General features: G+C 44.1%; 377 protein-coding genes, 1 tRNA gene, 1 pseudogene and 1 riboswitch (2 of these 380 running past the window's edge). Of the genes and pseudogenes, 223 read left to right on the top strand and 156 right to left on the bottom strand.

The features are described 5' to 3' along the window. Positions 1-855: the 5' portion of an NmrA family NAD(P)-binding protein gene (locus FHS68_RS19130; protein ID WP_167273553.1), read on the bottom strand. The gene continues 3 nt to the left of window position 1, outside the view; only the first 855 of its 858 coding nucleotides appear in the window; it begins with the start codon at positions 853-855; its stop codon lies off the left edge, out of view. A 167-nt stretch (positions 856-1,022) separates the two neighbouring features. Here FHS68_RS19130 and FHS68_RS19135 point away from each other — a divergent pair, with 167 nt between their 5' ends. Next, a complete protein-coding gene (locus tag FHS68_RS19135; RefSeq protein WP_167273556.1) occupies positions 1,023-1,940 on the top strand; it encodes an EamA family transporter in 918 nt (305 codons plus the stop codon). Between the two features lie 53 nt (positions 1,941-1,993). Here the strand turns inward: FHS68_RS19135 and FHS68_RS19140 are convergent, their stop codons facing one another. Next, the gene (locus tag FHS68_RS19140) at positions 1,994-5,014 is read right to left on the bottom strand and encodes an amidohydrolase family protein (protein ID WP_167273558.1); all 3,021 of its coding nucleotides are present in this window, start codon (positions 5,012-5,014) and stop codon (positions 1,994-1,996) included. A 312-nt stretch (positions 5,015-5,326) separates the two neighbouring features. Between FHS68_RS19140 and FHS68_RS19145 the strand changes: the two genes are divergently transcribed. Both FHS68_RS19145 and FHS68_RS19150 read left to right on the top strand, forming a co-directional pair. Beyond that, a complete protein-coding gene (locus FHS68_RS19145) occupies positions 5,327-8,320 on the top strand; it encodes a tetratricopeptide repeat protein (RefSeq protein WP_167273561.1) in 2,994 nt (997 codons plus the stop codon). Positions 8,321-8,484: 164 nt separating this feature from the next. Beyond that, positions 8,485-9,036, top strand: coding sequence for a hypothetical protein (locus FHS68_RS19150; RefSeq protein ID WP_167273563.1), 552 nt, complete (start codon positions 8,485-8,487; stop codon positions 9,034-9,036). Between the two features lie 65 nt (positions 9,037-9,101). On the opposite strand, the gene FHS68_RS19155 is transcribed toward FHS68_RS19150, so the two are convergent. The 3 genes from FHS68_RS19155 to FHS68_RS19165 form a co-directional block, all read right to left on the bottom strand. After that, positions 9,102-11,693, bottom strand: a complete 2,592-nt coding sequence (locus FHS68_RS19155; RefSeq protein ID WP_229211977.1) for a TonB-dependent receptor plug domain-containing protein — start codon at positions 11,691-11,693, stop codon at positions 9,102-9,104. A gap of 278 nt (positions 11,694-11,971) precedes the next feature. Beyond that, positions 11,972-12,454, bottom strand: coding sequence for an OsmC family protein (locus FHS68_RS19160; RefSeq protein ID WP_167273565.1), 483 nt, complete (start codon positions 12,452-12,454; stop codon positions 11,972-11,974). A 15-nt stretch (positions 12,455-12,469) separates the two neighbouring features. Further along, positions 12,470-12,868, bottom strand: a complete 399-nt coding sequence (locus tag FHS68_RS19165) for an amino acid-binding ACT domain-containing protein (protein WP_167273568.1) — start codon at positions 12,866-12,868, stop codon at positions 12,470-12,472. 65 nt (positions 12,869-12,933) lie between these two features. Between FHS68_RS19165 and FHS68_RS19170 the strand changes: the two genes are divergently transcribed. Further along, positions 12,934-13,623, top strand: a complete 690-nt coding sequence (locus FHS68_RS19170) for an ArsR/SmtB family transcription factor (protein WP_167273571.1) — start codon at positions 12,934-12,936, stop codon at positions 13,621-13,623. A gap of 35 nt (positions 13,624-13,658) precedes the next feature. On the opposite strand, the gene FHS68_RS19175 is transcribed toward FHS68_RS19170, so the two are convergent. The 4 genes from FHS68_RS19175 to FHS68_RS19190 all read right to left on the bottom strand — a co-directional run bounded on the left by FHS68_RS19175 (position 13,659) and on the right by FHS68_RS19190 (position 16,214). Next, on the bottom strand, positions 13,659-14,963 hold the full coding sequence (locus tag FHS68_RS19175) for a Gfo/Idh/MocA family protein (RefSeq protein ID WP_167273573.1): 1,305 nt from the start codon (positions 14,961-14,963) through the stop codon (positions 13,659-13,661). Positions 14,964-15,151: 188 nt separating this feature from the next. Then, positions 15,152-15,307, bottom strand: a complete 156-nt coding sequence (locus FHS68_RS19180; protein ID WP_167273576.1) for a hypothetical protein — start codon at positions 15,305-15,307, stop codon at positions 15,152-15,154. A 25-nt stretch (positions 15,308-15,332) separates the two neighbouring features. Then, positions 15,333-15,542, bottom strand: a complete 210-nt coding sequence (locus tag FHS68_RS26820) for a DUF6934 family protein (protein WP_374757527.1) — start codon at positions 15,540-15,542, stop codon at positions 15,333-15,335. A 132-nt stretch (positions 15,543-15,674) separates the two neighbouring features. Continuing rightward, entirely contained in the window at positions 15,675-16,214 is a 540-nt protein-coding gene (locus FHS68_RS19190) for a DUF2911 domain-containing protein (protein WP_229211978.1), read from the bottom strand. Between the two features lie 182 nt (positions 16,215-16,396). On the opposite strand from FHS68_RS19190, the gene FHS68_RS19195 reads away from it, so the two are divergent. Then, positions 16,397-16,912 (top strand): YcxB family protein, encoded by a 516-nt coding sequence (locus FHS68_RS19195; protein WP_167273581.1) that lies wholly within the window; start codon positions 16,397-16,399, stop codon positions 16,910-16,912. A gap of 446 nt (positions 16,913-17,358) precedes the next feature. Here the strand turns inward: FHS68_RS19195 and FHS68_RS19200 are convergent, their stop codons facing one another. The 4 genes from FHS68_RS19200 to FHS68_RS19215 all read right to left on the bottom strand — a co-directional run bounded on the left by FHS68_RS19200 (position 17,359) and on the right by FHS68_RS19215 (position 20,914). Further along, positions 17,359-17,544, bottom strand: a complete 186-nt coding sequence (locus FHS68_RS19200) for a hypothetical protein (RefSeq protein ID WP_167273584.1) — start codon at positions 17,542-17,544, stop codon at positions 17,359-17,361. Between the two features lie 162 nt (positions 17,545-17,706). Then, entirely contained in the window at positions 17,707-19,815 is a 2,109-nt protein-coding gene (locus FHS68_RS19205; protein ID WP_167273587.1) for a tetratricopeptide repeat-containing sensor histidine kinase, read from the bottom strand. Between the two features lies 1 nt (position 19,816). Continuing rightward, positions 19,817-20,539, bottom strand: a complete 723-nt coding sequence (locus tag FHS68_RS19210) for a LytR/AlgR family response regulator transcription factor (RefSeq protein ID WP_167273589.1) — start codon at positions 20,537-20,539, stop codon at positions 19,817-19,819. 84 nt (positions 20,540-20,623) lie between these two features. Then, positions 20,624-20,914, bottom strand: coding sequence for a hypothetical protein (locus tag FHS68_RS19215; RefSeq protein WP_167273591.1), 291 nt, complete (start codon positions 20,912-20,914; stop codon positions 20,624-20,626). A 312-nt stretch (positions 20,915-21,226) separates the two neighbouring features. Between FHS68_RS19215 and FHS68_RS19220 the strand changes: the two genes are divergently transcribed. From FHS68_RS19220 to FHS68_RS19230, 3 genes are read left to right on the top strand one after another with little or no spacing between them, the layout of a single operon-like run. After that, complete coding sequence (locus FHS68_RS19220) at positions 21,227-21,694, top strand: GNAT family N-acetyltransferase (protein WP_167273593.1); 468 nt, start codon at positions 21,227-21,229, stop codon at positions 21,692-21,694. A gap of 12 nt (positions 21,695-21,706) precedes the next feature. Then, the gene (locus FHS68_RS19225) at positions 21,707-23,335 is read left to right on the top strand and encodes an ankyrin repeat domain-containing protein (protein WP_167273595.1); all 1,629 of its coding nucleotides are present in this window, start codon (positions 21,707-21,709) and stop codon (positions 23,333-23,335) included. Positions 23,336-23,370: 35 nt separating this feature from the next. Then, positions 23,371-24,183 carry a GNAT family N-acetyltransferase gene (locus FHS68_RS19230; protein ID WP_167273598.1) on the top strand — a complete coding sequence of 271 codons (813 nt, stop codon included), beginning with the start codon at positions 23,371-23,373 and terminating at the stop codon, positions 24,181-24,183. Here FHS68_RS19230 and FHS68_RS19235 read toward each other — a convergent pair. Next, positions 24,165-26,033, bottom strand: a complete 1,869-nt coding sequence (locus FHS68_RS19235) for a gamma-glutamyltransferase family protein (protein WP_167273601.1) — start codon at positions 26,031-26,033, stop codon at positions 24,165-24,167. The two genes, FHS68_RS19230 and FHS68_RS19235, sit on opposite strands and share 19 nt — an antisense overlap. A gap of 61 nt (positions 26,034-26,094) precedes the next feature. Then, positions 26,095-26,346 (bottom strand): hypothetical protein, encoded by a 252-nt coding sequence (locus FHS68_RS19240; RefSeq protein WP_167273604.1) that lies wholly within the window; start codon positions 26,344-26,346, stop codon positions 26,095-26,097. 460 nt (positions 26,347-26,806) lie between these two features. Here FHS68_RS19240 and FHS68_RS19245 point away from each other — a divergent pair, with 460 nt between their 5' ends. Further along, the gene (locus tag FHS68_RS19245) at positions 26,807-26,968 is read left to right on the top strand and encodes a hypothetical protein (protein WP_167273606.1); all 162 of its coding nucleotides are present in this window, start codon (positions 26,807-26,809) and stop codon (positions 26,966-26,968) included. On the opposite strand, the gene FHS68_RS19250 is transcribed toward FHS68_RS19245, so the two are convergent. After that, positions 26,949-27,530 carry a Fic/DOC family protein gene (locus FHS68_RS19250; protein ID WP_167273609.1) on the bottom strand — a complete coding sequence of 194 codons (582 nt, stop codon included), beginning with the start codon at positions 27,528-27,530 and terminating at the stop codon, positions 26,949-26,951. The genes FHS68_RS19245 and FHS68_RS19250 overlap by 20 nt on opposite strands. Before the next feature lie 167 nt (positions 27,531-27,697). Continuing rightward, positions 27,698-28,345 (bottom strand): 2'-5' RNA ligase family protein, encoded by a 648-nt coding sequence (locus tag FHS68_RS19255; RefSeq protein WP_167273611.1) that lies wholly within the window; start codon positions 28,343-28,345, stop codon positions 27,698-27,700. Positions 28,346-28,604: 259 nt separating this feature from the next. Here FHS68_RS19255 and FHS68_RS19260 point away from each other — a divergent pair, with 259 nt between their 5' ends. The 8 genes from FHS68_RS19260 (at position 28,605) to FHS68_RS19295 (ending at position 36,566) form a co-directional block, all read left to right on the top strand. After that, positions 28,605-29,564, top strand: a complete 960-nt coding sequence (locus tag FHS68_RS19260) for a phytanoyl-CoA dioxygenase family protein (RefSeq protein WP_167273614.1) — start codon at positions 28,605-28,607, stop codon at positions 29,562-29,564. 282 nt (positions 29,565-29,846) lie between these two features. After that, positions 29,847-31,289, top strand: coding sequence for a T9SS type A sorting domain-containing protein (locus tag FHS68_RS19265; protein WP_167273616.1), 1,443 nt, complete (start codon positions 29,847-29,849; stop codon positions 31,287-31,289). Between the two features lie 98 nt (positions 31,290-31,387). Continuing rightward, a complete protein-coding gene (locus FHS68_RS19270) occupies positions 31,388-32,158 on the top strand; it encodes a DNA-formamidopyrimidine glycosylase family protein (RefSeq protein WP_167273619.1) in 771 nt (256 codons plus the stop codon). A gap of 91 nt (positions 32,159-32,249) precedes the next feature. Continuing rightward, positions 32,250-33,341 (top strand): type IX secretion system outer membrane channel protein PorV, encoded by a 1,092-nt coding sequence (porV, locus tag FHS68_RS19275; RefSeq protein ID WP_167273621.1) that lies wholly within the window; start codon positions 32,250-32,252, stop codon positions 33,339-33,341. Between the two features lie 212 nt (positions 33,342-33,553). Then, positions 33,554-34,237, top strand: a complete 684-nt coding sequence (locus FHS68_RS19280; protein ID WP_310588606.1) for an START domain-containing protein — start codon at positions 33,554-33,556, stop codon at positions 34,235-34,237. Positions 34,238-34,314: 77 nt separating this feature from the next. Continuing rightward, positions 34,315-34,548: a hypothetical protein gene (locus tag FHS68_RS19285; protein WP_167273626.1), complete on the top strand. Its 234-nt coding sequence runs from the start codon at positions 34,315-34,317 to the stop codon at positions 34,546-34,548. Positions 34,549-34,665: 117 nt separating this feature from the next. Continuing rightward, a complete protein-coding gene (locus FHS68_RS19290) occupies positions 34,666-35,814 on the top strand; it encodes a sensor histidine kinase (protein WP_167273629.1) in 1,149 nt (382 codons plus the stop codon). A gap of 14 nt (positions 35,815-35,828) precedes the next feature. Further along, positions 35,829-36,566 (top strand): LytR/AlgR family response regulator transcription factor, encoded by a 738-nt coding sequence (locus tag FHS68_RS19295; RefSeq protein ID WP_167273632.1) that lies wholly within the window; start codon positions 35,829-35,831, stop codon positions 36,564-36,566. 5 nt (positions 36,567-36,571) lie between these two features. Here FHS68_RS19295 and FHS68_RS19300 read toward each other — a convergent pair whose 3' ends face one another. The 3 genes from FHS68_RS19300 to FHS68_RS19310 all read right to left on the bottom strand — a co-directional run bounded on the left by FHS68_RS19300 (position 36,572) and on the right by FHS68_RS19310 (position 39,405). Further along, positions 36,572-37,720, bottom strand: a complete 1,149-nt coding sequence (locus FHS68_RS19300) for a hypothetical protein (RefSeq protein WP_167273634.1) — start codon at positions 37,718-37,720, stop codon at positions 36,572-36,574. Further along, positions 37,677-38,789, bottom strand: a complete 1,113-nt coding sequence (locus FHS68_RS19305; protein ID WP_167273637.1) for a hypothetical protein — start codon at positions 38,787-38,789, stop codon at positions 37,677-37,679. Before FHS68_RS19305 ends, FHS68_RS19300 begins: the two co-directional genes overlap by 44 nt. 115 nt (positions 38,790-38,904) lie before the next feature. After that, positions 38,905-39,405, bottom strand: a complete 501-nt coding sequence (locus FHS68_RS19310; protein ID WP_167273640.1) for a GNAT family N-acetyltransferase — start codon at positions 39,403-39,405, stop codon at positions 38,905-38,907. A 99-nt stretch (positions 39,406-39,504) separates the two neighbouring features. On the opposite strand from FHS68_RS19310, the gene FHS68_RS26825 reads away from it, so the two are divergent. After that, the gene (locus FHS68_RS26825) at positions 39,505-39,627 is read left to right on the top strand and encodes a type II toxin-antitoxin system ParD family antitoxin (RefSeq protein WP_374757525.1); all 123 of its coding nucleotides are present in this window, start codon (positions 39,505-39,507) and stop codon (positions 39,625-39,627) included. Here FHS68_RS26825 and FHS68_RS26830 read toward each other — a convergent pair. The 3 genes and pseudogenes from FHS68_RS26830 to FHS68_RS19330 form a co-directional block, all read right to left on the bottom strand. Continuing rightward, positions 39,617-39,868: pseudogene (locus tag FHS68_RS26830) on the bottom strand (GNAT family N-acetyltransferase); the annotation flags it as partial. The gene FHS68_RS26825 and the pseudogene FHS68_RS26830 overlap by 11 nt on opposite strands. Before the next feature lie 372 nt (positions 39,869-40,240). Then, complete coding sequence (locus FHS68_RS19325) at positions 40,241-41,056, bottom strand: 5'-methylthioadenosine/adenosylhomocysteine nucleosidase (protein ID WP_167273645.1); 816 nt, start codon at positions 41,054-41,056, stop codon at positions 40,241-40,243. Between the two features lie 7 nt (positions 41,057-41,063). After that, complete coding sequence (locus FHS68_RS19330) at positions 41,064-42,362, bottom strand: NCS2 family permease (RefSeq protein ID WP_167273647.1); 1,299 nt, start codon at positions 42,360-42,362, stop codon at positions 41,064-41,066. A 156-nt stretch (positions 42,363-42,518) separates the two neighbouring features. Here FHS68_RS19330 and FHS68_RS19335 point away from each other — a divergent pair, with 156 nt between their 5' ends. After that, the gene (locus tag FHS68_RS19335) at positions 42,519-45,296 is read left to right on the top strand and encodes a DUF6797 domain-containing protein (RefSeq protein WP_167273650.1); all 2,778 of its coding nucleotides are present in this window, start codon (positions 42,519-42,521) and stop codon (positions 45,294-45,296) included. Between the two features lie 9 nt (positions 45,297-45,305). On the opposite strand, the gene FHS68_RS19340 is transcribed toward FHS68_RS19335, so the two are convergent. Next, a complete protein-coding gene (locus FHS68_RS19340; RefSeq protein WP_229211979.1) occupies positions 45,306-45,947 on the bottom strand; it encodes a hypothetical protein in 642 nt (213 codons plus the stop codon). 213 nt (positions 45,948-46,160) lie between these two features. Between FHS68_RS19340 and FHS68_RS19345 the strand changes: the two genes are divergently transcribed. Beyond that, positions 46,161-47,570: a DUF1593 domain-containing protein gene (locus FHS68_RS19345; protein WP_374757526.1), complete on the top strand. Its 1,410-nt coding sequence runs from the start codon at positions 46,161-46,163 to the stop codon at positions 47,568-47,570. Positions 47,571-47,586: 16 nt separating this feature from the next. Here the strand turns inward: FHS68_RS19345 and FHS68_RS19350 are convergent, their stop codons facing one another. Together FHS68_RS19350 and FHS68_RS19355 are read right to left on the bottom strand one after the other, a co-directional pair. Beyond that, positions 47,587-49,974 carry an ABC transporter permease gene (locus FHS68_RS19350; RefSeq protein WP_167273652.1) on the bottom strand — a complete coding sequence of 796 codons (2,388 nt, stop codon included), beginning with the start codon at positions 49,972-49,974 and terminating at the stop codon, positions 47,587-47,589. A gap of 123 nt (positions 49,975-50,097) precedes the next feature. Further along, entirely contained in the window at positions 50,098-52,557 is a 2,460-nt protein-coding gene (locus FHS68_RS19355) for a TonB-dependent receptor (protein WP_167273655.1), read from the bottom strand. Between the two features lie 308 nt (positions 52,558-52,865). Between FHS68_RS19355 and FHS68_RS19360 the strand changes: the two genes are divergently transcribed. From FHS68_RS19360 to FHS68_RS19385, 6 genes are all read left to right on the top strand, one after another. Further along, the gene (locus tag FHS68_RS19360) at positions 52,866-53,279 is read left to right on the top strand and encodes a hypothetical protein (protein WP_167273658.1); all 414 of its coding nucleotides are present in this window, start codon (positions 52,866-52,868) and stop codon (positions 53,277-53,279) included. Between the two features lie 128 nt (positions 53,280-53,407). Further along, on the top strand, positions 53,408-54,313 hold the full coding sequence (locus FHS68_RS19365; protein ID WP_310588607.1) for an NmrA family NAD(P)-binding protein: 906 nt from the start codon (positions 53,408-53,410) through the stop codon (positions 54,311-54,313). 2 nt (positions 54,314-54,315) lie between these two features. Then, on the top strand, positions 54,316-55,104 hold the full coding sequence (locus tag FHS68_RS19370) for a TspO-related membrane protein (RefSeq protein ID WP_167273660.1): 789 nt from the start codon (positions 54,316-54,318) through the stop codon (positions 55,102-55,104). Between the two features lie 299 nt (positions 55,105-55,403). Further along, positions 55,404-55,772: a hypothetical protein gene (locus tag FHS68_RS19375; protein WP_167273663.1), complete on the top strand. Its 369-nt coding sequence runs from the start codon at positions 55,404-55,406 to the stop codon at positions 55,770-55,772. 474 nt (positions 55,773-56,246) lie between these two features. Beyond that, positions 56,247-57,356, top strand: a complete 1,110-nt coding sequence (locus FHS68_RS19380; RefSeq protein ID WP_167273665.1) for a fatty acid desaturase family protein — start codon at positions 56,247-56,249, stop codon at positions 57,354-57,356. Positions 57,357-57,400: 44 nt separating this feature from the next. Continuing rightward, on the top strand, positions 57,401-58,255 hold the full coding sequence (locus FHS68_RS19385) for a transglutaminase family protein (protein ID WP_167273668.1): 855 nt from the start codon (positions 57,401-57,403) through the stop codon (positions 58,253-58,255). Positions 58,256-58,292: 37 nt separating this feature from the next. Here the strand turns inward: FHS68_RS19385 and FHS68_RS19390 are convergent, their stop codons facing one another. Then, positions 58,293-58,739, bottom strand: coding sequence for a nuclear transport factor 2 family protein (locus tag FHS68_RS19390; protein ID WP_167273671.1), 447 nt, complete (start codon positions 58,737-58,739; stop codon positions 58,293-58,295). A 274-nt stretch (positions 58,740-59,013) separates the two neighbouring features. Here FHS68_RS19390 and FHS68_RS19395 point away from each other — a divergent pair, with 274 nt between their 5' ends. From FHS68_RS19395 to FHS68_RS19415, 5 genes are all read left to right on the top strand, one after another. After that, positions 59,014-60,867, top strand: coding sequence for a histidine kinase (locus FHS68_RS19395; RefSeq protein WP_167273673.1), 1,854 nt, complete (start codon positions 59,014-59,016; stop codon positions 60,865-60,867). Positions 60,868-60,870: 3 nt separating this feature from the next. Beyond that, positions 60,871-61,623, top strand: a complete 753-nt coding sequence (locus FHS68_RS19400) for a LytR/AlgR family response regulator transcription factor (RefSeq protein ID WP_167273676.1) — start codon at positions 60,871-60,873, stop codon at positions 61,621-61,623. A 51-nt stretch (positions 61,624-61,674) separates the two neighbouring features. After that, entirely contained in the window at positions 61,675-63,369 is a 1,695-nt protein-coding gene (locus tag FHS68_RS19405) for a GH39 family glycosyl hydrolase (RefSeq protein ID WP_167273679.1), read from the top strand. 100 nt (positions 63,370-63,469) lie between these two features. Next, on the top strand, positions 63,470-64,489 hold the full coding sequence (locus FHS68_RS19410) for an alkaline phosphatase D family protein (RefSeq protein ID WP_167273681.1): 1,020 nt from the start codon (positions 63,470-63,472) through the stop codon (positions 64,487-64,489). 116 nt (positions 64,490-64,605) lie between these two features. Further along, entirely contained in the window at positions 64,606-65,562 is a 957-nt protein-coding gene (locus FHS68_RS19415; RefSeq protein ID WP_167273684.1) for an MBL fold metallo-hydrolase, read from the top strand. Between the two features lie 185 nt (positions 65,563-65,747). Here FHS68_RS19415 and FHS68_RS19420 read toward each other — a convergent pair whose 3' ends face one another. Continuing rightward, positions 65,748-67,193: a serine hydrolase domain-containing protein gene (locus FHS68_RS19420; protein ID WP_167273687.1), complete on the bottom strand. Its 1,446-nt coding sequence runs from the start codon at positions 67,191-67,193 to the stop codon at positions 65,748-65,750. Between the two features lie 219 nt (positions 67,194-67,412). Between FHS68_RS19420 and FHS68_RS19425 the strand changes: the two genes are divergently transcribed. Continuing rightward, positions 67,413-76,178 carry a glycoside hydrolase family 94 protein gene (locus FHS68_RS19425; RefSeq protein ID WP_229211980.1) on the top strand — a complete coding sequence of 2,922 codons (8,766 nt, stop codon included), beginning with the start codon at positions 67,413-67,415 and terminating at the stop codon, positions 76,176-76,178. A gap of 33 nt (positions 76,179-76,211) precedes the next feature. On the opposite strand, the gene FHS68_RS19430 is transcribed toward FHS68_RS19425, so the two are convergent. Further along, positions 76,212-78,626, bottom strand: a complete 2,415-nt coding sequence (locus FHS68_RS19430) for an ABC transporter permease (protein ID WP_167273689.1) — start codon at positions 78,624-78,626, stop codon at positions 76,212-76,214. A gap of 200 nt (positions 78,627-78,826) precedes the next feature. On the opposite strand from FHS68_RS19430, the gene FHS68_RS19435 reads away from it, so the two are divergent. Further along, positions 78,827-79,225, top strand: a complete 399-nt coding sequence (locus FHS68_RS19435) for a GNAT family N-acetyltransferase (protein ID WP_167273692.1) — start codon at positions 78,827-78,829, stop codon at positions 79,223-79,225. Between the two features lie 66 nt (positions 79,226-79,291). Then, entirely contained in the window at positions 79,292-79,747 is a 456-nt protein-coding gene (locus tag FHS68_RS19440; protein WP_167273695.1) for a GNAT family N-acetyltransferase, read from the top strand. A gap of 59 nt (positions 79,748-79,806) precedes the next feature. Here FHS68_RS19440 and FHS68_RS19445 read toward each other — a convergent pair whose 3' ends face one another. Both FHS68_RS19445 and FHS68_RS19450 read right to left on the bottom strand, forming a co-directional pair. Next, positions 79,807-80,259: a hypothetical protein gene (locus FHS68_RS19445; RefSeq protein ID WP_167273698.1), complete on the bottom strand. Its 453-nt coding sequence runs from the start codon at positions 80,257-80,259 to the stop codon at positions 79,807-79,809. Positions 80,260-80,451: 192 nt separating this feature from the next. Next, positions 80,452-81,192, bottom strand: coding sequence for a lysophospholipid acyltransferase family protein (locus FHS68_RS19450; RefSeq protein WP_167273700.1), 741 nt, complete (start codon positions 81,190-81,192; stop codon positions 80,452-80,454). Between the two features lie 140 nt (positions 81,193-81,332). Here FHS68_RS19450 and FHS68_RS19455 point away from each other — a divergent pair, with 140 nt between their 5' ends. Further along, a complete protein-coding gene (locus FHS68_RS19455; RefSeq protein WP_167273703.1) occupies positions 81,333-82,319 on the top strand; it encodes an acyl-ACP desaturase in 987 nt (328 codons plus the stop codon). A gap of 52 nt (positions 82,320-82,371) precedes the next feature. On the opposite strand, the gene FHS68_RS19460 is transcribed toward FHS68_RS19455, so the two are convergent. The 10 genes from FHS68_RS19460 to iolB form a co-directional block, all read right to left on the bottom strand. Continuing rightward, complete coding sequence (locus FHS68_RS19460) at positions 82,372-84,363, bottom strand: T9SS type B sorting domain-containing protein (protein ID WP_167273705.1); 1,992 nt, start codon at positions 84,361-84,363, stop codon at positions 82,372-82,374. A 165-nt stretch (positions 84,364-84,528) separates the two neighbouring features. Next, positions 84,529-85,983 carry a S41 family peptidase gene (locus tag FHS68_RS19465; protein ID WP_167273708.1) on the bottom strand — a complete coding sequence of 485 codons (1,455 nt, stop codon included), beginning with the start codon at positions 85,981-85,983 and terminating at the stop codon, positions 84,529-84,531. A 288-nt stretch (positions 85,984-86,271) separates the two neighbouring features. Beyond that, positions 86,272-87,174: a myo-inosose-2 dehydratase gene (gene iolE / locus FHS68_RS19470; protein WP_167273710.1), complete on the bottom strand. Its 903-nt coding sequence runs from the start codon at positions 87,172-87,174 to the stop codon at positions 86,272-86,274. Positions 87,175-87,292: 118 nt separating this feature from the next. Continuing rightward, complete coding sequence (iolD, locus tag FHS68_RS19475; RefSeq protein ID WP_167273713.1) at positions 87,293-89,158, bottom strand: 3D-(3,5/4)-trihydroxycyclohexane-1,2-dione acylhydrolase (decyclizing); 1,866 nt, start codon at positions 89,156-89,158, stop codon at positions 87,293-87,295. Continuing rightward, a complete protein-coding gene (locus tag FHS68_RS19480; protein ID WP_167273715.1) occupies positions 89,155-90,105 on the bottom strand; it encodes a class II fructose-bisphosphate aldolase in 951 nt (316 codons plus the stop codon). Before FHS68_RS19480 ends, iolD begins: the two co-directional genes overlap by 4 nt. Before the next feature lie 32 nt (positions 90,106-90,137). Further along, positions 90,138-91,751, bottom strand: a complete 1,614-nt coding sequence (locus tag FHS68_RS19485) for a sodium:solute symporter family transporter (RefSeq protein ID WP_167273718.1) — start codon at positions 91,749-91,751, stop codon at positions 90,138-90,140. Positions 91,752-92,051: 300 nt separating this feature from the next. After that, positions 92,052-93,080, bottom strand: coding sequence for an inositol 2-dehydrogenase (gene iolG / locus FHS68_RS19490; protein WP_167273721.1), 1,029 nt, complete (start codon positions 93,078-93,080; stop codon positions 92,052-92,054). A 33-nt stretch (positions 93,081-93,113) separates the two neighbouring features. Next, positions 93,114-94,580 (bottom strand): CoA-acylating methylmalonate-semialdehyde dehydrogenase, encoded by a 1,467-nt coding sequence (locus FHS68_RS19495; protein ID WP_167273723.1) that lies wholly within the window; start codon positions 94,578-94,580, stop codon positions 93,114-93,116. Between the two features lie 62 nt (positions 94,581-94,642). Beyond that, positions 94,643-95,650 (bottom strand): 5-dehydro-2-deoxygluconokinase, encoded by a 1,008-nt coding sequence (gene iolC / locus FHS68_RS19500; RefSeq protein WP_167273726.1) that lies wholly within the window; start codon positions 95,648-95,650, stop codon positions 94,643-94,645. Between the two features lie 115 nt (positions 95,651-95,765). Continuing rightward, positions 95,766-96,629 carry a 5-deoxy-glucuronate isomerase gene (iolB, locus tag FHS68_RS19505; RefSeq protein WP_167273729.1) on the bottom strand — a complete coding sequence of 288 codons (864 nt, stop codon included), beginning with the start codon at positions 96,627-96,629 and terminating at the stop codon, positions 95,766-95,768. 127 nt (positions 96,630-96,756) lie between these two features. On the opposite strand from iolB, the gene FHS68_RS19510 reads away from it, so the two are divergent. The 5 genes from FHS68_RS19510 (at position 96,757) to FHS68_RS19530 (ending at position 100,618) form a co-directional block, all read left to right on the top strand. After that, positions 96,757-97,788 (top strand): LacI family DNA-binding transcriptional regulator, encoded by a 1,032-nt coding sequence (locus FHS68_RS19510; RefSeq protein WP_167273732.1) that lies wholly within the window; start codon positions 96,757-96,759, stop codon positions 97,786-97,788. A 44-nt stretch (positions 97,789-97,832) separates the two neighbouring features. Further along, positions 97,833-98,711, top strand: coding sequence for a helix-turn-helix domain-containing protein (locus FHS68_RS19515; RefSeq protein ID WP_167273735.1), 879 nt, complete (start codon positions 97,833-97,835; stop codon positions 98,709-98,711). A gap of 87 nt (positions 98,712-98,798) precedes the next feature. Continuing rightward, the gene (locus tag FHS68_RS19520; RefSeq protein ID WP_310588608.1) at positions 98,799-99,800 is read left to right on the top strand and encodes an aldo/keto reductase; all 1,002 of its coding nucleotides are present in this window, start codon (positions 98,799-98,801) and stop codon (positions 99,798-99,800) included. 181 nt (positions 99,801-99,981) lie between these two features. Continuing rightward, the gene (locus FHS68_RS19525) at positions 99,982-100,338 is read left to right on the top strand and encodes a type II toxin-antitoxin system RelE/ParE family toxin (RefSeq protein ID WP_167273741.1); all 357 of its coding nucleotides are present in this window, start codon (positions 99,982-99,984) and stop codon (positions 100,336-100,338) included. After that, positions 100,328-100,618: a helix-turn-helix domain-containing protein gene (locus tag FHS68_RS19530; RefSeq protein ID WP_167273744.1), complete on the top strand. Its 291-nt coding sequence runs from the start codon at positions 100,328-100,330 to the stop codon at positions 100,616-100,618. Before FHS68_RS19525 ends, FHS68_RS19530 begins: the two co-directional genes overlap by 11 nt. A gap of 3 nt (positions 100,619-100,621) precedes the next feature. Here the strand turns inward: FHS68_RS19530 and FHS68_RS19535 are convergent, their stop codons facing one another. Together FHS68_RS19535 and FHS68_RS19540 are read right to left on the bottom strand one after the other, a co-directional pair. Then, a complete protein-coding gene (locus tag FHS68_RS19535) occupies positions 100,622-103,162 on the bottom strand; it encodes an ABC transporter permease (protein WP_167273747.1) in 2,541 nt (846 codons plus the stop codon). A gap of 29 nt (positions 103,163-103,191) precedes the next feature. After that, complete coding sequence (locus FHS68_RS19540; protein WP_167273749.1) at positions 103,192-103,875, bottom strand: ABC transporter ATP-binding protein; 684 nt, start codon at positions 103,873-103,875, stop codon at positions 103,192-103,194. 184 nt (positions 103,876-104,059) lie between these two features. On the opposite strand from FHS68_RS19540, the gene FHS68_RS19545 reads away from it, so the two are divergent. Continuing rightward, positions 104,060-104,749, top strand: a complete 690-nt coding sequence (locus tag FHS68_RS19545) for an arylesterase (protein WP_167273751.1) — start codon at positions 104,060-104,062, stop codon at positions 104,747-104,749. A gap of 110 nt (positions 104,750-104,859) precedes the next feature. Here the strand turns inward: FHS68_RS19545 and FHS68_RS19550 are convergent, their stop codons facing one another. Then, positions 104,860-105,024, bottom strand: a complete 165-nt coding sequence (locus FHS68_RS19550; RefSeq protein WP_167273753.1) for a lmo0937 family membrane protein — start codon at positions 105,022-105,024, stop codon at positions 104,860-104,862. A 178-nt stretch (positions 105,025-105,202) separates the two neighbouring features. Between FHS68_RS19550 and FHS68_RS19555 the strand changes: the two genes are divergently transcribed. From FHS68_RS19555 to FHS68_RS19580, 6 genes are all read left to right on the top strand, one after another. Beyond that, complete coding sequence (locus FHS68_RS19555; RefSeq protein ID WP_167273756.1) at positions 105,203-106,021, top strand: alpha/beta hydrolase; 819 nt, start codon at positions 105,203-105,205, stop codon at positions 106,019-106,021. Positions 106,022-106,123: 102 nt separating this feature from the next. Beyond that, positions 106,124-107,368, top strand: a complete 1,245-nt coding sequence (gene fucP, locus FHS68_RS19560) for an L-fucose:H+ symporter permease (RefSeq protein ID WP_167273758.1) — start codon at positions 106,124-106,126, stop codon at positions 107,366-107,368. A 93-nt stretch (positions 107,369-107,461) separates the two neighbouring features. Continuing rightward, positions 107,462-108,361 carry an ROK family protein gene (locus FHS68_RS19565; protein WP_167273772.1) on the top strand — a complete coding sequence of 300 codons (900 nt, stop codon included), beginning with the start codon at positions 107,462-107,464 and terminating at the stop codon, positions 108,359-108,361. A gap of 41 nt (positions 108,362-108,402) precedes the next feature. Next, the gene (locus FHS68_RS19570; RefSeq protein WP_167273774.1) at positions 108,403-109,593 is read left to right on the top strand and encodes an acetyltransferase domain-containing protein; all 1,191 of its coding nucleotides are present in this window, start codon (positions 108,403-108,405) and stop codon (positions 109,591-109,593) included. Between the two features lie 18 nt (positions 109,594-109,611). Then, a complete protein-coding gene (locus FHS68_RS19575; protein ID WP_167273777.1) occupies positions 109,612-111,360 on the top strand; it encodes an SMP-30/gluconolactonase/LRE family protein in 1,749 nt (582 codons plus the stop codon). A 99-nt stretch (positions 111,361-111,459) separates the two neighbouring features. Beyond that, on the top strand, positions 111,460-111,924 hold the full coding sequence (locus tag FHS68_RS19580) for a transposase (protein WP_167273778.1): 465 nt from the start codon (positions 111,460-111,462) through the stop codon (positions 111,922-111,924). A 2-nt stretch (positions 111,925-111,926) separates the two neighbouring features. Here FHS68_RS19580 and FHS68_RS19585 read toward each other — a convergent pair whose 3' ends face one another. Both FHS68_RS19585 and FHS68_RS19590 read right to left on the bottom strand, forming a co-directional pair. Then, positions 111,927-112,406 carry a group II truncated hemoglobin gene (locus FHS68_RS19585; RefSeq protein WP_167273781.1) on the bottom strand — a complete coding sequence of 160 codons (480 nt, stop codon included), beginning with the start codon at positions 112,404-112,406 and terminating at the stop codon, positions 111,927-111,929. A 28-nt stretch (positions 112,407-112,434) separates the two neighbouring features. After that, complete coding sequence (locus FHS68_RS19590; RefSeq protein ID WP_167273783.1) at positions 112,435-114,543, bottom strand: alpha-amylase family protein; 2,109 nt, start codon at positions 114,541-114,543, stop codon at positions 112,435-112,437. Positions 114,544-114,681: 138 nt separating this feature from the next. On the opposite strand from FHS68_RS19590, the gene FHS68_RS19595 reads away from it, so the two are divergent. Then, entirely contained in the window at positions 114,682-115,812 is a 1,131-nt protein-coding gene (locus tag FHS68_RS19595) for a BamA/TamA family outer membrane protein (protein WP_167273786.1), read from the top strand. 3 nt (positions 115,813-115,815) lie between these two features. Here FHS68_RS19595 and FHS68_RS19600 read toward each other — a convergent pair whose 3' ends face one another. Then, positions 115,816-116,952 carry an MFS transporter gene (locus FHS68_RS19600; RefSeq protein WP_167273789.1) on the bottom strand — a complete coding sequence of 379 codons (1,137 nt, stop codon included), beginning with the start codon at positions 116,950-116,952 and terminating at the stop codon, positions 115,816-115,818. A 68-nt stretch (positions 116,953-117,020) separates the two neighbouring features. On the opposite strand from FHS68_RS19600, the gene FHS68_RS19605 reads away from it, so the two are divergent. Further along, positions 117,021-117,770, top strand: a complete 750-nt coding sequence (locus FHS68_RS19605; protein ID WP_167273791.1) for a DeoR/GlpR family DNA-binding transcription regulator — start codon at positions 117,021-117,023, stop codon at positions 117,768-117,770. 42 nt (positions 117,771-117,812) lie between these two features. Here FHS68_RS19605 and FHS68_RS19610 read toward each other — a convergent pair whose 3' ends face one another. From FHS68_RS19610 to FHS68_RS19620, 3 genes are all read right to left on the bottom strand, one after another. After that, on the bottom strand, positions 117,813-119,534 hold the full coding sequence (locus FHS68_RS19610) for a GMC oxidoreductase (RefSeq protein ID WP_167273794.1): 1,722 nt from the start codon (positions 119,532-119,534) through the stop codon (positions 117,813-117,815). 14 nt (positions 119,535-119,548) lie between these two features. Next, positions 119,549-120,103: a gluconate 2-dehydrogenase subunit 3 family protein gene (locus tag FHS68_RS19615; RefSeq protein WP_167273797.1), complete on the bottom strand. Its 555-nt coding sequence runs from the start codon at positions 120,101-120,103 to the stop codon at positions 119,549-119,551. A gap of 984 nt (positions 120,104-121,087) precedes the next feature. After that, positions 121,088-121,726, bottom strand: a complete 639-nt coding sequence (locus tag FHS68_RS19620; RefSeq protein WP_167273800.1) for a response regulator — start codon at positions 121,724-121,726, stop codon at positions 121,088-121,090. 644 nt (positions 121,727-122,370) lie between these two features. Between FHS68_RS19620 and FHS68_RS19625 the strand changes: the two genes are divergently transcribed. From FHS68_RS19625 to FHS68_RS19635, 3 genes are all read left to right on the top strand, one after another. After that, positions 122,371-124,350 (top strand): T9SS type A sorting domain-containing protein, encoded by a 1,980-nt coding sequence (locus FHS68_RS19625; protein WP_167273802.1) that lies wholly within the window; start codon positions 122,371-122,373, stop codon positions 124,348-124,350. Between the two features lie 167 nt (positions 124,351-124,517). Further along, positions 124,518-125,018: a hypothetical protein gene (locus FHS68_RS19630; protein ID WP_167273805.1), complete on the top strand. Its 501-nt coding sequence runs from the start codon at positions 124,518-124,520 to the stop codon at positions 125,016-125,018. 691 nt (positions 125,019-125,709) lie between these two features. After that, positions 125,710-125,946 (top strand): hypothetical protein, encoded by a 237-nt coding sequence (locus FHS68_RS19635; protein WP_167273808.1) that lies wholly within the window; start codon positions 125,710-125,712, stop codon positions 125,944-125,946. Here the strand turns inward: FHS68_RS19635 and FHS68_RS19640 are convergent. The 4 genes from FHS68_RS19640 to FHS68_RS19655 all read right to left on the bottom strand — a co-directional run bounded on the left by FHS68_RS19640 (position 125,943) and on the right by FHS68_RS19655 (position 130,596). Continuing rightward, on the bottom strand, positions 125,943-127,214 hold the full coding sequence (locus FHS68_RS19640; protein WP_167273810.1) for a replication-associated recombination protein A: 1,272 nt from the start codon (positions 127,212-127,214) through the stop codon (positions 125,943-125,945). The two genes, FHS68_RS19635 and FHS68_RS19640, sit on opposite strands and share 4 nt — an antisense overlap. Positions 127,215-127,315: 101 nt before the next feature. Further along, positions 127,316-127,897, bottom strand: coding sequence for an RNA polymerase sigma factor (locus FHS68_RS19645; RefSeq protein WP_015815162.1), 582 nt, complete (start codon positions 127,895-127,897; stop codon positions 127,316-127,318). A gap of 165 nt (positions 127,898-128,062) precedes the next feature. Continuing rightward, entirely contained in the window at positions 128,063-129,691 is a 1,629-nt protein-coding gene (gene ade, locus FHS68_RS19650) for an adenine deaminase (RefSeq protein WP_167273813.1), read from the bottom strand. After that, complete coding sequence (locus tag FHS68_RS19655) at positions 129,688-130,596, bottom strand: AraC family transcriptional regulator (RefSeq protein ID WP_167273816.1); 909 nt, start codon at positions 130,594-130,596, stop codon at positions 129,688-129,690. Before FHS68_RS19655 ends, ade begins: the two co-directional genes overlap by 4 nt. A 159-nt stretch (positions 130,597-130,755) precedes the next feature. On the opposite strand from FHS68_RS19655, the gene FHS68_RS19660 reads away from it, so the two are divergent. From FHS68_RS19660 to FHS68_RS19690, 7 genes are all read left to right on the top strand, one after another. Next, positions 130,756-132,408 carry a UxaA family hydrolase gene (locus FHS68_RS19660; protein ID WP_167273818.1) on the top strand — a complete coding sequence of 551 codons (1,653 nt, stop codon included), beginning with the start codon at positions 130,756-130,758 and terminating at the stop codon, positions 132,406-132,408. A gap of 80 nt (positions 132,409-132,488) precedes the next feature. After that, positions 132,489-133,262, top strand: coding sequence for an SDR family NAD(P)-dependent oxidoreductase (locus tag FHS68_RS19665; RefSeq protein ID WP_167273821.1), 774 nt, complete (start codon positions 132,489-132,491; stop codon positions 133,260-133,262). Positions 133,263-133,364: 102 nt separating this feature from the next. Further along, positions 133,365-134,228, top strand: a complete 864-nt coding sequence (locus FHS68_RS19670) for a fumarylacetoacetate hydrolase family protein (protein ID WP_167273823.1) — start codon at positions 133,365-133,367, stop codon at positions 134,226-134,228. Further along, positions 134,225-135,055, top strand: a complete 831-nt coding sequence (locus tag FHS68_RS19675) for an amidohydrolase family protein (RefSeq protein WP_167273826.1) — start codon at positions 134,225-134,227, stop codon at positions 135,053-135,055. Before FHS68_RS19670 ends, FHS68_RS19675 begins: the two co-directional genes overlap by 4 nt. Before the next feature lie 9 nt (positions 135,056-135,064). Beyond that, the gene (locus FHS68_RS19680; protein ID WP_167273830.1) at positions 135,065-135,400 is read left to right on the top strand and encodes an L-rhamnose mutarotase; all 336 of its coding nucleotides are present in this window, start codon (positions 135,065-135,067) and stop codon (positions 135,398-135,400) included. A gap of 122 nt (positions 135,401-135,522) precedes the next feature. Next, on the top strand, positions 135,523-136,215 hold the full coding sequence (locus FHS68_RS19685; RefSeq protein WP_167273832.1) for an endonuclease/exonuclease/phosphatase family protein: 693 nt from the start codon (positions 135,523-135,525) through the stop codon (positions 136,213-136,215). Between the two features lies 1 nt (position 136,216). Then, positions 136,217-136,996 carry a (Fe-S)-binding protein gene (locus tag FHS68_RS19690; protein ID WP_167273835.1) on the top strand — a complete coding sequence of 260 codons (780 nt, stop codon included), beginning with the start codon at positions 136,217-136,219 and terminating at the stop codon, positions 136,994-136,996. Between the two features lie 56 nt (positions 136,997-137,052). Here FHS68_RS19690 and FHS68_RS19695 read toward each other — a convergent pair whose 3' ends face one another. Beyond that, positions 137,053-137,448 carry a T9SS type A sorting domain-containing protein gene (locus FHS68_RS19695; RefSeq protein WP_167273837.1) on the bottom strand — a complete coding sequence of 132 codons (396 nt, stop codon included), beginning with the start codon at positions 137,446-137,448 and terminating at the stop codon, positions 137,053-137,055. Between the two features lie 242 nt (positions 137,449-137,690). On the opposite strand from FHS68_RS19695, the gene FHS68_RS19700 reads away from it, so the two are divergent. From FHS68_RS19700 to odhB, 9 genes are all read left to right on the top strand, one after another. After that, positions 137,691-139,067, top strand: a complete 1,377-nt coding sequence (locus tag FHS68_RS19700; protein ID WP_167273839.1) for a lactate utilization protein B — start codon at positions 137,691-137,693, stop codon at positions 139,065-139,067. After that, the gene (locus tag FHS68_RS19705; RefSeq protein WP_229211981.1) at positions 139,064-139,654 is read left to right on the top strand and encodes a LutC/YkgG family protein; all 591 of its coding nucleotides are present in this window, start codon (positions 139,064-139,066) and stop codon (positions 139,652-139,654) included. The genes FHS68_RS19700 and FHS68_RS19705 overlap by 4 nt, the downstream gene beginning before the upstream one ends. A gap of 6 nt (positions 139,655-139,660) precedes the next feature. Next, positions 139,661-140,179, top strand: a complete 519-nt coding sequence (locus tag FHS68_RS19710) for a GNAT family N-acetyltransferase (protein ID WP_167273842.1) — start codon at positions 139,661-139,663, stop codon at positions 140,177-140,179. 94 nt (positions 140,180-140,273) lie between these two features. Then, positions 140,274-140,981: a (d)CMP kinase gene (gene cmk / locus FHS68_RS19715; protein WP_167273845.1), complete on the top strand. Its 708-nt coding sequence runs from the start codon at positions 140,274-140,276 to the stop codon at positions 140,979-140,981. A 1-nt stretch (position 140,982) separates the two neighbouring features. Then, on the top strand, positions 140,983-142,053 hold the full coding sequence (locus FHS68_RS19720) for an NAD(P)/FAD-dependent oxidoreductase (protein WP_167273847.1): 1,071 nt from the start codon (positions 140,983-140,985) through the stop codon (positions 142,051-142,053). A gap of 16 nt (positions 142,054-142,069) precedes the next feature. Beyond that, positions 142,070-145,279 (top strand): hypothetical protein, encoded by a 3,210-nt coding sequence (locus FHS68_RS19725; RefSeq protein WP_167273850.1) that lies wholly within the window; start codon positions 142,070-142,072, stop codon positions 145,277-145,279. Between the two features lie 106 nt (positions 145,280-145,385). Then, positions 145,386-146,306 carry a PorP/SprF family type IX secretion system membrane protein gene (locus tag FHS68_RS19730; protein ID WP_167273853.1) on the top strand — a complete coding sequence of 307 codons (921 nt, stop codon included), beginning with the start codon at positions 145,386-145,388 and terminating at the stop codon, positions 146,304-146,306. A 113-nt stretch (positions 146,307-146,419) separates the two neighbouring features. Beyond that, positions 146,420-149,182, top strand: a complete 2,763-nt coding sequence (locus FHS68_RS19735; protein ID WP_167273854.1) for a 2-oxoglutarate dehydrogenase E1 component — start codon at positions 146,420-146,422, stop codon at positions 149,180-149,182. A 49-nt stretch (positions 149,183-149,231) separates the two neighbouring features. Then, on the top strand, positions 149,232-150,872 hold the full coding sequence (odhB, locus tag FHS68_RS19740) for a 2-oxoglutarate dehydrogenase complex dihydrolipoyllysine-residue succinyltransferase (protein ID WP_167273857.1): 1,641 nt from the start codon (positions 149,232-149,234) through the stop codon (positions 150,870-150,872). A gap of 65 nt (positions 150,873-150,937) precedes the next feature. On the opposite strand, the gene FHS68_RS19745 is transcribed toward odhB, so the two are convergent. Further along, complete coding sequence (locus tag FHS68_RS19745) at positions 150,938-151,264, bottom strand: nucleotide pyrophosphohydrolase (protein ID WP_167273860.1); 327 nt, start codon at positions 151,262-151,264, stop codon at positions 150,938-150,940. A gap of 15 nt (positions 151,265-151,279) precedes the next feature. Continuing rightward, complete coding sequence (gene dtd, locus FHS68_RS19750; RefSeq protein WP_167273863.1) at positions 151,280-151,732, bottom strand: D-aminoacyl-tRNA deacylase; 453 nt, start codon at positions 151,730-151,732, stop codon at positions 151,280-151,282. 229 nt (positions 151,733-151,961) lie between these two features. Here dtd and FHS68_RS19755 point away from each other — a divergent pair, with 229 nt between their 5' ends. Further along, a complete protein-coding gene (locus FHS68_RS19755; RefSeq protein WP_167273866.1) occupies positions 151,962-154,373 on the top strand; it encodes a cellulase family glycosylhydrolase in 2,412 nt (803 codons plus the stop codon). Between the two features lie 21 nt (positions 154,374-154,394). After that, a complete protein-coding gene (locus FHS68_RS19760) occupies positions 154,395-155,822 on the top strand; it encodes an L-serine ammonia-lyase (protein ID WP_167273869.1) in 1,428 nt (475 codons plus the stop codon). An 11-nt stretch (positions 155,823-155,833) separates the two neighbouring features. Here the strand turns inward: FHS68_RS19760 and mgtE are convergent, their stop codons facing one another. After that, positions 155,834-157,186 carry a magnesium transporter gene (mgtE, locus tag FHS68_RS19765; RefSeq protein WP_167273871.1) on the bottom strand — a complete coding sequence of 451 codons (1,353 nt, stop codon included), beginning with the start codon at positions 157,184-157,186 and terminating at the stop codon, positions 155,834-155,836. Positions 157,187-157,282: 96 nt separating this feature from the next. Next, positions 157,283-158,077, bottom strand: a complete 795-nt coding sequence (gene rsmA / locus FHS68_RS19770; protein ID WP_167273875.1) for a 16S rRNA (adenine(1518)-N(6)/adenine(1519)-N(6))-dimethyltransferase RsmA — start codon at positions 158,075-158,077, stop codon at positions 157,283-157,285. A gap of 91 nt (positions 158,078-158,168) precedes the next feature. Between rsmA and FHS68_RS19775 the strand changes: the two genes are divergently transcribed. Both FHS68_RS19775 and FHS68_RS19780 read left to right on the top strand, forming a co-directional pair. Continuing rightward, positions 158,169-161,777, top strand: coding sequence for a PAS domain S-box protein (locus FHS68_RS19775; protein ID WP_445438745.1), 3,609 nt, complete (start codon positions 158,169-158,171; stop codon positions 161,775-161,777). 167 nt (positions 161,778-161,944) lie between these two features. Further along, the gene (locus FHS68_RS19780) at positions 161,945-164,869 is read left to right on the top strand and encodes a TonB-dependent receptor domain-containing protein (protein WP_167273881.1); all 2,925 of its coding nucleotides are present in this window, start codon (positions 161,945-161,947) and stop codon (positions 164,867-164,869) included. Between the two features lie 91 nt (positions 164,870-164,960). On the opposite strand, the gene FHS68_RS19785 is transcribed toward FHS68_RS19780, so the two are convergent. The 4 genes from FHS68_RS19785 to FHS68_RS19800 all read right to left on the bottom strand — a co-directional run bounded on the left by FHS68_RS19785 (position 164,961) and on the right by FHS68_RS19800 (position 169,475). Then, the gene (locus tag FHS68_RS19785; RefSeq protein WP_167273883.1) at positions 164,961-165,611 is read right to left on the bottom strand and encodes a LysM peptidoglycan-binding domain-containing protein; all 651 of its coding nucleotides are present in this window, start codon (positions 165,609-165,611) and stop codon (positions 164,961-164,963) included. Between the two features lie 60 nt (positions 165,612-165,671). Next, complete coding sequence (gene purE / locus FHS68_RS19790) at positions 165,672-166,163, bottom strand: 5-(carboxyamino)imidazole ribonucleotide mutase (protein ID WP_167273886.1); 492 nt, start codon at positions 166,161-166,163, stop codon at positions 165,672-165,674. 10 nt (positions 166,164-166,173) lie between these two features. Beyond that, a complete protein-coding gene (locus FHS68_RS19795; RefSeq protein ID WP_167273889.1) occupies positions 166,174-167,310 on the bottom strand; it encodes a 5-(carboxyamino)imidazole ribonucleotide synthase in 1,137 nt (378 codons plus the stop codon). A gap of 104 nt (positions 167,311-167,414) precedes the next feature. Next, entirely contained in the window at positions 167,415-169,475 is a 2,061-nt protein-coding gene (locus FHS68_RS19800; RefSeq protein WP_167273893.1) for a BatA domain-containing protein, read from the bottom strand. A gap of 278 nt (positions 169,476-169,753) precedes the next feature. Here FHS68_RS19800 and FHS68_RS19805 point away from each other — a divergent pair, with 278 nt between their 5' ends. Further along, positions 169,754-170,263 carry a YcxB family protein gene (locus tag FHS68_RS19805; protein ID WP_167273895.1) on the top strand — a complete coding sequence of 170 codons (510 nt, stop codon included), beginning with the start codon at positions 169,754-169,756 and terminating at the stop codon, positions 170,261-170,263. 87 nt (positions 170,264-170,350) lie between these two features. Further along, entirely contained in the window at positions 170,351-170,800 is a 450-nt protein-coding gene (locus FHS68_RS19810) for a GNAT family N-acetyltransferase (RefSeq protein ID WP_167273898.1), read from the top strand. Here FHS68_RS19810 and FHS68_RS19815 read toward each other — a convergent pair. Continuing rightward, positions 170,792-171,412 carry a DUF1684 domain-containing protein gene (locus tag FHS68_RS19815; RefSeq protein ID WP_167273900.1) on the bottom strand — a complete coding sequence of 207 codons (621 nt, stop codon included), beginning with the start codon at positions 171,410-171,412 and terminating at the stop codon, positions 170,792-170,794. The two genes, FHS68_RS19810 and FHS68_RS19815, sit on opposite strands and share 9 nt — an antisense overlap. A gap of 88 nt (positions 171,413-171,500) precedes the next feature. Next, on the bottom strand, positions 171,501-172,058 hold the full coding sequence (locus tag FHS68_RS19820; RefSeq protein WP_167273905.1) for a hypothetical protein: 558 nt from the start codon (positions 172,056-172,058) through the stop codon (positions 171,501-171,503). Between the two features lie 273 nt (positions 172,059-172,331). Between FHS68_RS19820 and FHS68_RS19825 the strand changes: the two genes are divergently transcribed. Next, on the top strand, positions 172,332-172,754 hold the full coding sequence (locus FHS68_RS19825) for an OsmC family protein (protein ID WP_167273906.1): 423 nt from the start codon (positions 172,332-172,334) through the stop codon (positions 172,752-172,754). A gap of 79 nt (positions 172,755-172,833) precedes the next feature. On the opposite strand, the gene hemW is transcribed toward FHS68_RS19825, so the two are convergent. Together hemW and FHS68_RS19835 are read right to left on the bottom strand one after the other, a co-directional pair. Continuing rightward, positions 172,834-173,958, bottom strand: coding sequence for a radical SAM family heme chaperone HemW (gene hemW / locus FHS68_RS19830; protein WP_167273909.1), 1,125 nt, complete (start codon positions 173,956-173,958; stop codon positions 172,834-172,836). Then, complete coding sequence (locus FHS68_RS19835; protein WP_167273911.1) at positions 173,958-176,027, bottom strand: TonB-dependent receptor; 2,070 nt, start codon at positions 176,025-176,027, stop codon at positions 173,958-173,960. The genes hemW and FHS68_RS19835 overlap by 1 nt, the downstream gene beginning before the upstream one ends. A gap of 203 nt (positions 176,028-176,230) precedes the next feature. Here FHS68_RS19835 and FHS68_RS19840 point away from each other — a divergent pair, with 203 nt between their 5' ends. Beyond that, the gene (locus FHS68_RS19840; protein WP_167273914.1) at positions 176,231-176,689 is read left to right on the top strand and encodes a hypothetical protein; all 459 of its coding nucleotides are present in this window, start codon (positions 176,231-176,233) and stop codon (positions 176,687-176,689) included. A gap of 58 nt (positions 176,690-176,747) precedes the next feature. Here FHS68_RS19840 and ctlX read toward each other — a convergent pair whose 3' ends face one another. Beyond that, complete coding sequence (gene ctlX, locus FHS68_RS19845; protein ID WP_167273916.1) at positions 176,748-177,704, bottom strand: citrulline utilization hydrolase CtlX; 957 nt, start codon at positions 177,702-177,704, stop codon at positions 176,748-176,750. Between the two features lie 76 nt (positions 177,705-177,780). After that, on the bottom strand, positions 177,781-179,238 hold the full coding sequence (locus FHS68_RS19850) for an arginine deiminase family protein (protein ID WP_167273919.1): 1,458 nt from the start codon (positions 179,236-179,238) through the stop codon (positions 177,781-177,783). 258 nt (positions 179,239-179,496) lie between these two features. On the opposite strand from FHS68_RS19850, the gene sufC reads away from it, so the two are divergent. From sufC to FHS68_RS19890, 8 genes are all read left to right on the top strand, one after another. Further along, positions 179,497-180,255 (top strand): Fe-S cluster assembly ATPase SufC, encoded by a 759-nt coding sequence (gene sufC / locus FHS68_RS19855; protein ID WP_167273921.1) that lies wholly within the window; start codon positions 179,497-179,499, stop codon positions 180,253-180,255. A 17-nt stretch (positions 180,256-180,272) separates the two neighbouring features. Then, positions 180,273-181,592 carry a Fe-S cluster assembly protein SufD gene (sufD, locus tag FHS68_RS19860; protein WP_167273923.1) on the top strand — a complete coding sequence of 440 codons (1,320 nt, stop codon included), beginning with the start codon at positions 180,273-180,275 and terminating at the stop codon, positions 181,590-181,592. An 86-nt stretch (positions 181,593-181,678) separates the two neighbouring features. Further along, entirely contained in the window at positions 181,679-182,905 is a 1,227-nt protein-coding gene (locus tag FHS68_RS19865; protein ID WP_167273926.1) for a cysteine desulfurase, read from the top strand. Positions 182,906-182,962: 57 nt separating this feature from the next. Beyond that, positions 182,963-183,343, top strand: a complete 381-nt coding sequence (locus tag FHS68_RS19870; RefSeq protein WP_167273928.1) for a DUF5618 family protein — start codon at positions 182,963-182,965, stop codon at positions 183,341-183,343. 11 nt (positions 183,344-183,354) lie between these two features. Further along, a complete protein-coding gene (locus tag FHS68_RS19875) occupies positions 183,355-183,783 on the top strand; it encodes a SufE family protein (RefSeq protein WP_167273931.1) in 429 nt (142 codons plus the stop codon). A 22-nt stretch (positions 183,784-183,805) separates the two neighbouring features. Then, positions 183,806-184,117, top strand: coding sequence for an SUF system Fe-S cluster assembly protein (locus tag FHS68_RS19880; protein ID WP_031527608.1), 312 nt, complete (start codon positions 183,806-183,808; stop codon positions 184,115-184,117). Positions 184,118-184,232: 115 nt separating this feature from the next. Beyond that, complete coding sequence (locus FHS68_RS19885; protein WP_167273932.1) at positions 184,233-184,661, top strand: BrxA/BrxB family bacilliredoxin; 429 nt, start codon at positions 184,233-184,235, stop codon at positions 184,659-184,661. Between the two features lie 90 nt (positions 184,662-184,751). Beyond that, positions 184,752-185,861, top strand: coding sequence for a vWA domain-containing protein (locus FHS68_RS19890; protein WP_167273935.1), 1,110 nt, complete (start codon positions 184,752-184,754; stop codon positions 185,859-185,861). Between the two features lie 6 nt (positions 185,862-185,867). On the opposite strand, the gene FHS68_RS19895 is transcribed toward FHS68_RS19890, so the two are convergent. Both FHS68_RS19895 and FHS68_RS19900 read right to left on the bottom strand, forming a co-directional pair. Continuing rightward, a complete protein-coding gene (locus FHS68_RS19895; protein WP_167273938.1) occupies positions 185,868-188,342 on the bottom strand; it encodes a PIG-L family deacetylase in 2,475 nt (824 codons plus the stop codon). 26 nt (positions 188,343-188,368) lie between these two features. Continuing rightward, complete coding sequence (locus FHS68_RS19900) at positions 188,369-188,995, bottom strand: 4'-phosphopantetheinyl transferase family protein (protein WP_167273940.1); 627 nt, start codon at positions 188,993-188,995, stop codon at positions 188,369-188,371. A gap of 57 nt (positions 188,996-189,052) precedes the next feature. On the opposite strand from FHS68_RS19900, the gene FHS68_RS19905 reads away from it, so the two are divergent. From FHS68_RS19905 to FHS68_RS19975, 15 genes are all read left to right on the top strand, one after another. Next, the gene (locus FHS68_RS19905) at positions 189,053-190,768 is read left to right on the top strand and encodes a C45 family autoproteolytic acyltransferase/hydrolase (RefSeq protein WP_167273943.1); all 1,716 of its coding nucleotides are present in this window, start codon (positions 189,053-189,055) and stop codon (positions 190,766-190,768) included. Then, on the top strand, positions 190,765-192,024 hold the full coding sequence (gene flxY / locus FHS68_RS19910) for a flexirubin biosynthesis putative acyl-CoA ligase FlxY (protein ID WP_229211982.1): 1,260 nt from the start codon (positions 190,765-190,767) through the stop codon (positions 192,022-192,024). Before FHS68_RS19905 ends, flxY begins: the two co-directional genes overlap by 4 nt. A gap of 35 nt (positions 192,025-192,059) precedes the next feature. Further along, entirely contained in the window at positions 192,060-192,674 is a 615-nt protein-coding gene (locus tag FHS68_RS19915; protein WP_167273945.1) for a hypothetical protein, read from the top strand. Between the two features lie 26 nt (positions 192,675-192,700). Then, a complete protein-coding gene (locus tag FHS68_RS19920; protein WP_167273948.1) occupies positions 192,701-193,333 on the top strand; it encodes a hypothetical protein in 633 nt (210 codons plus the stop codon). A 135-nt stretch (positions 193,334-193,468) separates the two neighbouring features. Further along, positions 193,469-194,197 carry a YdcF family protein gene (locus FHS68_RS19925; protein ID WP_310588610.1) on the top strand — a complete coding sequence of 243 codons (729 nt, stop codon included), beginning with the start codon at positions 193,469-193,471 and terminating at the stop codon, positions 194,195-194,197. Between the two features lie 6 nt (positions 194,198-194,203). Continuing rightward, positions 194,204-195,262, top strand: a complete 1,059-nt coding sequence (locus FHS68_RS19930) for a methyltransferase (protein WP_167273951.1) — start codon at positions 194,204-194,206, stop codon at positions 195,260-195,262. A 42-nt stretch (positions 195,263-195,304) separates the two neighbouring features. Then, positions 195,305-195,787 (top strand): hypothetical protein, encoded by a 483-nt coding sequence (locus tag FHS68_RS19935; RefSeq protein WP_167273954.1) that lies wholly within the window; start codon positions 195,305-195,307, stop codon positions 195,785-195,787. 21 nt (positions 195,788-195,808) lie between these two features. Continuing rightward, complete coding sequence (locus tag FHS68_RS19940; protein ID WP_167273956.1) at positions 195,809-196,711, top strand: hypothetical protein; 903 nt, start codon at positions 195,809-195,811, stop codon at positions 196,709-196,711. A 51-nt stretch (positions 196,712-196,762) separates the two neighbouring features. Continuing rightward, positions 196,763-197,905 (top strand): dialkylresorcinol biosynthesis protein DarB, encoded by a 1,143-nt coding sequence (gene darB / locus FHS68_RS19945; protein WP_167273959.1) that lies wholly within the window; start codon positions 196,763-196,765, stop codon positions 197,903-197,905. Positions 197,906-198,004: 99 nt separating this feature from the next. Further along, complete coding sequence (gene DarG, locus FHS68_RS19950) at positions 198,005-198,403, top strand: flexirubin biosynthesis protein DarG (RefSeq protein ID WP_167273962.1); 399 nt, start codon at positions 198,005-198,007, stop codon at positions 198,401-198,403. Between the two features lie 4 nt (positions 198,404-198,407). Beyond that, positions 198,408-199,439 carry a BtrH-related acyltransferase DarH gene (gene darH / locus FHS68_RS26700; protein WP_167273964.1) on the top strand — a complete coding sequence of 344 codons (1,032 nt, stop codon included), beginning with the start codon at positions 198,408-198,410 and terminating at the stop codon, positions 199,437-199,439. Positions 199,440-199,445: 6 nt separating this feature from the next. Then, positions 199,446-200,195 carry an ABC transporter ATP-binding protein gene (locus tag FHS68_RS19960; RefSeq protein WP_167273968.1) on the top strand — a complete coding sequence of 250 codons (750 nt, stop codon included), beginning with the start codon at positions 199,446-199,448 and terminating at the stop codon, positions 200,193-200,195. A gap of 2 nt (positions 200,196-200,197) precedes the next feature. Next, on the top strand, positions 200,198-201,475 hold the full coding sequence (locus FHS68_RS19965) for an ABC transporter permease (protein ID WP_167273969.1): 1,278 nt from the start codon (positions 200,198-200,200) through the stop codon (positions 201,473-201,475). A gap of 36 nt (positions 201,476-201,511) precedes the next feature. Next, entirely contained in the window at positions 201,512-201,778 is a 267-nt protein-coding gene (locus FHS68_RS19970) for a phosphopantetheine-binding protein (RefSeq protein ID WP_167273971.1), read from the top strand. Continuing rightward, the gene (locus tag FHS68_RS19975) at positions 201,775-202,971 is read left to right on the top strand and encodes a beta-ketoacyl-[acyl-carrier-protein] synthase family protein (RefSeq protein ID WP_167273974.1); all 1,197 of its coding nucleotides are present in this window, start codon (positions 201,775-201,777) and stop codon (positions 202,969-202,971) included. Before FHS68_RS19970 ends, FHS68_RS19975 begins: the two co-directional genes overlap by 4 nt. On the opposite strand, the gene scpA is transcribed toward FHS68_RS19975, so the two are convergent. Together scpA and FHS68_RS19985 are read right to left on the bottom strand one after the other, a co-directional pair. Next, on the bottom strand, positions 202,968-205,112 hold the full coding sequence (gene scpA, locus FHS68_RS19980) for a methylmalonyl-CoA mutase (protein WP_167273976.1): 2,145 nt from the start codon (positions 205,110-205,112) through the stop codon (positions 202,968-202,970). The two genes, FHS68_RS19975 and scpA, sit on opposite strands and share 4 nt — an antisense overlap. Further along, positions 205,109-206,494: a methylmalonyl-CoA mutase family protein gene (locus FHS68_RS19985; protein WP_167273978.1), complete on the bottom strand. Its 1,386-nt coding sequence runs from the start codon at positions 206,492-206,494 to the stop codon at positions 205,109-205,111. Before FHS68_RS19985 ends, scpA begins: the two co-directional genes overlap by 4 nt. A gap of 259 nt (positions 206,495-206,753) precedes the next feature. On the opposite strand from FHS68_RS19985, the gene dnaA reads away from it, so the two are divergent. After that, the gene (dnaA, locus tag FHS68_RS19990) at positions 206,754-208,181 is read left to right on the top strand and encodes a chromosomal replication initiator protein DnaA (RefSeq protein ID WP_167273979.1); all 1,428 of its coding nucleotides are present in this window, start codon (positions 206,754-206,756) and stop codon (positions 208,179-208,181) included. A gap of 53 nt (positions 208,182-208,234) precedes the next feature. Further along, complete coding sequence (locus tag FHS68_RS19995) at positions 208,235-209,215, top strand: GNAT family N-acetyltransferase (protein WP_167273981.1); 981 nt, start codon at positions 208,235-208,237, stop codon at positions 209,213-209,215. On the opposite strand, the gene FHS68_RS20000 is transcribed toward FHS68_RS19995, so the two are convergent. Together FHS68_RS20000 and FHS68_RS20005 are read right to left on the bottom strand one after the other, a co-directional pair. Next, positions 209,202-210,005: a DUF3108 domain-containing protein gene (locus tag FHS68_RS20000; protein WP_167273982.1), complete on the bottom strand. Its 804-nt coding sequence runs from the start codon at positions 210,003-210,005 to the stop codon at positions 209,202-209,204. The genes FHS68_RS19995 and FHS68_RS20000 overlap by 14 nt on opposite strands. A 16-nt stretch (positions 210,006-210,021) precedes the next feature. Then, positions 210,022-211,059: an aminopeptidase gene (locus FHS68_RS20005; protein WP_167273984.1), complete on the bottom strand. Its 1,038-nt coding sequence runs from the start codon at positions 211,057-211,059 to the stop codon at positions 210,022-210,024. A 194-nt stretch (positions 211,060-211,253) separates the two neighbouring features. Between FHS68_RS20005 and FHS68_RS20010 the strand changes: the two genes are divergently transcribed. Beyond that, the gene (locus FHS68_RS20010; protein ID WP_167273985.1) at positions 211,254-212,747 is read left to right on the top strand and encodes a hypothetical protein; all 1,494 of its coding nucleotides are present in this window, start codon (positions 211,254-211,256) and stop codon (positions 212,745-212,747) included. Between the two features lie 214 nt (positions 212,748-212,961). Beyond that, complete coding sequence (recA, locus tag FHS68_RS20015) at positions 212,962-214,029, top strand: recombinase RecA (RefSeq protein WP_167273987.1); 1,068 nt, start codon at positions 212,962-212,964, stop codon at positions 214,027-214,029. A gap of 68 nt (positions 214,030-214,097) precedes the next feature. On the opposite strand, the gene FHS68_RS20020 is transcribed toward recA, so the two are convergent. The 7 genes from FHS68_RS20020 to FHS68_RS20050 all read right to left on the bottom strand — a co-directional run bounded on the left by FHS68_RS20020 (position 214,098) and on the right by FHS68_RS20050 (position 221,682). After that, positions 214,098-215,633, bottom strand: coding sequence for a P-loop NTPase family protein (locus tag FHS68_RS20020; protein ID WP_167273988.1), 1,536 nt, complete (start codon positions 215,631-215,633; stop codon positions 214,098-214,100). Positions 215,634-215,648: 15 nt separating this feature from the next. Further along, positions 215,649-217,220, bottom strand: a complete 1,572-nt coding sequence (gene rny / locus FHS68_RS20025; protein WP_167273990.1) for a ribonuclease Y — start codon at positions 217,218-217,220, stop codon at positions 215,649-215,651. 118 nt (positions 217,221-217,338) lie between these two features. Continuing rightward, a complete protein-coding gene (zapA, locus tag FHS68_RS20030) occupies positions 217,339-217,650 on the bottom strand; it encodes a cell division protein ZapA (protein ID WP_167273993.1) in 312 nt (103 codons plus the stop codon). After that, positions 217,647-217,991, bottom strand: a complete 345-nt coding sequence (locus FHS68_RS20035) for a hypothetical protein (RefSeq protein WP_167273995.1) — start codon at positions 217,989-217,991, stop codon at positions 217,647-217,649. The genes zapA and FHS68_RS20035 overlap by 4 nt, the downstream gene beginning before the upstream one ends. A gap of 42 nt (positions 217,992-218,033) precedes the next feature. Then, positions 218,034-220,502: a phenylalanine--tRNA ligase subunit beta gene (pheT, locus tag FHS68_RS20040; protein WP_167273998.1), complete on the bottom strand. Its 2,469-nt coding sequence runs from the start codon at positions 220,500-220,502 to the stop codon at positions 218,034-218,036. Between the two features lie 66 nt (positions 220,503-220,568). Continuing rightward, entirely contained in the window at positions 220,569-220,943 is a 375-nt protein-coding gene (locus tag FHS68_RS20045; RefSeq protein WP_167274001.1) for a nuclear transport factor 2 family protein, read from the bottom strand. Positions 220,944-221,025: 82 nt separating this feature from the next. Then, positions 221,026-221,682, bottom strand: coding sequence for a DUF1684 domain-containing protein (locus tag FHS68_RS20050; protein WP_167274003.1), 657 nt, complete (start codon positions 221,680-221,682; stop codon positions 221,026-221,028). Between the two features lie 185 nt (positions 221,683-221,867). Here FHS68_RS20050 and FHS68_RS20055 point away from each other — a divergent pair, with 185 nt between their 5' ends. Together FHS68_RS20055 and FHS68_RS20060 are read left to right on the top strand one after the other, a co-directional pair. Then, complete coding sequence (locus tag FHS68_RS20055) at positions 221,868-222,245, top strand: response regulator (protein ID WP_167274006.1); 378 nt, start codon at positions 221,868-221,870, stop codon at positions 222,243-222,245. Positions 222,246-222,250: 5 nt separating this feature from the next. Further along, positions 222,251-223,012, top strand: coding sequence for an MBL fold metallo-hydrolase (locus FHS68_RS20060; protein WP_167274008.1), 762 nt, complete (start codon positions 222,251-222,253; stop codon positions 223,010-223,012). A 66-nt stretch (positions 223,013-223,078) separates the two neighbouring features. On the opposite strand, the gene FHS68_RS20065 is transcribed toward FHS68_RS20060, so the two are convergent. Further along, on the bottom strand, positions 223,079-224,317 hold the full coding sequence (locus FHS68_RS20065; protein ID WP_167274011.1) for a DUF819 family protein: 1,239 nt from the start codon (positions 224,315-224,317) through the stop codon (positions 223,079-223,081). A gap of 190 nt (positions 224,318-224,507) precedes the next feature. Here FHS68_RS20065 and FHS68_RS20070 point away from each other — a divergent pair, with 190 nt between their 5' ends. Genes FHS68_RS20070 through FHS68_RS20080 form a run of 3 tightly spaced genes read left to right on the top strand, consistent with a single transcriptional unit; the run spans position 224,508 to position 227,729 of the window. Continuing rightward, positions 224,508-224,999, top strand: a complete 492-nt coding sequence (locus FHS68_RS20070; protein ID WP_167274014.1) for a (2Fe-2S)-binding protein — start codon at positions 224,508-224,510, stop codon at positions 224,997-224,999. Between the two features lie 36 nt (positions 225,000-225,035). Then, the gene (locus tag FHS68_RS20075; protein WP_167274016.1) at positions 225,036-227,198 is read left to right on the top strand and encodes a xanthine dehydrogenase family protein molybdopterin-binding subunit; all 2,163 of its coding nucleotides are present in this window, start codon (positions 225,036-225,038) and stop codon (positions 227,196-227,198) included. Positions 227,199-227,225: 27 nt separating this feature from the next. Then, positions 227,226-227,729, top strand: a complete 504-nt coding sequence (locus FHS68_RS20080) for a YdeI/OmpD-associated family protein (protein WP_208408372.1) — start codon at positions 227,226-227,228, stop codon at positions 227,727-227,729. Positions 227,730-227,804: 75 nt separating this feature from the next. Here the strand turns inward: FHS68_RS20080 and FHS68_RS20085 are convergent, their stop codons facing one another. The 3 genes from FHS68_RS20085 to FHS68_RS20095 all read right to left on the bottom strand — a co-directional run bounded on the left by FHS68_RS20085 (position 227,805) and on the right by FHS68_RS20095 (position 231,009). Then, positions 227,805-229,349, bottom strand: coding sequence for a phosphatase PAP2 family protein (locus FHS68_RS20085; RefSeq protein ID WP_167274019.1), 1,545 nt, complete (start codon positions 229,347-229,349; stop codon positions 227,805-227,807). 34 nt (positions 229,350-229,383) lie between these two features. After that, positions 229,384-230,310 carry a transporter family protein gene (locus FHS68_RS20090; protein WP_167274022.1) on the bottom strand — a complete coding sequence of 309 codons (927 nt, stop codon included), beginning with the start codon at positions 230,308-230,310 and terminating at the stop codon, positions 229,384-229,386. A 147-nt stretch (positions 230,311-230,457) separates the two neighbouring features. Next, on the bottom strand, positions 230,458-231,009 hold the full coding sequence (locus FHS68_RS20095; RefSeq protein ID WP_229211983.1) for a hypothetical protein: 552 nt from the start codon (positions 231,007-231,009) through the stop codon (positions 230,458-230,460). Between the two features lie 157 nt (positions 231,010-231,166). Here FHS68_RS20095 and FHS68_RS20100 point away from each other — a divergent pair, with 157 nt between their 5' ends. Further along, a complete protein-coding gene (locus FHS68_RS20100) occupies positions 231,167-231,685 on the top strand; it encodes a DinB family protein (protein ID WP_167274024.1) in 519 nt (172 codons plus the stop codon). A 1-nt stretch (position 231,686) separates the two neighbouring features. Here the strand turns inward: FHS68_RS20100 and FHS68_RS20105 are convergent, their stop codons facing one another. Together FHS68_RS20105 and FHS68_RS20110 are read right to left on the bottom strand one after the other, a co-directional pair. Next, positions 231,687-233,696 (bottom strand): thioredoxin domain-containing protein, encoded by a 2,010-nt coding sequence (locus FHS68_RS20105; protein WP_167274026.1) that lies wholly within the window; start codon positions 233,694-233,696, stop codon positions 231,687-231,689. 15 nt (positions 233,697-233,711) lie between these two features. Continuing rightward, complete coding sequence (locus tag FHS68_RS20110) at positions 233,712-235,343, bottom strand: T9SS type A sorting domain-containing protein (RefSeq protein ID WP_167274029.1); 1,632 nt, start codon at positions 235,341-235,343, stop codon at positions 233,712-233,714. 95 nt (positions 235,344-235,438) lie between these two features. Between FHS68_RS20110 and FHS68_RS20115 the strand changes: the two genes are divergently transcribed. From FHS68_RS20115 to FHS68_RS20125, 3 genes are all read left to right on the top strand, one after another. Then, positions 235,439-235,897 carry a hypothetical protein gene (locus FHS68_RS20115; protein WP_167274032.1) on the top strand — a complete coding sequence of 153 codons (459 nt, stop codon included), beginning with the start codon at positions 235,439-235,441 and terminating at the stop codon, positions 235,895-235,897. Positions 235,898-235,979: 82 nt separating this feature from the next. Beyond that, entirely contained in the window at positions 235,980-237,293 is a 1,314-nt protein-coding gene (locus FHS68_RS20120) for an MFS transporter (RefSeq protein WP_167274034.1), read from the top strand. Between the two features lie 44 nt (positions 237,294-237,337). Then, positions 237,338-237,415: transfer RNA gene (locus FHS68_RS20125), tRNA-Val, on the top strand. A 74-nt stretch (positions 237,416-237,489) separates the two neighbouring features. Here FHS68_RS20125 and infB read toward each other — a convergent pair. The 3 genes from infB to rimP form a co-directional block, all read right to left on the bottom strand. Further along, entirely contained in the window at positions 237,490-240,555 is a 3,066-nt protein-coding gene (gene infB, locus FHS68_RS20130) for a translation initiation factor IF-2 (RefSeq protein ID WP_167274037.1), read from the bottom strand. 71 nt (positions 240,556-240,626) lie between these two features. Continuing rightward, the gene (gene nusA, locus FHS68_RS20135; protein WP_167274039.1) at positions 240,627-241,868 is read right to left on the bottom strand and encodes a transcription termination factor NusA; all 1,242 of its coding nucleotides are present in this window, start codon (positions 241,866-241,868) and stop codon (positions 240,627-240,629) included. Positions 241,869-241,954: 86 nt separating this feature from the next. Continuing rightward, the gene (gene rimP, locus FHS68_RS20140) at positions 241,955-242,437 is read right to left on the bottom strand and encodes a ribosome maturation factor RimP (protein WP_167274042.1); all 483 of its coding nucleotides are present in this window, start codon (positions 242,435-242,437) and stop codon (positions 241,955-241,957) included. A gap of 170 nt (positions 242,438-242,607) precedes the next feature. Here rimP and FHS68_RS20145 point away from each other — a divergent pair, with 170 nt between their 5' ends. Continuing rightward, the gene (locus tag FHS68_RS20145; RefSeq protein ID WP_167274045.1) at positions 242,608-243,705 is read left to right on the top strand and encodes an endonuclease/exonuclease/phosphatase family protein; all 1,098 of its coding nucleotides are present in this window, start codon (positions 242,608-242,610) and stop codon (positions 243,703-243,705) included. Between the two features lie 22 nt (positions 243,706-243,727). Here FHS68_RS20145 and FHS68_RS20150 read toward each other — a convergent pair whose 3' ends face one another. Together FHS68_RS20150 and FHS68_RS20155 are read right to left on the bottom strand one after the other, a co-directional pair. Beyond that, entirely contained in the window at positions 243,728-244,078 is a 351-nt protein-coding gene (locus FHS68_RS20150) for a DUF4907 domain-containing protein (protein ID WP_310588611.1), read from the bottom strand. Further along, positions 244,075-245,112, bottom strand: a complete 1,038-nt coding sequence (locus FHS68_RS20155; RefSeq protein WP_167274047.1) for a Kelch repeat-containing protein — start codon at positions 245,110-245,112, stop codon at positions 244,075-244,077. Before FHS68_RS20155 ends, FHS68_RS20150 begins: the two co-directional genes overlap by 4 nt. A gap of 552 nt (positions 245,113-245,664) precedes the next feature. On the opposite strand from FHS68_RS20155, the gene FHS68_RS20160 reads away from it, so the two are divergent. Then, on the top strand, positions 245,665-246,990 hold the full coding sequence (locus tag FHS68_RS20160) for a DUF4270 family protein (protein WP_229211984.1): 1,326 nt from the start codon (positions 245,665-245,667) through the stop codon (positions 246,988-246,990). Between the two features lie 57 nt (positions 246,991-247,047). Here FHS68_RS20160 and FHS68_RS20165 read toward each other — a convergent pair whose 3' ends face one another. The 6 genes from FHS68_RS20165 to FHS68_RS20190 all read right to left on the bottom strand — a co-directional run bounded on the left by FHS68_RS20165 (position 247,048) and on the right by FHS68_RS20190 (position 255,853). Beyond that, a complete protein-coding gene (locus FHS68_RS20165; RefSeq protein ID WP_167274052.1) occupies positions 247,048-247,950 on the bottom strand; it encodes a bestrophin family protein in 903 nt (300 codons plus the stop codon). A gap of 87 nt (positions 247,951-248,037) precedes the next feature. Continuing rightward, entirely contained in the window at positions 248,038-251,211 is a 3,174-nt protein-coding gene (locus FHS68_RS20170) for an efflux RND transporter permease subunit (protein WP_167274055.1), read from the bottom strand. A gap of 35 nt (positions 251,212-251,246) precedes the next feature. After that, entirely contained in the window at positions 251,247-252,350 is a 1,104-nt protein-coding gene (locus FHS68_RS20175; protein ID WP_167274056.1) for an efflux RND transporter periplasmic adaptor subunit, read from the bottom strand. Between the two features lie 42 nt (positions 252,351-252,392). Next, entirely contained in the window at positions 252,393-253,757 is a 1,365-nt protein-coding gene (locus FHS68_RS20180) for a TolC family protein (RefSeq protein WP_167274059.1), read from the bottom strand. A gap of 222 nt (positions 253,758-253,979) precedes the next feature. Next, entirely contained in the window at positions 253,980-255,683 is a 1,704-nt protein-coding gene (locus FHS68_RS20185) for a sodium:solute symporter family protein (protein ID WP_167274061.1), read from the bottom strand. After that, positions 255,680-255,853 carry a hypothetical protein gene (locus FHS68_RS20190; protein WP_167274064.1) on the bottom strand — a complete coding sequence of 58 codons (174 nt, stop codon included), beginning with the start codon at positions 255,851-255,853 and terminating at the stop codon, positions 255,680-255,682. The genes FHS68_RS20185 and FHS68_RS20190 overlap by 4 nt, the downstream gene beginning before the upstream one ends. A 208-nt stretch (positions 255,854-256,061) precedes the next feature. On the opposite strand from FHS68_RS20190, the gene FHS68_RS20195 reads away from it, so the two are divergent. The 3 genes from FHS68_RS20195 (at position 256,062) to FHS68_RS20205 (ending at position 262,259) form a co-directional block, all read left to right on the top strand. Continuing rightward, a complete protein-coding gene (locus FHS68_RS20195; protein ID WP_310588612.1) occupies positions 256,062-257,819 on the top strand; it encodes an alpha-L-rhamnosidase-related protein in 1,758 nt (585 codons plus the stop codon). 18 nt (positions 257,820-257,837) lie between these two features. After that, entirely contained in the window at positions 257,838-260,678 is a 2,841-nt protein-coding gene (locus FHS68_RS20200; RefSeq protein WP_167274067.1) for a family 78 glycoside hydrolase catalytic domain, read from the top strand. Between the two features lie 81 nt (positions 260,679-260,759). Then, on the top strand, positions 260,760-262,259 hold the full coding sequence (locus FHS68_RS20205) for a capsule assembly Wzi family protein (protein WP_167274070.1): 1,500 nt from the start codon (positions 260,760-260,762) through the stop codon (positions 262,257-262,259). Between the two features lie 9 nt (positions 262,260-262,268). Here the strand turns inward: FHS68_RS20205 and rfbD are convergent, their stop codons facing one another. Beyond that, positions 262,269-263,132 (bottom strand): dTDP-4-dehydrorhamnose reductase, encoded by an 864-nt coding sequence (gene rfbD, locus FHS68_RS20210; protein WP_167274073.1) that lies wholly within the window; start codon positions 263,130-263,132, stop codon positions 262,269-262,271. Positions 263,133-263,858: 726 nt separating this feature from the next. Here rfbD and FHS68_RS20215 point away from each other — a divergent pair. Continuing rightward, on the top strand, positions 263,859-264,662 hold the full coding sequence (locus FHS68_RS20215; RefSeq protein WP_167274076.1) for an FkbM family methyltransferase: 804 nt from the start codon (positions 263,859-263,861) through the stop codon (positions 264,660-264,662). Positions 264,663-266,040: 1,378 nt separating this feature from the next. On the opposite strand, the gene FHS68_RS20220 is transcribed toward FHS68_RS20215, so the two are convergent. From FHS68_RS20220 to FHS68_RS20240, 4 genes are all read right to left on the bottom strand, one after another. Then, a complete protein-coding gene (locus FHS68_RS20220; RefSeq protein WP_167274078.1) occupies positions 266,041-266,535 on the bottom strand; it encodes a hypothetical protein in 495 nt (164 codons plus the stop codon). A gap of 1,302 nt (positions 266,536-267,837) precedes the next feature. Continuing rightward, complete coding sequence (locus FHS68_RS20230) at positions 267,838-269,202, bottom strand: sugar transferase (protein ID WP_167274084.1); 1,365 nt, start codon at positions 269,200-269,202, stop codon at positions 267,838-267,840. Between the two features lie 294 nt (positions 269,203-269,496). Further along, positions 269,497-270,264 carry a WecB/TagA/CpsF family glycosyltransferase gene (locus tag FHS68_RS20235; protein ID WP_167274086.1) on the bottom strand — a complete coding sequence of 256 codons (768 nt, stop codon included), beginning with the start codon at positions 270,262-270,264 and terminating at the stop codon, positions 269,497-269,499. A 72-nt stretch (positions 270,265-270,336) separates the two neighbouring features. Then, positions 270,337-272,406, bottom strand: coding sequence for a right-handed parallel beta-helix repeat-containing protein (locus tag FHS68_RS20240; RefSeq protein ID WP_167274089.1), 2,070 nt, complete (start codon positions 272,404-272,406; stop codon positions 270,337-270,339). Between the two features lie 173 nt (positions 272,407-272,579). Here FHS68_RS20240 and FHS68_RS20245 point away from each other — a divergent pair, with 173 nt between their 5' ends. Continuing rightward, positions 272,580-274,862: a choice-of-anchor Q domain-containing protein gene (locus FHS68_RS20245; protein WP_167274092.1), complete on the top strand. Its 2,283-nt coding sequence runs from the start codon at positions 272,580-272,582 to the stop codon at positions 274,860-274,862. Positions 274,863-275,061: 199 nt separating this feature from the next. Here the strand turns inward: FHS68_RS20245 and FHS68_RS26270 are convergent, their stop codons facing one another. From FHS68_RS26270 to FHS68_RS20315, 14 genes are all read right to left on the bottom strand, one after another. Continuing rightward, positions 275,062-276,201 (bottom strand): glycosyltransferase, encoded by a 1,140-nt coding sequence (locus FHS68_RS26270; RefSeq protein ID WP_208408373.1) that lies wholly within the window; start codon positions 276,199-276,201, stop codon positions 275,062-275,064. Beyond that, complete coding sequence (locus FHS68_RS20255; RefSeq protein WP_167274097.1) at positions 276,198-277,550, bottom strand: O-antigen ligase family protein; 1,353 nt, start codon at positions 277,548-277,550, stop codon at positions 276,198-276,200. Before FHS68_RS20255 ends, FHS68_RS26270 begins: the two co-directional genes overlap by 4 nt. A gap of 75 nt (positions 277,551-277,625) precedes the next feature. Beyond that, positions 277,626-278,474: a glycosyltransferase family 2 protein gene (locus tag FHS68_RS20260; RefSeq protein ID WP_167274100.1), complete on the bottom strand. Its 849-nt coding sequence runs from the start codon at positions 278,472-278,474 to the stop codon at positions 277,626-277,628. Between the two features lie 301 nt (positions 278,475-278,775). Beyond that, positions 278,776-279,714: a glycosyltransferase family 2 protein gene (locus FHS68_RS20265; protein WP_167274103.1), complete on the bottom strand. Its 939-nt coding sequence runs from the start codon at positions 279,712-279,714 to the stop codon at positions 278,776-278,778. Positions 279,715-279,777: 63 nt separating this feature from the next. Then, positions 279,778-280,644 (bottom strand): glycosyltransferase family 2 protein, encoded by an 867-nt coding sequence (locus FHS68_RS20270; RefSeq protein ID WP_208408374.1) that lies wholly within the window; start codon positions 280,642-280,644, stop codon positions 279,778-279,780. Positions 280,645-280,675: 31 nt separating this feature from the next. Beyond that, positions 280,676-281,443, bottom strand: coding sequence for an O-fucosyltransferase family protein (locus FHS68_RS20275; RefSeq protein WP_167274108.1), 768 nt, complete (start codon positions 281,441-281,443; stop codon positions 280,676-280,678). Positions 281,444-281,561: 118 nt separating this feature from the next. Further along, entirely contained in the window at positions 281,562-282,716 is a 1,155-nt protein-coding gene (locus tag FHS68_RS20280; RefSeq protein ID WP_167274111.1) for a polysaccharide pyruvyl transferase family protein, read from the bottom strand. A 5-nt stretch (positions 282,717-282,721) separates the two neighbouring features. Next, on the bottom strand, positions 282,722-283,540 hold the full coding sequence (locus tag FHS68_RS20285; RefSeq protein ID WP_229211986.1) for a nitroreductase family protein: 819 nt from the start codon (positions 283,538-283,540) through the stop codon (positions 282,722-282,724). Between the two features lie 245 nt (positions 283,541-283,785). Then, the gene (locus FHS68_RS20290; RefSeq protein ID WP_167274116.1) at positions 283,786-285,237 is read right to left on the bottom strand and encodes a lipopolysaccharide biosynthesis protein; all 1,452 of its coding nucleotides are present in this window, start codon (positions 285,235-285,237) and stop codon (positions 283,786-283,788) included. Between the two features lie 41 nt (positions 285,238-285,278). Further along, positions 285,279-286,421, bottom strand: coding sequence for a GDP-mannose 4,6-dehydratase (gene gmd, locus FHS68_RS20295; RefSeq protein ID WP_167274119.1), 1,143 nt, complete (start codon positions 286,419-286,421; stop codon positions 285,279-285,281). Between the two features lie 664 nt (positions 286,422-287,085). Continuing rightward, on the bottom strand, positions 287,086-289,467 hold the full coding sequence (locus FHS68_RS20300; protein WP_167274120.1) for a GumC family protein: 2,382 nt from the start codon (positions 289,465-289,467) through the stop codon (positions 287,086-287,088). 62 nt (positions 289,468-289,529) lie between these two features. Next, positions 289,530-290,216 carry a polysaccharide biosynthesis/export family protein gene (locus tag FHS68_RS20305; protein ID WP_229211987.1) on the bottom strand — a complete coding sequence of 229 codons (687 nt, stop codon included), beginning with the start codon at positions 290,214-290,216 and terminating at the stop codon, positions 289,530-289,532. A gap of 350 nt (positions 290,217-290,566) precedes the next feature. Beyond that, positions 290,567-291,304 carry a tyrosine-protein phosphatase gene (locus FHS68_RS20310; RefSeq protein ID WP_167274123.1) on the bottom strand — a complete coding sequence of 246 codons (738 nt, stop codon included), beginning with the start codon at positions 291,302-291,304 and terminating at the stop codon, positions 290,567-290,569. Positions 291,305-291,743: 439 nt separating this feature from the next. After that, positions 291,744-293,144 carry a capsule assembly Wzi family protein gene (locus FHS68_RS20315; protein ID WP_167274125.1) on the bottom strand — a complete coding sequence of 467 codons (1,401 nt, stop codon included), beginning with the start codon at positions 293,142-293,144 and terminating at the stop codon, positions 291,744-291,746. A 435-nt stretch (positions 293,145-293,579) separates the two neighbouring features. Here FHS68_RS20315 and FHS68_RS20320 point away from each other — a divergent pair, with 435 nt between their 5' ends. The 6 genes from FHS68_RS20320 (at position 293,580) to FHS68_RS20345 (ending at position 298,685) form a co-directional block, all read left to right on the top strand. Next, on the top strand, positions 293,580-294,221 hold the full coding sequence (locus tag FHS68_RS20320) for a 3-keto-disaccharide hydrolase (protein ID WP_167274128.1): 642 nt from the start codon (positions 293,580-293,582) through the stop codon (positions 294,219-294,221). 13 nt (positions 294,222-294,234) lie between these two features. Continuing rightward, positions 294,235-294,705, top strand: coding sequence for a YdeI/OmpD-associated family protein (locus FHS68_RS20325; protein ID WP_167274131.1), 471 nt, complete (start codon positions 294,235-294,237; stop codon positions 294,703-294,705). Positions 294,706-295,009: 304 nt separating this feature from the next. Further along, a complete protein-coding gene (locus tag FHS68_RS20330; protein WP_310588613.1) occupies positions 295,010-296,290 on the top strand; it encodes a DEAD/DEAH box helicase in 1,281 nt (426 codons plus the stop codon). Between the two features lie 160 nt (positions 296,291-296,450). After that, on the top strand, positions 296,451-297,170 hold the full coding sequence (locus tag FHS68_RS20335) for a DUF1361 domain-containing protein (protein WP_229211988.1): 720 nt from the start codon (positions 296,451-296,453) through the stop codon (positions 297,168-297,170). 57 nt (positions 297,171-297,227) lie between these two features. Next, positions 297,228-297,959 (top strand): class I SAM-dependent methyltransferase, encoded by a 732-nt coding sequence (locus FHS68_RS20340; protein WP_167274134.1) that lies wholly within the window; start codon positions 297,228-297,230, stop codon positions 297,957-297,959. Further along, positions 297,960-298,685: a pseudouridine synthase gene (locus FHS68_RS20345; protein WP_167274137.1), complete on the top strand. Its 726-nt coding sequence runs from the start codon at positions 297,960-297,962 to the stop codon at positions 298,683-298,685. On the opposite strand, the gene FHS68_RS20350 is transcribed toward FHS68_RS20345, so the two are convergent. Next, a complete protein-coding gene (locus tag FHS68_RS20350; protein WP_167274139.1) occupies positions 298,654-299,646 on the bottom strand; it encodes a c-type cytochrome in 993 nt (330 codons plus the stop codon). The genes FHS68_RS20345 and FHS68_RS20350 overlap by 32 nt on opposite strands. 204 nt (positions 299,647-299,850) lie before the next feature. Here FHS68_RS20350 and FHS68_RS20355 point away from each other — a divergent pair, with 204 nt between their 5' ends. Genes FHS68_RS20355 through FHS68_RS20365 form a run of 3 tightly spaced genes read left to right on the top strand, consistent with a single transcriptional unit; the run spans position 299,851 to position 301,878 of the window. Continuing rightward, positions 299,851-300,387: an LVIVD repeat-containing protein gene (locus FHS68_RS20355; RefSeq protein WP_167274142.1), complete on the top strand. Its 537-nt coding sequence runs from the start codon at positions 299,851-299,853 to the stop codon at positions 300,385-300,387. 31 nt (positions 300,388-300,418) lie between these two features. Beyond that, positions 300,419-301,189, top strand: coding sequence for an LVIVD repeat-containing protein (locus FHS68_RS20360; RefSeq protein ID WP_167274145.1), 771 nt, complete (start codon positions 300,419-300,421; stop codon positions 301,187-301,189). Next, a complete protein-coding gene (locus FHS68_RS20365; RefSeq protein ID WP_167274147.1) occupies positions 301,186-301,878 on the top strand; it encodes a DUF3575 domain-containing protein in 693 nt (230 codons plus the stop codon). Before FHS68_RS20360 ends, FHS68_RS20365 begins: the two co-directional genes overlap by 4 nt. Positions 301,879-301,907: 29 nt before the next feature. Here FHS68_RS20365 and bshB1 read toward each other — a convergent pair whose 3' ends face one another. From bshB1 to FHS68_RS20390, 5 genes are all read right to left on the bottom strand, one after another. Then, positions 301,908-302,636, bottom strand: coding sequence for a bacillithiol biosynthesis deacetylase BshB1 (bshB1, locus tag FHS68_RS20370; protein ID WP_167274150.1), 729 nt, complete (start codon positions 302,634-302,636; stop codon positions 301,908-301,910). 11 nt (positions 302,637-302,647) lie between these two features. Then, positions 302,648-303,724: a M23 family metallopeptidase gene (locus FHS68_RS20375; protein ID WP_167274153.1), complete on the bottom strand. Its 1,077-nt coding sequence runs from the start codon at positions 303,722-303,724 to the stop codon at positions 302,648-302,650. Positions 303,725-303,802: 78 nt separating this feature from the next. After that, positions 303,803-304,762: a thioredoxin-disulfide reductase gene (gene trxB, locus FHS68_RS20380; protein WP_167274156.1), complete on the bottom strand. Its 960-nt coding sequence runs from the start codon at positions 304,760-304,762 to the stop codon at positions 303,803-303,805. A gap of 176 nt (positions 304,763-304,938) precedes the next feature. Then, positions 304,939-306,870, bottom strand: coding sequence for an OmpA family protein (locus FHS68_RS20385; protein WP_167274159.1), 1,932 nt, complete (start codon positions 306,868-306,870; stop codon positions 304,939-304,941). Continuing rightward, positions 306,870-307,451, bottom strand: coding sequence for a 7-carboxy-7-deazaguanine synthase QueE (locus FHS68_RS20390; RefSeq protein WP_167274161.1), 582 nt, complete (start codon positions 307,449-307,451; stop codon positions 306,870-306,872). Before FHS68_RS20390 ends, FHS68_RS20385 begins: the two co-directional genes overlap by 1 nt. Before the next feature lie 170 nt (positions 307,452-307,621). Between FHS68_RS20390 and mnmE the strand changes: the two genes are divergently transcribed. The 4 genes from mnmE (at position 307,622) to FHS68_RS20410 (ending at position 315,419) form a co-directional block, all read left to right on the top strand. Then, entirely contained in the window at positions 307,622-308,989 is a 1,368-nt protein-coding gene (gene mnmE, locus FHS68_RS20395) for a tRNA uridine-5-carboxymethylaminomethyl(34) synthesis GTPase MnmE (protein WP_167274164.1), read from the top strand. A 297-nt stretch (positions 308,990-309,286) separates the two neighbouring features. Beyond that, positions 309,287-312,577 (top strand): SusC/RagA family TonB-linked outer membrane protein, encoded by a 3,291-nt coding sequence (locus tag FHS68_RS20400; RefSeq protein WP_167274166.1) that lies wholly within the window; start codon positions 309,287-309,289, stop codon positions 312,575-312,577. Between the two features lie 54 nt (positions 312,578-312,631). After that, complete coding sequence (locus FHS68_RS20405; RefSeq protein ID WP_167274169.1) at positions 312,632-314,059, top strand: SusD/RagB family nutrient-binding outer membrane lipoprotein; 1,428 nt, start codon at positions 312,632-312,634, stop codon at positions 314,057-314,059. Between the two features lie 25 nt (positions 314,060-314,084). After that, the gene (locus FHS68_RS20410) at positions 314,085-315,419 is read left to right on the top strand and encodes an MFS transporter (protein WP_167274172.1); all 1,335 of its coding nucleotides are present in this window, start codon (positions 314,085-314,087) and stop codon (positions 315,417-315,419) included. Between the two features lie 52 nt (positions 315,420-315,471). Here the strand turns inward: FHS68_RS20410 and FHS68_RS20415 are convergent, their stop codons facing one another. After that, the gene (locus tag FHS68_RS20415) at positions 315,472-315,768 is read right to left on the bottom strand and encodes a hypothetical protein (protein WP_167274175.1); all 297 of its coding nucleotides are present in this window, start codon (positions 315,766-315,768) and stop codon (positions 315,472-315,474) included. Between the two features lie 346 nt (positions 315,769-316,114). On the opposite strand from FHS68_RS20415, the gene FHS68_RS20420 reads away from it, so the two are divergent. The 4 genes from FHS68_RS20420 to FHS68_RS20435 all read left to right on the top strand — a co-directional run bounded on the left by FHS68_RS20420 (position 316,115) and on the right by FHS68_RS20435 (position 321,837). Continuing rightward, the gene (locus FHS68_RS20420; protein ID WP_229211989.1) at positions 316,115-319,747 is read left to right on the top strand and encodes a histidine kinase; all 3,633 of its coding nucleotides are present in this window, start codon (positions 316,115-316,117) and stop codon (positions 319,745-319,747) included. A 10-nt stretch (positions 319,748-319,757) separates the two neighbouring features. Further along, entirely contained in the window at positions 319,758-320,507 is a 750-nt protein-coding gene (locus FHS68_RS20425) for a LytR/AlgR family response regulator transcription factor (RefSeq protein ID WP_167274177.1), read from the top strand. Positions 320,508-320,589: 82 nt separating this feature from the next. Then, positions 320,590-320,952 carry a hypothetical protein gene (locus tag FHS68_RS20430; protein ID WP_167274179.1) on the top strand — a complete coding sequence of 121 codons (363 nt, stop codon included), beginning with the start codon at positions 320,590-320,592 and terminating at the stop codon, positions 320,950-320,952. Between the two features lie 57 nt (positions 320,953-321,009). Beyond that, positions 321,010-321,837 (top strand): SGNH/GDSL hydrolase family protein, encoded by an 828-nt coding sequence (locus tag FHS68_RS20435; RefSeq protein ID WP_167274181.1) that lies wholly within the window; start codon positions 321,010-321,012, stop codon positions 321,835-321,837. On the opposite strand, the gene FHS68_RS20440 is transcribed toward FHS68_RS20435, so the two are convergent. Then, complete coding sequence (locus tag FHS68_RS20440; protein ID WP_208408375.1) at positions 321,830-322,375, bottom strand: DUF4468 domain-containing protein; 546 nt, start codon at positions 322,373-322,375, stop codon at positions 321,830-321,832. The genes FHS68_RS20435 and FHS68_RS20440 overlap by 8 nt on opposite strands. A 131-nt stretch (positions 322,376-322,506) precedes the next feature. On the opposite strand from FHS68_RS20440, the gene FHS68_RS20445 reads away from it, so the two are divergent. The 4 genes from FHS68_RS20445 (at position 322,507) to purL (ending at position 328,309) form a co-directional block, all read left to right on the top strand. Further along, positions 322,507-322,863, top strand: coding sequence for a DUF6152 family protein (locus tag FHS68_RS20445; protein ID WP_229211990.1), 357 nt, complete (start codon positions 322,507-322,509; stop codon positions 322,861-322,863). A gap of 2 nt (positions 322,864-322,865) precedes the next feature. After that, entirely contained in the window at positions 322,866-323,342 is a 477-nt protein-coding gene (locus FHS68_RS20450; protein WP_167274184.1) for a DUF6644 family protein, read from the top strand. Between the two features lie 95 nt (positions 323,343-323,437). Continuing rightward, on the top strand, positions 323,438-323,899 hold the full coding sequence (tnpA, locus tag FHS68_RS20455) for an IS200/IS605 family transposase (RefSeq protein ID WP_167274186.1): 462 nt from the start codon (positions 323,438-323,440) through the stop codon (positions 323,897-323,899). A gap of 750 nt (positions 323,900-324,649) precedes the next feature. Continuing rightward, positions 324,650-328,309 (top strand): phosphoribosylformylglycinamidine synthase, encoded by a 3,660-nt coding sequence (purL, locus tag FHS68_RS20460; RefSeq protein ID WP_167274189.1) that lies wholly within the window; start codon positions 324,650-324,652, stop codon positions 328,307-328,309. 41 nt (positions 328,310-328,350) lie between these two features. Here the strand turns inward: purL and FHS68_RS20465 are convergent, their stop codons facing one another. Beyond that, positions 328,351-329,919 (bottom strand): DUF8451 domain-containing protein, encoded by a 1,569-nt coding sequence (locus tag FHS68_RS20465; RefSeq protein ID WP_167274191.1) that lies wholly within the window; start codon positions 329,917-329,919, stop codon positions 328,351-328,353. 377 nt (positions 329,920-330,296) lie between these two features. Between FHS68_RS20465 and FHS68_RS20470 the strand changes: the two genes are divergently transcribed. The 4 genes from FHS68_RS20470 to FHS68_RS20485 all read left to right on the top strand — a co-directional run bounded on the left by FHS68_RS20470 (position 330,297) and on the right by FHS68_RS20485 (position 333,577). Continuing rightward, on the top strand, positions 330,297-331,328 hold the full coding sequence (locus tag FHS68_RS20470; protein ID WP_167274194.1) for a PIN domain-containing protein: 1,032 nt from the start codon (positions 330,297-330,299) through the stop codon (positions 331,326-331,328). A 765-nt stretch (positions 331,329-332,093) separates the two neighbouring features. Further along, a complete protein-coding gene (locus tag FHS68_RS20475; protein WP_167274196.1) occupies positions 332,094-332,309 on the top strand; it encodes a hypothetical protein in 216 nt (71 codons plus the stop codon). Positions 332,310-332,374: 65 nt separating this feature from the next. Beyond that, a complete protein-coding gene (locus tag FHS68_RS20480; RefSeq protein ID WP_167274199.1) occupies positions 332,375-332,884 on the top strand; it encodes a DinB family protein in 510 nt (169 codons plus the stop codon). Positions 332,885-332,977: 93 nt separating this feature from the next. Then, positions 332,978-333,577 (top strand): 2'-5' RNA ligase family protein, encoded by a 600-nt coding sequence (locus FHS68_RS20485; RefSeq protein WP_167274202.1) that lies wholly within the window; start codon positions 332,978-332,980, stop codon positions 333,575-333,577. An 18-nt stretch (positions 333,578-333,595) separates the two neighbouring features. Here FHS68_RS20485 and FHS68_RS20490 read toward each other — a convergent pair whose 3' ends face one another. Beyond that, complete coding sequence (locus tag FHS68_RS20490; protein ID WP_167274204.1) at positions 333,596-333,892, bottom strand: hypothetical protein; 297 nt, start codon at positions 333,890-333,892, stop codon at positions 333,596-333,598. A gap of 16 nt (positions 333,893-333,908) precedes the next feature. After that, a complete protein-coding gene (locus FHS68_RS20495; protein ID WP_167274207.1) occupies positions 333,909-334,061 on the bottom strand; it encodes a hypothetical protein in 153 nt (50 codons plus the stop codon). A gap of 258 nt (positions 334,062-334,319) precedes the next feature. On the opposite strand from FHS68_RS20495, the gene FHS68_RS20500 reads away from it, so the two are divergent. Continuing rightward, entirely contained in the window at positions 334,320-334,916 is a 597-nt protein-coding gene (locus FHS68_RS20500) for a 2'-5' RNA ligase family protein (RefSeq protein WP_229211991.1), read from the top strand. Continuing rightward, positions 334,913-335,395, top strand: a complete 483-nt coding sequence (locus tag FHS68_RS20505) for a GyrI-like domain-containing protein (protein WP_310588616.1) — start codon at positions 334,913-334,915, stop codon at positions 335,393-335,395. Before FHS68_RS20500 ends, FHS68_RS20505 begins: the two co-directional genes overlap by 4 nt. Here the strand turns inward: FHS68_RS20505 and FHS68_RS20510 are convergent. Continuing rightward, the gene (locus FHS68_RS20510; protein ID WP_167274209.1) at positions 335,392-335,985 is read right to left on the bottom strand and encodes a 2OG-Fe(II) oxygenase; all 594 of its coding nucleotides are present in this window, start codon (positions 335,983-335,985) and stop codon (positions 335,392-335,394) included. The genes FHS68_RS20505 and FHS68_RS20510 overlap by 4 nt on opposite strands. Positions 335,986-336,147: 162 nt before the next feature. On the opposite strand from FHS68_RS20510, the gene FHS68_RS20515 reads away from it, so the two are divergent. Together FHS68_RS20515 and FHS68_RS20520 are read left to right on the top strand one after the other, a co-directional pair. Next, positions 336,148-338,565: a glycoside hydrolase family 9 protein gene (locus FHS68_RS20515; RefSeq protein WP_167274212.1), complete on the top strand. Its 2,418-nt coding sequence runs from the start codon at positions 336,148-336,150 to the stop codon at positions 338,563-338,565. Positions 338,566-338,640: 75 nt separating this feature from the next. Beyond that, positions 338,641-340,932, top strand: a complete 2,292-nt coding sequence (locus FHS68_RS20520; protein ID WP_167274215.1) for a glycoside hydrolase family 32 protein — start codon at positions 338,641-338,643, stop codon at positions 340,930-340,932. Positions 340,933-340,936: 4 nt separating this feature from the next. Here FHS68_RS20520 and FHS68_RS20525 read toward each other — a convergent pair whose 3' ends face one another. Continuing rightward, the gene (locus FHS68_RS20525; RefSeq protein ID WP_167274217.1) at positions 340,937-341,572 is read right to left on the bottom strand and encodes a dioxygenase family protein; all 636 of its coding nucleotides are present in this window, start codon (positions 341,570-341,572) and stop codon (positions 340,937-340,939) included. Positions 341,573-341,958: 386 nt separating this feature from the next. On the opposite strand from FHS68_RS20525, the gene FHS68_RS20530 reads away from it, so the two are divergent. The 11 genes from FHS68_RS20530 to FHS68_RS20580 all read left to right on the top strand — a co-directional run bounded on the left by FHS68_RS20530 (position 341,959) and on the right by FHS68_RS20580 (position 356,430). Continuing rightward, a complete protein-coding gene (locus FHS68_RS20530) occupies positions 341,959-342,312 on the top strand; it encodes a response regulator (protein WP_167274220.1) in 354 nt (117 codons plus the stop codon). Between the two features lie 226 nt (positions 342,313-342,538). Next, complete coding sequence (locus FHS68_RS20535) at positions 342,539-344,182, top strand: TldD/PmbA family protein (RefSeq protein WP_167274222.1); 1,644 nt, start codon at positions 342,539-342,541, stop codon at positions 344,180-344,182. A gap of 100 nt (positions 344,183-344,282) precedes the next feature. After that, entirely contained in the window at positions 344,283-345,599 is a 1,317-nt protein-coding gene (locus tag FHS68_RS20540; protein WP_167274225.1) for a TldD/PmbA family protein, read from the top strand. Between the two features lie 58 nt (positions 345,600-345,657). Continuing rightward, the gene (locus tag FHS68_RS20545; RefSeq protein ID WP_167274228.1) at positions 345,658-347,295 is read left to right on the top strand and encodes a TldD/PmbA family protein; all 1,638 of its coding nucleotides are present in this window, start codon (positions 345,658-345,660) and stop codon (positions 347,293-347,295) included. A 67-nt stretch (positions 347,296-347,362) separates the two neighbouring features. After that, entirely contained in the window at positions 347,363-348,700 is a 1,338-nt protein-coding gene (locus FHS68_RS20550) for a TldD/PmbA family protein (RefSeq protein WP_167274230.1), read from the top strand. Between the two features lie 22 nt (positions 348,701-348,722). Further along, the gene (locus FHS68_RS20555; RefSeq protein WP_167274233.1) at positions 348,723-349,340 is read left to right on the top strand and encodes a DUF4159 domain-containing protein; all 618 of its coding nucleotides are present in this window, start codon (positions 348,723-348,725) and stop codon (positions 349,338-349,340) included. 210 nt (positions 349,341-349,550) lie between these two features. Further along, positions 349,551-350,537: an AAA family ATPase gene (locus FHS68_RS20560; protein WP_167274235.1), complete on the top strand. Its 987-nt coding sequence runs from the start codon at positions 349,551-349,553 to the stop codon at positions 350,535-350,537. A 13-nt stretch (positions 350,538-350,550) separates the two neighbouring features. Next, positions 350,551-351,453 carry a DUF58 domain-containing protein gene (locus FHS68_RS20565; RefSeq protein WP_167274237.1) on the top strand — a complete coding sequence of 301 codons (903 nt, stop codon included), beginning with the start codon at positions 350,551-350,553 and terminating at the stop codon, positions 351,451-351,453. Beyond that, the gene (locus FHS68_RS20570) at positions 351,453-352,568 is read left to right on the top strand and encodes a BatA domain-containing protein (protein ID WP_167274240.1); all 1,116 of its coding nucleotides are present in this window, start codon (positions 351,453-351,455) and stop codon (positions 352,566-352,568) included. Before FHS68_RS20565 ends, FHS68_RS20570 begins: the two co-directional genes overlap by 1 nt. Further along, the gene (locus FHS68_RS20575; protein ID WP_167274242.1) at positions 352,561-354,750 is read left to right on the top strand and encodes a hypothetical protein; all 2,190 of its coding nucleotides are present in this window, start codon (positions 352,561-352,563) and stop codon (positions 354,748-354,750) included. Before FHS68_RS20570 ends, FHS68_RS20575 begins: the two co-directional genes overlap by 8 nt. A 21-nt stretch (positions 354,751-354,771) precedes the next feature. Then, complete coding sequence (locus FHS68_RS20580; protein ID WP_167274245.1) at positions 354,772-356,430, top strand: hypothetical protein; 1,659 nt, start codon at positions 354,772-354,774, stop codon at positions 356,428-356,430. On the opposite strand, the gene FHS68_RS20585 is transcribed toward FHS68_RS20580, so the two are convergent. After that, entirely contained in the window at positions 356,427-357,245 is an 819-nt protein-coding gene (locus FHS68_RS20585) for a tetratricopeptide repeat protein (protein ID WP_167274248.1), read from the bottom strand. The genes FHS68_RS20580 and FHS68_RS20585 overlap by 4 nt on opposite strands. Positions 357,246-357,571: 326 nt before the next feature. Here FHS68_RS20585 and FHS68_RS20590 point away from each other — a divergent pair, with 326 nt between their 5' ends. Together FHS68_RS20590 and FHS68_RS20595 are read left to right on the top strand one after the other, a co-directional pair. Then, complete coding sequence (locus tag FHS68_RS20590; RefSeq protein WP_167274251.1) at positions 357,572-357,748, top strand: hypothetical protein; 177 nt, start codon at positions 357,572-357,574, stop codon at positions 357,746-357,748. An 11-nt stretch (positions 357,749-357,759) separates the two neighbouring features. After that, positions 357,760-358,059, top strand: a complete 300-nt coding sequence (locus FHS68_RS20595; protein WP_167274254.1) for a hypothetical protein — start codon at positions 357,760-357,762, stop codon at positions 358,057-358,059. A 51-nt stretch (positions 358,060-358,110) separates the two neighbouring features. Here the strand turns inward: FHS68_RS20595 and FHS68_RS20600 are convergent, their stop codons facing one another. Both FHS68_RS20600 and FHS68_RS20605 read right to left on the bottom strand, forming a co-directional pair. Further along, positions 358,111-360,768 (bottom strand): ABC transporter permease, encoded by a 2,658-nt coding sequence (locus FHS68_RS20600; RefSeq protein ID WP_208408376.1) that lies wholly within the window; start codon positions 360,766-360,768, stop codon positions 358,111-358,113. Positions 360,769-360,770: 2 nt separating this feature from the next. Further along, on the bottom strand, positions 360,771-361,115 hold the full coding sequence (locus tag FHS68_RS20605; RefSeq protein ID WP_167274255.1) for a PadR family transcriptional regulator: 345 nt from the start codon (positions 361,113-361,115) through the stop codon (positions 360,771-360,773). Positions 361,116-361,317: 202 nt separating this feature from the next. Between FHS68_RS20605 and FHS68_RS20610 the strand changes: the two genes are divergently transcribed. The 5 genes from FHS68_RS20610 (at position 361,318) to FHS68_RS20630 (ending at position 366,794) form a co-directional block, all read left to right on the top strand. Further along, complete coding sequence (locus FHS68_RS20610) at positions 361,318-361,836, top strand: GFO_1088 family ECF-type sigma factor (RefSeq protein ID WP_167274258.1); 519 nt, start codon at positions 361,318-361,320, stop codon at positions 361,834-361,836. Then, positions 361,820-362,599: a HEAT repeat domain-containing protein gene (locus tag FHS68_RS20615; protein ID WP_167274261.1), complete on the top strand. Its 780-nt coding sequence runs from the start codon at positions 361,820-361,822 to the stop codon at positions 362,597-362,599. Before FHS68_RS20610 ends, FHS68_RS20615 begins: the two co-directional genes overlap by 17 nt. A gap of 34 nt (positions 362,600-362,633) precedes the next feature. Further along, complete coding sequence (locus FHS68_RS20620) at positions 362,634-363,416, top strand: DUF4097 family beta strand repeat-containing protein (RefSeq protein ID WP_167274263.1); 783 nt, start codon at positions 362,634-362,636, stop codon at positions 363,414-363,416. A gap of 23 nt (positions 363,417-363,439) precedes the next feature. After that, on the top strand, positions 363,440-364,141 hold the full coding sequence (locus tag FHS68_RS20625) for a DUF4097 family beta strand repeat-containing protein (RefSeq protein ID WP_167274265.1): 702 nt from the start codon (positions 363,440-363,442) through the stop codon (positions 364,139-364,141). Between the two features lie 121 nt (positions 364,142-364,262). Beyond that, positions 364,263-366,794 (top strand): zinc-dependent metalloprotease, encoded by a 2,532-nt coding sequence (locus tag FHS68_RS20630; protein WP_167274267.1) that lies wholly within the window; start codon positions 364,263-364,265, stop codon positions 366,792-366,794. On the opposite strand, the gene FHS68_RS20635 is transcribed toward FHS68_RS20630, so the two are convergent. Continuing rightward, entirely contained in the window at positions 366,747-368,018 is a 1,272-nt protein-coding gene (locus tag FHS68_RS20635; protein WP_167274270.1) for a DUF1501 domain-containing protein, read from the bottom strand. The genes FHS68_RS20630 and FHS68_RS20635 overlap by 48 nt on opposite strands. Positions 368,019-368,041: 23 nt before the next feature. Beyond that, positions 368,042-369,631 (bottom strand): DUF1800 domain-containing protein, encoded by a 1,590-nt coding sequence (locus FHS68_RS20640; protein ID WP_167274272.1) that lies wholly within the window; start codon positions 369,629-369,631, stop codon positions 368,042-368,044. A gap of 254 nt (positions 369,632-369,885) precedes the next feature. Between FHS68_RS20640 and FHS68_RS20645 the strand changes: the two genes are divergently transcribed. The 7 genes from FHS68_RS20645 (at position 369,886) to FHS68_RS20675 (ending at position 381,077) form a co-directional block, all read left to right on the top strand. Beyond that, positions 369,886-370,086 carry a hypothetical protein gene (locus FHS68_RS20645; protein WP_167274275.1) on the top strand — a complete coding sequence of 67 codons (201 nt, stop codon included), beginning with the start codon at positions 369,886-369,888 and terminating at the stop codon, positions 370,084-370,086. 491 nt (positions 370,087-370,577) lie between these two features. Continuing rightward, the gene (locus tag FHS68_RS20650) at positions 370,578-371,915 is read left to right on the top strand and encodes a sensor histidine kinase (protein WP_167274277.1); all 1,338 of its coding nucleotides are present in this window, start codon (positions 370,578-370,580) and stop codon (positions 371,913-371,915) included. A gap of 59 nt (positions 371,916-371,974) precedes the next feature. After that, positions 371,975-372,625 (top strand): response regulator, encoded by a 651-nt coding sequence (locus FHS68_RS20655; RefSeq protein ID WP_167274280.1) that lies wholly within the window; start codon positions 371,975-371,977, stop codon positions 372,623-372,625. 368 nt (positions 372,626-372,993) lie between these two features. Further along, positions 372,994-375,972, top strand: a complete 2,979-nt coding sequence (locus tag FHS68_RS20660) for a glycosyltransferase family 117 protein (RefSeq protein WP_167274283.1) — start codon at positions 372,994-372,996, stop codon at positions 375,970-375,972. 393 nt (positions 375,973-376,365) lie between these two features. Further along, a complete protein-coding gene (locus FHS68_RS20665; RefSeq protein ID WP_167274286.1) occupies positions 376,366-377,625 on the top strand; it encodes an ankyrin repeat domain-containing protein in 1,260 nt (419 codons plus the stop codon). An 8-nt stretch (positions 377,626-377,633) separates the two neighbouring features. Next, positions 377,634-379,925 (top strand): glycosyl hydrolase family 95 catalytic domain-containing protein, encoded by a 2,292-nt coding sequence (locus FHS68_RS20670; protein ID WP_167274288.1) that lies wholly within the window; start codon positions 377,634-377,636, stop codon positions 379,923-379,925. Between the two features lie 222 nt (positions 379,926-380,147). Continuing rightward, positions 380,148-381,077, top strand: a complete 930-nt coding sequence (locus FHS68_RS20675; protein ID WP_229211992.1) for a hypothetical protein — start codon at positions 380,148-380,150, stop codon at positions 381,075-381,077. On the opposite strand, the gene FHS68_RS20680 is transcribed toward FHS68_RS20675, so the two are convergent. Further along, complete coding sequence (locus tag FHS68_RS20680; RefSeq protein WP_167274290.1) at positions 381,052-381,459, bottom strand: winged helix-turn-helix transcriptional regulator; 408 nt, start codon at positions 381,457-381,459, stop codon at positions 381,052-381,054. The genes FHS68_RS20675 and FHS68_RS20680 overlap by 26 nt on opposite strands. 93 nt (positions 381,460-381,552) lie before the next feature. Here FHS68_RS20680 and FHS68_RS20685 point away from each other — a divergent pair, with 93 nt between their 5' ends. Beyond that, positions 381,553-381,921, top strand: a complete 369-nt coding sequence (locus FHS68_RS20685; RefSeq protein WP_167274292.1) for a DoxX family protein — start codon at positions 381,553-381,555, stop codon at positions 381,919-381,921. A gap of 65 nt (positions 381,922-381,986) precedes the next feature. Here FHS68_RS20685 and FHS68_RS20690 read toward each other — a convergent pair whose 3' ends face one another. Together FHS68_RS20690 and FHS68_RS26275 are read right to left on the bottom strand one after the other, a co-directional pair. Next, entirely contained in the window at positions 381,987-382,775 is a 789-nt protein-coding gene (locus FHS68_RS20690; protein WP_167274295.1) for a DUF899 domain-containing protein, read from the bottom strand. A gap of 311 nt (positions 382,776-383,086) precedes the next feature. Next, entirely contained in the window at positions 383,087-383,485 is a 399-nt protein-coding gene (locus tag FHS68_RS26275) for a hypothetical protein (protein ID WP_208408377.1), read from the bottom strand. A gap of 393 nt (positions 383,486-383,878) precedes the next feature. Between FHS68_RS26275 and FHS68_RS20700 the strand changes: the two genes are divergently transcribed. The 12 genes from FHS68_RS20700 (at position 383,879) to FHS68_RS20755 (ending at position 404,568) form a co-directional block, all read left to right on the top strand. Beyond that, entirely contained in the window at positions 383,879-386,128 is a 2,250-nt protein-coding gene (locus FHS68_RS20700; RefSeq protein ID WP_167274298.1) for a M1 family metallopeptidase, read from the top strand. A gap of 101 nt (positions 386,129-386,229) precedes the next feature. Beyond that, positions 386,230-387,129, top strand: coding sequence for a ThuA domain-containing protein (locus tag FHS68_RS20705; RefSeq protein ID WP_229211993.1), 900 nt, complete (start codon positions 386,230-386,232; stop codon positions 387,127-387,129). Positions 387,130-387,626: 497 nt separating this feature from the next. Then, positions 387,627-388,556 carry a hypothetical protein gene (locus tag FHS68_RS20710; protein WP_167274301.1) on the top strand — a complete coding sequence of 310 codons (930 nt, stop codon included), beginning with the start codon at positions 387,627-387,629 and terminating at the stop codon, positions 388,554-388,556. A gap of 126 nt (positions 388,557-388,682) precedes the next feature. Then, positions 388,683-391,712: a SusC/RagA family TonB-linked outer membrane protein gene (locus FHS68_RS20715; RefSeq protein ID WP_167274304.1), complete on the top strand. Its 3,030-nt coding sequence runs from the start codon at positions 388,683-388,685 to the stop codon at positions 391,710-391,712. A 39-nt stretch (positions 391,713-391,751) separates the two neighbouring features. Next, entirely contained in the window at positions 391,752-393,179 is a 1,428-nt protein-coding gene (locus FHS68_RS20720) for a RagB/SusD family nutrient uptake outer membrane protein (RefSeq protein WP_167274307.1), read from the top strand. 155 nt (positions 393,180-393,334) lie between these two features. Next, positions 393,335-394,780 (top strand): sulfatase, encoded by a 1,446-nt coding sequence (locus FHS68_RS20725; protein ID WP_167274310.1) that lies wholly within the window; start codon positions 393,335-393,337, stop codon positions 394,778-394,780. Positions 394,781-394,800: 20 nt separating this feature from the next. Further along, positions 394,801-397,143 carry an arylsulfatase gene (locus FHS68_RS20730; protein WP_167274312.1) on the top strand — a complete coding sequence of 781 codons (2,343 nt, stop codon included), beginning with the start codon at positions 394,801-394,803 and terminating at the stop codon, positions 397,141-397,143. Between the two features lie 215 nt (positions 397,144-397,358). After that, positions 397,359-398,720, top strand: a complete 1,362-nt coding sequence (locus FHS68_RS20735; protein WP_167274314.1) for a sulfatase family protein — start codon at positions 397,359-397,361, stop codon at positions 398,718-398,720. Positions 398,721-398,871: 151 nt separating this feature from the next. After that, the gene (locus FHS68_RS20740; RefSeq protein ID WP_167274317.1) at positions 398,872-400,266 is read left to right on the top strand and encodes a sulfatase; all 1,395 of its coding nucleotides are present in this window, start codon (positions 398,872-398,874) and stop codon (positions 400,264-400,266) included. 18 nt (positions 400,267-400,284) lie between these two features. Beyond that, positions 400,285-401,715 (top strand): sulfatase, encoded by a 1,431-nt coding sequence (locus FHS68_RS20745; RefSeq protein ID WP_229211994.1) that lies wholly within the window; start codon positions 400,285-400,287, stop codon positions 401,713-401,715. A 17-nt stretch (positions 401,716-401,732) separates the two neighbouring features. Then, positions 401,733-403,196, top strand: coding sequence for a sulfatase family protein (locus tag FHS68_RS20750; RefSeq protein WP_229211995.1), 1,464 nt, complete (start codon positions 401,733-401,735; stop codon positions 403,194-403,196). Next, the gene (locus FHS68_RS20755) at positions 403,165-404,568 is read left to right on the top strand and encodes a sulfatase family protein (protein WP_167274319.1); all 1,404 of its coding nucleotides are present in this window, start codon (positions 403,165-403,167) and stop codon (positions 404,566-404,568) included. Before FHS68_RS20750 ends, FHS68_RS20755 begins: the two co-directional genes overlap by 32 nt. A gap of 18 nt (positions 404,569-404,586) precedes the next feature. On the opposite strand, the gene FHS68_RS20760 is transcribed toward FHS68_RS20755, so the two are convergent. Continuing rightward, on the bottom strand, positions 404,587-404,976 hold the full coding sequence (locus FHS68_RS20760; RefSeq protein ID WP_167274322.1) for a VOC family protein: 390 nt from the start codon (positions 404,974-404,976) through the stop codon (positions 404,587-404,589). A 134-nt stretch (positions 404,977-405,110) separates the two neighbouring features. Next, positions 405,111-405,203: riboswitch (SAM riboswitch) on the top strand. A gap of 139 nt (positions 405,204-405,342) precedes the next feature. On the opposite strand from FHS68_RS20760, the gene FHS68_RS20765 reads away from it, so the two are divergent. The 3 genes from FHS68_RS20765 (at position 405,343) to FHS68_RS20775 (ending at position 408,133) form a co-directional block, all read left to right on the top strand. After that, positions 405,343-406,611, top strand: a complete 1,269-nt coding sequence (locus FHS68_RS20765; RefSeq protein WP_167274325.1) for a peroxiredoxin family protein — start codon at positions 405,343-405,345, stop codon at positions 406,609-406,611. Positions 406,612-406,688: 77 nt separating this feature from the next. Beyond that, positions 406,689-407,864 (top strand): cysteine desulfurase family protein, encoded by a 1,176-nt coding sequence (locus tag FHS68_RS20770; RefSeq protein ID WP_167274328.1) that lies wholly within the window; start codon positions 406,689-406,691, stop codon positions 407,862-407,864. Between the two features lie 14 nt (positions 407,865-407,878). After that, entirely contained in the window at positions 407,879-408,133 is a 255-nt protein-coding gene (locus FHS68_RS20775; protein ID WP_167274330.1) for a hypothetical protein, read from the top strand. Positions 408,134-408,173: 40 nt separating this feature from the next. Here the strand turns inward: FHS68_RS20775 and FHS68_RS20780 are convergent, their stop codons facing one another. Beyond that, the gene (locus FHS68_RS20780) at positions 408,174-409,124 is read right to left on the bottom strand and encodes an EamA family transporter (protein WP_167274333.1); all 951 of its coding nucleotides are present in this window, start codon (positions 409,122-409,124) and stop codon (positions 408,174-408,176) included. 7 nt (positions 409,125-409,131) lie between these two features. After that, on the bottom strand, positions 409,132-409,608 hold the full coding sequence (locus FHS68_RS20785; RefSeq protein ID WP_167274336.1) for an Lrp/AsnC family transcriptional regulator: 477 nt from the start codon (positions 409,606-409,608) through the stop codon (positions 409,132-409,134). Positions 409,609-409,817: 209 nt separating this feature from the next. Here FHS68_RS20785 and FHS68_RS20790 point away from each other — a divergent pair, with 209 nt between their 5' ends. Genes FHS68_RS20790 through FHS68_RS20805 form a run of 4 tightly spaced genes read left to right on the top strand, consistent with a single transcriptional unit; the run spans position 409,818 to position 414,730 of the window. Continuing rightward, a complete protein-coding gene (locus tag FHS68_RS20790) occupies positions 409,818-410,930 on the top strand; it encodes a glycoside hydrolase family 26 protein (RefSeq protein WP_167274338.1) in 1,113 nt (370 codons plus the stop codon). Positions 410,931-410,957: 27 nt separating this feature from the next. After that, entirely contained in the window at positions 410,958-412,925 is a 1,968-nt protein-coding gene (locus FHS68_RS20795; RefSeq protein WP_229211996.1) for a UbiA family prenyltransferase, read from the top strand. Next, positions 412,918-413,613, top strand: a complete 696-nt coding sequence (locus FHS68_RS20800; protein WP_167274341.1) for a methyltransferase domain-containing protein — start codon at positions 412,918-412,920, stop codon at positions 413,611-413,613. Before FHS68_RS20795 ends, FHS68_RS20800 begins: the two co-directional genes overlap by 8 nt. Then, positions 413,597-414,730: an NAD(P)/FAD-dependent oxidoreductase gene (locus tag FHS68_RS20805; RefSeq protein WP_167274343.1), complete on the top strand. Its 1,134-nt coding sequence runs from the start codon at positions 413,597-413,599 to the stop codon at positions 414,728-414,730. The genes FHS68_RS20800 and FHS68_RS20805 overlap by 17 nt, the downstream gene beginning before the upstream one ends. Here FHS68_RS20805 and FHS68_RS20810 read toward each other — a convergent pair. From FHS68_RS20810 to FHS68_RS20835, 6 genes are all read right to left on the bottom strand, one after another. After that, a complete protein-coding gene (locus FHS68_RS20810) occupies positions 414,727-415,428 on the bottom strand; it encodes a lycopene cyclase domain-containing protein (RefSeq protein ID WP_167274347.1) in 702 nt (233 codons plus the stop codon). The two genes, FHS68_RS20805 and FHS68_RS20810, sit on opposite strands and share 4 nt — an antisense overlap. Next, positions 415,425-415,898 carry a sterol desaturase family protein gene (locus tag FHS68_RS20815; protein WP_208408378.1) on the bottom strand — a complete coding sequence of 158 codons (474 nt, stop codon included), beginning with the start codon at positions 415,896-415,898 and terminating at the stop codon, positions 415,425-415,427. The genes FHS68_RS20810 and FHS68_RS20815 overlap by 4 nt, the downstream gene beginning before the upstream one ends. A 17-nt stretch (positions 415,899-415,915) precedes the next feature. Further along, entirely contained in the window at positions 415,916-416,437 is a 522-nt protein-coding gene (gene idi / locus FHS68_RS20820; RefSeq protein WP_167274349.1) for an isopentenyl-diphosphate Delta-isomerase, read from the bottom strand. A 70-nt stretch (positions 416,438-416,507) separates the two neighbouring features. Continuing rightward, positions 416,508-417,344: a phytoene/squalene synthase family protein gene (locus FHS68_RS20825; RefSeq protein ID WP_167274352.1), complete on the bottom strand. Its 837-nt coding sequence runs from the start codon at positions 417,342-417,344 to the stop codon at positions 416,508-416,510. 3 nt (positions 417,345-417,347) lie between these two features. Next, positions 417,348-418,853 carry a bifunctional phytoene desaturase/3,4-desaturase gene (crtID, locus tag FHS68_RS20830; protein WP_167274355.1) on the bottom strand — a complete coding sequence of 502 codons (1,506 nt, stop codon included), beginning with the start codon at positions 418,851-418,853 and terminating at the stop codon, positions 417,348-417,350. After that, positions 418,843-419,739 (bottom strand): MerR family transcriptional regulator, encoded by an 897-nt coding sequence (locus tag FHS68_RS20835; RefSeq protein ID WP_167274358.1) that lies wholly within the window; start codon positions 419,737-419,739, stop codon positions 418,843-418,845. Before FHS68_RS20835 ends, crtID begins: the two co-directional genes overlap by 11 nt. A 127-nt stretch (positions 419,740-419,866) precedes the next feature. Here FHS68_RS20835 and FHS68_RS20840 point away from each other — a divergent pair, with 127 nt between their 5' ends. Further along, positions 419,867-420,685 (top strand): XRE family transcriptional regulator, encoded by an 819-nt coding sequence (locus FHS68_RS20840; RefSeq protein ID WP_167274361.1) that lies wholly within the window; start codon positions 419,867-419,869, stop codon positions 420,683-420,685. 381 nt (positions 420,686-421,066) lie between these two features. Then, the gene (locus FHS68_RS20845) at positions 421,067-423,169 is read left to right on the top strand and encodes a choice-of-anchor A family protein (protein WP_167274364.1); all 2,103 of its coding nucleotides are present in this window, start codon (positions 421,067-421,069) and stop codon (positions 423,167-423,169) included. 74 nt (positions 423,170-423,243) lie between these two features. Here FHS68_RS20845 and FHS68_RS20850 read toward each other — a convergent pair whose 3' ends face one another. Then, positions 423,244-424,368: a glycosyltransferase gene (locus FHS68_RS20850; protein WP_167274367.1), complete on the bottom strand. Its 1,125-nt coding sequence runs from the start codon at positions 424,366-424,368 to the stop codon at positions 423,244-423,246. Continuing rightward, positions 424,365-425,375, bottom strand: a complete 1,011-nt coding sequence (locus FHS68_RS20855; protein WP_167274369.1) for a lysylphosphatidylglycerol synthase domain-containing protein — start codon at positions 425,373-425,375, stop codon at positions 424,365-424,367. Before FHS68_RS20855 ends, FHS68_RS20850 begins: the two co-directional genes overlap by 4 nt. Before the next feature lie 7 nt (positions 425,376-425,382). Between FHS68_RS20855 and ruvC the strand changes: the two genes are divergently transcribed. From ruvC to rodA, 8 genes are all read left to right on the top strand, one after another. After that, entirely contained in the window at positions 425,383-425,967 is a 585-nt protein-coding gene (ruvC, locus tag FHS68_RS20860; protein ID WP_167274372.1) for a crossover junction endodeoxyribonuclease RuvC, read from the top strand. A gap of 189 nt (positions 425,968-426,156) precedes the next feature. Beyond that, positions 426,157-426,801 (top strand): TetR/AcrR family transcriptional regulator, encoded by a 645-nt coding sequence (locus FHS68_RS20865; RefSeq protein WP_167274375.1) that lies wholly within the window; start codon positions 426,157-426,159, stop codon positions 426,799-426,801. Further along, positions 426,779-428,116 carry a TolC family protein gene (locus FHS68_RS20870; protein ID WP_229211998.1) on the top strand — a complete coding sequence of 446 codons (1,338 nt, stop codon included), beginning with the start codon at positions 426,779-426,781 and terminating at the stop codon, positions 428,114-428,116. Before FHS68_RS20865 ends, FHS68_RS20870 begins: the two co-directional genes overlap by 23 nt. Positions 428,117-428,268: 152 nt before the next feature. After that, on the top strand, positions 428,269-429,378 hold the full coding sequence (locus FHS68_RS20875) for an HlyD family secretion protein (protein WP_167274378.1): 1,110 nt from the start codon (positions 428,269-428,271) through the stop codon (positions 429,376-429,378). 32 nt (positions 429,379-429,410) lie between these two features. Further along, positions 429,411-430,985 carry a DHA2 family efflux MFS transporter permease subunit gene (locus FHS68_RS20880; RefSeq protein ID WP_167274380.1) on the top strand — a complete coding sequence of 525 codons (1,575 nt, stop codon included), beginning with the start codon at positions 429,411-429,413 and terminating at the stop codon, positions 430,983-430,985. A gap of 210 nt (positions 430,986-431,195) precedes the next feature. Beyond that, on the top strand, positions 431,196-432,767 hold the full coding sequence (locus tag FHS68_RS26705) for an NFACT RNA binding domain-containing protein (protein WP_167274383.1): 1,572 nt from the start codon (positions 431,196-431,198) through the stop codon (positions 432,765-432,767). Between the two features lie 120 nt (positions 432,768-432,887). Next, positions 432,888-434,798, top strand: a complete 1,911-nt coding sequence (mrdA, locus tag FHS68_RS20890) for a penicillin-binding protein 2 (RefSeq protein ID WP_167274386.1) — start codon at positions 432,888-432,890, stop codon at positions 434,796-434,798. Between the two features lie 37 nt (positions 434,799-434,835). Continuing rightward, positions 434,836-436,119: a rod shape-determining protein RodA gene (gene rodA, locus FHS68_RS20895; RefSeq protein WP_167274388.1), complete on the top strand. Its 1,284-nt coding sequence runs from the start codon at positions 434,836-434,838 to the stop codon at positions 436,117-436,119. 2 nt (positions 436,120-436,121) lie between these two features. Here rodA and FHS68_RS20900 read toward each other — a convergent pair whose 3' ends face one another. Continuing rightward, on the bottom strand, positions 436,122-436,499 hold the full coding sequence (locus FHS68_RS20900; protein ID WP_167274391.1) for a DUF423 domain-containing protein: 378 nt from the start codon (positions 436,497-436,499) through the stop codon (positions 436,122-436,124). 190 nt (positions 436,500-436,689) lie between these two features. On the opposite strand from FHS68_RS20900, the gene FHS68_RS20905 reads away from it, so the two are divergent. Further along, positions 436,690-437,748, top strand: coding sequence for a glycosyltransferase family 9 protein (locus FHS68_RS20905; RefSeq protein ID WP_167274394.1), 1,059 nt, complete (start codon positions 436,690-436,692; stop codon positions 437,746-437,748). Positions 437,749-437,757: 9 nt separating this feature from the next. Here FHS68_RS20905 and FHS68_RS20910 read toward each other — a convergent pair whose 3' ends face one another. After that, a complete protein-coding gene (locus tag FHS68_RS20910) occupies positions 437,758-438,420 on the bottom strand; it encodes a YggS family pyridoxal phosphate-dependent enzyme (protein WP_167274396.1) in 663 nt (220 codons plus the stop codon). Positions 438,421-438,560: 140 nt separating this feature from the next. Between FHS68_RS20910 and FHS68_RS20915 the strand changes: the two genes are divergently transcribed. The 4 genes from FHS68_RS20915 to rplI all read left to right on the top strand — a co-directional run bounded on the left by FHS68_RS20915 (position 438,561) and on the right by rplI (position 440,742). Next, positions 438,561-439,502, top strand: coding sequence for a DUF8428 domain-containing protein (locus tag FHS68_RS20915; RefSeq protein ID WP_167274398.1), 942 nt, complete (start codon positions 438,561-438,563; stop codon positions 439,500-439,502). Between the two features lie 136 nt (positions 439,503-439,638). Then, positions 439,639-440,019, top strand: a complete 381-nt coding sequence (gene rpsF, locus FHS68_RS20920; RefSeq protein WP_167274400.1) for a 30S ribosomal protein S6 — start codon at positions 439,639-439,641, stop codon at positions 440,017-440,019. 3 nt (positions 440,020-440,022) lie between these two features. Then, positions 440,023-440,274 (top strand): 30S ribosomal protein S18, encoded by a 252-nt coding sequence (rpsR, locus tag FHS68_RS20925; RefSeq protein WP_167274403.1) that lies wholly within the window; start codon positions 440,023-440,025, stop codon positions 440,272-440,274. A 21-nt stretch (positions 440,275-440,295) separates the two neighbouring features. Next, the gene (gene rplI / locus FHS68_RS20930) at positions 440,296-440,742 is read left to right on the top strand and encodes a 50S ribosomal protein L9 (protein ID WP_167274405.1); all 447 of its coding nucleotides are present in this window, start codon (positions 440,296-440,298) and stop codon (positions 440,740-440,742) included. Positions 440,743-440,805: 63 nt separating this feature from the next. Here rplI and lysM read toward each other — a convergent pair whose 3' ends face one another. Then, on the bottom strand, positions 440,806-441,267 hold the full coding sequence (gene lysM / locus FHS68_RS20935) for a peptidoglycan-binding protein LysM (protein ID WP_167274407.1): 462 nt from the start codon (positions 441,265-441,267) through the stop codon (positions 440,806-440,808). 187 nt (positions 441,268-441,454) lie between these two features. Here lysM and FHS68_RS20940 point away from each other — a divergent pair, with 187 nt between their 5' ends. Both FHS68_RS20940 and FHS68_RS20945 read left to right on the top strand, forming a co-directional pair. Further along, entirely contained in the window at positions 441,455-443,086 is a 1,632-nt protein-coding gene (locus FHS68_RS20940) for a glycerol-3-phosphate dehydrogenase/oxidase (RefSeq protein ID WP_167274410.1), read from the top strand. 27 nt (positions 443,087-443,113) lie between these two features. After that, a complete protein-coding gene (locus FHS68_RS20945) occupies positions 443,114-444,163 on the top strand; it encodes a beta-ketoacyl synthase chain length factor (RefSeq protein WP_167274413.1) in 1,050 nt (349 codons plus the stop codon). On the opposite strand, the gene FHS68_RS20950 is transcribed toward FHS68_RS20945, so the two are convergent. The 3 genes from FHS68_RS20950 to FHS68_RS20960 are packed head-to-tail and all read right to left on the bottom strand — an operon-like array spanning position 444,160 to position 450,816. Next, positions 444,160-445,395: an NAD(P)/FAD-dependent oxidoreductase gene (locus tag FHS68_RS20950; RefSeq protein ID WP_167274416.1), complete on the bottom strand. Its 1,236-nt coding sequence runs from the start codon at positions 445,393-445,395 to the stop codon at positions 444,160-444,162. The two genes, FHS68_RS20945 and FHS68_RS20950, sit on opposite strands and share 4 nt — an antisense overlap. A gap of 2 nt (positions 445,396-445,397) precedes the next feature. Continuing rightward, positions 445,398-446,930 (bottom strand): phytoene desaturase family protein, encoded by a 1,533-nt coding sequence (locus FHS68_RS20955; RefSeq protein WP_167274418.1) that lies wholly within the window; start codon positions 446,928-446,930, stop codon positions 445,398-445,400. A 34-nt stretch (positions 446,931-446,964) separates the two neighbouring features. Next, positions 446,965-450,816, bottom strand: coding sequence for a 1-acyl-sn-glycerol-3-phosphate acyltransferase (locus FHS68_RS20960; protein ID WP_167274421.1), 3,852 nt, complete (start codon positions 450,814-450,816; stop codon positions 446,965-446,967). Positions 450,817-450,961: 145 nt separating this feature from the next. Here FHS68_RS20960 and flxA point away from each other — a divergent pair, with 145 nt between their 5' ends. The 13 genes from flxA to FHS68_RS21025 all read left to right on the top strand — a co-directional run. Then, complete coding sequence (gene flxA, locus FHS68_RS20965; RefSeq protein WP_167274423.1) at positions 450,962-452,491, top strand: flexirubin biosynthesis tyrosine ammonia-lyase FlxA; 1,530 nt, start codon at positions 450,962-450,964, stop codon at positions 452,489-452,491. Next, positions 452,488-453,216, top strand: coding sequence for a flexirubin biosynthesis SDR family reductase FlxB (gene flxB, locus FHS68_RS20970; RefSeq protein ID WP_167274426.1), 729 nt, complete (start codon positions 452,488-452,490; stop codon positions 453,214-453,216). Before flxA ends, flxB begins: the two co-directional genes overlap by 4 nt. 6 nt (positions 453,217-453,222) lie before the next feature. Further along, positions 453,223-454,440 carry a beta-ketoacyl-[acyl-carrier-protein] synthase family protein gene (locus tag FHS68_RS20975; RefSeq protein WP_167274428.1) on the top strand — a complete coding sequence of 406 codons (1,218 nt, stop codon included), beginning with the start codon at positions 453,223-453,225 and terminating at the stop codon, positions 454,438-454,440. Between the two features lie 196 nt (positions 454,441-454,636). Further along, positions 454,637-454,903, top strand: coding sequence for a phosphopantetheine-binding protein (locus FHS68_RS20980; protein ID WP_167274431.1), 267 nt, complete (start codon positions 454,637-454,639; stop codon positions 454,901-454,903). Positions 454,904-454,906: 3 nt separating this feature from the next. Next, complete coding sequence (locus tag FHS68_RS20985) at positions 454,907-455,773, top strand: lysophospholipid acyltransferase family protein (RefSeq protein ID WP_167274434.1); 867 nt, start codon at positions 454,907-454,909, stop codon at positions 455,771-455,773. Next, on the top strand, positions 455,773-456,192 hold the full coding sequence (locus FHS68_RS20990; protein ID WP_167274436.1) for a hotdog family protein: 420 nt from the start codon (positions 455,773-455,775) through the stop codon (positions 456,190-456,192). Before FHS68_RS20985 ends, FHS68_RS20990 begins: the two co-directional genes overlap by 1 nt. Positions 456,193-456,210: 18 nt before the next feature. After that, positions 456,211-456,624, top strand: coding sequence for an acyl-CoA thioesterase (locus tag FHS68_RS20995; RefSeq protein ID WP_167274439.1), 414 nt, complete (start codon positions 456,211-456,213; stop codon positions 456,622-456,624). Position 456,625: 1 nt separating this feature from the next. Continuing rightward, positions 456,626-457,708, top strand: a complete 1,083-nt coding sequence (locus tag FHS68_RS21000) for a beta-ketoacyl synthase N-terminal-like domain-containing protein (RefSeq protein WP_167274442.1) — start codon at positions 456,626-456,628, stop codon at positions 457,706-457,708. Next, complete coding sequence (locus FHS68_RS21005; RefSeq protein WP_167274444.1) at positions 457,705-458,334, top strand: hypothetical protein; 630 nt, start codon at positions 457,705-457,707, stop codon at positions 458,332-458,334. The genes FHS68_RS21000 and FHS68_RS21005 overlap by 4 nt, the downstream gene beginning before the upstream one ends. 17 nt (positions 458,335-458,351) lie before the next feature. Beyond that, positions 458,352-458,609 (top strand): phosphopantetheine-binding protein, encoded by a 258-nt coding sequence (locus tag FHS68_RS21010; RefSeq protein WP_167274447.1) that lies wholly within the window; start codon positions 458,352-458,354, stop codon positions 458,607-458,609. Positions 458,610-458,622: 13 nt separating this feature from the next. After that, a complete protein-coding gene (locus tag FHS68_RS21015; RefSeq protein ID WP_167274448.1) occupies positions 458,623-459,807 on the top strand; it encodes a beta-ketoacyl-[acyl-carrier-protein] synthase family protein in 1,185 nt (394 codons plus the stop codon). 10 nt (positions 459,808-459,817) lie between these two features. After that, positions 459,818-460,762: a beta-ketoacyl synthase chain length factor gene (locus tag FHS68_RS21020; RefSeq protein ID WP_310588620.1), complete on the top strand. Its 945-nt coding sequence runs from the start codon at positions 459,818-459,820 to the stop codon at positions 460,760-460,762. After that, on the top strand, positions 460,752-461,373 hold the 5' portion of the coding sequence (locus FHS68_RS21025) for a polysaccharide deacetylase family protein (protein ID WP_167274451.1). Its footprint extends 149 nt past the window's final position; 622 of the gene's 771 nt are visible here — the first part of the coding sequence; its start codon is at positions 460,752-460,754; its stop codon lies off the right edge, out of view. Before FHS68_RS21020 ends, FHS68_RS21025 begins: the two co-directional genes overlap by 11 nt.

Raw genomic sequence — 461,373 nt, forward strand, 5'->3', positions numbered from 1 at the left:
GTTTTCCTTTAACTCGCCTTCCCAAACCCCCGACGCCGCGGTTTCCCTCGCGAATTCTGAAAAATCCTTTGCTTTTCTTCCAAGTGCCCGGAAAACGTCATCAGTAATGTATGCGTTTCTGCCATCTAATACTTCCTCAAAAAGATAGCTGATGAACCCGATTGCGTCTTCCGGAACTTCGTATTGCCGCATCATTTGCTGATAATCCTGGCTGCTGATTTGTTCATAATGGATGTTTCTGCCTGTGGCAGAGGCGATTTCCTGGACAGCTTCCTTAAATGTAAGCAGGCGTGGCCCGGTAACCTCGTACAATTTTCCGTCATGGGCAGTATTGGTGAACGCTGCGACTGCGATATCTGCAATATCATCCACATCTATAAATGGTTCACCCACATCACCCACGGGCAGCGTCATGTAGCCACCGGCAATAGGATCCAGCAGGTAGCCTTCGCTGAAATTCTGGTTGAACCAGCTTGCCCGGATGATCGTGTAATTGACACTGGCATTCATTAAAACCTGCTCGGTAAGCTGCGCTTCTTCCTCGCCACGGCCAGATAAGAGCACATATTTAAGAATCCCTGCTGTCTTTGCCGATTCAATCAGCGAACTTACCACGTCGACGGCGCCGGGAACGGCCAGATCGGGTTGGTAACTGATGTAGATCGCATCCATCCCTTCCAATGCAGTGCCCCAGGTTGAACTATCCAGCCAGTCGAACGACGGTGTTGCGCTGCGGGAACCAATCCGTACCGAAATTCCTAATTGGCTGAGTTTCTCAGCTACCCTCCTGCCTGTTTTGCCTGTCCCGCCAAGCACTAAAACCTGTTTTGTGTTAATCTCCTGAAAGTTTTTCATGTTCCTATTTTAAATTGAATATTAATTTCATTTCAAAATTAGGATGACCTCGATGGGCAAAATAGAACGAAAACGACAGATTGTCCTGTCCGGCTGAAATGGCAGAAATTAGGTCAGGTAAAAACAAAAACTAATACTTTTGCCTCTTAACATGATTTTGATAGTATATGAAGAAGGAGAAAGAATCGATTGATGTCAAGATCATACTCGCCTTTGCAGCCATTTATATTATTTGGGGGAGCACTTACCTGGCGATAAAAATTGGCTTAGAGGACATTCCACCCTTTCTCATGGCCAGCATGCGGTATTTCATTGCAGGTGTGCTGATGATAGCCATTCATCTGATCAGGCAGGGAGGCGAATCAAAAGGGAATTTGTTCAGAAACATGGTTTTGGGAGCCTTCCTGCTCACATTTGGTCAGGGCGTTATTTTTTGGGCAGAGCAATATCTTTCTTCCGGACTCACAGCGGTGTTTATTGCAACCCTTCCAATTTGGTATATCGTAGCAGACAGGAGAAACTGGAAGGGATATTTTAGCAGCAAACTTACATTGGTTAGCATTGCGCTGGGGCTGGCGGGTATTGTGGTTTTGTTTAGCGGGCAGACCATTACCAATGGGCAAGAATTTGGAAATAAGACTATTATCGCATCATTTGTAGCAATCGGATCATGTATATGTTGGGCCGTGGGATCACTTTATTATAAATATAATCTTTCAGGCGGGCCGCTATTCTATGACGTAGGTTATCAATTGATTGGAGGTGCATTGTCTTGTCTTACGATTAGTTTGTTTTTGAATGAAGGCGCAGCTTTTAATTTGGGCGACGTTACCACAAATGCCTGGGGCGCACTGCTATACTTGTCCATAGCAGGATCAATCATTGCTTTCACGGCTTCCTATTATCTATTAGCCCGCAGACCGGCTGCCGTGGTTGGGACTTATGCTTATGTAAACCCGATCATTGCGGTCTTGCTAGGCTTCTTCATTGCCGGCGAAACCATCACAGCCCGCCAGATTATCGCCATGGGTATTATTTTACTTGCTGCCTATCTGGCGAACAAGGTTAAGCTTGAAAAGGTATGAGTGATTGGCAGATGCTTTGAACACGAACCTGGCGCGTAGTAGTGGTTTTCCGGTTAATTCCTATTTTTCAGAATATCCTCAATAGCAAAAACTTCTCCATTTCTGATCACCGTTTGCACATTCAGGACGTCTTTAATATTCTTCAGGGGATCTCCGTCAACGATCACCATATCAGCGAGTTTCCCACTCTCCAATGTCCCCAGATCCTTGCTCACACCCAATGCTTCGGCGGCATACAGCGTAGCCGACCTCAGGGTTTGGAAGGGTGTGACGCCCCCGTCGACCCAGCTTTGCAGTTCGGCATGGTAGCTGATTCCCGGATGAATGATCGGGGAATCGGTACCGGGCGTAACGTGCCCACCGCGGTCTACCATGGTTTTGATTGTTTTTTGGATATTGGAAAAGGTTGTTAAAAATGCAGGGTTGATCTTGGACCGCAGAGCAGTTTGTTCTTTGACCTGATCCAAAATAGCTGGCGAGTAAAATGCAGCAAATTGCTTATGGTTAAAAAATGCGGCGTCTTTGTTTACAAGCATGGACATCCCGCCTTGTAATGAGGCTGTTGGCGTAATGTTCATGCCTGACTTGATCAGCAACTCCGTCACATCCTGGTACGACTTATTCATTGTAGACAGTTTGGGCGAATAGCCTCTGCGGCTTGTGGCACCAATATGCTCTACCGCGTCCACGCCGTAACGCATGGCGGGGTAAATTTCATGAGAGGAAACCGGGATCCCAATGGAATGGGCGAAACTGGTAATTCGCTGCTGCATCACATCAGGCATCCGCACATAAGTTTTGATCATGTCAAATTCCAGGCGCTTAGCCTTTTCAAGTTCCAGTTCGAGTTGTGCACCTGCAACGTTACCGACATTCATGCCGTAGTAAATGCGGCTGCCATCGAGGATTCCGCCGGTATAAAAATTTCGCGGGCCAATCCTGCGGCCACTTGCCCAGGATTCCTTCCGCTCGATCACGTCGTACGGATCGCCTCCGGTTTCGCGGGTTGTTGTAATGCCATAGCCCAGCCATAACCTCCCCAGCTGTTCCCCAGCCGTGGCCGACTGGTGCGTATGCATTTCAATAAGTCCGGGAATGACGGTTTTTGTGGAAGCGTCAATCAATTTCCCGGTCCTGCCCGCTTTATGCGGTTCGATTTTTACGATCCGGTTGCGTTCAATAAACACATCCACATTGCGCTGGTAACCATCCGTTTTGCCATTGAAAAGCTTTCCGGCGTGAATAACATATTTTCCGATCGGCTGCTTTACCATATAATTGAGGCTCATTTGGATCGTTTCGGTTGCCCCGCTTAGAACCGATACTTTTTTGAGTACATCGGTGGCCATGAATACAATGCTTTTAGAATCGCCTGTCCAGCTCGGGTTTTCTGCCAGTTCGTTTGTTAAGCGGCGCGGTGCTGCGAGCAGATCACCTTTTTCATTCACGGCGACGATCCAGAGCACACCATCCATCGAGAATGCAAATTTGCTACCATCCGGCGACCAATAAGGTCCGTTTTTTCCGCGCGTTGATAAGGTGCGTTCGTTGGCTGGCGTCGTGTAGCGGAAGCTTTTGTCTTTTGTCGAAATGATTAAAAACTTGCTGACGCCTTCACGATACCTGGTAGAATAGGGCACAAGCGATGACACCACAACATACTTTCCATCAGGTGACCAACTAGGCTGTGAACCATCAAAAATAGGTTCATATAAGTTTGTTGATTTGCCGGAAGCAATGTCAATCACTTTCATAGCAAAACGCCCGAAAACGGATGGATCTTTCTGATAATAAGCGATTTGCGTGCCGTCGGCAGAAAATGATGGAAGAGTTAGCGCGTCTGGCGCGTCGAGTAGCAAGGTGTCTTTACCTGAAACGAAATCGCGGCAGTATAAATCCATATTTCCCTTGCGGTCGCTGAGGTAGGCGAGTCGCTTCCCGTCTGTTGACCAGGCCGGGTCAATTTCAATAAATTCATCATTGGTTATCGGGAACGGTATGTCACTGCCTTTCTTGAGAATGTAGAGATCGCCCAAAGCGGTAAATGCAATGCTTTTTCCGTCCGGAGACACAACCGGGCCGCGGATACCTTTTACTGGCCGGTTTGTTTTTGCATTGAAGTCGTAGATTTTGGTTTTGTATGGAGTTCGTCCTAAGGTCATTTGGACTTGGAATGGAACTGCCGAGCCTTGTTTTTCGCCCAGTTTTTTCCTGACGATCTTACCATCCGAGGCATACAAATATTCCGTATCAGAAAGCCACGAAACCTTAAATGGAAATACATCTTCGTCGGGTTCGGATAAGGTTATCCACTCGCCACCACCCAGCGTAGCCATATCCAGCACTGTTTTTCCTTCAATAAAATTGTGGAAAATAATCTTGGGCTTACTGGGATGCCACATGGGTGCACCAAGCTTTCCCGTGGTGGTCAGGAAAAGTTTTTCTTTCCCGGAAGCCTCACGTAAGGAAGTCTCCATCATGTAAATGCCAGGCGCAGAGGTACGTTCCGAAACATAACTCAATCTGGATCCGTCGGGCGAGAAGGCTGGGAAATAATCATTGCCCTGATCATGCGTGAGTTGCGTCAGCTTGCCACTTTCGGGTTCAAGTTGCCAGATATCGTAATTGCCACTCCTGTCTGACGAGAAAACGAGCTTTTTGCCATCGGGTGACCAATACGGTTCGCGGTCATCAAAGGTGCCAAATGTAAGCTGAACCGGCGCGCCGCCATTTTTATCAACAGAATAAATGTGAAAGTTACCATCCCAGAATGCCTGAAATGTAATTTTTGAACCATCTGGCGACCATACCGGCTGACGGCAATCGCCCAGTTCGTCGGTTAACGCCTTGGCATTGCTGCCGCTCACAGGAATAGTGAAAATAGTCCCCTGTAAGTCCATCGCAATTGTCTTCTTATCAGGCGAAAGTGCAATTGCGATGTTGGTACCTTCCGTAAGCGTTACTTTTAAGGAATCGGTCCTTGTGTTAGCGGCCGTAGTATTGATATTCAGTCCAACCAAACCAATGCAGGCGAAAGTCAGGAATACTGTTTTAATTTTTCGAGAGAAGGTCATCCGGCTTATTTCTTATAGAGTAGGTTTATAAAGATAAGCCCCTGACTTGTCGAAAAGACCCAATTTCAGCAGATTTTTTCAGCGGAACTAGCGACGTACTTAACAACCGGCATAACTATCATGTGGTGTTAGAATGAACCGGGAAAATCCTTCAACGAAACATCGCTGTTCTTTTTTGAAACATCTCTGTTCCTCTCAAAAATAGAGAGCAGCTACTTTTGAGAGGATCGTCATGAATCTGCGCAACCCCGTCACCCGTATACGCGTATCCCAAGATGAAGTGATCCTGATTCCCAGACTACATCTACCGCCATGAAAAATAGTAATCTTTATTGCCTTCTGCTATGGATCTTTTTGTTTGCCTTTTCCGCCGAAGCGCAGCAAAACCAGGCCAAAGTGCTGGAAGAAAAGCTTTCCCGCACACCAGCGGATACCAACAGAGTCAATTTATTGCACCATTTGTCCTATCAATACTATATATGGGGCGGTGATCAGGAAAGAATTAAAATGTATGCTGACGAGTGTTTGCAATTGTCCATCAAACTGCATCATACCTACGGTATTGCATTGGCGTATAATGCATTGGGCAGATACTATTTTAAAACCAATCAGAACCAGCAGGCCCTGATGCATTTTGAAAAGGCCCTGAAATTTTATCAGCTGGTAGGGCGAAAGTTAGGCCTTGCCGTTATTTATAGAAGTATCGCCATGGTGAACCAGGATATGGGAAATTTCGCCAAATCCATGGAATATTACTTAAAAAGCATCCGCATCGGGGAAGAGATCCAAAACCAGGAGATTATTGGCAATACGTTTCAGACCATTGGCTTACTGATGCTGGATCAAAAAAAATACGACGATGCCCTTTGCTACCTTTTTCAAGCATTATCCATTCATCAAAAACTAAAAGATGACAGAAGCAAGGCTATTACATTGAATGCGATCGGGCTGGTGTGTCAGGAACGCAGGCAATATGCCAGGGCCTTGCATTACCTGAACCGGTCGCTGAGGCTTTCTGACTCGCTCGACCTGCCACAAATCAGGGTTACCAGCTACAACAGTTTGGGCGCAGTGCTTTTTTTTCAGAAACGGTATGATCATGCTTTCGGCTATTACGAAAAAGCGCTGAACCTGGCCGCGCCACAGAGTTATCAGAAGCCAATGAGCATTGCCATGGATGGCATGGCTGATGTTTATCTGAAAAAGAATAATACTGCCGAAGCCATCTACTATTACCAAAAATCTCTGGAAATCGCAGAGGCAGCCGAGCTGATTAAACAGAAAATTGAGGCGCACGAGGGATTAATGACCGCTTATGCTACTTCCGGTGATTATCAACGCGCCTATCTTCATCAATCGAATGTATTGTCATTGAAGGATTCAACATTTACGAAGGAAAACGACAACAAAATTGCCCAGCTGGAAGCCTCATATGAAGTTGAGAAAAAGCAGGCGGAAATAGTGCTTCTTCATAAAGACCAGCAACAGGCCAAACTCGTTAGAAATGCGATTTTGGCGGGTTTATTGGCTTCTCTTGTCATTATTGGCCTGGTTGTAAACCGGCAACGGCTAAAAAACCGGCAGAACCGGCTGCTTTTTGCAAAAAGCGAAGAGATCACTGGTAAAAATATCCAGTTGGAACAACAGGCAAAGCAATTACAAAAACTCAGTCAGGTAAAATCAAATTTCTTTGCCAATATCTCGCACGAATTCCGGACCCCTCTTACGCTGATCCTGGCACCTATGGAGAAATTGCTGACAGGCAATCTGGAAAGTGGGCAGGCAAAAGGCTATTATCAGCTGATTGATCGCAATGCCCGGCAATTACTCCACCTCATCAACCAGCTGCTGGATTATTCTAAGCTGGAAGCCGGTTCATTGAAAGTAAAGCTGATCCGCGGAGATGTCAATCAGAGAATGAAAGCGACCACATTTGCATTCTTTTCCCTGGCCGAAAGCAAACAAATTCACCTTCATTTTCGCTCCGAATTCAAAAGCATCCAAGCGCTTTTTGACCCAGATTTGTTGGATAAAATTCTTAATAATCTACTGTCCAACGCCTTTAAGTTTACGCCGCCCGAAGGTCATGTAACCGTGAGCGTCGCTTTGTTGAACACGCCTGATGCCGCGCAATCGCCTGCCAGGCAGACAAACCGAAGCCTGGAAATTACAGTAAGAGATACCGGCATAGGCATCCAGGAGAAGCAACTGGACCAAATATTCGACCGGTTCTTTCAGGTGGAGGGAACTCAGGTTGTTGAGCAACAGGGGACGGGAATTGGCCTCGCGCTGGTGAAGGAGCTTGTCAATCTGCACAATGGTACGATTTCCGTTAAAAGTGAGGTAGGGCAGGGTACCCGATTCGCGGTTCATCTGCCTTTGGCCGAGTGTAGCTTCGAGATCAAACAATTGGTGGATCAGCCTAAAACTGAGTCAAGCTTTGGATGGTTTAAAGAACAAGCAAATGGGCATTTTGCGCTTCCTGTCTTACCGCTTCATGTTGAGCAGAATAATCAAAAACCGCTGATGCTAATGGTGGAAGACAATGCTGAAGTAAGGGAATTTATAGGCCGCAGTTTTCTGGAGAATTTTCGGGTAATCGAAGCTTCAGATGGTGTGGAAGGATTAAAAATAGCCCAGAAAGAGATTCCGGATATTATTATTACTGACCGTATGATGCCGCTGATCGATGGTGTTGAGTTTTGCCGGCAATTGAAAAACGATGAGCGGACCAGCCACATTCCCTTGATCATGCTCACCGCCAAAGCCTCTGAAACCAGTAAAATCGAAGGGTTGAAAATTGGCGCGGATGATTACATCCTCAAACCATTTAATCTGTTGGAGTTGAAAATAAGAGTGGAAAATCTAATCGAACAGAGAAAGCAGCTCAGAGAACGATTTACCCGGGAAGTGAGGTTACAGCCCAAAGATATTGCGATCAGCTCGGCGGATGAGGTATTTTTTCAACGTGCAATCCGGGTCATTGAAGAGCATATGGCCGACACAGACTTCAGTGTCGAAACATTTGTGAGTAAAGTGGGTATGAGCCGGGTGCAGGTGCATCGTAAGCTGAAAGCCCTCACCAATCAATCTACCAGTGAATTTATCCGTTCCATCCGTTTGAAAAGAGCGGCGTCTTTGCTGGAACAACATTACGGCAGTATTGCTGATGTGATGTACGAGGTAGGGTTCAATAACGTGTCGTATTTCGCCAGCAATTTTAAGAAAATGTATGGCGTCAACCCCAGCGAATATCAGCCTTATGCTACGGCTCAGGCCGAGCGGGCCAATTCGAAGAGCAAATAACCCTTTTCATTCTGCATTTCTACACGAAAAGTTTTAAGGGAAACATATCCGTTTTTCTTTGAAACATCTGTGTTCCACTCAAAAAGAGCCCCCCGCTACTTTTGATTCAGATTCATGGCCAATGAAATCTGAGTTTCATCTTTTTTTTATCCTAATTTTTTAAAATGAAAAAATCATTAAGTAATCAAGTATTAGCCACGACGAAAGTTTCAGGCCGGAAATTAGCAGAATGCCTTGTGTTAGGCATGGCCATTTTCTCAGCGAGCATTTTATTTTCTGGCTGCAAGGAAGATTCTAAGGATGACCAGGAACCGGTATTAGACCAGGAGCTCAGTAAGCTTCACATTGCAGTTGCGCCTTTTGCAGATCTCGAAAAGGCAAAGAAGGCGGGATATGATACGGATGTGACGGGATATCGTACACAAATGGGACATCACTATCTGAATGCCGGATTGTTGGACGACAAGTTTGAAATAGACAAACCGGAACTGATGTTATACGCGCCTTATGGCAACGAGCCGATGAAGTTTGTGGCGGTAGAATATGCGCAACCCATCAAGGATATAAAAAATCCACCAGCTGTTCCCGAAGGATTTACCGGCAAGGATGATAAATGGGAAATCAATACTGAATTTAACTTATGGACGCTCCACGTCTGGACTGAATTGGACAACGAGAACGGCGTGTTCGCCCCGCATAATCCGAAATTGAAGTAAAATAAAAAATAGGGGAAGGACTTACAAAGTCTTCAAGACTTGGCAAGTCATTCCCCTATTTTTATTTAAAAATTAAAATTAACCCGCGCGAAGATATACCTTCCATTCACGCCCATCTGCTGAACACGCCGAGAATAGACAAACCTTCCAAGGCTGACATTCCCTGAATGTGTATGCCTGTCCTGATAAACATCAAATACGTTATTTGCCCCAATCGAAAGGTTAATGCCTTTTAACAGATCGTAATTCAAGGCAATGTCGGTTACGATTTTCGCCCCAAATGTCTGGTCCAGCGATTCTTTCTTGGTAGTCAAAGTGTTGACAGGCCAGGAATCCGGTTTGGTAGGATCAATGGTTGGGTCCCAATAAGAAACTTCGCCAAAGCGCACGCCGCGCAGCATTACCCCGAATTTCCCTGTTTTGTAATTGATGGTCAGGCTTTGCTTGTTTTTAGGGCTGGCGATTTCAAAACGGCTTAAATCCTCCCGGTTGAAATAAGTGTTGACCTGATTGGTTTCCTCCAAAATAGGGGACGCGTGAATGATAGGTTTGTCGCTTGCATCTTTCTTAACTTTATTTTGAATGAATGTCCCTGCCAAAACTGCCCTTATAGATTGACTTGTTCCAAATTTAGTATTGTAAGATAAAACGCCTTCTAATCCCCGGGATCGGGTATCAACGGCATTGGAAAAGAAATTAGCGGTTGTAGCATTGGCCGCCGCTAGTTGAGCTTTTAATGCTGCATTGCTCCCGTCATTGAAATTATTAGTCAATACAATGCGGTCGTCAATGTCGATCTGGTAAGCGTCCAAAGTCAGTTCAAATGCATTGTTGATCTGGATTGTAGTTCCTACGGTAAAACTTTGGGAAGTTTCCTGCTTCAATTTTGGGATACCCAGGATTTCGGCTGGTTTGCTGTCGTTGGTAAATGTCCCGCTTTCCTGGGCAACCTGCTGACCGTTTTGTGTTACGAACAATGTATTGGTTTTGGCATAGTACCGCTGTTGCAGCGAAGGTGCGCGGAAACCGCTACTGGCCGAGGCGCGTAATGCAATGCCGTCTGTGATCTTGTACCGGGTGGCAACTTTGTAATTCAATGTATTGCCAAAATCCGAAAAATTCTCAAAGCGCAATGCAGCGCTCAAAACCCAGGCTTTGGTAATGTCCTGTTCCACGTCAATGTAACCTGCCACGCTGTGACGGGAATGGGAGCCGGCATTTTGAGGGAAGAAACCTGAAAAAACCTGCGCGCCTGCCGCAACCCCGGCAGCAACGTCATAGTTTTTATAAGAAGCTTCTTCACCGGCTGTAATCGTGTATTTATCAGTTCGCTGTTCCGCACCAACCGCAATATTTAATCCATACAAAACATCGAACTTTCTGCCTAAATCCAGGTTGATTGTATTTTGGGAAAACGCATTTCCTCCTGCATCAAACGTGGTTTGCAATTTGCCGGCCGCTACTGCCTGGGTATAGTTGACGGAATTTGAAATCTCATAGTCGAAATCGTTTTTGCCAAATGTGTTACTCAGATCAAATTTCCATTCCCCCAATTTGCCACGAATGCCCGCTGCCGCCGAAATGTCGGTCACGTCGCTGTTGATCTCAGGAAGAAAACCATTGGGATAAAGAGCGAGCACATTGGTCCGGACAGCCGCTGGGACGCCATTGGGATAGCGATAAAACCCGGCTGCATTGCCCTTTTTGTTATTATATCCGCCAAATGCATAAATTTCAATGTTGGTTGAAACCGGAATATTTGCATTCAAAACCACGCCGCCACCGTTGACCTTCGAATTTCCAATCCGCATATCGAAATCTTCGCGGGTGAGGCCCTTTTCGCTGAGCAGCGCGTCGTCGACCACTTTTCCACCGACGGCTGGGAAAATCTGGCCTGTGTATGTACCAGTCCGGTTGGTTGCTTCCCGGTTTACATATTCACCTGTAATGTTCAGAAAGCCTTTTTGGCCGATTTTGAGCCCATAATTCAAACCGACCTGCGCAGTCCCTCCGTCGGAAGTTTTGACAGAAGCATTCTTACCATTGTTGAGGATATAGTTTTTATCATAACTGGTTGCATTCTGACCGTAAGAAACGTTACCGCTCAACCCAGTGCGGGTTTTTAAAATGATGTTGATAACCCCTGCAATAGCATCGGAGCCATATTGGGCGGCAGCGCCGTCCCTGAGTATTTCTATTTTATCGACCGCTGTTGCGGGAATTGCATTCAAATCGGTGCCGACTGTTCCGCGATTAACGGTCCCATTAACATTGACCAATGAAGACTGGTGCCTTCTTTTTCCATTTACTAAAACCAAAACCTGATCGGGACCGAGACCACGCAGCTGGGCCGGATCAATGTGGTCGGTACCATCAGAAATGGTTTGCCGGGACGATTGGAAGGATGGCGCAATGTAAGTCAGGATCTGATTAATATCGACCTGGCCAATGTTGTTGGTAATTTGTGAAATTGGGATGATATCTACAGGTACGGGGGAGTCTATACGCGACCGTCCGCCACCGCGTGAACCTGTCACGACAATTTCACTAAGATTTCGGGTCGAGTCTGCCGGAAATGTGCCGTCGCCATTTGTCCCTTGTGAGAATGCGGATAAAGTAGCGGCAAGCACTACGAATAGTGTTAATGATTTTTTCATACTTGATTGTTTATTTGTGGATAATTAAAATGAAAGGTGAGCTCCCGAGTCAGGAGGATATTGAGCAGAAAAGGGGTGGGGATTCCGGTTAAAAATGATTATTGGCCGGAACAGGGAATTCATGCACTTCATGTACCAGTATCAAATTCATTTAGAATAGCTTTGTTGCTGACAAGTGTTTCGGATTCACCAAAGGACAAATCCGAAACAAAGGTAGATGCGGGCAATTTTTGATAGGAACACAGATGTATCAAAGAAAGACAGAGATGTTTCTTTGATCAACTTTTGATTGAACGGAGTTTACTTATTGGGTTATGATGAATGGGAAAATTGACGGAGTTGGCAATAAAACAGAATTCGTTTGCCTTTTGATGTAGATCCATGGATTTTTCGATCATGGACGCGTTTTCAACCGTCACAATGGGGTTTAATGTTACTTCTTTAAATTTCCCGCTGCCGTTAGCACCTTCAATCATAATCGCTGTGGCGCTATCCTCATAGTCGAGGACCACAACGCCTGCCTCGGCGCATAAATGCAGATACCAAAGCATGTGGCAGGATGAAATAGAGGCAATCAACAAACCTTCCGGGTTATGTCTATTCCTATCACCGCGAAATGCAGGATCCGACGACCCTAAAATCTCGGGTTTATTTTCAACCCTGATGACATGGCTTCGCTCATACGATCTGTAATCCGAAGTTCCGGTGCCCAAATTGCCCGTCCATTCGACGGTGAGTTCGTAATGATGTTCTTTGGCCATTGTTTATTATTAAATTTAATTATCCCACCATTCCTTCATCCAAGCTTCTGATACTATTTTACCTTTTTCAAAATCATCCACAACGATAATCAATTGATTGGCGTGGTCGCTGTATTGGGTCAGGATATTCACTTGGGCATCTGCCAGTTTTTTGCAGAACATTCCCAATTGTCCCGGGACATCCTGACGCAATTTTTGGATAATAACCTCATTTATTCTTACCACTTCTATTCCAACGCCTGCTAATACTTCTTGTGCACGCTCAGGTTGATCTACCAAAAAATGAGCCATTGAAAATGTGCCATTTGAAAACACGCCGCCACCTTCGAGGCTAATGTTATTCCTGCCTAATGTCTCGCCCATCAAAGCAAGCATTCCCGGCTTATTCTCTAAAATAATTTCTAAGTCTTTCATTATCTAATTTTTTTATTACAAACTAAAACGATCCGTTACATTTACACTTCATCTGAAAATGAACTATGGATGCTGAGGAAGATTTTGTAACGATAACCAGCCTGATCTGTGAGGCGTCAAGAGCAAAAATGCTTTGGAATTTGCTCGATGGCAGGGCTTATACCGCCGGGGAACTTGCCATTGCGGCAGATATTTCGGCTACTTCCGCAAGTAATCACCTTGCAAAGCTATTGGAAGCCACAATTGTGAAAGTTGAAATACAGGGAAGACATCGATATTATTCTTTTTCGCGGCCCGAAGTTGCCTATGTGGTAGAATCTCTGGCAATGCTTGCCACGCATCGTCCACAAGAGAAAGCGGAAAAAGTAATTAGCCATAAGCCAGTGAAATTTTGTCGTACCTGTTACGATCACCTGGCGGGTTTTGTTGGTGTAAAATGCACCGAAGCACTTGAATTTCAGGGATATATTGAAAAATCAGGTATTGCATATACTGTTTCTGACCGAGGTTGGGATTGGTTTCAAAAATTGGATATCTCAAAGAATGATTTCAAAAATCCCAGACGTCCTTTGACCCGACAATGCCTGGATTGGAGCGAACGGCGGCCACATCTGGCGGGGCAGCTCGGAGCACTGTTATTGGAGAAAATGTTGCAAAAGGATTGGTTTAGGAAGGCCCAGTTTTCGAGGCACCTGACACTTACCTCACTGGGCAGTCGGCAACTTAGTGAGCTGCTTGGATTGGAAATTTCGTGAAGTAACCGTAATTCCCTTGTTATTTATTAAATTTTTTAACCTGGTAGCTTATACCCGTTATGATACTCATTCTCAATGAGTTTATTGGCCGCGGCATCGTCAAATCTTCCTTTTTGGGAATTCCAGTTAATTTTCTTTCCGGTGCGGTAGGCAATGTTTCCCATTTGCGACAGGATGGCAACATGAGAGCCAACCTGTATCGGAGCATTCAAATCTTCCAGTTTCCTTGACCGGATCACCTCGATGAAATTTTTGGCATGCAAGTCTAGTCCATTGTCCGAGGATTTCTGAAGCATCACAGCCTCCATTTGTTTTCCCTGTGGTACTACTTCCCAGCCATTCCTGTCAACAATGAGTGTACCGTTGGCGCCCATAAAGGCGATTCCATGTTCCCGATTGTAAATCCCTGCTCCATAGCCAATTGCATGTTCCCACTGAATATTGAAGTCTCCAAATTCGTAAATAGTAGTAAGCGTATCAGGCGCATCGACCCCGGAATTAAGGATCATGCCGCCAGACGCGGTAACACTTTTTGGCGCACCAGCTTTCATTCCGAGTATCGCATAATCCAGCAAATGCACACCCCAGTCAGTCATAATGCCGCCAGCATAATCCCAATACCAGCGGAATTTCCCGTGAAAGCGGTTTTCATTAAAAGGTCTTTTTGGTGCGGGGCCCAGCCACATATCGTAGTCAACACCTGCTGGGGTTGCACTATCCGGAAGGCTTGTAAGCGGCGTACCATAATTGAAATATCCCCAAACCTTGACCAGCCCAATTTTACCGAGCTTACCCGAATGCACAAACTCAATTGCATCGCGAAAGTGCTTCTGGCTTCGCTGCCATTGTCCTACCTGCACCACACGCTTGTAACGTTCCTGCGCTGCCACCATACTCCTGCATTCAGCGATTGAATTTCCAATCGGTTTTTCAACATACACATCCTTTCCCGCCTGACAAGCCTCTACCATCATCAGGCAATGCCAATGGTCTGGTGACCCGATGACCACCGCATCAATACTCTTATCTTCCAGAAGCTTACGATAGTCACCATAAGTTTTCACTTTAATACCCTTCGCTGCCAGTTCGGCGGCCCGCTTATCCAGCACATTCTTATCTACATCGCACAAGGCAACGCATTCAACACCTGGATTTTTCAGAACAGCATTTAAATCCCACCAACCCATTCCATTTATACCAATACCAGCAACCCGGATCGTATCAGCCGTCGAAAAGATCTTCGGAAAAGCCGATGCCGAAAAAGGTAATGCCGAAGTAATCCCCGCCCCAGCGACCATCGCCGTAGCTGAACTGATAAATTTTCTTCTGGTGGTTGTCATGGGATGGTGGGATTTAGGTAATGATAGAACATTATAAATGTAAAGAAATATAATGCTATTTGATTGCTTGAAAGCAATTGAAACGATACGTCTAAAAAGGGGAAACTATTGATGAAATGCAGCGACTACGACCGAAATCAGTCAGTGTGCGACTGAGAAGTTTAAATATTACGCGGTGCTGAGGAGAATTATTTTTTGAGGCTACTCCAATCTGCGTTTTTGAAGACCTTGGTCATTACATAATCAGTTTTTGCTTGCGCGCCTTCCTCAGGAGATGAGAACTGACGGTCGAGCGGGTGTTTTGGGTTGTCCGCCGCTTTTTTTCTTTTGATTACCTTTTCCATTTCGACCAAGATTGTGTTAGCAATGTTAAATTTTTCTGAGCGAAATACCAAAGCCCTCGTAGGATTTGTTCCGTTCAAATGGCTCGAACTGAAAGCCATTAAAGCCTTGAATAAAAAAACATTGGGAAGCTGTTTTAAATTCACGCGCTATTGCGATTTGATCGAGGCGCGTCCGGGTAGGGGTACTTCCTGAAAAAACTACTGTTGCGTCCTGTGAATGGGTAAAAGGGTTGATACGTTAGTGTGCGATTACGAAACAATAATTTAATGTAATGATACAAATTGGTGCAAACATCATCAAAGGGACACGTTAAAATAAAAATCCTGTAATCATCGATTACAGGATTTCTTTTCAAAAATCAAAAAATCACTTGATAGCTACCGGAACCTCGGTGTTATCCCACCGGATTACAAAGCCGCTGGCAGTCACTTCATACATGAGTTTTTCGTTCATTGAAGCACTTTTACCTGGCTTGGCTTTAACAGTTAAAACGTCTTTTGCAGCGTCCTTGGAAGTGTCGCCTCCCCGTTTGATACCCCACTGACCAGTTTCGGAATTGAATATAAATGACCATTCAGTTGCACCCGGCATAGCATATAGGCTGTATTTTCCAGCCTTCAACGCCTTGCCCTCTACCATAATGTCCTTATCGGTTTCAAAAATAGTAGCTTCGTTGGCGCCTGCCCGCCACACTTTGTCAAAAGGAACAAGATCACCGAATATTTTGCGGCCCTTCACGGACGGACTGGAATAATTGATTGTTACTGTTGCTTCGCCTACTTTTCCTGTTGCAGTTTGTGGAGCACTTGGACGGCTGGCTTTATCTCCCTGCGCCAATATCGCCGTTGATACGAACATGCACATCATTCCAATAACGAACCCTTTTAACATCATTTCCTTTTTCATGTTATTTCTTATTTTGGTTTAAACTAATCACTTAGAAAATTTAATAAATATCGTGAATTCTGACAATATCTGACCTGCTCTTCTTATTCTTGCCAAAATTGCCTGGGATGACAAAGGTTAGGAGGTAAGCCTTAACTTCGCCAATCAAATTCTTAAAGCTCAACCTGAATAATACAGATTTAATGGATGAAATATCGTACAAGCTTAATGCTGAGGAACTCTACTATGGCATGGTAGATGTTGCAAAAACCCGTCTGATTACCAAGATTTTTAAGATCCTAAGCATGGTTTTATTGGGTGCCATGGCTTTTGTGACCGTTGTCACCATGAAAAGTGGGAGTTTTAATATCACTACTGGATACGTTATTACCATTGTTTTGGCCTTATACGGTTATTTTTTGCCGGAGATTTCGGCAAAAGTCCAGGTTCCGACTATTGTTAAAAACAAGGCACCTCTTTCGCAGCAGTTAAAGCTAAACTTTTATAAAACCTATTTTAGCCTTTCCGGAGAGACATTTAATCATAAGATAAATTACCAAAAGCTACATTCCGTGGTTGAAACAGATGATTTTATCCTCCTGAAAACCGCCGAAGGCAGTGCAGATATCCTGCCAAAACGGGCTTTTTCAACGGATCAGCTTCTAAAATTCAAGTCGATTCTGGGGGCTGTCGAGGGGTTGAAAGTAAAATTGAAGTAATTGGGCTTGCGCCGGAAATCTTGTACTGGCTAAGTCAGAGGAACACTATCGTCTGGTAGTTCTGCGAGACTTAGAGATTCGCTGATAATCGGGTTTCACGGATTCAAGTTTTTCAATATTACTTTCGAATCTGATCTGTCGATACTTTTTCAGTTCTTCTGCAATTTCCTTTTTTCTGTATTCACATGAACAGCTAAGCCTTTCTATTTCAAGGTTTTTGATTTCATCAGACAAATTCGCCTCATACCTTTTCTGCTGATTTTTTAACTTAATTTGATCCGCTTGCTCATTGATTAGCATTGCAGTATAAAATGCTATTGCAGGAGATATTAATAATCCGAACGAGCGGAAAGAAATATCTGCTATAATAAGATTGATCAAGGTTGCAAAAGATGCTGAAAGTAATACTTCAAGATCCGGTTTACCTCGGGGCTTGACAATATTCATTAGCCAGGTATCGAATCCCTCAATTTGCGTAAATCTTCCTTACTTCCCAGGTCAGAAACTTCGATCCAGGTGTCGCTGTTTCTGAGTTTGACCTTGTAGGCTCCTGATTTGCCAAAGAATTTAATGAAGATCACGACTAGCGAAAGTATGATCGGGATGGATGTAATAATGATATTAAACGTCATCGTCAAACGAAGTTAGTGGTTGATAATAATAATCTTAACTTTCAGATGACCTGCATAAAAATGCAGCAGATCAAAAGGGAACGATGAGCTTCATTGTACGGTAACAATGAGCCCCTAAGATAGTGATTTTTGCTAATGTAAAAATTCTTTTCCCCGACTTTTTCAAAACTCAACCAACGCCCGAGTTACATTCTCGGAAGGGTTTTCAAACCGGATTTTCAATCCTGTTTTTTCGGACAATTCGTCGACAAGTCTTAGTCCAAGTCCGCTTAGACCCTGATTACCATCCTTTTGGCTGAGGATGTGTTGGTAAGTTTCCTGGCTGAATGCCGGACCTGTATTTTCGATGGAGAGAATTTTGTACGTTTCGCTGCCGTTCAGTTTCAGGCTGATGAGACTGTTTTCGTCCGCAGCTTTAATGGCGTTTTGTAGTAAGTTTCTCACAATCGCCTGAAGGTAATATGGGTCGGTTTCGACCATCAATTTACCTGGGATATTGTTGTCAATCTGGATTTTCTTCGACTCAATGTTCAGTTGCAATAGTTTGAGACATTGGTCAGTCACTTGCATAACTTCCACCGGTTGAATGTCGGCCTTGAACTGGTTGATTTGGGTTTTTGACCATAGCAATAAGTCTTCCATTGTTTCCAAAAGAGATCCTGTTGCCAACTGGATTTTGTCACTCAGCTCGGCTTTTTGCGTTTCATTCAGCAACTTTGGATTAAGCTGCTGTAATTTCAGGAACTGGTGCACCTGACTGATCGGTGAGCGCAAATCGTGACTGATAATGCTAAACAGCTTCGCTTTTGTCAGGTTCGCTTCTTCTAGTTCCCTGATCAGCTTGGCCATTTCGCGGTTTTTTTCGTCCAGTATCTCCGCATTTTTTTTCTTATTCCGATAAATTATCCCAAGCAAAACAAGGGACGATGCCAGGAAAGAAAGCCCGGAAATCAGCCAGATCCGCTGTTGTCTGGCCTCATCAATTTGTAAGTTTTTGATTTCAATCTGCTGCTGTTTATCCTTGTTTTGATAAAGCGCCTCCGCATCGGCGATGCTTTTTTTGGAAGCCTCCGTATACAGCGAATCTCTGAGTGGAATATACTTTTCGTAATAGTTATTGGCTAGCTGCCATTGCCCGGTCCCGGCATAACATTTGGCTAGTGATCTTAATAACTCAACATAAATTTCCCTGGCCCACTCCTTGCAAAAAGGTTCTGAGGCTTTTAGCAACGGAAGCGCTTTCTGATATTCTTTCTGCGCCATATATACCTCACCGTTCATATAGGTTACCTGTGACATGAGATAGTTATTGGCCCATTTTTCGGCAAGCTTGTTGGCCCTCGACATATAAATGCGCGCGCTGTCGGGCTGCTTCTTTGTCAGGTAGTAATCAGCAAAGCCCAGATCAATGGAAATCTTATTACTACGGCTCCGATCCGATCGATTGGTAGGATCGATCATATTTGCAACACTATCATAATACACTTTTGCCTTTTCAATATTCTCCATGCTCAGGTAAACGTCCGTCATATCCTTGTAATGATGGGACAAGAATGTCTTGTTTCTGACAATGTATTTTCTGGCTTCGAGACTGTAATAGAGCCCTTTTTCTGGCTGGTTTAGTGAGATATATAGTTCCGACAGGTTCATAATATCGGCAACGATCAGCTCTCTATCCTTAATCTGACCATTTTCGATCAATTTTTTCATTGATGTGATGGATGCAAGCAGATATTTGATCTGCGTTTCATACTGTCCCAGCAGAGAATAATAGCTTGAAACGGCTACATATAATTTTACTTTATCTTTTTCAGACCTGGTTGTATCAATGATACCTAAGATTTCTTTTAATATCTCCTTGCTCTGCGCGGCTCGACCTGCCATATTGGAATTAATGTACATCAGTCTTGAAAGCGCTTCCCGGACCCTCGCCGGGCTTTTTGCTTTTCGGGCATTTGCTACTGATTTTTCGAGATAGTAGAGGCTGCTGTCGGCGCCACGGGCTCTCTGATATTCGAAGGCCACACCTAAATTGAAATCAAAAATAGAAAGGTAGTAGTAATTGTTGGCTGGAATGATGGAGTAAGCATAATGCGATACGGTTTTTACCTGATCGTACTCTTCCCTTTGATAAAGCGTGTCGCAAAGTGTAGCCAGCGCTTCAAGTTTCGCAGTGGTCGTTTTGTATTTTTTAAGATCGGGAATAAGCTGTGCATGGCCAATCCCGGAAAACGCGCAAAGCATTAACAGCGAAAGTAACGTTTTTACCATGTTAAAATCTCAGTTTGGCGATGGCCGAGCGATACGTTTTTCCTACTGGGATTACAATGTTGTTGCATAAAAGCTCTGAATATCTTAACTCCCTGATTTGTCGGACTGAAACGGCATAGCTGCGATGCACACGAAGAAAATTTTCGGAAGGGAGTTGCTCCATAAAATAGGATAGAGAAGAAAGCGTCATGTAATTTTTGTTCGAAGTGACGATCTTGGTGTAATCCTGCATGGCTTCCAGATAAATAATGTCTCGCTGCGCCAGCCTTACATGATTATGCCCCTCCTTGATCGTGAGCATATCTTTTTCAAACAGCACTTCGTAAGCCTGCGATTTCTGTTTCATCTCCCAATATTCCCTGATCTTCCGCGCAGCCTGGGCAAAACGTTCTTCTGAAAGAGGTTTTAAGATATAATCCAGCGCAGAGAGTTCAAATCCCTCTAATGCAAATTCCGGATGAGAAGTAATGAACACTGCCATCATCACATGCTCTCTTACTTTTCTTAGGAGATCGATACCGCTGATATGCGGCATTTCAATGTCCAGGAAAACAAGGTCAGGCTTGATATATTGCTGGGCTTCGAAACCCTCAAGGGCATTTTGAAAGGTGCCACAATTGGTGAGGAATGGAAAGGCTTTTGAGAATTCAGTAATAAAGAGTAAGTCCAGCGGGTTGTCGTCAATCGCTATAAAGCGTATAGTAGGAAGCGTACCCGTCGTCATGGAAATTTAGGATTTACTTCCCTAATATATGTAAAAGCGGCATTGATACATACCGCTTTTAGTAAAAATGGGTAACATTACGTATCATATTGAGTGAGATAACCGAGTGTTAAACTGAAGAACCCACATCCAGTGTAATGGCCATTGTGAATGAACTCCCTCATGGCTGACCAATACTTCATCAACCATTTCGTAACCAGTAATGCGGCCACCACTTTTTTCAATATCATTCTTTGCGTGGTTGTATAGCTGTACCCAATTCTTCGTCGATTTTAGGTCCATTTCAGGATCATTACTGTATCGCTGAACCAGGTAATGTTTAAAACTCTCATCGCTAAGCGAAATCACCGAATGTTTTTCAATTTCCGTTTTCATAGTTGTGTACATTAAATTTTGGAAAATAACAGATCATGCAATTATTAGTATACTATCAAAAATGTGCCAGAAATAATGTTTAAGGCTAATTATCAGACGTTTGCCACCGTTCGATGCTTCAGTGGAATTATTGCTTTCGACTTTGTAAGGATGTGCTGCAAATGAGCATTAATTATGTGGATACTTATATCCAAAATGGTGTAAATTTCTGCTTTCATTCAGCAGGGATTCATTCTTTATATTTCCGTTTTCAATTCTTTGTAAATTAAAATACGATAGCGTTATTTTTGGATTACAAAAAATAAAAATGCTATGAATGATATATTGGTCCGTTCCGCAACGATCGGGGAGCTTTCAACACTTTTAAATTTTGAACAGGGCATTATCATTGCCGAAAGACCATTCGATGAGACTTTGCTTCCCGGTGACTTTAATTATTATGATCTTGCCAAACTGATCATGAGCGACGAAGCGGAAGTGGTGGTGGCTGAAATTGGCGGCGAACTCGTTGGAAGCGGCCACGCAAGAATACTGGAAGGCAAACCTTATGTTCAGTTTGAACGCTATGCATTCCTGGGATTCATGTATGTCGTACCTGAACAGAGAGGAAAAGGAATTAATAAACTGATCATCAAGGCATTGGTCGATTGGGCTAAAAGCAAGGGCCTTGACGAAGTAAGGCTGCACGTTTACGATGAAAATAGTCCGGCAATAGCTGCCTATGAGAAAGTGGGTTTCAAAAAGATCCTTACCGAAATGCGTCTGACTACGGACATCTAAAACCTTCAAGCCATGAAGCAACCAGAAGCATTAACGAAAGATGAACCTTTATTTTGGTCGACAGGCATTGCCAGCGATGTTTGGGAAATGTTTGTAGCTGCCAAAACCGGCGACCTTGAAACCATTAAAAAACTAGTCGAAACGGATGGTTCGTTAGTTCGCAGTTGCTATGATTACCGAAATGCAATATCCTTTGCGGTACAAGAAAATCAGTTACAAACAGTTGCTTACTTCCTGGAAAAAGGTGCGAATCCAATCGAATCAGGCACCAGTGACACATTATTGCAAATTGCCAGGGATCGGGGTTATGTTGAAATGCAGGGGCTTTTGGAAAAAGTACTACAAAAAGAAAAAGGTTCTCCGATAGGGGAGGAAATGGGCCGATTAATCCGCGAGCGAAACGCGCATGCAGTTAGGGAAATGCTGGATTTACGTTTAGAGAATATCAATGCGGTTGACGACCGCGGAAACAAACCGATGCATTGGGCGGTGATGACACGCAATATCGAAATGATCGATCTCGTGCTGTCTTACGGGGCAAATATCGACGAGAAACGGCCGGACGGTGCCCGCCCCATCCAACTCACGAATGGCGACTATCATTATCGCGGCTGGCGCGACGTTCCTGATAGTGTAACCTTGAAACCCAACGACATTTATCTGCACCTGAGATCAAAGGGAGCTTACATCAATATGTGTATGGCTTGTTTAAAAGGGGATAAAACAAGGGTAAAAGAATTGCTGACCGAGGATGCATCCATTGTAAACCGGCTTTCCCAGTATGGTGGCTATTACCCCGGAGCTGGTGCGCCGCTCAAAAATGCAGCGATGGCGGGTCATATTGATATAGTGAAACTGCTGCTCGAAAATGGGGCTGATCCCAATTTACCCGAGGAAGGCATAGCGCCGATGGGTCATGTATTGCATTCTGCGGTGGTGCACGGACAAATGGAAATTGTAAAATTGCTGCTTGCGCATGGTGCGCATCCTAATGTGCCTGTGGAAAGTTCGGCCGACACTTTAAGTGCGGCAATCAGGCAGAAAGATGAAGGAATGATTGAATTGCTATGTTCTCACGGAGCCGCCCGAGCGGTTAACCTGCTTGCATATTATGGGGATATCCAGACAGCTGCGGCCGTTTTCAAAGCGAATCCTGCTCTCGCCGATGATCCGGTAGCCTTGGAAGATGCTGCAAGTGAGGGACAGGAGAGTTTCGTCAGGTTAATGCTTAAATATAAGCCCGATCTTCCCAAAAGGATTGGGGTAGGGGTTGCGAGTCAGGGTGGCGCTGATCCCATAAAGTCTTTGGAATTAGCCGAGTTGCTCTTTGAACATGGCATGAATCCGAACTTTTCAAATTGGCTGGAAATAAGACCTTTGCATCGTTTTGCGTCTCGGGGGGATATTGTAAGCGCAAAACTCTTTCTTGAAAAAGGTGGCGAAATTGATGTTATAGACAATGAAATTTGCTCAACACCGCTTGGTTGGGCCGCCAAATCCGGACGCATGGAAATGATTGAATTCCTTCTGGAAAAGGGAGCAAATCCAAACTTACCTGCCGACAAACCCTGGGCGCTGCCGATTTCCTGGGCAAAACGCAGGGGATATAACGAAATAGTCGCGAGACTTGGTAAGTCTTAAAGACTTGCCAAGTCTGCGAAAAAAAAATTAAAAAGATGATAGAACCGATTTTTTCCCACGCAGAACCCATGTTGCAGGTAGGTAATGTGGCGGAGACTGTAAAGTACTGGCAGGAAACGTTAGGTTTTCCAAACCAATGGACCTGGGGCGATCCCCCGACTCACGGGGGTGTTTCCTGGCACGGCGCATTTATTCAGTTTTCAGATAATCCTGAAAGTAATGGAAAATCACATGGAGAATCCATTTGGATGCGGGTTAGCCATATTCAGCAGCTTTATGCGATGCATCAGGAAAAGGGAGCGAATGTGGTAATGCCGCTTGCACGCCAGCCTTACGGTTTCGACGAATATATGATCAAAGACCTAAATGGCTACTACATCGCATTTGCCGCGCCAGCTTCGGGAAAAGAAAGTAAGTCCGAAACCCTGCCAGACTCGGTGAAAATATTAGGTCGTCGACCTACGCCGGTTGAATACCGAAATCTTTTTGCGGCTGTTGGGTGGGCCAACCCTTTATCAGATGACATATTACAAAAGCAATTGGATCTGATGCAATATGCAGTGGTTGCGGAAAACGCTGAGAATGGTGAAGCAATTGGCTGCGCCTTGCTATTTGGCGATGGATTTAGCTTTTATTATGTCAAAGACGTCATGGTGCATCCTGATTGGCAGGGCAAAAGAGTAGGGACTGCTATGATGCAGGAAATTTCCCGCTGGCTGAACGAAAATGCCCCCGATAAAGCGATGGTCGGTCTTTTTACCGGGGAAAATTTGAAGCCTTTTTACCAGCAGTTTAATTTTGGTACTGCTTATGGAATGGTCAGGACAATCTACCAGCCAAATCCATAATCTTCACCATGGTTACTGGATCCGCCCCAGAACGTGCCGTGTTGCCAATCAAAATAAATGGCATTGATCGGGCCGCTTGTCCTATGTTGGTAACTTAGCTTGTAACTCTTTTGAGAAAGTTCTTTTCTGGTCCAATCGGGCATTGCCTGATTGAGAATGAGTCCGCCCGGTATTTTTTCGTGCTCCCCGAAGCTGCCATACATTTGAAGCGTTTTGAAACTTGGAGCTTCCGTCGATTCCTGCACTGTCATTCCAAATTCCACAATATTCAAAAAGAATTGCAGCAGCAATTGATCCTGCTCGTCACCCGCCTGTTTGGCAAAAGAGAGAAACGGTTTCCCATCCTTCATCGCAAGACTAGGTGTAAGGGTAACCCTCGGCCGTTTGCCCGGTTCAACCACATTGAATGGATTTTCCTTCGCGTCCAACACAAACGACTGCATGCGCTGACTGAGCCCAACACCCGTATTTCCTGCAATACACGCAGGTACCCAGCCTCCGCTTGGCGTAATGCTCACCACCCAGCCTTCTTCGTCCGCAGCTTCCACCGACGTGGTACCTGCCGTGAATTCCTTCATAAACTGCTCACTTGGGCCGTTTTCATTGCGATTGGTTGATGCATGAAAGTTCCCCCAGGTTTTGATTTGGTCGAGATAAGGGTTCTTTTTGCCTTCGAATGGGTAGGGGTCACCTGGCATTACATTGGCATCATTCTTCTCCAAGTCTATCAATTTGATGCGCTCTTTGGCATATTCCTTCGACAATAAACCTTTCATCGGTTCTTCTGGCGCAAATGCCGGATCACCGTAATAAAAGTCGCGGTCCGCAAAGGCGAGATTCATAATCTGGTACAACGTGTGTACATAACGGGAAGAGTTATACCCCATGCCTTTCAGATCGAAATTTTCGAGCATGTTCAGCGCCTGTAGCATTACAGGGCCCTGCGTCCATTGCTGCATTTTATATACTTCAATGCCTTTATATGTAGTCATCAACGGTTCCTCAATTTTCACTTTCCAATTCGCCAAATCCTGTTCCGTGATCAGTCCGCCTTGTTCCTGCGTGCCGCGCGCGATTTCTTTGGCAATATCACCTTTATAAAACCGGTCATATGCTGCGTAAATAGCCTCTTTTCTGGTTTTTCCTTTTTTCAATGTTTGTTGTTCCGTATCAACCAGCTTTTGTAAAGTGGCCAGCAAGTCTTTTTGAACAAACATTTCACCTGCGTCAGGCGCCTCTCTTTTCTGTCCCAAATGCGGCAGGAACACTTTGGATGAGTATGGCCACTTTTTGATTTCAACTTTGTCGCGTTCGATTGCATTGGCAGTCTGGCCTTCAATCGGATAACCTTCCGCCATTTGCATGGCTGGGGCTAGAACTTCTTTCAAACTCATGGTACCATACTCCGCCAGCATGGTCATTAATCCGCCTGGCGTTCCCGGCGTTGTTGCCGCCAGAGGGCCATATTCCGGGGGATATTTCATGCCTTTTCCTTTATAAAATTCGGGAGTAGCCCCGGTCGGCGCCACACCCATTGCATTGATGGCGATCACCTTTTTAGTTTTTGGGTTATAGATCAAAGCCTGCGTTTCACCACCCCAGCTTAGCACATCCCACATGGTACAAGTCGCTGCCAGCATTGCGCATGAAGCATCGATCGCATTTCCACCCTTGCTGAAAATCATCGCCCCGGCAGTTGCCGCCAATGGTTTTCCCGTGATGCCCATCCAATGTTTTCCATGAAGCGGCGGTTTTTGGGTAGTAACAGGGAAGTTGTTGAAGGATTGGGCCTGCGATTGCAAACAAGCCGCCGCAAGAAGGAAAGGGGTGAATAGAAGTTTTAATTTCATGAGTAAGTGGTTGAGTGTTTTTTGGAGTCGGTTGCCCGCGAAATGTCAATATTAAATGTAATCAATTTCGGGTAAAAGGGAAAGATGGCTCAATCCCGCGCAGCAACCTGGTAACAATCTCGTCATTATAAATCACTTCCTGAGCGTGGGCTACTGAAACCGCGCCACTTTCGTTAGTTGGATTAAGGTAATGGATGTACATATCCACGTGCTGGCGTTCTAGCGTGAGTGGATCTACACCGGTGCTGATTACGTCTTTGATGAGTTCTTCGGCCATTTGAGGGAATGTAGTTTTGCGTTGTTTGCTGGACATGACCGTGAAGTGGTTGATGATTTGGCCCGGCAAAAAACGGTGCCGCACTTTCCGTTGCTCAACCCAAAAGAGGCAATTGTGTTCAAACAATTACGATAGCCACAGCCGTTCATCGGTATACGTAGCAATCTAAGGCGCAAAATACCGACAAATAAACATTGTCGATGCATCGCACCTCTTTTGAATTGAGCATCGTACACGTACGGTGTATGTTTTGGATAACCAAGAAGAACGATCAGGCGGTAAAGTTTGGAAAATGTCTACGGGTTATCGCTCTGGTAGTGAATATTTTATGGGATGTGAATGTGGGATTTTTCATTTATTTAACGGTTTCGAGAGATGACTAGACCGCACATGCTGCTTTTGACCAGTCGTAGTAAAATAGACTGAACTATGGCACAGAAATTTTGTTCAGCACTTTATAAACCGTAAATTTAAATCATCAGCAAAAAAAATTGTCATGAGAAAACCATATCACTCAACGTCTCCACAATCAATACAAGATTCCATTTTGAAAGGCGCCATCGCTTCAGCGCGTATTGAAGGAGTAGTTATTTCGGAAAAGAATGCACAAAAATCGCTCAAAAAAGTGCTTTGTGAAATCAAAAAAGTTGGTTCATAAGGCTAATCATTGGCTCATAGTTTTTATGTGCTACCTGTTGAACAGCTCTTACATATTCCTGAAATTTATTTTGATCTAGCTGCGTCCAATCTGGTATATCCGACCCATGTTTCCTAAACATTAGATTTGCTAAAACGCGAGATGTGCGACCGTTTCCTTCTCGAAATGGGTGAATGAATAATAATTCAGCGTGAGATCGGGCAACATGTTCGATTAACTCGGAAATACTGGTAAACTTTATTGAAAATGTTTTCAAAAATGCCTTTTCAAATTCGTGCATAATCTGTGGCAAGAATTGTGCAGAGGCAAATAGAAATCCTCCTTTTGAAAGATTAACATTTCTCCATTTACCGGCAAAATCATACAAGTCGCTCATTGCCAAGCTATGGATGTTAAGAAGATACCTGCAATCGAATTTAGTCTTTCTGCTCAGTTGTTCCGTCAACATTAGTTCGGCTTTGAGAAAGCCTTCAAACTCCACAACTGCAATTTCATCTGCATTTATTAATCCTAATTTGTTTACTGGAAATTCACCTTGGTCGAATGGAATAAGATATCTCACTTATAGTATGTGTTGACGAATAATTACGATCACTTTTATTTTGAAATTATTAATTGTTTTGCTGCGTGCAGCGGTCTTCAGACCGCTGCACGCGGAGTCGTAGTCGGAAGACTACGACTAACTTCTTAGCAGCCCTGGCTAATACGAAAGATATTTAATCACTTACTTCAAAACAACGAAGCCTGCATATACTGCCCTTCCGGCATTCCCAGTAGTGGAAACCTTGCAACAGTCTCATATTTAGCACCATTGATCAGCGATCTTCTCATTAACTTTATTTCACTAGCCTCGAATGATGCTTGAAATTCGCGATATAGCCAATCCATTACCGCGCTTTCGGTTTGCGGAGCAGTCATATTTCTCGCAACGGTGATATGTGGATCATCACAAAAATGATATTCTGCTGGCGCCCATTGTTTTACGTGGTTTCCGACTTCATTTCTCAGCTTTTTCACAAATTCAAGCACTTCCTCAGATGCATCGGACTCCAAATCAACATAAAATGTACCGTTTTCATATTTGTTGAATTGTGTCAGTGCGATCTGAAGAGGCGACATATGCCTGGCAACTTTTGAAAATCCCTGAATGATCCGATCGACTTTGCTCTCATGGATCGTGCATTTGAAAAGCGTAAGATGTGGTATCAGATTGGCAGCGTAGTGGCAACCGTAGTTCTCTTCAAAATATCGCTTTACGTTGTGAATCAGCGCTTCCGTGACCTTATCGCACGAAAGTACCAGCAGATATTCATACATGTGATGCCGGATGTTAACCAGCGTATTCCAGTGGTTGTTGTTGATGTGAACCCGTTTCATAGTATCATTATTGATGAAGTGTAATTACTTTGTAAAAATAGTAATTGGTATTTTAAATATCAAATAAATGATCTTAAAAATATCTATAATATTTTCGATAATAGGTTGAGACCGGGCAAATTGTGGGAATTTTAGCTGGAAATGGCGATTATTTGAGGTCAACGTTTTTTGGGGTAGTAAGGATTTTGTCAACGCACTTTGTGGACGAATTCGATTGGATAACTTTGTTCTACTAATTCACGAAAAAATATTATTAAATATGGAGCATCACACCATGGCACCCGCCAATGCGCATCAGGATATTCCGGGAAATCCTTCGACTGCAAAATCTAGTAATGTAAAATTGAATGATAGAAGCAATGGAAAACCCCTGCGTTTGCTAAGTGAGGCGGATTGGAATTTCTGGATTACAAATGGGTACATCGTTATAAAGGATGCGGTGCCGAAAGAGCAGGTTAAGAAAACGGCCGATTTCCTCTGGGAGTTTGAAGAAAAAGATCCAAACGATCCCGAAACGTGGTATACGCCGCCCCGCGCCGAAATGAAAATGAAGGAATTGACTAATACGGGCATGGTAGAGGTCTATAATCATCAAAATCTCTGGGATAACCGCCAGTTTCCTAAGGTGCATGAGGCTTTCACGGATATTTGGGGAACGGAAAAGCTATGGGTGACGATTGACCGTGCCAATCTCAACCTGCCTTTGCGGCCTGGATTCGACTATAAAGGCTTTATCCATTGGGATTATGATCCGGAAACGAAGCCGCAAAATGTACAGGGCGTACTGGCGCTGGCCGATCAGGATGATGAAAATATGGGAGGTTTCCAATGCATTCCTGAGCTTTTCAGGACTTATGATACCTGGAAACTGACGCAGCCCGAAGATCGCAACCATTTCCAGCCGGATACCACTGGCTTTGAATTGGTTAAGGTGAAAATGAATGCGGGTGATTTACTGATTTTCAATAGCGCACAGCCGCATGGTATCCGGGCTAATCGGAGCGAGAATAAAGTACGCCTGGCGCAATACATTGCAATGATGCCTGCCCAGGAGGACTATGAAGCGCTGCGTCAGTGGCGGATCAATTCTTGGAAAAACCGCGAGGCCCCGGAAGGTTATGCGTTTCCCGGCGATCCCAGAAATTGGGAGAAGATAAAATATGAGACGGCGGAGTTGTCGGATCTGGGAAGGAAGTTGCTGGGGTTGGATCGGTGGTAGGAGGTGATGCAGCTAGTTGTGTAGGAGCGTAATGTTAGCTGAATTTGTAATAAATGTAAGACGTCAGAGGCTATCCTTTTAGTTAAAGAATATGGCAACGAACTACTTGCAAACCTTCAATAGAACTTTATTATCAGCTGATTTTTAGGGAGTTATTATCATACCAATGAATAAATGAGTGCTTTACGTTAACTCAATTGCGAATCAAAGTTTGAATGTTAAAAATCACATTTGTGCAATCAATCACAAATGAACATTCATTTTTTAACACACCAATTGAGTATGAAAAGAATTACTTTATTAGCATCATTTATCTGGCTTTTCAGCTTTGCTGTATTAACTGCCCAAACTATTCCGCCGACCGGCGGAGGGGCTGCTTCGCCAAATCCTCCTGCCTCCTGGACGGGTCCTACTGCGTCGACATCGAATAAAACGAACTATCAGGGAAATGCTGCCCAGGTTTGGACTAGCAATCCGTTGCCTGGTGCTCCCGGTCAGGTGAACACGACTTTTTTAAGCTTGTATTCGAAAAATAGTGACATTTCAGGCGCATTTGTTACACTCACTGGGCTCGCACCAGGATTCACATACGAAATTAAGTATGATATGATGTCTGCGGCTGCGAAAATTGGAGCTTCTAATACGGATTGGGCATATACTGGTGAAATTGGTATTTTTAATAGTACTGCTCAGGGATGGAATAACATTGCCAGCGTCAGCAAACAGCACCAGTTTACAATTGCGGATCGTTCGAAGTGGCTTTCCAACGTGTTTACTTTAACGGCAAAAAGCACTACGGCAATTCTAGGTTTTCGAGCATTAGGACAAACTGCGAAGGGTTCAATTGTAAACCTTAATATTAACCCAGGTGCGATAAAGGTTGTGTGTGGAGTCAATCCGCAGGTACCATTAAGCAAGACCAGCGTATATAACAAATGCTTTCAGCCGTATGCCAATCTTAATGACGCATTTACCGGCGTTGTACCTCAAGGATGGACGTTGCATTGGTTCACAAATAACACTCATTCCGGAGGGGTCTTGTGGTTTCCAGGAATTATAAATACGCCTGGTGATTACTATGCTTTCTTTTATAACGGTACTTGCTACAATACAAACCTCAGCACGGCGAAAGTTACAGTTAGCATTAATCCAGCGCTTCCCAGCGATGGTCAGGTTATACTTAGCAAAAGTGCTATAATTAACGAGTGCCCTGTTACAACAACAGTGAATCTCAACAATGCATTTACTGGTGCCCTCCCAGCAGGCGCAACTCTTTTGTGGTATACCAATCCCACCCATTCCGGATTGCCGGTTGCGGATCCGGCGCATGCCTCAGTTTTGATCAGCACCTATTACGCATTCTATTATGATGTAGGGAATGATTGCTACAATACTGCTAATTCCACTTCATTTGTAAAAGTGACCAAGAGGCCCTGTGACCAGGCAGCGCCCTCTTATTTTGGGTTGAACGAAAATTCTGAAACCAAGTCAGACATTGTAATTTATCCAAACCCGGTTAGGGATGAGATTCAAATCAAGACAGCTGATTTAGATCAGATTTCCAAAATTCATATCTATGATTTAACAGGTTTGGAAGTTTACAAGTCGGGAAAGGTACCTACCCGGACCATTAATGTGAAACACCTGAGTTCGGGGACATATGTGGTAAAAATGTCTAAAACAAACGGCACAGCCAGCAGCTATAAAATCTTGGTTTCCAAATAAAAAGTAATATCTCTACCAACGCCAACCTGTGCTCAGGTTGGCGTTGGTTTTTTGGTATAGTTATTTTGCAGTTATCCTACTCACTAAACAGCTCAGCCATGCCGGAAATATGTGATTTGGAAGTCTTCAAAGACAATCTCAAAAAGGTTTATAAAAACAAGAAATTGGAAAAAGTTGTGATTGGGAAAGACACCAAAATAAAATCTTCTGAGAAGGAATTTAACGATAGTATTTCGGAAAAGACATTGAAGGATATCTCGCGACATGCAAAAGAACTCTATTTTAATTTTGGTGAAAATGACGTTGTCTCGATGCATTTAATGCTTCATGGACAGTTGAGTATGCCAGACGATGTGCCTGAAAAGTTCATTATCGCATTCATTTTTGAGGGTGTTAAACCGTTGGTTTTGAGTGATTACCAAAAGGTGGCCAATGTTACCCTTAATCCGAAAGAGAATAATGTCGTAGACGCACTTTCAAAGGAAATGACTGCTGAATGGCTGGAAGGGCAATTGCAAAAGAAGAAGGCGGCGATCAAAACAGTTCTGACAGATCCAAAAGTGATTGGAGGAATAGGCAATGCTTATGTTGATGAAATCCTCTGGGAAGCCAGAATCGCCCCCGATTCCGTCGCTATGCATATTCCAAAACGGCAAGTACATCAATTGGCGAAAGTGATTACAACCGTTATCCACGATTCAATCAAAAAAATCAAAGAGACGCATCCCGACATTATCAGCGGCGAGATTCGCGATTTCATGGCAGTACACAATCACAAACGCAAAACCAGCCCGACTGGGGAAGAGATTTTAACCAAGCAAGTTGGGGGAAAAACGACTTATTATACGAACGAACAGGTGAAGTATTAAAACTTTAAATTTCAATAATAATCCAATGTCAGGCCACGTTCCTGCTTTTGTAACCGCTGTTATAAAACCTTCAACTTAATCCTTACATTCAATGAAAGCAACTCCTTTGTTTGTCTGCTTTTTAGCGCTTGCTTGTGTCAATGCATTTGCGCAGTATGGCGGGTCCAGGATTCCAAACGGGGAACCATCTAGTTTAAATTTTACGCCTGATGCAAGAAGCGCGGCTCTGGGAGAAGCAGGTGTGGCCTTAAACGCCGATGCGAATGCGACATATTGGAATCCTGCAAAACTTGCATTCGCTGAAAGGGATTTCGGTGCAGCCGCTTCTTATACGCCTTGGTTAAGCTCTTTGGTAGAGGATATGTGGCTTGGATATGCCAGTGCGTACAAGAAGTTAGGCGAAAAACAGGCGATAGGCGCATCAGTCAAATATTTTAATTCTAAAATTTTTTATGCAACCGGTAATTCTAAAAATGGCTCCGATATAGCCGTCAGTGGGATGTATTCCAGACACTTAGGACAGAATTTTTCGATGGGGTTTACTTTAAAATATATTTCTTCAAACATTGGTACCGGTGTTATAAATATGATCGCTTTGAAACCGGGACATGCTGCGGCGGCTGACCTCAGTGCTTATTATCATAAACAAGTTAGAAGCGGGGATTCGGGGGAAGATTTTAACTGGTCATTGGGCGCAATCTTATCCAATCTTGGCGGGAAAATAGATTTCGGTGCGGGTGGCGAATATTTTTTGCCAACCACTTTGAAAGTGGGCGGCAGCATTTCGTACACAGCCAGCGGAAAGCATCGGTTAAATGTAATTGCAGACCTGAGCAAGCTGACGGTGCCCACCCCAAACAACATTCAAAATCCAAACCTACAATCATCATGGCAGGGTGTCTTACACTCGTTTTCAGACGCTCCCGGCGGATTCAAGGAAGAGATACAAGAAATTGCCCTGGCCATGGGGGCGGAATACTGGTATAAAGACATGGTTGCTTTGCGGGGAGGGTATTATGGGGAAGATAAAAGAAAGGGCGATCGAAAATTCGTGACAGCAGGCGCAGGTGTGCGCATTTTAAAGAACTACACGGCCGACTTTGCATATTTGTTTCCTGTAACTCAGGGGAGCCCGCTGGCCAGAACGCTTCGGGTATCAGTTGGAGCCTATTTTGGCGGATAAAAAGGGAGACGGCTTTCTCAATTGTCATTGTTAAAAGAACGATCTTTATTTGAAAGTGCATGCAAATTGTAGCGCGTATAACGTATTGCGTTCAATTTTGTCAAGGTGCGTTCGTCAGTTGGAACAGGGTTTGTATCAAACTGAACAGGGCAGATAATTTTCTGGTAAATTGGGTTTCGAATGAGAATTTAATTGACAATTTTTTGATTGCTGTGAAAAACTTAATACGCGTTGTGATAACGATTTCCATTCTTAATTTTCCTGTTGCGGGGCAAAAGGTCTTGCAACAAGAAAATTGGAAATACGTCGCCGGCAAAGAAAATATTAAAGTTTATAATCGACCTGTTTCTAATTCTAAAATTAAGGCACTAAAAGCAGAGATGATTCTTGATGCAAGTGCATTGGAAGTCGTTGAACTGATTATGGATGTTGCAGCTGCAAAAAGGTGGGTTTGTCATACCAAATCTTGTGAATTAATTCGCAAAGTTTCGGAAAATGAACTGTACTACTATACTGAAGTAAGCCTTCCGTGGCCGCTTGATAACCGGGATTTTGTTGCTCACATCAAAGTTTCAGAAGATCCGGTTACCAAAATTGTCACGGTGGATGCGCCCGCCGTTCCGGGATGGGTTGCCAAGAAGAAAGGAATTGTCCGTGTTGATCATTCAATTGGGTTATGGAAAATTCAGCCCATTTCAGCAAAAAAGGCAAAGGTAGAATATGTTCTGCAGGTGGATCCGGGTGGCGCGATACCCGCGCATGTTGTTAATATGTTTGCAAGCCAGGGCCCGATCGAAACTTTCATAAACATGAAAAAGGAACTGAATTTAAGATCCCTTAAACGTGCTGAAAATGGCAATATAAGTCCGGTCAACAACGCACCAACCCGGCATTGACCCCAATGAATTTATAAGTAGGTCTTCAACGAGCGATACTTTCTTACTGAAATGGTTTAAGATTTACGACAGCAATCATGGGAAAAGGGAAAGACCTTTTTGGTCACTACAACGATCTCGCGAAGCAAAAAGGGCCGGGTTCTAAGGAAAGCGCTTATGCAGGTGTTTTGTTTCAGGCGCTGTTGATGGTTGGCGAACGCAAAACCTTCGAACTCCTGGAAGAAGCCGATGCACAAGGCAAAAAACTCAAACTCCAATACCCGGAAGAAACTAAAAAAAGCGCTGCACCCACGGGAATTATTCTGGTTTGATCCCACCAGTCGTATAGCCAGGAAAGTGGGTGGTCAATTAATAAGTGGAATTGGTGTAACGGAAAATGAAATTTCGGACAGTTCGTGTAACTTGTATGGATATTTATCCAATTGCAAATGAACAGTTTAGCTTCAAGTAAGCCACAGTCCAAAGCGCCGTCTGTCCACTGGGAATGGTTTCAGAAATACAAGCTGTACCACATTCCGTTTTGGATTGGCTATAATTACCTCTGGTGGGTGGTGGCAATGGGAAATCCGCTGACAGCCGCCAATAACATTCTGTTCACACCCCTGGCTTCAAAATTTATTTTCTATCTGGTTTTTCAGACACTCGCCGTCTATTTCAACCTATATTACCTCATTCCGAAGTTTCTTGAAAAAGGCCATTTTGCGACATACATGGCCTGCCTGCTGGTAACTATCGCCGTCACCGCCTCGCTGATCGTGCCGGGCTATCACATGGGCGCATACATGGCGGGCATGACTTTGGAAGAATTATATGGAAAAGGAAATTATGATGTGATCCACATGGTGGTAGGAGGGCCACTTTCTTCCACAATAGCCGTGATTACCCTGGCCATGAGCATTAAGCTGACCAAAAACTGGCTTCAAACCCAAAGAAGACAACAAGACTTGGAAAAGGAAAAGTTGGAAACGGAGTTAAATTTTCTCAAATACCAGTTCAACCCACACTTTCTCTTTAATAGCATCAATTCCATATTTTTTCTGATCCATAAAAACCCGGATATGGCCTCAGCTTCGCTGGCGAAATTCTCCGAGTTACTCCGTCACCAATTGTATGAGTGTAACGACCATGAAATCCCGCTTAGTAAAGAGATTACTTATCTTGAAAACTTTATTGAGCTGGAAAAGCTTCGCCAGAACGATAACCTTCAGGTGAATTTCGAATTTGCAAAGCTGGGAACAGAACACCTGGGAATCGCACCTTTCGTCCTGATGACATTTCTGGAAAATGCTTTCAAACATGTTTCCAAGCATAGCAACGAGGCAAACTGGATCGAGATCAAACTAGCAGTTGAGAACGAAAAACTCGGCTTTTTTATCGCAAACAGTACTTCACACGACAACGGAAATGATGTTGTGAACTATGGTGGTATCGGTTTGAAAAATGTGCGCAGAAGATTGGATCTTATTTATCCGGGAAAATATGAATTGGATATCATAGATAAACCAGGAAGTTTTGAAGTGCAATTTAACGTGATACTGGAAATTGTAATGTTAACGCCGACGGCGCAAATTGCTTAAAATGAACCAAATAGATGATTAGATGTGCCATTATCGACGACGAGCCTCTGGCGAGGGAAGGGCTTGCAGATTATGTCCGCGAGGTGGATTTTCTGCAATTGACTGGTACCTGTGAAAATCCATTGGAGCTGATGACGATGATGGACAAAACCCAGGTCGACCTGATTTTTCTAGATATTCAAATGCCAAAAATGAACGGGATAGACTTTTTGAAAATCGTACAGAAACCGCCGATGGTGATCATAACGACAGCGTATCCGAGTTATGCATTAGAAGGTTTTCAGCTGAATGTGCTCGACTATTTATTGAAACCGATCACATTCGACCGGTTTTATAAATCCGCCAATAAAGCCAAAGACTACCATCGTCTTCTGACCAGATCCCATTCTACGGAAGTCAAAGGCGAGATTGTTGAGAACTACTTTTTCATCAAATGCGGCAGCAAGTACGAAAAAATCTTTTTTGAAGACATTCTTTTTATTGAAGGCATGCAGAATTACGTGACTATATATACGTTGAAGGGAAAATACATTACGCTGCTGAATCTCAAAAACTTGGAGCAAAGCCTGAGCAGCCGGAATTTTATCCGCGTCCATAAATCCTACATTGTATCCATTAGTAAGATCGAGGGTATTGAGGGTAATGAAATATTTATCCTTTCCCAGGTAGTACCCATCAGCAGGAATTACCGGGAACAGGTTATTGAGCAGGTTGTTAACAGCAAGTTGCTCGACAAAAACAAGGGCGTGTAATAACGCTATTTAATTTGGAAAAGGATCTTTACGAAATCCTGATTCTTTTCCCGTTTTTCGCTTTTTGTGATGTCTCTGTCAAAAGGACGGTTGACGTTATTGGAAGCAAGATCTTCGAGCCGTGTATCCACGATCAGATCGTAAGTGCCAGACTTCCAGCTTTCTGTTGGAACGAATAAACCCGTTTTCTCCTCATTTCTGAACTGCCATTTTCCAGGCGTCGATTTGCCTTTTTCATTGGTAACTTGCAATACCTCATCCAAAAGTCCGTGGTCCAGCGGTTCCTCAAAATCAACCAGCAATGCCGCAGGGGTTAAGGATTTGGGTACCGTTATTTTCCAGGATTTCGGCATTGGTGAGAGACTGTCGCGGCCCACAGTAATAAATGACTTACTATAAGTTTGATCCAATGACGCGCCCTGTCCATCTTTCCATTTTTGAGAAATCATAATCCTGTAACCCTGGCTTTTCTGCATCGGAGCGCCCAGCCGTTTATTGGGCTGTAAATCGCGTTTGATCCTGCCAGGGTCCACCCACAATGTTAATTGCGTCCGATCCTCATTCCAAAGTTCTGGTTGAAGATCAAGGAATGCGCCTTTAACGGTATCCGCATCAATTTTCAGCAAAACAACATATTCGGCCGACTTTCCTTCCTGCATGGGCTGAGAAAATTGCAGATAGATTTTGAGCAGGTTTTCGGGCAATGTATCCTGCGTTGGATAGATGGCCAGGATTTTCGGCGCTTCGGAGGCTTCGGGTTTTGGTACTGTAAATGTCACAATGCTTTCTTTGCCAGAAAATATCTCATAATGCATTCCCCGCGTGAATGGAATGAGTGGGGTAAACATAATCACATTGTTTTCAATGCTGGCTTCTCCGAGAATCGAGGCGGGGAAATCGGAACCGCTCGTGCCTTGCAGGCGGATAAAGATATTTTCAGGTGATCGGCCGATATTATTGGCAATTGAAACCGAAACTGCCTTTCTATCCTTCCAGACAATGGTCGCTTTTGCCGTCTCCTGATTAGTAGAGCAAGAAATGAGCAGGACAATGACAAAAAAAGTCAGGCTACACATGACGTGCAACCTGACCCTTATAACATTCAATTTCTTAAAGATAGCGTTCACTCGAAGTCCAAAGATCAAGACTGCCATTTGATCTGCGTTGCAGCAAAATCATCCGAGAATCGTCCAATTTATCCATCTGGATTACATTGGTGACTGGCAGGGATACGAAATCGACACCTGCTGTGGCGAAACTTTCCTCTACCGGAGTGGTCAGCGAGCCCTGATATGCCTCTATGCTTTTGTATTTTACTTTAAATACAGGTCTGGCCGAATTCGCCATCATTAGGAAGGATTCATTGCCTTTTTTGACAGTGACCATATCAATCGGCTGATTTCCGCTGCCCATCTCGGCTACCGTTCTGCCTTTTACGTGCGTACCTGGTTTTAATTCATCCATTGGGAAAAGTACAAGCGGCGTGCAGGTATAGCTGGCTACCAGATACTTTTTGCCATTGATGTCAGCGGTGGTGAATGTCTTGATGGGCGCGAGTGTTTCGTATTTTCCATGCGCCGCATGATAAATTTCCAACGTAGCCGCATCTTGCTTATCCGAAAAAGGAAAAGGAATGCTGCGGAAGGTGGAATTGAATTGCTGTCCCGAAAGCCCGCTTACCAGCACTTTCCCATCTGCAAAACCAATATCCGAAATGGCCGAGACGCGGATTTTATTTCCACGCTGGTCTTTTGCGTCTTCAGAAGGAACATTGTTCAGCGCCAGACTTGAAAAGGGAACATTCTTGGTGTTTACCGCCTCAATTTTGTCACCCATTATTTTAAATAAAACAGGCGTTCCGTCACCGCTTTGAACAGCACAGTAAATCGTTTTTGAAACCGGATTCACCGCAACGTCCTGGATCATAATGTTTTCTGCTGTCGTTCCGAGCAGCGCAGCGATTTTTTGGTCAATGTTCTTGATTTCAACCGCAGCCGCTGAACTATTTGCAGCTGCATCTTTGGTATCCATCGCAAAAACCATCCCGCTTTTCGAGTCACCGATAAACAGTACGCCATCCGGACCGAAAGTCAGCGCGCTGATTGACTTTATCTCAGGTGTACCCACTTTAAAGCCGTATTTGGCTTCCGCAAACCGGTTCGTATTTGCCAGCAACGCCACTCCCGCGCAGAGTACAGCCAGCCCAAAATACATTTTTTTCATATCCGTTTAGTTTAGTGATTCGTGTCTGCTCCAAGTTAGTGAAAAGAAGGTTTGCGTATCGTTCTTACCTGTTCAAATCAATTTTTTATTATTAAACTCTACTGTTATTTCCCTGTTATTCAATGCCTTTCCAATACTCCCGGTCTATTTGATAAACCGCGCAATGATCCAGGTCAAATATCCTGTTTTCCACAAAACGGAATCCCAGTTTTTCATAGAACTTCCGCGCTCTGAAATTTGACTCCAGAGGATCTATGATGACAGCGGTTACGGCTTTGTCAGTAAAGCAGCGGTCCAATGCGAGTTGCATCATGATCGTTCCATATCCTTTGCCCAAATCCTCGCTTTCGCCAATCCAGATATCAATAGCACGCAGATTATTGGAAATATCGCCCCAATAATGTGTTTCTTCAAGGGCCGGGTCTATAATCTGGATAAAGCCTATGGGCCTTCCTTCCAATTCAGCGATCAACTGTTCGCGCCATTCAGGCGTTTTCGGCAATTCCGTTTCCCATACCCAGTCGTCATTCGGATCCGACGCAATGCTATGCGGCTGCTCGTCCCAGTGTTGGAGCAGGGCGAGATCGTCGAGGGTTGCGGGTCTTAATGTGATCATTGGCTAGATGAAATTAAAAGGAATTAGACCGCCTAATTTAATATGTTTGTTCATAATTGAAACAACCTATCGATTGTAAAGTGGATCAAGAAACATGCATTGGAAAGTAAAAAACTTAAAATATTGAGACAGGCTCTAATTAAGGCACAAAGAATCGGACGGGTAGAAAAGTTTGATCAGGAAGCGTTTATAGGAGAATTGAAACGAAAATTTATTCACTGAATACTCCCAAGTCAAAATACATTAGTTTGGTGTCTTTATTTCGATTAGTATGTTCGGTAGGAAGTTCAATGAATCCATTTCTTGTATAGAAGGAAACGGATTGCAGATACGCATCTACAATGATAAATCTGCAACCGGTTTTATTGCCAATAAAAAACGAGTACTTGATCGAATTAATTAATTTCTTCCCAAAGCCGTCCTTCTGGAATTTTTCGTTGATCGCAAACCGCCCGATCTTTACCGCTGGGTAGCTAGATTTTCGCTTTGTAAAAGGAAATAAATTTTTGACTCATTAAGGAAAAAATCGTTAAGATCTTCGTCTCCACAATCGAAATACTTAAAATCGTAGTCATCAGTTAGCCTAGTGAGGCCATCAATCATTTATTACTTATTTTTTAGAAAATGAAGCAATAAATTCAGAATCGTTTTTGAGAGCAGCAAACTCCTCTGCCGTAGCCTTTTTTGTCCTGTTGCTAAAAAGCTGGTTATTGAATTTGAGAGCAGCTTTGCCTCGTAGTACTGGTGTCTCTTTTATAGGGCGTGCCATAGTATGAGTTTTGAGTTTTTTTGTAAAGGTAAAATATATTGTAGTTTTTTAAAATAACGATCAATCCTATTTCTCCCCAACAACAGCCATAACCAGCGTCGCCGCATTCTCCGCAGCAATCTCATAAAAAGTATCCATGTCAGCCTTCGCTTTATGATTGGCTTTATCGCTCAAACTGCGGATAATCAGAAACGGTACATTTTGCAGATAACAAGCCTGGGCTATGGCGGCGCCTTCCATTTCGGTGGCTGCCGCATTCAGATCCTTCATTAAACGTTTGGTGACGATTTCCGAAGAAACAAAAACGTCACCCGTTACAATAATGCCTTTTTTGACTGCCGGGGCAACGTTCCCCTCGTCGCGGTTCACTTTGGTGAATTTTAATCCTTTTGAAACAGCCATTGCTTTTTGCACCAATGCGGAATCACAGCTGAAAAATGCCGGATTTTCCTTTTGGGTAAATGGGTTTTTAGTAGCCCAATACTTCATGCCATCATCACTCAATGCGCCAAAATCGTGGTAACCGACCTGCGTTCCGATCACAATATCACCCGGAGACAGTGCGGGGTCAACGCCTCCCGCTATTCCTGAGAAAACAATTTCTCGGGGTTTGAAATGCTGGATCATTAGCGTGGTTGTGATTGCAGCATTCACTTTTCCAACCCCGGTTTGCGCCAGAACAACGGCCCGTCCGTTCAGCTTGCCTTTTGTGAAACGGACATTGCTGATCACGGTATCTTTTGGGTTTTCCATTTTCTTTTGCAAGAGAACGAGTTCAGGTGGGAAAGCACCCAGTACGCCTGTGATGTCTTGGGCTGCAACAACGTATGGGGAGGAAAGGAGGAGGGAGGAAAGGAGGAGGGAGATGAGGAGTTTTTTCATTGTTGTTTTAAAAAATCAGGGCTAGAATGGCGAATAGGTCAATGATGATAAGTGCGATGCTGATTTCATGGGCCCTTCCGGTGAGGACATGCAAAGCTGTCCAACTCAGAAATCCCCAGATAATGCCTTGGGTGATTGAATAGGTAAATGGAATCAATACCATTGCCAGAAATGCAGGAAATGCTTCATGAAGTTGGTTCCAATCAATTTTAATCACGGGTTTCATCATAAAAACACCAACCAGAATCAATGCGGGAGCGGTTGCAATGGCGGGTATTGCACTTAATAATGGAGATAAAAAAAGAAAAGGGAGGAAAAGAACAGCGCCGGCAATTGCAGTTAATCCCGTCTTTCCACCTTGTTCAATACCCACAGCCGATTCAATGTAAGCAGTTCCGGGGCTGCTTCCGGCCAATCCGGCTATGGTAGTTGAAAATGCGTCAACAATTAATGACTTGCGCATATTTCTTGGCTCGCCATTTTCGTCTAGTAAATTGGATGCTTCTGCTAAACCGACAAATGTGGAGAGGCTATCGAACATATCAGTAAACACAAATGCTAAGATAATCGGCGCCAGGCTCCATTTCAGGGAGTTAACCAGGTCCAATTGAAAGATCAGGCTGAAATCCGGCATGGCAATCAGGTTGCTGATCGTGATCACCGGTTCAGTGCCGCCCCAGTATCGCCCAATCGGCCAGGCCAGAAGGCTGGTTATCATAATGCCGATCAGAATGCTGCCCTTAATGTTTCGGATCAGCAAAACCACAGTGATTAAAAGTCCTGCAATGAACGTCAGCGTCGACGCATTTAAATTTCCCAAAGTGACCATTGTAGCCGGACTCGCCACAATGAATTTGGCATTTGCAAAACCAATTAATGTTATAAAAAGGCCAATACCCGACGCAATTGCATAGCGCAAGGGTTTTGGAATTGCCTTTACAATGTAAGACCGGATGTTAAAAACAGATAGCAGCAGAAAAAATACGCCCGACCAAAACACAGTCCCTAACGCAACCTGCCAACTCAATTTATCATTCAAAACCGCCGTATAGGTGAAGAACGCGTTCAGTCCCATTCCCGGAGCGACGAGGATTGGGTTATTGGCATAAAGCCCCATCATCAGGCTGCTAAAAAACGAAACCAGGATTGTAGCTGTTAAAACTGCCGAAAATGGCATTCCGGTCTGACTTAAAATCGACGGATTAACCACGATGATGTAAGCGGTTGCCAAAAAAGACGAAACACCCGCCAGAATCTCTGTGGACACGGATGTCTGCTCGTTTTTTAGCCCGGAAAAAGAAAACATAGGAGTGTGGTTTATCTCAAATATATTGATTTTAATCGAATTGGAAGGATTTAGCAGCTTACGTTTTGAGTTCGGGGGCCGAAATTAAACTGATATCTTCAAGTAAGTTTGAAACGTCCGGCGACTTTTGGACATGATCTTATAATCCGTTATTACATGTCGCAAATTGTTAAAAATCAGGTCAGGAAATGGGGAGTTGTTTCATTTGTGGTCTTGTCCCTGGCGACTCTCCTGCTTACTGGCTACACGCATTACGAGGCGAACATTTTCAATCAACCGGACTCCACAAACCTCAATCCCTTTGTAGAAACCGGCTTTCCATACATTTCCACGTCCGTCGATGCACGCAAACTGGGAACGGCATTTCCAGCCGACAACCAAGCTGCCCGTACGCTTGCATTGCAATTAGGTGATAGCGCCTATGCCTGCTTTGACACGGATCTGCTCAGATGGTCGGTAGCATGGACAGGTAAGTTTTTGCCAATGGTACTAATGGCCCAAATCTCGTACAAGAACTTTTTCAATAAAAATAACGGCATTGCAAAGCTGACCGGTGAGGCGAAAATAGCGACGGGGCCTTACGCAGGCTGGACCGTCGGTAAACCTATTTTCAGAGATGGTAAAACCACATTGGACCAGACATGGAAAGCTTTGCCGGCGGAACAGGCAAGATGGAGCGGTGTGTATGTATATGGAAATCAGGCGATACTGTCTTATTCTGTCGGAGATAGCAAGATTTTTGAATTACCGGGCATTGCCAAATTCGAAGGGCAGGTTGCTTTCACGAGAACAATACGGGCAGAGCATATTGCCAGCGATTTATATATGACAGTAGCCGAAATCAGCAATGGCACAAGCAGCGAGGTAAAAGGTAAAATTGCATACGTCTATCAGGGAGCAAATAAGGATTCGGTCACCGCGATAGGTATTGCAGGTAAAGGTGCTTGGCAGCCAGAAGTAACAGATGGTAAATATCTGACGGTTAAGGTGCCAGCTTCGTCCAAACAATCCGAAGCAATGGTTTTGATCTGGAAAGGGCCCACGAAATCCATTAAAGCATTTGAAAAGCTGTGCCGTATAAAACCCGCAGCATTACCTGACTTCGCGAAAGGCGGGCCTACGCATTGGAAAGAGACAATTACTACAAAAGGAGTAACCGCGCCGGATACTGCGGCATTTGTGACAGACCAGCTCACGTTACCGCTCGCAAATCCGTGGAAACGCAATGTTCGTGTGGCCGATATTGCGTTTTTTAAAGATGGCAGGGCAGCGGTTGTGACTTTCGAAGGAGATGTGTGGACGGTTGATGGCATTACCAAAGATTTGGCAAATGTAAAATGGAAGCGTTTCGCTTCCGGTTTGCATGAGCCAATGAGCATTGAGGTGGTGAGAGACACGATTTACGTGTTTGACCGTGGGGGGATTGTGAAGTTGCACGACCTTAATCAGGACGGTAATGCGGATTATTATGAGAACTTCTCTAACATTATGCCCCAATCGGCAGAGTCGCGCGAGTGGGCAGCCGACCTGGTATATGCGCCTGACGGAAGTTTTTATGTTGCCAAAGGCGGAAGCCTGAGTAACGGCCCTGGAATGACGTCGATGGCAGTTGGTAAGGGTTTCAGGACTGGTTCAGATCAAAATGGTACCATTTTGAAAATTTCTCCGGACGGCAGAAGATTTGAGGTCATTGCCACCGGTTTGCGCGGGCCATATCTTGGTTTGCATCCGGAAAACGGCACATTAACCGCCACCGACCAGCAGGGAAATTTCGTTCCTTCCACACCAATTTATGTAATCAAAAAAGGTGATTACTATGGCGTACCTCCCACGGCGCACCGCAGTGATAACCCTCCGATAGCACCGCCATTAACGTGGATCCCTCACAGTGTCGACCGGTCTAGCCTGGGACAGGCTTGGATTACCGGAAATAAAATGGGGCCATTGAACGGCAGTCTGATCCACTTTTCTTTCGGAACGCCGGGGTTATTCCGTGTTTTGATTGACAGTACTTCCAAAATTATGCAGGGAGGGGTATCCTATATAAATGCAAGCTACCCGGCACCCACTTCAAAAGGCGCGATAAATCCGGCGGATGAACAATTGTATGTGACGGGTTTTAATCTATGGGGATCGGCTTCGGTTGGGATCAGTTCCTTAATGCGGCTGAGATATACAGGCAAACCAAGTTATATGCCCAATCAGTTTCGGGCTGGTACACAAGGCGTTATCCTTGGGTTTGATTCTGAGCTGGATAGAGCCGCAGCAACCAATCTTGCAAGTTTTGATGTGAAACGATACAATTATAACAGAACCGAAGAATATGGTTCAGGGCACTTTAAGCTCGATAAAAGCACAGGAGAAGAAATCATGCCTGTTGCGGGGGCGTACGTGTCGGCAGACGGGAAAAAAGTTTTGTTGCTAATTCCCGATATGACCGAAGTAATGCAAATGGAAGTGGCTTATCGCTTATTGGCCAAAGACGGAAAAAAAATGAACGATCATTTTTACTTTACCGTGAACAGTTCAGATGATATTAACCTTAAAAAGTACGGTTTTGACAATGTCGACCTGGCGCTTTTAACGGCAAAAAAAACGGAAATGGCTGCACAACCCGCAAGAGTAGAAGTAGCTTCGATAGAAAGAGGGCAGGAGGTATTTCAAAAAATGGCTTGCGCAGGCTGTCATTCCCCAGGAACCAAAACAGATGGTATGTACGGGCCGCCATTTAAGAATTTGTACAAATCCCAGCGGATTTTTGACGACGGTACCAAGGTTTTAGCAGATGAAAGTTACCTACGGGAATCCATTTTATCCCCATCCAAAAAGATCGTAAAAGGCTACAATGAAGAAATGCCGTCCTTTGTGGGTGTGCTTTCGGACTCGGAAATTGAATCCGTTATTTTATACATTAAGTCGCTTTCGGGGAATTAAGGCAACTGATCATTTATTTTTTCGTCTCAGCGTCGCCGTCACCTTTACCTCGTGCCTGGGATCGGCGCTGTTGTAGTAGCTGGCGCCATCGGCTTTGTTGTAACCAAAATTAAAGGTAACAGTCAGTTGGTCGTTATCCCATTTTCCCTGCGTTGCTCCCAGCAATGTAAAGTTTGGAACTACCTTCTTACGCTCATCTACCGGGCTGAAACTGAAATGCAATTGGTGCATATCATCCTTTTCCACAGCACCGCTAATCTTATACTCTTCGGTCCCCAATTTGCTGTTAACCGTGGCAATGCCGTCAAAATTGTTGTTGTATCTCGTGGAAAAAGCCCTGCGTTTCCAGCGTTTACCTGCTTTGTTCTCTCGCTCATCGTCTGTCAATGGCACAAACACTTCGAGCGTAATGTTTTTCCGGACTTTATCAGGATCTGAAAAGGAACCTTCCCACTTTCCGACGAGCAGTTTTGCGTCTTCGTCTTCACTATATGCCCAGGGGCTGTTCCGATAGTCAGACCATTTGCTGTAATAATATTTGCATTCATAAACACCCCAGCTTATTGCGACACCTGCAACCAATAGCAAAAGGCATCCCCATTTATTTCGATTTTGCATTGCGTTAGACGAATCTTGAAGTTGAACATTCATTTGTAAGCGATTGATTAGCAATCAGCTTTTCCATAATAGGACTGGATTAGTAATTGATGGTCAAAATTAATCCGGCCAGCCGACCGCTTCAAGATGCAATAGACCAACTGCGTTTTAAATAGATGAAACTGTTTAACTTGTAAGGGTTAACGCTCTTTTTCGAGGTCAGTGAATTGTAAATCGGGTTCTAGTCAATTCTGTTTTTCGATATTCGTGAATTTAACTAAAAGGCTGTCTTTACTGCTATTTCTGTGCTGCTGCCTTTGCGGCTATGCACAAAACCCTGCGGACAAATTTCGTGTGCTGGTTTTAACCGACATTGAAAATGAGCCGGACGATACCCAGTCCATGGTACGTTTTCTTACCTATTCCAATCAGTGGGATGTGGAAGGACTTATTGCGACCACGTCTATCCACCAGCAAAATAAAGTTGCCCCGGAAAAAATCAGGCACCTTATAGAAACCTATGGAAAGGTACGTGCCAATCTTCTCCTGCATGAAAAGGGCTTTCCGGAAACCGCCTACCTGTTGAGCATTACCAAAGGCGGTATACCTGAGTTCGGAATGAAAGCTGTCGGGAAGGGGAAAGATTCTGAAGGGTCGGAGTGGATCATTAAAGTGATTGATGAAAAAGATGATCGGCCTGTTTGGATACCGGTCTGGGGCGGTGCGAATTGCCTTGCGCAGGCGCTTTGGAAAGTGAAAATGACGCGTTCGCCGGAGGATTTGAAAAAGTTTGTTTCCAAGATCAGGATGTATACCATTTCTGATCAGGACGATACTGGGCCGTGGATCAGGAAAACCTTTCCTGAGCTTTTTTATGTAGGAAGCCCCGGCCACCACGCTGCTGGCGGTTATCATTTTGCAACCTGGTCCGGAATCAGTGGCGACAAGTCTCACGGGCGGTTTCCCGGAGTAAATTTTGACATTGTCGACAACCTCTGGCTGGATGAAAATGTGCGAAACCACGGGCCGCTTGGTGCTGAATATCCGTTTACACAATACATCATGGAAGGGGACACCCCGTCATTTCTAGGATTGATCAGCAATGGATTAAATAATCCTGAGCATCCGGAGTTTGGTAGCTGGGGTGGAAGGTATGAGCTTTATACACCCCGAAAAATGAAATATTTTTATGAACCGGAAACGCGGCCAATCTACACCGACGCGATGGACGAAGTAAGAGGGGTGGACGGCAATCTCCATAACAATAACAAAGCTACAATCTGGCGATGGCGCGCAGCTTTCCAAAATGATTTTGCAGCACGGATGGATTGGACGATCAAGCCGTTTAAGGAGGCAAACCATCCGCCAAAAGCGGTGTTAAAACATAAGAATCTATTGCAAGCAAAAACTGGTGAAAAGGTTACATTGAGTGGTGAAGGCTCGCAGGACCCGGACGGGGATTTGCTGAAATATGAGTGGATTTATTATCCGGAACCAGGTAGCTACGTGAGCAATAAGCCATTGGGAGTCAACGATTTAAATGCGGTTACCACTTCTTTTATCGCACCTGTGGTAACTCAGCCTGAAACCATCCACATTATTCTTTCTGTAACTGATACCGGCAAGCCGAGCCTGACCCGGTATCAACGGGTAATCGTTACCGTATTTCCCGAATAGGTTCAAATCAGCGGCACTAATCCGTCCGAAGACTTTTTACAGGATTCATTAATGCTGCCTTGATACTTTGAAAGCTAACGGTTGCAAGTGCAATCAATATTGACATTAGCCCGGCAGCTGCAAAAACCCACCATTCAAGTTCGATTTTATACGCAAAACTTTGCAGCCAGATTCGCATCACGTACCAGCCAATTGGAGCAGCGACGATGATTGCAATGCCTACCAATTTCAGGAAATCAACTGAAAGCAAAGCGACTACGCTGATGACAGAAGCTCCCAGGACCTTGCGGACACCAATCTCTTTGATCCGTTGCTGGGCTGTGAATGTAGCCAGCCCGAATAAACCAATGCATGCAATCAGTATCGCGATGCCGGAGAATGTTAAAAACAAAATCCCCCTTTGTTCATCCGATTTGTATTGTTTGGCGAAGGCCTGATCCAAAAAACTGTATTCAAATGGCTGGTTTGGATTTATTTTGGTAAAAACTGATTTGATATAACCAATGGTCGCCTGGATATTTTGCTGCGGTACCTTGATAAACATTTGATCCGCTCCGGCCTTTTTAAAAACGATCACAAGCGGTTCGATCTGGTTGTGCATCGAGCGTAAATGAAAATCATTAATAACGCCCGTGATCGGCACTTTTCTGATATTTACTTCGATCAGGCCATCGTTGATACTTTTCCATCCTAACCTCTTTAGCATGGCTTGGTTGACCAAAACGGCATCAGAAGAATCATTGTCGAGCTCGTTCGAAAAGTTACGTCCTTCCCTTACCCGCATTTGCAGCACATTCAAAAAGCCCGCATCCACATTAAAATATTCTGTGCTAACAGGCACTTCTTTGCCCTTGGAGTAAAAGGAAAATGTGCTTTTATTATTTAATTCTCCGCCAATGTTACCATCCGTCAGGCTTATATCTCGGATCAGCGGGTTTTGCATTAATGTACTTTTCAAAACATTCGAAGAAAGTTGGGCGGATGGTGCACTGAGCGGAATGTTGATCACCTGCTGTTGGTTAAACCCTAGTTCTTTGCTGCTCATGTACTGCAACTGCTGGTAAACCACAATCGTCCCTATGATCATGAACATGGAAATCGAAAATTGCATTACTACCAGGGATTTTCTGAGCAAAGCACCCTGCGTCTTAGATGCCGCAGCACCTTTCAGGACTACGGCCGGATTGTAATTGGATAATATAAATGCCGGATAAAGCCCGCTGACCAGGCCCGTGAAAAGCGTAAAAGCAATGAACAAGCCAATTGTTTTGGGGCTAAACAAATCAAAATGAAGCGTTTTTTCTGCAACTGTATTGAAAAATGGCAACAATAAATAGAGCAAGACGACGCTTGCCGACATGGCCAAAAACGACATCAGCATCGATTCTGCTAAGAATTGTCCAATCAGTTGAAAACGTTGTGAGCCGACGGCCTTTCTTACTCCAATCTCCCGCGCGCGTCCCGTTGCACGGGCAGTTGCGAGGTTAATGTAGTTGACAATGGCTATCAACAGAATGAAAAAACCGATCAGCGAAATGGTATAAACAAAACGCATGCTGCTGCCATTCTCTTCACCAAGCAAATGCGAGGATTTGAGATGCATTTCACTCAGCGGCTGAAAAGTGATTTTAAAAGAAACCTTCTGGTTGCCCTCATCTCCCACTGATTTTGCAATATATTTTTTATAAAAAGCCAGCATTTTGCCTTGCAGTTTCGACGCGGTTGCGGCATTATCCAGCATAATGTAAGTCAGTGTATTGAAATTCCCCCAATTATCAGCGCCCACCTGATTTATAGTGTTATTGAAATACGGTAGGATGACATCGAATTTGAGGTGATGATTGCCTGGCAGATCTTGAATGACTCCCGTTACGGTAAATGGAATGTTATCTTTCACAAGGACCGTCTTGCCAATCAGACCGGCGGTTTTACCAAATAGAACAATGGCGAGTTTTTCAGTAAGTACCAAATTATTGATACCATTCAATGCTGTTTTTGCATCGCCTTCAATGAAATCGTAATCGAAAAATTCAAATAAGGAAGAGTCGGCATAGATCATTTCCTTCACATTAATCGCATTTTCCCCATTCCTGAAAATAGCTTCTCCGGGTTTGATCCGCAATGTGTTTTTTATTTCAGGATATTCGCGTTGCAGGGTTGGGCCGAATGGCGTGGCAGCCATTGCCATCTTATATTCATTATCGGCCCATTTTATATCAAGATTTAATCTGTAAATGTGGTCTGCATTTTGGTGATGACGATCAAAGCTCAACTCATCATTTACATATAAACCAAGGATTATTGCGGAGGTCAAACCGCAGGACAAGCCCACCAAAATGAGGATACTGTATGTTTTGCTTCTGACCAGGTTCCGCCAGGCGATTTTGAAATAGTTTTGCAGCATAGCAAGGTTGAAATAACGCTTTTACCACAAGTTAAATTAAAATTTCGTGCCGCCTGCTTTTTCGCTATGTAAAGCTCTGAAATTCAATAAATTAATAGGTATAACCCTGTGCGATTTCGGACGTTAGTTTTTCCTGATCCGATCACTTTCATCTTTAGAGGTAGTGCGGGAACCCTGGCTTTTCACTTTGTTGTTCCCGAATGAACGCGAGTAAGTCAGTTTCACGATCCGCGTCCGGGCAGATTCTGAAACATACACGAAATTGGCCGTAAGGTCGAAAGCTTCACGGGTAAGTCCGCCGAAATTACCCTTTACACGCATTGATTTAAAAATATCCGATACTGCCAGCTGAAAACTTCCGCCATTGTTTTTAAGCTCCTTCTTCAACCCTGCATTCAACATCCCGAATCCCCTGATCCGCTTGGATCCCTCATAAGCAACGGAATTGTACCAGCCCGACAACTCGAATGAAACACCACCGGACAGCGAAAAAACCTGATTGCCATTAAAATTATAAGCAGCATAAGTCTTTTCCATTTTATCCCGGGTATGGTCCAGCTTGAACTGCCGCAAGCCGCCAATGCCTGTGAATGACATATTCCACCATTTAGTAATTGAAATCGGCAGGTTTGCCTGGAATGTCAGATTGTTTTGGTAAACCATATTTTGCGGAGCCTGATACAAAAGGTCCCGGGCATTGGTATCATCCAGCTGATACAAAACAATCGGATTTTTGTCCCGCGACGCTGTTAAAGAAAAGGAGTAGCCCGTGTAGTTAAATCCAAATTTAAGGTTGTTGGTGATTGTCGGCCGCAAAGTTGGATTTCCCGTCATCACCGACATTGGGTCATTGTAAAGCAGGTAAGAGGATAGGTCATTAAATGAAGGCCTGGTAATTCTTCGGGTGTAGGAGAACTGCAATTCTGAGCGCTCATTCAATTTCCTTGAAAGAAATAGACTTGGGAACAGCTTCCCGAGGCGCCTGTTGATCTCGTTTTCCTCCTTGTCCGCATCCGCATGCGTATAAGCATATTCGTAGCGCAAACCTGCCACGAGACTTGTTTTTGGATTGATCATTGCATTAACAGACAAGTACGCCGCGCCAATATTTTCCTGCATCTTGGTATCATTCGTGTACCTCGAACTGCCGACCCACTCATCGTCAACTAAACTCAATATTCTGGATAAAGCCGAACTGGTGGTGTGCGTCCCCTTAATACCGGCTTCCAGCTTTATTTTAGCAGAAAATTGTTTGGCATAATCCATCTTCAAAACAGCAACCCGGATCGGCGAGCGTGCGATACCACTTTGGCGATTGGAGAAAATAGAGCCTTCCGGGATAGTCTCATTGCCGCTTTGATCGTAAAAAGTGCTGGATCCTTCCGTCGGGCTGTGGCTGTTGTAAATCAGGTAATCAAAGTCAATGTTGAGTTTCTCGTTATCCCGGATTTGTTTTTCAAGATAAGCGTTCAAGATTGTATTGTTCCACTTCGCTTTTCCCAAAACGTCGCCCTTCATCATGAGCGAAGAATCGATTTCAAGCCGAGTGTAATGGCCATAGTTGTAAAAATGACGGTTTGAACGATTGGTACTGTACGTCAGGTTCGCGCCTAATGTCGTTTTGCCGAAACTGGTTGCCAGGCCTGCGGTTGCATTATGGCTGTTGGAGATTGCTACCTGTGTGCTGCCAGCCTCAACATATAACTTTCCACCGAATAAAGGCATATCCTGGCCACCCTTTGCCGACCAGCCGTCTTTAAAATGATCACGGACAAATGAATAAGAGGCATACATATTCAGTTTCGCCGTGTTATGGGAAACATTCATGCTCCCCGTGCCTTTCTCCGCCCAACCATAGCCGGCAGTGGCCGACATAGATCCAGTCGTGCCTAAATCTTCCCGCTTTTTCAACACGATATTGATCATGCCCGCCGAGCCTTCTGCATCGTATTTAGAAGGTGGTGTCGTCATAATTTCGATCTTCTCGATGTCGTTTGCGCTCATCCCGCTCAGCATTGCCATAACCTGCGACATGGGTAGCCGCATCAGTTTCCCATTCAGCATGACCAGCACGCTGCTTTTGCCATTGAGCGCAATGTTGCCGTTACGCATATCCACAAATACGCCCGGCGACCGTTCGAGGACTTGCAATGTGGAACTTCCTTTTGTCATCAAACTGCTTTCAACATTGACCACCGTGCGGTCTATTTCCTGCTGGTATAGCGGTTTTTGCGCCTTCACAACCAATTCACCCATTTCTTGAACATCTTCTGCAATAATCTGATCTCCAAAAGCCAATTTTGCGTCATTTTCAGCTAATAGAAAGGCTGGCAGGTCAGTCGTTTTATAACCCACAGCGCTGATGCGCAGAAAGTAATTGCCAGCAGCGACGCTACCCATCTGAAAGCTGCCCGATTCGTTCGTCACGGCACCCTTCACCAGGGAACTGTCGGCTGGATTCAGAAGCAAAACATTGGCATACAGAACCGGTTGACCATTGGCGGTTTTAAGTTTACCGGTAATTTGAGAGAAAGCATGTTGGGTTAACAAGCCCAATATCAGGCTGATGTAAGTCAATTTCATGGCGGTGTTGTTTTTTATAGTTTTTTGCAAACAGGCCAGCATGGACTGATCCATGTTCACCATTCAAAACAACAGAAGTAGGTTATGCCAATGAAATCGGAAGGATAACAGGTCAGGGAATATTGATGAAATGCATGTAATCCTGAAATATCTTCAGGTATAACCGAAATCTGGATCCATCATGATGCCATTTTGAAAATAGTCTTTTGATTTTCAATAAAGAGTAAACCTGGTAAACATTATTGCAATGCAGATTTAATATATTTGTTCAAGCCGCAAATCTTCAAACAGATCTTTAACAGACAAGAATGGATGCATTGAACTATTTGCGTAAGGAGATTAAATCATACTTTCCCGAATCTTCGGAGCTGATGCTTTCGAGCTATTTTGCCAACCATCCGAGATTTAATTTCTATTTCAAAATAATTGAAAACGAACGCTATCTCCTTTACCTCAATTGGGACGGGGACGACCTGCGTTACACGTTGAAGTGCCTGGAATTCAATGACTGGGAAACTTTAAAAGGACTGATCGATTTCTATCCAAGCGCCGGATCAAAGGCATTTAATATTGGTAAGCCTCGGACTGTGATTTCGTTTTTATATCGTGAAGAGGGCCGGCTGGCTGCGCTGGAATATAAGGGTGCCATTAACCATCAAACCGACTCCCCGGAAATATCGGGAAATCAGTTGCTGCGTGGTATTGATCCGTTTCCAAGGTAAATAAATACTCCACAGACAAGTAAATCACCTGAAAACGGCCCGGGAACAATAATTATAGCATGAGTGCAGGTCGATTTTGCTACACGGAGACTTGTGTTTGTAAATATCCGTCGGCTATTGAAATGGAAATGAATTCAGAAAAAATTATCATTCTTGCGGGAGCGACAGGAGATTTGGGAAGCAGAATAGCAGACTTTTTGCTTTCAAGCGGAGTGATTGTCAGAGCGTTGGTCCGCAAGGGAAGTTCAAGTCAGAAGGTTGTTGAACTCAGACGAAGCGGTGTCAATGTTATTGAAGTGGACTACGGCAATAAAGTAGAGCTCACGAAGGCCTGTGAGGGCGGGTTTTGTGTGGTATCAGCATTATCGGGAGTGCGTGAGGTAATTGTTAATGCACAAACGAAGTTGTTGCATGCGGCCCTGGCAGCGGGAGTCCGCCGTTTTATCCCGTCCGATTTTTGCATAGATTACACAAAACTGCCAATTGGCAGCAACCGAAACCTGGACTTGCGCAGAGAATTTTGCGATATTCTCGAAAAGGCACCCATCGAGTCGACCTCAATTTTAAACGGAATGTTTTCTGATTTGCTGACTGGCGAAGCGCCCGTGGTGCTTTTCGGCATGAAACGGATCCTGCACTGGGGTAGCGCAGACCAGCTGATGGATTTTACGACCATCGAAAACACCGCGGAATTCACGGCTGCCGCTGCATTGGACCCGAAAACACCGCGTTTTCTTTACATTGCAGGAGAGGTAGCCAGTATGAAAGGACTGAAGATAGATGCGGACGTAGCAACGGGAGAACAGTTCCGTATGCTTCGGGTAGGCGGACTTGGGATGCTTGCTACGATGATCAAAATTAGCAGAACGCTTTTTCCAAAGGAAGACGAGGTGTTTCCGCCCTGGCAAGGCATGCAATATTTGCACAACATGCTTAGCGGATTGGCTAAAATGGAAAAGCTGGACAATGACCGGTACCCACACATCAGATGGACACCGGTGAGAGAAGTACTTGCACAACGATTAAAAAAATGAATATGACGAAGACATTGCAGATTGCGAATGGCGTTGCCCTGGTAATCACGATAATAATGAATTACGTATCCAATACAGGCGTCTTCAATGGCGCAACAATGGCCTCTGTTTCAGATTCATATCATAACTTATTTACACCGGCTGGATATGCATTTTCTATCTGGGGAATTATTTATATCGGGTTGATTGCATTTGTGATCCACCAGAGCAAGGGGCTTTTTTATGCTGGAAAAACACCAGCCCTGGTTGATACGATCGGCTGGACATTTGTTGTTTCCTGCGTTGCCAACTGTCTCTGGATCGTGGCTTGGCTTTATGATTACACGGGTACCTCTGTTCTGATCATGATTGTGCTGCTCCTATGCCTGATCCGCATTGTTTTGAGAACGCGAATGGAATTTGATTTTCTTACGCTCAAACAAATTGCGCTGGAATGGTGGCCTTTTGCAATCTATTTCGGCTGGATCATCGTGGCATTTGTGGCTAATGTTGCGGCCTATCTGACTAAAATCAAGTGGGACGGATTTGGAATCCCAGCTCCCAATTGGGCAATTATCATGATTGGAATAGCATCATTGATCAACATCTTACTAATCTGGCTCAGAAATCTCCGGGAATCTGCCATGGTTGGAGTATGGGCCCTTGTTTCCATTGCAGTGGCCAATTGGGATGTTGAAAAGCTAGTGGCTTACGCGGCTATTTCGGCGGCAATACTAATTTTTATTAATGTCAGTGTGCACGGTTACCTCAACATGGGAAGGCATTTTATTGTGAAGAATAAGCGGTTTTAGGTTTTTGAGGAATTTTTAAAACTAAAAGAAATCCATTAATCCCGGATGCGGCTGCATTTTAGAATTAGTTTTGGAGGGTTAAAAAGCGTATCTTACGAGATGGATAATAGATATCAGGAAGGTTCAATGATCACAGCCATAGAGGCACCATTAATCCAACTTGTCATTATTCATTACATCAGGCGGATTTATTATTGCGAGAAGGTTGGCGATGAGAACCATAAATTGCTTTCTTATTTTGAGAGAGAACTTATTGCTCCCTTAGCATAATATGAAGCATTAAATGCAAAAATTTAGTTATGAAACCAACGCCAGAGCAACTGAGGGACTTTTTTAAGTCAGAAGTATTTCACACCGATCATCTGATTGAATCAAATTACGACCAGGCTATACAGGAATTTTATCTCCGGTTTTATCCTGAATCCGACTTCGTTAAGCCGGTACCCAATCCAAGAAAGTGGCAGACAACCTATGTTAGGAAATATTCAGTCAAAGCTTTTTTAAGGACAAAAGACGGGCTTATTCATCATGTAATTTTTAAACAAGGTTCAGGTGCAAATCAGATCCTTAATTTTGACGGATCGACTTGGGAAGGTGATCATAACCTGCTGGATGTTTGGCAGGAATATTATGAGTCTGACCAGAGTTTTGAGTTAAGGCACGGCTAAGTGTTAAGGCACTTGCAAACATTTGTATGGAAAGGCATTACCTAATAAATCCCTCTGCTGAAACAGCGAAGGGATTTTTTAGTTAATGCGTATACTGTACTCCGTTAATTATCCTCCGCTGGATTTGCCGTCTTTTTTCGCTTTTTTATCTGCTCTTTTCTCTTTCAGATTTTTTTCAGCTTTCTTCTTGTCGCCCTTCTGCACTGCTGTTCCTTTTGCCATAATATTTTTGGTTTATTGTAAGGTAAACCTTTTTACCGGCAATGCAGGCCTGTCTTTTCCGCAATGGAGGACGTTGTCAATCCCTGGACCAGATCATTGGCGATTAGTTTTGACGTGGCGCGATTGTTTAATAAATTCAAATAATGTAGAATACCGGGCGTTTGTTATAGGAACGGCTTCCCGAAATTACTCAGATTTAAAACTCTTCTTCTCTCACTTAGTCATTCTACTACGCGTTTTAAAATTGATACAATGAGACCTCATGAGAGAATTAAATTTGCTGCACTCGACAAAAGCCTGTTTTTTCCAACATTGAAGAAAAGGGTTGACCAGTACTTTATTGAAAATAAAAAATCCAGATTTGCTAACAAGACAATGGTGTTCAAAACCATTATTTTGATATCCGCTTACATACTTCCTTTTGTGGTAATGCTTGTTTTTACTCCTCCACTTTGGATCAGCCTTTTTCTCTGGTTGGTCATGGGATTCGCAGTTGCAGGCATAGGAATGAGTGTAATGCATGACGCCAATCACGGCGCGTTTTCATCCAATGCAACAGTGAACAAATGGCTGGGTTACACCATTAACCTGGCAGGGGCGGGCGTTGCTAACTGGAAATTGCAACACAATATTTTACACCATACATACACCAATATCGCCAGGATGGATGAGGATATTAAGGACCGCGGGGTGATTAAACTTTCTCCGCACGAGCATGTGCACCGCTTTCACAAGTTCAAATGGTTTTACGCCTTTTTCTTTTACGGGATATTAACATTGTACTGGGTGGTACTGAAGGATTTTATTCAATATCATCACTTTATTAAGTCAGGGGTTAACCGTCAGTCGGGGAAGGAAAATCAGGAAATGCTGACCGGATTGGTGATCCTCAAATTATTGTATTTCGTCGTATTGTTTGCAGTTCCTGTTTTTGCATTTCAAATCCCTTTTCTGGAAATATTGGGAGGATTCTTATTAATGCATTTTGCTGCCGGGGTTGTATTGACAGTCATCTTCCAGCTCGCGCATTCCGTTGAGGGTACCTCCTATCCTTTGCCCAATCAGCAGGGAGTTGTGGAAAAAGACTGGGCCATCCATCAACTGGAAACCACCGTAAATTTTTCTCCGGGAAACAAGTGGCTGGGCTGGTATATCGGCGGACTTAATTTTCAGATCGAGCATCACCTTTTTCCTAAAATCTGTCACGTCCATTACCCCAAACTGGCCCCGCTTGTGCGGCAGACAGCAAAAGAATTTGGTCTAGACTACCTGGAAAATAAATCTTTTTTGATAGCTTTAAAATCTCACATCACCAGTTTGAAAAGGTTTGGGGCTCCGCATTTAAATGAAGCAATAGGTTAATTCCATTGCAAAGGGCCAGCCTTAAAGACTTTTCCTTTTTTCATATGTCTTTCCTGATCTCCCTTTATCATAAAACCTGCTACAATTATGACCGTCCGGTTTTTCTTTCGCCTCATATATTTCGCCTGAAACCGGCCGCCCATTCCCAGGCGATTATCAACAGTTATTCGTTTCATGTTGAGCCGCAGGAACATAAGGTACACTGGCAGCAGGATGTTAGCGGTAATTTTATAGCACGGGTCGATTTTGATAGGTCTATGGAAGAAATGTCTGTCGAGATAAGGCTGGACGCTACATTAACACCCACCAATCCATTCGATTTTTTGATTGATGACTACGCGTTAACGGCACCTTTTTTTTACCCGCCCCAAACCAGGAATGACCTTTGGCCATATCTCGAAATAACAGATTACGGCTTTTTATTGTCGTCGCTGGTATCCAGGGCACAAAACCTCCGTGGCGATACCATCAGTTTTTTGGTGAACCTTAACAATCTCATTTATAAAGAGATCGCTTACAGCACAAGAATGGAAGAGGGTGTGCTGAGCAGCGAGCAAACCTTGCAAAATGGCATTGGCGCCTGCCGCGATTCGGCCTGGCTTCAGGTACAGGTACTGCGGCACCTGGGGCTGGCAAGCCGTTTTGTGTCAGGTTATCTGGTACAGATTCTCGAAACCGGTGGCACCGGCTCTGTTGACTTGCATGCATGGGCTGAAGTGTACATTCCCGGTGCAGGCTGGATTGGTTTGGATGCTACCAGCGGCTTATTTGCCAGCGAGGGCCACATACCATTGGCATGCAGCCCCCGCCCCAAAGACGCAATGCCTGTAACAGGCACTACCGGCCCCACCATCTCAACCATTCATTACGAAAATACCGTTTCGTACAAGGTGATATAGCTTAGAATAATATCTTCAAAAAGTGCTTAGGGCGTGTCTACTCCTTGGGTTTGTTTGTGGCCACCATACTCGCAATCTTCCATTCCCCATTGATTTTTTCGAGAAACCGGGCTTCTGCCGTATTGCTGGTGATCTTTTTCTCCTCGTTTTCGGTCTGTTGACTGAATGTCACGAATGCTGCATTTCCGTTTACATGGATATTCCAATCGGTGCGAATGTTATTGTTTTTGTGCGGCTTGGCATTTGCCCATCTTTGATCCATCGCTTTCCATAGATTGTCGCCGGTAAGTAACATGCCATTGTAAAGAAATGATGCATAAGGCGTTTTCACCCAATGACTTAGGTAGGCCTTGTAATCGGCATTGTCGCTGGCCGTCTTTTCGTCTTCAATGGTTTTTACAATCGCCTTTTCATCAGCGGTTTGGGCAAAAGCGGCATGAACACAGATACTGGACAGAACGAAAATCAACAGACGCTTTTTCATGTTTTTAAGTGTTTTTGTGAAAGAATTGCTTTGAATTGATAGCCAAATGTGCAGGATATCAAGGCGTTGAAGCAAACGTCGCAATGTGGGGAGAGGCGATCATTGAGTGAAGTACGCTAACTCTTGAGTGAACATATCACACGTTATTGCAGCTGGCCGATTTTACTTCCCTTAGAAACAGCATTAACTCCCTCAAAAAAATACCTGGTTCACCCGGTGCCTGTATTTAGAATGAAAGGAGAAATGCTACATTTAGGTTTAAAATCAGGGTATTATGAGCAAACTCATCTGTGTCGTTATGTTTGTGGCAACGGCTTATTTGAGCTACGGGCAGGCGGGAAATCTAATACGCGAAAGTGACAGTCTGATGCGGATCTTGCCAATGTTAACATCCGACACCGCCAGGGTCGATGCCTTAGTAACAATCAGCAAGACCTGGATTTCTAGAGATCCGTCAAAAGGGATTCTGTACAATAAAGAAGCCATCGCCCTGGCCGAAAAGATCAACGATTCCGGGAGAAAAGGACAAGCAATGTTGGTGCTGGGTTATCAGTATAGTGTTTATGGCCAAACTGCGAAAGCGATCGAAACTTTACAGGAAACGATCCACTTGGCACAACAAAACAAAAATTCGCAACTCGAACAAACAGCAGTAGCCTTTATTTCCACCGCTTACAGCAGGCAGGGCGATCTGGAAAATGCACTTAAATACGCGTTGCAAGCATATCAGCATTTGTCAGCAGGCCCGCCTCAGAATCCTAACGAGGTCGAACATTATGCGGGGGCTTCCATGAACCTGGGCGAAGTTTATTTGCGTCTTGGTATTTTGGATTCGGCGTATCACTATATCAGCCAGAGCTATGGCCATGTGGAGCAAGCGAGATTGACCAACCGCTACTTTGCTTTTCATATCCCACTTTTGATGGGTGAAAATATCCTCAGGCTCAATCAGCCTCAGAAAGCGCTTGCATACATTAAGGAAGGCCTTAAGAATGCACAAAGCCTCAATGATAATACAGGCATTGTCGAAGGACAGCTGAACCTCGCCAACTATTACCAGCAAACCAACCAACCTGATTCTCTTGTATCCAATGCATTGCGTGCGCTCCATGGTGCGCAGCAGCTTAAAAAGTATGAGGCGATCAGGGAGGCGAGTTCAATGCTCAGAGAATGGTATGAGAAAAATAAGGATCTTAAAAAAGCACTTTATTACAACGACATTACCAATGCTGCAAAGGATAGCCTGATCAACAAAGACCAGATCAAGGAAGGTCAGAAACTGATCTTCAAAGAACAGCAGTACCAGGAAAAGTTGACAAGCGCACGGACTGCTTACCAGAACCGGCTGATTGTTTATCTGTTAATTGGAGGACTGGCGATTTTCTTACTGGTTGCGGTGATCCTGTTTCTCAATAACCGCCGCAAGCAAAAAGATAACCAACTGCTGCAAAATGAGATCAAACTGCAGGAAGCGGAATTTGTAGGCAAGCTGGCGGAAACAGAAATGACCGCATTGCGCGCGCAGATGAACCCGCATTTTATTTTCAATTGCCTCAATTCCATTAAGTTATATACGCTGGAAAATAATTCCGTAAGTGCGTCTGAATTTTTGACCAAGTTTTCACGGCTGATCCGATTGGTATTAGAAAACTCTCGTTCTGAAAAAGTTACCCTCGACAATGAGCTCGAAACCTTGCAGCTTTACATTGAAATGGAAGCCATGCGGTTTAAGAATAAAGTGAAGTATCAAATTCAGGTTGATGAAAACATTGATACCCAATACATTGAAATTCCGCCATTACTATTGCAGCCTTACGTGGAAAACGCGATCTGGCATGGTCTGATGCAAAAAGAAGAGGGCGGGACATTATCTATTGCGGTGAGTCTGGTGAATGAAAGCACTTTGCAAGTTAACATCACGGACGATGGAATTGGTCGCGCCGCCGCTTCTGAGCTGAAAAGCAAATCGGCTACCCGACATAAATCATTTGGTCTTAAAATGACCTCCGAACGCATTGGGCTGATCAATAAATTGTATAATTCGGAAACACAAGTCAGGATCCTGGATCTGGTGGACAGCGAAAACCAGCCGGCAGGAACAAGAGTGGAAGTGAACATACCCGTGTAAATCATGAAAGCAATCATCATTGACGACGAACCTGACTGTGTGCGGCTCCTTGGGCTGCAACTAAAAATGTATTGCCCTCAGGTAAAGGTGGTTGCGGCTTGCACGGGAAGTGAAGAAGGCCTGGACGCCATTCGTGCTGAAAATCCGGACCTGGTATTTCTAGATATTGAAATGCCCAAAATGAATGGATTTCAACTTCTGGAAATGGTAGGTGACCTGGACTTCGCGGTGGTCTTCGTTACTGCTTATGACAAATTTGCTATTAAAGCCTTTAAATTCAGCGCGATAGATTACTTACTTAAACCTACTGACGCCAAGGATTTGCAAGCAGCAGTTCACAAAGCCGAACGCACCCTGCGCACCGATAACCGCCAGATCGATCTGCTCAAAGAACATCTCAGGCCTGCTCATAACATATCCAAGCCCTTTCCTGATAAAATCGCCCTGCCGCACCAGAACGGCGTGGTGTTTGTGGAGTTGAAGAATGTGCTCTATTGCCAGGCCAATGACAATTACACCTATTTTTTCCTGCCAAATGGTCAGAAATATCTTGTTTCCAAGACATTAAGAAATATTCAGGACATTTTGGAAGAACGTAATTTCCTGCGGGTAAGTCGTCAACACCTCGTCAATCTCGATCACATTGCGAAATTCATGAAAGGCGAGGGCAGCTATCTGGTTATGTCCGACGGTTTCAGTATTCCCGTTGCAAAGAGCCAGAAAGATAAGCTTGTGGAACGCTTCGGCTGGATTTGAGTAAACTTCCACGTAATTCTGTTTTTGAGGTTATCACAGAAAATCTCAATTATGTTCTTTAAAAACAGGATTACCACGCTGCTGCAAGTCATTTTATGCTTCGCATGGATTGTTTCCGCAAATGCACAGGACAATAAAATTGTAATTGAAGTTGATCTGGCCAAATCAAAGGGGCCGATGAAGCCGATCTGGGCCTGGTTCGGGTACGACGAACCTAACTATACCTATATGAAGGACGGCAAAAAATTGCTTTCCGAAATTTCACAACTCAGTAAAGTGCCTGTGAATGTGCGGGTTCACAGTCTTTTGGTAACCGGCGACGGAACTGCCGCCCTGAAATGGGGATCGACCAATGCATACACCGAAGATGCCAGTGGGAAATCAGTTTACGACTGGACCATTGTTGATAAAATATTTGATACCTACATTGAACGCGGTATGAAACCCATCGCGCAGATCGGGTTTATGCCAGAAGCACTTTCTTCGAAACCACAGCCTTATCGCCATTTCTGGAAACCCGGGGATAACTACAACGACATTTATACCGGCTGGGCTTACCCGCCCAAAGACTATAACAAGTGGGCTGAACTGGTTTATCAATGGGTCAAACATTCGGTGGCCAGATATGGGCAAAAAGAAGTGGAAAGCTGGTATTGGGAGCTTTGGAACGAGCCTAACATTGGCTACTGGAAGGGCACGACCGAAGAATACATCAAAATGTATGATTACACGGCTGACGCGGTAAAACGTGCTTTGCCAACTGCAAAAATCGGTGGCCCCGAAACAACCGGGCCATCCTGGGATAAGGCGCAGGCCTTTTTGCAGGCATTTCTGGACCATGTTACAAACGGAAAAAATTACGTAACAGGCAAAACGGGTTCGCCGATTGATTTCATCACATTCCATGCAAAAGGTGCCCCCAAAGTCGTCGATGGCCATGTGCAAATGAATATGGGAACACAATTTCGCGACATTGACAAAGGTTTTGAAACGGTGGCGTCTTATCCGACATTGAAGAAATTGCCGATTATCATTGGCGAATCGGATCCCGAAGGCTGCGCGGCTTGTTCGGAAGACCTGCATCCGCAAAATGCTTACCGCAACGGAACGGTATATTCGAGTTATACCGCGGCTTCTTTTGCGCGAAAGTTTGATCTTGCCGAAAACAGGGGTGTCAACTTATTGGGAGCAGTTACCTGGGCGTTTGAATTTGAAGATCAGGCCTGGTTTCGCGGGTTCCGTGATTTGGCGACCAATGGCGTCGATAAGCCGGTGCTTAATGTTTTCAGGATGTTTGGGATGATGGAGGGAAACCGGGTGGAAGTGAAACAAAATCTTGCCTATGATTTCAAGAAAGTAAGGGATGAAAGCGTTCGCGACCGGCCCGATGTCAACGCTTTTGCAACAAAGGATAGCAAATCTGCGGCCATTATGGTCTGGAATTACCACGACGACAATTTACCGGCGCCAGATGCGGAAGTGGATTTGAAAATCAACGGATTGCCTTCTCAAAAACTTTTAATGCATCATTACCGCATCGACAGCCAGAATAGCAATGCTTATGAAGCCTGGAAAAAGATGGGATCTCCAAAAAGCCCATCGACTGAACAGATCGCGAAGCTTGAAAAAGCGGGACAGTTGCAAATGCTGACTTCGCCAGAATGGATCAATCCAAAAAATGGTGTGGCGAACATTAAAGTACTGCTGCCAAGGCAAGGCGTTTCGCTTCTGAAATTCAGCTGGTGATTTGCAGTGTTGATTTTGAATGTCCTGCATTATCAAATTGTGAAGTCAGTACAGATATTAGATCGCTTCCTATTTTTGTATCCAGCACTTTTCATCAATCATGAGAAAATTATTTATATTTTCCTTCCTCTGCTTCGCGATCATCGGTTGCCGCAATGGAAAGCAAACGACTACAACTGCCCAAAGTCAACCCACTGTTACTACGATAGCATTTGGTTCTTGCAGCGATGAAAAGAGGCCACAGCCGTTATGGGACGATATTATTAACCAAAAACCGGATGTTTGGATTTGGCTGGGAGATAATATTTATGGCGATTCGGAAAGCATGGATACCCTGAAAGCGAAGTACGATAAACAGAAGTCCAATCCGGTTTATAGTCAATTAAGAAAAGCAACAAAGGTGATTGGCGTGTGGGATGACCATGATTACGGAGTGAACGATGGCGGGAAGGAGTATCCCAAAAGAAAAGAGAGCCAGCAGCTTATGCTCGATTTCATGGATGTACCGGCCGGCAGTCCTTTGCGAACACAGGAAGGGGGTTACTCTTCGCATGTTTATGGTTCCAACGGTAAAAAGGTGAAGGTGATCTTGCTGGATGGAAGGTATTTTCGGGACCCCTTAAAAAAGAATGGAAAGGACAATGTTGCGGATCCCTCGGGAGATATACTTGGAGAAACCCAATGGAAATGGCTTGAAAATGAACTTACTGGTTCGAATGCCGACATCCACATAATCGGCTGCGGCGTGCAGTTCCTGGCAGAGGAGCATGTTTACGAAAAGTGGGGCAATTTCCCCACTGCCCGGAAGCAGTTTCTGGATTTGCTTGGCAAAACAAAACCAAAAGGAGCAATGCTGATCAGCGGCGACCGCCACATTGCCGAACTGGCAAAAGTGCGTGTTCCCGGCCTGGATTACGATTTGTACGACATCACCAGCAGCGGCCTGACCCACGTTTCCAAAGCGCATGAAGAACCAAACAAATACCGAGTAGGAAACATGGTAGCAGAGCTAAATTATGGCTTGATCGCCATAGATTGGAACAGCAAACCGCTGAAAGCAACGGTTAAAATAAATGGTGATAACCAGGTCACCTATCTGACGCAGGGGATTGTTTTTTGAGGATAGCCGTTATCATACACCAATATAACCTCTTTGCAATCAGTAGTTTAGATACCGAATGTGCTTTGTGCTTAACACGGTTCAAGAAATGAATCAGGTAGCAACCATTCATGGATATGTCTGATAGCCGCAGGGAATTTATCCGAAAATCGCTCTTGCTCTCCGGGGCTGCGGGGCTTGATGTACCATCCGTTTTAAAAGAGAAATCCCCGGTTGCGCCGGATGGCGACCGATTGGTTCTGTTAGGAACACAAGGCGGTCCATTTATCCGATCCTACAAGCAGAGCCCATCCGCGAACCTTATCGTGTACAAAAATGCGCCTATCGTGATCGATGCAGGTTATGGGGTTACGTTTAAACTCAGGGATGCAGGGGTTAACCTTTCGGCCTTGAAATATATTTTCATCACCCATCATCATTCCGACCACAACCTCGAACTTGGCACATTGCTTTACAACGCCTGGATTGCCGGGTTAAAGGAACCTATTCATGTATACGCACCCGTCGGTGTAAAGCATTTGTTACATCATTATTGGGAATCCAACAGCTTTGATATTGACATTAGGATAAAGGACGAAGGCAGGGCCGACATCCGAACATTGGTCGTCAGTCATGAAATAGCAGAAGGGACACTTATAACGAATGCTGATATGGAAGTCAGCGCATTGAAAAACATCCATCCGCCTATTACCGAGAGTTTCGCGTTCAAATTCAAACTAGGTGAAAAACGCGTAGTCTTTTCGGGTGATACTGCTTATTGTGAGCCACTTGTATCATTCGCTTCCGGGGCAGATTATCTGGTTCATGAAGTCATGAATGGGAAGGCAGTGGAAGAAATGGTGAAAAGACGGCCCAATGCGAGTAAGCTAAAAGCAAGTATCCTCTCACACCATACGCTCGCAGAAGATGTAGGAAAAATTGCGCAGGAGGCAAAAGTAAAGAACCTCGTATTAAACCATTTTGTGCCACCCGACGATCAGACACTCACGGACCAGGTCTGGATCGATTCAGTCCGCAGTACGTTTCCGGGGAACATCATTGTTGGGAAGGATTTGATGCAGCTTGGTTTGTGAGGGGGGATTTCGCTTAGGCTGTATGCCGGGCACGGCTTCCCTATAATTTTTCAGGCGCACTGCATATGAATTATCTTTTGCTCGAAAACACTTATGAAAGTGATGGGAAGAAGATTACTATTGTCCTGCGGAATGTGATGAAGGAGAATAAAACGATTGATATAAGCCCTTACAAAAAGTACATATCATTTAGGCGCAGCACCCAATTCTTTCAGACGGTTCCGCGATTCTTCACTCTTAGGATTAATCATTAAAACCTTTCTGAACCAAACAATTGCATCTTCCTTTCGCCCCAATGCCTCATACGTTTTGGCAAGCGTGATCAGCGGAAGGTCACGGTCGGCGAATTCGGCGGCATTGTTTTCAGCCATAATCCGGGCGTCCTCGTACCGTTTCATTGTGTATAATTGATTGGCAAGAAAGTCCATGGATATCCAGTCAATGTAGTAATGTGCGGTATCTTTTTTCATGACTTTGTATTCGGCCACAGCTTCGCCCGCGCTCCTGGAAGCCATCATCGATTCAATTACTTTATGCACCGGCCGCTTCAAAGCGACAGGTTTATCATAAAGTATTTTCATGAGATTGGTAGCAATCCCAAAAAAATGGGTTGGTGAACTGTTGCAAAGAAATACAACCAGACTATTAGTAGACGGCACCCTGATCAGGAAGGAAATGAAGCCTTCTGTCATTCCAAGGTGGTAATTGGCGAAAACACTGTCTTTTGGAGTGTATTTAAAGTTTTGATTAAACCATCCGAAACCATAACGCCACGGCTTAATACCTGGCGTAAACATGTCATCGGTCAACTTTTTATTGAGCAATGTATTGTTACTGATCCCATTGTGTAATTTAAAAAGATCTTCCACGGTTGAATAGAGATCGCCCGTACCCATTGTGTTGGACTGGTCCCGGAAATCAGAACTATTGTAGCCGCCCGGAATGTAGTCGTAGCCGGTAGCACGTTTTGCAACGATCTGCGTGTGGAGATATGAGCCTGAATCCTTCATATCCAGCTTATCGAATATGTCTTCTTTCATCAATTCCGCATACGATTTGCCCGTGACTTTTTCCATGATATAACCGAGCGTAAAATAACCCCAGCTGCTATAATAGTAACTGCTTCCCGGCTCGAAAACCAGCGTGGAATCCATGTACAGCCTTGTGTATTGTTCCCTGGTAAAGCTCTGCCTGCTGATCCGCGGGAAAAAGTCTTTGATCACATCATAATTCGGCATGCCGGAAGAGTGGCTCAGCAGCTGGCGGATGGTGATCCGCTGCCCATTTTTCGCTGAAAATTCGGGAAGATAATCGGAAATCGTTTTGTCCAGGTCAATCAACCCCTTTTGCACCTGGATCAGCATCAGCATGGAGGTCAGGGGCTTGGATACCGAGCCAATCATGAATTTGGTATCCGTTGCATTGGGGATGTTCCATTCGCGGTTCGCAAGCCCATATGCACTCTTGTAAATAACTTTTCCTTGCTCAGCCACGAGAATGCTGCCGTCAAACATATTATAATCGTGGTAGGTATCCATGAGCTTAGCCAGCTTTTCGGCTTTGTTTTGTGCAAAGCAAATCACGGACGGCAAAATCAAAAAGCATGGCAAAATGAAAGCACATTTTCTCATTTGACCTGGGTTTAAAAAAGCAAAATCATTGAAAACAGAAAGGGTAACTATCAAATATACAGATTATATGTAAACTACTTAAAATGAGCATACTAACTCTGGACGGAGTGGAATAATTAGCAAAACGAGCGTAATAGCGTTACCTTACATGAGGGACTTTTGTAATCCCAAAGCATTAAGAATGAAGCAACCGTTTGGCTGTCTGACACTTGATTCTTATTGATCAACGTTTTAAAGGCTGCTGTGATGAAGGTTACCACTGCTTCAGTAATTGATATCCTATCGCGATTGCGCGTCTATTTTCAAAGGAACAATACATTAAAAGGTACTGCGGACGAGGAGCCGTTTCGCTCCGAATTGTACAGCACCGACCAGATGGACCGCCACGGAAGGGTGGTGGCAAGGTCTCATAAGCTGCTGAAAGACGCCTGTCCCGACCAGCTTTTGAAAAGGCTCGACGACAACGAAAAAACCTTAATAGAAGTCCGGAACCTGCTGGTGGAGAACATCCGGCAAGGTGACATTATTACTCCTGGCGGAGAATGGCTGCTGGATAATTTCTACCTGATCGAAGAGCAGGTGATCATTGCCAGGAAACATTTACCAAAAGGTTACAGCGAAGGATTGCCAAGTCTTTCCGAAGGGATCTCCAAAGGAATGCCCCGCGTTTACGATATTGTCCTGGAAATCATTTCCCATAGCGACGGCCGTGTCGATCTCAAAACACTTGGAAGCTTTATTGCCGCCTATCAATCCATTACTTTGCTCACATTAGGCGAGTTATGGGCCATTCCGATCATGCTCCGGCTTGCGGTGATCGAAAATCTGCGCAGGGTTTGCGGCAATATAGGATTGGATATGGTGGATCATAACCTGGCCGATTACTGGGCGGATAGAATGATCGCCACCGTAAAAGAAGAGCCAGCCGACCTTATCCTGACCATTGCGGATATGGCCCGGTCCAAGCCTGTCCTGGCAAGTCCGTTTGTAGCCGGTTTTACCAAAAAATTATTAGGTAAAGGCCCAGCACTGGTTTTGCCATTGAGCTGGATGGAACAGCAATTGTCTGCTGGCGGGTCGAGCAGCAATGATCTGGTAAGACAGGAAAATCAGAAACAGGCAGCCGATCAGGTTTCAGTCCGCAATTGCATTGGAACCCTGCGTTTCCTGGGAGCAACCGATTGGCGGGATTTTGTGGAAGCGCTTAGCAGTGTGGAACAAACGTTTCGTTCCGATCCGTCGGGTACTTATCCGCTGATGGATTTTGCTACCAGGGACAGGTATCGCCACGTGGTCGAAACGCTGTCAAAAGCATCGGGTTTGTCGGAAACGCAGGTTGCGGAGAAAGTGGTGGAGCTTGCGACGGTCCAAAAAAACAGGGAATCCGGAAAACATGCCCACGTCGGTTATTATCTGATAGATAAAGGCATAAAAGACACGGAGTTGGCAACGGGCGCAAAGTTTAACTGGGCGCAGGAGCTGATACGAAATGTACGCAAGGTCCCCGTTTTCATTTATCTGAATTGTATTGTGTTGCTGACTTGTCTTTTCGCCGGAGGCATGTTTTACCTGGCATACAGCAGTGGAAATTTTGCCAAAACAACCCTGATCTGGATTGGTTTGCTCTCTGTTTCCGGAGCGGCGCAATTGGCGGTTTCGCTGGTTAACTGGCTGTCTACCATTTGGGTAGGTCCTAAATTGCTTCCTCGGATGGATTTCTCGCAAGGCATTCCGGCGGAATATTGTACCCTCGTGATCGTGCCCACCATGATATCTAACGAGAGCTATATTGAAGAGCTCGTGGAATCATTGGAAATACGTTTTCTGGCCAATAAGGAAGCAAATCTGCATTTTGGACTGCTCACTGATTTTTTAGATGCGGATACCGAAACTACACCGCAGGATGGAGCATTGCTGAATCTTACACGAACGCGGATTGAAGCGTTGAATGATAAATATAAACTGGAAGGCGAGGATATCTTTTTCCTTTTTCACCGTCCGCGGACATGGAATCCCAGCGAGAGTAAGTGGATGGGCTATGAGCGGAAACGTGGGAAATTGTCGGCATTAAACGCATTGTTAAGAGGTCGGGGCGCGAATGCATTTTCATTGATCAGCGGCGATTACACCATTCTCAGGCAGGTGAGATATGTGATTACGCTGGATTCGGATACGCAGCTTCCCCGGGAGGCCGTATGGAAATTCGTTGCGACCATGGCACATCCGCTAAACCAGGCTATTTATAGTAAAACAGAAAGGCGGGTAACCGAGGGATATGGCATTCTTCAGCCTAGGCTTGCTTCGGCACTAGCCAAGACCTCCGCGTCGCTTTATTTGCGTATGCAGGGCGACGTTTCAGGCATTGACCCATATACCCTAGTATCTTCGGATGTGTACCAGGATCTGTTTGGCGAAGGTTCATTTATAGGTAAAGGCATTTATGATGTTGATGTCTTCGAGGAAGCATTGGATGGTGTTTTTCAGGAAAACCGAATATTAAGCCACGATTTGCTGGAAGGCTGTTATACCCGCTCCGGTTTAATCAGCGACGTGCTTTTGTACGAAGAAAATCCCGCACGTTACGAAACGGATGTGCGGCGGAAGCATCGCTGGATCAGGGGTGACTGGCAGATTGGCGCATGGATGCTGCCTTTTGTGACCGGAGCCAATGGCCGGTTAACGAGAAATAAGTTGACGACATTATCGCGGTGGAAAATCCTGGATAATTTACGGAGGAGCCTTCTGTCGTTGTCGCTCACATTGCTATTGCTGACAGGCTGGCTGATTTTACCCTATCCCTGGTTCTGGACATTGGCGGTGACCATCATTATTTTGATGCCCGTCATGATCGCGGCGGGATGGCAGCTTGTCAATAAACCGCTTGATTTGAACCTGAAAGCGCATTTTTCAGAGGTAGGTATCTCTGTGAGGGATACTCTGATCCGTTTTGTATTTGGTCTGGCAGTACTTCCTTTTGAATCATTAAGATATACAGACGCGGTTTTCAGGACGAACTGGCGGATGATCGTATCGGGTAAAAAGCTTTTGGAATGGACACCTTCTGCGACTGTTGCAAAAAATGCAGGCGGAGATTTGGGATCGGTTTACAAAAGTATGTGGATTGCGCCATTGCTTTCGCTGGTATGCATTGCAGTGCTGCTTGCTACGGATCTGGAGGCGTTGCTGGTTGCTTCACCGATTTTGCTATTGTGGCTTCTGGCTCCTGCAATAGCATGGCGGTTGAGTATTCCGGAAAAAGAGGAATCATTGACCTTACCGGAGGAGCAGGTTGCATTCCTGCACAAAACAGCCCGAAAAACCTGGCTGTTTTTCCAGCAATTTGTGACGGAAACCGAGAACTGGCTGCCACCAGATAATTTTCAACTCCAACCCGTTCCGGTGATCGCGCACAGGACTTCTCCCACCAACCTCGGGCTGGCATTATTGGCGAATCTGACAGCATATGATTTCGGTTACATTGCGGGTGGAGAGCTTGTAGAGCGGTGCCGTCAAACATTGAATTCAATGTCGCGGTTGGAAAGATATAATGGACATTTTTACAATTGGTATAATACACAAACCCTGTTACCACTGGCTCCCAGATACGTCTCCACGGTTGATAGTGGCAACCTGATTGGTCACCTGCTCACATTGCGGCAGGGGTTTCTCGCAATAGCTGTCGAACCTGTTTTTCATGAGCGCATTTTTGATGGTTTCAAAACAACGGCAGGAATTATTAAAGACTTTTCTGGAAATCGGTCATCATTGATTGATCAAATACTGGGTTTGCTGGAAGAAGCACCATCCGAAGTAAACTCAATCAGCTTTTTGAAAAAGCGTTTGGATCGGCTTTTCACTTTTGCCAATGAATTGGTTTTCAGTCAGGTATCCAGAGGAACAGATGCCGCTAAATGGTCTGAACGCCTTTTAGCGCAAATTGTAAAGATCAAAGATGACTTGGCGTCGCTGATTCCCTGGGCCGAAATGCTGCCTGTCCCCACCGGACTGGAAAAGCTACGGTTCATGGATGAAGTACCAACATTGAAAGCGTTATCCGAACGGAAAGAGATGTTTGCCCGAGAGGCAGATAATTATTCCGGAGAAATGTTAAATGCTGAAAATCGCACCTGGTTAAACGCAATGCTTACTGTTCTTGAAAAAGATGATAGCGTGGCCATGCAAAGGCTGCTGACCTTGCAGCTATTAGCGGAGACTTGTGAGCAGCAAAGTACCGTTGAATACGATTTTCTTTTTGATAAAGCCACCTGCTTATTAAGGATTGGGTTTAATGTTGATGATCAGCGGAAAGATGATAGTTTTTACGATCTGCTCGCATCTGAGGCCAGATTGGGCATTTTTGCAGCCATTGCACAAGGAAAACTGCCACAGGAAAGCTGGTTTTCTCTTGGCCGGCTTCTGACGAACTCTGGCGGCGATCCGATATTGCTTTCGTGGAGCGGTTCCATGTTCGAATATCTGATGCCTCAGCTGGTGATGCCTTCCTATGAAAACACTTTGCTGCATCAAACCAGTAAGGCAACCGTGAAACGGCAGATTGATTATGCCCAGCAACGAGGTATCCCCTGGGGCATCTCCGAATCGGCTTATAATACGGTCGATGCCAGCATGAATTACCAGTACCGCGCATTCGGTGTGCCCGGATTGGGATTAAAGCGGGGCTTGGAAGAAGACCTTGTGATCGCACCCTATGCTTCAATGATGGCGCTTATGGTTTCCCCGGCAAAGGCTTGTGCGAACCTGCAATTGCTTTCAAATGAAGGATTTGAAGGGGAATATGGCTTTTATGAGGCAATTGATTATACGCCCGGACGTGTCCCGAGAGGCAAAACCCACAGCATTCTTTATTCTTTCATGGTGCACCACCAGGGAATGGGATTTTTGTCATTGTCCTATTTACTTTTGAACAAACCTTTACAGCAAAGATTTACCGCTGAACTGCGTTTCCAGGCAACATTGCTGCTGTTACAGGAACGCATCCCACGCGCCACATTATTTTACGCCCACACCGCCGACCAGATCGAATCGCAAATATTGACCAATGATTCGGAGATCAGGAATGTCACTACGCCCAATACTGCAATGCCTGAGATCCAGCTTTTGAGCAATGGACGCTATCAGGTGATGATCAGTAACTCGGGCGGGGGGTATAGTCGGTGGAAAGACATTGCGGTGACCCGCTGGCGGGAAGATACTACGCGGGATAACCGGGGAACTTTTTGCTACATTAAGGATGTGGCAACCGGGAAATTTTGGTCCAATACCCATCAGCCGGTAATTTCAGAACCCCGGTCTTATCAGGCATTATTCTCCTTGGGCCACGTTGAGTTTACGCGTCAGGATCACGGGATTGATACCAAAACGGAGATCGTGATATCGCCTGAAGATGATACTGAAATGCGTAAGGTGAAAATTACCAACCGGTCGCTTACTACCAGGATTCTGGACATAACCAGTTACGCTGAAATCGTCCTGGCGAGCCAGGCGTCGGATGAAGCTCACCCGGCATTCAGTAATTTGTTTGTGCAAACGGAAATCATCGAGCAGCATCGGGCGGTTTTTTGCAGCCGCAGACCGCGGTCCGTAGAAGAAAGGCCGCCCTGGATGTTCCACCAAATGGAAGTGCATGGTGCCGTGGTGCAGACGGTATCCTATGAAACCGACCGCATGGAATTCATCGGAAGGGGGAAAACCCTTGCAAACCCACAGTCCATGGCTGCGGAAATGCTCTCGGGTAAGTCCGGAGCTGTACTCGATCCAATTGTCTCGATCCGGTATCGCATTAGTTTAAAACCCGGGCAGACAGCCAGCATTGATATGATTTATGGGATTAGCGAAACCAGGGAAGCCTGCGAGGCACTGATGCATAAATACCGCGATAAGCATTTGAAAAAACGGGCTTTTGAGCTTTCCTGGACGCATAGCCAGGTGCTTTTGAGGCAAATCAATGCAACCGAGGCAGATGCCCAATTATATGATAAGCTTGCATCCTCGATCATTTATTCCAATCCGGCATTGCGTGCAGACGCCTCCGTGATCAATAACAATTTTAGGGGACAGTCGGGCTTGTGGAGCCACTCTGTGTCAGGTGACCTCCCCATTGTACTGGTTCATATTTATGACGCTGAGAGTTTGGAACTGGTGAGGCAAATGCTCCAGGCACATGCTTACTGGCGCCTGAAAGGGCTGGCGGTAGATCTTGTAATATGGAATGAAGATTATGGTTCATACCGTCAGGTTTTGCAGGAGCAAATTCTCGGACTGATCAGTTCTGAGATCGTTTACAGCATGAATTACAGCAAGCCCGGTAACATCTTTGTGAAATCGGCAGACCAGATATCTCCCGAGGACCGGATACTTTTTGAAAGTGTTGCCCGTGTTATCATTCAGGATAACAAAGGGACATTGTCGGAACAGATTAACAATTTACTCACGACCGAAAGAGTATTGCCAGGATTGCTGATACCCAAGAGCAAGGCAATGCCGGAATCGCAAAGCCGGGTTTCTTTGCCAAAAGATCTGCTGTTTTTTAATGAAACAGGCGGTTTTACAGCTAATGGCAAAGAATATAAGATCATTACAGATAAAAATAAGACCACGCCCGCGCCCTGGGTTAATGTAATTGCAAACCCCGATTTCGGGACTGTTATTTCAGAAAGCGGCTCTGCCTACACCTGGGCTGTGAATGCACATGAATACCGTATCACGCCATGGAGTAATGATCCTGTCAGCGATGTGGGGGGTGAGGCTTTTTATTTATTGGATGAGGATACCGGCTATTTCTGGTCGCCGTCGCCATTTCCCGCAAGAGGTGCTACACCTTATATCACAACTCATGGGTTCGGGTACTCAATGTTTGAACATACGGAGCAAGGAATTTTCTCCGAAATGTGTGTTTTTGTTGATAAAGCATTGCCTGTCAAATTCATTGTTTTAAAGATAAAAAATGAGTCCGGAAGGGAGCGTAAACTATCTGCAACCGGCTTCATGGAAATGGTTTTGGGAGATATACGGTCTAAAACGGCCATGCATATTCTTTCTGAGCAGGATCCGGAAACAGGGGCTTTATTATTAAGAAACAGATATAACACCGCTTTTGCCGAACGGGTCACGTTCTTCAGGGTCGATTCACCAAATGCCACAGCGACAACCAGCCGGTCAGAATTTATTGGTAGGAATCGGGGCCTTGAAAATCCGCAAGCGATGCAGCGGAAGAAGTTGTCCGACAAAACAGGTGCGGGTCTGGATCCTTGCGCTGCGCTGCAGGTACGATTTGATTTGCTCGATGGTGAGGAAAAGGAAATTATTTTTCAATTAGGGAATGATGAGAATGTCCAGGCGGTAAATGCGCTGATTCAAAAATTTGCGGAAAAAGATCAGGTTATACAATCATTTAGGGAAGTAAAAGCATATTGGGAAGATGTTTTGGAAGCCGTTCAGGTCACAACCCCTGATACAGGATTGAATCTTCTGGCCAATGGCTGGCTTACCTATCAAACGCTCGCCTGCCGGATCTTTGCGCGAAGCGGATTTTACCAGTCTGGCGGCGCATTCGGGTTCCGCGATCAATTGCAGGATGTGCTTGCCCTACTGAGTACGCAGCCAGACCTAGCAAAAAAGCAAATATTGTTGAGTGCATCCCGGCAGTTTGTCGAGGGAGACGTGCAGCATTGGTGGCATCCGCCAGAGGGACGGGGCGTCCGTACACATTGTTCCGATGACTTGTTGTGGCTGCCGTATGTAGTGGAAAGGTATGTGACTGCGACCGGGGATTTCAGCATTTTGAATGAGTCCGTCGGATTTTTGGAGAGCAGACTATTGCAGCCCCAGGAGGAATCCTTATATGACCTGCCAGTTAGTGGAAATGCGAGTGGAACCTTATATGTGCATTGCATGCGGGCGATCGAGCACGGTCGGCGTTTCGGCGTTCACGGGTTACCATTGATCGGAGCGGGTGACTGGAACGATGGAATGGACCAAGTGGGTAATAAGGGGTTTGGCGAAAGCGTGTGGCTGGCTTTCTTTCTGTACGACGTGCTGATGCGTTTTGAAAAAGTGGCGACCCAGTTCGGGGACCCGGTTTTTGCGACTACATGCAGAACGGATGCGGTTCAATTACAAAAGAACATCGAAAGCGCTGCCTGGGACGGCGAATGGTACAAGCGCGCCTGGTTCGACGATGGCACGCCGCTGGGATCGAAGCAAAACCGCGAATGTCGGATTGATGCGATCGCGCAAAGTTGGGCCGTACTATCGGGCGCTGGTAGTGACAGCAGAAAGATCCAGGCGATGGGTTCATTGGATAAACATTTGGTGCGAAGAGATTTACAACTCATTCAATTACTTAATCCACCTTTTGACGAGAAAGACGGCCTTAACCCTGGTTACATCAAAGGATATGTACCTGGTGTGCGTGAAAATGGGGGTCAATATTCTCATGCGGCGATCTGGTCACTGATGGCGTTTGCGGCTTTGGGTGATCGGGAGAAGGTTTATGAGCTTTTTAGTCTAGTTAACCCGGTGAACCATGCTTCAAATGCAGCCGCGGTGAAACAGTATAAAGTGGAGCCTTATGTAATGGCGGCAGATGTGTATGCCAATACTTCCCACAAAGGAAGGGGAGGATGGACGTGGTATACGGGTTCATCGGGATGGATGTACCAGTTCATTACAGGCTCGCTGATCGGTATTCAGTTAAAGGAGAACCGGTTACAGTTGAAACCATGCTTTCCGCTCAACTGGCCTTCGGTTCAAATCAAATACCGATTTGGAAGTGCTACATATCAAATCACTGTTTTTCAGGTTCAGGATAAAGAAAACTCCTGGTGGAAAGCAGATGATGAAAGTGGCGATGGCGATACGTTGTTGCTGAAAAATGACGGAATGGAGCACCGCGTGGACGTTTTTATTGGAATCCTGAACAACATTTCAGCATTACCTGAAACAAGAATGCCTCTAACTGTTTAGGATAGAGGCGTTCTTGTGAATGAGTGAATGGCTTTATTCGCTTCTCAGGGATGTTACGGGATTTGTTAGGGCGGCTTTGATGCTTTGGAAACTGACTGTTAACAGTGCAATCACCAATACAGCGGCAAATGGGATCAGGAAGAGCCACCATTGTATATCTGTTCGGAAGGCGTAACCGTCGAGCCATTGACTTACTGCAAACCAGGCGAGTGGCGTGGCAACTACAAACGAAATCGCGATGAGGATTACAAATTCGCGGTACAACATTTCCACAATGGAAAACACCGATGAACCCAATACTTTGCGTATCCCTATTTCTTTGGTGCGTTGTGCGGTGGTGAATGACGCCAGCCCGAATAATCCCAGACATGCTACCAGGATTGCAAGACCGGTAAAAATGCCGAACACTTGCCCGAAACGTTGATCAGCCTTATATTGTTCATTGAACCTGTCGTCGAGATAGGCGTATTCAAAAGGATTTCCGGGGAAAAATTTATTCCATTCTTCGCGTACGCTTGCTACTGCACCATTGGCAGGTCCTCCTGCCATTTTTATCGAAAAGTAACCACGCAAATCAGGTATCAGGCGCAGGATTAGCGGCTCGTAAGCGTCGCGAAGGGATTGTTGATGGAAGTTATCGGTTACGCCGACGACCGTAAATATCTCTCCCCAAAAATCGATTTCTTTTCCGATAGCGTCCTCCGGATTGCTGAAACCCAGCTGCTGGATGGCCATTTTGTTGAAAACAACGGCTTTGGGGTCCGAGCCAAATTCTTTTGAAAAGTTTCGGCCGGCGATCAGTTTCAGATCGTAGGTTTTCAGAAAATCATAGTCAACACCGATAATGCGATATTGTTTTCCCTGACCTTCGTCGGTTCCTTTCAAACGGATCCCGCCTGCATTCCAGTCGGAAGCCTGTCCCGGAACGACGGTGGAAGCGGTGATGCCTTTGACATTGGATTGGCGCAATAACTCATCTTTAAATGCTGCCAGCTGACGCATATAGGTGGAATCATCAGCAACAATAGGCGGATTGACAACCAAAGTCTGGTCGATATTAATCCCCAGGCTCTGCGCTCTCATGTAACGGATCTGTTGAAAAACTGCCAGCGTTCCTACCAATAAGAATAATGACGCGGCGAACTGAAAGACAACCAGCGACTTACGAAGTACAACGCCCTGACGGGTCGCGAGTACTTTTCCTTTCAACACGGCAACGGGTTTAAAACCGGATAAGATAAATGCGGGATACAAGCCTGAAAAGAATGCGCCGATCACAAACAGTCCGGTGAGCGGGAGCCAGAACATCTTACTGCCCAGCAACGCAAAGGAAAGTTGCTGTCCGGATATTTCATTGAACTTTGGAAGCGCCAATGCAACAAGGATTAGGGCTAAAATCACTGCCAAACCATTCAATAAAAAGGATTCCGTCATGAATTGTCCAATCAGCTGGCCGCGCAGGGAACCTACTGCTTTGCGTACACCTACTTCCTTGGCCCGGTTGATGGCCCGTGCAGTCGCGAGGTTAATGTAATTGACCCAGGCGATTACCACTATAAAAAAGGCAATGCCCAAAAGAAGATAGACCGTTTTTCCGTCCCCATTAGCCTCAGCCTCCATCATGAGGTGGGAGTACAAATGAATATCCCTCAGCGGTTGCAGAAGGTAAACAGCGGCTGATTTGTATTTTTTATGATCGGCCCCGGCCAGTTTGTCGATCAGGGCTGGGAATTTCGCCTCGAGGGCTTTTGTGTCTGTTCCCGGCCGGATTTTGATGTACGTCAAGCAGCCATCCCACTGCCAGGCAATGTCAGGATTATCGGGTTTAACATCGGCTAAAAATGTAGCATAGGACATCAGCAATTCCGTTTTAAAATGGGAATTGGCAGGCATATCTTTGAAAACGCCGGATACTTTAAACGGTTTCCGCTTGTTTCCCTTAATGGTTTTGCCAAGCGGATTTTCCTTTCCAAAAAGTCTTTTTGAGAGGGATTCGGACAACACAATCGTATTGCTTTCGGCTAGCGCGGTTTGGGGATTACCTATCAACAGGGGATAGGAGAATATGTAGAAAAACGAAGAGCTAGCGACGAAGTAATTTTCAATTTTGATACTTTTGTCGCCATAATCGAGCAAGCTTTTACCTCGCTGCAGCAGTTTTACATAATCCTGTACTTCCGGAAAAGCATCTTTAAAAGAATTACCAACTGCATACGCGCCAGCAGCCCATTGTGTACTCAGTTTTCCTTCATTATAACGGTCTTGCTGCACGCGGTAAATTTGGGCGCCGTTTTTGTGAAAGTTGTCGTAACTCAACTCAAAAGCAACGTATTGCAAAATGAGCAAACAAGCCGCCACACCCAAGGAGAGGCCGACAATGTTGATAGCTGAAAAAGCTTTGTTGCGGAGCATGTTCCGCCAGGCAATTTTGAAATAGTTTTTGATCATGGCTGTTGCTGGTATCAGCAACGTCAGTGTATAAAATCGTACCTATTTTGTAACTATCTTATTGTTAACCAAATAGTACAATTGTCGGTAATAAGAACGTCCAATTTCGAACGTTTTCGCTCTTCATTGGACGTTTTTCTCAACTATCATATATTTGATGTCAATTTATACTTTTGAGTTAGCCAAAACGCTTCCAAAAAATGGAAATAACCTACTTAAGCGACCGCATTCCCACAACAGAACAGGTCATTGAACTTTACACCAAATCTGCTTTGCCAAGGCCTGTTGGCGACTCTCAAAGGATCCAGCAGATGTTTGAAAACTCGAACCTGGTTATCACAGCATGGGACGCAGATACACTGGTGGGCGTTTGTCGCTGCATTACTGATTGGGTCTGGAGTTGCTATCTGGCTGATCTCGCAGTCGATCCGGAATATAAAAAGAGTGGTATTGGTAAGAAGTTGATTGAGCTGACGAAAGAAAAAGTGGGGGAACAATGCATGATTTTACTGCTTTCCGTCCCTACCGCCATGGAATATTATCCTAAAATCGGGTTTGTAAAAGAGGATAGAGGTTTCACCATTTATCGCTCAAAATGAGATTGGGTTATTTAATGTGTCCGATGAATCACGCTCTGGCCGGAAATTAAATACTATTTTTAGTTCATGATAAAACATGAGCAACTATCAATCCGGGTTGCAACCATCGAGGACCGGGAAATTATGTATGACATGGTCTGTGGCCTGGAAAACAAATTTTTGAACCGCGATGATTTTGATTTTGCTTTTAAGAAAAATTTAGGTAGTTCCCACATCCGGTATTTTATCGCTTACTATTCGGGCAAGCCGGTGGGAATGGTAAGTTGTCATATTCAACCTTTGCTTCACCACGCCGCATTGGTTTCTGAAATCCAGGAAATGTATGTAGTGCCAGAGTATCGCTCCCATGAAATCGGGAAAGCGCTCATTGCGAGAGTAGTAAAGTTTGCAAAAGAGCACGGCGCCATTCAATTGGAAGTAACATCACGCGATATCCGCGAGCAGGCCCACCGTTTTTATCAGAGAGAAGGTTTTGAAAAATCGCATGTGAAACTGGTGCGTTATTTCAGCAAAGGCCAATAAAAAAACGCCAGGTCAGCGACCCGGCGTTTTCTGCATTACCCTAAACCTTCAACTGCCATTTAATATCTGTTTCTGCGGTCACGCGCCCAATGATCGCCTCTGCGGCTGCTTAGTCTGCGTGTATCAGCCATTAATCGTTCCAAATCTTCCCGCAGGATCCGGGCTTCCCGAGGAGATACTCTTCCGTGGTGGCTGTACTTTCTTTCTCTCGACTCAATTCTTTCATATTGCGCCATCAGTGCATTCGCTTCGCGGGAGCTCAATGTGCCGCGTTGGATTCCGCTTGCAATTTGCTGCCGGGCTTCTCTCTGCAGATAGTTAATGTCGGACATCGGTTGGCGACGGTGGCCGTCATTACGGTATCCTTCGTCACGGCGGTCTCCGTCATTTCGGTAGCCGTCATTGCGGTTGTCATCATACCTGTCACGATCATTGTTTCGTGGACCGTATTGTGCGGAAACCGAAGTGAATCCCAGTGCAAAAATGGCTGCGGCAATAAGTATCTTTTTCATAACTAATAAATTTTGAGGTCCTAAATTTTAAAGTTCATGGGTTAGAGAGCGGCCGGGGACATAGGTTTAAATAGCCCTTGTTAACGATTGTTAAGGGAAGAGAAGTTGTTTAACCGGCCAAAATCAACGATTTTGATCTGCCTGATGATCAGGGTATTTATGCCTGATTTTCCCTGAAAATAGATTTAAATTTTAAGCGGCAACAGTAATGTTTGCCCTGATCGCTTCCTGTGCTTCCGAGAGCACATCTTCAACTTTTCTTCCCGCGGGTTCAATCCCGGGAAGGATGGTAAAGGTAATCCGGGAGAATGATTTGAGTGGGAATATTCCTTTTGGATTCATGGCGCCGGTACCGTCAATCGCGACGGGCACGATCAATGCATCCGGTGCACGCTTCAATAAAGTGGCGACGCCTCCAATGACAAATGGCTTCATGATACCGCTTGCTGTCCGCGTTCCTTCCGGGAAAATAATGGCAGAAGATTTTTCATCATGGATCAGCTTACCCAGCCTCGCAATTTCTGCAATAGCCTGTTTGCCGTCCTTGCGATCAATGATCGCGGCGCCGCTTTTGCGGAGATTATAGGATATGCTGGGAACGCCTTTTGCAAGTTCTTTTTTGGAAACAAATTTGGGACGGAACTTCCTCAAAAACCAATAAACCGGGGAAACGTCGAAGGTGCTCTGGTGGTTGGCCACGAAGATGATCGTCCGGTTATCAGGTACAGTGAATTGCTTGCGAAGGTTAATGCTTGCGAATGTGAAGTAAAGCCCGTAAGCCAATGAAAAATTAAGCGCGTTCACCACTGATCGGTGCGCTTTTTTACCAAAAACATTGAAAGCAATGACCTGGGCAACATGAAATACCAAAAGTGAAAATCCAAAGTGAATCAGGTAGATACAACTCAAAAGGTAATCCAGGGCTTTTTTCATTCTAATTTTTCAGCAAAAATAGTTTAAAACTCGTTTGTTTATCCATATTTGCGGGATTTGAAATGATAATTATCGTGTAAAACTTATTGATAATTACCGTTATTTGTAAAATATTATTTGGTGTTTAAAACGAATTAACAATGGACCTCGTACTTTCAGCAGAACGGCTCGAAGTCATGCAGCATATAGGAAAAGATCTGGATGGATTGATGGTTGAATACCTGAAACCTATTGATGAAAACTGGCAGCCTTCGGATTTTTTACCGGATTCCAGAGATGGGAATTTTGCTACCGAAGTAAAGTTATTGCAGGAAAGCTGCCGCGATCTGCCTTATGATTATATCGCCGTTCTGATCGGAGATACCATTACCGAAGAAGCTTTGCCAACTTACGAATCCTGGCTTGTGGACGTAATTGGGATCAACCAGGTGGATGAGCCAGAATCAGGTTGGGTGAAGTGGGTGCGCGCCTGGACGGCGGAAGAAAACCGCCACGGGGATCTTTTAAACAAATATTTATATCTCTCCGGCCGTGTTAACATGCGCGCAATGGAAGTATCTACCCAATATCTCATTGCCGATGGTTTTGACATTGGTACCGACAGAGATCCTTACAGAAACTTCATCTATACTTCTTTCCAGGAATTGGCGACCAATGTTTCGCACCGTCGTACAGCTACATTGGCCAAAAAATTCGGAAATCCGCATTTGTCTAAAATTTGTGGTGTCATTGCATCGGATGAGATGCGCCATGCCAAGGCTTATAAAGCATTTGTAACAAGGATCCTTGAAGTGGATCCTTCACAATTGCTCCTGGCACTGGAAGACATGATGAGAAAGAAAATCGTGATGCCTGCGCATTTTATGCGAGAATCGGGGGTGAGAATAGGGGATACATTCTCCCATTTTTCTGACGCAGCGCAACGGTTAGGAGTTTACACAACCAATGATTACATCGAAATTCTGGATTCCCTACTAATAGAATGGGAAATAGGGTCGGTAAGGGATCTTAATGAGAAAGCTGAGAAAGCACGCGACTACCTGATGGCGCTTCCTTTGCGATTGAGGCGAATTGCAGAAAGGACCAAAATACCCGATCTGCAATACGAGTTCAGCTGGATCAGCTGATGATTGATATTCGAATGATACAAGCAAAACGTCCTCTGATCTGGACGTTTTGTTACTTAAGAAGCATTACAGAACCCTTTTTCCGGATAGTCTGTCCCTTAATAGACGTTCCTTCAATTTCCCAGACATAAGTTCCTGTGATCGGTTCGCCACCTTTGAATTGACCATTCCAGCCATTATTGAGCTGATTGGTAAAGAACACAACCTGCCCCCATCGATTATAAATCTTAAAATACCGGATCGATTCGATTCCCATGATGACAGGTGTCAGTATTTCATTGTTCCCATCGCCATTGGGTGTAAATGCAGTAGGGATATTAATGCTCTCACGTCGCTTTATAGCCAGGTTAACTCCGCCCGTTCCTGTGCAACCCATGGCTGAAGTAATTTCAACGGTGTAGGATTGATCGTCCTGCAAAACAGCAATGGGGCTGGGACTCGCAGGGTTATTCAGTCCGAGAGCCGGCGACCACGCAAAAATGGCATCATTCGGATTAGTGATCTGAGGTGAGGAAGCAGCGAGCTGAAAAGGCATGTTATATTCCACAATGGCATCTGGCGTAACATTTACTTCAATTTTCGGGGCCACATTCACATTAACTGTATCTGTTTGCATGCAAAAACCTTTTGAAGCGGTGACAACATATTGTGTTGTGGAAGGCGGCGCAGCAACAGGATCTTTCGAAGCAGCATCATCCAGGCCAGCGCTTGGCGACCAAGCAAATGCCTGCGCATTTCCAGTGGTTAAAAGTGTCACGGACTCACCCGCGCAAATGGTGGTATCCGCCATTGTCGCGACTGTAATGTCACTATTGAATTGCACGTTAACATTCTTGGCAATCGTACAGTTATTTCCATCCTTCACATAAACCCTGTACGCTGCAACAGGTACTTTGAAGACATTATCCATTGTGTAATTCACCGAATCGATAGAATACTGATAGGGTGGAAGTCCAAGGCTGCCGGTTAATGTGAGAGTCCCGTCGGTACCCGTTTCGCAGTTGCCCGCAACTACCGAGGTAGCGAGATCCAGATTGCTGATAACGGCCTGCTTTCGATTATATAGGGGATTACCGCAAACATCGTTGGTCACAGTTAAGGCAACATTTTTGCTTCCTCCACTCTCCCAGCTCACAACATAAGGCCCCATTCCTGAACCGGAAATCACCCGGGCGCCATCCCATTCCCACTTAAATGTGTAGCCAGTGCCTGGCGCTGGAATGATACCTGTGTATGTGATGGTTATATTTTTTGGAAAACCGCAGCTTGGGTTGGGTGAGATAGAAAAGTCTGCATAGGCATTGATATTGGCAATAAAGCAGATATCCGAAAACGATTGATCCACATCGGCTTGGGAAAAATATTTGTTATTGAATGCGAGATAAGCGAAATTGGCCGAGCCCGATTCGCAGGATACCGACTGGTCATCCCGGAAAATGAAAATGGGTACACCCGCTTTTCCTACATACCTCCCGTCCGAATCATCATATGAGGCAAAGAGCATATTATCTACGTAGACATCCATAATGTCCGTTTGCCCATTCCTCGTGAATGTTAGGAGGTAATACGTGGATTTATTAAAAAATGGACAGGCGCCCGCGATTCCGTATGGATAAAAGTCGATGCAACGATCGGAAGAGCCGTCTTTATCCTTAAAATAAATTCCCTGATCGGATCCGCCATTGGAGAAATCGATGATCCTGGCCCAGGTTCTGCCCCAATCCGTTACCTTAATGTACATTTGAATGGTGTAATTGTCGGTAATCGCTCCTTCGGTATTGGGATACATCAGGCCCCAGTTCAGGTTGTTATGATAAACAGTCCGCTGTACGCCGCAGGGTAATACATCCTCCACAAAACTTCCCGGATCTGCTCCTGCCGCACAATTACCCAGCGCTTTGAATTGCTCCACGTCGCTGCCGCATTCAGGCTGTGCCACTTTGAAATCTTTGTAAAATCGATAGGTATGCTTAATCGTCTGGCCAAAAGCGACGGGTAAGTAATGTGTAATGAGAAGAAGTGTGAGTAAAAATTTTAATTTCATAGATCAGCCACTGCCATGCCAAACGTGAGTAAGAAAACGGTTTTAAAATTACGGTAAATACCACAAAATCGATGACGCGTCATTATCTTTTTGATCATTCGCATCGAAACAAAAAGAGAGGCCCGCATCCAGGCCCCTCTTTAAACGATTTATTGGCAAATATATTTATTGGCTGATCGGTTTGATCCGCTCTGTTTTGATCATCAGATTTTTGCGAACTTTAAGATCATCCCTCAGCGATTTTCTGAACGTTTCCACCGTTTTGGAAGCGGCAACGCGCGATCCTGCTGATGCTGGAATGCCCATCACGTCCAATGCTTTTCTAAATAAAGTCTCGTTTTCATCCCCGAATGCCTTGTAAGGAACCGAGGAATCTTCGACAAAATAATCAGGTGTCATCCCATCAACCGTTCCATAATCCGATTCGCCATTTGCATTGGCCGTTTGTCCCAGCATTACATATGCTCCCCACTTCCAGCGGTCGAGGTCGTCACTGATAAGGGATCCGAACAGGTTTTTGCCCGCCGTATTTTCCCCGATGGTGACCACATTCATGTAAGGTTCTAAGCCATTAATCACTAATTCGCTAGCCGAGGCAGTGCTGTTTGAAGTCAGCACAAAAACGCGGCTTAGACTGCTGCCTACGTTGTTGGCCTCACTACGGAAATTGTAGTTTAACGCATCGACACCGTTGGTTTTTTGCCAATAAGCAATGTATTTGTCATTCCATTGCTCGGTGTAAAATGTCTTTGAAGTCGAAACATTCTTTCCAATCAGTGAAGCAAGTGTCTCGGCAGAACTAATATATCCTCCTGAATTAAAGCGTAAATCAAGTACCAGCTCATTCACGCTTTTGGCTTTGAAATCGGCAAATACCTGACGAAGTTCATTGTCATATCTGGCTTCGTCTGCACTGGTTCCTGGAACAAATTGGGTATAAACGAGATAGCCAATCGTCTTACCATAAGCCGACTTGGAAATTACGCTTGAAAATGCCACGGGATCCTCAGTAACTTCTGCTTTGGTAATCGAAACGGTTTTCGTAGTTGCAGATATAACTGTGCCCGCCAATGCACCCAGTGTAAAAGTTGCGGTTTCATTACCTCCAAGCAGCGTCGAATAATTGCTTTCGGTGAGCTGCGTTCCGTTTACTTTTAGAAGGATATCACCCCGTTTCAGGCCGGCCTTTTCGGCCGGACTGTCCTTTACCACATAATTTAAGAATATTCCAATGCTTGACTTACCGCTGTCGATGAAAGAAAGGGAATAGCTGAGCCCGAAAATTTTGCTGATGCCATTGAATTCATTTTGAAGCGCATCAATATCGTCCGTCACAGACGAAAAGCGGTCGACGGTCTCGCGATTGTATACTAATTTTTCGAAATAATCATAAGGCGCAATGGTTGAATCCAGACTTTCCCTGGCAGGCATATCCTTATACCAAAAGTACGCGTCATCCATAATCTCATACAGCCAGCCGTTAATCGCCTTATAATCAGTAGCAGTCGTAGAATCCTGCGTACTCTCGACACCAGGTTCAATTTCCTTATCCTTGCAACTCACTACCAACGCCGCAAAAACCAGGAAGTAAAGAAAACTTAACTTTTTAAAGTGTAACATAATTAGTCGGTTATTTAAATTCAGGTAAACGGCTGCGTCATATGCGAAATTTTGTTGGAATGTTGTTTAACGAATCATATTTACAATACGTATGTCGGGGTGGTAATGTGGCGGAGATGTGGAACAATTTTGAGTGGGACGAAAACTTACCCCAAAGGCTTAAAGAAGATTTTCCTTGTCTGCTTCCATAAATTCTTATCAGTAACTAACACTGCTTTCACCTTTGATAAAGGTGTTATTGGATAAACCAAACCTTCCTATTAGGCCTATCACAATTCAAAAGAAGGACTAAATCCCAGTCAACCCGCGGAAGAAATTCCGGGCAATCAAAGCATATTCAAAAGGATTAGCTTTTGAAGGATCTTGTTCGGCTTCCAGGACAATCCAGCCGTGGTAGTCACTTTCTTTGATTATGGCGAAAAGGGAAGGAAAATCAATGCAACCCTCCAGATCTCCTGGCACAGTAAACACGCCATTTTTTACGGCAGTAAGAAAGCTAAGTCTTTCGTCGTGAACTCTTTGCAGGACGTTTGGACGAACATCTTTTAAATGGATATGGGCAGTCCTGCCTATGTATTTTGCCAATGCGGCCACAGGATCTTCGCCTGCAAAGTAAAAGTGCCCGCAATCGTAATTTAGAAATACATTTTCAGCTTCCGTTTCATTGAGTAAGCGGTCGGTTTCTTCCATGGTTTGGATGCAGGTGCCCATATGGTGATGGAATGCCAACTTCATACCTCGGTCACGCGCGATTTTTCCCAATTCATTAAGTCCAAATGTAAAACTATCCCAGTCATCTTTGGAGTCGAGCATACCTTTACCTTCAAAAACAGGAACATTCATTTGACCCTGGCAGCTGTTTCCCGTTTCGCCACCTCCGATCACTTTCGCGCCCATCGTTTCCAGGAAATCCAACAATTCAGTGAAATTCTTCCGGTTTTCAGCAAAGGTTTTGGTGGTCAGTTCATAGCTGTTCCATTGGTTGCAAATCTGTAAACCCCTCAATTCCAATGCCTTTTTCAACACGTTGGTATCTCTTGGAAATTTGTTACCGACCTCGCATCCGGTAAACCCGGCCAAAGCCATTTCGGAAATGCATTGCTCAAAAGTATTGTCGCCGCCCAATTCAGGCATATCGTCATTGGTCCAGTTAATAGGAGCAACCCCAAGTCGTATGTTATCGAAGTTCATATTTTTAAAGTTAAGGGGGGAAAGGGAGGAAGGGGAGGAAGGGGAGGAAGGGGAGGAAGGGGAGGATGATTTTTTTTCCTCCTTCCTCCCTTTTTTCCCTTTCCTCCCTCTTCCCCCTTTATAAAAAAATCCGTTGCGTTTTCTTGTTTTCCGTATATGTTTCGAAAGCTTTTTGGACGGTGGGGGAGGTGGAGACTTCTGCCACGGGTACTTCCCACCAGGCGTGATAGCCTTTGACAGTTCGGTACAGGCTTGTTTCAATGTAAATAACGGTTACCCGGTCGCTGGTTTTTGATTGGGCAAGTGCTTCTTCCAGAGATTGCTGATCGGTGGCCCGTATCACATTGGCGCCTAAACTTTCCGCATTTTTCGCCAGATCAACAGGAAGGAAGTTTCCGGCCAATTGTCCTGAATTCTCATCCCGATATTTATACATGGTGCCAAAGCGTTCACCACCAATGCTTTCCGAAAGCCCGCCAATGCTGGCATAACCATTATTATTCAGAAGCAAAATTGTGAATCTCACCCCTTCCTGAATCGCCGTCACGATTTCGTGGTTGTTCATCAGGTAACCGCCGTCCCCGCAGATCACATATATTTCCCGGCTCGGGTCAGCAAGTTTTGCGCCCAATCCGGCGGCGATTTCGTAACCCATGCAGGAGTAACCGTATTCCAGGTGAAAGTTTTTTGGATCCGTAGCACGCCATAATTTATGCAAATCTCCCGGCGCACTTCCCGACGCATTGATCATCACATCGCGATCATCCATGAAAGTATTGAGTGTACCAATTACAATTGCCTGGTCGATTGGCGGCATGGTACCGTTTCCTTCTGCATAAATCTGCGTAACCTCATCATCCCAGGCTTTGTTTATCTCGGCAATGTGATGGCGATAAGCCGGTTCGACTTCATAGCTGCCCAATATTTGAGATAACTCTTCAAGAGATGCCTTCGCATCGCCAATTACTGGCAATGCTGCGTGTTTAAATGCATCAAACTCGCTGATATTTAGGTTGATAAACTTTACTTCCGGATTCTGGAAAATGGATTTGGAAGCGGTTGTGAAATCACTGTAACGTGTACCAATTCCAATTACGAGGTCGGCTTCATTGGCAATATCAATGGCGTATTTGGTGCCGGTAGCGCCAAGACCTCCAATGCTGTACGGCGCATCATATCTTACCGCTCCTTTTCCCGCAAACGTCTCACCAACCGGGATGCCTGTTTTGGTCGCAAAATCGTGCAATACGGCGCAAGCGTCACTGTAAATTGCACCGCCACCAGCCACAATAACAGGATTTTTAGCTGATTTTATCCATTCTGCGGCCTTCGTCAATGTCGCAAGATCAGGTCTGGGGCGACCAATATGCCAGACTCTTTTTTGAAATAATTCTTCGGGAAAATCATAAGCATGCGTTTGCACGTCCTGAGGCATGGATAAGGTAACTGTGCCCATTTCCGCCTGTGAAGTAAGCACGCGCATGACTTCTGGCAACGAGTAAATCAATTGCTCAGGCCGGTTTATGCGGTCCCAATATTTGGAAACGGGTTTGAAACAATCATTTACAGAGATATCCTGGGTCGAGGAACTTTCAAGTTGCTGCAAAACCGGATTTGGTTCGCGGGTGGCGAAGATATCTCCGGGTAAAAGCAAAACAGGCAATCGATTAATCGTCGCCAATGCTGCACCGGTGAGCATATTAGTTGCACCCGGACCGATGGAGCTGGTACAGACAAATGCGCCCAGCCTGTTTTTGACCTTTGCATAAGCTACCGCAGTATGCACCATCGATTGCTCGTTACGACATTGGAAGTAGCGAAAATCAGGGTTTTCCTGCAAAGCCTGACCTAGTCCCGCGACGTTTCCGTGTCCGAATATGCCAAAGCAGCCTCCAAAATAGGGTTGCTCTGTTCCGTCCCTTTCAATGAATTGGTTTTTAAGGAATAGGATTATAGCCTGCGCTACGGTAAGTCTTTTGGTCATGATTTATATTTATTAAATTCCTGCGCTTTGCCAGTGCAACCAAAGAGGTCGAACTTTTTGAGCATAAATTTTTTGTATTCTTCCATAAAGATCTTCCCTGGGGTAGTTGGCGCAAATTCGTCAGGCTTGTCCCTGAAAAATTCCCTGTTTACCATCGTCCAGAGTAAGCGGGTATCTGTGGCAATATTTATTTTGCATATACCCAGCGGAATCGCTTGCCTTATTTCGTCTTCCTGAACTCCTTTTGCATCGGTTTTCAATGTTCCACCGGCTGCATTGATCCTTTCCACTACTTCCGGAATAACATTGGAGCCACCATGCAACACCAGCGGAAAGCCGGGCAGGCGTTTTTGTATCTCTTCTAAAATTTGAAATTGCAATCCTTGTCCGCCTGAAAATTTGTAAGCACCATGGCTGGTGCCGACCGCAATCGCCAGACTATCGCAATCAGTCGCTTTCACAAAATCTTCTACTTGTTGTGGATTAGTATAAAATGAATGCGCAGCATCAACGGCCAAATCGTCTTCCACTCCCGCCAAAACGCCCAATTCGGCTTCTACACTGATGTTTTTTGCATGCGCACGGGTTACCACTTCGCGCGTTCTTTCAACATTTTTTTCAAATGGATCATGGGACGCGTCGATCATGACTGAGGTATAACCGCCTTTTTCAATGGCATCAAAAATATGCGCTTCGAAGCCATGATCCATATGGATTGCAAATGTAACATCCGGATAAATCCGAGAAGCAGCCCCGATCATCGACAGCAACATGTCAGCATTCGCGTAGTCTCTCGCAAAAGGCGTCGTTTGCACAATAAATGGCGCATTAGCTTCCTGAGCAGCGGAAAAAAGACCATGAATCTCTTCCATAAAAAACACATTCACAGCCGGAATAGCATAGCGGCTGTAACATTGGTGGAAGAGTTGGGTCGTTGTCAGGAGCATTTTCGTTTGAGCTTTTAGCTGTTAACTCCTACCTACCAAAACACCGTATAAAGTGCCGCAATCACTCCGCAGATCATGATTGATCCGATGACAAAGCTTCTGCCGGGACGGAACATAGATGCGTCTATTTCTAACCCTTTTGGGTTGTCTTTGCTATTGGGATCTGCCAATGTCATCACAATGATTACACCGCAGAGGATCAGAAATATGATTCCCATGCGATCCAGAAAAGGGATTTCAGGGGCAAGAAATTTACCAGCTGTGGACAATGGAATGGTTAACAATGCGGCGGTAAGTGCTGCTGCGGAAGTGGTCCGTTTCCAGAACATACCCAGAATGAAAATGGCAAATACACCAGGTGTGATAAAACTGCTGTATTCCTGAATAAACTGGTAGGCCTGATCCAGTACCCTTAGCTGCGGCGCAATCAGTACGGCTATTCCCATCGCAACGTAAATGGTATACCGACCCATTTTAACAAGTTGTTTTTCAGTGGACTGCGGCGCGATGTATTGTTTGTAGATATCCAGTGTAAAAATGGTTGCGATGCTGTTTGCTTTTCCGGCTAGGGACGCTACAATAGCCGCTGTAAGTGCGGCAAAGGCCATTCCTTTTAATCCGGCAGGCAATAAGTTGAGCAAAACAGGATAAGCGTGATCCGGTTTGACAACCCCGGCGACATCCAGCATCTCTTTTTGGAACATACCGTTTTGGTACAATACAAAAGCAGCGATTCCTGGAATAACCACGATAATTGGAATAAGTAATTTCAATAACGCAGCAAACAAAATCCCTTTTCTGGCTGTAGGTAAATCAGCACCCAAACTACGCTGGATAATGTATTGATTGCAGCCAAAATATGCCAGGTTATTAATCCACATTGCACCAATGATCACTGATAATCCCGGAAGATCTTTGTAAAAAGGGCTTTCCTTTGGCAATATCATATGAAAATGAGAATCAGCCTGATCGCGGAGCAAACCCAATGCATTAAAAATCCCGGGTGCGTTGAAATGTATGGAAACCAGATCCAAAGCCAGATAGGTCGTCACCAGGCCACCGGCGACAAGCACAATTACCTGCACCACGTCGGTATACCCAATGACCTTCATCCCCCCAATTGTAATGATCACTGCAAAAATGCCTAATCCGAAGATGGCATAATTGAAATCAATGCCAGCTGTCACTTCCAAGGCCAATGCACCCAGATAAAGGATAGAGGTTAGGTTTACAAAGACATAAAGCAAAAGCCAGAAAACGGCCATGATTGTTGCAACTGTCGGACTATACCTTTCCCGCAAAAATTGAGGCATGGTATAGATCTTATTTTTGAGATAAACCGGCAAAATAAATAATGCTACAACAATTAGTGAAGCGGCTGCCATCCATTCATAGGACGAAATCGCCAGCCCAATTGCAAACCCGGAGCCGGACATGCCGATAAAGTGTTCTGCGGAGATATTGGAAGCAATAATGGAAGCCCCGATTGCCCAGAAAGTCAGGGATCCTTCGGCAAGAAAATAGTCCGTTGAACTGACTTCCTTCGCGCTCTTTTTCTTATAAATCCAATAGCCATAAGCGGATACCCCAATCAGGTAAATAAAGAATACGACATAATCCAGTGACTGCAGACCGGTATTGGACATAAGGGGGACGGGTTAGGATGCTGTGGTTTGTGGTTGTTCGGAGTGGTTTGGTGTTGTCATTTGTTGTCAGGTATGGTCATTTGTTGTGGTTTGGAGTGGTTGTTAGGAATTGTTATTTATGGTTCGGTGTGGTTCGGAGTTGTTTTTGACTCGAACTTAAAATCTTCCATACATTAACAATGCATCGCGAAAGCTAGGTAAGAAAACAATACTTGACAAAAAATGACTACGCTTGACAATGCCGAACAACCTTTAACAATCCCAACAACCCCTTACCTCATTAGCCAAACATTCCCCTACCTAAACCGTTGCAAACTGCAAAATTTCATCCATTTTCACATTTCTGCCTTCGGTAAGGGATTTCTTCGCGGCAATACCGATTGCGGTGGCCATCAGCCCGTCGTGCGCATCTACCGGTGACGGTGTATCCTTCAGCACGCAGTCGATGAATGATTTCAAACAAACCCGAAAAGCAGTCTCATATCTCTCGAGGAAGAAATGCAGCGGCAGAGAACTGTGGCCGCCGTTTACATCAAAATGGATCAAGGTATCAGCCGTGTTGTTTTCTGCTTTTGCCATACCTTTTGAGCCAAATATTTCCAAACGCTGGTCATAACCGTAAACGGCCTTTCGGCTGTTGTCAATGACCCCAATTGCACCATTTTCAAAAGTCAAAACAATAACAGCCGTATCAATATCCCCGAATTCTTTGATCTCGGGATGGATTAGCGCGTCTCCTTTTACAAACACCTCCTTAACCTCGCTGCCAACAATGTAGCGGGCCATATCGAAGTCGTGAATGGACATATCAAGGAAGATACCACCGGAAGTTTTAAGGTATTCCACAGGCGGAGGCGCTGGGTCGCGGCTGGTAATGCGCAGGATATGCGGATCTCCTATTTTTTTGGTTTCCACCAATGCTCTCACATTAATAAAGTTAGCGTCAAAACGTCTGTTGAATCCCAACATGAGCTTGACCTGATTTTCACTAACCGCTTTTTCTGCTTCCTGTATTGCTTCCAGTGTCACGTCCAGAGGCTTTTCACAAAATACATGCTTCTTTTGTCTTGCTGCCGCTATCGTGTACGGAACGTGAAATGGGGTAGGGGAGCAAATGATAACCGCTTCAACATCAGGGTGATTAATCACATCATATGCGTCGGTGGTAATTTGCGCCACGCCCAGGTTATGCGCAAAAGCGTGTGAGGCCGCGGACAGATCGGACGCAATGATCACCTCCGCATCAGGCATATGGTGCACCAGGTTACTAAGGTGAATCTGACCTATCCGGCCGAGCCCAATTACACCGGTCTTAAGTTTTTTTGTCATTTGTTTGGGGAGATGATTTTTTTTAGCTAACAGCTAAAACTTTCTGTTCCATTCTTTAAGCCACCGCTCGATGACCACTTTTGTTTGAGTAAAGAATTCTATGGCGTGCTTGCCTTGTCCATGAAGGTCGCCGTAAAAGCTTTCTTTCCAGCCTGAAAAAGGGAATTGCGCTACCGGGGCGGCCACACCAATGTTGATTCCGATGTTACCTGCCTCAGCCTCGTGACGGAACTTTCGGGCGTTCAATCCGCTGCTGGTGAAGATGCAGGCCATGTTACCATACCTCCCTGAATTGATAAAACGGATGGCTTCATCAATGGTATTGATATGAACAAGACTCAGGACGGGACCGAAAATTTCGGTTGTAGCCAGTTCGCCATCAAGCGGAATGTCTTCGATAATAGTTGGTTGAATAAAGTTACCTCCCTCAAACCCGCTCACTTTTGTATTCCGTCCGTCTACCAGCACACGCCCGCCTTCGCTAATTCCTTTGCTGATCAACGACTCGACGCGGGTTTTACTGTCTGCCGTGATCACAGGGCCCATTAAAACATCGCTTTCCAAGCCAAACCCGGTTTTTCTGTTCTTAGCGGATTCTACCAAACTATCAGTAATATCCTTGTGCTCGCCCACGGTAATGATGGTGGATGCCGCAAGACAACGTTGCCCCGCGCAGCCGAAAACACTGTCGATCACAATCTGGGATGTCATTTCGATATCGGCATCTGGCAGCACAATTACCGGATTTTTCGCCCCGCCCTGCGCCTGGACGCGTTTGCCGTTTGCTGCACCTTTGGAATATACATATCGCGCCACATTGGAAGAGCCTACGAAGCTAATTCCTTTAATAACAGGGTGTTCCAAAATTGCGTCAACCACTTCGCGAGCGCCATGTACCAGGTTCAATACCCCTTTTGGCAGATCAAGCTGTTCCATCAGCTTAACCACTTTTGCCATTGTAAGCGGCACTTTTTCGGAAGGCTTAATGATATAGCTGTTTCCACAAGCCAATGCATAAGGCAAAAACCAGAAAGTGATCATGCCTGGAAAGTTGAAAGGCGCAATGCATGCGCAAACCCCAAGCGGCTGTCGGATCATGTATTCATCGATACCTTTTGCAATATCTTCCGAAAATTCACCCTGGATTAATGTTGGTGTTCCGCAGGCATTTTCAACATTCTCAATCGCCCTGGTCATTTCGGCTTTGGCCTCCAAAAATGTCTTTCCCGATTCCAACACGATGGTTCTGGCAATGTCGTCGAGGTTGTCTTCCAATATGGTTTTTAACTTAAACAGATATTGTACCCGCTTCGAAACAGGTGTATTTCTCCATTCCTGAAACCCTGAAACCGCCGCCTCAGCCGCGTCTGACAAATCTTGTCGATTGCCATACGGCACCAATGCCAGTACTTCCTGACTTGCGGGGTTTAAAACATTTTCAAAATGATCGGAATGGCTGTCCACCCACTGGCCGTTGATATAATTTTTTAATTTCTCCATTTACTTATTTTTATTTTTTTGTTTTTCAGACTTGCCAAGTCTTTAAGACTTTGCAAGTCTACCTACAACCCACCGTAACCTTCAACAAACGCCATAACCTCATCATAAGTCGGCATGAAATTTGCGCAGCCTTCGCGGGTTACGATGATCGCGCCGCAGGCATTGCCCATTCTCACACATTTATGAAGCTCCCAATTATTTAATAATCCATAAGAGAACCCTGCACAAAATGCATCACCTGCTCCCAATACATTCAAAACCTCAACAGGGAAACCAGGAACTTTGACCTCCTCTTTTCCCCGCTGGAAAATAGAAGCACCTTCCTTTCCTCTTTTAACAACCAATGTATCTATACCCGAAGCAAGGATTTCCTGGATTGCGTTTTCAATGTTTCCGCGTATTTCGGGGGCCGATATCTGTTGATGTTTGATCAACAGCTGATCCTTGTCGATCAGGAACGTGGCCAGGATCTCTTCTTCTGTTCCCACTACAATGTTGAAACTACTTAGGGCGGCGCGAATTGTTATTCCAAATGCCCTCGGATCAAACCATTGGTCGGCACGGAAATCGATATCCAGAAGCCGGATTACATCATTTTTCTTGGCGAGTTCCAATGCAAAGAACATAGCAGTGCGGCTCGGATCTTTACTGAATGCGGTTCCCGAAAATGCAGCTGCTTTGAAATCCCCGAAAGGAATCGCCGAAACGTGGTCTATATTCAGATTGATATCGGCACAATTTTCGCGGTAGTAAACCAGCGGGAAACGATCGGGAGGCTCAATGCCCAAAACAACCGCAGAACTTCTGGTGCCTTCGATGGTTGGCACCCATTCAGTGATAATCCCTTCTTTATCCAGGAAATGTTTGATAAAATTACCAACCTGATCATTGCCTATTCCCGTTAAAATCGCGGTTTCCAATCCAAGTCTGCGGCTTCCGGTAGCGATGTTCAAAGGACAGCCGCCAACAAACGCGTTAAAAGCCTTTATCTCTTCAAAAGCGCTACCTACATTGGCCGAATAAAGATCAATGGAAGAGCGGCCGAGGGTAAGTAAGTCGTATTTTTTCATGGGGGAAGCTGTTGCTGAGAGCTGTTAGCTTTTAGCTTTTAGCTGTTAGCTTTTTTTAATATTATAGTTTATGATAAACTTTCGAGAAATGAAGTAGCTAAAAGCTCCATAGCCTTCACACATTCATTTTAGCCGTCACGATTGGTAGCCTTGGATCTGATCCTTTCCAGGTTCCGTAAATCCAGTCGTGGTCCGGATCGGAGGTGTTTGCGAGTGATTGGTCGCTTCCTGCCAGAAAATTCAGATAATAAACATGGTAACCATGGCCAGCAACCACGGGATGATAGCCTTTTGGTACAAGGACTGCCTCATTATTTTTAACCCTGACGATTTCATCAAGCGAACGGTCGTCGGTATAAACCTGCTGAATGGCGTAACCTTGGGGTTTATCGATTTTATAAAAATATATTTCTTCAAGATTGGCTTCGATCAGTGTGCCGTCGGAAGCAACTTTGCGGTCGTCATGTTTGTGGGCAGGGAAGGAACTCCAGTTGCCGGATGGCGTGTAAACTTCAACACAAACAATTTTATGACAATCAAAACCGGGTTCCAATAAGCTGTTAATTTGGCGATTGGCATTGTCGCCGCCACGGTATTCGATGGCTGCTTCTTCCGGGTGTTTCATTCTCGGCGGGTGATCTTCGTCAGATGCTACTTTGCAGATCGCAATGTCAGTACTGGGTGATTGGGCAGTTAATGTGAAATTAGTATTTCTTGAAAGGTACATCGCGTGGCCAATTCCGCTGAAAACATCTTTTCTGCCATTTCGCGTTTCCCAGGTTTGACCGGCAGCCTCGACTTTGAAATTGCCGCCAAGCAAAACAATGCAGTATTCATGTTCCCCTGTGTTATCCGAAATTTGTTCGTTAACATCCAGTATTTTAGCCTCAAAGTTTAAATAAGTCCAGCCTGCCTGTTCGGCCGTAAGCGAGTGGTAAGTCTTATCGTTGGCCCTGGGTTTAATCAGCAAGTCGCTCATTGAGGTCGGATCAAATACATTTGCACAATGATAGTGTTGTATAAATTAAATACAAAATGTAAATATGTTTATATCTAATGCAAACGTTTGAAAAAATTTATAAGATTTAATTGCTATAATTCAACAAATGAATTCTTCCCGCCCCGTTACCATTAAAGACATTGCACGCCGTTTCCGGTGTTCTCCTTCCACCGTATCGAGGGCTTTGAACGACCATCCTGCTATTAATGAAGACACCCGAAAAAACATTCAGGAATATGCAAAAGAGGTAGGTTATCAGCGCAATGAAGTCTCTTTGAGCCTGTTGAATAAGAAAACCGCCTCGCTTGGGGTGGTGGTACCGACGATCAGCAATTATTACGAAACGGCGGTCATTGAAGGCCTTCATACGGCGCTTCAACCGCTTGGTTACACCCTGAATATTTGTGTAACGAACGAAAATTATCTGCTTGAAAAGGAATATCTCTCCAAATTGCTTTCAAACCGAACGGAAGGGATTTTTTTATCCGTATCCCAGGAGACCTATGACTCAGGCTATTACGAGCATCTGGAAAGTGTAATCCAGCGAAAAACGCCTTTGATTTTTATTGACAGGGAATATGAGGATTTTGAAACGAGCCGGGCGACCGTGGATGATTATCATGGCGCATTCGCCGCGGTGGAACATCTGATCAACATTGGCTACAAAGAAATCGCACATTTGAAAGGGCCAAACGGCCTTACCGTTTCCGAACAGCGATTTAAGGGCTATGTAGATTGTTTGAAAAAATACGATATGCCAGTTAGGGATGAATTGATCATTAACACCAATTTCAAAGTCGAAAGCGCGATTGTACCGACCAAGCGATTGCTGGAAATGGCATCACCGCCCGATGCGATTTTTGGTGCAAATGACCAGGTTGCAATTGGCGCGATGCGTGTTGTGAAAGATAAAAACCTCAAAATACCCCAGGATGTTGGTCTTATCGGGTTCGATAATTCTCCGATTTCAGCTTACACTTTTCCATCTTTAACAACTGTGAGTAGGCCTGGCCGGAAAATCGGCATGGAAGCCTCCCGGCTATTCATGAACCAGATCAATGGTTCCGAGGATTTTCTGCACGAAAGCATTGTGCTGCCCTCGGAGTTGGTGATACGGGAATCGTCGCTGCGGATTTAATCTTTAACTTCCCTTTGAAATGCTTAATTTCGTAAATGGAACAAATGGAAGTTAGTACCAAGGAGTCGGACCGTTTTATTGGTCTTCAGGCTGGGGCAGCACAATTCAGGGTATCGGCAATTGGCGAGGACAAATGCAATCTTTCTTCTTATAATCGCCGTGATTATTTCAAAGTAAGCTTAATTCTCAAAGGTTCCAGTGAACTGATGTATGCCAACCGGGGCATTGAAATCAACGGACCCGCGTTGGTATTTACAACTCCGATCGTGCCCTATTCCTGGGAAGGAACGGGCGAATTGCCCGTTGGGTACTTTTGCCTGTTTGATAACGAATTCCTGCACACGGGCGGACGTATGGAAAGTCTTCAGGAATCCAGTTTATTCAAGGTGGGCGGCGATCCGGTGTATTTTCTTGATCAAGATCAGGCCGGATACCTGGAGTCTATTTTTGCCAGAATGCGTCTAGAAGTGGACACGGACTACCTTTATAAGTATGATATCATCCGCAATCAGCTCAATCTGATCATTCACGAGGCTATCAAAATGCAGCCCGCGGTCGCCTATTTTACTCCTCCCAATGCCGCCGCTCGCATTGCAAAACTCTTCCTGGATTTACTAGAAAGGCAATTTCCGGTAGATTCTCCCCGCAACACTGTCGCATTCAAAAAGGCTGGGGATTATGCAAATCAATTGTCTGTGCATGTAAACCATTTGAACGCTGCTGTTCAGGAAATTACCGGCAAGTCCACCACTACGCATATCAATGAACGGATCGTAGTAGAGGCGAAGTCTTTACTGATTTACACTGACTGGAGTGTGGCTGACATCGCTTTCAGCCTGGGTTTCGAATATGCTTCCTATTTTAATAATTTCTTCAAGAAACATGCCGAATTGACTCCGCTGGCTTTTCGCAGAGTACTTTGAAAACTATAATTAATGCTTTGAAAGGTTTAGCGGTGAAGTAACAGCCTGTTCCTAATTTTGCTAATATAAACAACAAACATGAGCAAAATGAAAAGGATCAATTTAGGAAGTCAGGGTCTTGAAGTGCCGGTCGAAGGGCTGGGTTGCATGGGGATGACTACCATTGCAGGCGGGGACATTTACGGAAAGGCAAATGAAGAAGAATCCATCGCGACTATTCATCGCGCTTTGGAACTAGGTATTAATTTCCTGGATACTGCCGACCTGTACGGGCCGTTGCTGAACGAACGCCTGATTGCAAAAGCAATCAAAGGAGACAGGGAAAAATATACGATCGCGACCAAATTTGGCTTCAAAATCGACGATAACGAGCAGCTAACCTGGGGTTTCAATGGAAAACCTGGGTATGTGAAAAAGTCGATAGACCGTTCGTTAAAAAATTTAGGTACGGATTACGTTGATCTATACTATCTCCACCGCCTCGATCCCGCGACCCCAATTGAAGAGACTGTGGGTGCAATGAGTGATCTTGTAACATCGGGCAAAGTGCGTTATATCGGACTTTCGGAAGTTTCCGGCGAGACGATTCGGAAAGCACATCAGGTCCACCCCATTTCAGCGGTGCAAACAGAGTATTCCCTTTTCGAGCGTGAACCTGAAACCAATGGTATTTTGGATGTTTTGAAAGAATTGGGCATTGGATTTGTGGCTTACTCTCCGCTGGGAAGGGGATTTATCACTGGGGAATTGAAAAGTCCTGACGATTTTGCTGAAGACGATTTCAGGAGACAGATCCCCCGCTATCAAGGCGAGAATTTTTATAAAAACCTTGATCTTTTGAAACAGATCCAGGCAATGGCTGAAAATAAAGGAATAACGCCTTCGCAGCTGGCATTGGCTTGGGTAATATCCAATGGTGTAGTCGCGATCCCAGGCACAAAGCGCATTAAATACATTGAAGAAAACGCTGCTGCTGCTGATATTGTGCTGACTTCGGAAGAAAAGGCGAAGTTGGAATCTATTATTCCAGTGGGCGTTACGGCAGGAACACGTTATGATGCACAGCAGATGCAGTCTGTAAATGTGTAGACGTCTGGCTTAGGCCAATGATTTATCTAATTGTTTTGGTGTGCGGCATCCGGTATTTCATATCAGATGCCGTTTTTTTTTACTGAAAAAATATTTTTAAATATCCGTTACCGATTGATATAGGTGACGTCTAATAAAATAAACAGAGTTGCACCATAGTAACTTTTAAGTTACCTTTATCATGAGGAAAATTAGAGAAGTTGTTGCATACAAACATTATTTTGATGAGTTTGTCAAACAACAGCCAAAGGAAGTAAGGCGCAAAATTTATAGAGTTATTGAAGCAATTGAGACATTGCAGCATATTCCATCCACATTTATCAAACATTTGCAGGGAACAAAAGGACTTTACGAGGCTAGAATAATGCTAGGCTCCAATATTTGGAGAGTATTTTGCTTTTTTGATGATGACAAAGTTGTAATCCTTCTTAACGGATTTCAGAAAAAAACTGAACGAACCCCTAAAAGAGAAATCGAACGAGCTTTAAGGCTGATGATAGAATATTTAGAAGCTAAACGTAACGATAATGGATATTAAAAGTTGGAGTCAAATAAAAGACGAAGTTTACGGTGTTAAAGGAACCGAAGAAAGAGATCTTCTTGATAGAGAATTTGAAAGTTTCAAGATTGGATTACTTTTAAGACAAGCGCGTGAAAATAAGGCACTTACTCAGGCACAGTTGGGTGAGATCATCAATAAGAAAAGAGAATATATTTCTCGAGTTGAAAATGACGGGAGCAATCTGACTTTAAAAACACTTTATGAAATTGTTGAGAAAGGACTTGGAGGAAAAGTGAAGATTGAACTGGAGTTTTAAGTCCTACACATCCTGCCTCAAAACCTCCAAAGGCGGCCTTGACAAAATGCCCCGGCTATTGACTAATCCGATGAAGACGGTCATCAGGGATACAAATAGAAATACGCCGATAACCGGTAGGATTTCTGGCTTGAATTCGGCATCGAAACTGAACTTTGCGAGAGACCAGCTTCCGGCGGCCGCTATGAGGATTCCGGTAAATGCTGCCAATGATCCCAGGAAGAAATATTCTAATGCTGTGATGGCAAATATCTGTTTCCGGCTTGCGCCAAGCGTTCTGAGCAAAACACTTTCCTGCAATCGCTGGTACTTGCTGATCAGTACAGAGGAAATCAAAACAATGAGGCCGGTAAGTATGCTGAAACCAGCCATGAAACGGATCACAAATCCTATTTTATTGAAGATATCATCTAACAAGCGTAAAACCAATGCAAGGTCAATGATGGCAATGTTAGGAAACCTGCGCACAATCGCCTGCTGAAATGTGGCGGAAACTTGTGGATTAGGAACATGGGTCAGCATCGCATGAAACTGGGGCGCATCCTCTAAAACTCCAATTGGGAAAACCACCAAAAAATTGGTCTGAACCTCGCCCCAGTTGACTTCTCGGAAACTGGATGCAGTTGTTGTCATTAATGTTCCCTGCACATTGAAAACTAATGTATCCCCCAACTTAATCCTGCTTCTGTCCGCAAAACCTTCTTCCAGGGAAATGGGAATAAGACCGGCCGATTTGTTGTAAACCCCCTGCCATTTTCCTTTGGTGATCTTTTCAGAGGAGGTTGTAGAATCTCTGAAGGTAACTCTGTATTCTCTGCCGAAGATGCGCCTTGACTGTTCTGCTGTGCTATCTCCTTCGAAATCTGCTGCTGTTTTTCCATTCACCTCTTCCAGCCGCATGTTCACAATCGCAACGCTCTGGTTAACAGGCACTCCCTGGGCTTTGGCGATTTCTAGTATGCCTTCCTTCTGGCTTCCCTGAATGTCAAAAAGTACAATATTAGGCTGATTTCCGCTGGTAGATAACCTCACTCTTTCGAGCAGGATTGTCTGGATAAAAAATAATGTACAGATCAGCGAAGTGCCGAGTCCGATGGAGACAATCAGGATGGAAGTTTGGTTATTGGGGCGATATAAATTAGCCAGTCCCTGTCTCCACAGATAACTCCATGAAGTGGGAAAGAACTTGCGCACCAGCCAGGTAAGCAGTATCGCAATGCCATAGAGCACCAAAAATGCCCCGAGTATGCTGATGGTGAAAATTAAAGCCTCTATCCAGGTCCTCATTTGCAAAAATGCGAAGCCGAAAATGAATAGTACTATTAAAAAGTATAAACCCCACGTAACTGGGTCGCGTTCCAGCTTGACGGGATCAGAAGATACTCTTAAAACATTCAGTGGTGAAACCCTGCGGATGGATAGCAACGGGGGCAAAGCAAAAAGTACGGATATAAGAACGCCGATAGCAAGCCCTTGTCCAATAGCCAGCCACGAAATATTGGTAGTGAGTTCAAATGGCAACAGGTCTTTAATAACGATCGGTAAGAACTGCTGAATCGCTGTTCCCAGCAAAGCGCCAAAAACGGAGCCAATGATGCCGATTCCAATGATCTGAATCAGATAAATCATAAATGCCTGACTTCCTTTCAGACCTAAACATCTGAGGATCGCAATCGAATTGAGTTTTTCACGGATGTAGATGTGAATGGCGCTCGCTACGCCAATGCAGCCCAGCAGCAATGCCACAAAACCGACCAACGCCAGAAACCGGGTCAGATCCTGAAACGAGCGTCCGGTGTCTTCTTTTTGTTCCTGGACCGTATTATAGTCGAGATCATATTTTTCAAAGCGTGGTTCCAGTCTTTTAACCAAAGCCTCTACATCGGTTTTTACAGGGAATTTAAAATAATACCTGTAAGCGATCCGACTTCCTTTTTGCATCAGGCCAGTTTGATCAAGGTAACGCATTGGAATGTAGACCGTTGGCGCAACAGAACTGGTAATGCCAGTTGAGCCCGGCGCTTTCTCCAAAATCCCCGCAATCAGAAAGGTAACCCGACCAATTTTGATCGAATCGCCTACTTCTGCCTGGTATTGCAGCATTAATGTTTGGTCCACCAATGCCTCTCTCCCTGCACGGAAGGTATTTTCTGCGCTAACCGGAATGGTTTCGAACTTTCCGTAGTAGGGGAAATCTCCTGAAATCGCTTTTACTTGTGCCAACCGATTACCCCCGTTTCTTGCAAAATAAACCATGGATGCAAAGCTCCGCTCCTCTGACCGATTCTTACCCAATGAATCAACCAGTTCCTTGGCTTTGCCATCGACAGCACGATTTCCATACAATGCCAAATCCGCGCCAATAAGCGTAGCCGCCTGACTATCAATATTTTCTTTGAGGTTATCGCCCAGTGAATAAATCGCTACGAGCGCAGCGATCCCCAGAATAATGGAGGATATAAAGAGTACGAGTCGGGAGCGGTTCTTGCGACTATCGCGCCACGCCATTTTTAACAACCAGGATGTATTTATATTATTTCGCATATCGATGTGGGGGTTAGACTTGCCAAGTCTTAAAGACTTGGCAAGTCTGAGCTTAATTTACCGCCTTTGATCCGGATAATCCGCTGCGTTTTGGCAGCCAGTTCGAGGTCGTGGGTGACGACAACCAATGTTGTTCCCGCTTCTTTGTTCAGGTCAAAAAGCAGTTTGACGACCTTCTCGCTGGTTTCGGCATCCAGGTTACCGGTGGGTTCGTCGGCAAACAGAATGCGTGGCTGGTTGGAAAATGCCCGTGCCAATGAAACACGCTGCTGTTCCCCGCCGCTCAGTTGAGTGGGATAATGATGTCCCCGTTCGGCCAAACCTACTTTATCCAGCAAATCCATTGCCCTGGGTTTCACATTTTTCTCACCCCTTAATTCAAGCGGTACCATTACATTTTCAAGTGCCGTCAGCGTGGGCAGCAATTGGAAGTTTTGAAAAATAAAGCCGACATATTGGTTTCTGACAGCGGCAAGCTGGTCTTCGTTGAGGCCATTGAGCTGGGTTCCGTGGAGTTCAACCGTACCGGAAGTAGAGCGGTCGAGGCCGGCGCAGAGACCGAGAAGCGTCGTTTTGCCACTTCCTGATGGCCCGACAATAGACATTGTTGAGCCTGCTTCAACGGAGAAATTGATATTGTCTAAAACGGTCAGTGAGCGGTCCCCGCTTTTATAAATTTTGCTTACTTGTTGCAAATCGAGTACGATATCCATTAATTATCTTTAATGTTATGTTTGCGTGGTGCTAAATTTGGGCAACTTGTTTTATCCTAAATTGGTTCTTTTGCTTTTCCGTTACACATAAATATAGGTTAAACGGCGTTTAAAACTCAATGAATGGCCTTCCGCGAATGGCCTTCCGCGAATGGCCTTCCACGTTTTTCTTTACCTCAATATCATGACCAATCGATTCTTCCTAGTTATTTCATCTCTGATCCTGAATACTATCCTGTTTTCCTGCAATAGCGCGAACAAGGAACAAAACAAGAATAAACCTGATTCAGTACAGGAGACGGCAAAAGAGCCGTTGGCGAAGAAAAAAACAATTGTATTCTTTGGTAACAGCCTTACTGCGGGTTACGGGCTCGACGATCCAGGACGGGCATTTGCGGGCTTGATCCAGAAAAAAATCGACTCGCTCAAACTGAATTACAAAGTCATTAATGCAGGTATCAGTGGAGAAACAACCGCCGGAGGTAACAGCCGCATCGATTGGCTTCTGAAACAACCTTTGGACGTTTTCGTACTCGAATTGGGAGGTAACGATGGTTTGCGTGGAATTCCGGTTTCGGATACCAGGAAAAACCTTCAGACTATTCTTGATAAAGTTCATACAAAATATCCCGACGCAAAACGGGTGCTGGCTGGCATGCAAATTCCGCCCAATCTTGGCCAAAAATACGCAGCGGAATTTCGGGCTGTGTATGCGGAAATTGCTGAAAAGAATGACATTATACTAATTCCTTTTCTGTTAGAGGGAGTTGGTGGCGAGGCAAAGTTAAATTTGCCCGACGGGATACATCCTACCGAGGAGGGACATAAAATTGTTGCTGAAAATGTTTGGAAGGAAATCAAGGGGTTATTGTAAACATGCCATTACCGCGCATCCAAATATAGTGCTATCAAAAAAAGAAAGCCTGAAAGCTGTTAAAAACAATGCTTTCAGGCTTTTATAATAAAACTTAATGGATCTAATCTCTACACAACCCTATCGCCACGAATCACACGAAGAATTATTGCCACAACTGCAATCACAAGCAAAACGTGAATGATGTTGCCCATTCCGAAACTTGCGAATCCAAAATAGCCGATCAACCAAATGATTACCAGGATGATAGCTATTGTATAAAGAAGATTTCCCATTGTTTTGATATTTTGAGTTAGAGTTATTGTTAGTTGTACTTGAATAATATCAATTTAAATGCCAGCAGTTTTCAACCCAAATAAGGCGTCATTATTCCCCGGATTCTACAATATTTGCGGAATTCTAAAAGTATTACCCCTTCAAGTTGTAGAAAATACTCACAAAGTCAGTTTTAGAATGAAAAAAGAACTGTTTCGATCCCTTATTCTTTTTTTATTTATTTGCTCAACGTCTCAGGCAGCGGTAGTCGACACGGTGGATACATATAGTGCTGTCATGAAAAAAACTTTTAAGACGGTCGTTATCAAACCCGACAATTATGCTTCTCTTTCCGAGCTTCCTGTCGTATACCTGCTGCATGGTCACGGTGGTAATTATGCCAATTGGGTCAAAAATGCAGCTGGTTTTCAAAAGGCAGCTGATTTTCACAACATATTAATTGTTTGTCCCGATGGGGGTATTGGCAGCTGGTATTGGGACAGTTCTGTGGATCCACAATCGCAGTATGAGACTTACATTGCCAAAGAACTGGTCGCATTCGTGGATAGTAAATACAAAACAATTAAAAGTCCAAAGGGGAGGGGAATAACCGGACTTAGCATGGGAGGACATGGGGCATTGTACCTTGCATTGCGTCATCAGGACATTTTTGGGGCAGCCGGGAGTATGAGTGGCGGTGTGGACATCAGGCCTTTTCCCAACAATTGGGATATGGCCAAAAAACTGGGCAAATATGCTGATCAACCAGAACGCTGGGAGCAAAATACGGTGATTAATATGCTGCACCTGCTCACGCCCAATGCATTGGCAATCATCATCGATTGTGGTACCGACGATTTCTTTATCAGGGTGAATGAGAATTTACACGAACAATTGATGTACCGAAATATTCCTCATGATTACATTGTCCGTCCGGGCGCGCACAATTGGAACTATTGGACGAATGCAGTGCAATACCAGCTGCTTTTTATGAGTAATTATTTTTCAAAAAAATAGCTGCGCTTTTTTGGAATAACTGGATATACCATTTTTAAATTTCTCTAATTTACATTTGCAAAAATAGTCCTGACCTAATATTTTATTTTACTATTCAACTAAATGAGCAACTATTCCCCGTCTGTGCAGTCCGATGCCCCCAAGTTTACGGACAATAAATATTTGGTAACCCTCGCCTTTGTCACGTCTCTTTTTATGTTCTGGGGGATTGCCATTACGATGGGCGATGTTTTGAATAAACACTTTCAGCATGTTTTAAGCCTTACCAAAACACAATCAGCATTTGTCCAATTTGCAATCTTTGGAGCATACGGGGTTATGGGTATTCCGGCGGGATTGTTCATGAAGCGTTTTGGCTATAAAAACGGCGTGCTTTTCGGCTTGTCACTTTTTGCTATCGGCTCATTTCTGTTCGTTCCTGCCGCGGCAGCGGCTTCTTTTCCATTCTTTGGCATTGCACTTTTCATTCTTGGTTGCGGTATTTCCACTTTGGAAACTGTGGCGCACCCTTTCGTGGCCTCTCTGGGAGACCAGCGGACGAGTGATATGCGGATCAACTTCGCCCAGGCATTCAATGCATTGGGTACGATCATTGGACCGGCGGTTGGTTCCTATTTTCTTTTGAGAAATAATGTTGAAGGAGGCACCGACCTTACTTCTGTAAAGACCTTGTATATCGTTATTGGAAGCGTAATCGCGACAATTGCAATTTTGTTTTCATTCGTAAAGGTGCCCGCTCTCACAGATCCTCACGTAGCGGCTGATCCTGCCGCAGCAAATGTGGATACACATCCTGAAAAAGGCCTTTTCGAACACAGACACTTTAAATGGGCTGTTCTTGCCCAGTTTTTTAACGTCGCTGCGCAGGCAGGTACCTGGGCTTTCTTCATTAATTATGGTCACGAAAAAATGGGTTTTACCGACGTCGTGGCGGGTAATTGGATGATCCTCTTTTTCGTATTGATGCTTACCGGACGTTTCGTTGGTACCTTCCTGATGCGCTACATTGCACCGCATTCCTTGCTTGCGATTTTCGCTGCCTGCAATATTGTAATGTGCCTAATTATTGCTCAAAGTTTAGGCTGGCCATCATTCATCGCATTGCTCATGCTGAACTTCTTTTTCAGCATTATGTTCCCGACGATTTTTAGTTTAGGGTTAAAAAACCTGGGCGCACATACGCAACAAGCTTCTTCTTTTATATCAATGGGTGTTGTGGGCGGTGCCTTTTTCCCTTTCGCCATGGGCGCGGTAGCGGAAACAAACGTTGCGCACGCCTATTACCTCCCGATCATATGCTATACCGTGATCTTCTTCTTTGGATACAAGTTTTATAAAGTACAATAAAAGCTAAAAGCTAAAAGCTAATAGCTAATAGCCAAAAGTTCATAGCCAAAGCATTAGCCAAAGCGTTTTCCTTAAATCTTAAGTTTTCATAAAATGAATCTTTGGGGTATTGACCTGGGTGGTACTAAAATAGAATGCGCAGTCCTGGACTCAACCAGGAACCTGGAAGTGGTTGCTAGAATGCGGCTTCCGACAGAGTCGGTCAAAGGTTATCAACATATCCTATCTCAGATAAAGAGATTGATTGAGATGGTTTCGGAACAAGTGGGTGAGGGGCCTACCAAGGTTGGCTTTGCTACTCCGGGCGTTTTAGAGCCGGATTCACAGCTGATGAAAAATTCAAATACGATCTGCCTGAATGGTATGCCGCTGAAAAAGGATTTACAGGAAATTCTCGATGTGCCTGTCCAGCTTGCCAACGATGCCAACTGCTTCGCACTGGCAGAAGCGCTGATGGGCGCGGGCAGAGAACATCATACTGCGGAAGTCGTTTTTGGTGTGATCATGGGTACTGGCGTTGGCGGCGGATTAGTAGTAAATAATAAAATCATTTCCGGACACCACGGAATTGGTGGTGAATGGGGCCATAACATTCTGGAGGAGAACGGCGAACCTTGCTATTGCGGAAAAGCAGGTTGTGTGGAGCAGGTAATTTCGGGGCCGGCATTAGAGCGTTTTTATGAACGGGAAAGTGGAGAAAAAGTTACCTTGAAGGTCATTATGGACAGATTTCATGAAGGAAAAGATGAATATGCCAAAGCAACCATGGAGCGGCTGCTGGAATATTATGGCAGGGCAATATCGACATTGATCAATGTTATCGATCCGGGCCTGATCGTGATCGGCGGCGGGGTAGGGAATGTAGACTTGCTTTACACTGCGGGTTATGATCGCATCCGGAAATATATTTTCAATAAGGGCGTGGTTACTACGCCGATCATGAAACCGAAGCTGGGAGATAGTGCAGGCGTTTTCGGAGCAGCGTTATTGTAAGAAACTGTTTTTGAATATAATTTAATCCTTCCTGTTTGGCCATGACAACAGCCGGAACGCTCCAGCGCATAAAATCTATTGATACCGTTCGAGGCGCCATTATGGTCATCATGGCACTAGACCACGTCCGGGATTACTTTCATGAATCGGCATTCACAGCTGACCCGACCGACATTCAAACCACAACCGGTATCTTGTTTTTTACGAGATGGATTACACATTTCTGTGCGCCATCCTTCATGTTGCTTTCAGGAATTTCTGCCTATTTATCCGGGCAAAATAAGTCAGCGTCAGAAACTTCTTCTTTTTTGATAAAGCGTGGTTTCTGGCTCATTTTAGTAGAAATCACTTTCATGACTTTTGCCTTTTCCTTCGATATCACTTTCAAAACCATTTTTCTTGCCGTGTTATGGGCATTGGGATGCAGCATGATACTACTGGGCATTTTGGTCCGTTTCGCTTCCCCGAAAACAATCCTAATTGTAGGATGTATCCTGATTTTCGGTCATAACTTATTGGATTATGTGAAGGTCGTGGAAAATTCACCTCTGGACATTGTCTTGAAAATTTTCCTGACGGGTAGGGGCACATTCCTGCCGCGGGGCGACGGCGGCGTGATTGGATTTTTGTATGTTATTCTGCCCTGGGCTGGAATTATGATGTCGGGATATGGGTTGGGAACACTTTACACGAAAGGGTTTTTACAAGAAAATAGAAGGAGGACGTTACTGATTACAGGCGTAATCCTGACAGTTCTTTTTCTGGTTTTGAGATTTTTAAATGGATACGGAGATCCTTCACATTGGGCACCGCAGGATACGAGTTTAAAGACTTTCCTGTCCTTTTTTAATGTAAGTAAATATCCGCCTTCCTTATTGTTTACATTAATGACCCAAGGCCCGCTTCTGATCGCACTCAGCCTCACTGAAAATTCCTCAAACAGGTTGGCCAAAATATTCAGCGTATACGGAAAAGTGCCATTTTTTTTCTTCATGACGCATTTTTATCTGATCCATACGCTGACAATGATAACTGTGCTCTCGTCCGGATACACCTGGGAACAGGCATTGGATGATAAACTTTTCTTCAAATTCAGGCCATTTGATTTTGGATATGATTTGGGCACGGTTTATCTGATCTGGATACTCGTTGTGGCAGCATTGTATTTTCCCTGCAAATGGTTTGGGGAATACCGGGCCAGAAATAAAACTTGGTGGCTTAGCTATCTATAAATCGTCAAATCCCAATAAATGAAGTATCTATATCTCATTTTCCTGTTTCTTGGCCATCTGGCCTGGTCTCAAACTACAACCGAAAACTATCCGGTCGACCCAGCTTCCGAAGAACAAGCCGGTGTTCCGAAGGGTGAGGTTTTGAAATTTACATTTGATCAATCTAAAATCTTCCCTGGAACCTGGCGGGAATACTGGATTTACATTCCAGCACAGTACAAACCAGAGCAGCCGGCGTGTGTATATGTAAACCAGGATGGTATCCAGTGGAAAGCCCCAACGGTTTTTGACAACCTCATTCATAAAAAGGAAATGCCGGTTACCATTGGCGTATTTGTAATGCACGGCAGGGTTAAGGCTGCTAATGCAAGTGAAGCAAATGATCGGTTCAACCGTAGTTTCGAGTTTGATGGCTTGGGGGATGCCTATGCCACATTCATTCTTGACGAAATTTTACCAGAGGTAGAAAAGCGAAAAGCAAGCGACGGAAGGGTCATCAGATTATCCAAAAACGGTAATGACCGGGCGATAGGCGGTTCGAGCAGCGGAGCGGTTTGTGCTTTTACGGCAGCTTGGGAAAGGCCGGGAGCATTTTCCCGCGTTTACAGCGCCATCGGAACGTATGTAGGTCTCCGTGGCGCGGACCGTTATCCGACCCTGCTGAGGAAATATGAGCCCAAGCCGCTTCGAATCTATTTGCAGGATGGCAGCCAGGATCTGAACATTTATGCGGGCGACTGGTGGATGGCCAACCAGACTATGTTGCGTGCGCTGACTTTTGCGGGATATGAGGTCACTCATCAATGGGGTGAAGGGGGGCACAATGGAAAACATGGAACGGCACTTTTCCCGGAAGCTATGCGCTATTTGTGGAAAGGCTGGCCTGAACCAGTCAAAATGGGCTCCTCTCAGAATCAGGTTTTATCGGGTATCCTTATTCCCGGACAAGGCTGGGAGTTGGTAGGGGAAGGATACAAATTTACAGAAGGGCCGGCGGCTAGCCAGTCGGGTGAAATTTTTTTTCAGGATATTCCTAACTCAAAAACCTATAAGGTAGGCATTGATGGAAAGCTGAGTACAATGAATGAATATTCTCAAAATGCCAGCGGAACTGAATTTGGCAAGGATGGTCAGCGGTATGAGGTAGCCAAGAAATCACTTTCCATCGTTCGATACGATGCCCAGGGCAAAAAGCAGGAGATTGCAAAAGAGATCGCTGGCAAGGATCTGACCATCGCGCAGAATGGTAACGTGTATGTTACTGTTCCGGATGGACGCGAAAAACCGAGTATAATATATCTGATAAAACCGGGAGGGGAAAAAGAGGAAGTCGATAAAGGCCTTTTGTATGCAAATGGGGTTACTTTGTCACCGGATCAGACGCTACTTTATGTAACAGAATCCACCTCACATTGGGTTTGGTCTTACCAGGTCCAGCCTGACGGAACATTGAAATATAAGCAAAAATTTGGCTGGCTGCATTTGCGGGACAACGAGGAAAACGCCTGGGCCGACGGGCTTACTTGCGACCGCGAAGGCAGAATTTATGTAGCTACCAAAGCAGGAATACAGATTTTAGATCAGACCGGAAGAGTGAACGCGATTATCCCTACGCCCAACGGAACTGTTTCCAATGTTGCATTTGGCGGCAAAGATTTCGATGTATTGTATGCGACAGCCAACGACAAGGTCTACTGCCGGAAATTGAAAGCCAAAGGTGCTAATAACTGGGATTTGCCAAATAAACCAGACGCGCCAAAATTGTAGATGCGGAATTATGGTCTGCCATTTTTTTTCGAAACATATGTGACGCTTTGAATGGATTGACGTCTAAAGGATATCAACCATACAAACCCACGAATTCATATGTCGCGTAGTTATTCCCAAGTTTACATTCACTTCGTGTTGGCCGTAAGATATAGGCAAGCCATCATATTGCCTCATTGGAAGCAAACACTGCATAACTTCATTACCGCCATTACCCAAAACAATGGTCATGATGTGCTGGCGATCGGTTCGATGCCAGATCACTTGCATTTGCTGGTTAATCTCAATTCCGTACAATCAATGTCTGATTTCATGGAGATTGTTCAGAAAAAAAGCAAGGAATTTATCAACCAACGTAACTTCACGCCCATCCCATTTGAATGGCAAGAAGGTTTTGGAGGCTTTTCCATAAGCATTTTGGACATTGAAAAAGAAACCAGGTATGTCTTTAACCAGGAACAACATCACCGCCACATCAAATTCAGGGCCGAGTTTATAGCTTTATTGCGGGAATGGAAAATTCCCTTCGACGACCGGACTATTTTTGAGGATCTTATTGAATGAAATCAGGGGATGTATGGACCACCCGGTACACCCCAGCCCCATTTGGGCATGGGTTCGTCCGGATTCATTTCTGTGCTCTCTATATTCGAGTTGAGCACCGCGATGCGCGTTCCCCACTCAATATAGGCCACAAAAGCGGACCGGAATTCAGGGTCATCAGGGAGATTGATCTCATCAGCGGTTTCTAGTAGTAACGCGGCCCACCGTTGCCGGTGCTTCTCGGTAAGATGTTTGGACAAATGCTTCTGGATCATTTTAAAGTGGCTGCCTTCTTCAGTACTGTACATTGCCGGTCCGCCAAAAACTTCCGCGATAAAGTGCGCCACGTGCCTTTGATGTTCGGTCGACATATGCTTGAAAACCGGCTCCAGCAATTCGTCCGTCAATACTTTTGTATAAAAAGCGGTCGTCAATTCCTCAAAAGCAGGCATTCCACCGGCCCACTCATATAAGGTTGGAATTGTTTTGTTTTGATCTGTCATTATAGTATTTGCTAATTGAAACAATGCTTTACCACTCCATAACGACGCCCTCAAATCCATCTAGCTTATCAATTTCCAGATTGATTGTGCCGTTTTTCCAATTGAACTTGACGGGTTTATCGGAAGTTAATGCGAAAACCTTGCTCGGTTTTTTGTCGGATTTAATAGTGAATTTCAGATTGTAAATTGGTAATGGTTCGAAATAGGTGTTTCCGCTAAAACCAGTCAGGTTAATCAGATGCAGGATCATTCCCTCGCTGGCATGCCTGTCTTTATTACTGACGGTATTCTTCGCGAATTCCTTTAAAATAGTTTCAACTCGGGCAGGAGCATTGGTCTGTAGGGTTTGAGAAGCTTCCGGCAAAACATAATTGATTGCGTCCAAGAGGATGTTTTTGTGTTCCTGATAGCCATGCAAGTAGTAAATTTTTCCAATGTTTTCCGGCAAAATAATGGCTTTGCTTTTCTCATGATTCTTAATTCCCATTGCATAATAGCCAGTCGGTTCATGGCCGCCAATAATTTCAGGTGGGCCTGGCCTTCCTTTCGCTAAAACAGGAAGTAATCTTTGGTCAGCGCCCGAAAGATCGTAAAGGCCGAGATTGAACTTCCAGAAAAGCATCTTTTGACCCGCAAAACTTTTAAAGATTGTCTTGTTATCAGGTACCAGATAGTTGCCGGCGCCATTATTATCTTTATTTTCAATCTTCGCACCAAATAAGTCCAGTAATGTCTCGGGGCTATCAAATAGCGTCCGGTTGGTTGCGATCAAATTAGTCCCGCCTTTGCTGGCGTCTTTCAGAATCTGAATCGCTTCCGGTTTGAGATAAGTGATTTCGGGAAGGATGAGAAGTTTGTAGCCTTTCATTTTTTCGGCAAGATTTTCGATTTGCCCGTCTTCAATAATGTCGAATGGAATGTGGGCTTCCCGTAACATTAACTGGATACCCCGATATTCCTGCATGGGATCGCCATTGGGCCAGGCACCAGGCGCAATGACGGCGACTTTTGCGATTGATTTATACTTACCAAAATAAGGTTCATGCTTTTTATGAAATGAATAGACTTTCTTTAAAACCGCGTAATTTCGTTCATCCTCATAGCCTCGCATATCTCCCATCATGCTCATATCCAGGCCTGAACCATTTGCAATGTTCTCGTAAAGCCTGATCTGCACTTCCTGCGGTTCAACGGCATTGTATCTGGATTGAAATGATATCTGCTGGATGCTGGCGTTGCTAATGATATGATTTGGAAATGAATTGATAGCATTACCCACATTGTCGGAGGCAGAATATGGCCAGTAAGGAAGGGTCGTCATGCTTTGCGACTCATGCCGGATGATATCTACAAATTTGTCTGAATAGGTACAGATTGCAATCTGTTCATTTTTGGCCTTGACCAGCCTGTGAAGCCGCTCCGACCAATCTTCGACGGAATGCTTTTTAAATTCCAGGTATTTCTGAAATAATGGATCAGCCTTATTTTCGTCCGTTGGCAAAACTTTGCCACCGGAATATGCTGCAAAGCTTTTTTTGTCAAAATCGTTCTGATCGATGCCGTGATACTTTCCCTCGTACGGATTATTGACCTGATAACCAGGCATGTTAAGGAAAATGCCATCGATCGGAAACATATCAATAACCTCCTCAATGATTTTAAATGCTTTTTCCTGTACATAGGGCGCATTGATGGACACGACGTACATATCCGTATTGATAATCCGCTCACCTTTTGGGGAAAGATAACACCAGTCCGGATGCGACTTGAATATGCTTTCATGGACCCTGCTGAAATCAAAACGGACGATTACCCTAATGTCTTTTTCGTGGCATTTCCTGATCACTTCACCCAGTACATTGTTTTTCATGAATGGATTAGTGTAGTGAAAGTCCAGCTTCGTGGGGTAAAAAGCCATGATCCCACCAGCATTGATCAGCAATGTATTGGCTGAAAAAGAGATCAGATCGGCTACAATTGAATCGGCATTGATGGTTGCAGCCTCATAGGAAGGCAGGTTCATTTGAATGACCCGCAGGTTATTTCTTTTCCACCACAAATCTTCACCTGATGTATTTTGCGTGAGGGCCGGAAACAGGCAAAACAGTGTGCAAAGAAGTAAAAAGACTTTTTTCATTTATAATGATCGATTAAGATAAAAAGCGGCCCGCTATCTTGCATCTGCTTTGTGCAGCATTCACTCGAAATGCGACCGACTGGCCTGGTTATTTTATACATACACAGGTAAAGCTTTCTCAACCAAAATAGCAGGAAATTGATTAGGAAAAGGGTTTTGACGCTGATTCTTATTGGCATTTTTTCGATTCATTCTGCACAAGGGCAGGATAACTGGTTCAAACGGTTTGTACAGAAAACGATTTCTGACACCACATCTCCGGGAGAATCCAGTTTCAGAATATACCCGACGCTAGGCTATTCTCCGGAAACAAGTTTCGAATTCGGCTTATCCTCTCTCTTCTTATTTCAGGCAAAAAAGGACACGTTAAACCGCCTGAGCGAAATTGCAGCCTTTACTTTCATCACTTTGGAAGCCCAATATGGTATCTGGCTGGACAATGCTATCTACGGGGACAAAGACAAGTGGTTTTTTCTTGGAAGAACGAGATTTCAAAGATTTCCCCTGCTGTATTATGGTATTGGCCCTCAAACACCGGGAAAGGATCCAGCATTAATCGACGCTAATTATATTCTGCTTAAACAAAGGGTCTTAAGAAAGATAATTCCTAATCTTTTTGTGGGACCCGAAATTGATTATCAGCAATTATACAACACACATTTTAATCAACCTGATAATCATGTTTACGATAAACCAATTGGTACCGACGGTACGCGGAATATTGGCCTGGGGGCAGCATTGGTTTACGATAACCGGCACAATGTGTTGAATGTCCGTAAAGGATTTTTTGGGGAAATTTCATTTTTAAAATACGCACCCGGATTGGGAAGCAATTATAATTTTCAAGCTGTTAATTTGGATATAAGGTCTTCCCACCCGACAAACGTGCGAAACGTGCTCGCCTGGCAGGTTTACGGCAGCTTTACTTCTGGTAATGTGCCATTCAATCAGCTTGCACTAATGGGCGGGGAAATGATCATGCGTGGCTACTACTATGGAAGGTATCGTGATAAAAATATGATTGCCACGCAGATAGAGCACCGCTGGCTTCCGTTTGGTTTTAGCAAGCGCATTGGGGCGGTTGCATTTGCAGGCGCAGCGGTGGTAAGTCCTAAAATTACTTCTTTTGATACACGCTATTTGCGTCCTTCGGGAGGTGTTGGCATCCGTTATTTGCTGTTTCCTAAAAAAGACATATTCCTTCGTCTGGACGTCGGTTTTACCAGGGAAGGCCCTGGCTTCTATCTTTTTACCGGTGAGGCATTCTGACGATTATTCCCGGTGACGGTAAGTGAATGCGACCAGGAAAAGCAAGATTCCCACAAAGCCCAATGCGATTGATAGTGATGTCAATTCTGCAATAAAACCGATCAAAGCAGGTCCCGCTAGCTGTCCTGAATAGCCCAGGATGGTTACTCCTGATAATGCGATAGACGGCGGGATATTTGGAATACGGCCTGCGGCTGTGAAAAATACCGGTACGATATTGGCTGCACCGAATCCTACAAGTACAAATCCAATCAATGCTGCCGGACCCCACGGCAGTAATACTGCGATCAAAAATCCTGATCCTGCAAGTAGTGTACCATATAAAACAACTTTGCCTGGACCCAATTTGTGAATAATTCCATCGCCGGTTAACCGCATTACGGCCATTGCAACTGAAAATGAGGCATAACCTACACCAGACCAGGAAGGGTCAAAGTCTCGTGAGAATTGGAGAAATACCGCACTCCAGTCCAGTAATGAACCTTCTGCGAGAAAAACAATGAAACACATAACCCCGAGAAAAAAAACAGGTCCTTTGGGAAGAACCAAACTCGTACTATCCATCGTGGCTTCTTCCGAATGAGGGAGCAGGTGCTTGAATTGGGTTGTGGTAAAAATGATAAGAAGACCTGATATACTTACTGCCGCGACCGTTGGAGACAAACCGGCTTTGATTAAAAAACCTAGTCCAATTGAGCCTATAAGCCCTCCCAGGCTAAACATGCCATGAAAAGAAGACATAATATGGCTGCCATGTTTTTCCTGAACAAGCACTGCCTGCGCATTCATCGCAACATCTATCGAGCCAATACCGGCGCCAAAAACGAATAGGGCCGCAGCCAGTTGGTAAGAAGAGTTAGCCAGCAATAGAAGTGGTAATAGCAATGCAATGATCATTGCTGCGATCAGGGCAATGTTGCGGCTTCCGTATTTGTTGATCAGCATTCCGGTAACTGGCATGGTCACGATAGCGCCAGCGCCTAATGAAAGAAGTACCAATCCAAGATCAGCCTCGCTAAGTCCCAGCCTGAGCTTGGCAAATGGCACCATCGGCGCCCAACTGGAAAGGCCGATTCCACAAACCAGAAATATGATTAATGTTGCTTTTCTTGCACCGCTAACCTTTAATGTTTCATTCATACTACCAGTGAATTGTGTTTTGCAAATTAATGCAAATTTGCATTAATTTGCAAAACACAATTGTGATTATGATCAAGGAAAAACGTTTTGCTTACATTCTTGACAAACTCCGGGACAATGATCAGGTAGCATTCGCCCAGCTCAGCACCGATCTGCGTGTTTCCGAAGATACGATCAGAAGGGACATAGAAGCGCTGTCCAGTAGCGGGTTACTGATGAAAGTTAGGGGCGGCGCAATACCGCGCTCGCATAATCCGCTGTCTTTTAAAGAAAGGATTGGCTATCTGAAAGATGATAAGGAAATCATCGCACTCAAAGCGCAACCGTTAGTCAAAAGTGGACAAACCGTTTTTTTGGATGGTGGTACTTCCGTTCTTACCCTGGTTTCACTTTTGCCGACTGATATTAAATTGACTGTGATAACCAATAACACTGCCATTATTCCTGCACTTACTGCATATCAGGGAGTTCGGTTAATCTTGCTGGGTGGATCATACCTGAAAGAATCAGAAACAATTGTGGGTTTGACAGCAATCAAAATGGTCGAAAATTTTCAGGCTGATTTATATTTTATGGGAATATGCGCGCTGGATACGCAAAGAGGCGTTACAGCAAATTATATGGAGGAAGCGGAACTGAAGCAGGCAATGCTTAGGCACTCCGGAACGGCAGTTGCGCTCAGTACTTATGATAAGCTCGAAACCTATGAAAGTTACCGCGTCTGCCCCATTGAAAGCCTGGATTATATTATTACTGAGGTTGATGCTTCGAATGCGAAATTAAAATTGTTCCGGGAAGCTGGGGTGAAGATTTTGTAGTTAGACTTACCAGGTTTCCAAAACCTGGTAAGTCTGTTTTTACTAAATATTCTTTTTCTTCGATTCTTTTACCGCAAAATCAACTGCACGGGCTGTGAGCGCCATGTAGGTTAATGATGGATTTACGCAGGAAGCCGAGGTCATTGCGGCACCATCTGTTACAAATACATTTTTAACCGAATGAAGCTGATTATTGCCATTAAGAACTGATGTTTTAGGATCGCGACCCATTCTGGCTGTGCCCATTTCATGGATAGCCATTCCCAGGTAAGATCCGTTATCATGGGTTTTCACATTTTTAAGCCCAGACTTTTCCAGCATCTCGGCCGCATCATTCATCATATCCACCCGCATTTTTTTCTCGTTTTCACGAAGGTCAGCGTCAAATACGACGGTAGGGATGCCGAATTTGTCTTTCTTTTCCTTACTGAGGTACATGTAATTTTCGTGGTATGGCAATGTTTCACCAAAACCACCAAAACCCATTGTCCAGTTACCTGGAGTGGTAAGTTCATCCTTGAAATCGGCCCCAAACGCAAGCTCAGCCACATTTCGCTGCCACCCCTGACGACCGCCGCCACCCTGGTATCCAAAGCCGCGCAAATAATCACGTTTATCTGACCCTATGTTCCGATAACGGGGAACATAAATTCCATTGGCACGACGACCGAAGTAATATTTGTCGAGGTCACCTTCCCAAACGCCGCTCGCACCTGTTCTGAAATGGTGGTCCATCAGGTTATGTCCCAGCTCTCCCGAGTCATTGCCCATTCCATTTGGAAAACGGGCAGAAGTTGAATTCAACAGCAATGCACTGGAAGCGATAGCGCTGGCACATACAAAAATGAGGTTAGCAAAATACTCCTTCTCTTGCAAGGTGGTCGTGTCTACAATCCGAACTCCCGTTGCGCGTCCGCCTGATTTTTTAGCGTCGTAAATGATTTCCCGCACCGCGGAGTCAGGGCGCAAAGTCAGTAAACCCGTTTTTACTGCTGGCGGCAACGTACTTGATTGCGTACTGAAATAGGCGCCGTACGGACATCCGTATGAGCAGCGGTTTCGGTACTGGCACGGAGAGCGGCCTCCTTCCAATTGTATTTTGGTAGGTTGGGATAAGTTTGCTACCCTGCCTATGGTCATGTTACGGCCTGGGAATTCCTTTTCAAGGCGTTTGCGAACCTCTTTTTCAACGAAATACATATCCATGGGCGGAATGAAATCGGAGTCAGGCAACTGCGGAAGGCCGAGTTTTTCCCCTGAAATCCCTACATGCTTTTCAACATAGGAGTACCAAGGCGCAATATCCTTATAGCGGATTGGCCAGTCAACGGCAACCCCGTCTTTCAGGTTTGCTTCAAAATCAATATCGCTAAGCCGGTACGACTGACGTCCCCACATGATCGATTTCCCACCAACAATGTTCGGCCTGAACCAGTCGAACCGTTTTTTCTCTTCGTAAGGAGCGTCCATATCATTCATCCAGTATTTCTCCGTCATTTCATTGTACGGATAATCGCGGGATAAAAATGGGTGGGTTTCCTTTTGCTTTACGGTAAGACGTCCATTATACTGGGTTTCCCAAGGGGCTTTCAGCGCATTTTCATAACCCGTAACGTGTTCAAGATTCTTGCCTTTTTCAAGCATTAAAACTTTAAGTCCTTTTTCGGTAAGTTCCTTCGCAGCCCAGCCGCCCGAAACGCCCGAGCCGATCACTATTGCATCGTAGGTTACTTCCTTTAATGCATCTATGTTTAGATTCGCCATTATTAAATGAGGTTTTAGGGATTACTCGCGTTAGAAAGATATAAGGCCCAGCCTTTCTGGCCTTTTGGCATAGGCCAATCACCGTCAAACCGGCCAGGGGTGGGAAGGTAGTCCAGTGCCTGGGTTGCGCCAATTTCAGATGTGAAATAGCCTGTCACGGTCAGTCCTTTTACTTGCAAAAAGAATGGCTTGTCTGAAATGGTAGTCTTTTTGATAATCTCTGTTTTCTGAACTGCATCCAATGCAGAAAAGCCTTTGCTGTAAATTTCCTTACTAAGTGCATCTATCTTTTCGAGACCTGTAAAGAATGTCTTTTGTTCTGCGAGCGGATAACAGTCTTTTATAACCCTTAAAATAAACTTTTCGGCACCAGCAGCTTTGGCTCCTGGAGTGCTGGTTGTGGGAATTATGGTGTCGGCTACATCGGCCAGGAGCGTTTCCTGGGCATCTGAAACTAGAATTGATGGGCCAAAATTGAGTTTTTCGCCCATAATTCCCGCCATCAAGGGTGCCGAAAGGCTACCGCCTACCAGCATGGTTATTCTTTCAACGGCTTCTCTACGATTCATGATAAAGGATTTAATGTCAATTAAAACACCACAATAAAATATTCGCTAAATATAATGTTCCCTCAGTATAGATAATATAATGAATTAACAAGTTGTCAAGTTTTGAAAACTACTTTTCAAGTCGTAGAACTATCAGGTGATTGCAAATGATCACTCACAGCGGAGGCTTATCAAAGTAAAAAGAGTTGGCTTTTTTCCGAAGGCTCAACCAATGTAACCGATCGCTAATCGAATTTTATATGAGCGGGAGAGAAGAAGCATATTTGATTAATATTCTGAACCGAATAGTGCTAAGAACTACGCCATGGTGCCCTACCTGGCCAGCTATTCAAAAGGTTAAGTAATAGAGGAACGTTGAGTAAATAATGCAAATATCTTCCCTGAAATTTCAGGGAAGATATTTTTTTTGGAAGGAAATGGAAAATTTATTGAATGGGGTAGGAGTTGCCCTCAGAGATAATTAGTACCTGTTTTCGTCTTCTCGGATTGTATTTGACATGAACCTTACTCCCAATTTTGAAAAATTGGAGCTGCGTTGAAGTGGCGTAAATAGTCACTTCAGTTACATAGTTCCGCTCATTTTCAGGGTGGATTTGTAGGCCCAGTCTTATCGGTCTTAAAGTTTGACCTTCCGTAGGTCTTATCTGTTCCAAACTAAGTATTGTTGCTGTCGATCGTATTCCAAACTGAACTAGAAATCTAAAATCCCTGGCCTTTTGAAGATGCAGAAGAAATCTTACGAGGGCAAATATTGCTACGGTAAGTGTCGTAACGAACAGTTTCCAAAAAGTGAAAGAGTGCATTGTCTTTGATTACATTGACTGACGTTCAAGGAAGTCGAAGGTCTGTCATTCACCAAAAGAAATGAGCCTGTGGTTAGAAATATCTGATTACCGGGTGTTAGAGTTATTTTCAGGTAATGGAATTAGTTTGAAATTGAAGCAAATGAGAAGTCTCCGTTTTATCGTGGTAGATCCTGAAGATTTACTTGACTTCGGGAATATATAACCTGTGCTGAATTGCATAAACAATGAGGTCGGTGGTTCGCTTTACCTTTAATTTTTCCATGACGCTCCTATGGTAATATTGCACCGTGTGGGCGCTTAATTTGAGATCAAAGGCAATTTCTTTAATTGTACGACCACTGCACACCTTTTGCAAAACCTCCTTCTCTCGTGGCGAAAGATGAAGAACGACCTGATCATCTGAGAATACGCTATTGATCAGATTTTGTCTTAAATCACTGCTTATATACTGTTTGCCGTTGGCTACTTGCTGGATTGCTTCCTTAAACTCTTCAAAAACGATCAGTCTTGAAAGGATTCCATTTGCCCCTCTTCTGATCGCCTGTTTAATGGATTGTGCGTCCGTCGCTGAGGAAAACACGACGATTTTCATATCGGCGGAAAGTGTTGCTTTGCACGTTTCCAATAAATCTAATCCGTTAGGTCCAGGCATTGTCAGGTCCATCACTAGTATGTCGGGCGGATTGTTGCTTCGAATATCCAGGAATTCCCGACCATCTGTATAGATTTCTACCTCGCTTACCTCCGGGACTAAAAGCATCAGATTTTTCAATGCGCTGATCAACAGCATGCTCTCATCCACTAAAATTACATCCATAGAATTATTTCTAATTACTTAGACCTAGTTGGATAAACCTCTAATGGCACTAGTTACTATCATATGTGCCTGAACTTGCGAGATGAAGAATATTGATAGGTTGATCTCTGTTGTTGCTTGATATATTAATGTAATTATTCAATTAACTATGGCTGACTGCGCCGTAAGCAACAAAAAACTTATTTAATGGTAGAATAATGATAAAAATAGACTTTTTTGTAGCTATAAATTTATTTTTCGTAGCTAGTATTTTTAGCTTATACCCCAAAACTGAGGGGTACAATAATAGTAATAATATGCGGGTTTTTTTTGAGTTAATTAATGATAAATTTGCAAGTAACTAGTGGTTCTACATGTAAGTAGTATAGCTATTATCGAAGTTATTTTATATCAACAGAAGCAGATTTAGTAATCATCGCAATTTTAAACCATCATGAAACAACCTTTACATCAGCCCCAAATCCAACCGTGTCAGCCGTCCTCCTCCTAAAATTGAACTGACCTTTCAAAATAACCAACACCACCATAATCTGATTTGCCAATCCTAACTGACGTACAACGTGGTCGGTTGTGTTTTGCTGTGCAGAAAACCTACGTTCCTTTATTCAAATAATCATCTACTATTTCATTCAAATTTTACTATTATGAAAAGCTCTATCACCCGCCTGATTCGGAAATTACGCTTGTTGTCACTTTTCGCTTGTGTGACATTAATTGCAATGGCGCCGGATGCCGTTGGTCAACAATATGTTTCTTCTACGACAGTTTTTGAAGGCTCTAATGCGCCTGCAGACGCCATAGTGACCAATGAGGCCAATGTAAACAACGCTCCGGACGGGAACGTTGCCACCATTTTTGTTGAAGGAGTAACCGTCAATATCGCTGGCCTCCAAGTAACGAGGTCAAGCAATGCCCGGTTAGTCATGACATTTAGTCCGGGAATTGCCGCCGGTGTTACAACTTATGTTCGCATAAGTGATTTTAACTCCGATGTTATAGCTCTCAAGGTGGATGAATTGGTTGGTGTGCTTGGCCTGCTGAACACCGGTGCACTTACCTTTTCCTCTAATGGAGGTGCAGCTACGACTGGTACTTTGGTTAGAAACGCCGCCAATGAGCTTTTTTTAGCTATAACACCGCCAAACGCCTATACCGCTGTTAGCATTGGATTAAATTTTGCTGCGGCAGCAACTGTTGGTCTTGGAAATTTGTCCATGGACATTGATTATGCCGTCGCATATACCAACACAACCTTTACAGCTTGTGAGTCCATTTTGCGGTTCACTAACTCCGATCCTGAGGCCACAGGTGTTAGTCTATCATTGACAGATGCACTCAAGGATCCGGAAGAAGCAATAGATGATATAATTAATACGACGAACTTTTCCACTCTTCAGACAGGTGAGGTCACCGCTCTTGCGCAGATATCACAGGTTATAGATTTGACCAAAACAGTTCCGGGAACTACCGAGATAGTTGCAACTGTATCCAAAATTGGCCTGCTGCTAGATGTATCAGCCTTGGGGAATATTTTTATTCAAGCAAAGCTCGGCAATGCCTTTGTAGGTCCCCGGCGGACCCTTTCAAGCCTGCTACTAGGGGTGAATTTACTTGATTTTAATAGTTCGTCGCTAGTAACTGTTGCCTTTGCGCCGGGAACTAGCTATGATGGTATTTCTATAACAGTTGGCGGAGTAGTAGACGTTTTGACATCAATAAACATTCACGAAGTTAGTGCTCGCTCTCCGGTCACTTTTACAGGCGGGCGTCTATTGACTGGTCGAGCAGGCACCATAATCAATAGGAATCTGATTGATGCAACACTCAACGTTACACCTAGTCTTCCTGGATTCTCAATTGGATGCGGAGCTTCCACTAGTTTCACATACGAATTTTTTGAGGTTACAGGGCCTGCTGGTGGTAGAGTTTTGGCCGGCAGTTTGCCGCCGTCGTTTGCATTGACTGGTGGCACAACCGCCCTGTTTGGTACACCGGCAGAAGGAGAGTTTGGAATATTTAACTTTGATGTACAGGCTACCAACAGTTTCGGACAGTCAGCAATTACTACTTTCGTACTTATTCTTGAAGACCCACTCCCCGTCAACCTAGTTGAATTCAACGCAAAACCAGAAGGTACAACTACACTACTCTCATGGTCTACAGCTTCTGAATCCAATAGCGACCGATTTGATGTGGAACGCAGCCAAAGCGGAAGGGATTGGGAAAAAATTGGTTCGGTTAAGTCCAATCAAGAAAGCAGCGATCTGAAATATTACAGCTTTTCAGATAACAAACCACTCGATGGACAAAATCTTTATCGGTTGAAAATGATTGATCTGGATGAGACATTTGCCTACAGCCGCATTGAAAATGTGAACTTCTCGTCAACAGCGTTCTTGTATCCGAATCCGGTCGTCGGCAATGAAAATTTGAACATCAATGCCACGGATTGGACTAAAGTTAAATCAGTGAAAGTGATTAACGCGATGGGAAAAACAGTGTTTGAAGCCAGCAACGCGCTGTCTACGGGAATTAATACTAAAAATCTTGCAGCAGGTGCCTATTTCGTGAAGATGGTCCATATCAATGGAAGCATTACCACGCACAAATTTGTAAGACAATAGTCCTGTTCAACACGATACACATGCAAACCGCTGAGTTATCTCAGCGGTTTGTTTTTATTTTGCAGCTACACAAATCATTTGTTTAGTTGAGTAAAGATTTACTTGTGGATCGGTATATTTGCGCACAATCCGCTTAAATAGTATATAGACAACGTTCAGTAAACAATATGGCAGGAAGAAGAGGCAAAAAAGCCAAGGTTAAAAAAGTTTTCATACTCTTGTTAAAATGGATTAGCGCTATTGTCCCTGTCTGCGCATTTATTTACATCCTTTATTATTATAAACAATTTGACTTCTTAAAGGCCAAACCGGTGATCACCTCTAAAACAGAGGTCATCAGCCAGCCAGACTCTTCTAGTCTAATTTCCATAGAAGCGAAAGACAGGGTATTGAAAAAAATTAAAATCCTGGAAAATGAGTGGCATGCTGTTGGCGGAATCGCCATTCACAGTATGAACATCGAGAACACCGCTGCTAAACGTTTGACAAGCGTTGAAGTTGAATTCAAATACCTCTCGGATACGCAAGCTGTGCTCACCTCCAAAATTGTAACAATTAAGACCTCCATCGCGCCCGGAAAGTCTGAAAAAGTCTCTGGCGTTAGCGTAGGTTATGTCAGCGGCAGTGCGGTAGGCTGCGACACAAGGGTCGTGAATGCAAGATTTTAGTTCGGCTATTGTGGATTGATTTCCTCACTTAGGTCTTGACAGACAAAGTTTTAGCTGGTATAGTTTTTGAACAAATCTATCAGATTTTAAAACCTGACTGACTATCAAAGATCATGACACAGCTTCTTCAAAGTATCTATTTATTGGTTCCCTACCTATTCTCGATTATTCTAATCGGAGCTACACTGACAGGCATTTGGCTTGTTTTTCAATTGAAGAGATCAGGCTCTTCGCAGCAATTCTCAGTAAGTGACCAACTGTTTATGAAACGCAATGCTGCTAGGTTAAGAAAGATACAACTTCACTAACAAGACATAAAAAAACATCCCTGATGCAATGCAACCGGGATGTTCGATTTTACTCAACGTTATTGAAAACCTAGCTCGGTTTCCAAACACAAATTTAACAATTTCTTCACGTATAATTGCTCAATCGCAAGAAATAATAATTTTTATTACTCTTGTAATCCAATAAGTTAAGCATTTCCTATGCCTCAGCGGTTCGTACGGCAAGCACTGCATTTACGAAATTTTTCATGTCATCCGATGTGTACTGTTTTTCAATAACATCATACTCCTTCTCTCCAATAGAGAAATGCTTTCGGGGATCATCCGAATAATTTAATCTATTGGATGCATCTTTGTACAGATATCAGACTCAATTTTTCTTTATACTTTTTAAAACTTACATCATGGGTAAGTCAGCCGCATCAAATGCAGAAGGGCAAAAAAAATCTATTTCAGATAGCAAATCCACCGAACCAGAAAACCTCTTTTCCGATATTCTAAGAGAGAATGAGACTGATGAGAAATTGCAGGAATTGGCTGAGAAGCTCTCTACCGAATGGAATAAAAAAGTGAAGTCAGCGAAAAAACCAGATCTCTCATTTTCTAAGTTTCAAGAAAAATTGAAGAAAGGCAAACCCTAGTACTCATACCAGTCCCCCCACCAATTTTGTAGCTTTTTCCGCAACTCCTCCTCCCTGGCATTCAACCCTGGCTCAAAAAATTTTGTGCCTTGAAGCTCGTCCGGCAAGAAATTTTGTCTGGCGAAATTACCTTCAAAGTCATGCGAATATTTGTAATCTTTACCATAGCCAATCTGTTTCATCAATTTGGTAGGAGCATTCCTTAAATGTAGCGGCACAGGGAGGTGCGACGTATTTTTTGCTGCTTCCATCGCATTGCTGATTGTCATGTAACTCGCATTACTTTTTGGGGAAGTAGCCAAGTAAATAGCCACCTGCGAGAGTATAATGCGACATTCCGGGTAGCCGATCACGTTTACTGCCTGCATGCACGCATTGGCCATGATCATGGCAGTGGGATTGGCATTACCAATATCCTCCGAGGCCATGATTAACATACGCCGGGCTATAAACGCAGGATCTTCGCCAGCAACGATCATCCTTGCCATCCAATACACCGCAGCATTCGGGTCGCTTCCGCGCAAGGATTTGATGAAGGCGGATATAATGTCATAATGTTGCTCGCCTGACTTATCATACCGGGCAATGTTTTGTTGCGCTACCTCGGTGACCCATTCATCCGTAATGTCTATTTTTTTTGCCTCACCTTTTCCAAGAACCGCTAATTCCAACAGATTCAACAGCTTTCGCCCGTCACCTCCAGAAAGACGCATAATCGCATCATAAGAACTGATTTTTATGCTTTTTTCTTTGAGCCACTGATCTTTTGTCAAAGCCCGTGAGATGAGATCTTTGAGTTCTTGTTCTCCAAAGGCTTCCAGAATATATACCTGGCATCGCGACAAAAGCGCGGAATTGACTTCAAATGACGGATTTTCGGTAGTAGCCCCAATTAATGTTACCTGCCCTTTTTCGACGGCGCCTAGAAGTGAATCTTGCTGACTTTTATTGTAACGATGAATTTCATCAATAAATAGGATAGCTGGAAAAAGCCCGGAAGGCCGCGCCAACACTTCCCGCAAATCCTTAACCCCTGAACTAATTGCGCTTAAATTGTAAAATTGCCGTTTAGTCGTTTCTGCAATGAGCAAAGCAAGGGTCGTTTTCCCTACGCCGGGAGGTCCCCAGAAAATCATGGATGGGACGGTATTTTGCAGGATGGCCCTGCGCAGAGGCCCCTTTGGACCCAGGAGTTTTTCCTGCCCGACAAAATCGTCCAGCGTTTTCGGGCGCAGACGTTCGGCAAGGGGCGTTGTTATCAATGTCATTCAGCGTATTCTCGTTTGTTAATGATCAGTTCTTTTTTAACACAAAAAAAGCGTGGCATAGTTCGCCACGCTTTGATTCGTATTTTAAACCAGACCGGATGTCAGAAAGTCAGCCTGTCCAGGGTCATTTGCTTTTTCAGATTTCCCAATGCGCCAAAGACAAGGTTATAAACCGATTGAATGTTAATTTTCATCAGGTCGGCAATCTCGTGGTTGTTTAGGTTCATATAAAACTTCAAGAAAATTGCTTCACGCTGGCGACGGGGAAGTCCGTTGATCGCTACATTCAAATGTTGATTGGTTGACTCAAATTCTTCTTCTGAGATCAGATGGTTTTCATGGGAAGGGGTGTTGATATGCCAGTATTCAACAGGGATATCTTCATTGCTGGTATGCTTCTGTTGTGCATTCAGGTGGCGTACCAACTTCCTTTTAATTGACGCCATAAGATAAAACCGAACGGAAGTGGTGTCACCCAGCGTCATTCGGTTTCTCCAGAGTTCCACAAATAAGTCATGGATGCAATCTTTAATCAGGGGCTTGTCGATCGTAAACTGCGAACAATACTGATAAAGAATGTGAACGTAAGAGCGGTACAGGCATGCATAAGCATTTTCATCGCCTTTTCTGAACTGATCCCAAAAACAGAGTTCTTCTTCTTGCTTGTAGCGTAGGTGAGCCATTGTTTGTACAGGATTTTGATTGGGGTTAGGAATTTGATACTGCTGCAATAAGGGTCATTATTACACTTGTAAATATATTTATAAAAAAACATATTAAAAAAATATTTTCACCAGAAACTTACATATCAAAGATTAATGATGCTATTCGGGAAATTATGTAACTAATTAAATACTGGATGGTACAAATTCAAATTTTTCGCCATTAAAAAGGCCTTTATCACTCAGTTTTAATGACGGTATCACTAACAAGGCCATAAATGAAAGTGTCATAAATGGCGACTTTAAAGAGGATCCCAGCCGCGTCTTGGCAAAGCTATCCATGCCTGTATATGTTGCTGCAACCTGATATCCGTCCAGATCAGACATCAACCCAGCTATTGGCAAAGGGAGCAAATGCTCTTCAGATTCACCAACCGCCGATATTCCACCCTTTTCTTCAATAATAAGGTTCACCGCTAATGCAATACTTTCGTCGTCACAGCCCACACATATAATGTTGTGTGAATCATGCGCAACGGATGAAGCGATTGCCCCGTGTTTTAGACCGAAGTTTCGGATAAAGGCGATGGCTGGTTTTGCATTTTCGTAACGATTAAGCACAATCAATTTGAGCACATCGCGCTCGGTATCGGAAACCAGGGACTGACCGGTCCGTTTTGCCTCTAAAATCAATTCATTTGTGATAAGCTGACCTTCCAAAGCCTCTATTACCCTTACTTCGGAAGAAGGTTTTTTAGTAGGATAATTGAAGTCAGAGGCAATTTTTGCAGTGCAGCTAAATTTATTTGGATGCCCGCTGCGTAAATCGGGAAGTTTGGTTATCCCATTTTCCGCAACCAATTCGCCATTGAGCCATGTTTCCAAAATATTGAAATCCGTGAGGTTATCCACGAGAATATAATCTGCCGGATCATTCACGCGAAGCAAGCCTACTGGTAACCGATAATGAATGACCGGATTTATGCAGGCTGCTAATAGAACATCCCAAATGTTATAGCCAAGCGATAACGCACGCTTTACCAACAAATTAATGTGGCCTTCGACGAGGCTGTCCGGATGTTTATCGTCTGAACAAAACATGATTTTGTCAGGAAATTCGGAAATAAGAGGGATTAGAGCGTCAAAATTCCTTGCCGCGCTGCCTTCCCTGATCAGGATTTTAACGCCATATCCGATTTTCTCTTTTGCTTCCTCATAAGTAAAGCATTCATGGTCAGTGCTGATGCCTAATCCTGCATATTTTTCGGCTGCATCTCCCCGCAGACCAGGTGCATGGCCGTCGATCACCTTATTATGATACTTAGCCCAATCAATTTTCGCCATCATATCAGGGTCGTGATGAAGAACGCCAGGAAAATTCATTACTTCCGCCAAATAACCAATTTCATCCATCGCCAGTAACCGACCAACCAGTTCAGGATCAATGACGGCTCCGGCCGTCTCGAAAATAGTAGCAGGTACACAGGAAGGGGCACCGAAACAAAATTTAAAGGGAACACGTCTGCCGTCCTCAATCATGTACTTCACACCATCCACGCCGAGTACATTGGCAATTTCATGCGGGTCGGAAACCGTAGCAACGGTTCCATGAACAACTGCAAGCCGCGCAAACTGGGACGGCGTGAGCATTGAACTTTCAATGTGTACATGCGCGTCGACGAAGCCGGGGAGAATATAAGGGAGAGTTGGATTTTCGGGTGCCAGGTACTCAATCTGCCGGATCACTTTTTGGTCAATGCGAAGGATTCCTTCCTGAATGTTTTTATTTATAATATCAACGATGTTGACTCTCATAAGGCGGCTTGGAGATTTGGCAAATGGTTGGAAATAGCGATTTTACGAAATTCCTTCTGATAAATTAAAGGGCTTTTCCCGGTATGTATTTTGAAGTACTTATTAAAATTGGCGAAATTGTTGAAGCCGCTGTCGTAGCAGACCTGCGCGACAGGTAAGTGACTTTCCGAGAGCAACTTACAAGCATGGCCAATGCGGAGTTCGAGCAGGAACTGGGAATAAGTTTTCCGGCTGCGGCTCTTGAAATACCTGCAAAACGAATGCGGGCTGATGTTTGCAACCTCGGAAATCTCTTCAATGGAAATTTTCTTTTGAAAATTACTGACCGAATACTGGTAAATGTGGTTAAGCCTGTCCGTGTCGAATGCATCAAATTCGTGCTGATAGGGCGTATCGGAAAGCAACTTTATTTCTGGGCAGTGCGCCAGCGCCTCCAATATCTGCAATAGAGAAATGATTGGGTTGCCCGTAGTTTGGTTCAACAATCCTTTTAAAAGTGCCTTGACATTTTCTGTTCCTTTTCCGGATATTTTCATTCCCAATCTGGCTTTTAAAAGAAGTTCGTCGATCGCTTTGTTTTCCGGAAGGGTTAGGAAGGGTTTTCCAAGAACATCTTCCGAGAAATGGACGACGGTTGCCTGGGCGTAAAGTTTGCTCTCGCGATGGAAGTATTTTTCATCGCAGCGCCAATAATGGGGCAGATTAGGGCCAATCAAAAGAAGATCACCGCTTTGGAAATTCTGAATATTGTCCCCGACAAACTGTGTTCCCGAGCCTTGCTCTATGTGTATTAGCTCTAACTCAGGATGATAATGCCATTGATTGTAAAAATAAAGGACTACATCCTGCCTCACACTGAATGATTTCCGTAATCCAGTGTGGACTTTTAGCAACTGAGGTTTCACAAATAATTACACTTTTGAAGTGATATTCGGTAATATTTGCCAATATAGTTGAAATATTTGCCACCATAATGATTTTGGGTATTGAAATATTTATGTTGTTTTGTTAATAAGTTACAAATGCACCTGCCACGACCATTCTGTATTAATTTTTGCTAAGATATGGCTTCACAGCTTTTGAAAATTCACCCTTCTGATAATGTAATCGTTGCTTTACGAGATATTTCGGCAGGCTCAGATGTGTCCTGGGAGGGGGCGCATTATGGCTTGCAATATGGCGTTTCAGCCAAACACAAGTTTGTCACCGAAGATATTGAAACAGGCGGGGCCATCATTATGTATGGTGTTTTGGTAGGGCGAGCAACCCAACCGATCAGAAAAGGAGAGCCCATTACGACATTCAACCTGAAACATGATGCGCATGAATACAGCACTGCTAATCGTCAGCCCTATTCCTACGTTCAGCCGGATGTTTCAAAATGGCAGAACAGAACATTTAAGGGATATAAAAGGGAAGATGGCAGGGTAGGTACTTATAATTACTGGCTGGTATTGCCACTGGTCTTTTGTGAAAACCGGAATGTCTTGATCATGAAGGACGCCTTCGAGCGGGAATTGGGTTATGCGCAGACTGATATGTACCGGGAGCAGGTAAAAGAATTTTTGCATTTATACCAGGCTGGTGATATGCGCAGGATCAAAAGCCTTGAACCGTTCACCGGCGCTCCAATTGAAGCCAAAAAGCCTACGCGCCCCTTTGTTAATGTGGATGGTGTCAAGTTTTTGACACATGAAGGAGGCTGCGGAGGGACCAGAAGTGACGCCAATACATTGTGCGCGCTATTTGCGGCTTACGCCGTTCACCCAAATGTAGCCGGACTGACAGTGTTGAGCTTGGGATGCCAAAATTCAGAGCTAAAAACATTGGAGGATGAAATTAAAAAGCGTGATCCACACTTTAACAAGCCATTCTTCGCATTTGAACATCAAAAAGGGACGGAGTACTCATTAATGTCAGGTGCTATCAAGGAAACATTCATGGGGCTGACGAAGATCAATCAATTTGAAAGATCGGATGCCCCGTTGTCAAAACTTTCGGTGGGTTTGAAATGCGGTGGCTCAGATGGTTTCTCCGGAATTTCGGCAAATCCGGTTCTGGGACACTTGTCGGATCTGGTTGTAGGTTTAGGTGGGCAGACATTACTCGCTGAATTTCCGGAGCTGAATGGTGTTGAGCAGGAGTTGCTTAACCGATGTGTAACCGAAGAAAAAGCTGCGAAATTCGAAAAATTGATGCGTGATTACGCAGGAAAAGCGGAAGCAGTTGGGTCGTCTTTTGCATTTAACCCCTCCCCTGGAAATATTAAAGATGGGCTGATCACAGATGCAATTAAATCCGCTGGCGCAGCCAAAAAGGGTGGTAATGCATACATCTCCGACGTTTTGAACTATACAGAAAGGGCTACCGATTCAGGTTTGCAATTGGTTTGTACTCCGGGCAACGATGTAGAAGCTACAACCGGACAAACGGCCGCGGGAGCCAATATTATCCTTTTCACAACAGGACTAGGAACGCCAACCGGAAACCCAATCTGCCCGGTTGCCAAAGTGGCAACCAACACAACATTGGCCAACAGAATGCCGGACGTCATCGATTTTGATTGTGGCCCGGTTGTTGATGGAACGCAAAGCATTGAACAAAATGCCGAAGCATTGCTTGAATATGTAATCAAAGTGGCAAGCGGCGAGCTGACCAAAGCGCAGCAATTAGGTCAGGATGATTTTATCCCCTGGAAGAGAGGAGTTTCGTTATAATTAGGCATGAAACAGGCCTTTAGGCCTGAATCCATTGCAGCTGGCTTCAGCCAACTGATCACAAAAAGCTTTTTCTTATAATGTTTGATTTAAGTGGTAAAACAGCATTGGTAACTGGGGGCGCAAGCGGCATTGGTTTGGCGATTTCCAAAACTTTTGCAAAGCAAGGCGCCTATGTTCATATTCTTGAAGTGAATATCGATCTCACCAATCAGGTTGTAAACGATATTTTAGCAGAAGGCGGGCAGGCCAAAGCGCATGTGCTGGATATTTCTAAGCAAGCAGATGTAGTGAATGTGGTCAATTCAATCGCAGATTCACATCCAATCCATATCCTGGTCAACAATGCGGGTGTAGCCCACATTGGTAAGGCGGATACTACCGCCGAAATTGACTTCGACAGGGTTGTGAATGTTAATGTTAAAGGGGTCTATAACTGCCTGATGGCAACGATTCCGCATTTAAAAACAAATGGGGGTGGAGTAATTTTAAACATGGCTTCCATTGCCGCAACGGTAGGAATACCCGAACGTTTCGCTTATTCAGCGACCAAAGGAGCAGTGTATTCCATGACATTATCGGTTGCAAGAGACTATCTGAGCGACGGAATCCGCTGCAACAGCATTTCCCCTGCCCGGGTACATACGCCTTTTGTGGATGGTTTCATTGCAAAAACATATCCGGGCAGGGAAGAAGAAATGTTCGAAAAACTTTCCAAAACCCAGCCAATCGGCCGAATGGCAAAGCCGGAAGAAATCGGTGCATTGGCATTGTACCTCTGTTCCGACGAAGCAAGCTTCATCACAGGCTGCGATTATCTGATTGATGGCGGGTTTGAGAAGTTGAATAACTAGGGGCCTTTGGCTATTAGCTTTTAGCTGTTAGCCACTTCTTTGCTGTATTGAAACAATTATCTTAATAAACAAAAAAGCTAAAAGCTAACCGCTAAAAGCTCTATGAAACTCTTTCGATTTGGTGCATTTGAACAGGAAAAACCTGGTGTAGAACTTCCTGATGGTACAAAGCTGGATGTGTCCGCTTTTGGTGAAGATTTTAATGAAAAATTTTTTGCTACCGATGGGATAGTCCGGCTGAGTGAATGGTTAGAAACTAACCAGGCTTCTTGTCCGAAGGTTGAAGCTGGATTTCGATATGGATCCTGCATTGCACGTCCGTCCAAGATTGTATGCATTGGCATGAATTATGCCAAACATGCGTATGAATCGGGTGCAACTGAGCTCCCGAAAGAACCTATTATTTTCTTCAAATCCACTTCTGCATTGTGTGGCCCTTATGATCAGGTAATTATTCCGAGAGGATCGGAAAAAACGGATTGGGAGGTGGAACTGGCGGTTATTATTGGGAAAAAGGTCAGTTATGTGGAAGAGGCGGATGCATTGGATTATGTTGCAGGGTATGCCGTTCACAACGATTATTCCGAGCGTGCCTTTCAAATGGAACGGGGCGGACAATGGGTAAAGGGTAAAAGCAATGACACTTTTGCGCCATTGGGCCCGTATCTGGTCACGCCTGATGAAGCGGGGAATGCAAATGATCTGAGTCTGTGGCTTATTCTGAACGGCAAAAAAATACAGGACAGCAGCACATCGGATATGATTTTTCATGTGCCGTTTTTGATAAGTTACCTGAGCCAGTTCATGACCTTACTGCCCGGAGATGTAATCACAACAGGGACTCCTGCTGGTGTTGGGTTGGGTATGAAACCACCTGTTTATCTGAAACCAGGCGACGTGGTTGAATTAGGGATTGAAAAATTGGGAGGACAAAAACAAGAAGCCGTAGCCTGGAAAGCATTATGATGATAGATAGCCATCAACATTTCTGGATATTTGATGAAGAGCGGGATTCGTGGATAACCCCCGAAATGGCCGCGATCAGGAAGAATTTTTTGCCTGAAGACTTGAAGCCCATTTTAAAAGCCAATGGCATTGACGGTTGTGTTGCCGTGCAGGCTGCGGAATCTGATTCGGAAACCGAATTCCTGCTGCAATTGGCTGAAGCCAATGATTTTATTAAGGGAGTGGTAGGCTGGGTGGACTTGCGTGCACCAGACTTATATGATAAACTGGAAAAGTACTCCCAATTTGAAAAATTGAAAGGATTTCGTCACGTAGCGCAGGGACAGCCGGAGGGTTTTTTATTAGAACCGGATTTTATGAAAGGTGTCGGTCAGCTGGTCGCATTTAACTTTACCTATGACATTCTGATTTACCCTAACCAAATAAAAGAGGCATTCAATTTCGCTGTGAGGCTTCCTAATGTTCAATTTGTATTGGACCATATTGCGAAGCCACTGATTAAAAAGGGTGAGATTGTGAGCTGGACCAATGATATGCGGTTATTGGCCGAATTGCCCAATGTACAATGCAAGGTTTCGGGAATGGTAACAGAGGCGGATTGGCAGGATTGGGAAAGATCAGATTTCAGGCCTTACCTGGATGTGGTTTTCGAGGTATTTGGACCAGATCGCCTCATGTTTGGCTCGGACTGGCCGGCATGTCTGGTAGCTGCTCAATATGAAGGAGTTAAAGGTATTTTAACAGATTATCTGAGCATGTTTTCGGATTCGGACATGCAGAAGGTAATGGGCAAAAATGCAGCGAGCTTTTACAATCTGGACTTATAGTTTTTGATTATGAAAAAGTATTGTCTTGCCGTAGATCTTGTCAATGACCCCCAAATGATTGAGGAGTATGAAGAATATCACAAACAGATCTGGCCAGAAATTGAAAAGAGCATTAAAGATGCAGGTATTTCCCAAATGGAAATCTACCGGCTCGGCGAACGTCTCTTTATGATCATGGAAACTGAGGAGGATTTTAGTTTTGAAAATAAGGCCCAAATGGATGCTTCCAATGCGAAAGTTCAGGAATGGGAAGAACTAATGTGGAAATACCAGAAGGCATTACCTTCCGCGAAACCAGGAGAAAAATGGGTTTTAATGAATAAAATATTTGCCCTTAAAGAATAGCGGAAGGATAGAGGAACTAGCATTCAAACAGTTTGGTCAGAGCCGGTTATATACTTTTTATTTTAGGCATATCCTTCATTCTGATGGCATCGCAGCCGCGGCGGGCTGTGGAAATCAAAATCATGAGTTTCAATATTCGTCATGGATTGAACTTGTCCGACGAACCTAATCTGAGGGATATACTAAGGATCATCAGTGAAAACAAACCAGATTTGATTGCGCTCCAAGCCGTTGATAGTCTGGCAGATAACGGCAAGGTGCAGTTTCAGCTTCGGCAAATCGCAGCACAGACTGGAATGTATTACTTGTACGGTGTTGCCGACCGGTATGACAAGGGAGCGCAGGGTGTTGGTATCCTTTCAATATGGCCATTTGAAAAAACACAATTAATTGATCTCCCAAAAACAGCGGGAGCAGATCCAAAAGTTTTGTTGTGCGGCCTTATCAATGTGACAAGAGGTTTAACATTCAGGTTTTGTAATTCCCGGCTTGAATATGCATCCGTCATGGATCGGGCTTTGCAAGCAGCGTACATTAATCAAATGCTTGTCAATAGCATTCAGCCTGTGTTAATTGGAATGGATATGGGTGCGCGACCAAATGAACAGCCTTACATATCTTTCAGGAAAAACTGGCAGGATGCGGCCCAGGGATCTCAGTTACAGACTTGGAATGAAGGATTGCCAGGCGACAGGTTCGATTATATTTTTGCTTTACTCAACGACAAAGTGCGTGTCAAAAACTATAAGGTAATCAGAAATTATCCGCAGGTTTCTGACCACTATCCCATCCTTGCCACCATTGAATTTTGGTAAAATGAATTACTCCAATCTAAAAATAGGCTTGTTTATTCCCTGTTATGTGGACCAATTTTATCCGCAGGTAGGTATAGCGACGCTCGAATTACTTGAAAAACTGGGCTGTACAGTAACATTTCCGATCAGTCAGACCTGCTGTGGACAGCCGATGGCAAACTCGGGATTTGAACATCTCACTACATCTTGCGACAACCTGTTTTATGATCTTTTCGCAAAATGTGATTATGTGGTATCGCCGTCCGGAAGCTGTGTATTGCATATAAAGGAACATTTAAAAGCGGAAAATAGAATCGACGAATCCAAAGTGCTCAGGAAAAAGGTGTACGAGCTGGTTGAATTTATTACGGATGTTCTAAAAATAGATTCGATTGAAGCTGAATTTCCTCATCGGGTGGGCGTCCATCAGGGATGTCACGGGCAGCGTGGACTTTATCTTTCCCAAATGTCAGAGCTAAATGCGGAGCCGTTTTCGAAACCATTGACTTTGTTGAGGAAGGTAAAAGGATTGCAGTTGATCGACCTGGACCGGACGGATGAATGCTGTGGTTTCGGTGGGACTTTTTGTGTGAGCGAAGAGGCGGTTTCAGTAAAAATGGGCAAAGACAGAGTTTCAGACCATATCCGTCATGACGCAGAATACATTACCGGTTCCGATGTGAGTTGCCTGATGCATTTAGAAGGGATTTTAAAACGCGGCAATTCCAAAGTGCAGGTTAAGCACATTGCGGAAATATTAAACAGCGCCGTGAAAAAACAAATACCGGTACCCATAGAATGAGCACCGGCATTTTACAAAGTTTACAGAGGTTTCAGAATCTGAGAAGAGCCTGTCGTTTAGTTGATTGAAGAAACAACGCGGCTGGTTGTAGTCAAGATATCAAACGATTGTGAAGCTTTCTCTTTACCGTCCGTGATTTCGAAGGTATAAGTACCATCAGCAAGGGTCGATAAATCAAAATATTTCAAATAGTTTGCTTCAATGCGTTTGTTTTCTGTAAAAAGGACATTCCTTTCTGTGTCAAGAATACGCACTACAACATTATTGGAAATTGAATTATTATATGAAACGCGGAATTGCATTGGTTTAACCTGCAGAACGCTCAGCTTCGTTGAAGCTGTTTCGGTTTTTTCTGCGGTAGCGATGTTGTCCTGAGCATTGGATTTCAATGCAGAACCTGATAGAAGCAAGCCAGTTAAGGCAGTGATAATAAGCGTGTTTTTGGTTTTCATAGGAGTTTGATTTTAATGTTGTCTAAAAAAAGTTAAATAAAACTTATTTCAGACTCCGATACACCGATCGAAAAACTTTGTGATTCAAATGTATAACATATTGTTTTACAGAAAAATAGGTTTTTTATCGATTTTAAAAGGTTGTTTATTAAACAATTTGTAAACTTAGAATAGTACAATGAATGTGAAAAGTACAATTCTTATTCTTTATAAAATACTATTAAGAAATTGTTAACATAACTATGTCTAAGGCAATTATTGAGCACGCAGTCGCTTCGGAAGTCTTTAATAAGGATGAGCCATACGTAAACTGGCACGACGAAACCCTATGGTTTGTGCGTCAAAAACGGGATAAATCTTCCAAACAGCTACCTGAATGGGAGCAATTGAGGGAGGCTGCATCGGGCATAAAAAATTATGTCCTGTCGCATATGGATGAACTGCTAGTCAGTTTTGAGCAAAAAGCCAAAGAGAATGGCGTGCATGTCCATTGGGCAGCCGACGCTGCGGAGCATAACGAAATTGTGTTGGGTTTGCTCCGGCAACATCAGATCGGGAAGATGGTGAAAAGCAAATCCATGCTAACCGAGGAATGCCATATGAATGAATTCCTGATCCGCAATGGCATTGATGTGATCGATACCGATCTTGGAGAAAGGATTGTGCAGTTGAGAAATGAGCCGCCAAGCCACATTGTTCTTCCCGCCATACATTTGAAGAAGAAAGATATTGGTGATCTATTTCATGAATTTCTGGGAACAGAGGCCGGCGCGACGGATCCCCAATATCTGACCGAAGCTGCCCGGCAACATTTGCGGGACAAATTCATGACGAGACGGGCCGCATTAACAGGTGTCAATTTTGCAATTGCAGAAACCGGCGGATTTGTGGTTGCGACCAATGAAGGCAACGCAGATATGGGAGCCCACCTGGCCGATATCCATATTGCAAGTATGGGTTTTGAAAAAATCATCCCAAAACAGGAGCATTTGGCTGTTTTTCTGAGACTACTTGCCAGAAGCGCCACCGGCCAGCCAATTACAACTTACAGCAGCCATTTTAAAAAGGCTCGCGAGGGCCAGGAAATGCACATTATCATTGTAGACAATGGCCGGACGACGCAACTGGGCAGACCCGATTTCAGGAATTCACTTAAATGCATCCGATGCGGGGCGTGCATGAACACTTGCCCGGTTTACCGCAGAAGCGGCGGGCATAGTTATCATAATGCGGTGGCGGGACCGATCGGATCTATTTTGGCGCCGAACCTGGATATGACGAAGAATGCAGATTTGCCGTTTGCAAGCACATTATGTGGAAGCTGCTCTAATGTTTGTCCTGTCAAAATAGATATTCATGAACAGCTTTATAAGTGGAGGCAGGTATTGGTAAAAGCCGGGTACGTGCCGCAGGTCAAGGGAATAGGGGTGAAAGCTATGTCTATTGTTTTGTCGCAGCCGCGATTTTATCAATGGTCGGGCAGGCTGGGTAGGTCTGTGATGAGGACGATTCCATTTGTCGTTAACAACAGCCTTAATCCCTGGTACAAACAGCGGGATATGCCGGAGCCGCCAAAAGAAAGTTTTAGGGATTGGTATGTCCGTAACCGAAAAGAATGATGAGCACTCGAGACATTATCCTGCAAAAGATCAGGGAAAATAAGCCTTCGGAAATACCTATGCCGTCAGCAATCCGTTTTGAAAGTCATTTTGAAAACACCGAAAGCAAGTTTATCGAAACTTTAACGACGATTTACACAGAGGTAATTGTTGTAAAAAACATGGCTGAACTTGCGATAAAGGCCGAAGAGCTTTATGGCAAAGTTGTCAACAAGGCGACAACGATCCCTGAACTATCCAATTGGGCCGATTTCAGTCTTAACGTTTCCGATCCTCACGAACTGGAAACCATTGAAATGGCCATCCTTAAAGCGGAGTTCGGTGTTGCTGAAAACGGCGCTGTCTGGATTTCGGATAATTATCTCCAGCATCGCGCTTTGCCCTTCATTACCCAAAACCTGGCATTTGTTATCCCAAGAAACGCGATTGTCAATAATATGCATGACGCTTATGACCGGCTGAAAGAGACGACGGGCTGGGGATGCTTTATTTCCGGCCCTTCCAAAACCGCCGATATCGAACAATCATTGGTAATTGGGGCTCATGGCGCCAGAAGCATGGTGATTTTTTTGATGGAAGAATTTTAATTCAGAATGGGCCAGCTAGTCACCTTACAACCGTTCGAACAGGAAATGGCGACGCGCCTTGCCGAGCTGGCGAATAACCCGAAGATTGTCGCTAAGATGCGGGATAATTTTCCGCATCCCTATTCGATTTCGGACGCCTATTTCTGGATCAGTTTCTGCAACAATCAGAAGAATAACCAAAATGTTTTTCGGGCCATCCTTTATCATAATGAATTCGTGGGCGGGATAGGTGTTTTGAGAGGCGAGGACATTTATCGGAACAATGCTGAAATAGGGTATTGGCTTGGAGAGCCATATTGGGGCCTGAATATCATGACCGAAGCTGTTCAGCAAATGACGGCATGGACTTTTGATAATACAGATATCACCCGATTGTCAGCAGGCATTTTTGAAACCAATCCTGCTTCCATGAAAGTGCTTGAAAAGGCCGGATATTATTTGGAAGCCATTCACAGCAAAGCAATCCTAAAATACGGTGAGGTTTTTGATGAGTATTTGTATGTGAAGCTGGCGCCGTCCTTCTAGCTGTTTTTTTAGTGTTAAAAATAATCGGTTATCGGGTTAAGGACGCTGATTCTTCTATTTTTGCAAAGTTTCTTATCAATGACGTTCTCACGATATGCCAAAAATAATTGTTGCAATCGATGGCTATTCCAGCTGTGGAAAAAGCACAACTGCGAAACTGGTTGCAAAGCAATTGAACTACCCCTACATTGATACCGGGGCAATGTACCGCGCTGTCACCCTGTATTTTATCCAGAATCACGTCAGTCTCACCAATCCAAAGGAAACAGAAACCGCTTTAGATAACATTCACATTACTTTCCGTCGCCAAAGTGAAGCCGGGCGCAATGATACCTATCTGAATGGGACCAATGTGGAGGATGAGATACGCAAAATGTACGTTTCTGAAAAAGTAAGTGACGTAAGTGCGCTGGCAGAGGTGCGGCACGCATTGGTTGCGCAGCAGCAGAGAATGGGGAGAACAAAAGGTATTGTCATGGACGGGCGTGACATTGGAACCGTCGTATTCCCACAGGCGGAACTGAAAATCTTCATGAACGCTGACCCGCTGATCCGGGCACAGAGAAGGCAACTTGAATTGCTGGAAAAAGGAGAAGTGATAGGATTGGAAGAGATTTCAGAAAACCTGAAAATGCGGGACTACATTGATACCCATCGTACTGAAAGTCCGTTGAGGCAAGCAACGGATGCAATCTATCTGGATAACTCTTTACTTACATTGGACGAACAAGTTGAAATGGTGGTAAGGATGGCTGACGAACAGATAGGATTATCGCTTCGCCAACGTCGAAGCAAAGCATAATATGACAGAGGTTGATTACGATTATCTCATTATAGGACAAGGACTTGCCGGAACGTCCATTGCTTTTCACCTGCTCAATCTTGGCAAACGGTTTTTAATAGTTGGGGACTCTTCCTTACCCTCATCTTCCAAGGTAGCAGCCGGAATATTCAATCCCCTAACCGGCAAAAAGCTCGTCAAAACCTGGCTTGCAGACGACCTCTTTCCGTATGCCAGAAAATTTTACTCGGATCTCGAAACCAAGCTAGACACCCGGTTCTTGCATGAAGTATCGATTTATCGCCCGTTCAGATCGATTGAAGAACAAAATACGTACTTAGCGCAGTCGGCAGATCCCGTTATTGCGCCATATGTTTCGGCAAATCCCGATTTAGTTGACGTTTCCGTGTACATCCGGGCTGCTTATGGTGGTTTGGAAGTGGTACAATCGGGCTGGGTGGATTTGCCGGTTTTGCTGGAAAAAAGCAAAACCTATTTCTCTGATAAAGGACAGTTTAAGGATGAGAAATTCGAGAGCAATGACCTTCAAATTGAAAAAGATCACATTGTCTGGAAGCAATTGAAATTTAGTAATGTCATTTTCTGTCAGGGGTTTATGGCTTTGGAGAATCGTTTTTTCGACTGGCTTCCATTTGCTCCTGTTAAAGGTCAGATCCTGGACATTGTCACAGAGAAGCCAATAAAACAGTACATCATTAACCAGGGAATTTTTATGCTGCCGATTTCCGAGTTCGTTATGAGGATTGGTGCGACATATTCCTGGGATCCACTGGATTGGAATGCTACTTCGGAAGCCACCGACGAATTGAATGCTAAGTTGAAATTGCTGATCAAAAGTCAATATTCAGTGGAGTCAGCAATGGCAGGGATCAGGCCCTCGGTGCAGGACAGAAGGCCATTAATCGGTGTTCATCCGGAATACGGTAATGTTTCCATATTCAACGGCTTAGGCACAAAGGGCGTTACACTGGCGCCTTTTTTCGCAAACGAACTCGTCCAGCACCTTGAAACGGGCAAAGAATTGAATTCGCTAGTGAATATTAATAGGTATTATTCGTTATATTTCCGTTGAAGTCAGCCTTTGAATTATGAGCATTAGATTTATACACAAGTTCACCTTAACGGTCGGTCTTTTGGCGGTTTTAGGATCATTTACCAAATCAATAGCACAGCGCTATCCTTCTCAGGAAACGTTTGGAAAAAATCGGGTCCAGTACAAAACCTTCAGCTGGAAGATTTTCAAAACCACCAATTTCGAGATTTATCACTATCAGGGAGGTACCGCATTGGCGAAACTAACTGCCCAATATGCGGAGAGTGAATTTGATAAAATCACAGATATCCTGGGTTGGACGCCGTACAGCCGCGTAAAAATCTTCCTTTACAATTCCCCCGCCGAGTTGGAACAAAGCAATATGGGACTGTCAACCCTTGACAATCTGAATGAGCAAAAGTTAGATCTGTCGCAATCTAGAGTGGAAGTTGCCTATACTGGTGATCAAATCGGCTTCCGGAAAAAACTCGTCAAAGACATTAGCCTACTTTTTGTTTACGACATGCTTTATGGTGGGAACATGAAGGAAGCATTACAAAGCTCATTGCTTCTAACGCTTCCTGAATGGTTTATGTCGGGAACGGCGGCTTATATATCAGAAGGCTGGTCCCCCGAGTTGAATGATTACATGCGGGATTTTTTCAAAAACAGAAATGTAAGAAAGCCCACTTTAATGACTGGTAATGATGCAACATTGATTGGCCATTCGATCTGGAATTATATCGCCGAACGTTACGGAAGAGACAAGATATCAGACATTTTGAACCTGACGCGGATTATCAGGACTGAGCAAACCAGTATTACGAGTACGCTGGGAATACAGTCATACAACCGTTTCCTTCGCGACTGGCGCGCCTACTATCTAAACCAAAACAAGAACGCAGAACAGTTTTATGCGGATCCGAATCCAACCTGGAAATATAAGCTTAACGAATTCAGTGCTTCTGATGCGAGCGCAGTAATCAAAGTATCTCCTGATAAAAAATTCACCGCTGTTAGTGAGATCAAAAATGGCAGATATAAAGTGTATTTATTTGACAGTGAGAGTGGTTCCAAAAAAATAATTCGCCAAGGTAAGCTTGATTTCATCGGTGGGCGTGCGAAAACTCAGCCACCGCTTTTGGGTTGGTCAAAAAATAACACCCTGGCCATTCTGGCTTCTGAAAATGATCGCAAGAACTTTTATTTATATGAAAATTTAGGCACGAAAAAGGTTAAAATTAAACTGAAACGTAATATTCGCGGCTTGGATCAGATTGTTGATATGGACATATCCCATGACGGAACAATGCTGGCAGTAAGTGCGGACAAAGGCGGTCAAAATGATCTTTTCCTGATCAGCGTTGCCCGTGCTTCGGCACTTCCATTGACTAATGACCTTTACGATGACCTATCTCCACGTTTTGTGCAGGGATCGTCACGAAGAGTTGTTTTCTCGTCAAACAGGCCACTTGATTCTCTTGGAACAGGTGATAAAGGAAGCTATAAATCCATTACTTCTCCGTTTACCATATTTGAGCACGATGGGATTCCAAAATCTGAAAATCTGCTTAAATTAGTTCAGGCTGATACCAAAACGAAGATATTGCCTGTCTACGCCGATGACAACGACTTGGTATATCTTTCGAATGGAAAGGGTGTCAATAACCTTTTCAGGTATAACCGCGCCACTTCGACCAATACTCAAATCACCAATTATATTCAGAGTATACGGAATGCTGATTTGACAATAAAATCTGGGGGCGCATTGGCTTACACTTATTTGAATGATGGCTATTATACGGCTGCATTTAAGAATGGATTTGATATCAATACAATTGTTAATACGCCTTCATTGAGTGCAATTGCAACTAATCCTTCGGGTGATCCGAAGGCCCCGGTTTTAAAGTCCGATTCAGTGAGTGTTGCCAAACCAAATGAAGCGCCGAAGCTTGTTTTAAAGGACGATGAAGTTGACATTGACAATTATCAGTTTGATGAGGATGTTCTGAAAACCTTTGAGTCCAGGAGGAATCGGGGTACTTTCCCGACAGCACCAAGTGCACTATCAAGATCAAAGGTTACGCGTGAAAATATTGCCGTTAAAGGACCTTATGCCTACAAGGGATTATTTATCACCAATGATGCAAGCTCAGATTGGCGCATTGACCCTATCAGAGGATTCGGATATGCGCAATCCATTTCTATGAATGACCTTTTGGAAAACCATATCATAAAGGCGGGGCTTTTCATATCATCCAATTTCCGAAACAGCGATCTTTTTGCCGAATATTCCAACAATACTTATCGGGTCGACTTCGGCGTACGTATTGACCGCAAAAGCTTGTATGTGGATACCGAAGGCGCTCCTCAAAAATATCGGTTTAACCAGCTGATGTTTACAGCGTCCTATCCGTTCTCGACGACAAGCCGGTTTTCGCTTTCGCCGATGTATGCTTCAACCCGCATGATAGATGTGTACATTTTACCAAATCCGGATCTAGCTTCAAGCTATGGTGGTTTGCGAAGCGAATATGTGTTTGACAATACGCGGGTTAACGGCATGAACATGATGGAAGGAACGCGTTTCAAGCTCCGTTACGACATGTACCAGGGCTTTACCAATGGCAATGAGAGCTTTAACCGAATTAGCCTGGATTTTCGTCATTATCAAAAGATCCATCGCGATCTGATTCTTGCGGTGAGGGCATCGGCAAGTCATTCGGGTGGTAAGGCGCCTAAGCAAAATATACTGGGCGGAATGGAAAACTGGCTCGGTAACAAAAAGGAAACCCGCATGGGGGATAACCCACTTAACTTCCAGAAGGACAACCGGGATATTTTCTTCGCCGACTTCGCTACCAACCTGCGCGGCTTTAATCTGAACCGTCTTTCAGGAACCAGCTATATGTTATTAAATGCTGAACTCCGCATTCCGCTGGTTAAATATCTGTATCGCGGCGCCATTACTTCCAGCTTCCTGCGGAACTTCCAGATAGTTGGATTTGGGGATATTGGAACAGCATGGACTGGAAAGGGACCATTCAGTGAAAATAATAGCTTGAATACGCAGATCATTGGTAGTGAAGACGATCCATTTAGAGCAACTGTTACTAATTTCAAAAATCCATACTTAATGGGTTACGGAGCAGGCGTGAGAACGACACTGTTCGGATTCTATGCGAAATTCGATTACGCATGGGGAGTTGACAATGGATATACCAATAAAGCAATTCCTTACGTAACATTAGGTTACGATTTTTGATCAAAAACATCAGTATAAATATATTCTGAAACGGTTATAAAGATGGCAAGAGATGATGTCTCCTGCCATTTTTCGTATCTATAAAGCAGTTTTTTTAACTAATTGCATGAACACACATTACACAGTGATCCGCTTATGTCTTTTGTGTATTGCCGCCGCTGCCACCCTGGGATCGGCACTCGCGCAAAGAGAAGTTTTATACGAGCAATACGTCCAAAACCCGATGTCCATTAATCCGGGATTTACAGGTGTTAGGGAGACCTTCAATATGACGGCGATGTTCAGGAGAAAATGGTTCAACATACCCAATTCTCCGTCCAGCCAAACATTTGCCGCTGATGGGACATTCGCTTCTGGCAAATTCGGCATTGGGTTTCAGGCATTGAATGACCAAACCAGTTACTTCACCACCACGGGTTTGTCAGCAAGCTTCGCCTTTCATTTAGGTATTTCCGATGATTGGAAACTTGGCCTGGGCGCTCAGGGCGGTATCAACGTTTTGCCAGTTTCCGATCTTTCATTCAATAGTACAAACCGTGCGCTTGGCAGTTTCGGGTTGGGTGCATGGCTTCGTTCCGACAAGCTATATCTTGGAATTTCAAAACCGGAATTGTTGTCCCAGACATTTGGAAATCAGGCTATCAATAATTTTTACAGACGTCCATTGTATGTGATGGCAGGCGGAAGCTATGATCTCAGTGAGGACGTCATGATGCTTCCGCATATACTTTTTATTCAGGAAAAGGACCATAAGTTGCGGGTTGATTTTGGCTCCCGTTTCTGGTTTAATGAAAAAGTTGGGATTGGCGCTTCGTATCGGATTGGAGGAGGTTATAATTCATTTTCTGCAAAGGTCGACTACCTTCAATTGTCTGCCGAAGTGCAGGTTGGGAGAAATGTCAGGCTGGGTTATTTCTACAGTACCAGGCAGGTTGAACAGATCTACACGTCATATTCAGGTCCGAAAGGAATTCATGAGCTGATGCTGAAATTTGTACCAAACCCCAATGGATTTCAGAAATATTAAGGGTTCGGAAAGCGTTGAGAGCGTTTTTAGGAACAAGTTAAAAGGAGAATTTATTCGTAATGTTTACATAACTCTCGTACCTTTGTTCGATCAATGAAATACTCACTTTTGTGATGGATAAATACACATATATAGCAAATTCCGACGCCGCTTATATTGACGAATTATACAATTCTTATAAGCAGGATGCCTCTTCGGTAGACGAAGGATGGCAGAAATTTTTTGAAGGTTATGACTTTTTTCAAAAGTACCCCGTTAACGGTAACGGACATACAAATGGGGTTGCAAATGGCAAGGAAACGGCTTCAACTGCAAAGGTAGATCCTTCCCGCATTCGCAAAGAAATGGAGGTTGTCCATCTGATCCGCGGTTATCGGTCAAGAGGTCACCTGGTTTCCACGACAAATCCGATTCAGAAAAGAAAGGACCGACAACCACAACTGGATATCGCAGATTTTAATTTGGGAGCCGAAGATCTGGAAACGGTTTTCGAAGCCGGAGTTGAAGTCTTTGGAAGGCCGGCAACGCTTCGTGAGATCGTCGATTCACTAAAAACGATTTATACAAGAAATATTGGTTTCGAATACCTCTACATCCGGGACCGCGAACAAAAAAGCTGGCTTCGTAAGAAAATTGAAAAGGAAGCATTGAATATGACTTTCTCTATTGACGAGAAAAAGCATATTCTCTCCAAGCTCAATGAAGCCGTTGTTTTTGAAAATTTCCTTCATACAAAATACCTTGGACAGAAGCGTTTCTCGCTCGAAGGAGGTGAAACAACAATTCCTGCACTCGACGCTATGATCAACAAAGCCGCAGAAATGGGCGTTGTGGAAGTGATGATCGGTATGGCGCACCGTGGCCGTTTGAATGTTCTTGCCAATGTGATGCAAAAGACATACGGACAGATTTTCAACGAGTTCGAAGGAAATTTGCCCGATCAGGTGTGGGGTGATGGTGATGTGAAATACCATATGGGTTTCGCCAGCCAGATTATTACCAAAGAAGGTAATAAAGTACATCTTAAACTTGCACCCAATCCATCTCACCTTGAAGCCGTTAATCCGGTTGTGGAAGGTTATATCCGCGCCAGGGCAGACGGAATGTATGATAGTGATTATGACCGTGTTTTGCCTGTTCTTATACATGGCGACGCGGCGGTAGCTGGTCAGGGAATTGTGTACGAGGTTACGCAAATGTCGGCCCTGAATGGATATTATACTGGTGGAACGATCCACTTCGTAATCAATAATCAGGTAGGTTTCACCACTGACTTTATTGATGCAAGATCAAGCATCTATTGCACTGATGTCGCTAAAATCGTCGATGCACCTGTCCTCCACGTTAATGGTGACGATCCGGAGGCAGTTGTTTTCTGTATGCGTCTGGCCGTTGAGTATCGTCAAAAGTTCAATAAAGATATTTTTATAGATATGGTTTGTTATCGCCGTCATGGTCACAATGAGGCGGATGAACCGAAATTCACGCAGCCGGTTTTGTACAAATCGATTGAAAACCACCAGAATCCACGCGAAATCTATCAGAAAACGCTGGCTGAACGTGGAGATGTTGATGCGCAGCTGGCAGCCAATATGGATAAGGAATTCAAACAGCTTCTTCAGGAGCGTTTGGATATGGTAAAGCAAAAAGCTTTGCCCTATACATTGCCGAAGTTGGAACAACAGTGGCACAGCCTTCGCAAATCCAAACCAGAAGATTTTGAGAAATCGCCTGAGACCGGTGTGCCTCTCGAAACGTTAGAAAAAATTGGTAAAGCATTAATATCAACTCCTGAGAATTTCAGCCGCTTAAAGCAAATAGATAAGCTACTGAAAGATCGGGAGCAGATGATATTTGATAAAAAAGAGGTGAACTGGGCAACTGCTGAATTGCTTGCCTATGGTTCTATTCTCGTGGAGGGGAATATTGTTCGGTTAAGTGGGCAGGACGTTCAACGCGGCACATTCTCTCACCGTCACGCCGTCCTGCGGGATGTAGAAACAAACGATGCATATAGCAATCTTGAGCATATTCAGGAAGGCCAGGGGCCATTCATGATTTATAACTCATTGCTTTCCGAGTATGGCGTTTTAGGTTTTGAATTTGGGTATTCAATGGCCAATCCAAATGCCTTGGTAATATGGGAAGCGCAGTTTGGTGACTTTGCAAATGGTACCCAGGTGATCATCGATCAATTTGTTACATCCAGCGAAACCAAGTGGGACCGTTGGATAGGTCTGGTGATGTTGCTGCCGCATGGATATGAAGGCCAAGGTCCTGAACATTCCAATGCACGTCCGGAACGCTATTTGCAGCTTTCTGCAAACTACAATTTGATTGTCGCGAATGTCACGACTCCTGCTAATTTCTTCCATTTGCTGCGCAGGCAACTCAAATTTCCGTTCCGGAAGCCGTTGGTGGTGATGTCGCCAAAGTCAATGTTGAGGCACCCTTTGTGTGTATCTTCGATGGATAGCCTTGTGAATGGATCGTTTCAGGAGACTATTGGGGATAATTTTGCAGTTCCTGAAAAGGTCACAAAAGTGTTATTTTGTACAGGAAAGCTGTATTACGAGCTTTTTGAAAAACAACAGACGGATAAGCGAGATGATGTTGCGATTATTCGTCTTGAGCAAATGCATCCGTTCCCGCAAAGTCAGATTGACGCGCATTTAAGTAAATATGAAAATGCAAGTGCGTTTTGGGTGCAGGAAGAGCCGTTCAACATGGGTGGATGGACGTTTATGCTGAGAATGTATAAAGGTGCCAAACCACTCCAGGTTATTGCAAGACAATCAAGCGCTTCTCCGTCCACTGGATTCTCAAAAATCCATGCGAAAGAACAGGCAGAGATTATTAACAGGGCTTTTGAATAAAATTCCTATAAATTTTAGATTTTAATTCGATAACAAGATTGCACGTAAAATGGCTGAAATTGAGATAAAAGTACCGCCTGTTGGCGAGTCAATTACCGAAGTTACAATAGGAAACTGGTTCAAAAATGACGGCGATTTTGTAAAAATGGATGAGGTCATTTGCGGGCTTGATTCTGACAAGGCAACATTTGAGCTGACTGCGGAAGCAGAAGGTGTTTTGCATATCAAGGCGCAGGAAGGGGATACCCTGAACATTGGTGACATGATTGCAACGATTGAGTCTTCCAACGGGGCTTCACAGCCCGCAGCTCCAAAGCAAGAGGCAGCGGCTCCGCAAAATGCTGCGCCTGTTGAACCCGCCGCCGAAAAGTTGGAAGATAAAGCCGCTGAACCTGCGGCGGCCGCCCCAATTGCTGCCGCGCCATCGGGTGCCGCGCCAGTTGCTGCCGCACCGGGTAAAGCCTACGAAATGAAGGTGCCTGCGGTAGGCGAATCGATTACGGAGGTTACCATTGCTTCTTGGAGTAAAAAAGATGGCGATCATGTGGAAGTGGATGAAATCCTCTGCGAACTGGAATCGGATAAAGCCACATTTGAACTGCCCGCAGAAGCCGCCGGCACATTAAAAATTGTTGGAAAAGAAGGTGATATCCTGGCTATTGGGGCTGTCATATGCACTATTGAACCGGGAGCCGGTGCTCCCGGAGCTACGGCTCCGGAAGCTACAACAGCCGCTTCTTCGCAACCAGCCGCATCAAACGCTCCTGCTGCTTCTTCGGATAAAGGTTATAATGAAAAACACGCATCTCCTGTCGCCGCTAAAATTCTTGCGGAAAAAGGAATTGATCCAAAAGATGTGAATGGGTCGGGTTCGGGCGGCAAGATCATGAAAGACGACGCTTTGAAAGCGGGTAGCAAACCTGCTTCTGCGCCTCAGCCGGCCAGTGCGCCTGCAAAAGCAGCACCCGCAGCCTCGGCTCCGGTGGGAGCGAGAAGTCAGCGTCGCGAGAAAATGTCTTCGCTTCGTAAAACCATCGCACGCCGCCTTGTTGCAGTTAAGAACGAAACGGCCATGCTAACCACTTTCAATGAAGTGGATATGAAGCCTGTGATGGACTTGCGCAATAAGTTTAAAGACAAATTCAAGGAAAAACATGAAGTAGGTCTTGGGTTCATGTCATTCTTCGTGAAGGCGGTGACTGTCGCTCTGAAAGACTTCCCAGTCGTTAATGCTAGCATAGACGGTGAGGAAGTGGTTTATAATGATTTCAGCGATATTTCGGTAGCTGTTTCAACGCCTCGCGGATTGGTGGTACCGGTTATCCGTAACGCGGAAACATTGTCATTTGCGGCCATTGAAAAGGAAATCGTTCGCCTTGCAGTACGTGCACGTGATGGTAAGCTGGGACTTGACGAAATGTCGGGTGGCACATTTACCATTACCAATGGCGGAACATTCGGGTCAATGCTGTCAACACCAATCATCAATGCGCCGCAATCGGCTATTCTCGGGATGCATAACATTGTTGAACGTGCGGTAGTGGTTGAGGGTCAAATCGTCGTACGTCCGATTATGTACGTGGCACTTTCCTACGATCACCGTATTATCGACGGGAAAGATTCGGTTAGCTTCCTGGTTCGTGTTAAACAGCTTTTGGAAGATCCGATGAGACTGTTACTGGATATGTAACATCATAACATTAGTTCAAAGCAGAGTTTGGGAGACCAGACTCTGCTTTTTTGCTTTCCAGACATTCAAATTAGCTTTGGATTCTCTTTGTGCCTTTCTTTATCCCGATCCGTTTTTTTCTCAAGATTTTTCTCAAATGCTTCTGTCAGGTTAATCCCAGTTTGATTGGCCAGGCAGATCAGTACCCATAATACATCTGCCATTTCATCGCCCAGGTCTTTTCCCAGATCTGATTTCTTAAAGGATTGATCTCCATAAGTCCTGGCCATAATTCGGGCCAATTCGCCCACTTCTTCGGTGAGGATCGTCATGTTGGTGAGTTCGGAAAAGTAACGGACGCCGTATGTTTTGATCCAGCTATCGACTTGATTTTGAGCTTCTTGGATAGACATTTCTGAATAAGTGATTTATATTCTGTTTTTTGAATCGATAATGATGGTCACGGGACCGTCGTTGAGGAGGGCTACTTTCATATCGGCACCAAATATTCCGCATTGAATGGGTCTTCCAATTTCTTTTTCGAGTAAACGAATCATTTCCTCATATAATGGTATTGCAGCTTCCGGCTTTGCTGCTTCAATGAAAGAAGGTCGGTTTCCCTTTTTAGTACTGGCATGAAGGGTGAATTGACTGATCAACAGAATGTCACCAGACACCGATTTTAGATCCAGGTTCATCTTCCCTTCATCGTCGCTGAAAATCCGCAGACCTACGATTTTCTTTCCAAGCCATTCGATATCTTCATTTGTATCGAGATGTGTAATGCCCAATAGAACCAAGAATCCCGTCTTAATTTCCCCATTCACTATTTCGTCAATGGTTACCGATGCGCTGCTGACGCGCTGGACTACTGCAATCATGAGAATAAAACTATCATTAAAAACTTATATCAAAAATAGGGGTAATTGATTCGGTTCTATCTTTTCGGGAAAAGCTTTGCTTGAAGCAGCCATTTGCAGGCACGTCATCATAAGAATATGCCAATACCACTTAGTAATTTTAAAGTTATTTCGTAAACCAAAATAGAATATATTCTACGAAATGTTTAGATTCGATTAGTCTTATATTGGTTACTCATCAGAACGATATATGAAAAGATTTGAATACCTGGTCATTTTAATTTTGCTGCAACTAACTGTAATCGACCCTGTTGCGGCACTTGATGGTAGCGGTAGCATCACGTCTTCCGGCAAGACGAGAAGTTTTATTTTTCATGCACCTGGCGCGACGGTTGGTTTGAATCTGCCATTGCTTTTTGTTTACCATGGAGATGGTGGGTCCGGTGCGGGCATCCGGAATTCGACGGAATTCAATACCACTGCTGATAACAATAATTTTATAGTCGTATATCCCAATGCAGATAGCGACGGGAGTGGCTGGCACCGCGCCATTGACCAGACCAAAGATGTTAGATTCACTTCTGACCTAATCGACTATTTCTGTTCGACATACCATATCGATGCAAAGAAAGTATATGCAACCGGGCATTCTGCCGGGGGATATATGACTTATAACCTGGCGGTAAATCTGCCGAGCAGGGTCGCCGCATTTGCTCCGGTCTCTGGTAATATGTACGCCAACAATGGGGATTATGCTTATTTTACCGGGCCAAATTTTAAGCCGGTGCCAATCCTGCACATTCACGGAGATCCCGATAATGTCGTCGCCTACCCTGATCCAAATCACACGCCAACGGAATGGAATGAATGGCCACTGACAAGGTTTTCATACTCTAATTGTCAAAAAACCACTTACACCCTGCCAAACGATGAGCTGGTTCCCAATGTAGTTTCGAAGCTCAAATTCTGTGTCGGGAATCCACCGTTGGTAAAAGAAATCTCCATGATCAGAGTAGTAGGAACCGGTCACGGTTGGCCAAAAACGACCGGATTTGATCCAAACCAGGTGATTTGGGATTTTGTAAAAAACTATAATATTCCTGATGCGCAATCCTGTGCGGCTGTTCCGGAGGTTCCTACATACGCAGAGGGTACAATTCACTCTAATGGACGGACCATACTTGGTCCGTGTGAGACGGCCTTTATTCCAACTGGCGTTAATTATTCGCTAGCCGATGACTGGGAGTTTCCTGCGAATATTAACGGTGACCCGACGCACATTAACGATGAACTTTCTGCTCAGATCATTCAGGCTAACCCAAATACAGTCAGGATACAATGGTATGCGAATAGGGCCAGCGGGTGGAAATCGTATTCCATTGCAGACCTGGATGTGGTAGTAAGCCGCTTTCGCAATGCCGGCATCGTCTCAGTTCTTGAACTTCATGATGTAACTTGTTCAGATGACTACACAAAGTTCAATGCTACGGTGATGACCTGGTGGAAACAGCAGGCAGTGCTTGACCTACTCGACAAGCACAAAGGTTTTGTGATTTTGAATGTAGCCAATGAATTTGGCACGGTTCAATGGGCTTCTAATCCTGCAGCAGCTCAGGTTACCTGGGTTAATTTTTATAAAAATGTCATAACCGATTTGCGGAATGTAGGTATTGAAGTTCCAATCATGATTGACGCGCCGGATTGCGGTCAAAATCTGGATGTTGCCTTGCAAACCGGATCGGGATTGAAAACGCACGACCCTTTACACAACATTATCATGAGCGTGCATGCATACTGGTATGCCGACAATGCAGCAGCTATGGAGGCAAAGGCCGTGCAAATCGCGAACGCCCAGTTTCCGATTGTCCTTGGAGAAGTAGCGAATATTCAGGATGCATTTGGTAAGTGCTCCAGTGCCATCCTGGCTTACACCGATCTGTTGCGAAGCTGCAAAACGCATGGAATTGGATGGCTGGCCTGGACCTGGACAGACGATTGGTGTGACGGTGTCAATGGACGAAGGATCAGCACAAATGGAAATTATACGAACCTATCTGCTTATGGTCAGGCAATCATCAACAGCCCGGATTTTGGGCTGATTACAAATGCGGTAAAAATGGACGTTGCCTGTTTGGGCGGTCCATTACCGGTTAGTTTGATTTCTTTTAAAGCAGAAGAAACGGATGCAGGAGATATTAACTTGTCCTGGAAAACGGCTGAGGAGATCAACTTCAAAGGTTTTGAGATCGAACGCAGTTTGAATGGTAAAGATTTTTCCAGAATCGCCGCAATCGCGACGAAAGAACTTCAATCACAAAATACTTACGAGTACATGGATCGGGGCTTGAAGCAGGACGTAGGTTACTACCGCCTGAAAATGGTCGATCTTGACGGAAGCTATACTTATTCCAGTGTGGCTGTTGTGATTAGGAAAAGGGATTCAGAACTAACAGTATACCCGTCCCCAGCGCAGGATTTTGTACTTCTGAATGCGCAAGAGCATGATTTTCCCGCAAAAGTGAAAATTTTAGACTCGAATGGCAGATCAATTATTTCTCAAATCATTCAGAAAAAGGACGAAAAAATAAATATAGCGAGCCTCGCCGAAGGGTTGTACATTGTGGTCATGAATGACAAAGTCGTGGGGAAGCTTTTGAAATAATTCCCGTGAATTCATGGAACGATGAAAGACGAACGCATATCTGTTTTTGACATATTTAAAATCGGTATTGGGCCTTCCAGTTCTCATACTTTGGGGCCATGGCGGGCTGCACAGCTTTTTCTGGAAGCTTTAAGTTCAAAAATTGGCTTGCAAAATGTGCAGTCGTTAAAAGTGCATTTATATGGATCTCTGGCCAAAACAGGTAAGGGGCACGGGACGGACATTGCTGTCATACTCGGCCTGAGTGGTTATGATCCGGTCACAGTTGAAACCGCTTCCATCGATCAGATTCTCAGTGACATTGCAGCCAGCCAAACCACCCTGCTGCATGGAGAAATGAAGATTGGCTTCTCCCCAAAAGAGGATGTGATCTTTCATAAATCCGAATCACTTCCTTTTCATCCCAATGGCATTACCTTTTTCGCAGAATGCGGGCAGTCCGGCGGTTTTGAAGAAACTTACTATTCGATTGGCGGCGGCTTTGTGATTCAGGAGGGAGAACATAGCGAGGGTAACATCAAGCCAGTCGAATTGCCTTATCCTGTTGATTATGCCTCGGACCTGTTGCAATGGCACCGGGTTTCCGGGAAAGAGATTTGGCAGATTGTTTTAGAAAATGAACAGGTTTGGAAGGATGAAACTGCCATAAGGAGTGATTTGATGAACATCTGGAAGGTCATGCAGGAAAGCATTTTTCATGGCTGTCAGACTAGCGGTATCCTTCCCGGCGGACTGCAGGTTCAGCGACGGGCAGCAGCGTTAAATGAACGATTACTCAAAGGAATCATGTGCACCGAATGTGACGAATGGGTGGATTCGATTAGAGAGAGTGGCGCAGGATTTAACTACACGCTCGATTGGGTAAGTTGTTTTGCATTGGCGGTTAATGAGGAAAATGCTTCTTATAGTCGTGTCGTTACCGCTCCTACCAATGGTGCAGCAGGCGTTATTCCCGCAGTTTTACAATTTCACCTGGCCTTTTGCGGCGGCACTGACGAAGATATTTTCAGATTTCTTTTAACCGCCGGCGAAATAGGAAGCATATTCAAAAAAGGCGCTACCATTTCCGCTGCAATGGGTGGTTGCCAGGCGGAAATCGGCGTTTCTTCTGCAATGGCGGCAGCAGGCCTTGCCCAGGTTTCGGGCGGTACAGTGGAACAATGTTTGATGGCAGCCGAGATCGCAATGGAGCACCATTTGGGAATGACCTGCGATCCGGTTGGTGGATTGGTTCAGATTCCCTGCATTGAGCGAAATACGATGGGTGCCATCAAGGCGATTACTGCTTCCCAATTGGCTTTACAAAGCAATCCGCAGGATGCGAAAGTTTCGCTGGATAATGTGGTGCAAACCATGTGGCAAACTGCTCTGGATATGAATCACCGTTACAAAGAAACCTCCGAAGGCGGCCTCGCCATCAACATTCCGATCAGTTTGAGCGAATGCTAGCAAGATTGTCACTACAAGTTCAGTAGCAAATGCGCCAGTCCAAAATAAACACCGTAACCGATCAGGTCATTGGCCGTGGTAATGAATGGTCCTGATGCGACGGCGGGATTAATACCAATTTTTTCAAGGAGAATGGGCGTAATGGTTCCCATAAAAGAAGCAAGGAAAACGACGGACATTAGCGCTGTTGAAACTACCAACGCCAATTGCACATCATTGCCTATCAGCAGGTTGAATCCAAATACGATGATACTGATAATGAGTCCGTTGATAGAAGCGACGGCGAACATTCTAATCAGGCGCTGACCAACAGTGGTATCAAGTCCTGTTTTATCGGCGAGGCTTTGCAAAATGATTGAAGAAGTCTGGATACCGACATTTCCGCCCGTGGAGCCAATAATCGGAATAAAGGCGGCCATTGCTGGTACGATTTTGAGATCGCCTTCGAAAAAACTGATAAATTTCGCAGCTAATATTCCCCCCATCATTCCGACCAACAACCAGGGTAAACGTGCTTTCGTTTGCTGCCAAATGGTATCGTCCTCCTCTACATCACCCGTAATACCCGCCATCGCCAGTGTATCCGAACTCGCCTGATCGGTAATCACATCGATCACGTCATCAATGGTGATACGTCCGAGGAGCTTACTTTGTACATTCACAACGGGCAATGCATCCAGATCGTAACGTTGCATAAGCTCCGCCACTTCCTCCGCCGGCCGGTAAGTTTCCACAAAAATGACATCCTTGTCGTATAAGCTTTCGATTTTCGTGTTTTTATGCGCAAGAACAATTTTCTTAAGCGAGAGAATACCTAATAATTTCCCAAAATCGTCCACTACATAAACGGAGTATACTTTACCAACATCCTCCGCCTGTTTTCGCAGCTCTTCGATGCATTGATTGACAGTCCAATTAACATTTGCCTTTACAAGCTCTTTCTGCATCAAACCACCCGCAACATCCTCATCATAATGTAAAAGATCCAGAATGAACCGGGCCTGCTCGCGGTCTTCAAGCAACGCAATAACCTCTTCTCTGACCCGGATCGGCTGTTCATTCAGCAAATCCACGGCATCATCCGAATCGAATAGATTGACAAATTTGGATATCTCTTCGGAATTGAATGCTTTCAGGAATTCACGTCGATCATTTGGATCCATGTCGGCCAGAATAGCCGCACCGGTTTCAATATTAAGCTGACTAATCAGGAATTTTGCACTTTCTGTTTCCAGCTCGTACAACAGACTGTTAATGTCCGTTGGAAACAGATTTTCCATCTCCGACTGGATGGTGGCGGAATCTTTTCTCTCGATAAGTTCCTGAATATGATCTACGTATGGCTGGGTTAATTCAAAGGTCATGTTGAGGTAGCTTGGCGATTGGTTGGCTTTTTTAGCTCATAGCTATTAGCACTTAGCTTTTAGCTTATTTTTTGGCGTCAGGGCAAGGTATTGAAGTTATCCGGGCAGCCTTTGGGCGATTTGGGTTAGGATTACGAAATCGCTGACGGCTAACTGTTCGGCGCGTTTCGTGAGCAGCGGATGGTCGGGGAATTCGCCTATCGGCTTCAAGGCGTTTCTTAATGTTTTTCTTCGTTGATTAAATGCTGTTTTAACCACCCTAAAAAACAGTTTTTCGTCGCAATCCAGGTCAGTAACCGCATTGCGCCGCAGTCTGATCACCCCGGACTGCACTTTTGGTGGTGGATTGAATGCACCTGGGGGTACAGTGATCAAATAGTCGATATCGTAAAAGGCTTGTAATAGCACGCTTAAAATGCCGTAATCCTTATTTCCAGGCGGCGAGGCAATTCTTTGAGCTACTTCTTTCTGCAGCATACATACGACCTCGGGTATCCTATCCCTGATTTGTAAGGCGCGGAAAAAAATCTGTGAGGAAATGTTGTACGGGAAATTGCCAATGATTGCGAAGCTTCCCGAAAAGAATTCGTCCGGATTGAATTTTAAGAAATCGCCTTCAATAATCCTTGGCGCAAGTTCTTCGTAGTTTTTTTGCAGATATGCCACCGATTCGACATCAATCTCGATCACATGCGTTGTAAATGCGGTCTTATTTAATAAGTACTGGGTCAACACACCCATACCGGGACCAATCTCCAAAACCTGCTCATAATCGCCATGTCCCGACAGCCCGTCGACAATTCTCTGGGCGACAAAAAGGTCTTTTAAAAAATGCTGGCCCAGGTGTTTTTTAGCCCTGACTTTGGAGTCGTCCCTATTTTTATAATTCATTTTCACGAACCAAAATTAAGGCTTAATTCGTAGATTTATTGAATAAAGAATTGCGAGGAAACTTAAAATTACATTGTCCAGAACCATGGAAATGATTTTGTCCAACACTGACTGGCAGACTATACATGCTACTCTTCAGCATCTAAATCTGATCGGGATCACATTTTCACCAGACTTTGTCATCCGCAACATCAGCGCACATGCATTGATGAAAACAGGTTGGCAAGAGTCTGATTTGGTGGGACATAGCCTTTTTGAAAAACTGATTCCCGGGGATGAGGGTCAGGAAGTAAGGCAGATGCTGGAAGAGGGGATTCAGGGCATTCGCAAGCTGGAACAAAGGGAGATTCCATTTCTCGCACAAAAGGGAACATTACGCACATTCTCCATCAATTCGGTGCTGATGCATCGGGAACATGATGAAGTGGAATGTGTCACACTCGTCGGCGATGACATCACCCGCCGCCGCAGAATGGAATCGTCCATTGCCAAGTCTAATTCCCAACTCCAAGATCTGGTCGATAATACCAGCGATCTGATCCAGCTGGTGGCAATTGATGGCAAATTCATTTTTGTCAATAAAGCCTGGCGGGAGGTTTTGGGTTATGGTTTGGATGAGATTGCTTCAATGCGATTGGAAGATATCCTGCATCCGCAACACAAAGAAGAGGCGCTGGCCCAGCTTAAATTGATTGAACAAGGTAATGCAAACCCGAATTTTGAAGCGGTTTTTTTGAGCAGGGAAGGCAGGAAAGTCTTCGTCTCGGGAAGTGTAAATTGCCGGTATGAAAACAATAAGCCCACTGCATTCAGGTGCATATTAAACGATTTTACTGAAAAGATCAGGGCGGAGAAGGCACAGAACCTGTATTACAGCATTGCCAACTGGACGGTTACCACCCAAAATCTCGATGATTTTTACCAAAGTATCCATGAAGAGCTTGGAAAGATCATCGATGTCAAGAACTTCTTCATTGCACTTTACGATCCGAGCAAGAGCTTCATTTATTTCCCTTATTATGTAGATCAATATTTCAAAGGTAATGTGCGGTTTACCAAACGTAAGCTGGGAAATGGCCTGACCGAATATGCCATTGCGTCCAATAAACCCCTTTTTCTTTCAGACGAAAATATTGAACAGCTTGCTAAAACCAACAGTCTTTACCTGTATGGCGTAACCCCCCGGCTGTTGCTTTGCGTGCCGTTGCGGATCGGGGATAAGGTTACCGGGATCATTGGGGTTAAGTCTTATGACGATCCAAATATGTTCGATACCCGTGACCTGGAACTGCTGGAATTTATATCCGGGCAGGTAGCGATGGCGATTGCCCGCAAGCAAAGCGAGGAGGAACTGAGCAAGTATGTCGCAAGATTAAACGCGATTTTCGACAGCAGCTCACATTTGATCTGGTCCGTCAACAAATCGTTGCAACTCACATCATTCAATAGAAATTATGCGGATCTGATCCAGAATCAGCTGGGCGTGAGGCCTTCGCTTCAATCTAGTGCCGAAAAATTTGGCTGGCGGATGGTGGGTAATAATAATCGCAGGACGCTTGAAACGAAGTATCGGCAGGCATTAAGGGGAGAAGCACAGTATTTTGAGTTCAGGATCGACCGAAATGACGGGGGAGAAATGTGGCTGGAATTTTACCTTAACCCCATTCATTATGCGGATGGCATGATTGAAGAAGTATCGGGTATCGCACGTGACATTACCCGAAGAAAAGGAGCAGAATTGTCGTTAAGACATAGCGAGGAGCTTTTCAGGGGGATTTTCGAAAACCTTCAGGACATTTATTGCCGGATCGGCAGAGATGGCGTGATCACCATGGTCAGTCAGTCGGTGCTGAAAAGACTGGGTTACCTTCCAGACGAAGTGATCGGACACAAAATCATTGAGTTTTTTCAGGATAGGAAGAAAATTCATTCAGCATTGATCCGGCTGCGTAAAACCAAAAGCCTGCGGAACCTTGAAATTACGATGTACCGCAAGGATGGTACAGAAAGGCAATTTATGATCAATATGCTCTTGTTTACCAATGATAAGGGTAAACCGACCGAAGTAGCTGTGCTGGCGCGGGATATTACTGAGCTCAAACGGAACGAGCTCGAATTGCTTAAAGCAAAGGAACATGCGGAACGATCCCTGAAAGTGAAGGAAGGGTTTCTTGCCAATATGAGCCATGAGATACGGACTCCAATGAATGGTGTGATAGGGATGATTGACTTATTGGGCGAAACGCCGCTCGATGTGGAGCAGAAGGATTATGTGCTTACCATTAAACGCTCTTCTGAAACGTTACTGAATATTTTGAATGACATTCTCGACCTTTCGAAAATAGAAGCGGGGAAGATGGAGCTGCACGAGGCACCGATTGCGGTTGAAGAATTGCTATTAAAACTCGTCTCGCTATTTGGGCAAACAGCCAAAAGCAAGAACAACACATTAAGCTACCACATCGCCGCAGATATCCCCAAGTTCATCATTGCCGATCAGACCAGGTTATTGCAGATTCTTTCGAACCTGACCTCCAATGCGCTGAAATTTACGGAAAATGGCTCGGTGAAAGTTTTCCTAACATTGGTAAAAAAGGACGGGTTGTTTCACAAAATCAAAGTGGAAGTGCAGGATTCCGGTATTGGTATCAGTGCTATGGACCGGCAAATTTTGTTTACATCTTTTACCCAGCTTGATAATTCGTCCAAGAAGTCTTTTGGCGGGACTGGACTGGGGTTGGCCATTTCAAAGCAGCTTTGCGCGCTGATGCATGGTGAAATCGGCGTGGAATCCGTGGTAGGAAAGGGAAGTACTTTCTGGTTCACGTTTGAAACCAAGGAAACGACCATTGCACAGGTAAGCATCATTGCCCCGGTTGAGGAAACCCCAATCGAAAACGTCTTCGCTGATTACCATCCCCGGATTTTATTGGTGGACGATAATGCGGTGAATAGAAAGGTAGCCAATGAAATTTTGAAAAAATCGGGGTGTTCCGTTGACCTGGCAGATAGCGGTTTCAAAGCGATTGAAATGGTCGGGTTACAGCAGAAATCGGCAGCGCCTGGGTACGATATCATTTTTATGGATATTCAAATGCCGGACATGGATGGTGTTCAAACATCTCAGGAACTGAAACAGCGATATCCCAATCTGCTGCCGCCAATTGTCGCCATGACGGCTTACTCAATGAAAGAGGACCGTGACCGGTTTATCAGTCAGGGTATGGATGATTACATTCCAAAGCCTATCCGCGCCCAAACGCTTGTTCAGAAAGTAAAGGAGATCCTGCGCAGCAGGGAAGGCAAACAGCCCGAAACCGTGCAAAAGGAAGCCGTTCCGGGACTTGTTTTACCGATCCTGGACAAAGAGATTATCGACCAGCTCAACGGAATTGGGGGAGCTGACTTGGTCTGGTCGGTTTTCGAAGACTTTGTAACCGAATCGAATGAATTGGTTGATGGTGCCCTGGAAGCCTATGATAAAAATGACATTGCTACCATAAAAAGTAATCTGCACACATTGAAAGGCAGCGGTGGAACGGTGGGTGTATCGCGGGTGGCCGAGATTGCACGCGATGCGGAATGGCGTCTGAAGTCCAACGATACCAGCACTTTATCGGAAGCGCTCCCGCTGCTTAAAAACGCCTACAACGAATTCCTCGATCAATATGAGGAACTGCTGAAAAAATGGCTTAAATGAATAATTGAAGCAAAAGCCCGGAAATCTTTCATTCTTTCAGTCGGCTAAAAATACGATTTGGTCTATGATTTAATGTACTTCTGTCGATTGTCAAGGCATGTAGTAAAGTGTGATTAAACTTTTGCATAAGAGCGTGCTCTAAACTGCATTAAACCTTTACAGAAATCATGAACAGACTTACATACATCGCCCTTTTACTTCTTCTCAGCTTCGCCATTTTTCAGAATGCGGAAGCACAGAACGCGCAGATCACTGGTACCGTGCTGGACAGCATTAACCGCTCAGCGGTTGTTGGCGCATATGTAGCCGTGAGCCGGAATGCTCCTAATGCAAAGCCGGAATACATCACTACTGATATTAACGGAAAATTTACTTTTACCGGCCTCACCAAACAGGTCTCTTATCTTGTGAAAGTTTCCTACCTCAGTTATAAAGATTTCACTCAAAACGTTACCATTATCAATGATATCCAGGATCTGGGCACCGTTCAGCTGACCGAAGCGATAGCAAACCTGAAAGAAGTGAAAGTCATCGGTCAGGTTACGGCAATGGAGCAAAAGGGTGATACGACCCAATTCAATGCGGCCGCCTTCAAAACAAATCCTGACGCGACAACGGAAGACCTTATTCAGAAAATGCCTGGCATCACTGTGACCAACGGAACGGTGACCGCGCATGGCGAAACTGTAAACAGGGTCCTGGTGGATGGTAAGCCATTTTTTGGCGAGGATGCAGCGCTTACATTGAAATCCCTGCCTGCGGAAATAGTTGATAAGATCGAAGTCTTCGATAAGCTGAGTGACCAGGCGCAATTCACCGGATTTGACGATGGTAATGGTCAGAAGACGATCAATATCGTCACCAAGGCCGATCGCAAAATGGGTCAATTCGGGAAGGTATTTGCGGGTTATGGTCTCGATAATCGCTATCAGGCCGGTGGAAATGTGAGTTTTTTCAAAGGCAACCAACGTATTTCGGTGATTGGCCTTAGCAATAACATTAACATGCAGAATTTTTCCAGCCAGGATCTGCTAGGCCTGACCGGTAGCAGCGGCGGTGGTGGAGGCGGAAGAGGTAATGCAGGTGGCGGCGGCGGCGCATCTAACAACTTTCTAGTCGGAAATCAAAGCGGGATAACCGGTACCAATTCTTTTGGTCTCAATTATGCCAATAAGTTTGGCAAGAAAGTGGATGTTTCGGGAAGCTACTTTTTCAACCGCACTGGCAATACCAATGCGCAAACTACTGAGCAGGAGTATTTTTTATCAGGAGGTCTTGGTAATCAATTTTATAATGAAAGCAGCAGAACATCCAGTATCAATGCGAATCATCGGCTGAATTTCCGGCTGGAATACAACATTAATCCTAATAACTCCCTGATCGTAACGCCACGGCTGAGTTTTCAGGATAATAACTCAAATAGTTTGAAAACCGGATTAACGACATTGGCCGATGGCAGCAATCTGAACAGCCTGGATAATACCCAGCGCAACCTGAACAGCGGCTATAATTTCTCCAATGACGTTTTGCTCCGCCATAGCTTTGCAAAAAAAGGCCGGACTGTGAGTTTCAATGTCAACACCCAACTGAACGACCGGAATGGTACCAGATACCTTTATTCCAAAAACTTATATTATAATAACCTGACCTCACCAGACTCTCTGATGGCTAGAATGATGGGTGACACGACCGATCAAAAGAGCTACACGTATTCAAACGGGACAACCTGGGGTAGTAACATCATTTATACAGAACCGATCAGCAGCACTGGTCAATTGCAGTTCAATTATGGACTGACGCTCAGTAACAGCAATTCCAGCCGGGAAACATATAATATGAGTTTTGATGAAAATACTTACTCAGACCTGGATACATTGTTATCTAACAATTTTGATAACCGTTATACTACAAATCGCGCTGGCATAGGTTATCGTTATCGTAAAAACAGCTGGTCAGCGAACTTCGGAGTGGATTATCAAAATACAGGTTTATACAGCGAGCAGCTTGCGCCCAATGACACCAAAGTAGATCAGTCATTCTCCAATTTTTTACCAAATGTAATGTTGAGCTATCGTTCCAAAGAAGGTACCCAGTTCCGTGCATTTTTCCGGAGTTCGACCAACCAGCCTTCGATCTCGCAATTGCAGAATGTAATTGATAACAGCAATCCTTTATCACTCACGGCCGGTAACCCCAATTTGAAACAGGAATACCGGAACAACTTCAACGTCCGTTATTCGCTGGCAGGGGCAAAAAGACCATACAGCTTGAACGCCATGGTTTTTGTTACCCAAACCAACAATGCAATTGTAAACTCCACATTCATTGCGCAGGAAGCTACCACCTTACCAAGCGGAATTGTACTGGAACGCGGCTCGAAACTAACCTCGCCCATTAATGTCGATGGAAGCTGGAATGCCAGAACATTTCTCGCTTACGGAAAACCTGTCGCACCGTTAAAATTGAATGTCAATCTCACAACGGGCTTCAATTATGTGAGATCACCCGGGATGATTAATAATGTGGCCAACTTTTCCAATACTTATGCCGTTTCGCAAGGACTGGTACTGAGCAGCAACATTAGCGAAAAGCTTGATTTCACAGTTTCTTATTCTGGTAATTACAACATTGTACGGAACACAATTCAGCCCAATATCAATAACAATTACTACACCCAGGGGATTTCCGGCAGGGTTAACTGGATCTTTGGAAAAGGTTTTGTGGTTCAAAGTGACATCAGTAATCAGTCGTACCGGGGATTGGGAGCAGGCTATAACCAAAACTTCACTTTATGGAATGCAAGTGTTGGCAAGAAGTTTTTAAAAAACAATGCTGGTGAACTGAAACTGACGGTTTTTGACATACTGAAACAGAATAACAGCATCAGCCGCAATGTTACTGAAACTTACGTGCAGGATGTTACGAACCGGGTGTTGACGCAGTATGCCATGCTGACATTCACTTACACATTGAAGAATTTTGGCAAAATGCCAGTGAATGATAATTCCCGCAGACGTGAATTGGAAGGCGAAGGTGGTGATTTTCGCCGGAGCGGCGAAGGTGGCGGTGGCAGAGGTCCCGGATCTAATTAAATATTATTCCTGAATCCTCATATCAAGTGCAAAGAAAATCCCGGAACGGTCATCGCTCCGGGATTCTTTGTTACTATCAATATCGTCTCGCTTACTTCCTGTCAGGAAATGGAATAATCAATTTTTCACCTCTTTCGGAAAAGTCACGGGTTTTACCGTTGGCTTTCATGATTGCTTCTTTGGTAACACCATATTTATTGGCAACCACCCGAAGCACATCGCCAGGACCGACCGTATGCACCGCCTTAACCTGAATTTTCAATTTAGTAATTCCCGATTTGACGTCAGAAACAGATGAATTCAGTCCTTGTACCGTTGCTGTTTTAAGGTTATACCTGGAAGCAATGCTTGAAAAAGTTTCTCCGCTTTGAACGGTATGTGTAATTTCCTCTCCTCCTACAGATGCTGCTGATATCGCAGGCTTTTCTTCTTTTTCAGGTTTTTTAACTTCCTCTTTCGCTGGTTCTTTTACTGTTTCCTTTACCGCCTCCGCTTTTTCATCCGTCTTCGCAGCAATTGGGGCGGGTTCATCGGTAATCGGTTCTCCTACTGTTTCTTCAAGTGTTGAGTCGACAACAACGGACGTAAGTTCCTCTGAATTGGAAGAACTGTCAGAAATATATTCGTAACCCACATACAGCATCGCCAATACCAAAACAACCAAAACCAGTAGTGTGACAATAGGTAAATTTGACTTTTCAGTAGGACGGATGTTTCTTTTTTTGGGGAATTCGTCTTCCATGGCCGGGTTGGTAGTCAAAATTTATTGGAGTTAATTTTATACGAAATTACTAAAGACATACTACTTTACAAGTTCATTTCTCAATTCCTCATTCATCGCAGCGACTTTTTCTTTTAAGCTTTGCTTGAATAAATCGAGGCGTTTTCCGACCTCCTGATCACTCGTTCCGATAATCTGCGCCGCTAGTATTCCCGCATTTCTCGCTCCGTCCAATGCAACTGTTGCGACCGGAACACCCGACGGCATCTGCAGAATGGAAAGCACTGAATCCCAGCCGTCAATAGAGTTACTGGATAGTACCGGAACCCCGATAACAGGCAAGGAAGTAAGCGATGCAACCATGCCCGGAAGATGGGCAGCGCCACCCGCGCCGGCGATAATGACCTTCAATCCGCGATCCCTTGCCGAAGCTGCATAATCCAGCATTCGCTCAGGCGTCCGGTGGGCTGAAACGATTTCCATTTCAAATGCGATACCCAGTTCCGAAAGCGCGTCAGCGGCCTGCTGCATTACCTTTCTGTCGGAAAGGCTGCCCATGATTATTCCAACCATTGCTACTGTGTTAAGATTTTGTACTGATAACCCTGATACTCTTTTTGACAAAATCAACCTTTTCCTTCAAAGCATTAATATCGGAATCCATAATGGTAATATGACCCATTTTTCTGAAAGGCCTTGTAATTGCTTTCCAATACAAGAACGGAAAAACCTGTTCTGTTGCCAAAAGCGTTTCCATGCCTTCATATTCCGCAAGACCCTGAAAACCGTCTTCACCAAGCAGGTTAACCATCGCCGATGGCCCATAAGCATATGTACTTCCCAAAGGTAGGTTCAGAATAGCGCGCCAATGCTGCTCGTACTGGGAAGTTGCATTCGCGCGGATGGTATGGTGGCCGCTATTATGCGGACGTGGTGCAACTTCGTTGATAAGTATCTCGCCCTCTTTCGTCAAAAACAATTCAACGGCTAGCAAGCCCACAATTTGAAATGCTTCGGCCGTTTTTCGCGCAATTTCCTGTGCTTTCGCATCTGTTGATTGTGCGATTTCGGCAGGTGCAAACAGGTATTCGACAAGATTATGTTCGGGATGAAAAACCATTTCCACAGTTGGGAAAGTCGCTACTTCACCGCTTGCGTTCCTGGCTACAATAACGGCCAGCTCTTTCTCAAACGGAATGGCTTTCTCCAATAAACCGGGTTTGTCAAATGCTTTGTCCAGATCAGCCTCCGAAGTGAGGCGTTGTACGCCACGGCCATCGTACCCATCTTTACCGAGCTTGTGAAACGCGGGCAAAAACGCGATATGTCCCAAAACATCCGCCCGGTTTTCGGTTAGTATGAATGGTGCGGTCGGGAGATCGTTATCCAGATAAAATTGCTTCTGAATTCTTTTGTCCTGTATCAGGCGAATAACGGATGGTTGCGGATAGATCAGTTTTCCCTCTTTTTCCAATGCTTCGAGCGCGTCAACATTCACCTTTTCTATTTCAATCGTAATGATGTCCAGGTTTTGACCAAACTCGTAAACAGTTTGATAATCCTGTAAAGAGCCTTGTTGAAAGTAGGGGGCGATTTTCTTGCAGGGAGCATCAGCATCCGGATCAAGCACGTGGATATCAAGATTCCAGTCCACAGCAGCTTGTAAAAGCATGAGTCCAAGCTGGCCACCACCAAGAATTCCGATTCGGGAAGAAAGCATTGATGCGTTAAGTGATGATATGCAAAATTGGCTTAAAAAGCGCTAACATAAAACCGCAATCCAATGTTTCCGTCAATTTTTAAGAAATTCGACAAGCTATCTTGTTATTTCAATAACCGGATCAGTGTGATCTCAAGAAGGAGAAAGAAAAGGGCAGCATACAGGAAATATTTCCAAAGTGTAGTGCCCATGTTTTGTTGTTCAAATGCAGTTGAAAAAGCATCGTCATCGATCCGGTCGAAGACCTGGACGTTTTTTTGACCTGCAAAAACTGCCCTAAGTTCATCAGGCGAAAAATATTGGAGCTTGGATTCAGCATTGTTATGATTCAATGCGATGATCTGCTCTGTTTTTGTGCCGTTTACCAATTCATAATACCCTGCCGTAAGTCCCTCTCCTAACTGATCGCCTTCCGGGATTTCCAGCAAAAGCTGATTACCCGTAATGCGTTGAACCGGAATGAGTTCTGTCTTATTCCGCCTTAATTTAAAAACAGGATTAGGCCCTGCATCATTAATGGTTAGGCTGATCGGATTCTCGTCGAATGTATAGGAAGTTCTTTGCGCCCTCACACTGGATGCCGCGATTTTGTACATGATTGGGACAAAAATGGCGTGCTGTGCCATGCTGCCAAACTGTGGATTTAATGGCGCGGCAACAAGGTAAACCTTTCCGTTTCCTGCCGAGACTTGGTTAAGATAAGTCTGTCCGTCGCGCATGGCAAGTAACAACTGGCCAGTGTTTCCCCAACTCCAAACGGGAGAGGCGGAGGGAAGATTAAGATTGATTTCCTGGCGGACTGATTCTTCAAAAACATCACTAAAAAAGGGGTTATTGCGGTCGGGAGCAGCAATTTCAATAAGTGCGGGGCTTGCGTTTCCGGTAGAATTCAGTCCATTGATGCCGAAACCACTCAGAAAGCGACCATAATTGTCTGCATTAGGAGAAACGGGAGGCACAATGGCAAGACTACCGCCTTTCCTCACAAAATCCTGCAAATCCTGCGGCAATGTACCAGATAGCGAAGCCACACTTTCCAGGATCACCAGATCCGAACTTTTGATCAGCCCGGGATCAACGTTCTGCGCACTGAAACTTTGTAAAGAAAACAAACTGTCATTGTCATAAACATTCTCGATATAGTTTCCGCTGAATTTCTCACCATAGATATGCAGCACCCGGATCAGCGGCGAAGAATTGAGGACAAAATAGTAATCATTATCAAAAGTGACTGGGAAATCGTCAAAGGTGATTTGACCCTTTTTAAAACCTTTTCCTTTTAGATTGAAGTTAAACTTCGCGGTCGCAGTACCATTTGCAGGCACATTAACCGACGCCGTGGATGCCTGCGTGTTATCCAAACTAAGTTTCAAAACCACATTTTTTGCTTCCTCTTTGCCGGAATTGCTCACCTTTACGAACAATATGTTGTTTTGCAACTCACGGATAAATGGCGTGTTAAGCCAGGCTGAGTCCACAAACACATTTTTCTCCACCTCCGCCTGCACCGGCACCAGGAACAACTGGTTCGTTGTATCTGCTTTCAATTCCGACAGGTTACCTGCTGTGCTTTTCTGAAAGTCGGAAAACCAAAAAAACTGGTTCTTGCCAGAACTTTGATGACGGGCAACCAGGTTTTCCTGCCTTTTGTAAATCTGATCTAAAGTCCTTGGTGTATTGGAAAGACCAATGGTCGTAAGGCGGTCGCGCAGTTTTTCGGCTGGATATAGGCCCTGCTCCTGCGCAGAGAAATCATTGGTAATGAGTTGAAGGGAAGTAGCATTCTTGAAAATACCAAGCAGCTCGCTGAGTCGGCCGGTAGCAATATCGAGATAACGTTTGTTGTTAAGCTCGGTTTCCATGCTCATGGAATTGTCAAGGTAAAGACTTGTGATCCCTTTTTTATCGATGGCCACTTTGCTTTCTGCCGGAAGGAATGGTTGGGCGAAAGCCAGCGCCAGACAGGTAACGGCCAAAATGCGCGATGCGAGCACCAGCCAGTGCTTGATCTGCCGCACCGACCTGGTCTTGGTTTCTACTGCTTTCAGAAAGGCAACATTCGTGAAGTAAACTCTCTTTGTACGTCTGAAGTTAAAAATGTGTATGGCAATTGGAACGGATACAGCCAGTAATCCCCACAAAAATGACGGAAAAAGAAAACTCATTTAGCTTTTAATATTATCGTGTTTCAAGGAACATCAGGGATACCCAACCGCGTATTATGCATTCGAATGTTCAACGCTGTTAGCAAAGACAAATTACACTAAATTCTTCTAACTACTTTTTATTTCCAGGGCTTTCTGATTGTCAGCCGCTTTTCTCTAACTTTGTACTTCATTTTCGGAAGCCCCAAAGTGCAAGTTTCATCCGGAAAATCAGATTTGTCAATTTAATTTAAGTTATGGCCAAAGTATCGGTAAATAAGCACCAACCAGTCTATCAAATGCCTACGAACCCGGCTGCGGTTCGTACTAAGAAATACGCATTACCAACAAAAAAGTACATTACCCTGGCCATGCGGTACTTTTTCAAAACGCAATTGAAATGGGGCGTTATACCGCTGGCGCTTATACTTATTAATGCAGTACTGAACCTTACAGGCGTCTATCCCAATCTCTGGATCTACATTACCGTTTTTGTTGGAGCTGTTTTATATGTGCTGTTCTGGCTGATCCAATTCACTGGGATTACCCAGCTCGCGCAATACAAACCCATGTTCGAGAAGTTTCAGTATGAGATAGATAATCGCCAGATCCTGATGAAGCTGAACCAGAAAGAGGGTAGCGTGATGAAGTGGGAACAGATCCAGGAAGCGTACAAAGACAAAGACGCGTATGTGTTGGTGATTTCAAAAGGTCAGTTTGTTCACCTGCCTTTTAGCATTTTCACTTCCGAACACGATATTAAAGTGTTCGAGCGCATTATGAAGCAAAAAGAGCTTTTAAAGAGCTAAGAGTAGCAGTTTGAGTTCCCAGCCTGGTTTGTCCCGACAAATCAGGCTTTTTTATAGCCCATTTTTTTAACGGTTCCATACCCTATTTTGGAAAAAGAGCAAATCGAAATCTGGCCTATCAAGGAGCCGGATAAGCCAATACTTCGGCAATTATATGAAGAGATTCGGGCTCAAACATTTACCTGGCTCACCAAAGAGCAATTGGAAACCGGCACATTTGACGAGGATACCGCCGGGGAGAAAATCCTGGTTGCGCGTTTTGAGGGAAACATTGTAGGCTTCATATCCGTTTGGGAGGCCGACCGCTTTATCCATCACCTATACGTGCGTAAACCCTATCAGGGACAAGGTATTGGACAGCTTTTGGTACTGGCTGCACAGTCGGATATCCGGGGAATCATTACTTTGAAATGTCTTGTCAGGAACCGCCAGGCGGTGAAATTTTACATCAAAAACGGCTGGAAGGAGCGATCCAGGGGCGTTTCTGAACAGGGAGGATATATTTTATTTGAGCTTAAACCCCCTCATTTACTTTAAGCTTGCCTCCTGATGTTCTTTGCCAAATTTTTTCTCACCCGCCTTTATTTCGATGGCCAGGTGATTGGCAGCGGGTGGGATAGGACAATTGAAGCCATCACTATAAGCACAGTAAGGGTTGTATGCTTTGTTAAAATCCAATGTGTAGGTGTTATCCTTTAAATCGGTGGTTTTCAAATCCAGATAACGTCCGCCACCGTAAGAAATCATGCCATTTGTTTTGTCCTTGAAAGGAATAAAAAGATAATCCTTGTACTTGGCATTGGCTTGTAAGCTCAGGCTGCGGTATACATTCAACGATTGTTTTCTGCCATTTAGCCTGAACCTCAGCGTGCCATACTTCACATAAGTTTTCTTGACGCCGCTGTAAGTGGGCATTTCAAAAGCTTCACTTTTACTTTTTTCGAACCGGGCAACTACTCGATAAGATGAGTCGGGTTCGAAGAATTGCAAAAAGCGTAAGTCAGCTTTTTTAAGGGGAGAATTGGATGAGTGAAGAAACTCTTGGCGGTACTTTTCCCTGAATGCTTCGGTCTCAACCGTAAAGCTTTGAGCACATAAAAAAGAAACCGGGACGATTAGTAAAAGCAGTGTGTTTATTATGTTCTTCATAGTGGGAAAAGGAAATCCGGCGGAATCGCTACTCGACCGTCCGCCGGATTTTATTAAAGATATTAGAAATAGTCCGTTTTTCGATAATTTATTGAACGGAGACTTTCCGGATTTTTGATTCGTCAATGTTGAAATGTTTGACCACAGCATTATAATCCTTGAAATCAACCGAGCCATTGGTCCTCGCCGCAAAATCAGCTGGAACGACAACAATTCTAAATTCCTGGTTCTTAGTATAGTCATCTGTTAATGTGCTCAGGGTAACGTTACCATCCAGAAAGATGGAAAAATCATTTTTAGTTTGGTCAAAATTGTAAGTCAGCAGTCCGCCAGCTGTAAAGAAAGCGGTTTGCGGAAGCAAACGATATGCTTTCAAAGTTGTGTTGCCTGACGTTACATCATCCCAATGAATATAAACCAAAACCGCATCCGATTCCAGTACCGTTACTTTTGCATCCGCATAAGAAAGCGAATATTGGAACTGGTTCGCTGTTGTGAAATTTACATTCACCAAATCAAAAGTCGTGCCTGTAACATCTATGCTTCCTCCATCTGCTCCCTGAGGTCCGGGAGGGCCTTCCGGGCCAGTGCAACCTTGGAAGATGGCGACCAGAATAAGTAGTAGGGGAATGAGTTTTTTGTTCATGATTGCGCTAATTAAATTGAAAATGGATAAAAAATTTATTTTTAGATGTAAATGCAATTATAAAGTTTAATTCCGGATCGTGCATTAACGGTCGTTAACAAAAGCACGCCAGGTATGGTATAAATGCAACATAGTCTCAAACTAGGCGCAACATCAGTTTATTGTTTTCTTTAATGATATAATAATTTGCGTAGATGGCGGATACCTGTTACTTTTCAACCCGACAAAAGTATTCAGTTCAATAATTTCAAATAATTTAAAAAAGCAGGTGATATGATTAATAGGAAAGCAACAGCCGTTTGGAAAGGCACAGGAAAAGAAGGTACAGGTACAATGAGTACACAAAGCACTGTCCTTGAAAATACCCAATATTCCTTCAATACCCGTTTCGCCGATGGCAAAGGGACCAACCCGGAAGAGTTGATAGCAGCAGCGCACGCAGGATGTTTTGCAATGAAATTGAGTTTTGAACTCAATGCAGTGGGCTTCACTGCGGATGAATTGAATGCAACGGCTACGGTTTCTCTTGATCCTGCAAAAGGCCAGGTGGTGAAAAGCGCAATAGATTTGAAAGCAAGAGTTCCTGAGATCTCGGCTGAGCAATTTGCCGAAGTTGCCGATAAAGCAAAGAAAGAGTGCCCGATCTCGCAATTATTAAATGCAGAGATTACATTGAATGCGGAGTTGGTTTCATAGGTAGAGTGTCACACTGAGCGCAGTCGAAGTGCGTTGCTACTTAGCAGAACCGTCCTTCGACTGCGCTCAGGATGACAACCTACTCAATAAATAAATCACTCGCAATCCGGTCCGCAAACAGTTTCCCCGCACTGGTGAGGAATAGCGAGTCGGAATCCTCCCGGATCCAGTTAAGGCACGCCATTTTTTCAAGATCCTTTTGATGGGCGGTATTGAAAATTCCTCCCGACAACTCTTCGAGTTTATCTTTATTCACGCCCCATTTGGTTCTCAACCCGGTTAACAGATACTCATTGGTCTGATCCGCAGCAGACAATATTTCATGCGTTGCAGGAATGAGGTTTTGGCGAATGGCATCAATATATTTAACATTGTTCGAGACATTGTATTCCCGGCTAATACCATTATAGGAATGTGCGCTGGGCCCTACACCCAGGTAGGGCCTCTGCTTCCAATACGAACTGTTATGTTTGCTATACTGCTCATGACGGGCAAAATTGGAGATTTCATATTGCTCGTATCCATTTTCCGCAAGCGTTTCAACAAGAATTTCGAATTGCTGGGCAGCAAATTCTTCATCAATGGGTCTGAGTTTTTTCTTCCTGACCCAGCTGCCAAATGCGGTTTGCGGTTCAATGGTAAGGCAATAGGCTGAAATATGAGCAACATTCAGGGCGAAAGCCTTTTGCAGGTCAGTTTGCAGAATGGTGTGATTTTGCGCGGGAATGGCGTAAATCAGATCAATGGATATGTTTTTAATTCCGATCTGCTGTGCGGTACAAACGCAACTTTCCGCCTCATTGGCAGAGTGAATGCGGTTCAGGAATTGAAGATGCTGATCGTTAAATGATTGTATGCCAATGCTTAACCGATTGATACCCGCTTCGAAAAGCTGCGACAATTTTGCGCTGTCCAGGTCGTCGGGATTCGCTTCCAGCGTGATTTCGGCATCGGACGCTACATGGAAGTGTTGGTAAACGATGCCAATCAAAAATTCGAGCTCCGCTTTGTCAAGTATTGACGGGGTACCTCCGCCAAAATAAATAGTTTCAAAGCTTTGATCCGGCAGATAGGATTTTCGCAGCTCGATTTCCCGGGCAATGGCATCCACCATCGCCTTTTTAGTAGAAATATTCGTGCTGAAATGGAAATCGCAATAATGACAAGCCTGCCTGCAAAATGGAATATGAATATATAAATGCATTACTTCGAACTTTTCTGCCACTCCCAACCAACCTTCACACCGGCCCAAAGATTATCTTTTGGCGCACCATTATAATACCTGTTTCCGAAAGCATTGAGATCATAACCCAGGCTGTAAATCCCCGCATTGACCTTTTCTGCGGATACAGAAAGTTCACTGTAAAAATGCTGACCCCAGCTCTTCTTCCAGCTAATGCGACCAATCCATTGATTGTAAGCCGTATTCTTGACGGTATTGGCATCATTCAAAAAAAATGAGCCGCCGTATTGATAGGTAATGTAGGCTGAAAATCCATATTTGAATAAAGCATCCAGGCCGGAGGTTTGAGATAACCTTGGAATGCCAGGGATCAATTTGCCGGAAAGATCAACCTCTCCCTGTTTCAAATCTTCGAAAGTGTACCTGGTCCATGTGCCAGTATTCCAAAGTTTTAAAATTAAAGGCAACTCGGGATCTGAAAGGATTTCATAAGCGATGCTCCATTCCAATCCTTTCTGACGTGTTTTCCCCGCATTGATAAAAAATTCTGCCCCGGCTTCATTGGTTCTTCTTACAATCGTTTCTTTTAGGCCGAAATGGTATAGGCTGAGTTCACCCGTAATACGTTTGCCCAGCCGACGGATGCCAACTTCTGCATTTGCACCTCTCTCGGCTTCAAGAGCTTTTCGAAAGCCACCAGCCGAAGGCCGTACTTCTTGCAGGGTAGGGGGGGAGAAACCGCCGCTGTATGAAGCGATAACCGCCCAATTTTTACCAATAACCTTATTTGCCGCGAACCGGGGCACAAAAATACCATCGAAATTCTTTTTGTCTTTGTTGTAAGGAAGCGCGACAAAACGCTCGTATTTATATTTGAATGTGTTATAACTCACTCCTGCACTCAATGTCAGATCCGTAAAGAAAACAGCTTCCAGCTGACTGAAAACAGATAAGTTAGTGGTTCGTAGGTCCTCTACCGTTTGTTGTTTGTCCGGGCGACCTCCTATATTGTCATAATTCCGCTGGGCTGATTTGCCATACTGCCATTCAAATCCGCTGGTCCAATTAGTTTTTATGTCGCAAATCTGGGCCCGGTTTTGCCAGATATTCCGTCCGCCAATGCCATTTTCATCCCTTTTTTCATAATTGGTGATAAATGGATTGGCAAAATCGGTATAAGTAAGGTATAGGGCCGTGGATTGCGTCCAGGTGTCTGAAAGAGGCAGAATGTAATTACCACCCAGCAAAGCGAGTTTGGTATAAATGGCGGCCTGTTGCGCCTCACTGCCGGGGACATTGGCCGTGGACTGGCGAGCCAGTTTCGGGTTATTCTGGTATTGGGCAAGATTGATACCACCTGGAGTTTCATAATACAAATCAGAATATATGCCGAGTAACGACAATGTACCATCTCCAACTTTCGAAGACGATGTGAACCGAATGGCATCTCTGGTCATCCCACTGTGATTGCGATACCCATCCTGTTCGCTGTGGCCATATTGGATAGAAATATCCCCGACCTGGATGGTGGAGTTCCGGCTTTGGAAACCATATTTTCCAAAACTGATGCTTTGTTCAATACGATTTTGAAGGTTATTGTCGGGATGGCTTTGTAGGAGGACAACGCCGCCTGTACCCGCGCCATAAATGCTGCTGCCTGGACCTTTAATGATTTCCATTCCCTGCACCGCGTTGTAATCCAATGAATTGAGTGGCGTATTTCCACTTGCGTCCGTAAACGGGATCCCGTTCCAATAAAATTTGACATTACGTACACCGAAAGGCGAACGTATAAGGCTCCCGCGAACGGAAAAGCGGTAGCTCCCTGGCGAGCGTTCTTCCATTTTCACTCCCGGAACGGTATTGACCGCATTTGCCCAGGTATTGGTCGAAAATCTCTCCAATGTTCGTGAGGTAAGTAAGCCTACAGTTGCTGTTGTAGTCAGCGGGTCGGCCCTGGATTCGAATGCGTTGATTGTAATTTCCTGTAATTCACGGGCTTTCAACGTATCCACCGGAATTTGTGAGGTAGCTGAATTGGCAAAGATTGGAATCGCGACTAATAGGCCAGGAATGGAGATTTTTTGCATATAATAAAACTTGGGTCGGAAAATACAGGCTATGACGTTAACCCGCCGCTTTATTTCGAAGTTCAAAATGCAGCTGCTTTGAGAATAAAATTCTACAACGGTTCCATTTGAGCGCGTATAGTGGTCTGGTAAGATTTTTTTACCTTCTTTTTCATTAATAAGTTAATATATTAAAAATTATCACCTGTTAAAAAACCTCGATTATGAAAAAGATCAATTGGATGGTTGCTTCTTTGATGCTCATGGGAACACTGACGTTCACAAGTTGCTCGGAGAAGACGAAGGATTCTGCCAATGAAACTGTGGAAGAAGCCAAAGAAGATATGGATGAAAATGTTGCAGAAGCAAAAGCAGACATTAAAGAAGCCGGAAATGACTTTGAAGCAAAAGTAAAAGCGGATAAAGCCGCATTAAAGGAAGATATCGATGATGCAGTTGCTAAGCTTGATAGAAAAATAGAAGAAGCAGACGATAAAATGGATAAAGCTGCTGATAACGAAAAAGCGAAATGGAGAGAGCGCAAAGCTGAACTAAATGAAGAAAAAGAAGATTTGAAGGAATCCTGGAAAAAAGTTGAAAATGAAACCGCCGATAAGTGGGATTCTTTTAAGGCCAGCACACAGGAAAAAATTGCTAAGGTGAAAGCAGATCTAAAAGATTAAATGTATAGGGATAAAAATTAAACAAAAAATGCTCCGACGAGGAGCATTTTTTGTTTGGCTAGTTCATAGGTAAATGAATTTCCGTCATCATACATCGAGCGGAGCCGCCGCCATTTCCCTCGATCACCGCCAGGTCGGTATGCACCAGCCGCGCATAATCACTCAGCATTCGTTTCTGCTTAGCAGTTAGTGAGTCGTAAGCCTGCGTGGACATGACCAAAAATTTGTCGGATTTATTGTTTCGCACCATCAGCATATTCCCTGCAAAGTGCCGCACCTGATCCAAAGAAATTTCAACAATGTATTTGTTAGTTTCTTCCAATGCTGCTCTCACCATTAGCCTCTCGTCCAGATTCTTAATGGCTTCGAGACAAACGACCGCAAAGATATCCCCAACGCACATAATGACATTGGTATGATAAATAGGTTTGCCATTTTCATCTGATGCAGAAAACGACACGATTTCGTACCCTAATGCACCGGCAAATGCCTCTAAAACCTCTGGATGCGTCCGTGGTGACAGGCAGGCATAAGCAATTTTGTAGCGACGGTCTAAAACCATACTTCCAGTACCTTCAAGGAATTTCCCTTCGGATTCAAAGTGGGTGAGGTCGATGATTTCCTCAATATTGAAATCTTTCTTAAGGGCTTCAATAATATCAGGTCGTCGCTCGGTGCGACGATTTTCGGCCAGCATCGGATAAAGTACAACTTTTCCGCTCTGATGAAAAGAAACCCAATTGTTAGGAAATACAGCGTCCGGACGGTGATTTTCTTCCGTATCGTCAAAAATGTGCAGATCAACCCCGACATGTTCCAACTGGTCGACCATTAAGTCAAATTCTTCCCTGGCAGCCTGCTGGGCGGTTTCTCTTGTATTATCTGCAAAAGCTTCCTGCTGGAACTCATTGCTTTGGGCAGTTTCTTCATTAAAGCCAAATCGCACCGGCCTGATCATCATGATCCGGGAGGTCGATTGGGGCTGAATCTGAACGGATGATGTGATGGTTCGCATAGAAGTTGGTTTTTTGTTTAGTAGACTTGCAAAGTCTTAAAGACTTGGCAAGTCTGGCAAGTCTGGCAAGTCTAATTTACAAAAATTCGCGAAGCAATGGCATGCTCATGCAATGTGATCCGCCTCTTGCTCTCGAAAGTTCTGCCGAAGGAAGCATGATGAAGGTATCTGCTAGTGTGGAAGGTGAAAGTTCATCTGTTTCAAACTTTTCCAGCAGATCTTTGGCGGTGATAATTTTGAAACCTTCTTTGCGAAAAGCATCCAGCGTCTTGTCGTTCCGGTCATAACCGATCACAACCCCATCTTTCAACGCGAGTAAATTACATGAATCTGTCCATTGTTCACGCTCGCCATATGGGAATTCATTTCCACCGGAATAGATAAATTTGACCGGTTCACTTGCACCGAGATCTTCCGCACTTATTTCGGATAAAAGGTCTTCGAGGTTCTCGATTTCTCTTGGCTGCTTCGCGTTTCCCTTCCTGAATTGTAAAATCCTGAACTCGCCGCGATTATCGGCCGGAGCAAAGAAATGGAGCACGTCTTTCTTTTTAGCTTCATCCCCCAATCTGGCGAGTGAACCCAGCAGCACCCAAATGTTTTTTTTCACCTGGGTAAATATGGTATCGATATGCATGTAGTCCCTTTTTTTCGGGATTTTGATTATGGAGATTTTTTCGACAATATTTTTATCGAACAGAATTTTCATTACCTGCTGCGCGGCATAAAGAGAAGTTCTTTCACTGCAACCAATTAAAAGGTGCTTGGGGGAGACCATCATTACGTCTCCGCCTTCCAGGGTGCAGCGGTGAAAATCACTTGCTTTTTCATCGTCGGGAAGAAGGAAATGCCTTTCATTTTCCGGTATCTCAATCAGGTTTTCCCGGATATGCTCAAAAAGCGGATGATAAAAGAAGACAAATTGCGCAAGAATGGATTCTCTTGTTCTTGCAGCCTTTGCCGGCTTGTTCAGCAGAATATGATCATTGATAACAATACCAATATCCCTCGTAAAAATCAGGTTTGGTAAAGGTGCAAAGAGCATCCTTTTATCTGAATATGAACCAGATATGAAAATCTTGGCAAGTTCGTGCGGATCGTAAGTGTATAATTCTTCCTGAATGCGATAAGAGCACCTTTCGATACCACAAATGGCGGCTGTTAATTTCACCCTTGTTTGCGCGTCTTCCAGTATCTCTCCCAGCAATCGCTGAATATCAACCACACAATCAGAAGCAAAGTAATTTTCCGAGCCCGGAATAAAGAAAGAGCGCGAAGGGTCATTGTCGATCTCGCCAACCCGTCCTTTGATCTTGTCTGGATCAAGAAAGTAGAGGAGCAATTTTACATAATAATCGTATTCACCCCGCCTCATTGTATCCAGGTGTACTATATCTTCAAAAAGCCAGTCTTGCGCCTTGCTGGGCACCACTTTTCCCAAACCTCGGTCCGGGCTGTGAATGAGCAGTCTTTTTAATGTGCCGGTTTCTGATGAGACTTTAATGGCGGAGCCGGAAGCTGATCCTGTTGTCATAAACGAGGTATTGGAAAACCATGGATTGCAAAGTAATTGTTTCTTAATCAATTAAAAACTGCATTCTTGTAACAAACTGGTTGTCTGGGTATTCGATTTAGAAATATGCAATTGGCGGGAACAACATAGCCTGCAAATAGGTTGTAGATTATATATCGCAGGCGCATTTGACCGTATATCATCATTTTCTTTTACGCCGAAAGCATGCTACTTTTGCGGTAAATTACCAAGAACTGTATTTTAAGTATAAAATCAAATATGCTCTATATTAATGACTTACATGCCTCAATTGAAGGCAAGGAAATATTAAAAGGCATCAACCTGGAAGTGAAAGCGGGAGAAGTGCACGCTATCATGGGGCCTAATGGTTCCGGCAAAAGTACCTTAGCATCTGTTTTGGCTGGAAGAGAGGAATATGAAGTTACTGCTGGAAATGTCACATTTGACGGAAAAAATATTCTTGAAATGGCTCCTGAAGATAGGGCTGCAGAAGGTATTTTCCTCGCATTTCAATATCCTGTTGAAATCCCGGGGGTTACTACCATTAATTTTCTGAAAACTGCGGTAAATGAAATCCGCAAATATAGAGGTCAGAGCCCGCTGGACGCTGCACAATTCCTGAAAATGGTTCGTGAGAAGGCTAAATTGGTGAGCATGAACGACTCGCTTCTTAAACGGGCCCTGAATGAAGGGTTTTCAGGCGGCGAGAAAAAGAGGAATGAAATTTTTCAAATGGCTGTGTTGGAACCTAAACTGGCTATTCTGGATGAAACTGATTCAGGTCTGGACATTGATGCATTGCGTATTGTTGCTGAGGGAGTTAATTCCCTTCGTTCTTCCGAACGCGCGACCATTGTAGTGACCCACTACCAGCGTCTGCTGGATTATATTATCCCTGATTTTGTGCATGTCCTTTACAAAGGTAGGATTGTGAAATCCGGGCCTAAGGAACTGGCTTTCGAGTTGGAAGAAAAAGGTTATGACTGGATCAAGGCAGAAGTTGAAGCAGTAAGTTAAGTATCAATCAATTGTCAATGAGTATCGAAACGATAGATTTAAAAACCAGGCTTATTACAGATTTTCACGCCCGTGAGTCAGTAATGAATGGTGAAGCTTCGTCTGAATTCCATCAGAAAAAACGTGCAGCCCTTGCCCAGTTTGATCGGTTGGGATTTCCTACGATCCGGAATGAGGAGTGGAAATATACCAGCGTAAAAGACCTGATTAGTGCTTCTTACAATTTTAATGCTGATACTACGGTAGGTTTGTCAGACCTGGAAGATCTGCGAATTCCGGAACAGGATGCTAATATCATTTATTTTGTGAATGGGCATTATGCTGCCGGTTTGAGCAAAATGGTATCTCCTGAAACCGAAATTACAATCAGTTCTTTACCAGAAGCTTACAAGAAAAATCCGTCCTTAGTTAATTCTTATTTCAACGAATTGGCAAAGGAAGAGGTAGATGCGTTCACAGCATTGAATACGGCGTTTGCCCAGGATGGAATTTTCATTCATGTGCCAGACAATCAAACTGTTACTCATCCGATCGTGCTGCGCTTTGTAAGCGATGCCCGGGAGCAGAATGTGGGAAGCCAGCCAAGAAATATCATAGCTGTCGGCCGCAATGCACATGTGAAGATTGCGGAGGCATTCAGGACTTTGGGAAGTGCGCGTTCATTCACAAATGTGGTTACCGAAATATATGTTGGTGTAGAAGCGGGCGTGGAATACTATAAAGTGCAAAATGAAAGTGAAAATGCTTATCACATTGGCACCACCCAGGTTCGCATGCTTGATCGCTCACAATTTTATGCGGGAACAGTCACTTTGAATGGTCGTTTCACACGGAATAACCTGAATATTATATTGGACGGTGAGCGTTGTGAGGCCCATATGTACGGTTTATACTTTCCGGACGGAACGCAGCACGTTGATAATCATACGGTTGCAGATCACAGAAAGCCTAACTCGGAAAGTAATGAGTTGTATAAGGGTATCCTTCGGGACAGGTCGAAAGGCGTCTTTAATGGTAAGATCTTTGTGCGTCCTGATGCACAGAAAACCAATGCGTTTCAGTCGTGCAAAAACATTGTGCTTTCACCTGAGGCGACGATGAACACCAAGCCGCAGCTCGAAATTTTTGCGGACGATGTGAAATGTTCACATGGAACTACTACTGGCCAGATCGACGAAGAAGCATTATTTTATATGCGTTCACGCGGGATTTCAAGACCGGAAGCCATGGCGCTTTTAATGTATGCTTTTTGTGCGGATGTGGTATCTCAAATCAAAATCGATTCGATTCGGGAGTATCTGGAAGGCGTTATTGCCCAGAAACTCACTTCGAAGTAAAATATTTCCCGGAATCTCCGGCACCTGATATTGCTGCCCAACCTTCAATTTTTTGGGTTGGGCTTTTTTCTTAAACACGAATGACGATGAGCAATTCCCTTGATATAAATTCCATCAGAAATGATTTTCCCATATTAAATGAGGTGGTAAATGGAAAGCAGCTTGTATATTTTGACAATGCGGCTACTACACAAAAACCGAGATTGGTACTGGACGCTCTTGCGGGTTATTATGAGCATTATAATGCCAACATTCATCGGGGAATCCACCATTTAGCCGAAAAGGCGACCTCTGCATTTGAGCAGTCGCGACGAAGATTGCAGGCATTCCTGAATGCAGCCTATCCTGAGGAAATTATCTTCACTTACGGCACCACCGATGGGATCAACCTGGTCGCATCAAGCTACGGCAGGACATTCTTGAAAGAAGGCGACGAAGTGATTATCTCCACAATGGAACACCATTCGAACATTGTTCCCTGGCAAATGCTTTGCGAGGAACGGGGTTGCGTTTTGAAAGTGATCCCTATCAATGACGATGGAGAGATATTGATGGATGAATATGAGAAATTGCTCACGGAACGCACCAAAATCGTTTCTGTCGTGCATGTTTCCAATTCTCTCGGAACAATTAATCCTGTCAAAGAAATCATTGAAAAGGCACATGCAGTAGGGGCCAAGGTTTTAATCGATGGCGCCCAGGCAAGTTCCCATCTAGAAATCAATGTGCAGGATCTTGACTGTGATTTTTACTGCCTATCCCTGCATAAAATTTACGGGCCGACCGGAATGGGGATTTTATATGGAAAGAGGGATTTATTAAACGCGATGCCACCATACCGTGGGGGAGGTGAAATGATCAAAGAAGTCACCTTTGAAAAAACCACTTACAACGAGCTCCCTTACAAATTTGAAGCGGGTACCCCGAATATCGCCGATGTGGTAGCAGCAAAATTTGCATTGGATTACGTCGATAATCTTGGCAAACCGAATATTGCGGCGTATGAGAACAAATTGCTGACTTATGCCACCGAGGCAGTCGGTGAGATTGATGGTTTGAAAATTATTGGCAAGGCAAAACACAAAGTGAGTGTGTTATCATTCGTTATCGACGGCATTCATCATCAAGATATTGGCGTGTTGCTGGATCAACAAGGAATTGCAATTCGGACGGGGCATCATTGCACCCAACCGCTGATGAATCGTTTCAATATTACCGGAACCTCGCGCGCTTCTTTTGCTGTTTACAACACGATTGAAGAAATTGACAAGCTGATCCGGGGCTTGCATAAAGTGAAAAAAATGCTTGGATAATTTTGCTTAAATTGACCCATCCCGGGCCTTCCTATCAAAACTAAACTACATACACATATGCCCAACACAATACAAGAAGCAAAGCGTTATCTGGATAATGCAAAGGAGATTTTGAGAGAGAAAGCCGGAAAGGAAGATGGCTACTATCAGGACAAAAAATATGTTAAGCTGGCAGGACATGCTGCTTACACAGGTGTTTTGGTTGCCTTGGACGCGCTATTTGACAATAATACCAAGCGGAGGAAAGATGTCGACTGGTACAAAGAGCGGATCGCAAAAATGGATAGAAAGGCTTTGAATGCTTTCAATGGGGCATATGACACGCTTCATTTGGCCATGGGTTATGACGGAAATTTGGTAGCCGAAGTTTCAACTGCAGGGATAAAAATGGCGGAATCGTTGATCAATTGGGTGGAAACTAAAACAGCTGTCGCATAATTAATAGGACAATGACGATAAACGCGATACAGGACGAACTAATTTCGGATTTTGAATTGTTTGATGACTGGGAGAGCAAGTACGAGTATATCATTGATCTCGGAAAACAGTTTCCCCCGCTGGAAGAGCAGTACAAGACGGAGGAGAATATTATTAAAGGCTGTCAATCCAAGGTTTGGCTGAATGCTTACATGGAAGGGGATCTTTTGAAGTTCGAAGCAGATAGCGATGCGATCATAGTGAGGGGATTGGTGAGTATGCTGGTTAAAGTATTATCAGGTCATACTCCCGAGGAAGTCTCTAGAGCCGACCTTTATTTTATGGAAAGAGTGGGTCTACACCAACATCTTGCCCAAACAAGATCCAATGGGTTGGCGGCAATGTTAAAACAAATGAGAGCATACGGATTTGCATTTCAGGCTAAATCCATTAACGTTTAAATGATTAATATATAACTCCACAATGTCAGATTCAGAACTAAGGGAAGAAGTAGTAAAGGCCATCAAGACCGTGTACGATCCGGAAATTCCGGTTGATGTGTATGAGCTGGGACTGATCTACGATTTAAAAGTTTTTCCCGTAAACAATGTGTTTGTTTCCATGACACTTACTTCGCCATCTTGTCCATCCGCAGGAACATTGCCCGGAGAAGTTGAGCAGAAAATCAGGGAAGTAGAAGGCGTAAACGACGTAAGCGTCGAACTTACATTCGATCCGCCATACACAACCGAAATGATGTCGGAAGAGGCCAAATTGGAACTAGGGTTCATGTGAAACATGACTTCGGCTGTCGGTTATGGTATTTCGGCGCTTAATTTGAAATAATAAAAAGCTAACAGCCAATCGCTAAAAGCTAAAAAACAAAACGATAACTTAAAACAACAAGAATATGTACCCACCACAATTAGTGGCCCCAATGAAAGCCGAGTTGGTTAATGTTGGTTTTCAAGACCTTACCTCTGCTGAGGAAGTTGACAATTTTATGCAGAATACAAAAGGAACAGCTTTGGTTGTTATCAACTCAGTATGTGGCTGCGCGGCAGGCGCTGCGCGTCCGGGTGTGAGAGCGGCTTTGACAAGAAGCGATATCAAACCGGATCACCTGGCTACGGTTTTCGCGGGTGCTGACTTAGAGGCTACCGCCAAAATGCGCGAGTATACATTGCCTTATCCTCCGTCGTCACCAGCCGTGGCTCTTTTTAAAGATGGGGAATTGATCCATTTCGTGGAGCGTCATCACATTGAAGGCCGTTCAGCTGAAATGATTGCACAACATTTGCAAATGGCATTTGAAGAATTCTGTGCTGAGGAGGCATAATTTCGCCAGGTCTAATTAATAACGGCTACTTTCGAATAACTCAGAGAGTAGCCGTCTCTTTTTTCAATACCTTTTCAATATTTCTCTACAATGCGGGGACATCGTTTTTCGAAATTCATACCAGCGGAGCAAGGCGTAAATAGCAAATTTGATCAGCTGTTCGATATTTTCCAGCAATTGCTGTTAATGACTTCTGGAGATGTAAGCGAAGCTATGTCTTGGCTTAGCGAGCTCGACCGCCAATACACCTTGACGAATGATTCGTATGGTATCGGCGATTTTTTTGACGACCTGAAAAAGAAAGGTTATATCACTGAAGAAAAGGAAGAAGGAAAGAGTAAGATTGTAATGACACCCAAAGCCGAAAAAAGCATCCGGAAAAGTGCTCTGGATGAAATATTTGGAAAACTCAAAAGATCAAAAACAGGCGGAAACCATCATACGCCGCATTTGGGTGTGGGAGACGAGCTAAGCAGCGACATCCGCGACTTTCAGTTTGGTGATACGCTCGATCAGATCGCCATGACTGAATCCATCAAAAATGCACAGGTCAATCACGGTATAGGTGATTTTATGCTGATGGAAAATGACCTGGAAGTCGTTGAACGGGAACAAAAAACAACGACTGCGACTGTCGTAATGATCGATATTAGCCACTCGATGATTTTATATGGAGAAGATCGGATCACACCTGCCAAAAAAGTTGCGCTTGCATTGGCTGAGTTAATAAGAAGCAAATATCCAAAGGATTCATTGGACATTATCGTCTTTGGAAATGACGCCTGGCAGATCCAGATCAAAGACTTGCCTTATCTGGAAGTAGGCCCTTACCATACCAACACGGTAGCCGGGCTCGAACTTGCAATGGACATTTTACGCCGCAAAAAAACCCGTAACAAGCAGATTTTCATGATAACCGACGGTAAACCGACGTGTTTGAAAGAAGGTATCCGCTACTACAAAAACAGTTTTGGCCTTGACAGAAAGATCATAAATAAAACCCTGACATTGGCAGCGCAGTGTCGTCGACTGGATATTCCGGTCACAACCTTCATGATTGCGACCGATCCCTACTTGAAACAGTTTGTGCAGAATTTCACGCAAGTTAACAATGGCCGTGCCTATTACAGCAACCTGCAAGGACTGGGCGGATTTGTATTGGAAGATTTTCAGCGCAATCGCAGAAAGAACGTCAAGTAACGCTTATTACTTTTTACCAATAGAAATCATATTCGCAAATAACCGGTACGCTCCGGTAACACCTGCTGGCAGCTCGCGAAAGAAGGATAATCCTGTATAAATGTAATGTCCCTTACCATATTGGGCATAGAGTACACTGCCATCTTTTGGGGTTTCATCTTTGTCATTTGCTGAAAAAATCGCTTGATAGTCTTTCTTATCCCACTTCTGGGCAAAGTATAGCCCTCTCTCCTGGATCCAACCCTGGAAATCTTTTTCAGTGATTTTATTGGGGTAGTTCAAAAGCGGGCTTTCGGGATTCAATGGGCGCATTTCAGCATCTTCTTCTGTAACTCTTTCCCTGCCAAGCTCAATGTTAAATGGCCCGATCTTCTTTACTTTCAGAGCAGGTATGGTGTATTGAACGACCATTGTCCCGCCATTTTTAACATAATCCATTAATTTCTCTTGATAATTGGGCAGATAATCTTCTGTATTGTAAGCCCGCACACCCACAACAATGGCATCAAAACCATCCAAGTTTTTGGACAAACCTGCCTCATTGAGCATGGTTACCTGACAATCCATCTGGCGTAAGGCTGTGGGTACATCATCCCCGGCGCCAGCAATGTAGCCAATGTTCTTCGCGGTGGTTTTTACATCAATTTTTGCCAACCTTGCTTCGGATACGGGAAAAATGGTTTGACTCGGGATATGCGGATATGCAATGGTTTTAATCGATTTGTCGTAGGTTTTTCCGTCAATTGTCGCAATAGCTTTAACCGTAATTTCTTGATTACCAACTGGTGGTGTGATCAGAAATGTGAAAGATTGTTGCTGATATTTGTTAGGCAGATCGAAGTCGGCGGATTCGGGAACCGACTTCCAACCAACAGCCAGTTGTAAACTCACGGAGCCTTTCACCTGATCATGTTGTGCCTGCACAACCATTGTAATCGTTTTCGGATCTGCGGAGGAGAAGATGTAAACGGGTTCAATAATACTTGCGGTCACCGCCGGCCTAATTTCAAACGGTCGATAAATTTCTCCGTCCGCAGGATCTGTAAATTTGTAGATCCAGGGTCGTGTTATGCTGAATATTTGCCCGCCGATCTCGAAATTAAAAGTTGTCTTTGTTTCAGGCCTATTCTCGGGATAACCTATATCCTGCTGATTATCAATCTGAAATGTTCCTTTTTCCAATGGTTTTTCAAGCCAGTAGGGTTGACTGATTTTCAGGTTCGAGGGCAAAGTGGGCTTAGATTGAAAGGAATAAATGTTATTGATATTCAAAGTGAGATTTGACAGGCTGTCTTGCCCTTTTCCTGTGAAATTCATTGAAATAAGCTTGACCGGATAGTCGGATCTCTTTACGACTGAGATGCGAACAGATACATTATCGCCGGCAACAGCAGAAAAATTATCCGGATTGGTTTCAAACCACAAGCCCGCACATTGCAGGATCAAATCCTTAACTTCATCTATTTTTGCTTTGATATATGTGTCAGAAGAATCGAGCTTACTCAGTTCTGCATTCACTTTCAGCAAGTCGGGGATTGATGCAGACGGTTTGCTGACGGAGAAATTTTTGATAGTCTGAGAAACCAGCGTTTGTATCTTTTCGCCTCCCTTAATTCTTTTCCAGGAAGTATCAACGCCATCAAAAAGGCTTTTTTCGGCTTGTTGCCCTGCTTTGTGTAAGAAATAATCTGTTCGCAATCCGCGCTGGGGTGAACTGCCAAAACCCTGGCTTTTGTGCTGACTACGACTTTGCGCAGCGATTTCGGTATATGATTTTCCTAGAACAGGATTGAAACCACCGATTTCAATGGAAATGTATGGGTTCTTTTCTTCGGTAGGTTGATTATTGGTAAAATTGGGTGTGTAACTGTTCCAAACCACTCGTTTTGCCTGCCAGGGTTTTACAAATTTGAGCTGCTCCGGATATGCTTTGGGATCTGCTGCCAGCCCGAAACCTTCTTCCGCCAGATATGCTGAAGTCTGATGGTGTCCGTGGCCAGCGCGTGGATCGGGCGGGAATCTGGTGATGATCACGTCCGGACGAAACTTGCGGATCATCCACACCACATCGCCCAATACCTTGTCCTTGTCCCAAAAATTCAATGTTTCCTCCCGCGTTTTTGAAAAACCAAAATCGTAGGCCCTGGAAAAAAACTGCTGTGCGCCGTCGATCCTTCTCGCTCCCAATAATTCCTGCGTCCTGATCACGCCAATGTTGTATCCTTGTTCAGCGCCAATCAGGTTTTGACCGCCATCTCCACGGGTTAGTGAAAGATAGCCAGTTCTAACCAACTGATCTTTCGACAGATACGAGAGCATTAAAGTATTCTCATCATCGGGATGCGCGGCAATGTAAAGCACCGAACCCAGCACATTAAGCTTCCTAATATTTTGAAAAATTTCACTCGAAGAAAGTGAAGGAACTTGGGCAGATAATTTTAATGTGAAGAGGAGTAGGAGGAAGAAGGAAAATCTCTGCATGTCAATTTAGATTATGGTGGTAATGTTCAAATGGTCCAGGTAAGGACATAATCATCAAAATTTTCATACTGCACACGGACCATTTCAGAACGATTTTGATTTATTAGGTTAACTTCAATCAGGCCTTTTTGGTTGCCTGAAAATGAGTTAGTGAGGATATGTTTTTTTAAATCCAGATCCAGGTTACCCGCATATTTAAAAACGGATTCCTTTGCCGACCAAATGGTGTGGAGCAGAACGTTGTTTTCAAGATCTGCCCAATCCATTTCTGTTTCGTGCAAAAAGTAATCGGCGCCTTTTGCAATTGACAGTTTAAGTTTCTGAATGTCAATGCCAACCGGGTTATTTTTGTCCAGATACACCGTCACATACGAACCGGAATGCGACATGGAAATCGACGTTTCATCGCCAAGAATAAAAGGTTTTCGATGATCGTCGTAACCTATCTCCACATTTCGTTTCATCATGTTGTTCAGGAGAACGCGGCAGGCGAGCCACTCCTGTTTCCTAATATCGGTCTTTTTCTCATCGAAGACTTTCTGATCTGCGACTGACAAATGGAGTAAATTCCGCATTTCTTCCCAGGTTTCGGTGACCTGCCAAAGTCCGAGCAATGCATCTTCTGAAATCCTTTTTATATAACTGATCCCCATTATTGTTAATTTTGATACCTCAGCAGGCGCATTGCACACAGCCTGTTCTAACCTGATATGTGGCCTAAGAATAAAATAGCACGCAACGTTCTCAAATCCTTCCTTATTTTTTTCCTGGTGATCGGATTATTGTTTGGGTTATTCCTTTGGCGAATCCATGTTCCCGCACCCAAGCTTGAAAGTACTAAAACTACCGAAAGTTACAAACGCGTAAAGGTGGCAGAAAACCATTATGCGATCGGAAATTGCTGGCTTAAAAAGAATAAATACGGCATTTGGGAAATGTACCTGGAAGGCGCACCTTATGAACGAGGGCTGATCTACGGCATTCTCGCAAAAGAGTTAATGGAAAAACAGGAGGTGCATTTTGTAAGTCAGATCAGAGAATTGATTCCCAGTAGATTTTTTTTACAGGTTTTGAAAGGATTTGTTGGCTGGTTCAACAGGGATATTTATAAATATATTCCCGAGGAAAATCAGCAGGAAATTTATGGCGTATCCCAATCATTTTCAGACCGGTTCAATTACATCGGCCCCAAATATTACAGGATCCTGAACTACCACGCGGCACACGATATCGGGCATGCGCTCGCAGACCTGAATATGGTGGGCTGTACTTCATTTGCCGTGAACCACGCATTGTCAAAAGATTCCACATTGCTGATCGCCCGGAATTTCGACTTTTACATGGGCGATGCCTTTGCAGAAGATAAGCTGATCGTTTTCTTGAAACCCGATAAGGGATATAAATATGCTTCTTATGCCTGGGCAGGTCTTACAGGTGTTGTGTCCGGCATGAATGAAAAAGGCATCACAGTAACCTTGAACGCATCCAAATCGGACATGCCATTCACGGCAAAAGAGCCGATATCGATCCTGGCCCGGCAGATTTTACAATATGCGGGAACAATCGAAGAAGCGAACCGCATTGCGGCTAAAAGCGAAACTTTCGTATCCGAATCACTGCTGATTGGGTCTGCGGCTGACGATAAGGCCGTCATCATTGAAAAATCACCGCAAAAAATGGATGTTTACGATTCCGGCAAGGATTACCTCGTTTGCGCCAATCATTATCAGGGCAGTGCATTCATGAATGATTCTGTCAACATTGAGAACATTAAGGATACCGATTCCAAATCGCGGTTTGATCGCATGACGCAACTCATGGGCCGGTCGTATCCAATGGATGTTCAGGGCGCTGCGGCTATTTTGAGGGATAAAGATGGCGTTGACGACAAATTCATAGGTTATGGTAACTCCAAGTCCCTAAACCAATTGATTGCACATCATGGAATTCTATTCAAGCCGAAAAAGAAGGAAATGTGGATTTCAACACCGCCTTATCAGCTTGGTGAATTCATTTGCTACAATCTTGGAGACTCATTTTCGGGAGAAGCAGCATTGGGAAGTATTGATTCATTGCAAATTAAGGAAGATCCGTTTGTAAAATCCATTGACTATAAAAAGTTTGAGGCATTCAAAGAGGTAAGGCATCGGATCAGCAAGTATGTGCTACTGGATGTTCCTTTTGAGCTCTCATCTTCCGCGGAAAAGGCATTTGTAGCCAATAATCCCAGGAGTTATCTCACTTATTTGTCATTGGGCGATTATTTTAAGAAGAAAGAAAGCTTTAAAAAAGCAATAACCTATTACGAGCAAGCTTTGAAGCACGACGTATCCTCATTAAATGAAGAAAGCGAGATCAGGCGGCGGATTGCTGAATGTAAAAAGTTTAAGTATGCATTATTTTCTTCCAAACCCGATTCTAAATGACCGATATGCACCATGATACCCCTGAGCATAGGCTAAAACATTTGTTATCCTATGTCGGAGATCATTCGCCACATTATCAAAAGGTTTTTCTGGAACATCGTATAGACATTGATTCGATCGTCATTGCCGGAGACCTTGTAAAGCTGCCGTTTACAACGAAAGATGATTTGGCTGCCGCGAACGATGATTTTTTATGTGTACCAAAAAGCAGGGTCGCCGATTTTGTGACCACATCCGGCACATTAAGCGACCCGGTCGCATATTACCTGACCGACTCGGATATCGAGAGATTGGCAACCAATGAGGCGGAATCATTCAAATGTGCAGGCGGGAGCGAAACGGATATTTACCAGCTCATGACCACGATAGACCGCCGTTTTATGGCTGGTCTGGCTTACTGGATGGGAGCGAGAAAGATGGGGGCCGGAATGATCCGGGTAGGGCCAGGTGCTCCTTTTTTGCAGTGGGAGTCGATACAGCGTTTTTTCCCGACAGTTATCATTGCGATTCCATCATTCATTCCAAGGTTGATTGACTATGCGACTGCCAATAATATTGATTTTCAATCTTCCAGCATTAAGTCGATTATTTGCATTGGTGAACCGATCCGAAACCCTGATTTTACATTGAATGAATTAGGTAAAAGAATTACTTCTCAATGGAATGTGAAATTGTATTCGACTTATGCTTCCACCGAAATGGGCGCAGCATTCACCGAATGTGAAGAAGGAAAAGGAGGACATTTAAACCCGGACCTTCTGATTCTGGAAGTAGTGGACGAGAACGGGAATGCAGTAAAGGAAGGTGGATTGGGTGAGGTGGTGGTGACCACGCTTGGGGTGGAGGGAATGCCGCTTCTACGTTACAAGACCGGCGACTTATGTCATGTTTATTATGGTCCCTGCAACTGCGGTCGGACAAGTCCGAGGTTGGGGCCGGTAGTGGGGAGAAAACAGCAAATGATCAAGTTTAAAGGCACAACGATTTTCCCGCCTGCGCTTTTCGATGTGCTTGATATGGTGAAGGAAATTGACTTGTATCAGGTAGTAGTTTCAAAAAATGAGTACGGTAATGACGAAATTACGGTGCTTCTGCCTATGAATTTACAAACGGCAGTTTTCAAGGAAATGCTTCACTCTTTATTCAAATCGAGACTTCGTGTGACGCCAATTTTTGACTTCGTTACCGCTGAAGAACTTACCTTCCGAATATACAAACAGGAGAAACGCAAACCTGAAAAATTAATCTATATTTGAAGCCTTTATTACCATTTTAAAATCAAATTACTACAATGAAAAAGTATATCTACGCTCCCCTTTTGGCCATTTTGGCAATGTTTTCCCAAGTTTCCCATGCACAAAGAGTTGAACTGAAATCCGGCGATCTCGATGCTTTGTCAGGTCAGAAAGTAGTGAATATCGAGTACGATTATTCCCAGTTTGGCGTAGGGAAGTTTGCAACCGAGCAAGAATATCTCGATAAAAAATCGGCCGAGTACAATGCCAAAGAAGCTGGCCGCGGCGATAACTGGAAAAAATCCTGGGTAGCCGACCGGAAAGCACGCTACGAACCGAAGTTCGAAGAACTTTTTAATAAAGGAATGGAGGACAAAGGCCTGCAGGTTGTTCAATCGCGGCCGGATGCCAAATACACATTTATCGTCCATACCAACTTTGTAGAACCGGGTTTTAATGTAGGTGTAATGCGTAAAAATGCTTATGTAGACTATACCATTGACCTGGTTGAATCGGCTAGTAAAACGAGTAAGGTTGCAGAGTTGGGTATGCGGAATGTGCCGGGAAGCATGGCCATGGGGATGGATTTTGATACAGGCGCGCGTTTGGCCGAATCATATGCAAAAGCAGGAAAAACGCTCGCATCGTTCCTTGATAAAAAACTCAAATAATCAATGTTCCTAAATAGTCTCTAATCATGAAAAAAATGTTATTCTTTGCCCTTTTACTGTTAGGTGCCGGATCTGTTTCGGCAGACAATACCATGGCGGATCTTTTCGCCGGAAAAACGAAACTTGTGTTTCTTGGATTGGATTTTACCCAGGCCAAATATGTTGGCGCAATAGGCTTTACTGATCCCGCTGCCATTCAAAACCAGCATATGGTGAGCTGGAACAACCTGATCGAAATGGAGCCTAAGAAGTTTTCACTTCAGAAAGCATTCAATCTTAAAGACGATATGTATGCTTCCAAAGTAGAGGATATGATCAGTTACAACAAATCAGTAAATGTTAAAGAGAACATTACTGAGTCGGAATATGCCATTACGGAAGATCAGGTCAAAAAATCGGTTGCCAAATATTCATTGAGCGAAAAAGACGGTGTCGGCGTCGTCTACGTGGTCGAATCACTGAACAAGATCACCGAAAAACTGAACGTTTGGGTGACTTTCATCGACCTGAAAACCAAGAAAGTACTTTATACCGAAAAAGTAGAAGGTAAGGCTGGTGGCTTTGGATTCAGGAATTACTGGGCCGGTGGTGTTTACAAGGTGAATCAGGAAATAGGCTCTAAACTCTATAAAAAATGGAGCAAGTCTTATAAAGCGTAGAAAATGAATAGAATTGTTTATTTTTAAAAATCAGATTTTATTACCGATACCATAGCATTTTTTTGTAAGCTGTGATTTGTTTGCCGGTTTGGTGAACGCTTCACAGCTTACTGTTTAAACTGATAACCCAATATTGTGCGATTCAGGCCTTTGATCTTCTCGTTGCTCATTTCACTTCTTCTTTCAGGGTGTGGCAAAATGCTTTATCGGGCGGCCGATAAGGCTTTTCAGAAAGGTGTCAAGGATCAGCCATACGACGCAATCATCGTTCCCGGATTTCCTTACAATGGTCAAAAATGGGATATGGTGCTGCAAATGAGGATCCATTGGGCCTATTATCTGTATTCAAAAGGCTTCACCAAAAACATTATTTTTTCAGGTTCTTCCGTTGCCACTCCCTACATTGAAAGCAGGGTGATGGCCACATATGCCGAAGCGCTGGGTGTTCCAAAGGAACATTTATTCACAGAGGAAAGGGCGCAGCACAGCACCGAAAATGTATATTACTCTTACAGGCTTGCAAAAGACAATGGCTTTACAAAAATTGCGTTGTCCACCGACCCTATCCAGAACAGTTACATGCGCAGGTTTATCAAACGGTTTGACTTGCCCATCGGATTGATGCCAACAGTAATCGACACACTTAAAATATTGAATCTTTATGAACCCAAAATTGATCTGACGCATACAAAAAGAGCGGATTTTCAAAAGCTATCAGATAGGGAGAATTTTTTCGAGCGTTTCAGGGGAACAATGGGAAAATACATCGAGTGGCATGAGGAGGACCTTAAAACGAAAAAACTGCGACGCAAATACAAAAACAGGATCGTACCCTCTTCTGCAAAGAAAAAAGAACCTCAATAGTTTAAAATGAAAACAGAATTGTCGGCCGTTGAGGCCAAGTATGAAGCACAAAAAATAGCGTTCGGGCCGATGTATTTTCAGTCGGTTATTGCGCTGAGGGATTTGGGGATTTTACAGTTTATAAACAGCAATCGCAAAGGGGTTAGCATCGGTACAATAATTGAAGAACTGCCGGTTTCAGAATATGCGGTGAACCTGCTTCTTGAGGCGGCTGAAATCTTAGGGGTGGTTGAGATTGAAGAAGGCGTTATTAAAATTAGTAAGATCGGGTTCTTTCTCTTGAAAGATGAAATGACCCGGGTCAATATGAATTTCATGAATGACGTGTGCTATCTGGGTGCCAAAAGCATGACGGAAAGCTTCGTCAAAGGAAAGCCGGAGGGATTGAAAGTGCTGGGCGATTGGCCAACCATTTACGAAGGGTTATCCATACTCCCGGAGCCAGCCAAAACTTCCTGGTTTGACTTTGATCACTATTATTCGGACAATGCTTTTCCGAATGCATTAAAAATCGTTTTCAAGAAAAATCCAAAGATGCTCTTTGACATTGGAGGAAACACTGGGAAATGGTCGTTTGCATGCTGTAGACACGACAGCCAGGTGGCAATCAAAATATTGGATCTGCCCGTTCAACTTAATGTTGCCAAAGCCAATGCAGCTGAAAAAGGACTGCTTGAAAGGATTGATTTTCACCCGATTGACTTACTTGATACTGAGCAAAAAATACCTCAGGGCGCAGATGTGATCTGGATGAGCCAGTTTCTGGATTGTTTTTCTGAGGAACAAATAGTACAAATCCTCGAAAATGCATGCCAGGCTGCGTCAGAAGACACTACCCTGTTTATCCTGGAACCATTTTTTGATAACCAGAATTATCCTGCTGCCCATTACAGTTTGGTAGCAACATCATTGTATTTCACGATTATGGCAAATGGTAATAGTAAAATGTACCGTATTGGGGTTATGAAAGAACTGGTTTGCAGGGCAGGTTTCGATGTGGTTGAAATTTATCCGTTGATCGGGGATAGTTACCATACCATTCTGGAATGCAGGAAAAGAGCGTGAGGAAAATCCTTTTCGATCAAGCATTCGTAAATAATTAGTAATATGAAAAGGGTAGTTATCATTTACTTTTTAAGTCTCCTGACTTTAAGTACGTCAGGACTGGCCCAGGCTGACAAGAATGCTTTTTACAAGGCATTTTCTAGCGGGGAGGAAGCGACAATTAATAAAGTGCTGGCAAGCCTGGAAAGTGAAGAAGCCACATCGAGGGTTAATGCTTACAAAGGTGCTTTGACCATGAAAAAGGCGGGTTTTGTGAAGGGAGTTGGAGGTAAGCTCAAAACCTTTAAAAACGGTGTCCATTTGCTTGATGACGAGATTAAAAGCAATCCCACCAACGCGGAATTCAGGTTTCTTAGGCTCACTATCCAGGAAAATGCACCGGGCATTTTAAAATATAACAAAGAACTTAACGAGGATAGGCAGGCCATTGTAAAAGGTTACAGCCAGCTGGATCGTAAACTAAAATCTGTAATTACAGACTATGCCAAAGATTCAAAAATTTTGAAGGAAGCCGATTTGAAGTAATTGAATAAATGGATTGATTAAATGGGAAAAGTACTCGTCGTTAACTACTCGCAATCCGGACAGTTGCATGAGATCATCAGTAATTTTTTAGCGCCCTTCGACCCTTCGCAAATTGAGAGATTAATTATAAAGCCGGTAAAGCCCTTACACTTTCCCTGGAAAAGTGAGGTGTTTTATGACACCATGCCAGAATGTGTCTTAGAGGAAGCAATTCAATTAGAGCCTATTAGTTATGGCTCGGAGAAGTATGATCTCATTGTGATTGGTTACCAGCCCTGGTTCCTGTCACCATCCTTACCCATCACGGCACTCCTCCAAGATCCCGCATTTCAGAACAAAATGAACGGAACTCCGATTGTAACCATCATAGGAGGAAGAAATATGTGGCTAAATTCTCAGGAAAGCATCAAAAAATACATCCGTAAAGCCGGTGGTACTTTAGTCGGTAATATTCCCTTAATGGATCGCGAGCCAAATCTGGTCAGTGTACTTACTATTTTCCACTGGATGCTGACCGGGCGCAAAGAGCGAAAATGGAACCTCCTGCCTATGCCGGGAGTAAGTAAGAGCGATATCGACGGCGCCGGCCGGTTTGGTACAATCGTGAGTAATGCGCTCAAAACGAATGAATTCACAAATCTGCAAAAACAGATACTTTCTCTGGGCTTAATTAATATTCCTACCGACATTTGGTTTATCGAAATGCGCGGGAAGAAGATTTTTAAGATATGGGCGGGGCTGATCAAGAAAAAAGGAACCACACCCGAGAAGCGGAAATTTTTCGTCAATTTGTTTAAATATTACTTACTAATAGCTCTTTTTGTAGCATCTCCGATCATATTGACATTCTATTTCGTTTTGATAGCGCCTTTTAGCCAAAGTAAAATAAAGAAGGAAAAAGACTATTTTTACGGAGTGGGCTAGTAGAAGAATTTAGAGCACATGAACTTAATAGAGTCAATACTTACCAGTACAATGTCAGAAGCATACATTACCAGAGCTGCTAAATTTCTTCCGAATGAATCCATACCCAATGAGGAAATGGAGCAGTATTTAGGATTTATAAACGGCAAACCCTCCAAATCAAAATCGATCGTTTTAAGGAATAACAGGATTAAGAGCCGATATTACGCTTATACGAGGGAAGGAGAGCCGACACATACCAATGCCGAAATGGCCGCCCTGGCGGTCAACAACCTGTTTGCTTCTGATCCTGAGAAGATCAAGAAGGTTGACTTGCTAAGTTGCGGAACGTCCAGCCCCGATCAGATCATGCCTTCTCACGGGGTGATGATCCATGGTTGGCTGCCTGAAACAGGTACGATTGAGGTGGTTTCGCCGTCCGGTGTTTGCTGTGCTGGTATGCATGCGCTGAAATATGCGTACATGTCCATTAAGTTGAAAGATAAGAAAATGGCTGTTGTTGCGGCTTCCGAGCGGTTTTCGCCTTCTTTGCGTGCAGAGCAGTTTGAGGAGGAAGTGCAGCAATTAATCCGCCTTGAACAAAATCCATATGTATCGTTTGACAAAGATTTCTTGCGCTGGATGCTTTCTGATGGTGCGGGGGCTTTCTTGGTTGAAGGCGAACCGAATCCAAATGGCCTGTCCCTTAGAATTGAATGGATTGAGGGGTGTTCATTCGCCAATGAAGAGGAGGCTTGTATGTATATGGGTGCACACAAGCTGGAAGACGGGACTTTAAAAAGCTTCAAGGATTTCTCCAATGAAGAGATTCTTGAAAAGTCAATTTTTAGCATTAAGCAAGATGTCAAGTTGTTAAGTGAAAAAATTGTAAAACTTGGGTTTTCAAACCTGAAAAGTATCCTGGACGAAAAAGGAGTGGCAATGGATGATGTCGATTATTTCCTGCCACACATTTCATCTTATTTTTTTGAAAGTAAAATAGAAGATGCCATGATTGAAATTGGAATTCCCGTCCCCAAAGAAAAATGGTTTACGAATCTTGCGTCTTTGGGAAATGTGGGAGCGGCATCTATTTATATGATGGTTGAAGAAATATTTAATTGCGGATTGCTTAAAAAAGGCGAAAAGATCCTGTTAGCAGTGCCTGAAAGTTCAAGATTCTCATATATGTTCTGTTTGCTGACAGTTTGCTGATCGCATGGCAGCTAGAGGAAACAGGTGACAATGGAGAATATATTTTTGTTAACTTGATGTATTAATCCAACCAAATTTCTGTTTTGAATCCCTGTCGACATGAAAAAGGAAGATTTACCACAAGAGCCCGGCCCACTTTCCAGATTGACCCGGGAATTGTGCTATGTCAAAAATGAAGAGGGAAAGTATGAGACTGCATTGAGCAATGGCTGGGACGTGAAAAAGGATGCGCTCGACAGTGCCTGGGTTGGAGTGAATGAACGGATTGAGGAAGCGAGACAAGCAGTATTCAATGGGGAAAAAAGCCCGATTTACTATTTTATGGAATTGAGATTAATGGATGTAGGAGTACTTTCAGGTTATACGGGATATTTTAGCATCTTCACGAAGAGACATTTAAAACCCTCTGTTTTCAAGAATCTCAGCGAACGCAAATTGGCTAAATACGCCAGTGCTTTTGACATTACTGTAAGTGAGTTGAAAAATTTTAAAGGTTGAAACAGTGAATATTGATACCCCGACTGACGCATTTCGTCATATACAGACAGCGCATTGCGAAAATGGAGTAACAACTGCTTTGCTCCGCCATCAAGGTTTGGAATTTATGACCGAACCGCTTGCTTTTGGAATGGGTTCCGGCCTTTTTTACATTCAGATTCCCTTTCTTACGATAAATAACGGGCCGGCTATTTCTTTCAGGACTATGCCTGGGGCTATTTTTAAAAGAACATGCAAATCGCTGGGAGTAGAGGTTACCCGCAAGAAATTTAGCAATGCTGCTGCTGCTGAGGCATTTTTAGATTATAAAGTGAAAGAAGGCGTTCCTGTCGGCTGCCAGGTTGGCGTTTTCCACCTGACCTATTTCCCCAAAGAATATCGTTTCCATTTCAATGCACATAATTTGATTGTTTACGGACAGGATGAGGATCGCTATTTAATCAGCGATCCTGTTATGGAAGATGTAACGACGCTGACCCGCCCTGAGCTGACCCGCGTTCGTTTTGCGCAAGGGCCACTGGCTCCGAAAGGCCATATTTACTACCCCGAAAAAGTTAAACCAATTACTGATGAAATGATCCGTAAGGGCATTGTCAGCGGAATCCGCCGCAATGTGCGCGATATGCTGCGCATTCCGGGGAATTTTGCAGGTGTCAATGGAATCAGACATACTTCGGGGAACATTCGCAAATGGCGTGATAAGCTCGGTCTGAAAAAGGCAAGCTTATATCTCGGTCAAATTGTTCGGATGCAGGAGGAAATTGGCACAGGAGGCGGGGGATTCCGTTTTCTTTACGGGGCATTTTTGGAAGAAGCTGCGGCTTACATGCAGGATGACCGCATTGCCAACATTTCCGAGGATTTTACAAAAGCAGGAGATATGTGGCGCGCCAGTGCGATCAAAATGGCTGGTGTATATAAAGGAAGACTTACCGAACAAAAAGATTTCAATGAAATCGCCGATATGCTGCTAGATATCCGTCTGGTAGAAAAAGAAGCATTTCAAAAACTTTCCGGACTCAACCTGGGAAAGTGAGCACCTATGGAAATTCCCGTATGCATTGAAATCCAAAGCGTTTCAAAAAGATATAAATCTTCTCAAGAGAACAGCCTCACCGACGTTTCAATTGACATTGCTTGTGCCGATGTTTTCGGTTTGCTGGGGCCAAATGGTGCCGGGAAAACAACGCTTATCTCTATTCTCTGCGGCATCATTCCCCCAACTTCCGGCCAGGTTCATTATTATATGAACGGTTCACAGATCTCAGATGCCAAACGTAAAAGCAAAATAGGTTTTGTTCCACAGGAATACGCGTTTTACCAGGAACTAACGCCAAGGCAAAATCTGGATTACTTTGGAGCAATGTACAACATTTCCAAAAAAAGGCTGGAAGTCAGGCGTGAGGAGCTTCTTGAAATATTGGGTCTGGCGAAGTCCGCAGATAAAAAAGTCGGTACATTCTCGGGTGGGATGAAAAGGCGGATCAACTTGGCCATTGGCATCATTCATGAGCCTGAAATCCTATTTCTGGACGAACCTACCGTGGGGGTGGATGTGCAAAGCCGCAATGCCATTATCAGATATCTGCAATTGATCAACGAATCAGGCACTACTATCATTTACACATCCCATCACATGTCTGAGGCAGAAGAATTTTGCAAACACATTGCGCTCATTGATCATGGAAAGGTTATCGCTAAGGGTGAATTAGAAGGTTTGAAAGCTGCAAACCACGTTTCCAGTTTGCAATCCTTATTTATCAACCTCACTGGAGAGGAGTACAGGGATTAATTATGTTCAAAATATTCTCATCGCTGCGCAAAGAGTTTTTACTCCTTATCAACGATAAAGTTGGTCTGGCTTTGCTATTTCTGATGCCGTTGCTATTAGTTTTTATTATTACCATCATTCAGGACAGCGCCTACAAAATGGTCAATGAAAACCAGATCCCGCTGCTGGTCGTGAATCATGATTCCGGAAAAGAAGGGAAGAAACTGGTAGCATTGTTGGATAGTTCGGGTCTGTTCAAAGTAGATTCTCAAAATGGGATTGAGCAAAGTTCATTAAAGTCGGAATTGCTTTCACGCGGCAAATTACTGGCATTATACATTCCAAAGACTTTTTCGGCTGGACTGGAAAGCAATGCTGAAGATGTAAGTACGATCCTGATGGAGGACCTGGGACTGGAACACGATACAATCGGCCAGGCAAAAGTAGAAATGCCGAGGCTCTCGTTTTACAATGATCCGGTTTTACAGGAGAATTACAGTTACTCCGTAATGGGCATTATCCAGTCATACATGAGTGTTATCGAAAATTCACTGATGATCGACAGGATGTATACCAATATGGATTTGGGAGACAAATCGGCGGTATTGAAAAAGAAGATGATATCCAATCGCGTGCAGATTAACCAAATTGTCGCCAGCAACAATAACTCAACCGTAATTCCCAATTCCACCCAACATAATGTACCCGCCTGGACGATTTTCGCGATGTTTTTTATGGTGGTATCTCTTGGTAGTAACATTGTAAAGGAGAGGGTTAGCGGAAGTTTTCTCAGGCTGAAAACGATGCCTACCACATTTATGCTCGTCATGTTCAGTAAAATGGCCATATATGTTCTCGTGGCTGTGTTACAGGTTGCCCTCACGTTCTCAATGGGAATATGGATCTTGCCAAAACTAGGACTTCCGCAACTGACTGTTCCTCAAAACTTTATCGCCATGGTAGCCGTGATCTTTGTGAGCAGTATGGCTGCCGTGAGTTATGCTTTGTTAATAGGATCACTTTCGAGGACAGAGCAGCAAGCCAATGGTTTTGGCGCAATCTCGATCATTATTTTTGGAGCAATTGGAGGTATCCTGGTGCCCACTTTTGTCATGCCGGGTTTTATGCAGTATGCCAGCAATTTTTCGCCTCTGCATTGGTGTCTTGAAGGCTTTTATGTTTTATTTCTGAAAGGCGGAAGCTGGCAGGAATTGAAGTATGTATTTTCCTTTCTTGGCATTTTTATCCTGATATGCCAATTAGGTACCTATTTTAAGCTGAGGTTGGAAAGAATTATTTAAGTTTGAATTTCGCGGAAGGCAAATCATCAATTTGTAATGGATATAACTAGTTTAAAACCTATTCTCAAGGGTCAGATCGTTCAATATTTAAATTTATTAGACATAAATCCGGCAGATATCAGGGACGATGAACCGTTGTTTGGCGGCGATTTAGGACTGGACTCTATCGATTCACTCGAACTGGTTGTACTTCTTGAGCGGGAGTATGGCATCAAAATCACCAATCCAGCAGAAGGACGGAAAATTCTTGTTGATGTTAACCACATGGCAGAATATATTCTTGCCAATACCAAACCCGCATGAAAAGGGCACTAGTGACCGGAATGGGGATCATTTCCGCAATTGGTGAGAATGTAAACGAAAATCACAACAGCCTGCGCAATGCACTGACGGGCATCCACAAAGCGGCCCATTTTGAATCTCATTATTCTTCATTGTTACCTTTCGGTGAATGCAAGGCCAGTAATGAAGAATTAAAGGAAACTTTGGGTTTGCAGGATAGCGTCGGGTACACCAGGACATGTTTGCTTGCAAATAATGCATTTCTGGAAGCGATCGGGGACGCAGGTCTATCTCCGGAAGACTTATCTTCTTTTGATACTGCCTTAATATCAGCAAGTACGGTAGGCGGCATGTGCCTGACGGACCAGCTCTACGAAGATGCTAACCTTAAATCCTCCGGTTCTCCCTATCTGGAATCTTACGGCTGCTCGGCGCATACCCTAAAACTCATCAAGAGATATAAGATCCGAGGTTTCACAGATACCATTAACACCGCTTGCTCATCATCTGCGAACGCAATCATGATGGGTGCCAGGCTGATCAGGTCGGGAAGGGCAAAAAGGGTGATTGTGGGAGGAGTTGACAGCCTCGCGAAATATACAGTGAATGGCTTCAATGCATTAAAAATACTTTCGGAGTCGGCATGTAAGCCATTTGATGAAAACCGAAATGGCTTGAATCTGGGTGAAGGAGCGGCTTATTTGGTATTGGAATCAGAGGAAGCTGCGGGAAGTAAGAGAGTCTATGCAGAGGTTTCCGGATTTGGCAATGCAAATGATGCCCATCATCCATCTGCAATGTCCGATAACGCGATTGGCGCGGTCAGTTCCATGCGGGATGCGATACAATCGGCCGGAATTAGTTATGACCAGATTGGATATGTGAACGCCCACGGAACGGGTACCCAGAATAATGATGAAGTTGAATTATACGGTCTCAACCACTTATTCGCAAAAATGCCGCCTTACAGTTCCACGAAATCTTTTACAGGGCATACGCTAGGCGCGGCGGGCGCGGTGGAGGCTATTTACAGTGTTTTGAGCATTGTTTATTCTGAGTTATACCCCAGCCTGAATGTTGAATCACCGATTGGAACCTACCATTCAACTCCTATTTCCTCATTTTCAGATAATCATGCTATTAAATTCGCGTTGTCCAATTCTTTTGGCTTCGGAGGGAATTGCACGTCACTGGTCTTTGGGTCGGTAAGCTAGCCTTCCTCCATCAGATCGGTCAGGATTTTTTGAGCGGCAATGGAGATGATTGTCCCAGGCCCGAAAATCCCTTTTACACCTGCGTCATACAAAAACTGATAATCCTGCGCTGGAATCACGCCGCCCGCAATGACCATGATATCCTCTCTGCCCAATGCCTTTAATTCAGAAATAAGCTCCGGAATAAGCGTCTTGTGACCAGCTGCAAGGCTCGACGCACCAATGACATGTACATCATTTTCCGTGGCTTGCCGTGCTACTTCCTGGGGTGTTTGGAAAAGAGGGCCAATATCCACGTCAAATCCCAGATCGGCAAAACTCGTGGCGATTACTTTGGCTCCACGGTCGTGGCCATCCTGGCCCATTTTTGCAACCAGAATGCGTGGCCGCCGCCCTTCCATTTCTGCGAACTGATTGGACATCTGAAGGGCCAGCTTGAAATTTTCATCGTCAGAAGCTTCCGCCTGGTAAATCCCTGAAATTGACCGAATGGTCAATTTATAACGTCCGAATTCCTTTTCCATCGCATCCGAAATTTCACCTAATGTAGCCCTTTTACGGGCCGCATCCACCGCCAGCGCCAACAAATTGCTGCTCATATCCTTGCCGCCGTCCCGTCTGCAGGCATTAGTGATCGCTTCTAAAGCCAGGGTAACTTCGGCCGTATTTCTTTCTTGTTTTACGAGATTTAAGTTGTTAATCTGAGCCTGTCTGACGGCAGCATTATCAATGTCGCGAATGTCGATCGGTTCAGAATGCGGTGTTTTAAAACGGTTTACGCCAACGATAACATCCTTTCCTGAATCGATCCTCGCCTGTTTTCGGGCTGCTGCCTCCTCAATACGCATTTTTGGAAGACCCGTTTCAATTGCTTTCGTCATGCCGCCAAGCCCTTCTGCCTCTTCAATGAGCTGCCAGGCTTTTTTCACGAGTTCATCCGTGAGATACTCCACATAATAAGAGCCTCCCCAGGGATCAACAGCGCGGCAGAGATCCGTTTCGTATTGGATAAATAACTGGGTATTTCGGGCGATTCTTGCTGAAAAATCGGTTGGTAAAGCCATCGCTTCATCCAATGAGTTGGTGTGCAGTGATTGCGTGTGGCCCATTACCGCTGCCATCGCTTCGATGGTCGTTCTGGCCACATTATTAAAAGGATCCTGCTCGGTAAGACTATATCCACTGGTTTGGCAGTGGGTACGCAATGCCAGTGATTTCTCATTTGCAGGATTGAACCGGCTTACGATTCTGGACCATAGCAAGCGCCCCGCCCTCATTTTGGCAATTTCCATGAAATGGTTCATTCCAATGCCCCAGAAAAAAGATAGCCTTGGCGCAAAATTGTCTATCGAAATGCCAGCGCGAAGTCCTGTGCGGATGTATTCAAGTCCGTCGGCAAGGGTATATGCAAGCTCAATGTGCGCGGGCGCGCCTGCTTCATGCATGTGATAGCCACTGATGCTGATTGAATTGAATTTCGGCATGAATCGCGAAGTATAGGCGAAAATATCTCCCACAATCCGCATGGAAGGCGCAGGAGGGTAGATATAGGTATTCCGCACCATAAACTCCTTCAAAATATCATTCTGGATCGTGCCGGATAACGTTTCCTTCCTGACTCCCTGCTCTTCTGCTGCGGCAATGAAAAAGGCCATTATCGGTATTACTGCACCATTCATCGTCATGGAGACAGACATTTGCTCCAATGGGATCTGGTCGAAAAGGACCTTCATATCTTCAACAGAATCAATCGCCACGCCAGCCTTGCCCACATCGCCAGTCACCCTGGGATGGTCAGAATCGTAACCTCTGTGCGTCGCCAGGTCGAAAGCAACGGAAAGCCCCTTCTGGCCTGCATTGAGGTTTTTTTTATAAAAAGCATTGGATTCGGCGGCGGTAGAAAAACCGGCATATTGACGGATCGTCCAGGGGCGTTCAAGATACATGCTTGCATATGGGCCACGCAAAAAGGGAGGAAGTCCTGCCCCGAAGCCCAAATGCTGATTTTCTATGTTATCCTCCGACGTGAAAACCGATTTCAGCTTGATCCCTTCTGCGGTGACAACGGTCTTTGGCTGATTTACTGAATTTGCTACTTCGTTTCGAACCTCAGCGGGTATGTGCTTGAAATCTGGTTTCATAAACTTGCAGGTCTACTTTTGAAGCACTCCGAAAGACTTTTGTCGTGCGAAAGAAAAGGGCTTTCCGTTTGAGGCGGATTTTTAATAAGGAGATCAGTGTCTTCGCCTGGTTCAGTAAATTTGTTTACACCTACCATTATTCCCTTATTTTGCGAGGTTTGGATTTTTTGAGTCAAAGATCTACCAAGTTCTTCCTTAATGAAGCCCCTTTCGAAACACTCAACTAACCCACCTTTTTCCTCGATATCCAGAAAAAGTGACCAGGACTGCTCCGCCAAATCGATCGACATTTTTTCCAATAAATAAGAGCCTGCCGCGGGATCAGCAACTGTTCCAAAAGCACTTTCATGATAAAGAACCGAGGATAGATTGCGTGCTACGCGTCCTGACAAATCATTGGGAGAAGCAGCATTTGCGACATATCCAGAAACGGTAAGCGCGTTACAGCCGCCAATAGTGCCGCTCATAGCTTCCGACGACGCGCGGATCATATTTGTAAACGGCGCAGCTGTGCTGCTATAAAATGAGGAAGTCTGAGCCTGGATAAACGGGTTGGACAGCTCATCAGGCAATGCGTAGGCGCGGGAAATATTTCGCAGTAAAAACCGGAATGCCCGCAGTTTCGCGATTTCCGTCAGGTATTGCGTTCCAATGGAAACCGAAAAAAGCATTCTGTTGAAAGCACCGAGTGGCGAAATTCCTGCATCCGTCAGGTGGTCCATATAAGTAACGGTTGCCGCAGTGGTGAAGGCCAATTCCTGCACGGGATCTGCGCCATTGTTATGATACACATGCGTTTCAACCATCACAGGTCGGAACTCGCGCATATTTTTGGTTCGGGTCAGTACAGCTGCCACTGATTCTATCCGGGTTTCGAATGATTTTCCATAACGCATCCAGTCAGCTACCGGGTCGAATGCAATCCCGCCTTTCAAATAGTAGCTGGCATTCTTGGAGATATGCGAAAAAAGATCTTCCGGATTTTCAGAGGTCTGGAAATATATTGGCGTATCAGTCAGGCGGATTCCATGAAGAAGCTTGGGGAATTCACATTGAGACAACGCATTGTGTCCAAGATTAATGAGCGCAGCATCCGCACCGTTTTCCAGTGCATTTTTCAATGCTAAGTTGGTTTGCAACGGATGCGAAAATTCCAATTCAGGTACGTTGAGCCAACCGGGCACTTTCTTCTGACATTGCTGCATGGCGGCAACTTTTTCCGCATCCAGGTCTTCATATGTCGCATACGAATTGAACCGTAATCCTGAACCAACGTCCCAGCTTGTCGCCGAGCCGAACTTTTCTTTCAGCTCTTTTTGCGCCTGTTTTGCCCAGGCATTCTTATCCATTGGAGCAAAATCTGAAAACAATTGGTCAGACATTTTGTCGGTTAAGCAGGATGTTAAAGGATTCTTGCTATGGGCAAAGCTACAAATTTGAAGTAACAATTTTGAAGGCCAACCCGTAACACAATGACTGACAAAATACTACAATTTAATTCCGCGGTTATTTATTTTAAGGCTTGGAGAAAGATACCATTGATGTTAAATTGAACCTTGGTTCAAACTTGCGGGATCAGGTATTTTCCTATCTTTGCCGTCCCTAAAAACAATGAAGTACTGAGTTTTGGTAAGCTATACATTGGAAAGAACGAACGCATATAGAGAAGTGGACCACATTTGGGATGCCTGCCTGAGAGTTATTCAGCAGCACATTCCTGACGAAAGTTTTAGAACGTGGTTCGAACCTATACGGCCGTTGAAGATCTATGGTAAAGTGCTTACAATTCAGGTTCCAAGCCAATTTTTCTACGAATGGCTGGAAGACAATTATGTTAATCTTCTGAGGAAAGCATTGGATTACGCGATCGGGCGGGATGGTATGTTGGAATATTCCATCATTGTGGATAAGGGCAATGAAAAGCACCAGCCGCTGACCATGAATGTTTCTACCCAAAAATCACCGGGTTATTCCAAGCAGGATAATTTTGTAAATGATCCGCGCCTGGGTTCCAATCATCGGGAGAAAGACCAGGATTCGATGAACTTGGATACTTACCTGAACCCGAATTATTCATTCGATAATTTTATTGAAGGTGATTGTAACAGGCTCGCAAGATCTGCGGGCTTTGCTGTTGCCCAGCGCCCTGGCCTGACTTCTTTTAATCCGTTGATGATGTACGGAGGGGTAGGATTAGGCAAGACCCATTTGGTCCAGGCCATTGGGAATTACATTATGAATCATTTTCAAAATAAGCTGGTGCTTTATGTATCTTCCGAAAAGTTTACCAACCAGTTTATCAATTCAATAAAAAACAATACCCTCCAGGATTTCACTGACTTTTACATGAAAGTGGATGTGCTTGCTATCGACGACGTGCAATTTTTGTCTGGTAAGGAAAAAACGCAGGATACTTTTTTCCATATTTTCAATCATTTGCACCAGCTGGGTAAGCAGATCATCATGACCAGCGATAGGCCTCCGAGAGAATTGCAAGGTTTGCAGGACCGTCTGTTATCGCGTTTTAAATGGGGACTTACTGCTGATTTGCAGGCACCGGATTTTGAAACCCGGATTGCGATCATTCAGAAAAAGATACAGTCTGAAGGGATTTTAATTGATTATGATGTAATCGAGTACATTGCCCATAGTGTCAATTCCAATGTTCGTGAATTGGAAGGTGTTATTGTGTCTCTCATGGCCCAGGCTTCGCTGACCAGAAGGGAAATTGACGTGGAACTTGCAAAAAACACTTTGCGTAACATTGTCATGAATGAGAGCAAGGAAGTGACGATTGACACCATTCAGGAGGTAATTGCAGATTATTTTCAGGTTACGATAGCCGATTTGAAAAGCAAAAGCAGGAAAAAGGAAATCGTCTATCCACGTCAGATTGCAATGTTCCTTGCCAAAGAATATACAGACCTTCCATTGAAGTCCATCGGTTACCATTTCGGTGGTCGGGACCATAGTACGGTGATCCATTCTATTCAAAGCATTAACCTTTTAATGGACGAAACGCCGGACGTTGATGAAACTTTACAGAAGCTTCGCAGTTACTTTAAGTAAAGTCTGACGTCTAAGTATCAGGTAGTATATGTTTTCACCTGATCATTCGTCCTTTGACCCCTCTCCTGATTTCCCGTTCGCAGATCAATGATGCCGCATGGAACAAACTAATTGAACAATCCGGACAAGCTGTTGTATACGGTTTTACTTTTTACCTGGACCTGGTCTGTGATGATTGGAAAGCGTTAATATGGGCCTCAGAAGGCGATTATCAGATCGTTATGCCGCTTCCCGTCCGTCGGAGATTAGGAATTCAATTAATTCATCAACCATTGTTTTGCCAGTATCTGGGCTTATTTTCCAGATCTGAACTCACAGCTAGTCAGGCCGAAATTTTTCTTAGATTGCTTTCGATGCACTTCTCGTACATTTCCTCCTATCATTTCAATCCAAATAATTATCATCTGTTTTCTGACCTGACCAGTCAATTCAGGGAATTTGAATTTCATACCCAATTTACGCATTGGCTGCACTTGGCGAAAGATTATAAATCAATCGAAAAAGGGTATACAACAGATCGTCGTACTAATCTGAAAAAAGGCAAAAATGCGGGGTGGGAAATTCTGGAGAGCAGCAACATTCATCCGCTGATCTATTTATTCGTTCAGAATCATGCGGCCAAGATAGCTGGCGGGGTAAATCCGAATGCTTACGATCGTTTGGAAGCGATCTTCGAAAAATTAAAGTTGTTGGGAATTGTTGAGTTGCATTATGCCTGTAAGAACGGAGTTATCCACGCTGGCATCCTGATCGTTCGCTGCGCAGGGAAGTCCATTTATTTGTTTAATGCTGCTGATGTAATAGGCCGAAGATGTAATGCTAGAACATTTCTGCTGGACGCCTATTTTTCAGCAAATGCTGGTAACTCCATCATTTTTGATTTTGAAAGTCCTGAAATCCATTCTATTGCTGGATTTTATAAAAGTTTTGGCTGCGAAGCAACTCCTTTTCTGAAAATCAGAAAGAACCGGCTGTGGCTGCCAATTCGCAAATTGCACAAATGGAGGGAAAAATGGTTGCTCAAAACCAGGTAAGGTCTTTCCTAAGCCCTTTGTAGGATTTAAGGTCCATTTCCAGCGAACCAATCACTAATTCCACTTCCGCTTTGAGTGGAATTTTGTTCGAATCGTCCGAGACCCAAAGCCGCATCGCGCCTTCGCCTTTGAAGAATTTATTATCAGGAATAAGTGGATTGAGCCTCAAAACGCGGGTTCTTCCAAATTTGGTTTTAATCACATCCTTGCCCACATAACGCACTCTCAATTTGTAAACCTGACCATCAAAAAATGTAGGTATTTCGATAACTTCTCCCTCCGCAACCTTTTCGAAATTGACGGTTCTGAGAAAGAAATAGCCACTGATGATATCGTGGATATTATTTGGGACATCAAAAGTTTTGGTTTCGTCCTTAATGGAGGAAATGGCCTGGTCTTTATTGTGATTGAAGTAAATCTTTTCTTCTTTTCTGTATTTGTTTTCCTGGATCTGGCGCTCAAACATGTGCGGCAGAATGGCCGTAGTATCGATATAAGACCGCCAGGAGTCCCTCACATGGGAAATAAGGTCAAATGCGCCAACTGTTTTGCCTGAAACATTTACCCTGAAACAGGGCCGGCTATTGATCGTGGATATGGATTTGGAAACTTCTACTTTGGCTTCCGCTGCATTGATAAACCCGTAATGCACCCGATATTCGACGCGTTCGCCAGTTACAAAACTATTATTCGCGACAACCCTGGTTTGCTTGTATTTTTCTTCGAATTGCCGGAAAGAAATAAAAAATAGAAGTGTGGAAATGGCTATTATGATGTAAGATCTCTTCATGCTAAAAAAATAGTATTTACATAGAGGGGTAATTCTCCTTTAAATAGGCAAGATATTTTTTTAAATCTCCTCCAAATTTATTCTCGAATTCTTCAAGAAAGATATTTTGCCTGGACTTATAGGTCAAATAATTGATAAAATAGGCATTATTAGGTAACTGTGAGTCACTCAGGCCATTTTTGGGTTTAAACGTCCGTTTGGTAGACAGAAGTGTGTCGGCATCAGTCAGTATCTTAACAATCATTGCCTTTTTCAATGAATCCTTCCTTCGATCGGGCGACATATTATTGCCAAATGTTTTGTAAAGACTATCCAACTTTACGGTACCTCTGAGCATGTGGCCTGAGTAGGCATCATTGTATTTTTTAGAATACTGGTATGTACGTAATTGCGGGGAATCCAGACCATACTTGTACTTCAAAAACCGGATTGCACCCTGATCACCCACAAAACTGGCCAGATTCTCATTTAATTCCAGATTATTTTTCACAAAAAGTGTTCCATGTGTCAGTTCATGTAATATGAGATTGGCCAGGCTCCCATCCCTTCTCTTTAACATACTCGAAAGAATAGGATCCTTAAAATAACCCAATGTAGACCAGGCGGAGACGTCACCAATATCGGTATCTAGCCCCGTTGTGATCAGTTCTTTTTCTTCTCGAACGGCTCTGGTGGAGTCGAAATAACCCTTGTAAGGGAATGTTCCGACAACCGGGAAATTCCATTTGTAGGGCACAATTTTATATCGCTCGGAAGCAGTAATGAGCCAGATGAGCGGCTTACCATGCTGGTTGTAAAATGTAGTATAATTATCAGAAGGTTTCAACCCAAGCGAGTCAACGCCAAATTGTTTGATTTCCAGAATCAACCTGATCCGGCGTTTGAGGGAGTCGGGAAATGCAGGATTGGCTAAGACATCTTCAACTTCTTCCACATTGGCGAGAATGCTGATTTGTCCTTTCGCCTGCATAACACCGTAACTAAGGATATCCCGGTAGTAAATTCCAAGCAAGACAATAATAAACAATAAGGCAAGCAATATTCTCTTTAACACTGATTTGATTTTGTAAGTACCGATGCGCCTTTTTAGCCGATTTCCTTGCTGCGCAAAATTAGAAAAAAAGCAATTGGATTCTGGCGTATTATAGTATACGCGGCAACCGATCGATAAGTTGTTTGCGCAGTATGAAAAATAGATTCATGCTTCCACTCAGATATTGCTTCATTGCGAAATCCCTACCTCATGCAATGAAAATAAAATACCTTAAAACACTTAGTCTCGGCTACCTTCTGGTCCCCAATCTGATTTTCTTTTATTACTGGACCAACACGTTTATCGCCACAATTGGCATTGTAATGCTTCTTTACACATTTTACGATAGTTTGAAAGACTGTGATTTTCATTCCTATGAAATCCTTACGATGAAGCAACTTGCTTTGTTAGGGGCGGCAGCTGCAATGCTCACCTTTGTCTCGGGAATCACTGGCTTGGCTTACCAAACATTTGACCATTGGTGTCACAACACCAAATTTTATGAACTTTTCAAAAACGATTGGCCGATACGCATTCCGGAAAAAGGGCCGGTGATTTCCTATTACTACGGCTATTATGTCGTTCCTGCACTCGTTTTTAAATTTTTGGGAGATATTCACGAGATTGTCATCATCGTTTGGACCCTGCTCGGCTTTTACATTGGACTGGCCTGGGTGTATCTCGTAATGAATAAAAAATTGATTTACACTTTTCTGGTTATCTGTTTTGGTGACACGCCCCATGTGATCAAAACTGTTGCTTATAAGGTTACAGGACTTTGGTACACAAGAGGGGATTTTGCAATTGAATCCTGGTCTAATTTCGAAAATCTGCTTTGGGTGCCCAATCAAGTGATACCCACAATGATCGTTGCAGGTATGTTCATTTTTATGCTCAAAAACCGAGTTAAAAACGAGTTGATTGTTTTTCCGGTTGTACTAATCTTCTGGTGGGCTGTATTTCCTGCATTTGCAATGGGCCTCTTTTGCGGAGTTGTCATTTTGCGCCAGTGGGTGCTGGATGGATGTCAATTTAATCAACAATTCATGGGCAGGAAGGTAATCTTGCCGATTCTTGCTGCTATCCCGGTCTTACTTTTCCTGGTATCCCACAAAATGGCCCCAATTTCTGGTTTTGTCTGGCAATTTCCTTATAGTCTCACGGGCAGGATTGCGGAGTACGTGATCAATATTGGAATCAACTTCATCATTTTTCTTCTATCCTACCGATATTTCAGAAGTAAGTCGGAAAACCTTCTGCCGCCCTTTCCATTTTATTTGCTAATTACCTTTTTATTGATTTTCCCGGTTTATCGCATTGGTAAAGTGAATGATCTTTTGTTCAGAGGACTTATGCCATATTTATTGATGATTGGGATGTACGTGTTTCAGTCATTTGCGCACCGCTCCAATTTGCAATCCCGAAATGTGGTAACCAAATCAATCATGCGTTTTATGTTGTTCTTGCTTCTCGTGCTATGTTCATTCATTTCAATCGGAAGGGTTTTGAGAGCATTGAAAATTAACAAGCTAACCAAAATGCTCCTACCTAATCACATTGCCTTTGAACCCATTCCTTATGATGCTTACAAAAACATATATGAAGTGTTAAAAGAGAAATGGTCACTGCGAGAAGCTGATCAATATCTCGGAAAAAGTGACTCGTTTTATGAGCTTAAAATTGCGCCTAAAACGCCGATAAATAACTGAGATGGGCAGCTTGGTAATTGATAATTTCAATTTTCGGCAAAGTCAGCAAATCAGGCTGCAATTGCTCCTGAAATTATATTTTTAAAAGAAAAACAGGTTGTAATTCTGAGCAAAATTCGATATTTTTACAACATAGTAAAGACCCGATTTCAGCGGTTTTTGATAAGCAAAAGCCGCTTTTTTATGTACAAACTAAATTTTTTGTAACCATTTTATGGCACAACCGAACACGGATAAAGACAACAAATTAAAAGCACTGCAGACCACACTGGAGAAGCTTGACAAAACTTATGGAAAAGGAACTGTAATGCGTCTCAGCGACAGTAAAGTGTTAGATATCCCGGTGATCTCAACAGGATCTTTGGGTCTGGATCTGGCACTTGGGGTAGGTGGGGTACCGCGTGGGAGGGTAGTGGAAATATATGGTCCGGAATCATCTGGTAAAACCACTTTATCCATGCATTGCATCGCCGAAGCTCAGAAAAAGGGCGGGCTGGCAGCATTCATCGACGCGGAACATGCTTTTGACCGGTCTTATGCAGAAAAATTAGGTATTGATACGAGTAACCTGTTGATTTCTCAACCGGATAGCGGTGAGCAGGCATTGGAGATCGCTGAACATTTGATCAGCAGTGGTGCCGTTGACATCATCGTTATCGACTCCGTCGCTGCATTGGTGCCGCGCGCAGAGCTTGAGGGAGAAATGGGAGATAGCAAAATGGGCTTACAGGCTCGCTTAATGTCCCAGGCGCTTCGTAAGCTTACAGGTGTGATCAATAAAACCGGCTGCTGCTGTATTTTTATTAACCAGCTGCGCGAAAAAATCGGTGTAATGTTCGGTAACCCCGAAACAACAACCGGTGGTAATGCATTGAAATATTATGCATCTGTTCGCCTGGATATTCGCCGCGTAGGGCAGATCAAGGAAAGTGCAGATCAGATATTAGGTAACCGTACCCGTGTGAAAGTTGTTAAAAACAAAGTCGCACCACCATTTAAAGTAGTAGAGTTTGATATCATGTATGGTGAAGGAATTTCCAAAGTAGGGGAAATCATTGACCTTGGCGTTGAGCTTGAAATCATTAAAAAAGCCGGATCCTGGTTCAGTTACGGAGGAAATCGTCTCGGTCAGGGCCGTGACGCTGTAAAAGCACTTTTAAAAGACAATCCTGAATTAATGGATGAATTGGAAGGGAAGGTTCGAGGAAAAGTTAATAATGATCCCGATTCTTTGATCGATACCAGTGAGCCTAATTTAGTGGATGAAGGTGCGCCGTTATAAACATCGCAGTTCAAGTACTCATAAAGAAAATGCCCGGTGTGTAGCCGGGCATTTTTCAAGTATTTTATTTAGAAAGGCTTCCGATCGTCGTCATCTTCATCAAAATCATAATCCTCATCCCCCGGTCCTGAAAACATGCTGCTTACCAGGTCCTGGAACTTCATACCCTGATCCAGAGATTGCTTTCCAATCAGAGAAAATTCCGCCATCCCGTGCAGCGCAAACTCCATCATGAATAACTTTTCGTCTGCATCGGAATAGGCACTTAGCATGTCCACGAAATCGTCCAGGCCGTCGATTGTTTTCAATCTGGCCATATACTCGCGATCCGTCATATCGCCGGGCATTTCCATTTCATTCCCAGCACCGAACCATTCAATTACTTTCGCGTATGGATTGATCTTGCTTTTCTTGCTCTTCTCGGGATCCGGGAAAAAATTCAGGAATTGCGTGCGGATTGCCTTGCCAATCAGATTCTGCGCGACAATGACGGGACCTTCGACTTCGCCTTCGTAAACCAGCTCTACTTTGCCACATATGGCGGAAACTACACCATAAAGGTCTGAAATGCGGACGTAGGTAATGTTTTCGCCATTAATCAGCGCCCGCCTCTCAGCAGTGCTTAAAAGGCTTTCGTAAGCGGAAATGGTAAGTCGGGCCGAAACCCCGCTTTTGCTGTCCACATATTCACTTTCCCTCGCCTCAAAAGCGATTTGTTCAATCAGCGTCTTCACCAGCTCATTTACCTTCACCAGACTTTTCTGTTCAGGTTTTACAACAGCTTCTTGTTCCGTAATCTTCTTCCCAGTTTCAATTGTCTTGGGATAATGTGTTACGATCTGGCTTTCAATACGGTCTTTTAAAGGCGTTACAATGCTGCCGCGATTGGTATAATCTTCCGGATTGGCAGTAAAAACAAACTGAATATCCAACGGAAGCCGCAACTTGAACCCGCGGATCTGAATATCACCTTCCTGTAAAATGTTGAATAATGCAACCTGGATACGCGCCTGAAGATCCGGAAGTTCGTTGATTACAAAAATACCGCGGTGCGAACGTGGGATCAAGCCAAAATGGATAACCCTTTCATCAGAATATGGAAGTTTCAATGTTGCGGCTTTGATCGGATCTACATCACCGATAAGGTCAGCTACTGAAACATCCGGAGTTGCCAACTTCTCTGTATATCGATCATCGCGGTGAAGCCAGGCAATGGCTGTATGGTCTCCGTGATCAGCAACTGCATCTTTTGAGAAACGGGATAGCGGCAGCAAAGGATCGTCGTGCAGTTCTGAATCTTTTATGTAGGGAATGTATTCATCGAGCAAGCCTACCATCATCCGGGCAATCCGTGTTTTGGCTTGTCCGCGCAAACCCAAAAAATTAATGTTGTGCATGGATAATATTGCACGTTCCACATCAGGAATTACTGTCTCTTCATAACCCCATATACCTGGAAAGATATTTCCCTTATTTCTGATTTTAGTGATTAAGTTATCCCTTAACTCCTGTTTGATTGAACGCGACCGATAACCTGCTTTTTTAAGTTCGCCGAGCGAATGGATATTTAGTAATTCGGAACTGCTAAGCTGTGAGTAAATCATGTATTCTTGGATGGATTAACGCGCGTACGCAACTGAACGCATTTCCCGGATCACTGTAATCTTGATCTGCCCGGGATACTGCATTTCTTTTTCGATTTTTTGTGAAATATCAAATGAGAGCATACCAGCTTTTTCATCCGAAACATTATCTGCATCAATAATGACGCGTAATTCGCGACCGGCCTGGATCGCATAACATTTTTCTACACCTTCAAATGACATCGCCATATTTTCCAGATCACGAAGCCGCTGAATGTAAGATTCCATCATTTCTCGGCGTGCACCCGGGCGTGATCCAGAAATGGCATCGCAAACCTGAATGATAGGGGATAAAATGCTCGTCATTTCAATCTCATCATGGTGAGCTCCAATTGCGTTACACACTTCGGGGTTCTCTTTATATTTCTTAGCAAGTTCCATGCCCAGGATCGCGTGCGGAAGATCTGATTCTTCCGGCCATACTTTTCCAATATCGTGCAGAAGTCCAGCTCTTTTGGCCAATTTAGTATTAAGGCCAAGTTCTGATGCCATTGTAGCACAAAGTTTTGCCACCTCACGTGAATGTTGAAGCAAATTTTGTCCGTAAGAAGACCTAAATCGCATGCGGCCGATCATTTTCACCAGTTCGGGATGTAAACCATGTATGCCCATATCGATGACCGTCCTTTCACCGATCTCCACGATCTCGTCATCGATGTTTTTACGTGTTTTTGCAACGACTTCTTCAATCCTTGCAGGGTGTATCCGACCGTCCTGTACCAGTCGGTGAAGTGACAGCCTGGCTATCTCTCTCCTTACGGGATCAAACCCGGAAATTACAATGGCTTCCGGCGTATCATCCACGATAATCTCCACTCCGGTAGCGGCTTCCAGAGCGCGGATGTTGCGGCCCTCTCTACCAATGATCTTTCCTTTTATATCGTCGTTTTCGATGTTGAAAACCGAAACGCAGTTTTCGATTGCATGTTCTGCTGCGGTGCGCTGGATGGTCTCGATCACAATTTTCTTCGCTTCTTTTGTCGCAGTGAGGCGGGCTTCTTCCATTGCACTTTTCACATAAGAGCCTGCCCTAGTATCGGCTTCCGCTTTAAGCGCGTCCACCAATTGATCGCGTGCCTGATCTGCGGTAAGATTTGCGATTTTTTCGAGTTGAATAACTTGTTGCTGTAAGGATTTTTCAGCCTCTTCCCTGCGCTTGGTGGCCGTTTCAAGTTGTTGCGTAAGGTTCGTTTTGAGCGTTTCCAGTTCATTTTCGCGACGCTTGTTCTGCTCCATGGTCTGGTTCATACTCTGTTCGCGCTGTTTCAGCTTTTGCTCATTGGTCTGAAGAATGACCCGCTTCTTATTAGCATCTTCTTCAAATTCTGTCTTAAGACGCAGGTATTTTTCTTTTGCTTCAAGAATACGGTCCTTTTTGATGTTTTCGGCAGCACTCTCAGCGTTACGCAGAATTTCGGCTGCCCTTTCCTGGGCCTCTTTGTCTTTTTGGTCGAAAGATCTCTTGAAAATGTATTTACCTGCGAAAATACCTACGCCTATGGCAATGATATCAGACAGGATGATGATGAAAAACTGAGAATTTGACATTTTAATTAAGGTTATATATAGTTGGTTTTACCAAACTACACCCGCGTCAAATGCCGAAAAAGGAAGATATTGAAAACTATAAAGAAGATTCTAAATTAAAGGTCACGTGTATAGCCGCTTAGCTCTCAATCGCACTGGTTACTGTTTCATCCAGTTTTTCAACTCGGTTCTTAAAAGCCATGATTACATTGTTCATTTGCTCCTGGTTCCTTTGCAGTGCTACCAAACACTCAATGGACGTAAGGGCAATTGCCTCAATATCGCCGTATACTTTTCCTCTTAATTTATGCTGTTGCACACGTTGCAAGAAAACCTCATACCCTTCCCTGTAGAATTTCTCCTGATCCGCCGGAACGCTCAGTTTGAAACCTCTGTCCAGCAGTTTTATAAAGACAGAAACATCAGGATTAGGTATTTTGCTTTTTGTCATAAGGTATCTTCAAGCAACTTAATGCACTTATCAATCTCTTGGATAGATCTTTCAACTGTCTCTTTCAACTCGGCAATTCCGCTTGTTGGTGTCAGCTTACTAGTGACAATTTTAGCGAAATTTTTGGACTTATTAAAGTCTTTTTCCAAACTAGAGTGTTTTTTCTTCAATTCCTTTGCTTCTTCCTTGAGTTTGATATTCGTCGAACGGAGCTCCGCATTTTCCCGCAAAAGCTCTGAATTTGCCCAACTCAATTTTTCCTTTGAGTTGATTAGGAACTCGACTTTTTTTTCAAGGTCGGATAACTTGTGTTCAATAATGCGTTCAATGCTCCTTTCCATTTTCGAACCTTAAAATTTCCGTCAAAGCAAATTTATCTTACGTCATTTTCGGATCACTGCCTCAAACTCACGTTCGTATGCCGAAATTAATTTTTGCATGGATTTATCAATCACCTTGTCTGTTAATGTCTGCTGGTCCTCCTGCAAAATGAAACTGATTGAATAGGATTTTTTCCCGTCCAGGTTTGCGCCTTCGTAAACATCAAAAACATTTACAGAGCGAAGCAGTTGTCGTTCTGTCTTATATGCGATCTGCCGCAATTCTTCAAAGGTTATTTTTTTATCCACAACCACCGAAAGGTCCCTTCTCACCTCAGGAAATTTTGAAACTTCTTTGTACTCAACCGCGGAGTTGTACTGACGAAGCAGATATTCCCAATCAAAGTCAGCGAAAAAGATCTGAGCTTTGATGTCTAGCTTTTTAGTCAGTGTATTTTGCAGCAAACCAAAAGAAACGACCGGTTTTTTGTTAGCTAAAATTGTAATGCCATATTTGAAGATAACATTATCGGCCTCTTGCTTTTCAATTTCTTTAATTTTTAAAGCCGTAAGTACCTGATTAACTAATGCTGCAAGATCATGAAAAACGACATCACGCGATTTCTCAAACCAACTTTCCTGTTGAAAGTTACCGGTCAGAAAAATGGATAGCCTTTCTTTTTCGACAAACTTCTCGTTGACGTCATGATAGGTCTTACCAAATTCGAAAAGTTTCAGATCGCGCTGGCGGCGATTGCTATTGTAAGCAATTACTTCAAGACCCGAAAAAATCAATGTCTGGCGCATTACCGAGAGATCCTCGCTCAGATAATTAAGAATCTTGACTGGGTTACCCAGCAAACTTTCACTATTTAAAGTCTGATATTCGGGTTTGGTCAGCGAATTATTGATCATTTCATTGAATCCATTCGCGACCAGCAATTCGGCCACACGCAGTTTTAATTTTTCGGGATCATTAAGAGGGAAGTCGGAAAGGAAATCAGAGCTCATTGCTTCGGAAAGCTCAACCTGCCCGAAGCCATAAATGCGAAGGATTTCTTCAATCACATCTGCTTCTCGCTGCACGTCGACGCGGTAAGGCGGGACAATGGCAGTGAATGTTGTTTCGGTTTCATTCTCAATCGCGATATCCAGGCTGGTAAGAGTGCTCTTTATGAATGCCTTATCAAGCGATTTTCCAATGAGCCTGTCAATGTTACGGTATTTCATTTCAACCCTGAAATCCTGAACCGGATACGGGTATATGTCGGTTATTTCCGATGACACAGTTCCTCCGGCAACTTCCTGAATCAGCAAAGCTGCTCGTTTCAATGCGTAAACCGGCATGTTAGGGTCGGTACCCCGTTCGAAACGGAATGAAGAGTCCGTTTTTAAGCCAAATCGTTGGGCGGTTTTGCGCACCCAGATCGGTGAGAAATAAGCTGATTCAAGAAATATAGATGTCGTTTCACTCGTCACGCCGGAGGTAAGTCCGCCAAAAACGCCTGCAATGCACATGGGTTCCGGATTCCCGTCGGTACCTTCATTGCAGATCATCAGATCAGTATCTGAAATTTTTCTCTCAATTCCATCCAATGTAAAGAATGGCGTATCTGACGGTACGGTCGTGACAATGACCTTCTTTCCTAAAATTTTATTCGTATCAAAAGCATGCAAAGGCTGGCCTAATTCATGACATATATAATTGGTAACGTCGACAATGTTGTTGATGGAACGTATGCCGATGGTTTGTAGCCGCTGTTTAAGCCAGGCTGGGGATTCGGTAACTGTCAATCCAGAAATACTCAGACCAACGTACCTGGGACAAGCTTCTGTATTTCTGACTTCAATCTGAATTGGGGAACCTTGATCAGATCCCATGTACCACACTTCTGATTCAGCAGTTTTATGAGTGAAAACCGGATTGTCAACATTAGGCAGGTTAACAGGACGATTTAAAACGGCTTTCAAATCTCTGGCGACACCAAAATGGGAGGCAGCGTCAGCACGGTTTGGCGTCAAACCGATTTCAATCAGATAATCAGATGAAGTCCCAAAATATTCACTGGCGGATGTTCCATTGGGTAAGTCAGTATCTAAAACCAGGATGCCATCGTGCGATGTGCCAATGCCAAGTTCGTCTTCCGCGCAAATCATTCCTTCCGATACAGCACCTCGTATCTTTGATCTTTTCAGAACCAGCGGCTGATCGCTGCCAATGGGATGAAGCACAGCGCCTACCGTAGCGACGATTACTTTTTGTCCGGCTGCAACATTGGGAGCTCCGCAAACAATTGAAAGTGGGGTTTCAATGCCCACATCAACAGTGGTAATGTTAAGACGATCTGCTTCCGGATGTTTTTCGCAAGTAAGGACTTCTCCAATTACCACCCCGTTCAGCCCTCCTTTGATGGATTCAATTTCTTCTATTCCTTCGACTTCCAAACCGGTCGCCGTCAATAATTTACCGATTTCTTCGGGTGTTTCTGTGATTTCAATTAAGTCTTTAAGCCACTTATAAGAGATCTTCATGCAAATGCTTTAAAAAGTAGAAAGACAGACATTAAAGAGTCTGTCTTTCTACAAAAATAATGAAAACTACTGAGCGGGTGCTACATCATAGATGAATTGCTCGCTAACAATCTTGCCATCAGCGACTTTGTATATCGAAATTTCTTCCATCGGCGACCTTCCAATTCCTTTGAAGGTGACATCCATGGTAAGGCTAATTGCGAAATAGTTGCCTGCTACAACCGGGTCGGAAAGCTCCTGGCCATGAAACTCTTCGATCATTGCCTGAAATTGATTTCCTTTCTCAATTATCTTATCCAATCCTTGTACCCAGACCTCTCCGGGAGATCCTTCTGGTTCGATACTGATTGCATCGTCAGCATATAATTCCTTTTGTGCGTGCTCATATTTGTTCTCGCGGCATAGTTCTACAAGGCGTTCTGCAATTTCGGTAGTTGTCATGATCTGTTGTTTTATTTGGACGGTAATGTAATATTTTAGAAATCAGTAGTTCAATTATTTAAATGAATAATTCATTAAATTTCTACTTGTGCACAGACGCCTCTGTAAGCTCGCCTGCCTGAACTGCTACGGTTAAAACGTTTTCTTCAGGCGGTACCGGGCAGGCGTACGTTGGCTGATAAACGCAATAAGGATTATATGCTTTATTAAAATCCAGTAAAATGGTGTTGTTTTTGATTTCAGAAATGGGATAATCCAAATAACGGCCACCACCATATGTTTCTTTTCCGCTTGTGACGTCTTTGAATAGCACGGAAATAACATTCTCATTTTTTAACAACAATAACTTTTGAGCCTCGCCGCCGATTGTAAAATTAGCATAGCCGTATTTCTCATATTTTTCGGAAGTGCTGTCTGTATATTTTATAACCACTTCTTTATCATCCTTCATGTAAGGAGTAATGTTTGCCCGGATTCGAAAGGACAAGTCCGGCTCAAAGTAATGTAATCCATGAAAAGCCTCCTTATCTGCAATCGGAGAATCCTTTGCAGTTTTGAATTGTTCATCCTTCGCTTCCCGCTCTTCGCGGATTTTTGCCTTATATTGTTCGGGGTTAGCAGCTATCAAATCGTCGTCAGCAGAGCTGGTCGTTCCCGAGAAATTTTCGACGACAAAATAGGCCAGAATCGCTATTAGCATTGCGATTGTGCTGTAACGGATCAGTTTATTTTTAAACATAATGGTTCAATATATTGTAACAGGTCTGCAAACTTACGTGATAAGACAGCTTTGAAAAAGTATCGGATGGTTATTTACTTTTTTATGATAATTTTGAAACTTCACGTCAGGCCTTTGGGGTATGTTGATTGAAATATCCCTAAATTGACCTGGCAAATCATTAAACAAAATACCTGACCCGTCATATGTCATACACAAAACGAGTACTCATTGCTGAAGACAGTTCTGTTATTCAAAATCTGGCAAGGAAGATTCTGGAATTTCAACATTACGAAATTACTTCTGTCAAAAATGGAGAACAAGTTTTGCAACTCCTTGAAAAAGAAGATTTTGATATCATTTTGCTGGATATCAATATGCCTGTGATGGATGGGATGGAGTGTGCGAAAAGCATTCGCAAATTGCCGAATGAAAAAACGGCAAAGACACCGATTGTAGCAATAACCGGTAACGCCAAGAATTATTCAGAAGAAGATTTCAAACAAGCAGGATTTGATGATGCGCTGATGAAGCCTTTGAATTTTGACCGTCTGGTTGAAGTGGTGGCGCATTTGACAGAATAAACCTAATGAGGATTACATTTTTAGGAACCGGCACATCGCAGGGGATACCCGTTATCGCCTGCGAATGTGCCGTTTGCCGTTCTACTGACCCACATAATAAGCGTTTAAGGACTTCCGTCTGGATACAGGAACAAGGTAAATCTTTTGTCATTGATACCGGTCCCGATTTCAGGCAACAAATGCTCCGGGCAAATGTGAAGCATCTGGACGCTGCCATTTTCACCCATCAACACAAAGATCACACAGCCGGACTCGACGATATTCGCGCCTTCAACCATATCCAGCAAAGGGATATGCCATTGTATGGCCGACAAGAAGTGCTAAATCAAATCCGCAGTGAATTTGCTTACGCTTTCTCTGAGAAACGATACCCGGGTGTCCCTTCCTTTGATCTTCATCCAATTCAAAATGAGCCTTTTGAATGTGATGGCGTATCGTTTACGCCAATAGAAGTAATGCATCATAAACTTGCCGTATATGGGTACCGAATTGGTGACTTTACTTATGTTACGGATGCCAACTTTATTTCAGAGCAGGAGCAGGATAAAATCAAAGGCTCTCAAATCCTTGTTCTGGATACGCTCCAAAAAGAACCGCATTTATCCCACTTTACACTTTCCCAGGCACTAGACTTAATTGATAAATTGAATGTGCCGCACGCTTTTTTGACGCATATCAGTCATAAACTTGGCCTTCACGCCGAAATTGAAAGCGAACTCCCGCCGCATGTGCATCTTGCGTACGACGGGTTGGTTTTGAATTTGTAGACTTAGACTTACCAAGTCTCAAAGACTTAACGATTCTCCATATATGCGACGAGACTTGGCAAGTCTTTATAAACCTTCGCTAATAAACTGCATCATCAATGCAGTCAAATATCCGCCGTAAGTACCTATGGCATAACCTAATATAGCTAACAAAACACCAACCGGGGCCAGGGACGGATGGAATGATGCCGCCACGACCGAAGCAGAAGCAGATCCGCCCACATTAGCCTGGCTACCGACCGCCAAGAAGAAAAAAGGTATTTTCAGCCACTTACAAACCCCGATCAGGATAATGCCATGAATCGAAATCCAGATAAGCCCAATCGCAAAAAGTCCTGGATTGTCAGCCACTGCGCCAAGATCCATTTGCATTCCTATGGTGGCAACCAGCACATACAAAAAGACGGTACCGAGTTTCGAAGCACCAACATATTCCAGTTTTCTAACGGGCGTCAGTGAAAGCAATATTCCAATGAGTGTGGCAATTGATATGACCCAGAAGAAGGAAGATGTGAGGCTGTATTTGGCAAGAAACGGAAAATTTTCAGACAAATAGGGAGTGATGATTTCGGCAAGACCGTGTGCAACGCCTGTTGCGCCAAAGCCTGCAGCAGCAAGAAAAATGTAATCCCGCACCAGAGGAATTTTTTCATTGCCTAATTGTTCCGAATCCAGATGATCCTTGACCTGGCCAACCTGACTGCTATCCGCCCCAAGCCATTTGTCGATTTTTGCCGACATTCCTGCCCCGTATATAAGCACAGCCATCCAAAGTTCTGCAATCAGCACGTCCACAGCCACCATCTGCGAGAATAACTGGTCGCTTGGCTGGAAAACTTCCTTCAATGCAGTTTGATTCGCGCCGCCACCGATCCAGCTTCCTGCGATGGTTGCCAAACCACGCCAAACCGCATCTGCTCCTTCGCCGGCAACAGTCGGCGGACTTATTGATCCAACGATCCATAGCGCCGTTGGCCCGCCGATCATGATTCCCGCCGTTCCCACCAGCATTGCAATGAGCGCTTTCGGACCCAATTTTGCCAGCGATTTCCAATCCATGCCAATTGTGAAGAGTATCAGGCACGCCGGTAGAAAGTATTTGGAAACAACGGGATAAAGTTGTGATGTGATGCCATTGATAATACCCAGTGAATTCAGCACCCCCGGGATGAAATAGCACAAAAGCAATGGCGGGATAACGTTGTAGAATCGCTTCCAACCGGCGCTTGCCAAAGAGGCTGTGTAGAAAATCGCGGCAAGTATCATCATCAGTATGCCGAGAACTACGGCGTCATTGGTAATCATCAGATCGGCAGGGTAAAATCAGGTTGCGGGTAAAAATAGCCTAGTTTTAGTGGATTCAGGGTTATCGTTACTATATAGCGAGCTCATTTTTTTAAAACCCTGAATACTATATCCATAGGGTTGTTAAAATGAATTTTTCTTGCGATATTTTACAACAACAATATTCACCGGAAATTTAAGATTGTAAACTATGGCCATGTACAATTTATCGGTTAATGGTAAAAAAGTAAAGGTGGACGTGGAGCCTGATATGCCCCTGCTTTGGGTTGTAAGGGACTTCGTTGGATTGAAAGGTACAAAATTTGGCTGCGGAATGGCATTGTGCGGCGCGTGTACCGTTCATTTAAATGGTCAGCCAGCCAGATCCTGCCAAACGCCCGTTTCGAGCATTGGGAAAAATGACAAAATAACCACAATCGAAGGCATCGGCGATGGTAAAATGCATATAATCCAAAAGGCATGGATTGAAGAGCAAGTCCCGCAATGTGGTTATTGCCAGTCCGGACAGATCATGTCTGCGGTAGCACTATTGAAGACGACACCTAAGCCGACGGACGCAGACATTGATTCTGCAATGAGCGGAAATCTTTGTCGCTGCGGTACCTACGACCGGATCAGAAAGGCCATTCATAAGGCCGCCGAAGAAATTCAGATGTCTGAATCCGGGATCGGCAAAATGTAATCTTTAAGTTATCACAAATCCTTAGCTACAAAGACATTGGAAAATATACATGGCTCACGCCGGGATTTCATGAAAGTAGCTGGTTTAACTTCGGTCGGGCTGGCACTGGGAATCTCGGGATTTGCAAAAGACGCTTCCGTAAAAAAGATCGCAACTGCGGTTTTGAGATTGGAAATTAATCCCTTCATCATTATTGCCACCGATGGAAGTATAACCCTGGTAAACCCGCGTCCGGATATGGGACAGGGATCTACCCAGGCGGTTCCGTCGTTATTGGCAGAGGAGTTAGGAGTGGAACTCGAAAAGATCCTGATCATCCAAAGTGATGGACAAGGTAAATATGGGAGCCAGACATCAGGAGGCAGCAGTTCCGTAAGAGAATTATGGATGCCGATTAGAAAAGCCGGAGCAGCAGCCAGAGAAATGCTTACAACGACTGCCGCTAAAAGATGGGAGGTCCAGGCATCGGAATGTGTTGCGGAAGACGGAAAAATCCTGCACAAGGCCAGCGGAAGAAGTCTGACATTCGGAGAACTCGCGGAGGATGCCTCAAAATTGGAGATACCCAAAGAACCAAAGTTAAAATCTCCGAAGGATTTTAAGATCATTGGAAAATTTAATAAAAGACTCGATGTTCCGGACCGCGTGACTGGCAAGGCTGTTTACGGAATTGATGTGGATATTCCTGGAATGGTTTATGCGAGTATTCTGCACTCGCCCGGAATTCACGGAAAAGTACTCTCAATTGATGATGCTGAGACTAAAAAAGTTAAGGGTGTTTTGAAGGTCATGAAAACAGAGCGGACGATGCCGCACCGTACGTCGGATGCTGTGGCAGTAATTGCTACTGACTGGTGGGCGGCTTTGAAAGGTAAAAAGGCATTGAATGTAAAATGGGATAATGCGCAGTATGACCAAACTGTTAATACCGCCAAATATTTTGAAGCGACTTACGAAGCCGCTAAAAAGGACGGGATCAATTTTGAAGAGAAAGGCGACTTTTCGTCCAAGTACATTGCTTCGAAGGAAAAAATTGAGGCAAATTATGAAACCCCATTTCTAGCGCATGCACCCATTGAGCCTGAAAACGCAATCGTGCATGTAAAAGATGACGGGTCGGTAGAAATCTGGGCACCCGTACAAGGACCGGACTGGGCGTTGAGGGACGTTTGTGGTTATTTGAAATTGAAGCCTGAGCAGGTAAAGATCAACGTGACCTTATTAGGAGGGGCATTTGGACGCAAGGCTTACCACGATTTTCTCCTGGAAGCTTGTCACATTTCCAAGGAGCTCAAAAAACCGGTTAAAGTGATCTGGACACGGGAAGATGATATTACCCAAGGACCTTACCGCCCAGGAATGCTCAGCCATATGCAAGGTTTTGTGGAAAACGGAAAGATCACCGGATATCATCACCACGCCATCGGCGAATCGATAGCCGGTCAAGTGTTTAAACAATTGAATGAAAACGAAGCGGATCCTTGGCTAAGTGGGGAATTGGCGACTGAAAATAACAAATATCAATTCAGCGCCGCCTCCAAAGTGAGTTGGACTCATGTGAAAACGGACATTCCAGTGGTTTGGTGGAGGTCGGTTTATGCTTCTAATTTTGGCTGGGGACAGGAATGTTTCATAGATGAGCTAGCCCATCTTGCTAAGAAAGATCCATTAAAAGCAAGATTGGCAATTCTTTCGGACGATCGATTTAAAAAAGTGTTGGAAACGCTGGCCGAAAAAGCGAATTGGGAAGAGAAGCTACCTGAAGGTACTGGCAAAGGATTAGCTGTTTTCAGTTCGTTTGGCAGCATTTCTGCCTGTTGTATTACTGTTTCAAAAAAAGATAAGGGAATTAAAATCGATAAAGTGGTTTCCGTGCTGGACTGTGGTTACTATGTTAACCCCGACAATGTCAAAGCCCAGACTGAAGGGAACATTGTGATGGGAATTACCGCCGCGATCAAAGACGGGATTACATTCACCAATGGCGTTTGCGATCAGACTAATTTCCATCAGTACAATGTGCTAAGGTTAAAAGAAACGCCTGTCATGGAAATTTACATCATTGATAGCGGATCTAATCCTGGCGGGGTAGGTGAGCCTGGCTTACCTCCGGTTGCACCTGCATTAGGCAATGCTGTTTTCGCTGCAACAGGAATGAGAATTCGAAAACTACCCTTTGATATTAATAACATTGCCTGAAATGGCGCCTGCCGTAAATGGCCTAGAATGAAAAAAGTAGTGGGCAAACCCTTGGTCGACAAAAAATATCAGCTGGAAAAAATACAGGCCAAAGGCGGATGGACATATGTGGTGATTGCCGAAATTCCATTGGATAAAAAAGGACCTTTTGGCCAGGTCAAAGTGAAAGGTAAAATTGATGACTTTGAAATCAGTAACTACCATTTGATGCCGATGGGCAACGGACATTTATTTTTACCGGTGAGGGCCGAAATAAGGAAGAAAATTAGGAAGCAAGCAGGGGATTGGGTTCATATCATTTTGTTCGTTGACAACTCCCTACTGGAAATTCCGCAGGAATTAATTGATTGTTTACAAGACGAACCGGTCGCCTATCAAAACTTCATGAAGTTGCAGGAAGGCGCAAAAAAGGAATTCCGGGATTGGGTGTATGCTGCCAGGCGAGAGGAAACGAAAGTCGAGCGAATCGCGAAAATGATCGACTTATTATTAAAAGGACAAAGATTAACCAATACTAAGCCAATTAAATAACACACTAAAAATGAAAAACGCTTCGCAGCTTGCTTGCGAGGCGTTTTTCATTTTTTTATGCTTTCTTTCTATTGTCTATTGTGCCCCGTCCGTCTTAGCTCTTTGGACAGCAAATTCGCCTATCTTGTGACCACTGGACAAGCCAGCCTCACAATCAAAACGATAATGGATTAGGCCGTAAATACGAGAAACCGAAGCTTCCGCAGCCATTGCATCCAACTTCTGTTTTTCAGAAGGAAAAATAAATGCCAGCAATTCAGCGGCTGCCCCGGAAAAAGTCGAATGTCCGGATGGATAAGAAGGGAAATTAGGCAATCCAACAGAAGTTTTCACCCTCTTGCTTACCTGATTTGGGCGCGGGTAGTAAAAATAATATTTCGTATCCCAGCAGCCGATCCCGGCATCCTGTAATGTTGTTCCCAGTAACGCCAGTGTGCGGGCAGTTCTTACTTCACTAAAATTATTCTCGTGGCACAAATTAGCACCTCTCTTATGCCAGTGGCCCGGAGGCGTATAGCTACCAACACCATCCGACCAGAAACTAGCGATTTTTGCCTGTTCACGCGTCTGGTTTTTGGCAATTTCCAATAACTCGTCCATGTTTTTCTTAAATTCCGCACTTCCCATAGTTGGAGGCGGTACCGGACGGAGTGTCGGAACAGTCTCTTTACTGAAATTCCAGGGAGTAACCAAACCATAAGTCGGAAGCATTGGCGGACGGGGCGGGAATTCCTGACTTTCCCAAGGTACCGTCGTACCAATTGTCTTTGCATTCGCAATCATCTCGGCTGTTTTTGCCTGGTTATTGGCAGTGCTCATTCCGTCGGTTTTCGCACGTGCCATCACCTTCGCACCAACTGCTTTCCCAAGTTCCGCACCGGCGATAATGTCACTTTCAACATTCATCCCGGCCCAAAGACGGCTGTTTTTATGTTGTGCAAGCTTTTCTTCCAGATAAGGAACTTCGCCAGGAAACATTGCTTTTAGAACTAAAAAGGAAGCTTCTGCCACTACCGCGTCTTCGGATGGATAAGATGGAAGGTCCGTTACAGGCAGCAGCGACTTCAATGATTCGTCCAGCTTCGAAGGCGCTTTTCTGTTGTATTTAAATTTATAATTCCAGGCACTTACCAATGCATCATATTGCGCTACACTCAGATAAGCCAGCGCACGGGCCGCATATGGTGGGTTAGCAAAAGGGAACTTAGGATCAGCCAATGGATTTGCAGCATCCGGCAGTGGGTACTTTCCATCCGGCTTGGATGCAGGCGGGCTGTTGTAACGTGCAGCCAACTCACGCGCGATTTCATTCCATCTAAAAACGGCCCCGGCTGCCCAGTAATTAACCTGCTCCTTTTGTATCGGCGTAACAGCGTCAACAATATCTTTTAATTTCTTGAGTTCCGTCGTGTAATAAGGCGATGTCGTAGCCTGTGGTTTGGGAACAACCACTTCACTGGAAGATGTTAATACATACGGTTTCCAGGTACCTGCATTTTCATCCAGGCTGGACGGATTATTCATTCCGGCAGTTGGTTCATCAATGGTTTTAGTACAAGAAGTGACCAGTCCAACCACTAATGTAAGAGTGGATAAGATGAACCTGATGTGATTCTTCATATTTATATTTTTAATAATGAAATGTGTCATGTAATTATTTTTTTTCGGCTTTCGCAAAACGGAACTGGTATAGTATGCCAGCTGAATAGGCAGTGCTTTTGCCCATATTCGTTCCATCTACAACATAAACTGCCCGAGCGTTAAGTCCGAAATTTTTAGGTTGATACTTGGCATAGAATCCAACAGACGTTGTTTTCATATTATTGGTGGGAAATGGCATATCATTTCTACGGATAAAATCTCCACCATCGCAGGCACCATATTCCACATATCCCTCTGCCTGAAGACCACTTTTTAAATAACCCAGGCGGGCGGCCGCATCATATGCATTTGGGACGGAGACTCTATTGGTGTTATAAAGTTTACCATCTGACTGGTACGAATCCCGGTCAATGTTAATCTTGCTTCTGAAAATGTAACTTCCTGATGCTGTGAGGTAAACACCGCTTTTGTGACGGTAGCTCGCCAGCAATCTTGCAGTCGCGGTTTTGCATTGCAATCCGATTGACATTGGTAAAAAGTCGGGAATGTAATCGCCAACCGGGATCGATGCGCCGACAATTGCATTCAAGGAAAGGCCGGATTTGTTGATGAAACGGTACTTAATCCAGCCTGAAGCATCCTGAAAACCTTTTTGCCATCTCAGGTTACCTGCACTGGTTTGTGTCCAGATGTATGGGACAGCGGCGATGATATTCAGGTTTTTGGTGATGCCTACAGCCAGCATTGGCATCACATTCTGGGTGGTATGCGTACCAATATTAAGGTTTTCCCGCAGCAATGAATTTTCCCAATATTTATCCCAGGAACTATTCGTATAGGACACTGCGACACAAGCTATGTTCTTCGCCATATAGATGGCATCATTCGGCATTTGGGCGAAAGCCGCGGACAAGGAACCGATCAGGATGAAAACCAAAATGATCAGATTTTGCTTGCATTTTTGTAAAGTATAGAGCATATACAATGTTTTGAAAAATTGAAAATCAGAGATACTGGGCTGTGTAAAAGCTCAAATGATAGTTACTGTAATCCTGGTTTGAACAAAAACCAAAATCAGCTTACTCAAAAGAATTGAATCGGTTACAGCCGGTTTGAAAAAAATAAATCAGGCACGCTCAGGTGGAGGAGTTCCAAGTAACGCCTTAAAAGATAGATATCTTACATCAGACGGAAAGCCGGTTTTGGTAATTGGATCCGGAATAAACACCGAATCTGTGAGCTGAAAAGAAATGCTTTCGGAGACATAGTCAGTAGCCAGATTGCTCAACTGCTTCAATATTTTTCCAAAAGGGCTTTTGGGAAGATCGGTCTGAGAAGCATCCACGGCTTGCATGGCGTTGGCCAATTCAAAAAAATGATCGCGGGCGGGCTGATTGGCTTTTAGTGTAACGTAAAGTGTATCGTTCTGATGAAGGACCTCGGTAGGATTGTAAAATTGATCATCATGACGAACCAAACCCTTTATATGCTGAGAAACTTCCAGATCGCCAGAGTAGGGTAGAGAAGGGAGGTACATTTTAATTTGCTTCCAGTTGTCATGCCCATTGGAAACAGAAGCCGATTGAAAGTCTCTTTCAAAGAAGAGGATAGCAAAACTTAGCCCAAACGTGTTGTAGAGCAATAAAACCAACAAACCTATGGGTACTATGTTTTTCAATGCATTAAAGGATTTCTAATCAAATGTAATCATATTAGTTCAAAATTTGAAACATCTTATAGGATTTCATGGGCAAAGTTTTGAACAAAACGTTTGTGGTTTTAGCCTTTTTTAACACTTGAATTACTTTTATCAGCGCAAAAAAATACCAATTTTTATGAAGAAGTCCGATATCAATCCAATGCCTCCTTTTTTCGACCGCTATATTAATCTGGTGGAAGATCTGGATATTTTTGAAGCTTTCAATCAATATTCGCCCGAGACAGTGTACGGTGATCTGGCGAAGTTAAAGGAGCTTGGCAATAAGATTTACGCCGAGGACAAGTGGACCGTGAAGGATATTTTGCAGCATGTGATAGACAATGAGCGGATTATGTCTTACCGGGCTCTGCGGTTTTCAAGAAACGATCAGACAACATTGCCAGGGTACGACGAACAAGTATTTGGCGCAAATACCATGGCTGATCAAAGAACGATTGACGATTTGATGGAAGAATTTAAAACGGTAAGGTTGGCCACGATCGCATTGTTCCGTAACATGGATGAGACCATGATCGTGCGTTTAGGGATTGCATATCAAACACAAATATCGCCGTTGGCATTGGGATTTGTGATTTTGGGTCATCCTGTTCACCACATGAATGTGATTCGAGAGAGGTATTATTCATTGCTTTAAACTACCGGAGTTGTGCCAACGCCTCTTCCACTTTATTAACCGGAAGCAGGCAAGTTCTGTCATAACAGATGTATATGGCAGTTTTTCCATTGATATCCGTTTTGTCTAGGAGCAATGGAAGATCAGACGAAGTGGCAGTGCCCATTACTATTTTATTGGGGATGAAAAAGCGGTCAAAATCTTTGCGAATGGCATCCGCGTCTTCTCCTACTATCGCAATTTCAACGGTAGGAACCGCTCGCAGGCAATATAATGCGGCCCAGTTTGTCACCCATTGAACTTCTCCCAATATTAATTTGCTCATTTTGGAAAGCATTTTATCCGCTATTTTGCCGTAATCTTCCCTATCCAGCATTGTGCCAAGCAGGTAAAGATTCTCGGCCATGATGGAATTGGATCCTGGGATAACATTGTCGAAAAGCTCTTTCTTTCTAGCAATCAGCGCTTCGGCGTGCATATCGGTGAAATTGAAAAAACCCTCAGACTGATCATAAAAACTGGTTATGGTGTAATCGGCCAGTAATTGAGCATTTTTTATCCAAAATTCATCGAAAGTGATTTGGTAAAGTGCAAGGTATCCCTGGATAATGGCAGCGTAATCTTCAAGAAATCCTGTTATTGTTGCAACTCCGTTTTTATAGCTATGTAATAATTTACCATCCATGGTCATTCCATCAGAAATAAAGCGACCCGTTGCAATCGCCAGATCGCGGATGGATTCGTCACCGAGGGAACGGTAGCAATCACATAATCCTTTGATCATAAGCCCGTTCCAAGAAGCAAGAATTTTGTCGTCCAAGCCTGGACGGATTCTTTCAGTTCTTTTTTGAGCCAGTTTGTCCAATGCATGCTGATAGCGCTCCGAAAATTCCTCAGCCATGACGCCTTGGCTTCCTGCTACACTTTCTACAAAGTCGGTGAGATGCAGATGATTGTATCCATCCTCCCAATTCCCTTTTTTCGAAATACGGTAGATTTTGGAAAACCATTCGAAATCCTCGGCCAAAGTTTCCTTTAATTCCTGCTCGGTCCATATGTAAAATTTGCCTTCAACTCCTTCGCTGTCAGCGTCAAGCGCAGAATAAAATCCATTGTCTGTACTTAGCATTTCCTGCCGCAGCCAGTTGATTGTCTTTTTTATTCTGTCGGCATAAAGTGGGTTTTTGCTTAATGCGTAGGCTTCAGCATAAGTGCTCAGCAGCTGCGCATTATCATATAACATTTTTTCAAAATGCGGGATAAACCATTCATCATCAACCGAGTACCGCGCCCAGCCGCCTCCAACATGGTCGTAGATCCCGCCCAATGCAATTCGGTTTAACGACAGTTCAAGATGCGCTAACGCTTCCGGATTCTGGCTAATGTCGTAGTAGCGGAGCAGAAATTTATAAATAGATGGCATCGGAAATTTGGGCGCCCTGTCCATTCCTCCTTTTTGTGTATCGAAATTTTGTTGCAGCGATTCAAACATCAAATCTAAATCTGCCAAGTTGTATTCGCTTGCAGACTCTGTGAGACCAAATTTTGCACTTTCAGAAATAACCATATTCTGAACGAACCCCTCAGCGGAGTTGGCCAGCTCGTCGTAATGATTCTGATAGGCGTTGTTAATGCTTGTCAATAATTGAACCCAGTTTTGAGCAGGCAAATAGGTTACGCCGTAAAAAGGTTTTGAATCGGGAAGCAGAAAAACATTCAGAGGCCAACCTCCACGTACACCCATGGCCTGTACCGCATCCATATAAACAGCGTCGACATCCGGCCTTTCCTCACGATCGACCTTAATACATACGAAAAAATCGTTCATTACCGCAGCAATTGGTTCTTTTTCGAAGCATTCACGCTCCATTACATGGCACCAGTGGCACGCAGAATAGCCAATGCTTACTAAAATAGGTTTGTTTTCGTCTTTCGCTTTTTGAAGGGCTTCATCTCCCCAGGGATACCAGTCCACAGGATTATGGGCGTGCTGAAGTAAATATGGGCTTGTTTGCTGGCTAAGACGGTTCATAAAAAGTGGGATATATTATTGAACAACCACCACTTTTTTGACGATTGTCTTTGATTTGCTTGTGAACCTGACAAAATATATACCAGAAGGCATACCAGGAAGCGCGACAGTTTCCTTATACTCGCTAGAAATAGATTTGAAGTTTTTTTCAAAAACCGATTGTCCTTTGGTATTCAGGATGGAAAGGGCAATATCTGAAATTCCATTTGCGGTCGTTAGAACAACATTCATATCTGTCCTGAGCAGGTAGGGGTAAACATATGCATCCGACAAAATGGGCTGAGTCGAAGCGACTACATCGTTTAAATCGAATTTGCATAGGAAGATTTCTTTGCCTTTTAATGAGATGCTCTTTGACCAATTTTGATGGGACACAACAATATCGGTTGTCTGATTATCAGCAGCATAAGGGTTTTGCGCTGCAATTAAAATATCATTTCCTTTTACAACACCCCTCCAAACCGGCGTTTGCTTTTCCATTAGGTCCCGCGCGGACTCGGGAATGACCAGTTGGTAAACGCCTTCGAACATATCTTTAAATAACGAAAGTCTGTAAAGGCCTTTGATAAAATATTCATATGGAGCGTAGTTTTCCTGGCGGTCGCTCGGGAGGAACGGATTCTCCCATAACCACAACCCCTTTGCCCCGGAAAAGAACGGGAAAATTGCCGTTGCCTCAGCCATGAATGGCGTAATAAGCGGCGTTTTAGGATCATAACTATCATGCACGCGCATCCAGACAAATGGAATGACGGGCTTGTCGCTCCAAGCAATATTTGACTCGATATTAAAAAGTAAATAAGACAAATAGTCCTTGCCAATCGGATGATCGTAGCCGTAATAGTAATAAGGTGAAGGGGATAGGAAGTCCAGCGAATTGTAGTAACTGCCTCCGACTTTGCCTGCATTATCCTGCGTCAGATAATGCGTACGGGCAAGGTTTGTCGTCCAGTCCTGCCAGCTGTTAGAGGTGATATTGAGCCAGGTATTGCGGATAGGGACATCGCTGTAACTCGTAATTGTGCCCTTAAAACCTTTGGCTCTGAGCCTGTTAATGGCCTCGGTATACCACCACCTGATATCCCGTTTGTAGGCGATCAAAAAGTCAGCATTGGATAAGTTGCGATAGCTTTGGGGAATCTGATTATTGCTTTTAAGTGCGAGAATGTCCCGATCTTCGCGTTGCATGCGCTCAATGTCCAGGCAAATGATGTCGGTTTCGAAAATTGTTGATGCATAATTGTCCCAAAAGCTGCGATAAGCAGCGGTATCATTTCCCCACGGACTGCGTAACACATTATCAGCCCAGGGCTGATTTCCGCTGGAAGTAGCCACGCCATACCAGAGAACTGCCCTTTGCCTTGCACTTATGGAACTGGGCTCGGGTCCGCTAAATGCGGAAATATGGCTGAAACCGTGTTTCAACGGCAGAGATTGCGTGTCACCGAACCTCGGGCCGCTGTAAATGATTTTAAAAGGAAGAGAAAATTCGGGAAATTTATTCCATTCAATGGAGTTGTTAACAGTGACCGGATTTAGCACATAACCGGGCTGACAATCCTGTGCAAAAATGTTGGAATATAAACCGCAGGATAAAGTTATCGCTCTGTATAATACTTTAAAATAGATCTTAGTATAGTGGATCATAAGATTTGATCAGACAAATTCGTTAATTTGCAGTGTGTGTAATTTTCACTTTTCCGTGAACCAAAAAATGCCTTGAAATATAAAATGTCTCGAATATGAAACGATTACTGCTATTTACCCCACTTTTTTTTGCAATAGTGCTATCAGGTTGCGACAAAGACAAAGATAAGAACGAAACTCCCACGCTGACAGAAAAGGATAAAATACTGATTAACTATCCCTGGCGTATGTCGACTGTTACAGACCTGGCGGGCAAAGACATTCCTTTGAATCAGTTGAATATGCAAACGCAGGCCATTAAGGAAGTAATGGACATTCAATTCCTGCAAAACAATGTGACTAAGGCGATCGATCAGAATTCGAAACAGGTAATCAATGGAGGTACCTGGTATCTCACCAATGAAAATAAAACATTGGACATTAAAATATCTGGGTTTTCTGGTGAATTTGGTGTTGAGGAGCTAACTAACAGTAAGCTAAGATTGAAGAGTAAAATGCCAGTGAGTGGTGTAGAACAGGAAACAATCATGGTTTTTGCACCGGTGATCAAGTAATTGTAATTGTTAAGATATATTGTTTTGGAAAAGCGGCGGATAGAATCTGTCGCTTTTCTTATTTTGTAGGAAATTTGAATGAATGGAAAAGAATAATCGCACCATCGTGAATGCGTGGTGCATGTACGACTGGGCCAATTCAGTACATGCTCTGGTCATTATATCCAGCATATTTCCGGTTTATTTCAGTGCCACCGCGCTGGGCGCCTCAGGAACTCCGGACACTAATTTTTTCGGATTGCAAATCAAAAGCTCGGTGCTTTTTTCCTATACCGTATCTGTCTCTTTTTTAATCACGGCTTCACTGGTTCCCCTATGCACGGCGATTGCGGATTTCACAGGAAAGAAGAAACGGTTTATGCAATTCTTTTGCTATACAGGAGCGATCAGCTGCATGCTCCTATACTTTTTCACAAAGGATACCTTAATTCCATCTGTATTCTTATTTGGTTTGAGCCTGATAGGGTGGAGTGGAAGTATTGTATTCTATGATTCATACTTACCAGAGATCGCAACAGAAGATAAGTTTGACGCCTACAGCGCCCGGGGCTTTTCTCTGGGTTACTTGGGCAGTGTTTTGCTTCTTTTGTTCAATCTCAGTATGATACTGGCTCCTCAGTTTTATGGAATTACGGAAAAATCCGTCCCTGCGAGAATCTCTTTCCTGACTGTTGGCTTGTGGTGGATACTTTTTGCGCAGATCCCGTTCCACTATCTACCAGCTGGTAAAAAGAAAGAAAAGAGGGATGGAAATTGGTTATTTAATGGATTTCTAGAACTAAAAAAAGTGTACGGCCGATTGAAGGAACAGCCTTACCTGGCCAAGTTTCTCAGCGCTTTTTTTATCTACACGATGGGTCTGCGTACCGTTATGTATGTGGCTACAATCTTTGGAGCGACAGAATTGAAGCTGCCCTCGCAAAGCCTCATCATCACCGTTTTGCTTATACAACTGGTCGGCATTGCTGGGTCATACATATTTGCTTGGTTATCAGGTCAAATTGGTAATATTTATGCATTAATGATCGGCGTAGCCATCTGGATTGGAATTTGTGCGGGAGCCTATCACACAACGGAGGCAAGGGAATTTGATATAATCGCCTGTACGGTAGGAATGGTGATGGGAGGCATTCAGTCACTGTCCCGGTCTACCTACGCCAAGCTGATCCCCGAAAACGTTACGGATACCGCGTCTTATTTTAGTTTTTATGATGTGACCGAAAAGCTGGCAATTGTTTTGGGAACATTCATCTACGGAGCAGTCGAACAAATGACCGGCAGCATGCGCAATAGCATTCTCGCTCTGCTGGTAATCTTTATTATTGGCCTGCTTTTACTCTATCGCATTCCTTCCAGAAAGGTTTACCATCTGAAATTGGATCATAGAGAAAATTAGCCTAATATCGTGATCCCGGATATTTCCTAATAAAAAGTCTTCGAAGGATGTTAGCTCAGCTGGTTCAGAGCGCCGCCTTGACAGGGCGGAGGTCAGCGGTTCGAACCCGCTACGTCCTACCAATTAATTTGTCGACCTTAAACAAAAGTGACCCGCATCCAATAGATACGGGTCACTTTTTTAATATAAAGTTTTATTAAAGCGTTCTCTTCACTTCACGGAATTCAAAGCTTTCAATGATATCACCTACTTCTATATCGTTGTAGTTTTTAACACTTAAGCCGCATTCATAACCGTTTTTAACTTCCTGAACATCGTCTTTGTAACGTTTCAGGGAATCTATCTCGCCTGTGTAAAGCACGATACCATCGCGTACCACGCGGATTTTATTGTTCCGTTTTACAAATCCGTCCGTAACATAGCAACCTGCAATGGTTCCGATACGGCTGATTTTGAACACTTCGCGGATTTCAATATTTCCGGTAATGATTTCTTCAATCGTCGGGGCAAGCATACCGGTCATGGCGTCTTTGATTTCGTCAATTGCTTGGTAGATAACCGAGTAATGTCTGATCTCAATTTGATCCTGCTCGGCCATTTTCTTCGCATTTGAAGATGGACGTACCTGAAACCCTACAATAATGGCATCAGACGCAATGGCAAGGTTAACATCCGATTCGGAAATTTGCCCCACCGCTTTGTGAATGATGTTGACCTGAACTTCCGAAGTCGAAAGCTGCAATAACGAGTCAGAAAGTGCCTCGACAGATCCATCCACGTCTCCTTTTACAATGAGGTTCAGCTCACGGAAACTACCGATTGCCTTACGACGGCCAATTTCTTCCAGCGTAATATGTTTGCGGGTCCGAATGGATTGCTCTCTCTGGATTTGCTCCCTTTTGGTCGCAATGTCACGTGCATCTCGTTCATTTTCGAAAACATTGAAGCGGTCACCAGCTTGCGGAGCCCCGTTTAAGCCTAATAACTGAACCGGCATGGAAGGACCGGCTGTTTTCAACTTTTTGCCAAGGTAATCAGTCATTGCTTTTACCTTGCCAAAGTGCGCTCCTGCCAATACAACATCGCCTAATTTTAATGTTCCGGTCTGAACCAGGATAGTTGTTACATATCCACGCCCTTTGTCCAGAGAAGCTTCTACAACAGTTCCTATCGCACGACGTTCCGGATTGGCCTTTAATTCAAGTAGTTCAGCTTCCAGCAAAACTTTTTCCAACAATTCGTCAATACCCATTCCAGATTTTGATGAAATTTCCTGCGTCTGGTATTTACCTCCCCATTCTTCAACCAGAAGGTTCATGTTGGCAAGCTCCTCACGGATTTTTTCGGTGTTAGCTCCCGCTTTATCTACTTTACTGAATGCAAATACAATCGGTACATTGGCAACCTGCGCGTGATTGATCGCTTCACGTGTTTGAGGCATGACGCTGTCGTCAGCTGCAATCACAATGATAACAACATCCGTAACCTTCGCTCCACGAGCACGCATCGCTGTAAAAGCCTCGTGACCAGGAGTATCCAGGAACGTTACCTGCTTACCCGTTTTTGTTTTTACACTATAAGCGCCAATGTGCTGGGTGATCCCACCCGCCTCGCCACTTGCAACATTTTCCTGACGGATATAATCAAGAAGTGACGTTTTACCATGGTCAACGTGACCCATGATGGTAACTATCGGAGCCCTTTCTTTTAGGCTTTCTTCGTCATCAACTTCTTCCTGTACATCATTTTGAACTTCTTCCTCGGCCGAGATGAAGGCAACTTCGAAGCCGAATTCATCGGCAATAAAAGTGATCGCCTCGGCATCCAAACGCTGATTAATGGATACGAACATACCCATGCTCATGCAAACCGAAATAACTTCCTGAACGGTGACATCCATCAAAGATGCCAGGTCGTTTGCAGATACGAATTCGGTTACGCGAAGTACTTTTGTTTCCTCGTCTCCAAGTCCATTAGGATCATTTTGATCGGCGCGGTCGCGGCGTCGGTTTCCTTTTCCGCGTGCCATATTTTTGGTGTTACCACCACCCATACGGGCCATTGTTGCCCGTATATTATCAGAGACTTCTTTGTCAGATACTTCTTCCCTTTTACCGCCTCTGCGATTACTGCCTGGGCTTGCCGGACGGTTGTTAGGGCCGGTTTTAGCAGCACCCGGAGTTCCCGTGCCAGTAGCAGGTGTAGTTGTGGTGCCACCAGGAGTGGTAGGCCTGTTTCCAGTTCTGTTACCCGCAGGCGTTGTAGTTTCCCTTGGTTTGCCGGTGGCCGGGTCAATTTCAGGGGTTGTCGTTGTCGCAGGCCGTGCTTCTCCTGCAACCACTGATCCGTCGCGGATTCTTTTCCTTTTACGACGACGTTTTTTATCAGCCGAGGCATCACTGGATGCAACCGGATCTTTTTTCTTAATCTTATCCGACGGCAGCTCAATTTTACCTACGACCCGGAGACCGCGCAACTGCTCACCCTTCGCTTCTATCAATTCAGACTCACCAGCAGGGACCTCCTCTTCGGCAACTTCTTTTGCTTCCGTTACAGCAGCCGGTGTCTCAGTATTTATATCATTTAGTATTGCCGGAGCTTCAATTCTAGGTTCAGGCTGAGAAACTGGTTCTTGATTAACAGGTGTTTCAGCTTTTACTTCTACTGGTTCCGGTTTTGCAACAACTTCTACCGGAGCTTCTTTTTCTGGTTCTTTCTCTATCGTCGCCTCAACTGGAACTGGTTCAGGTTTTACTTCTTCCTTCACCTCAACCGGCGCAATGCTAGCTGGCTTTTCGACAACAGGTTCTTTTTTCGGCTCCTCTACCTGCGGTGTAATTGGTTGCGTTGGTGCAGGACGCCTGGCATCCAGATCAATTTTTCCGATGACTTTAATTCCGGGAAGCCGGTTTTCAAAAGCAGATTGCCCTGCCGATGCCATTTGTTCTTCAACGACCGGCTTTTCCTCAGGTTTTTGTGCGTTGCGGAAATAAAGGATTCCATCAACATCACTTTTGACTTTGTCTTCTTTAATCTCGACTGGAACCTCAACAGGGGCAGCGGGTCTATATGTAAGAGAAGATCTCAGATCATCAGATTTGAAGTCTTTTGCAAGAAATTCGATTTGGTCAGCATTAATCTTTGTATTCGGGTTACTCTCCACCTTATACCCTTTAGCAGACAGATGGTCCACGATCGTAGTAATTCCTACGTTCAGGATCCGTGCCACTTGGCTAAGGCGCATCATTTTATCTTCTGCCATATTAGCAATTAGTAGAAAAAAGTTTTGCATTGCTGGCAGGCTCGCCCAAATGGTAAACCTGCCAGATTTTTTTATTCAAATTCTTTTCGAAGAATTTCCATGACCTCGTCTACCGTTGCTTCTTCCAAATCGGTTCTTCTGACAAGCTCTTCTTTATTGAGTGCTAGTACGCTTTTCGCTGTATCTAAACCAATTTTGTGGAGTTCACTGATAATCCATTCATCAATTTCATCAGAGAATTCTGTAAGATCCACATCTTCGTCATTCTGCTCTTCAATATCCCTGAACACATCAATTTCCATTCCAACCAACTTACCAGCAAGCTTAATATTCTGCCCGCCTTTTCCGATGGCCAAAGAAACCTGATCTGGTTTTAGGAAAACGGAAACGCGTTTTGCTTCACGGTCAATTTGCATTGAACTTACTTTGGCAGGGCTCAGAGCCCGGCTGATTAACAGTTCAAGGTTATCTGTGTAATTAATAACATCGATATTTTCATTTCCAAGTTCGCGTACGATGGAGTGAATGCGGGAACCTTTCATCCCAACACAAGCTCCTACCGGATCAATTCTGTCGTCGTAAGATTCTACGGCCACTTTTGCACGTTCCCCTGGCTCACGAACAACACGTCTTACCGAAATAATTCCATCATATATCTCAGGAATTTCAACTTCAAAGAGCCTTTCCAGGAAAAGAGGGGAAGTTCTAGAAAGCGTTATTTTTGGTGAACCATTATTCATTTCAACTTTGTGGATGATAGATTTCACCGATTCCCCTTTGCGGAAACGATCTTTCGAAATCTGCTCGGTGCGTGGGAGGGAAAGTTCATTTCCTTCACTGTCAATAATAATCACCTCGTGTCTTAGAGTTTGATAAACCTCACCGGTTATCATTTCTCCAACCTGATCTTTATATTTTTCGAACATGATTTCTTTTTCCATGTCCTTAATTTTCTGGATCAGCGTCTGGCGTGCAGTCTGAACAAGTCTGCGGCCAAATTCCACGAGTTTCACTTCTTCCGCAACCTCTTCCCCAACTTCAAAGTCACCCTGAATTTTACGCGCCTCAGCCAATGGAATTTTATTATAGTCCCAGATGTCTTCGGAGTTATCGTCAACAATCTCCCGAGTGCGCCACATTTCAAGGTCGCCGCTCTCCGGGTTGATGATCACGTCAAAATTGTCGTCTGTACCGTATTTTTTGCGAATCATTGTCCGAAACACTTCTTCCAAAACACTGATCATAGTTGGACGATCGATGTTTTTAGAGCTTGCAAACTCCGCGAATGACTCAATTAATATTCCGCTATCCATTGCTTGTGTAAAGAATATTTGCTGATACTAAGTTATACATATTATATAATTGATTACAAACGGGTCAGGTAAATCCGTTTCGCAAACTATTTAAAAGAAATCTCGATCATTGCCTTTGCAATATCAGCCAATTCCACGGTGCGAATCAACGAACTATCTTCAACGGGAACTTTGGATTTCTTTTTTGGTAAAGGCAACTGAAGAGTTATTTGGCTATCGTTTGCATTCGTTAAAGTGCCTTGTAAAATCTCACCGTTTTTAAGAGTCAGCTTCAAATTCCTTCCCACATTCTTTTGATATTGACGGGGGAGAATGAGCGGCTGATCCAATCCTGGCGAAGATACTTCCAGCGTGTAAGCCTCGGTAATCAATTCCAATTCTTCAAGTTGCTTGGCAAGTCTTCTGCTGATAGATGTGCATTGCTGGATGGTAATCCCTTCATCACTATCAACAAGGATTGTTATTTTCTGACTTACTTTGGAAGGCTTCATGACAATGTCAATCAAAAAGCAATTGCCATCTTCAAGAAGCGGATTCAGTAAAACTTCTAAGTGTTCCTTTAATGTCATGTAAGGCCTACTGCAAATAAAAAAGGGGATTAAAGCCCCCTCAATCAATCAATCAATCTAGAATCGGATGCAAAGGTAAAACTATTTTATCACATGTACAAACCAGGAAAAGTCTTCCTGTTTGACTTCCATCACCTATTTTTAGGAAATAAAACGGATTTAGACAGTCGATGCAAGGATTAAAGAACTTTTTGTGGTTTTTATATAAATGTTTTGCTTTTTATACGGTGATCGTTTACGCGCTAATCCTTTGGATACCATCTGACGGCTGGTTGGCAGGTTTCATGATGATGTCTTTTCCTGCCGTGATCATTGTGCATATTTTGTCGGTACTGATCTGGTTTGTGATAGATAGAAAAAAGGCGCTTTTGCCGATCACGCTTCTCGCTCTTGGCGGTATATTCGCTTCAAGGACTTTCTCTATCAATAGAAAACCTAATACCAGTGCGACTGCTGACCATTCATTTTCTGTTTTGAGCTATAACACGCGTGTATTCATGAAGAATTCGGATCAGAGAGAGCCTACGGTAAAGGAAGATATTGCATCCATGAAGGTCTGGGTACGGGATTTAGGCGCGGACATTATTTGCATGCCTGAATATTATGAAGATGAAACCAGGCTTTTTAATATAAATGAAACATTGCGATCGGGAGGTTACAAATACAGTGTGAAGTATAGTGAGGAGATCAGGAAAGGCAGAAATTATTATACTGGGCTGGCTCTGTTCTCCAAATACCCGATCATTAATGCAAGAGATACCATTTTTCAGGCTCAGAACGGGCTTGTCCAGGCCGATATTGAAATAAAGAATGATACAGTCCGTATGATCGGGGTGCATTTGTACTCCATGACACTAAACCTGAGTAAGCTGGCCCATGAGAAAGAAATGGAAGGCATTAGGGCCGAGGGCAAAACCACTTTTAAAAGGATGAAAACCGGCTTCATGCAGCGTTCAAAACAATTGCAGGTGCTCGAATCGTGGATTGCCGAATCTCCCTATCCCGTTATAATCTGTGGGGATTTTAATGAGGTACCGTATGGGTATGTTTACGGGAGATTAAGAAAAAGCATGAGGAATGGTTTTGAAGAAAAAGGTGAAGGGTTTGGTTTCACATTCAACCATATCCCTTATTTTATCCGGATAGATCACCAGTTTTACAAATCGGATCAACTGAATATGCTCGACTTCAAGACGCTCAATCAAGTCAAGTATTCTGATCATTACCCGATTATGGGAATTTATCAAATTCAAAAAACCAACCAGTAAATCAGGATAGCCTGATTACCCACTATCTGATACCCAGACTGTCAAGTTCGTTGGCTGTGATGGTAGGGGGGAAGATGCCCTGATCCAGTTTTCTCTGCACAAGCTGGCCGGTCTTTCGAGCAAGCTCCTCAGTTGCGAAACCAGATTTTCCAGGAACTCCTGGAACGCTAGTCTGCTCAATCACTGCGGTCGTATCTTGATAAATGCGATATCCCCAGCCGGTTTCTTTTTTAAATGCTTCAACCCTGAACTGAGAAAGGCCTTCGTCGTTGCCGTTTGAAATTCCCGTCCTGCTAGGAAGGAAAAAATAAACCGCAACGGCGAAGGCCAATATGCAAATAATCAGGAGACTGATTTTGCTACTTTTAATCACTGATTGTCGTCATCATTAACAGGCGCAGCAGGATCAAATGCCCATAAGTCATCAAAACCGCCTGAACCGCTAGGACTTCCAGTGCCGAAATAACCTGTGTTACCAACCGTGAACCCTGCTGCAAATCCTCTCTGATCCGCAAAGGAAGACATCTCGGTCCAGGTATTTGTTCCGGGAACATATTCCCAAACATCAGATTTTCCTTCGCCACCAATGACGTATGCTTTTTCGTTAATAACCAGTGCCGTAGCAAACGCTCTTACCGGAAAATCTTCTTCTGCACTGTCATCCGTAAAGTCTATTCGTACCCATGCCCCAGTGCCGCTATTGCCAGCAGGATCAAAACTGTAAACATCTTTTGTAGAAATGCCAGAATTGCTTCTTCCGAATCCAACATATGCTTTTCCGCCAATCGTGAATGACAGGGCGCCACTACGCTTTCCGCCAATGAATGTGGCTATTGATGACCATTTATCCGTTGCAGCGTTGTATTCGTAGAAATCCTGGAAATAATTGCTTCCATTGTAACCCAATCCTACGTAAGCACGGTTGTTGGCAACAAACGAAGTAGCATATTGGCGTGTTCCCGGATAATCAGCAACCGCTTTCCATTTGTTTCCAGCAGGATCATATTGGTAAAAATCCTTTTTATAACCATTATCGACAGAAGTTGGACCTTCATATCCCGTTCCCACATAAGCTTTTCCATCAAGGACAAACGCTGTCGCGCCATTTCTGCCAGTTCCTGGAAACGGAGCTGCCTGCGTCCATATCTTTGTTTGTGCATTGTAAGCCCAAAAATCTTTGACACGCGCAACGGTCTCATTGGTATAGCCTGTGCCGATATATCCCACGTCACCAATAACAAAACTTACGGCACCCGTTCTTGCAGATCCGCCAAAGCTAGGTAGTCCCTGACGGTACCAGTTACCTGTTTTCTCCGCTTCCGGATCGTCTTTATTACAGCTTATTTGAACAAAAGTGGTAGAAGCAACTAGAATGGCTAATGAAACTTTTCTTAAAGTATTAAACATGAAAATTATGGTTTGACTAATTGTTACAGATGAATCCAGAGAAAATATTTTCAATTTTGGGTTGAGACCAGTAGTCAATAAACGCAAAGCGTTTTATTGAAAATTTTTGCAAACATAACATCTTGAACCTGCTAAGTAAAATTATAAGATGTTTTTTGTCCAAAACTTTAACCGGTCAGTTAGTTCTAACGCAAAATTAAAGGCAATGTTGCTTGTTTTTCGGAGTTGTAACCCCAAGTTGCTTTTAACCTTACTGACTTGAAATAGTGGCGGCTATTTTACGTTTCTCAAATGGTTTGCCACTTTTTTGTTGACCCCTGCGTATCCCATTGAAAGCCTCTGACAAGCTTTACGTCCACTCTTGAGAATCTGTTGCAAGCTACTTTCTGATTTCTATTTGTCTAATTGTTCCATTCCATGTTGTATTTAAGTACACATATGATAATTTTGCACTTTTTACTGTTATTGCTCTAAATGAAATTTTTCTCTTATTCCTCTAAAGGATTCTCAACAGCTTCTAAACTTCTGTTTATCATTTGGGTTTCGTTTTCAATGATGGCCTGTGAATGGGGCGATCAGATCAAATCGCTGGTCCAGCCCAATCCGGATGATTTTGCTGTTTTGTTTTCTGATACTGCAACCGTTCAGCTTTCAACCGTACTTACTGACTCATCCTTTACAGGCGCCCCTTCCAGATTGTTGGTGGGCAGATATATAGATCCCTATTTCGGTAAGATTCAGACGGCATCTTTTTTTCAGCCGACGACTCAAACAGCTATCACTGTTCCCGTAGCTGCTGAATATGATTCACTTGTACTCTCACTCACTTATGACAATTATACTTACGGGGACACCACCAAGCAATTAAACCTCTCCGTTCATAAGGTTTTAGCCGATATTCTCGATAAGGATGCATATTATAACACCAATTCCACGGCCTTTGAAGAAACTCCTTTGGGAAAAGTAAAAATAAATCCTACGCCGAGAACCACAAAAAGACTTATAATCAAGCTTTCGGATGTCTTGGGCAAGGATATCTTTGAAAGGGGAAAAACCAACCTCATCACATCCAATGAAGATTGGATTAATCTTGTCAAGGGGATTCTAATAAAAGGCGGTGCTTCGGACAATGGAGCGGTTATTGGTTTCAGATCCGACCTCGTATACCTGCAGCTTCACTACCGGATTCCCGATGTGGATGGCGTCAAAAAGGATTCCAGTGTATTCAGGTCTAGTGCTTCCTACAATCAAATTCTGGCTGATAGAAGTGGCACCATTGTTGCCAAATTGCCTGCGAATCAGAGAGTGGCTATACCTTCCGCTCAAACGGGCAATATGTCCTTTATCCAGGCTGGCCTAGGGATCATGACCCGTATAGATTTGCCGTCGGTAAGAAACCTGAGATTTACCAAGTACAGTGTGGCTAACCGGGCGTTTCTCAGGATCACGCCCAAGCAGTTTTCGGTGACGGACCAGTTAAAAGCACCGCCGCAAATTTACGTTTTCAGATGCAACAAGAATAATGAGTTTTATCTGGGTGGTGACGGTTTTCCACTTGCACTGACCAATCTTTCAACCCAACAGCCTGTTGCAATTTCAGCTAATTATACCGTTGACGTGATTAACAACAAGCAGTATTATCTGCTAGATCTAAGTTCCTATGTTACAGAATTACTTACGAGTGAAACAGGCGACGTTGGTGGATTACTATTGCGAACTTCGGCTTTCAATTCAGGCAGTAACAGGCCATCCACAACTTATCCTTCAGCAGATACTGAGTTTACCAACGGGCTTAACAGACTTGTGATTGGCGATCAGAAAAGTAGCGATCCAGGTGTAAAACTTGAACTATATTATACAACCGTCAAGGTTGAATAAATTGCTCACTAAGAATTAAAATGAAGGCTGTCCGAAATACGGGCAGTCTTTTCTTTTTTACATAATCACCCCGTTTTTTGGTAGAATTTTTTCGGGAATTTTATCTGCTTCGATCAATTGCAAAAGATTGATCTCAATGCTGCGGGATAAGGAGGTCATAGGGATGTCGTTCGGGCTGTTTTCAAACGGATTTTGCAGAATGTAAGCGATCCATTCCACATAGAAAAAGAGGAACGAAATGATGAAGGTGATAGGAATTGCAATTCTGCCTATACTTTCAACAAGTCCCATCGGCAAGATTAGTGTGAAAATGAATATCACCAAAAGAACAAAAAAGCTGTACTGAGTCGGGAAAATCGTATTCTTAATCCTCTCACACTTTCCCATTGAGTCACAAAGCCGCTGTATCGTCTGATCAATGTTCTGATACAACAATGTTTCAATTTTGCCTCCCCGATGCAAATCAGCCATTTTGAATTGGATGAGATTAAGGATGGCATTCGGAATGTTATCCTGGGCAGCAGCATAATTATGTTCTTCGCTGTTAAGGTGTAGATCGGCGTAGACCAATACAGGATCTTTCCGCAGCGAATTCGTCAGGGCGTAACACCAGGCAATCTGCAAATGAGCAATATTTGAGATAATAGCGTCCTTTTCCTCCTCTGGCGCAGAAACAAATGCTTTTGATTGCCTGACCAGCGTACGGCTGTCATTTACTATCTCTCCCCATGATTTGCGGGCTTCCCACCATCGGTCATAAGCAGAGTTAGTCCGGAAACCAAGCAATAAGGAAAGGGCTGTTCCGAGAATGGTAATAATAGAAATAGGAAAAGAAAGGAAGTGCCATTGTTGATAGCTAAAAAGGTAGAAAACCAATGTGGCATAAGCAGTTACTGCCAATACCCCAGCCCAGATCCCTTTTAAAAGTCTCCATACCGAAAACACTTGTTTTACATACATGATCTCAGATCAATTATTTGTTTCAAAAGCTAATTAAAAAAGCGGAGCCTGATTTCAGAACAGGCTCCGCTTGGACACTATCTTATTTCAGGCCAGAACCTGCTGTCCCGGACTATCCGGATCTTTTTTCTCTTGGACGTGCTTTTTACCCAGTGCTATTTTTTCAATGGCGACAAACAGAACGGGTACTACAAAAATGGCAAGAGACGTTGCAGCGAGCATACCGCCAAACACCGTCCAGCCAATTGTCTTCCGTGATTCGGCCGCGGCGCCACTTGCAAATGCCAGCGGCAATACGCCCAGGATAAAGGCCAGAGAGGTCATAATGATAGGTCTCAAACGCAGTTGTACCGCTTCAAGTGTAGCTTTGACCAACTCCATACCACCATCCACACGCTCTTTGGCGAACTCGACGATCAGGATTGCATTTTTTGCAGCCAAACCAATCAATGTGATCAACCCAATTTGAGCATAAATGTTATTTGAAAGATTCGGGAGCAATGTAAGTGTAAGGATAGATCCGAAAGCACCGATAGGTACAGCAAAAAGAACCGAGAATGGAATGGACCAGCTCTCGTAAAGCGCGGCGAGGAAAAGGAACACAAATACAATAGAGATCGCAAAGATTGTCGTGGTGCTATCGCCGGCTTTGATTTCTTCACTACTCATACCCGAGAATTCGTAGCTATAACCTGCGGGCAATGTCCGCGCAACTTCGCGAAGTGCTGCGATGGCCTGGCCGCTACTAAATCCTGGTTTTGGCGTTCCGTTGATCTCAACTGAACGATAAATATTGTAGTGAGAGATTAACGCCGGGTTTTCCACAACTTTGGAAGTAACCAAAGCACTAAGCGGTATCATATTCCCTTCACGATTGCGCACATAGAATTTTTGAATTTTATCCAAAGAAGATCTATAGCTGCTGTCCGCCTGCACCATTACTCGGAAATTTCGCCCGTAAAGGTTGAAATCGTTCACATAACTGCTACCTAATAATGTTGAAAGCGAACTAAACACGTCAGAGACCTGCACACCCAGTTTCTTGGTTTTATCCCTGTCCACATCAAGCTGATAACTTGGGGTGCGCGCATTGAAAAAGGTATAGGCCATCGCAATTTCCGGCCGCTTGTTAACAGCCCCAAGAAAACCACGTACCACTGTTTCAAACTGTTGAATGTTGTCCGAACTTGTCGATTGCTGTAATTGGAAAGTGAAACCCGAGGTAGCACCAAGTCCTGGAATAGCAGGAGGAGCTATGGCAAGTATCCTTGCTTCCTTAATGTTAGCGGTACGCTTCTGGATTTCTTTAATGACTGCTTGCACGTGGTGTTCAGACCCTTCCCGGTCGGCCCAGGGTTTTAAGTTCACGAACATCGTCCCAACATTGGATTTATTGGAAAAACTTACAATATTCAATCCTGCCAAACCACCCACAACCCTCACCTCCGGAATGGAAGAAACTCTTTGCATGATATCTTTGATCATCGCAATGTTGCGCGTCGTCGAAGCAGCTTCCGGCATTTCATAGGTAACAAAAAGCCTTCCTTCATCTTCCACAGGAATAAATCCGGATGGTTTGTTTTTAAATAAAAAGAATAAACCTACAAACAGGCAAACCATCATGACAAGTACCAGCGGAGTGGCCTTGATCCATTTCGCAACGCCTCTGGTGTAACCGCGGGAAACCCGGTCAAACCACCTGTTAAAGCCTTCAAAGAACTTTTCGAGCCAGTTTCTCCTCTCTCCTTCGCCTTTCGAAGGTTTCAGCATAATGGTGCATAAGGCAGGAGTTAACGAAAGCGCTACAAAAGCAGAAAGTAATACCGATACTGCAATGGTAATAGCAAATTGCTGATACAGACGGCCTACAATTCCTGGAACAAAGCTTACCGGAACGAATACCGCAGCCAGAATAAGCGCAATGGCGATAACTGGGCCGGAAATATCCTTCATAGCCTGCACGGTCGCATCCCTGGGTGACATTTTCTTTTCATCAATATAATGCTGTACCGCTTCTACCACTACAATCGCATCATCCACCACAATACCGATTGCGAGAACGAAGGCAAACAGGGTTAATGTGTTGATTGTAAAGCCAAACGGAATAAAGAAAATGAATGTACCGATCAGTGAAACGGGGATGGCAAGAATCGGGATCAATGTTGCGCGCCAGTTCTGTAGAAACATAAATACCACGATCACGACAAGCACCATCGCTTCCGCAAAAGTTTTCAATACTTCTTCAATAGAAACCTTTACAACGGTAGCCGTCTCCGTGGGAATTACGTAATCAATGTCCTTTGGAAAAGTCTTTTTCATATTTTCCAAAGCACTGATCACGCCTTCGTAAGTGTCGAGGGCATTGGCACCGGGAGCCTGGTAAATCAAAACAAAAGCGGCGGGTTTTCCGGAAACAAACGCATTTACGCCATAATCAAACTTTCCAAGCTCTACCCGTGCAACATCCCTTAAATAAACAATGCTGCCTTCCTGCGGGCTGGATCGCACAATGATATCTTCAAACTGCGCCTTGGTGTTTAACCGGCTGTTAGTCAATACGCTGTACTCAAAACTCTGTGTATTGGGCTGAGGATTTCCACCGACCGTACCCGCTGCAATCTGTAAATTTTGCTCTGCCAGGGATGCGGTAATGTCAGCAGGTGTCATTCGAAGGTTAGCCAGTTTTTCCGGATCTAACCAAATCCGCATACCAAAGTCATCGGCGCGGGAAATAATGTCACCAACTCCCTTTACCCGCTGGATCGCATCCTTTATATAAATATTAGCGTAGTTACCAATGAACTGAGCATCGTGCGTGCCATTTGGAGAGTACAACGCAAGGGCAAGCATAATGCTGGGCTGACGTTTACGAACCGTAAGTCCCAATCTTTTCACAACATCGGGCAGGGTAGGCTCTGCAACACTTACCCGGTTCTGCACGTCAAGCGCCGCAATGTTCACATCTGTACCCACGTCGAAAGTCACGTTAATGCTGCTTTGCCCGCTGCTGGTACTGTTGCTGGACATATAAGTCATGCCCGGAACACCATTGATCTGCGTTTCAATCGGCGTGGTGGTCGTCTGCTCCACCGTTTGGGCATCCGCGCCCGTAAAGTTGCCGGTAACGGATACGGTAGGCGGGGTGACATCCGGATATTGCGCGATGGGCAACGTGGTAAGTGATATTAAGCCAACCAAGACCAATACAACCGACGCGACGATGGCTGTAACCGGCCTTTTTATAAAAATATCTGCAATCATTTTTGCTAATTTTTAATAGTAGAAAGGAGTGAAAACTATTTACCTTCTTGGATAACAGCCCCTTCCCTTAAATTCTGAACCCCTTCAACGGCAATTTTCTCACCTCCTTTAAGTCCTTCTTTTACAATGACATTGGGTCCGATAGCTGTGCCCAGCACGATTCTACGCTGAGTAACCTTGCTGCTGTCGCCCGCCACGTATACAAAATATTCACCTAATTGTTCGGTCACCGCTTTGTAAGGAATCAATACCGATTTGCCTTTTGAATTGCTCAGCACACGAACGGTGCCGCTCATACCTGCGCGCAGCTGATTGGTTTTATTTGGGAAAATAAGGCGTGCTTTAATACTACCTGTTTGCGTATCAACGGCCCTGTCGAGGAAAGCAATTTTGCCGCTCGCAGGGTAAATGTCGTTCCCAAATTTCAATGTGAATGTTGAATCAGCCGGTTTCTGGCCTTTCATCAGATTAGTAAACCTGTAAATTTCTTTCTGATCTACATTAAAATCCACGGCAAGCTGATTATCAGTGGAAACGGTATTCAATATCGTTTGCCCAGCTGAAACTGCTGCGCCTACCTTAACCGCTGAAATGCCAATAACCCCGTCAAATGGTGCCTGAACTCTGGTATAGCGGACGCTCGTCTCCACTGCTTTAATGTTTGCCTTAGCCGCGTCAGACTGCCTTTTTGCGACTTCCAAAGCGGCGTCAGCATTGTCTACCAACTGTTTTGCTACCGCATCATTTTTTTCCAATTCATGATACCGGTCTGCATCTTTCTGGGCTTTGGACACATTCGCTTCCTGTACATTCAGACTTGCTACAGCCTGATCATAATTAGCGTTATAAAGCTGAGCGTCAATGGAATACAATAACTGACCTTTTCGTACCCTGGCACCATCCTTAAAATGAATGCCCGTAATGAAGCCAGTTACCTGCGGACGAAGTTCAATTTCATTCAGCGGGACTACCGTGCCTGGATATTCATCATAGTAAGAGGCTTCCGAAGTGGTTACTTCCGTTAGGGTTACCTGTACAGCCTGAGGTTGCGCGGGCTGCTGCTGTTCTTTTTTCCCGCAGGAGAACAGGGTCAAAAGGGACAAAGCAGCCGTGTAATATTTCATTTTATTGGAAACCATATTATCAGGGTATTTTCGATTTAGCAATGGGTAAACAGGAGGTTATTGATAGTTAAGCTGGCCGAGCGCTTTTTGTACATCTATCTTGCTTGCAAGTACCTGATACAATGCATTATAATAGTTGATTCTTGCCAGTCGCAGATCCGTTTCGGAAGTTACTACTTCCAGGTAAGTCTTAATCCCGGATTTGTATTGGAGCTGGATCACATCATACACCTCGCGGGCAAGGTCTACGTTTTCCTTTTGCGCCAATAAATTGGTCAGGTATCCTTTATAATTGGCAAGCGACGAGGCATATTCAGAATTCACATTGTTTTGCAATCCTTTTATATCCCAGTCGAGTCGCTTAACCAACAATTCAGCCTGACGTGTGTTTGCTTTCCTTTTTCCGCCCTGATAAAGAGGGAGAGAAAGCGTCAATAAGCCAAAAGAGTTGGGGTAATTTTTATTGTAAAGTTCTGCAAACTGATTGTTCTGGAAATTGAGGTTGTAGGCACCGTTAAGTGAAATATTCGGCAAGTAGCTCCATTTATTGTATTGAAGATTAGCTTCCAGCAATTTTTTCTGGGTGGTAAGGATCTGATATTCGATTCTGGCATTCAAGTCCACAATCTGCAATGTATCCAGGGAAATTTCCCGTTCCATTTGCAATGTATCGTAGCTAATATTCAATGACTTATCGATCGGATAACCCATCAAATATTTAAGATATTCCAATTTTGCCTTCAATACTTCCTCGTTACTCTTCTTATTGGCCTTGGTATTATTGAGAGAAATCGTCGCACGCTTAAAATCAATCTTATCTGCAACACCCGATTTGTACTGATTTTCCGCATCCCTCAAACTCCTTTCCAACCTAACTATATCTTCGCCAGCAACGTCAATTTGCTGGGTAGTGGCCAACACATCATAAAAAGCTTTTGAAACATTCACCGCCAGATCGGTTTTGTTATTGGCCGTATTTTGGCTGGCCGCCAATTGAACATTATTCCTGGTCTTGTTGGCTAGCAGCACATCTTTATTAAAAATTTGCTGCGACAATGTAAACTGTGCCGCCGAAATGTTACTCACACCTAGTTTAACCGGATTGCCTGCGATAATGCTGGTTTGTACGATAAAATTGTGTTGGAGGTTGTAATTGAAATTGATTTGGGGGTACCAATCGGCGAGTTTGCTTCGGATCTGATTTTCGGTAATGCGCTCATCTATTAACGATTGCTGGATCACCGGCTGGTTTTTAATCGCATAAGCCACTACTTCCGGCAATGTTGCCTGTTCCAGTACGGGCGCCTCCTTTGTGCTTTCTTGAATAACCTGTGCAAAAATGGGGGAAATACAATTCATTAACAGGAATGCCGAGCCAAATGCCAAACGCATTATCTTCTGTGGCTTTGACCAATACTTCATGCAAGTAAAATGTTTGGATAGAGAAATGATATCTGACGAAACGTTTTGTAACAATCGGTGACAATATGTAGCAAGTGCCACACTCCCGGTTCCCCGATTGTGTTTATTAAGGATTTAAAAGCCGGAATAGTTTCAAAGGATAGCCTAAAAAAAGCAAATAATGATGCTGTCTCTTCGAAATGTTAAATTTTAGAGCGGAATTATACCGGTTTGACAGATACCCTAAGCAGATTTGGGCGTGACACCTGTTTGAGGCCAGATTTTTTCAATGCACCATGCGAAAGCGATCACCAGTGTGCAGCCGATTAAATTAAGCCAGAGAAATGCGGTAAGATCGAGGATGTAACTGGTCACCACGAATATTTCCCCGATGATGCTGCCCCAGAAAACAGCCCTGCTATTGATGTTCTTGAAATAAAAGGCGACGAGGAAAATGCCAAGGATAACCCCATAAAAAAGAGAGCCGAGAATGTTAACAGCCTCAATCATACTGCCCAGCCGGGACGCATACTGCGCCACAAAAATGCAGAAAACGCCCCAAAAAAAAGTGGCCCAACGCGATGCAGCGACATAATCATGGGAATCATTGTCTTTGCGGACCATTCGTTTATAAATGTCCACCACCGTGCAAGAGGCAAGCGAATTATAGGCAGATGCCACTGAGCCCATTGACGCAAGTAAAATAACGGCAATCAGTAAACCGACCATCCCGACGGGCAGATAGTCAATTACAAACCGCAAAAAAATGTAGTTAACATCATTGGTATCACCTCCATTCGCCTTCGAAAGCAACGTTTGTGCATCCGTCCTTACCTTGCCCACGCTCGCCTCCATTTTTGCCAAAGTATTGCGGGAATTTTCTATCGCTTTTTCGTCCCCTCTTTTTAATGCATCGGTCAATGCAAGGACTTGCGGCCGTTTTGTTGCCTGGATCTGGTTGTGCTGGCTTTCAAGCGCATTGTATTCCGAAGCGTATTGGGTGGTTTTAATTTTATCAACAACCGTTTGGTTAAAAAATAAAGGCGGCGCTGTAAACTGGTAGAATGCAAAAACCAGTACACCTACTAAAAGGATCAGGAATTGCATCGGGATTTTTAGTAACCCATTCATAGCCAGACCCAACTTGCTTTGACCTGGTGAACTGCCCGTCATAAACCGGCCAACCTGCGATTGGTCCGTACCAAAGTAGGAGAGTTGCAGGAAAAATCCACCGATCAATCCAGACCATACATTATATCTGTTATTTAAATCAAAAGTGAAATCAATAAGATTGACCTTGCCCATCTTGCCTGCTACATGCAGTGCGTCGGTAAATGAAACTTCTTCGGGAAGGAATTTGACGACCATGACGCCAGCCACGACCATACTCACCGTAATAATCGCCATTTGTTGCAAATGCGTATGCGAAACCGCCTGCGAGCCCCCTGAAATGGTGTAAAGCATTACAATTCCACCTGATATGATATTTGTCCAGGTAATGTCCCAACCGAGAATTGCGGATAAGATTAGAGAAGGTGCATAGATCGACAAACCGGTTGAAAGTCCGCGCTGCAAGAGAAACAGGAAAGAGGTAAGGGCGCGGGTACGAAGGTCGAACCGGCCTTCCAGAAATTCATAGGCCGTAAAGACTTTTAGCTGGCTGAATTTGGGAACAAATGTGATGCAGAGTACCACCATCGCCAGCGGCAGACCAAAATAGAACTGCACAAACCGCATTCCGTCCGTATAAGCCTGGCCGGGAGCGGATAAAAAAGTGATCGCACTGGCCTGGGTAGCCATCAGCGACAAGGTCACATGGTACCACGGCATTGATTTTCCCGCAAGCAAAAAGGAATCCATGGATTGCTTTTCACGGCTGCGGTAGATACCGTAAGAAACAACAAAAATTAAGGTTAGTGAGAGTACAATCCAATCAAGATAGTTCATTGAAAGTGGGTCATGAATAAATAGAAGAGGATGATCAGCAGAGCGAGCGTGCCTATCATTACAATATATAGTTGCTTCCAGGTGCTGACAAAAGGCGGAAGCCCGTCGCGGGAAATGCTATCTTCCGAAAGCCCGTCGCTGTCCGGCGGGTTATTTTCATTCAATTCCATGGCGTGAGCAGTATTTATCAGAGGTTCAAAAGTTTGTGGGTATTGTACCACAAGCAAAATTAGAACGGTTTTTCCATTCTTTTAGCATAGCTGGCGCGCGGAATGCCGAACTTCTGTTTCTCGTTCCAAACAGGATACAACAGGCTAGTTAGCTAGTCAATAATTATTTATTTTCCGGGAATATTACAATGAATTTAAACTTTCTGTTGTGAAAAAGAACTTTACGATCCTGTGTTGTCTGTTTGGTATGCTAAGCCAATACGTTTATTCACAGCAACTTCCACCCATATTCGATAAAAGTTTCGAAAGCCAGAAGGATTCGCGTGTCCGGCAATACCTAACGCCCAGACGCATCGTCTGGACATCGGACAAGACATCGACCAGTGTTGTCGACGCACAAAACCTTTTGAAGAAGGGAACCGGGCAGGCGGATTTAGTCCACAAGAACTTTTGCAAACTGATCAGCAATGAGCAGGAAAAGCCAGGCATTCTGTTTGATTTTGGAAAAGAAATACAAGGCGGAATACAGCTCGTAACCGACCAGCCTTCTAACCAGAAGCCTATACACGTCAGGATTCGGTTTGGGGAATCGGTGAGTGAGGCGATGTCCGACATTGATACCATTCAGGGTGCAACCAATGACCACGCCATGCGGGATTTCGTTGTGGAAGTTCCCTGGCTCGGCGTCATGCAGGTAGGGAATTCAGGTTTCCGTTTCGCAAGAATTGACCTGATCGATCCAAACCGAGAATTACAATTAAAAGAAGTGCGGGCTATTTTTGAATACAGAGATATTCCGTACCTGGGATCATTCAAAAGCAATGACGAAAGGTTAAACCAGATCTGGAACACTGGCGCATATACGGTGCACCTCAACATGCAGGAATATCTGTGGGATGGCATCAAACGCGACCGGCTGGTGTGGGTAGGGGATATGCATCCGGAGGTGATGACGATCAATACCGTTTTTGGTAAAAATGAAGTAGTTGCTAAAAGTCTGGACCAGGCACGCGACATTACCCCATTGCCCGGCTGGATGAATGGGATCAGCGCTTACTCCATGTGGTGGGTTTTGATCCACCGTGATCTTTATAGAAACCAGGGAGATCTTGAATACCTTAGGAAGCAGCAAAAATATCTGGTAGCCCTGCTGGACCTTTTGATCGCAAAAACAAAAGACAACAAGGAGAACCTGGACGGAACCCGTTTTCTGGACTGGCCTTCCAGCGAAAACCCCAAAGGCATCCATGCCGGACTTCACGCCATGATGGTGATGACATTGGAAGCAGGTGCCGAACTTTGCACCATTCTTGACGAACCTGCACAGGCAACCAAATGCAAGGCAACCGCGACCCAGTTGAAATTGTACGTTCCGGAAGTCAATGGTTCCAAACAAGCCGCCGCCCTTTTGGCATTGGCCGGATTAATACCTGCCGAACAAGCCAATACCGAGGTGCTTGCCAAAGGCGATTGTGAAAATTTCTCGACATTTTACGGATACTATATGTTGCAGGCCAAAGCGAAGGCAAAAGATTATACCGGCGCATTGAACTGCATTCGAAATTATTGGGGTGGAATGCTGGATATGGGGGCAACCACGTTCTGGGAAGACTTTGATCTCGCCTGGACAAAAAATGCCGCGCCGATTGATGAACTGGTACCTGATGGAAAAGACGACATTCACGGCGATTTTGGTGCTTATTGTTATAAAAACCTTCGCCACAGCCTCTGCCACGGCTGGGCTTCCGGGCCCACTTCCTGGCTCACCGAACATGTTTTGGGCGTAAGCGTATTGGAGCCAGGCTGCAAAACAATCCGGATCCAGCCCAATTTGGGCGACCTCACCTGGGCGGAGGGCACTTACCCGACGCCGCTTGGGATTGTTAAGATAAGACATGAAAAACAAGCCGATGGTAGCGTGAAATCGACGATTGACGCGCCAAAAGGAGTGAAAGTCTTACGTTAACCTAACATTCCGCCTTTAATGAAACCTCATTTTTTGCTTATCCTTTTTTGTATTGGTGCTTTTGAATCAAAAGCCGTCGGCCTGACAGCCAGATATCTGCGATGTGAATACAAAGAGAATCCTGTTACAGATGTTACCAACCCAAGATTGAGCTGGGAGCTGGCATCGGATGAACGCAATCAGGTTCAGACCGCATATCAGATACTCGTAGCATCATCCCGTGATGACCTGACCGAGCGAGACGCAAATCTTTGGAATTCAGGAAAGGTAGGCGGGCGTCCAACTTACCAGATCGTTTACAATGGTAAGCCACTCAAATCCCGTGACATATGCTATTGGAAAGTAAGGAGTTGGGATAAAAATGGCGTTGTGGGTGCGTGGAGCGAGGTTTCAACCTGGGAAATGGGATTGCTTTCCACATCCGAGTGGAAAGGACAATGGATAGGTCTCGATCTGGATCATTTGGGTAAAGGCAAAACCTATCATTTGCCGCCAGCGCCATATTTGAGGAAGGAGATTTTTGTAAAAAAAGGATTAAAAAAAGCCAGGTTATATGTGACGGCTTTGGGTTTGTATGAATTTAAAGTTAATGGTCAAAAAGCGGGTGATGCCTATCTCACTCCCGGCTGGACGGATTACGACAAACGTGTCTATTATCAGACTTATGACATTACCGGGACGCTCAAAAGCGGCGTGAATGCATTGGCTTCGCAATTGTCATATGGCTGGTATGCGGGCTATCTCGGGTACTCACTGTTAGTTCAAAATCCTGTGGTCAGGGCATTCTATGGAAAAGTACCTGTTTTGAAGGCACAGATTGAGATTCAATATGCCGACGGAACCTCGGAAACATTCAGTACCGATCAGAGCTGGAAAGCCAATCAGGGCGCATTACTGGAATCTGATCTTTTGAATGGCGAAACCTACGACGCAAGATTAGAACACCAGAATTGGGATAAGGTAGGATTTGATGACAAGAGCTGGAAAAATGTGGAGGTATTTGCAGATAAAGCCGACCGTAAGATTCAGGGTTATCCCGGTCCTCCTGTGAAAGTAACACAGACACTTAATGTAAAAGCTATCACTGCCAGACCTGACGGTTCTACCATTTTTGATTTCGGGCAAAACTTTGCTGGAATAGTCCGGCTCAAAGTAAAGGAGAGGGCAGGGGATACCATTCGGTTAAGATTTGGTGAAAAACTCCATCCCGATGGACGTTTGATGACTGAAAACCTGAGAATGGCCAGGGCGACAGATACTTACATCCTAAAAGGCGATCCGGCCGGAGAAACTTGGGAGCCAAAATTCACTTTTCACGGATTTCAGTACGTAGAAGTAAAAGGATTGTCTGGCAAAGCGGACCCGGAAACGCTGACTGGCTTAGTGCTCGGATCGGACACGCCCAAAGTAGGCTCATTCGAAACTGATAATGCGATGGTCAATCAGCTTTATAGCAACATTGACTGGACGCAAAGGGCTAATTACATCGACATTCCTACCGACTGCCCGCAACGGGACGAGCGCGTGGGTTGGACGGGAGACGCGCAGGTATATGCAAAATCGGCCACTTTCAACCGTGATGTTGCCTCATTTTTCACAAAATGGGTAGTCGACCTGAATGATGGCCAGTATGAAAACGGTGCCTATCCATTGTACGCGCCGAGGCCTAATTTGCGTAAAACAGATACCTTTTCGCCAGGCTGGATGGAAGCAGGGATCATTTGTCCATACCAGATCTACCGCGCATATGCCGACACCCGGATGATCAGCGAAGGATGGACACATATGGTCCGCTTTATGGACTTTCTGGAAAAGAGAAGCAAAGGTGGTTTTGTATTTAAGGAAGGCGCATTCGACGACATTGATCCGAAAGGAGGCTTTGGCGACTGGCTTTCATTTGGCAAGAAAACTCCACCCGATCTACTGGCTTCCTTCTACTATGCCTATTGTGCGGATTTAATGACAGAAATGGCCGATGCAATTGGCAACGAAAAAGATAAAAAGCGCTTCGCAGATACTGCCGCCGCCGTTAGAAAAGCTGTTTTGGAGCATTATACCGACGGAGAAGGAAGGTTTAAATGTGACGAAAAAGCCTACGGAAACGGTGCAGGTTATGTGGATGGTGCGCTGGGATTTACAGGCCACACGCAAACCACCTATGCCAATGCGATTTACATGCAAATAATAAAACCGGCAGACATGGCACAGGCAGGTAACTTCCTTGCAGCGCTTCTCAAAGAAAATGGGAACAAACTTGGAACCGGTTTCCTGGGTGCAAAGCCACTTCTACCCGCTTTATCGGCAACAGGCCATTCAGATCTCGCTTATCAACTATTTTTAAGCAAAGAATTCCCTTCCTGGGGATTTGAGGTCGAAAATGGTTCCACCACGATCTGGGAACGTTGGGACAGCTTCACCAAGGAAGATGGCTTCAAGTACAATGCAGCCATGAACTCATTCAGCCACTACGCATTTGGGGCGGTGTGCGAATGGATGTTCGGGAATGCGGCAGGAATACAGGCAATAACCCCGGGCTTCGCGGAATTCAGGATCAGGCCCGAAATTGCACCCAAAGGAATGAGTAAGGAAGGTATTGGTAAATTAAAAGCTTCCCTTCACACCGTCAATGGACAAATAGTCTCCGAATGGAGCACGAATGAGAGCAAGCTCACCTTCAAAGTTACGGTGCCGATCAATACATTGGCACATATATATGTACCTGCCGATTCTGTTGCTAAAATTCAGCTTGGTAACAAAAACCTTTCGGCAAGCAAAGAACTGAAAGTGACGGGCAGCGAGCAGGGATATGTAATTGTAAAGGCAGGATCGGGCACATATGATTTTAAGGTAAGCCACTAACCTGTTGATCGAGGTTAGCGATTTATTTCTTAACTTTTGCGGATAAAAAATTTCCTCAACGTTAAACATCCCAATATATTAATGACCTCTGGCAAAAACGGCATATCTAACTTGCTAATCAAATTTTGTTATACCTTCATTTTCTTTGGTTTATCAATCTTTTCCGGTTTTGCGGATTCCTTCCAGCAAGAAGATACGCTTCAAAACAAAACTTATAAAAATGCCTGGGTCGAATTAGCAGGTTACGGGTCCAGCGCATCACGTACCCCTTTCTGGTTGCACGCCAATCAATGGGGAACGGTTCCTACGTCAGGGCAAATATTAAGCCTTCGCGCCGGCTTCGAAGGCAGGCGCCAACTTTCAAAGGATACTTCTTCTCGCGGCTGGTCTGTTGCTTATGGCGTTGATCTTGTGGGTAACCTCAGCGAGCATAGCAAATTGCTTGCGCCCCAGCTTTATGCAGGCATTGCATTCAAAGGTTTCCAATTGACCGTCGGTCGCCGCAAGCAATATGTGGGCTTTAACGATCACGAATTGGGAACGGGAGCCTATATGTGGTCGGGTAACGCCTTACCAATCCCCAAGATTCAGCTTGGGTTTGAGAATTACACCCGCCTGATTAAGAATTTCTTATACTTCAAAGGTTTTTATTCTGATGGCTATATGGACAAAAACCGTCCCGTCACCAGCGAACTAAAATTTCACAACAAAGCATTATTTGTTCGGATTGGAAAGCCAAATGGGAAGGTTCAGCTGCACGGCGGATTCAACCATGCTGTTCAGTGGGGTGGGAAGAGTCCATACTTCACAGAAAACGGCCGGATGCCTGGCGGAATTGGTAATTATTGGTACGTTGTAAGTGGTTTCAAACCAAATGGCAAAGTCCAGGGCGCCTCAAGTTTTGACAACGGGAATCGAATAGGAAATCATGTAGCCAGCTTAGACGGAGGTTTGGAATTGAATCTGAGATCGGTTAACATCCTCTTTTACCGACAAAATCTTGTTGAGGATGGCTCCTTATTTTATCTTAATAATGTGAAGGACGGGCTAAATGGCATCACGTTTACATTTAAACCTATTGATGCAAGGAACTTCACTTTGAACAGGCTGACATTGGAGCTGCTATATACAAAGAGCCAGGGAGGAAGCACTGTTACAGACGGAAATGGGATTCGGGGAAAGGATGACTATTTCAATAACGGTCAAGTCAGGGACGGCTGGTCTTATTACGGTAGAGGAATAGGAACTCCCTTTATTACCGCAGGCACCGAAAATACCTGGCCAAGGTATGCTGACTTTTTTACCAATAATAACCGGGTGTGGGTTCTTCATGCAGGCGTGCAGGGCAAGTTGAGTTCAGCAACCTGGACTACGAAATTATCCTATTCCAGTAACCAAGGAACTTATGATCAGGCTTTTGAGAATAGGGCCTACCAATTCTCAGGTATACTCGCCGTAGCTCAGCCTGTAAAATGGCTTGGCGGCTCTACCATAAAAGCCGCCGTTTCCGTCGATAATGGCAAATTGTTTGAAAATGCAGTTGGAGTGATGTTGGCTTTCCGGAAGGATCTGGCATTTTAGTAGATCTGCCTACTCCGCAACAACTGAAAGCCGATCAATACAAATCTTCAGACTGTCCCGCCAATAAGGGATAGCAATATTAAATGTGGCTTTAATCTTCGATTTATCCATAACAGAATAAGCAGGGCGCACCGCCTTGGTCACATACTCCGATGTCTTCACAGGATTTAATTTAATCTGCGTGACGCTGATATCAAAGACGGCTTTCGCGAAATCATACCATGATGTGACGCCTTCATTGCTATAATGATAAATCCCGTACGCATTGCTACCGGATTCAATGATATCCAGAATAGCTCCCGCCAGATCAATTGCATAAGTAGGTGATCCCACTTGGTCAACAATCACACCGAGCTGTTCCCTCTCTCTCCCAAGACGAAGCATTGTTTTTACGAAATTATTTCCATACTCGGAATATAGCCAGCTGGTTCGAATGATAAAGTGTTGAGGCAAGATATTGGCTACTGCAACCTCACCTTCCAGTTTAGTCAAGCCGTAAATATTTTCCGGATCCGTCGGGTCAAGCTCTGTCAGTAGTCGCGGAACGTTGCCCTTAAAAACAAAGTCGGTGGAAATGTGTATCAAAATAGCACTGTGCTTAGCACAAGCCTCCGCAATGAAGGCAGCACCATCCCGGTTCACCCTTCTGCAGATATCCTGCTCGTCCTCGGCCTTATCAACCGCAGTATAAGCTGCACAGTTAATCACAAATGAAGGTTTCTCTTCGGTGAACAAAATACCGAGTAGGTGTGGATTTAAGATATTGCCAGCTTCTTCCGAGGGGAACGAGATATCTGTTATATTTCTTTCAGTAGCTACTTTTTTTAAACAACTTCCTAACTGGCCGGAGGCACCGAGAACTAATATTTTCATTAGGTGTTAAATAACGTTTTGGCAAAGGTAGGGAACAGCTTATCACGACAAAATCATTTACGAATAAATACCTTTTTGGCTACCATTTTTCCATTGATGGCCTGGATGTTCACTATGTATGGTCCAGACAACGAACTCAACTTCGGGAGCCTGAAAGTAAAGCACTTAGCATTAATTTGCTAGGTGCTTTACTTTCAGGCTCCCGAAGTTGGGAAACAGGTGTTAATTTAAACTTGTGAAGTCCTTAAAATTTATCTAGGTTTATTACCCAAGTCTATTTGTTTTCGAGTGTCTCTTGTCCATAATTCAATTTCTGTTACCCTGAGTTTTTTCTTAAAATTTCGGAAGGGCCTCCATAGATCGCGAAGCGATGTTTTGCATGTGCATGGCAAGTAGAAAACTACAAACATGAAGACGTGGCAAGTAGAATTACTTCTCCCAAGACTTACCTTTACTATTTGGAATTCTATTCGGGGTATAAGGCCTTTCTCAACATTTAGGTGCCTACATGGCTCAATACGAATCAGGAAAGTTTTTAGATATGGTTAACCGCTCTAAATGCAGAAGAATTGAGCTACCGAGGGAGGAAATGTGATCCAGTCGCTGAATCAATCCAGTTAGAATGGATAATAATGAAGGAACATGAAAGCAGGGCGTAAGACCAGCATTATCCACATTGGAACTATATAAGGCTGCAAAAATTATATAACATTTAATCACTGATACATGAAAAGATTAAAATCACAAATGAAGAAATGGTTATTGGAAGACCGTGGAAAGATAATTATCGATCAAACTTCTAGGGCAAGGGTTTTACAACTAATTGAACGATTGCATCCCTATGATCCAGGGATAAATTTAGTCAGAATTGGCGCCAATGGTGATGGTGGATACTTGGTTCCCGACGACTTGGAAGGAATTGATGCGTGTTTTTCACCCGGCGTTGCGGTGGTTAGTGAATTCGAGATGGACTGTTTCAAAATGGGAATGCAGCTTTTCCTTGCCGATAAATCTGTCGACGCTCCAAAACTCTCGCTGGATGCCAGCAAATATCACTTTTTGAAAAAACATGTCGGTTGTACTAATAATGATGAATTAATTTCATTGGATAGCTGGGTAAATGATTTCTACGATAAAACGGAAACAGAGCTCCTGCTGCAAATGGATATTGAAGGAAATGAGTATCTAACCCTTGCCGCTGCATCCGACAAACTGTTGAAACGTTGCAGGATTATAGTCATCGAGCTTCATAATTTGCATAAATTTTGGAATCCGGAATTTTTCAACCTGGCAAATGAGGTAATTAGTAAAATTATGCAGACTCACACATGTGTACACATTCACCCCAATAACTGCTTTGAAATAGTCACAAGATTGAATGTAGAAATTCCACCCATCGCTGAGTTTACCTTCTTGCGTAATGACAGATTTACTAAACGGATTAGGCAAACCAAATTCCCACATCATTTAGATTTCGACAACACGAAGAAACACCATATTGCACTTCCAAAGCAATGGTTTACAAAATAGTCTCATTTTTGAAATCAGATAAACTAGCGCACATCATGGCAAATTCACTTTCATCTCTTCGAATCCTGCTCGACTTTGACGTGATATGAATTTGCCGTGATATCTGCATTGCAACCTCATCGGCTACCAGGCTATAAACTCGCCTTCCTTTTTAGTGAGGCCATCGAACATTGATGCTGAATGAGGTGTAAGCTTACGTGAACGAACGCTTATCTTTGATTCAGATGTTACATTTAAGTAGGCACTTCTCTTGAAGAATATTTTCTCCTAACTTTGAAGAAGCACATAAGAATCAAAAATACCATTGAGGATAAAAATAAAAGATACAGGGAAAATTTGTAGCCATCCGAGATGTCGAATGCATTGAAGACGGATTCAAAAAAACCTGGCAGGGACAGGCTTCCAGCATGATTAATTAAAAAGACACACCAGTAACAAAAAAATACAAGTGATATCATAACTACTATTTTAATTACACTGTTATAGGCTTTAACATTGTCAATCAGTCTTGGTATCTTGGCTCTCGGATCTAATATTTCCCAATCAGTAAAGATCATATAAGCGATTATATTGGAATAAAATGGGATATTATACATTAGTAAAACTATGAAATGAAATACTACTGCAACTGCAATAAAGGACCTGAATATCCGGACATGGATGATGCTAAACAAAAATCCTAGTTCAAGTAGTAATGCAGAATAATCCATTACTTTCCATAAGATATGATTGTGAATGTGTAGAAACCAACTTGATAACAATTCTTCCCGGTCTAGTGAAAAATAATTCTTTATCAAATGAAACCTCACAGCTTCTGAATGCCAGTTCGGCCATCCGCTTAGCAGCTTCTGAACACCAGCCGTAAACATTGAAAATCCTATTGTCATCGCCAACAGAAAGATTAATAGCGAATTATTATGTTGAGAATTATGGTCAGTCAATTTAGGAGGTCGTTTAGACAGACTTTCAACAGAAAAGTGGTCTCCCCATCCAGCAAAGCCTAAGAATATTGGCGCGATAATCCATAGCAGTAAGTGGTCAATCTTCCCAAAAGAATACCAGAAATTGTGACCTAAAATCGATGTTAACGAGAATAGTAATGATGTCCAGCGAGCGTGAAAGCCAAGAAACATGAGAAAAAAGAAAATTACATTAAGTAGTGTAAGAGCATAAAAGAAAGGGTATCCTGGAAAGCCATGAAAAATTCTAGCTAGGCTTGCAGTTGGGGGAGAAAAAAAATAGTCTAACGCTCCTCCAAGCCAAGTATAAGATGGGAGGCCAATAAACGAGATAATCACTACACAATACAAAACCCTAGTTAATCCTAAGTAATGAGCATTAATATAATAGGAATTCTGTGCGTACGGCAGTAGCTTCGTCATGGTAGGGATATGAATACGCTTTTTACATTTGTTAGTTCTGGTTTCATTTTATCTTCAATTGTATTATAAGTCATATCACCCTTTTCAATTAGTAGGACCTTGAATTCTTTCGAAGGATCCATTAAACGCAACTGGCGTTGTGCAAAATAAATAAAATCTCTCCTCCTTGAATATAATTTGGGATTGTTTTTATAATTCTTTTCATTTTCTAGGATGACGTTAAGGAAGTAGTTTACGTGTTTGTAATATAAATTTGAAAAGAAGTCTTTTTTGTCCAACTTCATGCGCTGTCCATTGCCTGAAATAGCATAAAGGTTAACAACGGGTATAATTGCTTCCTTGTCAATTTTGGGTGCACCTGTGAAGCCAGGAAACACAAGTGAAGGATAGATGATTATATACCTATGTAAAATGAATTGCACAACAAGTATGCAGAGGTAAACTAAAGGGATAAACTTTCCCTTGAAAAGCTTTGTAGAAAGGTACTTCATGATAGAGGAGGAGGTAAATGCATAGTATTTTAATTTTCGGAAACAGCGGTTCGCAACTTTCAACTACACAAAATGTTTTAGATAGAGTTCATGGGGTACTATGGCCATTACTTGGTGATTCCTACAGTTAACCGTTATTAATCAATGCTAAGTACTCCTTCACAGACCGGCTTTTTAGAAACTCATTCCCTACCTGCTACTGGCCACCTGCTGAAAAATGTTGCCGACCATCACATTCCTCCTCAATTACCTCTGCCAAACGCTTCGTCGGTTTAAGAAGAGGTATTAAACTTAACTGAAGGTAAAGATCTGGGGAGGATTGGAAATGTCACTCGAATATAAACAATTTAAATAAAATCCAGTATAGTGAGATTTTAAGACAGCCATCAGAGTGTTACTAATTTGCCGGGCTTTATCATCTTTGTATTTGCCTCTTAATATTTTTCCATACTCAGCTTCTCTTGCGGCTATTGAGGAAAATGCGATGGTATAACTGAATGATATCGATGCAGCTATTAATGACGTAATTATCAAACCTATTGAAGACACCAGGCCTGTCTCTACGCCAAGGTATACTGCTATTACATACACGGGGCCAGTGCCATAAATAAAGGGGTTAGGAGACCTTCCGCAAATATAGAACTGCTTCATTCCTAAGTAGCTTAAAGCTATTGATATTCACGCAAATTATCAGAAAAGTTCCTAAATCAGCCAGTAATGTGTAGGTTCCAGGCCATGGAAGATTTTCATCAAGCAGATTAAAGCAACAGAAAATAGTTGCATATCCCGCAATTGCAATAACCCTGCTGTAACGCGTTTTTACTATGTCCTCAACCAAAAATGCTAAACGGCCTGATAGTCGACTGGGAGATGTACAAAGAAACATATTATAAAAAGGACTTAGTATCAAAAAACTAAGGGCAGGGATGATACGCTAAACCCGCCTCGCATAGATATTCCAAATTGAAGAGTGGCCGAACTCAATCCCAACGATCATTATCCGGCTCATCAGATATCCAGAAATTACAAAAAAATATCAATCACTGCAAAGCCACCCTCAAAATATGGAATGCTAAAGTGGAAAAATATCACTCCGAGAACAGCAATGGCGCAAGGCATTGATATTATACCCGAATTTATGGGAGAGCTTTGTCATGTTCTACTTTATTTGTAAGATGATGTTTTGTTTGTTTAAACGAAAAGCCTAATTACAGAACTCCGGTATCAGGCTTTTGCAAATAAGTAACACAGAGGAAAAGCAAAGGAAATGTGACTAGGATTCTAAGAAAAAATGTGAAATCGTTATTGACCCCGACCTAAAATCATAACCTGCAATGTTCTGAAAATAAGTTGAACGTCATTGACAATACTGTAAGACTTTAAGTATTGCAGATCATACTTCAAACGCTCTACATTCTTCGCCATCGTGTCTGCATAACCCACATTAATCTGCCCGATGGAAGTAATTCCGGGCTTAACTGTTAATAGGCGTTGAAATTCATGAGGCTCAGCTTCCATGAGCATCTCTACATCATATTTAAATAACGGACGAGGGCCTACGACAGACATTTCTCCCTTTAGTACATTGATAAACTGTGGCAACTCGTCTAATCGTGATTTGCGAAGAAAACGTCCGATCGGAGTTATTCTTGGATCATCGTCACCTTTCGAATGTTGTAGTCCCATTTTATCGGCATCCACATGCATACTGCGGAATTTGTAGATGTCAAACATTTCACCCCATCTCCCCGAACGTTTCTGTTTAAAAAATACCGGACCTGGAGACGTGATTTTGATGGCAAGAAAAACAAGTAAAAATATGGGAGCTCCCAATATCATTACCACAACAGAGAACACCAGATCGAAAGCCCTCTTCGCAGTTTGTTCATTGAAACTTGAAAACGGTTTAGTATTGACCTGGATAATCGGATACATATCATGATACTCGATAGTAGCCATATTTGTCATAAAACCGCGAAAATCCGGAACCAGCCTTATTTGAGTTTTGTGTCTTTCTCCTATTTTAATTATTTCGCGTACCTGATCATCATTTATCTCATTAAGGCAGCAGTAAAGATAATCCAGCTGTTTTTCCTTAATTAGAGCCTCTATTCCATTTACTTGATGGAGGTCACTCAGTTCAAACATACCGTAATACTTGTATCCGAGCTCTTTGCGCTCCGAGTAAAATTCACGAATTAACTTGGCGAGATCACCTCTTCCCACGATAGCGAAACGATTGAAGTTGTATCCAGCCTGCCTGTAAAGTTTCAAAGAAACAACAGCTGCTCCCCTAACCAAAATTGACAAAAAGCAAAAAAGACAATACGTCATCAAAAATTGATAGCGGCTATACTCTTCACCTTGTTTGAACAGGTAAAAAAAAGCCATCATGATGGAAGCGTGGACACCTAATGCTTTGAAGAATTTGCCTAACTGATTATTGAAATGATAAGAAAGACGGGAAATTTTGTAGGTTTCCAAGGTAAGGATGATCAATATCCAAACCAGGTTGGCAACAAGCAGCAGGTTTACATAATGATTTTGAAAAATCTCAGCAGCCTTATCAAACCGAAAAACATAGGCTGAAAAAAAAGAGATATTCAATAGCAGCACATCTATCCATAAATGGGCCTTTGGAAGAACTCCCGGGTAGTGATTTTTCATATAATACGTTGAGCAAGTTTCTTGTGATCCTTAGTAATTAATGCTGAACAGACAATTACTGGATTGAATACAGTTCGCAAATTCAGATACATCACATATGCTAACAAGTATAGAAGATTAATATTACTTTTCCAAGTTGGTCGAAACAAATATCGCCAATTTAAACGCGTTTTGGGCTCAAAGTAAGTGTTAATGGACGTAGCAGTGTCGACATTTTGGGATTGTCTTAGTCAACTATAATCCATTCAATCCAGTCTTACTATTATCGAGGCTGTGTATTTGGTATTGAACTTCTTAATTAAGGGTTGCTTTTATGTTCGGCCTTTTAGAGGCTGCCAATTCTAGGCAGAACAAGAATAAAAAAACCGTGTTTGTAACGAAATACCTCTTCATGAGTCTTTTGGGTTCCTGCATCAGGCGGAATAACCATTCGAGGCTTGTTTTTTGCATCCACACCGGCGCTCTTTTCTGTAAGCCTATCATTACTGGAAGTGCCCCCCCAATACCTATCATTGGCATTTGTATTTTCCCCTTCATCCGGGCCATCCATTTCTCCTGTTTCGGGCAACCTAAGGCAACCACTAGGAATTTCGCGCCACTCCCGTTGATCATATCTACGTGCTCGGCTTCTTCCTTAGGTGAAAGCTGGCGAAACGGGGGACTCAGCATGCCCGCAGTATTCAGCTTTGGATGCTTCTCGTCCAGAAAGGCTTGATTTTTTACAAGCATTTCATTCGAGCCTCCATAGAAAAATACGGGAATGCCTTTAATTTCCGATTGTGCTAGCAGGTCTGGCAGTAAGTCCATACCGCACACGCGGTCTTGCTTCTCGCCATAGAGTAATCGCATTCCCCAGGCCAGGGGCATACCATCAGGGGCACAAAGATCAGCAGAGTTGACAATGGTCGCAAAATCCTCGTCCTGATAGGCTTCCACAAGCATGTGAATGTTAGCTACACATATGTATGAAGACTTCTTTTTGTTAATCAACTCCAGAGTTTTGTCAATAAACTGGGCGTAGGTGTGAGAACTTACTTTGATACTGATAAAATCCTTTTTCATCGTTGAGTAGATAATATATTGCCTAACAGGTCTAACCCGTTCGCACCGACAGGTTTCTAGGCATTATTAGCGTTAATTTTCTACAAATTTAGCACCGATTTTATCAAATTCCACCTGTTCCCAACCTTTCCATTGTCTCACTTCATCAGGGATATCGGCTTTCCGTGCATCTTTCGCAAGGGTAGCTTTATTGCCTTGGTTCGACGTTTGAGATATTGAACCTTCAACGATATATCCGGAACCGGAGCTGATAGCATTCACGTTCAGAAAGTAGTTGCCGCTGACATAGTTTACTCGCTTTTTGCTATTCGGCTCAAAGAAGTCGGTAAGGTGCGGATACTTTTTCGTGTATAAGTCAGACCTTATGTCGACTGTTTTGGTGAGCTTGCCTACGATATCTTTGTTTTCTAAAAACGTTTGCTGCCACTTTTTATCACTCCAGGGATTGTATGAAAATGCTCGTCTGCAGTCAATAAAGGCGTTAGATGTAAATCTACTATCACTCCCTCCGTTTATATGAACAGCTCCAAAGCCGCTAGAATAGGAAGAGCCAGAGTTCACGAACAGGTTATTTGATATGGTGAAGCCTCCACTTCCATCGTCCACGTAGATAGCTGCAACCAGCGGGCTTACCTTATTTGTGACTCTTTTAAAAATGTTGTTCGCTATCATCGTTCCTGTCGCTGACGGGTCTCGCCCAGTATAAACCGCTCCCAGATCACCAAACTCCTGACAGACATTCGTAATCCGGTTATAAGAAATTACATGATCATTACCGTGAAAGATTATTGCCTGGCCGGGTGCCTCGCTAATATCGTTGTTTTGGATTTTAATGCCAACTCCTTTGATAGTAATAGCGGGTGAATAGCTCCTGTAAAGTCTGGAGAAGTTGGTGACCGCACAATTTTTCACAGCGTTTGCAGAAGCATCTAAAGTCTTTCGGTTCCCACCACTCAGCGCAATTCCACCAGAACCTGTGTTTTCAATTTTACAACCTATAATCTCAAATTTTTTGCAGCCGCTCCCGTCTATTCCAAGTAGTCCGAAATTTTTAAAAGTACAGTTCTCGATCAGGATGTTGTTCGTTCCCGAGACCTTAATTGCTGAACTCCTGCCGAGCCTGAAATTTATACCCTTGATCTGAATGTTTTCAGCATCGTTTATACTAATTATTGGCTCTTTCAAGATCGATAGCTCACATGTTGAGAGATCAGCTTTTGAATTAAGATATACATAAATCTTTTTAGATTTGGGATCAACAACCCATTCCCGATCAAGGCTAAGTTCTTCAAAAACGTTGTAAAAAAAGAAGGATCCTAGCATTTTGCTGTCGCCGAATCGTTGTCTCTCCTTGGTTGAAGCTGGTTTGATCATATACTTTCCTTTATCGGATAAACCGAGACTGCTATCCTTGGCATCAAATCGGGATACGGGCAGGTTGTCATACGCCCAATTCCGACTCAATGAGCCAGCTATCCACACATCAGGTATGGATTTCCATTTGGTCGCCTGCGAATTGTTAATGGTGAAGCTGGCTTGATCTTCACCCGTTGCTTGTGCTGCGGGAAGTACTGTCGCGATTTTAATACTGCTATCCTTGGGCCAACGTGCTAATCTAGCCGGATTGCTATTGACAAAAAGTTCAATAGCCGATGCCGTTCTTGGCTGCCCAAAGCCGTTTTTATGCAAGGTAATGTCTGATGATGAATAAGGTCCAAGGTCTAACTCATAAACGTTCCCACGAGATTTTTCCGGTAGTCGCCTAAGTACATTTTTATTCGTCACCAGTGAGGAAGACGAACTTTCAAGTTTGATACCCCCGCTCAAAAACACCTCCTCATTGTTGTAATTGGTCAAGAGCAAATGCTTTCCATTCTCTAGCGTCTCCTTTGAAATTTTGACACCTTTTAGGAGTCGGTAAGTACCTCCTCTAAGATGGATCGTTGTAGAAGAATTAGCCGGTAATGGGCCAACTAAATCTATTGCCTTCGTTAGGCTGCGCAAAGGCTGTTCTAATGTGCCCTTGTATGTGTCATTTCCTTCGCCAGACACAAAAAAGTCAAAATGCTTTGCTGGAACCTGGTCAGCATCCGCGAACGGAAATATCAAGGAGAACAACAGTATACCAACGAGTTTGATCATAATTATTTTATTTCACTTAAAATTTATAGAAAATTAACAATCCAAAATATAAACTATTTTGAAATAAATGATAGTGACATATCAAATTAAAACTAGGTTATTGCAATTAAATTCTACAAATTGTGAACAGCTATTTGCGAAGTAATTGTTGCCCACATTAAAATTGTCCATTTATGAAACGAATCTTATTTTGTATTCTTTTGATCATTCCACTTGTTAACTCGGCTGCGACTTTCAATATTGCGGATGGTGACGTAAATGCACTGGCTGCTGCAATTAGTGCATCCAATAATAATAACGAGCCAGATGTTATCAATCTAGCTCCAAATGGAGTATATGTTCTCACAACCGTGAGATATACTTCCAGCAGTGTTTCCAGCTCAGGTTACAGTGGCGAGCGGGGTTTGCCAGCGATTGCAGGAGATATTGATGGTCTTGACTTGACCATTAACGGCAATAACGCTACACTATCCAGAGACTTGTCATCGCCGCTGTTTGGTTTGTTGTCAACAAGAACCAGAGCTGATGTTATAATTAACGACCTGACATTTTCTAATGCACTCGTAAACGCGCAGGGAGCCGGCTTATTTATAGAATTTAAAAGTACTACCGAATTAAATAATTGTAAGTTCATCAATAATGAATCTACCTTGAATGTGGAAGGTGGTGGCGGTGCAGTATACGTAAAGAGTCTGAACTTGTTAGGTGTTAATAATTGTGTTTTTGAGAATAACAGAGCAGTCAACCAGGGAGGTGCATTAAATGTGTTGTTATCCAACCTGTTTTTGACTGGAAGCAGATTTAGTAACAACTCGACGACTGGAACAACGGGAAACGAGCAAGGAGGCGCAATCTATAACGATGGAGCCAGAGGGGATAATGGTGAGTTTATAGTTCGGAACTGCCTTTTTGAGGGAAATATCACTTTTTATCAGGGTGGGGCCATGTTTACTTACCCCTATAATAATAATAGCTACGAAGTTACCGACTGTATTTTCAACAACAATCAGACGAGTACCACAACAGGAAATGGTGGCGGATTTTTCTTTAGATCATCGCGAGTGACGATCGGTGATGCAGATTATCCTTATACGGCGATACCCGCAAATTCTACTTTATTTTTCAAGGACTGCATATTTGATGGGAATACGTCCAGGCAAGGCGGGGGCTTGTGGTTGGATGATGGAAGACTTACAGAGCCGATTTCAAATTGTACCTTTAGAAATAATACAAGTATCACGCAAGGAGGTGGAGTTGCTCTTTCTACTAATGTCCCTGTTGTATTTTCTTCATGTACTTTCAATGGCAATCGGTCTAATCAAGGTGGGGGGATCGCCATGTCGGGAGCATCTTCATCTGTTGATATGATCAATTGCACCTTACAAGGAAATATCGCGAATCAGTATGGCGGGGCGATCGTCGCTCCTAAAAATGGCATCATCATAAATATCACTAACTGCACTATCGCGAATAATCAGGCGAACAATCCAACTAATGGACAGGGAGGAGCTATTTTCTCGGGAGGTAATGGAGGAATTAATCAATCCTTGACAATCAAAAATAATATTTTTTATAATAACACTGTCACTAACAGATATGGGGGAGGAGGAGATCCTTCATGGCGCCATTGCAACTGTCAAATGGCCGACGGCGGAAACAACATTTTCTTCCCGGAAAAAATCTTGCCCAATATTACAGGAAATACATGCGTGGCAAACCCCGTAATCCTGGATGCAAAAGCAAATGCTCTTGCAGAGAATGGGGGAGCTACACAAACTATGTCACTTAGGTCAGATAGTCCGGCAATAAACGCCGGTACCTCAGTAGGAGCGCCAACAGTTGACCAGCGGGGTATCGAGCGTGTAGGCGCAAATGATATTGGTGCATATGAATTTGAAGGCTCGTTGCCTGTCAAATTGATCTCTTTTGAAGTAGAAACAGAGGGAGCCACAGCCTTGCTGGAATGGCGAACATCCGAGGAATACGATGTGAGTCATTATGAGGTGGAGCGTTCTTTAGGTTCGGTATCAGGCTTTAAAGTAATTGGTAAAATCGAAGCGAGAAACGAACCTGGCTCGTATAAGTTTGTGGATTCGGAACTTGCACAATTGCTAAACAGAAATGTTGACGTTTTTTATAGGTTGCGAGTTATTGATCAAGATCGCAGCTATACATATTCTAAAATAAGGCAAATGGATTTTGATGTAGGATTGGATGGATCTTCCATAATACTCTCGCCCAATCCAGCTTCTGATTTATTGAATATTAAATCTGAAATCGGTAGAATTGAATCATTTAAGATTTACAATGCGGCTGGAAAGCTAATTACGGAAGGAGCAGGTAGCAATACTAATGAGCTAAGCGTAGAAATTAATAATTTGCCAGTTAATACCTACCTTATTGAAATCACAACCTTATCTGCTAAAAAGACATCGAGGTTTTTCAAAAGTAAATAAAAGTCCACTATCGCAAGTCAACATTTCTATAACGATACCATTCGAAATCTCAAAAACATGAGGGCTCAGACCAACTCTGTCCCGTGATGTTTCCTGAAATTTTGGCAGCTGCAATCTTATAGGATGATTAAAATATGCTATGTTAAACTGTTTCCCAATAACATTCCTGCCAATTTCTTATTGCGGTACTTTCTAAAAACTAGATAACAGATTCGTAAATATGCTTAAGTTGAAGATAGTTTTTTTCAGGAGTATATTTAAGAAGGAATTCCTGACGGGCCTCTCTGGCCATTTCACCATTATCCTCAGAGATTATAATTTCTATTTGATTGGCTAACTGTTCAACATTACCGGCTTCAAATAGCAACCCATTTCTTCCGGGGCAAATTAACTCGGGAATTCCACCCATTTTCGAGCCTATGACGGGAGTCCCGTTCGCAAAGGCTTCTACCACCACCCTGCCAAAAGGTTCATGCCACTCCGAAGGAACGATAAGTGCTTTCGCCTGACTCATGTAACGATAGGTTTCCGATAGGGAAAGCTTACCCATGTATTCAATGGTTTGAGAATTGCTTCCAGCCAAATCCCCTTCGCCAATCACAAGTAACTTTGTTGTTTTAGAATTCAGGAGGTCCCATGCTTTTACCAAAGTGGATATTCCTTTCTCCTGGCTTAGGCGCCCGACATACAAGATATAATCTTTTTTGTCATACGAGCATCCAGGGTCTGTCGAAAGACAATTTGGCTTTATCCTGATTTTGTTCTCCTGAATACCTTGGGCTATCAATTTTCCTTTAACGAACTTGGATATTGCAATAAATGCATTGACCTTACGATTCCAGCTGTCAATAGAATTGTGGACTGCCAGCATAGCGGTCACAGCTGCAGATGCTGACTTACTTCCCCGATAACAGTTATGTATGACACCGTTTAAGGGTATTTTTTTTCCGACGCATTCTGTACAAACATGGCCATCTCTAAAGAGTAAAGCATTTGGGCACATTAACCGATAGTTCCTTATGGATTGGACTACAGGAACTTTTAGTGATTGTGCAGCATAGTAAATTGATGGAGATAGTAACGGAAAAAAATTCTGAACGTGCAAAATTTCAGATTGGTGAGACCTTATGAGTTTTTTGACTTCTTTGTAGGAACTTTTTGACCAAATAGAATTAATTGCGATCGAAAGCTTTGACGAGTTCAGATCGATTGAATTATTGTTCATTTCGAGACTTCGGACCTCATGTCCGTTCTGGCTCATAAGATTTTCTTCTACCAAACGGGACTCATCTTCACCGCCGCGAACCTGATATAAATTATGAGCTGTCAGAATTTTCATGGGGACGGTATCAATGGGAATTTAGGAGATTGACGATTCTTTTCAGCTGCGGCAAGCAAATCAACTTTGCTTTCGATTTTTATGCATTTGGAGGCGATACCCATAGAGACCCAGAAAATTATAGCGCCCATTGGATTTTCCAGATAAACGTCAAAGTTAGAATTAATCAAACCGGCAATTACAAGTAAAGTAAAAGACCATGCTAGCGTCGGTCTTTTCTTGGAAAATAATAGCATTGGAATCGCTTGCCTAAAAAAGCAAAACAAAACAAACAGCCAGCCAAACAAGCCAATTATGCCGAGCCTACTAAAAATGTTGATAGTATAGTTATGAGGGTGTTTAGTTTTTCGTTCACTGTCCTCATCGTCTACCGCGAATTGTTCGAATTGACTTAGTAAATTCGGCCCAAGCCCTAACCCAAGCCACATTGTGTTGGGATTTTCCGTCACCTCACCAATCAACGTGCTCCAAAACTCCATACGCCATTTCTTCGTTCCCTGAGTTCTACCCGCATTGTTGGTGTCTGAACTGAAAAGGCTTATAATATTCTCTCTCAGTTGAGTAATACTTATTTGCCTGCCACGGGAATCCGGTCTAACATCTGCTATCTCAACTCCCGAAAAGATTATAAAAACTGCAAAAATCAGAATGTAAAACGAACTGATTTTTTGATGAAAATTGAAGTGCCTAAAACCTATCAACAAAGCAAAAGAAAACGCCACAAACCCGCCTCTATTGAGGCTTGCAGTCGAGATTAATAACGCCCCACACATGAGGTAATAAAAGTTTTTGTATTTGATTATTTTGCTTTTAGAATTAGATATAAGTAAAGTCATAAATAGTACCAAATAAACTTGAATATCCCCACTTTTAGTTGCAAATAAAGCCACGCTTTCATAAGTGAATTCGTTTAAAGTTGGTTGGAATAGGCTTTTAATAATCCGAATTAGAAGTAATGAGGGAACCACGTATTTAATGCAATTTAAAAGTGTAATTCTCAACTTATGGAGACTTTTCTCGGAAATGTTATAATAGCCTATTATGAAGAACAAAGAATAGTAGATCATCGCAAAGTCGCGAACTGCCTCGAGTTTATAGGTACTTACATTGATTGCTAGGTTGATTAGGCCAATAAGTATGAAAATAATAATGAAATAAAATCTTCTCATATCCAATGCCTTATTTCTCAATTTGAGTAGACCAATTAGCAAAAATATTTCTCCTATATAAACTGGTGTAAATGGAATGTGCAAGGTGGCATATATTTTCCCGATTAATAGGTACCCCATAAGTAGATAGATAAAGAGATTTTCTATATACCAGTTTCCTTTCTTAGGTGATTGAATCATGACTTTTTATATGCTGTTTGGTAATCTCACATTCATTTAACACTTATAAAATGTAAGTAAAATTTTCCATTTCACTCAGATTTGCGCTTTACCTATTATAATCCATAATTTAGGGAAAATCAATCGGATATAGATGATAGTGGCTCTGAAAATAGCCATGAACAAGCCTGTATGTCGCTTTTCGAAATAGAAGATCTCACGCGGATTTTTTGCTAAGGGCGTCTTGAAATGGCGGAGTCTCTGTCGTAGGTGATATGCTGGATTGCACCAAATAGGCAATGACTGATGTCTGTCACACACCGCTACTACCTTTGAAGATATAAAAGACATTATTCCAAGGTCTTTTGCTCGAAGACCGTAATCAACATCTCCGAGAGTATGGCGGTAGAATGGGTCAAGCAAACCCACAACGTCATAAACATGCTTGGGAACCAAGACAACATTGCCATTGAAATAGTCACAAAGCATTGGTAAACCATCAGGCTTCAATCTTTGTTTGTGTTTAAGCAGATAACCACTATAGGAAATACTCGTCCTATCACCGGATTCACAAACTCCACATATTATGCTCTCATGTTTCTTGCTAAGAGAGTCTGCAAGCAAGGTCTGTAGACTGTCGCTTTGCAAATTTGTATCATCATTTAGCCACAAATAGAAATCGCTTTCTAATTCCTGGGCTGCCTGCCATGCCTTTATCATACCTTTATTCCAAAACAGATTCCCGTCTCCCCGAATTAGTTTAACTGCTGGAAACGCCGACTTAACTGCGTCAGCGGTTCCATCTGTAGACTCGTCATCGACAAGTATGATCTTTGGATCTATACCTTCAACCGAAATAATTGCTCTGTTTAGAGCTGCCAGACATTCTATAGTATTCTGCCTCCGATTGTGACATGTCATTAGTATAGATATCCGTTGCGACATTTTACATTGTAAACTTGTTGTACCATATATTTTTGCCTATCAAATTCCGTTAATTGCCCCTTATGTGAGAATGTTGAGTTATTCCAGCGGTCCAAATATCTATTTTCTTAATTCTAAATCTGCGTAGGTCATGTCAATACGACGAAGTGCAAACCATATGAAATTTGTTGCGAGCAACATTTAGCTAAACAGTTGACTAAGCCGTCAACTCTCTATCCCATGAACTTTGATACCCTTGTCTGATAATATTTAGCACTCTTTCAGTTTAGCGAATTTTAATACTTCAAGCTATTAAATTCTATTAAATCAATCTTTTAACAACGAACTTCAGCAGCTCCGTAGCTGAAACTATCAAAAATCTTAATTTTAGGATCATTTTCTCAGACCAGCTAAATTGGTCAATTTGATTGGTATATGTAATGAAAACTCTTTTTAAACCTATAAGGTCGCGATTCGAATAGAAGCCATGCGCTACACTTTTTACAAAATAGCTAACGGTTAATATTGACAATTTGAAATCTAAAATGTTCGCCGAGTACGCAATTATTTTTCCATAATATTTGCAGATGGAATCTAAACTTTGCTTGCCCTTTAGGCTATTCATTATTCTTTCATCTCCATTATGGTCAATAAAAATGGACAGGGATTTCTGAATTAGCGCAATTTTAGGATCTTGCAAAAGTACCCGGAACGTTAGGTCGGAATCTTGATAACAAACTAAAGATTCATCGTAGCCATTTATGGTTTCAATCAGCACTTTGCTATACATCCAACTTTGAGTGCTTCCCTTAAGGATTTTAGCAACATAACTTGCCAAAATATTCTGCAGCACTATATTGGGTGGAGAATAAGAAAAACCTTCAAGAGAATTATAGTAAAATCCACAAGCGGAGCAGTCCGCTTTTTCCTCCTGTATGGCTCTTAATTGGATTGCTATTCTATTCTCAAGCATAAGGTCATCAGAGTCGAAAAATACTAGATATTTACCCTTAGCCCTCTGGTAACCATAGTTCCTTGCTGATGGTGCTCCACCGTTTTTTTTTTTATAGTAATATACTCTCTGCTGCAGTTTGTTTTCGTCAATATATGCAGATATAATCTTTTCAGACCTATCAGTGGATCCATCGTCGACAATTATTACTTCGATATTTCTATACGACTGATTTATAAGAGTCTGAAGTGTAAAAATTATTCTTGTTTCTCTATTAAATGTAGGAACCACTATCGATACTAGATCCATGACTTTTACGGATATTTGTTGAGATTAGTAATAATATCACTGGTAATATTGTATTAACTAAACTTAAGCCGGTGTGAGTTGTTTTCGCAACTTGGCATAGGCCCTTACTGAAAGCAAATAATGTCGAAGAAATACTACCAGCAAAGCGTCTGGTATTGACGCTGTTGAGCTATTTTTTAATACGTACCAGCTTTCTCTAAGTCTAGGGCGCAAGGCCTTGAAATATGACCATAACATCGTCAATCTTGACGTCTCAGCCAAGAATCCTGCTTGTCCTACACCGACTCTTTTTTCTTTCTTTACGAGTTCGCTTAACTTACCGCGTGCAGGATGAAATACTATTACATCCTCGCAATACCTGATTCGATACCCCTTTTTGTTTGCCAAAGTTCCCCACAGAAAATCTCCACCAGACAATAGTTCGCAATTAAATAGACCTACCGTCTGGAATAAACTTGCATAGGTGAACATGTTCGCTGTTGCGGCGGTACCGTTGTTAAGAACGTATCCTTCTTGATTAAAAGCATAGAATTTATCGTAAAGTTCTATGCGATTTGGTTTATCCGAAAGGTAAAATAACTCAATACATCCGGCAATCCTAGCTAGTTCTGGCCTCGATTGAAGGGCAGCTACTGCGTTCCGAATCCAGTCTTTGTGCGGCACACAATCCGAATCGGTAAACCCTATTATTTCTCCCTGGGCTAGTTTAATAGCCGCGTTTCTAGCTGCATAGGAGCCTGCTTTCGACACCGTTATTATCGTACAATTGATAGGTATTTCAAACGATGGCGAGTGATAATCATTTGGACAGTTATTAGCAACGATAATTTCAAAATCTGTTTTTGGAATGCTCTGACACGCCAATGCAGTGAGGCACTTTGACAGTCTATTCCAATCTCGGTAAGTAGGAATGATTATTGACACTAACATAAATTAAAAGAACAAGGAATATTCAGAATGTTCATTTTTTTACAGTAATCTCAGGGATTCCACTAAGCTCACATGCAGTATGTGAAAACGAACTCCAGTGGGACCCTAAAACTTTTTGCGTTTTCGATAGCGAAAAGAGTTCGACTACCGCTCTTCTCATCCCCGGATTGGTATTTCTTACAGCTGGTTCGCTACCGGTGCGAAGTGCGTCACCAAACGTTCTTTTCAATAGTACTTTAACACTATCATCATCGGAAGCAAGATAAAAATTGGTCAATGGATTCATGTTTAACTGATGCTTCATTCGTTCCACAAACAGCTCGATAGGACTATTTTGAATAGATTTGACGTTATCGGACCTTCTTATATGAACACCTACTGTGTGATTGTTGAAGGATCTGGTTTCATCAACAATTTCTTGTCTAATATCAAAGACTGGTACAAAAGACTCGTATATATTTGGATTAGGGTAGAAACGGGTAAAAGATGCAAGTCGGATATTCTTAAGGGGGATCAACTCGCTAAAACTATGTTTTGCATCCCCGAGCATTTTTACTTTCTGGCTATCATAAAAATGTTGACTAAAAACTTTTCTTACAATATCAGGAAAAAAGAGGTTAGCTTTTCCTCCTTGGCGCAGTAGAAATGGTGGTCGATTACATTCCACCATATGGACACCATTCATCGATTCAAATAGTTCGGAAAAAGGGCAATTTAGTTCCTTATTTCTTACCCAATAGACTTCTAGGCTTTGACCTAAATTATTAGCGAGGGATATGGCGGAGTCGATAGCTCTCATTCGGTTGCATAAACCCAACATCGGATACAACTTGATCATATACAGTTCCAGTAAACTTTAAGACAGAAAAAATATTTGGACAACAACTTTCAACACTGTACTCCTTCTCGCATTAACCCTAATCTTTTATTCTCTTAAGAATTATATTCCACATGTCAATAGCTAGTTCTTTTTGCTCACTTGAGGCTTTTTTTAGTTTTTCATGGACTCTGGTATGGCACACCGGGTTAAGCAGTAAATCTAGTTTTTCGGACAATAATTGCTCATTGTTATTTCGGGGGTCGATAAGGCCCTCCGAATACTCGTAGTCTTCCATTAATGCCAGGTACTTGTGGCTCCATCCAACACATAGGCACGGGACGCCTTGAGATAATGCACTTACCAGTCCATGAAATCGCGATGTAACCACGCCAACGGAATTGCCAATTATTCCTTTAACCTCGAGAGGATTTTCAACGGTCAATACGGGTATAATTTCGTTCAGGGACTCATTAGTCTCCTCTGCAATTTTAAGATCCTTAACTCCTTCGTGAATTAAAAAAAAAGGATTTTTTCCTCGCTTTTGAATAGTGGATATGATCGTTGTCAAAAATTCTATATACAGTTCTCGACTTTTAAACGTACTTGATTCTAGTAGTTTGTTGTTAGGGATAATGGCAAATTCACATTTTGCTGAGTCAAAATTACTAGGAAGAATGCCTGATATCAAGTTCGTGAAGTCAGGTCGAAGATAGACATGACTTTGCTTCGCCTTGATATCCCTTATGTACTTATAGGAATACTTATCTCTGGCAAACACTAGTTGAGTATTATTAAGTATAGTCGCCATTTTTGCTCTCAGGAGTGGTTCTTTGAAGGGACCGAAGGCTTGCGACAGCATTATTATTTTTTTGCCTTCACCGGACCATCGTTCAACATGATTAGCCAATCTCGTTCCAGCTTTGTCAGCACCCCAGAAGTCTCCGAATGCAAATCCTGAACCGTCCAGGACAATATTTATGTCTTTTTCTAAAACAAAACCAATAGATTTTAGCATACTCGAAGGAACCAAATTGCCCCAGAACGCGGCATCAATTCCATATTTCTTCATGTTAAGCTTAGTATATATGCCTACTTTCCTCTGATTGGCAATTGAAGCATCGCCTCTTTTCTCCATCACAAAGAGAGCCTCCGGAAGCTCTAGCCTCAATTTTTCTAAAATTGCATGTAGCATCAATTCTGCCCCCTTGTTGTGAAATTCAACTCCGCGTAGTTCTATTATGTAATTTTTCATTGCTGCTAATTGTACTTCCTGATTTGATGTAAAGGTCTTTTCTCTGAATATGCAATGAGCCCGTCCGGATCCGGATAACCTATTCCCATACACATTATCGGGCGCTGATAAGGTTTGAGGTTCAGAAACGAGTGCATTTTACTTTCACGAGCTTCAATGTCTGGCCAATTGATAGAGCAGCTGCTGAGATCCATACTTTCAAGAGCCAGCATAAATGACATCGATGCCAAAGAAGCGTCTATGTATATAACATGCCGATCTCTTTCGTCGAAGTAAGCATCCAAATTTCCAACGAGAACGATCATTACGGGTATCGAATGACCATAACCCGAAGTGCCCATGGGCAGTTGAACTACTTTTTTCACCATTTCCGGATCATCAAAGATGCGAAATTCAAAGGGCTGTCTGTTACATGCGCTGGGAGCTTGATTTGCAGCCAAAATGGCGTTGTCTATCAGTTCTCTTGGAACAGGCTTGTCTAAAAACCAGCGCACGGACCTCCGCTGTTTACACAAATCATAGAACTGGGCATAATTTACGTTATTAACAGGCTGCTTGGCGCGGTGATATGGAATTGACTTAGCTGTCTGAGTTTTGAATGCAGTTGAAGGCATTTCATTAATAATCCTTTTAAAACGAGCTTCCTCAGTAGCAATAACCGGATGGGAGAGATTAATTGTACTAAAGTATTCGTTAAGCACATCGTAAAACCACTTTATCTGCGGATTCGCCTTGTCATCTTTACCCAGGTTCCAAATTGCTTCGAAACTGTCAATTGTTTCGGTAATGTATTCTTTGCCGAACAAGTCTCTCCTGGGTTTCATAAGAAGTCCCTTCTCAATTCGGTGCGTATTTCTTATCAGCAAAAAATAATTATTCTTTGTTTTTTTTGCCTCATCGATATGCTGGATTTTACCAGCGAGTACGGCCTGTATTTCCCTGTCGAATGATCTGTCGAAGAGGAAGTAATACAGCACTGATAATTTGCGTGACCGGACGGATAATCTTGAGAAACTATCATAAATTATTTGCCTGACTAATTTTTCAGAGCGCTTTAATAATTCTTTAATCATAGCTTTTTCTTTAAAAATTTTAATTCTGCAAACTGTGCTTTAAATTCCTTTCCCATGATCAGCCAAATAGTGAGGACGTAGCTTACGAATAATATTGTCCCCGTCACAATATAGTGTACGTGAAAATATTCGTGAAAGATGCTGGAAATCACAAACGCCACGATTGCACCAATCCAAGGTGTTTTCACTGCTGAAAAAAACTCCAAGGCACTTATCTTGATATTTAGAAGATTGTTAAATGTATACTGAGCAAGTATCACAGCGAACACTTTATTTATGAGAATTGCGTAAGCAGCACCCACAATGCCATAATAGTAGATTGAAGTCATAAGTATGGGGATGTAAATTACGGCTTTGAAAAGCTGCAACTTTAATTCTAATCCTGGTCTACCCATTCCCCGGATGAGAGCTGTGTTGCTATTTACGAGCATATGAACCATAACAGAAATTGACAAAATCTTCAAAGGAATAACAGAGTCTTGCCATTTGTCGCCAAAAATATTAACGATAAAAGGACTGCCAAGTGCAACAAAAAATACCATAATTGGATATATAAAAAGACTGTTATAATTGACTACTTTCAAATAGTATTTTTTGAGCGATTCAGGATCTGACTGCTTTTTTCCATACATAGGATACATGACATTATTAATAACTGCTATCATTCTTCCTCTAAAAGTGTCAGTTAGCACGAACGCAAATGTGTAAGATCCCAGCGCCTGAGAGGCTAGAAGTTTGCCAATTAAAAGATAGTCAATGTTATTAATCAGATAATTAATAACGCCCGTGCCGGTCGTGTAAACACCAAATCCAAAAACATCTATAAAGGCCGAGTAGGACCAAATTCGCTTGGGAATCCATTTGGTGGCACTGAAATACAGAGGCATTGCAATTGCTATCGAGGCTACCGAGTTGAATGCTAGTGACCAAATTCCGAATCCGCTAAAAGCTAGAATCAGGGAAAGGCTTCCTGCGATGATATTGGAAACGTTATCAATGAATGCCATTTTCTTAAAGTCCATTCGCTTTGTAAGCTGCGCTTTATGAATCAGGTTAACCGGACTGGACAAAATACCAAGACTTATAACAGGTATCAGCTTTGTAAGAATTGGTTGATTATAGAAGCTCGCAGCCAATGGACCGACTAGAAAACTCGTCAAGACATATAGAAGCACTGACCAACCTAATCCAGTCCAAAAAGCGGTGTGAAAATGTTCTTCACGCAGATTCTCATCTTTTTTTTGAATGAGAGCCGCGCCTATACCAATATCAGTTAACACTTGTACAAAGCCAGAGAAAACAGTTGCCATTCCTACAATTCCAAATTGCTCTGGAAATAGAAGTTTAGCCAAAACTAATCGGATGACGAACGTAAATGACTGATTTACAATAAGCTGTATTGCATTCCATAAAATCCCATTTACAACTAACTTTTTCGCATTATCCATTCACTGAGTCAGCTAGATTAGCAAAAAAATGATTCAAGATCTTACTCAAAGTAATTCATTACTCCGAAGCCTTCCTTCAAGAGCAATTGATCTTTCTGAAACAGGCGGAGATCAGCGGATGCCATGTCTTCGATCAATGTATCAAGAGTATGTTTTGGTTTCCAGCCCAATTTCTCATTTGATTTGGTAGGATCTCCAATGAGCAACTCTACCTCAGTAGGGCGGTAGTATCTGGGATCAATTTTTAGGACGACAGAACCAGTTTGCAAGTGTGAGCCGGTTTTTATATTAAGTTCCAGTAAACGAGAGTAGTCAACAGATGAAATCACCCCCACTTCTTCGGCTTCATTTCCACTAAAGTCTAGTTGAACACCTAGAAAGGCAAAAGTCTTTCTTATAAACTCTCTTACTCGGGTTGTAACACCGGTTGCAATCACAAAGTCTTCAGAGGCTTCCTGTTGTAAGATAAGATACATTGCTTCAACGTAATCTTTCGCATGCCCCCAATCTCGTTGAGCATCTATATTTCCCATATAAAGGCAATCCTGCAAACCCAAAACAATTTTAGCAGCGGCCCGAGTAATTTTGCGAGTTACAAATGTCTCGCCACGTAACGGAGACTCATGGTTGAAAAGAATTCCATTAGAAGCAAACATCCCGTAGGCTTCACGATAATTGACAGTTATCCAATATGCGTAAAGTTTTGCCACCGCATAAGGAGACCTCGGATAAAATGGTGTTGTTTCTGATTGTGGAACTGCCTGAACCAAGCCATAAAGCTCTGAGGTTGAAGCCTGGTAGATTTTCGTTTTCTCAGTAAGACCTAACAGTCTTACTGCTTCCAAAATTCGAAGTGTTCCAATTCCATCTGCATTTGCCGTATATTCAGGCATTTCGAAGCTAACTTGAACATGGCTCATGGCTGCCAGATTGTAAATTTCATCGGGTTGCACTTCCTGGGTGATACGTGTTAAGTTCATCGAGTCGGTCAAGTCGCCATAATGCAACTTAAATTTGGGGTCAGTTACATGCGGATCTTCGTAAAGATGATCAATTCGCTCCGTATTGAATAGTGAACTTCTTCTTTTGATGCCATGAACGATGTATCCTTTGCTTAGCAAAAGTTCAGTTAAATATGCACCGTCTTGTCCGGTCACACCAGTGATTAGCGCTACTTTTGACATATTTGAGAAATTAAGTAGTATATTATAAGTTTAAATAAGTGTTCGCATGGTTTGATGTTCACTCAGGCAATAAATATTTTGATGTTTCAAAAAGTCTCGGTAAGCCAAATTGATGCCGTCACTCAACTCAATTGAATGATGCCAGCCAAGCCCATGCAGTTTGGAGACGTCCATCAATTTCCTTGGAGTTCGTCTGGCTTGGATTTGTCCCATCTTCGAGTATAGAATATGTGATAGATGTATGTAACGAGATAGCAACTTAATATTTTAGCAAAGCCTTCTAAATTTTGTCATTACAATTCACATAACTTAATCATTTTTCACAAAGCACGATTCATTAACCAAGCCCACGTAGCTTGTCCGAAGTAGTACTATTCGATTTCGCGAAATAAAGTTTGTGGATTAATTAGCTGTTCCGATGTAACAACCGGACTTCTCGAAGGTGAAATTAGCTCGTAATGGGCAACTTCTTAAAAGGATTGGTCGCAAGAATAAATTTATCATATAGCGTTGAGTAGTTTAATCTTATCAAATAGAAACATTAGCAATGCAATTTGAACTTCGTTATCTGAAAATAGTTCTATTTCTAATGGTCTGCAAATTTTTAATTGCATTTTCTTTCAGAATGCAATTAAAAATTTGCAGAATCTAATTGCCAAATGGATCAACTCCTAGTAATCATTTTGCGCAATTTAGTTTCTAAGGTCTGAATTTTACTTTCCTGCTCATCTCCGTAATAGCCGTACCCGTAACCTCCGTATCCGTAACCATATCCGTAGCCTCCTCCATATTTAACACCATTAAAAATGATCGAGAGATTTGTGAAGCGGTGAGCGCGCTGCAAATCACTAATACGTTCTAAATGGTCAAGTTGGGTATAATTAAAGCGGACGAGATATAATGTGGCATCAACATATTTTTCTATTAAAGACGAGTCGGTGACCAAACCAAAAGGCGGCGAGTCAATCAAGATATAATCGTAATGTTCGCGGAGCTCTGCAAGTAAGATTGGAAGCCGCCCGTTACTAATTAATTCGGATGGGTTAGGGGGGATAGGTCCACTGGTTAACACGTCAAATTTTGGGTGTATACCGGTGGGCTGTATAAAGTCTTCATAACTTCCTTGCCCGATAAGACAATTCGATATTCCATGTTTATTGAGAACTTGCAACCTTTCGTGCAAAGTAGGTTTTCTAAGATCTAACCCCACCAAGAGCACTCGTTTGTCAGAGTATGCCAAGCTGGCGGCAAGGTTAATACTTACAAAACTTTTCCCCTCCCCGCCAATCGAAGAGGTAAACATTATTACTCGACAACTGCCATCACCTAAATATTGAAGATTTGTCCTGAGTGCACGAAACTGTTCGGCAACGGCACTTCGACTTGTCATCTTTATAATCGCTTCAAGACCTGAATTCTGATCCTTGACATCCTTCATATGTCCAATTTCCCCCATTACGGCCGTTCTCGTAGTTCTTTCAATTTCTTCTCGGCTTTGTACTGTGTTGTTAAGCAGCAACAAGAGGTTGACAATTAGTATTGGGAGAATTAACCCTGCGATGCCGGATCCAAGCCAAACAAGAGCTTTCTGTGGCTTGATTGGCGAAGTTGAAGCTAACGGAGCGTCCACAAGTCTACTGTCGGTCACTGTCGCTGCATATCCCAGCGCAGTCTCTTCTCTTTTTTGAAGTAAATAAAGATAAAGTCCCTCTTTTATGCTTTGTTGTCGCTTAATACCGACATACTCTCTTTCTTTTTGCGGTATACTACGTAGCCCTGCGGAAAATCGACTGTTGACCCCTTCAAGGCTACTCTTGGTTACATCTAGTCCTCTCCTTAAATTTTGAACATTCTCTCTAATTGCCTGGCGAGTATTGGCAATTTGAGTATTAATTGTGCCCAACAAGGGATTACCGGCTTGCGTAGTTTGTGCGTACTTTTCTCTTTGTATTTGTAAGTCGTTGTATCGTGTTAGCAATGAAACTAGAATCGGGTCATTAATCATATATGTTGCTGGCGCAGGCGATCCCTCTCCAGCATTTTTTATGTAATTATCGACACTTTCCAAAACACTGATTTTAATATTTACGTCATTCAGCTGCGCATCATTCTCCTTGATATTTTGGAGATACAAATTTGATTCTGCGCTAATGTCTGTGAGGCCTTGGTTTCTCTTGTATGATTCGACGTCCTTTTCAACGTCCCCTAACTCTCCCGTAATTAGCCCTAGTCTGGATTCAATAAATTTCAAAGTATTACTTGCCTCACTGTTTTTGTCGTTGAGCGAAGACTGAACATATACATCCAGTAATTTGTTGAGCACATCCTTTCCGCGTTGTATAGAGGCGTCTTGAAATGTTAACTCTAAAACCGTGCTTTTGGGGTTGGGTTTTAGAATTTCAAGACGGCTTACCATGTCACTAGTAAGACTTTTTACATCTTTAAATCTAACCTCTACATCTCGATATATTGACTGTGAACCCTTAAAAACGGTAAAAAGCCCCCATGGGTTGCGAAATTTTTGTCCGTACTTAAATTTTGTTTCTTCATCGTTGATAGTAAAGTGATTGTTATCAACAATATGAATTTGCAAAGGATTGCTAAAAGCAAATTCAGAAACAAGTTCGGGCTTGATGAGGACTGGGGAGCTGTTGTATAAGTCAATAGTCTTGAGACCATCCGCCGTCTCAAAACTAACATCAAGCTGTAACTCGCGAATCGTTTGCTCCATAAGAGACTGAGACTTTAAAACCTCAATTTCGTTCTCAACGGACTTGTTGCCGCCGAACTGAGCCATTTCCTCAATAATATCATTGCCGCTGCCACCAATTCCTTTTTGTTCATCTTTAATCAAAAGCTTAGCCTTCGCGAGGTAAATTGGCTGAGTAATCTGAAGAAAGAAAAATGCAGAGGTTAGGGCTAGCACAAGACAAATAGGGAACAGGAACCAATATCTAACGTATCCCCGTACATAGCCATGTAAGTCAAATTTCTTTTCTTCGTCGTCAAGTTGTTCCTGGTGCAATTCGTTGTAAGGAGTATTCATAACAGACAAGTCTCTTAAATTAGTTGAGTAAATTATTTGATCTAGCAGGTATGTGTAAAACCTTAAAACCTTAGTCTATATATTATTAAAGTGGCGGCGGTTACGATGCTAAGAATTAGTGGAGCCAATTGAACCACCCTGTCCGTAGTGTTCATTCTCGCTTTGATAGGCTCTACGTATATTACATCATTTTTATGCAAATTATAGAACGGAGATTCGAAAACGTCCCTAGAAGTAAGATCAACTCTTGCATACTGTCTTTCGCCCTTTTCCTCACGAATTATCAATAGGTTGTTTCGTTTTCCATAAATTGTTAGATCTCCAGCAAGACTCAAAACTTCGGGAAGAGTAATTTTCTCGTCAGGAATAACATACACCGCCGGTCTAGCAACCTCTCCCAAAACTGAGACTTTGAAATTAATATTTTTGATATTCACTGAGGGCTCTTTCAAGTATAGAAGCAAGCGGCCACGTATGGTATCTGCTGCCACTTGTGTACGCAAGCCATTGAGATGAATTTTACCGACTAGTGGAAGTTCAATATTACCATCACTATCAACTAAATAACCAAAAGGTTGGCGGGCAGAGGAGCCTAAGCCGTAGCTCACTGAGGTAGAAGAAAATTCATTGGCCGAGTTGAAAATCGCGTTTGCCTCGGGATTTAAGCTGCCGACGACAATAGTAAGCATATCGCCAGTTGTAATAACAGGAACATAGTTTTGTACGATTTTTGAAGAGGAGATCTGCATAGTGTCCCCTTGGAAATATACAATCGATCTGGGTGATACGCACGACCCTGCTCCTAAGATTATCGCCAGACAAGCGATAGATAAAATAATAATCGGAAATCGGAAATGTAAGAAGCTTGAATACATATAAGCGGCGTTGAATTCTAAAAATTTCAATTAATATATTGATTATCAGTTAATTAATAATTGTCAGCCATGGCGACGAGAAGGTATTTCCAATTGTGTCCAGCACTTCAATTGATTCATCCTTCGTCAATTTTCAGAATATATACTCAAACTTATCTTGTTAATGTTCAATGCTACGAACACTGACAGTTATCACAAATATAGAATAAATTCAATTATCTCCATCAAATATTTATAAGTTTTTCGTTTTGAAATGGATATGTTAGTATCCAATTATCACTATTAAGTTTCTGAATCATGTCTACGTGCTGGATGCGATGTGCATCAGTGCCTAAAAAAGTTATCAAATCGTTTTTTAACAGCCACTTTGCCATATTTGCGATATTAGCTCCATAATAACCTGATAAGGAAAGAATATTGACTTGTAATTCACAACCCCCGTCGGCTAGCCTTTTGTAGATGGATGGATCTGAAAAGAAATATGTGTAACGTTCAGGATGCGCTAAGACAGGCTGATAACCTTTGGCAATGATTGAAAACAACGTCTCGGGCGTATTCATTAATGGTGTCGAATATGGCAGTTCAATCAAGAGACGTTTACCCGGAAGTGTTAATAGAGGAGCCGATGAATTTAGCAATTCATTGAAATGTTCGTCAATGAAATATTCGGCCGCTGCGTCGATATGAATCGTCAATCCTTCATCCTCACAAGCTTTACGAATATCTTGAAGTCCAGTAAGAATGTTTTCAGGAGTGTTTTTATAACAGTCCCACATAATGTGAGGCGTAGTCACAATATGTGAATATCCTAATGACTGCATTTCTCGTAACATTGAGACGGCTTCTGAAATGGTTTGGACGCCGTCGTCGATTCCAGGGATCAGATGTGAGTGTATATCTATCCCGATACGGCTTAGGTCAAGATGGACACGTTCTTTTTTGTTGAAAATCCAGTTGAGCATATGAATCGGCCTTACAATTTAACCAACTGTTAGCTAAAATCAAGACCGTGATTTTGTGATTGTAAAACTTGGACAAATTTAAGATAAAAAATGCGACTATGGACAGAATTTTATGCTGAAAATCTCAATTTTACCGAGAACAGTATAATTTGTCTATCCAGTTGTAAATTTCTTTTAGAAGTTTTTTTCAGTTTTATATTCCTCAGAGGTTTTTCGCTCTCCTAGTTGAATAACGGAATAAAGGCAGCAGATCGGATAAATGGAATACTCGTTATAATTCAGAAGTGTTTTTGAAACAAGGGGGCACCTCGCATGATAAATGAATGGCCCGTCCAAGGAATTTAATCGCGTAGTTAAGTTGTATTTGCCGATTATCATTATTGCTAAAATCGCCGAGACATGCAAATCTGGCACGCTGAATTCCAAAGTTTTTTTAGAATCAATCGAATTTCCGAGAAGTAGTTAGGATAAGTCCGCTGGAATTATTGAGTAGCTTGCCCGCATCAAAAGCAACGGTTGCACCGATGTCCCATTTATTTCGAAGTGGCCGTTTAATTTCGATGTAGGCACTGAGCTGCTTGACTGGTTTAAAAGTCTTACTCGTTTCGTGCGTACCAAAATTGTTAGAGTAGGAAAACTTCGCATATGTGCTATACTGGCCTAAATCCATATTCATACCCACATGCAATGCTGCTGTTCTATTGTTTATAAAGTAATTTTTTGAAGGCGAAGATTGGCCGGTTCGGGCTTGGTCAGCAGTAGTAAAAAATGGGTTGCCAAGGCCTAAACCCATGTATGACCAACCTGAGTTATATAAATAATGGTTTGCATAATTCTCATTACCAGTAGGTGTTGGCTTGGACCAAGTTTCCCCTGCCTGGTTTTTCGTGTAAAGAAATTCGAAAACCAATTGATTCCAATGAAAACTTTTCTTTTTTGCCACTTTGTTACGAAAACTTATGCCATTAATACCATCAGCAATATTGGCGAGGTAATAAAGAGCGCCAACCTCATAAAAACTTTGGCGATAAGCACTTATTTTTATTTTGTTAAATTCTTGTTCAATCCGCATATCAAAATTACCGGCATGATTACCTACCTTACTGAAAGCCCAATTTTTGCCTAGCACTACCGATTGGTATTTTTGCCAACCCGTCAAAATAAAGGACTCGAAAATTTCCGCCTCATGTCCGTAAAATACTTGATCATTAAATCCACCGTAAAATTTTAATCGCCAGTTGGGCTTTCCAATCCTAGCATAAAATGCTTTTTGGTGAAAGTAAGTCACCGCGCGGTCAACTCGTTTTCCGTGTATCGTCTTCTCCCCAAGCCACCCCTGCGCATAAAGGCCCTTAAAAGCAAAGATCTTCCCAAAGATAGGGATCGCGTAAAATTCCGGAATAGCCAGCTGTACTTTTGGGATACCTAATGCATTACCGGAAATAGCAAAATTACCAGTTGTCAGAAGCGTATCTGTAAGTCCGAATGTCTCTTTCATCCGTCCGCCTTTCAATTCAAAAATTCCAAGCTTAACTTTTGCATAGCCCTCGACCAGAATTAATTCTGAGCCTTTTCCGCCGTTGGCCCTGCCTTCAAAGCCGGCACCCCAATCCAGTAATCTCACCTTTACCGTGTCATAATCCTTTTGAAATGCGCCGATTAGGCTCACAGACGGGCCGGATAGGGGAAAGCTGCCAAACTGATTGCTGCGCATCCAGAATGGTACATGGTCGGAAGTGAAAGAGGTTTGTGCTTCGAGTTTTGCCTTGAAAGTCTTGGATTGGGATCGAGCAATTACAGTTGTCAGAAGCAAGACAGCAGATAATAGGACTTTTTTCATACGTTGAGTTAAGACGTCTATGCTCCTAATGTAGGGAAAATCTAATTTGATCCAGAATTTTTCAGATATTATTAACAACTCACCCCTTCTCCACCTCCTTCCTGGTACCGGGACAGATCCGTAAAAAACCGGACTATTCTGTCTCAAATGCCCAACCGTTCCTTCATCTACCAATGGTCATCTCGTAATTTGTAGAAGTAGTCAAACTTCCTACACAAGTGCAGGAGTGCAATGTTGAGATGACTGCTTTTCCTTAGTCATCACGAACATCGTACACACCGGTTAGTACAATGACGGGCATATTGCCAAGCCGCTGCCAGAAGCAATAAATAAGGATTCTTCATTTAACAGCAGTAGTTTTTCCCTGATTTAGAATTTTTATTCATAAATCATTCTCAGGAAATGGTATCAAATTTATTAACTACAAAAAGATATATGAAAAAAGGGGTCAATTCAATTGGTGTTATTTTATTGTTAATCGTCTCGATCGTCGTTCCTTCTTTTGCGCAGGACGGCTGGATTTCTATTTATAACGGAAAAAATCTGGATGGTTGGAAAGTGGGGGCAAATGCCAGTTCCTTCTCCATTGTCGACGGGGCTATCAAAATCGCTGGTCCACGTGCCCATTTATTTTATGATGGGCCGGTTAAAAACCATGTGTTCAAAAACTTTGAATTTAAGGCTACTGTAAAAACCACCGCTGGCTCAAATTCCGGTATTTTTATCCACTCGGTTTATCAGGAAGATGGCTGGCCATCAATGGGTTATGAAGTACAGGTTAATCAGTCACACACGGATTACAAGCGTACAGGAAGTTTGTACAATGTGGTTGATGTGAAAGAAACCTATGTGAAAGACGATGAATGGTATACGGAGTACATTAAGGTCGAAGGCAAACACATCACGATTAAAATCAACGACAAAACGGTGGTGGATTACGAAGAAACCGATGTTGACAAGAGGGAAGGGGATATGAAGACTAAATTCCTGAAATCCGGCACATTTGCGTTGCAGGCGCACGATCCTAAAAGTGTAGTTTATTATAAAGACATTATGGTTAAGCCTTTGACGGAATAACGCGTCGTTAAAGATGAATGAAGCCGTTCTTTTTGAATCTGTATTGGATCGCCTCCCGAAAAAGGGAGGCGAATTTTATATGGTAGTACCCGATGAAATTGCTGTTCAATTTGTCGAGGGCCGGAAACCTGCCAGGGTCAGGTGCAAATTGAATGACCTCGTTGAATTTCAATGCGCGATCAGGCCAAGAGGTGGCGGTGGGTTTTACATTAATATAGGTACGCCGCTCAGGCAGGAAGGTAAGTTTGTTTTAGGTCAGAAGCTTTTCGCCAAAGTCTGGAAGGACGACAGTGAATTTGGCCGCGATATGCCTGAGGAATTGTTTGAATTGTTGGAAATGGATGAGGAAGGTAAAAGACTTTTTTACGAGTCACTGCCCAGCCATCAGAGGGCGGTGATTTATTACGTCGCTGGCGCTAAGTCGGTGCAAATACGGATTGATAGGGCTATTATGCTCGTTAATCGCTTGAAGGGCAAGACTTGATAAAGGATAAGTCATTAGTAGTCATTTATTGTCATTGGTAGTCATATATAGTAATGGGTTGTTCCCAATCTAACTTAACGATACCTGACTACGAATGACAATTTTTGACTACTAATGACTACCAATGACCGTGAGTGCCACGCAACCCTTTGAGCTCCCCGTTTTCTGTTATCATTTTACATTCCGGCCCGTTTTTTTTATATTTGTTCAAATCAAGCGGTTTGCTGACTGGGAAAATTTGAAGTCAGCTCTTTCTATAACACATCTGCGGATTAACGTTTTTGCGGATTTTAAAAGCTGAATTTTGAATTTCAACGAATTTGAACTCCACGAAGACGTGCTTAGCGCCGTGGATTCCATGAACTACCAGGCTGCAACACCCATTCAGGAACAAGCCATTCCCCATATACTCAACGGCAAGGATCTCCTGGCCTGCGCCCAAACCGGAACCGGGAAAACTGCCGCCTACCTCATTCCAATCCTTGATAAGGTCGCCCACGAATCCAGTCAAAAAACCGGTGCATTAATATTAGTCCCCACCCGCGAACTTGCTGTACAAATTGACCAGCAAATCCAGGGGCTTGGCTATTTTGTTGGTGCTACGAGCATTGCGGTTTATGGGGGAAATAAAGGACCGGAATGGGACCAGCAAAAGAAAGCGCTGACCCAGGGAGCCGACATTATTATTGCAACCCCCGGCCGTTTGATCGCACATTTGCAATTAGGTTACGTGAGTTTTCAAAGTATCAAACACTTGGTGCTTGATGAGGCCGACAGGATGTTGGATATGGGTTTTTTAAGTGATATCCTTAAAATCATGAGCTTTCTTCCGGCAAAAAGGCAAACGCTAATGTTTTCAGCAACAATGCCTTCCAAGATCGGTGAGCTAGCCAAACGCATCCTGCACAATCCCGAAGAAATTAGATTAGCCGTATCAAGGCCTGCCGACCGCATCGATCAGCAATTTTATCTGGCTACGGATGAACAAAAACTACCACTATTAATCCATTTGCTCAGTAATGTTGAAAGTACCAGCATGGTGCTATTCACTTCGCGCAAATCTAATGTGGAGCCGATTGTCCGGGCATTACGTAAACTGGGTAAAGGTGCGCATGGGATTTCATCCGATTCAGAGCAGGCGGAGCGTGAAATCGTGTTGAGAGATTTCAAAAATAGGAAATTTCCGATTTTGGTAGCAACCGACGTTTTATCGAGGGGTATTGACATTGATAATCTTAGTCACGTCGTTAATTATGACGTTCCCCGCGATCCCGAGGATTATGTTCACCGGATAGGAAGGACAGCCCGGGCCGAATCTAAGGGAATTGCCATTACTTTTATTAATGAGCAAGACCAGAAGTATGTTTTGAAAATCGAACGGCTTTTTGAAAAAGAAATAGAAAAAAGAGCTGTTACGCAGGAGCTTGGCCTTGGTAATGCCCCTTTATTCGAGCCAAAACGTTCCAGGCCGGCCACTAGCAACAGACGAAAATCTCCGGGAGGCAGACCAGCCGAAAAGAGTTCATCGAGGCCCAAAAGGCATAAATCAAAGAAAGAACAAAATAGTAACCCTTCTCAGGCGTAGCCTACATTCAGAGTTGTCCGACTTTGGCAGCAAAAGGTTTAGCATATTGTAATTATATCAATGTTTGTTGTAATGTAACCAATGATATTAATATGGTATGCGTTTTTTCCTTTTCATTTGCTTGCTTCAATTGTCATGAATGAACTTAAATTGATAACTGTTGGACCGATTAATCGATTGGATAAGAAATTATAGATTTAGCATTACTGATCCCCCCATTGTGACCATGGAGGGCTTGTTTTCGCTCCTATTACTTTTGGTTTTAAGTTTTGCTGCCGTTTCTTTTCACCTGATCCGGATCCTTTTTAATGCGCCCGTTGACTTTTCAATGGATTGGAATTTATTTCTGAGCTGGATCCCTATTCTTATCGCTTTTTTTGCAGACAGCCTCACCAAAAGATTTGAAGACATCCCGTTTTTACTAATGCTTTTGAGCATTGCCTGGCTTGCATTCTTTCCCAACGCTCCATACATGATCACTGATCTGGCACATTTAAGTGTTGATTATCAGCGTGATCTGACCTGGCATGATACCATTATGCTGTTTTTCTATGCAGAAGTAAGCCTTTTCAATGGCTTGGTCTCATTGTATTGGATACACAGGGCCTGGAGGCGCGTTTTTTCCAAAAGGACGGGCAATATTTTATTAATCCTCAGTTTGCCGACCGCTGGCTTTGGTGTATACCTGGGTAGGGTAAGAAGGATGAATAGCTGGGATATCATCCACGAACCAGGCCTTATCCTTAAAAACTTGTTTGAAAGTATCCTCGACAGGACCGCATTGGTTTTCAGTTTTGAAATTGGAATGCTTCTTGGCGTGTTGTACCTCGTACTTTGGGGAATTATTCGTTTCAGGATCAGATATAATAAGAAGAACTAGCACAATTATGGCAAAATGACTTCTTTTGCCCGATAACAAATTTTTATCTTGGATAGCATGCAGATTTCTGAAAACGTAAAGGAATCTTACTCAACGCAATACGATCAGAATCTGGTTGAATGGCGTAATACCGGTGCCAAATACAAGGCGCTTAACATTGTTGCGCTATCAAAAAATATCAGTTTCAAAAATGTGCTGGAAGTAGGGGCGGGGGAGGGAAGCATTCTGCAATGGCTTTCGAAATGGGATTTTTGTAGCGACATGAATTGCGTCGAAATATCTGAAAGCGGCATTCAATTGATCAAGGAGAAGAACATTAAAAACCTGAACGACATTCTGTTGTTTGATGGCTATAAAATCCCTTATCCGGATAATCATTTTGACCTAGTATTTTGCTCCCACGTAATGGAACATGTTGAGCATGAGCGTATTCTGTTGAGGGAAATCAAACGCGTATCTAAATATCATATCTTTGAAGTACCCATTGATTTTTCTTTTTATGTGGATAAAAAATTAAAGCATTTCCTTTCCTACGGACATATCAACATTTACACTCCAGCATTATTCCGGTTTTTACTGCAATCGGAAAACTATCAGGTTCAAAAAGACATTTGTCATTTGTATCATGACGAGGTGATTAAGCCATTGTTTAAAAATAACGCTTCCGGCCTTTACATTACCAAGCTGAAACATGCAATTCTGAGGCTATTTCCATATTTTTTAGGAATTAAACCCAATTCCTACGCAGTCCTGACATCCAAGACGGAGAAGGACTTATCTATATTTTAAGTGTTTTCCGGCGTCGTTCCAAAACTTCCTATCATTTATCAGGACGAATTCCTGGTCGCGATCAACAAGCCACACGGTCTGCTAGTCCATCGTTCACCCATCGCCGCAGACGCAGACCTATTTGCAGTACAACTTCTTCGCGATCAGCTCGGCCAGAAAGTTTATCCAGTTCACCGTCTCGATCGTAAGACAGGCGGCGTGCTGTTGTTTGCGTTGAATGAGGAAATGAATAGCTTTATGCAGCAGCAGTTTCAGGAAGGTAAGGTTGAAAAAGTGTACCATGCAATCGTCCGGGGCTACACCGACGACAGCGGGATAATAGATTACCCCCTAAAAAAAGATGACGGCACCATTCAGGATGCCGTCACAGATTACAAAACGCTTCAAAGATCAGAAATGCCTTTCGCCATTGGGAAACATGCTACCTCCCGATATTCTCTTGTGGAATTGCGACCAAAAACCGGCCGCATGCATCAGCTAAGAAAGCATATGGCCCACATCTTTCATCCTATCATTGGCGACCGTCCACATGGCTGCAATAAGCAGAACCGATATTTTAAGGACATGCTTGGGATGGATACAATGTTGTTGCACGCAGCATCGATCACATTCACTCATCCTAAATTTCAGAAAGGAACACAAGTTCACGCCCCTTTCAATCCTCAATTTTCGAGAATGATTAACGAGCTGGATTTTAATTGGATTGGCCAGCCGGATAAGGCGTGAACTTAACCACCGCGTTATCCTGAACCGGTACTGTTCTGAGATAGGCATAAATTGCTTTCAGATCATTTTCTTTCATGTGCGCATACATCATCCACGGCATAGGCGTATTGGCGCCATTTGGTGCAACCTTGGGAGGAACGTAATTGGAGTCGGCGTAAGCTTGGAACCGTTTTACGAATGCTTCCTGCGTCCATGTCCCAATTCCGTCTTTCTTATTTGCAGTAATATTGGCCGAAACCGCCAGTCCCGTAGGTAGCTTGAATTGCATTCCGCCTCCAAACTCAGTGCCCGGGACCCGCGCGCCTTTATCATGCTTGCTATGACATTCCACACAACCTGCTGCCAGCACCATATATTTTCCATAAGCAACTGTATCTGATTCCAACGGCCGTTTGCCGGGGTTGGCTTTCGATGGCATCGTATTGAGCAGGAGATTGACTGGAAAATCAGCCACAGATGTGGGAATATCACGCTTGACAGGCGCAAGCGACCTCACATAAGCAATAATGCTGTAAAGATCTTCCTGATCCAGCTGACCATAACCATGGTAGGGCATTACCGGAAACAAAGCGTGACCATCCCGGCTTACACCAGTGGTTACCGCTCTGAAAACTTCACCATCCGTCCATTCACCTATGCCGTAAGGGGTAATGTTACGTGAATAGAAGTTACCAGGAAAGCCCATATCAGCGCTGAATTTTTCACCGCCACCTCCAAGGTCGCCAGGCACAAGCGGTCCTGCGTACAAGCTCATGTCCCGGGCACTGTGACAGTCCATACAAACGGTGACATGATTAGCCAGGTATTTTCCACGCTCGATACGCGCCGGGGTTTTTTCAATGGTAATTTCCTGCGGATCGCCAACATCCGGCAATGCTGTTTTGACATAGGCAATCCCAGCAAGCGCAAAGACGACCAGTAGAAGCAGAATAATGCCGGCAATCTTGAAGAATTTTTTCATAAGCAAGTGAGGTGGTTGAGTTAAAGAAGATTATAAAGTTTGAAAGCAAGAAAATGAATTTTTGTACTGTAAAAACGTATACATTCAGTCGATTTTTTTCAAAAATAATTCAGCTCCACATGTCCGTGGATTTTTAAAAGTGCTTGCAACGTATTTTTGCAACAAGGTGTCTAAAAGAAAATACAAAATCTCACCTGTCTGGCTATGAAAAAACCCCTACTTTTTGCACTCTTGATTTTTATTTCCCTATCCTGCATCACTGAGAGCGAACCTAATTTCAACGGTATTAAGTTTGATGGGACTGGCTATAAACCCATTTATTCAACGGTAGAAGATCTCGCCAAAATTCAGGTTTCCGCGCCTCAGCCGCTGGTTCAGCCAGGCAAGATCTATGTGTTTGATCCCTATATTTTTATCAATGAAAGCGGAAAAGGCATTCATATCATCGACAATTCAGACCCGAAAAACCCTCAGAACCTGTCGTTTATAGCCATTACCGGTAACTACGATATGGCTGTCAAAGGAAACTGGCTTTATGCAGATAACCTTTCCAATCTGCTCGTCTTTGACATAAGCGATCCGAAAACACCAAAGCTTGCCAAAACCATTGCAGACGCCATTCCCGTCAACAACTACCCGCCTTTTAACAATATTTATTTTGAATGTGCCGAGAGTAAAAAGGGCATAGTAGTAGGCTGGGAGAAAGTACCAATGTCCGAGCAGCCCAAATGTTTCCGTTAATCCCTTCTTCTTATTTTTAAAACTTACGGACATGAAAAGAAAAATAGTCCCTGCATTATTCCTTGGCCTCGCATTATTTGGACTCATCATGCTGCTTTCCGCTTGTGACAGCGCCGACAGCAGCAGTGAACTCAGCCCGCAAACCGGCGCCGGCGGCTCGATGGCCCGTTTTGCGATCACCGGCAACACACTATACATTGTTTCGAAGCAATCTCTGGAAGTGTACAATATTACCGACGGCGGTAATCCTGCTAAGTCTGTCAAAAAAGATATGAGTGTGGGCATTGAAACCATTTTCCCCTATCAAAACAACCTTTTTATCGGAGCAAATGATGGTATGTACATCTATAACAACAGCAACCCCAATAACCCCGTCTTTTTGAGCAAATTCACGCACGTGCAGTCGTGCGACCCTGTGGTAGTACAAGGCAAGTATGCATATGTTACCCTGCGAAACGGTGTGGTTTGCCGTCCTGGAAATTTGCTGAGTTCCTTGGACGTGGTGGACGTAAGCGATCCAACCAACCCCATGCTCGTCAATTCACAGGCAATGGATTCTCCTTATGGACTTGGCGTCTCAGGCAATAAATTGTTTGTGTGCGAAGGAGAAAAGGGTTTTAGGGTGATGGATATTTCAAATCCGGCTTTACCTGTTAACAAACAATTTTTTCAAGATATACCTTCCTATGATGTTATTGTGAGAAACAAACATCTCATAGTAACAGGCCAGAAAGGGCTTTTTCAATACCAATTCGATGATGCTGGCAGTTTTCAATTGTTAAGTAAAATCCCGGTTTTATGAGATTACTTTTAATTCTGGGAGTTTGGCTGGCATTGGGTTCGACAAATTTGCAAGCGCAGATTGATGCATTCAATGCGAAAAGTCATGTCATCATCAAATACTCGCCGCTGCCCATGTTTGATCTGGACAATACTATTCAATTCGGGGTAGAGGTTCCTTTGGGTAAAAGCGGCCTGACCATTCAGGAGGATTTGGGGTACGGGCATTCCAGTTTTAGCATGTGGTATCGAGAGACCAGCGATGTTCCCAATAAAGCAACATTTAAAAGCAGGACGCAATTGCGCTATTATTATTTTGACAGACGACGGGTACGGGGCTATGTAGGCGGAGAATTTTTATATAAAAAAGTAGTTTACAGAGAGAATGAGTGGGTTGGGATGGATTGCTCCGGATTTGGAGGCTGCAATTATTTTGAAGAAAAAAAATACAAAGTCGGTCGGTTTATTGGTGCAGGGCATGCACGGTTAGGTTGGCAGTTTTATTTTCCCAGCCGTATGACAATGGATTTATTTACTGGCTTGGGCTGGCGAAAAATCAGTGTGAGAACCATTACACCTGGCCTGGAAAATACAAACATTACTATTCCCGACGAGTTTTGGACAAACGCAAATCCCAACACAAAAGATTTTGTTCCAAGCCTTGTGCTAGGCTTTCATCTCGGGATTGTGCTGGGAAAGTTCGATAATTAACTCTTGAATTCCAGTATTTTAAAGGGAACTCAGATAAATACGGAAAGATCATTCACCCCCAGTTTTCTGGCAGTGGTGAACCCTTCACCAAATGTAACGCCAATGGCATGCCCCATTTCTCTGGCCCTGGAAATGACAAATTCAAGAAATTCAGGTGTTGAAATGTAACTCTGAGGCTCATTATCTCCTTTGTAATCAGGAATAAAAAATTGACTTTTAAATGCCCGGATTGCCTCTACCTTTTGATCGTGAAAAGCGGTAATGTCAACAATGAAGTCAGGCTGAATGTAACGGTCCTGGATTGCATGAAAAACTTGTTTTGGTCGCCAGGCATCTTGTTCGTTACCTTGTTCATCAAAAGTTTTTACCATTCTCAAACCTGAGTAAAAACAGCTATCAGATACAAGTTGTCCACCTCTTCCATGGTCCGGATGGCGGTCGTAGATTGAATTTGTGATAACAATATCAGGTTGATACTTTCGAATAAAAGGGATGATTGCTTTTTGATGAGCTTCATTATTGGCAAAGAAACCATCCGCCAATCCAGCATTATCTCTTACCGAAATTCCCAATATGGCAGCGGAATCTTTTCCTTCCTGAATCCTTCCTTCCGGTGTGCCTCTTGTTCCAAGCTCGCCACGCGTCAGGTCTACAATACCCACTTTTTTACCCAGGGCCATCTGGGATAATAACGTACCTGCACAACACAGCTCCACGTCGTCGGGATGAGCTGTGATGGCGAGAATATCTAATTTCATGTGATTTCAGATTATTTAATGCGAAGTTTCTGGCCAATGCGCAATGTGGAACGGGTAGACATCCGGTTGCGCCGCGCGATGGAAGAAATGCTGACGCCATACTTTCCTGCAATAGATCCAAGCGTATCGCCAGACCTCACCTTATGCAATATGGAGCGGCTGTATGCAACGGGCGCATCGCCAGATTCGAATTCGCTTTTGGTGGATTTGCCACGGAGATGGTCCCAGACACTGCTGGTTAGCAAAAAGTGATCTGACTTAATCGATGTATTATCCCAGTCAAAAATATTACGCGGATCGAATGGGTTACCTTCGTAACGGTTCTCGTAATGCAGGTGAGAACCGGAGCTCCTGCCTGTATTTCCTCCCAAGCCGATCATTTCGCCGGCTCTAACCAACTGACCTGATTCTACCAATTGTTGGGACAGGTGGCCATAAAGCGTTTCCAGCCCATTGTAATGTCTTATTACAACAAACTTTCCATAACCGCTGCCATCCCAGGCAACAATTCTGACCATACCATCATAAGTACTGCGGACCGTATCACCCGTTTCAAGGTCTAGGTCGGTTCCATTATGCCAGCGCCCCCAGCGATAGCTAAAATTGGAAGTGGTTGGCGTTCGCGTCATCGGCGTACTCCATTTCCGGTTAAGCGCATCATTATAAAGCGTAAGATCTACCGGTTCATCGAATTCCAATGCTTTGAGGCCATATGGATTGATCGTGCGGGCATCCCATATCACATAATATTCGGCTGCCTTTACCCATTCATCGCCTACCTGCAAAGAATCCACAACTTCAACCACATCCGTTTCACCTTCATCAATGGTGGTGGTGTCTTCGCTAACGATTGGATTAAGTGGCTTAACAGGTTCAAATTGGCTCTGAAATTTTAGATTGGATGTTTCTACCTCATATTCATCCTCAGGCTGAGGAGCGGTAGCTTTTGTAGTAGGTCCTTCGTTAGCATTGTTTCCGGACTGATTAATTTTTGGATTTCTTTTGAACTTCCCCCGCTCCTGCGCTTGCGAATCCCAAGTGGTCATACACAAAATCAGAAAAAGGCTTGCTAAAAAATTTACTTTCATAGTACAAAATGGATCAGACTACATGCACCTTTTTGAGATGTATGTAGTCTGATAAGATTTTAGGGGTTGGGCAAATAATTAAGCTATTTCTTCAATAATCGTCTCTACTTCACGCTCCATTAAAAACCTTTCAGCGTCCAGTGCAGCCATACAACCGGTTCCGGCTGCGGTTACGGCTTGTCTGTAAACATTGTCCTGTGCATCACCACAAGCGAATACACCCTTAATATTAGTACAAGCGCTTCCTTTAATGGTTTGGATATACCCCGTTTCGTCCATATTCAGATAACCCTTGAATATATCCGTATTTGGTTTGTGACCGATTGCTACAAAGAAACCAGTTGCATTCAAAAGTTGCTCCTCGCCGGTTTTATTATTTTTTACCAAAACAGATTCCAGCTCATCTTCACCATTCAGTTTCACCGTTTCTGTGTTCCAAAGAACTTCAATGTTCGGTAACATTTCAACTCTTTTTTGCATGATCTTTGAGGCACGCATTTCATCCCGGCGAACCAGTAAGTACACTTTATTCACCAATTTGGCCAGATAACTTGCCTCTTCGGCAGCTGTATCACCGGCGCCAACGACTACCACATCCTGACCTCTGAAAAAGAACCCATCACAAACCGCACAGGCCGAAACGCCTCTTCCATTCAAACGTTCTTCACCGTCCATTCCAAGCCATTTTGCCGATGCACCGGTAGAAATAATCACCGATTCAGCGGTGATTTCATGTTTGTTATCAATAATCACTTTATGCGGATAGTCTGTAAAATCAACCGCAGTGGCCAGGCCGTAGCGAACATCCGTTCCGAAACGTTTGGCTTGTTTTTCGAAATTGATCATCATTTCGGGGCCGGAGATTCCGTCAGGATATCCCGGGTAATTGTCAACCTCAGTGGTAATCGTCAGTTGGCCACCCGGCTGCGTACCTGTGTATAACACCGGATTCAGTCCGGCTCTGGAAGCATATATGGCAGCGGTGTAACCGGCAGGGCCGGAACCGATGATAAGACAAGAAATTTTTTCAGATGTCATGTTTATTAAATACTAAATGTTAATAACGATTCTTCCGCAATAAATTGAAATTTTGGAAGGCCCTGACCAGGCATTATTTAGTGTGTAAAAGGAAGCAATTCAATGATTATCTTCGTTGTATAGAACATTGGCTGATCGACAAAAGTGCGAAATTTCAGCTCTTTATGCAAATTGAGTTAAAGAATCCGCCATTCAATCCGTCGGTTCTTCTGGCGGCTAAGTTCCGAATCATTAGGTGCCACCGGCTTGGTTTCTCCATACCCTTTGGCAACAATTCTTTCGTCGCCTATACCGGATTTGTGCAAATATTGCTGAACCGATTGCGCCCTTCTTTTTGAAAGTTCCAGGTTTTCCGAATCGGAGCCGACGTCGTCCGTATGACCGGAGATTTCTATTTTAATGGCTTTATTTCGATTCAGGAAATCGGCCATTTTATCCAGTTCGACTTTTGACTTATCGTCCAGATCGAATTTTCCGGTTTGAAAAAAGATATTATTCAAAACTTCCGCCCGGTCTTTTTCAATGGCTTCCAAAGGAATATCCAGGTTTACGAAAGATGCAGTATCGCTAACAGCAAAAGACAGACTCTTAAAAAGATAACCATTTTTGGAAACATAAAATGCGTATTCGCCACCACTGTTAAGCACGGCCAAAAACGTCCCTGTTTTGCTATCCGATGTAAAAGCACCCACTTTTTGCTGCGTTTTCAAATCAAATAAATCAATGTCTGACGCTAGCGCTGCGCCAGTCTTTTTATCAAAAATTTTTCCTTTTGCATAACGGGTCGGAACGATCATTTCCTGCAAAGTTGCTGGCACCGCAAAAGTGTACAGCAACGACCGACCTTTCCCTTTATCAGAGTTATCATCCGTGTAATATGCCTTTTCACCATCGGAAGCGATAAAAAGACCAACCTGATCGGATACGGTATTAAGCGGATAGCCAATGTTCCTGGGCGCGGACCACACCGTATCGACACGCTGCGCAATGAAAATATCAAACCCGCCCATGCCAGGCAGACCGTTGGAAGCATAAAACAGTGTGCGGCCATTCGCGTGAATGAATGGCGCATTTTCGTCATCGGTCGTGTTAATGATCGCCCCGAGGTTTTTGGGGGATGTCCATTGTTTCTTTTCATTGAGGCTGGTTACCCAAATGTCCCGTCGGCCCTGACCACCTTTTCTATCAGAAGCAAAGTAAAGAATGTGCCCATCAGCGGAAAGTGACGGCTGCGATTCCCATTCCCTCGAATTGACCTGGTCGCCCAGATTGACCGGTGCGCTCCAATCTTTTCCATCTTTTTGGGAAATATAAAGGTCGCAGCTGCCATAACCATCCTGCCGGTTGCAGGCGGTAAAAACCAGCGTTCGCCCGTCGGCCGAAACACTGCAGGTACCTTCGTTATTAGTTGTATTGATAGAGGCAGAAATTTCCTGAGGTTTTTCCCAGCCAAGCGTGACTCGGCCAGACGTGGCCCGGCCGCCTTTCTTGCGTTGGGTAATATAGATATTCTCATCCCTGTTTTCCGTAAGACCAGTGAAAATCAGTGTTTCATCATCGGCGGTCAGGACAGGAAAATACTGGGTGCCAAGAAAATTGACCGTATCTCCCAATGATCTTTTTTCGATTTTCAGGGGATTTTTGATCGCTTCCTGAGCAAAGCGGGATGAAGCAATAGATTTTTCGGCGAGACGGGAAAGACTTGATTTGGCAGGGAAAAGCGGAAATGCTTTTTGAAAATAAACCTGCGCAGAATCGTATCGTTCTGCTTCGAAATAATGTTTGCCCATCCATTGGAAAGCAGGCCCGGACTGCGGGGACGTAGGTCTTAACTGAATGGCTTTGGAATAATACTTTTTAGTGAGGTCTGTGTTTCGCTGCAATTCGTAGATCTGGGCCAAACGCAAATTCACATCATAGCTGTTTGGCTCCTGCTCCAATACATTTTGAAAGAGCGTTATGGCTTCTGGTAACTTCCGGTCCTGCCATGCTTTTTGTGCTTTTTCATATGTTTCCCGGCCCTTTCTGGATAATGTAGCGTCCTGGGCGGTGGCAAAAAAAGAGGTTGTGAAAACTAAAAAGCAAAGTATATAAAGAACGCGTTGCATTACGGAATGTTCATGAATTTGTGCGTTTGTAACGACATTTTCCACTTTGGATTGCCTTTAATATAGTCAATCATCAAAGGCAGCATTACGTCCTGCTTACTCCATTCCGGCTGCATCAAAAGCGTGCAGTCACGTGAAACCAGCGCAGCATGTTCCTCAGCAAATTCAAAATCACTTTTATTGTAAATAATGGATTTCAGCTCGTTTGCATTCCTATATATGTCCGGATGCGGGGATTTAAATTTTTTGGGTGAAAAACAAACCCAATCCCAATGTCCCGTGAAGGGGTAAACGCCAGAGGTTTCAATGTTGGTTTTAAAACCCGCCTGCTGCAAAGCGCCCGTCAGGTTATCCAGGTTATACATCAAAGGCTCGCCGCCAGTAATGACAGCCAATCGTCCCGGATATTTCAAAGCACCCTCTACAATGGAATCAACTGCATATTTAGGATGAATGTGCGCGTCCCAGGATTCCTTGACATCACACCAATGGCAACCTACATCACATCCACCCAACCTGATAAAATAGGCCGCCCGACCGCTATGCTGCCCTTCACCCTGCAAAGTGTAGAAGGCTTCCATGACCGGAAGTTGGTTTGTGACAATAGGAGAAGTTTCGGTAAGCAAAATTTGAATGAGGATTGTTTTGAAAAAGAAGAACAAACAAAAACGTCTGAAAATGCCACAAAGGTACGAATTTCAAAATTGTGCAATTCCATGTTCGATCTTCTATTTAGTCGCATATTTGTAAAATGAACACAATGCCTATCCATCAGCAGGAAGTGATTTGCGCACTGGCCACACCGTCGGGAGTCGGTGCAATCGCCATTGTCAGGGTTTCGGGTCTCGGCAGTATCACGATTGTCAATGCTATTTTCAAAGGGAAAAATTTGGAAAATGCGGAGACCCATACCGTGCATTTTGGTACTATCAATACGGATACGGAAATTATCGATGAGGTATTGGTAACCGTCTTTAAATCACCAAAATCCTTCACAAAAGAAGATTCCGTCGAAATTTCCTGCCATGGCTCGGACTATATCATTCGCCAGATCCTGAAATTGCTCATTACAAAAGGTGCCCGGATTGCCAAGCCCGGAGAATTCACCCAAAGAGCATTTCTGAACGGCCAATTTGACCTGGTACAAGCCGAAGCCGTCGCGGATTTAATCGCCGCGGATTCTCAGGCCAGCCATAAAACGGCGTTGAATCAATTAAGAGGAAGCTTCTCGAAAAAACTGGCTTCCTTACGTACCGAGCTGATCCATTTCGCATCATTAATAGAGCTCGAACTGGACTTCGGCGAAGAAGATGTGGAATTCGCTGAGCGTGACGATCTCCGCCGGCTTATTAATGCATTGTTAGAAACGATCGCGCCGCTGATTGATTCCTTCGATTTTGGAAACGCAATGAAGGAAGGTGTTCCTGTTGCCATCATCGGCTCGCCCAATGTTGGGAAATCAACACTTTTAAATGCATTGCTTCAGGAAGAAAAAGCCATCGTAACCAGCATTGCAGGCACAACACGGGACGTCATCGAAGATACCATTGTACTGGGAGGTCTGAAATTTCGCTTCATCGACACCGCAGGCATCCGTGAGACGACCGATCTGGTCGAATCCATTGGGATAGAACGTTCAAAAGCAGCGATGGAAAAGGCAGATATCATAATTTTTCTTTTTGATAGTGAAGAAACGTTACTTGAAAACAAAGCATTGGCGAAGCTGCTTCCTGTTGATAAGGAGATTCTATATGTTTTGAATAAAATAGATGTAAATCAAGCAGACACGGAAAAACTGCTTGCCCTTGACGAAGAAATCGTACCTATCTCAGCCCAAACGCAATCTGGCCTACCCCAATTAACGAGCAAATTAGTGGCTCTCGTCCACGGCCAATCGGCGAGCGATACCGTCGTAACGAACGCCCGTCATTACGAACATCTGGTAAAAACCCATGAGGCGTTAACGGAAGTGATCAACGGATTAACCTTAGGTGTTACCGGTGATTTTCTGGCTCAGGATATCCGACTTTCCCTACATCATTTGGGGGAGATTACGGGAACTATTGTGACGGATGATTTGCTGGATAACATTTTTTCGAAGTTTTGTATCGGCAAGTAATCAGGTATACTAAATTATACTTGGTCTTCGAAGATTTCATCCGTCTTGGCACCCTTATTTTGTATTGGATTATACTATGCAGTCACTGATTCCAACGAATACAGTCAAAATGGACTATGAGCCAGTAATTGAGGTATTTGCATGTATTTTACCCGCTCTTTAAGGGTTGTGTCAGGTGTGTAAATCAAAGTCTCTTTACTGATTTCTATGCGAGATCCACACAATGGTAAGTTGCCCAATATTACGTCTGCATTAACATTCCAATAATTTATAATACATCAGCTATTTTTTCATCTTATGACTAAAACATTATTATTCATTATTTTTTTAGTTTCCATCATTAAAATCCCGCTTTGTGCGCAACAAAGTGTTCAGGTAAGCGGCTCGGTCCAGGGAAGTGAATCGGGGGCAGCCTTTCCAGGAGCCACAGTTCAGGTAAAAGGAACAACAATCGGCACCACTACGGATGCGAGCGGAACATTTAAACTCAGCATTCCTGCTACTGCTACTTCGCTGATCTTTTCAGCCATTGGGATGCAGACGATCGAGGAGCCCATTTCCGGCCGAAGTGTCATCAGCATTTCACTCAGCTCAAATTCAGAGGTACTCAATGAAGTAGTCATTACTGCGCTCGGATTAAAAGGAGAGCGCGACAAATTTGCATCTTCCATTTCCACATTGGAAGGAAAGGCAATCACCCGGACTGGTGAAACGAGCCTGCTGACAGGATTGAGCGGAAAAACTTCCGGCGTTTTGATTACCCGTAATGGCGGCGATCCGGGCGCTGGTGCTTACATTCAGATCAGAGGTCAAAACACAATCAACGGAAGCGCTCAGCCTTTGTTTGTCATTGACGGAGTGCCGGTGAGCAATGCCAGCGACAACGCAGGAACAGCTGCGAATAATGGGATTATCCAGCAATCGCGTATCAATGACATTAACCCGGAAGATATTGAGCGGATGGAAGTCTTAAAAGGCGCATCGGCTGCGGCTTTGTGGGGAACGCGGGCTGCAAATGGTGTGATCATCATTACCACCAAAAAGGGACGGGATACCAACGGGAAAGTCAACATTACATTCAAATCCACAGTATCTTTTGACCGCGTGAACAAAATGCCTGCGTTGCAGCGCACGTATGGGCAAGGTTCTGCAGGACTTTACCAGCAAGGTAACCGCAATAGTTTTGGTGACCTGATTGCAAGCCGCTCCGGTGGCGCTGACTCTTACATCAGCGATCCTGCCGCTGCTGGTTATCAAGGAGTTGTTACATTTCCTGATGGTAAAAGCCGATATGCGATCGCGCCGGGGACAGCAGCCAATCCCCACGGCGGTAAGAATGATTTGAGCACCTATGATCATACTAAAGATGTGTTTCAAACCGGCCATTTTACGGATAATAGTCTCAACATCAGCGGCGGAGATAGTAAGTCAACTTTTCTGGTGAGTTATTCCAATCTCAATCAGGACGGCGTGATCAAGGCTTTCAGTAATTACAAACGCAATACTGCGCGGGTAAATGTTGGTAGTCAGTTTACCAGCTGGCTTCGTGCTTCGGCCAATGTGGGTTATACTAAAGTGCAATCTTCCAGGGTCCAGGAGGGCGATAATGTAGAGGGTATCATGCTGGGCGGTTTGCGGACGCCGCCTGATTTCGACAATGCCATTTCCGCGGGAACATTCATTAATCCGGCCGGACAAGTTTTTAACGATGCGCATGTTTCTTATCGCAATCCATTGGGAAAAGATTTGAGCACCATTTATTCAAATCCTGTTTGGAACATCAGCAACAATAGAAATACCAGTGACGTCGACCGGCTGATCGGGACATTGCAATTGGATATCACGCCGGTTTCCTGGCTGAATATTACCGGCCGCACGGGCGTCGATAACTTTACTGATAACCGTTTGGAGCGTTTTGCAAGAAATTCAGCATTGTTTGCGAATGGTTTTTTGTCTAAAAACTGGATCTCAGAAAAGCAGTTTAACACCGATGTTTTTGCCAGCGCAAATACGACTTTCAACAATCAGTTCAGCGGTTCGCTGCTTGTGGGCGTCAATTACAACAGCCGCAGACGTGCAACACTTTCCGGCGCGATCAGCAATCTCATCGTGCCGACAGCCCCGGATATACTAACCAATGCACTCAATTCCAATCTGACTGCAAACAACTACAACTCCCTGATCCGGACTTACGCATATTATGCCCAGGCTGATTTGCAGGCCTATAATATGTTCTTTTTAACACTGACCGGCAGAAATGAAAGTGCATCCACATTCGGATCAAAAACCAAAAACAGTTTCTTTTTCCCTTCCGCTGCATTAGCTTGGCAATTCACGAAATTGAATGCGCTGGAAAACAGCGGTGTTCTGAGCTTCGGAAAACTCCGGTTAACCTGGGGGCAAGTGGGCATCCAGCCGCAGCCCTATCAAAATTTCACCACTTTCGGACCTGCGTCTTACGGCGATACATTCACCCGCGGGCTGAGTTCGGCCAGCGCATTATATGGCGGCGGATATGTCCGTAGCACTACGGCCGGCAATGATTTCTTGCGACCCGAGCGAAAAACGGAGTCGGAAATAGGTGTTGATTTAAGGTTTTTCAAGAACAAGGTCACATTCTCGGCCACAGCTTATAGCAACCGCACCAAAGACGTAATTCTTGCATTGAATATCCCAAGTGGCACAGGTTACACCATCCGCAACATCAACGCTGCTGAACTCTCTAACAAAGGATTGGAACTGGATGCAACTGCTAATGTGCTTGTTAAAGGTGATTTTACCTGGAATTTGTCTGCGAACTTCTCGCTTAACCGCAGCAATGTGGTTTCGCTGGCTGGTGCTTCCGTTTATACTTTGCCCGACAGTTACATGCAGAATTCTTCTCTAATCCCTGGGCAGCCATTCGGAATTTTTTATTCAACCGATTTTCTTAAAAATGAATCTGGCGCATTAGCACTTGATGCGAATGGGTTTCCGCAGGGCGGCACGCAAAACGAGATCATTGGAAATCCAAACCCAAAATGGCGTGGCGGTTTGGGAAGCACATTTGCTTATAAAAGCGTGTCCCTATTCGTTTTGTTTGATCGCATTGCCGGTAATGATTTCTTCAACGGAACGCGCGGCTCGCTTTACAATTTTGGAACACATGGTGATCAGGGTCATACAGTCATAGCTCCGGTCGGCGGCCTGAAAGATGTGAATGGAAACACCATTGCAGAGGGAACGGCCTTTCAGGGGCAGATCAAGGATTTTGGCGCCGGGCCGGTTGCCATCAATCAGGCCTGGTGGCAGGGACGCGGAACAGCTTCGACATCTGCATCTTACAGGCAATTTGTAGAAGATGCCAGCGCGTCGCGTCTGCGAGAGATCACTCTCACATACAGTTTAAAAAGCGCAGCCTTCCGCCATTTCACGCATTTGTACAACGTTGATTTCAGCCTGACCGGCCGCAATCTGGTTTTGTGGACTAAATATACAGGCACTGATCCGGAAGTAAATATTTCTGGCGCCGGACTGTCTCGCGGTCAGGATTGGTTTACAAATCCAAATACAAAATCGCTTCTGTTTAGTGTCCGTGTCATGTATTAATTCAGTATCAATACTTCCGAAAAAATCTTCGAGATCAATAACATATCAAGCAAAATGAATAAATTATTTGCAATAAAAATAATAATGGCGTTGCTGGTCACCCAGTTTCTTGGAAGCTGCGAACAAAGTTTCGATCAGCCCGACATTCAGAATAATCCCAATGCAGTGACCGATGTGAATGTAGCGACACTACTTGCAGGCACCGAACTGGGTGTATCCATGCTACACGAAGACACGGACGTTCGCATAGCATCCATGTGGGCGGGTGAACTGGCTGGCTTGTCGCGGGCGCACCAGGGTTTTGGTCAATACATTGTCTCTTCCCAAAGCTTCAGCTGGAATGTGCTTTATCCTGTTGCCAGCCAGGCGCGTTTGATCCAGGTTAAGGCAGATGCCTTAGGTGATAAATGGACGAAAGGCGTTGGTCAGGTTCTGGAAGCATTGGTCATTGCCAAAGCGACTTCGCTATATGGTGATGTGCCTTACAGTCAGGCATTCGATGAAACCAATTACCCCACCCCGGCATTTGACAAACAAGCAGACATTTACAAAGCGCTTCAAACAACATTGGATAATGCGATTATCAATCTTTCAACGCCGTCCGGCCTCGCTTTTGCCCAGCAGGATTTTTTGTATAAAGGTAATGTAGCTAAATGGAAAGCCGCTGCCAATACGCTCAAAGCCAGACTATACCTGCATACTGCGGAGTATGAAAATGCAATTTCCAGTGCCGCCAAAGGCATTAAAAGTAAAGATGGGGATATGCTGATTCCACACGGCACAAGTCTGGGCGTTGACCTAAACCAAAACTATGATTTCTTCCGGGTCAACCGCGCGGGTGATACAGGGTTTGATGGCGCTTATCTGCCTAAACTAATGCAGTCACGCATTGCATCCGGAAATACCAAAACGGATGAAACTGCGCTCTATAATTATTATTTCAAAACCGGGATTATCGCGCCGGGCAGTTTGGATGCCAATACAACTGACGGTGCATTTATGGCCAATTCGCCGCATCCTATTTTGACTTACTATGAAAACGAGCTGATCATAGCGGAGGCGCAGGCGCGGAGAAACGCGACATCAGAATCATTAGTCGCATTAAATGCAGTTCGTGCTGGATTAGCAGGCGGTTATCTCAATGGTGCGACGATAGCTTCCACGGGACGGAAATATGAACCTTATACATTAAATGATTTTTCGGCGACTGGAATTGCAAATCCAACCAGGGCAGCAACGGTTCAATTGGCATTGCTAAATGATATCATTGCACAACGCTACATTGTATTTTTAATGCAATATGAGGCATTCAATGATTACAGGCGTCTGGCCACAGCGACTCCTATTGTGCAGCTGCCCATTCCCTTATATGTTGGCAGCCGGAAACCGCAGCGGTTCATTTATCCGCAAAGTGAAATTGCCACCAATCCGAATGTCCCCACTCCCTTGCCTGATCAGTTTACAAATGTGCCTATTTTCTAAAACCGCCAGCCCCAGTTGATCATATATGTGGAGCAAAAAGATACCTGCATTGTCTGAGAATACAACATTGCGATATGCCAACTTCATCGCGTTGTATTTTGCTGAGGGACTGCATATGGGCATGCTCTTCGTGGGTATTCCAGCCTGGCTGGCCATGCAGGGCAAAACCCCAACTGAGATCGGCGGATTTGCGGTAGCTTGTTCACTTCCGTGGACATTCAAATTTGTCGCTGCTCCGCTAATGGACCGCTACGCCTATTTGCCCATGGGCCGAAAACGTCCCTGGGTGATCGGTGCCCAATTGGGATTAACAGCCAGTTTCATTGCATTGGCATTCGTACCAGATCCGCTCAACAATTTAGATTTATTGATGGGTGCAGCATTTCTCGCCTCGTTCTGCGGCGCCTTGCAGGATGCTGCCACCGATGGAATGGCCGTAGATGTACTCGCCGACCACCAGCAGGCCCGCGCTAACGGATTCATGGGCGGGGCAAGAATGATCGGCAGCTCGCTTGCATTGGCCGCTGGCAGCTGGATTTTGAATGTACATGGTTTTACAGCCGCCATTCTGGTGATTTCTGCAATGGTTGGCCTGATGACATTGGTGCCGATCATATTACGTGAACAACCTGAAGAAAAAATTCTTCCTTGGGGACCCGGAACTGCTTCTTTACAAAATCGAATATATCAGGGCACAAAATGGGCAACGATTTTGAAATCCCTGTACAGCGTCTTTCGGTTAAGGGATTCTCTGCTGGTTGCCCTGCTCATGTTCGTTTCAATGGGCTCTTATAATTATTTTGAAACATTGCTGCCCATTTTTGCCGTTAAAATCACCGGCTGGACTAACACCCTTTATTCCCAGGCATTTGCTACTGCTGATTTGATTGGCGGTATTGCAGGTCTATTGATGGGAGGCTATTTGATTGAGCGGTTTGGAAAAAAACGGATGATAGGCATTTACTTTTTTCTGATCATGTTGATAACAAGTGCACTCATTTTGTCGAAGTCCTACTGGGAAAATAGCACATTTCTTTACGGTTTTATTATCATTTACCGGTGGCTCAATGCATTTGCTAAAATCGGTGTTTATGCCATCGCGATGCAATGCTGCTCCAAGAAAGTTTCCGCAAGCCAATTTACTTTTTATATGACGCTGGGTTCGCTGGGTTCCATGGTCGGTGCGACATTAATCGGACCGATGAAAGAAAATTTCAGTTGGGACGTGACTTTTTTTCTGTTCGTGGTTTTTTTAGCATTTGCCTGGATCATCATGTATGTTTTGGACATTACAAAATTGACTAACCAGATTGAACAATTTGAAGTGACGGAAACCAATCAGGAAATCGCTGTAATTTAGCGTGGTATGACGGTATGATCATTAAAAAGCAACATTACTCTTACAAAAATCCCTACTTCCAATCCGGCTTCGTAGCAATTATAACACCAATATAAACCAGTGTAAAAGCCAGGCAGACTACCAGAGGAGCGGCTGGAATCCACAGTAGAATGTTGGCTGCGCCTATTTTTCCAGCGCTTTTCAAGCTGAAAGCAATGACCACTACCACTACCAGGACTGCGCCGATGAGGTTGATGATGTCGTTATGGCTGGTACCATGTTGCAATGTGAGGGCATCGTACAACGAATTGGCGATGATCAGCAGGATTGCGATAATGTTGACACTTAGTGCTGCGGTAAACCAGAACATGAGCTAGTTGAGTTAAGGGTGAAACTTGGTTTTGTTAAAAATTCGCGAAAAAAATCCATTCTAACGATCCGTTAGAATGGATTGGCAGTGACTTTTTTCATGGCTAATGTATTTCATAACGCTTGTGCAAATATGCGCCTTCATCTATCCATCGGAATGATTTAATGAGGTAGTGGCAGCTTCTAACTATCGAACGGTAAATTTCGGATCAGGCCCGACTTTATCTCTGTGTTGCTTGGCCGGGACATTTCGCCGGTTAATTTTTAGGCCCTGCCGTTCAGTAACTTTATTTTGATTATTTAACCTTATTTTGGACTACTTCGGTCAAATAATGCAAACTCAACGCATGAAGGCCTTCCTTTCAAATGGCAGAATGCCAATATTGGAAAAGTTGAAATCCAGATCTGTCAGTTTGGTTGGGTTTTTAATACTTCTATGGTTGCCGGGCTTCTTGTCTGCCCAATCAATCTTCCAAAACATTAAATGGCAGGATGGTCTAAGTGCCAAGCAGGTAAGGTGCCTCTACAAAGACGCTACCGGGTTTCTTTGGATTGGGACTTCCAATGGGTTGAACCGTTTTGACGGCGCGGTAGTAAAGCGGTACAAAAGTGGTCGACACGAGAAAAATCTGTTTATCAACGCTTTACATCCTATCGACGGTCAAGACAAGTTACTGCTTGGACTTAGACAGGGCGTTACCATTTTTGATAAAAAGACAGCCACTTTTTCAAAGGACGCGCGGTTTGACGCATTAAATAACTTGACGGTGGTAACCATAGAGTCGGACCCATTGGGCCGGCTATGGATTGGGACGACTTCACGGATCTTTATCTTTGAGTCCGGTAAATTATGGCCAATTGCCCAGCTGATGCCAGAAGCTTCCATGTTTGGAAGCAATGATTTCTTCCTTTCTGCGCTGGTACTTGATACCGCCCGGCACGGCTTCTGGGTCGCTGGCCGGACTCCTGTATTTATAGATTATCAGGCGAAAAAGGTTTATTCGAAAGCTAATAATGTACTGAAGTCTCCGATATTGGAGGTCAATAATGTTCATGCACTCGCCATTGACGGCAAAAGCAATGTATGGTACGGCTGCGATGACGATCCGTCCCTGAATTTCTGGGATATCAAAACAAATCGCGTCCAAAAATATTTAAACCTCGATGGCAGGAAGATAAGCGAAGGATGCAACCATCTTTTTGTAGATCACCAAGGAAGGCTGTGGATATCGACCTGGCTTTTCGCGGCTTTTATGAAGGAGCCGGGGAAACCCATCAAAATGCTCAATTATAGTCAGAATCAGGAGTATACCATTGGATATGGTCATTTCCGGGATGCAATTGAAGACGCTGAGGGAAATATTTGGCTGGGGACAATCAACGGAGTAAGCAAAAGCCAGGCCAACTATCCATTAACCTCCATTTATCAATTACCCAATTTTAAGTTTTTCCTGGAAACGGGGTTTGCACACGCCAATTACATCAGCGTAGATGGCAGTATGATCATGGCCTGCAAAGAGGACGGGATTGTTGCTTATAATACAAATGACGGAACATACAGACGTTATGCAGTTTCGGACAAAGAGTTAATCAAAAACAGGTTTGTCATGACTGTTAAAGCAGGCGACACCTGGTGGTTTGCTGGAAATGATGGCATTTACTATCTCGAAAAAGGGGCTTCCCAACTTAAAAGCTTCAAAAACATAAAAAAGAGTACGCCGACGAAGTATGCCAATTTTATTTTCGTGGATGACTTTGGGAAGATCTGGTTCCAGATCGAAGGTGATGCGATCTACCGACATGATCCCGTGCTCAAAAAAACGGACCGTTTTGATGGAAAGGATGAAAAGTTTGGACGCTTTGTCTTCGGCAACTGTGATAGTTTTGTAAAGCTCAAAAAAAGCAACCACGACATCCTGTTCTCCATGCCGTGGAAAGGATTGCTTAGGTTCAATCACGACACCCAAAAATTTGTCTTTTCCGCATCTCATGGCGTTCAAGATCTTGACATCCTTCAAATAGCCGAGGACGACCAGGGCGCCATATGGGCCTCAGTAGGTGGGCGAGGTATCCTTAAGATGAACACGGAAGGGGAGGTGTTGGATAGCATTAACTCTGCTAACGGACTTTTCTACGATTACATTACGAGCATTGACATTGATGCGAAGGGAGCGGTTTGGGGCGCCACCCGCGAAGGGTTGATGTTTTTTAATCCAAATACCAGGGCCGTCACCAAAGTCGACATCGATCTTGGAAAAACACTTCAGGATTATTTCAATTTTGTAACCATTGCCCAAGGGAAAGTTTACGCAGTGATGCTGGACCACATTGTAGTTATTGATCCTTTGCGTTTTGCAGGGATACCGGTAAAAAAGCCGCCTTTCATCACTTCAGTTCAGGTTTTGGGGACGGAGAAAGTGAGTTTGCAGAGGAACAATCTACTTGAACTTGAACCCGATGAGGACTTTATCACCTTTCAATATGCGTCTTTAAACCATCGCGATATCCCTTCGCTCCAATATAGTTACCAGCTGGAAGGCATTGATAAAGGGTGGGTCAATGCTGCGCGGTCGATTACCGCTTCTTACACCAACCTCTTGCCGGGTGACTATACTTTTAAGGTGCGCAGTACCAATCAATTTGGTGCCTGGATGAATTCTGCGAGGACGTTGAAAGTATTTGTAAGGCCTTACTGGTGGCAAACCTGGTGGTTTATAGCGTTTTGTTGTTTGATGTTTTTTGGCAGTTTATTTTTTGCCTACCGGGCTTATCTCAGGCGAAAACAAAAAATACGTTTTGACAACACCATCGACTATTTTGCAAACTCCGTGTACGGCGATAACTCAGTGACCGAAATCTGCTGGGACATTGCCCGTAACTGCATTTCCCAAATGCGGTTTGAAGATTGCGTGGTATATCTGCTCAATGAACAAAAGAATATTTTAGTGCAGCAGGCAGCTTATGGCCCCAAAAATCCAAAGGGATTTGAAATTGTAAACCCTATTGAAATTCCAGTTGGCAAAGGGATTGTTGGTGCCGTGGCGCTTTCGGGCAAGCCACTTATCATTTCGGATACGCGAAAGGATGATCGGTATGTGGTTGACGACCTGGCGCGGCTTTCTGAAATTGCGGTTCCGATATTACATGAGGGCAAGGTGATTGGCGTGATCGACTCGGAGCATACCAACCGCAATTTTTTCCATGAAAAACATCTTAAGACACTAACTACCGTTGCGGCGATCAGCGCTAATAAAATTGCGGAAGCCCTTGCTAAGTCGCAGGCGCACAAGCAGGAACTGATGGTGTTGGAAATTCAGAAGATGTTGGCTGAGAGCCAGTTGATGGCGCTCCGGGCGCAGATGAACCCTCATTTTGTTTTCAATTGCCTTAATAGTATTCAGGAATGCATTGTCACTCGTAAATATGCAGAAGCCAGCAAGTACTTGAATAAATTTTCCAAGTTATTCCGGTTGGTATTGAATAATTCAGGAAAAAAACTGGTCAGTCTGGAAGAGGAACGACTGGTTTTGGAACTGTACCTGGAATTGGAATTGATGCGTTTTGAGCAAAGTTTCAGTTATCAGATCGTATTGGATCCGCGGCTCGACGAAAACCAGATCTTGCTGCCTTCCATGCTACTGCAGCCCTATGTAGAAAATGCACTTTGGCATGGCTTGATGTCCAAGGATGGCGACCGCCAGATGCTGATTGAGTTTGTCATGATCGATGAGGATACGTTTTTGTGCAGGATTGACGACAATGGGGTGGGCAGGAAAAAGTCTTTTGAATTCAAAAGTCAGAACAGCAAGCCCAAAAATCATAAGTCGATGGGTTTGGCCATTTCCAAAGACCGCATCGATATTCTGAGCCTGCAAGGTAACCACGCCAGCGTGCGGATCATCGATAAATATGATCCGGAGGGACACGCCACCGGCACTTTGGTTGAAGTAGAATTATCCACCTATTTGAAAACCCCTTAACATTTACTCAATGATCAAAGCACTTATTATTGACGACGAACCAAAGGCCAGAAACATTCTCAACTATTACATTGAAGATTTTATTGAGGATATCACCGAAGTCCGTCAGGCCGAATCGGTGGATGCGGCGCTCGAAATCCTAAAAACCTATCGCCCATCCCTTGTTTTTCTGGATGTGGAAATGCCAAAGAAGAATGGGTTCGATTTTCTAAGATCCTTCAAAGAGCCTGGATTTGAAGTGATATTCACAACCGCATATAACCAATATGCGATCCAGGCCATCCGTTTCAGCGCGCTTGATTATCTGTTGAAGCCGGTAGACCCTGACGAACTTAAAGCTTCGGTGGAGCGATTCCGTGCCAAGATGGCGCCGGGACAGCAGAATAAGGTCTTATTCAATAACCTGGCGGATAATATGACCAAAGGGCATCCGAAAGACTTTCGGCTGGCGATACCATCCAAGGACGGCGTATTTTTCCTGACCATCGACCAGATCATCCGGATGCAGGGCGACGGCAATTATACTTTTATTCATTGCAAAGACAAGAAGCCGATCGTTACCAGCAAGACCCTCAAACATTATGAGGAAATGCTGGAAGAGTTTGGTTTCATCCGTACGCATAAATCTCACCTGGTCAATCCTTTACACATTGTAAAACTAGCCCCGGACCGCGATTGCCTGATCTTGACCGATGGTTCGCAGATCGAAATTTCCCGGAGGAAAAAAGAGGACGTCATTGAAATGTTGAAAATCCGATGACTTTTACCATTGCCTAAATAAATGTTACCGCTCAATTGTTAAGGCTAGGTTGCCGTTTGGGAGGCTGTTCCTTTGTAATCAAATGGAACTTATCATCATTCAAATCTCGTATCTGGTGCAGGCGGGCGTAGTTTTACTACTTCTCATTATTGCTTTTAAAATCATAAAAGCTTTGAAATCGGCACCTCAGACCGTCGCCCAACGGATCCTTAAACATGGGTCTGAGGCGAGGGCAAAAGTATTGAGCACAGAACATGTGCCTGGCCTGCAAGACCAGATTAAGCTGCTATTGCAGGTAGAACCTAAGTCGGGAAGAAATTTTGTTGTAGAGATCGTTGCTAATACACAGGACAATGATGTTATTGAACTGCACTGTGGTTCCACAGTTTCGGTTATGTATAACCCAATCAATCGCCAGCAGGTGGTTTTAACCGGCAAGCTTTAAGGTCTGAACTGCGTGCAACACTGGACGGCCCGTTCAGGGATTTACGATTTACTTGTTATGAAAAAATCAATACTACTGGTTCTTTTAACCCTTATATGCTTTGGAGCCAGGCCGCGCAAGATAAGCTGGGTTGCAATCGGCGATTCGATTACATACCTCAATGATCACAAAGACGAAACCGGAAATCGGGTCACAAAAGGTTTTCTTACGCTGATTTCGGAGAAATTTCCTAATGTTGAGTATGTCAATCAAGGGCATAATGGCTGGACATCGCTCAACATTGCGGAGAAAATAGAGTCGATCAACTTGGTTAGCGCGGATGTTTATACCGTATTTCTGGGAACGAACGATTGGTGGCAGGGAAAGACCTTGGGCTCGATTTCGGATTATGAAGATCAAACAGGTACACGAACGGTATACGGTTCATTTCGGGTGATTATCAATAAGTTGAAGATGTTGAATGAAGAGGCCAAGATCATCCTGATCACACCGATGCAGCGAGGGGATTTCGTATATATTAATAATATTAAAAACAATGCGTACGGATCCTACAAGCCCAAAAAAGAGCAAACACTCGAACAATTTGCCGATGCCGTCGAGGAAATTGGCGATTTAGAGAAATTTCCAGTGGTCGATCTATATCATGACTCTGGAATGACGATGGACAATATCGTGAATTTCAAGAGGCTGAAAGATCCAGGCACAGGCGAATACAAAAATTACACCTACCCGGAATACACTAACATCCCTTTCGATCCAGAGAAAGACGAATATCCATACCCCGTTGAAGCGAGCAACATGACCTATGACGGTCTGCACCCTTCCGATAAAGGCTATGAAATCATCGCCAATATGCTGATTGAAAAGTGGGAAGGGCTTAAATAGTGAATTGTTTCAAGCTGGCGAGCAGATTGTACATGGCGGTATTAATCCCATTGTTGTCGGCCTTTAAAATTTTGAGTTGATCTTCCATTTCAGTCTGTTTTTTCTTATTCGTTTCTGCATTCACGATAATCTCTTTTGCGGTAATATCGTCATTCTCTTTTGCTGTCAGTCGTTCGGGGCTATGCACGGTAGAAATGCCGTCGAGATTGGTGATTTTGGCAAAATATTGGTTGTCCTGGCATTCAATGGTCAGATCAAACCGGACGTATCCGTACAAAGCATGAATCACTGGGACGTAACTGGTGATGCGCAGTTTTCCTGAATTCGGATCTTCAAACGCGACCGCATTTTCATAGTTACCGAACGTTTTGGATACCCAATCCTGGACCTTCTTATAAAGTTCGGCTTTGGCTAAACTGGGCTTTCCTGAATCTGAGTAAAAAATGTTTTTTTCCTGATCCAATGGCAGCAGGCCTTCCTGTGCGAAGGAGTAGCTGGTCAAAAAAAGAAACAAAATTGAAATGATGATGTGTTTCAAAATGGAAGTGGATGATTAGCGGGCAAATATAGGGAAAACATTTTCCGTCTGCGGAATAGGGGATTTTGGTTCGTATTAGTTTCAAAAGTCGGATCAATTGGTTACTTTTAAACTACACTAAAACTCAACATATGATGACCCGATTAAAAAACCTTACGCTTATTTTTGCAGTTTTGCTGCTGGCCTCTTTCACTGCCCTGCACCACGGCTGGGCCGATTACGATCAGACTAAGCCAACAGATTTCAAGACTAAAATCGAAGAATCCATTTACGAAAATCCGCATGTGCTTGCAAAAGTGAAGTACAAAAAGGAATTAATTACCGTATTTCTGGCTCCGACCAGCCGCATGACTGACCGTGGATTGACGGCGGATATGATCACAAAAGGCACTTCCGTTCAATTGGTTGCCTATCCCCACAAAACTGAAAAAAATCAGATGCGCGCCGAGCGTATTTTTGTCGATGGCAAGAAATTTGAATTGCGCTAACCGTGCTGGAATTTCTTGACTGGCTTGAAAAATCCTCATGGGCGGTTGGCATCAGGCAATCATTGTATCTATACCCGGTATTGGAAATCATCCATATACTGGGTATAGTTATGTTGGTGGGTGCTGCTTTTCTCTTCGATCTCCGTCTTTTAGGTCATTCCAAAACTTTGCCGGTAACAGACCTAGCAAAGCATCTGTTGCCCTGGTCTCAGAGAGGTTTAATCCTGATCGTACCCTCCGGCTTACTGCTTTTCATCACCAATGCCCAGGCCCTGGGAACTGACTTCACCTTCTGGCTGAAAATCGTATTGATTGGTGTCGCCGCGATGAATGTCTGGGTGTTTCACCGGTTTATTTATAAGTTTCCAAACACCTCCAATGATTCACTGGAGCTTCCAGCTTCTTCTAAAATTTCTGCGCTGATTTCGATTTTAGTTTGGATTGCGGTGATTGCTTGTGGGCGGTTGCTGGCTTATTGAACCGGATAAAAAGGCATAACAGCACTTTGAAAATTGAAAGCCTGGAATGTGGGTTTAATTTTTAGTTTCAGCTGAAAATTAAACGATATCTAGACATGGCAAATACCTATCACCAAATGTACGCCCAGACGGTTTTTGCAGTCAAGTATCGCGAGGCAAGAATTCAAATTGACTGGAAGGCTGATCTTTTAGCTGTGATTGGGAATTTGATCAACGAAACCGGAGCAAGTACCATCATTGTAAATGGTGTTGAGGATCACGTTCACTGCTTTTTCAGCATGAAACCATCACAATGTGTTTCAGATATCATGAAAAGTGCCAAGGCAAAATCTTCGAAGTGGATAAATGAGTCGGGGTTATTGAAACGGCGTTTTGAGTGGCAGATTGGTTACGGTTCTTTCACTTACAATAAAACGGACATTCACAGAGTGTTTAAGTACATCGAAAATCAGGAAGCTCATCATAAGAAACAGTCTTTCAGGGCTGAGTACATCGAAATGCTGGTTCAACACGGAATCGAATTTGAGCACCGACATTTGTTTGAGGATTTGCGGTAGTTCTCAGGATTGAAATCCTGAGTTAGGATATCGGTCGTGCCTCTGGCACTTGCAGATCATAAAGTGCCAGAGGGACGATATACTTCGGGCCACACGTCCTCAGGATTGAAATCCTGAGTTAGTATATTGGTCGTGCCTCTGGCACTTGCAGATCACAAAGTGCCAGAGGGACGATATACCTCGGGTCACATGTCCTCAGGATTGAAATCCTGAGATATCACAATGGTCGTGCCTCTGGCACTTGCAGATCACAAAGTGTCATAGGGACGATATGCGTCGGGCCACATGTCCTCAGGATTGAAATCCTAAGTTAGTATATTGGTCGTGCCTCTGGCACTTGCAGATCACAAAGTGTCATAGGGACGATATACCTCGGGTCACACGTTCTCAGGATTGAAATCCTGAGTTAGTATATTGGTCGTGCCTCTGGCACTTGCAGATCACAAAGTGTCATAGGGACGATATGCCTCGGGTCACACGTCCTCAGGATTGAAATCCTGAGTTAGTATATTGGTCGTGCCTCTGGCACTTGCAAATCACAAAGTGCCATAGGGACGATATGCCTAGGGTCACATGTCCTCAGGATTGAAATCCTGAGATATCACATTGGTCGTGCCTCTGGCACTTGCAAATCACAAAGTGCCAGAGGCACGACCAATCTCCTAACTACGGAATTCATTCCGTAGAAAAACCCCGATAAGGATATACAAAAAGCAAATAACCCTTACCTTTGCGGCATAATACCATACCATGATATACTTTTTTGAAGACACCCAAAACACTGTCTTTGCGTTGCAAATAGGGCGACCGCTGGAAGACATCGATATCTCAAAATTAAGCTGGCTTTTTGGCGGCGCAGAACTCCGGGATGAGCAAACCATCACGGAGTTTTTTGTTGGTCCCCGTGCTGCAATGATTACGCCTTGGAGTACCAATGCCGTGGAAATTACCCAGAATATGGACATCCAAGGTATCGTCCGCATAGAGGAGTTTAAAAAGGTTGATTCCGATTTCAACGGTTTCGACCCAATGCTTTCGCAAAAGTACAGCGAACTGAACCAGGATATTTATACCATTAGCATAAAACCGGAGGCGATTCAGGAGGTAGATGACATTGCTGCTTATAATAAGCAGGAAGGACTTTCTTTGAGTGATGAGGAAGTTGACTATTTGAACAAACTAGCGGAAAAATTAAACCGCAAATTGACCGATTCGGAAGTATTTGGATTCTCACAAGTGAACTCCGAACATTGCCGCCATAAGATTTTCAATGGAACATTTGTGATCGATGGCCAAGAGCAGCCAATATCCTTATTCAAGCTGATCCGTAAAACTTCCGAGGCCAATCCGAATTCAATTGTTTCGGCTTATAAGGACAATGTGGCTTTTGTAAAAGGCCCGGTTATCCAGCAATTCGCGCCAAAACAGCCGGATGTCCCTGAGTATTATGAGATTAAAGATTTTGAGTCGGTACTATCATTAAAAGCCGAGACACATAATTTCCCAACAACCGTCGAGCCATTTAATGGTGCTGCTACTGGCTCCGGCGGTGAGATTCGGGATCGATTAGCCGGCGGACAAGGTTCTTTGCCTTTGGCGGGAACCGCGGTTTATATGACTGCGCTTTCCCGTCTGGAGGACAATCGGCCTTGGGAGAAGGGGGTTGAGGAAAGAAAATGGTTGTACCAAACGCCTATGGATATTCTGATCAAGGCCTCCAATGGAGCAACGGATTTTGGTAATAAATTTGGCCAGCCGCTGATTGTTGGATCGTTACTTACTTTCGAACATGAGGAACAAGGTCGCAAGCTTGGGTATGATAAAGTCATCATGCAGGCCGGAGGTGTAGGATATGGAAAGGCAGATCAGGCTGAAAAATCAACTCCTGAAATCGGCGATCAGATCGTCGTAATGGGCGGTGAGAACTACCGGATTGGAATGGGCGGCGCAGCGGTTTCCTCTGCTGATACCGGTGCTTTTGGATCGGGTATTGAATTAAATGCGATTCAGCGCTCCAATCCAGAAATGCAAAAGCGGGTTGCCAATGCAGTGCGTGGGATGGTTGAAAGTGGCAACAACACCATTGTCTCCATTCACGATCACGGTGCAGGTGGACATTTAAACTGTCTTTCTGAACTTGTTGAGGAAACCGGCGGAAATATTGATCTGGATAATTTACCAGTCGGTGATCCGACACTTTCGGCAAAAGAAATTATTGGTAATGAATCCCAAGAACGGATGGGATTGGTGATCAGTAAGGAAAATCTGGAAACGCTGAAACGAATCGCGGATCGCGAAAGAGCGCCGTTGTATCAGGTGGGAGAGGTTACCGGTAATCACCGATTCATATTCCAATCGAAGAAAACCGGGGCCAAGCCAATGGACCTGGAAATGGAAGATATGTTTGGCAGCTCGCCGAAAACGGTCATGGCCGACAAAACCATTGAAAGAAATTATGAGCCGATTACTTATGAAATCGACAAGCTGCATGAATACCTCGAACAAATGCTTCAACTGGAGGCAGTTGCGAGCAAAGACTGGCTTACGAATAAAGTAGATCGTTGCGTAGGCGGCCACGTCGCTAAGCAGCAATGCGCTGGACCTTTGCAATTGCCTTTGAATAATGTCGGCGTAATGGCATTAGATTTCCAGGGAAAAGATGGCATTGCTACTTCAATTGGCCACGCACCACTTTCAGCATTGATCGATCCGGCTGCTGGAAGCCGCAATGCAATCGCCGAATCACTTTCCAATATTGTTTGGGCACCGTTGAAAGACGGATTAGCAAGCGTTTCGCTCTCTGCAAACTGGATGTGGGCTTGCAGGAATGAAGGTGAAGATACACGTTTATACAAAGCCGTAAAAGCATGTTCTGAGTTCGCCATCAGCTTAGGGATCAATATCCCGACTGGAAAGGATTCGCTTTCGATGAAGCAGAAATACAAGGATACCGAAGTGATTGCACCAGGAACGGTAATCATTTCCGCGGCTGGACATTGCGATGACATTACTACCGTAGTTGAGCCTGTTTTGAAGAAAAGCGGCGGGGCAATTTACTATATCAATTTGTCGGTAGATACCTATAAATTGGGTGGCTCATCGTTTGGTCAGATCCTGAATAAGATAGGTGATAAAACGCCCGATACTATTGATGCGGCTGCGTTTAAAACTACTTTTAATACAATTCAAGAATTAATAAAAGCGGGAAAAATCCAGGCTGGTCACGATATCGGCAGCGGCGGTTTAATCACGACTTTGCTTGAAATGTGCTTCGCAGACCGCGATTTGGGCGCTTCCATTGATCTTTCAGCTCTGGGAGACCAGGATATCATTAAAAAGCTTTTTGCCGAAAATATCGGAATCGTTTTCCAAGCTGATGAATCTGCGGAATCGGTTCTTGCGGCGACCGGAGTGATTTACCATAAAATTGGGACCGTTAATCTTGCGTCGACTTTAACGGTGAAAGATGCCTCTGGAAAATGGGATTTTGATATTGATCATCTTCGAGATGTCTGGTTCAAAACCTCCTATCTTCTCGATAAAAAACAAACTAAGCCAGAACTGGCCAAAGAGCGTTTCGACAACTATAAATTCCACGTATTGCGCTATAAATTCCCTGCTCAATTCGATGGCAGAAAACCGTTAATTGACGAGTCAAAACTTCGTCCAAAAGCAGCGGTACTTCGGGAAAAAGGCAGTAACTCCGAGCGGGAATTGGCCAATGCAATGTATCTGGCTGGTTTTGATGTAAAAGACGTCCACATGACCGACCTGATTTCCGGTCGTGAAACATTGGAAGACATTCAATTTATAGGCGCAGTAGGAGGGTTTTCAAATTCGGATGTTCTTGGTTCTGCCAAAGGTTGGGCCGGGGCTTTTCTTTACAACGAAAAAGCCAGGATTGCACTTGATAATTTCTTCAAACGAGAGGATACCTTGTCAGTCGGGGTTTGTAATGGTTGCCAGCTATTTGTAGAACTCGGGTTGATTAACCTGGGCCACGACGTGAAACCCAAAATGCTGCACAACGCGAGCGGAAAACACGAAAGTATCTTTACCTCACTGACTATCCAACCCAATAAATCGGTAATGCTTTCATCACTGGCGGGCAGCACGCTCGGCGTTTGGGTTTCCCATGGAGAAGGACGTTTTGAGTTCCCGTATACCGAAGACCGTTACAGCATCGTCGCCAAGTACGGCTACGAAACTTACCCGGCCAATCCGAATGGTTCAGGATTTAATACTGCGATGCTTTGTGACGAAACAGGCAGGCATCTAGTAATGATGCCTCACATTGAAAGATCGTTGTTCCAATGGCATTGGGCGAATTATCCGGAAGGGCGAAAGGATGAGGTTTCTCCCTGGATTGAGGCGTTTGTGAATGCGCGGGAGTGGGTGGAAGGGAGGTAGAGGTTTCCTTGCACCGGGATTCATCCCGGTGGCAAGGTGAATCAATTATCATCATCATCAGTAATGCGGTTTTCAAAATACTCTGTGAAGTAATAACCTCCAGTCTTAGGGGGACCTAAAAACCTCAAAATATTTAGCTTGCGTGCTTTGCTAAGCTGGCGTTCAATTGTTTTCTGCGGCTTCCCAAGCCGGATTGCTATTTCACCTGATTTAAGCCCTTCCATCTTATTTACGAGCTCAACTATTCTCATAATTTCAAGTTTATTTGCGTTTTTTAACCGGTCGAAATTTCCATCTCCAATTTCTTTATCAAATAGGCGATTTACAATTTCAATGGACACCGGAGATATCTGTTCATGATCCACTCTACTTTGGGATATCTCACTTACTCCCTCACTTACTCCCTCACTTACTCCCTCACTTACTCCCTCACCATTAAAAACAGGAATAGGAATTTTCATTTTAAAAATATGGCCCTCGAGAAATTCTGGCTTTCTTCTGCCAGCATAGGACTTGGTATGAAAGGCCACGTTCCTTGCTCCTGAACCAAGTTCCTCTGCTCGGCCAAGCTGAATAAAAAACCTGACTATGGTTGGATTCTTTGGAAAAGTTTGTCCCACCAGTAGATCAATCAAACCATCGCCATTCGGTTTGTTTGCATTTTCGGTCTCTACGGAATCCCTACCTATTATAAGCCGACACGGATTAGCGCTGGTATATTCGCGATGTACAATCATGTTCGCTACCACCTCTCGAAAAATGGCAGTTCTCAAACTAATTCGTTGATTACCTTGAAGATGAAACTTATCAGGAAGATGTTTACCAACAAAAGCCAGCAACTGCTCATAGGCCTCAACCAGATTAGTTTGAATGTATGCCCTGTCATCGTATCGAAAGGCATTAGCTATTCTGACTAATGCATCAATCTTGTAATGCGGAACTATATCTGTGATTACTTCGTCTTTGCCGAAAAGCAATGCAGCAGCGAGTGTATATCCTTCTTCACCTGTTTGATAGTCTCGTTTCCAAAGTCCCGCTGATTTCAGAAGTTGAATGTTGTCCAAAGCTAACCATGGATGATCTGCATAATTGCTGCGAATAAGATTCCTCACTTTTGCAAAAAGATCTTGTTTGAAATCCTCAAACTTCAAGTAATGTAGGATAGCGTTTTCACTATAACGCGTATTCTTTCTACTAACAAGTTCTGCGATTTTTTGTGGCTCTCTTATTCTTAAATCGGCGTCTCCGACTCGAAGGTAAACAACGTTTGATAACCTATGCACCTGAGAATCTGCAGGTAACTTTATATGAATAATCCAATGTTCACCAATCATGTATTTGTTCGGAGTAACAACATTTGGCGGATTAATCTTTTGAGGATCATTTGAAAGATTAATCAGGTCTTTGATCATTTTATCTACTTGTTCCGGTAAGATGCCAGTTACTGTGCCTATATCACTTACGCCAAGTAAAATATCTCCGCCTTCGTTGTTCAACATTCCACAAATCGTCTCGAACAAGTTTTTCGGTAGTGCGAACCTGGCTTCCTTAAATTCTAGTTTGGTGCCTTCACCTTGTTTCAATAATGCGTTTATTGTTTCTAGTGCCATTTTGAATAGATATGATATCTCGTCATACATCTCAAATGGGAAATTGTACCGGTTTTTTGCGAGCGTTTACTGAGTGGCTATCCTGTATTATTTTTCGGTCAATTTGTTTTTAGATTCACGCAGCTATCTTGTCTTGTTCACCGGGTTGAAACCCTGGCTTAGGAAATCGGTCATGCTTCTGGCATTTGTTACAACGCAAAGTGCCAGAGGCACGACCGATCTCTCTAGCACCGGGATTCATCCCGGTGAAAAGATAAAAAAGAAAATCCCCAAAAGTGCCAGCGGCACGACCGATACCCATCAAGTAGAAAATCCACAGACCAAGATTATATGAGTGCATCTTGAAATATTTTATTCAAACCTTAAACATTTCAGTTATGCATATCATACTAGATACCAATATCATAAGGCAAGACTGGCGGCAGAATTCAAAACCCTTTAAACGGTTGATCGATTACTCCGTAAAAACTTGGTCGCCAATTGTGCTTCCAGAGATAGTGATGATAGAAATAGGTCGTTTATATGAGAGAGAGGTCGTGAAAGTTTTCTCGAATTTTCGCAATGCTTTTAACGATCTTTTGAAGCTCACAAAGAATCAGCCTGTACAATCTCTTGAAGTTCCCGAATATGGTATCGCGCGGATTGAATATGAACAGTATTTGAAAAGGCGACTTGGCCAATTTGAATTAATACAAATTTCCCCAAGAACCGATGCTTTACCCGACATCATCACACGTTGGAGTGAAAACCGAAAGCCTTTTAACCTTGAAAATGACGCCTTTAGAGATGCTATTATTTGGTCCTCGATTGTTGATTTTGCAAAGAAACATGCTTGGGGTCCAATTATCTTTATTTCCAGTAATGTGTATGATTTTGCAAATTCAAGCCAGGACGATCTGCATTCTGATTTGAAAAATGAAGTCGACATGTTAGGCTTAAAAGTCAAGTTCTTTAAATCCATAGTTCAGTTCAACGAGGTTTACGTTGACCACATGGATTTCCTTAATGAGCATTGGTTAAAGGAAAATATTGATTGGGATTTGCTTAATACAGGCGTGTTGGAAGGCGTGAGTGGAATCCACTGCGGATTCTATTTTGAATATTTTGGTCGAATATTTACGAAAGATTTTGAAGGAAATCTTAATTATGATGTGGTTGAAGCTGCTTATGATGGAACTGCTTCTACATTTGCTGCTGACTGGCATGGCGATGATGAGTATTACGTGTGGATGAATTTAGGAGGAATAGTTGTTATCGATTATTTAATTGATGATGAAGTTGTCATCAGACTCAAAGCATACTTTCATACTGAAGTCAGCATCGAAATTAAGGGAAGGCGGATTGTTAAGTACGAGGCCAATTATTACGAGGAAAATTCTGGTTTGGCACTTTACGTTTTTCCAGATTAATCCTTGTTGGCTGCAAAGCACATAACGTTGACGGCCGCACGGATGCCTACCATATTTGACTTTCGATCAGATAATTTTGAAGAAGTTTTGGAGATTCTTAATCGTGCAAAGTCAGGCGCTGATTTGAAAGTTAGTGAGCTAGCGGCTTTGAAGGCTTGCTTTAATAATTCTCTGGTTGGGACTTCTAAAATCCTACATTTTGTCAATCCTGAAAAGTTTGCGATTAGGGGTAGTAAAGTTTGCAATTATGTTCTACAAAAAGAAAAGCTTAGCAGAGGTATATACAAACCAAAGTATTGTCTGGCATATCTAGAATTTACAGCCAAATATGCGCGTTAGAAGAATTTGATGAACTTCATGATATCATGATTTCAAAAATGGGATACCATATCACGCCTTTTAGAGCAATAGAGTTAGCAATGTTCGGAAGTAGAACTCCCGTGAAAACCCCGCAGTCATTTCTTTGCCTACGAATGTTGCCAGCATTAAGACGAATCCCGCGCCGCCCCTACCGTTAAAAAATTCCCCCTCCCCCAATTTGCATCCCAGCAATTTTCTCCCGAATATGCGTCCTCCAAAAAAGTAGTCTGTATGAAAAATCTTGAAAGTTTTGCCCTGTTATGGTGTGAGGACCGCGAAAGCGCCTCGAGTGATGATTACTTCGCTTGGACACCTTAGGCAGGGCATTTTTTTATCCAGCCATCCAAAAAAGTAATCGTAATGACAAACAAATCAAACTCCCCCGAGTCCTCAGACTCCACATGTATGGCCTACGGTGAAAAGGTCAAAGAATTGTTGAGTGCAAGCTCGCCCGATGCGTGGTGTGATCATCTTTGGGCAATGTACGGCGGATACGTCCTCGCCCAAAAGGAATTGGGGTACAGTGCTGACGCGACGAATGTCTACTGGTCGTTCCGCGATCTGCTGTTTTTCTTTGAAGGGCTCCCGGAGAAAAAAATGAATGAGCGAATGAGTGAATGAGTGAATGACTGAATGAAATTGCTACTCACGTTCCACTTATTTCCTACACTTCAATCACCAACATCATGCTAAACACCATCAAAGACAACCTCTGGACCCAATTCGGCGCCAGCATCGACATGCTAAAAAACGCCATCAATCTTTGGCCGGATGAATATTGGGAAACCGATAAGAGGTTCTTTTACATGACTTACCATACCCTGGTATTTCTGGATTACTACCTAACCATTCCTCCTCCAAACGTATTTTCGTCTCCACTGCCTTTCACGTTTACGGATTGGGAAAATGCTCCTGCGGATGCTATTGACGACATTATACCTGACGAGATTTACAGTAAAGCTGAGCTATTGGATTACCTGCAATCTTGCCGCGAAAAGTGCTATCAGGTCGTTGCCAGCCTCACGCCTGAGAAACTGGAAGAACGTTGGATCGAAGAAGATGGCGATATGGATTACGCGGTGCTGGAAATATTGCTTTACAACATGCGCCACGTTCAGCACCACGCAGCGCAATTGAATTTGCTCTTGCGGCAGAAGATTGATGATGCACCGCGTTGGGTTTCGCGGGCTGAGTGAATGTTTTGGGAATAAATGGGTGTTAAAGCCTAAATTTGCCACGCACAGCAATCCCTGGTAATGTCAATCATCAGTATGTTACAAATTAAACGAATGTCAGAATACACGCTGGTGATCAGCCCTGATCAGCGCGTGACTGGATTAGTGCGAAAATTAAAAAAGCGTCTGCAGGAGCGACTTGGTCGGAATTATGGAAGCGTGAATTCGCTGGGGCACATTACGCTGATCTATTTTTTGGCCCATGACGAAGATTATCCTCTCATTTTGGAAGAGTTTAAGAGGGTATTGGCAGGACTGGCGCCATTTAAGGTTGGCCTTTCGGGATTTGATGCGTTTACTGACCGGCCTGAATGTGTTTTTTATGTTAAACCAGATGATGATTCTGCCGATAGAGTTCTGGCACAATGCAAAGAAATAGGGACCAACTTCAGTAAATTTTTGCGACGGAACTATACGGATAAATGGGACATTGTCGCCAGGAAAAGCCCGCACATGACCGTGGGTCGTGACCTTACCAAATTGGAGATCGAGGAATGCAGAGCGTTATTCACTGAAAGTTTTATCGAATCCTTCCAATGTAACTCATTCGTGATCCATAAACTCAATGAAGAACGAGGACAGTACGATGTCATCGATGCTATTCCGTTGCTGGGCCACGAATATATGGTAGGGCAGCAGATGCGGTTGTTTTGAGATTGAACTATTTACAAATCAAGCGCTTCTTGTTTCGCTCACTTTGTAAATTTTGGCCCTAATCATCCGGATGTTATTGAATTCTTCAATGACCATTGTGTCGTCTGCAGGAATAATACCCCTCTTAATCCAATTGCTCACTGTTTCCGTGTTTTTCACGTCAAAACGTCTGCAATATTCTTTGATGGTCACCCACTCTGTTAAATCCATTACATGGCCTTTTCGGATCAGGACCTCACTGCCAATCTTGATCGCCTCGTCCGCCTCATCCATTAATGTCAGGATTCTGGCTCGGAACTCATCTTTTGTTTCCATATGTTGTTTTTTGTATCTATTCCCGACCTTCCAGTAAATCAATGATTTTGGTCAATTTGCTGACCTGATCAAGAATTTTATCAATTTCATCAGCTGTCAGCCATTTCCAATTATCTCTGAGTCCCTGTTGCAGCGCCGCCCTCAGCATTCGCCATTGAAATAAGTCCATATATTGGATTGTTAAAAATACAATTTGTTATTCAGCATAACAAGTTTTTTTGGAATGACTGTTAAATCAAATCTTACGAGCGAAAAGGTTAATGGTAACAGGATAAAAAATGAGTTTTGAATGAACGGTAGTTCTTATTTATTTTAAGGAAAAAGTAGGTAGGGGAATGTCGGAGGTCCAGTGAGACAAAGGGTCTGGACAATTTTTAAATTCATCGAACCTTTCTCATATTAACTGTCCAAACCAAACCAAAATCTCTTGGAACAATACTCCCTCGCCATCATGCCCGGCCCTGAAATCACCCAGCAAGTGGCGGACATGAAATTGCAATTTCGGACTGCCATTGGTCGCAGCTACGGCAGCGCCAATGCGGAGGCGCATATTTCACTCGACGGCTTTGAGGCAGATGAGAATGATTATCCTTATCTATTGGCCGATTACAGGCGGATTATCTCAGAATTAACGCCGTTTGAAATACAATTTGTGGGCTTCGGTGATTTTGACAAGGGCAATTTCTCGGCTTTTTATATCAATCCTACACAAGAATCTTCCGATGCAATCAGGGAGCGGAGCGGAGCGGTTATGACGTTGTTTGATAAAAAGCTAAAAAAGCAATACACACGAAAATGGGCAGATGAATCGAAAAACCCGCATATGTCAGTTGGGCGACGGCTGACTAGGGAGTGGATATCTTTGGCATATTCGCTGTTTTCGGATTACGAAGCCAGTTTCCTTTGCGACTCGTTCGCAATCAGGAAGTTCAATGAAAAGCGGAGGCAATATGATGTGGTGGATGTGCTTCCGTTGCTCGGGGGAACTACGCCGTTGGTTCAGTTAGATTTGTTTCAGCCGTGAGCCTGATACGTCCAAGGATCGAAACGATATCAGAAAAGAAACTGGTCGGCCAGCGCATGAAAATGTCTCTGGCAGATAATAGAACATTCGAGTTGTGGAGCAGATTTATGCCTCGCAGAAAGGAGATAACGAATAATATTTCGATCGACCTGATTTCCATGCAGGTCTACGAAGAAGATTTCTTTTCGCCACTCGGCATCTTCGAAAAATGGGCTGTCGTAGAGGTTAGTGATTTGGATAACATACCATTTGGCATGGAATCGTTCGTTCTGCCAGCTGGTAAGTATGCGGTGTTTCTTCACAAAGGAGGATCCGAGCGATTTCAGAAAACGTTTAGATGGATTTTTGAAATGTGGTTGCCTGCTTCGGAGTATAAAGTTGACAACCGCCCGCATTTTGAATTGCTTGGAGAGAAGTATAAGAATAATGATCCGGAGTCGGAGGAAGATATTTGGGTCCCGATTAAGGAAAAAGATTAGCCCACCTTCAACCATCCCGTAATACTCAGCCGGGCCTGATTCGTCAGCAACACTTCATGTTCCAATTCACTGCTTTTGAAGAAAATACTTTTTCCAATGGTAGGAGCGATATCCTGTTCGTGATCTCCCTGGTAAATCCGCAACTGGCCGCCGTCTGCTTCCTGCCAATCTGCATTTAAATACGTAATCATAGAATATTGCCGGCTGGGATCGTTGCGGAATTGGTCGAGGTGTTTTTTGTAAAAACTGCCTGCGGGATACAATGCATAATGAAATTCGTAACCCGTAATGCCAGTGTAACAAGTGCTGTTAAGGTAAGTAACAAAACTGTCCATTAAGTCAAAAAACTCATTTTCAAAAGGGTCATTGTGCTTACGGTCAAGCCAATAGATCATATCACCTCGGTACAGTTTGTCGTGGAGTACAATCTTTTCATTCCCGGTCCCTGCCGATTGAAATTGGTTTTTTGTGTACAACGCTAATAGGTTACTTGTCAATTGAGAAGCGAGCTCAGCAGTCAGAAAATTCTCCGCTATCCCAACTTTGTCATCAATGTAGCTATCAATGAGGATATTAAAGGCTTTTTGCAAAAGGTGAAAGGTTGGATTTGCTTATTATCGTGTTCATGAAGATAGCGCTATTAATTGTCAGGCGCGAATCGTAAATTTATTCGATATATTAGTACGAATAAATTCCATCCTTCTCTAAGATTGAACAACCGTTGAATTGTTTATTATTTCAATCTTATAGTTATGCTCAAAATTTACAGAGGTGTATCGACCAAGCACCGTACTTACTGCTTCCTGCTCCTCATTTCAATTATTTCAAAAACAGCCTCAGCCCAGGTAAGTCCATTCATTCAGGTCGATCAGTTTGGATATACTCTTAATGCTGAGAAGGTTGCAGTTTTAGTTAACCCGATTGTGGGTTACAATGCAGCATCATCCTACACCGCGCCTCCGACAGCAACAGTCCGCAACAGCACTACCAATAACATTGTTTTTACTGGACCGGTCACAGTCTGGAATGGTGGCGCAACCCATGATCAGTCGGGCGATCAGGGTTGGTGGTTTGATTTTTCAGCATTTACAGATGTGGGCTCGTACTATATATATGATGCCGTAAATAACCAGCGCTCTGCCGTATTTGACATTGGTGCCAATCCCTACAACAACGTCATGCTGGCGGCCTTCAAAATGTTTTATTATAACCGCTGCAATATGGCGAAGAGCGCTCCCTATGCCCAGCCCAAATGGACGGATTCCAATAATTTCTTGAATGCATTACAGGACTCGCATTGCAGGTATATCTCGACTCCCGGCGATGCTTCGCTGGAAAAAGACCTCTCCGGAGGTTGGTTCGACGCAGGTGATTACAACAAATATGTATCTTTCACGCATAGCCCTATGCATGACCTGCTTTATGCGTACGAGGAAAATCCATCCGTTTTTACCGACCATTTCAACATTCCCGAAAGCAACAATGGTGTGCCCGATTTGCTTGATGAAATAAAATGGGAGCTGGATTGGCTGTTCAAAATGACGAATGCGGATGGAAGTGTCCAGAACAAAATGGGCAGTAGGAATTACAGCGAGAATGTTTCGTCGCCTCCAAGCGCTAACATCAATCCCCGTTACTATGGGCCAACCTGCACTTCGGCCTCGGCTACCATTGCATCCGTTTTCTCCCACGCCTCCATCGTCTATGGAAACCTTCCGGCTTTTGCCACTTATGCTGCTCAATTACAGGCCAAGGCGGCCAGTTGCTTCAACTATGTGTTGCCTTTGTATGCCAATTCTCAATTGCAGACCAATTGCGACGATGGAAGCATTGTAGCGGGCGACGCAGATGTGAATCTGGACCAGCAACGGAATATGCTGGTAATAGCGGCTGTCTATCTTTTCGAAAAAACGGGCGATAATGCATACCACCAGTTCATTATCAATAATTATGTATTAACAACTCCGATAGCTGAAAATTTTTGGGGCGTGAATGCGACCGAGGTGATTGAAGCATTATTGCGGTATACGAAATTGCCCAATGCGGATACCAATGTTAAAAATGCGATTCTTAATGAAGCCCGTCCGGGCGTAGAAGGAGATTGGAACAATTTCTTTGGCTGGAATACGCTGGATCTTTACCGCGCTTACATGCCGGATTGGTCATACCACTGGGGCAGCAACATGTCGAAGGCGGATTATGGGAATCTAAGCAAAACAATGGTCAAGGCCGGACTGGGCGTTGCTGCAACCCAGAACCGTAAAAGCGCCGAGCAGCTGCATTATTTTCATGGGGTTAACCCGCAGGGAATTGTATATTTGTCCAATATGTACCAGTTCGGGGCCGAAAAATCGGTCAATGAAATATACCATACCTGGTTCAATGATGGTACCATTTACGACAATGCACTGACTTCCCCTAACGGTCCTGCGCCCGGATATGTGTCTGGCGGACCAAACTATGATTACAGCATTAACTCGCAAACGCCTCCCTACGGTCAGCCTCGCCAGAAAAGCTATCTGGATTTCAATACGGGCTGGCCGATCAATAGTTGGGAAATTACGGAACCTGCTATTTACTACCAGGCATCTTACGTACGATTGCTGGCCAATTACGCCCTTGCAGTGGAAGACGCGCTGCCTGTAACCCTGGCCGATTTTTACGTAAAACCGCTCGACGACGGAAAAGCGCAGCTCTTTTGGAAAACAACATCAGAAACGAACAACGACCGTTTTGAAATCGAGCGTTCCGTCGATGCGGTCGATTTCAGGCTAATCGGAGAAGTGAAAGGTACCAATGCCGACAGCCAGATCAATCATTACACCTTTACAGATCCCGAATTATCCCAAACCACCGCCTATTACCGGCTCAAACAGGTCGATTTTGATGGAAAATATGCCTATTCGAAAATCGCCGCGATTTACCGATCTGATAGAAAGGGTTTCAAGATCGCGCCCAATCCGGTGACTGATTATCTTGACTTAACATTGCCCGCCGAAGCCTTGCCCGCAAATGTGACTTTGACCAACGTTTCCGGGCAAGTTGTTTTTCAAAAACGATCAAATGCCTCATTCCGCGTTCCGATGAACCAATTGGCTAGTGGCATCTATATTTTGAGTGTATCAAAGGCGGGCGAAAAGGTATTTCATCAAAAAGTTTTCAAAAACTAATACCAGAATAAACAGACTGCATTAGTACAAAAGCGCGCACGCCTACTTTTACTTCAAACCTTTCGTCATTCTGATATGAGTTTGAAGCTCCTATTGCTGGTTTACCTCGGATTTATATTCAATGCATTTGCTCAAAAGAAGGATAATAGCATTGCGGCAGCTCTCCCAGCTGGTCCTGTCGTTCTGTGGCAGTTTTCGGACTTGCAAAGTCTTGGAAATCAGCAGATAACTTTATCCTATGTTGGTGAAAAAACAATATTTAGCGAAATTTCCGACTCTCCTGCCGCTTCACTAAAAAGGGGAGGAGACGGGCGCAGTGTTGCTTTCAATGGAAAAGGTTGGCTTTCAGGTGACGCCAAGTCGGGTAATGTCATTTCTGGTGAAAATTTTACACTTGCATTAAGGGTTAAGCTTTCCAAATCCGGCGGGTTGATCAAAACCAACTTGTGTAGCATTATCCTGCATCCCAGTGGCTTACTGCTTGCGCGGTTGCCTGTCAGCGACAGTGCGGGTACACTTTCCCGCGAGTTTCCGCTCTCATTTCTTGAATTTGATAAATGGTACGACCTCGTTTTAAGGGTTGATCATGGTAAGCTGAATTTCATTGCAGACGGGATTGTGCAGTTTCAGGATCAGTTTTCAGAAAAATTGAAGGTTATTGATGAAGATCCCTTGCTCATTGGTGCCTGGCGCATTGAAGAACCGCCTGGCGCTGCTTTGCCGCAGGCGGCCAAAGATTGGCTTTACGAAAGACCGTTCAAAGGCGAAATCGATCATGTGGCAATATGGAACAGGGTCTTGACCGACGAAGAGATAGCGAAACTTTGTGATGTAAAGGTGATCACGAAGCCTTCGAAAGAAACAGAAGTTCAAAAAACGCTTCGGGCCTATTCGGATTTTCACAATGCCTCCAGATCGAAAAATGTACGGGAAGCAGAAAAATTGGGCCAGGTTATGCGCAAATTCATGGTTACCGATCCGAAACATCCGCTTTACCATCTTTCAGCACCCATGGACGGTCTTTTTGATCCGGCGGGCGCATTTTATCACAAAGGACAATACCACGTTTTTAGTTACCGTAACATCGTAGGCATCCTTGCCAATTCGCCGCTGGCGCATTATGTGAGCAATGATCTGATCCATTGGAAAGATCAACCGATTGCAATCTGGGCAGATAGTGACCTGGACGAAAAGGGCATTTGGCTCGGCAATGTGTTTTATGACGATACCAAAACGCCCACCATGATTTACACCGCTCTTGGCAAAAAAGGGAAAATCGCGGTGATGGCAAAAAGTCATGATGACCTGCTTTCATTTTCGGAGAAAAAGCCGGTTATGACCAATCTCGTGCATCATGATGGACATACCTGGAAGGAAGGAAATACCTGGTACAGCATTACCGTAAAGCAATATTGGGGAAAATTGAATGGCAAAACCGGCGACGGAATCATGCTGCTATCCTCGCCTGACCTTATTAACTGGACAGAGTTAGGGGAGATTTTCAATGTGCCTGCGCATCCAAAACCTGCCGATGCCAATCAGAAAGATGGCCTTGCAGAATTCCCTTATTTATTACCTTTTGGGGATAAACATGTGTTAATGGTCGGGACGCGTCCGGTGCGTTATTGGATCGGGAAGTACGATAAGAATATTCCTGCTTTCATCCCCGACGAGCCGCAGGGAAAGCTTCTCGATTTCCTGAATTATTTCAATTGCTTCAATCCATCCGCCGTCGACTTCAAAGGGCCGGAAGGAGCCGAACGGAGGATCATCATGGCGATGAACATTAACATGATAGGTAATACGGCTGGCATTCCCTGGTACGGCGTGCATGTACTACCACGGATACTGACCCGTGAAGGCGACAGGTTAGTGCAGGAGCCAGTGCCAGAAGCAAAAATGCTAAGAAGTAAACATTACCAGACTGCACCCATAAGGATACATGATGGCAAGTCAGAACCGATCAAAAATGTAAAAGGAGATGCCCTGGAAATCATTGCCGAGTTTCAGCCGGGAAGCGCAAAACTTTTTGGACTTATACTTCGATCTGGATCAGGAAAAAAGGAAGATACCAGGATTACATATGATGTCGCCAAAGACGAGGTTAGGGTAGAAGGTGGCATAAAAATTACGTCACCTTACCCGGAAATAGGTCACTCTATCGCACATTACACTCCTGGCCAAAAAGTAAAGTTTCATTTGTTTCTCGACCGTGCATTATTAGAAGTGTTCGTCAACGGAGAGGCTGGAAGCGCTGTTTTTGAAGGCGCTACCTTGGATTTGCAATATTACGTTTTTAGTGAAGGTGGCGACGCAAAGCTTATTTCGCTTGAAGCATGGGACATGAAACCTGCCTGGGAGCAGTAATTGGTTATTTGGTCGGATAATCCGGAATGTTTTTACCTAAGTAAATATTCCGCTCGCCTTTGAACATACTACCAACATCCACGAGCTTCATGATGATGCCGCTGCCTCCCCGATTTTCCAGCTTATTCCGCTTTTCGGTAGTCAGTAACGGGTCGTCAGAAAAGACGAACTCATCAATGTAGTATTCGTTTAGCCCTGGCTCTTTTAAGGTAATGTGAATGTGGGCGGGTTCTCCGCGGTCAGGGTAGATGCCGGGCCGCAATGTGACGAACTTGTATTCGCCCTTTTCATCGGTTTTTAGCCATGCGCGGATATACCCGTGCCTTTTGGCCCAGCCTTTTTCATCCCCTTTTTTTGGATAAATACCAGCCTCATTGGTGTGATAAACATACAGCACCACATTGGGCGCGGGCGTTTTCCCGTCCGATTTGTATACGATCCCATTAATGCCCAGCGGCTTTTTTCCCTTCCAGGTTACCTCAGGCAATTTTGTGAAACTAGGGAGTTTTTCAAATGGTATTGAATTTTCAAAAATAGCCTCACAACCTTCACAGGGGCCGCCCACTCTCTTTTCGATCGAAAAAGTGAAAACCCAGATCGTTGTCAGCACAAGAATGAATAGGGCACATAGTCTTTTCATCGCATTTGCATTTTGGTTGATAAACAGATTTGTTGTGCGCAAAGAACAGACATTGATGATGAATCGGAAAATAAAATAGACGAACTGCGCGAAAAGTAGATGTGTCGGGTCAGATGGTGTTGCAAATACCTGTTTGGATAAAAAATAATGGCATTCGAGGGTGAAAATAGAGAAAAAAGTAGAAATTTGGATTTGCTCTATGACCGTTAAATAAATTGGGGTTAGTGAATGTGTTTGATTATTAACGGGATATGTTTTTGATTTAGAAAAAAAGGATATTTTAGCAAGACAATTGAGAGAAAATGACTAAGAGTGTCAGCCAATTGTTTTTCGGATTGCCTGCCATAGATTTTAACTCCCCGTAACCCCTACCGAAACCAATGAATATGAGTGTACTCTATGTTGACCATGAAATCAATAATCTGAATTCATTTAAGGCCACTTTCCGCAGGGACGCGACGGTTTATATCGCCAATTCCACTAAGGAAGGATTACAGATCCTGAGCGAGAAGAAAATTGATGTCATTTTTGCCGACCACCAGATGCCCGGCATGACCGGACTGGAATTCCTGAAACTAGCTTCAAGTCAATACCCCGGATCAACCCGTGTATTGCTGACTGGCAATGCCTATACGGATGAATTCAAAATGGCTGCTGATCAGGGATATTTTCATACCTATGTGAACAAGCCCTGGGACGAACATCAGCTCAGACATTTAATCGTTTCTCCTTCGGCTTGAAAAGCGTTTTCTGATTTAACTCTATTTTCCGCCTTTTTCAAATGATTCTTCCTGTCAGACAATGGATGGGCAGACGATTTATGTATAAACTTCTCGAAAAGCTTCCTTCTGATTCTGTGATAAAAAATTGCTTTGCGAATATTTGTTGAAAATATATTGATTACATTGTGAAGTCAATTTCTGACAATTATCCTTCATCCTTTGCCGAAAGGCCAAATCTGAACAAATGAAAAGAAGAGATTTCATGCAAATGTCTGGTATGGGAATAGGCGCTTTAATGCTCCCCTCGGTGCCGGTTATCGGCTGCACCGTTTCCGCCGAACACTTACTGGAACCGTGGATGGACGCTCCCGCCAAGAAGAAGCTCACCGAAATTGCATTGAATGCTGCCAAAAGCAAAGGTGCCACATATACAGACGTCCGGATCGGCAGATACTTACAGCAGTACCTCTTTACACGTGAAAAGCAGGTTCAAAACATTGTTAATGCAGAATCTTATGGCATTGGGATCAGGGTAATTGCCAATGGTACCTGGGGTTTCTCGGCCACCAGCGATGTAACTCCCGATGGTATCGCCAAATGTGCAGCCACAGCGGTTGAAATTGCAAAAGCCAATTCAAAATTTCAGAAAGAGCCTGTTGTATTGGCCGAACAGAAAGGGGTAGGGGACAAAACCTGGAAAACACCTATCGTTAAAAATGCTTTTGAAATCCCCATCCGCGAAAAGATCGATCTTTTGATGAATGTCAATAACAAAGCACTCGACGGCGGGGCAAGCTTTGTGACTTCGAACCTATTTTTTGTCAATGAGCAAAAGTATTTTGCTTCATCCGACGGATCATTCATCGATCAGGATATTCACCGCATCTGGCCCACATTTACCGTAACCGTTACTGATAAAGCTGCGGGCAAATTCAAAACGCGCGACGCCATCAGTTCCCCGATGGGTATGGGTTATGAGTATCTGGATGGTATCGCTGCCGAAAAAATCGCTGGTCCAAACGGGCTGGTAGGTTACCGGAATTCCTACGATATGATCGAGGATGCGGTTACAGCTGCCAAGCAAGCCAAAGAAAAAATAGCTGCCAAAACGGTCCAGGCGGGCAAATACGACCTTGTTCTGGACCCAAACCATTTGGGCTTAACCATCCACGAATCCGTTGGCCACCCGACGGAACTCGACCGTGTGCTGGGTTACGAAGCCAATTACGCGGGTACCAGTTTCGCGACATTGGACAAATGGCAATCTAAAAATTTCGCTTACGGAAGCAAGCTGGTCAACATTGTGGCTGATAAAACGCAGGCGCAAACGCTTGGCGCAGTCGGTTTTGACGATGAAGGCGTGCCTTGTAAGGAATGGGACATTATCAAAGATGGAATCCTGGTCAACTATCAGGCGATCCGCGATCAGGTTAAAATTATTGGTGAGAAAGAATCGCATGGATGCTGTTATGCAGACAACTGGAATTCGGTCCAGTTTCAGCGTATGCCAAACATTTCCCTGAAACCGGCTGCTGAAAAACGCAGTGTGATGGATATGATCAAAGGCGTTGAAAAAGGGATTTACATTATCGGAAGAGGATCTTATTCCATTGATCAGCAGCGCTATAACTTCCAGTTTGGCGGACAGGTTTTTTACGAAATAAAAAACGGGGAGCTTGCAGGCATGCTCGATGATGTCGCTTACCAGTCCAACACCCAGGAATTCTGGAACTCGTGCGCACAACTTTGCGACAAGGACGATTACCGCACATTCGGCTCATTTTTCGACGGCAAAGGCCAACCCGGCCAGGTAAGTGCTGTTTCCCACGGCAGCTCCACGACGCGATTCAATGGGGTGAATGTGATTAATACGGGGAGGAAGATTTAATGTTGAATGAGTGAATGAGTGAATGAGTGAATGAGTCAGCCATGGAACGGGAATGACGATTTTTTTATTCACTCATTCAAACTTCAAAATTTAAAAAACCATGGCAATACTAACCAAAGAAGAGGCAAAGAAGATAATCGATAAGGTGCTGGCATTTTCGAAGGCCGATGAGATTAGTGTCGGGCTTTCCGGGGACCGGAGTGGCAACATCCGGTACGCCCGGAACTCCGTTTCTACCAGCGGCGAGACGACAGATCTTTCGCTTTCGGTTACCTCTGTTTTTGGAAAAAAATCAGGAACAGCTACAATCAATGAATTTGATGATGCCTCATTGGAAAAAACGGTAAGGCGTGCCGAGGAAATCGCGCAGCTGGCTCCTGATAATCCTGAATATATGGCGATGCTGGGGCCTCAGAACTATCAGGAAACCCAAACATTTTCTGAAAGTACCGCAGCAATTAATCCCAATTTCCGTGCACAAGCTGCATTCAACAGCATTGATCCTTGCGTGAAGAAAGACCTTACCGCCGCAGGTTTCTTGCAGGATAGCGCAGGTTTTACTGCAACCGGCAATAATAAGGGACTATTTGGGTACAATAAGTCGACCTCGGTGGATTTTTCCATTACCGTTCGCACAGCCGACGGGAAAGGTTCGGGTTATGCCACGCGGGATTACAATGATGCTTCCAAACTTGATACAAAATCTGCGACAGAGATCGCCATGCAAAAAGCATTGGCATCAGCAAATACCAAAGCATTAGAACCCGGCAAATACACTGTTATACTCGAACCTACTGCCGGCGTGGATTTGCTTCAAAACATGATGCGGAGCATGGATGCGCGGAATGCAGATGAAGGCCGGAGCTTTTTGGGTAAAAAAGGCGGCGGGACAAGGTTAGGTGAAAAACTCTTCGACGAACGTGTCACCATTTACTCAGATCCGATGAACCTGGAAATTCCGAGTTCGTCATTCAGCGGAGATGGCAGGCCTCAGGAAAAAGTAGCCTGGATTGAAAACGGTGTCGTGAAAAACATGTATTACTCTCGTTTTTGGGCTCAAAAACAAGGTGTTAAGGCTACTCCACCACCATCGGGATTTATTTTTCAGGGAGGGACAGAGTCATTGGCCGATCTGATCAAAGGCACGGAGAAAGGAATACTCGTGACCCGGTTCTGGTACATCCGGGCGGTCGATCCTCAAACATTATTATATACCGGACTTACCCGCGATGGTACATTTTATATTGAAAACGGGCAGATCAAATACCCCGTTAAAAATTTCAGGTTCAACGAAAGTCCGGTGATCATGCTCAACAACCTGGAAGCAATTGGTAAGCCGGTACGCGCCAGCGGCAACCTCATTCCGCCATTGAAAATCAGGGACTTCACATTTACGAGTTTGTCCGACGCTGTGTAACGCGTAGTATAGCTTACCTTTCAACCAATCTCATCACGATTAGCAAAACATTTACACCTTGAAAAGAAGAGATTTTGTACAACTGGCTGGATTGGGAACCGGAGCGTTCCTTTTACCCGGTCTCGCAATGGGCAGAATTGTTTCTCCGGAAGCATTTCTCAACCCCGGAGATGATGTCGCTGTTAAGAAAAAACTGGCAGATGCTGCTCTCAACGCCGCCAAATCTAAAGGCGCGTCTTACGCCGATGTTCGGATTGGCCGTTATCTCAATCAATTTGTAATTACCAGGGAGGACAAGGTCCAGAACATTGTCAATACCGAATCTTATGGAGTAGGTGTGAGGGTTATTGCAAATGGTTGCTGGGGTTTCGCTGCGGTAGTAGATGTAAAAAGCGAAGCGCAAATGGCGAAGGCTGCGGAGGATGCAGTCGCCATTGCGAAAGCCAACGCCAAGCTCATGAAGGAACCTGTGCAGCTTGCGCCGCAGAAAGGTTTTGGAGAGGTTAGCTGGAAAGCACCGATCAAGAAAAACGCCTTCGAAGTACCTGTAAAAGAAAAAGCAGACCTGCTGCTTTCCGTGAATGCTGCAGCCATGGCAAATGGGGCTAACTACGTGAATTCCATCCTGTTCCTGGTCAACGAGCAGAAGTATTTTGCTTCTACAGACGGCTCCTACATTGACCAGGACGTTCACAGGATCTGGCCTATTTTCAATATCACTTCTATTGATCCAAAATCCGGGAAGTTCGAAACCAGAAATGCCCTGAGCGCCCCGATGGGCATGGGTTACGACTATCTTCAGGTGAACCCAAAAGACAAGGTTACCGGTGTGACCACCCGTTATAATATGGGTTATGACATGCTGGAAGACGCCACCGCCGGAGCAAAACAAGCCAAAGAAAAACTGACTGCAAAATCTGTTGAAGCTGGAAAATATGACCTGATCCTGGATCCTTCCCATTTGTGGCTAACCATTCACGAATCTGTAGGTCACCCACTGGAACTTGACAGGGTACTCGGATATGAAGCCAATTTTGCTGGAACTTCCTTTGCTACGTTAGACAAATGGCAATCTAAAAATTTCCAGTATGGCAGTAAGCAAGTCAACCTCATTGCCGACAAATTGCAGGTAGGTTCGTTGGGAGCCGTTGGCTGGGACGATGAGGGGGTTAATACTAAGAAATGGGACTTAGTGAAAGACGGCGTGCTGGTGAATTACCAGGCGATCCGCGATCAGGCACATATAATCGGTGAAAAAGAATCGCACGGCTGCTGCTATGCCGATTCGTGGAGTTCGGTGCAGTTCCAGCGTATGCCCAATGTTTCGCTTGCTGCGGGAAAAACACCATTGTCGGTGGACGACATGATCAAAGATGTTAAAAAAGGCATTTACATCATTGGCGACGGTTCATTCTCAATTGACCAGCAACGTTATAACTTCCAGTTTGGCGGGCAATTGTTCTATGAAATCAAGGATGGAAAAATTGCAGGCATGTTGAAAGACGTTGCGTATCAGTCCAATACCCAGGAATTCTGGAATTCTTGTGTACAGGTTTGTGATGATAAGGATTATCGCCTGGGTGGTTCGTTCTTTGATGGAAAGGGTCAGCCTTCGCAGTCGAGCGCTGTTTCGCACGGAAGTTCAACAGCGCGTTTCAACGGAGTGAATGTGATCAATACAGCTAGGAAGATTTAATGAGTGACCCAGTCAAAATTCACTCATTCACTCATTCACAAATTCACTAATTCAAAACTAAAACACCATGTCAATCATATTAACCGAAGCAGAAGCAAAAGCATTATTGCAAAAAGTATTAAAATATTCCAAGGCAGACGAATGTGAAGCGAATATCCTTGGCGAGGAAAGAGGTAACCTGCGCTATGCAAGAAACCAGGTATCCACCAGCGGATCGCTTGTTAACCAAAATTTATCCGTTCAATCGGCTTATGGTAAAAAGGTTGGGGTTGCGACCATTGATGAATTCAGCGATGAATCCATAGAAAGATGCGTGCGCAGATCAGAGGAACTGGCCCAGCTGGCGCCCGAAAATCCAGAGCATGTTGGTGTTTTGGATCCACAGACTTATCAAAAATCAAGTGGGTTTTTTGAGTCAACTGCTGCCGTCAATGCCGATTTTCGTGCAGATGCGGTTATGAAAAGCCTTGAACTTTCCCGCGCTCAAAACCTGACTGCGGCTGGCTTTTTGGAAAATCAGAAGGGTTACACTGCCATGATGAATTCCAAAGGTTTATTCGCATATTACCCAAGCACGAGCGTCAACTTCACATTGACGGTGAGAACGCCTGACGGAAAAGGTTCAGGTTATGTAGCAAGAGGATATAGCGATGTTAAAAAGCTCGACACCGCTGCGGCAACCAAGATTGCCATCCAGAAATCCCTGGGCTCAGTGGAAGCAAAGGCATTGGAGCCGGGCAAATACACGGTGATTTTAGAGCCTACCGCGGCAATCGTGCTTCTTGAAAATATCTATTTCAATTTTGATGCAAGAAGCGCGGACGAAGGCAGGTCATTCCTGAGCAAGCCGGGCGGAAAGACCAAGCTTAATGAAAAAATTGTCGATGAGCGCGTCAATATTTACTCCGATCCATCGAACCCAGACTTGCCGGGGTCTCCTTATTCGGGCGACGGGCAGCCTGTCAACAAGATGAGCTGGATTGAAAAAGGGGTTGTGAAAAACATGGTTTATTCGAGATATTGGGCGCAAAAGAATAATGTGAAGCCAGTGCCTTTTCCTAGCAATGTGATTATGGAAGGCGGGACGGCGACGATGGAAGAAATGATCAAATCGACCAAACAAGGGATTTTGGTTACCAAACTCTGGTATATCCGTGAAGTCGATCCACAAACATTGTTGCTTACGGGCCTTACGCGCGACGGTACATTTTATATTGAAAACGGCGTGATCAAACATCCGATTAAAAACTTCCGTTTCAATGAAAGTCCGGTTATTATGTTGAATAACCTGGAAACATTGGGCAAACCGGAAAGAGTGGTAAGTACAGAATCGGACCGGAATTACTTAATTCCGCCTATGAAAATCAGAGAATTCACATTTTCATCACTTTCCGACGCGGTTTAGGTTGATGGGTTGATAGGGAAGCATGAAACCATTTTTCTTTACAAGACTTCAATACACTTCTGGAAATTGGGATACAGACCAGCGGATGCCGTCCAACCTGCTGCATTCGCTGGTCGAGTACACCACCGTACCCATCGACGAGAAGGAAAAAGTAGTTCAGCTCAACAGCAATGAAATATTTAAAAGCCCATTCTGCTATCTGAGCGGTCACAAGCTGGTTGAATTTTCTTCTCAGGAACGGGACCATTTCAGGAGATATGTCCAAAATGGCGGTTTCGTTTTTGTCGACGATTGCAATCATGATATCGACGGACTTTTTGCCAAATCCTTTGAACAGGAAATGGAACGCACGTTTGGGGCGAAGGCATTAAAAAAGATCCCGAACAACCACCCAATTTACAATTGCTTCTTCAAATTTGAAGACGGCCCGCCAACCACAACTTTCGAGCTAAACGGCTGGGGCGACGACCTTGTGCACGATTATTTGAAAGCAGTTATCATCAACGGCCGGATCGGGGTATTGTACAGCAACAAAGATTACGGCTGCGAATGGGATTACGACTTCCGCAACAAACGATTCCTGGCAGTTGATAACACAAGGTTCGGGGTCAATATCGTGATGTATGCGTTGACGGCGTAGAAAGGTTCGGGGGTGGTCAGGAATTAGCGTTCGGCTATTTGTTATGCTTTTGTCTTTTTTAGTCATTTATTGTTAAAAATGTTATTCTGAGCCTAGTTTGTCACCCTGAGCGGAGTCGAAGGGCGTTACTCATATCAGCAACGCCCCTTCGACTCCGCTCAGGGTGACAGGAGTTCAGGATGACAAAGTCATATAAAAAATATTCACTGCTTGGAAACAACCGACACAACCCATTATAAAACCCTCGTCGCCAAGCTACCGCTTCTCAAAAATGAAATTGCCAAGGTGATTGTTGGGCAGCAGGAGGCAATTGACGAGATATTGATTTCTTTGCTGGCGTCCGGGCATTGTCTGTTGGAAGGCGTGCCGGGTTTGGCGAAAACCTTGATGGTCAAAACCATGTCGGAGGCGCTGCATATGAGTTTTAAGAGGATCCAGTTTACGCCGGACTTAATGCCTGGCGATATTGTGGGCACTGAAATCCTGGAAGAAGATCACGAAACCGGGAAGAAGTTTTTCAAATTCAACAAGGGCCCGCTGTTTGCCAATGTGGTTTTGGCCGATGAAATTAACCGGACGCCTCCGAAAACACAGGCTGCATTACTCGAAGCCATGCAGGAAAAAAGCGTTACTTATGGCGGAACGAACTACGAACTTCCCACGCCTTTTTTAATCATTGCAACCCAAAACCCAATCGAGCAGGCTGGAACCTATCCATTGCCAGAAGCGCAGTTAGATCGGTTTTTGCTTTATATCAAACTAAGTTATCCCGACGAACAGGAAGAACTGAACATACTAAAAGGTACCACCGGCTCATTCCGCCCGCAAATCGACCGCATCCTTTCTGATATTGAAATTGGTGACCTGCAAAAGCTGACGAGACAGGTACATATCAGCGATGAACTGATTGTATGGATCAATAAACTAGTCCGCGCTTCGCGACCTGAGGGAAGTCCATCCGATTTTGTAAAAGAATGGTGTGACTGGGGAGCGGGCCCGCGCGCGGGCCAGGCGCTGGTACTTTGCGCAAAGGCCCGGGCTGTCATGAATGAACGTTTTTCGGTTGTTCCGGAGGATATCCATACGCTCGCTTACCCAGTCTTACGGCACCGCATTGCCATGAATTTCAGGGCCGAAGCTGAAAATATTACGACGGACCAGGTGATAGGCGAGTTGTTGCGGGCCGTGAAGCCTTAAATACAGACAAAACATGCCAAAAACCACCGGGCTTCTTGCTTCCCATCTCATAAAATTGAAAAACCTGCAACTGACCGGCAAGCTGGTGAGTGAGGAGTTGATGTTGGGTATACATGGGAGCAAGCGTTCGGGAATCGGGGTTGAGTTTGAACAATACCGGCATTACCAGCCTGGCGATGACCCGAAACGAATTGACTGGAAGCTATTTGCGCGGACTGACAAGCATTTAATCCGTGAATCTTCAACAGAAAGTGACCGACAGATCCGCTTCGTGCTCGATTTGAGCGGCTCGATGAATTACGTTGAGAATGGGGTCAGCCGCTTGCAGTATGCGCAGATATTGCTCGCCTCCCTGGCCTATCTGTGTTACATTCAAAATGATCAGATGAGTTTGTATACTTTAAAAGACGGCGAAGTCCAGACTTTGAGTTCGACCGGGTCAGTTTCTTCAGGTAGGCAGGCATTTCAAAAGATATTGGTAGGACTTGAAAAAACAGTTGCAGGCGGCCAGTGGGTTAATGTGGCAGAGACATTGCTTAAATTCCCGGAACTCCAGACCAAAAAGAAAGAACAATTGATCTTCGTCAGCGACTTTTTGCAGGTCGACGATGAATGGCTGAAACTGATCCGATCCCTTGCCAATCCGCATCGGGAAATTGTCATTTTTCAGATTTTAGGTGATCAGGAAGTTAGCTTTAACCTAAAAGGATTTTACAGGTTCATGGACCTGGAAACAGGCCGGGAAATTGAGCTGGATGCAGAATCGGTCAAAGAAAGGTTCAGGGATTCGATGGAATTGTATCTGACAGGTTTGAAAGAACAATTGCAAATACCGCACGTGCATCTGGTTTCTGCGCGCATGAGTGACCCAATCGGGATGATATTGAAGACATTTTTAACAAAACGAAAAGGATAATGGAATTTCTGCAATCTTCCTGGCTTTGGGGAATAGCGGCGGTAACAATTCCGGTGATCATCCATTTCTGGAATCAGAAAAAGGGCAAGACCATCCAATGGGCTGCCTCGCGCTGGCTTCTGGACAAAACAACATTGAACCATCGCAGCATTCGGTTGCATGAGATTCCGCTGATGCTCATCAGATGTTTGCTGGTAACATTACTTGCATTGATACTGAGCAAGCCACTTATCAATTGGCTCACCAATTCAGCCCCAAAACAAACAATCCACCTGGTCCAGCCAGAACAGACTTTGGTCAGCAACTTTCGCTTTGAACTCGAAACGGCATTGAAAAAGGGCGAAAAAGTATATTGGATTGGCCCGGAAGTGAGAGCGGCAGACGATCTTTTGAATGTCCCTGATTGCAAAGAATGTGGAGCATATATGCAGCAGACGATCAATCAGTTAGTAGGTATTGGCCAGAATTTAAGACTATACATTCACGCAGGCCGATCTCAGGCGAATCAAGTGAAAATTTATGTTCCAGGTCATTTTGAGCTGTATCCGTTTGCAGATTCCGCGGGGGAAAAGCGGGAGCCTTTGCAATTTCTCAGGGACAGGAAATTGACGGTCTTATTGCGATATCGAAATAATACGGAGCAAAAAACGGTCTATGCAGGTTTGCAGGCTTTGACTGATGTTTACCAAATTCCTTTCAAAATTGATATGATTGCAAATGCTGGCGAAAAATATGATTGGATACTGACCGACAGCGTTGACAATGACATTAACCTGCAGGCATTGTATGTTTTATCTGGAAAAAATAAAAGAGCGGAACTCCCGGGCAATGTGTACCAGATACCAGATTCTCTGCGGTTATCTTCTTCTGAACTGGTTGCGAACGGCAGGTTACCAGAGTGGATGGGAGATATTTTGTTAAATCATTATAATATTGGAAATGATGATATGCCATTGAGCAACAGACAATTGAAAGCATTATTTATCCAAACAAAGCCTATCCAGGAAACAAAAGCGGATCAAATACTGAAATGGCTATTGCTAATGTTCGTTTTGACAGTGCTTTTGGAACGCTGGATGTCGTTAAGAAAAAATACAACAACTGCGTATGCTTAGATTAGAAAAACTGGTCAGTAATGTTACCAATCAGCTTTATGTCACCGACGCGATCCGGTGCATTTTGCTGGCAGGATCGACTTATCTGTTGGCGGCTGTTTTTTCTCAATTATTATCCGTTCCAGCAGCGCTTTTCGGACTGGCAACAGGGATTTTTATCACAAGAATTTACCAAAAGAAGAGGCCGAAAGCCATCAGTCTCATTCATCGCTATTCTGGCGAAACGGAATATAGTCTGCATTTGCTGGAAAAAGAGGAATTGAACATTGCGGAAAGAATGCAGCTTGAAAGAATAGCCGATCGGGACGCAGTTTTTCCATTCCGAAAGTTGTACACGGACATCGGCTGGTACTCTATTTTGTTGATGCTATCTTTTGCTTTTTATTGGTTTTATCCAAAATTTCAAACGACTTCGCAAGAATCTTCAAATGCAGTGTCAGAAACAGGCATAACATTAAGGAAAAAGGATCCGCTGGTTCCGCCTGTTTTCCAATCTGCGGAGGTAACTATTCAGCCGCCTGGTTATACGAATCTACCAAAACGACAATCGGACGACTTGAATGTCAGCGCCATTTACGGCGCAGTCATCAGCTGGAGTGTCAGCTTTGATGATCATGATAAGCTGGCCGTAAAGCTGGCCAATAGTCGGGGCGAGGAAGTAGCTTTCAAGAAAGTGAAAACAAAATTCAATTATAGCGACCGCCTGACCGGCTCCGGATTGTATTCCATCAAAGCATATTGGAATGATTCATTGATCTATCAGTCAGACTTTTACAAGCTGGAAGCGATACCTGATCTTGCCCCAAAAATAGAGCCGGCTTCAAAGGAATTGTATCAATATCATCATCTGAAAGACAGCAAAACCATTCAAGTATCAGCAAAGATTTCCGATGATTTTCAGGTGAAGCAGGCATTTATTGTGGCGACCGTCGCACGGGGTTCGGGAGAGAATGTGAAGTTTCGGGAAGTAAAGCTGCCATTGTCTGGCAATTTCAAGCAGGCGAATCTTGAAAAAAGCATTAACCTGAACGCGCTTAATTTCGCCCCTGGCGACGAGCTTTACTATTATTGGGCAGCCGTGGATAACAAGCAGCCGGAGGCGAATTTTAGCAAATCAGACACTTATTTTCTGGTGTATAAAGACACCTCGCAGGTGGAGGAAGCGGAGCTCGCTACGATGGCCGTGAACATGATGCCAGAGTATTTCCGCAGCCAGCGACAGATTATTATCGACACAGAAAAATTGATTGTCAGACGGAAAAAGCTTCCCAAGCAAGAGTTTAATTCGATTTCCAATGAAATTGGTTTTGACCAAAAAGTGCTCCGGTTACGCTATGGGCAATATTTGGGGGAAGAATTTGAGACCAGCATTGGCGGTGCGGAGGCCGGAGGCGACGTGGTCGATGCTTTCACGCATCATTCGGATGGGACTGGGGAGGGGGCAGAGCAGAGAACGGCCGAGCCTACCGAGGCCCAACCAGAACACCATGATCATGGAAATGCCCAGAAAGTAGAGGAAGCGAAAGATCCGCTGGCGGCTTTGATGGAACAGTACACGCATGCCCATGATAATGCCGAGACCAATACTTTTTACGAACAATCCACCAGAAGTCTGCTAAAAATGGCATTGGAACAAATGTGGCAGTCGGAGTTGCATCTCCGCATGTACGAGCCTGAAAAAGCATTGCCTTTTGAGAATAAAGCATTGGAATATCTTAAATCCGCCCAGCGAAAAGCAAGAGCTTATGTCAAAAAGAGCGGCTATGATCCGCCTCCGATCAAAGAGCAGGAGAAAAGGCTGACAGGAGAAATGAAGGAGCTGGCGACCAACCTGGATTCAAAAAAAGTATTGGATTCGAAACGAACTCAACAGCTTGCAGCTGAGGTGCTTGGGTTTCTTGATTATAAAATATTAAATAAAAACCAGCAGGCGCGGCTGCAACAATCGGGATCGGCATTAAGCCAACGGCTTATCGAGAGCGGACCATTTAACGGCGGTTTGCAGAATTGGCCAGTGATTGCATTATTACAAAAGGTTGTAAGCGGTAAATCCCTGAGTACGGAAGAAAAATTATTATTGAAAACCGAATTGTATCCATTTTCTGTGCAATCGGTGCTGAGCAGGCAAAGCTATTCGAGCGACACGAAACTGGAACAGGCGTTCCGGAAAGAACTCCGCTGACGTGAAATTGAACAAATACGAATGATCCAATTTGATTTTGACTGGTCAGATTTACTGAATAAGCTGATTCTGGGATTTGCGCTCGCGATTTTGCCATTGCAATTGTGGATGATGGTGTTTAGAAATCGACCTTTGGGTAAAATCAGTCTTTCGGGTCGTTTGATGTTGCGTTTGCTGCTGAATATTATGCTTTGGCTTAGCATTATCGCCTTTATTGTGCAGCCCAGCTTTACGCGGCAGGCATCTTCCCGGATCCGGATGCTATCAGCGTCGGACGTATCAGTGGCATTTACGGATCATCTTGCGGATAGTTTGAAAGCAGAAAAAGCGACCATTGACGAATTGGAAAAAACCGGTGCTGATACACTTTTGATCGTCGGCCAGAATTTCCCGGAATCTCTTTTTAGTACGTTAAGACAATTGGAGCATCAGCCTATTATTCGGTGGGTACCGTATTTCGCTGACGATCAATTGCAGGGTTTGCATTGGAGCGGAATGGTGAGAAAAGGGGAGATGCAGCAGGTTTTCGGAAGCATTAAGTCGTCACAAAAGCAAGTTATCAAAGTCAAATACGGCGATAAGACGCTTGATAGCATTGCATTAAGCGCTGGTTTTACCGATTTCAGATTAAAGTTTCCGGCATTTACCCAGGGTCGCACCGAAGTCGAATTGACGTTGGCAGACAAGACGATAGATACATTGCGATTTTTTAGTCGGCCATCGGAAAAGCTGACCGTTCGTTTCTTGCTGGATAACCCGGATTTTGAAACGCGCAACCTCGCTACCTGGCTTGGGAAAAATGGGAATGCTGTAAAGTATGAGGTTAAGTTGTCGAAGGACTTAAGTGCTAATGAAAATATCAATACGGCCAAGGAACCTGATATCATTGTCACAGATCCCTTAAATGCATCCGACGCTTCGATTAAGAAAGCTTTGAAAAATGGGAAAAGCGTATTTTTTGTCAATCTAAGCAATGTCCCGGCAGAAGTTCAGGGTATTAATGCGGCATTGCGTACCAAATTTCAGATCAAAAAAATATCGAATGAACCGACAATACGCGTCTTGGCAGATTTGAATGCGTTGCCCTATCACTTTGTCAGATCAGGTTATCAGTTAGGGTTGCAGAAATTACCCGTAACGATTGAGAAAACAATGGGTAATGTCGGCGTGAGCCTGCTGGCAGAAACTTTCCCAATGCAACTGGCTGGGGATAGCATTGGTTACGAGAAAGTATGGAATGAGATCCTGGCTTTAATAAGGCCGGTTTCTGCGAATAATGTAGAGATCACGGCGCCGGTTTATGCAGGATTGCCTGCGGATATTTCGGTAAACAACTTTCGTGATTTCAAAAAGCAGCTCCTTATTGGATTAGATACGATTTTTGTTCAAAAATCATTTTTCAATACAAAATCAGGTTCCGCGAAATTTCTGCCGACTGAAACAGGCTGGGTAACATTGCGGGACTCTGTTCCCGCTGAGCTATTTGTGCAGGAAATGGGTAGTGGTTTTGATATGAGACAAATGAGCGATTTTGTAGATTCCTATCAAAACCCGATCCATTCAGGAGCGACAAATTCGAAGGTTTTAGAAAACAAAATTCATAAGAAATTACCGGATTGGTTCTGGTTTACCTGGCTATTGATCTGTTTTACAGCACTTTGGGTAGAAGCTAAATTTTAATTTTTCTCTTCCGTATCCAGATCGGCCGGCGTCACTTGCAATGGATAAGGCACGAGGTAAGAATTGGGTTCATTGATCTTGTAGCCATCATTGAGATATTGTTTAGCCTTTTCAAAATAAACCTGATTTTGCTTATCACCGGTTGCTTTCAGGATCAACGCCATATAGTAATTGGCGGTTGGATGCTGCTCGTAAAGTTGTAAACATTCGCGAAGACGTATTTCTGCTTTATCCAGATCATTGTTGAGGTAATGCATGATCCCGAAATACAGGAGCGTGTTATAATGGATGTCATTTTGCCCTTCACCTCTTTTTTGAGTTGCAATGTCTTTGAGGAAGTAGCTTTCTGCTTTTTCATAATTCTTCAAACCGGTATGCGCCATTGCCATGAAGAATGAAAACGAGTGATCCATTGTGAATGCATTCGGCATCATCATTTCGGCTGCCTCGAAATCTGCGATCCCTTTTTCATATTGTTTGGCAAAAATACAATGCAGGTAACCGCGATAAGGTAGCCACCGCCGGGGTTCCAGTTCGACAGCTTTATCAATGTTCTCAAAAACCTTCACCACATTTCCGGACAGGACATACGCCAGCGCTCTTTCCTGGTAAGCCTCCGATATGTTCGGACAAATAGCAATCAACGTATCGAAAGTTTGCACCCAACGCATATCTTCCAGCCCAAACTCATGGGCGCGTCTCGAATAATGCTGAAATAGGCTATCCTGGACTGATTTTGAACTGCAATAGGGTTTTTGCTGGGCTAGGAGATCCGTGTAGGTAGTTAGTAGTAAGGCGATTAGGATGATTTTCATAGCCAGGGGGTTGGGTATCGTAAAAATAACACTAAAAGTCTCAAATGCTACTGACATCATAAAGAGCCGGAGGCTCGACCGATACCCTAACAACGGATTTCAATCCGTTGACGCCGAAGCAGATGATAAAGCAATAGGCCAGACCTAGTAGCTCTGTTACGGTGCTCCGGTGCTCTGCCACTCCGGTACTCCGGTGCTCCGGTACTCCGGTACTCCGGTAGTCCGGGTTGAAACCCGGAGTTAAGATATCGGTCGGACCTCTGGCCCTTTTGACGCGTTCCAAGCGACAGCGCCCGTGTTGTTTGGTAACCAAACGCTTCTTACTTTTGGCAAAACTTCACACTAAGCAACTTTTTCCATTAAGAATGCACCTGGCTGCATTGAAACAACTTCTAAGAGATAGGTCGGAAGAAATGAGTGAGGATCAGAGGTTAGAGGTTTGGAAGAAAATTGAAGCATTACAGGATGTGATAGAGGTATTGGAAAAGCTTTCAAAAAAGTAAATAACAGGGATATGGAAACGAAATCAGAGTTGACCTTAGAAATTGAGCGGTTACTGGCTGGGGCGGATGTGGCGATAAAAGAGGCAACCGCGTATTTGATCAGCCAGGGCGAAGTGGTTGACCTGTCTGATTGGGTTACTATAAAAGAATATTGCAATCGATTTGATATAAAAAACGTCGAGACGGTAGTTAACTGGATCAGCCGTGGGATCATTCCTGCTGAAAATGTTCGAACGATCGAAGAATTCAATAATATCAGACTGATTAAAGCAGTACCATATAAGATTAAGGCTACTTTGCCTCTTGACTAATGGTCTTTCGCTGGCGAGAACACCAGCAACGGCAAACCACCGACATAGGGGCTACTCCGACCTCAAACTCTTGATCGGATTCATCAGCGCCGCTTTAATCGCTTGAAAGCTAACAGTTAGCAATGTGATCAGCAATGTCCCCAGGCCGGTTAAGATGAAAATCCAGAAGGAGATTTCAGTCCGGTACTGGAATTTTTCGAGCCAGCCATTCAGGAAATAGTAAGAGACCGGCGCGGCGATCACAAATGCGATGCAGACAAGAATGACAAAATCTCTCGAAAGCATTCCCCATACATTTAAAACGGTGGCGCCAAGCACTTTTCTGACACCAATTTCTTTTGTGCGCTGCTCAGCAACGAATGAAGCAACCCCAAATAATCCCAGACAGCTGATCAATATTGCTAACGCGGAGAAGAAACTGGTCAGCTTGGCAATGCGGACTTCGTCGTAGAACTTCCTGTCGTAATCCTGGTCCACAAAATGCGCTTCAAAAGGGATTGCTGGGTCATATTTCTTGAAAATGCTTTCAATTTTTTGCAGAGCTGCGCTGCCACTTAATCGCGGATTTATGCGAAGGCTGATGACGCCGCCCATGTCGTTGGCCAGACTGTAAACGAGCGGCCTTACTGGCTCATACGGCGAATCAACGATCATATCTTTCACCACACCGATGATCTTGACGGGCGTTCCGAACCAGGTAAGGTTTTCTCCAACCGGATTTTTGAGGTCCATGAATTTTACGGCAGCTTCATTGACAACCAGTCCTGATGAATCGCTTGCGAAGTCACGGCTGAAATTCCGGCCGTCTGTAAATTTCCAGCCAATGGTCTCTGCGTATTCGTACGAGACATTGTTATAGCTGAAATCTGTGGACAGTGATGGGTCTTTATCTTTCCAAACAATCCCGCTTGTCGAGGCCCAGTTGTTGGTAGCTGGACTATTGGATTCGGACATTTCGATTATCGCATTGTTACTTTTCAGCTCTTGCCTCACCACCTCGAAATGCTTATGGATCTCGGGCGTCCATAAATAAACCGTCACCAAACCCTCCTTGGAATAACCCACGGGCCTGTTTTTAGCAAACTGGATCTGCCGGAAAACGACTGTCGTACCAATAATGAGGACGATTGACACGGTAAACTGAACGATTACCAATGCCTGCCGGGGTATCGCAGCAAATCTCCCTGCTTTGTATGTGCCTTTTAGAACCTTAATCGGTTGAAATGACGAGAGATATAATGCGGGGTAACTTCCGGCAATGAATGCTGTGACTAATGTGAAGCCCAAACCCAACATCCAGAAAACAGGACTGGTCCACAAAATTTCAAGTTTTTTATCCGCTACCTCATTAAAAAACGGAAGCATGAGCAGGACAAGCAACAATGAAAAAGCAAATGCGAAGGCAACGACCAGCAGCGATTCGCTCAAAAATTGGGTAACGAGCTGGTTTCTCACAGATCCAACGGCTTTTCTAATTCCAACTTCCCGCGCCCGCTTCTCGGATCTTGCTGTGCTTAGGTTCATGAAGTTAATACAGGCGAGTAGCAGCACAAATGCACCAATCATCCCGAAAAGCCAGACATTTTCGATCCTGCCGCCGATTCGATGACCGTTTTTGAAAGTGGAATAGAGATACCATTTGTCCATTGGGTTTACGAAAACGTCCGGTTTGAATTTGAGCTGTTCGGTCCGGATATTTTTCTTCTTAACATCCTTTATCCGGGCAGAAACTTTATCCACATCGGCCTGCGCGTTCAATTGGGCAAAAATCTGAAAGTTATTCGGCCTCCATGGATCTTCCATCGTTTTGATGGAAGGGTTTTCAATCTCGTAAAGCGACCATGGCGCTACGAAAGTTAAATCACGAAATGAAGAGTTGTAAGGAAGGTCTTCGTAAACACCTGTTACCTTGACATTCTGGCTGTTATCCATTTTAATGACTTTCTCCATTGGATCAGCTTCGCCAAAAAGCGCGTCGGCCACGGATCTGGAAATCATGATGGAATTGGGTTCTTTGAGCCCAGCCCAGGTTCCGGCAAGCATCTTTAATGTGAGCATTTCCGGCGCGGCGGGCTCGATATAGTTTCCGCTTTTGCGCACTTTTATGTCGCCAAATGCCAGAATGTGCGGAGAAGTCCAGCTGGACATGAGAAGATGTTTGAAATCGCTGCCATATTTGCTGCGGAGCTCATTACCAAGAGGATAAGGAATGGCGGCTTGCGTGTAGGTAATTCCATTGCTGGTTTGGTGCTGCATTACTTGCACAATACGGCCGTGGTTTTTGAAAGATTTGTCATACGAAAGTTCATCATAAATCCATAGTCCAATCAACATCGCCACCGCCATGCCCATGGCAAGTCCGGCAATGTTAATGAAGCTGTACGCTTTGTTTTTGACCAGCGTCCGGAGCGCGATCTTGAAATAGTTTTTTATCATTTCAGGGCTGAATAAATAAGTGGATGAATAAGGACTTGGTTTTCTTTTTATAAAATAGGGCTGCATATAGCTCAGGGCCGCAAGCAGATAAAAGAAGCGGGCTTTCCTTGGGCCTTTGGATTTTGTTTCAATGGCAAACACTTCATGCAGATCGCCCATCACATCTTCGCGAAAATGCGGTGCAATGAAGGTTTTGAGCAATTTATCAATCCACTCAGGAGGCTTCCGCCCAGGAGGCTTCCACCCAGGGGGCTTAGTTTGATCTTTTTCCATGGCTACGAAAAGCTGAGTTTGGATTGGAGCTTTTCCTGCGGGATCGATTGCCACAGTTGTTGCCGTATCTCCTGAACTTCCAGTAATGCCCTGTTACCGTAACTGGTGATTGTAAAAAAGCGCTTCCTGCGGCCGCCTCTTTCGGCAGTAGCTCCGCCCATTTCGGAGGTGAGGAATCCTTTTTCCTCCAATCGGTACAATGTTGCGTGAACAGCGCTTAATGTAATAGAGCGGCCTGTGGCTTGCTGTATGCTTTCCCAAACATTGACACCATAAGCAGGATCAGTGCTGGCGGCGACTACGAGCAGGACGATTTCCTCAAATTCTCCCAGGAATGTTCTCTTCATAAAACCAGAAGTCTATTAGTTTTAATTATGCAGAACAAATACTTTGCCAGATCACGAGAACAATGTCCAGGAGCTGGAAACGATGATTTTGGAATATTTTTCTGTTCAAAAACGGACAAGGAATATTTGTATCGGACAATTTTTAAAAATAATTACTTGGCAACTGTAACGAATTTGGAGGTCAGTCGTCTTTGTATTTGAAATGGATTTACAAGCCTTCAACCAACGTATCCTTCCTGTGCAGGGGCGCCTGTTCAGACTGGCGCAAATGTTTCTTCGCAATCGCGAGGAGGCGGAAGATGCCATTCAGGATGTGTTGCTGAGATTGTGGACGAACAGGTTACAACTGGAAAGTTATCAGAGCATTGATGCATTGGCGGTTCAAATGACCAAAAATCTTTGTCTGGACAGGCTTAAATCCCATCAAAAACAAAAAATGCAGGATGGTGCGGACGTAGCGGAAGTGGAGGCGAATGTCCTTTCACCACATAAACAATTGGAAGACAGCGACAGCACAGCATTGATCCATAAGTTGATCGGTGAACTGCCGGAGCAGCATAAGCTGGTGCTTCATCTGCGCGACGTGGAAGAATATTCATTTGAAGAGATCGAGGAAGTAACAGGGCTGACCAATGCAAACATTCGGGTGATCCTGTCGAGGGCGAGACAAAAGCTCCGTGACAATTACCTTAAAGCAAACGACTATGAAGCAGGATATTGAAAAGTTACTGGAAAAATATTACGAGGGTGAAACCACCGTCGAGGAAGAAAAAGAGCTGAAAAGGTATTTTCAAAATGAGGACATTCCAGCTCATCTGAAAAGTCACACGGCGCAGTTTGGCTATTTTGTTGAGGCAAGAAACGAGTTTCCATCGCTTCTTTTCAGCAGCGAACTGGCCGCAAAATTGGATCCACCGAAACCGGGTACTGTCCGGCAATTCGGCAGCTGGCTCATCAGGATCGCCGCAGGCTTAGCATTACTGATTGTTGGTTTTACCGGCGGCTGGCTATTTCAGTCACGTTTAGAGCAGGGCGATAATGTGTTCCTGGCCAACTCAAAGGACATCGCTTCTCAAAATGCCATGAAGGATGCGCTGGCTTTCGAAAAAATGAATGTTAACTCGGCCAGCGAACGAATTCAGGCGGTGAACCAGAGTTATGAGTTGTCGAATGTAGATAAGGACATTACGCAATTGCTGATCAACACCCTCAATTTTGATCCGAATGTGAATGTCAGGCTGGCCGCATGTCAGGCATTGCAGCATTTCGGTAATGAGCCGAATGTGAGTGAAGCATTGGTGCAATCGCTTGCCATTCAGACAGATCCGAACCTGCAAATCACATTGATAGAGGTTTTGATTTCTATAAAAGAAAAAAGGGCACTCGTTCCTTTGCAGCAACTGGTACGTAACCAGAAAGTAATGGAAGTGGTGAGGATCAGGGCAGAACAGGGCGTTAACCAGCTCAGCACAGCGGACGTTTAAAATTTTAATCAATTATATATTTTAATCAAAAACCATGAAAAAAGTACTTTTAATGAGTATGGTGCTCTTGTTGTGCCTTACAAAATTGCAGGCACAGGAGCGCGAACACAAGACGAAGCTTGCCAATACTAAAGACAAAAAGGTAACCATTGAGATGGCGGGCAGCAATGTAAAGATCGAAGGTTATGCTGGCGATGAAGTGATCATTGTGGCCTCGTCGGGCGTTGAAGCTGCTCCGGAAAGAGCGAAAGGATTAAAACCGCTATACAGCACAGGTGTCGACAATACAGGTCTTGGACTGTCGGTAACTTCGGAGGCCAATGGCGTGAAGATTGAAAAAGTAATGCGAAAGGATGCGAAATATACGATCCGGCTCCCTAAAAACGTGGCGCTGCTTTTTCAGGAAACCAACTGGCAATCCTCCAAGCTCAACATCAGCGGCATGGATGGCGACCTGGAAATCCGTACCAATGGAGCGGACATTAACCTGAATAATGTAACCGGCCCAATCGTGGCAAATACGACGAGCGGCAATGTTAATGTTGTTTTTTCAGGGCTGAATCAAAGCAAGCCTACTGCCATATCTTCAATCAGCGGTGAAATCGACATTACCCTTCCGGGCACCGCGAAGTCGGATATGAAGCTGCGGTCGATTAATGGTGAAATGTATACGGACTTTGATCTCGGTACGAAAAGCACAAAAAACGGACTTTCCAAAGTAGGCGGAGGCAGTAACATTGAAGGTACTACAAATGGTGGAGGCGTTGAGGTTCAGCTGAATACGATCAGCAGCAATATTTATATCAGAAAAAAATAATCATCACTTTTGCATCTAGCGTCATGAAACAAAGCCTAATCATTTTCATCCTGACATTATTGGTAAGTCAGTTATTTGCTCAAAAAATTATCGAAAAACACATGCCCTACAAGGATGGGCAGACTGCGAACCTTAACCTCAAATTCGCTGACAGCATTCAGGTGAGGTATTGGGATAAGCAAGAAGTTTTTGTGAAAATCAGGGCCGTGATCAACAGCAACAAGCTGAATGATGCATTGCTGGTGAAAGGTCACACAACAACTGATGAGATCGTCCTGGAAGTAGATTTTGACCAGGAAATGATAAAGCAGGGAAAAGCAGAAGATTGTCCGGGTAACAACAGAAGCACCTGGAATGACAAAAATGGAGAAAACAGACACTATTTGTGCAAGGAAATCAATTACCAGGTTTTTTTACCCCGCAATGCAAAGCTCAAATTGGAAACAATTGACGGCAACATTGACATTCAAGGCACGGGAACGCCGGTTTTTGCGAAGACGATCAGTGGCTATGTGGATATGAGCTGGCCCAAATCAAAAGGCCTCAATGTAGCCATGAAAACCATTACAGGCGAAGTATACTCCGATTTTGAAATTGATTTTAAAAACAAGAAACAGAAACACCCGATTGTAGGGTATCTGCTGGAAGGTACCTCCAATGGCGGCGGCCCTGATGTGAAGCTGGAATCGATTAGCAATGATGTTTATCTCAGGAAAAAGGAATAGTTCACGATCAGTAAGATTTACAGCATCGAAGAGAAGTTCTCACAAGAGCTTCTCTTTTTTTTGTAAACAAAATAGGTAAATTAGTCGAAGACAACTTCTTGGCTATTCTTTCACTGCTCCTATGAAATTAATTTTTACGGTATTAATACTTTCCTTCATCATAAATGAGGCGACATTCTCACAAGATACTCCGAAGGCCCCGTCGAAGCCCGCAGCGGTAGTGACGATCACTTCCTTCATCGAGGGAATGAAAAAATATGAAGGCTTTTTCGATTTTTACTACGATGAAAAGGCAGGCAAATTATTTCTGGAAGTCGATAAGCTGGACAAGGAATTCCTGTATTTTTCCTCATTGACGGATGGTGTGGGCAATGGTGGTCCCGAAAGAGGCCAGGCGTCTTCGGCGCTGGCAAAATTTGTGAAAGTAGGCCCGAAAGTCCTTTTGATTGAGCCTGTTACCAGTTATCGCGCCATTTCCCAAAACTCAGCCGAAAAGAAGGCCGTAGAAAACGCATTCGCCAAATCAGTGATATGGGGTTTCGCGCCGGTTGCGACGGAAGGGGAGAGGCTGCTGATCGACATTACACCATTTATTATTCGTGATAGTCAGAATATTGCCGGACGGCTGGTCGCTCGCAGGGCCAATGCGCCCGCGGGCGGGACGTACCGTGTGGATGAAACGCGTTCGGTTGTTTATATTGAAAACACGAGAAATTTTCCGAAAAACACAGAATTTGAGGCGCTGATCACATTTATTGGTGGAACTCCGGGTGGCGGTTTTGGCGGCGGCGGTGGCGTTGCGCCCGACCCGACGGCAGTTACAGTTAATATGCACCAGTCGTTTGTAGAGTTGCCTGATGACAATTATAAAACACGGAAATTTGATCCCCGCTCTGCTTTTGGCATGTTCAGTTATATGGATTTTTCTGCCCCGATGTCAGAGCCTATCGTAAAGAGGTTTATCAGAAGACATAGGCTTGAAAAGAAGAATCCGGGCCCTGCGGCCAGTGAGGCGGTTAAACCAATTATCTATTACGTTGATCGAGGCGCTCCTGAGCCTGTCAAAACAGCATTGATCGAAGGAGGCGTGTTTTGGAATGAGGCATTTGAGGCGGCAGGATTTACGAATGCATTTCAGGTCAAAGAACTTCCCGAAGGTGCTGATCCAATGGACATTCGGTATCATGTGGTGAACTGGAGCAACCGGAGCGGCAGCCCGAGAGGATTCTCTTATGGCTCTTCATTTGTAGACCCACGAACGGGCGAAATCATGAAGGGCGTGGTGACGTTGGGCTCCGATCGTCACCGGCAGGATTACCTGATTGCGGAAGGTTTATTACAGCCTTATGAGGATGGAAAACCGGCGAGTAAGGCCATGCAGGAACTTGCAATGGCACGGATTCGCCAGTTATCGGCGCATGAAATCGGCCACACACTCGGTTTTAACCATAATTTTGCGGCCAGCCCAAAAGACAGAGGCTCTGTCATGGATTATCCTTTTCCCAAATTCTCTTTGAAAGCCGACGGGACGGTAGATATCTCGGATTCTTATGCGAAAGGCATTGGAAGTTGGGACAAACGTGCGGTAATGTGGGGTTATACTCAGTTTTCTCAGGGTGAAAATGAAGAACAAAGTTTGGAGAAAATCATGCAGGAGACTTTGAAACAGGGTTTTCTTTATATTCCTGACATTGGTGGAAATGCGCATCCAACTTCGCACCAATGGGACAATGGTTCCAATCCAATCGATCAAATGACCAATATTCTGGCTGTCAGGAAGAAAGTGTTGGATACGTTTTCGGAAAAAGCGATCCGGAAAGGAGAGCCGATGGCGACATTGGAAGAGGTTTTGGTGCCCGTGTATCTTCTGCATCGTTACCAGATCGAGGCAGTTGCGAAATCGGTCGGCGGGCTGTACTTCACGCATGCAGTGAAAGGCGACGGGCAGATTGTGACCAAAATGGTGGAGCCCAAGGAGCAGTGGCGCGCATTGGAATCGTTGCTAAGCACAATTTCACCCGACGCACTAGCGATTCCTGACGCATTAATCTCTAAAATACCACCCCGGCCAAGCGGGTATCCGGCCAGTATGGAAATATTCGACCGGCACACCGGCCCAACGTTCGACCCGATCGCAGCCGCGGAGACTGCCGCCGGAGCGACATTATCGTATCTATTTGATCCTGAGCGCGCTGCGCGCTTGATCGAATACAATGCAAGAGATGAAAAACAGCCAGGCCTCATGCCTGTGATCGATAAGATCATTGAAAAAACCTGGAAATCGCCACCATCGACCGGTTATAAAGAAGAGTTGCAGATACTCGTGAACAACCTCTCACTAAAATATTTATTAAAATTAGCTTCGGACAAGAAAGTTGCTGAAAACGTTCGCGGGGAAGCGCTTCTGAAAGTGGATGAATTGGGTTTGTGGATGAAGGATAAAGTCGCTTCTGCTACACCGAAGCAAAAAGCAAACCTGCTTTTTGGTCTGAGTCAAATTAGAGATTTTACTGAAAATCAGGGAAAATTTGAGTCTGCTGAGGTCATTGCTATGCCTCCCGGCGCACCCATTATGGGACTGATGGATTTTCTAAACTGCTCGGAATCATCCCAGCATCACCCCGATTTTCTTGCCATGCCAATCCGGGAATAATGCCTGATCGTTGCTGATTTGCAAATGCTGGTCAGCTACCTCGCTGAATACATTGCGAAAATCGGTGGTTACCGGTAGATCACGACCGTCTTCCAGGTTTTCGGGTGCCAGTGCTTGCATATTTCCATGCACAAGGCCTCCGTTGACATTATTTCCGATAATAAAATTGCACGAGGCCCTGCCGTGATCGGTACCGCCCGTGCCATTTTGTTTCACGGTACGCCCAAATTCTGTCATCGTCATCACCGTGACGCGGTCCTGAAAAACCTCCAAATCCGTCCAGAAAGCCAAAATGCCCTTAGCAAGATCCGCCGCATTCCGGGCAAAAACACCCTGTTGCGCCCCTTGGTTGAAATGTGTATCCCATCCGCCCGACTCCGTAAATGCGACTTCTAACCCAACTTCCATTTTGATCAGTTGAGCAATTTGTTTTAAAGAATTCCCAAAATTTGAATTAGGATAAACTGCATTGTTAGCAGGTTGATACTTAGGATCATAGGAAGCTTTCAGCATTTTGACTGCGTCAAAACTTTCTTTTCCAGTCTCTTTGAGTAGGTTTTGAGAGGTTTGGGCATAAAGTTCTTCGAAAGAGCGTGCCGCCGTGGACGCACCAGTCGGATTCCCTTTCATCTGAATAGCAAAGTCACTAAGCTTACTAATCGCAAGCGAAGGATTATCCCCGTACAACGCGCGTGGTAAGGAAGAAGTAAGGCTGATCGCCTGAAAAGGGGTTGCAGTTTCATGGCCCAGGAGACCTACCGCGCGGTTGAGCCACCCACTGGCTGTTCCTTTGTTAAATGGTGTCCCCGATTCCATATAATCCTGGGCATCAAAATGAGAGCGTGTGTTATTGGGTGACCCAATTCCATGGACGATTGCCAGCCTTTTTTCACGAAATAATGGTTCAAAAGCATTCATAGATGGATGCAGGCCAAAATTCCCATCGAGATCCACAAGAGCAGGCTGGCTTCCGTTCTTTGCAGCAGAAATGAATAATGCAGGCCTTGCGGCTTTCAAATGCGGATCATTAAACGGCGTGACGGCCATTAAGCCATCCATTGCGCCGCGCTGGAATATGCATACCAGGATTTTTTTCCTTTCAAATGGCCTGGTAATATGGTTGCCAGCCGCCACGGTCCTGGACAAAAAATGCGGTATGCCACCCATTCCCACTCCGAATAGGGCAAGTCCGCCTGATTTCAAAAATCCTCTCCTCGTTGCCATAAGCATTATTTTATAAGTTTTGATTATCTGCGTTGAAATTCAGGCGAGCCTACTGAAATACCCGCAGGGTTTGCTTTTACACCTGGTATTTTGCCCGATTCAATGGCTAGTCCAAAGTTGATGCGGTTGAGCAATGCGCCGGTGTTGATCCAATAACCGGCATAGTCGGGAAAGCCGGTCGGAGCCTGGTAATGGTATATATTCTGGCCAATCTTGCTGGCCCACGTATACAGCTGATAGGGCTGACGAATTTCGGCATCCAGGCCTCTTACTGCGCTGATTACCAGCTCAAAAGGTGATTTCGTTTTTACTCCAACTGCTTTTTTATCCCAAAATTCAGGCGCGTAAACCATGGTGGTAAGTACCGCTGCAATGCTCCCGTCTTTGGTTTGAAATGTATGGACCATTTTGTCGAGCAGACTCTGAGGCGGATTGTCACTAACAAATCTGACCGCTAATTTCTTGCAGATAAATCGGGCGGTAGATGGATGATTCGCCAGCATGGCCAGCAATTTGACCCCTTCCTGATAACCTTCGACTTTGCCAAATTTCTGACCTAGCACCTGTTTTTCTCCTGCATCGTGGCGGTTGGGCGTAAAGAGGAAATCGCCTATGCGAACATAACCCTTTGCCTGGTTCCTGTCCATGCGCTCCAACCTTTTCTGAACCATTTTTCCATAAGCATTGCTGTCCAATGGGTAGACCGTCCAGCCCGTGAGAATGCGGGCTGCCTCGGTAACATCCTGCTGGGTGTAGCCACCATCTACGCCTAGTGTATGAAGTTCCATCACTTCCCTCGCATAATTCTCATTGATTCCCTTTGTCCTTTTTCGTAAAGGCATTGGTTGCATTCCGGGCTTTTTTCCGCTATTTCTATTGGTATCTGCGGATGAACTGCTAAAATTATCGAGATAATACAGCATCGCAGGCGACTGTGCCGTGGCGAGAAGGAGGTCACCGAATTTCGCGGTCGTCATAGGACGGATCACATCCCTTTCATAGGCTGGAATAAATGGGGCGCACTGGTTTTTCGAAAAAGAAACGTTGAAATGATTGAACCAGAATTCTGTTAGTACCTCGTGCAATTGGTTATTGGAGTAAGCCGCCCGCCATATTTTTTGATTAATGAACTGACGCACCAGTTCTTTTTGTGGTTGATAGCCATTGGCTTTCATGTAAGTGGCCAGCAAAGCCCTGTATTCGCTTTTCCCCGCGGCAGATAAAGAATCTTTTTTAATAACCCCGTCCTTAACAGCCATTTGCAGGATCCGGGCGTTCCGGGGGTAGGTATTGACTACCTCACTGTTGTTTAATTTCAGCGCAGGATATTGTCGGAGCAGCTCGTCGAGTGTATCGTCTGGAAGTCCGCCTTCCAGCTGGAGTGCAAACCAGCGCTCCGGGCTTATTTTCATAACATCTTTGATTTGTCCTGTTTTTACACCATACGTAAATCTGCTCAGTAAATGGGCCACTGCTTGCTCATCCGTCAACCCTGCTTGCCTGTAGGGAAACTGGCCTGGTTTCAAGGCATTTTCATTTCTGAAAGAAACGATTAAAAAACTTAAAGCGACAATCAGCGTCCAAACGAACCAAAGTTTTGTTTTCCGTTTCATAGCCCTAAACTTTGAATGATAGTAGGTGTTAGACAGCAGGTTGTAGAGAAAGTTTAACCTGCATTGTAAGGATTTGACAGAGAAAAATGCTGCCCCCATTGAGGACAGGTTACACCCCGTTAAACCGGGAGTGTCACCACAAAAAAAGGAGCGTATTAAAATGAATAAATTATAATTGCAATCAGTTAGATGAGTAAACCTCTGACAACTAATCTTAAAAAAGTTCTTTATCTATTAATCACTTAAATGCCCGTATGAAGACGCAAACTAAGTATCTGGACGAGATTAACCGCTTGCTCGCAGACTACCTTCTCGAAATTGAGAAATCGGATCTTAAACCTCTGTCCGCACAGGTTTACCAGGTTCAATCGAAGAATTTCGTGAGATGGATCAATGGTGAATTTACACCAGGCGAAGTTAAAAAAGCCAAGCGCCTGAAAGACGCAGGAAACTAGTCTTTCGAAAAGTTGCACACAATTTACTTAGCGTTCCTCAATATTATCATGCATATAGCAGTTAGCGTTAGCGATCAGGGCTCGCTTTCAAACATTAAACTGCTTCTCTCTCCGCTGCAAATCTCAATCTCCGCAGGCTCTCAATAAAAATCCAATAAGGTGTAAACAAAACACCTTCAGGTAATAGTTACCGGAAGGTGTAAGATATACTCAACGTTTGTTACATATTTCGGTAAGACCGGATCCGAATCATTGAATGTTTCCTCCGCCCAACCAGAAATACCATACAATTATACAATACGAATTATTTATTAGATGTAGTTTGCTATAATTTGTATTGTAGCAATTTCTCTACAATTTCTATTGTGTTTTTAGGTAGATTTAGCGATACCCAAAAATCCGCCGGTTTGGAATTTTGTTAGTACATTTGGATTCCGTTGCCCTTCGTATACAGATGATAGTACAACAGATTAGACTATAAATCTGCGCGCATGAATTTATCATTTTTGGAATGGCCTGTACGGAAACAGTTGACGGAGGAGACGGATACCCTGCATAGGGCCCGCATTAAAGTTTTATCCTACGCACTTCATCTCAGGCTCTTTACAACGGGCCTTCTCTTTGTTTTTTACCTCTCTCAGGAGAACCCAATACAAACGATCCGCACCGGCATCTTAATGGGCGTGGCGATTTTATTGTATCTAGCTGTCTCAATGGGTTTTGATTGGCGCAAAGCGATCCACATTGCCGTGCTTATTTTCATGGCCATTATCTGGACAAATTTATTCGCCTCGGATAATGGATTGCACCTCGTTACCCTTCAATATGTCGCCATCATCAGTACCTGTGCATTTTATGGCCTCGGAAACTGGTGGGGGCTTTTCTATTCAGCCGCTTCCCTGATTCCTTTCTTGATCTACATTGGTTTAGGAAACCATATTGGTATTTTGTTGCCCTGGGGCCCAGAAGGCGCGGGGAATTTTGGTGTAGGGATATTGCTTTTTCACAATTTCTTTTTTCTTATCCTGATCAACTATTACTTTTTCAATTCCTTTTACGAAACCATCCAAAAACTGGATTCAAGGACGGTTGAGCTGACGGAAAGTCTTAGGTCCCTGGAAGATTCCCGCAAAACTCAGGAAGAGGAACTGAGCCATCAAAAACACTTGCTGGCCAGTATCTCACACGACATTAAAAGTCCATTGCGGTTTTTGATGACTACTACCTCCCGCCTTGCGAGGAATTATCCCGACCTGCCAACGGTAAGGGCCATCAGCCAGTCGAGTTACAGGCTTTACAACTTTATGAAAAACCTGCTCGAATACACCGAATTCAGATATAAGAACAATGGTTTGAATTTTGTGTACCTGGACGTGAATGACCTTGTGGAACAGAAATTCAGCATTTTTGCAAGTGAGGCAGAAAGCAATTCCAATGCGCTCGTGAACGGCGTGGAACCTGGTGTGATCCTGAAGAATAATCCGCAGCTGGTTGGGATCATTCTTCACAACCTCATCGACAATGCGAATAAAGTAACCCATGATGGAACCGTTGACGTGCGTTCTGTGGATTTCAGAAATGAACTGCACCTGGTTGTGAGCGATTCGGGGCAGGGGATGGACCAGCGTATCATGGACTGGATTAATGGTCCGAGCAAAATGCCGGGACCTGAGCATAACGCACAGAGCTTTGGAATGGGACTTTTAATTGTGAAAGAATTGAGCCTGCTTGTCCGTGCAAAACTGCATGCCGAGCCTAATTTTCCTTCCGGAACGTCGGTTCATATCATTTTTTCAAAAAATAATCTAAGTAGTGATCTTTCTACATGAGAAATTCTGGATAATCGCTTACCTTTAAATAAGTATTTGAAAAAATCTCCGTAGCCTTAATGAAGACAATTCTGCTGGTAGAAGACCATTCCATTGTGAGTATGGGCGTGAAGTTGCTTATTGAAGATTTTCTGCCGTCGGTCAACATTATCGAGGCGGGAAGTTTCAATGAGACTCTAAAGCATCTTCAATCGAGGTTCTTTGATCTGGTTGTTCTTGATATTAAAATCCCGGGGGGCGAAGGATCGAAAATGATCGACAAAATCAAGGCAATCCAGAGTAAGGTCAAAATTTTGGTTTTCTCTTCCCAGGACGAGGAGCTGTATGCCCTGCATTATTATAAAGCGGGCGCAAGCGGATATTTGCCAAAAGATTCGTCGAACGATGAATTGGAAAAGGCCATTACGTCCGTTTTGAACGGAGGAACTTACATCAGCAGCGTGGTCCAGAGCCAGCTGATCAATAGTACAATGCTCGAAAGGGAAAGTAAAGAAAGTCCGATAGAAACGCTGTCCAACCGGGAATTGGAAATCATGGATATGTTACTCGTCGGCAGGTGGACGAAGGACATTGCGATTGATCTGAACATTAAAGAAAGTACCGTCAGTACCTATAAAGGCAGGATCTTCGAAAAGCTTGACGTGACCAATATCCTGGAACTCTTTAAGAAAGTTGAGATCTACAAAAAACAAAAAGAAAAAACACATTAACTGCCCATTTGGCGTTATAACAACCTGTACCCTAAGTACCTGTTATCATTGGACTTTAATTTTTACAAAACAAAGAATTTACATTAATGGAAAGGGCTGTTAATTATTCCAAATCGACGGAGCTACCTTTTTTAGGCGCTGTTTTCTTGACCGTCGCTGCTGGGTCCGTGTTATGGACTTCAATTATTTACTTTATAATTCACTTCATTTTTATCAAGTAAGCAATCGTTACGTTAAACTGTTAAAGAAAGTTAAACCGGTCCTTTTTCAATGGCCGGTTAACTTTTTTTAAGATTCCCGCTGCCATTGCTTCAAGGCACAGTGAATAGTTTTGGATCCTTATTCAACAGATCCAAAACGCCTTATTCATGACAACGTCTTACAAAAAATGGAGTAACCTGGTCAGCTGGTGTGTATTTACCATTGCATTCCTCACCTACCTGCTTACAATGGAGCGCACAGCCAGTTTCTGGGACTGTGGTGAATTTATTGCATGTGCATTCAAGTTACAGGTTCCCCATCCGCCCGGTGCCCCGTTTTTTCTGTTAATAGGGCGTCTGTTTTCCCTGCTGGCGTTGGGCGATGTTACCAAAGTAGCCTATTGGGTCAATATGGTATCGGTGCTGAGCAGCGCCTTTACCATTTTTTTTCTATACAAAACCATTGTCCTGCTGGCGATCAAATTAAAGAGGAAATCGCCGGCTAACTTGACAGAAACAGAAATGGCGCTGACATTCGCTTCCGGGGTTACGGGTGCATTGGCGTATGCCTGGTCCGACTCATTCTGGTTCTCAGCAGTCGAAGCCGAGGTGTATAGTATGTCCTCATTTTTTACCGCAATCGTGATTTGGGCCGTTTTCAAATGGGAAAGCATGGAGGATCCGGCAACCGAAAACCGATGGCTCGTCCTGACGGCTTACCTTGTGGGTCTTTCCATCGGCGTCCATTTGCTGAACCTCGTTACCATTCCGGCACTTGCATTGGTTTATTATTTTAAGAAATATCCAGAACCGGGCTTTTTGGGTGCCTCCATAGCTTTTTTGTCCGGATTGCTGATTTTAGGGATTATTAACTCCGGCATTATTCCTGGGCTGCCTGAGCTGGCAGGAAAATTTGAAATATTCTTTATTAATGCGTTAGGCCTTCCCTACAACTCGGGTGTTTCGATTTTTATCATTCTATTCCTGGGCGCATTGGTTTGGGGCATTCGCTACTCGCATCGGACTGGAAAAGTGTTGCTCAATACCGGATTGCTTTCACTAGCATTTGTGCTCATTGGCTATTCTTCCTACACGCTTGTGCTGGTCCGGTCGGGTTACAATCCACCGATCAATGAAAACAATCCCAGCGGTGTCCTTCGCTTTGTTTCTTATCTGAAACGGGAACAATACGAAAACCGGCCATTGCTATATGGGCCTTCATTTACCTCCCGCCCAATCAGTCAGGAGCGGGGTGCGCCGGTTTATACCAAAAAGGATGGCAAGTATGTGATTACCGACTACCGGCCAGTGTATGGCTACGAGCCGGGCGGCAGCATGCTGATTCCGCGGATGTACAGTTCGCAGCCGGGGCATCCGCAGCTTTACCAGCAAATGACCGGATTGGCGGAAGGCCAGAAACCAACCATGAAGCATAACCTCGCTTTTATGTTCTCGCACCAGATCGGGCACATGTACTGGAGGTACTTTCTCTGGAATTTTGTCGGGCGTGAAAGTGATCAGGAAGGCGCAGGTACATTGCTTCCCTGGAACGCGCTGAAATCTTTTCCCAGCTCAATTATGCAGAACAGGGGGCATAACAACTTTTTTATGCTCCCATTTCTGCTTGGAATCGCAGGATTGGCTTTTATTTATGCCAAAGGGCGTAAGGACCTGCTGGTGTTGGGATTGCTTTTTGTGCTGACCGGCGTAGCGCTCGTTATTTACCTCAATTCTCCACCCACCGAGCCTCGGGAAAGAGATTATATATATGTCGGCTCATTTTATATTTTCTGCATTTGGATTGGCTTCGGCGTCATGGGAATCGCCGATTTTTTCAAGAGAATTATTAAAAAACCATCACTTCAGACTGCCCTGGCCATCGCCGCGAGTATGTCCGTTCCGGTTATCATGGTCGGTGAGGGCTGGGACAATCACGACCGGAGCAATCGTTACCATTCCGTTGATTTCGCGCGCAACCTTCTAAATTCCTGCGCACCAAACGCCATTCTTTTTACAGGTGGGGACAATGATACATTTCCATTGTGGTATGTCCAGGAAGTGGAGGGTTTCCGGACGGATGTCCGCGTTTGTGTGCAGACCTTCGTCGGGACGGACTGGTACATTCAGCAATTGAACCGAAAGATCAATCAGTCCGATGCGCTGCCATTTACATTGGATACCAGTAATTACCTCACGGGCAAAAATGAATACATCCCGTTCTATGAAATCCCATCGGTCAAAAATGGGATCAATCTGAAAGAATATCTCGAATTAGTCAAACAGGATAACAAAGCAATTCAGGTACCGCTCACCAGCGGCGAAATGACATCTATTTTACCGTCTTCAACTTTGTTTTTACCAATAGATAAAAAAAAGGTCGGGGCGATGGGTATTGTTAAAAAAGAGCTCACCCCGTTTTTGACGGATACCATGAGCTGGAAAGTTGGCGAAAAGGATTTGTACAAAGGTGATCTGGTCATGCTGGATATTATTGCGAGCAATGATTGGAAAAGGCCCGTTTATTTCTCTTCAACGATGGGTTCGTCCCATAACCTGGGATTGCAGGAGTACTTACAGCTTGAAGGCTACGTATACCGCCTGCTGCCTGTGCGTGTGGAAGGTGCGACTGACGGGTATGTGAATTCGGATGTGATGTATGAGAACCTCATGAACAAAACCTACTGGCGTGAAATGAACAATCCCGATGTATATTACGACGACGCCTACCGAGGCGCACCGGTGGTAACTGCCCGGCTATCCTTTTTGCGCCTTGCGCAACAGCTGATCGCCGAAAAGAAAATGGAGAAGGCCAAAAAAGTGGTGGACAAGGCCATGGCTGTCATGCCGGACGATACCATCCCTTTTGACCAGATATCCGCAGGTTTTATCGGCCCGCTTTTTGAAGTCGGCGAAAATAAAAAAGCATTGGATTCCGCCCGGATCATGGCACTGAGGTCGGATGAAAATCTGACGTGGATCAAGGAAAACGGTGGGCAACGGAACAGGGATGTGAATATTGACTTGTTTATCCTGCAAAGCATTGTGCAGGAATGCCGGAGGGCGAAGCAAGATACTGAGGCCGAAAAGTATGACGCCCTGTTCAAGAAACATTTGCTCGCATTTAACATGTATACCGGAGAAAAGTAACGCGGCAAGGTTATACGGACGCTTGTTAGCATATCTCCGTCATTTTGCAGGCGTGCATTAGAAAGAGGAATATCGCTTTTGATCATTCGATGCCATGTGAACATCTGTTTGCATGGCATTGCTTTTTTATAGAAAAATATTTTGTAAAAACTAATTAGGAATTACTACAACATTCAATAATGAGAATATCATTTTTCCATTTATTTTTATAGCCAAATGTGCCTATACCCTTCATGCTAATCAGTCGTTCTTTGCTCAATTTCCGTTGTTTCTCTCGCTTAAGCTGTTGGCGCCCCCTAGGCATGGTATGTCCATCCCGGATATATTTTTTTATGACTGAAGCTGCGCTGCTGAGAAGCCCTCCGGGATAATCAGATTATTACATAACCACCTATGACTACTACTGACGTAATTCCCCTTATTGCAGACCCAAGTTTGGAATACTATGAACAAAAGGCCCTCGAATTATTTGCTGCTTGTAAGTCTGTGGATATCAATACAATTCAGCACATTCGCAAATATCACCCTAGTCCTGAGAAACTAGCGACAATCAATAAACCGATAACGGGTTTCGGCCTGGACGATGCGCGTGTTATTCTGGCTCGACAGCATGGCTTTGAGGATCCAACCAGGTTTGCCGACCATATTTGCGAGCTTTCAAAACTGGCATCTGAGGTCAACTATTTTGAACAGGCCGTAGAGGCTGTCATCAACGGAGAGACAGCTGCATTGCGCGCTTTGCTGGATGCCCGGCCCGGACTCACATCTGAACGTTCGACACGCGCCCATGAGGCCACGCTGCTCCATTATGTGGCTGCAAACGGAACTGAAAATTTCAGGCAAAAGACGCCTGCAAATATTGTCGAGATCGCCGAAATACTACTGTCGGCGGGAAGTGAGGTGGATGCATTAGCAAAGGTTTACGACCAGAAATGGAGTACGACTCTTGATTTGACTGTTTCCAGCGCTCATCCAGCCAAAGCCGGTGTTCAGTCGGAGCTCGTTGAAAAGCTGCTGGACTATGGCGCTGCAATCAATGGGATAAATGATGACGGGTCGCCGCTTGCCAGCGCCATTTATTTTCAACATCCTGCGGCAGCGGTAACCCTGGTGGCGCGTGGGGCGAGGATAGATAATGTGGTGACAGCAGCTGCTATGGGCAAATGTGAAATGCTCGCCAATTATCTGGACGACACGGGTAGGCTGGTCCCGGACGCACCTTTGATCGACATTGGCTGGCTCGATGGGATTAAGTCCCCGCAGGCAAACCTGGAACTCGCCTTCGTATGGGCGGCGATGATCAACCAGCAGGAAACCGTTTCTTTTTTACTCAATAAGGGGGTAAGTCCTGCGGCCCGCGACCAAAGGCAGTGGACGGCACTACATTGGGCAGCTTATCTCGGATATCCGGAGATTGTTGATCTGTTGCTTCGGAAAAAAGCCCCGCTGGAAGCCCGAAATGAATTTGGCGGAACGGTACTCGACCAGACACTTTGGGCGACTGTGAATGAAGGGGTGGGTCCGCACCACATTGAAATTGTGAGGAAATTAATTGAAGCAGGTGCGAAAATCCATTCCTGGTGGCTGTTTGCAGGACTTACCCCGCCTCTGGACGAACGTGTCGCGGAAGTGCTTCAGCAATATGATCTTTAATAACATTCATGGCAAAACTTGTACTTGTTCTCTTTCTGCTCGTGAATTACACGTGCCTTCTTGGGCAACCGCTGGAAAAGCATGGGCTTCATTTTGATAAGCTTGCGGCAGTTTGGGATGAAGCCATACCTCTTGGAAATGGAACAGTCGGTGCATTGATCTGGCAGAAAGACGGGAATCTGAGATTTTCACTGGATAGGGCCGATATTTGGGATATGAGGCCGATGGCCGGCCTGCATCGGGACGAATTTTCATACAAATGGGTTCAAGGACAAGTTGCTAAAAAGGATTATAAACCTGTCCAGCAGTATTTTGACGCGCCGTATGACAGGGAACCAGCGCCCTCCAAGATCCCGGCGGGAGGACTTGAATTTGCTTTGCCGTCATCATCAAAAGTGAAATCGGCAAAGTTACTCCTTGCCAATGCAATCTGCGAAGTGGAATGGGATAGTGGGATGAAGCTCAAAACTTTCGTCCACGCCACGCAGCCGGTGGGCTGGTTTCGGTTCGAAAATATTAAATCCGCATTTTTGCCCGAGTTGGTTGCTCCGAAATACCAGGGAAAAATAGCGGCAGGAGGTGAAGTTAACTCGCTGGTAGGGGACGATCTCGCAAGGCTGGGATACAAGCAAGGGACCGTAGAACGTCAGAAAAACCGCATTGTTTACCAGCAGGAAGGCTGGGGAGGGTTTCGCTATGAAATAACGGTTGAGTGGAGAGAACCGAAAGCAGGAATTTTGGAGGGTGTATGGAGCATTTCATCCCAATACCCCGATCAGAAAATAAGCGTTGCAGCCTCCGATCATATCAAGACCGCTTTGGCCCGCGGTTATCATAAGGATTTCGACTCGCATAGTGCCTGGTGGAAAGGATTTTGGTCAAAATCCTCGTTACGCATTCCAGATCCGATCTTGGAGAAACAATGGTTTTTGGAACAATACAAATTTGGTTCAGCAGCGAGAAGAGGTGCTCCACCGATTTCCCTGCAGGCAGTATGGACCGCCGATAACGGCCGGATACCACCTTGGAAAGGCGACTTTCACCACGATCTGAACACGCAGCTGAGTTACTGGCCGTCGTACAGCGGCAATCACCTGGAAGAAGGCCTGGGGTACTTTGACCATCTGGACACCAACATTCTCAATTACAAACGGTACACCAAAATGTACTTTGGAACCGACGGCCTGGCAGTTCCCGGAGTAACTACATTGGATGGGACAGAAATGGGTGGCTGGATCCAGTATTCGCTCTCTCCAACCGTGTCATCCTGGCTTGCCCAGCATTATTACCTGCAGTGGCGTTACAGCATGGACCGGGGCTTTTTGGAAAACAAAGCTTATCCCTGGTTCAGGGAGGTATGTACGTTTCTTGAACAAATTACCGTGAAAAGTAAGGATGGAATGAGGAAACTGCCCATCGGTTCCAGTCCGGAAATCAACGATAACAAGCTGACAGCCTGGTTCGATGAAAATACGAATTATGATCTTGCGCTGATGAAATTCGCAATGGGCACGGCCGCGGAGCTGGCACAAGAGCTTGGAAAAGATGCTGAGGCGGCGCACTGGAAGCAGCTGGCTGCGGAATTTGGCGATTATGCAATTACCAAAAATAATGAATTGATGTTTGCGCCCTCTTTGCCATACAACGAATCGCATCGGCATTTCTCGCACATGATGGCGATCCACCCACTGGGACTTTTGAGATGGGAGGATGGAGATAAATCCAGGTCTATTATCAAAAATTCCATCAGCCTGCTGGAAAAAACAGGTCCGGATTATTGGTGTGGTTATTCTTATTCATGGCTGGCCAATATGAAGGCCAGGGCGAAGGATGGTGATGGGGCGGCAAAATATCTGGAAGTTTTTGCTAGGGCTTTTTGTTTGCCCAACAGTTTTCACGTCAACGGAGACCAAACAAAGTCAGGTCTTTCTAAATTTACATACAGACCGTTTACACTCGAGGGTAACTTTGCTTTTGCGGCCGGTTTGCAGGAAATGCTCATTCAGAGTTATGCAGGATTCATCGAAGTTTTGCCCGCAGTTCCGGCAGATTGGAAGGATATATCTTTTGAAAATCTAAGAACTGAAGGCGCTTTCCTGGTCAGTGTCAAAAAAGAAAACGGTAGGCTGTCAGAGGTCAAGATCGTCTCTGAAAAAGGGGGTTTGACGAACTTAAAACAGCCATTCAAAAAATGGAAAACAATTTCTGCCAGCGACATTCTACTCAGCAATGGAGCAAATGGGATGATCGAACTTGAATGCAAGCCGGGAGGATATATCGTGCTGCAAAATGCCGAATGACAACCCAAAACCCGCGCAGAGAATTCGTTAAAAGATAAAATACTGGTCATAATAAGTTAACAGTCAGATAATTACAAAATTTTTTACGATTGTTATTGAAACTATTTTAGAATAATCTGGACTTTGCGGCGAAAATGAAAAAGTGTGTCGAAAAATGTTGGTAAGCGTGATTCGGATACCATATCTTGCATATGATCTTCTCAACGATATTTAATTTTACACATGCTTTCTTCATCTTATCTGCCGATACGTTCGGTCCTGCTAGTCACGCTTTGGCTGGGTGGAACATCAGAGTTGGTGGCACAGAACACACTGGAATTTGTCCAGGACGGAGTGAACAACAGCTACACACCCCCTGTCCCTAAAGGCCCGACCTCCATTCCGCAGACGCTCTCTTTTTACCTAAACAAGAATGGGGCAAGCGATCAGGGAATCTACTTCCAGAAATCGGCAAAAGACCTTTCTGTCACATTCAGTTTTGATGATCAGCCTTATCTCACCGTTCCACAGCATGTTACCGGAATGACGTTCGGTGCTGCCTCCGGCGCTAGCAGTTCTCAGGTCAGATCCGTTTCCGTGGCGAATACTAATTACTACTATACAGATACAACGCGGACAATTTTCACCGCGCATCCGGATGGGCCGGTAGGACAGGGTGTGAATTTGTATGCCAATACAGGTCTGCAGGTTTTTTTGTCGGCCAAGCCGCTGTTGCTTTCCAATGCGCCCAAGTCTGATACGAGCCGTTATTATTATGGTAAAATCAGATTGCAATTTAGTCGCCCGGTTACGGATCCGGTACTATCCCTGCTGGGCCTCGGCGCCACTTCAAACTTTGGGAACAAACGCCTGGGTTTCGCCACAGAACTTGAATTACTGACACCGGCATTGACGCTGGCAAAGCTATCAGGAAACAAGGAAATACTTGTGGATGGGTCAAAACAGAAGATTCTACATTCCAAAACAGCCATTACCGGTAGTTGCAATACGGGCGCCGCTTGTGGGAGCGTGCTTATCAAAGGCACTGGCATCACCAGTCTGGTGTTTGGGGTTTACCTCCGTGCCGATGGGGGAGACGGAGTTTGGGGAACGGAAAAGGTGACCAATTCCGGCGATATGTGGCACATTACGCTATCTCTGCCTGATCAGTGAGTAGTATTGCCGTTTTTGCATCACTTTTAATCTTCGCACGATGCATCTCACCCCAGTTGATGAGTGATTGAAGAACAGGGTCCAGTGTGTCGCTATATTCAGTCAGCTCATATTCGATAATGACGGCTGGCTCGGTGTAAACATTTCGTTTTACAAACCCATTGAGCTCCAACTCCTTTAATTCATTGGACAACACCCTCGCTGAAATTCCGGAAACGGTCCGCTGAAGATCATTAAACCTTCTGTTACCTTCCGAAAGGGCAATAATCACGCGCAATTTCCATTTGCCACCAATCACATATAGGGCGTCACCAACGGCGCCTAATTTTCCATTACATTCCGTTGTGGAATGGGTTACTCTGTTTTTATCACTGATTCGCATGTGAGCACTAACTTAAAGGTTACTACTAACCTTTGGTATACTACTAATAATTTATTAGTAAAGATAGCTATTTTTGTGTCAAACAAATTGACTATGAAAGCAAAAAAAATAATTACCATCGCCGTCACCGTGATCGCTTCGGGAATGGTTATCCTTAGTGGCATAATGAAATTAATGGGCAGCGCAGAAGTGGTGGACGGGCTCGGGAAGGTCGGAGTGGGGAAGTACCTGACGATTTTAGGCTTAATGGAGATTGGCTTTACTGCCTTATTCATTTATCCCAAAACCATGAAAATCGGTTTCCTTTTATTGATCTGTTATTTTGCAGGGGCACTTGCCACCGAATTGTCTCATGGCTTGCCATTCAATGCATTGCTTCCTATGATATTGATCTGGGTCGCCGCTTTTTTAAGAGCTCCTTCAATTTTTCTTCCTGTTTCAGAAAAACCAGTCGCCATTTAGATAAAGACTTATTTATTAAATATGAAAGAAGAAGCCAGGATGTCGTTGTTCATCCTGGCTTCTTGTTAATGGCAGCAGCTGTCAGACTCACCTTTGAAATCATCATACTTATCATGGTGGCGCATCCAGTCCATGGTACTGTCTTCATTTCTTCCTTTTGGTGTAAGGTCAAGATAGTTGTGTGCGCCAATTAATATATCGCCGCCCCTGCCATAATTGGAATAACTATGATAAATGTTCCCGGCTTCATCTTTGAAGAACACACTCATGCCCGGTGACTCGGTCCCGGAATCGTGGGCCAGATATTCATAATTATAATATACCTCCCCTTTTTCAATTTGCTCTTCGGTGAAAGAAACATTGAAATCGTAATTGAAATCGCTCTCAGAAGATGATACCCATTTGAAATTCCACTCCATTCTTTTCTTGAACGCTAGCAATTTTGGAAGTGGTGCGCGGGAAACAACTACAACCGAAACATCGTGGTGTGCCAGATGCAGGTTTGCCCCATCAAGATGGTCTACCAGAAAAGAGCATCCGGGACAACCTTCTTCGTCATCCGGCCCAAACATAAAATGATAAATCATCAGTTGGCTATTTCCTTCAAAAAGGTCTGAAAGATTCAATTTTCCGTCGATTCCCTCAAACTGATAGGTCTTATCTACTTTTGTCCAGGGCAGGTTACGCCGCTGTTCGCTAAGTTGGTCGTTGAGTTTGGTTAGTTCTTTTTCTTTTTTTAATAAGAGCTTGCGCGCAGCGATCCACTCTTCGTGGGAAACAACCGGATGCCCGCTAAGGTGGCCTGAAAGACTTTTTTCTGAAATATCATTCAAGACTTCTTGATGCTTTTCCATAGTTCAAGGTTTTTGTTTTCACAAATTTCAGATTTAATATTAAGAAACACAGCGTCATAAAAGACGGATTTGAGGGGGCATTTGAGACATTATTTTTTCCCATGTTCACTACATGATGTTGATATTGTGGTGATTAGTTGTGTAATCGTAACCCATTTTTGCGGCATTTAAGGGACAGTACGGTTACATATTATGGGTTTAACTGTCCTGGTGACGCCTCAAGGCCGTTCATTTGCCTTTATAGAAACGCCTGGCAAGTTGGTATGATTTTTTGAGCTAATCTTAGTAATATCATAATTGTTAAAGATTAATCAACAAATATAAGGTATCATGAAAACTTTAAAATTAAACATTATGGCGCTTGCGATCTTAGGATCAACGGCAGCATTTGCGCAAACGACAACGCCATCGTCATCGACTCCATCTTCCACGACACCGTCATCAACGCAATCAAGTACGCCAGAGTCGACGAGTACAACACAGCCTAAAACTGTTCCGGGAAGTACTGTACAGCCATCTACGCTGCCTGGCGCAACTAAACCTGCTACAACGACGCAGCAACCGGCCACATCAACAACGCCTAGCACTTCTACGCAGCCGACAACTGTACCACCGGGAACTGTCCCTGACAGGACTACTTCGCCAACCACAACCAGTCCTGTAACGACCCCGCAATCATCATCGAATGTGCCACGGACGGGAACTACCACTCCTGGAAAGACTTCAACTTCAACAATTCCGGGAAGTACAACTCAGCCATCGAGCACAATACCATCGAGCTCTAATGTACCTGCGACCAATACGATCCCAAGTACAACTCAACCCTCGACAACACCTAATAATACGACAACACCTTCGGCAACAGTGCCGGGCAGCACAACAACGCCGTCCACGATTCCAAGCACTAGCACAACGCCAAGGAAATAATTGGATGGTTATTTTAGTCGTAGAGAGGAAGCCTGCAGCATTATTGTCTGCGGGCTTTCTTGTTAGAAAAATATCCGATCGTCATGCCTTCTGATAATTCAATATTGATTATCTGGCAGATATCGCGGACAAACATTAAGTTCGTAGAAAATATAAACATCTAAAAAACACCCACTATGAAACCATCTCTCCTGCTTCTTGTACTAATTACATTTTCAAGGACCTATGCTCAAAAAAGTGAAATCTTCAAGGGTATTGGAGAGATTGCCGAAATGGAGATGAGAAGTCACAGAAATGTGATCGACGCTTCCCGAATAGGCTCCCTTACCGGCGCATCGACAAACTTCGATGTTAAGTACTATCGGTGTGAATGGAATGTTGATCCGAACATATGGCAAATCGCGGGAAAGATTACCACGCATTTTGTAATGAAATCGACAGATCATGTGATTGCGTTCGATCTGGCAGATAATCTGACCGTTTCTACTGTGGAGCAGCGGAATATTTCGTTGCCGTTTACCCGCAGCAATAATACCATTACAATCACTTTTCCTGCATCGATTCCAGTGGACGTCAAGGATTCGGTCAGCATTTCCTATTCCGGCGTTCCCTCTTCTGCGGATGCTTACTTTGTAACATCGACTCATGGATCCGGCGCAACACTCGCGCCAATCATGTGGACATTGAGCGAGCCTTATGGTGCCAGAAACTGGTGGCCATGTAAAAACGGGCTCGATGACAAAGCCGATTCAATCGACGTTTACATTACTTATCCCTCTGCATATAAAGCGGCCTCGAACGGCATCCTCACAAATGAAACTGTGGCGGCTGGAAAAAGGACATCATATTGGAAACACAGATATCCTATTGCCAGCTATCTTGTATGCTTTGCGGTTACTAATTATCTTGTTTTCGACCATTCGCTGGATATTTTGGGAGATAATGTCAAAATGCAGACTTTTTGTTATCCCGAAAGTCAGGCCACATTTGAGGCTGGCGGTATGGCAGCTTTAAATCAGATTGATTTCTTCAGCAATCTTTTTGAAAAATATCCTTTCAGGAAAGAGAAGTATGGGCATGTTCAGTTTGGCTATGGCGGCGGTATGGAGCATCAGACAGCCTCTTTTATGGGGAGTATGAATGAATCCCTTATGGCGCATGAGTTGGCTCACCAGTGGTTTGGTGACAAGATAACTTGCGGAAGTTGGGAGGATATTTGGCTTAATGAAGGCTTTGCAACACACCTGGCCAGCATGTTTATGGAAAATAAGTATCCCGCAACTGCAATCACCAATCGCAAGTCCGAAATCACTTTCATCACCAGCAATACTGCGGGATCCGTGCGGGTTTCTGATGTTAATAATATCAACAGAATCTTTAATCAGCGGCTAAGCTATTACAAAGGATCGCATTTGCTGTTTATGCTGCGCTGGATTTTGGGCGAAGCGGTATTTAAGACAGCGATCAAAAACTATCTTCAAGATCCGGCCATCGCCTACGGATTCGCTACAACGGCAATGCTCAAAAATCATCTGGAAACTGCGAGTGGGAAAAATCTTAATTATTTTTTTGATCAATGGTTTACTGGAGAAGGTTTTCCGACTTATCATATTGATTGGTATCCTTCCAATAATACCGTCGAGGTTAAGCTCAATCAGACGACCTCCCATCCGTCTGTTGGATTCTTTCAATTACCGGTTCCGTTGCTTTTCAGAAATTCGGTAACCAATGAAGAGAAACTGGTTACGCTTAACAACATCTCAAACGGTCAGGTATTCTCCGAAAATCTAGGTTTTACAGCGGACCAAGTGATATTTGACCCGGAGGCATGGCTGATCAGCAGGAATAATGTATTGACGAAAGTTTCGAGCTCATTGCCTGTTACATTCAGCAATTTCAATGCCGCTTGCTCTGATAATGATGTCGAGGTTAAATGGGAGACCTCCGAGGAGGTTAATGCAGCTTATTTTGAGGTTCAAAAAAGCAGTGACGCGATACAATGGTATGCGATCGGGCAGGTTGAAGCCGCAGGAAATTCGCAGACTAAAATGGTTTATTCCTTCAATGACATCGGGGCAGGGACAAAACAGAGTTACTACCGGATTGCGGAGAAGGATTATGATGGAAAAGAACAATATACCAGGATCGTGTCATCTTCATGTGGCAATGTATCTCGCTTAAATGTTGTGCTGGCACCCAATCCAGTCAAGGACAGACTAATCTTTAATGTTGATAACCAACCTGAAAATTTAAGCGGGTCGGTATATGGTATCAATGGAATTGTCGCTGACCCGCGCCTGTCTGGGTTAATTATAAGGGATCACAACGAGATCGATGTGGCCAGGCTGCCGAGCGGACTTTATATTCTGAAACTCATATCAAAAGATCAAAAGACGGCGACTTCCACTCGGTTTCTGAAAGAATAGATATCAGGTTATCTCTGCCCATTGGTCTGGTTTTTATAATGTTCATTGCCAGATTAACTGACTTTCGGAAAACCTATCCGAAATTAAAACCAAGAATGGTCATGGGCAAGAAACTGAATATCAGCTTATTAATTTTTTTTCTGTGTATTGGATTGTTTGCAAAAGGTCAAAATGGTCAGCCGCAACCGAAGAAGAAGATTGTCTTTATTGCCGGGCCCGACAGTCACGGGAAAGGAGAACACGAGCACAAGGGCGGGTGTACCTTACTAGCGAAAGCTTTAAATAATAATGTTCCGGAAGTAAATGCAATGGTGATTGAAGGAGGCTGGCCGAAAGATATCAGCGTTCTTCAAGATGCGGATGCAATTGTGATGTACAGCGATGGGGGAGATGGCCACATGGTTATCCCGCATGTGGCTGATATGGACAAATTAATGGATAAAGGTATTGGGTTAGTTGTGCTGCACTTCGCATTGGAAGTACCGCAAGGCAATACAGGCAATTACTTCAAAAAATGGATTGGCGGCTATTTTGAGATCAATTGGTCGGTTAATCCTTCTTGGGAGGCTAACTTCGCAAGCTTTCCGGATCATCCCGTTTCAAGTGGCGTAAAGCCTTTTGGCATTATGGATGAATGGTACTATCACATGAGGTTTACCGAAGATCAGAAAACTATCAAACCTATTTTGCAGGCTTTACCGCCTGACAAAACACTGAACCGTCCCGAGGGTACCCATTCCAGCAATCCAGCCGTCAGAGAAGCCATTTTGGTCAAGAAGGAATTGCAGACCTTAGCCTGGACATTCGACCGTCCAAATGGCGGCCGTGGTTTCGGATTTACCGGCGGTCACGTCCATAACAATTGGCAAAATGATAATGTGAGAAAGCTGGTACTGAACGCCATAGCGTGGACTGCCAAAATCTCTGTCCCGGAACAAGGCATCAAATCAACAACTCCGAAGCAGGCAGAATTGGACGAGTTGACGAAGCGTATTAACTGAAAAATATGGGTCCAATATTGTATGATTTGTGAACCAATTATTTGCTGGCACACACATTCTTATCTGGACACGTTTTGAATCGGGTAGGCTTACATATACACATCAGAAGGCCTAAAAGTCATTTGGTAAAGCCTTCCCCAAGACAAATTCAGCTTTATTTATAGAAACTTCTTGCAATTTAATTTTCTTTAAATTTACTTTGTCTATCAATTTAGTAGATTTCTCTTTTGTTAGCCACCAGCACAAGAGAAAAAACATAATCATTTCACTCATGAATTCGATGAATGTATATTCTTCGCGCAGAAAGTTTGCGCCCACGGTGGTAACCAACCCGCAGCTCTTGCAATTTCTTGGATGTTGTCGCTGCTGTTGAATTATTCTGACGGAGCATAACATTGCGTTCGCATACCGTATATTTTCCTGTTACACAACTACAAACGTTTGTTAGGGCGACCGTTTTCACGGACTCTTGGACGGCGTGTTTTACAAATCCTATTATGAAGAAATTTAAAATTCTACTATTTACCTATGCATTTTCCCTGCTGGCCACGTCTGGCTTTGCTCAGGAAACTGCTGACAATAAGGTCATTATCACCGGCGTCCGGTTTGCATATCCATTGGTTGAAAAGTGGATCAAAGATTATACCGCCCTGCATCCATCATCACAGATTGTCATCGAAACCAGGACCATAACAGATCCTCAAAAATATGACTTACTCATTGAAGCCTACGATCAGGATAAGGAAGTGAAGGAAACGCGCGAATATATTTCCCTCGGTCGATATGCATTATTGCCGGTTGCCAATGCAAAATCTGCCTTTGCAAAAGAATATGGTGAAAAAGGGTTGAACGAAAAAACCTACAAACAGATCTTCTTCCATGATATCTACGCGGAGAAAGATAAGACACTGCCAACCGGCTACACCATTTACACCAGATTGCAGAAAGCCGGTGCGCCCTTGACATTCGCCAAATATTTTGGTTATGAACAACAAGACATCAAAGGGAAAGCCATTGCCGGTGCTGATGAACATTTGATTAAAGCTTTATTGAAAGACGAAACGGGTGTCAGCTACACAACGCCCGGGCTTGCATATGATCTTCAAACAAGAAAACCAGTGGAGGGGATTACGGTCATTCCGATAGATCTGGATGGAAATGGAAGGATTTCAAAAGAAGAAAAGGTGCTGGATAATCTGGACGGTGTGCTGACTAGCCTGGAAAATGAGAAAATTAAAAATGTACCGATAGAATACATTCATTTTTCTATCGATAAACACAATTCAAATCCAGAAGCCAAGAAGTTTCTATTATGGGTCGCGGCCAATGCGGACAAAGACCTTCGACAATTCGGCTATTTGAAACCTGACGCCAAACGATTGGAACAGGAAAAGGAAAAGCTGGAAAGGTTCTCCGCTGTAAAGTAAATTCCATTTCGTATATACTATACCGTCAATCTCCGTAGTTGGCGGTACAGTATCAACTATGCCAATTTTTTTCAATGCCCTAATTGTATAACTGCAATTCAAATTTTTATAACCCGCTTAAATTTGATGAAAAAATACTTGTACCTCATGCTTTTCCTGGCATTTACCCTTCTTTCTGCCAAGGCGCAGGATGCAGTGACCGGAGTTGTGAAGGATGCCTCCGGACAGACCATCCCTGGCGCAACCATTGTTTTAAAAGGAACTTCTAAATATGCCAGCAGTGACCTGGATGGCAGATTCAGCATTGCCGCACCCAAAGATTTTCCGTTTACGCTGCTGGTCAACATTACAGGATATCAGCAGCAGGAAATTGATATTTATGAACTGTCAGAAGAACCCGCGGAAGTAGTTCTGAAAACAGCCAATGTATTGGATGAAGTGGTCGTGATCGGGTATGGTACCCAAAAGAAAGGGGATTTAACTGGTTCTGTTTCTTCTGTCCCGCAACTTGCATTAAAACAGCCAATTAGCTCCTTTGACCGCGCTTTACAAGGAGCCGCAGCGGGTGTGCAGGTTACCCAAACTTCCGGTCAGCCGGGAGCGGCGGTGAGCATCCGGATCCGGGGTGGAAATTCCATCACTGGCGGCAATGAGCCATTGTATGTGATTGATGGATTTCCGGTTTACAATAGCAACGGTGATGCCAGTGCAGGCGTGACAAACGGTCCGAGCATCAATGCATTGGCCAGTTTAAACCCGAGCGATATTGAGTCCATTGAAGTTTTAAAAGACGCATCTGCAACCGCGATTTATGGTTCACGCGGCGCGAACGGTGTTGTGTTGATCACCACCAAGAAAGGAAAAGCAGGACAAAATACATTGACCTACGATGCTTACTATGGCACCCAGAAAGTCCTCAAAAAAGTGGACGTCATGACAAATGCCAAAGATTGGGCGATACTGAAAAATGAAGCACGCGCCAACTCGGGGAAAGCAGCTTACTACAGCCCGGAACAGATTAACGCATTGGGAGAAGGTACCGATTGGCAGGAAGAGGCATTCAGGTCTGCTTCCATACAAAACCACCAGCTTTCCATGACGGGCGGGGACGACCGCACCCGGTATGCGATCTCAGGTAATTATTTCAAACAAAATGGCGTGCTCTTAAACACCGATTTTGAAAGATATTCGGGCAGGATCAACCTGGATCGTGATTTCTCTTCCAGATTCAAAGTAGGCGTTAACCTGACGGCGAGCAAGATCAGTTCCCAGGTTGCGAATGATGGTATTGTGAATGCATTGCTTGCCATGCCGCCTGCTGTCAATGTTCGGGATGCGAATGGAAAATATACTTATCAAAGCGAATTTGAAACACCTCTGGGTAACCCGATTGCGACACTTGAAAAGGAGATCAATAAAACCACAACCTACCGTTTCCTGGGAAATATTTACGGTGAATATACCTTTTTCGACGGTCTGGTTGCCAAGGTTTCGTTTGGTACCGATATCCTCAACAACAAGCAAAACCGCTACATTCCGTCCGACATTTACCAGGGCGCCAATTCCAATCCGACTGGTAAAGCCTTTGTCGGGACGAAGTTTGCGTCTACCTGGCTGAATGAGAACACTTTAAGTTATTCCAAAATATTTAATGAAAAGCATTCGGTGAATGTGGTTGTGGGTTACACGCAACAAGCCTTCTCAACTGAAAGCGCGATTGCCGGCTCTCAATCATTTATTACTGATCAGCTGACCTACAATGATCTGGGTAGCGGATCGGTTTACACGCAGCCGACATCCGGGTCATCATCCTGGGCTTTGAACTCCTACCTTGGCCGTATCAATTATTCTTTTGACCAAAAATACATTGTAACCATTAGTGGCCGTGCCGACGGTTCGTCGCGATTTGGTAAGGATAACAAATGGGGATATTTTCCATCCGCCGCATTAGCCTGGAACATTTCACGCGAAAATTTTCTCTCATCATTCAAAACCATCAGCAACTTTAAACTGCGCCTGAGCGCCGGGATTACGGGTAACCAGGAAATCGGTCAGTACCTATCATTGGCGACTTTGAGTTCCAACACCTATTTCTTCGGCGGCCAGACTTACATTGGTTTCGCCCCAAACCGCATTGCCAATCCGGATCTGGGCTGGGAAACCACCGCGCAGTATGACGGCGGGATTGATCTTTCGCTTTACAAAAACCGAATCAATTTTGTTTTCGACGCCTACTACAAAAAAACGACCAATCTGCTGCTAAATGTGCCGATTCCCTATACTTCCGGACAGAGTACTTCCTTGCAAAATTATGGTTCTGTGGAAAACAAAGGGATTGAACTGGGCATCAACACCGAGAATTTGACCGGGCCCTTTTCATGGAATACCAATTTTGTTTTGTCGGTTAACCGTAACAAAGTCTTAACATTAGGGGACGGCGCCGACTATATCATTTCGGCTGCTAACATAGCAAAAGTGGGCCAGCCGCTGGGTTCTTTTTATGGGTATAAAACCAATGGATTGTTCCAGACCGGAGATGACATTGCCAATTTGCCGACCATCAATCCCGCAACGACGAAGTCTGGCGACCGCAGATATGTGGATATTAATGGCGACAAGAAAATTACCCAGGCCGACGACCGAACCATCATTGGAAACGCACAACCTAAGTTCCAGGGCGGGCTTACCAATACTTTATCGTTTCTCAATTTCGATCTCAGCTTTTTCTTGCAGGGAACTTATGGAAACAAGCTTTTCAATCAGAACAAACAACAACTGGAATTGCTGACTGGTCAGCAAAATGCGTCCACAGCAGCCTACGAGCGCTGGAGCCCAACGAATCCGACAAACGAAGTGCAACGTGCATTTGAAGATCCTGCGCCAGTTAACACCAGCAGATACGTGGAAGATGCCTCTTTTCTTCGACTTAAAAACGTAACTCTGGGATATAACCTGCCCAAAAGCATTGCTTCCAAGATCCACTCAAGCCAAATCAAAATTTACGTATCAGGGGCCAATTTAGTCACGTGGACTAAATACACAGGCTTTGATCCGGAAGTGAGCCGCAATGAGCAAAGTACGCTTAACCAGGGCATCGATTATAGTGTTTATCCATCCTCAAAATCGTTTTTAGCAGGTTTAACCATTTCATTTTAAGAGTGTTAAATGTTTAAATCAAATCTTGAATCCAACATTATGAAGAAGATACTTTTTATATTTTTAGGCATTTTCACATTCACTTCCTGCACGGATTTAAATGAGAATCCGTCCTCGCTGATTACCGACGAGCAGTTTTACAAAACTGAAAGCGATGCATTGGCCGCCGTAACCAGCGTGTACAATGCGGCGCTGAACAATGGGGGGCTAACCATGTACAACCGTCTGGTCCACCTCGCTTTTGAGATCATGTCCGACGATGCTATTGCGGGTTTGCGGGTTACTAATGCGGATGTGCGTACGATTTCGGTACTTTCGCATTCTACTACCAACGACCGCGTGGATGAGCTCTGGCGCGAAAGTTACCTGGCAATCAGCCGCGCAAACATTGCCATCGACCGCATTCCGCAGATCGAAATGGATCCCACTTTACGCACCAGGCTGGTGAATGAATCCAAATTTTTACGGGGGTTGCTTTACTTTAATTTGGTTAGGCTTTGGGGCGACGTGCCATTGGTTTTACAGGGAACAAGCTCATTGGACAAAGAGGGTATCCAGGTTGCCCGGACAGCCAAGGAGGAAGTGTATCAACAAATTATCAAAGACTTAACAGACGCAGAAGCATTGCCGAACTCGTTTTCAGGAGCAGATGCGGGCCGTGCGACGGGCGGGGCTGCCAAATCGATTCTTGCGAAAGTATACCTTACCCGCCAGGAGTGGGATAAAGCAGCTGCCAAAAGCCTCGAAGTCATTAACGGGGCTTATGGATACGATCTGTTTGAAAATTTTGCCGATGTTTTTAATGTAGCTACCAAAAATGGTAAGGAGCATATCTTCTCTGTTCAATGCAAATCGAACGTCAATGGACAGGGAAACCGGCTTGCTTCGTCGGCTACGCCGGTAGGGATACCCGGTGTGGCCTCGGCAGGTACCGACGAGCCGCATGCGGATGTTTACAAATTGTATTCGGCAACTGACAAACGCAGGGATGTCACCTTTTTTACTTCATTGGTCAGTCCGACCACCGGAAAGGAAATCACCTTCCCACCGCGTTTTTTTAAATATTTTGACATGGCGCAAATTGGTAACCCAACAGAATCGGCCAAGAATATTCCTGTGATCCGATTTGCGGAAGTGCTCTTAATTTATGCAGAAGCCATTAACGAAGGAACCGGCCCGACTACCGAGGCTTACGCAGCTGTTAACCGCGTCCGCAAAAGAGCAGGATTGACTGCTCTGGCCGGATTAACCAAAGACACATTCCGCGAAGCCATTTACCTGGAACGCCGATTGGAACTCATGTTCGAATTCCAACGCTGGTTCGACCTCGTGAGAACAAAACGCATGATCACAGACTTGCACAAAGCCGGTAAAACCAACGCCGCTGAAAAACATTACCTGCACCCAATCCCTCAAAGAGAATTGGATTTGAACCCGAAATTGGTACAGAATCCGGGGTGGGAATAGGGAATGAATGAATTGTCATGATGAGCGGAATGCATTGTCACCCTGAGCGGAGTCGAAGGGGCGTCGCCGACAAGCAGTAACGTACTTCGACTACGCTCAGCATGACAATAAAAATTGTCCTAAAAAAACTTAATAATTTCTTAGACCTAGATCAAATGAAGAAGACCACCCTAATTTTCAGTCTCTTCCTCTCGTTTATTTCCTTTACTACCTTCTCGCAAGGTAAAGAGAATACAGAAAAGCAACCCAACATTCTTTTCATCCTCGTCGACGATTGGGGGTGGACGGATTTGAGTTCGGCGGGGAGTAAGTATTATGAGACGCCAAATATTGATAAGCTGGCAAAACAGGGCCTGAAATTTACCCAGGGTTATTCGGTGGGGCCGAATTGTGCGCCAAGTCGCGCTTCGCTAATGACCGGGAAATACACGCCGCGTCATGGCGTTTTCACAGTCGGTAATTCGGATCGCGGCCAGTCTGTGGATCGAAAGCTGATCCCGATCAAAAATAACACAGTGTTAAACCCTTCTTTCACAACCATTGCCGAGGAATTCAAAAATGCAGGTTATAACACCGGATTAATCGGGAAGTGGCAATTGGGTGAGAAAAGTGAAAATGCCGACGCCCACGCACAGGGCTTCGACTATGTCATTGGAAACTCGGAAGGAACGCCGTCCTATTTTTACCCTTACTCTAAAAAGGGAAATGTCTCACCGCATGAAGGCATTACCTCCGGAAAAGAAGGCGAGTATATTACTGACCGTTTGACCGACGAAGCGGTGAAATTCCTCGACGCCAATCAGAAAAAGCCATTCTTCCTATACCTATCCTACTTCGCAGTCCATACGCCGGTTGAAGCGAAGGAAGATATTATCGCAAAATACAAAGCAAAAAAAGGCGACGAATATCATCATAACCCAACTTACGCAGCCATGATCCAAAGCGCCGATGAAGGTATTGGCAGGGTTTTGCAAACACTGGAATCTTTGAAACTGACCGAAAATACATTGGTTGTTTTCTTCTCGGACAATGGCGGACAGGGCGTTAATACAGCCAATTATCCCTTGCGTGGTTCAAAAGGAATGTTGTATGAAGGCGGAGTCCGCGTTCCATTGATCGTAAAATGGCCGGGCAAAACGAAAGCCGGATCGGCCACTGAAACTCCGGTGATTGGGGTTGACTTTTATCCGACATTGCTGGAAGTCGCTAACATAAAAAAACCATTGAATTCAGACGTGGACGGACAGAGTTTTGCGCCAATTTTAATGCAAAAAACGACACCTGCCCGGGATATTTTCTGGCATTTTCCTGGCTACCTCGAGGCTTACAAAGGTGACCAGCGAAATAAAGATGCATTCAGAACGCGGCCTACCAGCACGATTCGGTCGGGCGATTTCAAATTGCATGAGTTTTATGAAGATGGGCGCGTGGAACTTTACAATATCAGGGAGGATATCGGTGAGAGTAAAGATCTGTCGAAAGTCAATCCTGCCAAAACGAAAGAATTAAAGGACAAACTCGACGCATGGAAAACCAAAACCAATGCGCCAATACCCGCGAAACTAAACCCGGAATTTGCTCCAACCGCAACTGGTAATTAAACTTTTAAATAGAGAGCGTTATGAAATTAGGTTTAAAAATTGCGGCTACGGTAATCGCAGGATGCGTGGCCAGCAGTCAGGTTTTTGCCCAGAATAGTTCGCAACAGCCCTGGAATGGGAAGTTTGGAAAGACTTTGCAAGAATCGACGCCATTTAAAATTGAGTACAACAAAAAAGCCCCGAAAGGCGCACCTAATGTCGTCTGGATATTAATCGATGACGCCGGATTTGGTGCGACGACTGCTTTTGGCGGGTTGGTGGAAACACCTAATATTCAGAAACTGGCGAATCAGGGCCTTCGTTTTACGAATTTCCATACCACTGCCATTTGTTCACCTACCCGCGCCGCATTGTTGACCGGACGAAATCACCATTCCGCGCACGTCGGTTTGCTGACACCGGCTGCCGTGGATTTTCCTGGATATGACACTTATATCCCATTCGAAAAAGCCACCGCTGCCGAAATTTTGCGTGAAAATGGTTACAGCACTTTCGCATTGGGTAAATGGCATTTGACGCCGGTTACCGAAAACTCCCAGGCTGGTCCATTCAATCGCTGGCCGACGGGAAGAGGCTTTGACCATTACTATGGATTCCTGCCCGGCGCAACAGATCAGTGGCACCCTGAACTTTGGGAGGATGCGACGAAGCTGGATATTGAACCTAATACGAAACATTTAAACGAATTGCTGGCCGACAAAGCCATTAAATACATTGCAAACCAAAAATCTTTGGATGCAGAAAAGCCATTTTTTCTGTATTTGGCCACTGGCGCAACACACTCACCGCATCAGGTAGCCAAAGAATGGATCGATAAGTACAAAGGAAAGTTCGACCTCGGCTGGGATAAGTACCGGGAGATCGTGATTGAAAACCAGAAAAAATTGGGTATTATCCCGCAAAATGCCGTGTTGCCCGAACGTAATCCAGGCGTAAAAGAATGGGCGACCTTATCTGAAAAGGAAAAGAAAGCCTACGCGCATTTCATGGAAGTGTACGCCGCCTTTTATTCTTATACCGATTATGAAATCGGCCGGATCGTCAATTATTTGGAACAAATTGATCAGCTGGATAATACAGTTATAGCGGTCATTTTGGGAGATAATGGCGCAAGTAAAGGCGGTACCCAGCACGGTACTATTAATCCGCAGATCAACAGATTGCAGGGAGAAGCCCGCATTGACGCCATCCTGAATGCCAGCGACTTAATTGGTACCGACGAATCCAGCACGGATTATCCAATCGGCTGGGCTGCTGCTGCCAATACGCCTTTCCGCTATTGGAAAGCCGATGCCAATACCGAGGGCGGCACGCGCAATCCGATGATTTTATATTATCCAAAAGGGATCAAAGAAAAAGGCGGCATCCGTAACCAGTACGGCCATGTAATCGATATGCTGCCGACAACATTGGAAATCATTAAAGGCGAAACGCCGAAGCTGATCAATGGGTACAAACAGGAACCGATCGAAGGTACTAGTCTGGCTTATGCGATTGATAATTCAAAAGCGCCGTCTAAACATACCGTGCAGTATTATGAGATCGCGGGCGCACTTTCAATTTACAAAGATGGTTGGAAGGCTTCCAGAGGACATGATGTGTGGGAAGGATTGGAGGGAGGAACCGGTAAGGCAGATCCATCCGGTGGGAAAGTAGATTTCAGCAAGGACGTTTGGGAATTATATAACCTCAATGAAGACTTTAACGAATGCACGAATCTTGCCTCAAAAAATCCTCAAAAGCTGAAAGAATTGCAGGCGGTTTTTGATCAGGAGGCGAAGAAATACAACGTATATCCATTGAAAGATTTTACCGCGCACGATATGCCTGCGGGTAGGACGGTCTATGGTAAAATGCCCAACATTACCCTTTTTCCGGGCGTCGATAACCTTGTCGGGGTCAGCAGTCCCTTGTACGACGGACGTTCTTTTACTGCAAATGCAGAAGCTGAGATCGTTTCAGGGCAAGAAGAAGGCGTTCTATTTGCGGTGGGCGGGGATAAAAGCGGCATTAGTCTATTTGTGAAAGATGGCAAGTTTCATTATACCCATAAGACGTTGAAAGATGTTTTCAATATTTCTTCAACGACAGCCATTCCAAAGGGAAAAGTGAATTTTAAATTGGTTTACGAACATTCCGGCCCAGCCGAGGCAGGTAAGTCTATTGGGAAAGAGACGGTTTATTTGAACGATGAAAAGATAGGTGAAAGAAGCTTCACGGCCGCACAAGCGCAAATTCAAGGACCACGGAATTTTGATGGAACGGATGTAGGACGGGACCAGAAGACTGCCGTTTCGGATTTGTACAAGGCGCCGTTTATGTTTACGGGGAGGTTAAAGAAGGTTACGATTGCGTATCAATGATTGAGGTTGTCATTAATGGTCACGGGGTTGTCATTTGTGGTCAGGTATTTTTCGAAATTGTTCGGGATTGTGTAAAACAACCCATGACCAATCATGACAATTCCAAACATCCTCGAACCATCCCGAACTACCTCAAACCATTCCGAACTACCCCGAACCATCCCGAACCACCCTGAACTACACCGAACAATAAATAAACAAAAACCTAACCACTCATGACCAAACTTAACTACCTGCTAGCGCTACTGTTCCTGGCGTCAGCTTCCGTTTTTGCCCAGAAGAAATCGCCCAACATTGTCCTGATCCTGGCGGATGATATGGGGAAGGAATGCATTGGGGCTTATGGAAGCACCTATAAAACTCCGAATATTGATAAGTTGGCGAAGAATGGCCTGAAATTCAACTACGGATTTTCACAGCCGCTGTGTACGCCGACCCGCGTGCAGATTATGACGGGCAAATACAATTACAAAAACTACTCCCAGTTCGGTCACCTCAACCAGGACCAGAAAACATTCGCGAATCTGGCTAAGGAAGCTGGTTATGCGACCGCAATTGCGGGGAAATGGCAGCTTGGGGCGAATAACAAATTGCCAAAACATTTTGGTTTTGACCAGTATTGCCTCTGGCAATTAGACAAACCAAGAAGGGACGGAGAGCGTTATGCCAAGCCATTGATCGACAAAGACGGCGAGATCCTGAAAACGACAGACAATGATTACGGTCCGGACATTTTCGTGAACAATATGCTCGATTTTATCGAAAAAAATAAGGACGGGAAATTCCTGGCTTATTATCCGATGGCATTGGTACACGATCCATTCCCGCCAACGCCCGACAGCAAAAGCTGGAAATCGGACCCGGCCGGGCATCACAAAAGCGATACCTTAAACTTCCGGGATATGGTAACTTATTGTGATAAGAACGTGGGTAAGATCATTCAGAAGCTGAAAGACCTTGGCATTTATGAAAATACCATCATCATTTTCACGGGTGATAATGGTACCGGGAAGCCGATCTTTACCCAAATGAAGGATGGAAGTAAAATCCAGGGCGGAAAAGGACTGACGATCGACCGCGGCCACCATGTACCGCTGATCGTTAACTGGGGTAGCGGCAAATACAAAACCCACGAAACCGATAACCTGATCGATTTTACGGATATGTTGCCAACGCTCGCGGAAGCTATGCAGGTGAAAGTTCCGGCGGAATGGGATACCGACGGGCGCAGTTTTCTGCCGCAGATTAAGGGGGAAAAAGGCAAACCGCGTGATTGGATATTTTCGCATTATCAGCCTATTCATTCTGAGGCGGCTAACAAGAATTCGGCCCGGTTTATCCGGGACCGTCATTTCAAGTTGTATTCCGATGGCCGTTTTTATGATTTGGATAAAGATATCGAGGAAAAAAGTCCGGTTGCGGCGGGGAAGGCAGGGGAGGAAGGGGAGAAAAGGAGGAAGGTTTTCGAAGGCGAACTGGCCAAGCTTCCCGCTTGGAAATTTGGCGATCCTGGGGTGGCGAAGGTGATATTGCCGGGATTTGAACCCGATCCGGCGTTTGCGGAGAAGGGGGATTGAAAGTGAATGATTGAATGTGAATGAGTGAATAAATTTTGTCACACTGAGCGCAGTCGAAGTGCGTTCCTGCTTGGCGGTAACGCACTTCGACTCCGCTCAGTAAAACAAAAACGAATTACCCCAAACTATAAATGACCATAAATGACAACCAATGACAATCCCAAACTACACCGTATTCAAAAGCTACCTGGCCATCCTGCTGTATATGACGTCGCTGGACTCCGTTTTTGCCCAAACCGCCAAACCCAAATACAACGTCCTCTTTATTGCAGTCGACGATATGAATGATTGGGTAGGGCCCTTTGGCGGTTACTCGGGTATAAAAACACCGAACATTGATAAGCTCGCTAAAAAAGGGGTTTCTTTCACGCGGGCTTATTGCGCGGCACCAGCCTGTAATCCTTCTCGTACAGCATTACTGACTGGCGTGCGGCCTTCCACTTCCGGGGTTTATCATAACAATCAGCCCTGGCGTCCGGTGATGCAGGACGCGGTGACATTGCCCCAGTACTTTACCGCCAATGGTTATGAGGTGAAAGGCGCTGGAAAAATTTATCATAACACCTACAATGACGATGCTTCCTGGCCAACCTACTTTGAGATCCCAAAATCCCCTGAGCCGCCCAAGGCGCCTGTGAATGGTTTTGCGCATTTTGATTGGAGTCCGGTGAATGCGAAAGACGAGGATATGGGAGATTGTAAGATCGTGAATGAGGGTATTTCGTTTTTTGACCAAAAACACGACAAGCCTTTTTTCCTTGCCATTGGTTTCACCCGCCCGCATTTGCCCTGGTATGTGCCTCAGAAATATTTTGATATGTATCCTCTGGAATCCATCAAAAAGCCCAGAGTGATCGACAATGACCTGGGTGATGTACCTCCTGCTGGGATCAAAATCGCCAAACCTGAGGGAGATCATAAATTCATCGTTGAAAACAAACAATGGGAAAAGGCGGTGCAGGGTTACCTGGCTAGCATCACATTTGCCGATGGACAGATCGGGCGATTGCTGGACGCATTAGAGAAAAGTAAATATGCCGAAAATACCATCATTGTTTTCTTTGGCGACCATGGCTGGCATTTGGGAGAGAAGGAACATTGGCGGAAATTTGCCTTATGGGAAGAAGCTTCGCGCGTACCTTTCATCGTTTACGCGCCGGGTTTATCAAAGTCCGGCTCAATTTCCGAACGCACCGTGAACCTGCTGGATATTTACCCAACACTCACAGAACTGTGTAATTTGCCCAACAAAAAGGGATTGGAAGGGAATAGCATCGCCACATTATTGAAAAATCCTGCTGCGGAATGGGAGCATCCTTCGGTAACTACGCATGGATTCGGAAATCATGCGGTACGCTCCGAAAAATGGCGTTATATTCGTTATAATGACGGTTCTGAGGAGCTTTACGATCATGAAAAAGACCCTCAGGAATGGAAAAATCTGGCAAAAGACGAACAATTTGCAGCAGTTAAGACAAAGCTGGCAAAATCATTGCCTGCTGTCAATACAAAAGATGCCCCTACTGTCAAGGAAGGCAAGGAATAAACCTTAAACTGCCCAATAATGAAAAATTACCGTTATGCTACGGCAATACTGCTTGTTATGGCTTTTGCGCCAGTTTTGTGGATTCCGAATAGCGTTGCGGGGGAAATTGGAGATAAGAAGGTTAAGAAGAAATACAATGTATTATTCATCGCTGTCGATGACCTCAACAATGACCTGGGATGTTATGGAAATACTTATGTAAAGACTCCAAACATTGATCGCCTTGCGAAGCGGGGGGTTAAATTTAACCGGGCGTATACACAGTTTCCGTTGTGCAGTCCCAGCAGATCGTCGCTGCTTACTGGCCTGAGACCAGATGTTACCAAGATTTACGAACTGCAAACGCATTTCCGTAAAAACCTTCCGGACGTGGTCACGCTTCCGCAATTATTTAAAAACAACAATTATTACAGTGCCCGCGTCGGCAAAATCTTTCATTATGGCGTTCCAGGGCAAATTGGGACGGATGGACTGGATGATCCGATTTCTTGGGATGAGAAGGTCAATCCAAAAGGTCGGGACAAAACGGAAGAAGCTTTAATCAAAAATCTGACACCCGACCGGGGTCTGGGAAGCGCATTGTCGTGGCGGGCTTCCGAGGGTACGGACGATGAGCAAACCGATGGAATGATCGCCAATGAAGCGATCAAAATCATGAAGAAGAAAAAGGCCAGTCCTTTTTTTCTGGCAGTCGGGTTTTTCCGCCCTCACACCCCATATGTAGCCCCGAAAAAATATTTCGACCAGTATCCGGTCGCGACAGTCCCGTTACCAAAGGAAATCCCTAATGATCTCGACGATGTGCCGGAAGCAGCACTTTTTACCAAACCTTCGCATTGGGGATTGTCCGTTGATGAGCGAAAAGAGGCATTGCGGGGCTATTATGCCACCATTTCATTTATGGACGCGCAGGTTGGGAAAGTGCTGGATGCTTTGGACAAGTTGAAATTAACGGACAAAACGATTATCGTTCTTTGGAGCGACCACGGCTACAATGTTGGACAACACGGTCAGTGGATGAAACAAAGCTTGTTTGAAAATTCCGCACGAGTACCGCTCATTATTTCGGTACCCGGCGGGACCAAAGGAAAAGCCTCAGACCGTACTGTAGAATTGCTGGACATTTATCCGACACTGGCAGTATTATGCGGAATTTATCCCAGTCAGAAATTGCAGGGAAAAAATCTTACCGGGTTGTTGAAAGATCCAGCCGGACTATGGGACAAGGCGGCTTATACGCAGGTAAAACGCGGTGCGATAATGGGCAGAAGTGTCCGGACAGAAAGATTTAGATATACCGAATGGGATGAGGGCAAGGCAGGTGTGGAGCTATATGACCATCAAAAGGATCCCGACGAATTTACGAATCTAGCCAAAGACACCAATTTTATCATTACAGTAAGTGAAATGTCGGCGCTGCTTGGCAAAGTGTATCCGCCGACGCAGTAACCAATATAGATCTTCCTATGAAAGCATTTTTTGGCTTGATGGTTAGCATTGGCCTGCTGGCATTGCTGGGGACTGGTTTTGAAATCAATCGACCGGTTGAGGATATTTCATTTCAAAAAAATAAAAAGCCGAATATCGTCATCATCATTGCCGACCAATGGAATGCGCAATCGGTGGGTTATGCTGGTAATGCAGATGTGAAGACGCCGAATCTGGATAAACTGGCAGCCAGGAGCGTTATTTTCAAAAATGCAGTTTCGGTCATGCCGGTTTGCAGTCCCGCCAGGGCTAGCCTGCTCACGGGCCAGTACCCGCTCACGCACGGCGTTTTTTACAACGACCGTCCGCTTCGCAACAAAGCGCTGACCATGGCTGAAATTTACAAAGAGGCGGGTTATGCAACGGGCTTTATCGGAAAGTGGCACGTGAACGGGCAGCAGAATTTTGAAAAGCAATTCAGCGCCCGCAATCGTCCGGTCCCGAAAGATCGCCGTCAGGGTTTCGACTATTGGAAAGCGCGCGAAGTGACGCACGATTACAACAATTCATTCTATTTCGATGAAAATGATGTGAGGCATGATTGGTCGGGTTATGATGTTTTCCCGCAAACTGACAGCGCGATCAGTTTCATTGATAAAAATAAAGCAAAACCTTTTCTGCTGGTACTGGCCTGGGGGCCGCCGCATGATCCTTATGCAACTGCGCCAGAGGAGTACCGGAAATTGTATCAGCCGGAAAAGCTCACTTTACGGCCCAATATTCCTGATTCGCTTAAAGCAAAAGCACGGAAGGATCTGGCAGGCTATTATGCACATTGCACGGCATTGGATAAGTCGGTGGGAGATTTACTGACAGCATTAAAAAAGGCCGGAGTGGAGGAAAACACCATTCTCATTTTTACTTCCGATCATGGCGATATGTTGTATTCGCAGGGAAAGATGAGGAAACAAAAACCCTGGGACGAGTCGCTGCTGGTACCGTTGATTGTACATTATCCTGCGGGACTGGGTGTGAAAAAGCGTGAATTAACCCTTCCATTCAGCAACATTGACATTTTGCCAACATTATTGGGATTGAATGATTTAAAAATTCCAGCTGCTATAGAGGGGACAAATTACGCAGCAATCCTGAGCGGAAAAGATCAGCCGACGGGCGAGGAAGCCGCATTGATCCAATTGCCCGTGCCGTTTCATGAAAACAATTTTTTGAATGGAGGAAAGGAATACCGCGCAATCCGCACAAAACAATACACATACGTTCGAGATTTAAACGGTCCGTGGCTTTTGTATGACAATGTCAAAGATCCCTACCAACTCACAAATCGGATTGGAACTTCGGAATATGCGGCTGTGCAGGCTAAACTTGAAAAGGTGCTGGTAACTAAACTGGCCGAAGCGAAAGACCAGTTTCTGACGGCCGACACTTATATGTCTCACTGGAAATACAAATATGATGGTAAGGATAGCCTGCGTTTGCATTAAGTCATTGTTGTTAATTGCGTTGCTCAACAGTTATACGCAGCGGGCATCAGCACAGAGAAAAAGCACTTCTCAACCTCCTAACATCATTTTCCTACTTACCGACGATCACCGCTGGGATGCGCTGGGGGTTATGGGAAACAAGATCATTCAAACGCCCAATCTTGATGCGATTGCAAATCGCGGCATTCTTTTCCGGAAGGCATATGTTACCACGGCGATTTGCATGGTCAGCCGCGCCAGTCTGTTGAGCGGCCAGTACTTGTCCAGGCATGGTATTGCCGACTTTAACACCGATTTCACGTCCCAGGCACTTTCTCAAACCTATCCGGCGCTGCTAAAAAAGGCAGGTTATAAACTTGGTTTTATTGGGAAATGGGGTATTGATGTGCAAAATCAGCCTGATTCGCTTTTCGACTATTGGGCGAGTGCCAAGGAAGGACAGCCTGCTTATGAGCTGGTCAATAGAAGCGGAAAGGTTATTCACCATACCGACAGCGTAGAAAAAGATATCTCACAATTTCTCAATCAATTTGCTGGAAAACAGCCTTTTTGTTTGTCAGTCAGTTTTAAAGCGCCTCACGAGCTCGATGGTAATCCGCCGACTTATCCGGTTCAGGAGCGGTTTAAGGATTTGTATAAAAATGATAAGATTCCTGATCCCATTACAGCGGATCCAAAATTCTGGACCAGCTTTCCCGATTTTTTCAAGACTGATGCCAATATCGGCCGCGACCGCTGGAAACCTTTGCTTTCAACACCTGAACTTCGGCAGGAAACCACCAAAAATTATTACCGGCTCATTACCGGCGTTGACGAGGTCGTCGGGAACCTGGTTGCGCAGTTGAAAACATTGAATATTGATAACAATACCATCATCATTTTTATGGGCGACAATGGTTTCTCGCTCGGCGAGCATGGATTGGAAGGCAAATGGTTCGGCTTCGAGGAATCGATCCGGGTGCCGTTGATTATCTCTGGAAATGTGCTTCCTGATCATTTGAAAAAAACAAAAAACGATCAGATATCCCTGAATATCGACATTGCACCTACTATTTTGTCACTTGCAGGCATTCCGGTTCCTGCGCAAATGCAGGGAAAGGATCTGATTGGAATGCTGGATAAACAATTACCAGCACGAGAGGATTTTTTTTACGAACATACCTTTATGGGCAGTCCGCGGCTACCGAAGGTCGAGGGCGTTGTTTCAGCTGATCTCAAATACATGAAGTACACGGAGCACGGGTACGAACAACTTTATGACACAAAGAATGATCCGCATGAAACCGCGAACCTGGCCGCAGACAAAACATATACAAACCAAATAACTGCCCTTAGAAAACGGTACGAAGTCCTCAAAAAAGAAGCAAAATAACGTGAGAGTGCAAACGGTTTACGGCAAATTAATTTGCCACGAAACCCCAAACCTATCGTTTACCCAACCAAATTTTTTACTGAAACCATAATTGCCGATGGCCATCAGTGCCTTTCCACCTTCGAGTAGTTTTTCGTAGAGTTCCGTTATTTCTTCCTCACTTTCGCAGGAAATGAAAAGTGACATGGCTGGGGTAAAGGTGAAATCATGCACAGGACTGCTATCGATTGCCATGTATTGTATACCATTCAATGTGAATGTTGCGTGAATAATTTTCCCCTCCATTTCACCGGCGACATGCTTACTTATAGAAGTAATAGCGGAATCGGGAAATAGTGAAGTGTAGAAGGTTATCGCTTCTTCGGCTTGTCCTTCAAACATTAAAAAAGTGGTGATTTTTTGGGCCATTTGAACGTCATTTTTAGAGCTTAAATTACGCATCGCCACCTGTTGGCGCATCAGAAGCAATTATACCAAATTTTTTTGCCGCACATTCTTGCTTTGCTAAAAAGTTTATTTCATCTTTGTCTATCGAATTAGTAGATTTATTGAGAATGAAGGGAGAGGTTAGGCTCTATGATCTTCTGGCAACCTAGGACTTTTAAGGTGCCCCAACCTAATTCTAATGATAAATCTTAAGATCCAACCACCGGATTGAATTCTACTAAATGAAGCTGATCTTTTCAGGAAGATCTGGTGAACTGTATGGTTTTTAAGGCTGTGTTTTGTGATGTTAAAAATCCGGGTTGAATCTTATTCTAGCTATATAACTCAATGAAAATCAGAAATTTTTGTTCCTATGCAATGCTCATTGCATTTTCGTTCAATATCAATTTTTCACAAGCAAAATCCCTTCCGCTTAAAAACGGCATCTGGCGCGGCGTCTTCAAGGTTGGAGAGATTGAAGTGCCATTTAATTTTGAAGTCAAAAATGGCGCTGATGAAAAGCCTGTTTTCACAGCCATCAATGGTGACCGCAGGGATGATTTTCAGGTAACCCACGTTTCCGACGACTCGATCCGGGTTAGTCTGAACACCTTTGAAACAGCCTGGTTCGCAAAAATCCAGCCGGACGGCAGCATTATCGGGGTTCAGAAAAGTCTGGTTCCGGGGAATACCAGCCGGGTATATCCATTTGAGGCCCGGCCAGGGAAAGCCTATCGTTTCGTGGAGCCGGGAAAAGAAGTTGTACCGAAGTCGAATATTTCCGGACGCTGGGTTGTGAAGATTCAGGCCAATCCCAATGCGACAGACAAAGCGGCCCCTGACAGGGTAGCCGTTTTTGAACAAGAAGGAAACAAATTGAATGGCATTATCCTTTCCGTTTCGGGCGACAGCCGGGAGCTGGAAGGCAGCGTACAGGGCGATGAGTTTCTATTGTCGGGCTTCACGGGAGCCAGTCCGGCTTACGTGAGAGGAAAGATTAATAACGACAACTCCATCACTGGTTCGATTGGAGCCAGCGCAGAGCCCATCCGGTTCGACGCTGTAAAAGACGATAAGGCAGCTTTGCCGGATGCCTATGCACTTACATTCCTGAAACCGGGTTATGACAAATTCGACTTTACTTTTCCGGACATCAACGGAAAGCAGGTATCGCTCAGCGACGAAAAATACAAGGGTAAGGTAGTGATCATCGAAATCATGGGAACCTGGTGCCCTAACTGCATTGATCAGGTTACTTTTCTGGCTCCCTGGTTTAAAGAAAACAAAAGCAAAGGTGTAGAAGCAATCGGGCTGGCATTTGAGGCAAAAGATGATCCCGCATTTGCAAAAAACACATTGACTAAACTTAAAAACCGCTACGATATCCAGTATGACCTGCTTTTCGCTGGAAAAGTGGGAGGTAATGTGGTCGCGGAAAAGTTGCCTGCAATCGATAAATTCCTGGCTTATCCAACGACCATCATTGTAGGCCGCGATGGTAAAGTGAAGGAAATACACACTGGCTTTTCCGGAAAAGGAACCGGCCAGTTCTACCAGGATTATGTAAAAAAATGGAACGAAGATCTTGCCAAGCTCATCTCCGAGCCCCTTCCTTGAAAGGCAGGGCAATCGATTCGTTTGCGGCGGCCTGGCGGCGCCGAGATTGACTATTATAATAAATCACATTTTAGGATATGGAAATTTATTGTGACAATGCTGCTACAACGGCACTGGATCCTGAGGTAATCGAAGCGATCCTGCCTTTCCTGACACAAAATTTTGGTAATCCGTCGTCCACACATGCGGCTGGGCGTAGCGTAAAAGAGGCGATAGACCAGTCCCGAAACACGGTTGCGCGCATTCTGGGAGCCTCTCCCGGCGAAATTTATTTCACTTCCGGGGCGACAGAAGCCAATAACCTGGCCCTAACCGGCGCAATTCAGACTTATGAGATCAGTCACGTCATTACCAGCAAAATTGAACATAAGGCGGTGTTGCAAACTTTGGCCAGGCATGAAAAGGAAGGGGATATTGAAATCAGTTTCGTAAAGCTGGACGAGCGTGGCCACGTTGACCTTTATCATTTGGAAAATTTATTGAGGGCCAATCCGCGTACTTTGATCACATTGATGCATGCCAATAATGAGATCGGCAACATTACGGACATTCATGCGATTGGCGTTCTGGCGCTGCGTTACAATGCTATTTTTCATACCGATACCACGCAAACTATTGGTAAAGTGCGGTTTGATCTGAACCAAATGGACATTGATTTCCTCGTTGGCTCAGCGCACAAATTTCATGGGCCAAAAGGGATTGGATTTATTTACATTAATAAGAAACATAAGATCAAACCGCAGATACTAGGTGGCGGACAGGAGAATGGGCAACGCGGCGGGACGGAAAATGTAATAGGGATTGTCGGACTTGCCAAAGCCTTGGAAGTTGCCGACCGCGACCTGGAAGTGAATCAATCCAAAGTTTGCCGGTTGAAGCAATACCTGATCTCAAAACTGGCGATCAGTGGGATTGCTAACATTTGCTATAACGGTGATAGCAAGTCGATTGATAACAGCATTACAAGCGTCGTTAATGTTTCTTTTCCTTGTCTGACGACGGAAAGTATTTTTAAAAAACTCGATGCTGCTGGCATTGCGGTGTCGGGTGGGAGCGCCTGTTCCAATCTGGGTAATGGCAGCTCACATATGATCAGCGCATTGCCTTGCCAGCGGGATAAGGAAAATGTCCGCTTTTCATTCAGCAAATTCAACGACTTTGACGAAGTGGATTATATCGTGGAAACGCTTGTGGGCATTTACGGTTCCGAGCATGCCGGGAGAAAAAAAGAAAAGGAATTAGCCATTATTTAAATCAACGAGCCGCAATGAAAGATACTTTTCTATTAAAGATCATTTATAGAAACGCCGTAAGCCTTCACAAGATCACGTCAGTCGTTGAATCGGTAAAAGGGGCGAAGATCAAGCATCTCAATTTTATCAGCAGAGGAAAAACATTCGTCGGGATCATCGCCTTCGAAGTTACCCAGCTCATTGACTTTGAGCAGATTATCGTGCTGATCAGAAGAAATGGAGATATCTCAGAAATCGAAAGGGTTTCGGATCCAACTTTATGTTATTAAAGTATTTAGACCTGAAACCCTTCCTTATTTTCGGGTAAAATCAAACAGCGCTGGTTACCATCGCTTTTGGTTTTCTGTATTTATGCAGGTTGATCAAAAGTACACTGGCCAAAATGACGATCAATCCTGAGATTTGCATGGGTGAAATGGATTCATTGGCAAAAAATATCCCTAATAAAACCGCTACAACCGGATTGACATAAGCATAAGTACTCACTTTGGTAGCAGGTTGTACTTTCAAAAGCCACACATAAGCGCTGAAACCAGCAATGGACCCAAATATGATCAGATAAACGGCTGCAAGCCAGGCGTCGGTCGGAACCGTTGCAAGATTAAGTGTCTCGGCTTCTCCGGAAATGAAAATTCCAGGAATAAATGCAACCCCCGCCGCAAACATTTGCCAGGTAGAGTTAACGGTTGCCGAATTGGAACCAGACTGGTATTTGGAATACAAAGATCCGCCCGCCCAGGCCATGGACCCTAATACAACCAGCCCCATTGCAAAAAGATCGCGGGAACTGTTTAATGAGGACATACTCGCCATAATCTTCTCGCTGAAAAGTAATACGACACCTGCAAAACCAATCAGTAGCCCTATGATCGTTGACTTATTGCTCAGATTTTCAGACCATTTAGGTTTATCCAGCAACACAAACCACAGCGGGGAAGATGATACCATGATGGCGACCATTGCGCTCGGCAGGAATTGCTCGACCCAGATCACAATGCCATTTCCGACAAATAATAACAATAAACCCGTAACAATCGCTGGTTTGGCAATTTTATAGGAAAATATCTTTTCGCCCTGCGCAAGGCTCCATGCGAGCATCAACAAACCTGCAATGATGAAGCGGAATGCACCTAAAAAGAACGGGGGCAAACCTTCCAGCGCTCTTTGAATAAAGAAATAAGTGGAACCCCAAACAATGTAAACCGTGGCGAATGCCAGCACTACAAGGAGGGTAGACGGAGTTTTGTTTTCTGTTTGCATGACAACGCTATTTTTCTGGTATGACTAATTGTTGTTCTTCTTTTACTGTTTCAAGTACGATGGTGGTCCGGGTGGAAATGATATTGGGTATTTTGCTGAACGAGTTTCGCATTAAGGCCATTAGCGATGCCGAATCGGCGGTTCTCACTTTCACCAGATAACAGTCGTCCCCGGCAATGTGGTGTACTTCCTGAACTTCCGGGATCTTCGCCAGTTCTCTGGGGGTATTGCTGCTCCCCATTCCTTCCGACGACTTCATGGAAATGAATGCAAGCAGCTTTTGCTGCAATGCGGCCGGGTTGATGCGCGTGGTGTACTGAATAATGACATTCTTCTGTTCCAGCTTTTTAACCCTTTCTAAAACTGCCGAAGGAGCCATTTCCAGCTCCCGTGCCAGATCCGCATTGGAGATCCTTGCATTCTCCTGCATAAGCCGCAGAATGCTTAGATCGATCTTGTCTAATATTATTTCATTTAAATTCATGGCTAATAGATAGTGTAATTCGAATGATGTTCAGTTTTATGTGTGCTAACTTGTATATAGTTCACGTATTACAGTTCAAAGTTATTAAAAGTTCTCTTTTTAGTTGAGTATTCAGAATTATTTTCTATTTGGACTATGAGGACAGGTTTTGCAGGCTGAAATCAATAATTTTTCATATTTGTAAACAATATACTTCAACTCCAAACTCTATGAGAACAACTGTTTTGTACCTGTTTATCACATTGCTTGCCTCCGGCCCAATTGCGGTTGCCCAGATAGACAAAAAGGCAACGAAGGAAACAAAGGCACTTTATAAAAATCTCGGTCTATTGGCCAAAGAACAGATCCTTTTCGGGCATCAGCATGCAACCGAGTATGGTCACGGATGGTTTGGGGACGAGGAGCGATCGGATGTCAAATCGGTAACCGGCTCACATCCGGCTGTAATTGGCATTGATTTCAGCGGATTGTCGGGGCGTTCGCAAGACGCAATGATAAGAACGAGCGAGGCGCTGCGGAGGAATGTGTTGGATACGTATAACCGGGGAGGTATTACCACCGCTGCCTGGCATTTCTCCAATCCGGCTTCCGGTGGTGGGTTTTATTGGAAGGATTCGGTTTCCGTGGCTGCCATGGCGCTAATCAAGCCGGGCGGGTCGCATCATGAGAAATATAAGGAGATATTGAAAAACGTAGCCTCTTTCGCCAACTCGCTCAAAGGGAACGACGGGACATTGGCACCACTGCTTTTCAGGCCTTATCACGAATTCGACGGGGATTGGTTCTGGTGGGGCAAAGGGCACACCTCCAGGGAAGATTTCATTTCAGTCTGGCGATTTACGGTGAGCTATTTGCGCGATAGCTTGAATGTCCACAATTTCCTTTACACCTTCTCTCCCGACAATAAATTTAGCTCAGAAGCAGAGTTTCTGGAAAGATATCCGGGTGATGAATGGGTGGATATGGTAGGCATGGACAACTACGGGGACTTCGGCCGTGACGGTAAGTACAATCTGGAAGCAGGTTTGAAGAAATTGAAAATCGTTTCTGATTATGCCAAGAAAGCAGGCAAGCTGGCTGCATTTACGGAAACTGGTCTTGAATCAATCCCAAACCCCACCTGGTGGACAGAAACCTTATTGAAAACCTTAAAGGCTGAAAAAATGAACCTGGCTTATGTACTCGTCTGGCGAAACGATGCCAAAAGTCCCACCCATTATTATGCGCCATACCCTGAGCAGGTCAGCGCGCCGGATTTTATGAAATTTTACAATGACCCTTACACCGTTTTCGAGAAGGACCTTCGGAACATTTACAAGTGATTCGATGGATCAAAAACATATTGCTAAATGGAGGGTATGCTAATTGATGGCAATACAATCAAACTGCTGAGGATACCTTTTTCCTTTTTTCTGATGCCTCTCTTCCTGTTTGCTTACAGCCAGGCAGAGAACATATTGCATCACCAGGCGTTGTGGTCTTTCCTGATCATTCACCTGCTTGTTTACCCGGCAAGCAATGGCTACAACAGCTTTGTTGACCGTGACGAAGGGAGCATTGGAGGACTGGAAAAGCCACCCATGCCCACTATTCAGCTTTTTTATCTGACCGTTTTTATGGATGCCGCCGCAACCCTGCTGGCACTCATCTTCGTAAATGCATTGTTTGCGTTTTGTCTCGTGCTTTATATAGGCGCTTCACGCGCATATAGTTCGCGGCTGATCAGGCTGAAAAGGTATCCAATAGCGGGCTTTCTGACGGTCGCTTTTTTTCAGGGAGCATTCACTTATTATATGTCTGTGGCTGGTGTTTCGGGGAATGGATTGCCGCTGAGCCGTGAAAATATCTATGTGCTCCTGGGTTGCTCTTTTCAAATTGCCGGCGCATATCCGTTGACGCAGGTGTACCAGCACGAGCAGGATCTGAAAGATGGGATTACAACCCTAAGCTATAAATTGGGCTATTTGGGCACATTTCTGTTCACCGGCCTGATGTTTTTGCTCTGTAATGTGTTTTATTACTTGTACTTTACAGCTAAGGGCATTGGAATGATTTTTTATATTATCCAGGTATTCTTCATCCCCATCGTGCTCTATTTCGGCTACTGGTTCTATCAGGTTTGGAAAGACAGAAAGCAGGCGAATTTCAGTAATACAATGCGAATGAACTGGATCGCATCGATATGCATGAATGGTTGTTTCCTAGTACTAATCATTATCAACAGAATTCCTTTGAGTTACATATCAGCCATTGAAACCGCCGTCCCCGATCATTGCTATACGCAGGAAGCACTTTCCGAATTTTACATCAGATCAACAGACGATTTAATCAATAAAAGAAAGATCAGGATCGTAGCCGGTAAGACAGGAATTGAGAAACGGTACTCTGTTCTTTCTGATTTTGACCAAACGCCTGCAAATTATCAATTCTTCAACCAATCAGCCGACCTTCTTCCCGAACCGAATCTCACCCAAAGAATGCGGGTTTACCAGGAACACGCTACAAAGCTTTCCATCAAAGCCATTGAAAAAATCAGGGATTTTCATCAGATTAAACATTCGATTTCGCATTTAATTACCGTTACCTGTACCGGTTTGTCCGCACCGGGGCTGGATGTGGAATTGATGCGGGAATTACATTTAAAACCAACGATCCAGCGCAGCAGCATTAATTTTATGGGATGCAACGCGGCCATCATTGCATTGAAAAACGCGGATGCAATCTGTAAAAGTCAGCCCAATGCACGCGTGTTGGTGGTGTGTACCGAACTGTGTACCATTCATTTCCAAAAACAATATAATGACGACTACCTGCTGTCCAACCTGCTTTTCGGGGATGGATCGGTGGCGGTACTGGTAGATTCCAAACCGTCTAGGAATTATATACATGAAGTTGAAATCAACACATTCAATTCCATGATTTTGCACAATGGCTATTCAGATATGGCATGGCGGCTTTCGGAAACCGGTTTTATTATGAACCTATCCTCTTATGTCCCGGATTTGATCCGGAAAAGCATCAAACCCATGCTTGCGGCCGTAGGCCTGGAGCCGGACGATTACAAACATTGGGCGGTGCATCCCGGCGGAAAACGGATTGTGGACGACTTTGCTGCGGCATTGGAACTGGACAAATGTTTTCTTGCACCTACCTATAATGTCCTGAAAAATTATGGCAATATGTCGTCCCCAACGGTGCTTTTTGTTTTAAAGGACGTGATTGAAAAAGCGAAGCCGGAAAATCAGGGAAATCGCATTTTTGCAGCTGCATTTGGCCCAGGGCTAAGTATCGAAACCATGCAGCTCAGCTATGTTTAGGGCGAGAAGCAACAAAAAAGAATTGCTTGACCAGCAGGACATTCCCGCCGCCGACCTATTTCAAAACCTTCGGGAACTGGATTTTATCAACCATTGGCTGGGCGGTTATAACATTTCATTTTCCGCATTAAAGAAGGTTTTAAGAAAAGACCAGTCCTATATTTTGGCTGACATTGGATGTGGGGGAGGAGATACCCTCAAAAGGATTGCTAATTGGAACAGAAAAGCGAATTTGAAGCTGGAACTGTATGGGATTGACCTAAAACCAGTGTGCATTGAATATGCGCAGGTCAATTTGGAAAACAAATCTGTAAAGCTGATCTGCGATGATTACCGCAATCTTTTCAATCATCTGACAAAAGCAGATATCATTCACGCCTGCCTCTTTTGTCACCATCTCAACAATCAGCAGTTAATTGATTTAATGCAATTTGTGGCGAAACATAAGGCAATCCTGATTATCAACGATCTGGAAAGAAATCCGATGGCTTACTACTCTATAAAATGGCTCACGAGCCTGTTTTCCAAGTCCTATCTTGTCAAAAATGACGCGCCGTTATCAGTTTTGCGGGGTTTTAAGAAAAAAGAATGGCAAAGCATTATGCAGGAAGCAGGGGTTAAGCAATATTCTATAATCAATAAATGGGCATTCAGGCACGAGGTCATTGTTTATGGAAACAGTTTATGATTGTGCGATCATTGGCGGGGGGCTGGCCGGATTAGGTCTGTCCATTCAGCTTGCCGACCACGGGCTATCCGTTGTTCTTTTTGAAAAAAATAAATATCCATTCCATAAAGTCTGCGGCGAATACATTTCTATGGAAAGCCGCGATTTCCTGATCAGTCTTGGCTTGCCTTATGATCAGCTTGACTTGCCCGTTATCAATCAATTAGGTATCAGCTCCGAGAAGGGATTTATGCTGGAACACAACCTGCAATTGGGTGGCTTCGGCATTAGCAGGTACCACCTCGACGATCAGTTGTGCAAAATTGCATTGCAAAAAGGCGTCTCTGTTTTGCAGGGATGCCGGGTGAATGATGTAAAGGATATCGGTCATGAAACCTATGAAATTCAAACTTCACAAGGCAATTTTCAATCCAAAATTGTGTGTGGGAGTTATGGAAAGTATACGCCGCAATTCATCAACCTGGAAGGCAACAATTCCCAAAAGGAAAACGCTCCCAATAACTACATTGGAGTAAAATATCATGTTAAAACCGATCTTCCTGCCAATCGCATTGAACTACATAATTTCAAAGACGGTTATTGCGGAGTTTCCAAAGTGGATCAGGAATGGCATTGTCTCTGTTATCTCACAACGGCAAAAAATTTGCAGGATAACAGCAAGGATATCAGGGCGATGGAGCAAAATGTGCTGCATAAAAACCCGTTTCTAAAAAAATATTTTAACGATTCCGAGTTTGTCAATGCGCAGCCTTTGGTAATCAGCAATGTTCATTTCGATAAGAAGCAAACCGATTCGCAGGGGATATTTTTAATAGGTGACGCGGCCGGTTCAATTACGCCCCTTTGTGGCAATGGCATGAGCATGGGTATGCGGGCATCCAAGTTGCTCGCCCGTGAATTGGTTTTGTTTTGTGAAAAAAAGCAATCAAAAGAACAGGCAATGTTGGCTTATAAAAAATCCTGGGATAAGGCGTTCAACAGCCGCATAATGGCGGGTTATTATCTGCAAAACCTTTTTGGAAAGCGTACGACGACGGATCTGGCGCTCAGGTTCTTGTCAAAAATGCCTGGTTTAACCAATAAGCTGGTATCCTTAACCCACGGCCAGCCATTTTAAATGGCGCTTTTAGCTTCGCGCTTGCTCAAAAAGTATTCGAAAAGGTAGGTATTGAGCAAAAGCATCAGCATTCCATAAAAAAGGTCCTCGAAAGGGATTGTCAGAAAACGAAAGCCAATATTCTCGGCATCATTGTACCATACAACCGGCTCGTCCAGCCCGGTTCCCGTGAGAATACCATTGACAATAATGAATGGAATGATCAGGAAAAGATGTGAGAAGTAAAAGAGGCTCAGCCACTTTACTTTTGCAATAAACTGCAAGTAGCAGAGGAACAAAACGAGTCCAGCCGCTGTGGAGGTCGTATAATATCTCCCAAAAAACAACACCCCGATCATCAGCGTGAAGCAAAGAAAGAACCCTGTGATGAGATTTTCAAACCTGATCCGGTATTCACTGCCCCAAAAGATTTTGAAACAATAGTAGGTGAAAAGACAGGCGTAAGGAATGCAAATGAAAAACAGGATCTCTTCTATTGGTAAACCAAAAAGAGGGAGACCGATCAGATATTTCGGCGTAAATCCCCAAACGCCGATTTTTGTGAAGTAGCTATCCCAGATTATAAACGGAACTGCCGCAATCAGAATAGCAGGCCAAAGTGCCGACCATTTTTTATAAAGTGCTATTTTGGGATGAAATGAGAAGAGTAATGGGACGGAAATGGCGGCCAAATCGACGATCAGGTAAAGGAAATTCATCTGACAGCCGCTTTTTTTGCTTCACGAAAATATTTCAGCGGAACCCACAACATTCCAAAGCATTCCCCTTCCTGTTTGCCCAGATGTTTGTGGTGCATTTTATGAGCGCGCCGGATGGCCTTCAAATAAACAGAATCGGTATTCCTGAAAATTTTGAAACGCTGATGGATGAAAATATCATGGACAATAAAATACGCAAACCCATAAATGGTAATGCCGAGCCCGATAAAAAACAGGTAACTGAACCCCTGGTTTAGTCCAAGCCATAATAAGGTGATGCCAGGTGTTGCGAAGATCACAAAGAAGTAGTCGTTCTTCTCAAAGAAATCGCCGTCGTCGCGCTGGTGGTGGTCGTGATGCAATGACCACAAAGCACCATGCATCAGGTACTTATGCGCCAGCCAGGCCACACATTCCATTCCAACAAAGGCGGCAATCACAATCATTGTATTGATAATCCAGGGACTCATATTTTACGCTTCGATAGTCAACTTTTTACAGGTATTTTTTCAATTACTTCATTAATACATATCTTAAACCATTCAGTATAGGTATCGGGATTCTGACCCATATCGTCCTTAATATCAACTGGTTTCATATATTTGTAACTCATTGCTTCTGAAAGGTCCAGCTCAGGTTTTGCGTCCGAAATACCCCAGAATACATGGTCAAGTTCATTCTCGGTGAGGCCGTTCTCCAGGCTGGCGTGGTATTGAAATGAGAATAAAAATTGCAGGTCAGCATTGATCCCCATTTCCTCCTCCAATCTCCTGACCGCCCCGTGGTGTGCCGCCTCATCTGGCAGGGGATGACTGCAACAGGTATTGGACCAAAGTCCCTCCGAATGATATTTGCCAAAAGCGCGTTGCTGCAATAGCATTTCCCCTTTTGAATTAAAAATAAAAACCGAAAACGCGCGGTGCAGAACACCCTTCTGATGTGCTTCCAACTTAGGCATCAGGCCAATTTCCAGATCATTTTCATTTACCAATACTACCTGATCATTCATAAATTATAGAGTTATACCTTTCGGATGGCTAATAGACAGATTTCTTTGATGTGAACACAACAAGAAAACGTCACAAAAGGTCTAACTGATGCCGTAACAATGAACGAAACATCAATCCGATTTTATCATAATCCGGAATTCTGATGCGTGCGTCCATTACTTTTTCTGGCGGCGTCTGTTTAATTCGTAAAAAGAGCTTTTTATAATAATAGTAAGCCAGATATACGCCCCGACGGGCGCCTGATGGAAGTTTCTTGATGCCAATCAATGCCTGCTCAAAATCTTCTTCTATTTCTTGCTGGATCACTTCTTTATCCCGATCGGAAAAATGGCTGAAATTGACGCCCGGGAAGTACGTACGTCCCAAATCCATATAATCTGCTTTCAAGTCACGCAGGAAATTAACTTTCTGAAAAGCAGCCCCCAGTTTCATGGCATAAGGTTTCAGTTCCTGATAAATTTCATTGTTTCCTTCCGAGAACACCCTGAGACACATTAATCCAACCACTTCCGCCGATCCAAGAATGTATTCGCTGTACGAATCTGCGGTATGTTCCTTCTGGCGCAGGTCCGTCTCCATGCTTTTAAGAAACGTATCGATCAGCTCCCATTCAATATGGTAGGCATGCACTACATGCTGAAAGCTGTTCAGGATGGGGTTAATGCTGATCTTTTCACGGATCGCTTCGAGCGTATCAACCCGGATCTTGTTCATCATCAGCTCTTTATTATAGCCGTGGAAGCTGTCCACGATTTCGTCGGCGAGACGTACAAAGCCGTAAATGCCATAAATGGGATTGTGGAAATCCGCTTTCAGAAAATGGATTCCCAGTGAAAAGGAAGTGCTGTAAAGTTGCGTTGTCTTTTTACTACAAGACGCAGATAAACTGTCGTACAGGGTTTTCATGACCTATTTGTTTAAAAACTTCATTAATTCGTTCGCCGCAATTTGTCCGGATATGATCGATGGAGGTACACCTGGTCCCGGCACAGTCAACTGGCCGGCGTAGAACAGGTTTTTCACCTTCTTACTTTTCAGTTTTGGCTTAAAAATGGCGGTCTGCATCAATGTATTGGCCAGTCCGTAAGCATTGCCCTGATAGGCATTGTAATCGTGGACAAAGTCAGATACAGAATAGCTTTTTTTGAACACCACGTGGTTTCTGATGTTTTCCCCGGCAAACTTTTCAAGCCTGTCCATCAATATATTATAATAATTTTCACGAACGGGCGAAGGATCTTTCAAACCGGTAGCTATGGGCATTAATACGAAGATATTCTCGCTTCCCTCAGGAGCTACCGTTGGGTCGGTTTTAGACGGGCAGCAAACATAGAAAAGCGGTCGCGAAGGCCACTTTTTGTCTTCATAGATTTCAATGGCATGCTTTTCAAAATTCTCGTCAAAAAACAGATTATGGTGACGTAACCGTGCCACTTTTTTATTTACACCCAAATAAAACAGTAAACAGGAAGGGGCAAAAGTACGGCTGTCCCAATACGATTCGGGATAGGAGCGGTTTTCCAAATCCAATAGCGCTGTTTCAATGTGATGGTAGTCTGCACTGCCCACCACCGCATCGCTGCGATGCCTGTTTCCATTTGAATGTATGTGTGTAATCATCCTTTTATCCGTCTCTAGCCACTTCACATCTTGCGAAGTGGCAAATGTGACCCCTGCTTTTTCCGCAATATCCCTGAATGATCGGACCACTTTGCCAAATCCGCCCATTGGATAAAAAGTGCCTTGTTTCAACGCGGAGAAATTCATCAGGCTATATAATGCAGGCGTATCCTTTGGCATTGCGCCGAGGAAAAGCACAGGGAATTCAATGAGTGCCAGCAGCCGGGGATCCTTGAAATATTTCCGGACATGTTTACTGAAAGAAGTGAACACTTGCAGCCGCAAAGCGTCTTTAAACAATTTTAAGCTAAAAAATTCTGTGACGGAATTTCCTGGCTTGTAAACCATTTCATGCATTCCGGTCATGTATTTGAACTCGCCTTCAGTGATAAATTTGCGCAGTTTAGAAGCGCTGCCGGCTTCAATACTTTCAAAAAGCTCGCATATATCTTCGAAGTCTTCGGGAATATCCAACACATCACCCACACCAAAAATAACTGCGAAACCAGGATCCAGTTTTTTTAAATCGTAAAAATCACTGGAATCTGAGTCAAAGATCTTGTAAAAACGGTCGTAAACGTCGGGCATCCAATACCAGCTTGGCCCCATATCAAACAAAAAACCATTTGCCGAAAAAGTTCTCGCCCTACCACCAACTTGCTCATTCTTCTCAAATACGGTCACATTTGCCCCATTTTTTGCCAAGATAGCCGAAGCTGCAAGACCAGCAAATCCCGAACCAATGACTGATATTTCAGCAGGCTTATCACCTTTTATTATTTTGTTATGATGCATTCTTAATATTTAAAATTTCAATCAGCTGTTCGATCGTCTGGATGCACGAAATTTTATTTCGCTCGGCAACCTTCCGGGCCCTTTCGATGCCGCCCGAAATGCAGACGCTTGAACCTTGAAAATCACTCGCCAGATTATCCAACAGCGTTTCGGTCTGATCGTGGAAGGGGATGGTCAGAAACGAATAGATATGCGTCGGCTTTACCTGGCTGATTACTGTAAAAAGATCGTCATACGGTACGCGCGCACCCAGATAGACGACATTTTTTCCATATTGACGGATCAGGTAATGGGCAAACAAAAGTCCGATCTCGTGATCTTCATCTTCATTCAAAAATAGTACCCAGGTTTGGTCTGCCTCTGGCAGCCGCGGAAGCGAATCGATCGCCGCGAAAAGTTTTTGCCGGATCAGATTGGACAGAAAATGTTCCTGCGAGGGCAAAAGGTCATCTTTAATCCACATTAAACCTGTTCTGACGAGCAGCGGGTAAATGATCCTTTCGTAAGTTTTCCGCAGTCCAAGCCTTTTCACAGCATTGGCAAACAGCTCATTGAACAAGGCGGTATCATAAGTATTGATAGCGATCAAAGCCGTGTTAATGATAGCCTCAATATGTACATCTCCCTGAAACGATTCGGCGATAACATGATCAATTTCCCGCGCGAACTGCTCTTTTGTAAGCTGGCTGATCCTGGAAATTTTGAGTCCTTTATCCAGCAATGTGCACACATTCAACAGCTTTTTGAGCTGCGTGCTATTGTAGATACGTATGTTGGTATCCGTCCGCTCCGGATCCAGCAAATTATAGCGCTGCTCCCATATCCGGATCGTGTGCGCCTTGGTACTACTGATCCTTTCAAGGTCCTTAATAGAATACAAGGCCATTTGTTTAAAGTTTTTCAAAAATAATTAAACAAAATTATTTACCACACTTTATGCGGAAATATTAAAATTGGTTTCTACTTTTGATATTATAAATATCTTATATTTGATTTTATCAATATCAACTATTATGGGAAATCAGGATATCTTTTGGTCAGTTAATATAAAATTCCTACGCCTGAGGCTAAAATTGAGTCAGGAGGCAATGGCAGAGAAGTTAGGGATCAGCCGTGTGAAATTGAATGCGCACGAAAGCGGCAGGACGGCCAATCCAACTGTCGATGACCTGATTAACTTTTCCGAATTTTTCAGAATGAGCATCGACAGCATCCTGAAAATTGATCTGACGAAACTATCAGAACAAAAAATAAAGGATCTTGAAGAAGGCAGCGAATTATTTATGAAGGGTAATCAGATCCGGGTTCTGGCGATTACCGTGGATAAGGATGAAAAGGAGAATATCGAGTATGTGCCGATTCACGCGAAGGCAGGCTACCGGTCAGGCTATGCCGATCCTGAGTTCTTATCTGCACTTCCAAGATTTAACCTTCCGACCATTCCAAAAAACGGTACTTTCCGGATGTTCCCAACCATTGGGGATTCCATGCTGCCGGTACCCGAAGGAAGCGACATTATAACCCGGTACGTGCAGGACTGGACAGCCGTAAAACCAGAAACCCCGTGCATTGTTATCCTCCGGGGCGATCAGGATTTTGTGTTCAAACAGGTTACGGTCAATAAGAACGGGACCATGCTGTTACAATCTTTCAACAAGCAATATTTTGCCTATACCGTGCCGATTTCAGAAGTTATTGAGCTTTGGGAATATTACAGCTTCCACAGTAAGCAGCTACCGGAGCCGCAATCAGATATGCAGCAATTGATGCGGATGTTACAGGAAATGCAGAACGAAATTAAAGAGATCCGGGGCCGTCAACCATCCAAATAATTGGATAAGAGCTTATCGTTGAACTGGAAATTTTACAATTCGCGAAAATTGCCCGACCTGGTTTAATCATATTGTTAATTTACGGTTACAGGATTTTAGATGAAAATCAATGTAGTAATAGTACAGTAAAATGGCATTTCCGCTTAATCTAGTGTGATTTTGTTGTAGAAGTATTAATAAGCCTGCCAGAAATTTATTATGAAACAAATCAATATAGTTTAATGATAAATGAATAATATATTTAATTAGTACAATTTCACGCCCATTAAGACCCCTGAAAACCTCATATTGACCCCAAACTTCTCAGGTGTCGTCACAAAAAGAATTACTAATTTTTAGAGGCGTCATAAGTTTGTTGAGTAATTAAAACCCAACTCAACAATGTCCTCAAAATTTTTACGCTTCTGCTTCCTAGCTTCCCTTGCCTTAATATTTGACCAGGCCAAAGCTCAAAGCCCGACAGACCCCGCAATGGGTTTCAATATCTTTACCAAAGGTGACCTTACCGTAATGCCAAACGAAATCGAAGGGCCGGTTGCTGTTGGCGGAAATTTTTACTCCAATCAATACCAGATCACTTTCAACAAGAGCCACGGTGTGTTTTTCGTAGATGGTGTTTCCATCGGATTAGCAGTTCGAGGTGCCGTTAAACTGAACAGCAATTCCCTGAAAGTGGACGGCGGTAACTACATTAAAATCGGAAACGGTTTGCCAAATGACCCGAACTTCACAAACCTTAAAGTATGGTATACCGATGCAAATGGTCATGATCCAGGCGGTGCAATGCGGATTACCGCTGAAAATGGCGGTTACGATTCGTCACCACAAATTACGATCAACACAGGACCTACCGGATTTAAAAGTAATTATACAGTAAGTGCCAGCAACAACCCGGTTTTCGAAAACGTATTTGGGACAGGCGCTAACCAAATCGACATTGACGGAGCTTTTATGGCACTGATTAAAAAATCGATGCAACTGAAAGATCTGGCGGACAACCTTCCTATTCGTAAAGAAAACCAGTCAACAATCCCTGGTCATGAATTGGGGCCCTATCTTACCACCGGCATATTTGATCAAAACCCGGTTATCAAAGTAAATCCAGACGGACTAAACGTGCTGACAGTTTCAGCAGCGGTTTGGAATAGCATTCAGAACATCAATTTTGCAGATTTCCCGGCCGGGGAGCAATTGGGAACCACTGCCGCGCAATATGCTGCCAGCGGCAAAAAATTCGGTTTGATCATCAATATCGTTGATTTCCCAACTTTTTGTGCAGCCAACGGAGGAAGCAATGAAATCAGATTTCCTAACTATGGTTTGAGTGATGCGCAAAGCAATCTCATCATCTATAACTTTCCGGATGCGACGAAAGGACTTACTTTAAGGGGTAACCTAATCTGGGGAACGGTATTGGCGCCACAGGCGGACGTAGTGAAAAGGAACAACGGGAACCTGGTTGGTCAGGTGATTGCAAAATCTTTTATCCATAACGGCGACGAAATTCACTTCCGCCCATTCCTTCCAACGGTAGCAGATCCTATCGAGGATGCGATAGAAGTCGTTGCAACTTCATTGTGCTCCAAAAACGCAGGATATCTCGACTACACGGTTACACCTAACTATGATACGAAAGGAAAGAAAGTGAAAATCGAATGGATCGATTCGGAAAATAAGGTGATCCAGGAAGATATTGATCAGGAGCTGACAGGAAGGATATTGTTTCCTGGGTTTGCACTTGACGCAGACGGAAACGGAGCAGCATGGCCAGGCTGGGAGAAAAAGAATGGTAAATGGGAAGAAGTGATAGACCGTTACGGATCACTTCGCGAATCAGGCGCAACCATCCGCGTGACGATCGATCCCTGGAAAATCATTGACATTACATTTCCGGAATCAACCACAACTTGCTTCACAAGCCCTCCTCCATCAAACACGTTGCCGGTAACCTTATCAAGCTTTACTGCAAACAATGACAATTGCAATGCCAAATTGAAATGGGTTGTTTCCGAAGCAAAAGACTTCTCACACTTCGTAGTGGAACGGTCAGCAGATGCAAAAACGTTTAGCCCACTGGCACGTATCGATTTCAAAGCTGGCAAATCTGAATACAGCTTCTCAGATTCTCCTTTTGCATCTGAAACGATTCCTGCAAAATATTACTACTATCGTTTGCAACAGGTTGATACCGACGAAACGTTTGAATATAGCTCGATCCGCAGCATTGCAGCCGGAACTTGCGACGCGAGACTTTCGGTGGATTTTTATCCAAACCCTACACAGGATGAAGTCAATGTGAAAAGCTTCTCGCCGGTTAAAAAATTAGAAATTTTCACATTGGGCGGTAAAAAAGTTTATCAGCTGATGCCAAATCTAAATGCCACCGAAGTAAGCGTGAATGTTCAGGCTTTTGCACAAGGTTTATACATTATTAATGTAGTGAACGAAGAAGGAAAATATTCTTCAAAGCTGCTGAAGAAGTAAGAACAGATCTTATAGCGTTATGTGACACTTAAAAATGCCTGCATGTTTGCAGGCATTTTTTTTGTACCTGCCTGCTAAACCAGCTTGCGTCCTTTCCATTCATATTCAGGCCTTTGCGAAACCAGCCCGAAAAAGCAAACGTAGAATGGATAGATTATCTGAGTGATGGGAATGTAAAATATGGATCCGGGTTTTCGCAAAAAATTAAGGATACTACCCAGGAAAAACCATTCGGGAATGCATTTGACGGCTACTATTGCTAGATATTCCTGACCAGTCACCGCACCGGCCAGCCACAAAAAGCAACCGACAACCAATGAAAAGTTGCAAAGAAAAATGTAAACGGCAAGGATCAGCGGGGTTTTGCTCTGGTAATGTTTCCACTTACTTGCCCATCTTTTGCGCTGGCGGAAGAAAGCCTTCCAACTGGTATGTGCTTTTGTAGCGACAATCGCCTCCGGATCTTTCAAAAAATGAACGCCATCCGGATATCGCGCAGCTACTTTATGCATTAAAAATTCATCATCACCTGAGGCAATATGCTTCACACCTTCAAAACCATTTACATCCAGAAAAACCTGTTTCTCATAGGTGAGATTGGCGCCATTGCAAAGAGACGGATATCCTGCTGCAATCGCACTTGCGCCGCTTCCAATCAGGCTGGCGAATTCAACGGTCTGTAAATGATGAGCTAGCGTATTTTCTTTCAGAAATGTGACGGGGGCACTGATGAGTTTCGCGCCGGTTTCAGCATAATAGTTCGCAATGGAAAGCAACCATCCGGGTCCTACGCGGCAGTCGCCATCGGTAGTTACGATCAGGTTTCCTTTCGCCTGCATGACCGCCGTTTCGATGGCCCGCTTTTTCGGCGAAGTTGTCGGAATGTTCGGAAGTGAGATAACCCTGATATCGCATGATGTTTTACTGGCAAAACCGCTGACTATCAAGGCAGTGTCGTCTGAGGAACTATCGTCCATCACCAATACCTCAAATTGATTGGCAGGCAGCAGCTGGCTTGCAAGATCTTCCAATAGTACGCCAATGTTTTCCGCCTCATTGCGCACCGGAATAATAACTGAAATACGGACGGAAGAGATGTCTCTCGCGACAGACGCAGGCTTAATACCTTTCCAGAAAAACGTAATGGTGATCGTGAACACAGCATAGCTGGCGATGAAAATCCATATCAGAGCGATCATAACCTCCATTTATATTTCCAGATGAGGAAAATGCCGATCACAATAGGGCCCAGGACATTGACAACCCAGATCAGGAATGTGGCCGCGATAATCTTTTCAGCTGGAAGCGCATAGGATGCAAATACCAGCAAAGCCGTAAACTCACGCAGCCCGAGATCACCAAGCACATTGATGGCGGGGATTAATGTTTTGGCAAGAAAAATCAGAGAAATGCAGGAAATAAGATCCAATAAGGAAACACCTAAATCAAATAATGATAAAGCCATTGCAAACTGGCAAAGGAAAACCAGGTAGCGCAATGCACCAAATAGGGTCGAAAATCCGAGCTCGGAGGGGGTATAACTTCCCGCAATGTGCAGGTAAGAATGTGCTTTAATGAAAATCATTTTTCGTGGGTGCCAGTCGATGAGGGCCTTTCTGAAAAAGATGCCAACCAACCCAATAACAATGATGCTGATCAATAATGCACTGATAAGCTGGCTGGTCAATGCAGGAATGTCCAACTTATACTTCACATGAAACCATCCGATGGCCCCTGCCACAACCGATACATAAAATTGTATCCCATTGGAAATCAGCGCGGCCCCAATGGCTTCCAGCCGCCGATCGGATTTTAAGGAAGCGATCCGCCCGATGGTATCTCCAAGCTGGGCCGGTACGGCTACACCCACCGCGAGGCCAGTCAGTGTGCCCCTGAATGCATCCCAAAAATTTAATGGCATTACCTTTTGAGCCAGTTTTTGCCATTTAAGGCTTTCCAATGCCCAATTAACAGGAACCAGGATTATGATGAGCAATAAAATGGGTAAATGGTTAGGGCCTGGCTGCCGGACGGTTAATAGGTCAAGGAAAACGGCACCAACGTCGCTAATTCCTTTTTGTTCGTTTTGAAAAGTCCGGTATATGTAGCTCAGAATGAGTATTGTGACCGCCAGTTTGCCTATTGCGATCAGGCTGGGACGTATGCTTTTTTCTTTTGGCGGGGAGAGTTCGTTATCTTGCAACATGATCAAAATGCAGGAGAACGAAGCTACCGAAAAAGTAATTATTGGCGTTGATCCCGGTACTCAGATCATGGGCTATGGGGTAATCTCTGTGAAAGGACAGCAAATCTCTCTCGTTCAATATGGTGTGATTCATCTGAGCAAATATAGTAGCCATGAATTGAAGTTAAAGAAAATCTTTGAACGCATTACCCAGCTCATCGAGGATTACCTGCCGGATGAAATGGCGATTGAAGATCCTTTTTATGGCAAAAATCCGCAATCCATGCTCAAACTTGGCCGTGCGCAGGGTGTAGCGATGGCCGCAGCGCTTGCCCGCAACATTCCCATCGTAGAATATTCTCCCAAAAAAGTAAAACAGTCGGTTACCGGCAGCGGAAATGCTTCCAAGGAACAGGTGGCCTATATGCTCGAAAAGATCCTCCAAATGGAGCTGAGCAAGGAATTTATGGATGCCACCGACGGCATCGCGATTGCAATCTGCCATCAGTACCACGCGAACACCCCGGCTGCATTGTCTTCAAGCTCGTCCAAAAAAGCGAAGAAAGGCGGATGGGGCGCTTTTGTCAGCGAAAATCCCGGTCGTGTCAAATAATCCTGCCTAATTATTTAAACCGTTTAACATTAAAAAATTTTAATGGTACTAATTCTACATTTAGTGCTAAAAATCAAACGTTTGTTTAATAAAATCAAACAAACGCTTGATTTTTGTTTTTGAGGTGTTTAACTTTGTTTTATCAATAATGAAGAGCAATAATAATTAGCTGTTAATGAGGAAGTTAAGATGGAATATAATGCTAAGCAGTTACAAATTATAGAAGTGGCTGAGCAGTTATTTGCTCAAAAAGGCTTTGCCGGGACTTCCGTGAGAGACATTGCCCTGGAAGCGGATGTGAACGTTTCGATGATCTCCTATTATTTCGGCTCCAAAGAAAAACTCATCGAAGCCCTCTTCCAGCATCGCATGACCGAATCCCGTTCGAGATTGGAAACACTTTTGACGGACGGGGATCTGGTGCCCCTGCAAAAAATCAACATCCTGATCGACAGTGTGATAGATCGACTGATGGGAAATCAGTGCTTTCATAACATCATGCTGCGCGAGCAACTTTCGTCGGAGAGGACGCCGATTATTTCCGAGCACATTATGAACCTGAAATTGCGCAATGTTGAACTGATGCAGAAATTGATCAACGAGGGACAGGAAGCAGGGGCGTTTCGTAAAAATATCGACCTAAGCCTGATGTCGACAACACTTTATGGGACTATCAACTATGCGATTGCCACCCAGGATTTTTATAAGAAAATTAATAAGCTGGAATCAATGGGTGCGGAAGAATTCCAGAAGTATCTCAAACGCAGACTAAGCCAGCACCTGAAAAGTTTATTCAAATCGAACGTTACAAATGAACACAACATCGAAAATTAAAAGAATGATTGGGGTTGCAGCAGGAGTTTTCTGGATGCTCACCGCCGCGCATTCAATTGCCCAGACCGCACGCACAATTACGCTGGAAGACGCTATTGAAATGAGTTTAAAAAACAGTAAGCAGCTTAAACTTAGCCAAAGCAATGTTGATCTGGCCGGGTTGAATATCCGTCAAATTAAAGAAAACCAGCTGCCAAGTCTCAGCATATCAGGTTCTTACCTTCGGGTTAACACACCCAACATTAATCTGAAAATCAAGCAGGGCGGAAACGATAGTACAGGCGGGAGCACTACACCGGCAGTGCATCAGGCGATGTACGGAATGGCCAGCGCGTCTCTCCCGATATTTTCGGGTTTTAGGTTTAAATATGGATTAGAGTCGGCACATTACCTGGAACAGGCTGCCAAACTGGACGCGGAGTACGACCGTGATGCCGTAATTCAGAATACCATTGCCGCTTGCAGTAATCTATATAAGGCCAAAAAATCGGTTGACCTGGTTTCTGAAAATCTTTTACGCGAACGTCAGCGGGTGGAGGATTTTACCAATCGTGAGCGTAATGGCATACTTGCCAGAAATGACCTTATGAAAGCGAAACTTCAGGAATCCAATGTGGAGCTGGCGCTTTTAGACGCGGAGAACGATTTCAAAGTCACTGCAATCAATGTCAACCTGTTATTGGGCTTGCCTGAAAATACCGCAATCCTGGCCGATTCAAGTAGTTTTTTAAATTTGAAAGAAGAGGGTAAAGCCGGTGATTGGGAGCAAACAGCATTGACACACAGAAAGGACTTCGCCGCTAACGGCATTCGCCAAAAGGCAGCGGACACGGACATTAAGGTAGCCAAAGCGGATTTTTACCCGAACGTGGCGCTCACCGCAGGTTATGTTGCATTAAATATTCCGGGTGTTGCGATGATCCCAAATGCTGTTAATGCGGGGATTGGTATTAGGTACGACGTGGGTTCACTTTGGAAATCGAGCTCGAAAATTGCGGAGGCCAGGACGAAAGTATATCAGCTTAAAACTAATGAGGAAATATTGCTGGACCGCATCCACCTTGATATCAATACAGCCTATTACAATTATGTATTGAGTAAAAGGAAAATTGATGTGTATGCGAAAGCGGTTGAACAGGCCAACGAAAATTACCGGATTACTAAAAACAAATATGAGAACAGTCTGGTAACAACCACAGAACTGCTCGACGCGGACGTTGCCCAGGTACAATCCAGAATCAACTACGAATCGGCCAAAGCCGACGCCATCGTAGCCTACAAGAAATTAGAACAAGCCGCAGGCGTCATAAACTAGACATTCACTCATCCACGCATTTAGTCATTCAGTCCCGTCCCACGGGTGCCGTCCCACGGGGGCCGTCCCACGGGGGCCGTCCCACGGCGGATTCACTCATTCGAAATTCACACATTCACTCATTCGCTCATTCAGTCATTCAACATTAACGTATGGAAAACAAGCAAAATACATTAGAAACGGAAGAAGCACCGAAGAAGAAAAACTATCGCTTCATAATCATTCTTGGTCTGCTGATCGCGGCGGGCGGGACATGGGGTTTTACAAAATACAATCATGGATTGCACCATGAGGAAACCGATGATGCGCAGATCGATGCCAACATCAGCCCGGTTATCCCGAGAATTTCGGGTTACGTAACGGAGATTAAGGTTAAAGACAATCAAAATGTAAAAAAGGGCGATACGCTGATCGTACTGGACAACCGGGACCAGCTTATCAAGCTAGAACAAGCCAAAGCATCTCTTGCAGGTTCGGAAGGCAGCCTGGTTGTAGCCAACGCGACGACCAATGCAACCGCAGCCAGCGGGATTACCTATGAAGCAAATGTGAGCATTGTGGATGCGCAGATCGAAGAAGCGAAAGTGAATCTGTGGAGGGCAAACCAGGATTTTGCCCGGTATGAAAACCTTCTCAAAGATCATTCGATCACGCAACAGGAATTTGAGCAGGCTTCTGCTACCAAACAAAAGGCGGAACGTCAGCTGGCCGTATTGCAGGCACAGAGAAATGCTGCTGAACGTCAAGCAAAAGCGGCTGGAAAGCAAACCAGGGCTACTTCGGTACAAACCAGTGTTGCCAATGCGAACATTAAGGCGCGTCAGGCAGAAATTGCAAACGCGGAACTCAACCTTTCGTATTCTATCATTACTGCACCTGCCGACGGCCGTATTTCGAAGGTAAATGCGCAGTTGGGTCAATTTTTACAGGCAGGACAATCTCTTTTTAGCATTATTTCCACCAGCGAGCCGTGGGTTGTTGCCAATTTTAAAGAAACGCAATTAACCAAAATGAAGCTTGGGCAAACGGTGCGTATCCACGTTGACGCTTATCCCGAGCATGAATTTGAAGCAAAAGTGGCATCATTCTCGCCGGCAACAGGCGCAAAGTTTGCCTTGCTGCCTCCTGATAATGCGAGCGGTAATTTTGTGAAAGTGGTGCAGCGGCTTCCCGTGCGGATCGAATTCGCCAATGCACAGGATAAATATATTTCAGAATTGCGCCCGGGGATGAATGTGTTTGTAGATGTCGAACTGAATTGAGGATCAATATTTTGATCTTAAACCCATATTAAATGGAATTACAGGAATCATTGGTTGAATACGGTTTTCGCCGTGTGATCATTACCATTACGGCTGTACTGTGCGCGTTGCTGGAGATTGTGGATACGACGATTGTGAACGTGGCGCTCAACGACATGCGGGGAAACCTGGGGGGCACGTTGTCAGAAGTAAGCTGGGTCATCACGGCCTATGCCATTGGTAACGTGATCATTGTGCCGATGACAAGCTGGCTTTCGCAGCAGTTTGGCCGGCGTAATTACTTTGCAGCTTCCATCATCATTTTTACCGTAGCATCATTTCTTTGCGGAAATGCAGACAACATTTGGGAACTGGTGTTTTTCAGATTGATCCAGGGATTGGGTGGAGGCGCGTTACTCGTCACTGCACAAACACTGATCACCGAAAGTTATCCGCCTGAGAAAAGAGGAATTGCTCAGGCCATCTACGGATTGGGTGTGATCGTGGGACCAACATTGGGCCCGCCCCTTGGAGGTTATATCGTGGATAATTATAGCTGGCCGTACATTTTTTACATTAATATTCCTTTGGGCATCATTGCGGCCATGCTTACCCTTCAATTTGTAAAAAGTCCTCGTTTTTCTGTGAAGAAAAGCGCCAGCGAGATAGACTGGCTGGGCATCATTTTACTGGCTGTTGCCGTAGGTTCCTTGCAGTATGTCCTGGAAAAAGGCCAGGAAGAAGATTGGTTCAATGACGGGATCATTACCATCCTTTCCGTCACGACCGTTTTTTCATTTTTCTTCTTCATCTGGAGAGAATGGACCTACAAAAATCCCATTGTTAACCTCAGGGTGTTGTCCAACGGCAATTTGAGAGTGGGAACGATACTATCTTTTATTCTTGGGTTTGGCCTATACGGTTCAACATTCATCATTCCGTTGTACACCCAGGCCACATTGGGATGGACAGCGTCGCAATCGGGTATGCTGATGGTCCCGGCGGCGATTGTTACTGCCATGATGATGCCGGTGGTGGGGCAGCTCTTGCAAAGGGGTGTGAAACAACAATATTTGGTAGCCCTTGGAATGATATTCTTCTTCCTGTACAGCTATTGGGGTTATCTGATATTAACCCCCGATACAGGTAAAGATGCGTTTTTCAACATGCTGATTGTTCGGGGAGTAGGGTTAGGGCTACTGTTCGTCCCGATCACCACATTGGCATTGTCAACGCTAAAAGGACGTGAGATAGGCGAGGGCGCGGCATTTACAGGGATGATGCGACAACTGGGCGGATCATTCGGGGTAGCGGTGATCACCACATTTATGGCACGCCAGAATATGGTTCATCGCAACGACTTGGTTAGCAAGCTTGATGTCAACAATCCGGCCGTGCAGCAGCGGGTAGAGGCGTTACAGCATTCCTACATCGTAAAAGGCATGACTCCTGATATCGCATTAAAAAGCGGTTACAAAATTCTCGACTACGCAGTTACGAAACAGGCTCAGGTAATGTCGTACATGGATGTGTTCCTGTACCTGGGCATCATGTTCCTGATTTGTGTTCCATTTGTATTATGGACTAAAAGTGGCAAGACCAAAGTAGATGCCTCGGCCGCGCACTAGTCGTACACATTGATATTTTAAGTGTAGTGGTATTATTGAAGAAACTTCCCGGGATTGGGAAGCTTCTCTTATTTGGGAGATGATTATTGATTTTTTTCAACCGAAGTGTCTAGCTCAAATCATCTCTCCCTTTGAATTGCATTTGCCTTTATCTAATGACCGCCCTGCGTTAAAAGTCTCTAACTTTGACGAAAAATACCAACTTACGCGGTGCATCAAAACTACTATTTCTTAAAACAACTCGCTCCCAAGCTCGACAACGTGCTTTCGGGGAAAGTCTTTGTTGAGGCTTTTAGTCAGGAAAAGGACGAGTTGGTGATCGTATTTGCAGATGCAGGGCAGCCCGAGGAACTGATCAATCCGTTTTTTATCAAGGCAACATTAACATCCCGATTTTCTTGTTTGAGTTTTCCCGAAAAATTTGATCGGGCGCGGAAGAATAGCGTCAATTTGTTTACGGATTTCGGGAATGCGCAGGTCGAGGAAGTAACTGTATTTCAAAATGAACGGGCCATTCAAATTAGCTTTTCTGATCATAAGAAACTTGTTTTCAAGTTGTTTGGAAATAGATCGAATTTGGTCGGGTTTGATAATGAGGGGAATGTTTCGCAACTTTTCAATAATAAGCTCGCAGCCGATAAAGGGATTACCATTGAATCTCTAAACCGGAATATTGATCAGTCGTTTGAAGCCTACCTGACCAATGATCTGCGTCATGAAGCCCTTTTTCCGACTTTTGGCAAATTGGTCAATGGCTATCTGAATGGTTTGCTGGCGGGTAAGGAATCAGCTTTGGAACGCTGGAATGTGATTCAGCAGGTTTTGACGCAACTTGATAAATCGGAATTCTATGTGACCCGTGTTGATTTGGCGCCGGTATTGTCTTTGATCGAAACCGGGGAAATCATTCAGACATACACCGATCCGATAGCGGCATTGGATGCGTTTTACATTTCCTATATCCGACTGAGCGGGATAGAAAGGGAAAAGGCAGACATGATCAGGGCTTTACGCAAGCGTATTCAGCAGACAGAAAACTATCTTGAAAATACCTTTGAAAAACTGGTAGCGCTTGAAAATGCGGTTAAAAACGATGAACTGGCTAACATTATCATGGCCAATCTGGACCAAATCGTGGAAAGGACTGAAAAAGCGGAGCTGTATGATTTTTACAGGGACCAGCCTATTACCATTAAGTTGAAGAAGGATCTGTCTCCGCAAAAGAATGCCGAAGGCTACTACCGCAAATCGAAAAATGAAAAAATTGAGCTGAACAGGCTTAATGAGAGCCTGGAAGCAAGGGAGTTGGAAAAGGAGCATTTGAAACAACATTTGGAAGAGATCGAAGCCATTGAATCTCTTCGTGAATTACGGGCCTACATTAAAACCAATCAGCTCGATCAGGCAAAAGCTGTTGTTACGGTCAATGAATTGTTCAAAAAAGTAGAATTTTTAGGTTACAAGATTTTGATCGGCAGAAATGCCAAAAACAACGACCTGCTGACCAAGCAATATGCCAGTAAAGACGACCTGTGGCTTCATGCGAAGGATGTTACGGGCTCGCATGTGGTGATTAAAAACCAATCTGGAAGGACTTTTCCTGCGCCTGTAATCGAGCGTGCAGCGGAGCTGGCTGCGTTTTATTCCAAAAGAAAGAATGATTCGCTTTGTCCGGTAATTTTCACACCCAAGAAATTTGTCCGTAAACCCAAAGGATTGCCGGAAGGGGCGGTCGTGGTGGACAAAGAGGCGGTTTTGATGGTTGTTGCCAAAGGCGAGTGATGCTGGGGCATTTATTCACAAATGAATATTTTACAATTTTTTGACGATCAGCAGGCTTTGATTAGTCTTGGGATATGACGATCTTCGTGTGAAAATTGGAACAGGAATTTACAGTGCAGGATGCTTGAAAATCGTCGCTTTGTCATCATAGGATTTATTGCCCTGGTAGGTTTAATGTATTTGCTGCGACTTTTCTACTTACAGGTTCTGGATGAGAGTTATTCCATCGAATCTTCCAGCAATTCCATTAAACGCGTCATCGAAATTCCCTTCCGCGGTCAGATTTATGACCGGACCGGAAAGCTCATCGTATATAATACCCCCGTTTACGATTTATTGGTAACGCCCTACAAGGCGAGGGTGGATGATACCCTCCGTTTTTGTCAGGTTTTGGGCATCGAACGTCACGATTTTGACAGCCTAATGGCCGCAGCCAGTGCGTATAGCCGGGTTAAGCCGTCGCTGTTCCTTCGCCAATTGTCCAAAGAAGATTTTGCATCGATCCAGGATGTAATGGTCGATTATTCCGGATTTGAATTCGCCAAAAGTTCATTAAGGACTTACACCGCACCCACATTAGCAAATACATTGGGTTACGTAAGCGAGATCACCAAATCGCAGCTGGAAAAACAGGAAGAAACTTATTACCGGCAGAGCGATTACATTGGACAAAGCGGGGTCGAAAAAATCTATGAAAATGAATTGCGGGGCAAACGTGGTACCAAGTTTGTGATGCAGAATGTGGCCGGCGTTTATAAAGGTCCATGGAAAAATGGTGAATTGGACACCATGGCCGTCGCAGGGGAAAACCTTTATTCCGGAATTGACCTGGAAGTACAGCAATACGCTGACAGCCTGATGGTAAACAAAGTGGGAAGCGTGGTAGCGATCGAGCCCAAAACCGGGCGTATCATCGCAATCGTTTCCGCGCCCACTTATGATCCCAATATTCTGGCTAGCAGGTATTTCTCTAAAAACTTCGCTGCGCTGGCCCGAAATCCATACAAACCATTATTCAACCGTCCCGTCATGGCAAGCTATCGCCCGGGATCTACATTCAAATTAATCCAGGCGTTGATTGGTTTACAGGAAGGCGTTATTACGCCGGGCAGCGGATTTACTCATGCCAATTGCCCGATGCATTGCCACAATCATCCGGCCACAGGAACCGTTGCATTGGGTGTAATGCACTCTTGTAATCCTTATTTCTACAATGTTTTCAGGAGGATTATTTATAAAAATAACATCAAGAATACTTTCCGCGCTTCGGCTGTGGGGCTGGATAACTGGCACGACCGGATCAGTAAGTTTGGCATTGGCCAGCGGCTTGGGATTGATCTTCCCAGCGAATACAAGGGTAATTTGCCCAATAAAAAATACTATGATCGCTTTTATGGAGAGTACCGGTGGAAGTTTTCTAATATATACTCGCTGAGCATTGGTGAGGGCGAATTGCTGATCACTCCTTTGAAAATGGCCAATGTAGCTGCCATTATCGCCAATAGGGGTTATTTCTATACCCCGCATGTAATCCATGGCATAGGCGATAAGAAATCTGTCAATCCGGATTACCTGATCAGACACGATACAGGCGTTGAATCACATAATTTTGATCCGGTGATCGAAGGAATGGTCGGTGCTGTGGAGGGCGGAACGGCAAGGAGATCCAGAGTTGAGGGAATAACCATTGCAGGGAAAACCGGTACCTCGCAGAATAAAAGAGGGGACGATAGTTCGATATTTATCGCTTTTGCCCCGGTGGACGACCCGAAAATCGCCATCGCGGTTTTTGTGGAATATGCGGGTGCGGGAGGTTCTGCCGCTGCGCCGATTGCCAACCTGGTGGTTGAGAAATTCCTGGCCAGAAAAATCACCAACAAAGCATTGGAAGAAAGAATGCTGAAAGCGGACTTCATGAGCAAGGTTATCCTGCCGGGCGTGAAAAAACCTGCTACGGCTGATTCGACCAAAAAGAAACCGGTTACCCCTGCAAAACCTGTGGTGAATAAGCCTGTTGCGATAAATAATTAAGTCATACCAATAATTTCAAAACTTCAAATACTGAGAAATGGCTGAAAATAAACCCATTACCAAGAATGTAGACTGGGTGGTAGTACTTATTTATATTGCTTGCCTGGGGATTGGGTGGGTCAACATTTTTGCAGCTGTCTACAATCCTGAGGTGCATACGAGCATGTTTGACCTATCAAATAATGCCGGAAAGCAGCTAATGTGGATTGGTACAGCGGCTTTATTGGTGGTTTGTATCCTGGTGATCGACTACAAGTTTTACGAAACCTTTTCCTTTATCATTTATGCCATTATTATCCTGCTTTTGATAATGGTTTTGTTTGCCGGATCAAATATCAACGGTTCCAGGTCTTGGATTAAGATCGGTGCGTTTTCATTGCAGCCAGCAGAGTTTTCCAAGCTTGCGGTAAGTCTGGCTATTTCCAAATACCTGAGCGATCCGGCCATCAGCCTTTCCAGGAAGCTGAAAGATTATTATCCTATTTTAGGAATCATCGCATTGCCCGCATTTCTAATCCTTTTATCCAATGAAACGGGTTCTATGCTGGTTTTTGCCTCCTTTGCGATTGTGCTTTATCGCGAAGGCATGCCCGGTTTTATTCCTGCAATCGGAATGGTAATGGCTGCATTGCTGATCATTACCCTGCTTTTTGTCAAATGGTATATCGCAGCTGCCATCATCGTTATTGCGGGATTGGTGATCTGGCTGATGCCGGTGATGACCAGACGAAGGGGAGGACTTTGGGCAACGATCATTGTTGCATTTGTCATGATTGGGATTGTGTTCGGCGTTGATTTTTTCATGAATAATGTGCTCCAAAAACACCAGCGAGGCCGTATCATGGTGCTTTTAGACCCTGATTCGGATCCTCGTGGAATTGGCTGGAATGTAATCCAATCAAAAATAGCGATCGGGTCCGGCGGATTTCTGGGTAAAGGCTTTTTGCAGGGAACCCAGACTAAATTCGATTTTGTGCCGGAGCAAAGTACCGACTTTATTTTCTGTACGGTGGGAGAGGAACACGGCTTTGCAGGGACTGCCGTGGTTGTAATACTCTTTATCTCGCTGATTTCGAGGCTGGTTATTTTGGCAGAACGACAACGCAGCAGATTCGCGAGGGTTTATGGGTATTGCGTTGCCGGGATTATTTTCTTCCACTTTATGGTCAATGTCGGCATGACGATAGGCCTGATGCCCGTCATTGGGATTCCGCTGCCGTTTTTTAGCTATGGCGGGTCGTCACTGTGGTCGTTTTCGATACTCCTCTTTATTTTCCTCAAAATTGACGCGCAGCGTCCATTTACATTGTCGCGAGGCTAATCCTATAATTTTCCGGCAGCCATAATTATTAGTACCCAGCCTGCTATCAATGCCAATCCGCCGATTGGGGCAATTGCGCCAAATTTGGTGATGCCTGTAAAGCAAATGGCGTAAAGTGAACCCGAAAAAATAATTACACCTACTGCGAACGCATTCCCGGACCATCCTAATAATTTCACCGCATCAGCGCCGGCGCGTTGCATCAGCAGCCCAACCAAAACCATCGCTAGAGCATGATAAAACTGATATTTAACAGCCGTTTCAAAGGTTTCGGTCCTATTGGAAGCTTCCAGCATTCCTTTCAATGCGTGCGCGCCGAATGCGCCAAGAGCCACAGCAAGCGCGCCAATAATTCCTCCTGCCTGAATCATAAATTTCATATTATACAATTATTTTAGGAATGACAAATGCGATTAACAGACTGTAAACTTAAAATTACCGGCTGGCTAAGTAGGGTAAAGTTAGATCGGATTGAAGGGTAACCAACTGTTTGGTGCAATTTTATTATCTTGCGGGATTGGAAATAAAGCGGATACTTACTCACCGCTAGTTGTGGAAAAGATTTACAAAATGACGTTAGAACGCTTTATCCAGCTCTGGACTCATCGTTACAAAAAATACTCACACATTTTTACAGCCCAACTTCTGGGTTATAAAGCCATCCTTCATTTCAGGAGTATCAAGGTCAATTTACGGAAAGGTCAGAAGCTGGTTGCAATTGTCCGTACAGAGCATTTTGGGGATATTATTGCATCAGAACCGATATCCAGGTACGTCCGGTCGTTGCACCCGGATGCGCACATTGTTTGGTTTGTAAAGCCTGCTTATCAAAGTTTGGTGGCTTTTAATCCATCTGTCGATGAAGTGTTTACTGAATTTTGCGTCACCCAAAGGCAGGTGATTTTTGAGGCCAAAATCTTTGATGACGTTATTGAACTGCAGTTTCGTAATAATAACCACTGCCCGGTCTGTGATGTTTATTACGAAAATCCGGTTGCACAATCCCGGAGCATTAATGTCGACAATTATTTCAATTTTGGCAATTTACTGGAAGTTTTTGCCCAGTCAGGCAACCTGATTCCCGCAAAAACAATTTTTCCGGCCGACGACCAGCCCCGGCTTTATTTACAGGATGTGCATCGCGAAAAAGTGGATGCATTGCAATTGCATAAACGGTATGTTGTCCTGCATTGCCGTTCCAATTTTGCTCCAAAAGACTGGCCGACAGAACGCTGGGAACAATTGGTGGATTGGCTGGCCGAGAATTATGATTACGATATCATCGAAATCGGGCAGGAAAGTAATCTGCATGTGACAACAAAGGCTTACAGGAATCTCTGCGGCCCCTTGTCTATTCTTGAAACCGCGGAAGTGATCCGTCGGGCCAGCTTTTTTATTGGATTAGACAGCGGCCCGTCCCATCTGGGTAATGCGACCGGAACATTCGGTGTGATATTAATGGGTTCTCTCAATGATTTCCCACATTATAATCCTTATTCAGGGAAATATGGGCGACAAGAAAACGCCATCTTTGTGCGCAAACATGGCGTTCCCTGCCGAGAACTTTCTTTTGAATTTGTGCAGGATAAGGTAGAGCAGGTTTTGAGCAGAGGATTTGAAATCGCTTGATAAAAAACACTATCGAGAGCCGAAAATAGCACTTCCAACCCGTATAAGTGTACTGCCTTCTTCCATTGCGATTTCATAATCGCCGCTCATACCCATTGATAATTCCTTCATTTCTATGTGAGCGCTTTCATATTTTTTGAAAGATTCGAACAGGCCTTTTAATCCCTGGAATTCGGATCTGATGATTTCATTGTTATCCGTATTGGAAGCCATACCCATCAAACCAACAATTTTTATATTTTCAAGTGACCCGAGTTCAGAGGAATTAAGGATTTCAATCGCTTCCTCTTCGGACAAGCCAAATTTCGTTTCCTCCCTTGCAATGTACATTTGCAGCAGGCAATCAATGGTACGGTTGTTTTTAATCGCTTCCTTATTGATTTCTTTCAGCAATTTAATGCTGTCGACGGAATGTACCAGGGTTACAAATGTGGCAATGTATTTGACTTTATTAGTTTGTAGGTGGCCGATCATATGCCACTCAATGTCTTTGGGAAGTACCTCTTGTTTAGAAACCATTTCCTGAACCTTATTTTCGCCAAACCGTTTGGAACCGGCGGAATAAGCTTCCAGCAATGCTTCTACCGGCTTGGTTTTTGTTACCGCAATCAGCTTGGTTTCCTGTTTTAATCCCTTTTCTAATAGGGCAATATTCTCGGATATTGAAGGCATTGAGTGGTACTAATTTTTTGATAATTAATCGATTAAAGTAATAATTTAACTATTAGCGGCTAGAATTAGATGTTAACATATTTCAAAATTGAAAAAAACATAGTTCTTTTACCAACTAAATAAAAAATTTAACCTTCTGTATGGACTACAACCAGGAACAAAAACAAGACCGAAAGACACTGTTATGGGCAGCTTTGGCAGTTTTGCTATTGCTGAATTTGGTGCTTGTATACTTTATATATCATGAAAAACAGGAGAATCTCGCGAAGGACGAGATTATAACTGCAAAAACAGAAGAGGTTTTATCCATCAAAACCAAACTTGATTCCATCTCCGTTGAACTGGACATTAAGATAGCTGAAATTCAGAAACTGGGTGGAAGCGTCGACTCACTGGTTGCCTTGAAGGCGGAACTGGAAAAGGACAAGCAGGAACTAAAGAATGCAAGTACTTATTCGGCAGCCAATTACAATAAAAAGATTAAATCTTACGAATCGGTATTATCCGAGAAAGACGGAGAAATTTCCAGGCTTCGTGAAGAATTGGGCGTGGCAACTACAAAAAATGAGGAGCTTAACCAAAAAGTGACCGGTCTGGAAAATGAAAGGCAGCAGTTGGCTGATTCTGTCACCAATTATTCGGTACAGAATAAAGAGCTGAGTGAGAAAGTAAACATTGCTTCCGCGCTGAGAGCCGAAAGCCTCTCTGTCAATGCTGTATCTGCGAAAGGCAAGGAGCGTGAGGGGGGGAAATATAAGGCTAAACGCATTGACAAGCTGCGCGTGAATTTTAAATTAGGTGAGAACGCAGTGGCGAAACAAAATGAAAAGGAGATTTTCCTTCGCATTCTCGATCCGGATGGAGCAGTTCTCTCTGATATGGCTACGGGTTCCGGTTCGTTTATATTGAATGGCAAGGAAATGATTTACAGCTCCAAGCAAACGGTAAGTTTCACAAATACCCAACAATCCGTTGACATTTTTTACGGCCGCGGCGGCATCCCGTTGAAGGATGGAAAATATGCGATCGAAGTTTACAGCGAAGGTTTCAAAATAGGGCAGGGAGATTTCACGGTGAAATGATGTTTTGGCTGAATAACTTATAGTTATGTCTGAATACGGCTTGGAATTTTAAATTTCAAGCCGTATTTTTGCACCCTCATTTTGGTAGTTATGCCGATATGAGGGTTTTACATTTTAATAATTAATCAATTACCGTATGTCTAAGCAATATGAAACGGTGTTCATTCTAACTCCCATTTTGTCTGAGGCCCAGGCAAAGGACGCCGTTGAAAAATTCACTACACTCCTCACCTCCAATGGTGCTGTGATTGTACATGAAGAAAATTGGGGATTGCGCAAGCTGGCCTACCCCATCCAAAAGAAAAATTCAGGTTTCTATCATGTAGTGGAGTACACTACAACCGAAGGAAACGTGGTTGATGTTTTGGAGACCGAATTCCGTCGTGATGAGCGCATTTTGCGTTTTATGACTATCGTCCTGGATAAGCATTCGATTGCTTACAACGAAAAGAAACGTAAAGGACTGGTAGGAAGAAAGAGAGAAGAATCTACCGAATCTAAAACCGAAAACGCATAAGCTATGTCACTCGTAAACGAACCGGTTGAAAAGAACATTAACCGCAAAAAGTATTGCCGTTTTAAGAAAGCAGGCATTAAATACATCGACTATAAGAATCCTGACTTTTTGTTGAAACTGATCAACGAGCAAGGAAAGATCCTTCCACGTCGCTTGACAGGAACCAGCCTGAAATATCAGCGCAAAGTATCCCAGGCTATTAAAAGAGCACGTCATCTGGCGCTATTGCCATTTGTTGCTGATCAATTGAAATAATAAAGAAAGAGCTACAGAACAATGGAAATCATACTTTTAACTGACATAGCAGGAGTAGGCTATAAAAACGACATCGTTGCTGTGAAAGCAGGATTTGGTCGTAACTACCTTATTCCTCAGGGATTTGCGCTTTTGGCTAACCCTTCAAATCGCAAGATCGTAACTGAAAATGTACGCCAGGCAGCTCACAAAGCTGAAAAACTGAAAAAAGATGCAGAAGATATCGCATCCGCTATTGGTGACCTGACAATTGATATTAAGACGGTGGTAGGGGAAAGCGGACGTATTTTCGGCCGTGTTACCAATACACAGGTTGCGGATATTCTCAAAGCAAAAGGCTTCGAAATCGACCGTAAAAAAATTACCGTTGATGATGTAAAATCAATCGGAACCTATTCTGCATTGATCGACCTGCACAAAGAAGTGAAACACAAGATCACCTTAAATGTAATCGCACAGGAAGATTGATTCTTAGCTTAAGCAAAAAAAGCAGCCTTTCGAGGCTGCTTTTTTTGCTTAAGCTGTTAGCGATTAGCTTTTAGCAGGAATCCTAAGAACCTGCCCCGGATATATCTTGTCCGGATCGGTAAGCATTGGTTTGTTTGCTTCAAAAATGACCGGGTATTTCATCATGTCTCCGTAAACCGTCTGCGCGATTTTTGAAAGGGTGTCGCCTTTTTCCACAGTGTGATAAGTTGCGGCTGGGGCGGGTGTAGCTACTTTCAAGCGATCGTCTACTACCTTCACGCCTTCCACATTACCAACTGCCAATGCAATTTTCTCTGCATCTTCCTGGTTGGCTACCTCTCCTTCAATCGTCACTGTATCGCCCGAAGTTTTAACTGTCAGGCTGTTGTATTTAAGACCAAGTGCCTTTACATGTGCAAGCAATGCGCTTGCACGGACTGGCTCCGCATCGGGAGTTGGGGTAGCTGTTGCTTCTTTCTTGAAAATTTTCTCTCCCGCACCTGTTAAAAATGATAATAAGCCCATATTTTTAAAAATTTTGGTAAAGTGATGATTGAGCATTGTGAAACTCAATCGTTGGATTAATAAAGTTATGCTGAATAATAGGCAATTATTGTACCATCAAATCTGCATGGGCCCGGGTTACTGGTTTTAATTTTCAACTTTGTACTTTTGCAGCAGGTACAAACCATACAGACCTGTATTTCCAATAATGGATCGCATTGAATCTCTTGAAAGGCTGAGGAATGAGGAGTTTGATATATGTATAATTGGTGCCGGTGCCAGCGGTGCCGGGTGCGCACTGGATGCCGTTTTACGCGGATATAAAGTAGCATTGATCGATAGAAAGGACTTTGCATCCGAAACTTCATCCCGCTCAACAAAGTTGATTCACGGAGGTGTGAGATACCTGGAACAGGCTTTTAAAAAATTGGACTTTGCTCAGCTTAAACAAGTAAGGCACGGCTTGGAAGAGCGCCATATTGTTCTCAAAAATGCCCCGCACCTTGCCCGCCCACTGGCTTTGATGACTCCGGTAAACTCCTGGTTTGAAGGGTTGTATTTCAAAATTGGCCTTCAGATGTATGATGCTTTCGCTATTAACGATACCCTTCCGAAAAGTAAATGGTTGAATAAAACCGAAGTGCTCGCCAAGATCCCCACACTGGACCGCAAAAAACTTCACAGCGGGGTATTGTATTATGATGGCCAATTGGATGATGCGCGCTACTGTTTGGCATTGGTACAATCAGCCTCGGAAAAAGGGGCTGCCGTAGCCAATTATCTTGATGTTCATGGGTTTGGGAAGAATGGAGATGGGAAATTGAATGAAGTAACTGTAACAGACACACAATCGAGCAATCAGTTCAGTATCAGATCCAAAATGATCATTAACTGTACAGGTCCTTTTTCGGATAAAATAAGGCAACTGGCTAATCAGCAGTTAACTGAGCGGATCAGACCGAGTAAAGGGGTTCATTTGGTGCTGCCTGCCGAAACGCTGAATAGCGAGTATGCCATGCTAATCCCTAAAACTTCCGACGGCCGGGTCGTGTTCGCAATTCCTTTTGAAGGCGCGACGATGATCGGCACGACGGACACGGATGTGGACGACATGAGTACTGAAGCGTCGTTGAACGAGCGTGAAAAACATTATCTCGCAGATACGCTCAATCCATATCTTGCCCAAAAAATTGACATTAGCCAATTGAAGGCAGGGTTTGGCGGATTGCGTCCGTTGCTTTCAGCCGATCCTTTGCAATCGACGAAAAATCTGGTCAGGGATCATGAAGTGGAAGTGGATTCTGTTTCGGGACTAGTGAGCTTGTTAGGTGGAAAATGGACAACTTATCGCCTGATGGCAAAAGATACGATTGACCAGGCAGATGCAATATTTTTCCAGACAAACGCCTGCACAACAGATCAGCACATGCTTGCTGGTGGAGAGCATTACAATACAGAATTTTGGAAGGAGTTGGTTGAAAAATTTGATTTCGATGAAGACATCAGCAAGCATTTGGTTAAAAAATATGGCTCAAGGGCCGGTTTGGTTGGCGAATTAACATCAGCTGAGCCAGCATTGAAAGAGCGATTGGTTGCTAAATACCCATACATTAAAGCAGAAGTTGTTTATACCGTCCGAAATGAAATGGTGATCACGCCCAGGGATTTTCTGGCGAGAAGGACTAGGCTTGAAATTACTGATTGGCAGGAAACCTTAAACTGTCTTCCAGTTGTGACAGACTTAATGGCACGGGAATTGGAATGGGATGCAGAACAAAAAGGCATGCAGGCTGCGAGCTATGAAATGGAGATTCGAACATTTATTTCCAATGCCGGTTAAGCTACCAAACTCATCGCTATTTTAAGTATGTACATTACCAATACCGCCTGCATATCACCTCAACGGACATTTGACAATTCATTTTTTGAAGGGAAAATACAAGTTTACCGTGGCGACAGGTATACCGCGATTGAACCGGAATATGGGAAGCTGATACCCGCTGGGTTGCTGCGCAGAATGGGGAAGGCCGTCAGAATGGGTGTAGGGGCCGGTTTGCCTTTAATGCAAGATGCTGACGTTGAAGGCATTATCCTTGGAACAGCAAATGGTGGCCTGGAAGATTGCCTCAAATTCCTAAACCAGATCGTCGATTACAATGAAGGTACATTGACGCCCACTAACTTTGTGCAAAGTACACCCAATGCGGTGGCTGGTAATCTGGCATTGATGAGCAAAACCACGGGATATAATGCGACGCATGTTCACAACAGTCTTGCTTTTGAGGCGGCGCTGCTGGATGCTATTTTGTTATTGGAGGAAAAGAAAATCAAGAAACTGCTGGTCGGTAATGTGGAAGAAATATCCGATTATAACCATAATATCGATTCACTAAGCGGTTCCTTTAAAACTGGCAATTACACATCCGAAACTTTACTGACCTCAGATAGTCCAGGTTCGGTGAATGGAGAAGGGGCTTGCATGTTTGTAATTGGCTCAGAACCAGGTAGGGAAACAGTCGCGCGGCTTAGGGATGTTTGCCAGAGTAGTTATCTCGATGGCAACGAAGTGGCAGAAAGATGTGATGACTTTCTCCAACGCAATGGACTTGCAGCCGAACAAATTGACACATTGATCCTGGGATTCAGCGGAGACAACCGCACCGACTATATTTACGACAACCTGGCATCGCAACTCTTCCCAGCGAGTAATATTTACACTTACAAAAACATGGTAGGGAATTATCCGACTGCTTCCGCATTCGCTGCATGGCTTGGCGTTCAACTTTTAGGAGGACAGCAAATGCCCGCTGAATGCATTTACCAAAAGTCTTCTTCGGAAAAAGCAAAAAACGTGCTAATCTACAATCATTCGAAAGGAACTCAGCACGGCTTTATTCTGCTTGATAATCAATTTTAAAGAGTCGCTTGCTCCTTCATCCTGATCACTTTGGCCAAAGTAGACAGGATTGTATCATGCTTTCTCACAAAAGGGTTGCTGTGGTCCCAGACATATCCTGCCAGTACAGAACAGATCTGATTTTTGATGTCCTCATGTATGTCACGAGCAAATACAATGGTCTGAAAGTCACCGTTGTACCAGCCAGAGACATAACTTCTGAAAACATCGATTCCCTTTTGTATCACATCTTCATATTCAGTTTTCCAGTCGACAGCCTCCCCCTTCAAATGTTTGTCGACCATTTTCGCTGACAATAATCCCGATGCAGTCGCGAATGTAACGCCTGAGGAGAAAATCGGGTCGAGGAATTCGGTGCTGTTTCCGGAGAGTACGAAGCCTTCGCCATACATTTTCTTTACGCCAATCGAATACCCCAGAATGTGGCGGGGCTCAAATTTTAGTTCTGAATTTTCGAACCGGCCATTCAAATCGTCGAACTTACGGATAAATTCCTTGTACTTCTCACCGCCGTTTTCGGCCATGTCCATGATTTTCTCTTTGTCACCCACGATACCCACAGAGGTTGAGCCGTCGGAGAATGGGATGGCCCAGATCCATGACTTATTATCGTCAAAGGAGTGGACGAAAATGTTGTTACTAGCCTTTTCAGAACGGTCCTTGTCTTCTAAATGGGAAAAAATTGCACCCCGAGGACTGAATGCGGAAGGCTTGCTCAGATCAAATAATCTTGGTAAAACTCGTCCATAACCGCTCGAATCGATGATAAATTTACAGGTGATCACATGTTCATTGCCTTCCTTGTCTTTGTATTCGAGCTCTTGCTGCTCCGGGCCGCAGGTTACCCGGGTAACCTCACATTCAAAATTGATATCCACGCCTTTTGCCTGGGTTGCCTCTGCAAGTGTCTGATCAAAATCTGCCCGCTTCACCTGCCAGGTCCAGGTCCACCCCTTGGTATACTGTTCGGAAAAAAAGAATTCACATCGTTTCTCGCCTTTGATAAAAGCGGCCCCTGTCTTTTTCTGGAAATTGCGGGTCGCCACAGCGTCCAATAAGCCCGACTCTTCCAAATGTGTCATGCAGTTGGGAAGCAGACTTTCCCCGATCTGGAAACGCGGAAACGTTTCTTTCTCGAGAATGGTAACATTATAACCCTGTTTCTTTAGATAAGAAGCTGCAACTGTCCCCGCTGGTCCGGCACCAATGACTACGACATCAACCATTTGCATAATCAGGCATTTTTAACTTTTTGAACAAGTATATTTTTATCGACGAACGCAAAGCAGGTAATAAAAGCACTAACGGTAACCCCTAATATCCCATGTAGGGAAATGTTCTGGCCCGTAAGGTGCAAATTCGGGATTTTAGTTTTAGTGTTGATTTGGGTCCTGGCTGTGGAGCCCGAATCTTTTAATATCCCATAAAGAGAACCGTCGCGATTGCCAATGTAATCCCGGAAAGTGAGCGGAGAGGCGCTATGCACCGCTTTGATCTGATCGGATATTCCCGGAAATACTTCTTCCAACTTTTTGATGACCTGAATCTCTTTGGCTTTTTTAAACGCGAGATATTCCGTATCCCTCTCGCCCGGCTCTGCCACCGTACTCGATGTGTCGCTCCATCGCGCAGTTTCCTTCGCATTCATGTAGGTCATAATGGACATGGAATCAGCATAATGGTCGGTTCTGGAAATGTATGGCGTGCAAACAAAGTAAGTTTGCGGCCAGGTTTCCTCATCATAACTCACGCCGTCCCAAACATTATCAATGTGATGCTGGTAAATGTTGTAGTTAAGGTATTCAAAACTTTTTTCACGAAAAGATATATGTACAAGAAAGGTTGAAATGGTATTTTCAAGACCCTGTACACGGTTTTTATAGACATTCAAAAATCGTTCTGAACCAAATATGTCTATGCTTACTGCCGGATGAACATTGGATATGAATTGTTTACCTTTTACTGTTTCCCCGTTATCGAGTACCACTTCTGTAATTTCCCCGCGCTCGTTGTAACGTGCTGAAACTACTTTTTTGTGCTTACGAATTTCCCCTCCGTGCTGCCTGATCACTTTGCTCATCTGAATTGCAATCTGGGAACCGCCGTCGATAAACTTGTATGCACCAGACAAATAGCTTTTCATGATCAGCGCATGTACATAAAACGGCGTTTTGCCTTTTACACCTGCATATAAAAGGTTTGATCCCGCGAGTACATTCCGAAGTTTTTCATTGTCGGTAAGCGACGCAATGTAGTCGTGAGCATTGAGGCCAGTGACATTATCGTCCATTTGGTAATTTTCATTCGATACTTCCAGGTTGTACAGCGGAAATTTGCGGCATATCTCAATGATTTTGGCGCAGTAGGTTTGTATTGCTGTTTTTTCCTCAGGAAAATACGAAATCAGCTGTTCTTCAAATTTCTCAAAACCCTGGGCATACGGATACTCGCTCCCATCGTCAAAGCGGATGACGTCGAAATGGTCTTCATCCATCCTTTTGATTTTCAATTTATCAAGCACACCAAAATACTTGAAAAACTGGTAGAGGTTTTCTCCCTCATCCATGCTGCCGACATAATGTACACCGGTATCGAAAATACTTTTATCCCTACTGTAAACCTGAAGATGCCCGCCGATCTGATGATTTTTTTCGAGAACAATCACGCTGTGACCTTCCATCGAAAGGATATTGGCGCATGCTAGCCCGCCCAGTCCGCTTCCTACAATCACGAAATCATACTCCTTTTGGCCTGCGGAAGATTGCATTGAAAGTTTTTATCAAAAGTTGAAAATAGGCTTATTACTTTACGGAAGGCTGTTTTTGTTTTCTAAGAATAAAAAGCACGTTGGACGTATTGCTGGAATGCTCCTTCATTTCATAGCTAAGCTGATGTTTTTTGGCAAATTGGCTGATGTCATAGGATGAGAAGAAATGAAATTCCTCCTCTTTTTTATTAAATGAAAATAGCCCGGTTGATAATGCTTCTGTCGTCTGCGTTTTTTGATGCCGGTCTTTCAGATCAGTAATTCCGTCTCGAATAAAAATGATTCCGCCTGGATTCAGGGCTGCTGCACAACGACTAAGCAAATTAAGCTGTTTTTCTTGCGATAAATAATGAAGGATATCATTCAGGAAAATTACGTCTTGGCTAGCTATGTTAATTGTCATGGCGTCCTGAGCAATAAATTGCAAATGAGTGGTTTTGTTGTAACTATTTTGTGCAATTACAATTTTTTCGTCATCATAATCGATACCGGTAATAACCCGCGCTTCATCTTTATAATGTAGATAGAATGACAGATATCCGTAACCGCACCCGATGTCCATGATGGCCTTACGATCTCCTATCCATTCATTATAAGCCGTGAAATTGCTGCCTTCCAGTTTCCATTTTATTTTGAAATACCATTCCAAAACAGGCCCTTTAAACACATAGTTGGTGAAAATCTTGTGTTTCATAAAATCAAGATCCTCCATTTCATTTTCAAAAGCCTCAAATTGCTTCCTGAAATGGGTTGTAATGTTTTTTGTTTTATCCCGAAGCTGGGCGCCCCAGGAAACATCTGAATAATGAATGCGCGTCAACACGCGAACATTCAAAGCGCCAGGCCGGATCAAAAAGTCATTTTTCGGAAGGACGTCCGACGCGCCGTGGATGAGAATGGGCTGAATGTCGAGATTAAGCTGCTCGGCCAGATGAAAAGCGCCTTTATGGAAACGCGCGATCTTGCCATCCTCAGACCTGGTGCCTTCGGGAAATACCAAAACGGAGTAACCGTCTTCAACCAATTTTCGGACCTTCGCAATGTTCTGCTCCGGGCCGTCGTCGGTATATACATAACCTGCAAACCGGATGATGGGGCCGAAAAAGGGAGAATTGTAAACCCAGCCTTTTACCATTAGAACAATCTTTGGATGAAGCATTATAGCCAGCAAAATGTCCAGAAAAGAAGTGTGATTGGCAATCAATATGACGGGCTTATTCATATCCAAATTTTGCATACCCGAGAAATTCTTCTTCACATGCGGCCCGGAATAGATCACTGTTTTGGCATAAAAAGAAAGCGATCGGTTGATCATTGCCTTCTTCCTTTTCTTCGAGATTGGCAACAACAGAATGGTTACCATCTTGGAATGCAGGAAAAGGCAGCCGGAGAGGAAATAAGTAAAACTTGAAACACTGATCAGAAACGGCAGCATGGTCACCGGCGGCTTCTTGCGTGCTATCCGGTTTTGTACAAAGAAATCAAAAAGAACTGGCTGAAAAACAAAGGAAATGAAGAGGATGCAGACAATGCCCAACACGCTGATCAGGGAAATGGAATGGATGGCGGGATGTTTGGCAAAAAATAAAACGCCGGTTCCGATAATGGTAGTTGTCGCCGATAATGCAATGGCGGATTGGTAGGAGCGGAGTGTGTCTTTTTTAAACTTGTATTTGCTAAGCAAGCCATCCGTCACAAAAATGCTGAAATCGTCGCCGAGACCGAAGATGAAAGTGGTTACAATGACATTGACAAAGTTGAATTTGATCCCAAGAATGACGGCGATCCCCAATATCCAAATCCAGCTGATCACCATTGGAAGAAAAGATAACAATGTTAACTCTATCCTTCCATACACGATTAAAAGCGTAAAAAACACAATGGAGGCCGAAATCAGCAAAAGATAGTTAAAGTCGTCTTTCACCATAGCCAGCATTTCTCCTGCCAATTCACCCCGGTCAAAAATCTCCACACCCGCAATTTTTCTTAAATCACTTTTTACATTGGCGAGCTGGTTTTGGTTTATAATGATCGTAGAAATGAATGTTGTCCCCGACGCCTTGGAGTCGATAAGGTTATCCACCCCGAGTTCCTTATAGAGGGTATCCAATGAAACAGAAGTTTCTCCTTGCCCGGCGATCCAATGTTTGAAACCGTTGAATGCGTACCGGTTGAACCCATTTACTGCCGCCGCCTTATCGAGTGTTTGGAAAGTGGAATCCCGCCGGGTGATGTTCCAGAAATTATTCCAGCGCCTTGTCCTTTCGTTTTTGAGTCCTTGTGGTACCAGCAATGATCCGGGGGAAATGAAGCTATTGATATATCCTTTTTGTTGAAGCGAACTGAGCTTTTGATAAACTTCAAAATTGAGCTCCTCAGCCCTGGCTCTCTGCGCATCAGCTGCGAAAACGTAAATTCTTTTTTCTTTTTTTGGATCAATACCAGTAAGCGCTTCTTCCCGGGTTCGTAGATCATCGTCCTGAATGCTCAGGTTTTCAAAACCACTATCGAACTCCGTAAAACGTGCAAAATACAGGAATACCAATGTCAGCAAACCCACGGCTACCAGTATCGCGGGGCGCCATTTGACGGGCATTTTCGGAAATTCAAATGGCCTTTCCGTATGGGAGATCTTTTTATAATCAAAAGAAGTTGCATCCAGGATGATAGGCAACGCGATGAGTGTAAACAATGCTGCGCCCAATAAACTCAGGGAAGAAAATAACCCAAAATCCTGCAATACCGTCGAGTTTGCAAAATGTAAAGCGCTAAACGCCATGACAGTTGTAAAGCTGCCGGTTAGCAATGGCGCACTTACTTCTTTAATGGCCGTCGAAATAGAATGCGTGTGCCTCAGATGTGTGAAGAAGTGGAATGCATAATCCAGGAGAATACCAAAAATAACGGCTCCTGTTGCCAGTGAAATGCCTGAAACTTGGGGGCGGATGTACCCAATGAGCCCGAGTGCAAACATGGCGCCAAATAAGCCAGGAAGAATGATGTAGAGCGGGATCAGGAATTTGCGGTAGTAGATGATTAGCAACAATAAAATGCCCGCCAGCGCAAAAAAAGAGGTATAATAGGAATCATGTTTCACCTGAATTGCATTTCGGGCAGAGATTTCAAAGGTCCCGAAATATGTGAAATGATTGTAGCGATGCTGCCGGTTCCATTTTTTATGAAACGCTTCTGTCAGGTTAAATAGCGCTACGTTTTGATTGGAATCACCTGAATTATAGCTCGTTGAGCCAAAAACAAGCACTTTTTTCCGGTCGGCCGTGAACATGAGGCCATCGTCCATTACCATCCCGCCCGCGTTATTATTGGCATTCAGTTCCTGGTAATATCGCCCCGTAATGCCAAGGGGATCATTTAAAATGAATTTTTTCAGGAATGAGCCGCCGGGCGTCAGCAGTTGATTGTATACCGACGCAACCGACGAACGGATGGAGTCAGGATTGATCCTGGATTGGACATGTTTGTAATAGGCCGAGTCGATAAGTTGCGGGAAATGGCTGTACACATATTGATACACATCCTCCTGCACATTTGGCCTTTCGGAACGGATGTTCTTAATGTAGCCCTTGGTATACCTGCTTAGCGAGTCGGAGAATGCTTCTGCAATGAAGCGGGCATCGTCAGTGCTGGTTTCCGCAGGGATATCAATCGAAAAAACGATCTGGTTAATGATATTTTTACTCTCTACCAGCCGGTTGAATTCCTCGAAGCTTTTGCCTTTGGGCAAGGTAGCAAAAATGCTTTCAGAAACTCTGAGACGTGCAATGCCGGTTAAAAGGGCAATAATAATGAGAAGCAGACCAAGGAAGAAGGCGGTTTTGTGACGGGAAAGAAATTGATTCAGCCTTAACAAAAAATCTCCGGTCATTGAAACGAAAAACGTGAGTGCAATACAAAATTAAGCAAATGTATAATTCAGACAATGTCGGAACGGTGGCTGGACCCGGGTTTTATGGTTTGCCAAAACGGCAAAAAAAGATTTATTTTACAATACTAAATTACGCCATCCCTAAATGAATCGTATTTCGTTAGCTCAGATCGAGCAGTATGCTTTTGAAAAGAAGGAATTTATCTTAGCCGAAGACGACCTCAATCAAGTATCCAAATCCTTTGCCTTTTTAACTAATTTTTCCAAAGATAAAATTATATACGGGATCAACACCGGCTTTGGCCCTATGGCGCAATACCGGATTGAGACTGACAAGCTTAGTAACCTGCAATACAACCTGATCCGGAGCCATTCCAGCGGGATTGGGAAGCCGCTCAACGATATTTACGCAAGAAGTGTCATGATTGCCCGTCTGAATTCATTTTTACAAGCGAATTCTGGTGTTAGCACCGCGGTAATTAAACAATTAGTTGCATTTCTGAATCTGGGTATTACGCCAGAGATCTTCGAACATGGTAGCGTGGGCGCAAGTGGTGACTTGGTCCAACTGTCGCATTTAGGATTGAATCTGATTGGAGAAGGCTATGTGTACGAAAATGGCGTAAGAATAAAAACGGCAAATGTCTTAGCAGAAAAGAACATCGCGCCATTGAAAATGGAACTGCGGGACGGACTCGGTTTGATCAATGGAACGTCCTGCATGACAGGTATGGCGGCGATTAACCTGGTCTACGGGAAGCGGCTGGTTCAATGGGCCGTCGCCGCTTCATCCATGCTGAATGAGGTGATTGAAGCATTTGATGATTCATTTTCCAAAGAATTGAATGCAGTAAAGCACCATAAAGGCCAGCAGCTCATTGCCCAGCAAATGCGGGATTTCGTTGCCGGAAGCGGTATGATCCGAAACCGGGAGGAATTGTTCAAAGACGATACCGCGATGCAGCGCAAAGAATTTGAAAGGAAAATCCAGGAATACTATTCAATTCGCTGCGTTCCCCAGATTTTAGGACCGATATTGGATACGCTGCTATACGCCCAGGAAGTCGTTGAAAATGAATTGAATTCGACCAATGACAATCCGATTGTGAGTCCGGAAGATGACAATGTTTTTCACGGCGGTAATTTCCATGGCGATTACATTTCATTGGAAATGGATAAGGTCAAAATTGTTCTCACCAAGTTGTCGATGCTGATGGAAAGACAGCTCAACTTCTTAATGAACAGTAAGTTAAATAATAAGTTTCCCCCTTTCCTGAATGCGGGTACCTGGGGTTTAAACTTCGGATTTCAAGGTGTCCAATTTACTGCAACGTCTACAACAGCTGAAAATCAGGCACTTTCAAATTCGGTTTATGTGCATAGCATTCCCAATAACAATGATAATCAGGACATTGTGAGCATGGGTACGAATAGTGCAGTTCTTGCCAAACAAGTATTGGAAAACTCATTTCAAGTAATGTCCATTCACATCATGGCGATCTGCCAGGCCATCGATCTGCTGGATACCGAGGAAAAAGAAAGGTTATCACCCAATGCATTATCGGTTTATGCGCAGATCAGAAAATTGGCATTCTTCGTGAAAGACGATATTCCGCAGGCCGATAGCATCGCAGCGGTTTACGAGTATATCAAAGAAACTCCATTTCAATTATGAGCTGTGCATTGGTAACTGGCGCATCGAGGGGACTTGGCAGGGCCATTGCAGTTCAGTTAGCCAAAGATCACGGATTATATATCCTCGTTAATTACGCGTCCAACCAGGCTGCGGCAGAGGAAACGCTGGCCGAAATTAAAGCGGCGGGTGGAAACGGCGAGTTGCTGCCATTTAATGTTCAGACCAAATCGGAAGTGGATGCGGCGTTGAATGGATGGAAAGAAAAGAACGAAGATAAGTCGATCAGCGTTTTGGTAAATAATGCAGGAATTACCCGAGACGGGCTGTTTATGTGGATGCCTGAAAAGGATTGGGACGATGTCATGAACATTTCGACGAAAGGACTTTTTAATGTTACTCAGAATGCAATCCAGCAAATGCTAAGAAAACGAACGGGCAGGATTGTTAACATTGCCTCGGTTTCTGGGATGAAGGGGGTAGCAGGGCAAACCAACTATTCGGCAGCAAAGGGAGCAATTATATCGGCTACAAGAGCATTGGCCCAGGAAGTTGCCAAGCGCAAAATCACAGTCAATGCGGTAGCGCCTGGTTTTATTACCAGTGATATGACGAAGGATCTGAACGAGGAGGAATTGAAGCAGATGATCCCGATGAACCGCTTTGGAAAGGCAGAGGAAGTTGCACATCTGGTCAGCTTTTTAGTTTCGGATAAGGCGGCTTACATCACGGGAGAGGTCATTAACATCAACGGAGGGATTTATTAATAACCGATGAGCCAGCGAGTTGTCATAACAGGAATAGGCATTTACTCTTGCCTCGGTGAGAACCTGGACGAAGTGACAAAATCTTTGTACGCTGGTAAAAGTGGTATCATATTCGATCAGGTAAGAAAGGATTTCGGTTTTCGCTCCGCCCTCACAGGCATGGTGAAGGAGCCGGACGTTAAAAATTTTTTATCGAGAAGGCAGCGTTTGGGAATGCATCAGCCCGCGCTTTACGCATATATGGCCACACGAGAAGCATTAGAATTGTCGGGCCTGGACGTTGATTTTCTTGAAAAATCTGAAACCGGCATCATATATGGCAATGATAGTACCGCAGCTTCGGTTGTTGAAGCGGTAGACAAGGCGAAGGAAAAGCGCGATACAACGCTGATTGGAAGCGGGGCGATATTTCAGAATATGAATAGCACTGTGAACATGAACCTTTCGACCATTTTTAAGCTGAAAGGTATCAATTTCACATTAAGCGCTGCTTGTGCATCTGGCTCACATTCTATTGGGATGGGTTATCTGATGATCGGCCAGGGATTGCAGGAACGGGTTATCTGCGGAGGTGCTCAGGAGATCAATTCGGCCGCAATGGCCAGCTTTGACGGGTTGGGTACTTTTTCAATCCACGAATCCGAGCCTGGAAAAGCATCGCGGCCTTTCGATAGGGATCGGGATGGCCTGATCCCAAGTGGCGGCGCTGCGACAGTAATTTTGGAGTCATACGAATCAGCAGTGATAAGAGGCGCACCGATCCTGGCTGAGCTGATCGGTTATGGTTTTTCATCCAACGGCGACCACATTTCCAATCCCAGCATTGAAGGCCAGGTGCGATCTTTGCGCATGGCGCTCAAACAGGCCGGAATAGGTACGGATGATGTGGATTATATCAATGCCCACGCTACTTCCACGCCAGTGGGTGATAGTAGCGAGGCAAGGGCGATTTACGAGGTTTTTGGTGAAAAAGTCCCTGTAAGCTCTACCAAATCCATGACCGGCCACGAATGTTGGATGGCTGGGGCAAGCGAAATCGTTTACTCCATTCTAATGATGCAAAACTCATTCATCGCTCCCAACATCAACTTTGAGAACCCTGACGAGGACTCGGCCCGGATCAATATCATCCCACAAACCAAAGAACAGAACATTGATTGCTTCCTTTCCAACTCCTTCGGATTTGGCGGCACAAACTCCACTTTGATCTTAAAAAGGGTCTGATTTAATCAAATCTTACAGGCTACAACTTCTCAAGCGGTGACTTCCAGTACCGTAAATTTTGTATTTTTACGATCCCTTAATCGCCACCCTGCATTGGAATACAATGACCTAAAATTATTGTACAGCCGGGTAGCTAAATTTCAAAATTTACAAGTATTTTTAAACTATCGGTAAAGAAAAAGCTAATTTTGGTGCCATGCATGCTAACGACGTAAAAATGAGTTGGGAAGAAGTTGTTGAAGAAACCAGGGATTTTTTATCTGAGGAATTTGAGGTGGACCGGGGCCTGATTCTTCCTGAAAATAACCTGAAAGATACCCTGGACCTGGATAGCCTGGATTATGTGGACCTGGTTGTACTGATTGAAGAAAACCTGAACGTTAAGCTTACCGGTGAAGATTTCAAAGAAATTGCAACGTTCGGCGACTTCTTTCAGCTTGTCCGCAAGAAACTCGGACTATAAATAATGAGTCGTTGGGATGGTAAGACGAGAGGATCCCTGATCGGGTATAAAATCTTTCTGTTTTTCATCCATTTTCTGGGACTTAATTTCGCTTACCTCCTTCTGCGGATTGTCACTTACTACTATTTCCTCTTTGCCACCAAGCCCAAAAACGCCCTCTTAGATTTTTATCAAAACGCCCTTCATATTTCGGCCAGCGACGCCAAAAAGTTGGTAAGAAAAAACTTTTACATTTTCGGCCAAACCCTTGTTGATAGGGCTGCATTCCTACTTGGAAAGAATAAAGCTTACACCCACATTTTCGAGAATGAACAATACCTGATCGATATCCGTGAACGGGGAAAAGGAGGAATATTGCTGAGTGCACATCTTGGAAACTGGGAAACGGCAGGTAACTTGCTGAAAGGGCGCATCACTCCAACGATCAACATTGTGATGCTGGATGCGGAAGTTGAAAGCATCAAGAAATTCATGGATCTTTCAACCGGCGGATCGCGTTTTAAGGTAATTGCCATTAAAAATGATTTGTCCCATATTATTTCCATCCGCAATGCACTTATCAATAATGAGTTTGTGGCCATTCATTCGGATCGCTATATCGACGGTGCCAAATTCATCGAGCTTGATTTTCTAGGTAAAAAGGCCAAATTTCCTTATGGTCCTTTTGTGATCGCTTCGAAATTTGATGCGCCTGTCACGTTTGTGTTTGCTGCAAAAGATGGCAAATACAGCTATCATTTAAGTTCGACTTTACCCATTACCGAAAAAATGAAGCCTGAGGAAATCGCGCGGTTATATGTCGCTGAGCTGGAACGAAAAGTGAGGAAATATCCGGAACAATGGTTTAATTATTTCAATTTCTTCAATTGATGCTCATCACCAGGGAAGCTATCACCCAATACATTCCACACCGCGCGCCTTTTGTGATGATTGACAACCTGATCAATGCAACCAGGGAAAGGTTCGAGTCGGATTTTGCTATTTTATCTGATAATGTATTGGTAGAGAACGGGTTTTTGCAGGAAACCGGGCTGATTGAAAACATTGCGCAAACCTGTGCGGCTGCGTTCGGATATCTGGACAGGGAGGCGGCCGGAGCACCTAAAATCGGCTTCATCGGGTCGATCGGAAGGCTGGAAGTTTTTGAACTTCCTCCCGTAAATGCAACAATCCAGACGGTCGTATTCCCGACCCATCAATTGGGAAATATTTACCTTCTTAAAGGGGAAAGTTTCCTGGAAGGGCGTATATTGCTCGGATGTGAATTGAAGATTGTAGTTGCCGGATAACCCCTAACATGGAAAAGTATGATTGCGTCGGAAATCGAGATAGATATACGATTTAGTGAGACTGATGCCATGGGTGTAGTCTGGCATGGGAATTACCTCAAATTTTTTGAAGACGGTCGGGAGGCATTTGGAAGGGCATATGGATTGGAATATCTGAAAATTTTTGACAGAGGCTATTTCACGCCAATCGTGAAATCGGAGATTGACCATAAGGCGCCCGTGTTTTATGGTCAGGTGATAAAAGTGATCACACGCTACGTTCCTGCAAAATCCGCTAAAATTCAGTTTGAATATGAGGTAGTCAATATGACAACCAGGGAATTGTGTGCGGTGGGAAAAACAATGCAGGTTTTTCTGGATAAAGAAACGAGGGTGCTGGAATTGATCACGCCGGAATTTTACAGACAATGGAAAGTAGATAATGAGGTTTGACATGACCTATATTGGCGCGGAAGTGATCGTAAGCCCATTGGGAGAAACTGCCGAGGAGAATTGGCTTGCTCTTTCTGATGATCAATCGGGGATTACGCTGGTTGAGGATGTGGGATACAATCAGGAGAATATTTACTTATCTAAAATCCTTAGCCTTTCCGGCCAAAACAGGTTTCACCAATTGGTTGTCAAAGCGCTTTCTGAGATTCAGCAGCAAATTGATCCGCAAGTATTTGGATCCAAAAAGACTCTTGTTATCCTCAGTTCCACGAAAGGAGCATTGTATAGCAATGTAACTGACCAGTTTGAAAGTTGCGTTTCAGCTATTGTTCAACAATTTGGATTGGCGAATCAACCCGTTGTTATTTCCAATGCTTGCATTTCCGGCGTTTTAGCGATCAATACTGCAGGTAATTTCATTCGGGAAAAAATCTATGATAATGTAATCGTGGTCGGCTGCGACATCATTTCGGATTTTGTCTTATATGGGTTTCAATGTCTCTTTGCAATCAGCAACCAGCCTTGTGTACCATTTGACACTACCAGAAACGGGATCACGCTTGGCGAAGGCTGCGGTGCGGTGGTGGTTTCAGCTTCAAAAGAGATATTTCATAAGCAACCGCTGCAATTGTTGACAGGTACCAGCGCCAACGATGCGAACCATATTTCCGGGCCTTCCAGGACAGGGGAGGGCCTTTTCAGAAGTGTTACGAAGACCTTGCAAATGAATAAAGTCGATAAAGGTGAAATAGACTTTGTGTCAGCACATGGTACAGCGACTGTTTATAATGATGAAATGGAGGCCATTGCTTTTGATCGCGCAGAGCTCAGCCATATTCCACTCAATAGTTTCAAAGGGTATTTTGGACACACGCTCGGCGCTGCGGGCGTAATTGAAACTGCTGCTTCCATGCAAATGATTCGGAATGCCACTTTATTAAAAAGCAAAGGTTTTGCGAAGCCAGGCACATCTAAATTAATTAATGTGATAGAAAAAAATGAAGTGAAAAGCTTGCAGACCATCCTGAAAACGGCTTCTGGCTTTGGCGGCGGGAATGCCTCTTTGATGATCAGGAATTTATGAGTTTTATTACCGCATATTGCCATTTGACCAAGGATACCTGCTATGTTGATGGAGAGATCATTTCAAAACGGGACATCGATTCGGAAGATGCGTGGTTTAAGCAGATCTACAAAGAACAGGAGTTTGTTTATCCAAAATTTTATAAAATGGATATGCTCTCACAGGCAGGCTTTCTGGCATCAGAACTCATTAAACGCGCGAAACCTGGCATAGTTACCAATTATGGCGACGATGAGATAGCATTAATTTTCGCAAACAAATCGGCCAGCGCCGCAACGGATCAGCGTTTTATTAATTCTTATGAAAAAAATGGTTCGCCTAGCCCTTCCCTATTTGTTTATACTTTACCCAACATTGTATTAGGCGAGATAGCGATCCTGAACAAATGGTATGGTGAGAATATGTTTGCCGTTTTACCTAACTTCGTACCTGACTTTTTCCTCAATTACACACAGATTTTACTGTCAGGCAGCTCGAAAGCTGCACTTTGCGGATGGCTTGAAATTTTAGGGAACGAGATTGATGCATTTCTTTTTCTGGTTGAAAAGGAAGCCTCGAATGCGCTGCAATTCAATCACGAGAACTTAATGAAAGTGGCTGGCCAGAAAGAATCACCAATTAGTTGACGCTCAATCAAACGCTGATGGATACCTTAAAAGAAGATTTGAAAAAACAAATCATAGAGCAACTGAACCTGGAAGAAATTACGCCTGCTGACATTGCAGATGATGTTTTGCTATTCAACGATAGCGGTTTGGGCCTGGATTCTATCGATGCCCTCGAACTGATCGTTTTGCTTGAAAAGTACCACGGCATCCAGGTTACCAATCCGGATGAGGGTAAGGAAGCTTTCAAATCCATCGATACGATGGCTGAGTATATCCGCAAAAGAAAAAGCTGATCAACTGTTTTCAATGGGCGTTCGAATAACCGGTATTGGTATAGTTTCTGCGATTGGATTGACGGTTGAGGAAAATCTCAATGCATTGAATGAAAGCCGTACCGGAATTGGTCAGGTCGCGTTTCTGGATGCCGGGCGTGACTTATTGGTAGGGGAAGTGAAAGTGTCCAATACCGATCTCAAAAATACACTCTCTGTCGGCGCCGGGAATATCTCCAGAACTTCATTACTAGGTTTAAAAGCTGCCAGGGAAGCCTGGGGACAAAACAAGCACTCAGAAAAGATCCGCACTGGCATTATTTCGGCCACTTCGGTTGGCGGGATGGACCGCACCGAGGTTTTCTATAAAGATTATCTCGCACAATCAGATCCCAATTTTAGGCTTTTAAAAACCCATGATAGCGGCAGCACTACTGAGCGCATCGCTGCTGAATTGGGGATTTCCGGATACATTAACACACTTTCCACGGCTTGTTCATCCAGTGCCAATGCAATCATGCTGGGTGCCAGGTTACTGCTTCAGGGCAGACTGGACCGGGTTTTGGTAGGCGGATCTGATGCCTTAACCAAATTTACAATAGATGGTTTCCACTCCTTGATGATCTACGACGATCAATGGTGCAGACCTTTCGATGAATCGAGAAGTGGGTTGAATCTAGGGGAAGGAGCCGCTTTCTTATTGCTTGAAAGTGAAAAGAGCATTGAATTTTCAGGAAACAGAACCATTTGCCATGTAAGCGGCTGGGCGAATGCGGCGGATGCCTATCACCAGACAGCATCCTCGCCCGAGGGAACCGGCGCGACCCTTGCCATTAAAAATGCCATTAAAAAATCTGGAAAGTCGCTCAACGAGATTTCTTATGTAAATGCGCACGGAACAGGCACGAAAAATAACGACCTATCAGAATCTGTTGCTTTGAAGAACGTTTTTGGAGATTACGTTCCGCCATTCAGTTCTACAAAAGCCTTTACGGGGCATACCCTGGCTGCGGCTGGGGCCATCGAAGCAGTTTTTTCGGTGTTGTCTATTCAAAATCAACTTATTTATTCCAATCTAAATTTCAAGGATGTGATCTTCGAAACGGGTTTAGTACCAGTTACTGATCTTAAAAAGGGACAATCGGTTCATACTGTTCTTTCCAATTCCTTTGGTTTTGGAGGAAATAATTCATCATTGGTCTTTACAGATCACTTATAAAAATCAATCCGTGTTTTATATATCCGCCGCATCCACGATCTCCCATCAGCCAACATTTCAGAATGCGGGTTTCTCGGGTATGATCGTGCCACTAGCTGCGGAATCAATATTGATTAGCCCTGACTATAAGCGTTTTATCGAAGCGGGGTTATTGCGCCGGATGAGCAAAATCCTGCGAATGTCGGTGGCTTGTTCCAAAGATTGCCTCGAACAGGCTGGGGTCGAGCAACCGGATGCAATTGTGGTTGGAACAGGATTGGGTTGTTTGCAGGATACAGAAAAATTTCTAAACCATTCCATCACAATTGAAGGATTGCTCCCGCCAACCTCATTCATCCAGTCGACGCATAATACAATGGCTGGCCAGATTTCCCTGAGTATCGGAAACCATGGCTACAACATGACGCATACGCAGAATTCGCTGTCATTTGAGCATGCATTACAGGACGCCATGTTGCTTCTAACGGAAGGTGAAAACGATATTCTGGCAGGCGCAGCGGACGAATATATTGAAATCCTGACAGAGATATCATGCCACTTGAATGTCTATCCTAGATCTCCACTTACATCCGCGGCATCGTTTTTTTTACTATCCAGTAAAGAGAAATCGGGAACCTTGGCGCAGATTAAAGATGTTGCCACTTTCGGTCTGGTTAATAGTATTCCGGATACCATTTTGGCTTTGCTTGCTGAAAATGAAACCAATGCAGACGCACTAGACTTGGTTTTATTTGCTGGAAATATTTCAAATGATCTGACTATTGCAGGTGTTGATCCTGATAAAAGCTTGGACTACAAAAATTTGTCAGGCATATATCCAACGGCATCCGCATTTGCTCTACATTACGCGGTCGACCGGATGCAGCAGGATAAGTCGATCAGAAATGTGCTGATTTGTAATGCATTAATCAAAAGTAACCTGGGGTTAACGCTCCTTCAAGCCATTGAAGCATAACCTTGTCACATTTGTCTCTATCACCGTTCTTGCCCTGAGCGGAATTATTTTTTGGGAGACGGATTTTCTATTGCCGGTTTCGATCTTAATCATCCTGCTATATCTTGGCGTGACGGCATATGGCTCATTCAAGATACAGGCCAACTATTTCCTGAAATCCATCAATCAGGGAAAAACCAAATCCATTGCGCTTACTTTTGATGATGGGCCAAACCCAAATACAACGCCCAGGATTCTTGAAGTTTTAAAGCAAAAGAACATCAAGGCGGCCTTTTTTGTAATTGGTAAAAATGCGGCCCTTTACCCCGATATATTAAAGCAGATACACAATGATGGTCACACCATCGGGAATCATTCATTCAGTCACCATCACTTAATAGGTTTCTTTTCAAGTAAAAAGCTAAAAGGTGACCTGGCGCATTGCAATGAAGTGATCAGGGATGTGATCGGCAAAACGCCATTATTTTTCCGCCCACCGTTTGGGGTGACTAACCCGAGATATGCGTCCGTTTTGAATGATTTGCAACTAACTCCGATAGGCTGGTCCCTGAGGAGCCTGGATACGCGGGCAAAAAGTAAATACAAGATCATCAATAAGATTATTTCAGAAT

The organism is Dyadobacter arcticus (genome assembly GCF_011762185.1).
Classification (GTDB): Bacteria; Bacteroidota; Bacteroidia; order Cytophagales; family Spirosomataceae; genus Dyadobacter; species Dyadobacter arcticus.

Coding starts and splice junctions, on each gene's coding strand:
- FHS68_RS19135 (WP_167273556.1), top strand. CDS start 1,023: ATGAAGAAGGAGAAAGAATCGATTGATGTCAAGATCATACTCGCCTTT.
- FHS68_RS19140 (WP_167273558.1), bottom strand. CDS start 5,014: ATGACCTTCTCTCGAAAAATTAAAACAGTATTCCTGACTTTCGCCTGC.
- FHS68_RS19145 (WP_167273561.1), top strand. CDS start 5,327: ATGAAAAATAGTAATCTTTATTGCCTTCTGCTATGGATCTTTTTGTTT.
- FHS68_RS19150 (WP_167273563.1), top strand. CDS start 8,485: ATGAAAAAATCATTAAGTAATCAAGTATTAGCCACGACGAAAGTTTCA.
- FHS68_RS19155 (WP_229211977.1), bottom strand. CDS start 11,693: ATGAAAAAATCATTAACACTATTCGTAGTGCTTGCCGCTACTTTATCC.
- FHS68_RS19160 (WP_167273565.1), bottom strand. CDS start 12,454: ATGGCCAAAGAACATCATTACGAACTCACCGTCGAATGGACGGGCAAT.
- FHS68_RS19165 (WP_167273568.1), bottom strand. CDS start 12,868: ATGAAAGACTTAGAAATTATTTTAGAGAATAAGCCGGGAATGCTTGCT.
- FHS68_RS19170 (WP_167273571.1), top strand. CDS start 12,934: ATGGATGCTGAGGAAGATTTTGTAACGATAACCAGCCTGATCTGTGAG.
- FHS68_RS19175 (WP_167273573.1), bottom strand. CDS start 14,963: ATGACAACCACCAGAAGAAAATTTATCAGTTCAGCTACGGCGATGGTC.
- FHS68_RS19180 (WP_167273576.1), bottom strand. CDS start 15,307: ATGGAAAAGGTAATCAAAAGAAAAAAAGCGGCGGACAACCCAAAACAC.
- FHS68_RS19190 (WP_229211978.1), bottom strand. CDS start 16,214: ATGAAAAAGGAAATGATGTTAAAAGGGTTCGTTATTGGAATGATGTGC.
- FHS68_RS19195 (WP_167273581.1), top strand. CDS start 16,397: ATGGATGAAATATCGTACAAGCTTAATGCTGAGGAACTCTACTATGGC.
- FHS68_RS19200 (WP_167273584.1), bottom strand. CDS start 17,544: ATGACGTTTAATATCATTATTACATCCATCCCGATCATACTTTCGCTA.
- FHS68_RS19205 (WP_167273587.1), bottom strand. CDS start 19,815: ATGGTAAAAACGTTACTTTCGCTGTTAATGCTTTGCGCGTTTTCCGGG.
- FHS68_RS19210 (WP_167273589.1), bottom strand. CDS start 20,539: ATGACGACGGGTACGCTTCCTACTATACGCTTTATAGCGATTGACGAC.
- FHS68_RS19215 (WP_167273591.1), bottom strand. CDS start 20,914: ATGAAAACGGAAATTGAAAAACATTCGGTGATTTCGCTTAGCGATGAG.
- FHS68_RS19220 (WP_167273593.1), top strand. CDS start 21,227: ATGAATGATATATTGGTCCGTTCCGCAACGATCGGGGAGCTTTCAACA.
- FHS68_RS19225 (WP_167273595.1), top strand. CDS start 21,707: ATGAAGCAACCAGAAGCATTAACGAAAGATGAACCTTTATTTTGGTCG.
- FHS68_RS19230 (WP_167273598.1), top strand. CDS start 23,371: ATGATAGAACCGATTTTTTCCCACGCAGAACCCATGTTGCAGGTAGGT.
- FHS68_RS19235 (WP_167273601.1), bottom strand. CDS start 26,033: ATGAAATTAAAACTTCTATTCACCCCTTTCCTTCTTGCGGCGGCTTGT.
- FHS68_RS19240 (WP_167273604.1), bottom strand. CDS start 26,346: ATGTCCAGCAAACAACGCAAAACTACATTCCCTCAAATGGCCGAAGAA.
- FHS68_RS19245 (WP_167273606.1), top strand. CDS start 26,807: ATGAGAAAACCATATCACTCAACGTCTCCACAATCAATACAAGATTCC.
- FHS68_RS19255 (WP_167273611.1), bottom strand. CDS start 28,345: ATGAAACGGGTTCACATCAACAACAACCACTGGAATACGCTGGTTAAC.
- FHS68_RS19260 (WP_167273614.1), top strand. CDS start 28,605: ATGGAGCATCACACCATGGCACCCGCCAATGCGCATCAGGATATTCCG.
- FHS68_RS19265 (WP_167273616.1), top strand. CDS start 29,847: ATGAAAAGAATTACTTTATTAGCATCATTTATCTGGCTTTTCAGCTTT.
- FHS68_RS19270 (WP_167273619.1), top strand. CDS start 31,388: ATGCCGGAAATATGTGATTTGGAAGTCTTCAAAGACAATCTCAAAAAG.
- porV (WP_167273621.1), top strand. CDS start 32,250: ATGAAAGCAACTCCTTTGTTTGTCTGCTTTTTAGCGCTTGCTTGTGTC.
- FHS68_RS19285 (WP_167273626.1), top strand. CDS start 34,315: ATGGGAAAAGGGAAAGACCTTTTTGGTCACTACAACGATCTCGCGAAG.
- FHS68_RS19290 (WP_167273629.1), top strand. CDS start 34,666: ATGAACAGTTTAGCTTCAAGTAAGCCACAGTCCAAAGCGCCGTCTGTC.
- FHS68_RS19295 (WP_167273632.1), top strand. CDS start 35,829: ATGATTAGATGTGCCATTATCGACGACGAGCCTCTGGCGAGGGAAGGG.
- FHS68_RS19300 (WP_167273634.1), bottom strand. CDS start 37,720: ATGGCAGTCTTGATCTTTGGACTTCGAGTGAACGCTATCTTTAAGAAA.
- FHS68_RS19305 (WP_167273637.1), bottom strand. CDS start 38,789: ATGAAAAAAATGTATTTTGGGCTGGCTGTACTCTGCGCGGGAGTGGCG.
- FHS68_RS19310 (WP_167273640.1), bottom strand. CDS start 39,405: ATGATCACATTAAGACCCGCAACCCTCGACGATCTCGCCCTGCTCCAA.
- FHS68_RS19325 (WP_167273645.1), bottom strand. CDS start 41,056: ATGAAAAAACTCCTCATCTCCCTCCTCCTTTCCTCCCTCCTCCTTTCC.
- FHS68_RS19330 (WP_167273647.1), bottom strand. CDS start 42,362: ATGTTTTCTTTTTCCGGGCTAAAAAACGAGCAGACATCCGTGTCCACA.
- FHS68_RS19335 (WP_167273650.1), top strand. CDS start 42,519: ATGTCGCAAATTGTTAAAAATCAGGTCAGGAAATGGGGAGTTGTTTCA.
- FHS68_RS19340 (WP_229211979.1), bottom strand. CDS start 45,947: ATGAATGTTCAACTTCAAGATTCGTCTAACGCAATGCAAAATCGAAAT.
- FHS68_RS19350 (WP_167273652.1), bottom strand. CDS start 49,974: ATGCTGCAAAACTATTTCAAAATCGCCTGGCGGAACCTGGTCAGAAGC.
- FHS68_RS19355 (WP_167273655.1), bottom strand. CDS start 52,557: ATGAAATTGACTTACATCAGCCTGATATTGGGCTTGTTAACCCAACAT.
- FHS68_RS19360 (WP_167273658.1), top strand. CDS start 52,866: ATGGATGCATTGAACTATTTGCGTAAGGAGATTAAATCATACTTTCCC.
- FHS68_RS19365 (WP_310588607.1), top strand. CDS start 53,408: ATGAATTCAGAAAAAATTATCATTCTTGCGGGAGCGACAGGAGATTTG.
- FHS68_RS19370 (WP_167273660.1), top strand. CDS start 54,316: ATGACGAAGACATTGCAGATTGCGAATGGCGTTGCCCTGGTAATCACG.
- FHS68_RS19375 (WP_167273663.1), top strand. CDS start 55,404: ATGAAACCAACGCCAGAGCAACTGAGGGACTTTTTTAAGTCAGAAGTA.
- FHS68_RS19380 (WP_167273665.1), top strand. CDS start 56,247: ATGAGACCTCATGAGAGAATTAAATTTGCTGCACTCGACAAAAGCCTG.
- FHS68_RS19385 (WP_167273668.1), top strand. CDS start 57,401: ATGTCTTTCCTGATCTCCCTTTATCATAAAACCTGCTACAATTATGAC.
- FHS68_RS19390 (WP_167273671.1), bottom strand. CDS start 58,739: ATGAAAAAGCGTCTGTTGATTTTCGTTCTGTCCAGTATCTGTGTTCAT.
- FHS68_RS19395 (WP_167273673.1), top strand. CDS start 59,014: ATGAGCAAACTCATCTGTGTCGTTATGTTTGTGGCAACGGCTTATTTG.
- FHS68_RS19400 (WP_167273676.1), top strand. CDS start 60,871: ATGAAAGCAATCATCATTGACGACGAACCTGACTGTGTGCGGCTCCTT.
- FHS68_RS19405 (WP_167273679.1), top strand. CDS start 61,675: ATGTTCTTTAAAAACAGGATTACCACGCTGCTGCAAGTCATTTTATGC.
- FHS68_RS19410 (WP_167273681.1), top strand. CDS start 63,470: ATGAGAAAATTATTTATATTTTCCTTCCTCTGCTTCGCGATCATCGGT.
- FHS68_RS19415 (WP_167273684.1), top strand. CDS start 64,606: ATGTCTGATAGCCGCAGGGAATTTATCCGAAAATCGCTCTTGCTCTCC.
- FHS68_RS19420 (WP_167273687.1), bottom strand. CDS start 67,193: ATGAGAAAATGTGCTTTCATTTTGCCATGCTTTTTGATTTTGCCGTCC.
- FHS68_RS19430 (WP_167273689.1), bottom strand. CDS start 78,626: ATGATCAAAAACTATTTCAAAATTGCCTGGCGGAACATGCTCCGCAAC.
- FHS68_RS19435 (WP_167273692.1), top strand. CDS start 78,827: ATGGAAATAACCTACTTAAGCGACCGCATTCCCACAACAGAACAGGTC.
- FHS68_RS19440 (WP_167273695.1), top strand. CDS start 79,292: ATGATAAAACATGAGCAACTATCAATCCGGGTTGCAACCATCGAGGAC.
- FHS68_RS19445 (WP_167273698.1), bottom strand. CDS start 80,259: ATGAAAAAGATACTTATTGCCGCAGCCATTTTTGCACTGGGATTCACT.
- FHS68_RS19450 (WP_167273700.1), bottom strand. CDS start 81,192: ATGAAAAAAGCCCTGGATTACCTTTTGAGTTGTATCTACCTGATTCAC.
- FHS68_RS19455 (WP_167273703.1), top strand. CDS start 81,333: ATGGACCTCGTACTTTCAGCAGAACGGCTCGAAGTCATGCAGCATATA.
- FHS68_RS19460 (WP_167273705.1), bottom strand. CDS start 84,363: ATGAAATTAAAATTTTTACTCACACTTCTTCTCATTACACATTACTTA.
- FHS68_RS19465 (WP_167273708.1), bottom strand. CDS start 85,983: ATGTTACACTTTAAAAAGTTAAGTTTTCTTTACTTCCTGGTTTTTGCG.
- iolE (WP_167273710.1), bottom strand. CDS start 87,174: ATGAACTTCGATAACATACGACTTGGGGTTGCTCCTATTAACTGGACC.
- iolD (WP_167273713.1), bottom strand. CDS start 89,158: ATGACCAAAAGACTTACCGTAGCGCAGGCTATAATCCTATTCCTTAAA.
- FHS68_RS19480 (WP_167273715.1), bottom strand. CDS start 90,105: ATGCTCCTGACAACGACCCAACTCTTCCACCAATGTTACAGCCGCTAT.
- FHS68_RS19485 (WP_167273718.1), bottom strand. CDS start 91,751: ATGTCCAATACCGGTCTGCAGTCACTGGATTATGTCGTATTCTTTATT.
- iolG (WP_167273721.1), bottom strand. CDS start 93,080: ATGACAAAAAAACTTAAGACCGGTGTAATTGGGCTCGGCCGGATAGGT.
- FHS68_RS19495 (WP_167273723.1), bottom strand. CDS start 94,580: ATGGAGAAATTAAAAAATTATATCAACGGCCAGTGGGTGGACAGCCAT.
- iolC (WP_167273726.1), bottom strand. CDS start 95,650: ATGAAAAAATACGACTTACTTACCCTCGGCCGCTCTTCCATTGATCTT.
- iolB (WP_167273729.1), bottom strand. CDS start 96,629: ATGAGCGACTTGCTGATTAAACCCAGGGCCAACGATAAGACTTACCAC.
- FHS68_RS19510 (WP_167273732.1), top strand. CDS start 96,757: ATGAATTCTTCCCGCCCCGTTACCATTAAAGACATTGCACGCCGTTTC.
- FHS68_RS19515 (WP_167273735.1), top strand. CDS start 97,833: ATGGAAGTTAGTACCAAGGAGTCGGACCGTTTTATTGGTCTTCAGGCT.
- FHS68_RS19520 (WP_310588608.1), top strand. CDS start 98,799: ATGAAAAGGATCAATTTAGGAAGTCAGGGTCTTGAAGTGCCGGTCGAA.
- FHS68_RS19525 (WP_167273741.1), top strand. CDS start 99,982: ATGAGGAAAATTAGAGAAGTTGTTGCATACAAACATTATTTTGATGAG.
- FHS68_RS19530 (WP_167273744.1), top strand. CDS start 100,328: ATGGATATTAAAAGTTGGAGTCAAATAAAAGACGAAGTTTACGGTGTT.
- FHS68_RS19535 (WP_167273747.1), bottom strand. CDS start 103,162: ATGCGAAATAATATAAATACATCCTGGTTGTTAAAAATGGCGTGGCGC.
- FHS68_RS19540 (WP_167273749.1), bottom strand. CDS start 103,875: ATGGATATCGTACTCGATTTGCAACAAGTAAGCAAAATTTATAAAAGC.
- FHS68_RS19545 (WP_167273751.1), top strand. CDS start 104,060: ATGACCAATCGATTCTTCCTAGTTATTTCATCTCTGATCCTGAATACT.
- FHS68_RS19550 (WP_167273753.1), bottom strand. CDS start 105,024: ATGGGAAATCTTCTTTATACAATAGCTATCATCCTGGTAATCATTTGG.
- FHS68_RS19555 (WP_167273756.1), top strand. CDS start 105,203: ATGAAAAAAGAACTGTTTCGATCCCTTATTCTTTTTTTATTTATTTGC.
- fucP (WP_167273758.1), top strand. CDS start 106,124: ATGAGCAACTATTCCCCGTCTGTGCAGTCCGATGCCCCCAAGTTTACG.
- FHS68_RS19565 (WP_167273772.1), top strand. CDS start 107,462: ATGAATCTTTGGGGTATTGACCTGGGTGGTACTAAAATAGAATGCGCA.
- FHS68_RS19570 (WP_167273774.1), top strand. CDS start 108,403: ATGACAACAGCCGGAACGCTCCAGCGCATAAAATCTATTGATACCGTT.
- FHS68_RS19575 (WP_167273777.1), top strand. CDS start 109,612: ATGAAGTATCTATATCTCATTTTCCTGTTTCTTGGCCATCTGGCCTGG.
- FHS68_RS19580 (WP_167273778.1), top strand. CDS start 111,460: ATGTCGCGTAGTTATTCCCAAGTTTACATTCACTTCGTGTTGGCCGTA.
- FHS68_RS19585 (WP_167273781.1), bottom strand. CDS start 112,406: ATGACAGATCAAAACAAAACAATTCCAACCTTATATGAGTGGGCCGGT.
- FHS68_RS19590 (WP_167273783.1), bottom strand. CDS start 114,543: ATGAAAAAAGTCTTTTTACTTCTTTGCACACTGTTTTGCCTGTTTCCG.
- FHS68_RS19600 (WP_167273789.1), bottom strand. CDS start 116,952: ATGAATGAAACATTAAAGGTTAGCGGTGCAAGAAAAGCAACATTAATC.
- FHS68_RS19605 (WP_167273791.1), top strand. CDS start 117,021: ATGATCAAGGAAAAACGTTTTGCTTACATTCTTGACAAACTCCGGGAC.
- FHS68_RS19610 (WP_167273794.1), bottom strand. CDS start 119,534: ATGGCGAATCTAAACATAGATGCATTAAAGGAAGTAACCTACGATGCA.
- FHS68_RS19615 (WP_167273797.1), bottom strand. CDS start 120,103: ATGAATCGTAGAGAAGCCGTTGAAAGAATAACCATGCTGGTAGGCGGT.
- FHS68_RS19620 (WP_167273800.1), bottom strand. CDS start 121,726: ATGGATGTAATTTTAGTGGATGAGAGCATGCTGTTGATCAGCGCATTG.
- FHS68_RS19625 (WP_167273802.1), top strand. CDS start 122,371: ATGAAAAGCTCTATCACCCGCCTGATTCGGAAATTACGCTTGTTGTCA.
- FHS68_RS19630 (WP_167273805.1), top strand. CDS start 124,518: ATGGCAGGAAGAAGAGGCAAAAAAGCCAAGGTTAAAAAAGTTTTCATA.
- FHS68_RS19635 (WP_167273808.1), top strand. CDS start 125,710: ATGGGTAAGTCAGCCGCATCAAATGCAGAAGGGCAAAAAAAATCTATT.
- FHS68_RS19640 (WP_167273810.1), bottom strand. CDS start 127,214: ATGACATTGATAACAACGCCCCTTGCCGAACGTCTGCGCCCGAAAACG.
- FHS68_RS19645 (WP_015815162.1), bottom strand. CDS start 127,897: ATGGCTCACCTACGCTACAAGCAAGAAGAAGAACTCTGTTTTTGGGAT.
- ade (WP_167273813.1), bottom strand. CDS start 129,691: ATGAGAGTCAACATCGTTGATATTATAAATAAAAACATTCAGGAAGGA.
- FHS68_RS19660 (WP_167273818.1), top strand. CDS start 130,756: ATGGCTTCACAGCTTTTGAAAATTCACCCTTCTGATAATGTAATCGTT.
- FHS68_RS19665 (WP_167273821.1), top strand. CDS start 132,489: ATGTTTGATTTAAGTGGTAAAACAGCATTGGTAACTGGGGGCGCAAGC.
- FHS68_RS19670 (WP_167273823.1), top strand. CDS start 133,365: ATGAAACTCTTTCGATTTGGTGCATTTGAACAGGAAAAACCTGGTGTA.
- FHS68_RS19675 (WP_167273826.1), top strand. CDS start 134,225: ATGATGATAGATAGCCATCAACATTTCTGGATATTTGATGAAGAGCGG.
- FHS68_RS19680 (WP_167273830.1), top strand. CDS start 135,065: ATGAAAAAGTATTGTCTTGCCGTAGATCTTGTCAATGACCCCCAAATG.
- FHS68_RS19685 (WP_167273832.1), top strand. CDS start 135,523: ATGAGTTTCAATATTCGTCATGGATTGAACTTGTCCGACGAACCTAAT.
- FHS68_RS19690 (WP_167273835.1), top strand. CDS start 136,217: ATGAATTACTCCAATCTAAAAATAGGCTTGTTTATTCCCTGTTATGTG.
- FHS68_RS19695 (WP_167273837.1), bottom strand. CDS start 137,448: ATGAAAACCAAAAACACGCTTATTATCACTGCCTTAACTGGCTTGCTT.
- FHS68_RS19700 (WP_167273839.1), top strand. CDS start 137,691: ATGTCTAAGGCAATTATTGAGCACGCAGTCGCTTCGGAAGTCTTTAAT.
- FHS68_RS19705 (WP_229211981.1), top strand. CDS start 139,064: ATGATGAGCACTCGAGACATTATCCTGCAAAAGATCAGGGAAAATAAG.
- FHS68_RS19710 (WP_167273842.1), top strand. CDS start 139,661: ATGGGCCAGCTAGTCACCTTACAACCGTTCGAACAGGAAATGGCGACG.
- cmk (WP_167273845.1), top strand. CDS start 140,274: ATGCCAAAAATAATTGTTGCAATCGATGGCTATTCCAGCTGTGGAAAA.
- FHS68_RS19720 (WP_167273847.1), top strand. CDS start 140,983: ATGACAGAGGTTGATTACGATTATCTCATTATAGGACAAGGACTTGCC.
- FHS68_RS19725 (WP_167273850.1), top strand. CDS start 142,070: ATGAGCATTAGATTTATACACAAGTTCACCTTAACGGTCGGTCTTTTG.
- FHS68_RS19730 (WP_167273853.1), top strand. CDS start 145,386: ATGAACACACATTACACAGTGATCCGCTTATGTCTTTTGTGTATTGCC.
- FHS68_RS19735 (WP_167273854.1), top strand. CDS start 146,420: ATGGATAAATACACATATATAGCAAATTCCGACGCCGCTTATATTGAC.
- odhB (WP_167273857.1), top strand. CDS start 149,232: ATGGCTGAAATTGAGATAAAAGTACCGCCTGTTGGCGAGTCAATTACC.
- FHS68_RS19745 (WP_167273860.1), bottom strand. CDS start 151,264: ATGTCTATCCAAGAAGCTCAAAATCAAGTCGATAGCTGGATCAAAACA.
- dtd (WP_167273863.1), bottom strand. CDS start 151,732: ATGATTGCAGTAGTCCAGCGCGTCAGCAGCGCATCGGTAACCATTGAC.
- FHS68_RS19755 (WP_167273866.1), top strand. CDS start 151,962: ATGAAAAGATTTGAATACCTGGTCATTTTAATTTTGCTGCAACTAACT.
- FHS68_RS19760 (WP_167273869.1), top strand. CDS start 154,395: ATGAAAGACGAACGCATATCTGTTTTTGACATATTTAAAATCGGTATT.
- mgtE (WP_167273871.1), bottom strand. CDS start 157,186: ATGACCTTTGAATTAACCCAGCCATACGTAGATCATATTCAGGAACTT.
- rsmA (WP_167273875.1), bottom strand. CDS start 158,077: ATGAATTATAAAAATAGGGACGACTCCAAAGTCAGGGCTAAAAAACAC.
- FHS68_RS19775 (WP_445438745.1), top strand. CDS start 158,169: ATGATTTTGTCCAACACTGACTGGCAGACTATACATGCTACTCTTCAG.
- FHS68_RS19780 (WP_167273881.1), top strand. CDS start 161,945: ATGAACAGACTTACATACATCGCCCTTTTACTTCTTCTCAGCTTCGCC.
- FHS68_RS19785 (WP_167273883.1), bottom strand. CDS start 165,611: ATGGAAGACGAATTCCCCAAAAAAAGAAACATCCGTCCTACTGAAAAG.
- purE (WP_167273886.1), bottom strand. CDS start 166,163: ATGGTTGGAATAATCATGGGCAGCCTTTCCGACAGAAAGGTAATGCAG.
- FHS68_RS19795 (WP_167273889.1), bottom strand. CDS start 167,310: ATGCTTTCTTCCCGAATCGGAATTCTTGGTGGTGGCCAGCTTGGACTC.
- FHS68_RS19800 (WP_167273893.1), bottom strand. CDS start 169,475: ATGAGTTTTCTTTTTCCGTCATTTTTGTGGGGATTACTGGCTGTATCC.
- FHS68_RS19805 (WP_167273895.1), top strand. CDS start 169,754: ATGCCTACGAACCCGGCTGCGGTTCGTACTAAGAAATACGCATTACCA.
- FHS68_RS19815 (WP_167273900.1), bottom strand. CDS start 171,412: ATGAAGAACATAATAAACACACTGCTTTTACTAATCGTCCCGGTTTCT.
- FHS68_RS19820 (WP_167273905.1), bottom strand. CDS start 172,058: ATGAACAAAAAACTCATTCCCCTACTACTTATTCTGGTCGCCATCTTC.
- FHS68_RS19825 (WP_167273906.1), top strand. CDS start 172,332: ATGATTAATAGGAAAGCAACAGCCGTTTGGAAAGGCACAGGAAAAGAA.
- hemW (WP_167273909.1), bottom strand. CDS start 173,958: ATGCATTTATATATTCATATTCCATTTTGCAGGCAGGCTTGTCATTAT.
- FHS68_RS19835 (WP_167273911.1), bottom strand. CDS start 176,027: ATGCAAAAAATCTCCATTCCTGGCCTATTAGTCGCGATTCCAATCTTT.
- FHS68_RS19840 (WP_167273914.1), top strand. CDS start 176,231: ATGAAAAAGATCAATTGGATGGTTGCTTCTTTGATGCTCATGGGAACA.
- ctlX (WP_167273916.1), bottom strand. CDS start 177,704: ATGCGAACCATCACATCATCCGTTCAGATTCAGCCCCAATCGACCTCC.
- FHS68_RS19850 (WP_167273919.1), bottom strand. CDS start 179,238: ATGACAACAGGATCAGCTTCCGGCTCCGCCATTAAAGTCTCATCAGAA.
- sufC (WP_167273921.1), top strand. CDS start 179,497: ATGCTCTATATTAATGACTTACATGCCTCAATTGAAGGCAAGGAAATA.
- sufD (WP_167273923.1), top strand. CDS start 180,273: ATGAGTATCGAAACGATAGATTTAAAAACCAGGCTTATTACAGATTTT.
- FHS68_RS19865 (WP_167273926.1), top strand. CDS start 181,679: ATGAGCAATTCCCTTGATATAAATTCCATCAGAAATGATTTTCCCATA.
- FHS68_RS19870 (WP_167273928.1), top strand. CDS start 182,963: ATGCCCAACACAATACAAGAAGCAAAGCGTTATCTGGATAATGCAAAG.
- FHS68_RS19875 (WP_167273931.1), top strand. CDS start 183,355: ATGACGATAAACGCGATACAGGACGAACTAATTTCGGATTTTGAATTG.
- FHS68_RS19880 (WP_031527608.1), top strand. CDS start 183,806: ATGTCAGATTCAGAACTAAGGGAAGAAGTAGTAAAGGCCATCAAGACC.
- FHS68_RS19885 (WP_167273932.1), top strand. CDS start 184,233: ATGTACCCACCACAATTAGTGGCCCCAATGAAAGCCGAGTTGGTTAAT.
- FHS68_RS19890 (WP_167273935.1), top strand. CDS start 184,752: ATGCGGGGACATCGTTTTTCGAAATTCATACCAGCGGAGCAAGGCGTA.
- FHS68_RS19895 (WP_167273938.1), bottom strand. CDS start 188,342: ATGCAGAGATTTTCCTTCTTCCTCCTACTCCTCTTCACATTAAAATTA.
- FHS68_RS19900 (WP_167273940.1), bottom strand. CDS start 188,995: ATGGGGATCAGTTATATAAAAAGGATTTCAGAAGATGCATTGCTCGGA.
- FHS68_RS19905 (WP_167273943.1), top strand. CDS start 189,053: ATGTGGCCTAAGAATAAAATAGCACGCAACGTTCTCAAATCCTTCCTT.
- flxY (WP_229211982.1), top strand. CDS start 190,765: ATGACCGATATGCACCATGATACCCCTGAGCATAGGCTAAAACATTTG.
- FHS68_RS19915 (WP_167273945.1), top strand. CDS start 192,060: ATGAAAAAGTATATCTACGCTCCCCTTTTGGCCATTTTGGCAATGTTT.
- FHS68_RS19920 (WP_167273948.1), top strand. CDS start 192,701: ATGAAAAAAATGTTATTCTTTGCCCTTTTACTGTTAGGTGCCGGATCT.
- FHS68_RS19930 (WP_167273951.1), top strand. CDS start 194,204: ATGAAAACAGAATTGTCGGCCGTTGAGGCCAAGTATGAAGCACAAAAA.
- FHS68_RS19935 (WP_167273954.1), top strand. CDS start 195,305: ATGAAAAGGGTAGTTATCATTTACTTTTTAAGTCTCCTGACTTTAAGT.
- FHS68_RS19940 (WP_167273956.1), top strand. CDS start 195,809: ATGGGAAAAGTACTCGTCGTTAACTACTCGCAATCCGGACAGTTGCAT.
- darB (WP_167273959.1), top strand. CDS start 196,763: ATGTCAGAAGCATACATTACCAGAGCTGCTAAATTTCTTCCGAATGAA.
- DarG (WP_167273962.1), top strand. CDS start 198,005: ATGAAAAAGGAAGATTTACCACAAGAGCCCGGCCCACTTTCCAGATTG.
- FHS68_RS19960 (WP_167273968.1), top strand. CDS start 199,446: ATGGAAATTCCCGTATGCATTGAAATCCAAAGCGTTTCAAAAAGATAT.
- FHS68_RS19965 (WP_167273969.1), top strand. CDS start 200,198: ATGTTCAAAATATTCTCATCGCTGCGCAAAGAGTTTTTACTCCTTATC.
- FHS68_RS19970 (WP_167273971.1), top strand. CDS start 201,512: ATGGATATAACTAGTTTAAAACCTATTCTCAAGGGTCAGATCGTTCAA.
- FHS68_RS19975 (WP_167273974.1), top strand. CDS start 201,775: ATGAAAAGGGCACTAGTGACCGGAATGGGGATCATTTCCGCAATTGGT.
- scpA (WP_167273976.1), bottom strand. CDS start 205,112: ATGAAACCAGATTTCAAGCACATACCCGCTGAGGTTCGAAACGAAGTA.
- FHS68_RS19985 (WP_167273978.1), bottom strand. CDS start 206,494: ATGTCTGACCAATTGTTTTCAGATTTTGCTCCAATGGATAAGAATGCC.
- FHS68_RS20000 (WP_167273982.1), bottom strand. CDS start 210,005: ATGAAGAGATCTTACATCATAATAGCCATTTCCACACTTCTATTTTTT.
- FHS68_RS20010 (WP_167273985.1), top strand. CDS start 211,254: ATGAAAATAAAATACCTTAAAACACTTAGTCTCGGCTACCTTCTGGTC.
- recA (WP_167273987.1), top strand. CDS start 212,962: ATGGCACAACCGAACACGGATAAAGACAACAAATTAAAAGCACTGCAG.
- FHS68_RS20020 (WP_167273988.1), bottom strand. CDS start 215,633: ATGATTTACTCACAGCTTAGCAGTTCCGAATTACTAAATATCCATTCG.
- rny (WP_167273990.1), bottom strand. CDS start 217,220: ATGTCAAATTCTCAGTTTTTCATCATCATCCTGTCTGATATCATTGCC.
- zapA (WP_167273993.1), bottom strand. CDS start 217,650: ATGACAAAAAGCAAAATACCTAATCCTGATGTTTCTGTCTTTATAAAA.
- FHS68_RS20035 (WP_167273995.1), bottom strand. CDS start 217,991: ATGGAAAGGAGCATTGAACGCATTATTGAACACAAGTTATCCGACCTT.
- pheT (WP_167273998.1), bottom strand. CDS start 220,502: ATGAAGATCTCTTATAAGTGGCTTAAAGACTTAATTGAAATCACAGAA.
- FHS68_RS20045 (WP_167274001.1), bottom strand. CDS start 220,943: ATGACAACTACCGAAATTGCAGAACGCCTTGTAGAACTATGCCGCGAG.
- FHS68_RS20050 (WP_167274003.1), bottom strand. CDS start 221,682: ATGTTTAAAAATAAACTGATCCGTTACAGCACAATCGCAATGCTAATA.
- FHS68_RS20055 (WP_167274006.1), top strand. CDS start 221,868: ATGTCATACACAAAACGAGTACTCATTGCTGAAGACAGTTCTGTTATT.
- FHS68_RS20060 (WP_167274008.1), top strand. CDS start 222,251: ATGAGGATTACATTTTTAGGAACCGGCACATCGCAGGGGATACCCGTT.
- FHS68_RS20065 (WP_167274011.1), bottom strand. CDS start 224,317: ATGATTACCAATGACGCCGTAGTTCTCGGCATACTGATGATGATACTT.
- FHS68_RS20070 (WP_167274014.1), top strand. CDS start 224,508: ATGGCCATGTACAATTTATCGGTTAATGGTAAAAAAGTAAAGGTGGAC.
- FHS68_RS20080 (WP_208408372.1), top strand. CDS start 227,226: ATGAAAAAAGTAGTGGGCAAACCCTTGGTCGACAAAAAATATCAGCTG.
- FHS68_RS20085 (WP_167274019.1), bottom strand. CDS start 229,349: ATGAAGAATCACATCAGGTTCATCTTATCCACTCTTACATTAGTGGTT.
- FHS68_RS20090 (WP_167274022.1), bottom strand. CDS start 230,310: ATGCTCTATACTTTACAAAAATGCAAGCAAAATCTGATCATTTTGGTT.
- FHS68_RS20100 (WP_167274024.1), top strand. CDS start 231,167: ATGAAGAAGTCCGATATCAATCCAATGCCTCCTTTTTTCGACCGCTAT.
- FHS68_RS20105 (WP_167274026.1), bottom strand. CDS start 233,696: ATGAACCGTCTTAGCCAGCAAACAAGCCCATATTTACTTCAGCACGCC.
- FHS68_RS20110 (WP_167274029.1), bottom strand. CDS start 235,343: ATGATCCACTATACTAAGATCTATTTTAAAGTATTATACAGAGCGATA.
- FHS68_RS20115 (WP_167274032.1), top strand. CDS start 235,439: ATGAAACGATTACTGCTATTTACCCCACTTTTTTTTGCAATAGTGCTA.
- FHS68_RS20120 (WP_167274034.1), top strand. CDS start 235,980: ATGGAAAAGAATAATCGCACCATCGTGAATGCGTGGTGCATGTACGAC.
- infB (WP_167274037.1), bottom strand. CDS start 240,555: ATGGCAGAAGATAAAATGATGCGCCTTAGCCAAGTGGCACGGATCCTG.
- nusA (WP_167274039.1), bottom strand. CDS start 241,868: ATGGATAGCGGAATATTAATTGAGTCATTCGCGGAGTTTGCAAGCTCT.
- rimP (WP_167274042.1), bottom strand. CDS start 242,437: ATGACATTAAAGGAACACTTAGAAGTTTTACTGAATCCGCTTCTTGAA.
- FHS68_RS20145 (WP_167274045.1), top strand. CDS start 242,608: ATGCAAGGATTAAAGAACTTTTTGTGGTTTTTATATAAATGTTTTGCT.
- FHS68_RS20155 (WP_167274047.1), bottom strand. CDS start 245,112: ATGTTTAATACTTTAAGAAAAGTTTCATTAGCCATTCTAGTTGCTTCT.
- FHS68_RS20160 (WP_229211984.1), top strand. CDS start 245,665: ATGATGGCCTGTGAATGGGGCGATCAGATCAAATCGCTGGTCCAGCCC.
- FHS68_RS20165 (WP_167274052.1), bottom strand. CDS start 247,950: ATGTATGTAAAACAAGTGTTTTCGGTATGGAGACTTTTAAAAGGGATC.
- FHS68_RS20170 (WP_167274055.1), bottom strand. CDS start 251,211: ATGATTGCAGATATTTTTATAAAAAGGCCGGTTACAGCCATCGTCGCG.
- FHS68_RS20175 (WP_167274056.1), bottom strand. CDS start 252,350: ATGGTTTCCAATAAAATGAAATATTACACGGCTGCTTTGTCCCTTTTG.
- FHS68_RS20180 (WP_167274059.1), bottom strand. CDS start 253,757: ATGAAGTATTGGTCAAAGCCACAGAAGATAATGCGTTTGGCATTTGGC.
- FHS68_RS20185 (WP_167274061.1), bottom strand. CDS start 255,683: ATGAACTATCTTGATTGGATTGTACTCTCACTAACCTTAATTTTTGTT.
- FHS68_RS20190 (WP_167274064.1), bottom strand. CDS start 255,853: ATGGAATTGAATGAAAATAACCCGCCGGACAGCGACGGGCTTTCGGAA.
- FHS68_RS20200 (WP_167274067.1), top strand. CDS start 257,838: ATGAAACCTCATTTTTTGCTTATCCTTTTTTGTATTGGTGCTTTTGAA.
- FHS68_RS20205 (WP_167274070.1), top strand. CDS start 260,760: ATGACCTCTGGCAAAAACGGCATATCTAACTTGCTAATCAAATTTTGT.
- rfbD (WP_167274073.1), bottom strand. CDS start 263,132: ATGAAAATATTAGTTCTCGGTGCCTCCGGCCAGTTAGGAAGTTGTTTA.
- FHS68_RS20215 (WP_167274076.1), top strand. CDS start 263,859: ATGAAAAGATTAAAATCACAAATGAAGAAATGGTTATTGGAAGACCGT.
- FHS68_RS20220 (WP_167274078.1), bottom strand. CDS start 266,535: ATGAAGTACCTTTCTACAAAGCTTTTCAAGGGAAAGTTTATCCCTTTA.
- FHS68_RS20230 (WP_167274084.1), bottom strand. CDS start 269,202: ATGAAAAATCACTACCCGGGAGTTCTTCCAAAGGCCCATTTATGGATA.
- FHS68_RS20235 (WP_167274086.1), bottom strand. CDS start 270,264: ATGAAAAAGGATTTTATCAGTATCAAAGTAAGTTCTCACACCTACGCC.
- FHS68_RS20240 (WP_167274089.1), bottom strand. CDS start 272,406: ATGATCAAACTCGTTGGTATACTGTTGTTCTCCTTGATATTTCCGTTC.
- FHS68_RS20245 (WP_167274092.1), top strand. CDS start 272,580: ATGAAACGAATCTTATTTTGTATTCTTTTGATCATTCCACTTGTTAAC.
- FHS68_RS26270 (WP_208408373.1), bottom strand. CDS start 276,201: ATGAAAATTCTGACAGCTCATAATTTATATCAGGTTCGCGGCGGTGAA.
- FHS68_RS20255 (WP_167274097.1), bottom strand. CDS start 277,550: ATGATTCAATCACCTAAGAAAGGAAACTGGTATATAGAAAATCTCTTT.
- FHS68_RS20260 (WP_167274100.1), bottom strand. CDS start 278,474: ATGTCGCAACGGATATCTATACTAATGACATGTCACAATCGGAGGCAG.
- FHS68_RS20265 (WP_167274103.1), bottom strand. CDS start 279,714: ATGGATCTAGTATCGATAGTGGTTCCTACATTTAATAGAGAAACAAGA.
- FHS68_RS20270 (WP_208408374.1), bottom strand. CDS start 280,644: ATGTTAGTGTCAATAATCATTCCTACTTACCGAGATTGGAATAGACTG.
- FHS68_RS20275 (WP_167274108.1), bottom strand. CDS start 281,443: ATGAGAGCTATCGACTCCGCCATATCCCTCGCTAATAATTTAGGTCAA.
- FHS68_RS20280 (WP_167274111.1), bottom strand. CDS start 282,716: ATGAAAAATTACATAATAGAACTACGCGGAGTTGAATTTCACAACAAG.
- FHS68_RS20285 (WP_229211986.1), bottom strand. CDS start 283,540: ATGAAACCCAGGAGAGACTTGTTCGGCAAAGAATACATTACCGAAACA.
- FHS68_RS20290 (WP_167274116.1), bottom strand. CDS start 285,237: ATGGATAATGCGAAAAAGTTAGTTGTAAATGGGATTTTATGGAATGCA.
- gmd (WP_167274119.1), bottom strand. CDS start 286,421: ATGTCAAAAGTAGCGCTAATCACTGGTGTGACCGGACAAGACGGTGCA.
- FHS68_RS20300 (WP_167274120.1), bottom strand. CDS start 289,467: ATGAATACTCCTTACAACGAATTGCACCAGGAACAACTTGACGACGAA.
- FHS68_RS20305 (WP_229211987.1), bottom strand. CDS start 290,216: ATGCAGATCTCCTCTTCAAAAATCGTACAAAACTATGTTCCTGTTATT.
- FHS68_RS20310 (WP_167274123.1), bottom strand. CDS start 291,304: ATGCTCAACTGGATTTTCAACAAAAAAGAACGTGTCCATCTTGACCTA.
- FHS68_RS20315 (WP_167274125.1), bottom strand. CDS start 293,144: ATGAAAAAAGTCCTATTATCTGCTGTCTTGCTTCTGACAACTGTAATT.
- FHS68_RS20320 (WP_167274128.1), top strand. CDS start 293,580: ATGAAAAAAGGGGTCAATTCAATTGGTGTTATTTTATTGTTAATCGTC.
- FHS68_RS20325 (WP_167274131.1), top strand. CDS start 294,235: ATGAATGAAGCCGTTCTTTTTGAATCTGTATTGGATCGCCTCCCGAAA.
- FHS68_RS20340 (WP_167274134.1), top strand. CDS start 297,228: ATGCAGATTTCTGAAAACGTAAAGGAATCTTACTCAACGCAATACGAT.
- FHS68_RS20350 (WP_167274139.1), bottom strand. CDS start 299,646: ATGAAAAAATTCTTCAAGATTGCCGGCATTATTCTGCTTCTACTGGTC.
- FHS68_RS20355 (WP_167274142.1), top strand. CDS start 299,851: ATGAAAAAACCCCTACTTTTTGCACTCTTGATTTTTATTTCCCTATCC.
- FHS68_RS20360 (WP_167274145.1), top strand. CDS start 300,419: ATGAAAAGAAAAATAGTCCCTGCATTATTCCTTGGCCTCGCATTATTT.
- FHS68_RS20365 (WP_167274147.1), top strand. CDS start 301,186: ATGAGATTACTTTTAATTCTGGGAGTTTGGCTGGCATTGGGTTCGACA.
- bshB1 (WP_167274150.1), bottom strand. CDS start 302,636: ATGAAATTAGATATTCTCGCCATCACAGCTCATCCCGACGACGTGGAG.
- FHS68_RS20375 (WP_167274153.1), bottom strand. CDS start 303,724: ATGAAAGTAAATTTTTTAGCAAGCCTTTTTCTGATTTTGTGTATGACC.
- trxB (WP_167274156.1), bottom strand. CDS start 304,762: ATGACATCTGAAAAAATTTCTTGTCTTATCATCGGTTCCGGCCCTGCC.
- FHS68_RS20385 (WP_167274159.1), bottom strand. CDS start 306,870: ATGCAACGCGTTCTTTATATACTTTGCTTTTTAGTTTTCACAACCTCT.
- FHS68_RS20390 (WP_167274161.1), bottom strand. CDS start 307,451: ATGGAAGCCTTCTACACTTTGCAGGGTGAAGGGCAGCATAGCGGTCGG.
- mnmE (WP_167274164.1), top strand. CDS start 307,622: ATGAACACAATGCCTATCCATCAGCAGGAAGTGATTTGCGCACTGGCC.
- FHS68_RS20400 (WP_167274166.1), top strand. CDS start 309,287: ATGACTAAAACATTATTATTCATTATTTTTTTAGTTTCCATCATTAAA.
- FHS68_RS20405 (WP_167274169.1), top strand. CDS start 312,632: ATGAATAAATTATTTGCAATAAAAATAATAATGGCGTTGCTGGTCACC.
- FHS68_RS20410 (WP_167274172.1), top strand. CDS start 314,085: ATGTGGAGCAAAAAGATACCTGCATTGTCTGAGAATACAACATTGCGA.
- FHS68_RS20415 (WP_167274175.1), bottom strand. CDS start 315,768: ATGTTCTGGTTTACCGCAGCACTAAGTGTCAACATTATCGCAATCCTG.
- FHS68_RS20420 (WP_229211989.1), top strand. CDS start 316,115: ATGAAGGCCTTCCTTTCAAATGGCAGAATGCCAATATTGGAAAAGTTG.
- FHS68_RS20425 (WP_167274177.1), top strand. CDS start 319,758: ATGATCAAAGCACTTATTATTGACGACGAACCAAAGGCCAGAAACATT.
- FHS68_RS20430 (WP_167274179.1), top strand. CDS start 320,590: ATGGAACTTATCATCATTCAAATCTCGTATCTGGTGCAGGCGGGCGTA.
- FHS68_RS20435 (WP_167274181.1), top strand. CDS start 321,010: ATGAAAAAATCAATACTACTGGTTCTTTTAACCCTTATATGCTTTGGA.
- FHS68_RS20445 (WP_229211990.1), top strand. CDS start 322,507: ATGATGACCCGATTAAAAAACCTTACGCTTATTTTTGCAGTTTTGCTG.
- tnpA (WP_167274186.1), top strand. CDS start 323,438: ATGGCAAATACCTATCACCAAATGTACGCCCAGACGGTTTTTGCAGTC.
- purL (WP_167274189.1), top strand. CDS start 324,650: ATGATATACTTTTTTGAAGACACCCAAAACACTGTCTTTGCGTTGCAA.
- FHS68_RS20465 (WP_167274191.1), bottom strand. CDS start 329,919: ATGGCACTAGAAACAATAAACGCATTATTGAAACAAGGTGAAGGCACC.
- FHS68_RS20470 (WP_167274194.1), top strand. CDS start 330,297: ATGCATATCATACTAGATACCAATATCATAAGGCAAGACTGGCGGCAG.
- FHS68_RS20475 (WP_167274196.1), top strand. CDS start 332,094: ATGGCCTACGGTGAAAAGGTCAAAGAATTGTTGAGTGCAAGCTCGCCC.
- FHS68_RS20480 (WP_167274199.1), top strand. CDS start 332,375: ATGCTAAACACCATCAAAGACAACCTCTGGACCCAATTCGGCGCCAGC.
- FHS68_RS20485 (WP_167274202.1), top strand. CDS start 332,978: ATGTCAGAATACACGCTGGTGATCAGCCCTGATCAGCGCGTGACTGGA.
- FHS68_RS20490 (WP_167274204.1), bottom strand. CDS start 333,892: ATGGAAACAAAAGATGAGTTCCGAGCCAGAATCCTGACATTAATGGAT.
- FHS68_RS20495 (WP_167274207.1), bottom strand. CDS start 334,061: ATGGACTTATTTCAATGGCGAATGCTGAGGGCGGCGCTGCAACAGGGA.
- FHS68_RS20515 (WP_167274212.1), top strand. CDS start 336,148: ATGCTCAAAATTTACAGAGGTGTATCGACCAAGCACCGTACTTACTGC.
- FHS68_RS20520 (WP_167274215.1), top strand. CDS start 338,641: ATGAGTTTGAAGCTCCTATTGCTGGTTTACCTCGGATTTATATTCAAT.
- FHS68_RS20525 (WP_167274217.1), bottom strand. CDS start 341,572: ATGAAAAGACTATGTGCCCTATTCATTCTTGTGCTGACAACGATCTGG.
- FHS68_RS20530 (WP_167274220.1), top strand. CDS start 341,959: ATGAGTGTACTCTATGTTGACCATGAAATCAATAATCTGAATTCATTT.
- FHS68_RS20535 (WP_167274222.1), top strand. CDS start 342,539: ATGAAAAGAAGAGATTTCATGCAAATGTCTGGTATGGGAATAGGCGCT.
- FHS68_RS20540 (WP_167274225.1), top strand. CDS start 344,283: ATGGCAATACTAACCAAAGAAGAGGCAAAGAAGATAATCGATAAGGTG.
- FHS68_RS20550 (WP_167274230.1), top strand. CDS start 347,363: ATGTCAATCATATTAACCGAAGCAGAAGCAAAAGCATTATTGCAAAAA.
- FHS68_RS20555 (WP_167274233.1), top strand. CDS start 348,723: ATGAAACCATTTTTCTTTACAAGACTTCAATACACTTCTGGAAATTGG.
- FHS68_RS20565 (WP_167274237.1), top strand. CDS start 350,551: ATGCCAAAAACCACCGGGCTTCTTGCTTCCCATCTCATAAAATTGAAA.
- FHS68_RS20570 (WP_167274240.1), top strand. CDS start 351,453: ATGGAATTTCTGCAATCTTCCTGGCTTTGGGGAATAGCGGCGGTAACA.
- FHS68_RS20575 (WP_167274242.1), top strand. CDS start 352,561: ATGCTTAGATTAGAAAAACTGGTCAGTAATGTTACCAATCAGCTTTAT.
- FHS68_RS20580 (WP_167274245.1), top strand. CDS start 354,772: ATGATCCAATTTGATTTTGACTGGTCAGATTTACTGAATAAGCTGATT.
- FHS68_RS20585 (WP_167274248.1), bottom strand. CDS start 357,245: ATGAAAATCATCCTAATCGCCTTACTACTAACTACCTACACGGATCTC.
- FHS68_RS20595 (WP_167274254.1), top strand. CDS start 357,760: ATGGAAACGAAATCAGAGTTGACCTTAGAAATTGAGCGGTTACTGGCT.
- FHS68_RS20600 (WP_208408376.1), bottom strand. CDS start 360,768: ATGGAAAAAGATCAAACTAAGCCCCCTGGGTGGAAGCCTCCTGGGCGG.
- FHS68_RS20605 (WP_167274255.1), bottom strand. CDS start 361,115: ATGAAGAGAACATTCCTGGGAGAATTTGAGGAAATCGTCCTGCTCGTA.
- FHS68_RS20610 (WP_167274258.1), top strand. CDS start 361,318: ATGGATTTACAAGCCTTCAACCAACGTATCCTTCCTGTGCAGGGGCGC.
- FHS68_RS20615 (WP_167274261.1), top strand. CDS start 361,820: ATGAAGCAGGATATTGAAAAGTTACTGGAAAAATATTACGAGGGTGAA.
- FHS68_RS20620 (WP_167274263.1), top strand. CDS start 362,634: ATGAAAAAAGTACTTTTAATGAGTATGGTGCTCTTGTTGTGCCTTACA.
- FHS68_RS20625 (WP_167274265.1), top strand. CDS start 363,440: ATGAAACAAAGCCTAATCATTTTCATCCTGACATTATTGGTAAGTCAG.
- FHS68_RS20630 (WP_167274267.1), top strand. CDS start 364,263: ATGAAATTAATTTTTACGGTATTAATACTTTCCTTCATCATAAATGAG.
- FHS68_RS20635 (WP_167274270.1), bottom strand. CDS start 368,018: ATGGCAACGAGGAGAGGATTTTTGAAATCAGGCGGACTTGCCCTATTC.
- FHS68_RS20640 (WP_167274272.1), bottom strand. CDS start 369,631: ATGAAACGGAAAACAAAACTTTGGTTCGTTTGGACGCTGATTGTCGCT.
- FHS68_RS20645 (WP_167274275.1), top strand. CDS start 369,886: ATGAAGACGCAAACTAAGTATCTGGACGAGATTAACCGCTTGCTCGCA.
- FHS68_RS20650 (WP_167274277.1), top strand. CDS start 370,578: ATGAATTTATCATTTTTGGAATGGCCTGTACGGAAACAGTTGACGGAG.
- FHS68_RS20655 (WP_167274280.1), top strand. CDS start 371,975: ATGAAGACAATTCTGCTGGTAGAAGACCATTCCATTGTGAGTATGGGC.
- FHS68_RS20660 (WP_167274283.1), top strand. CDS start 372,994: ATGACAACGTCTTACAAAAAATGGAGTAACCTGGTCAGCTGGTGTGTA.
- FHS68_RS20665 (WP_167274286.1), top strand. CDS start 376,366: ATGACTACTACTGACGTAATTCCCCTTATTGCAGACCCAAGTTTGGAA.
- FHS68_RS20670 (WP_167274288.1), top strand. CDS start 377,634: ATGGCAAAACTTGTACTTGTTCTCTTTCTGCTCGTGAATTACACGTGC.
- FHS68_RS20675 (WP_229211992.1), top strand. CDS start 380,148: ATGCTTTCTTCATCTTATCTGCCGATACGTTCGGTCCTGCTAGTCACG.
- FHS68_RS20680 (WP_167274290.1), bottom strand. CDS start 381,459: ATGCGAATCAGTGATAAAAACAGAGTAACCCATTCCACAACGGAATGT.
- FHS68_RS20685 (WP_167274292.1), top strand. CDS start 381,553: ATGAAAGCAAAAAAAATAATTACCATCGCCGTCACCGTGATCGCTTCG.
- FHS68_RS20690 (WP_167274295.1), bottom strand. CDS start 382,775: ATGGAAAAGCATCAAGAAGTCTTGAATGATATTTCAGAAAAAAGTCTT.
- FHS68_RS20700 (WP_167274298.1), top strand. CDS start 383,879: ATGAAACCATCTCTCCTGCTTCTTGTACTAATTACATTTTCAAGGACC.
- FHS68_RS20705 (WP_229211993.1), top strand. CDS start 386,230: ATGGGCAAGAAACTGAATATCAGCTTATTAATTTTTTTTCTGTGTATT.
- FHS68_RS20710 (WP_167274301.1), top strand. CDS start 387,627: ATGAAGAAATTTAAAATTCTACTATTTACCTATGCATTTTCCCTGCTG.
- FHS68_RS20715 (WP_167274304.1), top strand. CDS start 388,683: ATGAAAAAATACTTGTACCTCATGCTTTTCCTGGCATTTACCCTTCTT.
- FHS68_RS20720 (WP_167274307.1), top strand. CDS start 391,752: ATGAAGAAGATACTTTTTATATTTTTAGGCATTTTCACATTCACTTCC.
- FHS68_RS20725 (WP_167274310.1), top strand. CDS start 393,335: ATGAAGAAGACCACCCTAATTTTCAGTCTCTTCCTCTCGTTTATTTCC.
- FHS68_RS20730 (WP_167274312.1), top strand. CDS start 394,801: ATGAAATTAGGTTTAAAAATTGCGGCTACGGTAATCGCAGGATGCGTG.
- FHS68_RS20735 (WP_167274314.1), top strand. CDS start 397,359: ATGACCAAACTTAACTACCTGCTAGCGCTACTGTTCCTGGCGTCAGCT.
- FHS68_RS20740 (WP_167274317.1), top strand. CDS start 398,872: ATGACAATCCCAAACTACACCGTATTCAAAAGCTACCTGGCCATCCTG.
- FHS68_RS20745 (WP_229211994.1), top strand. CDS start 400,285: ATGAAAAATTACCGTTATGCTACGGCAATACTGCTTGTTATGGCTTTT.
- FHS68_RS20750 (WP_229211995.1), top strand. CDS start 401,733: ATGAAAGCATTTTTTGGCTTGATGGTTAGCATTGGCCTGCTGGCATTG.
- FHS68_RS20755 (WP_167274319.1), top strand. CDS start 403,165: ATGATGGTAAGGATAGCCTGCGTTTGCATTAAGTCATTGTTGTTAATT.
- FHS68_RS20760 (WP_167274322.1), bottom strand. CDS start 404,976: ATGGCCCAAAAAATCACCACTTTTTTAATGTTTGAAGGACAAGCCGAA.
- FHS68_RS20765 (WP_167274325.1), top strand. CDS start 405,343: ATGAAAATCAGAAATTTTTGTTCCTATGCAATGCTCATTGCATTTTCG.
- FHS68_RS20770 (WP_167274328.1), top strand. CDS start 406,689: ATGGAAATTTATTGTGACAATGCTGCTACAACGGCACTGGATCCTGAG.
- FHS68_RS20775 (WP_167274330.1), top strand. CDS start 407,879: ATGAAAGATACTTTTCTATTAAAGATCATTTATAGAAACGCCGTAAGC.
- FHS68_RS20780 (WP_167274333.1), bottom strand. CDS start 409,124: ATGCAAACAGAAAACAAAACTCCGTCTACCCTCCTTGTAGTGCTGGCA.
- FHS68_RS20785 (WP_167274336.1), bottom strand. CDS start 409,608: ATGAATTTAAATGAAATAATATTAGACAAGATCGATCTAAGCATTCTG.
- FHS68_RS20790 (WP_167274338.1), top strand. CDS start 409,818: ATGAGAACAACTGTTTTGTACCTGTTTATCACATTGCTTGCCTCCGGC.
- FHS68_RS20795 (WP_229211996.1), top strand. CDS start 410,958: ATGGAGGGTATGCTAATTGATGGCAATACAATCAAACTGCTGAGGATA.
- FHS68_RS20800 (WP_167274341.1), top strand. CDS start 412,918: ATGTTTAGGGCGAGAAGCAACAAAAAAGAATTGCTTGACCAGCAGGAC.
- FHS68_RS20805 (WP_167274343.1), top strand. CDS start 413,597: ATGGAAACAGTTTATGATTGTGCGATCATTGGCGGGGGGCTGGCCGGA.
- FHS68_RS20810 (WP_167274347.1), bottom strand. CDS start 415,428: ATGAATTTCCTTTACCTGATCGTCGATTTGGCCGCCATTTCCGTCCCA.
- FHS68_RS20815 (WP_208408378.1), bottom strand. CDS start 415,898: ATGAGTCCCTGGATTATCAATACAATGATTGTGATTGCCGCCTTTGTT.
- idi (WP_167274349.1), bottom strand. CDS start 416,437: ATGAATGATCAGGTAGTATTGGTAAATGAAAATGATCTGGAAATTGGC.
- FHS68_RS20825 (WP_167274352.1), bottom strand. CDS start 417,344: ATGAAAACCCTGTACGACAGTTTATCTGCGTCTTGTAGTAAAAAGACA.
- crtID (WP_167274355.1), bottom strand. CDS start 418,853: ATGCATCATAACAAAATAATAAAAGGTGATAAGCCTGCTGAAATATCA.
- FHS68_RS20835 (WP_167274358.1), bottom strand. CDS start 419,739: ATGGCCTTGTATTCTATTAAGGACCTTGAAAGGATCAGTAGTACCAAG.
- FHS68_RS20840 (WP_167274361.1), top strand. CDS start 419,867: ATGGGAAATCAGGATATCTTTTGGTCAGTTAATATAAAATTCCTACGC.
- FHS68_RS20845 (WP_167274364.1), top strand. CDS start 421,067: ATGTCCTCAAAATTTTTACGCTTCTGCTTCCTAGCTTCCCTTGCCTTA.
- FHS68_RS20850 (WP_167274367.1), bottom strand. CDS start 424,368: ATGATCGCTCTGATATGGATTTTCATCGCCAGCTATGCTGTGTTCACG.
- FHS68_RS20855 (WP_167274369.1), bottom strand. CDS start 425,375: ATGTTGCAAGATAACGAACTCTCCCCGCCAAAAGAAAAAAGCATACGT.
- ruvC (WP_167274372.1), top strand. CDS start 425,383: ATGCAGGAGAACGAAGCTACCGAAAAAGTAATTATTGGCGTTGATCCC.
- FHS68_RS20865 (WP_167274375.1), top strand. CDS start 426,157: ATGGAATATAATGCTAAGCAGTTACAAATTATAGAAGTGGCTGAGCAG.
- FHS68_RS20870 (WP_229211998.1), top strand. CDS start 426,779: ATGAACACAACATCGAAAATTAAAAGAATGATTGGGGTTGCAGCAGGA.
- FHS68_RS20875 (WP_167274378.1), top strand. CDS start 428,269: ATGGAAAACAAGCAAAATACATTAGAAACGGAAGAAGCACCGAAGAAG.
- FHS68_RS20880 (WP_167274380.1), top strand. CDS start 429,411: ATGGAATTACAGGAATCATTGGTTGAATACGGTTTTCGCCGTGTGATC.
- mrdA (WP_167274386.1), top strand. CDS start 432,888: ATGCTTGAAAATCGTCGCTTTGTCATCATAGGATTTATTGCCCTGGTA.
- rodA (WP_167274388.1), top strand. CDS start 434,836: ATGGCTGAAAATAAACCCATTACCAAGAATGTAGACTGGGTGGTAGTA.
- FHS68_RS20900 (WP_167274391.1), bottom strand. CDS start 436,499: ATGAAATTTATGATTCAGGCAGGAGGAATTATTGGCGCGCTTGCTGTG.
- FHS68_RS20905 (WP_167274394.1), top strand. CDS start 436,690: ATGACGTTAGAACGCTTTATCCAGCTCTGGACTCATCGTTACAAAAAA.
- FHS68_RS20910 (WP_167274396.1), bottom strand. CDS start 438,420: ATGCCTTCAATATCCGAGAATATTGCCCTATTAGAAAAGGGATTAAAA.
- FHS68_RS20915 (WP_167274398.1), top strand. CDS start 438,561: ATGGACTACAACCAGGAACAAAAACAAGACCGAAAGACACTGTTATGG.
- rpsF (WP_167274400.1), top strand. CDS start 439,639: ATGTCTAAGCAATATGAAACGGTGTTCATTCTAACTCCCATTTTGTCT.
- rpsR (WP_167274403.1), top strand. CDS start 440,023: ATGTCACTCGTAAACGAACCGGTTGAAAAGAACATTAACCGCAAAAAG.
- rplI (WP_167274405.1), top strand. CDS start 440,296: ATGGAAATCATACTTTTAACTGACATAGCAGGAGTAGGCTATAAAAAC.
- lysM (WP_167274407.1), bottom strand. CDS start 441,267: ATGGGCTTATTATCATTTTTAACAGGTGCGGGAGAGAAAATTTTCAAG.
- FHS68_RS20940 (WP_167274410.1), top strand. CDS start 441,455: ATGGATCGCATTGAATCTCTTGAAAGGCTGAGGAATGAGGAGTTTGAT.
- FHS68_RS20945 (WP_167274413.1), top strand. CDS start 443,114: ATGTACATTACCAATACCGCCTGCATATCACCTCAACGGACATTTGAC.
- FHS68_RS20950 (WP_167274416.1), bottom strand. CDS start 445,395: ATGCAAATGGTTGATGTCGTAGTCATTGGTGCCGGACCAGCGGGGACA.
- FHS68_RS20955 (WP_167274418.1), bottom strand. CDS start 446,930: ATGCAATCTTCCGCAGGCCAAAAGGAGTATGATTTCGTGATTGTAGGA.
- FHS68_RS20960 (WP_167274421.1), bottom strand. CDS start 450,816: ATGACCGGAGATTTTTTGTTAAGGCTGAATCAATTTCTTTCCCGTCAC.
- flxA (WP_167274423.1), top strand. CDS start 450,962: ATGAATCGTATTTCGTTAGCTCAGATCGAGCAGTATGCTTTTGAAAAG.
- flxB (WP_167274426.1), top strand. CDS start 452,488: ATGAGCTGTGCATTGGTAACTGGCGCATCGAGGGGACTTGGCAGGGCC.
- FHS68_RS20975 (WP_167274428.1), top strand. CDS start 453,223: ATGAGCCAGCGAGTTGTCATAACAGGAATAGGCATTTACTCTTGCCTC.
- FHS68_RS20980 (WP_167274431.1), top strand. CDS start 454,637: ATGCATGCTAACGACGTAAAAATGAGTTGGGAAGAAGTTGTTGAAGAA.
- FHS68_RS20985 (WP_167274434.1), top strand. CDS start 454,907: ATGAGTCGTTGGGATGGTAAGACGAGAGGATCCCTGATCGGGTATAAA.
- FHS68_RS20990 (WP_167274436.1), top strand. CDS start 455,773: ATGCTCATCACCAGGGAAGCTATCACCCAATACATTCCACACCGCGCG.
- FHS68_RS20995 (WP_167274439.1), top strand. CDS start 456,211: ATGATTGCGTCGGAAATCGAGATAGATATACGATTTAGTGAGACTGAT.
- FHS68_RS21000 (WP_167274442.1), top strand. CDS start 456,626: ATGACCTATATTGGCGCGGAAGTGATCGTAAGCCCATTGGGAGAAACT.
- FHS68_RS21005 (WP_167274444.1), top strand. CDS start 457,705: ATGAGTTTTATTACCGCATATTGCCATTTGACCAAGGATACCTGCTAT.
- FHS68_RS21010 (WP_167274447.1), top strand. CDS start 458,352: ATGGATACCTTAAAAGAAGATTTGAAAAAACAAATCATAGAGCAACTG.
- FHS68_RS21015 (WP_167274448.1), top strand. CDS start 458,623: ATGGGCGTTCGAATAACCGGTATTGGTATAGTTTCTGCGATTGGATTG.